The sequence below is a fragment of the Sphingomonas tabacisoli genome (assembly GCF_042678385.1).
In the GTDB taxonomy this organism is placed as follows: domain Bacteria; phylum Pseudomonadota; class Alphaproteobacteria; order Sphingomonadales; family Sphingomonadaceae; genus Sphingomonas_B; species Sphingomonas_B tabacisoli.
Map to the genome: position 1 here is coordinate 2,049,731 of NZ_JBHUDY010000001.1, position 451,964 is coordinate 2,501,694.

The window sequence follows — 451,964 nt, forward strand, 5'->3', positions numbered from 1 at the left end:
ACGAAGCGCGGAAGACCATCCCCGACGCCCTCGCCGAAGTCCGCGAGGCCGTCGATTTCTGCCGCTATTACGCCGACCAGGCGCGCGCCCACCTGGTGCCGATCGAACTTCCCGGACCGACCGGCGAGCGCAACGTGCTGCGCCACGAAGGCCGCGGCGTCTGGGCGACGATCGCGCCCTGGAACTTCCCGCTCGCGATCTTCCTGGGCCAGACCGTCGCCGCGCTGGTCGCCGGCAATGCGGTCATCGCCAAGCCCGCGCCGCAGACGCCGCGCATCGCCGCCCGCGCCGTCGAGCTGGCGCATGAAGCGGGCGTGCCGCGCGATGTGCTGATCCTGGCGGAAGGCGGGCCCGACGTCGGCGCCGCGATCGTCGCCGATCCGCGCATCGCCGGCGTCGCCTTCACCGGATCGACGCCCACCGCGCGTAAGATCGCCCGCAGCCTGCTCGACGACGAAAGCCGCCCGCTGGTGCCGCTGATCGCGGAGACTGGCGGGGTGAACGCGATGATCGTCGATTCCACGGCCCTCCCCGAACAGGTCGTGCAGGACGTCGTCACGTCCTCCTTCCGCTCGGCCGGCCAGCGCTGCTCGGCGCTCCGCCTGCTGCTGCTGCAGGAGGACGTCGCCGAGGGTATGCTCGAAATGCTCGCCGGCGCGATGGACACGCTGATCGTCGGCGACCCCGCCGATCCCGCGACCGACGTCGGCCCGGTCATCGACCAGGCGGCCTACGACAAGCTGATGGCCCATCGCGAGAAGATGCGGAACAGCTGGATCCACACCGTCTCGCCCCTCCCGCTTGCGGGAGGGGCCGGGGGTGGGAAATCGCCTCAACCCGGTGCGGATTCAAACGCTCTTCCCACCCCTAACCCCTCCCGCAAGCGGGAGGGGAACATGTTCTTCGTCCCCCCAACCGCCATCCGCCTTCGCTCGATGGACGACCTCTCCACCGAATGGTTCGGCCCGCTCCTCCACGTCGCGACCTGGAAAGCCGGCGAGCTCGAGGAAACGATCGCCCGCGTGAACGCCAAGGGCTTCGGCCTGACGATGGGCCTGCACAGCCGCATCGCCCGCTCGGCCGAGACGGTCGAGGCGCTCGCCCGCGTCGGCAATCTCTACGTCAACCGCTCGATGATCGGCGCGATCGTGGGCAGCCAGCCCTTCGGCGGCGAAGGCTTCAGCGGCACCGGCCCCAAGGCCGGCGGCCCGCACTACCTCCCGCGGTTCTGCGCCGAACGCGTGACCAGCACCGACACCACCAGCTCAGGCGGCAACGCGACGCTGCTGAGCCTGGACGATATCGGCTTCTAACCTCTCCCCTCCCGCTTGCGAGTGCTGTAGCCAGATCAGGTGAAACATGCCCCCGGCATGTTTCAGGATCGTCTGGGAGACGATCCGGCCTGATCGGGCTGCAGCACTGGGCCGGGGGAGGGAATGTCGGGACCCAAGGAGCGGGACAAAACACGCCCACCCCTAACCCCTCGCGCAAGCGGGAGGGGTACTATCCACGCATCACGCTCGTCCACTTCTCCGCCGTCACCGGATACCCCAGCCCTTCCGGAATACACAGCCACGGCCCGTCCTCCCGCTCCTCCGCGAACGGCGTGATCGTCACCACCGGATGGGCAATTGCGTGCTCCAGGGCTTCGGCAAAGCTGTTGAATTGCGCCAGCCGCTCCAGATTGCGGCGCGTCGGGAAGATGATCTCCGCCTCGCCGCGATCGCACATGGCCAGCACCTCGCGCGCGCTGCACCAGAAGGCCCGCACCGTCTCGCCGCCGTCCGCGCGCGGATCCGGCGCGTCGGCCGCCACCGGTGCGATGTAGAAACGCGTGTCGAAGTTGCGCGCCTGACGGTGCTTGGGCAGCCAACGCGCGAACGGCGTGAGATCGTGAATGCCAAGCCCGAAATCGAAGCCGACCTCCTCCACCGTCTCGCGCAGCGCGGCAATGCGAGCGGCCGCCTCCTCCAAGTCCAGCTCTGGATGCTCCGCTGCCCGGACTCGATCCTCGGGATCGATCCGGCCGCCCGGAAACACCAGCGCGCCACCGGCGAAGGCCATGCCCGCCGCCCGCTGCGTGATCAGCAGCTCCGGCGGCCCGTCGCCGTGCTCGCGAAACAGTATCAGGGTGGCGGCAGGAATCGCTTCGATCATGGCTTACGCTTTGGAGGAGAAGCGCCCGACAAGAAAGTGGACCAGCGCCTCCACGCGCGCCGGCCGCAACGGATTAGGCGGCGTGACCAGATGCAGCGCGATCGGCGGCGCGGTCCAGTCGGTCAGCACTTCCTCCAGCGTGCCCTCGGCCAGGTCGGGTCCCACGATGAAGTCGGGAAGCACAGTGACCCCCAGCCCCGCACGCAGGGCCGGCAGCATCGCTTCGCCGCTGCTTGCCCGCAGCGGCCCTTCGGGTTTCACGGACACTTGCTCGCCGCCCGGCCCGTTGAACCGCCAGACCTCGCTGTTCGCGTACCAGATGCAGCGATGCTCGCCGAGCTCGGCCGGGTGCGCCGGCCGGCCATGCGCTTCGAAATAGGCGCGGCTGGCGACGACGTGGGAGCGGATCGGCATCAGCCGCCGCGCGCGAAGCGAGCTGTCGGGAAGCTGGGCAATGCGCAGCGCGACGTCGATGCCTTGCTCGACGATGTCCACCTTGCGGTCGTCGAGACACAAGTCGATCGTGATGTCGGGATACTGCGCCAGGAAATCGGCGATCGCCGGCGCGACTTGTTGCAGTCCGAACGTCATCGGCGCGGCCAGCCGGACTAATCCTTTTGGCGCGGTCGCGGCGTCGCTCGCTTCTTCCTCGGCGGAGACCGCTTCTGCCAAAATCCGCTGCGCGCGCGGCGCAAGCGCCCGGCCGGTCTCGGTCAGCGACAGGGTGCGCGAGGTTCTGTGGAACAGTGTCGCCCCCAGATGCGCTTCCAGCCTTGTGACTGCTTTCGACACGGTCGCCTTGCTCAGGCCGAGCGCACGCGCGGCCGCGCTGAACGAGCGATGCTCGACCACGCTCGCGAAAATCGCCCAGGCTTCGAAGTCAGGAAGTCGCATATCTCGAAACGATGAGTTTCCTACGTTTCTATTTCTTATCTGATCCGACGCGCTATCTCAACCTCATCTTACTTCCACGAGGTTCGCAACATGGTCGAAAAACGCCCCTTCGAAACGCTGGGTCATGCTGAGCACGGTTGGCTCAATGCCCGGCATCATTTCTCCTTCGCCAATTACTACGACCCCAATCGCATGAGCTGGGGCGCCCTCCGGGTCTGGAACGACGACGAGATCGCCGCCAACAGCGGCTTCCCGCCCCACCCGCACCGCGACATGGAGATCATCACCTATGTCCGCTCCGGCGCGATCACGCACCAGGATTCGATGGGCAACACCGGCCGCACTGAGGCCGGCGACGTTCAGGTCATGAGCGCCGGCACCGGCGTCCGCCATGCCGAGTATAATCTCGAGCCCGAGACCACGACCTTGTTCCAGATCTGGATCGAGCCGAAGCGGTCGGGCGGTTCCCCAAGCTGGGGCGCCAAGCCTTTCCCGAAGGGTGATCGCTCGGGCCGGTTCGTCACCCTCGCCAGCGGCTTCGACGAAGACCTGGCGGAAGGCGCGCTCCCCATCCGCGCCGACGCCCGGGTGCTCGGTGCGACGCTGAAGGCGGGCGAAAGCCTCGACTATGATCTGGGCGAAGGCCGCCACGCCTATCTGGTGCCCGCGACCGGCGCGATCGAGATCGACGGCACGGCGCTGAAAGCCCGCGACGGCGCGGCGCTGACCGGCGGCAACACCGTCCGCATCACGGCCCAAGAGGACGCCGAAATCGTAATGGTCGATTCCGAATAAGGAGACATGAAATGACGAAAGTTCTGGTGCTCTATTACTCCACCTACGGCCACATCGCCCATATGGCCGACGCGGTTGCGGAAGGCGCACGCGAAGCGGGCGCCGAGGTCGACATCCGCCGCGTGCCCGATCTGGTCGGAACGCAGGTCGCGCGGCCCGAAGCCCCGCAGGCGCTGATCGACGAGCTCGCGCACTATGATGCGATCGTGATCGGCACCGGCACCCGCTTCGGTCGGATGAGCGCACCGATGGCTGCATTCCTCGATCAGGCCGGCGGCTTATGGGCCACCGGCGCGCTGAACGGAAAGGTCGGCGCCGCCTTCACTTCGTCGGCAACCCAGCACGGCGGCCAGGAAACGACTTTGTTCTCGATCATCACCAACCTGCTGCACTTCGGCATGACGGTGGTGGGTCTGGACTACGGCTATGCCGCGCAGATGGGGCATGACACTGTTGTGGGCGGTGCGCCCTATGGCGCGACGACGATCGCGGGTGGTCGTGGCGAGCGCCAGCCGAGCGATGCCGATCTTGGGGGCGCCCGCTATCTCGGCCGCCGGGTCGCGGAGACCGCGAAGAAGCTGTTCGGCTAGGCGGGGTCGGTCTGAGTAAGTGCGTCCCGGTACTGTGCGCCAAGCGCACCGTACCGGCGCATGCACCAGACCAGCAGCGGGGGCTTGGCACGCCGCAGCGCTGCGAGGTGCCTGCGCTTTGCATAATCGGCCGTCCAGATCATTACCCGTCCCCGGTTGCCGCGATTCGGACGATCCGGATCGCGATGCTTGTTCAATGGCCGAGATCGGCGCTACGCGCTGTGACGTGGTTAACACCCTTTTCATCGACGCCGAGGCGCTGGTTATCGACAAGCCCGCAGGCTTGCCGGTCGACAGGCCAAAGGACGGGACGAAAGCGCTCGCCGACATGGTCGACGAGTTGCGCTTCGGCTTTGCCCGACCGCCCGGCATCGTGCACCGGCTCGACCGGGACACCTCCGGCTGCCTGCTCCTCGCGCGCAATCATGGGGCGCACCGTCGCTTCTCCGCAGCGTTCGCGAACGGCGAAGTGAAAAAGACTTACCTCGCCGTGCTCGAAGGCGTCCCTGAGGCGAGCGACGGGGTGATCGAGCTCGCCTTGTCGAAGGTCAGCACTGCAGCCCAGGGCTGGCGCATCATCCCCGCCAAAAAGGGCAAGCCGGCGGTCACCCACTGGACCGTCCTCGACGTAAAGGACGGTCGCGCGCTGGTCCAGTTCGAGCCGCAAACAGGTCGCACCCACCAGCTTCGCGTCCATGCGGCGAGCGGCCTCGGCCTGCCGATCGTCGGCGATCCCACCTATGGCCGCGCTGGTCCCATGATGCTGCTCCACGCAAGCCGCATCCTCCTGCCCCGGCACAACAAACCCGCGATCGATGTCGAAGCGCCCTTTCCTGAGCGGTTCGGAGCCTTCGCGCATGGCTAAACTCGAATGGGCGCCCCTGCCGGAAGATGCGCTTGAGGAGCGCTTCCTCGCTGCCACGGGCCCAGGTGGTCAGAACGTCAACAAGGTCGCCTCCGCCGTGCAGATGCGCCTCGACGTGTTTGCGCTCCGGCTGCATCCCGACGTCTATGCGCGGCTGAAGACGCTCGCCGGCAGCCGCTGGACCAAGGAAGGCGAAATCGTCGTCACCGCTCGCGCCCATCGCACCCAGGACGCGAACCGCGCCGAAGCGCGGGAGCGGCTGGCCGAACTGGTCGGGAAAGCTCACCTGGCTCCCGCCAAACGCAAGAAGACCAAGCCGAGCAAGGCTGCCAAGGCCCAGCGCGTCGACACGAAGAAAGTGCGGGGAGCGGTAAAGGCCGGCCGCGGCAAAGTGCGGCTGGATTGAATCCTCGTCACCCCGGACTTGATCCGGGGTCCCGCTGCCTTCATCTCGGTCCAAAGAAAGCGGGATGCCGGAACAAGTCCGGCATGACGATGAGGTTTCATGTACCACTTCGACATCGCCACCGGCTCCAAGGCCGAGCTCTACAACGACCTGCTCTCCGCGCTTGATGCGCTGACCGTCGACGAGCCGGACCCGATCGCCAACATGGCGAACGCAGCGGCTCTGCTGTTCGAATATCTGCCCGACCTCAATTGGGCCGGCTTCTACCGGCTGATCGGCGACGAACTGGTGCTCGGCCCTTTCCAGGGCAAGACGGCCTGCATTCGTATCGCGATCGGCAAGGGCGTGTGCGGCACGGCGGCCTCCACGCGCGAGACCCAGCTTGTCGCCGACGTCAACGCCTTCCCCGGGCATATCGCATGCGACTCCGCATCGGCTTCGGAGTTGGTCGTGCCGATCGAGAGTCAGGGCCGGTTGATTGGCGTTCTCGATCTCGACAGCCCACATCTCGGGCGCTTCGATGCCGGCGACGCGGCCGGCTGCGAAATGCTCGTGAAGCTGCTCGCGCCCCGGATCGCCGGCTAGCTCAGTCGGTCCACCGCTTCGGGCGTCAGGCTGCCCGGCACGATCATCACCGGGCACGGTAGCGCGCCGGCGTCGCTGCCCGCGAAATGGGTCACAAGCGGGCCCGGCGCGCCGGCGGGAGCCGCGCCAAGCACGAGCGCTGCGATATTCTCATTCTCGCCGAGCACTTCGCGGACGACCTGCACGGGCTCCCCCTGACGCACGAGGATCGACGGACGAACGCCGGCCTGTTCGAACAAAGTGCCAGAAACGCTTGCAACCAGCGCTTCGGCGCGCTGACGGGCTTCATCTTCCATCGTCGCCTGCACGCCACCCCAGGCGACGAACTCGGCGGGCTCGATCAGCGCCAGCACCAGCACGGTACCGCCGGTCTTGGCCGCGCGGCGGGCAGCGAAACGCAGCGCGATTTCCGCTTCCTCGGTCTCGTCGATAACCGCCAGATAGGTGCGCATGGATGCAAGCCTTGCCCCTGTTCGGGTGAAACACGTGGCGTATCGCGATGCGGAGCGCAATATCTTGACCGGCTCCGGCCCTTGGTCGAAGGGAGCCGCAACACCTAAGCCAGTGAACAGGGAGCCCCCATGCCGATCGAGCTCAAGATGCCGGCCCTCTCGCCGACCATGGAGGAAGGCACGCTCGCCAAATGGCTGGTGAAGGAAGGCGACACGGTCAAATCGGGCGACATTCTCGCCGAGATCGAGACCGACAAGGCGACGATGGAATTCGAGGCGGTCGACGAAGGCACGATCGCGAAGATCGTGGTTCCCGAAGGTACGGACGGCGTAAAGGTCGGCGCGGTGATCGCGCTGATCGCCGGCGAAGGCGAGGACGCCAGCGCTGCGGCTTCTGCGCCGACTCCGGCGCCCACTCCGGCACCAGCTCCGAAGGCCGAAGCCGCTCCCGTCGCGGCTCCTGCCTCCACGCCCGCTCCCGCGGCTGCACCCGCTGCGAAGACTGGTGGCGACCGCGTCAAGGCATCGCCGCTGGCGCGCCGCCTCGCCGAAGCGAAGGGCATCGACCTGGGCTCGCTTCAGGGCTCGGGCCCGAATGGCCGGATCGTGAAGGCTGACGTCGACGCCGGCCGTCCCGCCCCCGCTGCAGCGCCGACGGCGGCTGCTCCCGCACCGACGCCAGCGGCTGCCCCGGCTCCCGCCGCGCCTGCGCAGCCGTTCGCGACCGAGATTCCGCACGAGGCGATCAAGCTCTCGAATATGCGCAAGACGATCGCGCGCCGCCTGACCGAGGCCAAGTCGACGATCCCGCACATCTATCTGACGGTCGATATCCGCCTCGACGCATTGCTGAAGCTCCGCGCCGATCTGAACGGCGCCCTCGCCGCCCGGGGCGTGAAGCTTTCGGTCAACGATCTGCTGATCAAGGCGCTCGCGGTTTCGCTACGCCAAGTGCCGGAGTGCAACGTCAGCTTCACGCCGGACAATCTGATCAAATACAGCCGCGCCGACATCTCGGTCGCGGTGTCGATCCCGGGCGGGCTGATCACGCCGATCGTCGCCGCCGCCGACACCAAGGGAGTCGCCGCAATCTCGACGGAAATGGGCGAGCTCGCCGGCCGCGCGAAGGAAGGCAAGCTGCAGCCTCACGAATATCAGGGCGGCACCGCCAGCCTTTCGAACATGGGCATGTTCGGCATCAAGCAGTTCGAAGCCGTCATCAACCCGCCCCAGGGCATGATCATGGCGATCGGCGCCGGCGAGAAGCGCCCCTATGTGGTCGACGACGCCCTCCAGATCGCAACGGTGATGAGCGCCACCGGCAGCTTCGACCACCGCGCGATCGACGGCGCCGACGGCGCGCGGCTGATGAAGGTGTTCAAGGAGCTGGTCGAAGCGCCGCTGGGGATGGTGGCCTGATGAAGCCCCTCTCCCTGACGGGGAGAGGGAGGGGCCCGCTCGGCGAAGCCGAGTGGGAGGGTGAGGGCATGCTGTGAACTCACTACCGCTTCCCGCCTACGCCGAACTCCTCGCACGTGCGCACTGGATGCGGCGCAATCCTACGGACGCCGAAAAGCGGCTCTGGTCGATGCTGCGTAACCGGCGGCTCGAAAGCTATAAGTTCAAACGCCAGCGCATTATCGCCCCCTATATCGTCGATTTCGTCTGTCTTAGTTCGTGGCTGATCATCGAAGCGGATGGATCGCAGCACGCCGATAATCGTGGTGACGAGCGGCGCGAGGCTTTTCTGCAGCGCGCAGGGTTTCGAGTGTTGCGCTTCTGGAACAATAACGTGCTCGACAATAGCGATGGCGTGTTCGACACCATCTGTGCTGCTCTTACAGACCCTCACCCTCCCACCGCTTCGCGGCGGGCCCCTCCCTCTCCCCGATGGGGAGAGGGGCTAGAAGGAGCTTCCCTTGGCTGAAACCTACGACCTGATCGTCCTCGGCTCGGGACCCGGCGGCTATGTGGCGGCAATCCGCGCGGCGCAGCTTGGGCTCAAGACCGCGATCGTCGAGCGTGAGCTGCTCGGCGGCATTTGTCTCAACTGGGGCTGTATTCCGACCAAGGCGCTGCTGCGTTCGGCCGAGATCTTCCACTATATGCAGCACGCCAAGGATTACGGCCTGGTCGCCAACCAGATCAGCGCCGACCTTGCCGCGGTGGTGAAGCGCTCGCGCGGGGTCGCGTCGCAGCTGAACAGGGGCGTGACCGGACTGATGAAGAAGAACAAGATCGCCGTGCACATGGGCACCGGCGTCTTGACCGGAAAAGGTGCGATGACGGTCACGGCCGAGGACGGCAAGAAGACCGAGCTAAGCGCGAAGAACATCATCGTCGCGACCGGTGCCCGCGCACGTGACCTACCCTTCGCCAAGGCGGACGGGAAGCGCATCTGGACTTACCGCCACGCGATGACGCCACCGGAAATGCCGACCAAGCTGCTGGTCGTCGGCTCCGGCGCGATCGGGATCGAGTTCGCCAGCTTCTACAACGACATGGGCGCCGAAGTGACGGTGGTCGAGATGCTCGATCGGCTGGTGCCTGTCGAGGATGCCGACGTTTCGGCCTTCCTTGAGAAGGCGGTGAAAAAGCAGGGCATGAAGACGATGACCGGCGCGGGCGTGGAGAAGCTCGATGTCGGACCAAACGGCGTCAAGGCGTCGATCAAGGGCAAGGACGGCAAGATCGTCGAAGACACATTCAGCCATGTGATCGTCGCGATCGGTATCGTGCCGAACACCGAGAATCTTGGCCTTGAGGCATTGAGTGTGAAAACCGAACGCGGGCACATCGTCACCGATGGCATGTGCAAGACCAATGTCGACGGCCTCTACGCGATCGGCGACGTGACCGCCCCGCCCTGGCTGGCGCACAAGGCGAGCCACGAGGGCGTGATCGCTGCCGAGGCGATCGCCGGCAAGCACCCGCACGCGATGGACCCGAAGAACATCCCGGGCTGCACCTATTGTCGCCCGCAGATCGCCAGTGTCGGCCTGACCGAGGCCAAGGCCAAGGAAGCCGGCTACGACGTGAAGGTCGGCAACTTCCCCTTCATCGGCAACGGCAAGGCGATCGCGCTGGGCGAGGCCGAGGGCTTCGTGAAGACGGTGTTCGACGCGAAGACCGGCGAACTCTTGGGCGCGCATATGATCGGCGCCGAAGTGACCGAGCTGATCCAGGGCTACACCATCGGCAAGACCGGCGAACTGACCGAAGCCGAGCTGATCGAAACGGTGTTCCCGCACCCGACGCTCAGCGAAATGATGCACGAAAGCGTGCTCGCGGCGTACGGGAGGGTGCTGCACATCTAGGGGCGCGGGGAACACCCACCCGCCCTTTTCCGTTTTCCTTCTACATTGAAGGAGAACGATCGTGGCGAATGAGGCGGAAATCACCGAAAAATTCTGGAAGGCGCTGAAGTCCGACCGAACGGTCATGCTCGGCCTTCACGGCGCGATGCAGGACCGGTCGCAGCCGATGACCGCGCAGACGCTCGACGGGCAAAGCTATGTCTGGTTCTTCACGACCAAGGACAATCACCTGGTCCAGGACATGCGCACCGACGATCGCGCGATGATGGTCTTCGCCTCCAAGGGCCACGACGTGTTCGCCACGATCGACGGACGACTGGAAGAGGACAACGACCGCGAACGGATCGACCAGCTCTGGAATCCCTTCGTTGCTGCCTGGTTCGAGGGCGGCAAGGACGATCCCAATCTGCAGCTCATCCGCTTCGATCCGACCGCCGGGCAGGTCTGGCTGAACGAGCATAGCGCGTTCGCCGGGCTCAAGCTGTTGCTCGGCCGCGATCCGAAGCAGGATTACAAGGACAAGGTGGCCGAAGTCGCCTTCTAGGCAAGCGCCTCCAGGTGGGCGGCGACATAGGCGTTGACGTCGCCCGCCAGCGAGCCGCCGAACCGCGGATTGAGCTCAAGGATGCGCAGCGCGCCGGCTTCCCACTTGTAGTTGAAGCAGCAGGTTCCCTCGAAACCGAGCCTTTCGAGAATATCGGCACAGGGCTTCAGCGCTCGGCCCGGTTCGGCTTCGGCGATCGTCAGGGCCGGCTGCTCGCGACCGCGCACTGACAGCGTATCCGCCATCAGATAGCGATAGCAGCGCGCGTAACGGATGCGCCCGTCAACGCGCAGCAAATGCAGCACATATTCGTAGGCGCCTTCCACGGGACGCTGGCAAAAGCTGTGCGGCGACGGATCGTGATCGTCTTCCGGCCGGCGGACGATGCGAATACCGTCGCCGAATTCCCCTCGCCGGGGCTTGCGAACATAGGGGAAGACATTCGGCGGGTCGGGCAATAGCTCCGGCAGCAAAGCGCCGAGGCCCATTGCGAGCATATTTTCGCAGAACAGCAGCTTGTCGTCACAGATTTCGACGAGCTCTGCGTCAGGAACCACTGCTCGCCTCCGCCCATCTGCATTGGCGTCGCGGGCCGCTACGATCTGATCGATCGTCAGCGGCACGACCAGATCGAAGGACGCGATATCCGGCAATTCCAGCGATCCGAATGCAATTTCGAAGCGGCCATGATCGATCAGCCGCTCGATGGTCGGCTTCAGCGTCGGATGATCGCCGAAAAGAACACGGGGGCGCATGGCCCCCGCACAACGCCCCCTTCGGCGCGATCGGTCAAGCGCCGGCGATCAGGACAGATAGACGCGCCGCGTCTGCCGCAGCGTCACCGCCGGCGTCTGGAAAAACACGAAGTTCAGCGGCGCCGTATAGTTCATCGTGATGTCGATATATTGCACGCCGTTGCTGGTGCCGTGCGCCAGCGAAGCGGTCTGACGAGCCGACTGCACCATGAAGCGGCGCTGGCTGATCCGGTTCAGGATCTGATCGTCGGTCGGCGTCGGGTAGATCGTCGCGTAGCGCGCGCCCTCGTTGACGCCGTTGATCATTCCCGCCGTCGCCGAGAACAGCACGCCGAGCTGCGTGATCCCGATCAGGAACATCATCAGCACCGGAGCCGCGAAAGCGAACTCGACCGCGGGCGAGCCGGACCGGTCGCGAAGGAGATTGCGGATCATCGTCATTGGAGCCTCACCGATGCCTTGCCCTGCAGCGTGATCGTCCGGCTGATGTTGTAGCCCAGGCTGGCGAGGGGCGTCGCAAACCAGGGCACGTAGGTGCCGTTGATCACCACCGAGGCATAGCGCCCGATTTCCTGCGTACCCGTGCAATCGGTCGTGGAAGAGGGCTGACGCACCCGATCGCATTCCAGCCAGGTGTCGGTCGTGACATTACTCTGACTGACGTTCGCCGCTGTGGCCGCCTCTGCCTTCAGGCCGTTATAGGCGTCGCTGTCGAGACCGCCCGACGAGACCATCTCGATCGAGCGTGACGCTGCCTGTTGCAGCCGCACCTTTTCAGCGACGGCGCGGGCGGCGTCGACAGTGCCGAGCGTCATCATCGCAAAGAATGGCGCCAGCATCGCAAGCTCGACGGAGCTGGTGCCGCGGCGATCGCGGCCAAGCCGCTGCAGGAGGAGCGCGCTCATCCGATCAACCTCACTGCAGTGCCGGTGAAGGAATGCGGTCCGCCCGTCGGGCACACGTTCGAGATCGAGCTGTTGCCGAGGAACACAACGCGGCGGCCGACCATCTGCAGGCAGTCGGTCGACATGCCCGTCGTTCCGTTGAACGTGAGTTGCTGCTTCGGGAAATAAAGCGCCCCTTGATAGAAGGAGCTGCTGTTTCCGTTGACGGTGTTGCTTGCGACATCGAGCGCCCGCCGGTCCTGATACATGATGACGCCGGCGTAAGTGCCGGTCGTCGGCGCACTCAGATTGATCTGCGCGCCGCCGTTCATGCTCATGGTAGCGATGCTTGATGGGTCTGACGCAGCCGTCTTGCTGGTCAGGATGATGGTAACGCCCGTACCGCTAATCACCGCTTGCGAGCCGACGTTGAACGAGCCGCCGTCGACATAGTAAATGCCGGGTCCAAGCGTCAAAGTACCCTTAACGTCGACATTCTTCAAACAAGTGGCCGTGGCCGGGTTGGAGGTCGACGTGAGACTTTTGTTTCCATTTGGAGAAACCGACAGCGATTGGCAGTTCAGGGTGCTGATGTCGGGATCTGGAAGCGACGCAAACGGGTCCTTCTGCGGCACTTGGTGAGACTTAAAGACCGTGGTGCCGGTGTAGTTGCTGTTCGGCACGACCGTTCCGACCGCCGCGATGGGCGTGGCCGTTATCGTGCTGCTGCCGTTCACGTAGACGGCGTTGCTCGACTTGGAATTGGTCGCCATGCCACAGCCCATATTCACCGTGGCGTTACCGGACATAGTGATGCCGACGGCCGTGGTCGGCTCGAGGGCGATCAGGCAATAATTGCCGTTGTTGACGACGGCCGCTGTCGACTCCGCCTTGATCGTCGGCGCCGTCGACACGAACAGGCTGGAGAAGGGCAGCGAGCGGCCGGTCTGCAAGGCGACGCGGACAGCGCTCGTATTACCCGTGCCGGCACCAGTGGTCGGCGGAGATTCAATCACCGGCGTCGCTGTCAATGTCAGCTCCGCGGTGCGGGCGATGTCGCCGTTGACGCTCGTCACATGGTTCTTGCCTTGGGCAAGCGCAAAGGCGCCCGAGAGCGCGGCCGAATCGGCCTGGCGCTGCAACTGGCGCTTCCACAGCGTCCACTCGAGTGTATCGGTCGCCAAGCCGGCCGAGCCGATCACGACCGGCAGCGACGCCGCCGCAGCGACGATCACGTTGCCGCGCTTCGAGCGCGCAAAAGCCAGGAATGTCCGCTTCAAGCGCATGACGCACCTCCTCAACACTGCCCGTCTTGCCGGAACAGGGTTCAGGGGCGTTGAAGGAATACGGTTAACGGAGTGCTGCCGATCAAATGGTGCGCTCGACGGGATTCGAACCCATGGCCCTCAGATTAGGAATCTGATGCTCTATCCTGCTGAGCTACGAGCGCACTCGGCGCGACTCCTGCCTTCCGCCGCGTCCGGGGTCAATCGTCCGATCCCGGGCGCGCACCGCCGCCTCTCTGCGGCAGCGAGAAGAACAGCTTGCGGAAGCTGATCTTGATCGTGCGGCCGAGCGGATCGAGCAGGTCCGGCTGATAGTTGACCGGCGTCACTCCGGTCGCGTCGCGCACGCGCTGGCGCTGGTTGAACAGATTGTCGACCGAGACCGTCACGCGCGATCCGCGCAGCCACGGATGGGCAACCAGCACTTTCGGCATGCTGCCCAGATTGGCGAATAGACGGAAATCCACCGTCGCCAGCGATCCGAAACGGAGTTGGTCGCTGGCGAGCCCTGTCGCGCCGTCCACGGTTGTTCCGCTCTGCCAATTCGCGCTGAGGCGCGCGCCCAGGCCGTTGCGAGTGATGCCTGCCTGCGCCTCGATTTCATGCCGCGGCTGACCGCCGCCGCGCCCGAGCGACCCGCCGTGCAGCAGATCGATGAAGGGACCGCCCGGCCGGACGAGCACGTCGTCCTTGAAATGCCAAGTGTGATACAGCGCGAACTGCAGCCGGCCGCCGCCGAATCCGCCGCCGCCTCCACCGAAACGCCCACCGCCTCCGCCGCCGCCAGGACCGCGCGGACGATCGCCCTGCCCTGCGCCACCGCCCGCCTGCCCGCCAGGCCCACCCGCGCCATCGGGTCTGCGGCCGCCCGGGAAAGGCAAGCGCCCCGCCGCCGCCAGCGCGCGGAATTGCTCGGCGGTCGTGTCCTTGATCCGCTTCGAAAAATTGATGCCCCAACGGAGCTGATCCTCGCGCTCGCGGAAGAAATTGACCGGCCGCGCGTCGATCTGGACCAGATCGCCCGAGGCGTCGCGTATGAACCTGTCCGGGAAGGCCGCCTGAATGGCGGCCGTCGGGAAGCCCAGTGATTCGATCGCGTTGCGCGTGCGCGTGCGCGTGTAGTTGGCAACAAGGCTGAGGTCGGTGTCGGTAAACGGCCTGAGCGTCAGACCTAACTTCGTCACTTTGCGATCGTCGGCAAGGAGGCCCGAATTGCCGCCGGTGATCTGGGTGACGATCGCCGACTGGTTGCGGACCAGATCGAACACGCGCACGCCCGGCGTCACGATCACCGGATTGCCGAGCTGCTGCGCGGTCGGCGCGCTTTCCTCATCCGTATGGGACACGACGAGGTTGATCGCGCGGATCGGCGACCAGGTCGCGCCATAGCCATAGGTGGTCTGCGTGCCGAAGTCGCTCAAGTGCTGCACCTCGACATTGCCGTTGACCGACAGGTTGCCGAGGAAGCCCAGGAACGCGCGGTCGCGGCTGGCGATCGGCACGTCGACATTGATCTGCCCGCCGCCGATATCGCGGTGCACGTCGCCGTTACGGACAGTGCCGGTGCGCGTCGTGCGGCTGGAAAAATCGTTGGTCGAAGCATTGATGCGAACGGTCGTGGAAACCGCTCCGGCGGGGAGTTTCAGCGGCTGGCCGTTAATGGTGAAGTCGCCGCCGAAATTGCTCGCCGCCGAATGCGCCTTGTCGGCTGTGACGCTGGTCTTGGTATCGGTCGCGGTACGGTCATAGGCGCTGGTGAACGTCCACTGCCAGCCCGAGATCGCGCCGTTCAGCGTCGTGCCGAGATGCGTGTTCAGCGAATGGTTGTCCTGTGTGATGAGCGGCCCGGCGCCGTCAGCCGACAATCCCAGCACGGCGCGGGTATCGTCATATTGCAGGCGGCCATTCACCGTCGCGGAAACCCCCTCCGCGATGCCGGTCGCATAGATCGCGTTGACGGACGCCGAGTCGCCGGACGGAATCAGCGTTCGGAACCCACGCTGATCGAAGCCGGTATCTGCGAGAATGTCACGCTGACTCTCGAGCAATTGCTGCGTGCGCGTGTAGGTGCCGGCGAGATTGAAGCGGCCCGTCGGATTGATGCGGAGCAGGCTCGCCGTTCCCTGGGGCTGGTTCGCGCCGCCGTCGGTCGCGATCCGATCGGACAGCTCCGCCGTGGTCGCGCGGAAGCGGCGGCGAAGCACGATGTTCACCACCTTCTGGTCGGCGCTGTAACCATATTTCAACGCGACTTCCTCGGGCAGGATGTCGACCCGCTGGATCGCCTCCGTGGGGATATCGCGAATTTCGCTGAAGCCGGAAATCTTGAGGCCGTTCAGCAGCACGACCGAAGCGCCCCTGTTGCTGCCGCGCGTCGTCGCGATCTGGGGGCCGAGTTCGCTGAGCAGTTCCGCGACCGAGCTCACGCCATAGGAGCGAATGTCGGCGGGGCTGAGCTGCACTTCGGGCTTGATGTCGCCGATCACCGCGCCGCGTTCCCGCTGTCCCACAACGACGATCTCTTCATCGTCCGCCTCATCGGGCGCCGGTTCCGCGGCAGGGGCAGGCTTCGGTGCTGCCTGAGGCGCCTGTTGCGCCGGTGGGGATGGCTCTTGCGCCCATGAAGGAACCGCCGTCCCGGCGAGCAAAGCCGACACCAACGCCACGCGACCGATCATCTGTTTTTCCTTGTCCGGGTTCGCCGGCGCTGTGCCGCGCCTTTTCTGAACGGGTGCTTTCAACCCGTAACGATCGAACAGGTTGCGTCGGACGTCCCCCACAAGGGACGAACGTCAGTTCGTCTGATCGGGCGGCGCGATCGGGAACGGAAGCGGCATCACTTCAACGCCCTCTTCCTTCAGCGCCGCAGCTTCCGCGGGCGTCGCTTGGCCGTGGATCGTACGCGGATCGGTCTCGCCGAGATGGATCGCCCGCGCCTCGTCGGCGAAACGGCGGCCGACCCATTGCGAGCCTTCCAGCATCTTGGACTGAACCTTCGCCATAGCCGTCATCAACGCCTTCATCTCGGCCGGCGGCGACGGCATCGACGCGACCGGAACGGGCGCCTGAGCGTCTTCGGAAACGCCGCTGCCGAGCCTTGGCGCCATGACGGCCTTGCCGATCTCGCCGTCGCCGCAGATCGGGCACTGGATTAGGCCACGAGCGCGCTGATCTTCATAATCGGCACTGGAGCCGAACCAGGCTTCGAACACATGGGCCTGGCCGCATTTCAGATCGAACACGATCATCGGGCGAGCTCGACCGGAGGAATGTCGCGGCGATGGTCGATCGCGGGCACGCGGCTGCGCACGGCCGCCACCTGCGCCAGATCGAGATCGACAAAGCCGAGGCCCTGCTCTGTGCCCATGTCGAGAAGCACTTCGCCCCAGGGATCGACGGCGAGCGAATGACCATAAGTCTCGCGCCCGTCCGCGTGCTGGCCGACCTGCGCGGCGGCAATCACGAAAACCCCCGCCTCAATCGCCCGTGCTCGGAGCAGCACGTGCCAATGCGCTTTGCCGGTCGGCACAGTGAAAGCGGCCGGGACGGCTAGAATAGAGGCCCCCGCCCCGGTCAGCGCGCGATACAAGTCTGGAAAGCGGATGTCGTAGCAGATGCTGAGACCCAGCCGCCCCCAAGGCGTCTCCGCCGCCACGGCCCGCTGCCCCCGCGCATAGACAGCCGATTCCCGCCAGCTTTCGCCAGTCGCAAGATCGACGTCGAACAAATGGATCTTGTCATAGCGCGCACGGATCTCCCCCTGATCGTCGATCAGGAATCCGCGATTGAGCCGCCGTTCACCCTCGCCCTGCAATGCGAGCGACCCGATATGGACCCAAAGCCCTGCCTCCCGTGCGGCTTCGCGTATGGCTGCCAGCGTCTCGTCATCGCCTTCGCGCCGAAGGTTAGCCGCCGAACGCGCCCGGTCCCGATCGAGCAGGTTCGACATTTCCGGCGTGAACAGCATGTTCGCGCCGCCCGCGCGCGCATCCTCGATCGCCTGCACGATGGTGCGTGCGTTGGCGGCCGGGTCGATGCCCGACTGCATCTGCAGAATGGCGGCGCGCATGGGTGGCTTTTAAGCGGCCTTCAGCAACGGATCGAGGCCACCCCGCGCATCCAGCGCCGCCAGATCGTCCGATCCGCCGATATGCTTCCCGTCGATGAACACCTGCGGCACGGTGGTCCGGCCATTAGCGCGCTGGATCATCTCCGCGCGCTGCGGGCCGCCCATTGTGATGTCATATTCTTCGTAGGACACGCCCTTGCCGTCGAGCAGCCGCTGCGCGCGCAGGCAATAGGGGCAACCCCATTTGGTATAAATCTCGACCTTCGCCAAAACCCCGTCTCCTCAATGCCATTCGTCGCCCAAGCCGGGCACATCGTCAACGCCATCCTGCAGCACGCGGGCCCAGCACAGCACGATCACTTTCGCCGCACCGGCACGCTTCAGCACCTTTGCGCAAGCGCCCGCGGTCGCGCCGCTGGTGTAGACATCGTCGACCAGCAACACCGTGCGGCCGGCCAGCGCGGCCTTGCCTTCAGATGGGACGGCGAACGCGCCGCGCAAGGCCCTCGCTCGCGCCGCCCGACCGAGCCCGCCCAGCATCGGCGTGCGCTTGCGCCGCTCGATCAGGTCGGCACGGACTTCCAGTCCGGTCCGACGGGAAACTTCACGCGCTAGCAGCCCCGACTGGTTGAACCCGCGCCGCCAGATGCGCCAGCGATGCAGCGGTACGGGCACCAGCAAGACGTCGGGTTCGGCGAGCGCAAGCCGCGCCAGATAACGTCCTATCACCCGCGCCATGCCGATCCGGCCGCCGTGCTTCAGCTTCAGCACGACCGCGCGCGCGACGGAACCATAAGCAACAGCAGCACGCACGCCGTCGTGCGGCGGCGGTTCGGCCAGGCAGGCAGCGCATTGTGTCTCCGGCCCGAGATCCTGCTCCAGCGGCACGCCGCATGCGGCACAGGCCGGGCCGACAAGGAAATCGAGCTTGGACCAGCACGGACCGCAAAACGCGCCATCGTCGGATACGATCAAACCGCATGCAGGACAGCGCGGCGGCAGCGCAAAGTCGATCGCAACACGAAATGGGGAAGCGATTAGGCTCACGGCACCCTTGTTCCCGGTCCCGCGCGTCCCCACAAGGCCCGCACATGAGCGCGCCCGAAATCTTCGACCGCACGCGCCGGCGCATCCGGCGCGACCGAGCAGCCGCCGACTTTGCCCGGCACGATTTTATTCATGCGCGCATGGCCGACGAATTGATCGACCGGCTGGATAGCGTGAAACGCAGCTTCACCCGCGGGCTGGATCTTGGCTGCCTGGATGGACGCGTGGGTGCTGCATTGCGCGCGCGGAGCATCGACGTCGTCTCAGTCGATCCGGGCTATTGCTTTGCCAAGGCTGCCGGCGGCGTGCAGTGCGACGAGGATCGCTTGCCCTTCGCCGATGAAAGTTTCGGCCTGGTCATCGCGTGCGGCGGTCTCGACCAAGTCAACGACTTGCCCGGCGCGCTGACGCTGATCCGTCGCGTGCTGAAGCCCGACGGCCTGTTCCTCGGCGCGTTCGTCGGCGCCGGAAGTTTGTCCCGGCTGCGGGCGTCGTTGCTGGGGGCGGAGGAACGCGCCGTTGCGCGTCTGCATCCGCAGATCGACGTCCGCTCGGCCGGCGACCTGCTCGCAAGAGCCGGCTTCGCTTTGCCAGTTGCCGACGGTGAGCAGCTCACCGTGCGTTACAGCTCGCTCTTTGCGCTTCTCGCCGATCTGCGCGGCACGGCCTCGACGAGCTTGCTTGCCGATGCCGCGCCGCCACTCACTCGTACGGCGCTGGCGGCTGCGGCAGAACGGTTCGCTGCCGATGCTGCCGCGGACGGCAAGACCGGCGAGACGATCGAGATCGTGCATCTGCTCGGCTGGGCGCCCGCGCCGGACCAGCCCAAACCGGCACGCCGCGGCAGCGCCACCGCTTCGCTAGCGGCTGCCCTACGCCGGGACGAGAGATAAAGCGGCGAGTGCCTCGACCAACGGCACATCCGCCGGCGGCATCGCCAACGTCCGCATTTCCTCGACATTAACCCACCGGATTGCGCTCGCATCCAGCGCCATCGGCTCGCCCCGCCATTCGCGCGCGGCATAAAGAAGAAGCAGCAAATGCCGCTCGCCCAGCGCCTCGCTTGCGAAGGCAAGCGGCGAGAACGCGCTCGGCGCGACTGTCACGCCCAGCTCCTCGACTAACTCCCGAGCCAGGGCATGTTCCGGCGTCTCGCCCGGCTCGACCTTACCGCCTGGAAATTCCCACAGGCCCGGCATCGAACGGTCGGGCGCCCTCTGCTGAACCAGTACGCGCCCCTCGCTATCGATCAGTGCAGCGGCAACGACAAGAAGCAACGGGTAACCTGTTGACATAAACCTTCCTTAACTGTCGCCGTGTCACTGCTGCTCGACTTTACACCGACCGGGGGCCGGCGTGATTAGCGAATTCCTTCACAGACTGCTTCGATCCGCGGCGGGGGCAACGGCCGTGGAATACGGGCTGATCGTCTCTCTTATCGTGATCGCGATGCTTGCATCGCTCTCTCAGGTCGCGAACGTCACGATCGGCATGTGGAACAACATCGCCCAGAACGTGCTCGCGCACTGAGCAGGGCGCTTTGGTTAACGCGCTCGAAGCCATAACTCATCAAGAATCCGAAACGAGATCGGGCCTAACAGGCGACAAGTTGATCTTGGGACGACCAGTCGGGTCAACGGGTAGGTGCTGGACCAAGGAGACGAACATGCAGATTCTGCGCAAGATGATCCGCAACAACAAGGGCGCGACCGCGATCGAGTACGGCCTGATCGCCGCGCTGATCGCCGTTGCCGCGATCACCGCCATGACGAGCCTGGGCCAGAAGGTCGGCAACACCTTCAATAACGCTTCCGGCAGCATGGTGCAGTAAGCGCGATCGCAAGATCAAACCGGCAAGGGCGGCGGGAAACTCGCCGCCCTTTCTGTTTGCGCGTCAGAGCGTGCCCATTTTCAGGAATTTGGCGCGGCGGTCTGCGCGGAGCGCGTCACGATCCAACGGCGCGAGTTCGTCCAGCGCGCCGCGAATGGCAGCCCCCAGCGTATCGATCGCAACATCGGGGTCGCGGTGCGCGCCGCCGACGGGCTCGAGCACGATGCCGTCGATGATGCCGAGTCCCTTCAGGTCCTGTGCGGTGATCTTCATCGCCTCGGCAGCGGCCGGCGCCTGGTCCGAGGTGCGCCACAGGATAGAAGCGCAGCCCTCCGGCGAGATTACCGAATAGACCGCGTGCTCGAACATCAGCACGCGGTTGGCGGCGGCCAGCGCGATCGCGCCGCCCGAGCCGCCTTCGCCCACAACGGCCGCCACCATCGGCACGCCGAGCGCCAGGCATTGCTCGGTCGAGCGGGCGATCGCTTCCGCCTGGCCGCGCTCTTCGGCCTGCACGCCGGGAAAAGCGCCCGAGGTATCGACCAAAGTCACGACCGGCAGACCGAAACGGTCGGCCATCTGCATCAGCCGGATCGCCTTGCGGTAACCTTCGGGCTTACCCATGCCGAAATTGTGCTTGAGGCGGCTGGCGGTGTCGTCGCCTTTCTCGTGACCGATTACCATCACGCGCCGACCGCCGAGCCGTCCGAAGCCGCCGATAATCGCCTGATCGTCGGCAAAGGCGCGGTCGCCCGCCAGCGGCATGAAATCGTCGATCAGCCGCGCCACATAGTCCTTGAAGTGCGGCCGCGCCGGATGGCGGGCGACCTGCGTCTTCTGCCAGGGGGTGAGCTTGGCATAGGTGTCGCGCAGCAGCTTGTCGGCCTTGGCCTGCAGCCGGCCGATCTCCGCATCGATATCGACCTGGCCGCCTGCCGCGGTCTCGCGCAGTTCGGCGACCCGGGCCTCAAGCTCGGCGATCGGTTTTTCGAAATCGAGGAAGCTGATCATTGGCCGCGCGGGTTAGGAGCGGCGGGGCCGCTCGTCAACGAGCGGGTGGTTGGCGTTCACCAGCTCGACGAGGCGGCGCGAGTCGACATGCGTGTAGATTTGCGTCGTGGCGATGTCGGCATGGCCCAGCATCGCCTGCAAGGCACGCAGGTCCGCGCCCCCTTCCAACAGGTGCGTTGCGAAGGCGTGGCGCAGCCCGTGCGGGCCGACGCGATCCGGCGGCACGCCGGCTGCAGCGGCAAGCGCCTTCACGATCTGGAACAGCCGCACGCGGCTGAGATGCTTCTTGCCGGACGGGAACAGCCAGGGCTGGTCCGAGGGCACCAGCTCCCGCCAGCGCGCGACGGCGGCGCGGGCGCGGTCGGAAATCGGCACCAGCCGCTCGCGCCCGCCTTTGCCCTTCAGGATGATGAACGGGCGGTCGCTGGCAATGGCATTGCGCGGGAGCGAGACCAGCTCCGTCGCGCGCAGCCCCGAGCCGTAGAGCAGCTCGATCAACGCCGCGAGCCGGATGTCGGCCACTGGCGGATGCTCGGCCCCGAGCCGCCGGTCGATCTCCGCGAAGATGCGGTCGACATCGTCATGGCCGATCACTTTCGGCAGCGGGCGGGCAGCGCTCGGCCGCGGCAGTCCCTTGCCCGGATCGTCCGAACGGAAACCCTCTTCCTGCAGGAAAGCGAAGAAGCGCCGCAGCGCCGCCGATTTGCGCGCAACGGTCGAGCGGGCAAGCCGCATCCATTGCTCCGCAACGCGCGCGATCGCCGCCTCGTCCGCCGTGGCGAGCGAGCCCGCCAGCAGTTCGGACGCTTTCTCCAGGTCAGTGCGGTAGGCGAGGATCGTGTTGCGGGCGGCGCCGGCCTCAGCCGCCAGCATTTCGAGGAAGCGGCCGATCAGCTCCCGGTCGCCGCTCACGCCCGCGTGATGGCTTCGGCGGCGATCATCCGCGCCTCAGGCTCGCGCCCAACTCGCCGAAGCGCCGCGACGATGTGCATCAGATACGCCGGATGCACCGCCTTCCACGACATGGTCTGCATGCCCGCCGCGGCCAGCAGCGCGACTGTCGCGGGCTGGTTCATCTTCGCGGCGTGATCGATCGCGCGCGTCCAGCTATTCTGCAAGCCAAGCGGCAGATGATTATCGGTGGCGAGGCTCTGCGCATCCTGCGGCGAAATGCGGCCGAGACCTGCGAGGCCCGCGACGAGGAAAGCGCCCTTACGGCTGTCGTCCTTCTGCTCGCCGACATAGGCGCCGGCGCGGCGGGTGCTGATCGTGACTACCCGCCGCGGTGCGCCGACGGCGAGCAGCGCCCAGCCATCGTCGCCATCGTCGAGCTTGTCGCCGACCGCGCCCCATTTGGCGGCGGCATCGTCGAAGCCGGCCGTGAGCATCGCCGCGATGAAATTGTGCGCGTCGTCGGCTAGATCTTCGCTGGGCGCAAAGCGAGCGGCGGCGCGCGCTGTCAGCACAAGCCGTGCGTAGCGCTCGACATCCGTCTTTGGCTCGGTCCAGAGCGTCCGCAGCGCCTCGATGCGGCTGTTTTCGTCATCGCCGGAAAAGGCCGTGCGCAGGCGATAACCCGGCGTTTCCTCCAGATTATCGGGATCGGCCGCTTCATAGGCCTGGCCGATCAGGTCGCCATAGGCGGCGCTCGACAGCACGCCTAGGCTGGCCGCCCAGATGGCGGGCGCGAGCCGCTGTTCCGGCGCGATCATCGGCGCGCGGAACTGCCAAGCGCGGACGTGCGGTCCGACCGTGTCGAACAGCGGCGCGGGGATCGGCACGTTGACGGCATTGGCGAGGCCGAAACGCCAGGCAGTCAGATCGCCGACGCCGTCCCACTGGATGTTGATCGCACGGCGGCCGCCACCGACGCCGACGACTTTCTCGGCGAGCAGCAAGTCGATGCCCCGAGCCCGGCCGCGATGCCGTGCCGCGTCGATGATCGCGGAAGCCGTGCCGTTATCGCCCGACAAGGCGGCGCACATCGCGCGCGCCAGATCCCAGCTCGTCTGGTCGGCGGTCGCGGGAACCTTGTCGGTCAGGGGACACATCGCCGCCGGATCGGCTGTCGCGAGCGCGGTCTGCTGCGCGACGTCGAACATCTTCGGGCTGAACCGGTCGACGTCGATGCTGGAAACCAGCAGCCGCGCCGCGTCCGCTTCGCCCATGCGCAGCAGCAGCCAGGCGCGCTCGGCAACCCAGTCCGGGCCTTCGATGCCTGCCGGCGTCGGCGCCTGGCTCAGCAAGGTGCGGCGGAGCAGGATCTGTCCCCAGCGCGAAGCGACCGGCGCCTTGATATCCCGCATCAGCGTCGAGGCGAAGCGTCCGTCGACCGTGCCCCATTCGTCGGCCGCATAGCCGCCATTGTCCGGCGTCAGCACCCCGACCAGATCGGGGTTGCGCCGCGCCGCCTCGGGCAGATCGAACGGTTTGGCCTGGGCGGTCTGCTCCTCGTCCGTCTGCTGGTCTTCCTCGCCGGTCGCCTGCGCGTCTTCGGCAGCGACGACGTTGTCCGCGCCCGGCGCTCCGGGAACGCCCGGTTGCGCGGCGGGCGGTGTCGCCTCGCCCGGAGCGGGCGTCGGCGAGACGGGCTGGTCGCCAAAGCCGGGCGGCAGCAGCGATTCGGGCTGGTCCTGCTGACCGATCGCCGGAATCGCGAAGGCGCCGAGCGCGGCGGCCAGCGCCACCCCGCCCAGCAGCCGCTTACTTACCCAGTTTCTCATTCGGGATCGTCTTTTCCACGCGCGTCAGCGGCTTTTCGGTGTTCTTGCCGGAGAGATACCAGAGCCCGCCAACGACGAGCACGATCAGGAGAAGAGGGACGATCAAACGCATGGCGCCGAGCTAGCAGAGGGGCGAAAGCCGGGCAATCGGGATCGCGCGCGGTGGGTGCGAGGGGCCTTAAGTTCACAAAACATCCTGGGTCATCCGACAAACAGCCATATTCCCGTCAACCCGGCCTTGAGCCGGGGTCCCGCTTCTTCTTTCTTTCGACAATCGCGCCGACGCTCACCCAGGAAAACGAAAGCGGGACCCCGGCTCAAGGCCGGGTTGACGGTGGTAACGGTTGGGTTTCAAATGCCCGCACTATGTCGTTTGCGGATTGCGCGCGTTTGGACCCAGACTCGCTCCGTAGTTAAGCCGCCCGGACGAATGCCTCCGGCGGCAGCGCCATCATCGCATCTGCGCCGCCTTCGATTTCCTTGCGCAGACCCAGCGCGCGAGGAGCGATGCGGTCGAACCAGAAGCGCGCGGTGGTGAGCTTGGCTTCCAGGAACGCCTGGTCGCCTTCGCCGGCGTCGAGCTGGGCCTGGGCGGCGCGGGCCATGCGCAGCCACATGAGGCCGACCGCGACGATGCCCAACAGGTGCATATAGGGCACGGCGCCCGCACCGGCGTTGTTCGGGTTCGCGAAACCGTTCTGCATCAACCACATGGTCGCCGCCTGCAGCTCGGCAAGGCTGGCGCCCAGCCCTTCGGCTAGCTTCGCCTGCGGGCCGCCCTGGGCCGACGCGACCTCGTCCTGCGCCAAGGCGAAAAAGGCCTGGATCGCCGCTCCGCCCTTCGACGGCAGCTTGCGGCCGACCAGGTCCATCGCCTGCACGCCGTTGGTGCCTTCGTAGATCATCGCGATTCGGGCATCGCGGACATATTGCTCCATGCCCCATTCGGCGATGTAGCCATGGCCGCCATAGACCTGCTGACTGTCGGTCGCGATCCGGTAGCCCATGTCGGTGCCGAAGCCCTTGATGACCGGGGTGAGCAGGCTGACCAGCGCGTCGGCCTTTTCGCGCTCCTCGTCGCTCGGCGCCTTGTGGCTCAAGTCGACGAGCAGCGCCCCCCAGAGGCACAGCGCGCGCAGCCCTTCGGTCAGCGCCTTGCCTTCCATCAGCATGCGGCGGACGTCGGGGTGGACGAACAGCGGGTCGGCTTTTTCCTGCGGTTCGGCGGGGCCGGTGAGCGCCCTGCCCTGCCGGCGGTCGTGCGCGTAGGTGACGGCGTTCTGATAGGCGACTTCGCCGACGCCCAGGCCCTGCAGCCCGACGCCGAGGCGCGCCGCGTTCATCATGATGAACATCGCGGCCAGGCCCTTCATCTCCTCGCCGATCAGATAGCCGACGGCGCCGTCATAGTTCATCACGCAGGTGGAATTGCCGTGAATGCCCATCTTGTGCTCGATCGAGCCGCAGGAGACGGCGTTGCGCTCGCCGAGGCTGCCGTCCGGGTTCACCAGCACCTTCGGCACGATGAACAGGCTGATGCCTTTGACGCTGTCTGGTGCGTCGGGCGTCTTGGCGAGGACGAGGTGGATGATGTTCTCGGTCAGGTCGTGCTCGCCGGCCGAGATGAAGATCTTGGTGCCGGTGATGCGATAGGTTCCGTCCGCCTGCGGCTCCGCCTTGGTCTTGATGAGGCCGAGGTCCGTTCCGCATTGCGGCTCGGTCAGGTTCATCGTGCCGCCCCATTCGCCCGAGATCATCTTCGGCGCATAGAGGGCTTTCTGCTCGTCCGATCCCTTGACCAGGATCGCGGCCGTCGCGCCGGCGGTGAGGCCCGGATACATCATGAAGGCCATGTTGGCGGAGATCGCGAACTCCTCGAACGCGGTCATCACGACGTGGGGCAAGCCCTGGCCGCCATATTCCTCCGAGCCTGACAAGGTTGGCCAGCCCGCTTCGACGAACTGCTTATAGGCCTCCTTGAAGCCCGTGGGCGTGGTGACCGAGCCGTCCGCATTGCGCGTGCAGCCTTCCTTGTCGCCGACCTGGTTCAGCGGGAACAACACCTCGGCGACGAAGCGGCCGCCTTCGTTCAGCACCGCGTCGATCGTGTCCGCAGTCGCGTTCTCGAAGCCCGGCAGGTTGGCGTAGCGGTCGAGGCCGATCACATGATCGAGGATGAAGCGCGTGTCGCGCACGGGCGGTGTGTAGCTGGGCATTTTCTCTCCCCCTTCTATCGTCACCCCGGCCTTGAGCCGGGGTCCCGCTTTCCAAGGAAAGAAGAAGCGGGATGCCGGATCAAGTCCGGCATGACGAGTTAATGGCTCGCCTGAGCCTCGACCTGTTCGACCATTTTCACGAAGCGCACGAGCTCGTCGATCTGCGCCTCGATATCCACGCGCTGGCGCTTCAGCAGCTCGATCCGCGCATTGCACTTCTCGATCGTCACCTTGCGCTGCATGTGGCGGCCGTCGCCGACGTCGTAGAGGTCGATCATCTCGCGGATTTCGGCGAGGCTGAAGCCGGTGCGCTTGGCCCGCAGGATCCAGGCGAGCCGGGCGCGGTCGCGCTTGGTGTAGATGCGCGTGGTGCCGCGGCGGACCGGCTGGATCAGCCCTTCCTCTTCGTAGAAACGCAGCGCTCTCGGCGTCACGTCGAACTCTTCCGACAGGTCGGTGATCGAATATTGGTGCCGGTTTCGATTGTCCGGCGTATCGACGGTCGCGTGATGCTGAGTGGCCATGCGCCGATAAAGCAGGCCATTTACGTAAACGTCAAGCCAGGCGCGCGTTAACCGCGAATAGGGCCGCGGCATAAACCACCTCTTTACGGCCCGCCGCTATCCCCTTGCCCATCAGTGATCTCGGATCGCCGCTTGGCGGAGCGCGACAGGCAGGGAAGAAGGAATGAGTCAGGCGATCGAAACGGCCCGCAGCGAAGTGGTTGCGGACATGCTGATTTCGGTGGTGAGCGCGGATGGCAGCGCGAGCCATCGCTATCCGCGTGCCGACGCCCTGACTTCGGGGCCGGAAGCGATTCGCAACCTGGCCGACGCCGCCCATTATCTGTGCGTGCTGCACGGCCGCTATCCGGGCGTGATCGACCATGCGGCGAGCAAGACCAAGCACCCCGCAGCGCTCGGCTGGCTTGCGGCTGCAGCTGAAGCGTTCGCTGCCGAACGCGCGCTGCTGACGAAACTCGCGGTGGCGACCGGCCCGTTGCCCAGCACGCCGCGTCAGGCGGAATGCGAAGCGGCCGTGCTGCAGCAGCGCCATGCGCTCGACATGCTCGCGCAATCGGAGCGCGCCGGCTGCGCCTTGGGCGCGGCCTTCGCGCTAGCGCTCGACTGGCAGCATGTGCGCGCCGTTCTCGAAGCGGCAGCGCGGCGCGTGTCGATCGCGCCGGGCGATTGCAGCCTGCCCGACGAGGAGGAAACCCGCACGGTGGCGATGGCGGTTGCCGATACGCCGTCGTTCGAGCGCGCAATGAGCTTTGGCGCGCAGCAGCTGCTCGCCCAGCATCGCGGCCTGTGGGACCTGCTGGAAGCGCGGCAGCAGGCTCGCGCGGAGATTTGACCCTACCGTAAACGTCACCTATCCCGGCCCTTCACTCAGGAAAGGCCGGGCATGCGTTTCGAAGGCACGCGGGATTATGTCGCCACCGACGATCTGAAAGTGGCGGTGAACGCCGCTGCGACGCTGCGCCGTCCGCTGCTGGTCAAAGGCGAGCCCGGCACCGGCAAGACCGTGCTGGCGCAGGAAGTTGCCAAGGCGATCGGCGCGCCGCTGATCGAATGGAACATCAAGTCGACGACCAAGGCCGCGCAGGGCCTGTACGAATATGACGCGGTGGCGCGGCTGCGCGACGGCCAGCTCGGCGATCCGCGCGTGCATGAGATTTCCAACTATATCCGCAAGGGAAAGCTGTGGGAGGCGTTCACCTCGCCCGAGCTGCCGGTGCTGCTGATCGACGAGATCGACAAGGCGGATATCGAGTTCCCGAACGACCTGCTGCACGAGCTCGATCGCATGGAGTTCCATGTGTACGAGACCAAGGAGACGGTGAAGGCCAAGGAGCGGCCGATCGTCGTCATCACGTCCAACAACGAGAAGGAACTGCCCGACGCCTTCCTGCGCCGCTGCTTCTTCCACTATATCAAGTTCCCGGACCGCGACACGATGCAGGCGATCGTCGACGTCCATTTCCCGGGCATCCAGAAAATCCTGGTCCAGCGGGCGATGGATATTTTCTACGAAGTCCGCGACGTGCCGGGATTGAAGAAGAAGCCGTCCACGAGCGAGCTGCTCGACTGGCTGAAGCTGCTGCTGCACGAGGACATGCCGCTGGACGTGCTGCAGAACCGCGACCCGACCAAAGCGATCCCGCCGCTGCACGGTGCGCTCTTGAAGAACGAGCAGGATGTGATGCTGTTCGAACGCCTCGCCTTCATGGCGAAACGGCAGGGTCGTCCGGGCTAAGTTAGGACCGGGTCGTCGACCGGCTCGCCGGCGAGCACGCGTTTCATCCGCTCGCGATCGAGCGCGCCTTCCCAGCGGGCAATTGCGACCGTCGCGACGCCGTTGCCGATCAGGTTGGTGATCGAGCGCGCTTCCGACATGAACCGGTCGATTCCGAGAATCAGCGCGATGCCGGCGACCGGCACGGTGTGCGTGGCGCTGAGCGTCGCGGCCAAGGTCACGAAGCCGCTGCCGGTCACCCCCGCCGCGCCTTTCGAGGTCAGCAGCAGGATGCCGAGCAGGCCGAGCTGGTGCGCCAGCGTAAGCTCCGTGTTCGTCGCCTGCGCGATGAAGATCGCGGCCATCGTCAAGTAGATCGAGGTGCCGTCGAGGTTGAACGAATAGCCGGTCGGCACGACGAGGCCGACGACCGGCTTGGCGCAGCCCAGATCCTCGAGCTTGCGCATCAGCCGCGGCAGCGCGGTTTCGGACGACGACGTGCCGAGCACGATCAGGATTTCGTCCGCGATGTAACGCAGGAAGGCGAACAGGCTGAAGCCGCACACCCAGGCGACGATCCCCAGCACCACGAACACGAAGATCAGGCAGGTCGCATAGACGCTCAGCATCAACGTGCCGAGCTGAACGAGCGTGCCCGCGCCGTATTTGCCGATCGTGAACGCCATCGCGCCGAACGCGCCGATGGGCGCCAGCTTCATCAGCATGGCGATGATGCGGAAGAACAGCTCGCTCGCCCGCTCCAGAACATGCACGCCGCGTGCGCCCGCCTCGCCCATATGCGCGAGCGCGAGGCCGGTCAGGATCGCGACCAGCAGCACCGGCAGCAGCTCGCCGCCGGTCAGCGCGCCGAAAAAGCTGTCCGGGATGATGCCGAGCAGGAACGGCACCACGCCCTGTTCCTTCGCCTTGCCGGCGGCGTCGGCGAGGCCGCTGACGTCGAGCGCGGCGGGGTTCGCGTTCACACCGGCGCCTGGCCGGACCAGGTTCACCACGACGAGGCCGATGACCAGCGCCAGCGTCGTCATCGCTTCGAAATAGACCAGCGCTTTCAGCCCGACCCGGCCGAGCGCGCGCAGGTCGCCGATCTTGGCGATGCCCAGCACGACGGTCGTGAAGATGATCGGCGCGATCATCATCTTGACCAGTTTGATGAACGCATCGCCGAGCGGTTTCAGCGCCGCGCCGAAGCTGGGCCACAACCAGCCGACGAGCACGCCGAGCGCTATGCCGATCAGCACTTGCGCGTAGAGATGGCGAAAGATGCGCATCAGGCGGACAGGCTGACGCGGCCGCCCGCATGGCGTTCCAGCCGGCCGGCCAGTTCCAGCTCGAGCAAAGCCGTCTGCACGACCGCGCTGGGCAGGCCGGACAGGCGGATGATCTCGTCGACCGCAACGGCCGTGTGGCCGAGCAGGTCGAGGATCACGCCGCGCTCCGCATCGGACGCGTCTTCCGGTGGCTCGGCCGCATAGCCCCCGATCGGCTGGGCGACGGCGCGCGCGTCGATCGGCCGGATTTGTTCGAGCACGTCGGCGGCATTCTGGATCAGAATCGCGCCATCGCGGATCAGCAGGTTGCAGCCCTGCGCGCGCGGATCGAGCGGCGAGCCGGGCACCGCCATTACCTCGCGGCCGAGCTCGGCAGCGATGCGGGCAGTGATCAGCGATCCCGATTTGGGCGCGGCCTCCACCACCACCGTGCCGAGCGAAAGGCCGGCGATGATGCGGTTGCGCGAGGGGAAATGGCGCGCGAGCGGCTCGGTCCCGGGCGGCTGCTCGGCGATCAGCAGGCCGTCGATCGCTATCTTTTCCTGCAGCGCCTCATTTTCGGGCGGATAGGCGATGTCGACCCCGCTCGCGATCACCGCGACCGTGCCGCCCTGGAGCGCCCCGACATGCGCAGCGGTGTCGATGCCGCGCGCGAGGCCGGAGACGACCGTCGCGCCTTCGCCCGCGAGCTGCTGCGCCAGGCCGCGCGCGAAGCGGCAAGCTGCCGCCGACGCATTCCGCGCGCCGACGATCGCGACCATCGGCCGGTCGAGCAGTTCCAGATGTCCGCGCACGATCAGCATCGGCGGCGCGCTCTCGGTCTGCCGCAGCAGCGCAGGATAGGCCGGCTCGTCGAGAAAGATCGGGCGCGCACCAAGCTTCTCGATCGCGGCCAGCTCGCGCTCGACCTGACGCGGATCGGCAGCGCGGAAATCGCGCCGCCCTCCTTTGGCCGCGAGCATCGGCAAGGCGTCGAGCGCCGCGGCGGCGCTGCCGAAGCGCGCGATCAACTGTCGGTAGCTGACCGGCCCGATGTTCGGGGTGCGCAGCAGGCGGAGCTTGGCCGCCCGGTGATCCGGCTCGATGTCAGCCACGCGAGCGCCCGACCTTCGGCTCCTCGCCGCGCGTCAGCCGGCCGATATTCTCGCGGTGCTTCCAGAAGACGATCAGGGCGAGCGCAATGAACAGCACGCCGAAATCGGTGCGGCCGAACAGAGAGGCAGCGATGGGCGCGAAGAGCGCGGCCGCCAGCCCGCCGACCGACGAATAGCGGCTCAATGCCAGCACCCCGAGCCACACGACCAGATAGATCACGCCGATCGGCCAGTACGCCGCAAAGGCGATGCCTCCGAACGTGGCGACGCCCTTCCCGCCGCGAAACCTCAGCCAGATCGGATAGCAATGACCGAAGAACGCCCCCGCGGCGCCGAGCACCGCGCCGCCGGGCACGAGCGCCTCGCCCAGCCACACCGCCGCCATGCCCTTGAGCGCGTCGAGCAGCAGAGTCGCAGCAGCCAGGCCTTTGCGGCCGGTTCGCAGCACATTGGTCGCGCCGATATTGCCCGAGCCGATCGCACGGAGATCGCCCGCGCCGGCGAGCCGCGTCAGGATCAGCCCGAACGGAATCGAGCCGAGCAGATAGCCGAGCGCCAAAGCCAGCGCCGGCATTTCCCAAAGCACATGCGTGGTTTGCGCCCCCATGCGCCTGTGCATAGCGAGCGCGCGGCTGCTGACAAAGTGCAATCCGCACGATTATGGATCGGGTATGACCGATGCCCGCCCGCTGCTGTTCTTCGATTCCGGCGTCGGCGGATTGTCGGTGCTGGCCGAGGCGCAGAAGCTGCTGCCGAACGCGCCGATCGTCTATGCGGCGGACAGCGCCGGCTATCCTTACGGCACCAAATCCGAAGCGGAGATTGCGGCGCGCGTGCCCGCCCTGCTCGGCCGGCTGGTCGAGCGCTATCATCCGCGGCTGGTCGTCATCGCCTGCAATACGGCTTCGACGATCGCCCTCGCCCATGTCCGGAGCGCGCTTGACCTGCCGGTGGTGGGAACAGTGCCGGCGATCAAGCCTGCCGCGCTCGTCTCCAAAACGCGCGCGATCGGCGTGCTGGGCACGGAGGCCACGATCCGCCAGCCCTATGTCGACCGACTCGCGGCCGAGTTCGCGAGCGATTGCCTGGTGCTGCGCCACGGCTCGGCCGAGCTGGTTGACCTCGCCGAAGCCAAATTGCGGGGCGAAGCGACCGATCCCGCGGCCTATGTCCGGATTCTGGAAGGATTGACGGGACAGCCGGGCGGCGAGCGTATCGACACGGTCGTGCTTTCCTGCACGCATTTTCGGCTCGTCGAACCGGAGCTGAGCGCCGCAAGGGCGTTCGCCTATGTCGACGGGGCGGAAGGGATTGCCCGGCGGATCGCCTTTCTGACGGCCGGTCAGGAATGGCCGGCGGAGGCTGTGCCGGGCATCGCGGTCTTTACGCGCGTCGATGAAAAGGTGGAGGCGCTGCGCCCGGCACTCGCGCGCTTCGGCCTTCCCAACATCGCAAGCCTCTAGCGCAAGTTACGGAAAAACCCGTATAGTGTGATTTGCGAGGGTTTCGCACTGGATTGAACGGGCCGGCGCGCGTAAATGGCGATCTGGCGGGCAGCAATGCGGGCAACGGCTTTGGACTATCAGCGCATCTTTACCCAGGCGATCGATCGGCTGCATGCCGAGGGACGCTACCGGGTCTTCATCGACATTCTGCGCAACAAGGGCATGTTCCCCAACGCGCGCTGCTTCGCCGGCCATAACGGGCCGAAGCCGATCACGGTCTGGTGCTCGAACGACTATCTCGCGATGGGCCAGCATCCGAAGGTGATCGCGGCGATGGAGGAGGCGCTGCATGACGTGGGCGCCGGCTCCGGCGGCACGCGCAACATCGGCGGCAACACGCACTACCATGTCGATCTGGAAGCCGAGCTGGCAGACCTGCACGGCAAGGAAGCGGCGCTGCTGTTCACCTCTGGCTATGTCTCGAACGAAGCGACGCTGGCGACGCTCGCCAAGATCCTGCCTGGCTGCATCATCTTCTCCGACGAGCTGAATCACGCCTCGATGATCGCGGGCATCCGCAACTCGGGCGCCGAAAAGCGCGTGTTCCGGCACAACGACGTCGCGCATCTGGAAGAGCTGCTGGCCGCCGAAGACCCGGACGCGCCGAAGCTGATCGCGTTCGAGAGCGTCTATTCGATGGACGGAGACGTGGCGCCGATCGCCGCGATCTGCGACCTGGCGGACAAATACGGCGCGCTCACCTATCTCGACGAAGTGCATGCGGTCGGCATGTACGGCCCGCGCGGCGGCGGCATTTCCGAGCGCGACTCGGTCGCCGAACGCCTGACCATCATCGAAGGGACGCTCGGCAAGGCGTTCGGCGTGATGGGCGGCTATATCTCGGCCGACAAGGTGATTGTCGACGTGATCCGGTCCTACGCGCCGGGCTTCATCTTCACGACATCGCTGTCGCCGGTGCTGGTGGCGGGTGTGCTGGCGAGCGTGCGGCACCTGAAGGCATCGAGCGAGGAGCGCGAGGGCCAGCAGGCGTCGGCCGCGATGCTGAAGGCGCTGTTCGCCGACGCCGGCTTGCCGGTGATGCCGTCGACCACGCACATCGTGCCGCTGATGGTCGGCGATCCGGTCAAGGCCAAGCGGATCAGCGACATCCTGCTTGCCGAATACGGCGTGTACGTGCAGCCGATCAATTACCCGACCGTGCCGCGCGGCACCGAGCGCCTGCGCTTCACGCCCGGGCCGAGCCATACGCCGGAAATGATGCGCGAGCTGACCGACGCACTCGTCGAAATCTGGGACCGCCTCGAGTTGAGGCAGGCGGCCTGAGCCCAGCCGAACTGGCATTGCTGGCGCTTGCCGCGGTCGGCGCGGGAGCAATCAACGCGCTGGCCGGCGGCGGCTCGATCCTGACCTTTCCGGCATTGATCGCGGCGGGGCTCCCGCCGGTCTCGGCCAACATCACCAACACGGTCGCGCTGTTCCCGGGCTATATCGGAGGCGTAATCGGGCAGGCGCGCGACCTGAAGGGTCAGTCGCGCCGGCTGTGGCTGCTCGCGCCTGCCGCGCTGGTCGGCGGCCTGGCGGGCGGGATGCTGATCCTGATCAGCAGCGAGAAGCTTTTCGCGGCGCTCGTCCCCTGGCTGCTGATCGGCGGCTGCGCGCTGCTCGGCGTCCAGGACAAGGTACGCGCGGCGCTGCAACGCCGGTCCGGTGTGCTCGGCATCGGTTGGGCAATCGTCCCGGTGCTGCTGGCGGCGGTGTATGGCGGCTATTTCGGCGCGGGATTGAGCGTGATCTTCCTCGCCGTGCTGGGCCTGACGCTGGACGACAGCCTGACGCGCCTCAACGGCCTCAAACAGGCGCTGGCGCTGTGCGCGAACTTCTCGGCGATGATGCTGTTCCTCGGCTCTGGGAAGCTGGTCTGGAGCGCGGCGCTGGTCATGGCGGCGGGATCGCTGGTCGGCGGCGCTCTGGGCGGACGGCTCGCGAGCGTCATCAGCCCCAAGGCGCTCCGCGCGATCGTCATTGCCATCGGCGTCGGTGTCGCCGTGCTCTTCCTGGTCCGCCGCTAGGCCTGGCCGGCGCTTGCGCTCAGCAGGCGCGGGTCGATGCCCGCGCTCTTGAACGCATCGCTCCAGCGCTGCTCGACCGGCGTCTCGAACAGCAGCGACTCGGTCGCTTCGACCGTGAACCAGCCGTGGCGCGTCATTTCCTCGTCGAGCTGGCCTTCGCTCCATCCGGCATAGCCGAGCGCGGCGAGCCAGCGGGTGGGGCCCTTCCCTTCCGCGATCGCGCGCAGCACGTCGATCGTGTTGGTGAGCGCGAAACGGCCGTCCACTTCCATCGTGTCCTGCCCGCCCCAATTGAGCGAATGGAGCACGAAACCGCGCTGCGGATCGACAGGGCCGCCGATATGCACCGGCGTATCGGGCGCTTCGCCGGGTTCGATCTTGAACTGTTCGAGCAGCGCGTGGAAGCCGAGCCGGGGAGCGAGACGGCCAATGCCGATGCCCAAAGCGCCGCGCTCGTCGTGCATGCACACCGCAATGACGGAGCGCTCGAAGCGCGGATCGCCGATGCCGGGCATGGCGAGAAGAAGCTGGCCGGTAAGGAACGGGGGATTCATCGATTCTCTATAGGCGCGTGTTCCGCCCGGCCCAATCCCTTGACGCCTTCCATCTGCCCCGACACGAGACGGAGCGAGCCCGACTCGGGCGCGAATGGAGGAAGTGATGACGATCCAGGTAGGCGACAAGCTCCCGAGCGCGACCCTTATCAAAGCGACCGCGGACGGTCCGGACGCGGTGCAGACCGACGAATATTTCGCCGGGCGCAAGGTGGCGCTGTTCTCCGTGCCCGGCGCGTTCACGCCGACCTGCTCCGCGCGTCACCTGCCGGGCTTTATCGACAAGATCGACGAGTTGAAGGCGAAAGGCGTCGACGAAGTCGCCTGCACCGCCGTCAACGACGCGTTCGTGATGGCGGCCTGGGCGAAATCGTCGGGCGCCGAAGGCAAGGTCACGATGCTGGCCGACGGCAGCGGCGCGTTCGCGAAGGCGCTTGGCCTTGACGCCGACTTCTCGAAGTTCGGCATGGGCACCCGCGGCCAGCGCTTTTCGATGATCGTCGACGACGGCGTCGTGAAGGAGCTGAACGTCGAACAGCCCGGCGAATTCAAGGTGAGTTCTGCCGAATATCTGCTGGATCAACTCTGAAAGGTCGGAACGGAGCGGCTGCCCGGTCGGTTGATGCGCCTGGACTTCTGATGGAGGTTAAGATGGCGAACAACAACCAATCGAACCAGAACGAACAGGGCCAAGGCGGCACCGGCTTGGCCGACCGCGCGTCCGACCTGAAGGATCGGGCCGGCGAACTGCTGCAGGGCGGCATCGATGCCGTGAAGAACAATCCCGGCACCACCGCGGCCGTGATCGGCGGCGTCGCTGCGGCTGCAGCGGCCGTGATGAACAAGGACAAGATCGTCGAGACCGCCGGCGCGCTCCGCGACAAGGTCAGCGGATCGTCGAACTCCGACTCAAGCAGCAAGGCTTGACTTGTCGCTGTCATGGCGGGCCGTTAATGGCTCGCCATGACAGAAAAGAAGATCGAACAAACATCCGCCGCGCTGATCGACGAACTGGCGCGGATTTATGATGCGGCCGTCGAGGCCCTGCAGACCGCGATTTCCGCCTTTGTCGTCGATGGCACCCGACCCGACCGCAAGGCTCGCCGCGAAGGCCTGTTCTGCTATCCTGAGCTGCGCATCCGCTATCGCGGCGATGCTCCGACGCCCGCCCCTTTGCGCTCGTTCGGCCGGCTGGTTGCGCCCGGCACCTACGCGACGACCGTCACGCGCCCGCGCCTGTTCGCGGACTATCTGGCCGAACAGCTCGACCTGCTGATCGAGGGCTATGGCGTCACGGTCGAAGTGGCGAGCAGCCGACAGGAAATCCCCTTCCCGTACGTGCTCGACCCCGGTCACGACCTGACCCTGGAAGGCGTTGCGCCTGCCGAACTCGCGCGCTGGTTCCCGGCGACCGAGCTTGCCTATATCGGCGACGAGATCGCCGACGGCATTCCGGCTGCGGACGGCGAGCTGCCGCGTCCCCTCGCTCTGTTCGACGGTCTGCGCACCGATTTCTCGCTCGCCCGCCTGCGCCACTATACCGGCACACCGCCCGAGCATGTGCAGCGCTACATCCTGTTCACCAACTATCACCGCTACGTCGACGAGTTCGTCCAATGGGCGTGCAAGACGCTGGGCGAGGATGACCGCTTCACGGCGCTTTCCGGGCCCGGTGGCCTGTTCATGACGCCGGAGACCGTCGATCCCGACAAGGCCGTCGCCGACTTCGCCTGGCGGCGGCACCAGATGCCGGCCTGGCACCTGACCGCGCCGGACCGCTCGGGCATCAGCCTCGTGAACATCGGCGTCGGCCCTTCGAACGCGAAGACGATCACGGACCACCTCTCCGTGCTCCGCCCCGAAGCGTGGCTGATGATCGGGCATTGCGGCGGCCTGCGCCCCAGCCAGCGCATCGGCGACTATGTGCTCGCCCACGCCTATCTGCGGGACGATCACGTCCTCGACGACGTCTTGCCGCCGGAAATCCCGGTGCCGGCGATCGCCGAGGTGCAGCAGGCGCTCTACCGCGCCGCCGAGACGATCTCGGGCGAGACCGGTGACGTGCTCAAGCGCCGCCTGCGCACCGGCACGATCGTCACCACCGACGACCGCAATTGGGAGCTGCGCTACTCGAAATCGGCTTTGCGCTTCTCGCTGTCGCGCGCGGTCGGCGTGGACATGGAGTCGGCGACGATCGCGGCCCAGGGCTATCGCTTCCGCGTGCCCTACGGCACCCTGCTCTGCGTCTCCGACAAGCCGCTCCACGGCGAGCTGAAGCTGCCCGGCCAGGCGAACCGCTTCTACGAGCGCGCGATCAACGAGCATATGCGGATCGGCATCGAAGCCTGCGCCGAACTCCGCCGCGAAGGTTCGAAGCTCCACAGCCGCAAGCTCCGCGCGTTCAACGAGCCGCCGTTCCGCTGATTCCCCTCCCGCTTGCGGGAGGGGCTAGGGGTGGGCCTGTCCCAACGAACCTCAGCGATAGACAATCCCTCCCCCGACCCCTCCCGCTTGCGGGAGGGGAGAAGAAGTGGCCTCCATGCGTTCCCCCGCCAAGCAGCCGGAGGAGCAATCATGGCCGGGCGACTGAAGCCGCTTTCCGAACAGATCATCGTCATCACGGGAGCGTCGAGCGGGATCGGGCTCGCGACCGCGCGGCGGGCCGCCGAGGCAGGCGCGCGGGTCGTGCTCATCGCCCGCAATCGCGAAGCGCTCGACGAAGCGGTCGAGCAGATCAAGCTGAGGGGCGGCCGCGCGGCCGCCTTCACAGTCGATATCGCCGACGAGGATGCGGCCGAACGCATCGGCGGCTTTTGCGCCGAGCGCTTCGGGCCGTTCGACACCTGGGTCAACGACGCCGCGGTCGCCATGTACGGCAAGGCCGAGGACACGACGATGGACGAACATCGCCGCATCTTCGACGTCGGCTATTTCGGACTGGTCGCCGTTTCGCTCTATGCGGCGCGCGAGCTCAGGACACGCGGCGGCGCGATCATCAACATCGGCTCTGTGCTCTCCGAACGCACGATGATCTACCAGAGCGTCTATTCCGCCATGAAGCATGCCGTGAAAGGCTTTACCGACGGCCTGCGCATGGAGCTGGAAGCGGACGAGGCGCCGGTCTCGGTCACGCTGATCAAACCCAACGGCATGGACACGCCCTATCCCGAGCATGCCCGCAACAAGCTGGACGAGCCGGCGCGGATTCCGGCGATCGTCTACGATCCCGAGCTGGTCGCGCGCGCGATCCTGTTCGCGGCGGAGAACCGCAAGCGCGAGATGACCGTCGGCGGCGCCGGGCTGATGATCAGCAAGGCCGGCAATCTCGCGCCCGGCCTCACCGACAAGGTCATGGAGCTGCTCGGCCGCCCAATTCAGGCGACCGACAAGCCGCCGCGCAGGGGCGCCGCAGACAACCTCTTCCGCCCGCGCCGCGACGGCGACGTGCACAGCAACCGGGAGACTTATGTGAGGAAGCAGAGCCTGGCGCTCGAAGCGCAGATGCGGCCTTGGGCCGCGGCTGCGATTCTCGGCGGCGTGGCGGCAACGCTGTTTGCGCTGTCCCGGCGCCGGCGAGACTCGGAGACGGAAATGCCCCGGAGTCCCGCCGCCCACCAACCCGACGGCGCCGATTCCAGCGCCCAATTCGAAGCACTGATCGCCGACGAGAACATGGTGCCGGAGCGGCTGCCTTGATCTAGCTCCTCCCCGGAACGGGGAGGGGGACCAGCCGCAGGCTGGTGGAGGGGGCCCAAGGGCAGGCAAGGCGACGAAGCCCCCTCCACCACGCCGCTTCGCGTCGCGGTCCCCCTCCCCGTTCCGGGGAGGATTTAGGCTACCACCCGCACTTCTGGCCTTTGTTCTGCGCCTTCAGCCAGGTCATCAGCGGCTGGAAATACGCCACCATCGCGTCGCCGGAGATTTCCTTCGTGCCGGTGAAAGTCTGGAGCGCTTCAGGCCAGGGGCGGCTCGCGCCCATTTCCAGCATCGCGTTCAGGCGCTTGCCGACTTCCTTGTTGTTGTAGAATGAGCAGCGATGCAGCGGCCCCTTCCAGCCGGCCTGCTTGCACGCCGCCTGGTAGAACTGGAACTGCAGCAACCGCGCGAGGAAGTAGCGCGTGTAGGGGACGTTGCCCGGCACATGGTATTTCGCGCCCGGATCGAACGCCGTCTCGTCACGCGCGACCGGCGGCGTGATGCCCTGATATTGCAGGCGCATGTTGGTCCATGCCTTTTCATAGTCGCCGGGCTGGATCTGGCCGGAGAATACGCCCCAGCGCCATTTGTCGACGAGCAGGCCGAACGGCAGGAAAGCGACCTTGTCCATCGCCTGGCGGAGCAGCAGGCCGATGTCCTTGTCCGCGCTCGGCACCCGGGCCTGATCGAGCAGGCCGATCTGCACGAGATAGTTCGGCGTGATCGACAGCGCGACGAAATCGCCGATCGCTTCGTGGAAGCCGTCGTTCGCGCCATTCTCATAGAGGAACGGCTTGGTGTTGTAGGCGCGCTGGTAATAATTATGGCCGAGCTCGTGATGGATCGTGGTGAAATCGTCCGAGTTCACCTTGATGCACATCTTGATGCGCAGATCGTCCTTGTTGTCGATGTCCCATGCCGAGGCGTGGCAGATGACCTCACGATCGGCGGGCTTCAGGAACTGCGAGCGCTGCCAGAAGGTCTCGGGCAAGGGCGCGAAACCGAGTGAGGAATAGAAGCCCTCGCCGGTCTGCACCATCTTCTTCCAGTCGTAGCCCTTGGCCTTGAGCAGGTCGCCGACTTCGTAGCCGAGGTCCCCTGCCCCCTTGGGCGCGACAATGTCGTAGATATTGCCCCATTCCTGCGCCCACATATTGCCGAGCAGGTCGGCGCGGATCGGGCCGGTCTTCGTCTGCACGGCGTCGCCATATTTCGCGTTGAGCCGGGCGCGCGTGTAGCAGTGCAGCTCGTCATAGAGCGGCTTCACCTGCCCCCAGAGCTTGTCGGTGAGCTTCGCGAATTCCTCCGGCGACATATCGTATTGCGAGCGCCACATCGCGCCGACGTCCGGATAACCGAGCTCCTTCGCGCCCTGGTTCGCGATCTCGACCTCGCGCTGGTAATCCTTGCGCATCGGCTTGCCGACATTGTCGTGCCAGCTCACCCACATTTCCTTGGTCTCGTTCGGGTCGCGGCTGGTGCCCATCGCGGCTTCGATGTCGCTGCCGCTGATCGGTTTGCCGTGCAGCGTGCCCTTGCCCTTGCCGTAGGTGGAGTTCAGCCGGGTCGCGATGTCATTGAGCTCGGTCGCCGCGCCGGGCGTGGTCGGCGCCGGCAGAACGAGGCCGCCGCGAAGAAAGTCGAGCTTTCGCTTCGTGTCGAAGGAAAGCCCCGGAACGTTTTGGTAAAGCGCCGCTTCCTTGGCGAACTTGACCGACATTTCGGTGCCGATCGTGCCGTATTTCGCGTTCAGCGCATCGGTGTCGTCGGTGATGTACGTGTTGTTGATCCAGGAGACGCGTGCCGCCTCCACGGTGAAGTCGGCCAGCTCCTTTTCCGCACGCGCAACGAACGCGTCCGCATCGGCCGCCGTCGGCGCTTTCTGCGCTTGCGCGATCGCCGCTCCGCCAGCCAGCGCGGCGCCCAGCGCCAGCACCGAGATCATCGTCTTTTTCATTGGGCATCCTCTTTGATTTGATGCCCGTGAATGGCGCGGCGCGCGCCTGCCGGTCAAGCGGCGAGAAAGCGCGCGAGCGCAGTGCCCAGTTCGGGCTTCACAACCGCACTCATATGGCCGCCGGGCACCAGATCGAGGCGGCCGTTCGGCAGCGCCTCGGCCAGCGCGGACGCCGAGCCGTTGTCGTCATCTTCCTCGCCGCACAGCACCTGCGTCGGCGCCTCGATCGCGCGTATTACGGCTTCGGGCGTGTCGCTGAAGGTGTTGAGGATATTGAGCAAAGCGACCGGATCGCTTTTGGTCGACTTGATGAAGCCCTGCACATTGCCCTCAGGCGTGCCGGGCCGAAAGCTGCCGAGATTGGTCAGCACGTGCCGGAAATGATCGGCACGCCGCGAAGTCTGGGTCAGCCCCTCCAGCCCCATTCCCGAGAGCACCAGTTTCCCCGGCCGGGCGCCGCGCGCCATCATCCGCGAAACCGTGCGCGCGCCGAGCGAGTAGCCGCCCAGATCATAGTCGGCGAGGCCTAGATGCTCGATCAGCGCAAAGCCGTCATCGGTCAGAATGTCGGGGGGATAAAGCGCGGGATCGTGCGGCGCGTCGCTTTGCCCATGCGCGCGCAGGTCCGGCATGATGACACGGAACCCTTCGCGCGCAACCTTCTCGGCATGGCCGAAGCGGATCCAGTTCATGTCGGCCGAGGAGATATAGCCGTGGATCAGCACCACCGGCCTGCCCTCGCCCAGCTCGTGCCAGGCAAGCCGCACGCCGTCCGCGGCAGTGAAGAACTGAGTGCTCGCCTTCACTTCGGCATTTCTCCCGTGGCAGCGACCCATTTGTCGACCAGCGGCTGATATTCGTCGGTGCGCATCTGCTTCAGCGCCGACGTATCCAGCCATTTCGCGTGCATGCTCTCGGCGCCGAAATGGCTGACGGGCGTGAACCGGCCGGGATTGTCGAAGCTGCCTAGCGTCAGATCCATATTCTCGCTGCCCTCGAGAAAGGCGAAGCCCAGCGGCGTGCCGCAGCGCGAACAGAAGGGCCGGCGCGCGATCGGCGAGCTCGCATACCAGTCGGGCTCATCGCCCAGCCAGCGCACATTCGCCCGCTTTACGTTCTTGAACGCGGCGGCAAACCCGCCCGTCGCCTTCTGGCACATCCGGCAATGACAGAGATACGCCTCGTCATTGTCGATCCCGACTTCATAGCGGATGCGCCCACACTGGCAGCCGCCGGTCACCGTTTCCATGCGCCTCTCCTTGGGTCCGGCATGACAAGGTTGCATTGCAGCAGCAACGATTGATTTAATAAGCATATAATATTATATGCTGAGCTATGGCAGACACGCTTGGATTCATGATCGGCGACGTTTCGCGCTTGCTGCGCCGCGCCTTCGACGTGCGCGCGCGCGCGATCGGCGTGACCCGCCCGCAGTGGAAGATGCTGCTGACTCTGTCCCGGCACGAAGGCGTCAACCAGGGGCGGCTCGCCGACCTGCTCGATGTCGAGGCGATCACGCTGTGCCGGATGGTCGATCGCCTCGAGGAATCAGGCATGGTCGAACGTCGACCCGATCCGGCGGATCGCCGCGCCTGGCGTATCTATTTGACCGATAAGGCGCATCCGATTCTGGATGAGCTGCGTTTGCTCGGCAACGCTTTGAGCGAAGACGCGCTGACCGGACTTACGGGACCCGATCGCGACGCGCTCGAAAACATGCTCGAACGAATTCGCACCAACCTGAACGACCTGGAAAGAAAAGAGAAAGTCGCCGCCCATGGCTGATGCCGACCGCCCCATCATTGCCGAGCGCGAGCTGGTGATGACCGCCGACGCTGAAAAGCCCAAGCGGCGCTGGCTGCGGCTGGTAGCGCTGCTTTCCGTGCCGCTGATCCTCGTCGCCGTCGGCGCCTATTTCTGGCTGACGTCCGGCCGGTTCGTGTCGACCGACAATGCCTATGTCCAGCAGGACAAGGTCTCCGTCTCGGCGGATGTGGGAGGCCGGATCGTCGCGGTTGCGGTGCGCGAGAACCAGCATGTCAACAAGGGCGACCTGCTGTTCCGCATCGATCCGGAGCCCTACCGCATCGCAGTCGAGCAGGCGCGGGCCGCGCTCGCCAATGCGCAGGTGCAGGTGCAGACGCTGCAGACCGAATATCAGGGCAAGGGCGCCGACATCGAAGGCGCACGGATCGCGATCCAGCAGGCACAGGAAGATTTCGGCCGGCAGTCGGAGCTGATGAAACGCGGCTTCACGACGCGCGCTTCTTACCTGAATTCGCAGCACGCGCTGCAACAGGCGCGCGTGCAGCTCGCCAACGCCCAGGCGCAGGCGGCGCAGGCACGGGTGAAGCTGCAGACGGGCGCCGCAGTGCCGGGCGTCAATCCGCAGATTGCAGCCGCGAAGGCGGAGCTCGACCGTGCGCTGCTCAATCTGAAGCGGACCGAAGTCCGTGCGCCGGCTTCGGGCACCGTCAGCCAGGCCGACCGGCTGCAGGTTGGCAACCAGATCCTGCAGGGCTTGCCGGCGCTCAGCATCGTGGTCGGCGACCGCGCCTGGGTTGAGGCCAACTTCAAGGAAACGCAGCTCAACAAGGTGCGCGTGGGACAGCCCGCCGAGGTTACGATCGACGCCTATTCCGGGCTGAAGCTCAAGGGCCATGTCTGGAGCTTCGGCGCCGGCACCGGCTCGGAATTCTCGGTGCTGCCGGCGCAGAACGCCAACGGCAACTGGGTGAAAGTGACGCAGCGCGTACCGTTGCGGATCGCGATCGACGAGCAATCGCCGCGCCCGCTGCTCGCCGGGCTGAGCGCCGATGTGAGCGTCGATGTCCGCACCCATCGCTAATCGGCAGACCGCGGATGTCGCGGCGACGCCGGTCGAGCAAAGAGGCCTGCTGACCGTCGGCGTGATGCTCGCGACGGTGATGCAGATTCTCGACACCACGATCGCCAACGTCGCCCTGCCCCACATGCAGACCGCGCTGGGCGCGACCGCCGACACGATCACCTGGGTTCTGACCAGCTATATCATCGCATCCGCCGTCGCGATCCCGATCACCGGCTGGCTGTCCGATCGCTACGGTTCCCGGCCCTTGTTTCTGGTCGCGGTCGTCGGCTTCGTGCTTTCCTCGATGCTGTGCGGCATCGCGACCAATCTCGAGGAGATGGTCGGCTTCCGCGTTCTCCAGGGCATATCCGCCGCTTTCATCAACCCGCTGTCTCAGACTGTGATGATGGATATCAGCCCGCCTTCGAAGCAGGCGCGCGCGATGGCCATCTGGGGGATGGGCATCATGGTCGGGCCGATCATGGGCCCTGTGCTCGGCGGCTGGCTGACCGAAAATTTCAGCTGGCGCTGGTGCTTCTACGTCAACGTGCCGTTCGGCATCGTCACGCTCGCGATCCTGTGGAGCCTGCTCCCCGCCAAGCCGTTGCGGCCGCGCCCGTTCGATCTCACCGGCTTCGCGCTCATCGCGATCGCGATCACGGCCTTTCAGGTCATGCTCGACCGCGGCCAGCAACTCGACTGGTTCGACAGTTGGGAAGTTCGCATCGAGGCCGGCATCGCCCTTTCCGCCGGCTGGATGTTCGCCGTTCATATGGCGACCGCCAAACACCCGATGTTCGAGCGCGCGCTGCTAAAGAACCGCAACATGGCGACCGGCCTCATCTTCATGATGACCATGGGCCTCGTGATGTTCGCCACCATGGCGCTGCTGCCGCCGATGCTTCAGCGCATCTGGAAGTATCCGGTCATGGACGCCGGCCTGCTGCTGGCGCCGCGCGGCGTCGGCACGCTGATAACCATGTTTTTCGCCGGCAAGCTGATCGGCCGCGTCGATCCGCGCTGGATGGTGGGCACCGGTCTGGCGGTCGCAGCCTTGTCGCTATGGGAAATGACGACCTGGTCGCTGGAGATGGACTATCGCTGGATCGTGTTTTCCGGATTGATCCAGGGTCTGGGCCTCGGGCTGGCCTTCATGCCCTTGAACCTGATCGCGTTCGGCACGCTCGATCCCATCCATCGCACCGAAGGCACCAGCCTGCTCAATCTCGTGCGCTCGATCGGGGCCTCCGTCGGGGTGTCGGTCACGACAACTCTGCTCGCGCGGAACCTGCAGACCAGCCATGCCGATCTTGTCGGCCACATCACGCCGTTCAGCCTGCCTTCGATGGATCCGTCGGCGTCGGAACGGCTGATGAGCGCCGGCGACACCATCATGGCCATGATCGATGCCGAGGTGAACCGGCAGGCGCTGATGATCGCCTATCTCGACGACTTCAAGCTGATGGCAATCGTCACCCTGTGCGCAGTGCCGCTGGTGATGCTGCTCCGCCGCCCGCCGAAGCCGCAGGGGCCGCAGCACGTCGCGATGGAATAGCCGGAGCTATTCGGCGCAGGCGCGTTCCATGTCGCGTTCGTGGCGTGTGGCGAGCTCTCCCTTCGGATGCGCCGCCGGCTCGCCAAGCTCGGTCCTGATCTCGAACCCGCGCATCAGCGTGCGGTGAACGGGGCATTTCTCGGCGATCTCCAGCAGCTTGCCGTGCCTGGCAGGATCGAGCGCCCCCTCAAACGCGATATGCCGCCTGAACAGGTCGCGTGGCCGCCCGCCCGCGCCGTCGGGAACGATCTCATGCGTCACCTCGACCGTGAACGGCGGCAGTTCCCACCCCTTGCGGCTGGCGTAGAGCCGCAACGTCATCAGCGTGCAGGTGGCGAGCGCCGCCGACAACAGCTCGTAAGGCGTGGGCCCCGTGCCGTTGCCGCCGACTTCGACCGGCTCGTCGGCGGGAATCTCGACGCCTCGAACCTCGATGCGCGCCTGAAAAGGCCCCGGCCCCGCCCAGCGCGCAATCGCGCCACGGTCCAGGTTCTGATCTTGTGCCATCGGTCCCCTCCCTTCCCGGACGAGCCTAGAGCGGCGCGGCCGCCTCCCTCAAGTCATAGCTTGCCTCTATGGCCGCCCTACGGCTTGTGATGGGGCGCGGACGGTGCGCACGGTTAGGCCGTGCGGCCAAAAGGGGAAGAATTGCCGATGATCGACCGCCGTTCGCTTCTGCTTGGCTCGGCCGCGGCGCTCGCATTCCCGACCGCCGCCCGGGCCGCGGAGCGCTCGCGGCTGACCCGGGGCCGACAGCTCGCAGCCTCCGCGCTGACGGCGCCGATCGAGATCATCGACGATCCCTATGGCGTGCCCCACATCCGCGCCGGATCGATCCCCGACGCGTTTTTCGGCCAGGGCTATGTCGTCGCGCGCGACCGGCTGTTTCAGATCGATCTCTCGCACCGGCGCGAGATGGGCCGGCTGGCGGAAGCGTTCGGGCCGGAGTTCGCACCGCACGACGCGGTGGCGCGGCTGTTCCACTATCGCGGCGACCTGAACAAAGAGCTGGCGAGCGTGGCGCCGCACATCGTCGCCTGCGCGCGCGCCTATGTCGCCGGCATCAACGCGCGCATCGACGAGGTGATGCAGGATCCCGCGCTGCTGCCGCTCGAATATCGCATCCTGGGCGTGACTCCGCTCAAATGGGAGCTGACCGACCTAGTGCTGGCGCGCACCGTCTCCACCGGCAACATGGACGACGAAGTCCGCCGGGCCCGGCTTGCCGCACTGGGGCTGCTCGAGCTCGACGCCGTGGTCGCGCCGCTCAGGCCGGCATGGCCCCTCACCGTGCCGGAGGACCTCGACCCCGCCGCCGTCACCGAAGCGGACCTGGGCGTGATGCGGCTCGGACGGCTGCCGTTCGGCACGCTCGTTCCAAAGGACGATCATCCCGGAGCGCAGACCGACGCGGTCGAGCGCGGCAACGCCGGCAGCAACGCCTGGACGGTCGGCCCCTCGCGCACCGCGACGGGGCGGCCGATCCTCGCCAACGATCCGCATCTGGGCATCGGCAGCTACGATCCCCGGCACGTCGCCCATCTGAGCGCGCCCGGCCTCGACGTGATCGGCGGCGGCGCGCCCGGCCTGCCCGGCATCATGCAGGGGCACACCGACCGTTTCGCGTTCGGCCGCACCAATTTCCATATCGACCAGGAAGACCTGTTCGTCCTCGAACTTCACTCCGAGGACCCGGAACGCTATCGCCACAATGGCGCGTGGAAGCCGTTCGAGCGGGTCGAGATCGCCATTCCGGTCAAGGGTGCGGCGCCGAAAACCTCCACCCTGCGCTACGCCGTCCAAGGTCCCGTCGTGTCCCACGATCCGGCGAAACGCCGCGCCACCGCCGTTGCCGCGGTCGAGCTTCAGCCGGGGGGAAGCGGCGCGTTCGCGATGATCGCGATCAACCTGGCGCGCGACTGGTCCGGCTTGCGCGAAGCCTTCCGCCTCCACCCTTCGCCGACCAACTTCCACTATGCCGATGTGAACGGCAATCACGGCTGGCAAGTGATCGGCTTCGTGCCGGTGCGCCGCAAAGGCGACGGGCTGATGCCGGTGCCCGGCGACGGCCGCTACGACTGGATCGGGATGCGCGATTTCCGCGCGCTGCCGAGTGCGTTCAACCCCGCCAAGGGCTGGTTCGCTTCGGCCAATCAGAACAACCTTCCCGCCGATTGGCCGCGGGATCGTATCCCGGCCTTCTCCTTCCGGGACCCCTACCGGTACGACCGCATCGCCAGCGTGCTCGCCTCCGAACCGAAGCACCGGCTGCAGGACAGCGTCGCGCTTCAGCACGACACGTTCTCTGAACCCGCACGGCAGTTGGTCGCGCTTTTGCCCGCCCAAGGCTCCGCCGGCGCGGCGCCGGCCCTTGCGATGCTACGCGGCTGGGACGCGCGGCTCGACGGTGACAGCGCGCCTGCCGCGCTATACGAGATTCTGTGGCGCGAGCTCGGCGACCGCATGCTTGCCGCGATCGTCCCGGAGCGCGCCCGTGCGCTGGTCACGGAGATCGCACCGTCGGTGCTGCTCGGGCTGCTGGAACATCCCGATGCGCGGCTCGGCCCCAATCCCGCCCGCGCCCGCGACGCCCTGTTCGACGCCGCGCTGGCCGCCGCCTGGAACGCGGCGCAGAAAAAACTGGGCCCGGATCCGTCCAAATGGCGCTGGGCGACGCTGCATCAGGTCCGGCTCACCCATCCGCTGTCGCGTATCCCCGCCATCGCCGCGGCTTTTCCCGCGATCGAAGGCGAAGGATCGGGCGGCGATTCCTACACGGTCATGGCACGCTGGTTACGCGAGGCGCCGAACTGGCACGTCAGCGGCGGCGCGAGCTATCGGCAGGTGATCGACGTCGGCGCCTGGGATAACTCGCTGATGCTCAACTTCCCCGGCCAGTCGAACGACCCTCGCTCACAGCATTATCGCGACCAATATCTGCCCTGGATCCGCGGCGAGATGCAGCCGATGCTGTTCAGCCGCGCAGCGGTCGACGCACACGCCGCCGCCCGCACGGTCCTCCACCCGAAGTGATCATTGGCGAGGCGTAGCAAGCGCTTCGCACAACTTCCCTGCGGCCAGCGCAACGCGCGATTCCGCCGTCTCGCGATTGGCCGGGCTGTTCTCCACGGCGCGCGTTTCCGTGTTGAACGCGAGCAGGCTGCCCGCATGCTGGTCCGGACAAAGGCTCAGATAGGTGCGGAAACCATTCTGGTCGCCATTATGGCCCACGAAGCGCACTCCCGAACTCTGGTCGATGAAGAAGGACAGCCCGCTCTGCGTCGTCTCGGCCATGCGGCCCTGGGTGAAGTCGTCGCCCGCCGCGATCTGAGGCGTCCACATCTCTTCGAGCGAGGCGCGCTTCAGCACCAGATCATATTCGGCCTGCAGCTTCGGATCGCCCAGAAGAAAGCCCAGATAGCGCGCCATGTCGGTCATCGGCGCGTTCAGGCCACCGTTCGAAACGGTCACGCCGGTATCCACGTCGAACGGCGCAGCGACCCGCGCTCCGTCGCGGATGTAATAGCTGTGCGCACGGTGCCGCAGCAGATGCGGCGGCGTCCGGTCGAAATAGCTCGCGTGCATGCCGAGCGGCTTCAGGATGTTCTTGTCGATATAGACTTCATAGTCCTCGCCCGACAGTCGCTCGATCACCTGGCCGAGATACACGATGCCGGGATTGGAATAGCTGAACCGCGTGCCGGGCTTGAACCGCACTTCGGTGTACGGAAGCATCGCCGCAAGCTGCGCCCAGCTCTTCGGCTCGAAGGGCTGCCAGTCATGCTCCCGCCACGGCCAGGTCGCGCCGCCAAAGCCGGCGCTGTGGCTCATCAACTGGCGCAGCGTGATCTTGTCGGTGTCGCCGAACCGGTTATGCACGGTCGCCAGCTCGGGCACGTAGCGGACGATCGGATCGTCCAGCGTCAGCAGTCCGCGGTCGCGCAACTGCATGATGGCGATGCCGGTCATCGTCTTCGTGATCGACGCCCAATGATAGATCGTGTCGGCATCCACGGGCACATGGGCATCGGCGTCCTGCTCGCCCAGATGGTCGGCGACGACGACTTCCCCGTCGCGGACAAGATAGAAGCTGCTGCCGGCAATGCCCGCCCGCTGCACTTCCGTGCGATGCAAGTCACGGAACTCGTGCAGTGCCGCCTTGAAGTCTCGCTCACCGGCCATGGCCGGTCCTGCAGCGAATGCGAGCGTGGCCGCAAGCTCGGACATCAGGAACACCCCTTTGCGTAACAGGCGCCGGCCCAGACCGTGTTGCAGCAACATCCGGCTCATCGCCCGACTCCTGTGGTCAGGGCAAGGCAAAGCCGCGGTTGTAACACCGCGGCTTTGCAGGCCAGACAATCCAGGCGGCGTGGGAAGAAGAAGCCGCAGGATTCTCGCCCGGCTTACCGTGTCTTCACCCGGAAGCCGACGCGGAAGGCGCGGCCCAGCAGGTCGGAATAGGTCGGGTTCGCCGCCAGCCCGGTCTCCGGCAGCAACAGCGGATCGGCGTCGAACACGTTGGTGACGTTGAAGAAAATCTCGCCGTCGCCATCGCCCGCAATGTCCATCTTCGCGGTCAGGTTGAAGTCGACGTAGAACGTGCCTTTGACATGGTTGTTGTCATAGGTCGGGTGCTGGGTGGTCGAGAGCGGGCAGCCGGTGGTGCACTCGATCCCGCCGGAGTCGTACCGTCCCGCGCTCACCCCGCGCGCCACTGCCGTCGCGGAGAAGGACCGCGAGTCATAGGTCGCGTTGAAGCGGTAGAGCCATTTCGGCGTGCTCGCCTGGCCGCCGTTCACGCCGACGGTGTTGACCGGATCGACTCCCTTGATGCCCTGATCGATGATGTTGTCGATGTAGCGGGTCGCAACGCCGCGCAGCGTGAAGCTGTCGCCGTTGCGGATCGGGATACGGTACGAGGCGTCGAAATCGATACCGCGGACGAGCTGGCTTGCGAAGTTGAACGGCTGGGCGCGCAACAGGATACGCGAAGTGCTGTTCGGATCCGGCGTTATCGCCGCGCAGTAGGCCGCCACACCCTCGAAGCAGCGATTGATGATTTCCTGCGCGCTGAGCGTGCCGATCGTATCCTTCATCTTGATCCGGAAATAATCGACCGAGACATTGAAGCCCGGCAGGAATGTCGGCGAGAAGACCGCGCCGATATTCCAGGAGTCTGCCTTTTCCGGCTTTAGGTTCGGGTTGCCGACCGCGGTCGCCGAATAGGAGATGCTGGTCCCGTAAGTGGCGTTCCCCGGCCCGACGCCCGGGAAGAACGGATTGGACACGGCGTCGCTGTTCGACGACCCAGCCTGGTAAAGCTCGGCCAGGTTGGGCGCGCGGATGTCGCGCGAGCGAGTCACGCGGAACCGCACATCGTCGATCGGCTGCCAGGTCGCGCCGGCCTTCCACGTGGTCACATAGCCCGACGTCGAATAGTCGGTGGCGCGCACCGCGCCGTTGAACTCGAGGCCGAGGCCCAATGGCACGACCGTTTCGAGATAGGCTTCCTTGACGTTGTAACTGCCGTTCGAAGGCAGAAAGTTGCCGACCGACCACAGGTTGGTCGTGGTGATTCCGCCAGTCGGGTTCGCCGTCACGATCGGCTGATATTGCTGGGGAACAAAGCCCTTGATCTTCTCCTCGCGATATTCGCCGCCCAGCGCCACGCTGACATCGCCGGCCCAGGTGGCGAACGGCGTCAGCGATAGGTTGGCGCCCACCACTTTCTGGGTCACCGTTTCGTCGCGATAGGGATCGCCGAGCGCGTAGGCGATCGCCGCCGGATTGGCGACGCCGATGCCCAGGCGGTTGAGCGGCACGCAGGCCGGGTCGTTGTTGGTCGGGTCCGCGTCGGCGTTGACCCGGCAGACGATCGGGCTGGAGGTGTTGCCCGGCACCGAGAAGACGGCGTCGACCGCTCTCGACATCCGCTGGAACTGCATGATGTTGCGCAGTTGCTCGCGCAGGTCGGCCTTGCCGTACTGCCCGTAAATACCCCAGTGCGCCGGCTTGCCGAACGCGGTGAACGCGCCCTCGGCGCCGACGACATAACGCTGCACCTCGCGCCGGTTGTTCGACGCGCGGAACGGAAGGTCGACCGCCGTGGTGCCGATCCCGACCGCCGTGATGCCGGTAAGCTGCGTGGGGCCAAGTGCTTGAATCAAATACGCATTATCGCCCGCCAGGGTGCAAAGCCCGTTGGCGCCCGCAACGCCCACATTGGCCCGGCTCGCGCTGCCGCATGACGAAAGGTTCGGCCCCGCGTTGAAAAACACTTCCTGCCGGTTGAACGACCCCTCGGCGAATATTTCCACGTTGTTCGCAACTTCGTAGCTCAACCGGCCATACACGCCGTAGCGATCGTCCCGGGGATCAAGACCGATGCGGCGCCCGGAATCGTTGACTTGCCAGTCGCCGCCCTGCGTCAGCGACGGCGCGGACGCCCCGGTCGGCGACGGGAAGGTCAGCGCGCCATATTGGAACTGGTTCAGCGCGCCGCCTTGCCCGAAATAGATGCCGCGCAGCCGGTTGGCGGTGCCGCCCGAGGAGTAGAGGATCAGGCCGCCCGGCGTCGAGTTCGCCGCGCCGACCTGCCGGCGGATCAGGAAGCGCGGCGTGGTGCTGGTCGCCGTCCAGTTCGGGTCCTGGATGCGCACAAAGCCGGTCGCGTTCCAGGCACGGTCGACTTTCAGGATGCCATCGGCATGCGCCACTTCGCCGCTCAGCGTGATATGGCCCCGCCCATCGCCGAACGACGTGCCGCCGGTGACGTTGATCGAATAATTGAAACCGTCGCCGCGGCTGGTGATGCCGGTGTCGGCCGAAACCTTCAGCCCCTCATACTTCTTGTTCAGTACGAAGTTGACGACGCCCGCGACGGCGTCCGAGCCATAAGCGGCCGAGGCGCCGCCCGTCACGATTTCCACGCGCTCCACGAGCGACTGCGGAATGGTGTTGACGTCGACCAGCCCGGTGATCGTCGATGCGACCGAACGGCGCCCGTCGATCAGCACGAGGGTGCGGGTCTCGCCTAGGTTGCGCAGATTGAGCGCGTTGATGCCGGCCTGTCCGCTGCTGAGGTTGAGGCGCGAGTTGGCCGGCCGCGTCGATCCGGCGAGCGCAGGCAGCTCGTTCACGAAATCGGCGATGTTGTTGGTCGGCGACGAGTTCTCGATATCGACTCTGCTCATCACGGTGAGCGGCGTCGGCGCCTGGAAGCCGTCGCGGACGACGCGCGTGCCGGTGACGACGATGTCTTCCGATTTCTCCTCCGCGGCGCGCGCGGTCTGCGCCGATGCCGCGCTGGCCATCATCACGGCGCAAGCAGCCCCTGAAAGGAGAATCCTTTTCAGCGAGATATAAGCCGACATTTCAATGCTTCCCCTTTGGCACGCCCCTGCAATATTTAAGCAACAAGGGGCTCTAGGGAGCGCCATAGTATTTGTTCGCTCACGTATAACCTGCGGCCATTTCCTGTGGAAAACGCGTGCTTTGCGGAGGTCGCGAGGCAGCAGGGCCGTTGACGGATCGATTTACCCGGTCGAGCCTGCGCCGGTGATCGAGAAGCTATCCGATGTCCACCGCGGCTGAGGCGGTATTGCCTTCGCCCCCGGCGGATCGGCGCGGGATCGGGCTCGCCGCGCTTTATCTGCTGCTCGGCTTCTGCGCCGGCCTGCCGTTCTACATGTTCAACACGGTCCTGCTGCTGCGGCTGGCGCGGCACGGCGTGGATATCGTCACCACCGGCTATTTCGCCTGGGTCGCGCTGCTACCGACGTTCAAATTCGCCTGGGCGCCGCTGCTCGACCGCTATCTCGTTCCGGGCTTCGGCCCTTACTGGGGCAAGCGCCGCGGCTGGATCATGCTCGCGCAGCTCGGCATTTTCGTCTCAATGGCGGCGATGGCGTTCACCTCGTCGGACAGGAGCCTGCCCGTCACTGCGCTGTTCGCGGTTCTGCTCGCCTTCTGGACGACGACGCTGGAGATCGCGGCCGACGCCTGGCGCATCGAGCTCGCGCCGACTGCCGAGCAGCAGGGTCCGATCGTCGCCGCCAATCTATGGGGCTATCGCAGCGCGATGGTCGCAGCCGGCAGCGGCGCAATCTTTGTCGCCGCCAAGGCCGACTGGACCGTGGCCTATCTAGTGATCGCCGCGGCCGCGTTCCTTCCCTTCCCCATTCTCGCGGCGATGCGGCCCGAAGCCGGGCGGGTCGGCGGACGGACCCTTGCATTGACGGCCGGCCTCGTCGCCAGCCTGATCGCGCTCGCCGCGACCACTGCGATCGTCGCGGCGGCCGGCTGGGTCCTACTCGCCGCCATCGGGTCTATCGGGCTCTCGGACCCGAAGGTGATGAGCTATTGGGTGTTCGCGGTGGCGCTGCTGCCGTTCATCGCCTTGGGCGTCGCCGTACCCTGGATCCGCAAGTTGCCGCCAGGCGCGCCGCTGCTCACTACATCGGCGTTCGCGCCGTATATCAACGTGGCGTGGCGCTTCGGGCTGACCGTCATTCCGATCCTGCTGTTCGTCTCGGTATATCGGATGGGCGACGTGATGGCACTGACGCTGTCGCATCCCCTGTTCAACGCCCTCGGCTATGGGCTTGAGCAGATCAGCGTCGCCGATGGCGTCGTCGCGCTCTTGTCGAGCATGCTTGGCGTCGCCCTGGGCGGCTGGCTGGCGGCCAAGGCGCCGATGGGCTGGGCGCTCGCGGTCGGCGCGATCATGTCGGCGCTCAGCAACTGGATCTTCGCCTGGCTGGCTTATCAGTCTCCCGGCGGGCCGGTGCTGTTCTCGCTGGCCGGGCTGCCGGTGACCACCGGCGATCTCGACCTCTACGTCGCCATGGCGATCGACCAGTTCGGCCATGGCTTCGAAGGCGCGGTGTTCGTCGTCTATCTCTCGATGCTGGTGAACCCGCGCTATCCCGGCGCGCAATATGCGCTGCTTTCGGGCCTCGCCTTCCTGCTTCCGCGGCTGCTCGCTGGCCTTTCCGGCGTGTTCCAGAAGGCCATCGGCTATGACGGCTTCTTCCTGATGGCGGGCGCGATGAGCCTCGGCGCGCTCATATTTCTCCCCTTCATCCTGCGCGCAAACCCGCGCGCTGACGACGCAGCATGATCGAAGCCGCGTTCGCTCCGGCAGCCGAAGCGGTCGCGTCGGGCCGAATCCCTGGCGCGACGCTGGGTCTGGTTGCGACCGATGGACGACGCTGGATCAAACATGCCGGCATGGCTGCTCTGGTACCCGAGCCTGAGCCGCTGACCATCGACCATTGGTTCGACCTGGCCTCGGTCTCCAAAGTCATCGCGACCACGACGATGATCCTGTCGCTGGCGGACCAGGGCCGCGTCGAACTCGACCGGCCGCTCACCGATGCGATCCCCGACTTGCGACAGTACGACGTGGCCGGCGCGCTCGAACGCAAGCTGACGTTCCGCGACTGCCTGGCGCACCGCACGCACCTGCCCGCAGTCGAGCCGATCTACACCTATGGCGACGATCCGGGCCGGTTGCGCGCCTTCGTGCTGCAACGCGAATGGCGTGCCGGACCGCCGGTCTATTCCGACATCAACTTCATCCTGCTCGGCATCGCCATCGAGCGGATCACGGGCAAGCCCCTTTCGGATTGGCCGCTCGGCCCAGGCCTGAGCTTCGGCCAGCCGCCGGGGCCAGCGGTCGCGACCGAAGCGTGCTCCTGGCGCGGCCGCGTGATGAAGGGCGAAGTGCATGACGAGAACGCCTTCGCGCTGGGCGGGGCGCCCGGCCATGCCGGACTGTTCGGCACGGTCGCCGGCGTGCTCGATTTCGCCCGCGGCCTGCTCGACGGAACCGGCGCATCGCCCACGATGCTGAACGCGATCCGCACGCCGGTCCACGGCCATCGCACCTGCGGCTGGGAACGGCGCTTCGAGGGGTGGCCCGGCGGCGACGCCTGCTCGCACGAAACGATCGGCCACACCGGATTTACCGGAACGGGGCTCTGGATCGATTTCGATCGCGGTGTCGCGTGGACCCTGCTCACCAACCGCGTCCACCCGACGCGGCATCGCGATAGCCGTATTATGGAGCTCAGACGGGCAACCGGCGACGCGATCGTCGAGGCGTGGGACGCGCGCTAGTTCTCGCTCGCGACCAACTCCAGCGCGGCATCCATCGCCTTTGTCGCGCTGGCTTCCGACGGAACATCGTTGGCGAACGCGGAAAAGGTCAGCGTTTGGCCGCTCTTGGCGGTGAAATAGCCTGACAGCGCGTTGCTCGCGTTGAGCGTGCCGGTCTTCGCGGTCAGCTTGCCTTCCAGCGCAGTTCCCTTGAAGCGGTTGCGCAGCGTCCCGTCCACGCCGCCAATGGGAAGCGTGGTGCGCCACGCCGCGCCCCAGGGCTGAGCCGCGATCCATCGCAGGAACGTCACGACCGCGCGCGGCGCCAGGCGGTTATAGGTCGACATGCCCGAGCCGTCCGAGAAGTCAAAGCCGGCCCGCGGCACGCCGGCGCGGGCGAGCATTGCCTTCACCGCGGCCTCGCCATCCTCGATAGACCCGCTCCCATCGATCAGCCCCAGGCGTCGCAGGAACAGTTCGGCATGCAGGTTCTGGCTGACCTTGTTGGTGTGCGTCAGGTCCTCGATCAAAGGCGGCGGCACAAGCCGCGCGAGGGCCTCTGGCTGCGGCGGCCGGGCTAATGGCGTCGCACCGCGCAGCTTCGGATCGTCGGACGGCATGAACGGGCGATGGCGCGTCTGGATGGCGCCCGAAACCTTCACGCCGCGCGCTTCCAGCAAGGCCTTCAGCCGCCACGCCGCATAGTGCGCGGGATCGTCGACACCCAAGCGAAAGTCTTCCGGCTTCGCGTCCCGGGCGATAGCCCCCGTCAGGCGAACCGTCCGCTGACCGGGGAGCCGCGCGACGTTCAGCTCGGTCTTGCCCGCCGCGACCGTCACTGCCCGGTTCTCGATCGTGTAGTAGGCAAGCGCCAGATCGATCCGCGGCTGAGCGCCGACGGCGCCGGGGATCACCTGCAGCGCAATCTCATTGTCGTCGAGCGTGAGCGCCGAGATCGCGGTGCCGGAGGATGTCGGGATGTTGTTCCAGCTCATCCCCGGGCTCCAGCGTTGGTCCGGGAACAGGCTGTCGTCGCCCACGACATCGAGCACCTGCCGGGTTCGTGCGGCAACCGCGTCGGCAAGTGTCGCGAGACAATCGGTCGTGCAGTCTGCAGCGCTCGACAGGCGCGCGTCGCCATAGCCGGTCAGGATCACATCGGATGCGCCGCGCCCGGCCTTTTCCAGCCGCACCGCCGCTCCGCCCGTCGCGTCCGGCTGGTCCAATCCCGTCACCAAGGCGAACGTCGCGGCTGTCGGGAACATCTTCGTGTTGGAAGCGGGAATGAAGCGGTTGTCGGGCGCGACGGCGACCAGCTCGCGGCCGTCCGCCGTCGCCACCACCAGGCCGAAGCGCGTGCCGGGCCCGGCTTCGGCAAGGACGGCCTCGACGCGTTGCTGGAGGGAGTCCTTCGCGCTAGCCGGCTGCGCGAGCCCCAAAATCGCGACAAGCAAAGCCACGCAGCGGACCGAGATCTGTTGCATGCCCCCAACTCCCCTCAAGCGGTCGCCCGCGCTCGATAGACCGCCTCGTCCAGCTCGCCTTCCCAGCGCGCCACCGTCGTCGCGACGGTCAGGTTGGCGCTGGCGCTGGGCACGGTGCGCGTCATGTCGAGCAGGCGGTCGAACGGCAGCACGAAGCCGACCACCAGCGCCGTCTGCTCCGGCGCAACGCCGACCGCCGACAGCACGGCCGCCAGCATGAACAGCGACGCCGACGGCACCGGCGCCGTCCCGAAAGCCGCGAGCGCGCCGGTCAGCAGCACGAGGCCATAGACGGCAGGCGTCAGCTCGACGCCGAACGCCTGCAGGCTGAACATGCTCAGCAGGCCGACATACATTGCGGTGCCGTCCTTCCCGATGCTCGCTCCCAGCGGCAGCGTCGTCGAATAGACCGGGCGGCTGATGCCGAGATTCTTCTCGGCCACCCGCATCGCCACTGGAAGCGTGGCCGAGCTGGACGCGGTCGAGAAGGCCACGACCAGCGCGTCGATGATGCCGCGAAAGAAAGGGAGGAGCGGCAGGTGGGCGAGCAGGCGCAGGATCAAGCTGTGCACCACCACGATCTGCACTGCCGAGCCGAGCACCACCGCCAGCGCCAGCCAGCCGACGTGGACAAACACGGCCGCGCCGTTCGCCGCCACGGCATTGGCGATCAGCGCGAAGACACCGAACGGCGTCGCCTCCATGACGACGCCCACGATCCGCAGCAGCACGGCCGAGGCGGACTGGAGGAAGTCGGCGAAAGGCTTGCCGCCCTCGCCCGCCAGCAGCGTGCCCACGCCGGTCAGGATCGCGACGAAGATCAGCGCGAGCATGTCGCCCTTGGCGAGCGCGTCGAAGATGTTGAGCGGCACGATGCCGATCAACTGGTCATAGGGCGTGACCGCCGGCCCGAGCGCATGCGGCGCGGCGGTGCCCAGCGGCGCGCCTTCGCCGGGGCGGATCAGCGCCGCCACCGCCATGCCGACCGAAACGGCGATCGCCGTGGTGAGCGCGAACAACCCGATGGTGCGGCCGCCCAGCCCGCCGATCCGCTTCGGATCGCCCAGCGCGGTGATGCCCGCCGCGATCGTCACCAGCACGATCGGCGCGACCAGCATCCGGATCGCGCGGACGAACAAGTCACCCAGGAATGCGACCGCCGGCGCCGCTTGCGGCCAGACGATCGCGAACACCAGGCCGAGCACCAGCGCGCCCAGCACGCGCTTCCATAAGGGAATCGCGAACCAGCCCGTGAGCAGGCCCATCAGCAACTGCCCGGCCGGGGCGTCTTCTTGAGCGCACGCCCGGCGGCGACGCCGGTCAGCTTGCCTCGATCGACCGCAACTGCGCCGTTGACCACCACCGTTTGCACGCCCCGGGCGAGCAGCGCCGGCTCCTCATAGGTCGCGCGCTCGGCATAGTGTTTGGGATCGAATATCACGATGTCGGCGAAGGCGCCGCGCTTCAGCCGGCCGCGGCCGGTGAGCCCGACCGTGTCGGCGGTCAGCGCCGTGCTGCGCTCGATGAAATCGTGCAGGCTGATCGTCTTTCTCTCGACGACATAGCGGGCGTATTTCCGCGCGAAGCTGCCATAGCTCCTCGGATGGCCGGTCGAAGCGTCGGAGCCGGTCATCACCCAGGGCTGGCGCATGAACGCCTCGATATCGGCCTCGGTCTGGTTGAACGAGGCCACCGCGGGATCGTGTTTGCGGATCACCGTGATGGCGGCGGCGATGGCGTCGGTACCCTGCGCCTTGGCGATCGCATCCAGCCGCTGGCCACGAAACTCGCCCTCGGTCACCAGCAGCGCATTCGCGCCGCCGCGCCTGCGCAGGTTATCGACCATGTCGGCGCGCAGCCGGTCCTTTAGCGCCGGGTCGTCGAAGCGCGCGAGCAACGCCTTCCGCCCGCCATCCTGCGCCCAACGCGGGATCAGCGAGGCGACCAGGCTCGTGCCCGATGCGGACCAGGGATATTGGTCGGCGGTCACGTCCTGCCCGGCGCGGCGCGCGGCTTCCACCTTGGCGATGATCGCGGGCGCCTGGCCCTGCACGTCGACGCCCAGTGCCTTGATGTGCGAGATATGGACCGGAACATGGCCCAGCCGCCCGACCGCGATTGCTTCCTCGATCGCGCCGGCAAGCCCGATATTGTAGCTCGACTCGTCCCGGATATGGCTGTCGTAATAGCCGCCGCGCCGTCCCGCTTCGGCCGCTAGCGCCGCCACTTCCTCCGTCTTGGAAAAGCTTTGCGGGGCATAGAAAAGCCCGGTCGAAAAGCCGATCGCGCCCTGGCACATCGCGCCCGCGACCATCTTCTTCATCCGCGTAAGCTCGGCGTCGGTCGGCGCACGATCCGCCTCGCCGACAACGGCCCCGCGGACGGCGCCGAAGCCGACATGAGCGGCATAGTTGATGCCGATCTGCTTATGTCCGAACACTGCCGCCATGTCCGGCGATCCGCCGCCGTCATTGCCGACCACCGCCGTCGTCACGCCTTGCATCAGAAAGCCCGGCACCAGCCGCGCCTGCGCGTCCTTGGACGCAAGCTGATCTTCCACATGGGTGTGCGGATCGATGAACCCCGGCGCGACGATCATTCCTTTGGCGTCGATCACGCGCGCCGCGCGCAGCGTCAGATGCGGCCCGACCGCGACGATGCGGTTCCCGGCAACCGCCACGTCGCCGGTGAACGGCGCGTCGGTGCCGGGATAGACCGTGCCGCCGCGGATCAGCAGATCGACACGCTGCGCAGGCGCGGCGCCCACGCCGCATGCGGAAATCGCGCAGAGCAGCGCCAGTCGAAATCTGTTCACACCGTCCCCCAAAAGCCCGGCTCCGGAGGCGTCAGCAGCCCCCCTTCGTCCCGGACGCCGCCCGGATAATCTTCCTTCAGCCACACCGGGCCGTCGAGATCAACGAAGTCCGACATGCGCGCGATGTGCAGCGCCGGCGCGATCGAGAGCGAGGAGCTGACCATGCAGCCCGTCATCAGGCCCAGCCCCGCCCAGCGCGCGGCATGGGCAAGCTCCAGCGCGGCAGTCAGCCCTCCGGATTTGTCGAGCTTGACGTTCACCACCTGATAGCGCCCCCCGACCCGCCACAGGTCGGTCGCGACATGCACCGCTTCGTCGGCGCATATCGGCACCAACGGCTTGAAGCTCTCCAGCCAGTCGTCCGCGTCGGCGGGGATCGGCTGTTCGAGCAGCGCGACCTCCGCGGCCTTCAGCACCGGCTGCATCGCCTCGACGAGCGTCTGGTCCCAGCTTTCATTGGGATCCACGATCAGCGCGGCCTTTGGCGCGGCGGCGCGGACCGCACGAATCTGGGCGGCCGGGTCGTTGGCATCCACCTTCACTTTCAGCAAAGGTGCGTGCGCAACCTCGGCGGCGGCCCGTGCCATGGCCTCCGGCGCATCGATGACGATCGTCAGCGCGCTCGCCAGCCGTTCGGGCTCGGACGCGCCGATCATCGACGCTACGCTTTCGCCGGACAGCCGCGCTTCCAGGTCCCACAATGCGCAGTCGATCGCGTTACGGGCCGCGCCGGCGGGGAGCTGAGCGAGCAGCGCGCGCCTGTCGCCGCCATTCTCGATGAAGTCCCGTGCCGCCTCAATCTGGGCGAGCGCGCTCTCGATGCTCTCGCCGTAACGGGCATAGGGAACACCCTCCCCGCGCCCGACGACATCCCCTTCGCCGATAGCCACCGTCACGACATCCGCCGCGGTCTTGACGCCGCGGGAGATGCGGAACGGCCGCGTCAGTGCGAAGCGGTCGTGGCGAGCGCTGAGGGTTCGACGCATAGCAATCTGTCGATAATGGCTTCCGCGCCGTGGGCGACCGGATCGGTGCAAGGCAATCCCAGCTCGTCCTCGATCTGCCCGCAAAGGCGAAGCGCTTCCGGCCCGTCCATTCGGGACGTGTTGACGCATACGCCGACGGCGCGGACATCGGGGTTGGTCACGCGCGCGGCTTCCAGATTGCGCTCCAGCGTTTCGGCGAGGCCCGGCGTCGGGCGGCCGGGTATGCCGCGCATGTGCGCGCGCCCGGGCTCGTCGCAGAGCACCAGCGCCTCCGGCTGCGCGCCGTGCAGCAGACCCAGGGAAACGCCGGCGAAGGATGGGTGGAACAGCGATCCCTGACCTTCGATCAAATCCCAGCCGCCATCGTGCCGCGCCGGAGCCAGCCGCTCGATCGCGCCCGAGATGAAATCGGCGACCACCGCATCGACCGGCACGCCCTCGCCTGCGATCAGGATGCCGGTCTGCCCGGTCGCGCGGAAATCGGCGGTGACGCCCCGCGCCCGCAGCGCTTTCGTCAGCGCCAGCGTCGAATACATCTTGCCGACCGAGCAGTCGGTACCGACGGTCAGCAATCGGTGGCCGGCGCGCGGATAGCCCTTGCCGACGGTCAGGTCCGCCGGCGGGTCGCGCACGTCGAACAATTGCAGCCCCCGCTCGGCCGCCATTTGCACCAGCCGCGGCTCGTTCCGCAGCCGCTCGTGCAGCCCGGCCGCGACATTCATCCCGACCTCGAGCGCTGCCGCCGCATCCGCGACGAGATCGGCTCCGAGCCGGCCGCCGGCGCTGGCGATGCCGAGCACCATCGTCCGCGCGCCGGCCGCGGCGGCCTGCGCCATGCGCATCCGCGGCAGGCCGAGCGTCAACGGGCAGTCGTCATGACGGAATTCGCCGACGCAGTCGTCGCGGCGAAACTCGGCCAATCCGCGCGAGGTCTTGATCGCAACGGAATCGTCGCTGTGACCAAGATAGAGGAGAAAAGGGCCTGGGATCATCGCGCACAGCCGTATCGCGCGCGATCGGAAGCCGCCGCATAGCGAGTGCGGCGCTCGGCATAGCCTGCCGTTATAGTTCGTCGATCACGCCGGCCAATGTGTTCAGGAAGCCGCAGGCGAGCGCGCCGGGCGGGCGGTTGATCAGGAACATCGCCTGGATGTCGAAGGTCAGCCGGGGCTTCAGCGGGCGCATCGACAGGCCGGGCGCCATCCAGGCCTGCGCCGTAAAGTTGTCGACCACCGTCATGCCCACACCTTGCCGAACCAGCGCGCATGCAATGTAGAAAGTCCGTGCCGAGACGACTTCGTTCAGCTCCAGATCGCGACGCTGAAGCTCCTGGCTGAACAGTGCGCCGATCGGACCGCTCGCGGCCAGGCTGATGAACGGCTTTCCGCGCAAAACGTCGAGCTCCAGAGACGGCGGCGCATCGGGCATATCCTCTTCCCGATACAGCAGCACCAGCTCGCCCTCGCCCAGCCAGCGGTTGCCGATCGGCGTCGACGGCGGCACCTGATAGGCGATCGCGACGTCCGTCTCGCGCTCGTAGAGCTTCCTCAGCAGATCGTCGTGATGGACGGTCTGCAGATCGAACCTGACATTCTCGTGATTGCGCATGAACCGCGCCACGGCCGTCGGCAGCGCGCTCAACGCCAGCGACGGCAATGCAGAGATGCGCAGCACGCCGCCCACGCCCCGCTTCAGGTTACGTCCCGCCTCGCGCAACGCGTACACGCGATCCTGTATCTCGCTGACGTCCGCGAACAGCACATGCGCATCTTCGGTGGGCACGAGCCCGCCATTGGTGCGCTGGAACAGGTTGAAGCCAAGCAGCGATTCCGCGTGGCGCAGCATCTTCGACACGGAAGGCTGCGACACGTTCAGCGCACGTGCCGCGGCACTGACCGAGCCATTCACATAGACTGCGTGGAAGATTTCGATGTGACGCAGGTTCATCCGGGTCGGGCTTACAGGGTCGGCTACCGAAGTTGAAGCCGCCGCGTGGCGCGGCTGTGACGCCTTCTTAAGCCGCTTCCTTTTCCACTGCTCGCGTGCGGGCGAGCAGGATCGCGCCGTCCAATGCGTCGCCCAGCGGCTCCGTCAGCCGCTCGCGGATGCTGGCCGCCAGCCAGTCGCGCATGCGCGCGGCCACGCCGCCCATCAGGCAGCAGCTCGGCGCGCCGCGGTCGAGCAGGACGCGGATCAGCCGGTCGATGCGCAGCGCGGCTTCCTGCACGATGGCTTCCGCCACCGGATCGCCCTCGCCCGCATAGTCCATCACGATCGGCGCGAAGGCGGCGTAATCGGCTGGTGTGGCCCGCCCGGTCCAGGCGACGATCTCGCTGGGCTTGCCGTGGAAATGGTCGAGCACGGCTTCAGTCATGGCGCTATGCGGAATGCGCCCGTCGCGGGCCCAGAGCGATTGCCGGATCGCGCGCAGCCCAAGGTCGGCGCCGCTGCCTTCGTCCGAAATCGGAAATCCGTAGCCGCCGATCGTATGAACCTGGTCGCCCACCCGCGCGAAGCCGATGCTGCCGGTCCCGACGATCACGATCGCACCGTCGCCGCCGGCATGCGCGCCCAGATTGGCGATCGCCGCGTCGCTGGCGAACGCAATCGAGCGAAACGGGAAATCATGCTCCTGCAGCCCCGGCAGAACGCCGCGCCGGTTCAGCCCGGCAATGCCCAGCCCGGCGCGGATGGCGGGGAAATGACTTTCATCGAGCCCCGCTTGTCTCAGCGCCTGCATATAAGCGTCCGCGACCGCGCCAAGCGCCTCGTTCAGGCCGAGCCCGGTATTGCCCGGGCCGCCCTCGCCAGTGCCGACGACGGTGCCGTCGTCCGTTACCAGGCGCGCGCGTGTGTGCGTGCCGCCGGCGTCGATGCCCAGATAATAGTCCATCGTTCCGCGATGCGCTTAGCCCAATCTTCGCACCGTTACGCTAAGAAGATATGGCACCGCTATGACATTGAGGCATAGACACAGGTCCGCAACAGGAGTGCGCGCCTTGTCGACGGAGCGGATCAGCCCTCGTTATTCCGATCTCGATCTATGGCCCACCGCCGACGCGGTGGCCGCCATACTGGAGGGCCAGCTCGCCGCCGCAGCCGCGGTGCAGGCCGCCAGCGATGCGATTGCCGAGGCCGCGGACGCGGCGGCGGCACGACTGCGCAAGAACGGCCGGCTGATCTATTGCGGCGCCGGCACGTCCGGCCGGCTGGCAGTGCTCGACGGCGTAGAGCTCGGCCCGACCTATGACTGGAGCCGCACTGTCTATGCGCTTGCGGGCGGCATGGACGCGATGCTGGAAAGCGTGGAGGGCGCCGAGGACGATACCGCCGCCGCCGAGGCCGCGATCCGTAAGGCCGCCCCGGCCCCGGCCGATGTCGTCATCGGCGTCGCAGCAAGCGGCCGCACGCCATTCACGGTTGCGGCTATCGGCGCCGCGCGAACTGCCGGCGCATTGACTATCGGCCTGGCCAGCAACGCGGGCACGCCGTTGCTGTCCGCGTCCGATCACCCGATCCCGCTTCTCACCGGCCCGGAAGTCGTCGCCGGCTCCACCCGGATGAAGGCAGGAACGGCCCAGAAGATCGCGCTGAACACCCTTTCCACCGCGATCATGCTGCGATTGGGCCGTGTTCATGCCGGCCTGATGGTCGAGATGCGCCTCTCCAACGCAAAGCTCCAATCCCGGGCGGCCGCGATCGTCGCACAGATCGCCGAAACCGATCGCGCGACGGCCGAGACCGCGCTCACGGCATCCGGCGGCAGCATCAAGCGCGCCGTGTTGATCGCGCTCGGCCGAGACGAAGCGGCGCTCGACGAAGCCGACGGAAATCTGCGCAACGCACTTCGCCGCCGTTGAAGACGCGGCGTATGACGTGCTGAGCGCGGGCCTGGCCCGCCCCGCCGCTAAGCACCAAGCTAAGCCTCGAGAAACTCCTCGGTATCGATCTCGGCCTGCGTGGCCGCTGGATAGCGCGGGCCGGCAATCGCTGCCTTCGTAAGCAAATGATCCGCCTGCCTAAGGACATCAGGGCGCACGTCCGCGGGCCGGAAATTCTCCTCCAGATGCATCATCGACGTCGTCCCCGGGATCGCGACCACATGGTCGCCGCGCGACAGCACCCAAGCGAGCGAAAGCTGAGCCGGAGTGCAGCCAGCGTGGTCTGCAATCGCTTGAAAACGCTTAAAGAGTACAAGATTGCGCTCGAGATTCGGGCTCTGAAACCGTGGCATGCCGCGACGGATATCCCGTTCTTCGAACTGATCAGGCGAATGCACCGCACCTGCGAAAAATCCGCGGGCGACCGGCGAAAAGGCCACCAGCGCAGCGTCCAAATCCCGTGTCGCATTGAGCACGCCCAGCTCCACGTTGCGCGACCAAGGCGAATACTCGTTCTGGACCGCGGCGATCGGGTGGACGGCGTGCGCCTTGCGAAGCGTCGCGGCGGACACCTCGCTGAGCCCTATCGCGCGGACCTTCCCCGCCTCGACCATCCGGGCGAGCGCGCCGACCGACTCTTCGACCGGCACCGATTTGTCCCAGCGATGGAGGTAATAGAGATCAATCACGTCGGTCTTCAGCCGTGTGAGACTTTCGTCGATCGTGCGCAGCAGCGTTTCGGGTCGGCCGTCGATCACGCGCTTGCCGTCGACGCCTGTCATCCCGCACTTGGATGCGAGCACATATTCGGAACGGCGATGCCCGATCGCTTCGCCCAGCAGCGTTTCATTCGCGCCGAAGCCGTATAGCGCGGCGGTGTCCAGGAAGTCATAACCGAGATCGAGCGCGCGGTTGAGCAGCCGCACCGCGCCCTCGCGTGGCGGCGGCGAGCCATAGGCGTGACTCAGGGACATGCAGCCGAGCCCGATCGCATTGACCTTGAATGGGCCGACGCGGCGCTTCAGCATTCCTCGGGCCAGTACAGACGCATCGGATTGTCGACGAGCAGCTTGCGCTGCAGTTCCGGAGTTGGCGCGATCCGCGGGATGACGTCGACCAGCGCGCCGTCATTGGGAATGTTACTTTCCATATTTGGATGCGGCCAGTCGGTGCCCCACAACACGCGGTCCGGATAGTCTTCGACCAGCGGGCGCACGGCCGCGACGAAGTCTTCGTACGGCGGTCCGTTGGCGTCGAGCCGGTCGGGACAAGTCACTTTAGTCCAGAGGTCGCCTCGGCTGTCGAGCAGCGAGCGGAACGCGCGCATGTCGGGCCCGTCCGGCCCCTGCGCGACGTCGGGCCGCCCCATATGGTCGATCACGATCGGCACCGGAATGGCCGCAAGGAACGGCCGCATCTCGTCGATGATGTCGGCTTCGAAATAGACCACCACGTGCCAGCCGAGCCGCCGGATTCGGCGGGCCACATCCAGGAATTTTTCCTTGGGGGCGTCGTCCACCAGCCGCTTCAGAAAGTTGAAGCGCACGCCGCGGATGCCGCCTTGGTGCAGCCGGTCCAGCTCCGCATCGGAAATCGCGGGATCGACGACAGCGACACCGCGCGCACGCCTCGCCGACTTGGCGATGCCGTTCAGCGTCGCGCCATTGTCGGTGCCGTGGCAGCTCGCCTGCACGATCACGTTGCGCGCCAAGCCGAGATGGTCGCGCAGCGCGAACAGCGCCTCGGGACCCGCGTCCTGCGGCTGGTATTTGGCTTTGGCGCTGAACGGAAACGCTGCCGCCGGCCCGAACACGTGGCAATGCGCATCGACCGCGCCCGGCGGCGGCGTGTATCGCGCTTTGGACGGCTCAAGCGTCCAACTGCGGACCCGACCCTGTTCGTCCTTCATGCGAAAACAACTCCGTCCATCAGCTTGCGTGCCGTGCGGAGCATGCCGGCCTCGATCGGCTGCCCGCCCTCGTCCACCGTCACAACGCATTCGGTGGCGCCGGTCGGGTGCTCGACCCCCAGCTTCTTGCTGCGCCCTCCTGGGACCTGCGCAACTTGGGCAGCGGGCGAACCTTCGATCAGGCAGGCCGTGGCGACGCTCACTGCGCCGAGCACGCCGATTGAGGCGTGGATGCGGTGCGGGATCAGCGAGCGCACCGCGATGGCGCCGCCTTCCTTGGGAGCGGCAACCAGCATCATCTTGGGCACCGACTTCTCGCTGACATTCCCCAAGTTCATCATCGGCCCGGCCTTCAGGCGGATCGCCTCCACTTTCGCCTTCATCGCCACGTCGGCGTCGAGCGTGTCGCGATCCTCATAGCCGGCGATGCCGACATCGCTTGCCAGAAAGACCACGCATGGCATGCCGTTATCAATCAGCGTGCAGCGCACGCCGTCGATCTCGTCTACCCCATTGCCCGTCGGCAGCAGGGCGCCGCAGCTCGACCCTGCAGTATCGCGAAACGCGAGCGGGATCGGCGCAGCCGTGCCCGGCACGCCGCTGATCGCCGCATGGCCTTCATAGGCGACTTGGCCGCCAGGTGTCTGCACCGTGGCAACCGCGACCTGGCCGGTATTCTCCATGAAGATCGCGACACGCGTCTCGCCGTCTACGGCCTGGATCAGCTCACGTTCGATTGCAAACGGCCCGACGCCGGCAAGCATGTTGCCGCAATTCTGGCTGTCAGTGACGATCGGCTGATCGACGAAAACCTGCAGAAAGAGATAGTCGACATCGACGCCAGGCCTATCGGATTTTGAGACCACCGCAACTTTCGAGGTTAGCGGATCGGCACCGCCCATGCCGTCGATCTGGCGGGGATCAGGCGATCCCATGATGCGCAGCAGGAACGCATCGCGGGCCGCCGTATCGGCCGGCAGATCGTCCTTCAGGAAGAACGCGCCCTTCGACGTGCCGCCGCGCATCCACATGCACCGTACGCCGTCAGACATATTTGAGGCCCATCTCGGCGAGCTTGCCGCGCATATCGTAGATGTCGAGGCCGAGCTCGCCGGCCGCGAGGCGCTTGCGCTTCGCTTCCTCGTTCGCCTCGCGCGCCTGCGCCTTCTCAAGCACAGCAGCCGCATCCGCGCGCGGCACGATGCAGACGCCGTCGTCGTCAGCGACAATCACGTCGCCCGGGTTCACCGCAGCACCCGCGCAGACGATCGGCACATTGACCGACCCCAATGTCGCCTTGACCGTGCCTTGTGCGAACACGGCCTTCGACCAGACCGGAAAGCCCATCGCCGTCAGGTCCCGCACGTCGCGTACGCCGGCGTCGATCACCAGCCCGCGGCACCCACGCGCCACTGCCGAGGTCGCCAAGAGATCGCCGAAATAGCCGTCCTCGCACGGGCTGGTCGGCGCGAGCACCAGAATGTCGCCTTCCTTCAATTGCTCGATCGCGACATGGACCATCCAATTGTCGCCGGGGGGCGCAGAGATCGTCACCGCCGATCCGGCGATGCGGGCGCCGGGGTAGATCGGGCGCATTCGGCAGGCCATCAGGCCGGTCCGGCCCTGCGCTTCGTGCACCGTCGCGACGCCGGCGGCCCCGAGCCCGTCGATCACGTCGAGCGGGGCACGCTGAATTTCCCTCACCACAACGCCTGCCATTTACGCCTCCATGCTCATCGGAAAGCGTGGGCGCACCATCCAGAAAGGACAATTCGGAAATCCGTGGCACGTATAAGTTTTTGCGATAGTGTGGGCCGACGTGCTGGACGGCTTCGCCTATAATCTCCGCCATCTGCGCGCGCTTCCCGCCATCGAGGAACGCGGCAGCATGAGCGCCGCCGCGGAAGCGATCGGGCTATCGCAGCCAGCGCTGGCGCAAGGACTGGCGAAGCTCGAAGAGCAGTTCGAGGCGCGGCTGTTCGAACGCGCCGCCGACGGCATGCGGCCGACGGCGGAAGGCGAACTCGTGCTGGAACGCGTCCGCCCCGCCCTGGCCCGGCTCGCCTCCACATTCCGCAGCCTGCCGCGCACCGGCAGGCGCGGTTTCCAGCGGCCCGAGAACCTGGTCACGTCCACGCAGGTCCGGGCGCTGCTGAGCCTGGCTGACGGCGGCAGCTTTTTGGGCGCCGCGCGCGCCACCGGCACGTCCCAGCCCGCGCTGCACCGGGCCGTGCGGGAGCTGGAAACGATCTGCGCCTTGCCGCTTGCCGAGCGCCGCGGCCAACGCGTGGCGCTCACCGAACATGGCCTCAGGCTGACGCGCGGCTTTCGGCTCGCCGGAGCGGAGCTGCTGGCCGCGCGGCGGGATCTCGCCGGCGATCAGGGCGGCGGCGAAATCGCGATCGGCGCGATGCCGCTCTGCCGGGCGCTGCTCCTGCCCGCCGCCATCTCGCGCATGATCCGCGCCGCACCTTCGTTCCGCTTCGACATCGCGGAAGGCTCCTATGGCGAGCTCGTCGAACCGCTGCGCGAAGGGCGGATCGAGATCATGATCGGGGCGCTCCGCGATCCCTGCCCGCCCGATCTGGAGCAGCAGCCCTTGTTCGTCGATCGGCTCGTCATCGCCGCACGCAAGGGACATCCGCTCGGCGGTTCGGATCGGCTGACGCTGGACGAACTGGGCGCCTATCCCTGGATCGTTGGACGGGAGGGCTCGCCGCTTCGCGCGCATTGGCTCCAGTTGTTCGAGGGCCGCCCCCTGCCTGCCGCACCGATCGAATGCGGGTCGGTCATGGCCATCCGCGGCATCCTGCTCGACAGCAACTCGCTGACTTTGTTGTCCCCGGACCAGATCGCACTCGAACTCCGCACCGGGTTGTTGACCATCCTTCGGGCCGAACTGCCCCATGCCGAACGCACGATCGGCGTGATCAGCCGCGCGGAATGGCGGCCGACCCGACTGCAGCGCGCATTTGTCGAGACGCTCAAGGAAACGGCATTGAGCAACAAGGTTCCGGAAATCGAATAGCTCCGCCTTCATTCCGATTGGCGCTGCCGCGAGCCGTGACGCACCACAACGTCATGGAAGAGGACGCAAAGGTCGCGTTGATCGGCTTTGGCGAAGCCGCAACGGCATTCGTCGAGGGCGCGGCGATCCCGCCTGCTTCCTTCCACGCCTTCGACATCAAGACCGACGCCAGCGCGACCCGCAGTGCGAAGCAAGCGGATTATGCGAAGGCCGGCGTATCGGGCCACGCCGACCCAGCGGAGGCCGCGGCCGGCGCATCCGTCATCCTGTCGCTCGTGACGGCCGATCAAGCGCTCGCGGCCGCGGAAAGCGTCGTGCCGTCGCTTCGCGCCCAAGCGCTCTACTGCGACCTGAACAGCGTCGCGCCGCAGACCAAGCGCGGCGCCGCTATGCTGATCGAGCGCGCGGGCGGCCGCTATCTCGATGTCGCGGTGATGTCGCCGGTTCGGCCGCAATTGACGGCGGCGCCCCTGCTCGTCAGCGGGCCGCATGCCGAGGCCGGCATGACGGCGCTCGCCCGGATCGGTTTCACCAACGTGCAGCGGATCGACGGGCCTGTCGGCGCGGCGTCCGCGATCAAGATGATCCGCTCGATCATGATCAAGGGCCTCGAGGCGCTCACCGCCGAATGCATGACAGCCGCAGAAGCCGCTGGCGTGCGCGAGCACGTCCTCGCTTCGCTGGACGCGAGCTGGCCGGGCGCCGACTGGCTTCGCCGCGCAGACTATAATCTCGACCGCATGCTCGTGCATGGCCTCCGCCGCGCCGCCGAGATGGAAGAGGTCGTAAAGACACTCAACCAGCTTGGCAGCTCCGGGATCATGACCCGCGCGACGGTCAAATGGCAGCGCGCGCTCGGCCGCATCGGCGGCGCGCCTGTGGGTCTGAAGGCGAAGCTTGCTCGCATCCTCTCGAAAGCGAAGGCTGCATGATCATCGATTGCCACGGCCATTACACGACCGCCCCCGCCCCCCATAACGACTGGCGCGACGCGCAGAAGGCGGCGTTCAAGTCCGGCGGCACACCCCCGGCCTATCCGGCGATCAGCGACGACGAGATTCGCGAGACGATCGAACAGAATCAGCTCCGCCTGATCCGCGAGCGCGGCGCGGACATGACCATCTTCTCACCCCGCGCGTCCGCAATGGCGCATCATGTCGGCGACGCCGGGGTCAGCCTCGCCTGGAGCCGCGCCAACAACGACCTGATCAAGCGCGTCGTCGACCTGTTTCCGGAGGTCTTCGCCGGCGTGTGCATGCTGCCGCAATCGCCCGACACCGATCTCACCACTTCGATCGCAGAGCTGGAGCGCTGCGTCACCCAACTCGGCTTTATCGGCTGCAATCTCAATCCCGATCCGGGAGGCGGCCATTTCCAGTCGCCGCCGCTGACCGATCCCTATTGGTTCCCCTTCTACGAGAAGATGGTCGAGCTGGACGTGCCGGCGATGATCCACGTCTCCGGCTCTTGCAATCCCGGCCTGCACGCCACCGGCGCCTTCTACATCGCTGCCGACACGATCGCCTTCATGCAGCTGATCGAAGGCGACCTGTTCGCCCGCTTCCCGACGCTTCGCTTCATCATCCCGCATGGCGGTGGCGCGGTGCCTTATCACTGGGGCCGTTATCGCGGGCTCGCCGACATGCTCAAAAAGCCCGCGCTCGACGGGCATGTGATGAACAACGTGTTCTTCGATACCTGCGTCTATCACCAGCCGGGCATCGACCTGCTCGCCGAGGTGATCGACACCAAGAACATCCTGTTCGGATCGGAAATGGTCGGCGCGGTGCGCGGCATCGATCCCGAGACCGGCCACTATTTCGATGACACCAAGCGCTATGTCGACGCGCTGCCGATCAGCGCCGAGCAACGCCACGCGATCTTCGAAGGCAATGCCCGCCGCGTTTTTCCACGCCTCGATGTTGCTTTGAAGGAGCGAGACCTGTGAGCCATTCCGCGACTGCCCTTGTCCCCACGGTCAACGCGAGCCGTTACATCCAGCAGCTGTGCAAGCATTGGGCGCACAATCTTGAGGTGAGCTTCACACCAGAGCACGGACGGGTCGTGTTCCCCAAGGACGCACGCGGCGCCCACCACCCGGGTGACGCGATCGTCACCTTTCAGGCGAGAGCCGATGTCCTGGAAGTGCGGATCGACGCGACTTCGCTCGAACAACTGAACGGGTTGAAGGGCGCCGTCGCGAGCCACCTCGACCGTTTCGCGTTTCGGGAAGCGCCTTTGTCGTTCCCCTGGGCCCCCGCCACATGACATGGGTCGCGAACGCCTGGTATGTGGCCGGCTGGGACCATGAGGTGGACCAGGCGCCGCTGGCTCGCACGATCTGCGGCGTGCCGATGATGTTCTACCGCAATCTCGATCGCTCGGTCGTGGCGATGCGCGATGCCTGCCCGCACCGGCTGCTGCCGCTGTCGCTCGGCATCCGCGAAGGCGATTCCATCCGCTGCCGCTATCACGGCCTCAAGCTCGGCGCGGACGGCTTTGCGGAAGAAATGCCGCTGAAGGGTGATCCCGTGAACCGCCGCATCTGCGTCGAGACCTTCGCGGTGGCCGAAAAGCACCGGTTCGTCTGGGTGTGGGTCGGGGAGCGCGCGATCGCGGACCCAGCGCTGATCCCCGATTTATGGCCCTGCTCGGCGACCGGCTGGGCTTTCGAAGGCGGCTACAATCACGTTCGCGCCGATTACCGGCTGATGATCGACAATCTGATGGACCTCACGCACGAGACGCACGTCCATGCGGGCTCGATCGGCCAGGCCGAGCTGATGGAAGTGCCGATCGACACGCGCGTCGAGGGCGACCGGGTGTTGGTGTCGCGCTGGATGCCCAATGTCGATGCGCCGCCCTTCTGGCGCGGGGCGCTGAAGAAGCCCGGCGCCGTCGATCGCTGGCAGATTTGCGAGTTCATCCTGCCTTCGTCGGTGATCATCGACGTCGGCGTGGCGCCCGTCGGCGCCGGCGCCACGATCGAGGAGCACGATCAGGGCGTGCGCGGCTTCGTGATCGACTCGATGACGCCGGAGAGCGAGACGAGCATGCACTATTTCTGGGGCATGGCGCGGAACTTCGACCTGGCCGACACCGGCTTCGGCAAGCGGTTCAAGCGCGCGCAGGGCGGCGTGTTTGCCGAGGACATCGTGATCCTCGAAGCGCAGCAGCGCTCGATCGAAGCCAATCCGGACCTGAAGCTGCAAAGCTATAATATCGATCAAGGCGGCGTCCGCGCCCGCCAGATCATCGCCCGCGCCATCCGCGCAAGCGCCGGCGTCCGGGACGCAGCGGCATGAGCGCGCCCAAGGACATTCACGCCTATCTCGCCGAGTTCGAAGACATTCCGGGCACCCGTGTCTATACGGCAAAGCGGGCCCGGCAGGGTTATCACCTCAATCAATTCTGCATGAGCCTGATGAAGGCCGAGAACCGCGAGCGGTGGAAGGCGGACGAGCGCGCCTATCTCGCCGACTGGTCGCTGACAGACGAGCAGAAGGAAGCTGTGCTCGCCCGCGACTATAACCGGCTGCTCGATCTGGGGGGCAACATCTATTTCCTCGCCAAGGTCTTTTCGACCGACGGGCTGAGCTTCCTGCAGGCGGTGGGCACGATGACCGGTATGTCGCCAGAGGATTACCAGGCGATGATGGTCGCCGGCGGCCGCTCGCCCGAAGGCGTGCGTTCCCTGAAGGAGGGACGCTGATCATGGCGCGCATCACTGCCGGCGTCGCCACCAGCCACGTCCCTGCGATCGGCGCCGCGCTCGATCTCGGCAAGGCGGAGCAGGATTACTGGAAGCCTGTCTTCGCCGGCTATGACTGGACGAAGAACTGGATCGGGCAAGAGAAGCCCGACGTGGTGATCCTGGTCTATAACGACCACGCTTCCGCCTTCGACATGAAGATCATCCCGACCTTCGCGATCGGCTGCGGCGAGCGCTACAAGCCGGCCGACGAAGGCTGGGGCCCGCGCCCGGTGCCCGACGTGATCGGCCATCCCGACCTTGCCTGGCACATCGCGCAGAGCCTGATCCTCGACGAATTCGACATGACCATCATCAACGAGATGGATGTCGATCACGGCCTCACCGTGCCGCTGTCGCTGATGTTCGGACAGCCCGAGGCGTGGCCGGTCAAGGTGGTGCCGCTCGCGGTCAACGTCGTCACCTACCCGCCGCCCTCCGGCAATCGCTGCTGGGCATTGGGCGAGGCGATCGCGCGCGCCGTCGAGAGCTTTCCCGAGGACCTCAACGTGCAGGTCTGGGGCACCGGCGGCATGAGCCACCAGCTCCAGGGCCCCCGCGCCGGACTGATCAATGCGGAATGGGACAATCGCTTCCTGGACGGGCTGATCGGAGACTCCCACGCGCTCCGCCATATTCCGCATATCGAATATCTCCGCGAGACCGGCTCCGAAGGCATCGAGCTCGTCATGTGGCTGATCATGCGCGGCGCCCTCGGGCGCGCCACCCGCTGCCTGCACCGGCACTATCACGTGCCCGCTTCCAACACGGCCGTCGGCCATATCGTTCTGGAGCCCACCCCATGAGAATAGCCCTTGCCGGCGCCGGCGCGTTCGGCATCAAGCACCTTGACGGCCTGAAGAACATCCCGGGCGTCGAGATCGTCTCGATCGTCAGCCGCACCGCCGAACAGGCCGCGGAGGTCGCCGCCAAATACGGCGCGAAGCATCATTCGACAGAGCTGGACGACGCCCTCGCCCGCGACGATGTCGATGCGGTGATCCTGTGCACGCCGACCCAGATGCACGCGGCCCAAGCCATCGCCTGCATGAATGCCGGCAAGCATGTGCAGGTCGAAATCCCGCTCTGCGACAGCCTGGCGGACGGCGAGGCCGTACTCGCCAAGCAGCGGGAAACCGGGCTGGTCGCGATGGTCGGCCATACCCGCCGCTTCAACCCGTCACATCAGTACATCCACAACAAGATCAAGGCCGGCGAGATCGCCGTCCAGCAGATGGACGTGCAGACCTATTTCTTCCGGCGGAAGAATCTGAACGCACTCGGCCAGCCCCGATCCTGGACCGACCACCTGCTGTGGCACCACGCCGCGCACACCGTCGACCTGTTCGCCTATCAGGCCGGCAAGATCGTCCAGGCGAACGCGATCCAGGGGCCGCTTCACCCCGAGCTCGGCATCGCGATGGACATGTCGATCCAGCTGAAGAGCGAGACGGGCGCCATCTGCACCCTGTCGCTGTCGTTCAACAATGACGGCCCGCTCGGCACCTTCTTCCGCTACATCTGCGACAACGGCACCTGGATCGCGCGCTACGACGATCTCGTCACGGGCAAGGAAGAGCCGGTCGACGTCAGCAAGGTCGACGTGTCGATGAACGGCATCGAGTTGCAGGACCGCGAGTTCGTCGCCGCGATCCGCGAGGGCCGCGAGCCGAACAGCTCGGTCGCGCAGGTGATCGACTGCTACCGCGTGCTCGACCAGCTCGAAAAGCAGCTCGCGTGAAGACCCAAGTCGCGATCATCGGCGCCGGCCCGGCGGGCCTGCTGCTCGGCCATCTGCTGCGCGCCGAGGGCATCGACGTGGTCGTGCTGGAGCGCCAGTCGGCCGAGTACGTGCTCTCGCGCATCCGCGCCGGCGTGCTGGAGACCGTGACCACCGGTCTGATGACGCGCCTCGGCATCGACGCGAAGATGAAGGCCGAGGGCATGGTCGAGCATGGCTTCAACCTCGCCCATGACGACCAGCTCATCCGCATCGACATCAAGGGACTGACCGGCCGGCACGTAACGGTCTATGGCCAGACCGAAGTGACGCGGGACCTGATGGACGCAGCGCCGGGGCGCGGGCTGCAGATCGTCTATGAGGCGAAGGATGTCGCGCTGCACGACCTGGAAAGCGACGCGCCCTGGGTCACCTGGTCGGCAGGCGGCGAGCAGCGCCGGCTCGACTGCGATTTCATCGCCGGCTGCGACGGCTTTCACGGGGCCTCCCGCAAGGCGATTCCGGCTTCGGCGCTGCGCGAATATGAGCGCGAATATCCGTTCGGCTGGCTCGGCATCCTTGCCGACGTGCCGCCCTGCCATGACGAGCTGATCTATGCGCTGGGACCGAAAGGCTTTGCGCTCGCCTCGATGCGCTCGCCGACGCGCAGCCGCTATTACGTCCAGGTGCCGCTGACCGACAAGGTCGAGGACTGGTCCGAGGAGCGGCTGTGGGACGAGCTGGACGAGCGTTTCGCCGGGCTCTCCAGCCGCCCGATCGTGCGTGGGCCGGCGCTCGAAATGTCGATCGCACCCTTGCGCTCCTATGTCTGCGAGACGATGCGGCACGGCCGGCTGTTCCTGGCCGGCGACGCCGCGCACATCGTGCCGCCGACCGGCGCCAAGGGCCTGAACCTTGCCGCCTCCGACGTCGCCTACCTCTCCGACGCGCTGATCGGCTGGTACAAGAACGGCGACGCGAGCGGGATCGAAGGCTACGCCGAACGCGCCCTGCGCCGCATCTGGAAATCGGAGCGGTTCAGTTGGCAACTCACCAACCTGATGCACCTTTTCCCGCAATCAACGCCTTTCGAACGCGCGATGCAGATTGCCGAACTCGATTATGTTGCGAGCTCGGCGGCGATGCAGACGGCGATTGCGGAAAATTACGTCGGCCTGCCGCTCTAGACGGCCTTTACGACCTGCTGGTCGATGAGCCCGAACACGGGCCGGCCGTCGCTCGTCAACGCTTCCATCCGGACGCGGTCGCCGAAGCGCATGAATCCCGTGGTCGGCGCGCCCGCCTCGATCATCTCGATCGCGCGGCGCTCGGCGATGCAGCAGGAGCCGGCGTTGGTGTAGTCCGGCGACGAGACGGTGCCCGAACCGATGATCGTGCCCGCGCACAGATCCCGCGTCCGCGCGGCATGGGCAACCAAGTCATTGAAGCCATAATCCATGCCGCTCGCAGGTACCTCACCGAACCGCCGACGATTGAGGTCAACCGCGAGCCTGAGCGCCATGCGGCCGTTCGTCCAATCGCTGCCCAGTTCATCCAGCGTGACCGCAACGGGCGCGACGCTGCACGCGGGTTTCGCCTGGATCCAACCGAAGCCGGTCTTCATCTCGATCGGCGCAATGGTGCGCAGCGACCAGTCGTTGATCAGGATCGCGAGCCGGATATGCCCAAGCGCCTCTTCGGGGCTGACGCCCATCGGCACGGCATCGGTGATAATGCCGAGTTCGCCTTCAAAATCGATTCCGTCGGCCTCGGACGGCAGTGGCACGTCGTCCGTGCCAGACAAAAACCGGTGCGACATGCCCTGGTACATCAACGGGCGATCGGTTTCGATCGGCGGCAGGTTGAACGCCCGCTGCATCAGCGCGCCGTGCGAGGAGAAGGCCGAGCCGTCGAGCCACTGCCACGCGCGCGGCAGCGGTGCGGCCATCGCTTCAGGCCGGAAGGCGAAGCCCGGTTCCGCGCCCTCGTTCAGCCGGTCATAAACATCCTCGAGCCGCGGCGCGGTCGCCGCCCAATCGTCCAGCGCCGCTTGCAGGGTTGCGGCCGGCGCCACCGCTGCCCGCGTCAGGTCGCGCGAGACGACCAACAGCCGGCCATCCGGGCTGCCCGTTCGCTCGGTTGCGAGCTTCATTGGCGAGCGAGGTCGGCGTCGAAAACGCCGTCGATCAGGATGAAGGCGATCCTGCAGTTCCTGTCGGAGCGGTTGGCCCAGCCGTGATTGGTGCCGCGCTGGATCACGATGTCGCCCGCACGCACGACCGTCTCACCCACGTCCATGATCAGCACCAGCTCACCCTCGAGAACGATGCCGTAATCGATCGTCTCGGTCCGGTGCATGAAGGCGTGGCGGCTGCTTCTTGCGACCGCATCGGCGGCGCCGATCTCAGCGAAATGCGCGCGCCGTTCTTCTTCGCTCATTCCTTCGAGGCGGTCGCCTTCGGGCGGGATTTCGAGCACGCGGATGCGGGTGCCGTTCTTCGGCGGCGCGAGCACGATCCCATCTTCGTGCGGCTCGCCCGAGGCGCGGTCGATCCGCGCCGGCGTTTCCCGCGTGTTCCAGACCTCGTAGAACATCGGCCCGATCGCGCCGCCGATCTGCGACACGCGCGGCGGCGGACCATCCTCGATGATGACCGCCTCGCCGGCTTCATTGTGCCCGGTGACGATGCGGCGGAACGGAGCGGTGGTCATTGCGTACGGCCTCCCAGAGTTTCGGCGAACCAGTCGGCGATCAAGTCGCGGCCGTAAGCCATGTTGTCGGCGCCGACATGCTCGACGCCGCCTTCGCGCTCGGTGAAGATCACCTTCTCGCGGCGCGACGAATTGACGAGCTGGTCGTACAGATCGTCGGCGTAACCGACGCTGATCTGCCGGTCGTGCGCGCCGTGCGTGACCAGGAACGGCACCTTGATCCGGTCAATATGGCCGTTAAGGTTCATGTCGGTGGACTTGGCGAGGAACTCGTCCATGTCCTTCGCCCCGAACGCCCACATCACATGCGCCCAGTAATGCGGGACCGGATTCTCCCCCTCGCGCTTGAGCCGTTTGTCCTGCACTTCGCGCCAATTGTGGTTCGCGCCCCAGACCGCGCCGCTGGCGAAGCGCGGCTCATAGGCGACCGCGCGCGGCGCGAAGTGGCCGCCCAGCGAAATGCCCGTCATCCCGATCCGAGCGGGGTCCACGTCCGGCTGCTGCTCCAGCCAGTCGACCGCCTTCGATGCCCAGCTTTCGCTGTGGGGATCGACCGGCAGGTTCTGCAGCCGCAGCGCCTCGCCGCTGCCCGGCTGGTCGACGCACAAGGTCGAAATTCCCCGCCGTGCCAGGGCCTCGGGCAGCCGCGACCAGTAAAGCAGTTCCTTGCAGCTATCGAGGCCGTTGCAATAGACGACGACCGGCTTGCGGCCCTCGCCCGGGGCACGCGTGTAGAGCGCCGGCATCGTGCCGCTGCCAAGCGGGATTTCCACCCGTTCGCGATTGAGCTTGCCGAGCCGGGTCGAACGTTCGAACGCCGCCAGCGCCTTGGCATAGGTCTCCTTGCGGCCGGGCGCGCCATGGCCCTGCATCCGTTCGGCGGTGATCAGGTAGAGCGACGCGCGCTCGAGTTTGTTCGAGGCCGAAAAGGCGCGGCCCGCCGCCTCGTCCTCGTCGGCAAGCGCGATGAGCTTGTCGCCCATCGCCGCCCATTGCGCCATGAACTGCGGCGTGCCTGCGTCGGCGCCCGACTTGGCCGCGTCGAGGATGGGCCGGCACATGTCGACGATCTCGCCGATCTGCCCGCCGCTCTCCATCGCGATCGCGACCGAGAGGTTCCAGATATAGTTGGAAAACGGTTCGTAGAGCGCCATCGCTCAGGCACCCGCCGGCTGGAACAGGCCCGCGTCCGGCTCCGGATGCGGCATCGTCTGCGGCCCGCCGACGCCGATCCCCCATTGATCCATGACCTGCGGCCCGGGCGTATGAACCTTGGCCTCGTGGCTTTCGAAATCGACGTCCTCAAGCTCCGAGGTATATTCGACCGCAAAGCCGTTCGGCGTCACGAAATAGCTGAAGGTGTTGTTGCCGGCGGTGTGCCGTCCCGGGCCCCAGCGAATGTCGATGTCGCGCTTCTTCAGCCGCGAAACGCCGCGCATCATGTCGTCGACCGACAGCATGTCATACGCCACGTGGTTGAGGCAGGGCGGCCCCGGCAGGAAGGCGATCCGGTGATGCGCGGCGTTGCAGCGCAGGAACGCCATGAAGTCGCCGAGCCAGTCGCTGAGCTTGAATCCCAGTACGTCGGTGAAGAACTTCACCGCCGCATGATGATCCGGCGAGTGCATGACGATGTGGCTGATCTTCTGGGGGATGCCTTCCCAGCGCTCCAGCGTCCGCGCCGTGCCTCGTTCGACGTCGCTCGAAATCTCGAAGGGAAGGCCGTCGGGCGAGAAGAAGCGAAAGCCGTAGCCGCCGCCGAAACCGTTCAGCTCTTGCGGCTCGAAGACGATCCGGCAGGCCGCCGAGGCGACTTTGCCGTGCAGCTTATCCACATCGGCGCGGGTGTCGGCCGCCAGCGCGATCACGTCGATGCGCTTGTCGTCCGAGGCGCGCAGCCGCACGACGAACGGCTCGTCCGACCCTTCGGCGGCGAAATAGATCATGCCGTCCCGCTCGGCCGCTTCGCGCAGGCCCCAATCGTCGCGGTAGAAAGCGCGCTCCGCCTCCAGATCGGGCACGCCATAGCCGACATAGCGGATTTCGGTCACTCGGCTCATTTCACTCTCCCGGAAATCAGATCGGTCGGGCCAGGGTTTCGAACATGCCGCGCGTGACCGCGGCATAGTCGATCGGCGGCGCTTTCCCGAGCTGGCTGTCGCAAACCCCGCGCGAGGCTGAGACGATGTATTCGCAGCGCTCGAACCGCCGCGCGCGATAGGCCTGGAATGCTTCGTCCGGCGACGCGGCGCGGGTCAGCTCGTCCGCCAGCACGATCGCATCCTCGATCGCCATACCGGCGCCCTGCCCCAGATGCGGCGTGCTCGCATGAACCGCGTCGCCGAGCAGCACAACGCGCCCGCGGTGCCAAGGGCCGCCCAGCATCAAGGTCTCGAGCGGCTTATAGATCACGCCGTCATCGTCGGTGATGTCGGCAGAAAGCGCAGCGATGCGGGGCGGCATGCCGGCGAGCTTGCCTCGCATCGCGGCCGCCAGCCCATCGCGCGGGTAACGCGGATTGCCGGGCTCCGGCGTCGTCACATACATGTACATCTGCGCTTCGGAGAGCGGCACGAGCCCGACGCCGATCCGGCCCTCATAGGCGTGCAGGCCGTCGATGTCCGGCGCACGCGGGAAATTGTGCCGCCACACCGACTGGCCGGTGAACTGGGGCCGCGGCGCGTCCGGAAACAGCATCGCGCGCGTATCCGAATAAATGCCGTCTGCTCCGACGACCATGTCGTAGCGGGCCTCCGATCCGTCGGAAAAACTCACCGTCACGCCGCTTTCGTCCTGATCCAGCCGGGGCGCCGTCACGCCCAGCCGAACGGTCGCGCCGGCCATCTTCGCGCGCTCGCCGAGCACCTTGTGCAGCGCCGGCCGAGCGATGCCGACATTGGCCGGACAGCCCTTGACGAGCCGCGGCGACGGCACGCGCGCGATCCGATCACCGCTGGGCGCATAGATTTCGACGAAATCGAACCCGAAGCCGGCGCCCAGATAATCGTCGAGCAGTCCGAGCTGCGCCATCGCGCGGACGACGTTCGACTGCTGGATGATGCCGACGCCATAGACGCTCCAGTCCGGGTCGCGCTCGATCACGTCGACGGCAAAGCCCCGCGCCCCAAGCGCGATCGCCGCGGTCAACCCGCCAATGCCTCCGCCGATGACGAGAATCCTGAGCTGCTTCACTGAAGGGGCTTCCGAAGGGGATGGGACGGGCCAACGTCCGACGACCCGCCCTGTGGTCGTATCGAACGCTTCATTGCCGAGTCAATCACAATTAGAACCACGGTTATATTATTGCCTAGGCAGAATGCGTCGTGGAAGACGGAAAGATGTCGGACGGCAGCCGAACCGTCATGACGAAGCAGAGCAGGATCAGCGTTTCGAGCACGGCCAGCGCTGCAACGACGCCGCACCCCGCAAAGGCGAAATACACCGTGCCCATCACCGCAACGCCGATCGCGGCGCCCATCTGCTGCACCGTCTTCAGAATGCCGCTGGCCGCGCCGGCGTGATGCCGCTCGACCCGCGCGACGGTGACCGGCGGGATCGGCCCCGACAGCATGCCCATGCCGACACCCGCCGCCACGAGCATCGGAACCAGAACCGCAAAGCCGGGCCCGCCCGCAGCGATCCAGACAAGCGCGCCGCCCTCGAACATCGCCATCAGCGCCAGCCCGCCGATCAGCACATATTTGCCCGCGCGCGCCAGGAAGCGGCGGCCGATGAAGGCGATGCCGAACATCACGCCCGCGCTGAACGGCATATGGATCAGACCGGTCTCCAGCGGGCTATAGCCGAGCTGCCGCTGCAGGCTGTAGGCGAAGATGAACAGAAAGCCGGTGTTCGCCGCCGAGAATGTGATCGCGACCACCAGCCCCTGCCGAAACGGGTGGTTCGCGAACAGCGCGGGATCGAAGATAACCGCACCGCCTGCCGCGGCCCGCCGCTTGAGGCCACGCCAGCCAGCCAACGCCAGCACTACGGCAGCCCCGAGATACAGGGCGATTGGCCAGTGCCATTCCAGCCGTTCGCCCCAAACCAGCGGATACAGCAGCGCGGCCAGCGCACCGCCGAACTGGAGAGTGCCGACAAGATCGACCTGGCGAACGTTCCCCTTGGTTTCGGCGCGGGGCAGCAGGAACAGCCCCGCGATCACCGCCATGACACCGATCGGCCCATTGACCAGGAACACGCTTCTCCAGCCAAGGCCGAACAGGTTCGCGCCGATCAGCAATCCGCCCAGGATGGGACCGGCGATCGCGGAAAGACCACCGATCACCCCGAACCAGGCGAGCCGGCCGATCCGCTCCACGGGCTCGTAGAGGATCTGGATGAGCGCCAGCACTTGCGGTCCCATGATCGCGCCCGCCGCGCCCTGCAGAACGCGCGCCCAGACCAGCTGCTCGGCATTCTGAGCACCCCCGCAGAGAATCGAGGCGACGGTGAATCCGGCGACGCCCAACAAGAACATCGCGCGGCACCCGAAAAGGTCGCCCAGCCTTCCGCCGAGCATCAGCAGCACGGCAAAGCTCAGCGAATAGCCAACGACGACCCATTGCGCATGTGCGCTGCTGCCGCCGAAATCGGCCTGGATCGCGGGCAGAGCCGTGTTGACGATCGTCGTGTCGACGATCTCCAGCACCAGCGCGACGATCAGGGTGAAGAAGGCGAGCGACTTCTGGCGCGCGCTCATCCCCGCGATTGCCGGCGCCCAGCCGGCCCGAGCCGAAGACGTCAAATCGCGCCTTCCTTCAGCATTTTCACCGCTGCGTCGCAGGCCCGCGCGGTCAGCGCCATATAGGTCAGCGACGGGTTCTGGCAGGCCGAGGAGCTCATCTGCGCCCCGTCAGTGACGAACAGGTTCGGCACGTCGTGCGCCTGGCTCCATTTGTTGAGCACCGAGGATTTCGGATCGCTGCCCATCCGCGCGCCGCCCATTTCGTGAATCGCGGTCCCGCCGGGTCCCGGCGTATCGAACCCCATGATGACGTTGCCGCCGGCGGCCGTCAGCATCTCGGCGGATTCGGCCTTGGCCTGGGCGAGCGCGGCATGTTCTTCCTTGCCGAACGCGAACTGCACCTTGAGCAGCGGCAGGCCGTTCGCATCCGTGCGGCTATGGTCCAGCGTCAGCCGGTTGCTTGCCCGCGGCACACAATCGGCGAACGCGACCAGCACGACCCGCCACATGCCCGGCTCGCGCATCCGGTTCTTGTAATCGGCGCCGATGCCCGCCTCGCGCTTGGCGCGGGTCCATGTGCTCTGGAACGCCCCGCCCTGGAACGAGAAGCCGCGCGTGTGCCCCTGCCCGTCGAGCTGGTCCATGTTGCGATAGCGCGGCACGATGATCCCGGTCGGCCGGTTACCGAACGTGGTGTGCTCCTCGAACCCCGGCATCAGCGCAATGGATGACAGCGTGTTCGCGTGATCCATGATGTGGGTACCGAGCACGCCGCTGGAGTTGGCGAGGCCGTGCGGCATGCGCTCCGTCGCCGAGTTCAGCAGCACGTGCACGCTGTTGAATGCCCCCGCGTTGAGGAAGACGAGCCGCGCCGTCGCCCGCCCCCGCTGTTTCGTCTTGGTCTCGACATAGCGCACGCCGGTCGCGCGACCCGTCTGCTGATCGACTTCCACCGCTTCCACCACCGCATCGGTGACGACCGTGAGCCGGCCGGTCTTCACCGCCGCCGGCAAGGTGCTGCTCTGGGTCGAGAAATAGGCGCCGTAGGAGCAGCCGCGCGCGCAGATCGACCGGTATTGGCAGGGCGACCTCCCTTGGTCGTCCTTGCCTTGTGTGAGGTTCGCGGTCCGCCCGATCGTCCATCTGCGCTCCGGCCAGCGGGCGGAGACGACCTCCCGGATATGCTTTTCGACAACGTTCATCGCCATCGGCGGCTGGAAGCGGCCGTCGGGAAGCTGGGGCAGCCCCTCGGCCGCGCCGGACACGCCGATGAACTCCTCGACCTTGTCGTACCAGGGCGCGAGATCGGCATAGCGGATCGGCCAGTCGGTGCCGTGCCCGTCGCGCGCATTGGCGCCGAAATCATAGTCGGACCAGCGATAGGATTGCCGCCCCCAGGTCAGCGACCGGCCGCCGAGCTGATAGCTCCGGAACCAGGTGAAGTCGGTGCCCGCCTCGGTCGAATACGGGTTCTCGCGATCGTTGACGAAGTGGTTCTGGGTGAATTCGTTAAAATGCCGGTTGAGCATCTGCACCGGATAATCGCGCTTGTAGAGCTCGGTATCGCCGACCCCCCGGAACGGCATGTCCCACGGCGCCTTGGTCTCGGTCTCATAGTCGGTCTGGTGCTCGATCTTGCGCCCGCGCTCGATCATCAGCACTTTCAGACCGGCCTCGGTCAGTTCCTTGGCCGCCCAGCCGCCAGTGATGCCGGACCCGACGACAATCGCGTCGAACTGCACGCTATCTGCTCCCATCACCCGAAATCCACCGCGGTCCAGTCGCTCGAAAAGGCGCGGTCGCCCGGGTGAAGCGGCAGGTCGGGGTCCCAGCGGCCCGGCACCAGCTCGTAGCGAAGCTCTTTCGAGCCGCCGGTCTCCGATGTGTAGTAACCGGTCAGGATCAGTCCCTTGACTGTCTTCCAAGGGTGGTCCCGAACGTCCTTGGCAAAGGCTTCGGCGTCCAGCTTCGCAAGCACCTCCGATCGAACCGCAATAGGGCGCGCCAGGAAGTCGCCCCGGCTACGCCGATCGAGTTCGTCTTCGAGCCAGCTTAGCTGGCGAAGCGAGCCGTCGGGCCGCCGAAAGCGCACGAACTGCGGCGTGGCAGCTCCGGCTGCCGACGTGCGCGAGCCTTCGAGCCCGTGCACCAACGCCAGGACAACGAAATCGCCGACGCCCACGTCTCCAGCGCCTGCAGTTCCGGTGCGCGGCAGGACGAGCTGGCTAACTTCGCGCATCAACGCCCGCTGGCGATCGGTCGGCGCTTCGTCGTCGGGCAGATCGCTGAGCCGGACCGCCGCGGCCGGCACGCCAACCACCAACGCGAGCAGCGCCGCGCCGGCGAAGAAGTCGCGACGATTCCATCTTTGTCCAGCCCTCTCGCCCATCGGCAAACCTCTCCTGGCAGGCGCGTCTTGCAGCTCTTTCCTTAGCGACGTATCAAAATACGAATTCTATTTCTAGAGAAAGGTGAAAGCAGTGCTGAAACTTTCGAGAATGACGGGGCTTGGCGATTCCGCGCCCGATTTCGCGCTGTCGGACACCGACGGCCAAACCCGCACCCTCGCCGAATTCTCTGACAAGCCTGCACTGCTGGTCGCTTTCATCTGCAATCACTGCCCCTTCGTCCTGCATATGATCGACCGGTTGGTGGAGTTCGCGCAGGAATATCGGCCGCGAGGGCTGCAGGTCGTCGCCATCTCCTCGAACTGGCCCGCCGAATTCCCAGAGGACGACTTCGCCCACATGCAGGCGTTCGCGCGGGATCGGCAGCTTCCTTTTCCCTATCTCTACGATGAAAGCCAGGAAGTCGCGCTCGCCTATAACGCGATCTGCACGCCGGACTTCTTCCTCTATGGGCCCGACCGGACGCTTTATTACGCTGGGCAGTTCGACGCGAGCCGGCCGAAGATCAACCGGCCGCCCGTGCCCGGCCTGCCGCCGCTTCGGACCGATCTGCCGGTAACCGGAGAAGACATGCGCCGCGCGGTCGACGCGCTTCTTGCCGGCCAGCCCGCGCCGCAGCCCCAGCATCCGAGTGCGGGATGCAGCATCAAGTGGCGGCCGGGCATGGACCCGTCCTGGGCCTGATGGCGATCGTCGCACGCCACTGGGTCCCGTCCGCCGCCGTCCAGGTGCAGGAGCGCGGCGCGGAGTATCTCGGTCCGGTGGACGGAGCGGACTGGTCCGAAGGTGTCGGCTTCCATCGCGGCTTCTTTTCCGCATTTCGGGTCCGGGCGGGCAAGGATGTCTGGTTCCACTTCCCGCTGCCGACACCGGTCGAGATCGGCGGCAAGCCGCTCCACCTGGACTCGGTGTCGTTGCTTTGGGAGACCGGCGACGGCGCGCAACTGACTTGGCTCGTGCTGCAGCATGGCGGCATGGAGCGCCTGCCGCTGACCGAGCGCTTGGCACCTCTGCCCTCGTCACCGGAGCCATTCGAGCCTCCCGAGCTGTGGCGCCAATATTATCCGGCAAGCGACCGCCGACTGACCGAGCTTCCTGTCAGCCCGCGCGTGCCGCTTCGTTTCGGTGTCCAGCTTTGCGTGTTGGCGTCGGCCGCGGTAGACCGCGACGGACTCGTGCGCTTCTACGGCGCCGGCGCCGCGTTCGCGGATGGCGCCTGAAAAACAATGGGGAGGCCACCGGCCTCCCCCTTCACCCCCCAAACAAGAAGAGGGCGACGCCGTAAGCGCCGCTCTATCGTTCAGAACTTCACGCTTGCCCGCACGCCATAGGTACGCGGCGTACCGAACTGCCAGTTGTAAACGTCGTCGGGCCCTGCCGATAGGAAGCTGCCGTAGGTCAGCGGCCGGATGTTTTCGAGATTGCGGACGAACGCGGCAACGGTGAAGCGCTCGTTCTGCGGCTTATACTCCACGCTCAACCCGGTCTGACTGTATGCCTTCTGCTCGCTGTCGCGATAGTTGAAGAAGTCCAGGAAATACGAACTCTTGAACAACGTATCGACGCGCGCCGTGATCGTGCCGGCGCTGCCGAGATCGAACACGTGGTCATAGCCCATCGTGACGATGTACTTCGGCGAAAAAGGCGGCCGGTTGCCCTTAAAGTTCGGCTGCTGGATGCCCGGAGTGTTGGGGTCCAGATCACCGATGCCGTTCAGATCGGGGCCCGTGCCCGGCACGGTGAAGACGTTGAACTGCGCCAGGAGTTCGTCATACCGGGCGCGGAGATAGTTGAACGACGCGCTGAAATGGTCGTTGTGGCTGAGCTGGATCTCCGCCGCCGCTTCGACGCCGTAGATCGTCGCCTTGCCGGCATTGAAGGTCTGACCGCCCTTGGTGGTGTCGAGCAGGACCGAGACCTGCAGATCCTTATAGTCGTAGTAGAAGGCGCTCAGGTTGAACGTGCTGCGCCGGTCGGCGCCGAACGTCTGCTTCCAGCCGCCTTCATAGGCGGTGTTGGTTTCCGGCTTGTAGGTGCCGATGGCGTCGAAGCCGCCGCCTTTGAAGCCGGTCGAAACCTTAGCGTAGATCAGCGTATCGGGGTTCGGCTTGAAGTTCAGTCCGGCAAGCCAGGTGACCTTGTCTTCCTTGCTTCCCAGAGGCTGAATCTGGGCGTTGATGGCATTCAGATCCTTGCGGCCCGGCCCTTGCATGAACAGTGCGGCATTCGGTCCGCCAACAATGCATGTCCCGATGGCGGTGCAATCAGGACGGTTCGGGACCGGAAATGTCGCATTGTAGACCACGAAGGGCGATCCGCTGATGTAGCGTGCCGAGCGCTTGTTGTCCGTATAGCGAATGCCGCCGACCGCTGTCAGTCTGTCGCCCAACGGAACTTCGGCCTGACCGAAGACCGACTTGCTGTCGGTGTTCACGAAGCGGCCGAAATAGCTGAGGAACGAGCCGCCCGGCAGGCCAATCGGCGCCACGAAGAAGCCGCTTTCGGCGTTGACCTTCTCTTTGAAATAGAAGCCGCCGACCTGATAGATGATTCCGCTGATCGTGCCGTTCAGGCGCAGTTCGTGGCTCTGCGTGTCGGAGCTGGTGTCGAAACCGAAGGATTGATAGACGGTCGGCAGCGCCAGATAGCTGGTCTGCTTGAAGTTGCGATATCCGCCGATATAGCTGAGCGTGGCGGCGTCGCTGAACTCGTAAGCAACCCGGCCGCGGAAGGCATAGGTCTTCTGGTCGATATTGCTTTGCCCGAAAAACGGCGCGCGGAAGTTGGCGCGGTTAATCGTCGAGAGGAAGTTCGTGTTGGCCGGGACGCAAAGCGTCTGGGCGTAGGCCGGGGCGACCCGGACATAGCCGTTGGCGTTGCAGCCCGGACCGGCGGGACCATTGCCCGGCTGGTTGAGGTCGACAAAGGCGTATGCCGCCGGAGCGAAGTGACGTTCGGCATATTCGCCGGCGACGTTGATCGTCAGCCCTTCGAGCGGATTGGCGGCGAGGGAGAGGCGGCCGCCATAGGCCTGGTTGTCGTCCGAACGAAACGCGGGATAGGACGGAAAGACGAAGAAGCCGGTCTGCGCGGGGCTCCTCACATAACCGTCGTGCTCGTCATAGAAGCCGGCGACGCGCACCGAGGCGATGTCGCCGAGCGGCAGGTCGACGCCGGCATCGGCCCGGATCGCATTGTAGTTGCCGTAGCTCGCCGACGCATCGACGCCGAAATCCTTGCCCGGCTTGCGGGTGATGAAGTTGATCGCACCGCCAGTCGAGTTGCGGCCGTAAAGCGTGCCCTGCGGCCCGCGCAGCACTTCGACGCGATCGATGTCGAACAGCGCGACGCCCAGCGCACTCGGGCGATTGATATATTCGCCGTCGATGTTGACGACGACCGACGTGTCCTGCGACTCGTCGTTGGACGTCGTGCCGACACCGCGGACGGTGATCTTCACGGTGCCCTGGTCCTGATTGAGCTGGACCGCCGGCGCGACCTTGTCGATGTCGTTCATGTTAGAGAAGCCGGCGCTCTGCAGCTTTTCGCCGCCGATCACGTCGATCGCGATCGGCACGTCCTGCACGTTCTGCGCGCGATTTTGCGCGGTGACGATGATGTCCGCTTCCCCGGTCTCGGTTGCGGCAGTGGTGTCCTGCGCGAGCGCCGGAACGCCCATGGCCAGACTACAAACCCCGATCAGCAGGGCACGGGTGAACGCTCGCGTCGACATTCAGATCTCCTCCCCAGGTGACGCGTGATCCCCCGCGCCTTCGAATTGGAATGGCCGTTTGTATTTGTGGGCTACAGTCTCTGTCAAGAACGTAGATTCTAGTTTGAAGCAGGGGAGTTGCCTTTCGCACTCCACTTCACCCCTGATCTGGAGCAAGAGGGTGCGCAATTCTGGCGATTGTGGAAAATGATGATTTTTTCTGTTTCCATCGGTTAGCGTTATGGAACGGGCGGAGTTCATCAGCATCCCAAGCCCATTGCGCTCGCCAGCCGTTTACGGCTAATACGAACGATAATTCTAATAATCACCGGCGAATCGCCGAGCGCCTGAGGAGAGGCTCAATGGACTTGTCGCCGTGCGTCGAATGGATTTTTGCGTCCGAGCACCCCGCTCTGCCCGACCGCATCCGCGCCGCGCGCTACGCCGGCTACAAGACCGTCGAGTTCCATCTGTGGCGCGACAAGGATGTCGATTCGATCGCCGAAGCGCTGAACGAAACCGGCGTCCGCCTGACCGGCATCGTGGTCGAGCCGCGGCGCAGCATCGTCGATCCGGCCCAGCACGGCGAGTTTCTGCAAGCGGTGCGCGAAAGTCTCGAAACGGCGAAAAAGCTCGGCTCGCCGCCGCTGGTCGTCGCGTCCGGCTTCACGCGTGAAGGCGTGTCGCACGAGGAGCATGTCGCGGCGGCAGTCTCGGCGCTGCGCCAGGCGGCCGAGCTCGCCGAACAGGCCGGCGTCATGCTTGTGCTGGAACCGCTCAACGACCGCGTCGAGCATCCGGGCATGTTCCTGGTCAGCACGAAGCTCGGCCTCGACATCGTCGAGGCGGTCGGCAGCCCCAATCTGCGCCTGCTCTACGACGCCTATCATTCCGCGGTGATGGACGAGGACATGGGCGAGGTGCTCGACGGGCGGATGCACCTCGTCGCGCACGTCCAGGTCGCCGACATGCCGGGCCGGAACGAGCCGGGCACCGGCACGATCGACTGGGCCGAGAAGATCGCGACCTTGCGCCGCCTGGGCTATCAGGGTGCGATCGGCCTGGAATATAAGCCGACGCTGCCGGCCGCCGAATCGCTTGCGAAGACCCGAGCGGCGCTCGGCCAGTGAGCGCCCCTCGCCTGCGGCTCTCCGAGCGGCTGAGCTATGGCTTCGGCGATCTCGGTTTCAGCCTGCCATACAACATGGCGAGCGGGTTCCTGCTCTATTACTATGTGAACGTCGTGAAGCTGCCGGCGTCGTCGGTGGGCACCATATTCCTGATTGCCCGGCTGCTCGACGCAGTAATCGACGTCCTGGTCGGGATCGGCGTCGACAAGACGCGCAGCCGCTGGGGCCGGACCCGGCCCTATTTCCTGTTCATGGCGCTGCCCTATGCGGCAATGTTCGTGCTGGTGTTCAGCGTGCCGGCATGGTCGCAGCACGCGCAGCTCGTCTACGCGTTCCTGACATTCAAGGGGCTGGGCATCCTGATGTCGCTGGGCGCGATTCCCTACACCGCCTTGATGCCGATGATGACGGAGGACACCGGCGAACGGCTGCGCCTGAGCGGTCTGCGCTCGGTCGGCACCTCCGTGTCGGTCGTGCTCGGCACCGCCGCGACGATGCCTCTGGTCGGCGTGTTCGGCGGCGGCGACGAACGCCGCGGCTTCCTCGCGGTCGCTGTGCTGTTCGGGGGGATGTCGCTGGTCGCGATCATCGCGTTGTTCCGCAATTGCCGCGAGCGCTACCGGGACGAAGCCGCCGCCCGGTTCAGGGTGCTGCCGGCGATCGGCGAGATGGTCCGCAACCGGGCATGGCTGGTGTGCTTCGGCTTCTGCCTGGTCTACTTCATCCGTTTCGGCGCGATGATGTCGGTGACGACCTATTTCGCCATCGAAGTCCTGCACAAGCCGTGGATGATCTCGGTCATGCTGCCTGCCGTCGCCGGCATGCTCCTGCTCTCTTCGTTCGTCGCGCCGCCGATCCTCGCCCGCACGGGGCTCCGGCGCGGATGCGTCGGGGTGCTTTCGCTTGCGATGGTCCTGTTTCTGGCTCTGCCGCTGACCGAAACCAACCCGGCCCTGTTCCTGGCCGTCTATTTCGCCGCCTGCCTCTCCACCTCGATCACGATCACCGCTGCCTTCACGATGATCGCCGAGACCGTTGACTATCACGAATGGCGGTTTGGCACGCGCAAGGAGGGACTGCTTTCGGCGGGCGTGAGCCTGGCGACCAAAGTCGGCATGGCGATCGGAACGGCGGGGATCGCCTTCATGCTCGGCGCGGTCGGCTATGCGCCGGATGCACCGAGCGAGGCGGCGCGCGAGGCGATCCGCTGGTCCTATTATGGCGGCACCGTGGTGCTGCTCGGCCTGCAGGTGCTCGTCGCCCTGTTCTGGCCGATGGACGGACAACATGCCCGCATCCGCGGCGAAATCGCAACGCGCGAGCCGGTGGCCGCCTGATTTCAACAATAGCAAAAGGGGAGAAGCAGAATGAAACGGATGCTGTCGGCCGTCGCGCCCATCGCCATGTTGCTGCAGCCTGCGGCCGGCACGGCGCAGGTGATCGTACACCCTGACTACCGGCCTCCCGAAACCGTCCAGCGCGTGGCCATTCCGGTCGATCCTGCCGAAAAGCGGATCAAGGTGCTGATCATCAGCGGTCAGAACAGCTACGAGCATGACTGGACCGGCGTGAACAACTTGCTGCGGACGCTGATGCAGGATTCCGGCCGCTTCGACGTGCGGGTGACCGAGGACTTCGATCATGGCGACCTGGCGACGCTCAAGGCCTACGACGTCGTGCTGCTCAACTATTCGAGCCGCTGGGTCTATAACGATCCCGCCGAGCATCGCTGGTCGCCCGCGGCGGAGAAGGCGCTGTTCGACTATGTGCGCGAGGGCGGCGGGCTCGTCGCCTACCACTCCTCCTTCACCTTCGGATACAACTGGCCCGAATATCGCCGTCTCGTCGGGGCCGTGATGGAGCCGGGGAGCAGCCGCCGCTCCCCTCCCGGCGCGTTCCCGGTCCATATCGTCGACCGCACCCACCCGATCACGCAGGGCCTGCGCGAATATGTCTGGACCTATAACGACGACATGTACACGAACATGAGCGTCGATCCCGCCGCCAGGATCCATGTTTTGGCGACCGCACGCGACTCCGCTGCGAGCTACGACCCGAAGCTGACCGGCCCCAAATATCCGCCCGCCGCCTACACGCCGGAAAAGCTGAAGGCGATGAAAGGCATGGATGCGGACCATCCGCAGGTGTGGACGGCGGACTATGGCAAGGGCCGCGTCTTTTCGATGACGCTTGGCCATGACGAAGTGTCCCTGCACTTCCAGCCGCTCCAGACCCTGCTGCTGCGCGGCGCCGAATGGGCGGCCACCGGCAAGGTGACGCTGCCCGTGCTGGAAGAGGCCAAGGACTATCCAGTCAAATAAGGACGCCTGAATGATCGTCTGCAATCGACGGCTCGTTATTGGCGGGGCGCTTTCTGCCGCGGCCTTCGCCGCTGCGGAGAGTCTCGCATCGCCGTTGCGGATGATCCCTCAAAAAGCGGCCTCGCGCGTCATCGTCGACAACGACTTTGCCGGCGACCCGGATGGTTTGGTCGCGCTGACGCATCAGTTGCTGGCGCCGAAGACGCGCGTCGTGCTGGTCACCTCGTCTCTGCTCGATCCTAAGTTCAGCGCGGGCGAGTTCCCAAACGGCATGACTGCGGCTGCGGGAGCGAACACCGCGCGCGAGTTGATCGAGCGGCTGAAGCTCGATCGCCCGGTCCAGATCGCCGCCGGCCGCGAGAAGCCGAGTTCGACGGTCGCCGCAGCCACCTCTCCCGCCGCGCGCGCGATCGTCGCCGAGGCGATGCGGGACGATCCGTTGCCTCTGGTCTTTACCTGCGGCGGACCGCTGACCAATCTGGCCGAGGCGCTGGCGCTCGAGCCGCGGATCGCCGGGCGGATGTCGCTCGTCTGGATCGGCGGCGGCAGCTATCCGGAGGGCGGCTGGGAATATAATCTGGCCACCGACGTGGAGGCGGCTCGCGTCGTCATCGGGCGCTCGACGATGCCGGTGCTGCAGGTGCCGCAATCGGCCTATCGGCAGATGCAGATTTCGGTCGCCGAACTGGAGGCCGACGTGCGGGCGACGTCGGATTTCGGCGCCTGGCTCTACGACCGCTTCACCAACCCGCCATCCTTCATCGATGTCGGCGGCGCCTGGCCGATGGGGGATACGCCGCTGGTTCTCGCGACAGCGCTGCCCACCGAAAGCAGCCGTATCCGCGCGCAGCCCGCACGTCGGATCAAGGACGATTGCTCCTATGGCGAGGAGATTGCCGGGCGCACGATCCGGGTCTTCGAAGCGATCGACGTCCGGCTCGCCTGGGCAGATTTCGTCGCCCGGCTGAGACTGCATACGGCTGGCAGATGAGCGGCCCGGCTACGCGCCGAGCCGCCCTTTCGATCAATATTCGAAGGTCTCGCTGAACGTCCGGTACGGCTCGGGCGGCCGGGCATCGAGCATCTGGCCGGTGTCGGTGCGATAAGGGTTGTTGCGGGCGGTCACTGGCGCGTCAGGCTTCGGCATGAAGACCGGCTTTCCGTTCTCGCCGAAATACATCAGGTCGTCGCTGAACGGGTTGTTTTGCGACTTGGCCGCAAACGGAATCCAGCCAAGGCCGAAGGGCGAGCGGGCGACTTCGTAGCAGTGGAAGTGCCAGATCTTCCACTTTCCGTCCTGCTTCAGGAAGTCGACGCCATATTTGACGAGCACGGTGTGCATCCACACTTTCTTGCCGTCGACCATGTCCTTCTCGTACATGAAGTCCGGCGCCTGCTTCGCCGCCTCCGGATCGGTCAGCCCGGATTCGACACCCGACATCACCCACAGGCCTTTCGCCGTCTGGCCATCTTCCGCCACTTCGATCAGCGGCGTCGTGACGTAATGGAAGGTCAGCTTGCCCTTCGGCGCCGGCCGCTGGGCGTGATAGGCCATGATATTGTCCCAGTTCGTATAGACGCCATTGTTGCTGTACTGGGCGTGGACGCCGGGCGTCCCCTTCTTCACCCAGAGCGGCACGATCTGCGGGTCCATGAAGGCGTTGTGCAGATACATGTAGCGGGAGAAGAGATTCTCGACGTCGGCCCGGTCCCGGCTCGACTGGGCGACCTGGCGCAGCGACGCGACCTGGGCCTCGAGCTCGGCGATCCGCGCATCCGCGGTCTCGGCGGCGACGGCCGGTCCCGACAACGCGATCACGCTCGCTACGGCCAGTTTCAGCATTGCATGCATCAGCCATCCTCTCCCTTGCGTTGATTGGTCCGATTGGGCGCCGCGGCAGCGACGAACACGAGCAGCGCGATCAGCACCGCGTTCTGCGGCAGCGCGCCGGCCTCGCCGTGTGCGGCGTGGAAGCCCGCGGCGACGAGCTGATTGACGATCAGGATCAGTGCGGATGTGCGCTGGACGGCTGCGAAGCGCCCGAACGCAATCGGAACGACGAGAGCCGCCGCGCAACCCAGCTCGCTTACGCCCACGATTCGCCCCAGCGATTCCGGCAGCCACACGGTCCAGGCATGATGCTCCGCCAGCAACGCGACCGGCGCGAACGTCTTCATCCATCCGACGAAGGCGAAGAACGCTCCGAGAACCAGCGCCGCCGCGGCCTGCACAATTCTCACTGCCAACCGCATCCCCGGTTCCCCATCCCCCCTTAACGAATCAATATCACTATTCTAGTCTTGTCAATAATGGCATGGGCGCTTGACTCGAATCGTGTTCTATAAGAATAGCAGTTCTAATTAGGGCCACGAGCCCCAGGGGAGTTGCGGCGATCGTTTCGGCGGCGCGCAACGGCCGACCAGCCTCCCCCGCCCCAAGCATGTGAACGATCCATCGAATGGAGAGGTGACTTGTGAGCGACATCAAGCGGGGCGTGAGCCTCTACAGCTTCCAGAACGAGACCTTCCAGGGGAAGATGACCCTGGAGGATTGCATCCGCACCTGCGCGGAAATGGGCGCGCGCGGGATCGAGATCATCGGCGAGCAGACCTTTTGGGGCTGGCCCGAAGTCGGCGTCGAGGACGCCGCGATCGAAAACTGGCACCGCCTGATCAAGAAGTATGACTGCGTGCCGGTCAGCCACGACTATATGCTCGACTACAAGCGCTACAAAGGCCGCGAGATGCCGTTCGACGAGCAGGTCGCGAGCGTGCGCAACGACATCGACTTCGGCGCCCGGCTCGGCATGCCGTTCATCCGCTCGCTGGTCTCGATCGACCCGGACGTGCTGGTCGCCGCGGCGCCCTATGCCGAGGAAAAGGGCATCAAGCTCCTGACCGAAGTCCACGCGCCCTTGCACTTCGACCACCCGTGGATCATCCGCATCGCGGAGGCTTTCCAGAAGTCGGGCAGCCCGGCGCTGGGCTTCCTGCCCGACATGGGCATGTTCCTGCACCATTACCCGCGGGTGTGGCGCGACAAGTTCGAACGGCTCGGGGTGCGCAAGGACATCGCCGACTATATCGTCAAGGCCTACGAGGACCGCGTCCTGTCCGAGTACGTCATCCTCAACGTCCAGCAAATGGGCGGGGTCGGCCCGGCCATCGCGATGGCCGAAGTGACCCGCCACAACTCCGCGTTCGAGCCCAAGCGGATGCTCGATTACATGGACATGATCTACAACATCCACGGCAAATTCTACGAGATGACCGCGGACTATATCGAACCCTCGATCCCCTATGACGAGATCGTGAGCGTGCTGAAGCAGGGCGGCTATAAGGGCTATATCTGCTCGGAATATGAGGGCAATCGCTGGATCGAGGACGCCGAGGAGCCCGATTCCGTCGAGCAGGTCCGCCGCCAGCAAGTCATGCTCGCCAATCTTCTCGGCGAACCCACGCCGATGCTCAAGGCCGCCTGAAGGAGAGACGCGCCATGATGGACAACAAGATGATTTGCACCGAAGCCTTCGAGAACGTCGTCGAGAACGGCGAGACGATCGGCTTCGCCTTCCTTGGCCGTCTGCCCTATTATCGCGGGCTCGGCCTTTCGATGATCGAGGATATCGCGGTCAGCGCCGACGGCGAGAAGATCGCGCGCGAGGACGTCCGCTTCTCGGTCCGGGGCAAGACCTACACGCTCGACCAGATGGAAACGGTGTACGACGATCGCTGGAACTTCGGCGAGAAGGCCCGAATCATCGCCCTGAAGCCGGGCGGCCTTGCGCCCGGCAAGCACAAGATCGAGTTCGCGGTGCGCATGCGCGTATCCTACCTGCCCTTCGTGCCCACCACGAAGGACACCAAGGAGCTGGCGCTGGCGGCCTGATCGCTGAATAGCACGCTTGGGAGGGCTCGCCGCACTGCGGCGGGCCCTTTGGTTTTGGGACTTAACTCGCCTCGGCGCGTCGCAACTGCATCAGCCGACGCCGGGCCCGGATCGCGCCGGCGTCGGAGGGCAGGATGACCGGACGCGCGTCCCAGAAATCGGCGCCGCCGAAACCCTCCTGGACCGAGAGGATCATCGGCTCGTCCTCTTCCTTGAACACGCGGCGGACCATGTCGGCGGCCGCGTCGCCCGGCTCGCGCGTGTAGAAATAGTGGGAGCTGCCCGCCGTCTCGGGCGTGATGATGTGCGGATTGGCCATTGGCGGCACGACCATTTCCTTGCGGTCGGTGCCGGCCCGCGCCAGCCCGATATAGAGCGCCATGCTGGCCGGCGCGTGCCAGCGCATGTGCAGCCACTGATCCATCCGTGCGCCTTCCGGCAGCATCGGCTTGGCCCAGGCAGGCGGATCGGCATCCGTGATGTCCCAATTGTTCCAGATCGCGCCGCTGTCGTCGGTCAGCACTTGCTGCGCGCCGTGGTGGAGCAGCGAGCCGTTCACGCCGAAGCTCTCGCGGTGAATGAACTCGGCATGGCTCAGGTCCATCAGATTGTCGGTGATATATTCGTAGCTCGCCTGCATCGAGAGATGGCCGCGGACATGCTCCGGCCCTTGGGCGAACGCGAAATCGGGGATCGACGCCGGGTCGGCCAGCGCGGGATCGCCGGGCCAGAACCACAGCGCACCGTACCGTTCGACGATCGGCAGCGTCGGCACACGCGCACCGGCCGGCGGCTCGCCGCCGAACGGATTATGCACGCAGGCGCCGGAGCGGTCGAAGCCGAGGCCGTGATAGCCGCAATGTATCGTGTCGCCTGCGCGCTGCCCCTTGCTGAGTGCCGCGAAACGATGCGGGCACCGATCGGCGAGCATCGCCCAGCCGCCATCCGCGCAGCGGTAGATCAGCCAGCCGCGATCGAGCAGCTTGCGCGCGAGAAAGCCGCCTTTGGGCACTTCCTCGGCCCAGGCAGCCATGTACCAGAGATTGCGAACATACTCGGCCATTGTCACGCGATACCCATCACCCGGCGGTTGAGCGCCGGATCGGCGCCGCCTGCCGCGAAATCGTCGAACGCGTGTTCGGTCACACGGATGATGTGATCGGCGATGAACGGCGCGCCCTCGGCCGCGCCCTGCTCGGGATGCTTCAAAGCGCACTCCCATTCGAGCACTGCCCAGCCGGGGAAATCATATTGCGCCATTTTCGAGAAGATCGCCGGGAAATCGACCTGGCCGTCGCCGAGCGAGCGGAAGCGGCCCGGCCGGTCGACCCAGGACTGATAGCCGCCATAGACGCCGGACCGGCCCGACGGCCGGAACTCGGCATCCTTCACATGGAAGCATTTGATGCGGTCGTGGTAGATGTCGAGGAAGGCCAGATAGTCGAGCTGCTGCAGCACGAAGTGGCTGGGATCGTAGAGCATGTTCGCGCGGGCGTGGTTGCCGACGCGGTCGAGGAACATTTCGAACGTCACGCCGTCGTGCAGATCCTCGCCGGGGTGGATTTCATAGGCGACATCGACGCCGTTCTTGTCGAACGCGTCGAGGATCGGCCTCCAGCGGCGGGCGAGCTCGTCGAACGCGTCTTCCACCAGGCCGGCCGGCCGCTGCGGCCAGGGATACATATAAGGCCAGGCGAACGCGCCGGAGAAAGTCGCGTGCGCGGAGAGACCGAGATTGCGGCTGGCCTTCGCCGCCAGCTTCAGTTGCTCGACCGCCCAGGCTTGTCGGGCGGCGGGATCGCCCTGCACTTCCGGCGCGGCGAAGGCATCGAACTGCGCGTCATAGGCGGGATGAACCGCAACGAGCTGACCCTGAAGGTGCGTCGACAGTTCGGTGACTTGCAGCCCCTTGCCGGCGAGCATGCCCTTGATCTCGTCGCAATAGGTCTGGCTTTCTGCCGCCCGTTTCAGGTCGAACAGCCGCGCGTCCCAGCTCGGGATCTGCACGCCTTTATAGCCAAGCCCCGCGACCCAGTCGGCGATCGTCTCCAGCGAATTGTACGGGGCGGCGTCGCCCGCGAATTGGGCGAGGAAAATCGCCGGTCCCTTGATCGTCTTCATGTCGTGGTCCTCAGATGTCGAATGGAACCCAGCCGGCGCGATCACGGCTGGCGGCAACGGCAGTCGCAATGAACGCCATGCCGCGCAGGCCATCCTCGATGCCCGGCAACAATGGGGCCGGCGCGCCGCGGAGCAGGCCTGCGAAGTCGCGATAGAGATTGGCGAAGGCTTCGAGATAGCCTTCGGGATGACCGCCCGGCGTCCGCGTCCGCGCCGCCGCGTCGGGCCCGAGCAGGACCGTGCCGGCGCGGACGATCTCGGTGCCGCCGTCGAGACTGTGCAGCGTCAGCGTGTTCGGCTCTTCCTGCCGCCAGACCAGCCCGCCCTTGTCGCCATAGGCGCGAATACGCAGGCCGTTGAGCTCGCCGACCTCGATTTGCGAGGCGAGCAGCACGCCTCGCGCGCCGTTCTCGAACCGAAGCAGCACCGAGCAATCGTCATCGAGCAGCCGGCCGGGCACGACAGTGCCAAGATCGGCAAGCAATTCGGTCACGCGCAGGCCGGTGACGAACTCGGCCAATTGGAACGCGTGCACCCCGATATCGCCGATGCAGCCGCCCTCGCCCGCGCGCGCCGGATCGACGCGCCACTCCGCCTGCTTGCCCTCGGCCGCGCCGGAGAGCCAGCCCTGCGGATATTCGACAACGACCTTGCGGATCACGCCAAGCGCGCCCGCCGCGATCCGCGCCCGCGCCTCGCGCACCAGCGGGTAGCCCGAATAGGTGTAGGTCAGCGCATAGGGCAGGCCCGCTCGCCGCACGATGCCGGCCAGTTCTTTCGCCTCCGCGAGCGTTGCTGTCGCCGGCTTGTCGCTCATCACCGGAATGCCGGCTTCGAGCGCGGCGCGCGCGGCCGGCAGATGATGGTGGTTCGGACTGACGATCGTGACGAAATCGATGCCGTCGCCCCGTGCCTTTTCTGCGGCCAGCATTGCCGGCAGGTCGGAATAGGCGCGCGCGGGATCGATCCTGTAGCTCTCGCCCGCGGCGCGCGAGCGGCCCGCGTCGCTGGAGAAGACTCCGGCGACCAGCTCGATCTCGCGGTCGAGCTCGGCCGCGATGCGGTGCACCGGCCCGATGAACGAGCCCGGACCGCCACCGATCATTCCCATGCGCAGTCGCCGCATCGCTCTCCGCTCCAACAATGTTCTGTTTGTAATACGCGTTCTAGTTTGATACGCAAACGCCCGTCAAGCGGCGAGGCAGCCGAAGCCGCCCGATTTCAGGAGAGACGATGAACGCCTTCCGCAGATTTTTCCGCGACCTTACCTTGCGCCCGCAAGGCACGATTGTCGTCATCGCCGCTTTCCTGCCGATCATAGCGATCGTTGCGATGGGGCCGGCCGTGCCGACGATGATCCAGCATTTCGCGAGCGATCCGGACGCGCGCCGCGACGTGCCTGCGATGATCGGGGCGCCGGGTCTCGCGATGGCGCTGCTTGCGCCGTTCGCCGGCCTGCTGGTCGACCGGTTCGGGCGGCGACGGCTGCTGCTCGTCGCGACGGCACTCTACGGCGTGTTCGGCGCGGCGCCGCTGCTGCTCGACAGCCTCGACCAGATCTATGTCTCGCGGCTGCTGCTGGGCGTTTCGGAGGCGGGCATCCTGACCGTCGTCAATACGCTGATCGGCGACTATTGGGACGATCGCGGGCGCAAGAACTGGCTGTTCCTGCAAGGCATTCTTGGGCCCTTCATCGCTGCGGTCGTCTCGCTGATCGTCGGTTACGCGAGCCATCTGCAGTGGAACGGGGTGTTCTTCGTCTATCTCGTCGCCTTCCCGATCTGGGCGGCGATGTTCGTGTGGCTATTCGAGCCGCAGAAACGCGCCGACACCGGGCAGCCGGATGTCGGAACGGCACCGAAGACGCGGTTTCCGATCGGCAACGCGCTGCTGATTGCTGCCGTCACTTTCTTCGCGTCGATGCTTTATTACGTTTTCATCATCAACGGCGCGCTGGCCTTTGCCGAAGTGGGGGTGACCGAGCCTGAGCGGTATGGGGCATTGATCTTCCTGCCGAGCCTTTTCATCCTTCTCGGTGCCGCACTGTTCCGTCTGCTCGCGCATCGGCGCAACACGCTCCAGCTCGGCGTGGTGCTGCTGCTCATGGGGCTTGGGCTGGCCGGGATCGGCCTGGCGCGAAGCGTGCCGGCGATTGTCGCCGCGCTGGTCGTGCAGCAGACCGCGGCGGGCATGACCGTGCCGAGCCTGATCGCCTGGACCCAGACCAAGTTCGGCTTCGAGCATCGCGGGCGGGGCATGGGCATCTGGACGGGCGCCTTCTTCCTCGGCCAGTCGCAATCGCCGCGGCTGGTCCATCTGATCGACGCGTCGGTCGGTTCGATGCAAGGCGCTTTCCTGGTGGCCGGGATCGCCGGATTGGCGGGCGCGGCAGTCGCTCTCGTCATGACTGCCGCAGGCGGGACCGCAACGGCATCAGTCCGGAGGGAAGCCGCATGAAACCGATCCTGCTCGCCCTCATTCTGGTAGCCGGGCTCCCGAGCGCAGCGCTGGCGCAGGAAGGCATGGCTTTCCGGTTCAGCGAGGCCGCTCGTGCCGATTACCCGGACGAGGTCGTGCTGGGCACGGGGCCGGGCCAGCCGCGCGAGGACTGGTTCCGGATGAACGGCTCGCTGCAGGTTCGCAACGTCTCCCAGGCGACGCTGACGCCGTTCCTGCCGCCCGCAGGCGCCGCCACCGGCGCGGGGGTGATCGTGGCGCCGGGCGGCGGCTTTCTGGGGCTCGCGATCGAGGACGAAGGCTTTCGCGTCGCCCGCTGGCTTGCGGATCACGGGATTGCCGCGTTCGTGCTCAAATACCGCGTGCTGCCGACGCCGCCTGATCCGGCGGCGTTTCGGCGCGAGATGGTCGCGGTGAGGACCGGCAAGGGCCAGGCGAGCTTTCGTCCGCCGAGCGACACGCCGCCCGAAGCGCTGGCCGACGGGCTCGCCGCGCTTCGCCATGTCCGCACCAATGCCGCGCGCTATGGCGTCGATCCGGCGCGGGTAGGGATGATGGGCTTTTCGGCGGGCGCTTTCACGACGCTCAGCGTTGCGCTGGCAAACGTTGCGGATGCCCGCCCGGCCTTCATCGCGCCCATCTACGGCCGCCAGACGGCGGTGACCCCGCCGCCGGGCGCGCCGCCGATGTATGTGGTGGTTGCGGTTGACGATCCGCTGTTCGGGCAAGGCGATTTCGGATTGGTCCAGAGCTGGCGCAAGGCCGGCGCTCCGGTCGAGTTCCACCTGTACCAAAATGGCGGCCACGGCTTCGGCCTCGGCACGGCCGGCACGACATCGGAAGATTGGATCGAGGGTTTTCGCCGCTGGCTGCTAGCGAACGGCTTTCTCAGTCCGAAACGCTGACCTCGACGGTCATGCCGCTGTCCTCGGCCGAGCGGGCGACGCGGATTGCAACGGACCCGTCCGGCGTGCGCCAGCCGCCGTCCCATGTCCGCAAAGCCCGCGGATCGATCGCAACGGAAACACGGCGCTCCTCCCCGGCCTGGAGGTGGAACTTGCCGAAGCCGCAAAGCGCCGTCTCCGGGACGTCGCGGTAGAGCTGGACGACTTCCGCGCCAGCACGACCCGAGACGTTGCGCAGCGTGACCGACACCGCCAGTCCCTCTGCGCGGACGCCCGACAGCTCGAAACGCGCATATCCGAAGCCGCTGCCCAGCGCGTGACGTGCCGGCGTGCGGTTGGCGATGAGGCCGCGATAGCCGAAGCGAGTGCCCTCGTCATAGCTAAGTCGGCCATCGGCGTCCGGCTGCAGCGCATAGCCGCAATAATCCGCCTCGTTGCGCGCTATGCTGACCGGCATCCGCCCGCCCGGCTCCCGGTCGCCGCCCAGCACGCTGGCGAGCGCACCGGCAAAGCCTTCGCCCGGATACCAGGCGACCATCAGCGCGGCTGCGCGGTCGCCCCATTCGGCATCGAAGGCATGGCCGACATTCACGATTGCAGCCGTGCGGGGATTGGCGGAGCAGACCTGCTCGATCAGGCGCAACTGCTCGGGCGCGAGCTTCGTGTCAGGGCGGTCCTTGCTCTCGACGCTCGAATCGGAGGTTTCGCCTACGATAAGAAATACCGCGTCCGCATCGCGCGCAGCCTGCACTGCACGGGTCAGCATCGCCTCGGCGCTGTCGGGCGAGCGAATGCCGTACCACAGTCCCTGCACGCGGGCGCCGGTGTAGCGGAACTCAGCTGTGACCAGCACCTCGTGCCCTGCTTCGAGCATAACCTCGACAGATTCGGCGTCGCCACGCTTGAGCACCCCCATGACATCCGAGGACGCGAGCTCGCGCCCGGCCCGCAGTACCTCACGGCCATCGATCAGGACACGCGCCGTTCCGGTCGCGCCGAGATAAAAGCGGTGCGCGCCGCTCTGGGTGGGCATGAACCGGCCGCTGGCGCGGATCGAACCCGGCCTGTCGAAGCGGCCCTGCTCGTGCACGCCGACGAACCAGACCAGCGAGTTGGTCGCCCGCGTCTCGCTCGACAGCGGCGCGCCGGAGCAATCCTCGCTCTCGAAATAATCCAGCGTCATGCCTTCGGTGCAGCCGTCGCCGAGGTCGCGCGCCGGCGTGACGGGCATCGCCGGCAACCGCGGCTGCGGATCCACGCCCGGCTCGAAAACGATCTCCGTCTCCGCGCCATAGCGCGCGCGGATCGCGTCGATCGGCGCCGGCGTGTCCGGCGCGACCGCGATCTTGGCGAAGGTGCCGCCCTGATAGCAGGGTGCGGCCGCGTTCGGCCCGATCACCGCGATCCGGCGCACCTCGCCCGGTGGGAGCGGCAGCATGTCGCCTTCGTTGCGCAGCAACACGAATCCGTCTGCCGCCGCCTGCTCCAGAATTTCTTGCGCCTCGGCGGCCGGAAGCGCCGGCGCCTTGGGACCCGTCACCCGCCGCGCCGTCGCTGCGACCCTGCGCGCCGCATCCTCGACGCGAGCGCGATCAACCCGGCCTTCTTCCACCGCACCGGCCGCCTTGGGTCCAAGAAAACGTGCGGGGCCCGGCATTTCGAGATCGAGCCCGCCGCCCAAGGTGCCGTCGGTCGAATGTGTGCCGAACCAGTCGCTCATCACGAGATACGGGTATTGCCACTCGCCCTTGACGATGCGGGTCAGGATGTCGCCCTGCTCGGAGCACCAGCGGCCGTTGACCTTGTTGTAGGCGGCGAGCAGGCCAGCGCAGCCCGCCTCGACGGCCAGCTCGAACGGCAGCAGATAGACTTCGCGCAGCGTCCGCTCGTCGACCTGCACGTCCACGCGGTCGCGCTCGGTCTCGCTGTCGTTGCACACCAGGTGCTTGGCGACCGCGCCGGTGCCCGTGCTCTGCAAGCCGTCGATCCAGGCCGCGCCGAGCACGCCGGCAAGCAGCGGGTCTTCGGAGAAATACTCGAAGGCGCGGCCGGCGAGCGGACTGCGCGCGAGGTTGAGGTTCGGCGCCAGCACCGCATCGACGCCACGGGCGACGGCGTCGCTGCCGACGACCGTTCCCACCCGCCGCGCCGTTTCGACGTCCCAGCTTGCCCCCAGCGCCGTGGGGCACGGCGTCAGCAGCGACACGTCGCGCTCGTCGACATTGCCGCTGGCGATCCCCATCGGCCCGTCGGCCATGGTGAAGGACGGAATGCCGGCCTCGGGAACCGCGACGCTCGACCACATCGCGGCGCCCGCAGTCAGCGTGCAGCATTCGTCAAAGGAGGGTTCGCGCATCGAGCAGCTCTTCGCCAAGGGGTTTGATGGTGGCGGCGCCGGTGATGTCATCGCCGATCGGGGCCGGCCGTTCGCAGCTCGACCGGATCGCGATGCGGCTGCCGCTTTCCGCGCTCAACCGGACGGCTTCGATCACCTCCAGCACATGGAAGGCGAGTTCGGCGCTGGCGCGGTGCGGCCGCCCTTGCGCGATGGCATCGGCCATGTCGGCGAGCCCGCACAGCCGGTAATAAGCGACCGGATTGCCTTGGAAGGTGATCATTGTCGGACGTGAGAAACAGCGGCCGCTGGCGTCGCGCTCTTGCACCAAGCCGTTCGCCCCGATCACCCGCACCGGCCCGTCCGACCAGTTCGGATCGGGATTCTGCAGCGATCCGCCGGACCCGTAAATATCGATCGGCGTCCGCGCGTGCGGCCCCATGTCCCACGACATCGCGAGCGTCACCAACTGGCCGCCCCGCATTTCGAGGAGCGCCACAGCGGTGGTGTCCACTTCGGTCTCGATCGTCTCGCCGACGCGTGACCGATGGCCGAGCGTGCGGATCGGCGACGGCCGGCTGCCCGTGCCCATCACGCTCGCGACCGGGCCGAGCAGGTTGACGAGTTGCGTCAGATAATAGGGCGCGTGATCGGCGACCGGACCCGCGCCCTTCGCGTAGAACGGTTCGGGATAGGGATGCCAGGCGTCGCAGCCCCCGCCGCCCAGAAACAGCGCGCCGCCGACGGGTCGCCCGATTGCGCCTTCGTCGATCGCCGCACGCGCTTCCTGATGCGCACAGCCGAAGAAAGTGTCGGGCGCACAGCCGATACGCAGGCCTTCGGCCTCGGCCAGCGCCATCAGCTCCCGCGCCTGCTCGACCGTCTGGGCGAGCGGCTTTTCGGAATAGAGATGCTTGCCTGCGGACAGGATGCGGCGGCTGGTTTCGTAATGCGCCTGGATCGGCGTCAGGTTGACGATGACGTCGATCGCTGGATCGGCGAGCATGTCCGAGAACGGCACCGCGGGGACGCCATAGCGCTCCCCCGCCGCTCGTGCGCTGTCCATGCCTTTCGATGAACAGGCGACGAAGCGAAGCTGCGGCCAGGCCGACAGCGCCATGTAATAGGGCGGCGCAATCGCGCCGGCGCCAAGGACCCCGACCGTCAGCATCAGCCCGGCTCTCCGATCAAGCGAATGCGGGAAGGACTTTGCGCGCCAGCAGATCGACGGTCTGATCGGCAAAAGCGAGGCGCTGTTCCGTTAGCGGACCCGTGGTCGTGCCGCACAGAATGTTGCCGATGCCCAGTTCGGCATAGGGCCGCAGATGCTCGATCACCGTCTCGGGCGATCCGTAGAGACACCAGGTGCCGATCCAGCCTTCGTCGAGCGCGCTGATGTTGACATCGCTCTTCTTGTTGGCGGCATCGGATTCGGCGCGGGCGTTGAACTCGTTCTCGCGATCGATCGCGTCCTGATAGCCGCGCAGGATGATCTCTAGTTCGGCGCGCGCCTGCTCGTCGGTCTCGGCGACGTGCACGCACTGATAGGTGTGGGTCGACCAATCCAGCGCGTTGGCGACGACGGCATCGTCGTGCCCGGTTTCCAGCAGCATCGCTTTGTATGCGTCGAAATACTTCTTCACATGGGTGAACGGCTCGTTCCCGAAGATCTGGGGCGGCGTGAAAGCCGGGATGAAGGCAGGCCAGCCATTGACCGCGGCGCGGCGCGCGCTGCTTTCCTTCATCGCGACCGGCATCAGCCGTGCGTGTCCCGGCGAATAGGGCGCGGGCGTGATCCGCTGGAGCACGCGGCCTTGGTAGGGACCGTTGTCGATGACGACGGCCGGGTCATCCATGCGCTTGGCCCAGAGCTGCTCCGCGATCTCGAGGTTGCGCTCGGCGAGCTGGCTCGCTTCCTTGTAGTTGACCGCAAAGCCGATCATTTCCTCCGGCGTCGTCCCCGAACCGACGCCGACCAGCAGCTTGCCGTCGGTGAGCTGGTCGAGAAGGTTCACGCGCTCCGTGAAACGGACCGGATGATGCAGCGGCACGGAGACCACCGAGAAGCCGAAATACATGTGCGGCATCTTGGCGGCGAGGTAGGCGGCGAAAATGAAGCTGTCGCTCGCCATCGGCATATAGCCGTTGAAATGATGATCGGGTAGGAAGATCGCCTGGAATCCCCCATCGGAAGCGCGCATTGCGTGCCCTTCAAGGTCCTTCATCAAGCGCCGGTCTTGCTCCGGCCCCAAGGAGCGCGCGTTGAGAAATACCGAGAATCGCACAGGCCGCTCTCCTGAATCGCCGACTCGATGCTCGTGCATCGGGCTATAATTAGAATTGACGTTCTCGTTTTGATAAGGTCTGATCGCCGCCTATGTCAACAGTATTGAAACAACAGGACGACACACCGGGAGAACTGGCGGTCGAGACCGTCAGCCGCCGGCCGCAACAGGGCCGCAGCAAGGCATCGCTTGAGCGGATGCTCAACACCGCGCGCGAGCTGATGGTGGAGCGGGGCAGCGAGGAGTTCACGCTTCAGGAAGTGAGCCAGCGCGGCAAGGTCTCGATCGGGTCGATCTATTTGCGCTTCGAAAGCAAGGACAATCTCGTCCGCGCCGTAATCGGGAATGCGCTGGAGCAGATCGCGGCGGAAGAAGACGCGATGCTTGCCGGCGTGAAGGCGAAGTCGCGGTCGCTGGCCGACTTCATTCCGCGCTATGTCGAGGACTATGCCGAGGTGCTGAAGGAAAACGCGCCGCTGCTCCGCCTCGCGATGCAGCGCGCCGAGATCGATCCGCAGGTGTCCGCGCCGGGCAAGCGCAGCGCGTTCCGCTCGCAGGAGATAAGCACGAACGCGATGCTCGAATATCGGGAGGAGTTCGGCGGCGACGATCACGAGATCAAGGCGAACGCCGCCTTTCAGATCATCTTCTCGGCGTTGGCCCGTCAGCTCAGCCTCGGCTCGCTTCGCGAGTCGGTGCACGATTACAATTGGGAACTGCACAAGCGCGAACTCGGGCGAATGGCGCTTGCCTATCTGAAGGCGGACATCTGACGGCAATTTTGCCGAGTTGACTCGGGCGGACTACAATATAAAATCTCGATTCTAATACAGGGATCGGGAGAGAGCTGTTGGCGAACGGCATAGCGGCGGCTGGCCGGCTCGGCTGGCCGGAGCGGATCGCGTGGATGGTCTGCGCCATGCCCGAGTTGCTGAAGTCGTTCGCGTGGGACGCGTTCGTGCTGTTCTTCTATGCGCAGGTGGTCGGGCTCGACGGCTTCCTGATCGGCATCGCGATCGCGATCATCATCCTGTTCGATACGTTGGTCGATCCGTGGATCGGCGCCCTGTCCGACCGGCTGGCGGGCACCCGGTTCGGACGGCGCCATACGCTGATGTTCTCGGCCGTGCTGCCGTACATGATCGGCATCGCCGCGGTGTTCTCCCCGCCTGCGGGGATGAGCCAGTTTGCGATCCTCTCCTGGCTGCTCGCCTTCGGCCTGCTCGCCCGCTGTGGCATCTCGTTCTGGACCGTGCCGGCCTATGCGCTGGGCGGCGACCTGTCCCACGACGAAGGCGAGCGCCGCGTGATCGCCGTGCTCCGCAACCTCGGCAACCAGCTCGTGATCCTGTGCGTGCCGGCGATCGCCTTCGGCGTCTTCTTCGTCCACACGAGCGCCTTTCCGAAGCCGCAGCTCAATCCGACGCCCTATCCGCCCTTCGGTCTGTTCGTCTCGCTGCTGGGCGGCGCGCTGATGCTGATCGGCGGGATCGGCACCTATCGCCGGGCGCGGCTGATCGAGGCGGCCGACGCGCCTCGGGAGAGTGAGGCAAGCGAGCAGACTAGTCAAATGGCCATTCTCAAGGCGTTCGCGCAAGCGGTGCGGATCACGCCGAACATCGGCCGGCTGATGCTGGTCGCATTCCTGGTGCTGTTCACCAATTCGGTGATCAATCAACTCTCGCTGCACCTCGCGACCTATTTCTGGCAGCTCGACGAGACCTGGACGCCGCGGCTGCTGATGGCTGGCGTTTTCGGGTCGATCCTCGCAATGGGTCTCGCACCCGCCTTCGTTCGCGCCGTCGGCAGCCGCCGCGCGATGATGATCGGCCTCGCCAGCTTCTTCACATTTCAGGCGAGCGCGATCCTACTTCCGCTTGCGGGCTTTGCGCCGCCGCCTGCGACGACCGCGCTTGGCGCGTGGGTCTTCGTGATCCGCTTTTTCGGCGGCCTCGCCTATGGCCTCTACGTCGTCCCGTTCAACATCGTGACCTACGACATCGGCGACGAGCATCGGGCCGATACCGGCAAGCCGGCGCAGGGCCTCGTCGCAAGCTTCATGTTCATCGGGCTGCAACTCGGCAGCGGCGCGGTGGCGCTGCTCGCGGGATCGTTCCTCGGGCTGATCGACTTCCCGGCAAACCTGCCGGTCGAGAAGATGCCCGCGGACAAGGCGGAGGCGCTCGCGCTGTTCGTACTTTTCCTGATCGTGATCGCGGGCAGTGCCATGGCGTGGCTGGTCGGCACGTTCCGCATCGACCAGGACAAGCTCGCCCGGATCCGTGCCCAAGAAAGCTATGCCGCATGATCCGCGCCGTGGCCGTCACTCTGCCGATCGCCACCGGGTCCGCAAACCCGCATCCCCTCTTCTGATCGCCGCGATGTTTCTCGGCATCGACATCGGCACTTCGGGCGTCAAAGCGGTGATCGCGGCGCAGGATGGCACGATCGCCGCCCAGGCAAGCGCGCCGCTGACCGTCGCGCACTCCCATCCGCTCTGGTCGGAACAGGACCCCAATGATTGGTGCGCGGCGACGGAGCGTGCCGTGCTGGCGTTGCGGCCAGAGTTGCGCGCGCAGGTGCAAGGTATAGGCCTCGCCGGGCAGATGCACGGCGCCACGCTGCTAGGGCATGACGATCGCCCGCTACGGCCTGCCATTCTCTGGAACGACGGACGCAGCTTTGCGGAGTGCGCAACGCTTGAGCGAGCCGAGCCGAGATCGCGCGAGATCACCGGGAATATGGCAATGCCGGGCTTCACCGCGCCGAAACTCCTATGGGTGAAAGCCCACGAGCCGGACATCTTCGATCGCGTCCGCGCGGTCCTTTTGCCGAAGGACTATGTCCGTCTGCACCTGACCGGCGAGAAAGCCTCGGACGTGTCGGACAGCGCCGGCACGCTGTGGCTGGACACAGCAGCCCGCGACTGGAGCGACCCAATGCTAGCGGCGTCCGGCCTGTCGCGCGACCAGATGCCGTGGCTCCACGAAGGAACTGAGATCGCCGGCACGCTTCGAGCGGACGTTGCCGCGCGCTGGGGCATGAAGCCCGTTCCCGTCGCGGGGGGCGGAGGGGACAACGCTGCCGGAGCTGTGGGCATCGGCGCGGTGCGCGACGGCGACGCCTTTCTGTCGCTCGGCACCTCCGGCGTCATCTTCGTCGCGACCGAACGATTTCGTCCCAATCCGGAGCGCGCCGTCCATGCCTTTTGCCATTGCGTGCCGGGCATGTGGCACCAGATGAGCGTCCACCTGTCCGCCGCGTCGTGCATCGACTGGGGCGCGCGGATGACAGGGACCGACGCCGGGGGCTTCTTCGCGCTTGCCGAGCAGGCAGGCCCCGCCGCAGGTCCCGAACTGTTCCTGCCCTATCTGTCGGGCGAGCGCACGCCGCACAACGACCCGCATATTCGCGCCGCGCTGCTGGGGCTCGGCACCGATTCCGATCCGGCGCGGATAGCCGCCGCCGTGCTCGAGGGCGTTGCCTTCGCCCACGCCGACGGTTTAGCCGCACTGCGCGAGGCGGGAACGACCGTCGAGGAACTTGCCGTAATCGGCGGCGGCTCGCGCTCACGTTATTGGGGCATGGTGCTCGCCGCAGCATTGGATGCGACGCTCGTCTATCCTGACGGCGGCGAGGTCGGCCCGGCGCTGGGCGCGGCACGACTGGCGCAGGTCGCCGTCAGCGGCGCCGATCCCGCCGAAATCTGCACACGCCCCCCGACCAATCACGTCATCCCGCCCGATCCCGCGCTCGCCGAAAAGCTCGCGCCCAAGCTTGCCCGTTTTCGCGCAGCTTATGCGGCCACCCGCTCCATCTGAAGGAAAGACCATGTCCGCCGACTATTTCGCCCCTTTCGACACGGTCCGCTACGAAGGGCCTGATTCCAAGAATGACCTCGCTTATCGTTGGTACGACAAGGATCGGGTCGTGCTCGGCAAGCGGATGGAGGATCATCTCCGTTTCGCCGTCTGCTTCTGGCACAGCTTCTGCTGGCCGGGCAGCGACGTATTCGGCGCCGGCACGTTCAGTCGGCCATGGCATGCCGGTGCCAACGATGCGGCTGCGGCCAGGGCCAAGCGGGCCGCGGCGATGAGCTTCATCGAGAAACTCGATGTGCCCTTCTATTGCTTCCACGACGTCGATGTGATGGCGGAGACGCACGATGCCGCCGGCTTCCGCCGCAGCTTTGCCGAGGCTGTCGACCATTTGGAAGCCCTGCAGGGCGCCCATGGCCGCCGGCTGCTCTGGGGCACGGCCAATCTGTTTGGGCACCCACGCTACATGGCCGGCGCCTCGACCAATCCCGATCCCGAAGTGTTCGCCTGGGCTGCTCTCCAGGTTCGCGACGCGCTCGAAGCGACGCATCGGCTCGGTGGCGAGAACTATGTCCTGTGGGGCGGCCGCGAAGGCTATGACACCATCCTCAACACCGATCTCGCGATCGAGCAGAAGAACTTCGGCCGCTTCCTGTCGCTGGTGGTCGATCACAAGCACCGCATCGGTTTTCCCGGGGCGATTCTGATCGAGCCCAAGCCGCACGAGCCGACCAAGCATCAGTACGACTTCGACACCCAGACCGTATACGGATTCCTGAAACGCTTCGGCCTGGAAGATGAGGTGAAGGTCAATATCGAAGCCAACCACGCAACGCTGTCCGGCCACACCTTCGAGCACGAAATTGCGATGGCCCGCGCGCTCGGTATCTTTGGATCGATCGACGCTAACCGGGGCGACCACCAGAATGGCTGGGACACCGATCAATTCCCGAATTCGGTAGAGGAACTGACCCTCGCAATGCTGGAGATCCTGCGCGCCGGCGGATTCACCACCGGCGGCTTCAACTTCGACGCCAAGGTCCGCCGGCAAAGCATCGACGCGGTCGACCTGTTCCATGGCCATATCGGCGGCATCGACACGATCGCCCGCGCATTGCTGAAAGCAGCGGCGATTATCGAGGACGGCCAACTCGAAGCCTTTCGCGAGGAGCGTTATCGAGGGTGGGACGGCGAGCTTGGGCGTATGATCGGTTCCGACGGCACCACGCTCGCGACGATTGCGGATTTTGCGTTATCGCGAGACCTCGCGCCCCGTCCGGTTTCAGGTCGTCAGGAGTGGCTGGAGAACCTCGTCAATCGGGCATGACACCCTGAATCGTCGGCCAGGCTTGTCTTGGATTTTCTCGCTGAGCATAGCGGCGCTGAGACGGGTCGCCGCCGGACTGCATCAGTCGGCCCGGAGGACGAATATGGCGGAAGAGAAGCCTTACGAACCCGCTCATCGACTGGTGGCGCGTGCGATCGGGACCCCCATCGTCACCGGCCACCGCCCGCCTGGGGAGATTCTCGCCAAGGAGGTCGAGCTCGCTCAGCAGTTCGGGCTATCGCGAAGCGTGATCCGTGAGGCGTTGGCGACGCTTGCCGCCAAGGGGCTTATCGAAAGCCGTCCAAGGGCGGGCACGCGAGTGCGCTCACGCAGCGCATGGAACCTGCTCGATCCTGACGTCCTCGCCTGGATGTTCGAAGGTGCCCCGCCCCTATCGTTCATCCGCAGCCTGTTCCAGTTGCGGCTGATCATCGAGCCTGCTGCCGCAGAGCTCGCAGCCACCGAGCGAAGAACGGACCAGCTCGCTCGCATGCGTGACGCACTTGACGCCATGGCGCGATACGGTCTCGCCATTCCCGAGGGGCAAGCTGCCGACCAGGAGTTCCACCGGGCGCTGCTGGACGGCACAGCAAATGAGCTGCTCGTCTCGCTTGGCGGCGGCATCGCCGCTGCCGTCCGCTGGACGACCTTCTTCAAATACCGAACCAATCGGCATCCTCGCGATCCAATTCCGCAGCACCGTCTGCTCTTCGATGCGATCGCGCGATCGGATGGCCCGGCCGCGCGCGAGGCGGCGGTCGCGCTGATCCGTCAGGCCCAGTTCGACACCGAGGCGGCCCTCGGCGCTTGACTGCTTTTCTCAGTGATTGTCGCGCGGGAGGCCGCTCGTCTGCGCGATGCGCTGGAATTTCTCGGCGCCTTCGAGGATCGCGCCGGTTTCCATCTGGCCCACCATTCCCCGCTGGATCGCCTGCCACGGCGTCTGCGATGGCGGATACCGGTAACCGCCAGCCGACCTCAAAGCTTCCCGCCGTTCCGCAAGTTCCGCTTCCGAGATCTGCACGTTCACCGTGCGCTTCCCGAGGTCGATCCGGACCCGATCGCCGGTCCGCAAGAGTGCGAGGCCGCCCCAAGCCGCTGCTTCAGGACTTGCATTGAGGATTGAAGGCGACCCCGACGTACCGGACTGACGGCCATCACCGATGCAGGGCAAGGCATCCACGCCTTCCGTGATCAGATAGCTGGGCGGCCGCATGTTCACGACCTCCGCCGCGCCGGGATATCCGATCGGCCCGGCGCCTCGCATGAACAGCAATGTCTGGCTGGTGATCCCAAGTGCCGGATCGTCGATCCGCCGATGATAGTCCTCCGGCCCATCGAAGACGACCGCCGGCCCTTCAAAGGCATCGGGATCGTCGGGATTTTCGAGGTAACGCTCATGAAACGCAGGCGAGATGACGCTCGTCTTCATGATCGCAGCGTCAAAGAGGTTGCCGGACAAAAGGATGAACCCGGCATTCTCTTTCAGGGGGCGGCCGAACGGGCGAATGACGTCCTCGTCTTCAATTACCGCTCCTCGGCAATTCTCGCCGATCGTCCGCCCGTTCGCCGTCATCGCGTCCTCATGGATCAGTCCCTGGTCCATGAGCTGACTGACCACGGCCGGGACGCCGCCCGCGCGATAATAATCTTCGCCCAGATACGAACCCGCCGGCTGGAGGTTCACGAGCAGCGGGATTGCATGCCCCTCTGTCTCCCAGTCCTTCAGGGGGAGATCTACACCGACATGCCTTGCGAGCGCCGCCAGATGGATCGGTGCATTGGTCGATCCCCCGATTGCCGAATTGACGCGGATCGCATTGTGAAACGCCGGCTTTGTCAGGATGTCCGAAGGCTTGAGGTCCTCGGCGATCATTTCCACGATCCGCCTTCCGGTCTGGTATGCGACTTCCTGCCGGTCGCGATAGGGCGCGGGAATGGCGGCGGAACCCGGCAGTGACATGCCAAGCGCTTCGCAAAGCGAGTTCATCGTCGTCGCCGTGCCCATCGTGTTGCAATAGCCTGTCGACGGAGCGGAAGACGCGACAAGGCGAATGAAGGCCGCTTCATCGATTTCGCCCGCGGCGAGGAGTTGCCGCGCCTTCCAGACAATCGTGCCCGAACCGGTGCGCTCACCCTTGTGCCAGCCATTGAGCATGGGCCCGACGGAAAGCGCGATCGCGGGGATATTTACGGTTGCCGCCGCCATCAGGCAGGCCGGCGTCGTCTTGTCACAACCGATGGTCAGCACAACGCCGTCGAGCGGGTAACCGTAAAGCACCTCGACAAGGCCCAGATAGGCAAGATTGCGGTCGAGCCCCGCGGTCGGGCGCTTCCCCGTTTCCTGAATTGGGTGGACCGGAAACTCGAGCACGATTCCGCCCATTTCGCGCACGCCTTCCCGGACTCGCTCGGCGAGCACCAGGTGATGCCTGTTGCAGGGTGAAAGGTCCGAGCCAGTCTGCGCGATGCCAACGATTGGCCGGCCTGACCGCAACTCCTCAAGGCTGAGTCCAAAGTTGAGGTACCGCTCCAGATAAAGCGCGGTCATGTCGATATTGTCAGGATTGTCGAACCAGGCGCGGCTGCGAAGCTTGGGGCTTGAGGCGGTCACAGGTTGCTCCATTCGGGCCGCGGCAAAAAACAGTGTTGCGGCCTGGCCAGGGTTGAGACTTGCGCCGGCACATATCACGGCTGGCGCGGCTCCATATAGTCTGACCTATATGGCCGCCCGGGATTGGATCGACTGCCGCTTGCCACACAAGCCGCCGCTATCTATTTGGGCCGCTCTTCGTCTGAAAGCGGCAGTCTGCGCAAACGAATACAGGCGCCCACCTGATCCTTGCGCTCTTGACAATACTATGTAGATAAGTCGGACATAGAAACGGTCATCTCGCAGGCATCGACATGACAGGCGAGGACGGCACGCCGAGGCGGTTGGGGTTTGCTCTCGCCAACGGGTTCGGCGATCATGTAACCGAACCGCACAGTCATCTTCGGCTTGCCCATTCCAAGATCTGCCCGGCATTCATCGGCGCGGAGCCCCTTTCCCTACCCTTGCGCAACACGCTTGCGTCGGCTTCGCCGGCTGCGGTGACGGTTCGCGCGTTGTGACAGAGCCGATCCGTGTCGCCATCGTCGGCATGGGCCGAATTGCGCACGAGCACCACTTACCCGCGATTGCGGTGAATAAAGCGTTCGACTTGGTCGCAACGGTGAGCCCGGAAGGCGGGAGCACCAATGGCTTGCCTGTCTTTCAGGATATAGACGCACTGACGACAAGCAACCTGCCGGTCGACGCAGTCATCGTGTGCACACCGCCACAGGTGCGACGCGCGATTGCAGCGCGGGCCCTGACGCGCGGATGGCACGTCTTTCTTGAAAAGCCCCCAGCGCCCAGTCTTGCTGAGTCCGAGTTCCTACGCGAGTTATCCCTCGATTGCGGCGTCACCCTCTTCGCGAGCTGGCATTCCCGCTACGCCGCAGGCGTGGCCAGGGCGAGGAAATGGTTGGCCGAACGCACGATCAAGCACGTGACCATTATCTGGCGCGAAGACGTGCGTGTCTGGCATCCCGGGCAGGAGTGGATGTGGCGCGCAGGCGGGTTGGGTGTCTTCGATGCCGGTATCAATGCGCTTTCGATCGCAACCATCATCATGCCGCGACCAATTTTCGTGGTTGATGCTGAGCTTGATTTCCCGGCCAACCTGGCGGCTCCAATCGCGGCGCGTCTGAGCCTCATGGACACGCAAGGCGTGCCAATCGCGGTGGATCTCGATTTCCGCCAGGAAGGTCCGCAGAGCTGGGACATCAAGATCGAGACTGACATCGGCCGAATGACCTTGCGAAACGGCGGAGCCGATCTCATTCTTCCCGGTGCGGCGAGCACCGGCGCTGCGGCCGATCTTCATGGCGAATATCAAGCTCTCTATACACGCTTCGCCGAGTTGATCAGGGCTGGGCGATCCTACATGGACGTGGCGCCGCTCAGACTGGTCGCGGACTCTTTCCTATGCGGTCGGCAATCGCTCGTGACCCCCTTCATCGAATGATGGCACGTAGGGCTCAGACCCTCGTCGACCGGTTCTTTTCCGCCTACCACCAAGTCGCGTAGAGAGCGATCAGGATCAGGATCACGGCGATGCCGCCGGCATTGAAGCCCGTGCTGGTACGATAGTCCACATCTCCGGTCGCGATCGTGTCGGAACCGGCGCGCATCGGCGTTGCGAGTGAGATGCCAATCGCCAGCGCCGCGGATGCCAGGAACACCACGGCCATCCGGTCGAGAAACGGCAGCGCGGGCCAGAGCAGCTTGAACGCCCAGGAGAGCGCAACTGAGACGACCGCAGCGGCAATTGCGCCCGCCTCGTTTGCGCGCTTCCAGAACAGGCCGAGCAGGAAGATGACGGTGATGCCCGGCGTGAAGAAGCCGGTGAACTCCTGGATGAATAGATAGGCCTGCTCCGATTGCCCGACGAGCGGACGCGCAGTGACGATCGCGATCAGCGTCGCAGCGACGGCGATCACGCGTCCGACGAAGACGAGGTGCCGCTCCCGCGTGCCGCGACACTCCTCCACCTCGCTGCCGATGCCGCGAAATTTGGCGTAGATGTCGAGCGTGAAGATCGTCGCGATCGAATTGATCTTGGACGCCGTCGAAGCGATGATCGCCGCGACCAGTGCGGCGAAGACCAAGCCGAGCAGCCCGTGCGGCAGCAGGCGCATCATCGTCGGATAGGCCTCGTCCGGCTTCACGAGCCCCGGCGACAATAGCACGGCAGCGATCCCGGGGAGCACGATGATGATCGGCATCAAGAGCTTCAGGAACGCCGCGAACAACACGCCGCGCTGCGCCTCGTCGATGCTCTTCGCAGCAAGCGCGCGCTGAATGATGTACTGGTTGAACCCCCAATAGCTGAGGTTGGCGATCCACATCCCCCCGATCAGCACCGACAGGCCGGGCAGGTCCGCATAGTGCGGGTCGCCTTTTTTCAGGATCATGTGGAAATGATCCGGGATCGCGCCGGTCAGCCTTTGCCAGCCGGCGAGCATGCCCTGCCCATCGCCAAGCTGCCCGAGCGTGATGATCGCGATGATGAGGCCGCCCAGAACCAGCAGCGTGACTTGCACGATATCGGTCAGCGCCACCGCCTTCAGCCCACCGCGGATTTGGTACAGCAAAGCGAACGCGCCGAGCACGACGAGCGCCGCGGTCTGGTCGACGCCTGCGACCTTGGTGACCGCGATCGACCCCAGCCAGATGATCGAGGTCAGATTCACGAACACGTAAAGGGCAAGCCAGAAGAACGCCATCAGCGTCCGGATGCGCGGGCCGTAGCGCCGCTCCAGGAACTGCGGCATCGTGTAGATCTCGTTCCTGAGGAAAATCGGCAGGAAGAATTTGCCGACGATCAGCAGAGTGAGGGCAGCCATCCATTCGAACGACGAGATGGCGAGCCCTATCGCATAGCCGGAGCCGGACATGCCGACGATCTGTTCGGCCGAGATGTTCGCGGCGATCAGTGACGCGCCAATTGCCCACCAAGGCAGGTTCTTGGAGGCAAGGAAATAGTCGGTCGTGTTCTTCGGACCTGCCCCCGCCTTGTCGCGCGACACCCACTGGGCGAGGCCGAAGATCATCACCGCATAGGCGACGATGACAGCAATATCTATGTTGCTGAGACCCACTTCTTTCTCCCCCCGCGCAGCGTCAGCGCGTCCCGCTTTCCTTGCCCGCCAGGCAGCGCGTTTCGCCCAGTCCTGCCGCCCAGGCTATACCGTTCTCGAGCAGCTTCAGACTGTTCGGCTCGCTGTAGTTTTCGGGACGATGGCCGATCGCCGAATAAAAGGAACGGCCGTTGCCGATGCACTGAGTCCAGGCGATCGGATGGTCGCCCATGCGCAAATCCTGCCCGCCGATACCTAGAGGCGAATAGCTGCTCTCGTCGAGGCGAGCGAGGATATGCGCGCCCTTGGAGCGCGGGCTGGCGGCAAAGGAATACCATTCCTCCGTCATCGTCCAGCCGGGTCCCAGTCCCCGCGTGATCGCGCTGCCAGAGTCCTCGACAATAACCCGCGCCGCTTGGAACTGCGGAGACATCGGATGGCCGATGAAACGCGCGCCGATCAGCGTGTCCGCGTACCAGTCCCACACATATAAGGGATCGCCGCCGGAGCCGTGAAAGCCGGCGAACCCGCCGCCGTGCGCCAGCCACGACTTGAGCGCCTGTTCCTGCCGAACCGTGAGAGCGTCACCGCTTACATTGTTCCAGACGACGGCGTCGAAGCGGGCCAGGTCGCGCGCATTGAACACGGCGCCGTTGTCGCTGAACACGATCGTCCACCCGCGGCGCGCGGCCATCGCTTTCAAGGCCGCGGTCGCTGCATTCACAGACGGAGCGTCGCGAAAGCCCGTAATCTTGTCGAACACGAGGATAGCCGGCCGCTTGATATTCGCGGGCAAGCCGGGCGGCGTCTGGTCGTAGCCAGCGCAGCGTGCGCGGATCGCCTGCGGCGTCAGCTTCACGGCGCCGAGCGCAGTGTCGAGCCTGGACGCGAGCGCCGCTCCATTGGGCCGGGTGCGGAGCAACGATTCCAGCGAGAGAATTCGGGCAAAGCCGGGCGGCAGCGGCCTTCCGCCGAAGTTCCGGCTAAAGCCGCTGACCAGCTCCGGCGCTTCACGGTCGAGCACTGCCTTTGCGGCGGGATCGCCGAGCACATCGGCAAGGATCGTTCGCGATGAATAGGGTTGGTGCGCGAGCGGGCAGTCGGTGCCCGCCGCCTGTGCCGTTGTGGCCGAGAGCAACAATCCGGCCAAGGCAATTCCGAGCTTCATTTGCCGTTCTCCACCAAGAGCTGCACAGGGCCGATCAGGCCTGAAGGGCGCAGCGGCGCGTCGGGCCGGTAGGTCGGAAGCGCTGTCCAAGCGATCATTTTCGCGCCAGGCTGCGCGTCGCCGATCAGCCTGTTGACCCAAAGGTCGGCAACGCGAACTTGCAGCGTGTTCTTGCCCGCCCGCACAGCCGACCCGATGTCGATCCGGTAGGGCGCGTGCCAGACCGTGCCGACCTGGCTGCCATTGACCCACACTTCGGCGAGGTCGCCGACCCTGCCGAGATCGAGCAACAGGGGCCGTCCGGGCTTGGCGTCTTTGGGCAGAGGAATCGTCTTGGCATAAGTGGCAACGCCAGAGAAATATTTGATGCCCGGATCGGCATTGTTCGACAGCGGCACCAAGGCATCGAGGACCGTCGAACCGGGGGCACCGCGGCCCGGCTCGAAGGACACGCTCCAAGGGCCGTCCAGTGTAACCGCTGACACCGCCGCGGGTTGCGCGACGGTCAGGGAGTCCGTGGTGGCGGGCTTGCGGAAGACGACGAAGAATGAGTCATCCGCCGCAAGGTTGAGCGGCACGATCGTCTCAGCGCCTTCGATCCGGTACGATACCGGCTCATACGCCCCGGTATCCGCGCGCCAGATTTCAGGCGCTTTGCGGGAGACGCGGAAGCGCGCTTCGACATGAGCGGCCCGGTCGCGGCGGTTGGTCAGGAAATAGGCGTCGCCATCGGCGAGCTTGCGGTGCACGAACAGCAGTTCGGCTTCGCCCGAATAACTGAAGTCCGGCGCGATGCCGCGCGCCCCCAGCCCCGCCTCGACGGGCTGTCCGGCAATCACGTTCGCCCCGCCCATCCATATGCGGCGAACGAGCGCGTCGAACTCGAGCTTATCATCCTTGAGACCCGGCGATGCTTCCGGCGCGTCGCCGATGATCGTCACCCCCGCATCGGCGAACTCGGCGATCCGGCGAAGCACCGGTACTGTCATCTGGCGACTGGTGCCGCCGAGATACAGCGCCTTGTAGCGTACGCCGCTCTTCACGACGAGTTCGTTGCCCTCGACTGAGAGCTGATTGAGCAATGCATCCGGATTAACGAAGTCGAAGGCGTAGCGCTTCGGCGTGTCGGCCAGCGGCGCCTCCGCATACAGCGCGGTCAGCGGCGCTTCCTCGCCGTAGAAATAGGCGACGTCGGCGAAGTTGCGGCCTTGCTGCAGCATGAAGCTCGTACGAGCGATGTAGTCGACCCAGGGCTTTGCCATTTCGGCCCAGGTTTCATGCCGGTTGAAATATTGCCCGAAGATCGCGAGCGAAAGGCCGGGCAATTTGTCGTCCGTCGGCTGGTGAACCGATGTGTGAATGACCGGCCGGTTGACGCCGCTCGCGAACTCCAGATCGATGATCCGCCGAAGGTCCGCGGGCGCGAACGCCCAAGGCGACTGCGCGGCAGTCATCGACTCCGCAGCGACGATGTTCTGGCCATAGAGGTGCGCGACCGAGGCTGCGCCGCGCATGTCGCCGATCAGCGTCGGCCGCGGCAGGCCCTCGCGATTCCAGGTCCAGAGTGCAGCCATCGGCACGTCGGCATATTTGCGCATCGTCATGTCATCGCCGAGCGAGGGACGCACATCCTCCAACGCCTCGCCATAGACTTTGAGGCCATTCTCGTGCGCGACCGCGGCGACGGTGCCGTAATGCTCCGAAGCCATCAGGTCGGCGAGAGTGCGCCGATAATCGTAGAGAAAACGATCGCTATCGGAACGCGAGCCGATGATCGCGCCGGTGAGCGTCGGCAGGAACGGCGTCGGGTCGTAGCCGCGCAGCCGCTTGAACTGCTCGACCATGCGTGGTGTCCAGTTCGCCGCGCCGACCTCGATGCTGTCGGTCAGCAACGCGCGGATGCCCCTTCGGCCGATCATGTCCGCGCCGGCCGCGTCCCGGTACATGCCGAGATAGGTCTGGAGGTACTGCCGCACCGCCGCGCCATCGAACTTGTCGACTTCCAACCCCGTTGCTTCTTCGGGCGCCGGATGGTTGGTGGTGCCGAGCAGCGAGTATCCGAGCCGGACGATCCGCCACTTGCCCTTGGGCGGCGTCCACTCGAGCGTGCCGTCCGCCTTCATCCGGTCCGTCAGATCGACGACCTGCTTGGATGCGACACCTACCTGCTCTGGCACGCCGGCGCTCAGCGCATAATAATCGCGCGCGATCGCATAGCCGGCCTTGGCTTCGAACCGATCGATTTTAGCTTCCGCGCTTAGGCGCAGTTCGGCAATCTTGACAGGCTTGTCGGGCGCAGGCGGCGGGAAGAAGTTGATCGGCACGGCACCCGGCGCGCCTTCGCCGAGGCCAATGCGCTGCGGCCCGGAGTAAGGCCCAAGGACGACGCGGAACTCGCGCGCGGTGACCGGCGCGAACGACACGGTGGTGGGGACGTCGCCGACCGGCAGCTTGGCGAGCTTGCGCCAGCTCTTGCCGTCGCGCGCCTCCAGCACCGGCGTGATCGTCGGGTCGGTGAACACCGATGCTTCGCCCGGCGCGAAGAAGGTGGCGGAGCGGATCGTTCGCGGCGCGGCATAAGTCAGCGTGACGGTTCCGCCGCGCGGCACGTCCGTGCCCGTTTCAAGACTGTCGTCGACAAGCGGCGCGGGGTCTACAGGTCCCTTGCTCGATTGAACGACGGACGCAGCCTCCGGGCCGACATCGGAAACCGGATAGGCCAGCACGGCGACATCGGCGTAGAAGGTCGGCGGCGCCTTGTGCTCGGCTCCGCCGACAGCCGCCAGGGGGTCGCTGAGAGGGAGCGTCTGGAACGGCCCGGTGATCGATGGCGGCGCGGGCAGCTTGCCGCTGAAGCGCTTGCCGCCAGTCGCCAGCGTTTCGCTCCACACCAGCTTCTTCAGTCCATCCTTGGGCTGCACCCACGGTCCGCCCGTCTCGCTCCAGCCGGGCGAGGAGGCGATCGCAAATTCGAGGCCCTTGTGATCGGCCTGCTCAACCGCAAAGCGGAACGCATCCTTCCAGTCCGGGTGCATATAGACCAGCCGCTTGTCGACGATCTGCGGGGTCCCGAGATCGGCGTCGAAATTCTGCACGCCGCCGATGCCCACGCGCCTCATCCAGTCCAGGTCCCTGGCGATGCCGTCCCTCGTGATGTTGCCATTCATCCAGTGCCACCACACGCGCGGGCGCGCGCTCTGCGGCGGATTTGCAAAGCCTTGGGCGAGCGGGTCGTTCAGCTCCGCTCCACTGAGCGGGTGAAGAGCGGAACTTGCGAAGAGGAGTGCGGCAAGCAGGTGCGCTTGGCGCTGGGGACCAGGTGCCATTCGGGGCTTCCTCAAGAGACGGCGAAGGCGCGCCGTAGCGCGTTGAGCTTGGCTTCAGTGAAGCGTTTCGCCACCCCCGCCCCACTGGCGATCATGTCAAACCCGTGGAAAGCGCCCGGAACCACTACCAGCTCGGTCGGCACGGCCGCATCGATCAATCGTCGCGCATATTCCATGTCTTCAGAGACGAACAAATCGAGCGCGCCGACACCGATCCAGGCCGGCGGAAGGCCGGCGAGATCGGCCGTTCGGGCCGGGACTGCGCGCGCCGGAACGTTAGCGCCGCCCAGGGCTTGCCCCAGAAACGAGCGCCAGCCGAATCGGTTGGCTTCTGCATTCCAGCCAAGCTTGCCGATTTGCGTCGGCACTGCGCGCGTCGTTCCCGTACGATCGTCTAGCATCGGATAGACAAGGGCCTGGAATAGCAGCGGAACCTCGCCACGATCCCGCGCAGTGATGGCGAGCAATGCAGCGTGTCCGCCGCCTGCGCTTTCGCCCATCACTGCAATCCGCCGCCGATCGACGCCTAACTCCCCGGCATTGGCGTGCAGCCATTTCAGGCCCGCGTAATTGTCCTCGATCGAGTCCGCGTATCGGCTCTCGGGAGCCAAGCGGTAATCCACCGTGACGACCGTGCAGTCGAGCGCGGTCGACAGCTCCTGAAGGTCGCGAACGCCGATTTTGGCGGTCCCCATGATGAATCCGCCGCCATGCGTGTGGAGGACGGCGGGCCGCACGCCGCCGCGCCTGGCGTTTATGACGTACAGCCGCACGTCGGGCGCACCCTGTGGCCCGGGGATTCGCCGTTCAGCCACGGGCACGTCGACGAGCAGCGGCTTCTCATAGCGCGCCATACCCGCCCGCATCTGGGGTAAGGTCTTCTCGGATGGCAGTTGGAACTGTGCGCTCGTCGCCAGCATCTCGGCGGCGGCTGCCCTAAGCTCCGGATCCACCAGCGCCAGCGGATCGCCCAGGGGGCCGGCCACCTCTGCCGCAAGCGGTGAAAGCGCGAAGCCAGCGGCCAGCGTTGCGCCGAGGCGGGCAATGTCGCGCCGGTTCAGCCCGCTCATTTCGCGTTCCCCCGCGCGGGCGAGAGCAGTCCGCGCGTCTGCAGCCACGCATGGAATTCGTCGAGCATCATTGTGCTGGTTGTGCCGGGTTTGCCCATACCGAAGCCGTGGTCGCCCGCCTCATAGGCGTGGAGCTCGACGGAGACGCCCGCCTTGCGCCAGCTCTCGACGATGCCGAAGCCCTGACGGCCGAACAGCCGGTCGTCGAGCGCGAGCGCGGCAAACATCGGCGGCGCGCCCTTCGGCACCTCGACCGCCGCCATTGGCCCGTAGATATAGCCGAAGAACGCCGGACGGTCGGCCGGCGCCAATGCCGCGTTCAGCGCCGTCATGGCCCCGGCGGAAAACCCGATCATGCCGACGCGCGCAGGGTCCACATGCCATTTGCCCGCCTGCCCGCGGACTAGCCGGAGCGCGGCGAGCGCATCCTCGGTCGCGTCCGGGTCCTTGAGATCGGGCGGGTGGGCGCCCTCACGCATCGCCGCCGCGAATACCGCGCCCATCTGCGCCATGAAGCCCTTTTCATCGGGCGCAGTGTGGTTCAGCCGGTATTTTAGGACGAACGCCGCGATGCCGTGGTCGGCGAGCCATTTGGCGACCGGCCAGCCTTCATTGTCCATCGACAGCATCTGAAAGCCGCCGCCCGGCGCCACGATCACCGCCGCCCCGGTCGCCTTCGCCGGATCGGGAAGGAAAGGCGTCAGCGTCGGCCGGGTGACGTTGCGCACGACACGCTGGCCGTTCCCCTTCATCACGTCCCAGACTTCGTTGTCAGGGCCGCCGACCGGCTTGTCGTACAGCGGCATCGCGTTCGGCTGCGCCGGCGCCGGAATGCGCGTGAAGTTGAAGAAATCGGGCGGCGGCGCGGCGGTCTGGGCCGCGAGCGGGGCCGAGACGAGCGCGAGCAAAGGCAGCAGATGCTTCATCCGATCCCCCTCAAAGCGCGTTGCGGCGCGCGATCGCGCCGTAGATGGCGGCGCTCGCTTTGGCCGTGCGGACAAAGGTGGTGCGGTCGAGGCTGTGCAGTCCGAATTTCGGGCCGTAGCCGAAGATCCACTCGAAATTGTCGATCAGCGACCAGTGCATATAGCCCTTGACCGGCACGCCATCGTCCATCGCTTTCTTGAGCTCGGCCAGCGCCGCCGGGATCAGCCGCGCGCGCAGATCGTCATTGTCGGTGCCGACACCGTGCTCCGTGACGATCACCGGCACATGCGCCTGCGAATATGCGTAGCGGACCGCGCCGGCGAGCGACGGGGGATAGACTTCCGAACCGGCATAGTTCAGCTCCGCGCCCGCCGGCGGCGGCAGCTTGCCCTTGTCGGTCCAGACGCTCCGCTCGTAATTCTGCACGCCGACGAAATCGTCGCCCCGCGCAGCCTCCAGCCAGCGCCCGTAGAGCTTCGCGCGCATCGCATCGCGAATGCTGTTCTTGCCCGCCGCTTGGTCGTCGAACATCGCGAGGCTGACGCCGACCGGCAGGTCCGGCCGCACTGCCTTGATCGCGTCGCGCCCAGCCTTGTGGCCGGCGAGCAGATTGGCTTGCACTGCCTCGGCGTTGTCGCTCGACAAGGCGTTGCCAGCCAGAAACTTCGTCCCTCCGTTCGCGCGCGCCGCGGCCTCGCTCATCGCGCGCTCGCCCGCGACCAGCTTCTCCGCGAGCTGCGGCGGCAGCACCGCTTGAAGAATGCCCGCAAGGTTCGGCTCGTTGAGCGTCGTCGCATAGCCGATGCCGCCCGCGAGATGCTTCGCCGCCCGGTCGCAATAGCGCCGGAAAAGGTCGACCGAGCGCGGATCGGTCCAGCCGCCCGCGCCCGCGAACCAGCGCGGCGTGGTGAAATGGTTAAAGGTCACCATCGGCGTGATGCCGCGTTCGCGGCAGCCTTCGATGATTCGCTTGTAGTGATCGAGCATCGCGACCGAAAACAGACCTTCCTCCGGCTCGATCCGGGCCCATTCAAGGCTGAAGCGATAGGTGTTGAGGCCGAGATTCTTCACCAGATCGAGGTCGACCGGCCATAGCTCCAGGCTGTTGGCCGCGTCGCCCGATCGCTCGACGAATACCGTCGGCTTCACATTTTCCATCAGCCAGCAATCGCTGTTGACGTTGTTGCCTTCGATCTGGTGGCCCGCAGTCGCCGCACCCCAGAGAAAGCCTTGCGGAAAGCGAGGGTCGACGGCTCTGCCTTTGGCAGCGAACGCCGGCGCGGCGGCCAGCGCGACGGCGGATCCCATCAAGGTGCGACGATCGAGCTCCATATTCCTCCCCACCCGAATATTATTAGAATACATATTCTAACCTAGTGTGCAAACCTCGCGCACGAAAGCGGTGATTTCGTCGCCAAGCCGCCGGTCCGATGTCCCGAGATGGTAGGCGAGCGAGAAGTGATTGTGGCCTGAGCCGACATAGCTACGCGGCAGCCGGCCGTGGCACTCGAAGCGACGCGACAACAGTCCAAGGAACTCGGCTTGGAAACGCGGGGGATCGAACTCGGAACATGCCACGAACAATGGCAGGTTCGTATCAACCACCGTCTCGAGCGGCGCCCGTTCGGCGTGCAGACTGGGATCTTCGCCGTAATAGGACAGGTCGCGCACATCGTCATAGGGCGCGACACCGTAAAGGCCTGACAGCAGCACCGCTCCTCGGACGCCGTGCGATTGCGGGCGTAGCTGGAGCCAGGTGGCGACATGCGCCGCGCCGGCGGACGTTCCGGCCAGCACGATTCGGTCCGGATCGCCGCCATAGTGCGCAGCATTGGCTTTGAGCCACGCGACGGCAGCACCAACGTCCTCGCCGCCCGCCGGCCAGCCGTGCGCGGGAGCAAGGCGATAGTTGATGACCACGCCCAGGAATCCCGCGCGAGCGGCAAAGCGGCCCGCATGCGCGTTCGGCCAGCGTTCCGCATCGCCCTTGTCGCCGCGCAGAAACCCGCCGCCGTGCACCCAGACGAACACCGGCGCCGGCGCCGAGGCATTCACCGGCGCATAGAGATCGAGCCGGTGTCGCGGATCGGCGCCATAGGCCAGGTCGGTTGCCGCCGCCGGAACGGCATTTGCCAGCGCGCGCTGCTCCGCATCGAACAACCGCTGCACGCCCTCCAGCGACGCCGGTGCGATTTCGGTCCCAAACGCAGCAATCGACGCGCGCATGTGCTCTTTCGCTCCGGCCATCAGCCTCGATCCCGCCAGGAGTGGCGGGATTCATGGACAGCCGGGATGCGAGCCCACATCGTCAGAACCGGACTTCCAGCGACCCGCCGATGGTGCGGCGACCTTCGCGGCTCAGCCAGTTCACTTGGCCGCCCGGATCGGAGAAGGGCAGGCCGATAACAGCGGCATGGAAACGCTTGTCGAACAGGTTGCGCACGAAAACCGCCGTGCGCCACGTCCCGTCCGCGGCGCCGAAGCCGATGGTGCCCCCGACCGTGCTGTAGCCGCCCTGGGTCGAGAACGTGTTGCCGACGTCGTAGAACACCCGGCTGCGATAGTAATAATTGACCGAGGCATCGAGCTTCAGCTTGTCACCGATTGGCTGGTTGAAGTCCGCGCCGGCCGTCACGCTGTGCTTGGGCGCGCCGGCGAGCGGCAAGCCGCGCGCCTGGAACAGGGGCGTTGCCGCCGTCGATCCCGACGCGTTGCACTGTGCTGCGACGGCCGCCGCGCCTGCCGCGAGCACGCTGTTCGGGCAGGACGTGATGTAGTTGGTGAACTTCGTCTTCGAGTAGGTGTACGATGCGTTAAACGAAAACTGGCGCGACGGACGCACCACTGCGTCCAGCTCGAAGCCCTTCGCCTCGAACCCGCCGGCATTTTCGGTCAGGAATTCGAACCCGTTGAACACCGAGGTTTGCAGGTTCTTGTACTTGTCGTAGAAGACGTTGCCGTTGAGGGTCAGCAGCCGGTCGAAGAACTGCGTTTTCGCCCCGATCGTGATGTCGCGCACGGTTTGCGGATCGACCGATGTGCGCGTGCCGCTCAGGCCCGAGAAAGTGACCGTCGGGCCAAGATAGCCGCGCGCGACCGTGACGAAGAACAGGAGGTTGTCGCTCGGCTTATACTCGGCGCCGGCGCGGCCGGACCAGTCGCCCTTGCTCACTTTGCCCGTGTCGAGCGGGCGCGGCGTGTAGGGAACGGTGAAGCCGTTCGGCCCGACGAACGGCGGATAGGCAGGATCGATAACCGAGAAGCTCGCAGCCTTCACCCAGTCATATGAGTAGCGCGCCCCGCCCAGCAGGCGGAATTCATCGGTGATCCGCACTGAACCGTCCGCGAATACGGCGGCGCTCTCAGTCTGGGTACGGGTGGTGCTGAGGCCGGCCGAGATCGAAAGCTGCGGGTCGGCGCTGAACGGCAGCGCCGGGCGAAGCTGAGCGCTCGACGTGCTGCCGTAACCGGAGCGCCGGCGCGACAGATACACGCCCGCGACATATTCCACCGTGTTGCCCTTGGGGGAGGTCAGCCGAAGTTCCTCCGAAGCGAAGCTCTGGTCGACGCCGCTTTCCTGGGCGGTGAAGATCGGAAATTGCGTGCCGTCGATGCCGTAGATGTTCGGCTTGGTATCGAGCGCGCGATAGGCAGTGACCGACGTGATGGTATAGTCGCTGCCTAGATTGTAGTTCAGCTCCAGCGAAGCGCCGTAGTCCTCCTGGCCGCCGAAGGCTGGATATTCCTCGGCCGTCTTGTTGTTGTTGAACCCCGGCGTGATGCCGAGCGCAAGCACGGCGCCGAAGCGTGCCGCCATCAGCGGATTGGCGAAGCTGGGCAGGCGATTAATCGTCCAGAGCTGGCCCGGACCAAAGCGCTTTGTCTTCGACCAGTCGCCGATCAGATAGGCGCTGAAATCGTCGGACGGTTCCCACAGCAGCTTGGCACGCACGCCGTAATTGGTGTTGGCGCCCCACTTCTCATTGCGCACGACATTGGTCAGGAAGCCGTCATAGTGCCGGTGAAAACCGAACACGTTAAGTGCTGCGGTTTTGCCGAGCGGCACGTTTACCGCGCCATGCACATCATGCTCGTTCAGCTCCGCGTAGGAAGCGAACGCGTTGCCGCTGAACTCACCCAGCACGGGGCGCCTGGTGGTGATGTTGACGACGCCCGACGAGGCGTTCTTGCCGAACTGAGTTCCCTGCGGACCTTTCAGGACCTCGACGCGCTCGAGGTCGCCGAGGCTCGACACCGGATTGCCGAACGGGATCACGACGTTATCGACGACCGTGCCGACATTCTGCTCCGAAGCAGAGTTGAAGCCACCCGCAGTGCCGACTCCGCGCAGACGGAAACCGGCGTCATTCGGCGACGTGCCGAACTGCACACCCGAAAATTGGTATTGAATGTCCGTCAGGTCCTTGAAGCCGGCCTCGGCAAGCTGATCGCCGGTGATCGCGGAAACCGCGACCGGCACGTCCTGCAGACGTTCTGCGCGGCGCGTCGCGGTGACGATTATGTCACCGGACGTGTCGGCCGCATCGGTGGTGCTGTCGGCGGCTGTCGCCGTTGGCGATGCGCTGGCAGCTTCCTGGGCAAGTGCCGGCGCTGCCAGTGCGCCGAGGCTGACCGTCGCCAACGCTAAAGTCGAAAGTTTCATGGTAGCTACCCCTCCCGTAATTCACCATTCGTCGATGATGCGGTTCTTCAGCGTGCCGATGACGCCGATCTCGACCTCGACCAGATCGCCGGCTTTCATCCAGAGCGGCGGATTGCGCTTGGCGCCGACGCCGCCCGGCGTGCCGGTAGCGATGACGTCCCCGGCCGACAGCGGCGTGAAGGCGGAGACGTAGGCGATGATGTCGGCGACGCCCCAGATCATGTCGGAAACCGGCTGATCCTGAACGACGTTGCCGTTCAGCCGCGTCACCACGCGCTGGCTGCCGAGGTCCGGGATTTCATCAGGCGTCACCAGTGCCGGGCCGAAGGCACCTGTGCCGGGAAAGTTCTTGCCCGGCGTGAACTGGATGTTGTGCTTCTGCCAGTCGCGGACGGAGCCGTCGTTGAAGCAGCTATAGCCGGCGACATGCTGGAGCGCCTGGCCCTTGGGAATGGCGCGGCCGCCCTTCCCGATCACGACCGCCAGTTCGCCTTCGTAGTCGAAGTCGGTCGAGACGCGCGGACGCACCATCGGCTGTTCGTGCGCGACGAGCGTGTCGGCCCAGCGCGTGAAGATGGCGGGGTGATCCTTCTGCTCGCGTCCGGTTTCCGCGACGTGCGTCGCATAGTTCAGGCCCACGCACAGGATCTTGCCCGGGTTCGGGATCAGCGGCAGCAGCACCACGTCCTCGAGCGAAAACGTGTCGCCCTGACGCCGACGCTCCAGATCGCCGGCGTGGAGTGCGGCCGCGAGCGTGCCGCCGCCGGCACCGCCCAGATCGACGACCCGATCGTGGTGCAGCAGCTGGCCGAAGCTCGCCTCGCCATTCGGACGACGGAAACTGAGGTAGCGCATGATCTTCTCTTCTTCAGACGGTGGCGGTTTCGAGCGGCTGCGGCGTCCATTCGCGACGGAAGCGGAAGCGCTGTTCGGCGGCACGCAGCGCATTATTGTCTTTGTCGGACAGGCCCCATTGGTCGATGCGACCTTCCGGCCAGGTCCAGTCCTCCGGCGCGCCGACGCGGTAATCGTCCGGCACTTTCTCAACCGCGGTGGAGAACTCGACGACCGCGCCGAACGGGGCGATGAAATAGGCGAAGACGTTGGCGCCGGGGCCATGCCGGCCAGGTCCCCAAGCCGGAGCCATGCCGTGGTCGCGCAAGCGGCCGATGCCGCGCATCACCGCGTCCATGTCCGCCATCTCGAACGCGACGTGATTGAGCGACGAAAAGCCGGCGCGGGCGAACGCGGTGCTGTGGTGACTGTCGTTGCAGCGCACGAACACCATGCCCTTGGTGCGATCCGACACGCGGAAGCCGAGCGCCGATTCCGCCGCATCGGCGGTGACCTCGGCGTCCTTGGCGTTGATGACCACGTGGGTGAGCTGGACCGGCAGATCGCGGCCGTCGATCGGATCGGCTTGTTCGGTGCTGGCGAGGAAGCGGAACAGCGCGCCTTCCGGCAGCTCGACGATCATGCCATGACCGCCGCCGGGATCGTTCGACACCGCCGGTGCGGCATTCAGCCCCGATGCGGCAACGCGCCCTCGCAGCCCATCCAGCTCAGCCTCGCTGCACACAAACGTCGTGCTGCGCACGAAGCCCTCGTCGCCCTCCTCGATCGCGACCAGATACGGGTCGGTGCCCGATCCGCGCAGATAGTGAGTGCCACACCGGACCGCAGCCGGCGCCATGCCCCAGATGTCGGTCAGGAACGCGGCAGCCGCCGCCGCGCCCGGCACGACCAGCTCGATGCTCCGCAGCTTCATTGCCCCCCTCCATGATGGAGGCCCGCGGCAGCGATGCCGGTCAGCGCGCAGGCCTCGTCCACATCCGATGTGTCGCCGCTGATCCCAACCGCGCCGATCACTTGTCCTTCGCCATCCCGCACCAGCACGCCTCCGGCAGAAAGGGCGAGGCTTCCGCCCGTGGCGACGGCGACGCTGGTGAAAAAGGCGGGATTGCTCGCGGCGCGGGCGGCGATCTCACGCGTGTCCGCACCCATGCCGAGGGCGCCCAGCGCCTTGGCGCGCGCAATGTCGAAGCGGAACAGGCTTGCCCCATCCTCGCGTTCGAATGCGACGGGGTGGCCGCCCGCGTCCAGCACGATCACGCCGAGCGGCTTGGCATTTCGCGCCCGCGCATCCGCCAGCGCGGCGTCGATCATGGCTGAGGCTTGATCGAGCTTCATGTGACACTCTCCCGCTCGCGCGCCGATTGCTCGGTAATTGATCCGCGTAGCCCATTGAGAAGCGGCTCGACGCTCTCACAGGCCGTTCCGAATACATAAAAATCGGGACGGACAAGCACGAACCGCGCGCAGCGTTCGGTAAGCCATTGGCGGAGAGTCCCGCCATCCGCGATCTCCGATATGTCGACGATGCGGATCGCCAGCGCAGTGACCGCCTCGACTGCCTGGCGTGCGCGTGCCGCCGCTTCGGCGTCGATCGCGAACAGGCGCCAACCACCGCCGGTCACATCGTCAAGCAGGGCTTGCGTGCTGCCAGCGCCGACCCAAGGCTGGATAAAGCGCTCGCCCGCCCCGGGCGTGTCGCTGGCTACGATACCCGTCTCTATCGCCGGAATAAGGTCGGCCGCCGTCGAATGGGCCGATCCTTCCGCCCGCGCCCGCATCTCCACATCGCGTGCCGCAGCCTGTGCCGGATCGAGCATGCAGATGTAGCGCCCGGCCGCGACCGCCGCTTCGATCACGGCGCGCACGTGCGGATCACGCTCGGCTTGATAGCTATCGAGCAACTCTGGTTCCACCTTTCCGTCGGAGACCAGCGCCAGCTTCCACGCGAGATTCGCAACGTCGCGCAAGCCGTGGCACATGCCTTGCCCGAAAAAGGGCGGCGTCTGATGCGCGGCATCCCCGGCAAGGAAAACACGCCCCTGCTGCCACTTCTCGGCGATCAGGCCGTGGAACCGATAGGTCGCCGCGCGGACGATTCGGTGCGGCACGCGCTCGAGCCAAGGCCCGACGAGTTCCGAAACCTTCTCGGGCCGCATCATCGCGGCATCGTCTTCGCCCGGCAGCAACATGAATTCCCAGCGTCGGTGATTGCCGCGTCCGGGCACCACTGTGGCAGGCCGGTCGGGATCGCACATCATGACGGAGAGCTGTTGCAGGTTCGCGCCATCAGGGAGCCCAGTCAGCGCTGGAAAGCGGACCGCGCCATCTACTTCCGCATCGACGACCAGCCACGGCTCTTCGAAATCGAGATCGTCGAGCGCGATGCCGAGGGACTTCCGCACGCTGCTGCGTGACCCGTCGCAGGCTATCAACCAGCGCGCGCGAACCACGCTCGGCCCCGACGGCGAGCGCAACCGGACCGCAACACCGTCGGCATCCTGCTCCAGCGCTTCGAACGCAGTGCCGAGCCGCAGTTGCACGTTCGCGTATCGGGCCAGCGCGCCCCGAAGATGCGCTTCGAGCTCCGGCTGATAGAAGAAATAGTCGTTCGACCAGCCGAACGGCCGCGGCAAGCCGACCGTACCCATGTAACGGATCACGCCATGATCGGCGCCGATATGGATATGGCCCTCGGTGTCGCGCATGTCGGCGACGACGTGGTCGATCACGCCCGCCGCCTGGAACAGCCGCATCATTTCGTGGTCCAGATGCACCGCGCGCGGCAGCGGGAACGGATCGGCTTCGCGCTCGATCACGAGCGTGTTAAGCCCCGACTTGCCAAGCAGGTTGGCCGCCAGCGCCCCTACCGGCCCGCAGCCGATTATGACGACATCGAGCATCGAAAGGTCAGGCCGTGGCGAGAGCGGCGGCGGGCGCCTTGTGGAGCTTGCCGCCCTGCATGATCATCCGCAGCCGGTCCTTGTCTTGCAGGATCCGGACATCCTCGGTGGGGTCGCCGTCGACCAGCAACAGGTCGGCGAGATAGCCTTGCTTCACCTGACCGAGCTCATTGCCCAGGCCCATGATCTCGCCGCCAAGTTTCGTCGCCGCAACCAACGCCTCGGCGGGCGTGTAGCCGTAAAGCTCGACGAAATGCTGCAGGTCGCGCGCGTTGCGGCCGTTCGGGTTGAACGGGAAACCGTAATCGCCGCCGGGCAGCACGCGGACGCCGCGGCGCTTCAGTTCCGGAATCAGCCGGCGCGTGTTTTCGATGACGGGCTTTGCCATCTCCTTCATCGAGCGCATGTCGATGTGCGGCGGCGGCGCTGCCTCCAGGGTCGCAACGATCACGCCGATCGCCGGAGCCACGAAGATTCGGTCGCGCTCGGCTTCCAGCATGTCGAGCGCCTCTTCGTCGGCGTAGCTGCAATGGTAGAGCACATCGACGCCGCTCCTGAGCGCGATCTTAACCGCCTCGGCCGCCTGCGTGTGGGCCGCAACGTTCAGCCCGTGCCTGCGTGCCTCGTCGCAGGCTGCCACGACCTCCGCCTCGTCGTAGAGGATGTGCTGCGAACTCCCAGGCAGCAGCGCGTCCTCGCCCGAAATGACAAGCTTCACCGTGTCGATGCCCCAGCCGGCGCAGCGCTGCACGAAGGCGCGCATCGCGTCCGCCCCGCGGCCTTCCATTGACACTTTCTTGCCGGTCTCGACGCCTTCGCCGCCTTGGGGGCTGCGCTCGATCGTCGACGCGCGGAGGCGCGGACCAGGCGTCGCGCCGGCAGCGATTTGGTCGCGCAGCTCGACTTCGAGCGTATCGCCGAGCGCGCCGGCGGAAAAGGCGCTGGTGAAGCCGTGGTCCAGCAGCACCCGCGCATTGCGCAAGGTGGCAACGCGCAGCTCGTCGGCGGGAAGCATGAACTGGTGGTAGATTTTCTCGACCGAAGAACCCCAGGACAGGTGCGCGTGCGCTTCGATCAGGCCCGGCATCAGGGTCCCGCCCTGCCCGTCGATCTCGACCGAATCAGCAACGCTGCCGACCTCGCTATCGTTCGAAATGGCGGTGATCCGGCCATCACGGACGACGACAGCGCCGGCCCGAAGCGGAGCGCCGGTTCCGTCAAAAATCGAAACATTCCGAATGATGATCCGCTGCATCAAGCTCTGCCTCTCCAGAACAACCGATCTTCGCCGGGTTCGGGAACTACTGGCTCGACTTAGCAATCGAGTAAAATAATGATTTATTCTGTTCCCATAGGGCCACATTATGCTTGTGTATCGAGCGCTTCCAGAAGCTTGAGCGCGAGGACCGATCGTTGGGCTCCAGCGAGCATCCGAACGCCGACGCTTCGGCTCATGGTAACATCAACTATGCGGATTGCCCTCAGAACGCCGATCGACAGTTCCGCAGAGACCACCTCGCGGGGCAGTATGGTCACCCGGTCGCTGTCACGGACGATCGCCTTTGTTGTCAGCAAGGAGTCGCACCGGATGACCTCGCGCGGCATCGGTGCTTCGGCGGCGATGAAGAGTGCGTCGACTTGCCTCCGAAACGCGCCCTGCGCTTCAGGCAGCACCCACCGAAAATTGGCTGTTTCGGGCAGCGACACTGTGGCCGCCAGTCGGTCCATTTGCCGCCCGACGACGAGGGCGAAGGGATCGCGCGCGCAAGTGCGCTCCTCAATGTCATGGGGAGGCGCCTCGATGCCAGTTGTGACGAAAGCGATTTCGATATCGCCTTTGCGCAACAACTCGATCAAGTCGCGATCGGGCCGTTCGATCACATTGAGAGCAAATCGGCCTCGCGCCTGTTCCAGCATTCGCACCGCGCCAGGCAACAATGTCACGAGCGCCCCTGGCGTACCGCCTACGCGAAGCGGACCTTCGATACCCTCCTTGGCGAGAGCCACTTCTGCCTCCGCGCTGCGTAACAAAATCTCCATCGCCTCAGCGCGTCGCAGAAGTGCGGAACCGGCGGCAGTGAGTCGTACGCCCGATCGACCCCGCTCCAGTAACGACGTCTTGAGCACGGCCTCGAGCTGCGCGATCGTTACCGAAACAGCGGGCTGCGAGATGTTCAGTCGACGCGCGGCCCCCGTGATCGACCCTTCGCGGCAGACCGCGAGATAGGTTCTTAAGGCGCGCGGGTCGATCACAATGCCGCGATCCGTGCCGACATTGTGGCCGGCAGCCCGGCGCGTTCAGCCTCAATTTCCTCCAGCGACTTGCCTTCGTTCTGCGGCGCCCAGACCAGTCCGACCAGCGCACTCGCGACAAGGAACCCAGTGAGGATCCATGCGAGCGTGTGAAAGCCGGTCGAGGTCAGCACCGGCACGAAGAAGCTCCAGCAGCCAAGTTCCCACGCGCACGGTCGCGAAAGCCCTGCGAGATGCTGGGCGCGAGGGTGGGAAACCGCTCGGCCCTCCAGAGCTGGAAGAAGCTCCAAGCACCAAAGCCGCGGCCGAATTGCATCAGGAAGATGTGGATCATCGCGATCGGCAAGTTAAGCGAAAAAGCCGCGGGCAGCGAAATCCGGCGACTTGCATGAAAGCTCAGAGCCCGAACAGCAGCCCTGCTTCACCCGCGGAAGCGCTGCCTCGCCTCTGACGCCGTGCGGCTCATGCAGAAGATTAACTGTGAGGCACTGCGCAGAACCCATGTGAGCCTAATACGGCTGCTGCACTGCATCCATCGGCGCAGCTAGTGCCCCGGTCGTTGCGCTTTCCCCGACGGCGGATCAATGTCCGTCCGGTCAGATCAGCGCGATAAGCATCGTCCTAACATCGTCCCAAAAGGGGGACGTTTGTACGCGAAACGTTTCGCTCGCGCTGGTAAGTTTTGATTCTCATGTGGAAAATGGCGCGCCCGGAACGATTCGAACGTCCGACCCTCAGATTCGTAGTCTGATGCTCTATCCAGCTGAGCTACGGGCGCGTGGGAAGCGGCGACATAGGCGGGTCGTTTGCAGGATGCAAGACCATTGCGAGGCTTGTTCGACCTGCTTAGGCGCGAGGCCATGAACCGGCTCCTGATCCTCGCCCCCGTGATGCTCGCTGGCTGCACCGGCCAGGCGATCGGCCCTTCGCTCGCCAAGCGGCCGGTCGAGGGGCAGAGTTTCGACGAGCCCGCACGGACAGCCGCTGCGCCGGTTGTGGCCGATGCTGGATTGCTGAGCCGCATCGCCGACCTTGTCGCGCGCGCCCAAGCCGGCCAGCGCGCCTTTGCGGACCTGCTGCCGCGTGCCCGCGAGGCGGCGTCGGGCGCCGGAGCGGAAGGCAGCGAAGGCTGGATTGCCGCCCAGCAGCTTCTGAGCGCGCTCGAAAGTGCGCGTGCGCCCTCCACGCAGGCGCTGGGCGAACTCGACGCGTTGCTCGCCGAGCGAGTCAACACCGGCAAAGAGGACGGTCTGAACGAACTTCAGGGGGCCGACACTCAGGTTTCGACCCTCGTCGATGCGCAGCAGAGCGAGCTGGCTTCGATTCGGGCGCGTATCAGCCGCTGATCGCGCGGGCGTGGGCCCGGCCATTTTCGACATAATGCGCGACGCCAAGTGCGTTACCGGCAATCTCGGCGTCGCTGAGTTCCCGCATAAGTTTGGCAGGCCGCCCACCCCAGAGCTCGCGCGCGGCGATGCGGCGGCCCGGCGTCAGCATCGCGCCGGCGGCTAGCATGCCTTCGCTGTCGATCGCGCAGCCATCCATCACGATCGCGCCCAGGCCGACGAACGCGCGATCGGCCAGCGTGCAGCCATGCACCATTGCCATGTGCCCGATCAGCACGTCTTCGCCGATGATCAGCGGATTGCCGTCGGGCATTCCGGGCCGCGGCGAATCGACATGGCAGACACTGCCGTCCTGGATGTTGGTGCGCGCGCCGATCCGCATGAAGTTCACGTCCGCACGGAGCACGCAATTGTACCAGATGCTGACGTCCGGCCCGATTTCGATATCGCCAATCAATCGGCAGCCGGGCGCGATGAAGGCGGAGCTATGGATGCGCGGCCGTTTGCCTTGGATTTCGATCAGGCTCACCCCGTCCATTCGTCTCTCCCGATCCGGTAGGTCACGTGCGGGCCATAGACCGGCATGTCAAAGTCGAGGTCCGGCCGCGCCGTCATGCCAAGGCGAAGCATCAGGCCCCAGCTCTGCGCATTGCCGGTCATGGTGATCGGATAGACTTCGTCCAGCCCGAACCGTTCGAATGCAAGGCCGAGTGCCGCCATCGCCGCTTCCCTGGCGTAGCCCTTGCCCCAGGCATCTTCGCGCAGGCGCCAGCCGATCTCGGGCGCGCCGAGCATCGCCTCCGGTGCGCCAGCCGAGTTCAGCCTCTTGAGACCGCAAAAGCCGAGAAAGGCTCCGTCCGCCTGCCGCTCGAGCGCCCAGAAACAGAAGCCATTCTCCGCCTCGCTGGCGCGAATGCGCGCGACCGACGCGTCGATCTCCTCGCGGGTCTGAAGCCCGCCCAGATAGCGCGTCACCGCCGGTGTGTTGCACGCGGCTTCGAACAGATCGGCATCGCCGTCGCGCCAACTCCTGAGGATCAGGCGCGCGGTGCGATGCGCGAAGCTCATCGGAAGGCTTTCAGCAGCGGCAGGATCGTCGCATAATCGTCGCTCCAGCCGGTGAAGCCCGGTTCGGCGCGCAGCGGACGCCATTTGCCGTTCGTCGGCGGGTTGGTGATGACCCGGCGCAGCACCTCAGGATCGCGCGTCATCAGGATCCAGTTGGAGCTGGCGGTATAGCGCGCATTGTCCGAGCCGCTGACGATCATATCGTCATAGCGGGCGGCCTGCCACCCGCCTTCGCGCGCCGCTTCCGCGACAACCGGCTCCAGATCGAGAAAGCGGTTGGAGATGTGGACCAGCAGCATGCCGTGCGGCGCAACCACGCGGCTGTAGATGCCGAACGCCTCGCGGGTCAGCAGGTGCATCGGGATCGCGTCCGACGAAAAGGCGTCCAGCACGAGGAAATCGAAGCTGTTTGCCGGCACGTCGCCGAGCGACAGACGGGCATCGCCCAGCACGATCTTCGCGTCGGGTTTGCAGTGCGAGAGGAAGCTGAACGATCCGCTCTCACGCGAGATATGGACGACGGTCGGGTCGATCTCGAAGAACCGCCAGTCCTGTCCCGGCTGAGCGTAGCAAGCGAGCGTGCCGGCCCCAAGGCCGACCGCGCCGACACGGGCGTTCGGACCGAGGATCGCCGGCAACCGCGACATCGCCTGTCCCACGCCCGAATAGGCGGTGTAGTAGCTGGTCAAATCCCATTGGTGGCCAGGCGTCAGCCGCTGCATGCCATGGGCGGTGGTGCCGTGGGCGAGCGTGCGGACGTCGCCTTCGTCGCGAATGGTATAGATGCCGAAATAGCTGCGATAGCGCTCACCGGTATGGAGCGAGCGCTGGATCGCGTCCCATCCTCCGAACACCAGCACCATCGCGGCCAGACCGATCAGGAAGGGCGGGCGGCGACCGATGCACAGCAAGGTAATGATGCCGATTGCGGCCGCGCCGAACATCGGGCCGCTCTTGTGCAGCCAGGGCCAGGGCTGACGGATCGCGGCCCAGGCGATGAATGCGACGACCAGCGCATAGACGATCGTGATCGCCCAGCGGCGGCCCGCTCCGCCCTGCCACAACCGCTCCGACGCGGAGAAGAGATAGGCCTGCGGCACCAGCGCGCCGGCAAGCAGGATCAGCAGCGGGTGTTCGTAGGTCCAGTCGAACAGCAGCGGCGCAATCAGGCCGGAGAAGATGCCGCCCAGCACGCCGCCGATCGACATCGACAGGTAGAAGGATGTCAAATGCACCGGTGCCGGTCGCGAGGCGTACATCTGCGAATGGAGCGTCACCGCGACCACGAACAACAGCAGCAGCTCGGCCATCATGCCAACCAGTGGCGCGCTCGATGCGTTTTGGAGCGAGATGCCGCCCATCGTCAGCACCACCACCGGCGACAGGCGGCAGATCGAAATCACGACCCCGCGTCCTTCGCCGAACGCCAGGGTGAAGCTCAGCAGGTAAAGGCTGAGCGGGATCACCCAGATCAGCGGCATCGCCATGATGTCGGTCGTGAGATAGGTCGTGGTCGACAGCATCAGCCCCGAGGGCACGAAGGCCAGCAGGATCCACCAGAGTCGCCGCTTCAGGGTCGGCGGCGCTTCGGTCACGATGCCGGCGTCGGACGTGTCGAGGCCCGCGCGCGGCAACACCGCGGCGCAGATCAGCGTCAGCACCACCAGCAGCACATAGCCGCCGGTCCAGAGCGCAGTTTGTTGGGCGATCGCGAGGCGCGGCTCGACCAGCAGCGGATAGCTGAGCAGCCCGCTGAAGCTGCCGAGATTGGAAGCGGCGTAAAGCGGATATGGGTCCTTGCCACCGGTCGCCGCGGCGTACCAGCGTTGGATCAGCGGCGCTTGCGCCGAGACGGCGAAGAACAGCGGCCCGATCGAAACCAGCAGCAGCCACGGTACCCACAAAGCCGGCGAAGCCGTGGTCGACGGCGTGACGCCGATCAGATGAAGCGGCAGCAACAGTGCCGACGCGGCAAGCACCATCAATTGCACCAGCGACTGAACGCGCACATTCAGCCGGGCGATCGCATGGGCGTAGGCATAGCCGCCGAGCAGCAGCGCCTGATAGACCAGCATCGCGCTGTTCCAGACGGCGGGCGCGCCGCCCAGCCGCGGCAGCGCCATCCGCGCGACCATCGGCTGGACGAGGAACAACAGGAACGAGCCGACGAAGATCGTGCCGACGAACAGCGGTCCCAGGTCACGGCGGGCTTCGCCGATATTTTCGGCTTCGATCGTTGTGATTGCCGTCGCCACTGCCCTACTCCGCCTCCAACGCCTTTGCGGCATCCTGCAACGCATCGATCGCGGCGTCGACATGCTCCAGATGCGTGCGGAACGAGAGGATCGCCGCGCGCAGATGAGTGTGGCCGTGAATGCGCGTCGAACTCATGAATGCCCGCCCCTCTTCCTGCACGCGCGCGGTTAACCGCTCGTTGAAGGCATCGATGTCGCCTTGGCGCGGCCGGTAGCGGAAGGCCAGCACCGATAGATCCGGCGGCGCCGCGACTTCCCAGCCGGGCAGCTCCGAGAGCCGCGCGTGCATGTAGCGGGCGAGCGCGATCTTTTCCGATTGCGCCGCCCGGAACGCCGCGACTCCCGCGAGCTGCAACGGCAGCCAGAGGCGAAGCGCGCGAAAATGCCGGGTCAGCTCGGGGCCGAGCTCGGCCGGCGAGACGTCGGCATGGGCGGCGAATTCGGTCAGGTAATCGGCGGTCGCGCTGAACGCGCCGCGGAGCTTGCCGCCGTCGCGGGCCAACACCGCACCGGTGCCGTAAGGCAGGAACAAGGTCTTGTGCGGATCGACGGCGAGCGTGTCGGCGCGCTCGATCCCCTGCAGCGCCTCCCGCCCTTCAGGGCAGAGCATGAACAGGCCGCCATAGGCGCCGTCGACGTGCATCCAGGCGCCGTAATGGGCGCAGAGATCGGCGATGCCGGCGAGCGGATCGACCGAGCCGGTGTCCACCGTCCCCGCCGAGGCGACCACCAGCCACGGCCGTACGCCACCGCGCCGGTCCTGCTCAAGCGCCGCTTCCAGTGAATCGAGCGAGATGCGGTAGCGATCGTCGAGCGCGAGCGTCCGGCGCGGCGCACTGGCGCGCCCGGCGATCTTCAGCGCCTTGTCGACGCAATGATGCGCCGTAGGAGCGACATAGACCGCGCGGCCGCCGTCCGGATCGAGCGCGTCGCGCGCGGCGACGATCGCCGCGAGGTTGGCGATGCTGCCGCCCGAGGTCAGGCTGCCCGCAGCCTCGGCCGGGAAGCCGATCAGATCCGCCATCCAGCGCACGCAGGCGTTTTCCAGCCGCACCGCCCCAGGCGCCGCGGGCGCGAAGCCGGCGTATTTGTTGGACACCGCTGCTAGAAAGTCGCCAAGCGCCGCGTGGAACAGCCCGCCGCCCGGGATGTAGCCGAGGAAGCGGCCCGCCGCGGTGGCGATGCCGGGGGTCTCGACCTGATCCGCGACGAACGCCAGCGCCACGTCGATCGAACCGGGCGCGTCGGCGAAGCCCGGCTCGGCGCTGACACCGCCGCCGACATAGGTCGGACGCTCGGGCAGGCTTTCGAGGAACCGCTCGGCATGGGCGTGGACCGCCGCCATCAGCGCGGCACGCTCGCCGGCGTCCGGCTCGAGCGGGCGAGCCGCCGCCCTCAGCGCGTCCAGCACCGCCGGCGTCATCAGCCGAGCAGACGCGCCGCGAGTGGGGCGTGATAAGTAAGCACGCCCGAACAGCCGGCGCGCTTCAGCGACAGCAAAGTCTCCAGGACCAGCGCCTCGCGGTCCCCTGCTCCGGCGGCGGCGGCGGCTTCGATCATCGCGTACTCGCCGGAGACGGCATAAGCGAAGACGGGCACCTCGAACCGCTCCTTCACGCGGCGGATGATGTCGAGATAGGGCAAGCCCGGCTTCACCATCACCGTGTCCGCGCCTTCGGCCAGGTCGAGCGCGACTTCGCGCAACGCTTCCTCGGCGTTGGCGGGGCTCATCTGATAAGTCTTCTTGTCGCCCTGCAGCCGCCCCCGCGAGCCGACCGCGTCACGGAACGGGCCGTAGAAGGCCGAAGCATATTTGGCGGCATAGGCCATGATCTGCACGTTGACGAAGCCCTCGCCCTCCAGCGCCTCGCGGATCGCGGCGACGCGGCCGTCCATCATGTCGGACGGCGCGATGATGTCCGCCCCTGCCCGCGCCTGGTTCAGCGCCTGCTGGACGAGAACGTCCTTGGTCGCATCATTCAGCACATAGCCGGCGGTATCGATCAGCCCGTCATGCCCGTGCGCGGTGTAGGGATCGAGCGCGACGTCGGTCAGCACGCCGACCTCCGGCACCGCCTCCTTGATCGCCCGGACGGCGCGGCACATCAGATTGTCGGCGTTGAGCGCCTCGCCGCCGTCGTCGGTGCGCAGTTGCTCGGGCGTGTTCGGGAACAGGGCGAGGCAGGGGATGCCGAGATCGCGCGCTTCGCGGGCGCGCTCGACGATCCGGTCGACCGACCAGCGCGAGACGCCGGGCATAGTCGTGATCGGCTGCTCGACGCCTTCGCCTTCGACGACGAACAGCGGCCAGATCAGGTCGGCCGGGGTGAGGACGTTCTCGGCATGGAGCGCGCGGCTCCAGGCGCTGGCGCGGGTGCGGCGCAGGCGGAGCGCGGGATATTGGGCGTGGTGCATGGAACCCGACTAGCCCGAAGCGGCGTTGGGACGCCAGTGAAAGCGCTTCCCAAAACTGCCGCCCTTGTCGTCAACGCGCGATCTCGGAAAGGGCGCGACCTGTTTGCCGAGGCCGGCGCCAAGTTGCAGGCGCGCGGAATCGCGCTGACCGAAACGCATGCGGTGCGCGATCCGGAGCAGCTACAGCCAACGATCCGGCGCGTGCTGGCGAGCGATCCGCCGATGGTCATCGTCGGCGGCGGCGACGGCACACTGTCGTCTGCCGTCGACGATTTCGTAGCCCATGACACGGTGTTCGCGCTGCTGCCGCTCGGCACCGCCAATAGCTTTGCCCGGACGCTCGGCATTCCGCTCGACCTCGACGGGGCGATCGAGGTGATCGCGAGCGGGGAGCGGCGGCGGATCGATCTGGGCATGATCGACCGCGACTATTTCGCCAACGCCGCCGCGATCGGCATCGCGCCGCTGATCGCCGAGACCATTCCGCACCACCTCAAGCGCCATCTCGGGCGGATCGGCTATCTGAGTTGGGCAGCATTGCAGTTCCTGCGCTTCCGGCCGTTCAAGCTGACGGTCGGCAACGAGACGGTCGACGCGGTCGAGGTGCGGATCGCCAATGGGCGCTTCCACGGCGGCACGGAACTGGTCGAGGACGCCCGGCTCGACAGCGGCGAGATCGTCGTCCAGGCGGTGCTCGGCGACGCGCGGCACCGGCTGGTGTGGAGCTGGGCGGCGAGCCTGCTCAAGCTCCGCGCCCGCCGGCGCACCGTCCGACAGTTCCACGGCGCGGAGCTTCGCATCGTCACAGACCCGCCGCTGCCGATCTCGATCGACGGCGAAGTGCTGGCCCACACCCCCTGCACCGCCCGCGTGGCGCAAGGCATTATCGAAGTCGCCGCGCCTAGGCGGCAGGGTTGAGGCGACCGCCCGGCTCGCTGGTGCCGAGCGCTTCCTCAACGCATTCCTCTTGCGGCACCGGCGCCATCATCCGGTTCTTTCGCCAGCCGCCATATTTGTAGAACCAAGCGGCCATCAGCGTGGTCACGACCGAGCCGGCGGGAAAGCTCAGCCATAGCGCGTCCGTGCCGAGCAACGGCCGGAACAGCGCGATAAAGCCCAGGCGTACGGGGAACATGGCGACGAACAGGATGATCAGCGGCGCGATCACCGACCCGTTCGCGCGGACGATCCCGAACAGCACCATGGTGATTCCGAACAGCACGAAGTTCCAGGTCGCGACCATCTGGATGTGCCGTGCGATCGGCAGCGCCGGGCTTTGGCCGCCCAGGAACAGCGCCAGCGCCGGCCGGTCGAAGGCGAGCAGCAACGCGACCAGGGCACCGGTCAGCAGGACATTCTGCGTGATCCCGGCGCGCGTGATCTGCGAGACGCGATCCCATTTCTGCGCGCCGATATTCTGCGCCGCCATCGCGCTGACGCCGGCGCCGATCGCCATCGCCGGCATCTGCACATAGGCCCAGAGCTGCTGCGCCACGCCGAACGCCGCCGCGGTGTTCAGCCCCTCGGCGTTGACCAGCCCGATCATCACCAGCGCCGCCACCGAAATCACGATCATCTGCAGGCCCATCGGGAAGCCCTTGACCATGATCGTGCGCAGCGTCGGGCCGTGCGGCTTCAGGTAGGACAGCTCATGCCCCCGGAGCCGCAGCGGCAAGTCGCGGGCATAGACATAGGCGATCATCGCGATCAGCCCGACGAGATTGGCGATGACGGTCGCCGTCGCCGAGCCGGCGATCCCAAGCCGCGGCGCCGGGCCCAGCCCCAGGATGAAGACCGGGTTCAGCGTGCTGTCGAGCACCACCGCCACTGCCATGAAATAGAGCGGCGTGACCGAGTCGCCCGAGCCGCGCAGGCCCATCATCATCAGGATGGTGACCAGCGACAGCGGGATCGCTGCGAAGATGACCCGCAGATAGTCGAGCGCCGGCTGATAGGCCTCGGCCGGCGTCCTGAGCAGGGTCAGGACCTGGGGAGCGAAGATCCAGCCTATCACCGCAGTGATGATCGTGACCGGGATGAAGGCGCCCATCGCGGTGCCGATCGCGCGGCGCGCCGAATCGACATCGCGGCGGCCGAAGCTCTGGCCGACCAGGATCGTCGCCGCCATGCCGAAGCCGAACACGAAGGCGTTCAGCAGGAACATGATCATGTTGGCGTTGGACGTCGCCGCCAGCGCGTTCTCGCCGAGGAAACGGCCGACCCACACCGCGTTGATCGAGCCGTTCAGCGACTGGAGCACCGACGATCCGAGCGTCGGCAGCGCGAACATCAGCAAGGTCGAGCCGATCGGCCCCTGCGTCAGGTCGCGGCGATTGCCGTTGTCACGCGCCATCAAATTCCGCCCCGAATGTTCACGAATGTTCGCACTACGTAGGGGATCGAGAATGGCTCCCTGCCCCCGTGGTCGCCTCAGCCCGTCCTTGGCACATATGCGCGGATGTAGGACAGCCCCACCGTCCAACTTACCGTCATGCCGAACTTGATCCGGCATCCCGCTTCTTCTTTCTTGCACGAATGAAAGCGGGACCCCGGATCAAGTCCGGGGTGACGACTAACCTAAGCGCTTGAGCGCCGCCGTCAGGCGCTCCGCCTCGGCGGCTTTCTCCGCGTGGTCCGCACGGGCCTTTTCGACGGCTTCGGGCTTGGCGCGTTCGACGAAGCTGGGGTTGGAGAGGCGGCCGGCGAGAGAGTCGCGCTCCTTCTCGGCTGCGGCGATGCCTTTGGCGAGGCGCGCGCGTTCGGCTTCGAGGTCGATGACGTCGCCGAGTTGGAGCGCGTAGGTCGCTTCATCGACAACGACCTGCGCCTGCCCGCCGGGCGTGGCGCTGCGATCGATGCGAGCAAGCCGCGCCAGCGCCGCCATATGAGCGTCAAGGCGTCGTTGAGTCTCCGCGTTTGCCTCGGCCACAGCGAACGGCACGCGCGCGCCCGGCGGCACATTGAGTTCGGTGCGGGCGGTGCGGATTTCGCTGACGAGGCGGATCAGCCAATCGATCTCTTTGGTCGCCTCAGCATCGATCGCTCGGGCATCGGCGATCGGCCATTTGGCGACGATCAGGTCGTAGGGGCGCTCGCCCATAGCGTGCCAGAGTTCTTCGGTGATGAAGGGCATGAACGGGTGGAGCATGACCAGAATCTGGTCGAGCACCCAGCCGGCGACCTGCCTTGTCTCGTCCCCCTCCCGCTCGCGGAAGGGGTTAGGGGTGGGATCAGGCTCAGGCCCACCCCCGGCCCCTCCCGCAAGCGGGAGGGGAGAGAGCACCGGTTTGATCAGTTCCAGGTACCAGTCGCAGAAGCGGCTCCAGGCGAATTGGTAGATGGCGTTGGCGGCGCCGTCGAAGCGGTAGTCGGCGAGAGCGAGGTCGACTGCCTGCACCGTCTGGATCGTCTCGCCGATGATCCATTTGTTGACGGCGAAGGTCGCGTTCGGCGCCTCCAGGGTCTTCGACGCGCCGATGCCGTTGGACTGGCAGAAGCGGGCTGCGTTCCACAGCTTGGTCGCGAAGTTGCGGTAACCCTCGACCCGCTTCTCATCCATCTTGATGTCGCGGCCCTGGCTTTCCATCGCCGCCATGAAGAAGCGCAGCGCGTCCGCGCCATAGCGGTCGATCAGCCCCAGCGGGTTGACGACATTGCCCTTCGACTTGGACATTTTCTGCCCGTCGGCGGCGCGGACGAGGCCGTGCAGGTAGAGGGTGCGGAACGGCACATCGCCCATGAAGTGCATTCCCATCATCATCATCCGCGCGTCCCAGAAGAACAGGATGTCGAAGCCGGAAATCAGCACGTCGTTGGGGTAGCGGCCGCGGAGCGCAGGATTGAGAATTTTTTGAGCTTCGCGCTCCGCCTCAAAAGACATGCGATAGGGTTTAGCTAGCGACTTTTCCAACACCGAAGCGTCACCGGCGAACGCAAATACTGGCTGAGAAGGCATCTCAACCGGCCAACCCATGGTCGCGAACGGCCAAAGCGCGGAGGAGAACCAGGTGTCGAGGACGTCGGGGTCGCGAACGAGCGCGTACACGTCACTATCAAAGGCAGTCGGCCCGCCACCCTCAAAATGAAGAGCGGCGTTCCAGTCCTCGAAAACAACAATGCGCCGATCGCCGGCGTCCTTTTGAGCTTGCTCGATCGCTTCTTCTTCGGTCTCGCAAACGTAGTAGCGCTCAGGCTCGCCCGTTTGGGGGTTGCCGAAGGATAGCCACGCCGGAATCCGGTGGCCCCACCAGAGCTGTCGCGACACGCACCAGGGCTGGATGTTCTCCATCCAGTTGAAGAAGGTCTTTTCCCACGTTTTCGGGACGATCTTGATCGCGCCCGATTTGACCGCCTCGATGGGGCCCTTCGCCAGCGTTTCGGCGTCGACATACCATTGGTCGGTCAGCCAGGGCTCGATCACCTCGCCCGAGCGGTCGCCATAGGGCGTCTGGATCGTGCGCGGCTCGGCGTCGTGCTCGACACCGTCCTTGTCGACATGCGGGACGAGGAAGCCGCCCGCCTTCAGCTTCTCGACCACCAGCTTCCGCGCCCAGAAACGGTCGATGCCGAGCAGATCGTCGGGGATCAGCCCGTCGCTCGTCTGCGTCACCTGCGCCTTGGCGTCGAGCATGTTGAGCATCTCGCCGGCCTTCATGCCGGCGCGCTTGCCCACCTCGAAATCGTTGAAGTCGTGGCCCGGCGTGATCTTGACCGCGCCGGTGCCGAGCGTCGGATCGGCATGCTCGTCGCCGATCACGGGGATCAGGCGGCCGGTGATCGGCAGCCTCACCTGCTTGCCGACAAACGCCTTGTAGCGCTCATCCTCGGGATGCACCGCCACCGCCATGTCGGCGAGCATGGTTTCGGGCCGCGTCGTCGCGACGGTGATCGAGCCCGATCCGTCCGCCAGAGGATAGCGGATGTGCCAGAAGCTACCCTTCACTTCCTTCGTCTCGACCTCGAGGTCGCTGATCGCGGTGCCGAGGGCCGGATCCCAATTCACCAGCCTTTTGTCGCGGTAGATCAGGCCCTGGTTGTAGAGGTCGACGAAGACCTTGAGGACGGCTTTCGAAAAGCCCGGATCCATCGTGAAGCGCTCGTTCGCCCAGTCCATCGAGCAGCCGAGGCGGCGGAGCTGCTGCGTGATCTCGCCGCCGCTTTCCGCTTTCCACGCCCAGACCTTTTCGACGAAGTCGTCGCGGGTGAAATCGGTGCGCTTCTGCTGGCGCTCGGCCATCTGGCGCTCGACCACCATCTGCGTGGCAATGCCGGCATGATCGGTGCCGACGACCCACAGCGCGTCCTTGCCCTTCAGGCGAGCATGGCGGACGAGCACGTCCTGCAGCGTGTTGTCGAGCGCGTGGCCGATGTGCAGCGAGCCGGTGACGTTCGGCGGCGGGTTGACGATCGTCCACGGCTCCGCGCCGGGGCGGTCTGGGCGGAACAGACCGTTCGCCTCCCAATAGGGATACCATTTGGCTTCGATGGCTTGCGGGTCGAAAGTCTTGGGCAGCTCGCTCATGCGCGGCGCCTTAGACGAGGGGAACGCGGAAGGGGAAGCCTTGGGGCTGAGCTTGGACCCAAACTCCGTTCGGGCTGAGCCTGTCGAAGCCCTCCCTTGTTCTTCCCAAACGCGCCAAAAGAAAGGGAGGCCTTCGACAAGCTCAGGCCGAACGGAGTTTATGTGCCCCGTTTTGGCCTGAAGAGGCTTTAGGCCCCCCTCCCCGCGATCCGGGCCACTTCGCGGTCGACGGTGTCCTGCACGATGCCCGGCAGGTTTGCGTCCAGCCATTCCTTCAGCATCGGGCGGAGCATGTCGCGGACCAGGCCTTCGAGCGTGTTGTCGGCGGCGGGGTCTTCCGGCTTCACCACCATGCGTGAGAGGGCAGCGAGCGCGTGGCGGGTGGCGGCTTCGGTGGTGGCGGAGAGCAAGGCGTCGGCCTCCATCTCGGGAACGGGTGCCGGCTGAGCAGAGCGCACGAATGGCGCGGTCGGGCGGGACGCAATCGCCGGCGCTTCCTCGGCCGCGATCTCGTCATGCTCGGGGGCGGGCTCAGGCTCGGGATCATATTCGGGAAGCGCCTGAAATGCTTCCGGCTCGCCGATCGTGTCGGTCAGCTCCAGCACATCGGCTTCCGGCTCGGACGCAGCGCGGGGCTTGCGCGGCGCCGGCGCATCGCTGTCTTCGGCAATGATGCGTTTGATGGAGGAGAGGATCTCCTCCATCGACGGTTCGTTCGGCTGAGCCATGTCCTTGGTCCGGCGCTATTTCGGCCCGACAAGTGTTTCCGGCGTCTGCGACGGCGTGTCAACGGTGCGCGTGGCGATCGTCTTCGGCGCGGGATCGCTGTCGTAATCCCAAATCTTGTGGCGGACGCGGCGATAGTTCGCGACGGGATCGTAGAGCGTCACGCCTTCGAGGTTCAGGTCGCGCGCTTCCGCCCGCCCCATAGCGGCGAGCAAGGTGAAGGCGGCGACATAGGCGTTGCGGCGGGCGGTCACGAGCTGGACCTGCGCGTTCAGCAGCTCCTGCTCCGCATTCAGGATTTCGATGATCGTGCGGTTGCCGACGCTGTTTTCGGCCCGCACGCCTTCGAGCGACAGCGTGTTGGCGGAAACCGAAGCCTCGGTCGAGCGGATCACTTCCTGGCTGGATTTCCAGGCGGCATAGGCGGCGCGGACCTGCTGCACGACGCTGCGTTCGGCGCCGATCACCTGCTCGAGCGATTGCGCCTGACGCGCCTGCGCCTGACGGGTCTGCGCGCCGGGGCGGCCGCCCTGAAAGACCGGGATCGTGGCCTGAAGCCCGGCCGCGACCTGCTTCGAGGAGTTCTGCACATCGAGCTGCGGGATCGACGAGCTGATGCTGTTGAGCAGGTTGGTATAGCCGCCGCTGACGAATGCTGAGAGTTTCGGCAGCATGCCGGCTTCCGCCACGCGGACGTCGTAGCGCGCGGCCTCGCGGTTGCGCTCGGCGGCGAGCAGGTCGGGATTTTCCTTGATCGCGACCTGAATCGCCTCTTCCGGCGTCGCCGGCAGGTTGGGCAGCGGCGGCGGCGGCTGGAGATCGGTCGGCACGTCGCCGACCAGCGCGATGTAGCGCTCGCGGCTGGAAATGAGGTTGGACTGGGCTGTCTCGAAATCGCCGATCGCGAGCGAGCGCCGCGCCTCGGATTGGGCGACGTCGGTGCGGGTCAGGTCGCCGACCTCGAAGCGGTCGCGCGTCGCCTGCAGGTTCACTTCCAACTGGCGGACATTGGCGCGGTTGAGCTCGACGATCGCCTGGTCGCGGATGACGTCGTTATAGGCGGCGACGACCTGGCTGAAGATGCTCGATTCGGTGCCGCGCAATTGCTCTTCGCCAGCAAGCACGCGGCGGTCGGCGGCGCGCACGCTGTTGATGACCGCGCCGCCCTGATAGATCGGCACGTTGAGCTGGAGCTGGTTGTCGAGCTGGCGCCCCACGGTGACGGTCTGGCCCGACGGCGTCACCACATTTTCGGTGAAGCGACTGGTCGCGTTGACGCTGGGCAGGCCCGCGGCGCGCTGGATCGGCACATTCTCGTCATTGGCGCGCTGCTGGGCGCGGGCGCCGGTGATCGTCGGGTTGTAGTTGTACGCCTTGGCGAGCGCGCCTTGCAGCGTTTCGGCCGCGGCGGGCGCCGACAGGGCGAGGGCCGCCGTGGTCGCAATCAGAATGGAGGCAAGGCGCATTCTTGTCTTCTCTTGTTAGAACACGAAGGATTTGGGCTTGGCGAAGCCGGGGATCGGCGCCGCCTCGCAATCGGCGAACAGGTCAAGGCCGAAGGCGGTGCCGGACTTGCGGCCGATCGCGAGCCGCGAGGTGTCGCGGTCGAGGATGGCGCAGGCGAGCCGGCCGTTATCGGCGAGCTGGTCGACCAGGGCGTCGGGCACATGCTCGATCAGGCCGTCGACGACGATCAGGTCATAGGGAGCGGCGGCGGCCCAGCCCCGGTTCAGCGCGCCTTCGACGAGTTCGACGCGCGTGTCGGACAAAGCGGTGCGGGCGAGCGCAACGAGATCGGCATCTTCCTCCAGCGCCACGACTTTGGCGGCGAGGCGGTCGAGCAAGGCGGCGGTGTAGCCGCTGGCGGCGCCGACGAGCAGCACCTTGTCGGCGGGGCGCACGGCGGCTTCGGTCAGCAGCAAGCCAGTCGCCTCGGGCATGTTGAGCGCCCGCCCCGGTCCGAGCGGCACCGGCCGGTCGGTATAGGCAAGCGCGCGGCGCTCCACCGCGACGAAATGTTCGCGCGGGACCGACGCCATCGCGGCGACCACGCGGGGATCGTTGACGCCCGTCGTGCGGAGCTGGCTCTCCACCATCGCGCGGCGCATCGCTTCGAAATTCTGATCGGTCATTGGCCCGTCTCTTCGCACAACTGTTTTACACGCGCAATACACTTGCGCATCAGTCGCGTCTTATCGGGAGGAAAGGCCAAGGCCAAGCGGGACATGCCCCCTTATCAGCAAAGGACGTGCCAGCGGTCCCTTCCCTCTGGAACCGGCACGCTCCACGGCCCAGCCAATGTCCGGAAACGGACAGGACGTGTTCGGGGGCGGACAGGCTCGACCGGGCGGCGGCGATCGGGCAGACGGCGGCGATGAGCGACACGGTGCCTTGGTGGAAGCGCGCGGTCTTCTACCAGATCTATCCGCGCAGCTTCGCCGATTCGAACGGCGACGGGATCGGCGACCTGGCTGGGATCGCGGCGCGGCTGGACTATGTCGCGGCGCTGGGCGTGGATGCGGTGTGGCTGTCGCCCTTCTTCCCGTCGCCGATGAAGGACTTCGGCTACGACGTCAGCGATTATCGCGGCGTCGATCCGGCGTTCGGCACGCTCGCCGATTTCGACGCGCTGGTGGCCGAGGCGCATCGGCTGGGATTGAAGATCGTCATCGACCAGGTCTGGTCGCACACCTCCGACCAGCATCCGTGGTTCAAGGCGAGCGCGGCGGGCGATCCGGCGTTCGCCGACTGGTATGTCTGGGCGGACGCGAAGGCGGACGGCTCGCCGCCGAACAATTGGCGCGCCTCGTTCGGCGGGCCGGCGTGGGCCTGGCATCCCGGCCGGCAGCAATATTATCTGCACAACTTCCTGGCCGAGCAGCCGGACCTCAACTTTCACTGCGCCACCGTGCAGGAGGCGATCCTCGACGTGGCGCGGTTCTGGCTGGATCGCGGCGTCGACGGGTTCCGGCTCGACGTGATCAACTATCTGGCGCACGACCGGCTGCTGCGCGACAATCCGGTGCGCGGCGGCGAGGCAGCCGCGGCGACGATCCGGTTCCAGCGGCAGCTTCACAACAAGTCGCAGCCGCAAGCGCTGACCTTTGTCGAGCGGCTTCGGGCACTGCTCGACAGTTATGGCGAGCGAATGGCGGTCGGCGAAATTTTCGACGACGATATGCTCGGGCGGCAGCGCGAATATACCGAGCCCGGACGCCTGCACACGGCCTACAGCTTTCACCTGCTGAATGCGGTGCGGGCGACACCTGCGCTGTTCCTGAGCGCGATCGAGGCCTGGGCGGGCGCCGAAGGCTGGCCGAGCTGGTCGCTCGGCAATCACGACGTAGCACGCTTTCCCACGCGGCAGGCACAGGACGATCCGCGGCTGACGCGGACGCTGCTGGCGCTGCTGCTGTGCCTGCCGGGAACGCCGTTCCTGTATCAGGGCGAGGAGCTCGGGTTGCCGCAAGCGCGGCTGCCCTTCCAGGCGCTCCGCGATCCGTTCACGATCGCGAGCTGGACCGACGCGGCGCAGGATGCCGGGCGCGACGGCGCGCGCACGCCGATGCCGTGGACCCCGGATACGCCCGACGGCTGGTTGCCGCTCGACCCGCGTCACCGGACAATGAGCGTCGCTGCGCAGGACGCTGATCCGAACTCAATGCTGCATCTCACCCGCCAGATGATTGCGCGGCGCCGCGCCTCCCCAGCCCTGCAGACCGGCGAGACGATCCTGCGCGACGAGCCAGACGGCGTGCTCGCTTTCGAGCGGCGGCTGGGCGACGAGCGGCTGTTGTGCCGGTTCGAGCTGGCCGGGACCGAACGCCCCGACCTGCCTGCGTTCGGGCATGCGATCATTCGGCTTGATGCCGCGGGCAATCCGCTCGAATGCGTCGCGCCATGACAGACGGCTGGCATTTCTGGATCGATCGCGGCGGCACGTTCACCGACATCGTGGCGCTGACACCCGAGGGGCGGATCGTCACCCACAAGCTGCTCTCGGCCAATCCGGAGCGCTATCGGGACTCCGCCATCCAGGGCATCCGCGACCTGCTGGACGTCGAGGCCGGCGCGCCATTGCCGACCGACCGCATCACAGCCGTGAAGATGGGGACGACCGTCGCGACCAACGCGCTCCTCGAACGCGCCGGCGAGCCGGTGGTGCTGGTCGTGACCCGGGGTTTCCGCGACATGCTGCGGATCGGCTATCAGGCGCGGCCGGAGCTGTTCGCGCGCAACATCGTGCTGCCGGACCGGCTCGAAAGCCGCGTCATCGAGGCGGATGAGCGGGTCAATGCCGAAGGCGTGGTGCTGCGGCCGCTCGACGAGGCGCATCTGCGCGGCGAGTTGCAGGCCGCATATGACGCGGGTTTGCGTTCCGCGGCGATCGTGCTGATGCACGGCTATCGCTACACGGCGCATGAAAAGACGGCCGCCCGCATTGCGGCGGAGATCGGCTTCGCCAACGTTTCGGTGAGCCACCGGGTCAGTCCGCTGATGAAGATCGTCAGCCGCGGCGACACGACGTTGGTGGACGCCTATCTTTCGCCGGTGCTCGACCGTTACGTCGTGCAGGTGGCGGACGCGTTGGGTGGCGTGCCGCTGTCGTTCATGCAATCGAATGGCGGGCTTGCGCCGGCCTCCGCGTTCCGGGGGCGCGACGCGATCCTGTCGGGACCGGCCGGCGGCATCGTCGGCATGGTCCGCACCGCCGAGGCGGCGGGCTTTGCCAAGATCATCGGCTTCGACATGGGCGGCACCTCGACCGACGTGTCGCACTATGCCGGCGCGTTCGAACGGACGCTGGAGACGATGGTCGCGGGCGTTCGGCTGCGCGTGCCGATGATGAGCATCGACACGATCGCGGCCGGCGGCGGGTCGATCTGCCGCTTCGACGGGACGCGAATGCGAGTCGGGCCGGAAAGCGCCGGCGCCGATCCGGGCCCGGCCTGCTACCGCCGCGGCGGACCGCTGACGATCACCGACTGCAACGTGATGGCGGGGAAGCTCCAGCCCGACGTGTTCCCGCATCTGTTCGGCCCTGGCGGCGACCAGCCGATCGACCTGGACGCCGTGCGGGCGCGCTTCGACGAGGTGGCCGCGGCGATGGCGGAAGCCGGAATGCCGCCGCGTCGCCACGAGGAAATCGCGGAGGGGTTTCTCGCCATCGCGGTCGACAACATGGCGAACGCGATCAAGAAAATCTCCATCGCGCGGGGCCATGACGTCTCCGACTATGCGCTGGTCTGCTTCGGCGGCGCGGGTGGGCAGCACGCATGCCTCGTCGCCGATGCGCTGGGGATGACGCGGGTGATGATCCATCCGCTGGCCGGCGTGCTTTCCGCCTATGGCATCGGCCTGGCCGACCAGCGGATGCTGCGTACGCGATCGGTCGAGGCGCGGCTGGAGCCGGCGCTGCTGGACCGACTGGAACGCAGCTTTTGCGAAATGGAGGCGGAGTGCCTGGCCAGCGTCTCCGCCGACGGGTTCGATCTCGACGCCCGGCGGTTCGAGCGGCGGCTGAGCCTGCGCTACGAAGGCACGGACACGGCGCTGGAAGTCGCGTTCGCACCCGCCGACGTGGCGCGGACCGCGTTCGAGGCGCTCTACAAGCAGCGCTTCGCCTTCACCTCGCCGAATGTGCCGCTGATCGTGGAAGCGATCACCGTCGAACTGATCGTGCCGCCGCGCACGGCGCATGGCTCGACAAGAGCGGAAGCTGTGGATGCGGCGCCCCGGACCGTCACGGCATTTATGGCCGGCCGGGATCGCGAGACGCAGTTGCGGCCGCGCGAGGCGCTGCCCATTGGCCAGCCACTCGCCGGCCCCGCCATTCTCTATGACGCCAGCGCCACCACGGTCGTCGAACCCGGCTGGGCCGCCACCCGCACCGCGTCCGGCGACCTGATCCTGGAGCGCACCGCCGTCGCCGAAAGTGCGGCCGACCGCGACCTTGTCCGGCCCGATCCGGTCCGGCTCGAAATCTTCAACAACCTGTTCATGGCGATCGCCGAGCAGATGGGCCAGGCGCTGCAGAACACGGCGTTGTCGGTAAACATCAAGGAGCGGCTCGATTTCTCGTGCGCGCTGTTCGATGCCGGTGGGCGGCTGGTGGCCAACGCGCCGCACATGCCGGTGCATCTGGGCTCGATGGGCGACAGCGTCCGCGCGATGCGCGAAAAGGCGGAAGGCAGCGCGCGCGGGCTGCGCGCCGGCGACGTTTACGTCATCAACAATCCCTATAATGGCGGCACCCATCTTCCCGACCTGACGGTGGTGATGCCGGTGTTCGGGAGCGGTGCGGCGCCGGACTTCTACGTCGCGGCGCGCGGCCATCATGCCGATATCGGCGGCCGCACGCCGGGTTCGATGCCGCCCGACAGCACCACCATCGACGAGGAAGGCGTGCTGCTCGATTCGCTGCTGGTGGTCGAGGACGGGCGTTTCCTCGAGGGCGAATTCCGCGCCGCCCTTGCCGCAAGCCGCTGGCCGGCGCGCGACCCGGACCGCAATGTCGGCGACCTCCGCGCCCAGATCGCCGCCTGCGCGCGTGGCGCGGCCGAGATCGCGCGGATCGTGGCGCAGTTCGGGCGGGAGACGGTGGTCGCCTATATGCGCCACGTCCAGGACAATGCCGCCGAGGCGGTGCAGCGCGTGCTCGACCGGCTGCCCGACCGCAGCTTCGGATACGAACTGGACAACGGCGCTGTCGTGCGCGTGGCAATCACCGTCGACCGCGATGCGCGACGCGCCCGCGTCGATTTCACCGGCAGCAGCCCTCAGCTTACCTCGAACTTCAACGCGCCGCCGTCGATCTGCCGCGCGGCGGTGCTGTATGTGATGCGGACGCTCGTCGACGACGCGATCCCGATGAACGACGGCTGCCTGGAGCCCATCGACCTGGTGATCCCCGTCGGGTCGATGCTGAAGCCGCATCCGCCGGCCGCGGTCGTCGCCGGCAATGTCGAGACCAGCCAGGTAATCACCGACGCGCTCTATGGCGCAACCGGCGCGCTCGCCGCTTCGCAAGGCACGATGAACAATTTCACGTTCGGCAACGACCGCCATCAATATTACGAGACGATCTGCGGCGGCGCCGGCGCGGGGCCGAATTTCGACGGCGCGTCGGCCGTGCATACGCACATGACCAACTCGCGCCTGACCGACCCGGAAGTGCTCGAATGGCGCTTTCCAGTGTTGCTCGAGGAGTTCGCGGTCCGCCGTGGGTCGGGCGGCGCCGGCCGGCACAAGGGCGGCGACGGCGTCGTCCGCAAGATCCACTTTCGCGAGGCGATGACGGCGGCGATCCTGTCCAATCGCCGCCGCGTGCCGCCGTTCGGACTCGAAGGCGGCCGGCCTGGCGCGTGCGGCCGCAACGCGGTCGAGCGCGCGGCCGGCGCAGTCGAGGAACTCGGCTCGGCGCAGGCGACCGAAATGGCGCCGGGCGACGTGTTCGTGATTGAAACGCCCGGCGGCGGCGGCTTCGGCGCGCCCGCCTAGCCCGCTCCCGCTGGTGGCGCTTTGGATGCCTCCTGTTAAGGAACGCCGCACAAAGGGTCAGTTGCCCATAAGAGAACATCGACCGTGATCGATTCACCCCCGGTTCAGCCCGGCGCCCCTTCCCCGGATGCCGCCGCTCCGGCTATCCCCGGCGACTTGCGGGCAGTTCTCGACGTCGCGATGAGCGAAGGCGATCAGGCGACGGTGGAGAAAGTCTTCGGCTATGCGCTGCACGCGCGGCCCGAAGCCGCGCCGGCGATCGAAGCGCTGCGCAACGCGTACCGCGCCAGGCTGATCGCCAGCCGGGAACAGAAGCAGGCGGAGACCAACGCGCGGCTCGCCCGGTCCGATCCATTCGTCAATTGGTCCGGACAAGTCGAGTTCGGCGGTTCGCTCGCCACCGGCGCGACTTCCAGCCTGGGCCTGCTCGGCGCTGTCGATGTCGAGCGCAAAGGGATCGACTGGAGCCACAAGCTGGCGATCCGGGGCGAGTTGCAGGACACCAACGGCGCGCGCTCGGTCGAACGGCTGACGGCGGCGTGGCAGCCGCGCTACGCCGTGTCCGGGCGCACCTATGTGTTCGGCCTAACGCAATATGAGCATGATCCGGGCCTCGGCTATGACAACCGCTATTCGGCCGGCATCGGCGCAGGCGTGAAGCTCAAAACACCGGACGGTATCCAGATCGGGCTGGAAGGCGGCCCGGCTTTCCGGCAGACCGATACCGGCGACACGCAGCGCTCGGCGCTTGCCGGGCGCGCGTCGGCCGATCTGAACTGGCCGCTCAATCCGCGCATGACGCTCGAGCAGAAGGCCTCCGCTTATTATGAGGACGGCTTCGCCAACGGGCTCTTCGCCTCCTCGCTCAACACGCGGGTGAGCGAAAAGGTGAAGCTGAAGCTATCGTACGAATATCGCTACGAGAGCGAGCGCACGCGCGCGTCGACGGGATCGACCACACGCGCCAGCCTGGTGTTCGGCCTCTGAATCCATGAGCCGCTGGCGAACCCTGTGACGTTCGCCTATGCCTTCCGCTTCAATCCGGCGCGGCAGAAAGCGAATCCATGGCCTTGGTGAAGAAAGCTGCGCTCGTCACCCGCAGCGTGCGCACTCCAGTCGAGCCCCGTCCGGTGGCCGTGGTCGCGCCGGCGCAGAAGCGGCGCACGAAGCGACCGGCCAATGCGCTCGAGCGTATCGACCAGGCGACGCAGGAACTGGCGAGCGGTCTCGCCGAGGCCTCTGCCGCCGCGGCCGAGCTGCAGCGCGCCGTCGACCAGATTTCGAGCGGCGCCGAGGAAGCCGCGGGCGCCGCTCAGGTGTCGCTGGGCCTGATCGGCAATCTGCGGACCGGCTTTCGCGAAGCGAGCGAGCGCGCCACGGCGTCTCAGCGGCAGACGGAATTGCTTCAAGCCGGTTTCGCGGATGCCGCCGCGCAGATCGATGCGTCGGTTTCGGCGATCGCGCTCAATGCGCGGCGCCAGCTCGGATCGATTGCCAACGCCGACCGGCTTGCGGCGGCGGCCGGCAGCATCGTCGCCGTGGGCGAGACGGTCGGCGACCTGTCGGAACAGACAAGCATGCTGGCGCTCAATGCCTCGATCGAGGCGGCCAAGGCGGGCGAGGACGGCAAGGGCTTCGCGGTCGTCGCCGACGAAGTGCGGGAACTGGCCGAGAGCGCGGAAAGGAACGCCGTCGATATCCAGATGCTGGCCGGCGAGATCGTCGAAGAGATTCGCCAGGTTACCGCGCGGATCGGCGCAGCCTCCCAGCGCGCGGAGAGTGAGGCCGTGTCGGGCAAGGCCATCGTCGCGAGCCTGCAGAGCGCACGGAGCGAACTGGCGGCCCTGATGTCTGGCGCGCAGGAGATCACCTCGGCAGCCTTGGAAGCAGACGCGGCGGCGACCGAAGCGGAGAAAGGCGCGGAGCAAGTCGCCAGCGCCGCCGAGGAACAGTCGGCCGCGTCGGCGGAAGCGCAGCAGGCGATCCAGCAGCAGGCAGCCTCGCTCGATCAGAGCCAGCAAACCGCCGATGCGCTCGGCGAGCTGACCAACACGCTCGGCGCCGCCAACGTAGCGGCCAGCGCGATCGACGAGACCGCCGCCGCTGCCGAGGAGCTTTCGGCGACGGTGCAGGAACTGTCGGGCGCGTCCGTCCAGATTCAGGTCGCGATCGAGCAGATCGCTCGCGGCGCGCAGGTGCAGAGCGCCGCCACGCTGCAAGCGAGCGCAGCGATGGCGCAGATCGAGAAGAGCGCCGCTCTCGCCCAATCGCGCGCCAAGATTGCGTCGGAGCGAGTCGATGGTCTCGTCGCACAGATCGATCAGGGGCGGAGCGGCATTGCGCAACTCGTCAGCGGCGTGGCCAGCGCGGTCGACGAGACGCGCGCCGTGCTCGACCGGTTTGCGGCCATCGGCGACACTGCGCGCAAGATCGAAAAGATCAGCGACGTGCTCGCCTTGGTCGCGCTGCAGACCAACATGCTGGCCGTCAGCGGCACGGTCGAATCGACGCGTGCCGGAGAGGCGGGCGCCGGATTCGCCACCGTGACAGCCGATATCCGCAAGCTTGCCCGTGCGGCTGCCGCCAACGCCGAAGAGGCGAAGGATGTGGTTCGCTCGATTCAGGACCAGCTTGCCGTCATGCGCCGCGATCTCGACCAGATCGCGGGCGCTGGCGAGGCCGAGGCCGGCCGCAACCAGGCGATGATCGAGCGATTCGGAACGATGGCCGATGCGCTTGCCGAGACGCAGAGCAGCAATGCCGTCATTCTCGACAATGCCGAGGCCGTGCTCCGCTCTGCGCGCGAAGTGAAAAGCGGCTGCGACCAGATTGCGATGGCGGCCGATCTCGCTGCCGGCGCCGCGCGCCAGGCGGGGATTGCGGCGGGACAGCAGGCGCAGGTGGCGGAAGATCTGGCCGCCGCGATCGAGGACATCGCCGCGCTCGCCGTGTCGCTCGCCGGCAAGCAGGATTGATGGCGGCACAGCTCCTCGCATTTCGAGCCGGAAGCCGCCGCTATTGCGTGCCTGCCGAGCGGGTGAGGGAAGTCGCCCGCATCCCGAAGCTGACCCCGGTGCCGCATGCGCCGGCGAGTCTGCTCGGGGTCGGCAATGTCCGGGGCGAGGCGCTGGCGGTCGTGTCGGCGGCGCGGCTGCTCGATGCGCCGGGCGGCGATCCCCGTCAGGTGATCCTGCTCAGTGGCGACAAGCCCGTCGCGCTGGCGATCGACCGGGTGGAAGGCATTGTCGGCGAGGATGCCGAATGCGAGCGGCCGGATTTCGCGGAACTGCTCCGCGCCGCCTTTCCCGAACGAAGCGCAAGCGTAGGGGCGCGCCGGGCGGCTTCTGCCGGAGCGGCGGACACGGAGGTTGCGCGGCTGGCGCTGCTTTGCTTCGCGGTCGGCGATCAATTGTTCGCGCTTCCCCTCGACGCGATCGAGACCGTGCTTCGCGTACCGAATGATCTGGCGCGGTTTCCGCATGGCGACGCGGCGACGCTGGGCACGATCGCATGGCGTGACAGCCTTGTGCCCGTCTTCTCGCTCGCCGCGTTGCTTGCGCTGCCGGGTCAGGTCGGCAAGGCCGCGCGGATCGTCGTGGTGCGGCTGGGCAATCAGATGTTCGGCGTGCTGGTCGATCGCGTCGAAGGCTTGCTGCGGCCGCCGGTCGACAGCATCGATCCGGTCCCTGTCGCGCTGCTGCGCGGCGAGGCGGAGGCGGTCATCCAGTCGATCCACCGCCCCCGCGACGGCGGACGGTTGATCTCCATCCTCGCGCCCGATCGCTTGCTGCGTGAGGACATGACAGCGCGGGTCATCGCAGCTCCTGCTCGCGGGACGGTCGAGGACATGGCGGGTCAGGCCGAAACAGTTCCTCTGCTGCTGTTCGAAACCGCGGGGCAGCGCTTCGCGTTTCCGCTCGATGCCGTCGATCAGATCGCAGCTTCTCCCGCCAAACTCACCCGATTGCCGCAAGCGCCGGCGTTTCTGGCCGGCATGACAAGCCATCGCGGCGAGGCGGTGCCTGTCATCGATCTTTCCGTGCATCTCGGCGGTCAGCCCGCTGGCCGGCGCAAGGCACGGCTGCTGATGGTGTCGATCGCAGGTGCAGGCGCAGCGTTGCGGGTGGACAGCGTGGACTCGATCGCGCGCGTTCCGGCCGAGGCGCTTGCCCCGGCCCCCGGGATGGGTGCGGGCAAGGCCCAATCGTTCGGACAGGTCGTAACGCTCGACGATGGCGATACGGCGACTTTGGTTCTCTCCCCGGACGATCTGTTCGGCCAGCTCGAAGCCGATCTGATCGCCGCCACTGCGCATGGAACGGCCGGTCCTGCGTGACGCGACTGCTGATTGTCGATGATTCTGCGCTGATGCGAAAATTGCTCGTGGAGATTTTCTCCGCGAGCGGCGATTTCGACATCGCTGTCGCGCGGAATGCGGATGAAGCGCTGGCGCAGCTTCACGCTTTCCGGCCCGACGTGATCACGCTCGATATCCACATGCCTGGCATGGACGGCCTCGCCTGCCTCGACCGGATCATGATCGAGCGCCCCTGCCCCGTCGTCATGGTCTCTTCGCTGACCGAGGAAGGCGCGGACGAGACGCTCGAAGCGCTCTCGCTGGGCGCAGTCGACTTCATCGCCAAGCCGCAAGGGCCGGTCTCACTGGAGATCGACACCATCTCCGCCGCCCTGGTCGACAAGGTGCGCGCGGCGGCGAAGGCGCGGATTTCGCGAACGCTTCGCCTGGCCGATCGCGTCCGGCTGCGGACTGGTGCGCCCAACCGGCCGAAGCCCTCGCCGGCGGCACGGCCTCGCCGCCGCGGGAAGAACGCGCCGCTGGAAGACATCGCCGCGGTGCTTGTGGGAGTCTCGACAGGCGGACCGCCGGCCCTGGATGTGCTGCTGCAGCCGCTGCCGGCGGATTTCCCGTGGCCGATCGTGATCGCGCAGCACATGCCAGCCAGCTTTACCGGCCCCCTCGCCCGGCGGCTCGACCGCAATTGCGCGCTCCCCGTCAGCGAAGCCGCCCGGCCAGGACCGCTAGAGCCCGGCAATGTCTATATCGGGCGAGGCGATGCCGATCTGCTGATCTCTCGCCGCAAGGGCAGCGCCGTCGTGATGCCCGCGCCGGCTAGTCCCGACTTGCCCTGGCACCCGAGCACCGACCGGCTGGTCGAAAGCGCGATCGAGACCCTCGGAGCCAAAAGGCTGGTTGGCGTGTTGTTGACCGGCATGGGCGCCGACGGCGCCGGCGCGATGGCGCGGATGCGCAGCGAAGGGGGGCATGTAATCGCGCAGGATTCCGAAACGTCGGTGGTCTGGGGCATGCCGGGCGCGCTCGTTGCGCTCGACGGCGCCGATCACGTCCTGCCGCTTGGCGACATTCCCGGTCAGCTTGTCGACTGGGCGATGGGGTGAGCGCCAAGTCCGAACATCTTCTCACCGGCGACGAGCTCGGACGGCTGAACGACCTGCTCTATCGCTGGACGGGCATGATCTTCGGCGAGAAGAAACGCTACTATATTGAACGCCGCGTTGCCGAACGGATGCGCCGCACCGGCATCGCGAGCAGCCGCGAATATCTGATGCGGTTGCCTAGCGACGATGCCGAGCGCCAGCACCTAATCAATGCGGTCACGATCAACGAAACTTATTTCTATCGGGAGGACCACCAACTCGCCGCGCTCAGCAACGCGATCCTTCCCGAAATCGCGCGCAATCGCCGCCCCGGCGACCTGATCCGCATCTGGTCGATGCCCTGTTCGACCGGCGAGGAAAGCTATTCGATCGCGATCTGGCTGCTCGAACATTGGCCAATGGTCGATGCCTATCACGTCGAGATCATCGGCTCCGATATCGACACCAAGGCCATCGCGGCAGCGCGCGAAGGGCGGTACGGGGAACGCGCGCTGGCGCGGCTGCCGGAGCCGGTCCGCAAGGCCTATTTCGAGCCGACGCATCACCATCTGAACGGGATCATCGGGGACCTGCGCGAGTCGGTGATGTTCAGCCAGGTGAATCTGGTCGACAAGCGCTCGGTCGAGGCGGCGGGCAAGTTCGACGTGATCCTCTGCCGTAATCTGCTGATCTATTTCGACGAATCGGCGCGTCAGGCGGCAGCCGCGAACCTCTATGCCGGTCTCAATCCCGGCGGCTACCTCTGCCTTGGCCACAGCGAGTCGATGGCGCGGATCGACAGCCGGTTCGAGCTGGTTCGCCTTGACGATGCAATCGTCTATCGTCGCGACTGATGGACGACCTGCTTCCGCAATTCCTGATCGAAGGGCGCGACCTTGTCGCGGAAGCGCACGATGCGCTTCATGCGCTGGAGCGAGACCAGGCGGATGCGGAGGCGACCGATGCGCTGCTTCGCTCGATCCATACGCTGAAGGGATCGGTGGCGCTGTTCGACATGGCCCCCGCGCAGCGGCTGTTGCACGGTGCGGAGACGGTTCTGGAACGCGCGCAGCGTGCCGCGTCGCCCGTGACTTATGCCGATCGGGCGGCGCTGGTTGCGACGATCGACCAGATCGATCGCTGGATCGACGCGATGGAAACGGAGGGCGGGCTTCCGGGTGACGCTCGCACGGTTGCGGACGATCTCCTCCAAAGTCTCGAAGGAGACGAGGACGCCAGCGAAAAGTCTGCCGATGAAAGCTGGATCGCTCCTCTCCTGGCGAAGCCGCAGTTCGCCGGGAACGCGAACGCTGGCGGCACGGTCTTTCGCTACACGCCCGATGCCGATTGCTTCTTTCGCGGCGAAGACCCCCTCGCGACCGTAGCGGCCGTTCCGGAGTTGAGGGCGCTGTCGATCGCGCCGGATGAGGTCTGGCCATCGCTCGAAGAGATGGACCCGTTTCGCTGTATCAGCGTGATCGAAGGTCTGAGCGGCGCCGACGAGGAGTCCGTGCGCGAGGCGTTCCGGCTCGTGCCCGACCAGGTCGCGATCGCGCGGTTGAACCACGGCGCGGCGATCGACGTCGGGACGAGCCGGATGGCGGATGGCGCTTCTACCCTCAGGGTCGAAAGTGCCCGCCTCGACCGCCTCGCCACACACGCCGGCGAAATGTCCATCGCCGTCAATGGGCTCGACGGCTTCGCGGATCGGATCGAGCGGCACGATCGCGCGCTGTCTGCAGAGTTTCGGCGGATCCAGGGTGCGATCGAAAGCGCCAGCACTGCGCTGCGTGCCTCGATTGCCGAGGTCCGGCTGGTGTCGCTGGCGCCGGTTCTGCGCCGTCTGCCGCGCCTCGCGCGCGAGGTGGCGGCTGTGCTCGGCAAGGATGTCGAGTTCAGGATTGCCGGCGACGCCACCAAGGCCGACAAGCAGATCGCCGACGGCCTTTTCGAGCCCCTCCTTCATTTGGTGCGCAATGCGATCGACCACGGCATTGAGAACCGCGACCAGCGCATCGCTGCCGGCAAGCCGCCGCGCGGCCATGTCTCGCTTGCTATCGCGGCGAGTGGCGAGCGTCTCCTCGTTACGCTGACCGACGACGGCCGCGGGATCGACCCGACGCGCGTGCGCGCTTCCGCGATCGCGAAGGGGCTGATCGACGCCGAGGCGGCGGCGGAAATGAGCGACGCGCAAGCCCAACGCCTGATCTTCATGCCGGGCTTTTCGACCACAGCGGCAGTGTCAGACGTTTCGGGACGGGGCGTCGGGATGGATGCCGTGCGGACGGCAGTCGAGCGCCTGCAAGGGACGATCGACATCGATTCCGCAATGGGCACGGGCACGACGTTTCACGTCAGTTTGCCGCTGAATGCCATCACGACGCGGCTGTTGACCGTCTCTGCGGGCGGCGAGCCCTATGGGCTTCGCCTCGACCAGATCAGCGAGACGCTGCGTGTCGCCGCTGCCGAGATTCAGCCGGTCGGCCAAGGCCAGGCTTGCGTAATCCGCAACCGCACGGTCCCGGTGGTCGACCTGTCGCGTCTGCTCGGTCATGCAAGCCTGTCGTCGACTACCGCGCGGCTGGTCGTCACCGAAGTTACCGGCGAGGCAGTCGCGTTGCGCGTCGATGCCCTGGGAGAGCGAATCGACGCGATGGTGCGCGGACGGGCCGGTCTGCTGGCGTCGGTGCCCGCGATCGGCGGCACCGCCCTGCTCGCCGATGGCGGCGTTCTGCTGGTACTCGATCTGCTGGAGCTGGCGGCGTGAGCGTGCGCACGCAAGGTTCGACGATCCGGCTCGAAGGGTCATGCGGTGTGGAGGATGCCGAAGCGCTGTTGGTGGCCTTGCAGGAGACCGACAGCCCGTCGGTCGATCTTTCGACGGTGACACACCTCCATCTGGCGGTTGCGCAAGTGTTGGCGGCGGCGCAGCCCGCAATCGGCGCGCCACCGCAGGCCGGTTTCGTTCGCGACATCCTGCTGCCTGCAATCGCCACGGCAACGAAACAAACCATTTCCTGAGGCGGCAGCGCCGATTTATAGCGGCCTGTCGCCAAGTATCTGAGGACCCGGAGTCACGAATGGCCGTCACTGTATTGATTGTGGACGACAGCAAGCTTGCCAGGATCGTGGCGTCCAAAGCGCTCGCAGAATTACAGCCCGAATGGGCGAAGATCGAAGCCGGCAGCGCTGCACAGGCGCTGGAGCTGCTCGGCGATGTTCCGGTCGATGTCGCGCTGATCGATTTCAACATGAAGGACAAGGACGGGCTGGAGCTCGCCAGCGAATTGCGGGCGATGCGGCCGGACATGCCGATCGCGATCATCACGGCGAACATCCAGGACGAGGTCATTGCACGGGCCCGGGCCGTCGGCGCTGCGTTCGTCGCGAAACCGGTGACCAGTGAAGGCCTGTCCGGCTTCGTGTCGGGCGCGGCGCTGAAGCTGAGAACGTCAAAGGCATGACCGTCGAACAGGTCACACTCAACGAGCTTGAGCACGATGCGCTGACCGAGATCGTCAATATCGGCGTCAGCCGGGCGGCGGCGAGCCTGCGCAAGATGATCGGCGATCAAGTGCTGCTCTCGGTCCCGTCGATCGAAGTCGTCAGCCAGAGCCGCGCAGCGCGGCTCATCAGCGAGCGCGAAGTCGTCGACCTTATTGCCGTGCGCCAGGATTTCGCCGGTCCGTTTTCGGGCCGTGCGCTGTTGATTTTCCCCGAGACCAACAGCCTTGAACTCGTCCGCGCCGTCACCGGCGGCGAACTGAGCGTGGAAGAAGTGGCCGAGATGGAAGTCGAGGCGCTCGCAGAGACGGGCAACGTCATCCTGAACAGCTGCCTCGCCACAATGGCCAATATGCTCAAGCGGTCGCTCACGATGACGATCCCGCAAGTCCTGCGCGGCAATGGCGCGACTTTGTTCGAGGTCGATTCGGAGGCCCAGACCGAGGGGCTCGTCCTCTTCCTCTATATCGACTTCTCGGTCCGCATGCGGGACATCAGGGGCTACATCGCGATGCTGATGGACATCCCGTCCCTCGCCACGCTCAAGGAATTGCTCGACGAATTCATCGCCCGCGTCGTGGGCGACGATGCCTGACTTGATGGGGAATGACGAGCATCTGCGCGCCGTGCTGGCGGCCGCAGGCGCGAGCGGGTCCTGGGATTGGGATATCGCCGCAGACCGGTTGTTCGTCGATGCTCGGTTCGCCGAACTCTACGGCCTCGACACCTCCGAGCTGGCAGCGGGATTCCCGACCTCCGTCTTCTTCCAGGCGATCCATCCCGAAGACCGCCCGCGCATGCGGATCGCCGTCGCGGGGCTGCTTGCCGGCGCCGAGCTGTTTTCGAAAGAATTCCGGGTCATCGACCCGTCGGGCACCGTAGTGTGGATGCACGGCCGTGGGCAGAGCCACCTGGATGCCGCAGACGTTCCGGTCCGCTTCACCGGCCTTCTGGTCGACGTTACCGAGCGCAAGCGCACCGAAGAGCGGCTGCGCATCGCCCAGAGTGCCGGCGGTGTCGGCACGTTCGAATATAGCGACGGCTTCGCGACCGTCTCGGTCTCGCACGAATTCTGCCGGCTACTGGGCTTGCACCCGACCGACCGCCTGCCGGTGCGGACGATCAACGGGGTGCTCGCTGATCATGGCCAGCAACTGATCCCCGAAGGCCATGATGCGGCGGCGCCGGTCTCGCTCGAAGGAACATTCCGGATCGTGCGCGGCGATGACGGCGCGGTTCGCTGGATCGCCCGGCGCGGCGAAGTGATCCGCGACAGCATCGGCACCGGCTATCGCCTGCTCGGCGTGATCTATGACGTCAGCGACTCGAAGCATCTGGAAGGAGAGCTTCGCGCGCTGAACGAGACGCTGGAGCAGCGCGTCGACGCCGCCATCGCCGAGCGCCAGCATGCCGAGGAAGCGCTGCGCCAGTCGCAGAAAATGGAAGCGGTGGGCCAGCTCACCGGCGGCATCGCGCACGATTTCAACAACCTGCTGACGATCATCATCGGCAGCATCGAAACGGCGACCCGGCGGCTCGATCCGGAGGTCGATCCGCGGCTTCGCCGGTCGCTCGAAAATGCCACCAAAGGCGCCGAGCGCGCCGCGGCGCTGACGCACCGGCTGCTGGCCTTTTCGCGCCGCCAACCGCTTCGGCCGAGGACGACCGACGTCCCGCGACTGCTGGCTGGCATGTCCGACCTGCTGACCCGCACCATCACGGAATCGATCGCGGTCGCAATCGACACGCCGGAGGAGTTGTGGAAGGTCGAGGTCGATCCCAACCAGCTCGAGAATGCGATCCTGAATCTGGCGGTCAATGCGCGCGACGCCATGCCCCAGGGCGGCGAGCTGACGATCCGCGCGCATCAGCAAGTTATTGGCCCGCAGAATGCGGAGGGCCTGGCGCCCGGCGACTATGTCGCGATCAGCGTGATCGATAACGGCAGCGGCATGAGCACCGACACGCTCGCGCGGGTGTTCGATCCCTTTTTCACGACCAAGGAAGTCGGCAAGGGAACCGGCCTCGGCCTTTCGATGGTCTATGGCTTCGTGCGTCAGTCCGGCGGCGGCGTCACCATCGATTCGGAACTGGACAAGGGCACCACGGTCACGCTGCTACTCGCCCGCGCCAATGACTCCGAACAGATCGAGACTGCCCCGAAGACCGAAGCGGCGAAGCACGGCACGATCCATGAGACCGTGCTGGTGGTCGAGGACGACGACGATGTCCGCGCCCACACCGTCGGTCTGCTGCGCGAGCTCGGCTACCGTGTCATCGAGGCGCATGACGGCGCGTCCGCGCTCCGCCTTCTCGACAAGCAGGAGCAGCCGATAATGCTGCTGGTGACCGATATCGTGATGCCCGAAATGTCGGGAAGCGAGCTGGCGCAAGTCGCCCGCGCGCGGCAGCCGGGCCTCAAAGTGCTCTTCACCTCCGGCTACACCCGCGATGCGATCACGGACAAAGACCGGCTCGACGAAGGCGTGGAGTTGCTGGCCAAGCCATTCACCTTCGGCGCGATCGCCGCGAAGGTCCGCGAAATCCTCGATCAGTGAGGCGCGGCGCATCGAGTGCGCCGCGGATCGCGATGGATTTTTGGGAAAATGGTGGAGCCGAGGGGGATCGAACCCCTGACCTTCGCAATGCCATTGCGACGCTCTCCCAGCTGAGCTACGGCCCCACGCTTTCGCCGCCGGGCTGGTCCGGCGGGACTTGAGCGCCGCCCGTTAGCGGGGCGGCGCGGACAAATCAATCAGCTTTCGTCCTGGGTATCGCCGGTATCAACACCGAGATCGTCGTCACCGCCCAGATCGACTTCCTCATCGACCGAGGGTTCACCCTCGTCGATGTCCAGATCGTCGTCGCCGCCGCCCAGGACTTCATCGTCCTCCTGCTTCGCTACCTCTTTCTTGGGAGCGTCGAACGGCAGTGGCTGCTTGGACTTGAGAACCGGCTCCGGTTCCCAGGCATAGCCGCAATTGATGCACTGGACGGGATCGTCCTTGGTCAGATCATAGAAACGCGTTGCGCATTTCGGGCAGGTGCGTTTGCTACCCCATTCAGGCTTCACCATCTGGTCGCCTTGCCTCCAAGTTCGTCAAAAAGAAAAACAGCGGCGCACCGGCTTCGATGCCCCGCCAATCGGCGCGCGCCTTGCCATAGCCAAATGGCGCTGTCAAAAGCCGCGCGCTCCCGACCGGTCCGAGATAGGAACGCATGTCCCACGACGCCAGCCCGCGCCCGATGGCCTTTGCCCGTAGCGGACCGTTGAGCGGCGTTGTGCGCGTGCCCGGCGACAAGTCGATCAGCCACCGTTCGCTGATGCTGTCGGCGCTGGCGGTGGGCGAGAGCCGCATCGAGGGCCTGCTGGAGGGCGAGGACGTACTGGCCACCGCCGCAGCGATGCGGGCGATGGGCGCGACGATCGAGCGTGGCGCGGATGGCGCCTGGACAGTCTCCGGCGTGGGCGTCGGCGGGCTGCTGCAGCCGGAGACCACGCTCGACATGGGCAATAGCGGCACTTCCACGCGCCTGTTGATGGGGCTCGTCGCGAGCCACTCCATCACAGCGACCTTCATCGGCGACGCCTCGCTGTCGCGGCGACCGATGAATAGGGTGATCGAGCCTCTATCGCTGATGGGCGCCGATGTGACCGTTTCGCCCGGCGGGCGCCTGCCTCTGATGCTGCGCGGTCTCTGCCCCGCCGTGCCGATCATTTATCGCCTGCCCGTCGCCTCGGCGCAGGTGAAGAGCGCCGTGCTGCTGGCCGGTCTCAACACGCCCGGCATCACGCGCGTGATCGAGCCGGTGCCGACGCGCGATCATAGCGAACGGATGCTGAAAGGCTTCGGCGCTGACCTGACGGTCGAGGTGGAGAATGGCGAGCGCCACATTCGCATCCGCGGGGAGGCGGAGTTGAAGCCGCAGCACATCGTGGTGCCGGGTGACCCCTCCTCGGCTGCTTTCCCGCTGGTCGCGGCGCTGATCGTGCCCGGATCGGCGGTGACAGTCGAGAATGTCGGTGTGAACCCGACTCGCGCGGGGCTTTACGAAGTGCTGCGCATGATGGGCGCGGAGATCGCCTTTTCGAACCCGCGCGAAGTCGGCGGCGAGCCGGTCGCGGACATCACCGCCTGCTTTTCGACCCTGTCGGGCATCGACGTGCCGCCGGAGCTGGCGCCGTCGATGATAGACGAATTCCCGATCCTGTTCGTCGCCGCCGCCTTCGCCCAGGGCCGCACCGTGATGCGCGGGCTGGAGGAATTGCGCGTTAAGGAATCGGACCGGATCGCGACGATGGCCGAAGGGCTGCGGGCGATCGGCGCGCGGGTCGAGGAATTGCCCGACGGCCTTATCGTGGAAGGCACGGGAGGCGAGCCGCTGGCCGGCGGAACGACGGTCGCGTCGCGCCTCGATCACCGTATCGCGATGAGCTTCGCCGTTGCCGGCCTCAACAGCCTCGCTCCGGTCGAAATCGACGACATGGGCCCGGTGGCGACCAGTTTTCCGAACTTTACCAACCTGATTGAGCAGTTGAGCGTACCCCAGTCATGATCATCGCCGTCGATGGACCGGCTGCCAGCGGCAAGGGCACGATCGCCCGGGCAATCGCGGCGCACTACAAGCTGCCGCATCTGGATACGGGACTGCTCTACCGCGCGGTGGGACAGACAGTGCTCGACCGCGGCAGCGACCCGGCAAGCGAAGCCGATGCCGTGGCGGCCTGCGACTTCGCAGATGCGATGCTCGCCGACCCGCGCCTGAAGGAAAGCGCCGCGGGCAATGCAGCCTCGGTCGTTTCGGCTCATCCGAAGGTCCGCGAGGCGCTGATCGCGCGGCAGCGAGCCTTTGCAACGCAGAATGGCGGCGCGGTGCTCGACGGGCGCGACATCGGCACGGTGATCGCACCGGAGGCCGACGCGAAGCTGTTCGTGCGCGCGACCTCCGCGATCCGCGCGCGGCGACGGCATGATGAACTGGTCCGCGCGGGCGCGAAGATCAGCTTCGACAAGGTGCTGGCCGACATCAAGGCGCGCGACCTGCGCGACTCGACACGCGCCACCGCGCCGCTCCGGCAGGCGCCGGACGCGGCGCTGCTCGATACCAGCTTCATGTCGATCGAGGCGGCGATCCGCCACGCGATCCAATTGGTCGAGCGGCAGATCGCCGAGCGTTAAGGGACGTCGGCTCTTAGTAGCGGCGGACGCGGATCACGCGGCAGCTGCGGACCTTGCGGTGATGCTGCCACCGCGTGGTGCAGACGCGCTTCGTGCGCCAGCCGCGGTTGCCATGCACCACCTGCTTCACCGTGGTGCGTGTCGTCGTGTGAGTTTCGACGCGGTCCGGCTGCGCCGCGACCATCGCGAACGGCAGCGAGGTGACCGCAACGGCTGCGGCAGCGGCAAGCGCAAACAACTTCATGGACGTCTCTCCCGTTTCTTTTGCGTATCGACTAACCCGCGAGCGCCACTTCGGTTTCCGAGGGCGTCTCGCCTTGCCTTTCGAGCGCTTCTTCCCTATGTGCGCCCCCGTCCAGCGAGGCGATTGCGCTCGCGGAAAGGCGCGGCGGTTGATCCGGCGCGCCCTTTTGGCTTTTCAACGATCAGCCTTTTTCCGCACGCGACCGTTGAGACGGATGCTCTTCCGGCATGGGGCCGGCGGGGCGGATTGGCCTTGTTCTCCAAAGCCTTGGGCGAAGGAGGATAGACCGCCGGAACCAACCGGCTGGCCAGCAATGCATGTCCCGGCGAAGGCCGGGATCAGTCCAGGAAGACCTTATCTTTATGGCGACAGCCGCTTTTCCAACCCGCGACGATTTCGCGGCCCTCCTCAACGAAACGCTTGGCGACAACGAAGGCTTTGAAGGCCGGGTCGTCAAGGGCACCGTCACCGCGATCGAAAACGACATGGCCGTGATCGACGTCGGCCTGAAGTCCGAAGGCCGCGTGCCGCTGCGCGAGTTCGCAGCGCCGGGCCAGAAGGCCGAGCTGAACGTCGGCGACGAAGTCGAAGTGTTCGTCGACCGTGTCGAGAACATGCATGGCGAAGCGATGCTGTCGCGCGACCGCGCGCGCCGCGAAGCCGCCTGGGACAAGCTTGAAACCGAATTCACCGCCGGCAACCGCGTCGACGGCGTGATCTTCGGCCGCGTGAAGGGCGGCTTCACCGTCGATCTGGGCGGTGCCGTGGCGTTCCTGCCCGGCTCGCAGGTCGACATCCGTCCGGTCCGCGACGTGCAGCCGCTGATGGACATCCCCCAGCCCTTCCAGGTGCTGAAGATGGATCGACGCCGCGGCAACATCGTCGTGTCGCGCCGCGCCGTCCTCGAAGAGACCCGCGCCGAGCAGCGCACCGGCCTGATCCAGAGCCTGCACGAAGGCCAGGTGATCGACGGCGTCGTCAAGAACATCACCGATTACGGCGCGTTCGTGGATCTGGGCGGCATCGACGGCCTGCTCCACGTCACCGACCTCAGCTACAAGCGGGTCAATCACCCGTCCGAAGTGCTGAACATCGGCGACACGGTGAAGGTGCAGATCATCCGCATCAACCGTGACACCCAGCGCATCTCGCTCGGCATGAAGCAGCTTGAGAGCGATCCGTGGGAAGGCGCCGCCGCCAAATACCCGATCGGCGCGAAGCTGCATGGCCGCGTGACGAACATCACCGAGTACGGCGCGTTCGTCGAGCTTGAGCCGGGCATCGAAGGCCTGGTCCACGTCTCCGAAATGAGCTGGACCAAGAAGAACGTGCACCCGGGCAAGATCGTCAGCACGAGCCAAGAAGTCGACGTCATCATCCTTGAGGTGGACGAAGAGAAGCGCCGCATCTCGCTCGGCCTGAAGCAGGCGCAGCAGAATCCGTGGGAAGCGTTCGCCGAGAAGCATCCGGTGGGCAGCCAGGTCGAAGGCGAAGTCAAGAACGCCACCGAGTTCGGCCTGTTCATCGGCCTCGACAACGATGTCGACGGCATGGTCCACATGTCCGACATCGCCTGGGGCGTTTCGGGCGAGGACGCGCTGCACCTGCATCGCAAGGGCGAGATGGTTCAGGCCATCGTGCTCGACGTCGATGTCGAGAAGGAGCGTATCTCGCTCGGCATGAAGCAGCTTGAGCGGGGCGCTCCGGCGGCCGGCGCGGCGGCTTCGGGCGGCTCGCTCCGCAAGAACGAAGTCGTCACCGTCACCGTGCTCGAAGTCCGCGACGGCGGCCTCGAAGTGCAGGCGGGCGAAGACGGCGCGACCGGCTTCATCAAGCGTTCGGACCTCGGCCGCGACCGCGACGAGCAGCGCTCTGAGCGTTACCAGGTCGGCCAGAAGTTCGACGCGATGGTCACCGGCTTCGATCGTTCGAAAAAGCCGACCTTCTCGGTCAAGGCGATGCAGATCGCCGAAGAGAAGCAGGCCGTTGCCCAGTACGGCTCGTCCGATTCGGGCGCGAGCCTCGGCGACATTCTCGGCGCCGCGCTCAACAAGGCCAAGGAAGGCAAGTAAACATAGATCAACCGCCACTCGGGCAACCGGGTGGCGGTTTTTTACAACCCGACTCGCGCAAACGGGGCGGTTGCGCTATGTTCAGCACCGGAATTGTCGGGTAGCAGACAATCTGGCGGTCTGGGGGGATCGTCGTTAACGTTTGGGGGACCAGCGCCTGGGACGTCCGGGCGGCGGTCCGACATGGAACCGCCTGCTGAAAGGAAGTCTATGATCCGGTCCGAACTGGTCCAGATGCTCGCCGCGGACAATCCCGGCCTGTCCATCAAGGAGATCGACAGGATCGTGACGATCTTCTTCGACGAGATCAGCCAACGCCTGGCCGATGGCGGCCGCGTCGAGCTACGCGGCTTCGGCGCCTTTTCCACCCGCGGGCGCGATGCGCGAACTGGCCGCAACCCGCGCACCGGCGAAACCGTCGCCGTGGACGCGAAGCGCGTGCCTTATTTCAAGCCCGGCAAGGAAATGCGCCAGCGCCTGAACGTCTGAACGTTCAGTCCCGACTCGCGACGCGCGTCGTATCGACGCCGTCGCGGCCATAGGCATCATCCAGGAACTGCACCTGCCCGTCGCTCGCGACGGCCGTCAGGTACGTCAGGTATACGGGGACGGGACGCGCGAGCGCGACATTCTGCTCCGGATGCTCGGTCGCGGTATCCAGCGGCTTGCCGAACAGCCACGCGCCGAGCCGCTGCGCATCCTCCATCCGCACGCAGCCCGAGCTGAAATAGCGCACAGGCTTGGCGAACAGCTCGCGCTCCGGCGTGTCGTGCAGATAGATGCCGAGATCGTTGGGGAACATGAACTTCACTTTCCCCATCGCATTGGTCGGCCCGGGGAGCTGGCGCACCCGTATCTCCTGCGCGCCGGCGGCAACCGCGTGCCAGTCGATCGCGCCAGCATCGAGCGGCTGCGCCTGCGCGCTCCAGTCCGTCAACGCCTCGAAGCCCAATTTCTGCATGGTGCCGCCGGTCAGGATGCCGGTAGCGGCCTTCTTCTGAACGAGATCGGGCGGGACGTTCCAATAGGGGTTGAGGATCGCGTAGCGGACCATGCCGGCCAACATCGGCGTCTGCTCGGTCGGCTTTCCGGCCACGACTTTCATCCGGCCGGCCTCCATCCCGTCGTCATAATAGACGAGCTGCTGGGCGGCGACATTGACCGTGATGTGGCGCACATTGGGGCCGGGCAGCAGCCGCGCGCGATCGAGATTGACTGTAAGCTTGCGGTCGTACCAGCCGGGGCTACGATTGAGCGCGGCGATGGTCGTCGCACCGCCCGCGCCGTCGGCCTTCAGCCCGTGTGCGGCCTGGAAGTCGCGCAGCGCCGACGCGAGCGGCGCGTCGAACCTGTCTCCGGGCTGCAAACCGAGGCGAGAGCGAAGCAGCCGAACCCGCGTTCCCTTCGCTCCGGTCTTCAACATCGGCCCGGCAGGAATCGTGACCTGCGGCAGCGTGTCCCACTTCGCGCGCCGTTCCGCGAGCGCCTTGCGCAGCCCGGAATAAGCCGGATCCATCCAGCCCATCGTCGTTACATAGGTGCCGACGTCCGTTGAGAGCGCGGCGCCGCGCAGCGCTTCGGTCTCGGTCAGCTTCTTGGGGACGAGTTCTTCGTCGAGATAGCGGATCTGGGCCGTGGGCGCGCGGCGGACATCGCGGATGTAGCGGGCGAGCGCCTGCGACAAGGCAAGCTCCGCCTTCGCCAGCGCGTCGGGGCCACCGCCGCCTGCCGCCTCGACCGCCGCCTTGAGCTCGCGCGGCCGATAATCGCGCGGATCGAGACCATCGAGATCGGCGGTTTCCAGATAGGAGATCAGCCGGTCGGCCGCGGGCGTGACCGCGCCGTCCTTGACCCAGATCGGCCAAAAGCCGCGCGATACGTAAACCGGCTTCAGCTTGCCGCCGGCGTCGGCCTTGATGGCCAGCGCAACGCTATCCGTCCCCAATTGCGCCGAAGCCGTGGCGAGGGGCGACCCCATGAGCAGCGCAGCGACGAGCGCGCCGCGAACCTTCCTGTGCAACGTAACTCTTCTCCGCTTCCCAGGCAGCAAGCGAGCGCCGCCCCTGCGAAAGGGACAACGCTCGCCCGGGGCAATTAGATGCCGCGTTCGCCCGATGGAGCCGGCGGCGGCGGGGGCGGCGGAAGCGGGCACGGCGGCGCCTGATAGGCGACATACACGCCGTCGCGCGTGTAATAGCCGTCGACGATGCCATCACCGTTGCGGTCGGCAGCAACCGTGCCGATGATCGCACCCGGTCCGACCGGCGGAGCCGGTGCGACGGCGACGTCTTCCGTATTGGCGCAAGCGCTCAGGCCGATGGAGCCGGCCAACAGCAGAGTTATAGTCAGGACCCTCATGTTCTTGTCTCCCGGAACAGCGACCCTCCGCACCAGAAGCGGCGGTTCGCATCAGGCGAACGTCAGGCATGAAGACTCGTTCCCGGCCGGCAACGGTGTTCCGTGCGGATCGCGAGCCGAAGCGAGGATCGAGGCCCCGCCGGCGAGAAAAGGGTAAATCGCCGGCGGGGTCCGTCGCGGGAGTCCCTAGTGTGCGACCCGCCCCCGCGAAGCCCGAAGCGCGCTTCGGGCTGGTAAGAAACGACAACGCCGCGGAGGCCGATTGGATCTCAGCGCGATCAGCTAACTTGGATGAAGTGCCGCGTGGCTGCGACGAACGCACGGCAACCAGCCATCGCTGGATCGCCTAACGCAGCAGCACCAGTTCCTCGGCCATGCTCGGGTGGAGCGCGACCGTGTCGTCGAATGCTTTCTTGTTGAGCCCAGCTTTCACCGCGACGGCGGCGGCCTGGAGTATCTCGGCCGAATCCGGGCCGATCATGTGGAGGCCCAGGATCTGGTCTGTCTCCGCATGGCAGATCATCTTGTAGAGCGCGCGTTCGTTGCGGTTGGCGAGGACGTTCTTCATCGGCCGGAAGTCCGACGAATAGACCCGCACCGCGCCGTATTTCTGCTTGGCCTGGCTTTCGGTGAGGCCGACGCCGGCGAGCGGCGGATGGCTGAACACGGCGGACGGGATGCAGTGATAATCGACGCGCCACGGCTTGTTGCCGAACACCGTGTCGGCAAAGGCCTGGCCCTCGCGGATAGCGACGGGGGTGAGCTGCACGCGGTTGGTGACGTCGCCCACGGCGTAGATGCTGTCGACCGACGATTTGCTGTCCTCGTCGACAACCACCGCGCCCTTGGCGTCGAGCGTCACGCCCGCTTCCTCGAGGCCAAGCCCCTTGGTGTGCGGCTCGCGGCCGGTCGCGAACAGGACGAGATCGACGTCGATCGGCTCGCAGCTATCGAAGGTCACGCGCAGGCCCTCGTCGGTCTTCTCGATGCTTGAGAAGCGCGAGTTGAACTGGAACTTGATGCCCTTGGTCATCGAAATCTGCAGCAGCCGGTCGCGGATGCTTTCGTCATAGCCGCGCAGGATCACGTCGGTGCGATTGACGATGGTCACGTCCGCGCCGAGCTCATGGAAAATGCCGGCGAATTCGTTGGCGATATAGCCGCCGCCCGCGATCAGCACCCGCTTCGGCAGCTTCTCGAGATGGAAAACTTCGTTGGACGTAATCGCGTGCTCGACGCCGGGCACATCGGGACGCGCGGGCCATGCGCCGGTGGCGATCAGGATGTAGCGCGCAGTAACCTCGCGCCCGCTTGCCAGCCTGACGCTGTTGGGGCCGCTGACGGTTGCGCGCTCGAGGATGATCTCGACGTCATTGTTGTTGAGCGTCGTCGTATAGGCCTGGTTGAGCCGATCGACTTCGGCCAGGACATTGTCGCGCAGCGTCGGCCAGTCGAAGCGGCAGTCCGGCACGTCCCAGCCGAAGCGGCGGGCGTCGGCCAGATCCTCGGCGAAATGCGCGCCATAGACGAGCAGCTTCTTCGGCACGCAGCCGCGGATCACGCAGGTCCCGCCGACCTTGTGCTCCTCGGCAAGCGCCACTTTCGCGCCATGCGCCGCCGACACGCGTGCCGCGCGCACGCCGCCCGATCCGCCGCCGATGACGAACAGATCATAGTCGAACTCAGCCATTCGGTCCTCCTGGGCGCAATCTGGTGGCGGCACGGCGGTCGCGCCAATGTCGTTCCGGTATCGAGTCTATCGCCGCGGCTCCAGCCAGACCGCCTTTTGCGCGAAATCGGTGGTGATCTTGAAGCGGCGCAGCAGCTTGACCCCGATATTGGCATCGGCCGCATTCGATTGCTCGTCGATGGCGGCGCGGACATTGCGGAAAGTCACGCCGGCGATGCGGACCGACATGAGCGTGACGATCTTGCGAGGCACCGCGCCACCGATGCCACCGCCCTGCTCCGTCGCATGGACGCGCTTCAGCAGCCCGGTCCTCGCCGCATAAGCCTTGCCAATCAGCATGTCCGAGCCATTGCCGAGGTCGAACTCCGCCTGCACCGGCGGGCTGCCTTCAATGGAAATCGGCACCGTCTCGATGCCATGCGCCGTCGTCAGCGGCAGGCGAACGCCGCGCGGCGCGATGGTGCGCGGAACCGCATCGATCGTGCCGCCTTCTATGTCGATGCGAAAGCGCGCCGCATCGAACAGGTCGCGGCCGACTATCGCGTCGAGCGGATGGCCGAACAGGCGCTTGCCCAGATCGTCGAGGTCGAGCACGCCGACCGTCGTGTCGGGGACTGTAACCCCCGCCGCCTCGACGCGAACATGCTCGATCAACTGCGCATCTGCCTTGCCGCCAGAGCCGCGCGCGGTGACGTCCCTACCCCGCGCCAGGCCGATGCGCCCCGCGAAGCCGTCGTCGAGCAACGTCGCCTCGGCGGCGGAGTCGAGCACGGCTTCGGTCGCAGTGCCGTTGATCGTCGCGGCAACGAACAGCCGATCGCCGTGCACGGTCAGCGCCGCCGCAGCCGCCAGCAGAGCGATCATGCGAAGGCGCGTCCGATCAGCGCGCGCGTCGAAGCGTCGAAGCCTTCCGTGCCTTCCTGCTCGATCGACTTGGCGATCTGCTTGCCGAGCTCGACGCCGAACTGATCAAACGGATTGATGCCCAGCAGCACGGCATTTGCGAATGTCCGATGCTCGTAAAAGGCGATCAATGCGCCGACGCTGGCCGGATCGACGCGGTCGAGCAGAATCGTGCTGGACGGCCGGTCGCCGGGATAAGCGCGCTGAGGATCGTCGCTGGCCTTGCCCGCCATCAGCGCCGCACCCTGCGCGAAGCAATTGACGAGCAGCGCCCGGTGATGCGCTTCGTCCTGTGCATCGCCAGCCTCGATCGCGGCGACGAACTCGACCGGCACCAGCCGCGTCCCCTGATGGAGAAGCTGGAACACCGCGTGCTGCGCGTCGGTGCCGACGCCGCCCCAGGTGACGGGCGCGCTCGGCCAGGCCAGCGCCTCGCCCGAAGGCGCCACACGCTTGCCGTTCGATTCCATTTCGAGCTGTTGGAGATAGGAGGGCAGCAGCCGCAGCCGCTCGTCGTAAGCGAACACCGCGCGCGTCTCGCAGCCTCGGAGCTGCGAATAATAAAGGTCGGCGAACGCGGCGAGCAAAGGCGCGTTGCGGGCTGGCTCGGCAAAGCGGAAATGCCGGTCCATCTCTGCCGCCCCTTCGAGCAGGCTTTCGAACGAATCCCAGCCAAGCGCCAGCGCGATCGGGAAGCCGATCGACGACCAGAGCGAATAACGGCCGCCGACGCTTTCGGCGAAAGGCAGGATGCGGGTTTCGTCGACGCCCCATTCCATCGCCTTCTCGGGGGCCGCGGTGAGCGCGACGACGCGGCCATAGGGATCCTCGACGCCGTTCTCCGCCATCCAGGCAAGCGCGCTCGCCGCGTTCAGCATGGTCTCGGTTGTAGTGAAGGTCTTGGAAGCGACCACCAGCAACGTCGCGTTCGGATCGAACCGGCGCGTGGCTTCGTCGAGCGCGGCGCCATCGACATTCGAGACCACGGCGACATCGTAGCGGTCGGCGTCGCGGCCAAGCGCGTCGATCAGCAGGTCCGGCCCAAGCGCCGAGCCGCCGATGCCGATGTGCAGCACATGCCGGATTTCCCCGAGCGCGCCGGCCTCGATCGCGTCGATCAGCGCGCGCATGCGCGTGTGGAAGCTCCGCGCCCGCGCAACGCTTTCGGGCGCCCCTTCCCCGCGCTCGGCCGTGTGTTCGGCGGCGCGGTTCTCGCTGGTGTTGATCGCCTTGCCCTGGAACAGCGCATCGCGCGCGGCGGCGAATCCCCGCTCGCCCGCGAGCCGGGCGAAGTCGCCGATCAACCCGTTCGTCAGGTGCGTCTTCGACCAGTCGAAATACACGCCCGCCGCCTCGAGCGTCAGCCGCTCGACTCGCGCCGGATCGGCCTCGAACAACTGCGCGAGCGTTCGGCGCTCAGCATCAACGGGCCACGGATTTCCCATGAACAATCTCCTTGCCCGGCGCTTCTAGAGAGGAGCCAATCTCATGCAAGGAGGTCGACGTGGCGAAAGAGAACGATCCCGACATCATCATCGGGCGAGACGATGCGCAGGTTACGCCGGACAATCACGAGCCTCGCAGAGAAAAGCGCGGCCATCCATTGCCAGATGCCGACAATGCGAGGCACGGCAGCATTCCGGAGCATATCGAGGAAGAACGCCGGGACTAAGTCCCGTCAGTCGCCGACGACCTTGAGCAGCCGCCGCTCGACCGGGGCGAGCACCGGACCGAGCTCATGGCCTCGCTTCAGAACGGTGCCGGCCTCGCCGATCAGCGCCCATTCGCCTTGCCGGTGGCGCAGTGCGGGGCGCTTTTCGATGCGGAACTCCGGCCGTTCGGCGGTGCGCCGGAAGGCACTGAACAGCGCCGCGTCGCGGCCCAGATCGATCGCATAGTCGCGCCACAGGCCGGCCGCGACCATCCGCCCATACAAGTCGAGAATGCGCGTCAGTTCCGGCCGGTCGAAGCCGACCTGCCCCACGCGCTGCCATACCGGAAAAGGGTGGACGTTACTCATCCGAATAGGTCTTGCCGCTCCGCAATCTGCTTGCGCTCGGCGATCAACGCCTCGATGCGCGCCTGCAATTTGTCAATCTCCGCCTTCATGCCTTCCAGCCGCTGGCCGGCCGGATCGCACAGATCGGAGCAGACCGTGCCGTAGGGCACGAAATCCTTCTGATATTGCGTGACGTCGACGAGCGTGGGCTTGGCCGGAATGCCCACCATGATCGCGCCTTCGGTCACGTCCTTGGTCACCACCGCATTGGCCCCCACACGTGCGCCCTTGCCCACGACGATCGGCCCAAGCACCTGGGCGCCCGATCCGACGATCACACCATCTTCAAGCGTAGGGTGCCGCTTGCCGGCAATGCCATTGGCGGGATTGGTGCCGCCTAGGGTCACGCACTGATAGATGGTGACGTTATCGCCGATCTCGGCAGTCTCGCCGATCACCGTGAAGCCGTGATCGATGAACAGGTTGCGGCCGATCTTGGCGCCAGGGTGGATGTCGATCGCGGTCAGGAAGCGCGAGAAGTGATTGACGAAGCGGGCGAGGAAGAACAGCTCGCCTTCGAACAGCCAGTGCGCGACGCGGTGCAGCGCAACCGCCAACACGCCCGGATAGAGCAGGATTTCCCAACGGCTCCGCGGCGCTGGGTCGCGAGCGCGAATGGAATCCAGATAAGCGAAAAGCCGGTTCGCCATGCAGTCTGCCTCCCTTAGCCCCAATATCTAGGAAAGGCGAGGCCGATTGCCAGAGCGGGGCGTTACGCTATGCCAACGATAGCTGGAGTGCATGGACTTTGACCTGGGCCGACCTCATCGCCTTGCTGCCGTTCATCGGCATCGGCTTTGCCGCGCAGCTCGTCGACGGCGCGCTCGGCATGGCATTCGGCACGATCAACTCGACGCTGCTGGTCAGCGCGATGGGCGTGCCGCCCGCTGCCGCGTCCGCAAGCGTGCATGCCGTCGAGACCTTCACGACGGCCGCTTCGGGGCTGAGCCATGCCTATCACCGCAATGTCGACTGGAAGCTGTTTCCGCGGCTGGCGATCCCAGGCGTGATCGGCGGCGTGCTGGGCGCCTATGTGCTGACCCATGTCGATGCCGCAATCGCGCGGCCGTTCGTCATGGCTTACCTCGCGGCGATCGGCTTCTACCTCGTCTATCAAGCGCTGCGCGGGCCGATCGAACCGAAGCGGCCGCGGGTGGTCGAGCCGCTGGGGCTGGTCGGCGGGTTCCTGGATGCGGCGGGCGGCGGCGGATGGGGCGCGATCGTCACCTCCAACCTGCTCGTGCAGGGATCGCAGCCGCGCATGACTGTCGGCACGGCGAGCGCGACCGAGTTCTTCCTGACCGCGACCGTATCGGCAACGTTCATCGCTACGCTCGGCTGGCGCGCATTCACCTTCGCGACGATCGGGCTGCTGATCGGCGGCCTGCTCGCCGCCCCCTTCGGAGCCCTGCTCGTCAAGCGCCTGTCCGCGCGACGGCTGATGGGCTTTGTCGGCAGCCTGCTGGTCGCGACCAGCGCGGCCTCGCTCTACGGCGCCTTAGCCTAGCGCACGCTGCGCGATGTCCGCGTAGATCGCGGTGAGCGCCTCCAGGTCCGCGATCGCGACGGCTTCGTCGAGCTTGTGCATCGTCGCGTTGGGCAGGCCGAATTCGACCACCGGGCAGAGTTTCGACAGGAACCGCGCGTCGGACGTGCCGCCGCTGGTCGACAGTTCAGGCTCTATGCCCGTGCGCTCGCGGATCGCGGCGGCGACCAGATCGGAGAGCGCACCGGGCTCCGTCAGGAACGCTTCGCCCGATACGCGCGGCGTGATGATCGCGTTCGGCGCTTCGGCGAGCACGATGTCGCGGATGCGCGCGGCAAGGTCGTCGCCTTTGTGCAGGTCGTTGAAGCGGATGCTGAGCCGCGCCTTGGCGCGGAGCGGGATGACGTTGGTCGCCGGGTTGCCGACTTCGAGGTCGGTCACTTCGATGTTGGAGGGCTGAAACCAGTCGGTGCCCTGGTCGAGCACGATCGCGTCGATCTTCGCCAGCGCGCGCACCAGCCTGGGGATCGGGTTATCGGCGAGGTGCGGATAGGCGACATGGCCCTGGGTGCCCGGCACCTCGATCCAGATATTAACCGAGCCGCGGCGGCCGATCTTGATCGTGTCGCCCAACCGATGAACCGAAGTGGGTTCACCGACCAGACAGAGATCCGGCTTAAGGTCGTGTTGGGCCATGCGGTCGATCAGCGCGCGGGTGCCGAAGATCGCCGGGCCTTCCTCGTCGCCGGTCAGGATCAGGCTGATCGTGCCGCGCTTTTGCTCGGTCCGGTCAAGGGCGGCGATGAAAGCGGCGATGGCGCCTTTCATGTCGACCGCGCCACGGCCGTAGAGCACGCCGCCTTTCACTTCGGCGCCGAACGGATCGCCCGACCACCCCTCGCCCGGCGGCACTACGTCGAGATGGCCGGCAAACGCGAAATGCTTGCCTCCCTCCCCGCGCCAGGCCAGCAGGTTCTCGACCGGACCGTCCGGCGCTTCGCCGGCAATGAAGCGGTCGACCGTGAAGCCCCGCTCGCGCAGCATCGCTTCGGTCGCGTCGAACACCGCGCCGCGTGCAGGCGTGATGCTGGGGCACGCGATCAGCCGCTTGGCAAGCTCCACCGCGTCCGACATCATTCCTCCATGCCCAAGCTCGCCCTCGACCAAATCCCGCAGACGAATGCAACCGGCTATCCGCCCGAATATGCGGTGCAAGTGAAGGAACGCTGGTACCGACGCCTCGCGCCTGCATCCGGCATCACCGATTTCGGCGCGAGCCATGTCGTGCTGAAGCCCGGTGCATGGTCCTCGCAGCGCCACTGGCACGAAGGCGAGGACGAGATGGTGGTAATGATCTCGGGCGAAGCGACTTTGGTCGACGACAATGGCCGCACGCCGATGCGCGCCGGGGACATCGCCGCTTTCCCGAAGAACGACGGCAATGGCCATGTGCTGATCAACGAGGGCGCTACGGACTGCGTCTATGTCGCGATCGGGCGGCCGTCGGCGACCGACTGCCATTATCCCGATATCGACATGCACCTGTTCGCCGAGAACGGCTTCCAGACGCGGAAGGACGGCAGCCGGTTCGAATGAGTTGAAATGAGAAACGGCGGCCCGTCACCAGACGAGCCGCCGTCCCCATCGTTCACATCGTCAAAGGATCAGGCGAACACCACCTTGGTGGAGCGACGGCGCATCGCCGCGCCGACCAGGCCGAAGCCGCCCAGCATCATCGCCCAGGTCGCCGGTTCGGGAACCGCCGCCGCTTCGAAGTTGACGTTGAAGTTGTTGCCGTTCGGCGACCGAACATCGACGTTATCGATGAAGCCGACGAAGTTGCTGCCGAAGCCACTGCCCGCGCCGAAGCTCAGGCCGGTCACATAGGCGTTCGACGAGAACAGCGAGTGCCAGTCGCCGACCACGCGGTTCTGCTGCGCGCCGTTCAGCAACAAGGTTCCGTTCGTGCCGTTGGCGAGCGAGTAGCCCGCCCCCGCATTGGCGAGGAAGGTCGCGGCGCCTTCGCGGATGTTCAGATAGAAGGTCGAGTCGGCACCGGCATTCTGCCAGCCTGCAGCCGGAGCCACGCCCGCGGTGCCGCCGTTATAGACGCCTTCCCAGATCATCTCGGCACGAACGTCGCCGTCGATGATGTGCGCGCGAACCGCAGGAGTGTTGTGCGCACCGGCCCCGTTGCTCGGCGTCGCGACCTGCCAGTCGAAGGTCAAGGTGTTCAGATCGTTGAAGCTGAACAGTGCCTGCGAGGCAGATGCCGGGTTGAAGGCATCGTTACGAAACATGTTGCCGATCACATAACGCGCACGGTCGCCGTGAATCTCGAGCGAACCGTTGCCGTTGCGCGGAGCCGCCGTGGAAACGAACCCGGTCCCGGTGTCGGGCGTATCATAGGCGTAGATCGGGCCCGACGGACCCGAGACGGGCAGAGTCTGCACGCCAGGGCCAATGACGAGATTGTAGTCGTCAGCCCGTGCGGCCGAGGCAAGCGAGACCGTGGCCGCCACAGCGGCAAAAACAACAGCGATTTTCATTGATAACCCCCGTTTGAAAGTTGGAACGACTTTTGTTTTCTTATCGGGCGATCCGCGGGGGAGGCTAACAGACTGTGCCCTGTTTACAAGCCGTTAACTGCATAAAAACCTGATCCGAAACGGAACATCAACGCGCGCTCCACCACCAGACGCCGTCGCGCTCCTCGTGGCTCGCGCGTCCGCGCCGTTCCAGATAGCGGAGATGGGCGAGCGTCTCGCCCGTCGCCATGCCGAGCAGATTTTCGTCGATCGCGCGGGCGAACAGCGCTCCGAAGCAATCGACAGCGCGGCGCGGCGACTCGCGCAGCCGCTCCTGCAGTCGCTCGAGCTGCTTGTGGTGGCCGTCGATCAAGGCGTCGAGCCGGGCGTGAAGACCAGTAAAGGGCGGTCCATGCGCCGGCAGCACCAGCAGATCGGCCGGTAGGTCGGCACGAAAACGCGCAAGGCTGTCCAGCCATTCGCGCAAGGGATCGCCTTCGGGCTCCAATGTCGTCACCGACACGATCGAGCTGATCCGCGGCAAGACCTGGTCGCCCGAGATCATCACACGCGTGGCGTCATTGACGAGGCACAGATGCTCGGGGCTGTGGCCGCTGCCGACCACGGCGCGCCAGTCGCCCAGCCGGTCGCCGGCCTGAACGCGCACATAGCCTTCGGGCATCCGGTGCACCGCGCGGGCGAAATTGCCCCACCCCCCGCTCGCGGCCGCTTCGATCTGCTCGTCGATCCAGCCGGCGGCGCGCCATTGCATCCGCACGTCCTCAGGCGGCTCGGGCCGCGCATCGGCGACCAGCAGCCGCGCGGTAAGATATTCGCCGCGGGTCATCCACAAGCGCACGCCGAACTTCCGCGTCAGCCAGCCGGCGAGTCCCAGATGATCGGGGTGCATGTGCGTAACGATCACGCGCGTGATGGCGCGCCCGGCGAGCGGTCCGGACAGGACGCCGCGCCAGGCTTCCTTGCAGACATCCAGCGGCAAGCCGGTATCGACGATCGCAACGCCGTCGCCATCGTCCACCGCCCAGACGTTGATGTGCTTGAGAGGCCCGGGCACCGGCAGCCGCGCCCAGCGAACGCCGGGCGCGACGACGATCAGCTCGCCCGGCTCGGGCGCCCGATCGTCGAACGGATAATGCAGGCCCTTGTGGCGGGCCGGGCTGGCGTGATGGTCCGCCAGCGACGCGTCGGGCGCGCGGCTCACCCCCGCTTGAACGGATCGGCGAAGGCCGGATGGTTGGGAGCCTGGAGCTCGCCCTCTGCGGCTGCGTCGGCTTCGCGTGCCGCGCGCTCGCGCTGGGCGCGCAGTTCCTCGATCAGGGCCTCGCGATCGCTGTCGATCCGGGTATCCGCCTGCGCTTCGATGCCGGCTGCCTTCGCGGCCTTGGCCACCGCCGCGTCGAGCTCGCGCTGGGTGGTGAGGCCCAGCGTCACCGGGTCCTTCGGCGTGATGTTGGCAATGTTCCAGTGGCTGCGGTCGCGGATCGCGGCGATCGTCGTGCGGGTGGTGCCGATCAGCTTGCCGATCGCGCCGTCCGAGACTTCGGGATGATTGCGGATGATCCATGCGATGCCGTCGGGCTTGTCCTGACGCTTGGAGACCGGCGTGTAGCGCGGCCCCTTGGTGCGGCGGATCTGCTCCGGGCCTTTCAGGATCTGAAGACGGTAGTTCGGGTCCTTCTGGCCCTTTTCGATCTCGTCCATCGTCAACTCGTGCGCGCGGACGGGATCGCGGCCGGTCAGCTTGGTCGCTGCGGTGTCGTCGGCGATCGCCTGCACTTCAAGCACGTGAAGGCCGCAGAAATCGGCGATCTGCTGAAACGAAAGCGACGTATTGTCGACCAGCCACGAAGCGGTCGCATGCGGCATGAGCGGCTGAACCAAGGAAACCTCCAAAAACAAATAGGGCCGCCCCTTCACGGAGCGGCCGAATATCGAAGCCGATCTAGGCGCAGTGAGGCCAAGAGGCAAGCATGGTCGCGCGGAACCGGATCATGCTTAACGCGTATCGCCTGCGGCGCTCCAAGAGCGCCGCGAAAAACAGGGAGGTGACATGAAACTCAAGATATTGGCCGCAGGGGCGGCCTTGGCTGCATACGCCGGCCCGGCCGCTGCCGCGACAATCGTGCTGCCCACGCGCACCACGGCGGATTATGTCCTGCTCGGTGGCGCCAAGCTGGCCAATCCGCCCGGCGGCCCCGCTACCCTTTTGTCGGTGACGGTGACTCCGATGGGCTCCGGAATGCTGCTGCTCGGGCCGGTCGAAACGAACTATGCAGGCATTTCTTTGGGACCGGTCGTCGCCGGCCAGACTTACACCTTCACACCCAACGCCGTCCTCTATTCCAACGGCAACAAGTACGGATATTGGTTCAGCGACCTGAGAGTGGCGACAGATCATAATATCCCGCAACTCGCGACATATTCGAACATCACCATCGAACTCGGCTCCAACTTCGCGCCGATTCCGGAGCCCGCGACCTGGGCCGCGATGACGATCGGCTTCGGCCTGCTCGGCTTCTCCGCGCGCCGCCGTCCCAGCCCCGCCGCTGCATGAAACCACAAGGCCGGGCGCTTTCTGCAAGCTCCCGGCCGATGATGGCGCCAAGCGTCCGAGCCCGCCCTTAGGGCTGCATCTGCCTCAGTTGATCCATCGGCATCGGCATCATGTTCGTGTTGAGATGGGCCATGATCCACATCGACCCGGTCACGATCAGGAATACGACGAGAATCCCGAAGGCGAGCGCCAGCACGTTGTTGGTGTTGTCCGGCCCCGTGGTGATGTGCAGGAAAAAGACCAGGTGGACGCCCATCTGCGCAATCGCCAGCACGAGCAGCGCGACCGGAATCGACGGCGCGTAGATCAGCCGGGTGTTGGCCAGCACGAAGGCCGCGACGGTCAGGATCACCGAGAAGCCGAGGCCGAGATTGGCATTGGCGATCCAATGGCCCGCGCTTTCGGTCGGCTCGTCGCCGGGCGCATGGTCTTCGCGGTTGTCGAGCCAGCCGGCTTCGCGCCGCGGGTCGGAGTCGATCTCGCTCATGCAATCGCTCCCATCAGATAGACGATGGTGAAGATCCCGATCCAGACGATATCCAGCGCGTGCCAGAACAGGTTGAAGCAGATCAGCCTGTGCACGATTTCCGGCCGGAACCCCTTCACCTGCACCTGGGCCATCATCGTGAGCAGCCACAGCCCGGCCAGCGTCACGTGCAGGCCGTGGAGGCCGACCAGGCCGAAGAACGACGTCGCAAAGCCGCTGATCTGCGGCGTGATGCCCCGGTTCGCGAGATCGATGAACTCCAGCAGTTCCAGCCCCACGAATATGAGACCGAGCAGGCCGGTGATAAGCAGGAAGACCTGCGTCCAGAGCAGGTTGCGGGCATTGGTCGCCGCGAACGACAGGCCGCACGTATAGCTCGACAGCAGCAGCGCCGCAGTCTCCATCCCCACCCGCGGCATTTCGACCAGGTCGCGAATGCCGGGGCCGCCCGCCGTCGCGTTCCGCTGCACCGCGAACGCCGCGAAGAAGCAGGAGAACATCACGATGTCGCTGAGCAGGAATATCCAGAAGCCGTAGCCGACGATGATCCGCTTGTTGGCCGGGCCGGTGGTCCCGTGACCGGCGCCCTCGATCGGCCCTTCCTGACCGTGGCCGCGATGGCCAAGGCGGTGCGGGTCCTCGCGGACGCGCCGGACGGTCTCGACGGCGGCGGGAAGCGACGTGTCGGTCACGCGAGCGCTCCCTCGGCGGCAATCCGTTCGAGCAAGGCCTCGCGCGCCGCGCGCCGCTTGCGCTCGGCCTCCGCGACTTCCTCGACGGGCACATGGAACTCGTGCACGTCGCGCCAGGCGAACACGACGAATCCGGCGAATGCGGCCACAAGCCCCAGGCCAGCGAGCCACCAGATCTGCCAGATTAGCGCAAAGCCGGTCACGCTGGCGAACGCGGCGGTGTAGAAGCCGACGGGCGAATGCACCGGCATCTCGATCGCCTCATATTCGGGCTCGGGCGCCAATTGCTGGGTTTCGATCGCGCGCGTCTTGATGCCCCAATAGGCCTCTTCGCCTTCGACATTTGGCATCACCGCGAAGTTGAAGAAGGGCGGCGGCGACGGCGTCGCCCATTCCAAGGAACGCCCGTCCCACGGGTCGCCGGTCACGTCGCGCAACTTGTCGCGCTGCAGGATCGACACCACCAGCATGATGACCTGGCAGGCCACCCCGACGACGAGCACGGCCACGCCAAGCACCGAAAGCTCCAGCATCCCCCGCCATTCGACGATGTTCACATGCTGCAGCCGCCGGGTCATCCCTTGCAGCCCGAGGATGTAAAGCGGCGTGAACGTGATCCAAAAGCCGAAGAAAGCGAACCAGAACGACGCCTTCCCCCAGCCTTCGTGCAAGCGGAAACCGAATGCCTTGGGAAACCAGAAGTCGACGCCGGCAAACAGGGCGAAAACCACGCCGCCCACGATGACGTTGTGGAAATGGGCGACGAGGAACATCGAGTTGTGAACGAGGAAGTCGGCCGGCGGCACGGCGAGCAGCACCCCGGTCAGGCCGCCGATGATGAACGTGAAAACGAAGCCCAGCGACCACAGCATCGGCACGCTGAAGCGGACGCGGCCGCCATACATGGTGAAGATCCAGTTGTAGATCTTCACACCGGTGCCGACCGCGATCACGCTGCTCGCGATCCCGAAGAAGGTGTTCACCGCGGGGCCGGCGCCCATTGTGAAGAAATGGTGCAGCCACACCATCATGGACACCACGCAGATGAACAGCGTCGCCGCGACCATCGAGCGGTAGCCGAACAGCGGCTTGCCCGAAAAGGTCGAGAAGATTTCGGAGAAAATGCCGAACGAAGGCAGCACCAGGATATAGACTTCCGGATGTCCCCAGGCCCAGATGAGGTTCATGAACATCATCGGGTTGCCGCCCGCGTCGTTCGTGAAATAGTGCCAGCCGAAGAAGCGATCGAGGCTCAGCATGGCGAGCGTCGCGGTCAGGATCGGGAACACGGCGACGATCAGCAGGCTCGAGGCCAGCGCGGTCCAGCAAAAGACCGGCATGCGCAGCAGGCTCATGCCGGGGCAGCGCATCTTCAGCACCGTCGTGACGAAGTTGATGCCCGTCGCCAGCGTGCCGATCCCAGAGATCTGCACCGCCCAGAGATAGTAATCGACGCCTACGCCCGGCGAATAGGTCGCTTCGCTCAAGGGCGGATAGGGCAGCCAGCCGGTACGCGCGAACTCGCCGACGAAGAGCGAGATGTTCACCAGCAGCGCGCCCGTGGCCGTGAGCCAGAAGCTGACCGAGTTCAGCGTCGGAAACGCCACGTCGCGCACGCCCAGCTGCAGCGGCACCAGGAAGTTCATGAAGCCGATCACCAGCGGCATCGCGCCGAAGAAGATCATGATCGTGCCGTGGGCGGAGAAGATCTGGTTATAATGCTCGGGCTCCAGATAGCCTTGCGAGCCTCCGATCGCGACGGCTTGCTGGGTGCGCATCATGATCGCGTCGGCAAAGCCGCGGACCAGCATCACCAGCCCGAGCAGGCAATACATGATGCCGATATTCTTGTGATCGACGCTCGTGATCCAGTGGTGCCACAGATACGGCCACCAGCGCTTGTAGGTGATGAGGCCCAGCACGCCGGCGATCACCAGGATCAGCACGAAAGACGTGATCAGCGGGATCGGTTGGCTCAGGGGAATGGCGGACCAGCTCAGCTTGCCGAACATCGATCAGTGCCTCCCTCCGGTCGAAACTTCGCGTCCCGCATGCTGCGAGTTCTCGGGCTCCGGGCCGGGGCCGGGCGGGACCTTCTGGCTGGCAATCGCAAGGAACAGCCGCGGATCGACGGCACGGAAAGCGAGCGGTGGAACCGCCTGGCTCTGCTGCGCCAGCTTCGCATAGGTCGGCGAATCCAGCGCCGGTCCCGCCGCGGTTTTGACGCCCGCGGCCCAGGCTTCGAATTGCGGCGGCGGCACGCTCTTCACCTGGAATTGCATGTCCGAAAAACCGTCGCCGCTGAAATGGCCGGACAAGCCGAAAAGCACCCCGGGCCGGTCGGCCTGCAGGTTGAGCTGCGAGACCATCCCCGGCATCGCGTAGATCATGGAACCGAGCCGCGGCACGAAGAAGGTGTTGAAAACACTCGCCGAAGTGATCGAGAAGTGCACCGGCACGCCGGCTGGAACCACGAGCTGGTTGACGGTCGCGATGCCGTGCTGCGGGTAGATGAACAGCCACTTCCAGTCGAGCGAGACGACCTGCACTTCCAGCGGCGGCACCTTGGAGGGTAGCGGCCGGAACGGATCGAGCCGGTTGGAGCCGATCCAGATCACGCCGCCGATGAACATGATGGTGAGGATCGGGATCGACCAGACCACCGCCTCCACTCGCCCGGAATAGGACCAATAGGGCAGATATTCCGCCTTCGTATTCCACGCGCGATATTTCCACGCGATCCAGAAGGCGAGCAGGATCGTCGGGATGACGATCGCCAGCATGATCATGGTCGCGTCGATCAGGATCTTGCTGTCATTGGCGCCGACCGGGCCGGCCGGGTCCAGCACCCCTCCCGAACATCCGCTTATGCCGGCTGCGGTGACCGCTCCGAACCCGATGAGCAGGATACGCTGTACCGATCCCAGTTGGGAGGAAGGACGCATATGGACATACCCCCGCGCGCGGACGCTGCCGATCCAAACCGGATTATCGAACAAAGTTCCGGGAAAAGCACGGCGTATAATCCGGGTTAGCCGGTTTGTACTTCTGCAGCCAGGAAATGGTGCCGAGTGTCCGACTCGAACGGACGACCTACCGCTTACAAGGCGGTTGCTCTACCAGCTGAGCTAACCCGGCGTCGCCACGCCCAATGCGTCATTGCCGCGCGAACGTCCAGCCTGCGCGAGGCCCGGAGGTGCCGGCACTAAAGGGCTTTGCCGAGCAGCGCCTGCAGCCGCGTCCAGGCATGTTCGGCCTGGGGCTGGTTATAGACCGGGCTATCCGGCGGGCACCAGCCATGCATGGTGCCTTTGTAGACTTCGATTTCGGCGGGCTGTTTGCCGGCAGCGAACGCGGCGCGGAGCTTGTCCTTGTCGGCCGGCGCGCGCGCATCGTCGTTCTCCGCGATCGCGATCAGCCAATTCGCCTTCATGGACGGGACCAGCGCCAGCATCGGATCGGTCGCAAGGCCGCCGCCGTGGAATGTGCCCCCCGCCCGGACACGCGCCGGCGAAGCCGCGGCCGTGAGCATCACCATCGGGCCGCCCATGCAATAACCGGTGCTGCCTATGCCGCGTTTCTTGTCGACCTGGGGCTGGGCATCGAGGAACGCGATGAATGCCTTGGCGTCGCGCGTCGTCGCCTCGTGGGTCAGCACTGCCCGCCACGGATCGACCTTCGCCCGGAACGCGTCGTCGAACCCCTGTCCGGTCTTCGCGAACGGCGATTTGGTCGAGCGGTAGAACTGGTTGACGGTCAGCACGGCATAGCCGGCCGCAGCAAGCCGGTCGGCCATTTGCCGGAAGGCCGGACGGAGACCGAAAATATCCGGCCAGACGAGCACGGCGGGGTGCTTGCCAGTGATTGGCGCGACGAAATAGGCATCGCATGTGCCGTCCGACGTCGTGATGGTGACATCGCGTCCGCGAACTTCGGCCGCATCCGCCGAGCTCGGGAGCATCGCAGCCACGCCCAGCGCAGCCGTCGCCGTCCCGAAACCGCGGCGCGTCATCATGTTGGCGTTGTCGGCGGCGGTCAGTTCGTCACACATGGCGATCCCCTTCTGTCGGCGCGTTCGCCGGTTTCGGGCATTCTGCCGCAGCTTGGGGCGACGCCGCAAGCGGAACAGCGACGAGGCGGCGCCCCGCCACCCCTTCCGAATGGCCATCGAATAGACGTCTCGACCGATGCGGGGGCGAAGGCCGCCATTGCCAAGATGAAAGCGTCTGATTAAGGCCCCCAGACCCAACTGCGGAAAAAGCTGCGGAAAAAGTGCGGAAAGACCACTTTCGCGACAACTTTTCCTAGGTGTCTCAGTTGCTTGGCCCGATGGCGGAGTGGTTACGCAGAGGACTGCAAATCCTTGCACGCCGGTTCGATTCCGGCTCGGGCCTCCACACAGTCGCACATTCTGAGGGTCCCTGCCTAGCGCAGAGCCCCCTCGCATGGTCTCTCTCCACGGCCTTCATGGCCGTGGAGGAAATCACCGTTACGCCCGGCACAGCCCGGATCGCGCGTTCGCGGCGCCTTGTGAAATGAGGCCGCGCGTCCCCTATCGAATTTCGCGTGCTGCCGTTTCGAGTGCTTCCATCGCCAGCAGATACGGAAATGGTCCGTGGCTTATGCGGGCGACGCCGGCTTCGGTTAGATCGGCGATCGATGGCGTCGCGGACAGGCGCATGACGTTGACCGGAAGCGGTGAGGCGGCGACGATGCTGCGGATCAGCTCGACATCGACGACGCCCGGAACGAAGAGGCCGTCGGCGCCTGCCTGGGCATAGGCCTCGGCGCGGCGCAGCGCTTCTTCGGCCATCGTTGCGTCATGCTCTGCTTCGGGCTTTTGGAAGAAGACGTCGGTGCGGGCGTTGATGAAGAAGCCGGGGCACAGCGCGTCGGCAGCGCGGCGCGCGGCGCGATAGCGCTCGGCCGCTTCCTCGATGGAGCGGAGGCTTCCGTTATCGGGATAGCTGTCTTCCAAATTGCACCCGATCGCGCCGGCTTCGATGGCAAGCGCAATCGTTTCCGCCACGGCCGCTGCATCCGCTCCGAAGCCGCTTTCCAGATCGGCGGTCACCGGCAGGTCGGTCGCGCGCGCGATGCTGCGGATCGCGTGCAGATGCGTGTCTCGCGTCACCTTTTCGCCGTCGACGAAGCCATCCGCCGCGGCGATCGACCAGCTTCCGGTCGCGACGGCGGGAGCGCCCGCCTTGATAACCGCCTGTGCGCTGCCGGCATCCCAGGCGTTGAACAAAATCAGCGGCGCGCCGGGACGGTGCAGCGAACGAAAGAGGATGGTTTTTACGTTGTCAGGCATCGATCGGAGTCCTTTGCAATGGGTGGGCTGAAAGGTCGGCGAGGGTGATCTGCACCGCGTCTTCAGCGAGCGCGGCAAGGAAGCTGAGCGCGTCGAACATCGCGCCAAGCGAATGAACGCCACCCCGGCCTTCGCCCGCGAGCAGGCGCTGGGCCGCCTCGACGACGATGGGCGCCGTGACGGCGTAGATGTCCCGACCCAGTGCCGTTGCGCGACGCCGGCGTCCTTTGCCGGTCACCACCACGTCTACCGAGAAACTCTGAGCTGAGCGGCCATGTTCGTCGATCGCCTCCGGCGGCGGCGTGGCCGGATCGCGCAGGTCCCGGATCGGCTCGACGTTGATCCATGACATGATGTCGCGAGCCTGAAGATGGCTGCGGATCGCGATCGTCTCGCTGAACGGCAGCATCAAGACTTCGCGCGGGCCGATCGGATCGGAAAAGTCCCAGCGTGCGGTTGGGGGCGGGACCGGCACTTGCTCAAGCTTTCCACCGCGCTGCACGACCCGCGGCGCGGTATTGCGCCGACCGGTCAGGCGCGTGCCTTCCGTCGGGTGCCAACTATCGAGGCCGACAGCAATATCGATCGCATCGACGTATGGCTCGCCGTCCGCGGCAGCTGTGGCGAGAAGGTCGGCCAGACCGCCGAAGAAAGCGGCCGCCGGCACGATCGGCACGGGCGCGTCGCGATAGTCGCGCAAGATCGATTGCACCGCGGCCTGTTCGGCGGAGAGGTCGAGATAGGGAATCCCGGCCCGGAGCGCAGCGTCGATCACCGCGTGAGCCGTGTCGAGGAAGGGACCGGCGCAGTTGATGACGGCTCCCGCTCCGGCGATCGCCGCATCCAGCGACCGAGGATCGTCGATGCTGGCGATCCGCCCCGGCTCTCGGCCAGCCGCGTCGGACGCGGCGAGCTTGCGCGCATCGCGGCCGATCCGCAGCGGGATCAGGCCGCGACGCTCGATCTCGTCGACCACGAAGCGGCCGGTGTGGCCCGTGGCGCCAAAGACTGCGATCCTGGTCATGCCGCAGCCGCCGTCTCGATCATCTCGCCGCCGCACGCTTCGTGCAGCACGAAGCCTTCCAGCGGATCGACGGGATCGCGCCACGGCGCACGCTCCAGCGTCTCCATCGTGTGGCGATAGCCCGCCTCCCAGCGCTGGCCGATGCCTTCGGGGCTGAAATCCACGTCCTTGGCGTGGTCCTCGTACGGCAGCGCGGGCGCGAGCAGACGAACCACGTGCATGCGGGTCAGGCAGCCATAGGTGGCCATTTCCGCCACCCGATTGTCGCCGCGCGCGCCGTCGGGAAGCATGGCGCTCAGTTCCGAGATGATATGCCGCATCTTGTGGATCTGGCGCTGGCGCTTGATGTGCGCGGCGGCCCGGCTGGAATATTGGATATCCTTCTGCCGGTTCATCACTTCCCAGATCGTGTTGGGTTCCGGCCCGTGCGGGTTCCAGATATGGACCGCGAACACCACCCCGTTGCGCCGCGGATTGTCGTCGAACACCACCTCGACCGGCGTGTTCGAAAGGATGCCGCCGTCCCAATAAAGCTGCCCGTCGATGCGGACCGCCGGAAAGGCGGGAGGGAGCGCGCCGGACGCCATCACGTGGCGCAGGTCCAGCGCCATGTCGCGGCTGTCGAAATAGCGCATCTCGCTGGTCGAGACGTTCGATGCGCCGACGGTCAGCCGCACCTCGCCGCCATTGACCTGACCGAAATCGACCAGCTCCGACAGTGTCTCAGCGAGAGGCTCGGTCGAGTAATAGCCCGCGGCTTCGGGCCCGAGCGGCGAGTGGAGGCTCAGGAACGCCGCCGGATTGGGGCGGAAGAAGGCGGGAACGCCGGTCGTGACCGCCAGCATGTTGCGGACCGCGGTCCCGAACCAGGCGGGCAGCGGCGCACCCAGGAAGCGACCATGTTCGACGCGCTTCCAGGACTCGCGCAGGCGATCCATGCGCTCGTGGCGGGGGCTGCCGGCGATCAGCGCCGCGTTGATCGCGCCGATCGAGGTGCCGATCACCCAGTCCGGCTCCACGCCCGCTTCGTGCAGCGCCTGATAGACGCCGACCTGATAGGCGCCCAAAGCGCCGCCGCCCTGCAGCACCAGCACTTGCTGGCCAAGCGAGGCGAGTTCCTTGTCCAGGCCGATCATGCAATCATCCTTTCTTGGGCAGGTTCGGGCGCCACATCGCCGGTGATCAGGCGCGCGCTGCGTCCGAAGGTCAGGTAATTCCACAGCCAGTTCAGGCCGACGACGATCCGGTTGCGGAAGCCGACGAGGAAATAGATGTGGGCGACGGACCAGAGCAGCCAGGCGACAAGCCCGTGCAGCCGCACCCGGCCGAAATCGATGACGGCATGACGGCGCCCGATGGTTGCGAGATTGCCGAAGCTGCGATAGCGGAACGGCTCGACCGATCCGCCGCGTGCGATCGCTGCCGCGACGTGCCGGCCCTGCTGTTTGGCGACCGGGGCGATGCCGGGCAGGAAGCCGCCCTGCCCGTCGGGACAGGCCGCGGTGTCGCCGATCACGAAGATGTTGTCATGGCCCGCTGGCCGCAGGGCCTCGTCGACCAGCACCTTGCCGGCGCGGTCGCAGGCGCAGCGCAACCAGATCGACGCGGGCGAGGCCTGCACGCCGGCCGCCCAGATCGCGGTATGCGACGGCACGATCTCCTCGCCCGTCTGCACCGTGTCGGCCGTGATCGCGGTGACGCGCCGGCCCAATCGAACCTCGACGCCGAGCTGCTCCAGACTGGACTGCGCCTTTGCTGAAAGCGGTTCGGGGAAAGCGGCGAGCAGCCGTTGCCCGCTGTCGATCAGCACGACGCGCGAGCAATGCGGGGTGATGCTGCGGAAATCGCGCGACACCGATTTGCGCGCGAGCTCGGCAATCGCGCCGGCCATTTCGACGCCCGTGGGGCCGCCGCCGATCACGACAAAAGTCAGCAACGCTTTGCGCCGGGCCTGGTCGGTCTCGGTTTCCGCCCGCTCGAGCGCCAGCAACACTTTGCGGCGCACGGCCGTCGCATCCTCGATCGACTTGATGCCGGGCGCGTGGGCCGACCATTCGTCGCGTCCGAAATAGCTGTGCCGCGCGCCGGTCGCGACGATCAGGCAATCATAGGCAAGCGCTGTGCCGGACTCCGTGAACACCAGCCGGGCAGCCGCATTCACGTTCACGACCCGATCGAGCAGGACGCGCGTGTTTTTCTGGTCGCGCAGGATGTGGCGGATCGGCGCGGCGATGTCGGCGGGCGACAGGCCGGCGGTCGCGACCTGATACAGCAGGGGCTGGAACAGATGATGATTGCGCCGGTCGATCAGCGTCACATCGACGTTCGCCTTGGACAGCGACTTCGCGGCGGACAGGCCACCGAACCCTGCGCCAAGGATCACGACATGCGGCCGAGTACCCATCTCAGTGCGCCGTCCAGCCGCCATCGACCGGCAGCGCGGTTCCGGTGATGCCCTGACCTGCCGCCGAGCAGAGGAACACCGCCAGCGCGCCCAGCTCGTCGACTTCGGCGAAGCGCTTGTTGGGCTGGGCGGCGAGCAACACGTCGCGGATCACCGCTTCCCGCGTGATGCCGCGCGCCTTCGCCGTGTCCTCGATCTGGTTCTCGACCAGCGGCGTCCAGACATAGCCGGGACAGATCGCATTGCAGGTAACGCCGTGCTCGGCACCTTCCAGCGCAACCGTCTTGGTCAGGCCGACGACGCCGTGCTTGGCGGCCACATAGGCGCTCTTGAACGGCGAGGCGACGAGGCCGTGGGCTGAGGCGACGTTGACGATCCGGCCCCAGCCGGCCGCCTTCATCGGGCCGAACGCAGCCTTGATCGCGTGGAATGCCGCCGACAGATTCAGCGCCAGGATCGCGTCCCATTTCTCCTCGGGAAAGCTCTCGACAGGCGAGACATGCTGGATGCCGGCATTGTTGACGAGAATGTCGGCGCTGCCGAAATCGGCAATGGTCTTTTCGACGAGCCCGCGCGTCTCGGCAGGCACCATCAGGTTCGCGCCGTTATAGGCGACGCGCGTGCCGCAGGCGCCGGCGAGCTTGCCGCAAAGCCGTTCGATTTCGTCGCGGCCGCCGAGGCCATTCAGCACCACGTCGGCGCCGGCTTCCGCCAGTTTGCGGGCGATGCCGAGGCCGATGCCGCTGGTCGATCCGGTGACGATCGCCACCCGGCCGGCCAGCACGCGCTCGGTGCGGCTGGCGATTTGCGCATGGACATTCATCGGCGTTCCTTTCGGGATCGGTCGCCGGAGAAGTGCCCAAGCCTCGCGCGGAGCTGAAATGCCGATCCCGCATCGAGATCATGCGCAAAGGCGATTGGAGAAGCACGGGCGCGATCCCCTAACCCGATGGCGTCATCAATGGAGACCCGTCATGTTTCATGCGAACCTGCGCCGCCTGCTCGGCGCCTCGATTGCCGCGGCGGCCTTCGCCACCGCCGCGCCGGCCTTTGCCGGCCAATGTCCCGCCGGCCAGACCGGCCAGAACCCGCTGACCGGCGCCCCGACCGCGCCCAAGGCCGTCACCGACGACGTGCTCGGCTCGATCGACCTCGGCCCCGAAATCGCCGTCGCCGACCGCCAGCTCCGCATGCGCAAGCTGGTCGTGCAGCCGGGCGGCATCGTGCCGCTCCATAGCCACGGCGACCGCCCGGCGCTGATCCTGACCGTGTCCGGCACGATCAAGGAATATCGCAGCACCTGCGCGCAGCCGATCGTCCACACCGCTGGCGACCTGACGCGCGAAGCGGAAGGAATCAGCCATTATTGGGTGAACGACGGCAAGGTGCCGGCCGTGCTCTACTCGGCCGACGTGCATCACGGCATGTAAGCTCGCGTCGCCGGCGGCCCGCCCCGATGCCTTGCCGGCCGACGCGCGTGGCGCTCCGTTCTTGTCCCCCGGGCGGAGCGCCACCCCTTTCTTAAAAGGAACCGCCATGGCGACAGCCGCTCTTGCGCCGCCCCGCCCGCGCCTGCTCAGCCCCGCGACGGTCGGGCTGATCGGATTCCTGACCCTTGTCGACCTGTTCGCGACGCAGGCGATCCTGCCCAGCCTCGCCCGCCTCTACGGCGTCAGCGCGTCGGCGATCGGACTGGCCGCCAACGCAAGCACATTGGGCATGGCGATCGCCGGATTGCTCGCCGGCGTGCTCGGCCGCCATGTTGACCGGCGCCAGGGCATCTGGCTCAGCCTCGCGCTGCTGGCCCTCCCCACCGCCTTCCTTGCCTTTGCGCCCGGCCTTCTGACCTTCGCGCTGCTGCGGATTGCGCAGGGCCTGTGCATGGCGACGGCGTTTACGCTCACTCTCACCTATTTGTCGGAACGCTGCAGCGAGACGGGCGCAACCACGGCGCTTGCCGCCTATGTGACTGGCGGCGTCGCCAGCAACTTGGTCGGCCGTCTCACCGCCGCTACGATCGCCGGCTGGCTCGGGCCAAGCGCGAGCTTTCTGTTCTTCGCCGCCCTGAACCTTGGCGGCGCCGCGCTCGTCGCCCAGGCTTTGTCGCGCGGCGCGCCGATGCGGATGATCGAGGCCGGCCGCCGCTTCTGGTCCGGCTGGGCCGATCACCTCGCCAACCGCGCGCTGCTCCGCCTCTACCTGATCGGCTTCCTGATCCTGTTCGGGTTCATCGGGACGTTCTCCTATGTAGGGTTCGTGCTTGCGCGACCGCCGCTCGCACTGTCGATGACGGCGCTCGGGCTGGTGTTCCTGGTGTTCGCGCCGTCGATGGTGACGACGCCTCTGGCCGGCGCCGCCGCGCGCCGGATCGGCCCCGCTGCCGCGATCGTACTGTCGCTGCTGCTCGCCATCGCCGGACTCCCGCTGCTGTTGTCGAACGCCTTGCCCGCGGTGCTGATTGGTCTGGCGCTGGTCGGCATCGGCACTTTCTTCGCGCAGGCCGTCGCCACCGGCCAGGTCGGTCGCACCGCCGACCACGACCGAGCGGCGGCGAGCGGCCTGTACCTGAGCTTCTATTATTGCGGCGGCCTCGCCGGCGCGGCAGCGATCGGGCAGGTGTTCGACCGCCTCGGCTGGCCGGCGGCGACGCTGGGCATCGGCCTGTCCCTCGCCCTCGCCGCGCTGCTTGGTCTTGGAGTGCGTCGATGAGCGACCGTTATCTGCGTGGCGTCGAGATTCTGCAGCGGCTGCACGGCCATCCGCTGGAGAAAGTCACCAATGCCGTGGCCGAGATCGCTCCCGACTTCGCCCGCATGACCATCGAATTCCCCTTCGGCGATCTCTACTCCCGCGACGCCGCCTGCCTGCGGACGCGTGAGATCGCAGCGGTGTCGGCGCTCGCAGCGATCGGCGCCCATCCCCAACTCCGCGTCCATATCGAGGCGGCCCGGAGCGCCGGCTGCACGCGCGAGGAGCTGATCGAGATCTTGATGCAGGTCAGCATCTATGCGGGCTTCCCCGCGGCGCTGAACGCGCTCGCGGCCTGCCACGATCTGCTGGCTACGCAGCCTCGGGCGCAGGCTGCGGAATAGGCTCGATGCGACGCGTCGCCGGCCATTGGTGCCGCCGCGCCTCGCGCACGAAGGCGCCGACGGCCGGCGAATGGGGCCGTCCGCGCACCGTCGCCAGATAGACCGTCCGCATATAGCTCGGTTCGACCAAAGGACGGACGATCAGCTCCGGATCGGTGACGCAGCTTTCGGGAAAGAAGCCGATGCCCAGCCCGGCCTTGATCATCGATTGCACCCAGTCGTCACGGGTCGAGCTGAACACCTTGCGCAAGAGGATGCCTCGCGCGACCAGGTCGGCTCGGACGAACTCATACACTTCACAGTTGGATCGGCTGACATAAGGCTGCTCGTGCAGGTCCTCTGCGCGTACCGCCTCGCTTGCGACGAGGCGATGGTTGGGCGGCAGCACGATCACGAACCGCTCTTCGAAGATCGGCACGCAATGGAAGCATTCCGGCATTTCCTCGGGCACGCCGATGATGCCGATCTCCAGCTCGCCCTTTTCCAGCGCCTCGATCATCTGCGGCGCGCCGCCGTCGTGGATCTGAACTTCGACTTCGGGGTGCTGGCTGCTGAACCGGGCGAGCAGGTCCGCGACCAGGCTCGCGGAGACGGTGCACATCGCGCCGATCGTCAGGGTCGCGCGGTCCAGCTTGGCGAGCGCCTTGGCGCTTTCCTTGGCCGCGCGGGTCTGCTCCATCACCGCCTGCAGATAAGGCAGCATCATCCGCCCGAGCTCGGACAAATGGGTATTGCCGCGCTCGCGGTGGAACAGCGCCCCGCCCAGCTCGCCCTCAAGCTGCTGGATGGCGCGCGTCAGCGCTGGCTGGCTGACGTTGCACTGGTCGGCCGCACGCGTGAAATTCAGCGTCTGCGCAAGCGCCACGAAATAGCGGACCTGCTGCATTTCCATGGGCAGTCTCCCCCGGCGATCATTACACCCGCGCATCGTCCGCCGCCAGCGTGCGGACGGTGCAGAGAATGCATGATCTCCATGCGGCAAGAGTAGCGGACAGGCGCGCCGCGCTGACCGACACTGCTTCCGTCCCGATCGAAGGGACGTGATTTCAGGAGATACGCCATGAAGACCGTGACCATCGCGTCGGCCGCCGCCGTGCTGTCGGCGCTCAGCGCCGGCGCCGCGCTCGCCGCCCCCGTCAAGCCGCAGCCGAACATGGACAAATGCTACGGCATCGCGACCGCGCATCACAACGACTGCGCCGCCGGGCCCGGCACGAGCTGCGCCGGCACCAGCCGCGTCAGCTATCAGGGCAATGCGTGGAAATATGTCGCCAAGGGCACTTGCACGTCGATCAAGACGCCGAAGGGTGTCGGTTCGCTGAGCCCGAAGGCCTGAACGCCATGACCCCGACCGCCGGCCTCAGCTTCAAGCCCCAGCATTTCGCCGAGGCCGTGGCATGTCCGGCGGCGGGGTTGTGGTTCGAAATCCACGCCGAGAACTACATGGCCGATGGCGGGCCGCGCCTCGCCATGCTCGACGCACTCCGCGACGAGCGCCCGATCTCGGTGCACGGCGTCGGCCTGTCGCTGGCCTCGGCCGAAGCGCCCGATCCGGTGCATCTGGGCAAGCTCGCGCGCCTTGTCCAGCGCTGTCAGCCCTTCCTCGTCTCGGAGCATCTGGCCTGGTCACGGATCGGCGAGCGCTGCTTTCCGGACTTGTTGCCCTTCCCCCGCTCCAACGAAGCGCTCGACCGGATCGCGCGCAACATCTCGATCGTGCAGGATGTGCTGCGCCGCCCGATCCTGATCGAGAATCCCTCTCTTTATTTGAATCTAAAGGACCACGAATGGCCGGAGACGGCCTTCCTGTCCGAGCTCGTCTCGCGCACAGGCTGCGGGTTGCTCGTCGACATCAACAACGTCGCGGTCAGCGCCCATAATCTGGGTTTCGACGCGCATGATTATCTGGCCGGCCTGCCGGGCCATGCGATCGGCGAATATCACCTCGCCGGCCACAGCACCGACGAAGCCGGCGCGTTGCTGATCGATTCCCATGATGCTCCGGTTGCGGAGCATGTCTGGGAACTGTTCGATCACGCCGTTGCCCGCTTCGGCACGCGCCCGACCCTGATCGAGCGCGACGGCAACGTGCCGGCCTTTCCCGAACTGCTCGCCGAGCGCGACCGGGCGCTGGGGGCGGTCCATGCCTGATCTCGCCGCCTTTCAGGCCGCTTTCGCGGACAAGCTCATGCAGTCGAGTCCCGTTCGGGACGGGTTGGCCGTCTATCGCAACAACTGGTTGTGCGCGACGACGGATGCGCTCGCCGATCTTTATCCGACCGTGCACCGGCTGGTCGGCAACGAAGCCTTCGAAGGCGTAGCGCTGGACTATGCCCGGCACGATCCGCCGGCGTCGCCGATCCTCAGCCGCTACGGCGCCGACTTTCCCGACTTCCTGTGCGACCAGGCCTGGGTCGAGGACCTGCCCTATTTGCCCGACGTCGCCGCGATCGACCGGCTATATTTGGAGGCACTTCTCGCCGCCGACGCGCCGCCCCTCGATCCGGCGACGCTTGCCGCCATCGCGCCGACCGACTGGGCGACGCTCAGACTGGGCACGCACCCGGCGATGCGGATCGGCTGGTTCACCACGCCTGCGCCGTCGATCTGGCTCGCGCACCGCGACGGCGATCCCGGCGAGCTCGCGCCCGAATGGCGGGCCGAAGGGATCCTGCTCACGCGGCCCGGACTGTCGGTCGAGGCACGCGCCATCGATCGCGCCGAGCACCGGCTGCTGTTCGGCATGCGCCTGGGCGAGACCGTCGGCGAGGCCGCGCTCGCCACCGCCAATCTCTACCCGACCAGCGATTTCGCGGGCCTGTTCGCCCGCACGCTCGAAAGCGGCGCGATCGCCGCCCAACCGAACTGAGAAAGGACGCTTCCAATGGCGACCATCGTCGACACCATGCCTGCCTCCTCCGCACCTTTTCTTGCCACGCCCGCGCGCCTGGCCGAACGGCTGCTTCCGAAATCGCTGCTGCTGCTCGTCCAACGGCTCGGCATAGCGGCCACATTCTTCCTGTCCGGGCGCACCAAGGTCGACGGCGTGCTGACTCTCACCGACAGCACTTTCGAGCTGTTCCGGACCGACTATGCGCTGCCGCTGCTGCCGCCGGTCACCGCCGCCTACATGGCGACCTATGCCGAGCACATCTTCCCGATCCTGCTCGTCGCCGGGCTGTTCACCCGCTACGCCGCGGCCGCGCTTCTCGGCATGACCTTGGTCATCGAGATCTTCGTCTATCCCGATGCCTGGCCAATCCATCTTACCTGGGCCGGCCTCCTGCTCCCGCTGATCGCGTTCGGCGGCGGCCGCTTCGCGCTCGATCGCCTGCTTCGCATCGCCTGAAAGGACCGTCCATGACCGAGCTTCCCGCTTCCACCTGCGGCCGTGTCAGCATCGGCATGGGGCTGGCCGCACTCGTGGCCTTCGCCATTGCCGCCGCCCAGCCCGTCCATGCCGCGACGCCTGCACCTGCGGGTTCAGCCGAGGGCGTGCTGACCCAGCTAAGCGACTACGGGTTCGACGAAACCGTCGACCGGCTGAAGGCCGACATCGCGTCAAAGGGTATCCGCTTCTTCGACGCGATCGACCAGGCGACGCTCGGCGCCGGCGCCAATCTGCCGATCCGACGCTCGACGCTGATGCTGTTCGGCAATCCGCCGCTGGGCGTGCAGTTCCTCCAGGCCAATCCGCTCGCCGGTCTCGATTGGCCGGTGCGCATGCTGGTGACGGAGGAAGCGGACGGTCAGGTCTCGCTCGCCTGGACCGATTTCGCCTATGTCCAGCGCCGCTACAGCCTCACCGGCAAGGACGCCCAGCTTAAAATGGCGAGCGAAGTCGCCGCTTCGATTGCGCATGCAAGCACGGCCGAGGAGCCGCTTTACGAAGACACGGAGCTTGGCAGGCAAATGACCGTCGCCGAGATCAAGAGCGTGCTGGTGGGCAACAGCCTGTCCTGGGGTGAGCCGGGCAAGAAAAGATTTCAGTATCTCGCTCCCGACGGCTCGCTCCGCGGCGGCAACGAGACCGGTCGCCGCTACGCGCTCCGCTGGCACTTCCGCGATTACGACAATCTTTTCTGTGCGGATTCGGGCGACCCGGCGACGAGCGGCTGCGTCCAGCTCCTCCGTTCCGGCGATAACGTCAGCTTCCGGCGCAAGGACGGGATGGTCGAATTGACCGCGAAGATCACGGCCGGAAATCCATTTGGACTGTAGCGGCTGCTGACGTCGGCGGAGCCAGTGATGGTGCGCGGCGCATCGCCGAACTTGATCCGCGGGTCTCCCATTTCGCGTTGGACTGACCTGGATCAGGAACCGCAGCGCCGCCGCCCGAGTTGTCGCTGCATGAGGTCGATCGATCGCAAGGCGTCCTGGTTCGGGGCGGTCGCGCTGCTGATAAGCGGCGGGGTCGGCGTCGGGGCGCTTGCCAGCAGCCTGACCAGCGATGCGCTGGTGTGGCGCGCGCCGGCCCGGATGGCGATGACCGACCCGCCGATTTCCGCTCCGGTCGATCAGGCGAGTGCCGGTCAGGCCTGGGCGCGGTCGGCGTTCGACGGCGGCCTGCGTCAATGCCCGCAGATGAACGACGACTTCCTCGCCGCGTGCCAAGCCGAGATGAAGAAACTCGCGGAGCGTCCGGCCTTCCCGGCAGGCAGCTATGGCGGCCCGTTGCTGGTCACCAAGGTCGAGACGGCCAGTTACGACGGTGGCTGGGATGCACAGGACCGGCTCGAAACGCCCCGTCGCGAGCCTCGGCAGGTCGAGCCTGTCCCGCTTCCTGAGCCGACTCCCGAAGAAGCGACGTTCGAACCCACGCCGGACAATTATCCCGCCGCGGCTAAGGACGACGTTCCTACTCTATACTGATCAGCCGGGGCGGAAGCGCTTAACCCATTCGTCGGCCATTTTCTCGAAGTCCGCCGCGGGCCGCTCGCCGGCCTTCTTGTTGCGCGATTCGGTGAGCTTGTTGTGATAGATGAAATCGTTCGCTTCATTGCCTTCGACGACCACCGATGACCCGTCGACATTGATGCGGCTGTCATAGATGTCCTGCCCGGCGATCCGGCCCAGGCGGTTGTTCCGCACGGTCAGGCCATCGGTGAAAGCGGTCGTGATGCCGTGCCAGCCGGCGCCTACGATGATATTGTTCTCGATCACGAAGCGCGCATAGCCTTTGGGAGTCCCGGCGATATTGATTTCGTCGCCGGCGAACACGCCCTGCGCCTTGCTGTCCAGCAGCATCAGGTTGTCGCGGATCGTCACGTCCTGCGCGGCGGTGTCGCCGGGCTGGGTGAGGCCGGTCGTGAAGAACTGGATCGCGTCGGCATGGTCGCCTTCGAACGGCCGGAACTTCTCGAACCGGTTGCGCTCGATCACGATATTGCGGGCGCCCTGCACTTCCAGCCCCTCGCGCATGTCGCGCAGGTCATTGTCGGCAAAGCGCGCGCCGTTGGTGCGGATGAAATTGGAAAAGCCGGCCAGATGCTCGATCGTCGAATGCTCGATCGTGACGTTGTGCCCGCCGCGAATCGAAGGGCCGCGCACCATCAGCATCCCGTTCGGCATTTCGTAGCCTGAGAAATGCGCGTTGCGGATGGTCAGGTTCTCGGCGTCGAATGCGGCCAGCAGATATTGATATTCCGCGGCGCCGGACGACGCCTCGAACCGGCCGCCGTCCAGGATGACGTTGCGCCAATTCTCCAGCTCGACGGGGCCGAAGCGACCGCCGCGAATGGTGAGCGGCGTGTCCGACTGGATCGTCCGCGGCAGATCGATCACTTGCCGGTCGCCCAGATCGATCACGCCGGTGCGCTTCCCCTGCGCCAGCAAGGCCGGCCATTCGGCCGCGGTCACCGGACCCGTCCTGGACGGCGGTGCCTTGGGGGCAACCGGGCTCGGCTGCGCCTGGGCGACGCGCGTGGGCGGCATCGACCAGGCGAGCAGCAGGGCAGCCAGTCCCGCCGACCCCGCCAGCAATGTTTTCAAGAACGCCACCGATCCTCCCACGCCTTCGCCGCATCGGTCCGGTGCGACGATCCGATGCGTAACGCATCGGACGCGTTTGGGGAAACGGCCGCTCAGGCCATCGCGACGAAAGAGTCGAAATGCCACCCGGTCGGCTGATGGACCGGCGGCAAATGAATGCCTGCGTCCATGGCCGGCAGATCGGCCAGCACCGCCGACTTTGCGACGATCGCGGCGGTGACCGCCGAAGAGCCGACCGACGTGCCGTGGCTCGCCGAGATCAGGTTATCGATGCCGCTGCCCAGCGCATTCGAGACCGGCGCGGTGGTCGTCGCGGTCGGGACCTGATAGCCGGCGCCCGGCAGGATCAGATCGTGCACGTCCGTCGGGTGCAGCAGGTTCGCGAGCTGCGCGCGCAGCGCCGGCGTCACGTTGAAGTTGACGTTCCCGTCCTGGAAAAGCTGCGATACGTTGCTCGACACGATATTGTCGGCGACGTTGTTCTTCACGACGACCTGGCTGTCCGTGTCCAGGCGGATCCAGAGCTGCTTGCTGTCGGTCGAATCCGAAACGGTGCTGTTGCCGATGATCTGCACGCCGGTCGCGTCGGTCACCATGATGCCGTTATATTGGTTGTTCGAATACAGCAGATTGTTCTGGATCAGCACGTTTTTGTAGCCGGCGGTGCCGCCGTCGCTGATGAAGAAGCCCTGCAAGCCCGTCGTGTCGACGCCGCTGTAATAGGTCTGCATCACGACATTGTTCTGGATCGTGATGTTCGATGCGCCCTTGGTCAGGTTCGTGTTGAAGAACTGGATGGCGTCGGCGTGATCGCCCAGCACCGGATGGAAGTCGCGGAAGCTGTTCCCGTCGATCATGATATTGTCGGTGCCGTAGCCGATCACACCGTCCGAACGGATCAGGTGAAAGTCGTTGTTCGCCAGCCGGACGTTCGTGCTCGTCTGCACCGCGGTGCCGCGATAGAGCTCGGTGAACTCGGTGTTCGTGACCGAAAGCCCCGACACGTTGGTTGCGTAGAGGCCATAGCCGTCGTTCGACGGATCGCCGTCCAACGAGCCGTGGAACTTCATATTGTCGAACTTCACGTTCGACGAATCGCGCACGTCGGCCATCCGGGTCCATTCAGCCTCGCCCGCGTTCAGAGCGCGGCCGACATCGATGCCGGAAAAGCTCAGATTCTTGGACGAAAGCACCGACAGGCCGTCGAAATGAACCGACGCCCCGCTGGCGGCCTGGACCGTCACATAGGACGAGAAATTCTTGTTCTGGATCGTCAGCGAGCCGTAATTGCCGGAAGCAAGCACGATGCTGTCGCCGCCTTTGGCCTGCGAGACCGCCGTGTTGAACTGGCTGCTGCTGCTTACATTGTAGACCGTCATGTCCGTCCCCGCTCGTCGCGGCCGCAAGGGGAAAGGCCGCGCTGTTCGGGTGCCGGGATAAGATCGGGGTCTTTGTGTTCGCCCTAATGGCTATGGTTAAACGACTCTAAATCATTATTTTTGTTGAAAAATGCCGTTGGCCCGCTGCGCGACCGGCGGTGCAGCCGCCCGCTTGTTCCGGCGCCGTAATTGAGGAACAACCGGAGTCATGGACTTGCTGACCACGCTCCAGGCGCAGCGCGCCGCCTTCGATGCAGAGCGGCCCGTTGCGGCCGCCATCCGCAAGGACCGGCTGACTCGCGCGATCCGCCTGCTGGTCGACAATGCCGAGGCCTTTTGCGCGGCGCTGTCGGAAGATTTCGGCCATCGCAGCCGCGAGCAGACGATGATGACCGACATCATCGCGAGCGTCCGCACCCTGAAGCACGCCCGCAAGCATCTCGACCGCTGGATGCACCCGGAGAAGCGCAAGCTCGACTTCCCGCTCGGCCTGCTCGGCGCGAAGGCGTGGGTCGAATATCAGCCCAAGGGCGTGGTCGGCGTGATCGCGCCCTGGAACTTCCCAATCCAGCTGACGATGGGGCCGCTCGCCGGCATCTTCGCCGCCGGCAACCGCGCGATGGTCAAGTCGAGCGAGTTCACGCCGCGTACCGCCGCGCTGTTCGAGGAACTGGCGCCCCGCTATTTCGACCCCGCCGAGCTCGCCTTTGTCAGCGGCGGGCCGGAGATCGGCCAGGCCTTCTCCGCCCTGCCCTTCGACCATCTGATCTTCACCGGCGCGACGCCGATCGGCAAGCACATCCTCCACGCCGCCGCCGACAATCTGACCCCGGTGACGCTGGAGCTGGGCGGCAAGTCGCCGACGATCATCGGCCGCTCGGCCGACGTCACCCAGGCGACGGAGCGCGTCGCGATCGGCAAGATGCTGAACGCCGGCCAGATCTGCCTCGCCCCCGATTATCTGCTCGTGCCCGACGACAAGGAGGAAGCGGTGATCGGCGGCCTGATGAGCGCCGCCTCCGCGCTCTACCCGCGCCTGCTCGACAATCCCGACTACACCGCGGTGATCAACGAGCGCCACCATGTCCGCCTGCAATCCTATCTGGACGATGCCCGCGCCAAGGGCGGCAAGGTGATCGACGTGAACCCCGCCGGCGAAAACTTCGCCGGCTCCAACGGCACTAAGATGCCGCTCTACATCGTCCGCGATCCCAGCGACGACATGGCCGTGATGCAGGACGAGATTTTCGGCCCCGTCCTGCCGGTCAAACGCTACCGAACGATCGACGAGGCGATCGACTTCGTGAACGGCCGCGACCGCCCGCTCGGCCTCTATTATTTCGGCACCGACGCCGCCGAGCAGCGCCGCGTGCTCGACCGCACCACCTCCGGCGGCGTCACCATCAACGACGTGATCTTCCATATCTCGGCGGAGGAGCTGCCGTTCGGCGGCATCGGCCCATCCGGCATGGGCGCCTATCACGGCCATGACGGCTTCAAGACCTTCAGCCACGCCCGGGCCGTCTATCGCCAGCCAAAGATCGACATCGCCAAGCTGGCCGGGTTCAAGCCGCCCTATGGCCAGGCGACCCGTAAAGCGATCGAAAGAGAGCTGACAATGTAGTGCGTGCCTCGACTTCGCTCGGCATGGACGGCTCAGGTGCAGCCTGAAAAGATCGTCCATCCCGAGCGAAGTCGAGGGACGCACCGGTTCTTCGGTTGACCCGCCCGGCTCGCGCCTTAGGAACACCCGCGGGCAGCGGGAGACTAACGTGGCGGAGCCTTACCAGACGATCATCATCTTCGGCGCGACGGGCGATCTCGCGCACCGCATGCTGTTTCCCTCGCTCTACAATCTCTTCGCCGACCGCCTGCTGCCGGACGACATGCTGATTGTCGCGTCGGGCCGCTCGGCGATGGACGACCAGGCGTTTCGCGGCTCGATCGACCTGCAGCGCTTCCTGCCCGAAGACCGCTACGATCCCGAGACCGCTGCCGCCTTCCTCGATCGCATCCGCTACTCGGCCGTCGGCGGCAAACCCGAGGAGTTCGACGAGATTCGCGCGATTGTCGGCGACCGGCTGGCACAAGGCGTCGCTGTCTATCTGTCCACTCCGCCTTCGCTGTTCGCGCCGATGGTCGAGGGGCTGGGCAAGGCCGGGCTAGCCGGCCCCACCGTCCGCGTCGCGATGGAAAAGCCGATCGGGCAGGACCTCGCCTCGTCCCGCGAGGTCAACGACGCCGTGAACGCCGTGTTCGACGAGGACCGCGTGTTCCGCGTCGATCACTATCTCGGCAAGGAAACTGTCCAAAACCTGCTGGTACTGCGCTTCGGCAATGCGCTGTTCGAGCCGCTGTGGAACGCGCAGAGCATCGAGCACGTCCAGATCACCGTCGCCGAGACGGTCGGGCTGGAAGGCCGCGTCAGCTATTATGACGGCGTCGGTGCGCTGAAGGACATGGTGCAGAACCACATGCTCCAGCTCCTCGCGCTGGTCGCGATGGAGCCGCCCGCCTCGATGGCCGCAGCGGCGGTGCGCGACGAGAAAGTGAAGGTGATCCGCTCGCTCCGCGCGATGTCGCCCGAGACGGTCGGCAGCTTGAGCGTGCGCGGGCAATATGGCCCCGGCGCGGTCGGCGGAGAGCCGGTCAAAGGCTATGCCGACGAACTCGGCAAACCCTCGGACACCGAGACGTTCGTGGCGCTCAAAGCCCATATCGACAATTGGCGCTGGGCCGGCGTGCCGTTCTACCTGCGCACCGGCAAGCGGATGCCGGAGCGGACCTCCGAAATCCTGATCCAGTTCCGCTCGGTCCCGCACTCGATCTTCGCGAAAAAAGGCCGGGGTCTCGATCCGAACACCATGCTGATCCGCATCCAGCCGCAGGAGAACATCCAGCTTCAGGTCATGGCGAAGCAACCCGGACTCGACCGGCAAGGCATCAACCTGCGCGAAGTCGCGCTGGATGTGTCGCTCTCGACCGAGTCCGCCGGCCAGCGCCGCCGCATCGCCTATGAACGGCTACTGCTTGATTTGATCGAAGGCGACCCGACCTTGTTCGTGCGCCGCGACGAAGTGGAAGCGGCCTGGACATGGATCGACTCGATCCACCAGGCCTGGACCCAGGCGAACATCCCCGCCCGCCCCTACACCGCCGGCACCTGGGGCCCGTCCGCCGCGATCGCGCTGATCGAACGCGACGGAGCGAGTTGGCATGAGTAATCCTTCGAACGGAAACGAAAGTTTCCGTTCGGGCTGAGCTTGTCGAAGGCCTGTTCTTCTTTCTCAGCCACCCCAGGTAAGAGCAGCCCTTCGACAAGCTCAGGGCGAACGGAGTTTAAGGTGCCAAATCTGGATCCCCGCATTTCCTCTGTCACCGATCGGATCATCGAACGCTCGGCGCCCACCCGCGCCGCCTATCTCGACCTGATCGACCGGCAACGCGAAGCCGGCACCAACCGCGCGTCGCTGTCGTGCGGCAATCTCGCGCATGGCTTCGCGGCAGCGCTGGAGGATCAGCCGACGATCCGCGGCGGCGGCCATATGAACATCGGCATCGTCACGGCCTATAACGACATGCTCTCGGCCCATCAGCCGTACGGGCGCTATCCCGAGCAGATCAAGATTTTCGCCCGCGAGCGCGGCGCGACCGCGCAGGTGGCGGGCGGCGTGCCGGCGATGTGCGACGGCGTGACCCAGGGCCAGGCCGGCATGGAGCTGTCGCTGTTCAGCCGCGACACGATCGCGCTGTCGACAGCGGTCGCGCTCAGCCATGCGATGTTCGAAGGCGCGCTGATGCTCGGCATCTGCGATAAGATCGTGCCTGGGCTGCTGATGGGCGCGCTCCGCTTCGGGCACCTGCCGACGATCCTCGTCCCCGGCGGACCGATGCCGTCGGGCCTGGCCAACAAGGAAAAAGCACGCGTCCGCCAGCTCTACGCCGAGGGCAAGGCGAGCAAGGAGGACCTGCTGGAAGCCGAGTCCGCCAGCTATCACTCGCCCGGCACCTGCACTTTCTACGGCACCGCCAACTCCAATCAGATGATGATGGAAGTGATGGGGCTGCATGTGCCCAATGCCGCGTTCGCCAATCCGGGCACGAAGCTTCGCCAGGAACTGACCCGCGCCGCCGTCCACCGCGTCACCGAGATCGGCTGGGGCGGCAACGATTATCGCCCGATCGGCCGCGTGATCGACGAAAAGGCGATCGTGAACGCCTGCGTCGGCCTGATGGCGACCGGCGGCTCGACCAATCACGCGATCCACTTGCCCGCGATCGCCCGCGCCGGCGGAATCCATATCGACTGGCAGGATTTCGAGGAGATTTCGGAGGCCGTTCCTCTCCTCGCCCGCGTCTATCCGAACGGCTCCGGCGACGTGAACGACTTCCGCGAAGCCGGCGGCATGCCGTTCGTGATCCGCGAACTGCTCGACGCCGGCCTGCTCCACGGCGACATCCTGACCGTGTCGCCGAACGGCATGGCCGATTATCGCGGCGAGCCGACCGTCGAAGGCGATGCACTGGTCTGGAAGCCCGCTCCGTCAGAGACCCGCGATCCCACCATGCTGCGCCCCGCCACCGATCCGTTCCAGCCAACCGGCGGCATGAAATTGCTAGCCGGCAATCTCGGCCGCGCAATCATCAAGACCAGCGCGGTCGATCCCGAACGCCACGTCATCGAAGCGCCGGCGCGCGTGTTCGCGGATCAGGATGAAGTGCTCCAGGCCTTCAAGGCCGGCGAGCTGGAGCGCGACGTGATCGTGGTCGTCCGCTTCCAGGGCCCGGCCGCGAACGGCATGCCGGAGCTGCACAAGCTGACGCCTGCGCTCGGCGTGCTGCAGGATCGCGGCTTCCGCGTCGCGCTCGTCACCGATGGGCGCATGTCGGGGGCAAGCGGCAAGGTCCCGGCTGCGATACACCTTTATCCCGAGGCGCTGCACGGCGGCCCGATCGCCCGCGTCGCGGATGGCGACCTGCTCCGCGTCGATGCCGTCGCAGGCACGATCGAGCTATTGAGAGCCGGTTTCCTCGACCGCGCTCCGGCCGCAGCGCCCGCGCAAAAATGGGGCTTGGGCCGCGAGTTGTTCAGCTTATTTCAAGGTTCGAGCGACGATGCGGAGCGCGGCGCTTCGCCGCTCCTCGCCGCAATGGACAGCCGCGGCTGATCGACGAACCGCCATACGCTCGCGCTGAAACGCCTTGATATAATGTATCATCACGTTTAGCCCCGCCGCGGTCGCTGTGGAGTTTGCCTTGGCCCGTTTCGTTTTGCTCGCCGGCGCCGCGCTGGCCGTCACGCTTTCCGTTCCTGCCTGGGCTGCCGACGAGGCCGCTTCCGCCGACGTCCCGCCGGGGGATTATCACGAGCCGGCGCCGCAAGACATCGTTGTCACGGCGCCGTTCGAGCGCAACCGCGTCGACGTCGTCTCGCCGGTGTCGGTGCTCAGCGGTCAGGATCTGACGCGCGAAGTCCGCTCGAACATCGGCGACACACTGGCGCGGCAGCCGGGCGTCTCGACCACGTCCTTCGGCCCCAACGCCTCGCGGCCGATCCTGCGCGGCTTCCAGGGCGAGCGCATCCGCATCCTGACCGACGGCATCGGCAGCTTCGACGTGTCGAACACCAGCGTCGATCACGCCGTCGTGATCAATCCGCTGCTCGCCGAGCGCATCGAAGTTCTGCGCGGCCCCGCGTCGCTGCAGTTCGGCTCCTCCGCGATCGGCGGCGTCGTCAACGTCATCGACAAGCGCATCCCGCGCGCCATCCCCGACGAAGCCGCGCACATCGACATGACCGGCACCTACGGCTCGGCCGCGAATGAATGGTCGGGCGCCGGCGCGGTCGATGTGCCGGTCAGCGGCAAGGTCGTGCTCCACGCCGACGGCAGCTATCTCGACTCGGGCGACCTGCACGTCGGCGGTTTCGTCCTCTCACCCGCGGCGCGCGCCCAGGCGCTCGCCAGCCCCAATCCCGAGGTTCGCTCGCTCGCCGACCTCAAAGGCACGCTGCCCAACTCGGGCGCACGCACCTGGGACATTGCCGGCGGCGCGTCGGTCATCACCGATACCGGCCAGCTCGGCTTCGCGGTCAGCCATTACGACAGCCTCTACGGCGTCCCGACCCGCTACGACCTGACCACCGGCGAAGGCGAGAATGTCCGCCTCGCCGTCAAGCAGACGCGCGTCGATGCCCGCACGGAGCTCGATCTGGGCGACGGCATTTTCCAGACGCTGCGCGGCCGCTTCGGCTTTGCCGACTACAAGCATGCCGAGCTGGCGGAAGACGGCACCAAGGGCACGCAGTTCTTCAACAAGGGCCTCGAAGGCCGGCTGGAGCTTGCGCAGAACAAGCGCGGCATCTGGCAGGGCGCGATCGGCGGCCAGCTCCTGATCCGCGACTTCAACGTGATCGGCGACGAGGCGTTCGTGCCGAAGAACGAGACCGTCCAGTACGGCCTGTTCACGCTGCAGACGCTCGACTGGGGCAAGTTCAAGACCGAGTTCGGCGGCCGCATCGAGCGCACGCACGTCTCGTCCGACCCGATCGACGCGGACCGTCAGTTCACCACCTATTCCGGCTCGGTCGGGGCCAGCTATGAGGTTCTTCCCGGCTGGCGGATCGGTGCCGACGTGTCGCACACGGAGCGCGCGCCTTCGGCCGAGGAACTGTTCGCGAATGGTCCGCACGCCGGCACGCAAGCCTTTGAAATCGGTAACGTAAATTTCAAGAAGGAAAAGAGCCTGGGGCTCGAGGGCACGCTCCGCGGCAGCGGCCGCAATTACACGTTCGAAGCCTCCGCTTATTATACCGAGTTTGCCAACTACATCTTCGATCGCCAGACCGGCGAAGTCCGCGATGGTCTGCCGGTCTTCCAATCCGCCCAGGCCGATGCCCGCTATTTGGGCTTCGAAGCCCAGGCGACCGTCACCCTCGCCCGCCTCGACGACTGGAAGATCGAGGCTGACGGTCTCGCCGATTACGTCCACGCGACGGTGAAGAATGTCGGCCCGGTGCCGCGCATTCCGCCACTGCGCCTGCTCGGCGGCCTCAGCGCCACCGGCAGCATGTTCGACGGCCGCGTCGAGGTCGAGCACAGCTTCGCGCAAGACCGGGTCGCCGCTTTCGAAACGACGACCGATGGCTACACCCTCGTCAACGCCAGCATCGGCATCCGCCCGTTCGGCGAAGGCCGCGACAAGCCGGAGATCCTGCTCGCTGCCAACAACCTGTTCGACGTCGACGCCCGCCGCCATGCGAGCTTCCTGAAGGACTTCGCGCCGCTCGCCGGCCGCGACATCCGTGTGACCCTGAAGGCGTCGTTCTAGCCCAAAAGAAAACGGGCCGCCTCTTGCGGGGCGGCCCAGTCGGCCTTTCGGCCGTTAGGGAGGAAAGCGTGCCTACTCGACACACCACCCTGATATAACGGCCATAGTAAATATCCGATTAACGCGCGGCCTGCTGCGCGCACGCGCCCACGCGGCGGCCTTCGAGCGCCACCTGGAACGGCGATCGACCCGCTAGCCCCTGCGAGTCGATCCTGACCAGCGTGCTGGTTTCCACCTTCAGCGTCGTCCGGCCATAGCCTGTGCCCGCGCAGGTATAATGCACTGTCGCCGTCTGTGCTTCGTTGTTCAGCACGAAGCGCGAGCAGGCCGCGCCCGGGTGCCGAAGCTGGATCAGGTCATAGGCATCGTTGATGCACAGCTTTTTGACCGGCTCCGAGTTGTCGAGAGCGCGCAACTGCCACTCGCCCGGCTCGATGCTCCGGAACGCAAGGATCGGCGTATTGGCCGCGGCGGCGCCAAGCAGCAGCGCCGCACCAAGAGCCGGAGCAATCCACAGCAATCGCATCGCACCCCCTGCCGGCGACCGAGCGCCGGGCCTTTAGGGATATTTGATTACGATCCCGTTTCGTTCAAGCGGCGGCTTGCAACTCTTCCAGCTTGATCGGGTGACTGATCGAGCAAAAGGCGCAATCGACGCGGATCGTTCCCTCGGTATCCGCCATCTCCGCCTGCTCCTCAGCCGGGAAACGCGACAGCACGCCCAGGATATGCTCGCGGTTGCAGCGGCAGCCCCTCGTCAGCGTTGCGCCGCCCAGCACGCGCACTTCCTTTTCGTCGTGGAACAGCCGCCAGACGACCGTCTCCATCGGCAGCGTCGGGTCGGTCAGCTCCTCGTCCTTGATGGTCGCGCCCAGCACCTCGACATGCTGCCATTCGGGATGATCGAGCCGCGTGTGCAGCCGGTCGCGCCCTTCCTCGCCTTCGGGAAGGTGCTGGAGCAGCATGCCGCCCGCAATGCAGCGCCCGTCCGCATCGTGCCGATGCGCCAGCCGCACCAGGCTCGGGATCTGTTCGGACTGCGCGAAATAGCTCTGCGCCGCCTCGGCGAGTGACGCGCCTTCCAGCGGCACGATGCCCTGATAGCGCTCCTTCGACACCGCCTGGTCGAACGTGATCGCCAGATAGCCCTTGCCGAAAAGCGCGAACAAGGTCGGATCGGCCGGCATCGCGGCCAGCTTGTCGGCGTCGAACTGCACATAGCCGCGCAGCTCGCCGTCCTTATAGTCGCAGACCAGCAGCTCGACCGGGCCGGCCTCGGTCTGCGCCTGCAGGGTCATCTGCCCGCTTTCGTCCTTCAGCGTCGCGCCCAGCAGGGCGGTCAGCGCCAGCGCTTCCGCCAGCAGCCGCTCTATCACGGGCGGATAGGCGTGCGCCGACAGGATTTGGTCGAGCACCGGGCCCAGCCGCACCAGCCGCCCGCGCGCATGTTGTTCGAGGATCGCGAACCCGAGGGTCCGGTCCAGCTCAGTTCCCGTTGTCATTGATCAGTCCGAAGCACCAAAGCAAAATCGCTTTTTGTGCATGTAGGCGGTTTTCCGCCTCTTCCCAGATGGCGGACTGGTTTCCGTCCAGGATTTCGTCGGTCGCTTCCTCGCCGCGGTGCGCCGGCAGGCAGTGGAGGAAGGTCGCGCCGGCTTTCGCATGACCCATCAGCGCGGCGTTCACCTGATAGGGCGTCATCGCCGCGATCTTCCCGGCGGAATCCTTCTGGCCCATCGATACCCAGGTATCGGTGACGACCACGTCGGCATCGGCCGCTGCACGCACCGGATCGCGCTCGATCGTGACACGGGCGTTGGTTCCGGCGAGCCGGCTGTTGGCTTCGGCGATAAAGCTGTCGTCCGGGTCATAGCCTTCGGGGCATCCCGCCGCGACCGAGAAGCCGAACAGCCCCGCCGCTTCGACGATCGAGTGCAGCACGTTGTTGCCGTCACCAAGCCACGCCCATTTCGAGCCCGGAAGCCGCACGCCTTTCTCTATCGCCGTCAGCAGATCGGCGACGATCTGGCAGGGGTGCGATCGGTCGGTCAGGCCATTTATCACCGGCACCGTGGCGTAGCGGGCCAGTTCCTCCAGCTTCGCCGGATCGTCGGTGCGGATCATGATCGCGTCGACATAGCGGCTGAGCACGCGGGCGGTGTCCGCGATCGTCTCGCCACGGCCGAGCTGCATCGATCCGGCGTCCATCACAATCGACGTGCCGCCGAGTTGGCGAATGGCCATGTCGAACGACACGCGCGTGCGGGTCGAGCTCTTCTCGAAGATCATCGCCAGCACCCGGCCTTCCAGCGGCCGGTCGGCATCGACCTTGCCCTTGGGCCAGCCGGCCCGCGCCCGCTTGCGGTCGAGAGCCTCAGCCAGCATCGCCGCAACGCCATCGGCACCGGCGGAACTCAGATCAAGGAAATGTCTGACCATTGAAACTCCGTCCCAATCACCGGCTGGCCTGAGCTTGTCGAAGGCCTCCCTTGTTCTCTCTAAGGCGCCAAAAAGGAAGGGAGGGCTTCGACAAGCTCAGCCCAGCCGGCATTTGCTGATTGGCGCCCTACGCCGCCTTAGCCGGCAAATAATCCCGCGCGCCGGCGCTCAACCGCTCGATGCACTCGGCGATGTGCTGTTCCTCGATCACCAGCGGCGGCAGCACGCGGAACACGTTCTCGCCCGCCGCGACGGTCAGCAGCCCGTGATTGTCGCGCAGGTGGGCGACGAAGTCGCGGCTGACCGCCGGCTCCTTCATCTTGATGCCGAGCATCAGCCCCTTGCCGCGGATCTCCTCGAACAAATGATCGTGGTTCGGGATCATCTGCTCGAACGCCTGGCGCAGCCGCTCGCCCATCCGGGTGACGTGCTCGAGGAAGCCCGGCTCCAGCATCACGTCGAGCACCGCCGTGCCCGCCGCCATTGCCAGCGGGTTGCCGCCATAGGTGGAGCCGTGGGTGCCGATCACCATGCCCTTGGCCGCCTCCTCCGTCGCAAGGCACGCGCCGAGCGGAAAGCCCGCGCCGATGCCCTTGGCAGCCGTCATGATGTCGGGCGTGATGCCATAATGCTCATAGGCCCACATCTTGCCGGTGCGGCCATACCCGCACTGGATCTCGTCGAGGATCAGCAGCAAGCCGTGCTCGTCGCACGCCTTGCGCAGCCCCTGGATGAACTCGGGCGTGCCGGCGGTCATGCCGCCTTCGCCCTGCACCGTCTCGACCATGAAGCCCGCGGTCTCGTCGTCGATCAGCGCGAGCGCGCCCTCGAGGTCGTTGAACCGGGCATAGTCGAAGCCGGGCAGCAGCGGCTCGAAGCCGTCGCGCATCTTGGGCTGATCGGTCGCCGAGATCGCGCCCAGCGAACGGCCGTGGAACGCGTTCTTGAAGGTGATGAGCTTGTAGCGCTCGGGATTGCCGTTGACGTCGTGATAGCGGCGCGCAGTCTTGATCGCGCACTCGATCGCCTCGACGCCCGAGTTGGTGAAGAACACCGTGTCGGCAAAGCTGTTGTCGACGATCCGCTGCGCCAGCGCTTCGCCCTGCGGCGAGCCGTAAAGGTTGCTGACGTGCATCAGCGTGGCGACCTGATCCTGCAGCGTCTTGGTCAGGTGCGGATGGCCGTGGCCGAGCGCGTTGACCGCGATGCCAGCGGCGAAGTCGAGATACTGCTCGCCGCGCTCGCCATAGAGATACACGCCCTCGCCTCGCACCGGCCGCACTGCGCAGCGCGGATAGACGGGCATCAGGGGCGTGATCGTCATGGTCGGGTCTCCGGAAAACGCAAAAAGGCGACCGCCCGGTCGCCTGGCCGGCGGTATAAAAGCTAGCGACAGCCGAAACAACCCCGCTAGGCGGCGAGCCGCACGCCTCCGTCCGCCTGCGGATCGGGCTGCTCCAGCAGTGCGTGCCGGGTGAAGCCGATCTCGCCTCCCTCGCGGCGATAGGCGCCCGGGGTCATGCCCGTGACCCGCTTGAACGCCTTGGCGAACGCGCTCTCATTCTCATAGCCGACGCGCACCGCGATCTCGGCGATCGAATGCCGCCCCTGGCGCAGCATCCCGCCCGCGCGGAACATCCGCCAGCGCGTGACGTAATCGAGCGGGCTCAAACCCACGCTGTCCCGGAATCGCGCCGCGAACGCCGAGCGCGACATGCCCGCCTGGCGCGCCAGCTCCTCGACCGTCCAGCCATTTTCGACGCGGGCATGGATGGCGGCGAACGCGCGCGACAGGCGCGGGTCGATCAGCGCGCCGATCCAGCCGCTCGCTTCCGCGCCTTCGGACGCCGCATGGGCGCGGATCGCCTGGATGAAGAGTATATCGGCCAGGCGGCTGACCATGATGTCAGTGCCTAGGCTCCGCCGTGCGGTTTCGACCGCGAGCAATTGCAGGGTCGATTGCATCAGCTCCGATCGCTCCGCGTCCATCCGCGTCAGGATCAGCTCTGGCATCAGGTCGATCAGCGGCTGCGCGCCCTGGCGGTCGAACAGGAACCAGCCGGTAATCACCGTCACCGGATCGCCGCCCCCGCCGAGCCTCACGACATGGTTGGAATGCTCGCGCAGCGCCTTGTAGCAGAACTCGGTCGCGGTGTCGGGCTGGTCCTGCAGCGCATATTGCGCGCCGCCCACGATCATCCAGCAATCGCCCGCCGACACCTGCACCGGAGCGCGGCCCGCGACCGTCAGCCAGCATTGCCCGCGCACCACATAGCCGAACCGCGCCGCCTTGCCGCGCACGAACGTCACGCCCCAAGGCGCGCTCGCTTCGATCCGCGCATAAAGGCTGGTGTGCACGCGCATCGAGCCGAACACGTCGTCGATCGGGTCCATCCCTCACCTCCCGGACGATCGATCAAGGAATACGGCGTTCTAGTGCTTATCCGTCCAACTGTCGAGCGGTATGGAGGACGGACAGCCAAAGGGAGTTTTCGATGAAAGCCTATCTGCTCGGGCTTGCCATGCTTGCCCAGCCCGTCTTTGCGGCCAGCACCGGCCAGGCCTCCTTCGCCGCCGGGACCCAGCTTCCGGCCCGCATCGTCGTCTCGGAAACGCTCTGGACCTGCGGCGACGGCCGCTGCTCCGGCCCGGCGGACAGCCGCACCATTGCCATGCAGCGCGCCTGCAACACGCTTGCCCGTCAGATCGGCGAAGTGACCAGCCTTAGCGTCGGCGGCGCCGCGCTGCCCGCCGATGCCGTCCAGGCGTGCAACGCAAAGGCCGGCCGCGCCGCACAGGCCGTCGCGGCCCGCTGACACGAAAAGAGCCCCGGATCGCTCCGGGGCTCCCTTCTTCTGCCCGCTCAGTAACGGCGATAAGGCCGGTCGTCGTTGCGCGCATATTGGACGCGCCGCTCCAGCCGGTCGAGGCGGCGCTCCAGATCGTCGCGCTCGCGCGGATCGAGTCCGTTGCTGGCATAGTAGCTCTGCGCGATCCGCCAGAGCTGCTGCTGCTCATAGCCAAGCTGCTGCTGCTCGCGTGGGCTGATCAGGCCACGTTCGGCGGCCCGTTGCGCTTCAACGCCGATCCGGTCCATCCGCTGGCCGAACCAGTTGTGGCGCGTGAAGGTCTCGCCGCCATAGCGATCGTCGTAACGATTGCCGTAGCCGCGGTTGTAACCGCGATCATAGCGATCCTCGTCGCCGCGGTTGTAGCGATCCTGATAGCTGTCGTCGCGATCACGATAATATTGGGCCGAAACCGGCGCCGCTGCGACCAGCGTGGACGAAGCAAGCGCAAGCGAGACAAGAAGCTTTTTCATGACTCTCACTCCTTCATGAGCGAGACCGGTTTACGCGCTTGCCGATGGGCGAGGCCTGAATGGGCCCGTTATCAACGGTTAAGCCAGCACTTCCTTCAGGAAAGAACTCGTGGCCGCCGTCGACCGCCGGTCGGCATCTGCATTGTAGAGCACACGCCCCGGCATCGCCGCCTCGGGATTGGTGAAGCCATGGACGGTGTGCCCATAGGCGTGAAGCTGCCAATCCGCGCCCGCCTCGGTCAGCTCGCGCGTGAGGCCGAGCACATCGTCCGGCGTCGCCAGCGGGTCGTCCCAGCCGTGCAACACCAGCAGTTTCGCCTTGATCGGCGGCTGCGCGCCCAGATTGGGCCGCGAGAACACGCCGTGCACCGACACGGCGCCCTTCAGCCGATCCGTACCGGTCCGCGCCAAGTCGAGCGCGCACAGGCCGCCGAAGCAATAGCCGATGACCGCAACCCGGCTCGCGTCGGCGCCCTCGAGCCCGGCAGCGACATCGAGCGCGTCAAGCAATTGCCGCCGCAGCCGCGCGCGATCTGCGATCAGTTCGTTCATGAGGCCGAATGCGCGATCGCCGAGGTCGCGCTGATCCTTACCGTAATGATCGACGACAAAAGCGAGATAGCCTTCCGCCGCCAGCGCATCCGCCTTCGCATGTTCCAGCCTGGTCGGCCCGCGCACCGTCGGCGCGACCAGCACCACCGGATGCGACCCCGCGCCTTGCGGACGCGCGACATAAGCCTCACAGCCGATGTCGCCGGCGCGATAGTCGATGAAGCTCATGCCTTGATCTTCCAGCCGGAGCGCAACAGCGAATAGCAGATTGCGCCCATCACGATGTCGATCACCAGCACCACCACCGCCCCGATCATCACTGGCGAGTCGGAATCGCCGAGAAACCCGTAACGGAAGCCCGAAATGATGTAGAAAAACGGATTGGCGTGGCTCACCGCGCGGAAGCTCGGCGCCAGCGCCTCGACCGAATAGAAGGTCCCCGAGAGCAGCGACAGCGGCGCCACGACGAAGTTCGTCACCGCCGCGGCATGGTCGAATTTCTCCGCCCAGATCGACGTCATCACGCCCAGAAAGGCGAGGAACAGCGCGCCCAGCACGCCGAACCAGGCAATCGCCCAGAAATGGTGCGGCGTCACATGCACGCCTGGCCATAGCAGCATCGCCAGCCACACCGCGCAGCCGACCAGGACCGCGCGCGTCACCGAAGCGCCGGCCAGCGCCGCCAGCAGCTCGCCGTTCGAAAGCGGCGGCATCAGATAATCGACGATCGTCCCTTGGATCTTGCCGACCAGCAGCGAGAAGCTCGCATTGGCGAACGCGTTCTGCAGCATGCCCATCATGATCAGGCCCGGCGCGATGAAATCGGCGAACGGATGGCCGAGCACCGTGCGTCCCTGCCGCCCCAGCGCGACCGTGAAAATCACGAGGAAAAGCATCGTCGTGATCGCCGGCGCCCAGATCGTCTGGAGCTGGACCTTGAAGAAACGCCGCACCTCCTTCACATAAAGGGCGCGCAAGCCCGGCCAGTTCACGCGAGTGATCGACGCGACGCCGGGTGCGAGGCGGACTCCGGATTGGGACTGGTCGAGCATCGGCTGCCCGCCTATCGGCGAACGGCTCACCCCGCAAGGCGCGCAGGATTTAAGGACGTAAGGACAAACATGGCCTGGACCGACGAACGCATCGACCAACTGAAATCGATGTGGGAAAAGGGAATGACTGCCAGCCAGATCGCCGACGAGCTGGGCGGCGTCAGCCGCAACGCGGTGATTGGCAAGGCGCACCGGCTGGGCCTCCAGTCGCGCCCCTCTCCCGTCAGCAAGGATGACAGCGTGGTGCCGGCAGCCGCCGCGCCCGAGCCGCGCGCCGAAGCGCCGCGCCCCGCGCCGCCGCCTCGCCCGGCTCCCGTCGAACGCCCCGCCGCGCCTGTCTCGGCCGCTACTCCCGCGTCGGAGCCCAGCGCCCCGCCGCAGCCCCAGATCCGCTCGATCGGTCCCGGCGGCTTCCTGCGCCAGACCCCGGGCGAGCAGTCCACGCCGATTCCGCCCGCGCCGCCGCGCCGCCTCGTGCCTGCCAAGCCGAGCCCGGAAATGGCCGACAAGACGAGCCTGCTCGATCTGAACGACCGCATCTGCAAATGGCCGCTTGGCCATCCCGGCGAGCCCGATTTCCATTTCTGCGGCGACGCGGTGAACCCCGGCTTCCCCTATTGCGTCGCGCATTGCGGCCAGGCCTATCAGGCACAGCTCCCGCGCCGCGACCGGCGCCCGCCGCCGCCGCTTCCCTTCGGCGGCCCGCGCGTCCGCTAACCCAACAGCCCTTCCCTGGTGGGGAGGGCTTAATGAGATAGAAACGCACGCAGCTCCTGTGCGAAGGCCGGCCAAGCCGGTTCGTCGCCCAGGAGCATGTGGTTGCCGCTTTCGAGCAGCATGAACCGGCTGTCCGCAATCCCGGCCGCGAGCACTTCGGAACAGCCATGCGGGATGATCCGGTCGCCGCGGCTGTGCGCGATCAGCGTCTCCGCTGAGATTGAGGCTAGCTCGCCGCGCAGGTCCACGCTGCGAAAGACTTCCTGCAGCGACTCGTTCAGGCCCATGATCGTCACCAGCCGCTCGTTGAACCAGTCGATCACTTCGCCGCGCGCATCGGGCCAGTAGAGCGCGCCCAGCATCCGCCCGAACACTTCGCGGTCGCCGTCGCGATAGGCGTATCCCATCCTCAGCAGCGTCTCGCGCCTTTTGACCTCGTCCGGGTCACCGCGCACCCCGAACCCTTCCGCATAGCCGTCGACCAGCACCAGCTTGCGCACCCGCTCGGGGTGCCGCGCTGCATAGGCGATCGCGACCAGCGCACCGTGCGACAGCCCGAAGACGTCGAACCGCTCCTCGCCGATATCGTCAACAACCGCCTCGAAATCCTCGACCAGCGCATCGAAGGTCCAGCGAGGCGGCCTGGGATCGGACAGGCCGACGCCTCGCAGATCGCTGCGGATCAGCCGCCGACCTTCGACCGCCGCTTCCACCCAGTGCCGCCAGGCCGCGGTGTTCCAGTCCTTCTCGACATGGTGGAACCAGACGGCCGGCTGCAGCATCGGAAAGCCCTCGCCCATCGCCGACCATCCGATCTGCGCGCCGTCAGCCGATCGGCAATAGCCGACGCGCTCCCCGGCCTTGGCTTGCTCCCGCGCCGAACTCTGCCGAGCCGATGCTTCGTTCGCTAGGCGACGGCGCCAGGTCGCCGGCGGCTCGCCATATTCGCGTTTGAAGGCGCGGGTGAACGCGGCTTCCGAGTTAAAGCCGACTTCATAGGCGACGTTGCTGCTGCTCTGCCGGCCGTCGCGCAGCATGTTGGCGGCCATCCGCATCCGCCAGCGCGCGCAATAGCGCATCGGCGGCTCGCCGATCAGCGCGGTGAAACGCTCCGCCAGCGCCGATCGCGACAGCCCGACTTCCCGCGACAGGCCGTTGATGTCGATCGCCTCGCGATACCGGCTATGGATGATCGCCAGCGCGCGCGCGACGACGGGGTCGCGCAGCCCGGCGAGCCAGCCGCCTTCGCCTTCCGGCAATGACTCAATGTAGCGCCGCACCGCCTCGCCGAAGAGCAGCTCGGCCAGCCGCGCGACCACTTCCGGCGGCGCGCTCCGCAGCTCCTCGGCAGCGAAGCGAAGCGAGCTCTCCAGCCAATCGTCTCGCGAGCCGCCCTGCGATCCGATCAGCAACAGGCTCGGGAGGCTCTGCAGCAGCGCGTTCTCCGGCGAGGCGCTGCCCAGAAAGCCGCAATAGATCTGCGCGCCTTCGCCCTCCCCGCTGATGCGGATGTTGGACATGCCGCTTGGCCCAGGACTGACCAGCTCGTGCCCGTCCATCGGCGGCGTGCCCGCCTTGCTGTAGAGCAGATGGCGTTCGTTGCGCGGCACCAGGATGATGCAGCCGGGCCCTGCCTCCAGCGGCCCCTCTTCGTCGGTCTCCACCCAGAAGCGGCCGGATCGGACATAGTGATAGCCGATCACGTGCACCGGCGTCGGGAAGAAGGCGGCGCAGTCCTCCGCCGTGAATTGCGAGCTGATGCACCAGTCGCCCGCCATCTCTGCGTCGATGACGACACCGCCGTTCAGCCGCATCGACGACAATATGTCGGTCAGGACGTCCATTCGGCTCCTTCCGGCGTCTCGATCAAATCTTCCGGCAACCCGGTCATTCATACCATCGCCGGACCGGCCTAGTCACGGCGCAACAGAAAACAACTCGGATCGCCTCCCCGCCAAGCCAGCGCCCGGCGGACAAATCATCGATTGTCGGAGGACAGAAATGAACCAAGAAATTGTTGCTCGCGTGGCAAATCGCCTCGCCGTCTTCGTCTGCGCGGCCTTCTGGTCGAGCGTCATTCTCGCGGCCGCGACAGCGCCGCTGCACATTTCCTGACTTCAGCTTTTCAGGAGAAGATCATGTATCGTGACTTCAACTACGAGGCCGTGCTGGCCTCGTCGACACGGGCTGCCTGGCAGCTCGACGACGTGCTCGGACCGAACGACCGGCTCAACTTCGGCCTCAACTTCATGCCCGAAGCACTTGCCCGAACGGCGGAAGCGCCCGGCCTGAACGAGGACGAGCGGCGGACGCTCAACCAGATCAGCGGCCACCAGTATCTGAGCCTGTTCGGCCTGATCGAGGAGTTCATCTTGCCGTTCGTGCTCGATCACGCCCGGCCGCTGCTCAACGCCGGCGACCATCGTATCCGCGCGTTGCTCAACTTTGCCGGCGAGGAAGCCAAGCACATCCAGCTCTTCCGCCGTTTCCACGAGCGGTTCGTGAAAGGCTTCGGGACGAACTGCGAGGTCATCGGCCCCGCCAATGCGATCGCGTCGGAAGTGCTCCGCCACGATCCCCTCGCGGTGGCACTGACCATTCTTCACATCGAATGGATGACGCAGAGCCACTATCTGGACAGCGTCCGCGACGACACCGGGATCGACCCGCTGTTCAAGAGCTTGCTGCGCCATCACTGGATTGAGGAAGCACAGCACGCCAAGCTCGACACGCTGATGGTGCTGGCGCTCGCCGAGGGCCGGTCCGAGCTCGAGATCATGGCGGCGGTCAACGAGTATCTCGAGATCGGCGCGTTCCTCGATGGCGGCCTCGCCGGCCAGGGCGAGTACAATCTGCTGGCGCTCGAACGGGCGATCGACCGTCCGCTCGACCAACGCGCGGAGTTGCTCGCCCAGCAGCACCAGGCGGCGCGCTGGACCTATCTCGGCTCGGGCATGGTCCACCCGCAATTCACCGCCACGCTCCAGCGACTGTCGTCCGCTGCACTCGACCGCGTCGCCGCAGTCGCCCCGCAATTCCGCTGATTTATCAAGAGAGAAGGAGAAGACCCATGTTGGACACCGTTTCCCACAAGACTGTCAACGATATCGACCTGACGGCGCTCGGCGAGGTCGTCGAGGCGATCCAGGCGGATGCGTCGAAGGCCAAGGCCGCGTTCCATGTCACCTCGCGCTGGAAGGGCCAGACCCGCAGCGAAACCACGGTCGGCGCGATCAGCCTTGGCGGCGAGCGCATCGAACGCGATTACAAGATCGTGATCGACGAGCCGACCGAGCTGCTCGGCACCGACGTTGCGCCCAATCCGCAGGAAATGCTGATGGCGGCGGTCAATGCCTGCATGATGGTCGGCTACGTCGCCGGCGCGTCGCTGAACGGCATCGAGCTCGAAAGTCTCGAGATCGAGACCAAGGGTGAGCTCGACCTGCGCGGCTTCCTCGGCCTGTCGGACGACGTACCCGCCGGCTATCGCACGATCGACTATGACGTCCGGATCAAGGGCAACGGCACGCCCGCCCAGTTCGCCGAGATCCACGAGACGGTGATGGCGACCAGCCCGAACTACTTCAACATGAGCCGGCCGATCCGGATGAACGGCAACCTGATCGTCGGCTGACTTGCCAAAACGATGCTTTCGTCGATCCCCCTCACCCCTTGATCGACGAGAGGCGCTCCCTCGCTTGACGGCGGGGGAGCGTCTTCCATCATGCCGTAATGCCCAGGCGAATTCTCACCTCCATCTACCTGCCGCACGCCCCGGCGCGGGTGTGGACGGTGCTCGCCGATTTCGAGCGCTATGCCGCCTGGAACCCGCTGAACGTCGAAGCGCATGGTGAGGCGCAGGTCGGCGCGAAGGTCGCGATGCGCTTCCTCAATCCCGCCAGCCCCGGCGCCGCCATCCGCCAAACCGTCACCGTCACCCGCGCCGAGCCCGGCCGCGTCCTTGCCTGGCGCGGTCACATCCCGCTGTTGTTCACGGGCGACCACTTGTTCGAGCTCCTCGGCGAATGCGACGGCACGCGCCTCTTCCACAGCGAGACCCTGTCCGGCCTGATCCCCTGGCGCTTCACCGAAGACCAGATCGAGTCGCAGTTCGTCCCCGCCTACGAAGCCTGCAACCTTGCCCTCGCACGGCGGCTGGACGCGCTCGAAAACGTCGTGCCGCTGCGCTTCGCCCACCAGCGCTGACCGTCCCATTTCGCTCCACTCGGCGCAGGTCGCGGATCGGTAACCGATGCGTCACCCTGACGTCATGACGCCACTCTAGCCGCGCCGGGCCGCTCACCCCCGGGCGGCGATTCTAGGGGTATCGTCATGAAAAAACACATGCTGCTCGCATCGATGCTGCTGCTCGGCGCTGCGCAGGCTCAGGCCGCCACGCCGCAGGTCGGCACGGTTTTCGTGATCGCGCTGGAGAATCACAACTTCACTCAGCCGTCGACGTTTACGTCCCTCAACCAGATCTTCGGCAACGCGGCTGCCCCCTACATCAACAGCCTGTTGACGCCGGGCAACGCAAACGCCGCCCAGGTCTCCTATGCCAGCGCCTATCATAACGTGCCCCCGCAGAATGGCAGCGCCGTCCACCCGTCCGAGCCGAACTACGTCTGGGCCGAGGCAGGCGTCGCCGGTCCCCGCAACGATTCCGACCCCTATCCGAACAATGTCGTCAACGCGCTGAGCCTCAGCGCCACGCTCGCCGCGAGCGGCCAGACCTGGCGCTCGTATCAGGAAGGCATCGACCTGGCGAAGAACGCCACCGGCGGCCTCACCAACACCGTGCTATCCTCGGATCAATATGTCGTGCCGCTGAAAAGCTTCTCGGGCACCTCGGCCGATTACACCAACCAATATAATGGCAGCCACCAGTACAATTACGCCGCCAAGCACAATCCGCAGGTCTTCTTCACCGCTACCAATGGCGGCAACGACCTCACCACGGGCAACCCGCAGGCGGAAAACTACGCGCCGCTCGAGCAGCTCGCCACGGACCTCGCGAACAACACCGTCGCTCAGTACAACTGGATCACGCCCGACCAGTTCAATGACATGCACACCGCGCTTACCGGCGGCTTCACCTACAATGGCGTCCACTCCACCGGCGACCAGGCGGAAATCGCGCAAGGCGACAATTTCCTGTCGAAGATCATCCCGCTGATCATGGCGTCCGACGCCTATAAGAACAACGGCGCGATCGTGATCTGGAACGACGAGACGGAAGGCGAGACGGCGGCCAATTTCAACCAGTTCACGAGCACCGAAATCGTGATCTCGCCGCTCGCCAAGGGCAACGCCTACAACAGCATCTTCAGCTACGATCACTCGTCGGACCTGCGCACCATGCAGGAAATCTTCGGCATCTCGCCGGCGCAGGGCTATGCATGGCTCGGCGGCGCGGCGGGCGCGCGCGATCTGTCCGACCTGTTCAAGGCGGGCGCGTTCCAGAGCGTTCCCGAACCGGCGACATGGGCGATGATGATCGCCGGCTTCGGCTTTGTCGGCGCTGCCTCGCGCCGCAAGAACAGCCGCCAGGTCCTCGCCTGAACGAACGTCGGCCGGCCGGGCAATCCCCGGCCGGCCGACTTTCTATGGTTAACAAGGCGCCTAGAGCGGCCGCGGTCCTTGCGGAGACCTGATCGCTTCTGCCTGCGCCGCGCGCTTCTCAAGATCCACTGCCAACTCGTTGAGAGCGAGCATGGCATACCGGTCGGTTATGGCAGCGGCCAAGTCGCGGCACTTGGCCGCTGTGTCGCGCAGATCATTTGAGACCGGCTCCATGCCGGTTCAAACGCGCTTGCTCTATGTTAGTATCCCGGCCCTGATATTCCCTCAGTGGTTAGGAATGTCCGCAATGGGTCGGAAGCGACGCCAAAAAGATCGCAGGCCATGCGTCAGTTCGCCGTCTGCGCCAATTCGGCACAGTTTCAAAGGCGCTAAGTAAATGATTGCGTAAGGATAAGTTTCAGGTCAGCTTCCCGACTCAGATCGGCAGGGGTGCCGGTCGCGTTGAAGGGGGTTTCGTATGAAACGCGTTAATACGTGGCGTTCCGCCGCGCTCGCTGCACTTGCGTGCGGGTCGGCCTTGTCGATGGCGTCGTCCGCTCAGGCGGCGGCAGTCACTTTCACTCTGGTCGATACCGGCGGCGCCGGCGCGGGCACGCAAGCCTATTACGGCTTCGCTGCCGCGACCAACTATTGGTCGAGCGTGCTGACGGCCGCTCAGCCGACCAACATCGTGCTCAACATCGGCTTCAAGCCGCTCGGCCCGAACATCCTCGGCTCGACCGGCAGCACCTTCGACTCCAAGGCGGTGCAGAGCATCTACACGCGTCTGGCCGCTCGCCAGGGCGGTGCGTTCGACGCGCAGGCCGTTGCCAACCTTTCGCCGCTGTCGCCGGGTGCTCTCGGTGTCGGTGCGCTCAGCATGTACACGCCGGGCTACACCGATCCTGCCGCGAAGACGGGCATCGACAACACCACCAAGGTCTATGACACCGACGGCAGCTTCAACAACAGCGTCATCGGTCTGACCCGCGCCAACGCGAAGGCGCTCGGCTATACCTATAGCGACGGCAAGGCCGACGCGAGCATCACGTTCAGTTCGAACTTCCAGTTCGACTTCAATGCCACGGACGGCATCACTGCCGGCCAGTCCGACTTCCTCGGCGTCGCCATTCACGAGATTGGCCACGCGCTCGGCTTCGTGAGCGGCGTTGACGATTACGACGTGCTCGGCACCGGCGGCCCGCTCGCCGACAGCACCGCCTGCGGCGTGGCCGGCGGCTGCAAGAACTATCCGGCCAATGACGACTGGTTCGGCGAAACGCTCGACCTGTTCCGTTACAGCGCGCCGGGTGCGCTCGATTGGACGACCAAGACGGCGAGCTACTTCTCGATCGATGGCGGCGCGTCGTCCGTCTTCAACAACGGCCTGTTCTCCACCGGCGACTATAATGGCGACGGCTGGCAGGCTTCGCACTGGAAAGCGCCGCAGAACGACGCGGGCAACTTCACCTGCGCCAAGCCGTTCGAAGGCGTGATGAACCCGTATCTGTGCGGCGGCACGAACGGCGTGATCACCGGCGAAGACCTCGCCGCATTCGACGCGATCGGCTGGAACCTGGCCGCCGGCGTTGGCGGCGCGGGCTATTCGTTCAGCACGCGCAACATCGTCACCCCGGTGCCGGAACCGGCGACCTGGGCGATGATGATCGCCGGCTTCGGCCTGGCGGGCGCGGGTCTGCGCGTTCGCAGCCGCAAGAACAGCGTTCAGGCCCTCGCCTGAACGAACGACGGCCGGCCGGGCAATCCCCGGCCGGCCGCTTTACTTCGGCCGCCCCGAATAGCCGGCCGCCTTCCTCAGCGCGTCCGCGTCCATCAGCTTTCCGTCCATCACCACCATCCGCGTCTGGCGAAGATCGCCGATGCGCGCCTCGGGATCGCCTTCCACCAGCACCAGGTCCGCCGTCTTGCCGACGGCGATCGAACCGGTCGTCTTGTCGACGCCGACCAGCCGCGCGGGGACGATCGTCGCCGCCGCCAGCGCCTCGGCCGGCGTGAACCCGGCCTCCCGGTAAATCTCGAGTTCGTGGATGATCTCGATGCCGTTGCCGTCCGTTCCGGCGGCGATCGGCACGCCCGCCTTGTGCATGCGGCCCAGAAGGTCGACCATCTTCGCCCAGCTCTTGCGGTAATCGGCGCGGGTCAGGTCCTTCGGCACCTGGAAGCCGCCCGACCTGAAACCGCGCTCCGTCACCGGCGGCAGCGTCCCGACAAACGGCGCATAGGACGGCGAGAGATCGCCGTTCTCCGGCACATACAGGCTTTCGAAGGCGACCATCGTCGGGTCGGAATAGATGTGGCGGTCGGCCAGCGTCTTCACCCAGCCGCTCATTTCCGGTCCGTCGAGGTTCAGGTCCTTCGCATATCGGCCCGGCCCCTCGAACCGCATGATGCCGTTGGAGGTCTGGATGACGCTGTCGGGCATGCCCTGCATGACGATCCAGTTGATGTGCGTCAGCTCGTCATAGCCCGCATTGACCGCGTCCAGCGGCCGAATGCCCTGCGGCACATGGCCGTGAACGTGCAGGCCGAGCTTGTGCGCCTCGTCGATCGAGGCCTTCAGCCAGGCTGGATTGAACGTCCCGTAGAATTTGACGCCGGTGAAGCCGTTCTCCTTCGCCTTGCGGACCCAGCCAATCGCTTCGTCCTGGCTGGTCGCGACGTTTGCCACTTGCGCCGTGTTCGGCCCCTTCCCGTCGATCAGCGAGGAAGGATAGACATGCGGCGAGAGCAGCTTGCCCGCAGCCGCGCGGGTGCGGCGGTCGATCGTCAGCTTGTCGTTGTTTCCCGGATCGCGGATCGAGGTGATGCCGAGCGATAGCTCCTGCAGCAACGTGTAATCGTCGCCGATGTGCATGTGGACGTCCCACATGCCGGGCACGAGCGTCTTGCCCTTGCCGTCGATCACCTTGGCGCCCGCCGGCAGCTTGACCGAAGCAGCAGGCCCCACCGCTGCGATCTTGCCGTTCGCGACCACCACAGACTGATCGGGCAGGAACTTCAGTCCGTCCGCATCGAACAATTTGACGTGGGTGAACGCGACCGGCCCAGCCGGCACCGTCACCAGCGATTGGGCAAGCGCCGGCATCCGCGCCGCCATCGCCGCCGACTGCGCCGCCTCCATCTTCGGCATTTCGGACGTATAGGCTTCGGGCAGCCAACCGATGACGAAGGTGACGCCGAAAAAGCGGTTCTGCGCATCGGTCCAGATCGGCAGCGGCGAGTTGCTGATCCCATAGATGGCCCAGAGCGTGATCGTCTGCCTGCTCGCCCCCTCGCCCACGTCCAGCGTGGTCATCTTCTCCGCCGTCGCGCGGCCGCCGGGCAGCAGGTCCATCGCCTTGTTCGAACTGGCGAGCAGCCGCTCGACGAACCAGGCATTGATTGCCATCGGCCCGCCGACCGATGCGTAGAAAGCGGGCTTCGCATAAGCGGCGGAGCCGGCGTCGATCTGGCTTTTCCACTGCGCGTTGCCGCCCGTGACGGAGAAGGTCTCGCCCGCGTCGCCCTGCGGCGTCACGCCCCGGATATCCAGGCGCGCCGGCATCCCGTCCTTGCCGGCAGCGCCGCTGGAATCGATCTCCCAGACCTGCCCGCGCAGCACCATCGACTCGCGCCCCATCAGCGCACCGTCGGGCGCGGTCCACATCCAGCTGTCGCCATGCTTGCCGCCGGTGGAGAGGATGACGAAGTGCCTGGCATCGGCGGGCGGCTTCGCAAGCTGGTCCTTCGGGACTTGCGCCAGCGCCGTGCCGGTAAGCAGCCACAACCCAAGCCCTATCGCCCCACGCGCCAACGCCATGATGTCCTCCCGCTGATTTGGTCCGAGTGTGTTGCACACACAAGGCACCGTCAAGCGTCACGCGAGCTTTGCCGTTCGATCAGGTCCGCAAATATCCGGGAGGGCGCTGGCTGCGGTTGTCCGGAAACCCCGGCGTCTGCCTGTGACGAGCAATGCGCCAGTTTATCGATGCGATCTGGCTCGTTCGGGAGAGTGCAATGATCCGGCTGACGTTACTGGCTATCCCCTTGACTTTGATGGGCGTCGGCCCCGCCGCGGCATCACCGCATTACGCGGCGACCGCCAGCATCGCAGTGCCTGACGGAGGCTGGGACCTCGTTGCCGTCGATCCGGCCTCCCGCCAGCTCTTTGTCGCCCGAACAGACAGCGTGACGGCCGTGGATTTGACGCACGGCCGCTCCGTCCGCTCCTTTGGCAAGCTCGACCGCGGCCATCAGGCGATCCCGATTCCCGGCACGCACCAGGTGCTGGCGACCAGCGGGAAGGACAACACCGCGTATCTGCTGGACGCGTCGGACGGCCGCGAGATTGCGCGCGTGCCCGTCGGCGCCAATCCAGACGCCGCGATATTCGACGCGATATCCCGGCGGGCCTTCGTGATGAACGCAAAAGACGGCACCGTGTCTGTCCTCGACCCGGTGCGCGCGCGCGTCGAAGCGACGATCCCGATGAAACCGGGGCTTGAGCTTGCCGCGATCACCAAGGGACGCGCGCTTTTCATCAACAACGAAGAGGCGAGCGAAATCGAATCGATCGACCTTCGGACGCTCAAATCCCGCGCGACCATCGCCCTGCCCGGCTGCGAAGGTCCAACCGGTTTGGCTTACGATGCCAAGTCGGATCGGCTGATCAGCGCCTGTGCCAATGGCAAGGCCGCGATTGTCGATGTCCGCACTGGTCGCGAAATGGCGTTGCTTCCGATCGGCAAAGGCCCTGACGGCGCGATGATCGACGAAGCACGCAGAATGGCGTTTATTCCCTGCGGGCGCGACGGCATTCTGGAAGTTATCGCTCTTGATGGGCCTGGCGGTCCAAAGGTGGTCGATCGCATCAAGACCGAAGTCGGCGCGCGGACCGGCGCGATCGACCCCACCGATGGCGCAATCTATTTGCCGACTGCTCGGTTCGATCCGCCGGCAACTCCTGGCGCACGCCCGACTCCGATACCCGGCACCGCACACCTGATAGTGGTCGCACCGCAGTAGTGCGGTATGGCGGCGCGATGCTCACCCTCTCCTGTCTCTGCGGGCAGCTCCGCGTCACGACGTCCCGGCAGCCGGATTTCATCCACGAGTGCAACTGCACGCTTTGCAGCAAGACGGGCGCGCGCTGGGGCTATTTCGATCCGTCCGAAGTGAGCGTCGAGGGAACGGCGCAAGGCTATTGCCGTGGCGACAAGGACGACCCGGCCGCGCGCATCCAGTTCTGCGCGACCCGCGGCTCGACCACCCATTTCACCTTGACCGAAAGCGCGGTCGCAAAGTTCGGAAACAGCATGGTGGGCGTCAACATGGGGCTGGCGGACGAGCGCGATCTCGCCGGCATCGAACTGCGTTATCCGGACGGTCGCGCTTGGTCCGGCGCGGGCGCGTTCGGCTATGTGCGGGAGCCGCGCATCCTCGGGCAATGAGCATTCCCATCGCTGCCCGCGAGTGTTAATGATTTCCCCCTCAGGCGAGGGGGAACGCCATGGCTACAGTTGCAGAACGGTTTGCCGGACATGCGCCGCAGCCCGACATGCTGTCGGGAACGCCGCGCGCGCACGCGATCGACCGCTGGATCTACGTTTTCACGGCGGCAAGCTTCATCGGCATCACGCTGGCGGGCTTCGTGCCCGACTCGCTGATGAAGGTGGATGCGGTCGCGGCCGGCAAGCGTCCGCCCTTCCCGCTCGTGCTGCATTTCCATGCCATGCTGATGGGATCGTTCCTGCTGCTGCTGTTCGCGCAGACCTGGCTGATGGCGACCGGACGGCGCGCGTTGCACATCCGGCTGGGCATACTGGCCTTTGCGATTGCGCCCGCGCTGGTGGTGGTCGGCTTCATCCTGGTGCCGACCAACTACCACATGCTCCAAGCGGCTGAGCAGGCGGCAAGCGGAGCGGCCCGCGCCGGGCTGCAGCAGGCGCTGCTGATCTGGGAAAACATCATGCTGATCCAGATTCGCATCGGCATCCTGTTCCCGCTGCTCCTGGCGATCGGGTTGAGAGCACGCGCCGCCGATCCCGGCCTGCACAAGCGGATGATGATCCTGGCAACGGCGATGGCGCTGCCCGCGGGGATCGACCGCATCCCCTGGCTGCCGGCCACGATGCCCGACAGTCCGCTTTCGGCCGATCTCTACACCGTCGTCGCAATCTCGCCGATGCTGGTGTGGGACGTCGTCCGCAATCGCCGCGTCCACAAGGCCTATTGGGTCTGGTTCGCCTTCTTCCTGCCGTCTGCGGTGGCGGTGAACATGATGTGGAACACGCCCTGGTGGCATCAGACCGCGATAGGGATCTTGGGGGCGTAGGATCGACGCGCCTCTGTCCTACAGCCACAAGTTCTGCTAATGTTCCGGCAGGAGGTTCTGCAAAGCCCAGGCTCGCGCCCGCAATTTTATCCCCAATAAGCGCGATAATCGTGAAGTTTGCGGCCTTCCGCCCCTGCCCCTTGCCCTTCTATAACCGGGATCATGTCCGACCTGTTCGCGTCCAACGCCGCCGTCGCCACCGACTATGACGCCTCGTCGATCGAGGTGCTGGAGGGGCTGGAGCCGGTGCGGCGACGCCCCGGCATGTATGTCGGCGGCACCGACGAACGCGCGATGCACCACCTCGCCGCCGAAGTGCTCGACAATGCGATGGACGAAGCGGTCGCCGGCCATGCGACGCGGATCGAGGTCACGCTGGACGCCGGCAACCGGATCACCATCGCCGACAACGGCCGCGGCATGCCGGTCGACCCTCACCCCAAATACCCCGGCAAGTCGGCGCTGGAAGTGATCCTGTCGATGCTGCACTCGGGCGGCAAATTCTCCGGCAAGGCCTATGCGACGTCGGGCGGTCTGCACGGCGTCGGCGTCAGCGTCGTCAATGCTCTGTCGTCCGAGACCGTGGTCGAGGTCGCGCGCAACAAGGAGCTGTTCCGCCAGCGCTTTTCGCGTGGGGTAACGCTTGGCCCGCTGGAGAAATTGGGCGCGGTGCCGAACCGGCGCGGCACCACCGTCTCCTTCGTGCCCGACCCTGAGATTTTCGGCGACGAGCTGAAGTTCAAGCCGAACCGGCTCTACCGCCTTGCGCGATCCAAGGCATACCTCTTCGCGGGCGTCGAAATCCGTTGGAAATGCGCGCCGGAGGTCATCACCGACGACACCCCGGCCGAGGCGGTCTTCCAGTTTCCGGGCGGCCTCGCCGATCACCTGAAGGAGCAGGTCGGGGAGCGGGAATGCGCGACCAGCGAGTTCTTCACCGGCAGCCAGGAATTCCCCGACGGCCAGGGCCGCGTCGAATGGGCGGTCGGCTGGCCGCTATGGAGCGAGGGCAGCTATAGCTGGTATTGCAACACCATCCCCACGCCCGACGGCGGCACGCACGAGCAGGGCCTGCGCGCCGCGATCACAAAGGGCATCCGCGCGTTCGGCGAGCTGACCGGCAACAAGAAGGCGAAGGACATCACCGCAGACGACGTCGTCACCGGCTCCGAGCTGATGCTCTCCGTCTTCATTCGCGACCCGCAGTTCCAGAGCCAGACCAAGGACCGGCTGACCTCGCCGGAAGCGGCGCGGCTGGTCGAGAATGCGGTCCGCGATCACTTCGACCATTTCCTTGCCGACCGCATGGAACGCGGGCGCGCGCTGCTCGGCTTCGTGCTCGACCGGATGGACGAGCGGCTGCGGCGCAAGGCGGAGCGCGAGGTCAAGCGCAAGACCGCGACCGGCGCGCGCAAGCTGCGTCTGCCCGGCAAGCTCACCGACTGCTCGGCCAGCGAGCCGGCGGGCACCGAGCTGTTCATCGTCGAGGGCGACAGCGCCGGCGGCTCGGCCAAGCAGGCGCGCGACCGCAAGACGCAGGCAATCCTGCCGATCCGCGGCAAGATCCTGAACGTCGCCTCCGCCACGGCCGACAAGATCCGCGCGAACAGCGAGATCGCGGATCTGATCCAGGCGCTCGGCTGCGGCACGCGCGACAAATGCGCGCCCGATGCGCTGCGCTACGAACGCATCGTCATCATGACTGACGCGGACGTCGACGGCGCCCATATCGCGACCTTGCTGATGACCTTCTTCTTCCAGGAAATGGCCGATATCGTGCGGCGCGGGCATCTCTATCTCGCCCAGCCGCCGCTCTATCGCCTGACCGCGGGCGGCAAGAGCCTCTACGCCCGCGACGACGCGCACCGCGCCGAGCTCGAGGCGACCGAGTTCAAGGGCAAGAAAGTGGAAGTCGGCCGCTTCAAGGGGCTCGGCGAGATGAACCCGCAGCAGCTCCGCGAAACCACGATGGACCCGAAGACGCGCAGCCTGATCCGCATCACGCTGCCCGACGACGTCGAGGACCGCTACATGGTCCGCGACCTCGTCGAGCGGCTGATGGGCCGCAATCCGGAGCACCGGTTCCAGTTCATCCAGGAAAACGCGTCGCGCCTCGACGAGGAAGCGATCGACGCTTGATTACACCCCTCTCCCCTTCAGGGGAGAGGGAAACGCGAGCGGAGCGAGCGAGGGAGAGGGGCCGTCACCCTGCGTGCCGACTCGGCCCCTCTCCCGGTCTCGCTGCGCTCGACCACCCTCTCCCCAATGGCGAGAGGGTTACCCTGATCAGAACTTCAGCGAGGCTTCCACGCCGAAGGTGCGCGGCGCGTTGAAGTTGCCGTAATCGCCAATGACATTGCCGATGCTGCCGACCGTCGCCGTCGTCGTCTGCACAGCCGGAATGCTGTTCGACGGATCGCGGCGGAAGACATATTGCTTGTCGAACATGTTGCGCGCCCAGAGCGACACGGTCATCCGCTGCCCGCCGTCGGTCAGCGCGATGTCGGCAAGGGACAGGCGGCCGTTCACGATGAACGACGAGTCCGCCTTGGTCGCGAACTGGTCGAACGCCTGCGTCGCCTGGGCGTAGTTCGCATCGAGATGGAGGCGCACCATCGTCCCGGCATCGTCGACCGGATATTCATAGTCGATCGCGCCCGACGCGGCATTGCGCGGCGTGAACACGATGTAGAATTGCTGCAGCTGCGTGGTCGAGTTGACCGGCTGGCCGCTCGCGTTGCGCCCGACATAGGTCACGCTGACGGGCGGAATCCGCGTGTGGGTGTAAGCATAAGATCCGGTCAGCCGCAGCCCCTCGACCGGCATGACCGTCAGGTCCGCTTCGATGCCCTTGATCTTGGTGATCCCCGGCGCGTTGAAGGTCACCAGGTTGTTGAAGTTGCCGGTTGCGGTCGGCTGGATCGTGGAAAGATCGACCTGGCTGCCCTTGCGGTCCATGATGTAGCCCGCAAGGTTCAACCGGGCGCGATGGTCGAAAAAGTCGGACTTCAGCCCGATTTCATACGCCTTCACGTCCTCGGGATTGAACGCGCGGTAGTCCGCAGTGCGCGAGCTGGCCCCGCCGGCGCGATAGCCGGTCGAATATTTGGCATAGACGTGAACGTCGTCCGTCACATCGTACGCAACGTTGGCCAGCCAGTTGAAGCGGTTCCACGACTTGCGCAGGGGCGTGTAGCCGTTGGCCGTCGCCACCGCGGGATTGGTGGCATAGAAGACGTTGCGCGAGACGATCAGGTCGCCCTTCTTCTTGTCATGCGTGTAGCGTCCGCCCAGCGTGATGTGCAGCGCGTCGGTCGCGTTCCACGTCACCTGGCCGAAGCCGGCATAGCTCTTCGAGCGCACTTCGGACGCGCGGTCGACCGAACAGCCATTGACCGCGGTGCCGACGAAGAATGGCGTGTTGGCGGTGCAGAATGGGATCGGAACGTAGCTATAGCTCGTGACCGTCGGCACCCCACCGGCCGGCGTCGTCGTGTTGGCGACGATGCCAACCGAGTTCGGCGTCGCGGCATCGTCGCTCACATGCTCGTTGAAGTAATAGAGACCCGCGACATAGTCGAAGTTCGCGATAGTCCCGACAGCCTGGAATTCCTGGCTGAACTGGCGCTGGCGCAGGTCGGCAAGGCTGTAGCGGCTGAACCCGCATGGCGCAGCCGCGGTGCAGGTGGTCGGATTGGTCGCACCGAGCGCCGGAAGAGTAACGACGGGCACGCGGTGGGCACCGCCGGAGTTGTCCCACTGCTCCACGTCGACACCGCGCCATGCGGTGATCGACCGCAGCTCGATCTCAGGCGAGACCTTCCACTTCAGCGTGTTGGTGAAGCCGTGAGTCCTGTCCACGCTCGGCTGCTGCGGCACGCCGATATCGGCGACCCGCATGCGCGTCGTACCGTTGACGACCACGCCGGGAAGCAATGGCTTCACGGTACCTGTAAGTCCGCCCGAGAAGTTCGTTCCCGGCGTCACGCATGCGCCCGGAATGACGTTCTGCGACACCGGCTGTGCCGCCGTCGTCGCGGCGCAATGGTTCGGGTTATAGTTCAGCAACTGGCTGTAGAACGGCGTGTTCTTGTCCTTCGCCACGTCATAGGAGAAGTCGTCGGTCAGCCCGTCGAAGGGCTCCCAGCGGACCGCGGCCCGGAAGCCCTGGCGGTCGTAATAGTTCCAGCCGGTCGAGCCCGGGAACGGGTTGACCGTCGTCGCACTCTGATACTGCTTCACCGCGTCGAGCTTGACGCTGAAGCCCTGGAACTGCGGCAGGTCGAGATGGATCTCGCCATTATAGGCGCCGTAATTGCCATAGCTGCCGCTGATGCGGCCGCCGAACTCGCCCGATGGAGCCTTGGTGACGATCGAAAGCGCGCCGCCTTCGGTGTTGCGGCCGAACAGCGTGCCCTGCGGGCCCTTGAGCACCTCGATGCGCTCCACGTCGAACAGGGCGGCGTTCAGGCCGTGCTGACGGCCGAGATAGACGCCGTCGATATAGACGCCGACGCCCTGCTCGCGCGCGGGCTGGTTGGCGTCGAGCGGCACGATGCCGCGAATGCCGATGGTGAGCGCCGATTGCCGCGCCTCGAACGTCGCGACGCGCAAGCTGGGCACGCCGCCGTCCGCCAGGTCATAGAGGCTCTGGACGTGGCGGTCCTTGATCGCCTGCGTATCGACCACCGAGATCGCGATCGGCGTGCGCTGCAGGTTCGTTTCACGCTTGGTGGCGGTGACAACGATGTCGCCCAGTCCGCTTTCCGGAGCATCGGCCGTGCCGGCATCCGCTGCAGCGGCGTCCACGGCGGCATCGGCATCCGCCGCTCGCGCCTGACCTGCAAAAGCCAGCGCTGTCAGTGCAAGCGCAATAGCCGTCGAATTGATCTGAGAGTTCCGAATACGCATGAGTTTCCCCGCTCGACTCGCGGCCTGTTCGCCGCGTTCGAGGGGGGCGCTAGTCGTGCAAAGCGTCAGTTCGGCGACGAAGCGGTGACGCTTCGGCTACGAAGTCGTGACTGTTCCGTTACAACGGCTCAGCGCTGGCAACGCGCGCAAAAGAAGGTCGAGCGGCCGCTATCGACGCGCCGCTTGACCGTCTGTCCGCACAGACACGGCTCGCCCTCGCGGCCATAGACGCGCCACTGCTTCGCGAAATAGCCGAGCTCGCCATCGGGCCGGGCATAATCGCGCAGCGTCGAGCCGCCGGCTTCAATCGCCGCTTCCAGCACAGCGCGGATCGCGGGCACCAGGGCTTCGAGCCGCTTTGTCGCAATCCGTCCGCCCGCGCGCGTCGGCGAGATGCCGGCCATATGCAGTGCCTCGCACACATAGATATTGCCGAGGCCCGCCACGACACGCTGGTCGAGCAGCAGGGCCTTGATCGGCGCGGTTCGCCCTTCCAGCGCCCGGGCAAGATAGGCAGGGGTGAACTCAGGCCCGAGCGGCTCCGGACCCATCGCGACAAACGCGGGATAATCCACAAGTTTTTCGGTCGGGAACAGATCGACCGATCCGAACCGGCGAGGATCGTTCAGCGAAAGCCGCCTGCCCTCGCCCGTCTCCAGCAGCAGATGGTCGTGCTTCCCGATGTCGCTGGGGTCGAGGCGCCAGCGGCCGGACATGCCGAGGTGAAAGATCATCGTGTCGCCGCGATCGGTGGCGATCAGCCCATATTTGGCGCGGCGGCCGAGTCCCGTCACCCGCGCGCCGGTGAGCCGCTGACGCAGATCGGCGGGAAAGGCGAAGCGCAGGTCCGCGCGGCGAGGCTCGACGCTGGTCAGGGTCTGGCCTTCGAGGACCGGACGCAATCCACGGACTGTGGTTTCGACTTCGGGAAGTTCTGGCACCGATCCGAGCTAAGCGGCGTTTGTCAGCGCCACAACCCTTCGCTACTGCACCGCCCCATGTCCGACACCGTCTCCTTCGGCTACCAAGAGGTCGCGCCCGACGAAAAGACCCGCCGCGTCGGCGAGGTCTTTTCGAACGTTGCGCGCCGCTACGACATCATGAACGATGCCATGTCCGGCGGCATGCACCGGCTGTGGAAGGATCGGTTCGTGCGCCGCGTAAAGCCGCGACCGGGCGAGCAGATCCTCGACATGGCGGGCGGCACCGGCGACATCGCTTTCCGCCTGGCCGATGCCGGCGCCAGCGTGACCGTCGCCGATATCAACCCGCAGATGCTGGAAGTCGGCATGGGCCGGGCGCAGGCGCGCGGGTTCGATACGCTCGTCTGGACCGAAGCGAACGCGGAAAGCCTGACGTTCCCGGACCGCTTCTTCGACGCCTACACGATCGCCTTCGGCATCCGGAACGTGACGGACATTCCCTCGGCACTCCGCGAGGCGCATCGCGTGCTGCGGCGTGGCGGCCGGTTCTTCTGCCTCGAATTCTCGACCACGCTCTGGCCCGGTTTCGCCGAGGCTTACGATTTCTATTCGCACCGGATCGTGCCCAAGGTCGGCAAGCTGATCGCGCATGATGAGGACAGCTATCGCTATCTGATCGAATCGATCCGCCGCTTTCCGGACATGCCGACGTTCGAGCGGATGATCGGCGAGGCCGGTTTCGTGCAGACCAAGGTCGAGCCGATGCTGGGCGGCTTGGTCGCGATCCATTCGGGCTGGAAGATCTAGTTGGCCGCCACCAGCACTCACCTGTTCCGGCTGCTGAAATGGGGCCGCACGCTCGCGCGTCATGGCGCCCTGCGCGGCATCGAGCGCGACCCGTTGACGCCACCCGTCGTGCGGCGGCTGGTGAAGATCGCGCGGTTCGGCGCGCGCATCCCGACGACGCCGGCCTATGCGACTGCTTTCCAGGCGCTCGGTCCGGCAGCGATCAAGTTCGGCCAAGCGCTCGCGACGCGGCCCGATCTGGTCGGCCCCGAGGCCGCCGCGGACCTGCTCGACCTGCAGGACAATCTGCCGCCAGCGCCGTTCGAGGAAATCGAGAAATCGATCGAACTGGCGCTGGGCAAGCCGATCGGCGAGCTGTTCCGGTCGATCGATCCGGAACCCGTCGGCGCCGCCTCGATCGCGCAGGTCCACCGCGCCGTCACCAGCGACGGCCGCGACGTCGCGGTGAAAGTGCTGCGGCCGGGCGTCGAGGAAGAGTTCGCCAAGGCGCTTGAGACCTATGAGTGGGCGGCAGCGCAGGCGGAAGCCTTTGGCGGCGAGCTGCAGCGGCTGCGCCCGCGCCTCGTCATCGCCACCTTCCGCCAATGGACGATGCGCGAGCTCGACTTGCGGCGCGAGGCAGCGTCCGCGTCGGAGCTTGCGCAGGCGATGGAGGCCGAGCCCGGCTATTGCATTCCATCGATCGACTGGCAGCGCACCGCCCGGCGCGTGATGACGCTGGAGTGGATCGACGGCATCAAGGTCTCGCGCCGCGACGACCTGATCGCCGCGGGGCATGACCTGAAGGCGATTGCCGGGCGGCTGGTCCGCGCCTTTCTGCGCCAGGCGATTTCTGAAGGATTCTTCCACGCCGATATGCACCAAGGCAATCTGCTGGTGCGGCCGAACGGTGAGATCGTCGCGATCGATTTCGGCATCATGGGCCGGATCGACCGCCGCGCGCGGATGTGGCTGGCCGAGATCCTCTACGGTCTGATCACCGGCAATTACGAGCGCGTCGCCGAAATCCATTTCGAGGCCGGCTATGTGCCGCCGCATCACAATCTCGCAGAGTTCACGACCGCGCTCCGCGCCGTCGGCGAGCCGATCCGCGGCCTGCCGGTCAAGGACATCTCGATCGGCAACATGCTGGACGGGCTGTTCGCGATCACCCGCGATTTCGACATGCCGACCCAGCCGCATTTGCTGCTGCTGCAAAAGACGATGGTGATGGTCGAAGGCGTGGCGCAAACGCTCGATCCCGACATCAACATGTGGGAGACGGCTGGCCCATTCGTGCAGGAATGGATACGCACCGAGCTGGGACCGGAAGCTTGGGCCGCGGACCGCATCGTCCAGTTCGGCCGCACGCTGGCGCTCGTGCCTGACTTGATCCGGCGCCTGGACTACCAGCTTCCCAAGCCCGGCGCCGCCCCGCCCCCGCCGCCGCTGGTGGACGTGAAGCTCGTCGGCCAAGGCACCAACTGGCGCTACGCCGCGATTGCCGTGATCGCAGCGGCCATTGGGTCCGGCGCCACTCTGTTGCTACATTGAGCGCATGACGGGCAAGCGCATCCTACTGATCGTCGGCGGCGGCATCGCTGCCTATAAGGCGTGCGAACTAATCCGGTTGCTGCGCAAGGAGGGGATGTCCGTGCGCTGCGTATTGACCGATGGCGGCGCGCAGTTCGTGATGCCGATGACGCTGGCGGCTCTATCCGAGCAGCCGGTCCACACCAGCCTCTGGGACTTGAAGGACGAGGCCGAGATGGGCCATATCCAGCTCAGCCGCGAGGCGGATCTGGTGGTGGTGGCGCCGGCAACGGCCGACCTGCTGGCGCGGATGGCAGCGGGGATCGCGGACGATCTGGCGACGACCTTGCTGCTTGCCACCGACAAGCCGGTGCTCGCCGCGCCCGCGATGAACGTCAGGATGTGGCAGCACGCAGCGACCCGGCGCAATGTCGAGCGGCTACGCGCGGACCGCGTGACGGTGCTGGAACCAGACGAAGGCCCTATGGCGTGTGGGGAGTTCGGTCCCGGACGCCTGCCGGAGCCGGAAGCGATCCTGAACGCGATCAAGGCGGCGCTCGGCACAAGCGGCAGGCTCGCCGGCAAGCACATCATCGTGACCGCCGGTCCGACGCACGAGCCGATCGATCCGGTGCGCTACATCGCAAATCGCTCGTCCGGAAAGCAGGGCTTCGCGATCGCCGGAGCGTTGGCGCAGCTCGGCGCGCGGGTGACTTTGGTGAGCGGACCCGTCACCCTGCCCGCGCCTGCCGGCGTGGCCCGGATCGATGTCGAGACGGCGCGCGAAATGGCGGCGGCGGTCGATGCTGCGCTACCGGCAGACGCAGCTGTGCTGGTGGCAGCGGTGGCCGACTGGCGGGTCGAGCCGGCCGGCTCCAAGATCAAGAAACGCGCTGACGGCGCCCCTCCAACGCTCGCTCTCGCCGAGAACCCGGACATTCTCGCCGGCCTCGGGCGCGATCCACGGCGGCCGAGGCTGGTCGTCGGCTTCGCCGCCGAAACCAACGACGTAATCATCAACGCAACCGCCAAGCGCGCGCGTAAGGGCGCCGACTGGATCGTCGCCAACGATGTGTCCGGCGACGTCATGGGCGGAGCGGACAACCGCGTTCATCTCGTCACGGAAGCGGGTGTGGAAGACTGGGAGCCTATGCCGAAGGAACAGGTCGCGGCGAAGCTCGCGGAACGGATCGCCGATGCCCTTTCCTGAGATCGAAATTCGCCTGAAGCGCCTGCCGCACGGCGAAGGTCTTCCGCTCCCCGTATATGCGACCGCCCATGCCGCCGGCATGGACGTGGTCGCGGCGGAGGAGCTGACGCTTGCGCCGGGCGCACGTCACGCGGTCGCCACCGGCTTTGCGATCGCCATTCCGGAAGGCTATGAAGTGCAGGTTCGCCCGCGCTCCGGCCTGGCGCTCAAGCACGGCATCACTTGCCTCAACACGCCCGGCACGATCGACGCGGACTATCGCGGCGAAGTGAAAGTCATTCTCGCGAATTTGGGCAATGAGCCGTTCGCCATCCGCCGCGGCGACCGCATCGCCCAACTCGTCCCCGCCCCGGTCCAGCGTGCCCGCTTCGCCGAAGTGGAAGAGCTTGACGACACTGTGCGTGGCGCTGGCGGATTCGGCTCGACAGGCGTGTGACTTTCTCCGACGAACAGCTCGACCGCTACGCTCGCCATATCGTCCTGAAGGAGATTGGCGGCGCAGGACAGGCCAGACTCGCCCAAACGCGCGTCGCCGTTATCGGGGCCGGCGGGATCGGATGCCCTGCGATTCAGTATCTGGCGGCTGCGGGCATCGGCACACTCCGCGTGATTGACGACGATGAGATCAGCCTCTCCAACCTTCAGCGCCAGGTCTTGTTCGGCACTGCCGATGTCGGCTGGCCGAAGGCGCAGATCGCGCGCGACGCCGTGACACGGTTGAATCCCGACGTCGCTTATCAAGCAGTTCCCGAGCGGCTGACCGCCGCAAACGCAGCCGTGCTGATCGGTGACGTCGATCTGGTGCTCGACGGCTGCGACAATTTCGCCACCCGCCTTACGGTCTCCGATCATTGCACGCGCGCCCGCATCCCGCTGGTCTCGGGCGCGCTGGGCCAATTCCAAGGGCAGATCGGCACCTTCCGCGGCTGGGAAGCCGACCAGCCTTGCTATCGCTGCTTCGTCGGCGACGCCTTCGATGCCGACGATTGTGACACCTGCGCGGAGCAGGGCGTGCTGGGCGCGATGGCAGGGTTAGTCGGAAGCTGGGCTGCGATGGAGGCAGTGCGCGCGATTGTCGGCTTCGGGCCCGATGCGGCGGGCAAGGTGCACGTGTTCGACGGCGTCACGCCGGCGCTACGCACCATTCGCATCGCCAAGGACCCAGCGTGCAGGGCATGCGGGTCAGATCGACTTTAGCCCGAATTGCTGCGCCAGCGCGCGGAGCGGCGCCATGCTCGGGCGTGCGCCCACGTCACCCATCCAGCGGCCGAGCGCGGGACCGGGCTTGAGCTCGATCGCGCCCCAGCCGATCAGCCCGGCGACGCCCAGGAATGCGGTCACGTCGGCCATCGTGAAACGGTCGGCCGCAAGAAAGCGGCTCTCCGCCAGCCGCGCCTCCATGAGCGCCAGCATTTTGTGACATTGCTGCACATGCTCCTTCGCCCAATCGGGAAACTGGCGAAGCGCGCCGGTAAACATCGGCTGGCAATGGTGACCATACTCGATCGCCGGCTGCATCAGGAGCTGTTCCGCCCGCCGTTCCCACATCGACACCAATGTGCGTTCGTTGAGGCGGTCGCCGAACAGGGAGGGGCCGTCCGAAATCTCGTCCAGATACTGGCAGATGGTCAGTGATTCCGTGACGAACAGTCCGTCGTCGGTTTCCAACGACGGCACCGTCTTCAATGGGCTGACACGCTCATAGTCCGCCTCGCTCAACGTGCCGACGTCGACCGTCTCGATCGCGATGCCGCGCTCCGCCATAAAGATCATGACCTTCAGCGCATTCGGCGCAATCGGTCGCATGTAGAGCCGCATTCAATCGCTCCCGATCCACTCCGCCAGTCGTTGCGCAAGCGTAGCGGGATCGCCGAGCAATTCCACCCGCTTGAGACGAGAGGCCTCGCCCGAGACAATGCGTATATCCGACCGGCGTAAACCGAGTGACTTGGCGAGGAATGCTGTCAGTTCGGCATTGGCTGCGCCGTCTACGGGCGGAGCGGCAAGCCGAATGCCGAGCGCCGGCCTTCCGTCGGCAAGCATTGTCCTGTCGTCGACTGCGGTCCTCGATGCCTTAGGCGCTACGCGGACGGCGAGGACGATCCGATCATCGGCGGCAATCCACGGGTCGGAGGACGCGTTGGTCATGCCCAGCCGGTCTCACATGGAACCATGGCTGTCGAGCGACGCATTCGCCCTTGATCAATCACGCGGCGGCACCGAAGAAGCCTCGTGCGTCGGCTTTTCCTTGCAGTGTTTTTGATCGGGTTTGCAGCACCGGCGTTGGCGGGACCGCCCTACGTCACCGACGATCCCGAACCGACCGACCTTGGCCATTGGGAAATCTACGCTTTCACGGCGGCAGAAGGCGCGCATGGGAGTTGGGACGGCGGGGGCGGCCTCGACCTGAACTATGGCGCGGTGAAGGACGTGCAACTGACGGCGACGCTGCCAATCAATGCGACGCATGCCCGTGGGGCGGGCACGCAGACCGGCGCGGGCAATGTCGAGCTCGGCGTCAAATACCGGTTCCTGCACGATGTCGCCGGGTTCGACGCGGCCATCTTTCCGCGCGTGATCCTGCCGAGCGGCGGCCACCGATTCGGCACCGGACGCACCTCGCTCCTGCTGCCGCTCTGGATCGATCGAGATATTGGCCATTGGGCGATCTTCGGCGGCGGCGGCTACACGATCAATCCAGGCGCCGGAAATCGCGATTTCTGGAATGGCGGATTGACGGTGACGCGCGAAGTCTCCGAGCGGCTCGCAATCGGCGGCGAAGTGACAGTCGAAGGAGCAGACTCGGTCGGCGGGCATTCGACTGAGGGAGCCGATCTGGGCGGCGTCTATCACATCGGCGGACCGTTTTCGCTGCTGGTGTCCGGCGGGCCGGTTCATCAGCATCATGGGCCGACCGGGTGGCGCGGCTATGCGGCGCTGGGGTTGGCCTTCTGACCAGCAAATGGAGTGAATGAATGGCCGAGCAGGAGCGCGTGGAGAGCAAGGTGCCGGCGGTCACGCTCGGCTTCTGGATCATCAAGATTCTTGCCACGACCCTCGGCGAGACCGGCGGCGACACGGTGTCGATGACATGGCTGGGCGAGACCACGCCGGATGCGGCCCAGTCTCCCTGGAACGGCTATCTGGTCGGATCGGCGATTTTCCTGACGATCTTCGTCGTGCTGGCGGCCTGGCAAATCCGCACCAGGCGCTTTCATCCGTTCCTTTATTGGGCGACCATCATCGCCTCGACCACGGCTGGCACGACCATGGCGGACTTCGCCACGCGCTCGCTCGGGATCGGCTACACCGGCGGCTCGGCCCTGCTGTTCGCACTGGTCCTGGCTTCGCTCGCCGCCTGGAAGACGACGACCGGCTCGATCAGCGTCGAGACGGTGCGCACGCCCAGGGCCGAGGCATTTTACTGGCTGACCATCACCTTTTCCCAGACGCTCGGCACCGCGCTCGGCGACTGGGCGGCCGATACGGGCGGCTTGGGCTATGGCGGCGGCGCACTGCTGTTCGGGGCCGCTCTCGTCGTGATCGCGGGCCTGTGGTTCTGGACGAGCGCGAACCGGGTCGCGCTGTTCTGGGCCGCGTTCATCCTGACCCGGCCGCTCGGCGCGACCGTCGGCGATTTCCTGGACAAGCCGCTCGACCACGGCGGGCTGGCGTTCAGCCGGCCCGTCGCCTCGGCAGTGCTGGCAGTCGCGATTCTCGTCCTGATCCTGGTGCTGCCGCAGCGCGCCGGCCGGCACCCGGAAAAGGCCGCGGCCTAGGCACGCTTCTTTGCCGGCGCCTTTTTCGGCGTCGCCTTCTTTGTCCCGCCCCGCCCCTTCTTCTTGGCCGGCCCCGCCGCGGCGCGGGCATCGATAAGCTGCGCCGCCTCCTCGAGCGTCAACGCTTCGGGCGCGACGGTTTTCGGTAGCGTCGCGTTGGTGGTGCCATCGGTGACATAGGGGCCGAACCGGCCTTCCATCAGCTTGATCTCGGCCTCGGTGCGGGGATGCGCGCCCAGCACGCGCAGCGGCTCGCGGGAAGCGCCGCGCTGGGGGCGACCGCCCTTTGCCGCGTCGGCGAGCTTTGCAACGGCGGCGTTCATACCGGTCTCGAACACTTCCATCGTCGAGCCGAGCCGGGCGTATTTGCCCTGGTGCGCGAGATAGGGGCCATAACGGCCGATCGAGGCGGTGATCGGCTCGCCGGTTTCCGGGTGCGGCCCGATTTCGCGGGGCAGGCTCAGCAATTTCAGCGCCCATTCCAGATCAAGCTCGCCGATATCCTTCGGTATCGACGCGCGCTTGGCATCCTTGCCGTCGCCGAGCTGGACATAGGGGCCAAAGCGCCCGGTCTTGCGGAACACTTCCGCGCCGGTCTCCGGATCGCGGCCAAGCGCCACGTCGCCATTGTCGTCGGCGCTTTCCTCACCCCCGCCCTGCCCGAAGCGGCGGGTGTATTTGCATTCGGGGTAATTGGAGCAGGCGACGAATGCGCCGAAACGCCCGCCGCGCAAGGCCAGCCGGCCATTGCCGCAGTTGGGGCAGAGCCGGGGATCGGTACCGTCTGCGCGGGGCGGAAACAGGAACGGCGCAAGGAACTCGTCGAGCGCGACCGTGATGTCTGACGGCTTCTGCTCCATCACCTCGGCCGTCTTGGGCTTGAAGTCACGCCAGAACGCCTCAAGCACTTTCTGCCATTCGGCACGGCCGCCGGAAATCTCGTCGAGTTCCTCCTCCAGTCCCGCAGTGAAATCGTAGCTGACATAACGCTCGAAGAAGCGCTCCAGGAACGCGGTCAGCAGCCGCCCGGTCTCTTCCGGAATGAAGCGATTCTTGTCGACGCGGACATATTCGCGGTCCTTCAGCACCTGCAGGATCGACGCGTAGGTGGAGGGACGCCCGATACCAAGTTCCTCCAGCCGCTTGACGAGACTGGCCTCCGAAAAGCGCGGCGGCGGTTGGGTGAAATGCTGCTCGGCATGCACCGCTTTTTTGAGCGGCGCGTCGCCTTGCGACAGGCGCGGCAGGCGGCGCGATTCTTCGTCATCGGGATCGTCACGGCCTTCCTCATAAAGCGCGAGGTAGCCGGGGAAGAGCACAACTTGGCCGGTGGCGCGGAGCGCGGTCTGGCCGGTGCCGTCCTCAAGCTCGACCGTGGTCCGCTCCAGCCGCGCCGAGGCCATCTGGCTGGCGAGCGCGCGCTTCCAGATCAGCTCGTAGAGCCGGGCGTGATCGCCCGAGCCGGCGCTGTTGCGGCCGAAATCGGTCGGGCGGATCGCCTCGTGCGCTTCCTGCGCGTTCTTCGCCTTGGCGGTGTATTGGCGCGGCTTGTCGGGCACGTAGCTGCCGTCATAGCGGTTCGCGATCGCGGCGCGGGCGGCGGAAATGGCGCTCCCGTCCATCTGCACGCCGTCGGTTCGCATGTACGTGATTGCGCCGTCCTCGTAGAGATTCTGCGCCACCCGCATCGTGTGGCTTGCGGAAAAGCCAAGCTTGCGCGCCGCTTCCTGCTGCAGCGTCGAGGTGGTGAAAGGCGGCGGCGGGTTGCGCGTCAGCGGCTTGGTCTCGACGCTGGCGACAGTGAAGCGCCCGGCTTCCACCGCGGCCTTGGCGGCCTCCGCGTCGCCACGCTTGCCGATCGTCAGCCGGTCGATCTTGTCGCCTTTCCAGCGAACCAGCCGCGCCTGGAATAGCGTACCGTCCTGTTCCAGATCGGCGAAAACGGACCAGTATTCCTGGGGCGTGAACGTCTCGATCTCGCGCTCGCGATCGACGATCAGGCGCAGCGCCACCGACTGGACGCGGCCGGCCGATTTGGCGCCGGGGAGCTTGCGCCACAGCACCGGCGACAGGGTGAAGCCGACCAGATAGTCGAGCGCGCGGCGAGCGCGATAGGCGTCGATCAGATCTTCGTCGAGCTGGCGCGGCTTCGCCATCGCCTCGGTGACCGCCGGCTTGGTGATCGCGTTGAAAGTGACGCGCTCCACTTCCTTGGGCAGCGCTTTCCGTTTCCTGAGCACTTCCTGGACATGCCACGAAATCGCCTCACCCTCCCGGTCGGGGTCGGTGGCGAGGATCAGCCGGTCGGCCTTCTTAGCCTCGTCGGCAATGGCCTTGAGCTGCTTGGCCTTGTCGCCATAGGTCTCCCACTCCATCGCGAAGCCGTTGTCCGGATCGACCGAGCCGTCCTTGGGCGGCAAGTCGCGGATATGGCCATAGGAGGCGAGCACGCGGTAATCGCGGCCGAGATACTTCTCGATGGTTTTCGCCTTGGCCGGCGATTCGACGATGACAAGCTGCATGGATTACTCGTTCGACCCTTACGTACGTACGCGCGAGGGTGGGAAGCTTGGGCACCGCTCGTCAAGCATCGACGTGCAGCGCCGCCTCTGTGCCGTACAACACAGACTGATTTGTAGGGGCGGTTAGCCTGCACCCATCAAGCGCAAGGTCGCGTTCGACTTGTAGCTGGATAGGCCGCCCCGGAACGACGGGAGCGCACACATACCTCCTCGCGGTCGCGTCATCTGACAACGCAGGAGATTACCATGCTTGAACCCAAATCGGCCGGGGGGCCGGACCTGAAAACCCTCGGGAATCTACGCGGAAAATTTCGCGCGCTTATCCTCCAGAACCCCAATTACTTCGGTAATGTCGAAGGCAGCCAATTCGAGGCTGTGTTCCCGCTGAAGGCGAACACGACCTACGAAAATCTGGGCTGCGTCGGCTATCAGCCGCAGACCGAGCGGCTCGAGGCCGTGGTCTATGTGAACCAGCCGAGCGGCTATGGCGGCGGACTGTGCGGCGCCGGCACGGTCGAATATGTCCGTTTCTACGCCTCGTTCGACAATGGCGGGAGCTGGACGGACCTTGGCCTCGGCGCGTTCAACGCCTGGGACATTCCGCAAGGCACGGAAGGGCGCAAGCGGCTGGAATATGCCGTCACGCTGCGCCACAGCTTTAACCGGCGCATCTGCCTGTTCCCCCAGATCGTGCTCATCCGCGCGATCCTGTCGTGGAATGCAGTGCCGCCGCCGAACACGCCGAACCATATTCCGGTGTGGGGCGACATCCACAACACGCATATCCTGGTTGAGCCGCGGCGTTTCTGGTTCCTGAAGGACGTGCTGAAGGCCGGCGAGCTGCAACTGAAGCCGGACATCGCCGCGGTCGTCAGCGAAAAGGCGGAAGTGCAGGTGGAGAGCAAGACGCTGTCGCTCGCCGAGCTGACGCAGCTCTACAAGGGCCAGGACGTGCCGGTGAAGCGCTTCGCGCACCCCCAGCTCGCCGCCTTCCAGAAATCGGCCGGCCTCACCGCGTCGCTGATGCAGCCCAATGCGGGCAATTTCCTGCAGGCGGCGGGCCTAGACCTGCAAGGGATCGACTTCGCCGACTTGTTCAACATCGGCGACGGCAACACGACGTTCGAGACGCTCGAGTGCATCGGTTACGACCCCAATGACGACAGCTTGGTCGGCGTGATCCGCCTGCACCGGCCCAGCGGCTTTTCGGGCGGCCCGTGCACCAACGGCAGCCAGGAGCATGTAACCTTCTGGGCCGATCTGGACGGCAACGGATCGTTCGAGACCTGCCTCGGCACCGCCAGTGTGCGGGTGTACGACATTCGCGACATCCCGCGCGACGGGCTCGAAATGGCGGTGCACTTGCCGGCGAACCTGCTGCGGCACCGGATTCCCTGCAACAAGGGGCCGAGGATCATCCCCATCCGCGCGATCCTGTCTTGGGCGACGCCCATTCCCTGCGCCACGCCCAATGCGACGCCGGTCTGGGGCAATCGGCTGGAGACGCTGGTCCATGTCCTGCCCGGCGGGAACATCGACGGCCTTGAGCCCTTGCTTTCGTCCGTCGGCGGCATTCCGGTCGGCGATATCGACAGCAACGGCTTTGCGCAGAACGCAGTGGCGGTCACGACCGGCGCCTATTTCAACGACGCGCCGTTCGGTGGCCGCATCAACCTGGCCGGCAAGATCGTCAACGGCACGCCGGGGACGCTTTACCGGATCATGATCCGGTCGCACGGCGTCGGCTCGTTCGTGCCGCTGAGCCTGGAGCCGAACGGCATCACCCTGACGGTGGTGACGCCGGGGCCGGTCACGACAGCGACGACGATCCATGCCGATGCGCAGGGCTATTACGCGTATCAGGACTTCTCATCGAACCATTATGTCGAGGGGAACATCCTGGGCGTGTGGCAGACCGGCGCGGCCGAGCACGGCAAGACCTACGACCTGCGCGTGGACATCAAGGATCCGGGCAATCCGGCCGTCGATATCCAGAGCAACGTCGTGGTGGTCGAAGTCGACAACGTGGCGCCGACGCTCACGCTCGACTTCACCAGCCTGGCAGGCGATTGCGCGCACTTCGGCGAAGGCTCGGTCTTCACCGGCAACTTCAGCGCGACCGATCCGCATTTCGGCGGCTTCAGCTTCCAGATCCTGCCGTCGGGGCCCGCCAACGGCGTGTTGCCGACGCCGGCTTCGGGAAGCTCGGTGCATCTGGGCGGCACGATCGCCGATCCGGGGATCAGCAGCGCGTTCACGCTGGACACCAACGGCATGGAACCGTGCGGCTATGCGCTGATCCTGCACGCGTCGGACCGCACCAACGTGAACAGCGGCCAGACCCACAACTCCAGCGAAGACGCCGTCGGCTTCTGCCTCGGCTCGCCGCCGGAGGGTTGATCCCAAACGAAGCCCCGCCCCGGCCTGTCGCCGGGGCGGGGCTCTTTCTTGCCTGTTGCTACGAGCTCAGGCGAGCGCGGCGCGAGCCGTACGGCGGCGGGCTCCTGCGCCGACCAGGCCGAAGCCTGCGATCATCATCGCCCATGTCGCCGGCTCCGGCACGGCGCCGACCGAAAGCGACAGGTTGTCGATGACGACGCCGATATTGTCGTTGCCGCCGTCCTGCAGCGCGAAGCTGGTGCTTCCGCCATTGGTCGGGTCGAAGAAGAACTTCAGGTCCGTCATGGCGAAGTTCGGCTGGATGTTCGACACGGTCAGCGTCAACGACGTCTGATTGGTGAAGCTGCCGAAATTGGTGTTGCCGAAGAAGCTCGACTCGATCCCGAAGCTGCCGCTGACCGGCCCGCCGAAGTTGAACCGCATCGAGAAGCTGTCGGGCGGCGGCGCGTTGCGCTGGTTGCCGCTGAACAACAGGCTAAGCGCGACGCGCTCGCCGGCGTTGAAGCCATAGGAATTGCTGGAGACTAGCCCCGCGTCGTTCGTCGAACCATCGAGATCGACGCAGGCGCCCGATCCGCCGGCACAGACGATGCCGAAATCGCCTGACTTCACCAGGTCGACGGTGCCGTTGGTGACCGTCAGGCCATTGAATCCGTTATAGTTGAGCGCGGTGTTGCCGCCGTTCTCGCTGTCGAAGTTGTTGCTGTAAACGACGCCGGCGCTGGCGGGCGCGGTCAAGGCTGTGGCTGCAAGCGCAGCCAGTACGAACATGCGCATGGAAACCCCCCTCCAAATCGGCCGCCTGAAGAGGCGGCAGGGAGAGGCTCTCACCGCGGCCGAGTCGCGTCAAGCAGGTGGTTAACGCGGTCCCTTTATGGGACAATCTTGAATGATCAGGCAGCCGCGCTCTGCTGCGCCGCAAGGGCGCGGTAGTGGTTGCGGATCGTGACCTTGTCGATCTTCTCCGTGCCGAGGCGCGGCAAAGGATCGGGGGCGATCCAGATGCGCGCGGGGACTTTGAAGGCGGCAAGGCGCGTCGCGAGGAAGGCGCACAGCCCTTCGACGGTCAGCGTCGTGCCGTCGGCCGGGTGCACGACCGCGGCCGGAACTTCGCCGAACTTTTCGTCCGCCAGACCGAACACGGCCGCCTCGGCCACGTCCTCATTCTCGTAGAGCGCGGCTTCCACTTCCTGGCAGCTTATGTTCTCGCCGCCACGGATGATGATGTCCTTCTTGCGGTCGACGATCAAGACATAGCCGTCCTCGTCCAGATAGCCGATGTCGCCACTGCGGAAGTAGCGGTCGGTCGTGAACGCGGCGCGGGTCGCCTCCGGGTTCTTGTAATAGCTGGTGAAGTTGCAGACCGTGCGGATGCAGATTTCGCCGCGCTCGCCTTGCGGCACCGGCCGGCCAGCGTCGTCGAGGATGGCGAGATCGACCAGCGGCCGCGACGCCTTGCCGGTGGAGTTGGGCTTGGCGAGATAGTTCTCGCGGAAATTGCCGCAGCCGACCGCGTTGGTCTCGGTGAGCCCATAGCCGATCAGCGGCTTGGCACCGCCCATCTCATCGTTCAGCCGCTTGACGTGCTCGACCGGCCGCGGCGCGCCGCCGGCGGCGAAGTCCTTCACCGTCGACAGGTCGTATTTGTGCCGGTTGGGGTGCGTCATGATCTCGAAGCTCATCAGCGGCACGCCGACGAAATAGGTGATCTTTTCCTTCTCCATCAGCCGCATCGCTTCTTCGGCGTCCCATTTGGGCATGATGACCAGCTTGCGGCCCATCGCGAAGCTCTGCAGCATCATCGGGATTTCGGCGGTGACGTGGAACAGCGGCACGTTGAGCAACGTCGCGGGCTGCAAGGTCGGCGCTTCACCGAGCGAAGTCAGGAGCTGCAGCGACATCAGCGTCTGGGCGAGATAGTTGAACGTGCCTTGCACCACTGCACGGTGCGTCGAGATCGCGCCCTTGGACTGGCCGGTTGAGCCCGAAGTGAACAGGATGGTCGCCATGTCGTCGCCGGTCAGCTCCGGCAGCGCCACCTCGCCCGCATGCGCGACCGGAGCCAGCGCTTGGGCAAGCGGAAGGCCGACATCGATCACGACGACTTTCGCGCCGTGCGGCGCCTCTGCAAGCCGCTTCGCGCGCTGCGGATCGGCGAAGACGAGCTTCGTCTCGGTCAGGTCGATCCCGTCGGCGAGTTCCGGCCCCGCCCACCAGCCGTTGAGCAACGTGGCGACGCCGCCGGCCATCACGATGCCCATGTAAAGCGCGATCCAGGCCGGTGCGTTGCGCGCAGCAATGGCGACATGGTCGCCGCGCCGAACGCCGAAATTCGCAATTAGCCCACGCGCGACGGCCTGAGCCTGCTCATAGACCTGGCCGAACGTCAGCCGTTCGCCGCCACAGACCAGAAACTCGGTGTCCTTATGCTGCGCGCAGAACAGCGCGAAATAATGCGAGAGCGCTGGCGGAGCAGCCGCGATCATCGGCAGCGTGACGCCGTCCTGCTCGATCGTGGTGAGCGGCAGCATGCCGCCCTCCCCCGTCAACTGGTCCATGATCGCATCGAGCTTTCGATCGAGCTCCGACGGCATTCCTCACCTCTTGGCTTTCTGTTTCCCTGCACTATGCAGACCGAAACCGCTGGGGAAAAGCCTTGATCCTGCCCATTCTTGCCGACGCCGCCGGCTATCTGCGGTTCGAGCAGCTCCACCTGAACCCGGTCGCTCTCGATCTCGGCTTCTTCCAGATCAAATGGTATTCGCTCGCCTATATCGCCGGCATCTTCACCGGCTGGTGGTATCTGACGAAGCTCCTTCAGCAGCCCGGCGCGCCGATGGCCAAGCGCCATGCCGAGGATCTGGTGTTCTACGTGACGCTAGGCATCATTCTCGGCGGCCGGCTTGGCTATGTGCTGTTCTACAAGCCCGACATGTTGCTGCACCCGGTCGAGATATTGAAGCTGTGGGAAGGCGGCATGTCGTTCCACGGCGGCCTGATCGGCGTCGTGCTGGGGCTCACCTATGTCGTGCGGAAGAACGGCCTGAACTGGCTGCGCGTGCACGATTACGTCGCCTGCTGCGTGCCGTTCGGGCTGTTCTTCGGGCGCCTCGCCAATTTCGTGAACGGCGAGCTGTGGGGCCGGCCGACGACGGTGCCCTGGGCCATCGTCTTCCCGTCGGGCGGCGACGTCCCGCGCCACCCGAGCCAGCTCTACGAAGCGGCCGGCGAAGGCGTGCTGCTGTTCCTGATCCTCTGGTTCCTGTTCTGGAAGACCGATGCGCGCTACCAGCCGGGCAAGCTCGTCGGCACCTTCGCGCTGGTCTATGGTCTGATCCGCTTCGGGCTCGAAAAGGTCCGCAACCCGGACGCCGGCCTGGAGCATCTCTCCTGGGGCCTCACAATGGGCCAGACCTTGAGCGTGCCGCTGATCCTGCTCGGCTTGTACCTGATCGTCACCGCCAAGGGCCGCCGGACACGCGTGGAGCCGGTGGTCGGTACGGAGAGCGTGGCATAACGACGCTTACCTGCACCGAAGCCATTACCGCTGCGATCATTGCCGGCGGCCCGATCCCGGTCGCGCATTTCATGGCGGCGGCGAACCGGCACTACTACGCGACGCGCGATCCGCTGGGCGCGGACGGCGATTTCACCACGGCGCCCGAGATCAGCCAGATGTTCGGCGAATTGATCGGCCTGTGGCTGGCCGATCTGTGGACGCGCGCGGGGAAGCCTGTGGCGCATTATGTCGAGCTCGGACCGGGCCGCGGCACGCTCGCCGCCGATGCGTTGCGGGCGATGAAAAGCGCCGGGCTGACGCCGCCCGTGCATTTCGTCGAGACCAGCCCGACGTTGCGCGAACGCCAGCGTGAGCGGGTTGCGGGCGCCACCTTCCACGACGATGTGACGAGCCTGCCGGACGATGCGCCGCTGCTGATCGTCGCCAACGAATTCTTCGATGCCCTTCCCGTCCGCCAGCTCGTCAATACCGCGCAGGGCTGGCGCGAGCGGCATGTCGGCTGGTCTCAGCCTTTGTTCGTCCCGGTCGCCAGCGGCGGCCGGCTGGACGACATCTTACCCGATCATCTACGCGGCGCGCCGGCTGGCAGCATCATCGAGACCTCGCCCGCCTCCGTCGCGATCGCACGTCAGCTTGGGCACCGGCTGGCGACGCAGGGCGGCGCGGCGCTGATCGTCGACTATGGCTATGAAGGCCCGGCGATCGGCGACACGCTGCAGGCGGTGCGCGGCCACGCCTATGCCAATCCGTTCGAGGAACCCGGCGAGCGGGACCTGACCGCCCATGTCGATTTTTCCACGCTTGCCGAAGCGGCGCGCGCGGAAGGGGCCGAAGCCTCCGGGCCGGTGGGACAAGGCGCATTGCTTGAGGCGCTCGGCGTCCGCACTCGAGCCGGGCGGCTGTCGCAGGCCGCACCGCATCGGCGGGAAGAAATCGGCATCGCGGTTGCGCGCCTGACCGCGCCCGACCAGATGGGCACCTTGTTCAAGGCCTTGGCGCTCACCGGCCGAGCGTGGCCGGAACCGGCGGGGTTTGCATGATCGAGTATCGCGATGCCCGGCCCGAGGACGGCCCTGACCTCGACGCAATGGCGCGCGAGGTCTGGCTCGAAATTTTCGGCCATAGCGGATCGGCCGAAGACATCGGGCTGTATCTCGCCAAGGCTTACGGCCCCAAGGGCGACCTGATCCGGCATTTGTCGGACCCGGCGCACCGGTTCCGGCTCGCCACGGCGAATGGTGCAATCATCGGCTATGCCAAGCTGTCGCAGCCCTGGCTGCCCGAAGGGACGTTCGGGCCGAAGGCACGGCAATTGAGCCAGCTTTACGTCGCCGCCGGGCATCGCGGCGCAGGGGTCGCCAATACGCTGATGGACTGGACGATCGAAACCGCCCGCGCGGAAGGCGCCGACGAACTGCTGCTGACGGTTTGGGAGCACAATCCGCGGGCGCAGCGCTTCTACGAGAAGATCGGCTTCGTGCACGTCGGCGATTATGCCTTCGCAATGGGCGAACAGATCGACCGCGACCTGATCATGCGGCTGCCGCTGTGACGGTCGAGGTCATCCGCTCCAGCCTGCTCGGCGGGGTCGAGCACGGTTTTCTCGGCCGACGCGGCGGAGTGTCGTCTGGAGTGCACGCCGGGCTGAACGTGGGTCTGGGTTCCGACGACGACCGAACCGCGGTTGCCGAGAACCGGAGACTGGCGGGTGATGCGGTGCTGCCGGGCGCGGCGCTTGTCACTGTCTATCAGGTGCACGGCGCTGACTGCGTCGTCGCCAACCGCTGGGGCGAGACGGACCGGCCCAAGGCCGACGCGATCGTGACCGATCGGCCCGGCCTGCTACTCGGCATCCTGACCGCCGATTGCGCGCCGGTGCTGTTCGCCGATGCCGAAGCGGGTGTGGTAGCGGCCGCCCATGCCGGCTGGAAAGGCGCGCTCGCCGGCGTCACCGACTCGACGATCGCCGCGATGGAGCGGCTGGGCGCGCGGCGCGAGCGGATCGCCGCCGCGATCGGGCCGAGCATCGCCCGCGCTTCCTACGAAGTGGACGACGCGTTCGCGCGGCGGTTCGAAGACGCCGATCCGTCGAACGAGCGCTTCTTCACAGCGGGCCGCCCGGGCCATCACCGGTTCGATCTGGAAGCCTATGTCGCGCACCGGCTGGCGGCCGCAGGTCTGACGCAGGTCGATGCGATGGGCCTCGACACCTATGCCGACGAGGATCGCTTCTACAGCTTCCGCCGCGCGACCCACCGCGGCGAGCCGGACTATGGACGGCAGATCAGTCTGATCGGTCTGGCGGGGTGACGGCGGCGCGGTTCAGGCGCTAGAGGACGGAGCATAACAAGACTCCGGAGCAACCCTCTCAATGCCTACCAAGGAAACCGAAGCCGAGCTGACCGGCGCCACGCCGCGCCGAAAGCCCAAGGCAACCGTCGATACGATCGGCGGCCGCAAGCTGAAGCCCGCGACGCTGATGATGGGGCACGGCTATGACCCGATGTTGTCGGAGGGTTCGCTCAAGCCGCCGATCTTCCTGACCTCAACCTTCGTTTTCGAAAACGCCGCGGCCGGCAAGCGCCACTTCGAAGGCGTGACGGGCAAGCGGCCGGGCGGTGCCGAAGGCCTCGTCTATTCACGCTTCAATGGGCCGAACCAGGAAATTCTGGAGGATCGGCTGAGCGTCTGGGAGGATGCCGAGGACGCCCTCTCCTTCTCCTCCGGTATGTCGGCGATCGCGACCTTGTTCCTGTCGATGGTGAAGCCGGGCGATACGATCGTGCATTCCGGGCCGCTCTATGCCGCGACCGAAACGCTGATCGCGCGCATTCTCGGCCGCTTCGGCGTGCACTGGCTCGACTTCCCCGCTGGCGCCACGCGCGAGGAAATCGACCAGGTCATGCAGAAGGCAGCCTCCGGCCGCGTCGCGCTGATCTATCTCGAAAGCCCGGCCAACCCGACCAACGCGCTGGTCGACGTGCAAGCGGTCGCCGCCAGCCGCGACAAGATTTTCGGCAAGGGCCCCGACGCCCCGCCGATCGCGATCGACAACACGTTCCTCGGGCCGCTGTGGCACAAGCCGCTGCAGCACGGCGCCGATCTGGTCGTCTATTCGCTGACCAAATATGCGGGCGGGCATAGCGATCTCGTCGCGGGCGGCGTGCTTGGACGGAAGGCATTGATCGATCCGATTCGACTGATGCGCAACACGATCGGTACGATCACCGATCCCAACACGGCCTGGATGCTGCTCCGCTCGCTGGAAACGCTGGAGTTGCGGATGACGCGCGCGGGCGAGAACGCGGCGAAGGTCTGCGCCTTTCTGCGCGACCATCCCAAGGTCGAGCATGTCGGCTATCTCGGTTTCCTGAAGGACGACCGTCAGGCCGACATCTATCAGCGCCACTGCACCGGCGCGGGCTCGACCTTCTCGCTGTTCCTGAAGGGCGGCGAGCCGGAGGCGTTCCGCTTCCTCGACGCGCTGAAGATCGCCAAGCTGGCGGTGAGCCTGGGCGGCACCGAGACGCTGGCCTCGCACCCTGCGGGCATGACTCATTTGTCGGTGCCCGAGGCGCGCAAGCAGGCGCTCGGCATCACCGACAATCTGGTGCGCATCTCGATCGGCGTCGAGGATCCGGACGACCTGATCGCCGATTTCGAACAGGCACTCGCCGCCGTTTGAGGGAACGTCTTGCCCGGCGCGGGATTATCTCGCACTGGTAACGAAATGGATGCGCCTGCCGATTTCACTGAGGAGAATGACGCCGGCGGGCGCATCGTCCGCTTTTCCGGCGCGCTGACGCTCGCCCAGGTGCGCGATCTCGCCGACCGGCTGAACGCCGTTTCGGGCCGCGTCGACAAGATCGATCTGAGCAGCGCCGACCGGATCGATACCATCGGCGCGTGGATCGTCCGCCGCTTCGCACGCGACCACGAGGCGCGGATCGAAGGCGCCAAGCCGGATGCGCAGCGGCTTATCGACGAAGTCGACCGCGCCGACCAGCCGGTGCGAATGCGGCCGGAGCCAGTGCCCTCCTTCTACCGCGTGGTCGAAGAAGTGGGCGCGGCGGTCAGCCAGGCCGGCAAGACGCTGCTGGGCCTGCTCGGCTTTTTCGGCGGCATGATCGTGGCCGCGGTAACGGTGATCGCCAACCCGCGCCGGTTCCGCTGGAACGCGGTCATCCAGCGCTTCGAAGTGGTCGGCGTCTCGGCGCTCGGCATCATCGGGTTGATGAGCTTCCTGATCGGCCTAGTCATCGCGCAGCAGGGCGCGGTGCAGCTCCAGCAATTCGGCGCCGAGTTCCTGACCGTCAACCTGATCGGACGCATCACTTTACGCGAACTCGGCGTGTTGATGACGGCAATCATGGTGGCGGGGCGTTCCGGCTCAGCGTTCGCCGCGCAACTCGGCACGATGAAGCTGACCGAGGAAATCGACGCCATGCGCACGATCGGTGTGTCGCCGATCGAAGCGCTGGTGCTGCCGCGCGTGCTCGCGGCCGTCGTGATGATGCCGCTGCTTGGCTTCTACGCCTCGCTGATCTCGATCATCGGCGGCGGCATCTACTGCTGGATTTTCCTCGACATTCCGCCCGTTTCCTTCGTCACCCGTCTGCGCGAAGTGGTGCCGCTGACCGATCTGTATGTCGGGCTGGTGAAGGCTCCCGTGTTCGGCATGATCATCGCGCTGACCGGCTGCTTCCAGGGTATGCTGGTCGAAGGCGATGCGGAGCAGGTCGGCACCCGCACCACGGCAGCCGTGGTGCAGGCGATCTTCCTCGTCATCGTGCTCGACGCTTTCTTTGCAGTCTTTTTCGAACGGATCGGCTGGATATGAGTGACTGCGATCCGGTCATCACGGTCCGCGGACTGAAGAACAGCTTCGGCGATCAGGTCGTGCATGAAGGCCTGGACCTCGAAGTGTGCCGCGGCGAAATCCTCGGCGTGGTCGGCGGCTCGGGCACCGGCAAGTCGGTGCTGATGCGCTCGATCATCGGCCTGCAGGTGCCGGACGAAGGCGAGATCGAAGTGTTCGGCGAGCCGATCATCGGCCGCGACGACGCCGAGACCGTCGAAATCCGCAAGCGCTGGGGCATACTGTTTCAGGGCGGCGCCCTGTTCTCGACGCTGACCGTTGCCGAGAATGTGCAGGTCCCTCTCCGCGAATTCTATCCCGGTCTGGATCAGCAACTGCTCGACGAGATTTCCGCCTTCAAGGTGGTGATGACCGGGTTGCCGGCGGACGCCGGGCCGAAATACCCCGCCGAACTCTCGGGCGGCATGCGCAAGCGCGCCGGGATCGCGCGGGCGCTGGCGCTGGATCCCGAGCTTCTGTTCCTCGACGAACCAACCGCCGGCCTGGATCCGATCGGCGCCGCGCACTTCGACGAGCTGACCAAGAGCCTGCGCGATACGCTCGGCCTCACCGTCTTCCTCATCACCCACGATCTCGACACGCTCTATGCAATCTGCGACCGGGTGGCGGTGCTCGCCGACAAGAAAGTGATCGCGGTTGGAACGATCCCGGAACTATTGGCATTGGACCATCCGTGGATTCAGGAATATTTCAAAGGACCGCGCGGCCGGCTGGCAGCGGTCACCGAAGAACGCCGGAAAGAAGCTGAGGTGACGCGCTGATGGAGACCCGTTCGAACCATATCCTGGTCGGATCGGTGGTGCTGATCCTGCTGGTCGCAGCGGCAGTGTTCACCGTTTGGCTGGCCCGCGTGTCGGACACCAACCAGAAGGTGTACGACATCTTCTTCAAGCAATCGGTCGAGGGTTTGGCGAAGGGATCGAGCGTCAGCTATCGCGGCGTGCCGGTGGGACAGGTGCAGGACATCAAGATCTGGAAGGACGATCCGAACTTCGTCCGGGTCCGCATCTCGATCGGCGAGGACGTGCCGGTGCTGGTCGGCACCACGGCGACGATCCAGGGCAGCTTCACCGGCGTCTCGACCCTGTTGCTGGAGGGCGCGCAGAAGGGCGCGCCGCCGATCACGGAGATCGGCCCGGCGGGCGCGCCCGTCATTCCCACCAAGGCCGGCGGGCTTGGCGCGCTCCTCAACAGCGCGCCGCAATTGCTCGAGCGATTGTCGACGCTGACGGAGCGGCTGACGCTGCTGCTGTCCGACAAGAACCAGGCCTCGATCCAGAGCATCCTTCACAATGTCGACCGGCTGAGCGGCGACCTGGCGGACCGCGGACCGGAGATCGCGGCGACGCTCGCCGAGACGCGGGTCGCGATCAAGCAGGCCGGCAACGCTGCCGACCAGATCGGCAAGCTCGCAGGCACGACCAACCAGCTGCTCGACGAGCAGGGCCGGCCGCTCCTGGCCGACCTGCGCCAGACGGTTGCCCGGGCGCGGAGCTCGATGGACAATCTCGACGCCGTGCTCGCCGATGCCCGTCCGGGCGTACAGGCCTTCTCGAAGCAGACTCTGCCCGAAGTAGGGCTGCTCGTCCGCGATCTGCGCGACATGTCGGAAGCGCTGAGCGGTGTTGCCGAACGGCTCAACAATGGCGGCGCCGGCTCGCTCGTCGGCAGCCGCAAGCTTCCGGACTATAAGCCGAAATGAGGAATGCAATGACCAAAGCTTCCCCGTTGGTGGTCCTTGCCGCCCTCGCCCTGTCGGGCTGCATCAGCTTCGGGGCGAAGCCGCCGGCGCAGCTTTTGACGCTCACCGCAGCGCAGAGTGTGCCGCCGGGAACCGCGAACAACGTCGCGCCCGGCGAAGCGATTACGGTGCTGTGGCCGACGCTCCCGGCAGACCTCAACACCAACCGCGTGCCCGTCCAGTCCGGCCCGACGTCCGTCGCCTATGTGAAGGACGCGCAGTGGACCGAGACGCCGAACAAGCTGTTCGCGCGGCTGCTCGGTGAAGTGATCGAAGCGCGGACAGGCCGTCCGGTTTTGTCCGGACGCCAGTTCGCGATCGATCCCGGCGCACGCGTCACGGGTCAGTTGCTCCGCTTCGGTATCGACGCGCCCAGCAACACGGCAGTCGTGACTTTCGACGCAGCCGTCGCGCGCGGCACCGATGTCCGCACCAAGCGGTTCGAAGCGAAAGTCCCCATTTCCGAAATCAAGGCCGAGCCGGTTGGGGCGGCTCTGAACCAGGCGGCGAACCAGGTCGCCACCGAAGTCGCCGACTGGGTGAAGTAACACCCTCTCCCGACGGGAGAGGGTGTTACGCCAAACTCTTGCTGGCCTGCTCGAACACGTCCTTCGACAACCCGGGCTTGGCGACGATCCGCTCCAGTTCCGCGCGGATCAGCGCGCCGCGCGCTTCGCCGAACCGGCGCCAGCGGCCGAGCGGAGCCACGAATTTCGCCGCGGTCTGCGGATTGATCGCATCCAGCGCGAGAATGTTGTCGGCAAGGAAACGATAGCCGCCGCCGTCACCGCTATGGAATCCGCGCTGGTTGGCGGAAAACGCTCCCACGAGCGATCGCGCCCGATTGGGATTGGTCAGCGTGAAATCCGGATGCGCAGCGAGCGCCAGCACCTGCTCCAGCACATCTGCGCGGCTCGAGAGCGCCTGCGTGGTGAACCACTTGTCCAGCACCAGCGCATCGCCCTTGAAGCGGTCGTAGAAGGCGGCGAGCGCGTCCTCGCGCTGCGGCGCATTGCTGCTCACCAGCACCGTCAGCGCGCCCTGCCGGTCGGTCATGTTGGTCGCGCCTTGAAATTGCTCGAACGCCAGGGCCGGCGCATCGGCGGCACCACCAGCCATCAGAAAGCCGAGCGCAATGGAGCGCAGCCGCCGCGCGCCCTTGGCCTCGGGCGTCAGCTCGAAGCGGTTGGAGGCGGAACCCAGATAGGCCGCGCGCCACTGCCGTTCGAGCGTGCGCCCGAGTTCCGCGCGCAATGCCTCGCGCACGCGGTGAATGGCTTCGGGATCGACGACGCTCATCCGGTCGCCGACAAATGCCTCCGATGGGGGCAAGACCGCTTCGGCGACAAACGCCTTGTCGAGCGCGCCGTTCTCCAGCGTCAGCCGCACGGCATCGACCACGGGCGCGAAATCGGCAGAGCCGCCCTCGACGCCTGCGATCAGCGTGTCCAGCATGAGCTGCTGCAGCGCCTCGTAGCGCGCGAACGGGTCGTTATCATGCGCCGAGAGCAGCGCCAGCTCGGCCGCGCTGCGATCGCTTTCGACAATGATCGGCGCCGAAAAGCCGCGATTGACCGATAGCACCGGCCGCTCGCCGACCCCTTCGAACCGCATATCGGCGGCCGCGTCTTCCAGCACGACCAGCCGCTCCTCGCCGATCGGTGCGCCGGTGGCGGTGTCGAATAGCGCCATTCGCAGCGGGATCGGCATCGGCTTCTTCTCGGGCTGGCCGGGCGTCGGCGGCACCGACTGTTCGAGCGACACGACCGCGTCGCTGCCGTCCTGCCGCACGGTCGCTTTCACCTTGGGCGTGCCGGCCTGGCTGTACCAGCGGCGGAACAGCGACAGATCGATACCGCCGCCGTCCTCCATCGCCTTGACGAAATCGTCGCAAGTGACGGCCTGCCCGTCATGGCGTTCGAAATAGAGGTCGCTGCCGCGCCGGAACCGGTCCGGCCCCAGCATCGTCGCCATCATCCGGATCAGCTCGGCGCCCTTGTTATAGACCGTCGCCGTGTAGAAATTGCTGATCTCCATATAGGAATCGGGCCGCACCGGATGGGCGAGCGGGCCGGCATCTTCCTGGAATTGTGCCGCGCGGAGGTTGCGCACCTGATTGATGCGCTCCACCGCCGGCGAGCCGTGATCGGCCGAGAATTGTTGATCGCGAAAGACCGTGAAGCCTTCTTTCAACGAAAGCTGGAACCAGTCGCGGCACGTCACGCGGTTGCCGGACCAGTTGTGGAAATATTCGTGCGCCACAACGGCCGCGATCGCGTCGTAATCGGCGTCCGTCGCCGTTTCCGGATCGGCCAGGATGTAGCGCGAGTTGAATATGTTGAGGCCCTTGTTCTCCATCGCGCCGAAGTTGAAATCGGCAACGGCGACGATGTTGAACACGTCGAGATCATATTCGCGACCATAGACGCGCTCGTCCCAGGCCATCGAGCCCTTGAGAGCCTGCATCGCGTGGTTGGTGCGCGGCAGATCGGCCTCGCGCACCCATATGCCGAGCTCCACCTTGCGGCCCGACGCAGTCGTGAAGCTGTCGCGATTGGCCTTCAGATCGCCCGCAACCAGCGCGAACAGATAGCAGGGCTTGAAGAACGGGTCGCGCCATTCGGCCCAATGCCGGCCGCCCTCCAGATCGCCGCCGCCGACTCGATCGCCATTCGCAAGCAGCACCGGGAAACGCGCCTTGTCGGCAGTCATCTTCACCGAATAGCGGCTGAGCACGTCGGGGCGGTCGGGGAACGGCGTGATGCGGCGAAACCCTTCCGCCTCGCACTGCGTGCAGAGCATCCCGCCCGAGGCATAGAGCCCCATCAGCTCGGTGTTCGTCTCCGGCGCAAGCACGCACTCGGTCTCGATCACATGCGCGTCGCCCGGAAGGTCGAGGGTCAGCCGCTTGCCTTCGTTGCGCGCGTCGAACGGCGCGCCGTCGACCTGCACGGAAACGATCTCTTGCCCGCCATGGTCGAGCAGCAGCGGGCCAGGCCCGGCGCGCTCCACCTCCAGTCGCGCCTTCACCACCGTTCGCGCCGGCCCAAGATCGAAATCGAGCGCGACTTCCGGCACGCGCCAGTCGGGCGCCCGATAATCCTCGCGGTGAATGACTTGCGGCGCGGCCGCGGCGGTGGTCTGCACGTCTGCCATGCAAAGGTCCCTACCCCTCAGGCTCAACGAGTGGAAGGCGGCTTCCAAACATCGGTGCGCTTCCGTGCCCATGCGGGAAGCGGCCAGTCGATCTCAACGCCCGCGCCGCGGAACAGCGCGTCGCGGTCAGCCTGCGCCAGCACCGTCAGCAACTGCCGCCCCTTGCGGGCACGCATGATCGCCAGATGCTCGATGCGCAGCCTGTCGGGCGTCACATCGGCCGGATCGAACGGAATCGCATTCGCCGCGCTCGCTTCGAACCAGGGCCAAAAGAAATGCCATGCGCGAATGGCGGACCAGGCCGCCACCAGATATTGCCCGAACCGATCCGGCCGTGCGTCGAACATCACCTGCTCGGCCCACTTGGGGGCGGCTTCCGGCACAGGCAGCCAGCCGCGCCGGGCTTCCACTCGTCCCGCCCCCAGCCGTTTTGCGACATCGATCGCAAGCAAAGCCGACCAGCTATCGCCAGTCACGACCGCCGGTTTCGCCCCCAGCGCCTCCACAGCCGCGGCGATCACCGCCACCCAGTCGGCCAAGCTCGGCTTCACCGAACTTCGCCAATCGCCGGACAGACCATGACCCGGCAAGTCGATCGCCAGTTCCCCGCCGCCCGTCGCAACGGCAAGGGATCGGCCCGGCGCATGCAATGCCAGCGTGTCGCTTTCGCGGTCGCCTTTCCAATGGATCAGGTTTTTGAACCCGCCAGCCTCGACGAGGACAAATCCTTCGTCCGCCGCTTCGGGCAGCGATGCGAAGGACGGCGCCGGATGCGCCTTCAGATGCTGAAGGCAAAGGGCGATGGTCGCATCGTCGATCGTGCCATCCTGCACCCGCCAGTTCGCCGGCAGCCCGCGCAGCCGGCCCAGATGCTTGTGGAACGGGTCTGACTCCGCAGCGGTAAGCAACACCGGCGGCGTCGGCTCGTCCGGCCCCGGCGCCTGATGCTGGGCTCGCAGCACCGCGCCATAACCCAGCCGATAGGCGTCGCCGCTGGCCAGCAGGTCCATCACGGCATGGTGGAGCGCGACCGGATCGTCGTTGGTTGAAGGAAGCCGGGCCTGGTCGCGTGCGTCGTACCAGGGAAAGAACCAATTCTGCTCCAGCATCCGGTTCCACGCCCAGGTAAGGTGCTCGCCATAGTCGGTCGGCTTGAACGGCGAGGTGTAGCGCTCGCCGAAGATCGCGCGCTCCTCCGGCCGAAACGCCGCATAGCCGTTTGCAGCGACCGCACTGAACCGCTCCGGATGGCGCCTCGCGGCGGCGATCAGGATGGTCGCACCGGAATAGAGGCCATAAGCGCCGACTTGCGATAGCCCGAGCGCGTCGAGCAGTTCGGCCACGGCGTCCGCGAAATCCTCGATCTCGGGTGCGGGATTTTCGAGCGGGTCGGATTGGCCAAAGCCCGGCGTGTCCGGCGCGATGCAGGTGAAATGCGATGACCAGCGCGTCATCAGCGGCTCGAACTCGGCGCTGGAACGCGGGCTCTGATGCGCCATCAGCAGCGGCGGGCCGGAGCCTGTCCGCCGGTAATGCACGCGTCGATTGCCGACCTGGACGAAGTGTCGCGTGATCATCGCGCCTCTCCCCCAATTGCCGAACTGCCGTCACCTAACGCACGCCGAATGTCCAGCCTTCCGTGCCGGCCAGCGCCGGCGTGAGCTTGCTCGGAGACCAATAGTCCGGATCGTGCGCGACCGCGCGGAGCCAGGCGGCGGCGAGCATCGCGTCGGTCGCGTGATCGTCGTAGCGGGTCAGCGGCGCATGCGCATGGCTCCCGAGCGCTGCGAGCGCGCGATCCAGCGTTTCGGGGTCGCGGATCTTGGTGCGGCCGCGCGGCAGGCCGGCGGCGGTGGCGGCGATGCTGGTATAGATTTCGACGACCACCGGCCCGCGTTCCAGAATCGGATCATAGGGCCAGATCGGCAGCTTGCGGTCGATCCGGTGGAACAGTCGCATGCCCGTCAGGCTCGACTTCCCCACCTGCGCCGCTCCGACCAGGTTGAAGTTGCTGTACGGATTGCACAGCCGCTGCTCCCGGCTCTCATCCTCGACGACGCGAAAGCGTCCCGCACCGGGCGGGAAGCAATCGCCTTGCCTGCCACCATGTCGGCGGAAATGCCGGCTCGCTTCCGGGTGGTCGACGAAACGGTTGGCGCCGAGGTGCGGCTCGTCGCCTGCGATTTCTTCGACCAGCGCCCAGAGCCCGCGCACGTCGGCCGGGCTGCGCTCCCAGCCGGGGAAGTAAGCGCCCCGATCGGCGAATGCGAGCGACGGCGAAAGGTCGAGCCCGACCAGCCAGTCACCGTCCAGCGCCAGCATCCAGTCGAGCACTTCCTGCCGCGACCAGATATGTCCCGGCCGCACCAGCTCAGGCGCATCCTGCCCGGCCGGGCATGTCGCGAGGGCGATCCCCTTCTGTCGCGCGCCGGCCGCGCCCGACCAATCGATCGCCGCGAAACGCGTGAACCGGTCAGGGGCGATCGCCGAACGCCTCCCGCTGCGGCTTCTTCAGCCGGTCCCACCAGGCGCGCGTGATGACCGCCTCGATCCGTTCGCGATCGGCGCTGCCGAAGCGGACGAGCACTGCCGGCCAGCCGCGATAATGGTCGGTCTCCCAGAACGTGTCCGGGTCCGTCTCCATCAGCAGCTCCTTTTCGGGAAGCGGCGACGCAATCGCGAAGCTGCCAACTTCCCGTCCCGGATAGACGAAGGCCTTGCCGTTCACCTTGACCGCCGGCTTGCCATAGCTGGTCGACAGCTCGGTATCCCGCAGCGCCAGCGCAAAGGCGACGACTTCGTCCCAATCCCTCACTTCAACGCCGCCGCCACGTCGGCCGAGAATTTGGCGATGTCGAACGGCGCGCCCGCCGGGTCCTCCCCGCGTCTTACGATGACGAGCCGCTTCGACGGGATCACCATGATGTACTGGCCGCGATTGCCCTGCGCCGCGTAGCTGCCTTCGGGCAGCCCCTGCTTCGGCCCGAACAGCCAAAGCGTCGCGCCATAGCCCTCGCCTTTCTCGGGCTGCGGACCGGACGGCGTGGTCATGTATTTCACCCAGCCTTCCGGCAGGATGCGCTCACCGTTCCACACGCCGTCGTTCAGCCAAAGCAGGCCAAGTCGGGCGAGATCGCGCGCGGTCGACCAGACCTGGGAGGAAAGGATGAAATTGCCCGCCCAGTCGGTCTCCGCGACAGTGTGGGTCATGCTGATCTTGTCGAACAGCTCGGCGCGCGGAAAGGCGTGATAACGGGCGTCGTCATTCAGCGCGGCGCGCAGCGAACGGACGGCAAGCAGGATATCATTGTTGGCATAGCGAAAGCGCGTGCCGGGCATCGCCTCCAGCGGCCAATGCGTCGCATCCTGCGTGACCGTCGTCGTGCCGGTATAGATCTCGTCGGTGCGATTGCCGGCCGTATCGCTATGCAATCCGCTTGCCATCCGAAGCAGATTGTCGAGCGTGATGCCGAAGCGCGGGTCTGAGAGCGCCGGCCCCCATTCCGGAACACGCGCCGGCTTCGCCGGGTCGAGCAGTCCCTGCTTGACCGCGATGCCGATCAACGTGCCCGAAATGCTTTTCGCGGCGGACCAGGTGCGATTGGAAACCTCTGGCCCGAAGCCTTCGGCATAGCGCTCGGCAACGATCTTGCCGTTCCGCACGACCACGACGCCCACAGTGCGCGTGCCCTTGCCATAGGTGTCGCCGAACGCCCCCGCGACGGGAGCGGCGGCAGCACCCAGTTTGGATGCGATGCCGAGGTCTCCCGTCGGCCAAGCACGCGCCGGCCCCGTTGGCGGGGATGTCGGCACTGCGTAGAACGGCGCGGGCACGGAGGCGATCGCCATGGTCGTGCAGCCAGTACCGGCATGCCATTCCGCCCGGCGGGGCGGGAGCTTGGCGTCGAAGCTGACGCTCACTGCCCGCACCTTCGCATCGACCGTCGCAGGCAACGTCGGCACAATCTTGTCGTATTCCGGATAGATGCCGGTCAGCTCCAGCGCCTCGACCTGCGCCTGAGTGCGGCCGGCTTTGAAGATCGCGGAGCAGAGGACGCCGGCCTTGTATCCGGCGGCGAGCGCGCGCTGGTAGGTCGTGGGTTCGGCGGCTTGCGCCGGCGTCGCCAAGCACAACAGTGCCCCGGCGAAGGCCGGGGCCCATGCTCGTAAGCTGGTTGGACCCCGGCCTTCGCCGGGGAGCGGCTTACCCGTTCTTCCCACGCCGCAGCTCCTCCCAATAGGCGAGCCGTTCGGCGATGCGCTTTTCGAAGCCGCGGTCGGTGGGTTCGTAATAGGCTTGCGGCGCCATGCCCTCCGGCCAGTAATTGTCGCCCGAAAAGCCCTCGTCGGTATCATGGTCGTAGGCATATCCCTTGCCATAGCCGAGCTGCTTCATCAGCCGCGTCGGCGCATTGACGATGTTCATCGGCGGCATCAGCGAGCCGGTCTCCTTCGCGCTGCGCCACGCCCCCTTCTGCGCTTTGTAAGTCGCGTTCGATTTGGGCGCCGTCGCGAGGTAGAGGCAGGCCTGCACGATCGCGAGTTCGCCTTCCGGCGAGCCGAGGAAATCGTAGCAGTCCTTGGCGGCGAGGCATTGCACCAGCGCCTGCGGATCGGCGAGCCCGATGTCCTCGACGGCGGCGCGCGTCAGGCGGCGGAGCACGTAGAGCGGCTCCTCCCCCGCCACCAGCATCCGCGCGAGATAGTAGAGCGCGGCCTGCGGGTCCGAGCCGCGGATGCTTTTGTGGAGCGCGGAGATGAGGTTGTAATGCCCCTCCCGGTCCTTGTCGTACACCGCCACGCGCCGGTGCAGCAGCGCCGACAGCCCGGCGGGATCGAGCGGTTCCGGCAGCTCGACCGAGAAGAGCGTCTCCGCCTGATTGAGCAGGAAACGCCCGTCGCCGTCGGCGCTCGCGACCAGGGCGTCCCGCGCATCGGGCGTCAGCGGCAAGGGCCGGCCTTCGACGGCCTCAGCGCGGTCGAGCAGCGTACACAGCGCCTTGGCGTCCAGCCGATGCAGGATCAGCACCTGCGCGCGGGAGAGGAGCGCGGCGTTCAGCTCGAAGCTGGGGTTCTCCGTGGTGGCGCCGACAAGGGTGACGGTGCCATCTTCGACATAGGGCAGGAAGCCGTCCTGCTGGGCGCGGTTGAAGCGATGGATTTCGTCCACGAACAACAGCGTCCGCTGGCCAACGGCGGCATGCTCGCGCGCGGCTGCGAAGACCTTCTTGAGGTCCGCGACGCCGGAGAACACGGCCGAAATCGCCTCGAACCGCAGGCCGACCGCGTCGGCGAGCAGCCGCGCGATCGTCGTCTTGCCGGTGCCCGGCGGACCCCAGAGGATCATCGACGATAGCCGCCCCGCCGCGACCATTCGCCCGATCGCGCCTTCCGGCCCGGTCAGATGCTCCTGCCCCACGACATCCCCGAGCAGTGCAGGGCGGAGGCGGTCGGCGAGGGGGGCCGTTTCGGCGGGATCGGGCGCGAACAGGTTGTCCATCTCGTGGAAATATAAGGGCAAGGTGCGGTCCTGTGCGAGGCCTTGCTATCAATCCTTTCACGATATATCTTGACCGCGTCTAGATACAGAGAGAGTGAGTCGAAATGTTTTTTGCTTATGGCGGACGCGGCTGCGGGCCGCGGCATGGCGGGTGGCGGCGCGGACCGTTCGAGGTGCGCTGGGAAATGCATGGCGGGCACGGCGAAGGCCGTGGGCGGCGCCGGCGCATGTTCGACGGGGACGAGCTGAAGCTGATCCTGCTGAAGCTGATCGCCGACCAGCCGCGCCACGGCTACGACCTGATCCGCGATATCGAGGAGCGCACTCACGGCGTCTATGCACCCAGCGCCGGGATCGTCTATCCGACCCTCACCCTCCTCGACGAGATGGGCCATATCGAGGCGGTCTCGGAAGGATCGCGCAAGCAATATGCGGCGACGGACGCCGGGCGCACCTACCTCGCCGAGCGCGAGGAGGAAGTCTCCGCGCTGTTCGAGCGCCTGGAGGCGATGGGCGAGGAACGCTCTCGCGTCGATCGCGCGCCGATCCGCCGCGCGACCGCGAACCTGTTCAGCGTGCTTCAGCACCGGCTGTCGCGCGACGACGTGACCAGCGACACGCTGCACGACGTCGCCGCGATCATCGACGAAGCGGCGCGCAAGATTGAGCGGCTGTAAAATCGAGAGGGCGGGTCAGTCCGACTCGCCCTGCCCGTAATTCCCGCCGTCGCCGGTGATCGCGCGAGAGCTGTCCACGCGCTGCTGTGCTTCGTCGATCAGGCGATTGCTTTCCGCGATATTGTTCTTGAGCTGCTGCTGGCCCCGCTCAACCGCGCCGTGGCCGTCATTGTCCAACGTCATTCAAAAACCTGATCCGGATCAATCCCGCTCCCGGTAAACCCGGGTATGCTCTAACGGGTTCCAACGATATGCGACGAAGTGGCGGAACCGAAAGACCAATTTTGGGAACCGTTCATTATAATTCTGACTGGCGCGCCCATATGGCCGTGCTATCAAGACGCACGGCCGGGGGGCCGTGACGATAAGCGTTTCAGGGCGGGGGGACATTTTGGGAGCCGTCCTTGAATATTCATTCTACGCGCGATTTCACGGATCGTCGCCAGCTCGTCAGCGCGCTTCGCAGCCTGCGCCGCGGCGACTTCTCCGTTCGTCTCCCTGAAGACGATCCCGAGTTCGACAGCGAGATCGCGACCTTGTTCAACGAGGTCGTCGCGCTCAACCAGGACATGGCGCACGAGTTCGAGCGGCTGTCGCTGGTGGTCGGCAAGGAAGGCAAGATCACCCAGCGCGGGCGGCTGAAGAACGCGACCGGCGATTGGGAATCGTCGATCCGATCGGTCAACGACCTGATCGAGGACATGGTGCAGCCGACTGCCGAGGTCAGCCGCGTCATCGGCGCCGTTGCGAAGGGCGACCTGTCGCAGGCGATGGCGGTCGAGATCGACGGGCGCCCGCTGCGCGGCGAATTCCTGCGCATCGGCAAGGTCGTGAACACGATGGTGGAGCAGCTCGCCTCGTTCGCGTCCGAAGTGACGCGCGTGGCGCGCGAAGTCGGCACCGAGGGCAAGCTGGGCGGCCAGGCGCAGGTGCGCGGCGTCGCCGGCACCTGGAAGGACCTGACCGACAACGTCAACGCGATGGCGACCAACCTGACGGGTCAGGTCCGCAACATCGCCGAAGTGACGACCGCGGTGGCCTCGGGCGACTTGTCCAAGAAGATCACCGTCGACGTGAAGGGCGAAATCCTCGAGCTGAAAAACACCATCAACACCATGGTGGACCAGCTCAACTCGTTCGCCTCGGAAGTGACCCGCGTTGCCCGCGAAGTCGGCACCGAAGGCAAGCTGGGCGGTCAGGCCCGCGTGGAAGGCGTCGGCGGCACCTGGAAGGACTTGACCGACAACGTCAACCTGATGGCCGACAACCTGACCGGCCAGGTCCGCAACATCGCCGAAGTGACCACCGCGGTGGCCTCTGGCGACTTGTCCAAGAAGATCACCGTCGACGTGAAGGGCGAAATCCTTGAGCTGAAGGACACCATCAATACGATGGTGGACCAGCTCAACTCGTTCGCTTCGGAAGTGACGCGCGTGGCCCGCGAGGTCGGCACGGAAGGCAAGCTCGGCGGTCAGGCGCAGGTGCCGGGCGTCGGCGGCACCTGGAAGGATCTCACGGACAACGTGAACCTGATGGCCGACAACCTGACCGGCCAGGTCCGCAACATCGCCGAAGTGACCACCGCCGTGGCCTTGGGCGATCTGTCCAAGAAGATCACCGTCGACGTGAAGGGCGAAATCCTGGAGCTGAAAAACACCATCAACGTCATGGTGGACCAGCTGAACGGCTTCGCTTCGGAAGTGACGCGCGTCGCGCGCGAAGTCGGCACCGAAGGCAAGCTCGGCGGCCAGGCGCAGGTGCCGGGCGTCGCGGGCACCTGGAAGGACCTGACCGACAACGTCAACCTGATGGCCGCGAACCTGACCGGCCAGGTCCGCAACATCGCCGAAGTGACCACCGCCGTGGCGCGCGGTGACTTGTCGAAGAAGATTACGGTGGAAGTGCGCGGCGAAATCCTCGCGCTGAAAGACACCATCAACGTCATGGTGGACCAGCTCAACGGCTTCGCCTCCGAAGTGACGCGCGTGGCGCGCGAAGTGGGCTCGGAAGGCAAATTGGGCGGTCAGGCGCAGGTGGAAGGCGTGGCCGGCACCTGGAAGGACTTGACCGACAACGTGAACCTAATGGCCGGCAACCTGACCGGCCAGGTCCGCAACATCGCCGAAGTGACCACCGCCGTGGCCCGCGGCGACTTGTCGAAGAAGATCACCGTCGACGTGAAGGGCGAAATCCTGGAGCTGAAGAACACCATCAACGTCATGGTGGACCAGCTCAACTCCTTCGCGTCAGAGGTTACCCGCGTCGCCCGCGAAGTGGGCTCGGAAGGCAAGCTCGGCGGTCAGGCGCAGGTGGAAGGCGTCGGCGGCACCTGGAAGGACTTGACCGACAATGTGAACGCGATGGCCGCGAACCTGACCGGCCAGGTGCGCAACATCGCCGAAGTGACGACCGCGGTGGCCTTGGGCGATCTGTCCAAGAAGATCACCGTCGACGTGAAGGGCGAAATCCTCGAGCTCAAAAACACCATCAACACGATGGTGGACCAGTTGAACTCCTTTGCATCGGAAGTGACGCGCGTGGCCCGCGAGGTCGGCACCGAGGGCAAGCTGGGCGGTCAGGCGCAGGTGCGCGGCGTCGCCGGCACCTGGAAGGATTTGACCGACAACGTGAACTTGATGGCCGACAATCTGACCGGCCAGGTCCGCAACATCGCCGACGTGACGACCGCGGTGGCAAGGGGCGACCTTTCCAAGAAGATCACCGTGGACGTGAAGGGCGAAATCCTTGAGCTGAAGAACACCATCAACGTCATGGTGGACCAGCTCAACGCCTTCGCCTCCGAAGTGACCCGCGTGGCCCGCGAGGTCGGCACCGACGGTAAGCTCGGCGGCCAGGCCAACGTGCCGGGCGTCGGCGGCACCTGGAAGGACCTGACCGACAACGTCAACCTGATGGCGAACAACCTGACCAACCAGGTGCGCGGCATCGCCGACGTCGTGACCGCGGTGGCCCAGGGCAATCTCCGCCGCAAGCTGACGCTCGACGCGAAGGGCGAGATCGCCGCGCTCGCCGAGACGATCAACTTCATGATCGAGACGCTGTCGACCTTCGGCGACCAGGTGACCAACATGGCCCGCGAGGTGGGCATCGAAGGCCGCCTCGGCGGTCAGGCCCGCGTGCCGGGCGCCGCCGGCCTGTGGCGCGACTTGACCGACAACGTGAACCAGCTCGCCGCCAACCTGACCAACCAGGTGCGCTCGATCGCCGACGTGGCGACCGCCGTGACCAAGGGCGACCTGACGCGCTCGATCGCCGTCGAAGCGTCGGGCGAAATGGCCGCGCTGAAGGACACGATCAACGAGATGATCCGCAACCTCAAGGAACAGACCTTGAAGAATGCGGAGCAGGATTGGCTCAAGACCAACCTCGCCCGGTTCAGCCGCATGCTGCAGGGCGAGCGCGACCTGACCACGGTTTCGAACCTGATCATGTCGGAGCTCGCGCCGCTGGTGAACGCGCAATACGGCGTGTTCTACGTCACGCAGCGCGACGACGAGCAGACCCATCTGGAGCTTGCCGCCAGCTATGGCGCCGAAAGCCATTCCGAGCTAAAAGAGAAATTCGGCCTGCGCGAAGGGCTGATCGGCCAGGCGGCTGCCGACAAGCGGCCGATCGTGCTGAAGGACGTGCCGCCCGATTTCATCCGGATCGGCTCCGGCCTCGGTCACGCCAAGCCGTCCACCGTAGCGGTTTTGCCGGCGCTGTTCGAAGACGATGTGAAGGCGGTGATCGAGCTCGCCTCGTTCGGCGAGTTCAACGAGACCCACCAGAGCTTCCTCGACCAGCTGATGGAATCGGTCGGCATCGTGCTCAACACGATTGCGGCGACGATGCGCACCGAGGGCCTGCTCAAGCAGTCGCAGCTTCTCACACAGGAGCTGCAGGCGCGTCAGACCGAGCTCACCACCAAGCAGGAAGAGCTGCACGCCACCAACGAGGAGCTGCAGGAAAAGGCCCAGCTTCTCGAAAACGAGAAGAAGCAGGTCGAAGCGAAGAATATCGAGATCGAGATGGCGCGCCGCGCCGTCGAGGAGAAGGCCGAGCAGCTCGCCCTCACCTCCAAGTACAAGTCCGAATTCCTTGCCAACATGAGCCACGAGCTGCGCACGCCGCTCAACTCGCTGCTGATCCTGTCGAAGCTGCTGGCCGACAACCCGCAGGGCAACCTCAACGAGAAGCAGACCGAGTTCGCGCGTACGATCAACTCGGCGGGCTCCGACCTTCTGAGCCTCATCAACGACATTCTCGACTTGTCGAAGATCGAGTCGGGCACGGTGTCGATCGAGGTCGGCGACATGCCGATGTCGACGATGAAGCAGCATATGGAGCGCACGTTCCGTCAGCTCGCGACCGACAAGGGCCTGCGCTTCGACGTCGAGTTCGACCCGAGCCTGCCGCCCGCCATCCGCACCGACGAGAAGCGGTTGCAGCAGGTCGTGCTCAACCTGCTCTCCAACGCCTTCAAGTTCACCGCGCATGGCGGCGTGACCCTCTCGGTCAAGCCGGCGACGCAGGGCTGGAGCACCAACCATCCGGTGCTGCGCCATGCCGAGCGGGCGATCGCGATCGCGGTGACGGACACCGGCATCGGCATCCCGGAGGACAAGCAGAAGCTGATCTTCGAGGCGTTCCAGCAGGCCGACGGCACCACCAGCCGCAAGTACGGCGGCACCGGCCTCGGCCTCTCGATCAGCCGCGAAATCGCGCGGCTGCTGGGCGGCGAGCTGCAGGTCCAGTCGAAGCCGGGCGAAGGCTCGACCTTCACGCTGTTCGTGCCGATCGAATCCGGTTCGATCGCCAGCACCGCCGAAGGCACGCCGGCCCGCTACGAGAACAGCGGCGCGGCCGTCCCGACGGCGCTTCCGGTCACCACCGAAGTGGTCGACGATCGCGAGAATCTCGGCACCGATCCGTTCGTGCTGATCGTGGAGGACGACGTGACTTTCGCGTCGATCCTGCTCGATCTCGCGCGCGAGGCGGGGCTGAAGGGCGTGGTGTCGACCGCGGGCGCCGGCACCCTTGCGCTGGCGCGCAAGCTCCAGCCGGATGCGATCACGCTCGATCTCGGCCTGTCCGACATCGACGGGTTCGTGCTGCTCGACCTGATCAAGCACGACCCGCAGACGCGGCATCTGCCGATCCACGTGATCTCCGGCGCGACCGACGCCAAGGACGTATCGCGCATGGGCGCGTTCAGCGTGACCGAGAAGCCCGCCGATCGCGAGCATCTGGTCGAGGTGTTCCGCTCGATCGCCGAGCACATCAACCGTGCCGAGCGGCGCGTGCTGATCGTCGGCGGCGCCGCTGGCGACCGCAAGATGATCGGCCATGCGATCGCCGATCCGCTGGTCGAGGTGGCAACGGCCTCCACGCTGGCCCGCGCGCAGGAGCAGCATGAGATCGACCAGTTCGACTTGGTCATCCTTGCCGGCGCCGAGTCCGGCGCCGCGGCGCGGGAACTGACGGCGTTGGCGAACTTGCGGCCGCCGGTGCTGATCGTCAGCAGAGGCGACGAAAGCCCGGCGGTGCGCAGCACGATGGCAAAGCTCGCCGCCAAGCGCGACGTGCCCATCGTCCACAGTCTCGAGGCTCTGCCCGGCGCGATCGGCCCGGCATTGCGTCGCGGCAAGCGAAACGTGTCTGGCAAGGAAGCGCCGGCACCGCGCCGCGCAGCGCCGGAGCTCGCCGATACGAAGATCCTGATCGTCGACGACGACATCCGGAACATCTTCTCGCTGACCAGCGTGCTGGAAAGCTTCGGCGCCGAGGTGCTGCATGCCGAACGCGGCCGCGACGGCATTCGTATCCTGGAGGAAACTCCGGGCATCGATATCGCGTTGATCGACATCATGATGCCGGAAATGGACGGGTACGAGACGATGCAGCAGATCCGCGAGCGTGCGGCCTTGGCCGATCTGCCGCTGGTCGCGGTCACCGCGAAGGCGATGAAGGGCGACAGGCAGAAGTGCCTCGATGCCGGTGCATCGGACTATATCGCGAAGCCGGTGGACATCGACCTGCTGCTGGCGCTGCTGCGCGTGTGGATCGACCGTGCGCGCGGCCGGTCGGGCCTGATCGCCGAGCCGATCACCCGGTCCGCGGCCGAGTAAGCCTTGGCGACCCAGCAGGCCATTGTGATGGACTTGTCCCCCGCCGATCAGCCGCGCTTGCGTCCGGTGCCGACCGATCCGGACCGCGCGCGGGTGCTCGTCGTCGACGATGACGAGCGCAACCTGCTTGCGATCCGGACGGTGCTGGAAGACGTTGCCGACATCGTCGAGGCGCGGTCGGGCGAAGAAGCGCTGCGCCATGTGTTGAAGGACGAGTTCGCGGTCATCCTGCTCGACGTCTACATGCCCGGCATGGACGGTTACGAAGTCGCGCAGATCGTCCGCGGCCGCGAACAGTCGAAGCGCATCCCCATCGTCTTCCTGTCGGCGGTCAACAAGGAGAACGAGCACCTGATCCGCGGCTATTCGATGGGCGCGGTCGACTATGTGTTCAAGCCGGTCGAGCCGGTCGTGCTGCGTTCCAAGGTCGCGGTGTTCGTCGATCTCTACCGGATGCGGCGCGAGATCCAGCGCAAGGCGCTGGAGCAGGAGGAATTGCTCGAAGCGAACCTCAAGACCACCGCCGAGCTTATCCGGGCCGAACAGGAACTGCGGATCGCCGAGCAGCGGCAGGCGGCGATCATCAATTCGCTGCCGATCGTGCTTTATCTGGAGCCGCTCGACCGCAGCCCCCGCTGGCCGGACTTCATCAGCGGCGACCTTGCAGCCATCACGGGCTACTCGATCGAGCAGGTGGCCGAGAAGCCCGCGATCTGGGAAGAACGGCTGCACCCGGACGACAAGGAAGGCGTGCTCGCGGCCCTCGCCACGCGGCGGGAGACGGGCGGCTTCTCGATCGAATATCGCTGGCAGGCGAGCAACGGCGAATACCGGCACTTCCTCGACCAGGCGGTGCTGCTGCCGAGCGAGGACGGCGGCCCGGGCGAGTTCGCCGGCACGCTGCTCGACGTGACCGAGCGGAAGGCGCTGGAGCAGCAATTGCTTCAGGCGCACAAGATGGATGCGATCGGCAAGCTCACCGGCGGCATCGCGCACGATTTCAATAACCTGCTGGCGGCCGTGCTTGGCGGCATCGGCCTGATCGAGCGGCGGCTGGAGCTCGCCGACGAGCAGAAGAAGATCCTCGGCATGACGCGCCATGCGGCCGAACAGGGCACGGAGCTGGTCCGTCGCCTGCTCGCCTTCGCGCGCCGGCAAAAGCTGCAGCCGGCGGCGATCGGCCTCAAGGACCTGTCGGCGCGGCTGAACGATCTGCTCGCGCACACGCTCGGCGGACTGGTCGAGATCCGCTGGGACGGCATGGACAAGGGCTGGAACGCCTTTGCCGACGAAACCCAGCTCGAGCTCGCGCTGATGAACCTCGTCATCAATGCGCGCGACGCCATGCCCGAGGGCGGCACGATCACCATCTCGGCCGCCAATCGCCAGGCGAAGGACGCCGCTGCGCTGTCGCTGGCGCCCGGCGACTATGTGGCATTGTCGGTCACCGACACCGGCGAAGGCATCGCGCCCGCAATGCTCGAACAGGTGATGGAGCCGTTCTTCACCACCAAGCCGGTCGGCAAGGGCACGGGCCTCGGGCTGTCGATGGTCTACGGCTTTGCGCGCCAGTCCGGCGGCGCCGTCGTGATCGAGAGCGAGGTCGGGCGCGGAACGGTGGTCACCATCTGGTTGCCGCGCGCGCCGGGCGAAACCGCCGTCCTTCCCTTGGCGGCGCGCGATGCGACGGCCCAGCAGACGAGCCGCCCGCTGAAGGTCCTGCTGGTCGACGATCACGAAGGCGTGCGGGCGATGACCGCCGCGATGCTGTCCGAGCTTGGACACGAGGTCAGCGCCGCGCGCGACGGCAACACCGTGGTGCGCCGGCTGAAGTCCGGCGAGCGCGACTGGGATCTGCTTATCACCGATTATGCGATGCCCACGATCTCGGGCTCGGAACTGCTGCGCAAGGCCCGCGAGCATGCGCCCGGCCTGCCGGGGCTGCTGATTACCGGCTATGCCGACCCGGATTCGATCGGCAACCGCCCCGAGGATGTGCGGGTGCTCGTCAAGCCGTTCACGATCGAGCAGCTTCGTGCCGCGATCGGGCAATGCGTCGAGCCGGCGCGCTAGTCGGCTGATCCCCGCGCGTTCTTGCGCACGATCGCGATGATGATGATCAGGAACGCGGCCAGCCGGATCAGGTAGAGCGGGCTGCGCTCCTCGACCGGAATCGCGGACAGCGTGAGCAGGCCCTGGTTCAGTCCCAGCAGCGCGAACGCGGCGGCGAAGGCGGCGAACAGTCCGTCGCCGGTGCGCCGCCAGAAGCGCGCGAAGAACAGCCCGGCAACGAAGAAACCGAGCGTGATCGCGCCGCTCAGGAACGCGTTGAGCTCGTTGGTCACGCCTCGTCCCCTCGCCAGATGAAGCCGAACAGCAAGACGCCGATCGCCGAGAGCGAGGCCAACAGCCGGTAAAGGCCAAGGTCGATATCGGCGAAGACCAGCAGGTCCAGGATCACGATCAGGTTGTTGAGCGCCAGCAGCCCGAAGCAGAGCGCGCTCCAGAACAGCAGGTTTCCGCGCACGCGCAGATAGCTGCGCATCAGCAGCCATGCGCAGGTCGCGCTGGTGACGAAACACAGCAGATAGACTGCCGTCGGAAACCACTCGTTCGGTGCGCTCATTCCCCCGGTTTCCTTCGAAAGCGAAACGCGTCCGCGAAGCTCGCGATCGAGTCCGACTTGCCGCCCACGATCAATCGGCGAACCGTTGCCGGCCGCGCCGCATAAAGCGCGACCACTTCCCGCACCGACTCGTCCAAAGCAGGCGAGGCCGGCGCGTAGCGGGTGCGCCCTTCTTCATCCACCGACGCCAGGTCGGCCGCGACCAGATCGGCCGTGCTGCGCGTCAGAACCTGCTCGCTCGCCCGCAGCTCCTCGATCAGCTCGGCACGCGTCCAGCGATGCTCCGGCCGCTGCCGCAGCGCGAGCAATAACTCCAATGACCAGATGGAGCCGAAGGCCGATCGGATGAATCGATCCACGATATTTCGACTGCCAGCGCCGGCGCGGATTCGTCAACACTCGCGCGTCCCGTATGATCGCATAATCCCGTTAAATTAACGCAGGTTAGGGAAAGTGGCCGGCTCGTTTTGAGTCGGTTTCGCAGGCGGAACTTTGCCGAAAAACCGGGGTTTACCGGCAGAGCAAAGAAGATCGCTGTGCGATAGAAGCCGGCGGCGGGAGGAAAGCGGTTGCGCAAGAAATTGCGGACCTTCGTTATTGCGTGGCTGGCGGGTACGGCCGCGATCGGAGCTCAGGCGCAGCCGGACGACGGCCAGTGGACCATGCCGGCGAAGGACTATGCGAGCACGCGCTTCAGCGGGCTCGACCAGATCAATCGCGCCAATGTCGGCCGGCTGAAACTTTCCTTCACATTCTCGACCGGCATCGTGAAGGGTCATGAAGCCGCGCCTCTGGTGGTGGGCTCGACGATGTACGTCGTCACGCCTTTCCCCAACTACGTCTATGCGCTCGACCTTTCGCAGGACGGCGCGCCGGTCAAATGGAAGTACGACCCGAAGCCCGCCGCGGCGGCGCAGGGCGTGGCCTGCTGCGACGTCGTCAATCGCGGCGTGTTCTACGACAATGGCCGCATCTTCCTGAACACGCTGGACGGCTACACGATCGCGATCGACGCCGGATCGGGCAAGGAAATCTGGCGCACCAAGCTCGGCGACATCAACAAGGGCGAGACGGTGACGATGGCGCCGCTGGTCGCCGACGGCAAAGTGCTGGTCGGCAGCTCGGGCGGCGAGATGGGCGTGCGCGGCTGGCTGGCGGCGCTCGACGCGGGCTCGGGCAAAGTCGCCTGGCGCGCCTATTCGACCGGTCCGGACAAGGAGGTGCTGATCGGCCCGAGCTTCCACCCCTTCTATGCGATGGACCGCGGGCAGGATCTGGGCGTGAAATCCTGGCCGGCCGAGGCCTGGAAGATCGGCGGCGGCAATCCCTGGGGCTGGATCAGCTACGACCCGCAGCTGAAGATGATCTATTACGGCACCGGCAATCCGGGCCCGTGGAACCCGGACCAGCGGCCGGGCGACAACAAATGGACGGCCGGCATCTTCGCGCGCGACATCTCCACGGGGCAAGCGCGCTGGTTCTACCAGTTCTCGCCCCACGACCTGTTCGATCATGACGCGATCAACGAGCAGATCCTGATCGACATGAAAGTGAACGGCCGGCTCCGTCACGTCCTGATGCGGGCGGAGCGCAACGGCTTTTTCTACGTGATGGATCGCGAGACCGGCGAGGTCATCGCCGCCACGCCCTATGGCTATATCAACGGCTATAAAGGCATCGACGGCAAGACGGGCCGGCTGATCCCCAACCCCGAAAAAGAACCGCACCAGGGCAAGGTCGTGCGCGGCATCTGCCCCGCGGCGCCGGGCATGAAGGACTGGAACCCCGCCGCCTGGTCGCCCCGCACCAAGCTCGTCTACATCCCGCACATCAACCTGTGCATGGACGTGGGCGCGATGCAGGCGAACTATATCGCCGGCACGCCCTATGTCGGCGCCGACGTGAAGATGTATGCCGGGCCGGGCGGCAATCGCGGCGTCTTTACCGCCTGGGACCCCGGCGCGCGCAAGGCGGTGTGGGAGATCAAGGAAGACCTGCCGCTGTGGAGCGGCGCGCTCGTCACTGCCGGGGACGTGGTTTTCTACGGAACGATGGAAGGCTGGTTCAAGGCGGTCGACGCCACGAACGGCAAGCTGCTCTGGCAGTTCAAGACCGGCTCCGGGATCATCGGCCAGCCGATCAGCTATCGCGGCCCCGACGGCAAGCAGCACATCGCGGTGCTGTCCGGCGTCGGCGGCTGGGCCGGTGCGGTCGTCGCCGGCGGCCTCGATCCGCGCGATCCGACCGCGGCGCTAGGCTTCGCGGCGGCGACGCAAGACCTGCCCGGCAAAACCACAGGCGGAGGCATGCTCTATGACTTCGTCCTTCCCTAAAGATCCTCCCCGGCACGGGGAGGGGGACCATGCGCAGCATGGTGGAGGGGGCCCTGTCACCTGCACCATCGTCGGGGCCCCCTCCACCACGCGCTGGCGCGCGCGGTCCCCCTCCCCGTCCCGGGGAGGATCGATGGTTCTTGCTCTCGCCCTCCTCGCCGGCTGCGACCGGGAAGCGCGGGAGACGCGCGGCCAGCCGCTGCCCGAGACGCGATCAGTCGCGCAAACATCCGATCTGTATCCCGGCGCGGGTGCGGGTGGCCCGGAAGACCCGCGCGCGAAGATGTACGAAGGCAACGCCAGCGCGGTCAGCGAAGGCGGCCGGCTCTATATGCAGATGAACTGCGTCGGCTGCCACGCCAATGGCGGCGGCGGCATGGGCCCGCCGCTGATGGACGACAAATGGCGCTATGGCGGCCGCATGGAGCAGATCGTCGCCACGATCGACCAGGGCCGTCCGAACGGCATGCCGAGCTGGCGCGGCAAGCTGACCGACCAGCAGATGTGGCAGATCGCCGCCTATGTCCGCTCGCTCTCGGCCAATGTTCCCAAGGACGCCGCGCCGAGCCGGAACGACACCATGTCGACGACCTACCCGCCGACGCTCGCCAAGCCGGAGAAGCCGACCAACGCCGACCCGTCTGCCGTGCAGGTGCCGGCGCAATGAGGCTCAGCCCAAACCGGCTTTGGGTCTTGGTCGGAATGTCCGCACTCTCCGGCTGCGCCGGCGTGCAGTCGATCACGCCCGCCGCCGGCGCACATGACGGCGCGTTCAACACGCTCTTCGTCGTGTTCCTGGTCGTGTGCGGCGTCTTCTACCTGTTCGTCATCGCCTTCCTCGCCGCCGCGATCCTGCGGCGTCATCGCGAAGGCGAGGCGGGCATACCGGGCGCGTTTCGCGTGTGGGTCGGCGTCGTGACGGTGACGCTGATCGGCCTCGCCTTTGCGAGCTGGATCACCGATCGCGCGATGGCGAACTACGACAACAACGGTGAACCGGTCCGCATCCGGCTGACCGCGAATCAATGGTGGTGGGACGTCCAGTATCTGGGCGCGAACCCGAGCGACGGCCTGCGCACCGCCAACGAACTCCACCTCCCCGCCGGCCGGCCCGCCCATATCGAGCTGCAGTCGAACGACGTGATCCACAGCTTCTGGGTCCCGAACCTCGCCGGCAAGCAGGACATGATCCCTGGCCGCACGATCGACATCGCTTTCCTGCCGCGCAAGGCCGGCACCTATCGCTCGCAATGCGCCGAATATTGCGGCGCGCAGCACGCGCATATGGCGCTGACCGTCACCGTCGAGCCCGAAGCGCAGTTCCGCGCCTGGTGGGCGCGTCAGCAGGCCGAAGCGCCCGCGCCGAACACTCCCACGCAACAGGCGGGCCTCACCTATTTCACCACCCGCGAGTGCGCGACCTGCCACAATATCTCCGGCACCAGTGCGAGCGCGCAGGTGGCGCCCGACCTGACGCATATCGCCAGCCGCCCGACGATCGCGGCGGGCACGATGAAGATGAGCCGCGGCGCGCTCTACGCCTGGCTCGCGGACCCGCAGGGCGTGAAGCCGGGCACGAAGATGCCGTATATCGGCCTGCAGGCGCGCGAGCTGGACGCGCTCGTCGCCTATCTCGAGACGCTCAAATGATCGCGCGCGACGGGGCGGAGCTACAAGGCGCGGAGCTGCATGACCGGCTGACGCGGACCTGGAGCCGTCCGGCGGGCCTGATCGGCTGGCTGATGACGACCGATCACAAGGAGATCGGGCGCCGCTATTTGGTGACGGCCTTCATCCATTTCGTGCTGGCGGGCGTGCTGGCGCTGATCATGCGCACGCAATTGGCGACGCCTGAGAGCGGGCTGATCACCGCCGATCGCTACAATCAGCTCTTCACGATGCACGGCACGACGATGATGTTCCTCTTCGCCGTGCCGGTGATGGACGCGGTGATGATCTATCTGACGCCGCTGATGCTGGGCACGCGAAACGTCGCCTTCGCGCGGCTGCACGCCTTCAGCTACTGGATGTTCCTGGCCGGCGGCGTGATGCTGTGGATCGCGTTCGCGATGAACATCGGCCCGGACGCGGGATGGTTCGCCTATGTGCCGCTCTCGGGCCCGCAATTCAGCCCCGGCAAGCGCGTCGATTTCTGGGCGCAGATGATCACCTTCACCGAAGTCGCGGCGCTGGCTGTCGCGGTCTCGCTCGTCGCGACCGTCCTGAAGCATCGCGCCCCGGGCATGCGGCTGGACCGGATGCCGCTGTTCGTGTGGGGGACGCTGGTGACCAACCTGATGGTCATCTTCTCGATGCCGGCGGTCGCGCTCGCTTCGAGCATGCTGATCTCGGATCGTCTGGTCGGCACGCAGTTCTTCAATCCCGCAGAAGGCGGCGATCCGCTGCTGTGGCAGCACATGTTCTGGTTCTTCGGCCATCCGGAGGTCTACATCATCTTCCTGCCCGCGACCGGCTTCGTCAGCCAGATGACGGAGACGTTCACCGGCCGGCCGGTGTTCGGCTATCCCTACATGGTCCTGTCGCTGGTCTCGATCGGGCTGCTCGCCTTCGGCCTGTGGGTGCACCACATGTTCGCGACCGGCCTGCCGCGGCTCGGCTATGCCTTCTACACGGCGGCCAGCATGACCGTGTCGATCCCGGCCGGCGTGCAGATCTTCTGCTGGATCGCGACGATCTGGAGCGGGCGGCCGCGTTTCGAGCTGCCCTTGCTCTACGTCGTCGCCTTCATCGTCACCTTCGTGATCGGCGGCATGTCAGGCGTGATGGTCGCGAGCGTGCCGCTCGACCTGCAGATGCACGACACCTATTTCGTCGTCGCGCACTTCCATTACGTGCTGATCGGCGGCGGCGTGTTCCCGCTGCTGGGCGCAGTCACTTACTGGTTCCCGAAATTCACCGGGCGGATGATGTCGAAGACGCTCGGGCTGTGGAGCTTCTGGCTGCTGTTCGTCGGCCTCAACCTGACCTTCATGCCGATGCACTGGATCGGGCTGATGGGCATGCCGCGGCGCGTCTATACCTACCCGGCGGACATGGGCTGGGGGACGCTGAACTTCGTCTCCACGGTCGGCGCGTTCATCATCGCGGTGGCGGTGCTGCTGTTCGTGCTGAACGTGGTCCTGTCCTGGTCGCGCGGGGTGCATGCCGGCCCCAATCCCTGGGGCGGCGCGAGCCTCGAATGGGCAACCACTTCCCCGCCCCCTCCCTATAACTTCGCCCACATCCCGATCGTCTCCAGCCGCACGCCGCTGTGGGACGCGGAGGGCGCGCTGCCGGTCGCGAGCGGCCTCAAGGTCGACGAGCGCGAGACAGTGCTGACGACGGTGATCGACGCCGAACCCGACATCCGCGAGCCCGCGCCCGGCCCGACGATCTGGCCTTTCGTCTCGGCGATATTCACGACGGCGCTGTTCATCGGCTCGATCTTCACGCCCTGGGCGATCGTCTGGGGGTCGATCCCGGTCGCGATCGCGCTGGTCTTCTGGTTCTGGCCCAAGGCCAAGGAGCCGGGAGTGCTATGACTGCGCCCTATCGCTTCGAACGAGACCTGTCCGCATTGCCGGATTACGCCTTCGGCAACCGCAGCCTCACCTGGTGGGGCATCATTGCCTTCATGCTGATCGAAGGCGCGGCGTTCGCAATGGCGGGCGGCGCTTATTTCTTCCTCCACGCGCATCAAGAGAGCTGGCCGCCGCCGCCGTTCCAGCCGCCGGGGCTGCTGCCGGGAACGCTGTTCACGATCGTGATCCTGCTCAGCGAGATCCCGAACACGATCCTGAAAAGAGACGCCGAGGCGATGCGGCTCGGGACAGTGCGGCTGCTGCTGCCGGTCATGGCCGCGATCGGCGCGATTCTGGTCGTGATCCGCGCGTTCGAATTCGGCGTGCTCAACGTCTCATGGACCGACAATCCGTACGGGTCGGTCATGTGGATGCTGTTGCTGCTGCACACGACCCACATCATCACCGACTGGATCGACACGCTGGTGCTGTTGGCATTGATGTACACCCGGCATGGCGAGCAGCCTCGGCGCTTTGTCGATACGAGCGAGAACTCGCTCTACTGGCGGTTCGTCTGGATCACCTGGCTGCCGATCTACCTGCTGCTCTACTGGGTGCCGCGGTGGTGAAGCGCGAGATCGTCGAGCGGGCGAAATACCTGCTTGTCCCTTGGAGCGGGATGCTCGGCGCGGGCATTGGCTGGGTGTTCGCGCACCAGCTCGGCTCCGATTTCGTCCAGAACAATTGCCGCGCGGCGAACCCGGTCCTGATGCTGCTGATCGGGCTGATCGGCATCGCCATCATCGCGTTCGGCGGCTTGGTGAGCTGGCGCGCGCGCGAACGCGAGGACGGCGCCCGCCTGTTCCTGGCCTATGTCGGCGCGCTGATGGCGGCGCTGTTCGCCGTCGCGCTGTTCATGCAAACGTCGGCGACGTTCTTCCTGCCGCGGTGCTTCGGATGATTGCGCTCGCGATCCTGCACGCCGGCGCGCACCGGCTGCCGGAAGAAGCGCCGGGCTGGACGCTCGCGCCGAGCGTGACGCTGCCGCTGCTGCTCTCCGCTCTGCTCTACGCGATCGGCTATGTCCGGCTGCAGCGCCGATCGGACGGCGGACGCGAGCGCAACCGCCGTCACGCCTGGCGCTTCGCCGCGGGCTGGATCGTGCTCGTCCTCGCCGTGGTGTCGCCCCTGCACGAAGGCGGCGAGCGCAGCTTCACCCTCCACATGATCGAGCACGAACTGATTATGGTCCCCGCCGCGTTGCTGATCGCGGTGTCGCAGCCGCTCGGCGTGATGCTCTGGGGCCTGCCCTCCGGACTGCGCCAAGGGCTCAGCGGCGGCGCACGCTGGTGGCAGGGCCTCGCCGATCCGGCGATCGCGACCGGGCTGCAAGCGCTCTCGCTGATCCTGTGGCACGCACCGGCCTTGTTCGATCGCGCGCTCGGTCATGAGGGCTGGCACATCGCCCAGCACCTCTCGTTCCTCGTCTCCGCACTGCTGTTCTGGTGGGCGATGACGCGCGCGGCACGGGGCAATGCACTGACCGCGGCGGCTTGCCTGTTCGTCACCTCGCTGATCGGCGGCGGGCTCGGCGCGCTGATGGCCTTCTCGTCGAGCCCCTGGTACGCCGGCTATGCCGCGATGGGCATGACGCCGTTCGGCCTCACGCCCGCGCAGGACCAGCAGCTCGCCGGCCTCATCATGTGGATTCCGGGCGGCCTCGCGCATGCCGGCGCGGCGCTGATCCTGATGGCGCGGCTGTTCCGGCCGGAAAGGCGGGCCGATGCGCTCCGCTAGCATCCTCGGCTGGAGCGCTGGGCTGCTCGTGGTGCTGACGGCTGCCGCCTACACCTACAATTATTTCGATGCCGAGCGGCAGCTCGCGACCCGCGCGCACATCCTGACCGGCGGCGATCCCGTGAAGGGCTGGCAGCTTGTGCAGGACTATGGCTGCGGCGGCTGCCACACCATCCCGCGCGTGCCGCAGGCCTCGGGCAAGGTCGGCCCGTCGCTCAAAGGCATTGGCGGCCAGGTCTATCTCGCCGGCAAGCTCGAGAACCAGCCGCAGAACCTGATCGCCTGGGTCCAGCACCCCCGCGCGATCGATCCGCAAACCGTGATGCCGGAGCTGGGCGTGACCGAACCTCAGGCCCGCGACATCGCGGCCTATCTCTACACGCTCTAGAGATGCTGGCGGCGCTCCTCCTCGCGCTCTCGGCCGATGCGCCGCCTGCGCTGCGCGTCTGCGCCGACCCAAACAACATGCCCTTTTCCAACGCGAAGCGCGAAGGCTTCGAGAACAAGCTGGTCGAGCGGATCGCCGCCGATTGGGGCAAACAGGTTGCCTATACCTGGTGGGCGCAGCGGCGCGGCAATGTCCGCAACACGCTCAAAGCCGGCGCGTGCGACCTGATCCCCGGCATCGGCAGCGCTGTCGAAATGGTGGCGACGACCCGTCCCTATTATCGTGGCCAATATATGTTCGTGACGCGCGCCGACCGCGGACTGGATCTCGCCAGCTTCGACGATTCGCGGCTGAAGGAGTTGAAGATCGGCGTGCAGCTTGTCGGCGACGATGGCGCGAACACGCCGCCCGCCCACGCGCTCGCCAATCGCGGCATCGTCCAGAACGTGCGCGGCTATCTGATCTACGGCGACTATGCCGATGCGGACCCGCAGGCGCCGATCATGCGTGCGGTCGCGTCGGGCGCGATCGACGTCGCGCTGGTCTGGGGACCGGTCGCCGTCTGGTACGCGAAAAGCTCGCCGGTCCCGCTGAAACTGAGTCCGGTGCCGCCCGCGGACGGGCCATTGCTGCCGATGCAGTTCGACGTCTCGATGGGCGTGCGCCGCGGCGACGACAAGCTCCGCGCCGATCTCGACGCCTGGCTCGTCGCCCACAAGCCCGAAGTGGACGCGATGCTCGCCCGCTATCGCTAGGCGAAGCGAAAGACGTTGGTGCGCTCGCCGGGCTGAACGGTCACGCGCCTGCCGATCGGCTCACTCGCCAGCACCTGAGCGATCGTGCCCGGCTGCTCGGAGGCGGCGGCAAAGCGCCTGCCCGCTTCGGTGCGTCCGATGACGAGCGCCCGGGTCGCGACCCCTTTCGCATAGGCGACGGTGAACGTCTCGATCATACCGCTGCTCGGATTGGTATCTACCTCGAACCGGCCGCGCGCTGCCTCTGCGTCGAGCCCGGAAACGCCAAGCGGCCGCCAGTCTGCAGGCGGCTTGGCCGAATAGAGCCCGACCGATTCCTTCGACATGAAGCCGCCATTCGCGGTGATCAGCCCCTTGGCGGTTGGGCGCGCACGCAGGCGTGCGATCATTTCGGCGATCGCGAACAGGCTATAGCCGTTCCCGGCGCCGCCGAAATATGGCAGCCCGCCCGTCACCGTCAGCCGCGCCCCGTCGTCGGCGGTGAAGTCCAGTGCCTCGCATGCGGCCGTCACGGCGCAGGGAAAGCAGCTATAGATGTCGGCAAGATCGACGTGCTGCGGTTGCCAACCCGCCATGTCCAACGCCGCGCGGGCGGCAAGCGCGGCGGCGCGGGAAGCGCCCATGTCCGCCCGCTCGATCAACGGCAGATCCGACACCGTCGCATAGCCGTGCAGATAGATGCGCTTGTCGGCGGGGACGCCGAGCTCGTCGGCCTTGGCTTCGGTCGTCATCAGCACTGCCGCGCCCTGCGACACCGCGTCCTGCGCGACGAGCCACTTCAGATACGGATCGCTGACCCGATAGTTGTCGGCGCTTTCGGTCCGCAGAAACGCCGCGCTGCGCTCGACCGGAAACTGGGCATATGGATTGGCGGCAGCAACCTCGCTGAAGCCGGCGAACAGCTCCGCCATCGCCTGTGCGTGCGCGTCCCGGCTGCGCCCAAGCCGAGCCCGGAGCGCTTGTTCGATCAACGAATAGACGAGCACCGGTAAAACCATCCCGTGCCGTACCTCGGCCCGGTTAATCTTGAGATCGCCCGACCCCCGATCGTCGCAGTCGCCGTCGACCTGCTCGGACCAGTCGAGCTCCATCCCGGCTCGCAGCGCAGCCCGTTCGAGGCCGGTTGCTTCTCCTGCGACGATCAGCGCCATCTCGCATTCACCCGCGTGCAATGCCTCGGCGCATTCATTGACGAACGCCTGGGGCGATTGGCCACCGATCACGCCATAGATCGCGGTCGCGGGATTCGCCCCGATTCGTCGGGCGACGGCACGCGGCACGTTGTTCGCGGTGCCGAAGGGATGAACGCCGGGCGGCCGATTATCGGCCGTCATCCGCACCGCGGCGATCCGATCGATCGACGCCGCCTGCACACCGGCATCGGCCAGCGCGCGTCGCGCCGCTTCGGCCATGAACCCGGCGGGCGACAGCTCGGGAGAACGCGCAGGCGCACCACGCCAGGTCACCTGTCCGCCGCCGATCAGCACGGGAACATGTGCCTCCCCTCGCGCCATTTAGCTCTCCTCAATCGCGATCAACCCGCTACCATTGTCCGCACGGAACGCTACAGGGGCAACATGACGAAGAGCGCCAACGAACTGATGCAGGAGATCATCTTCTCCGCCGTGATCGATGCGGTCCAGGCGTTGAAGACGGCCTCCAAGGGGCTGCCCAACACCCTGTTGCGCGACATCAACGCGATTCACGCGAACGTGACGCTCGCCGATCTGCCGGAGGACGTGCAGGCCGCAATCGCGACCAATGTGCGCTCCGCTTTCACCCGGCTTCTGAAGGAAGGCTATTCGGTCATGCCCGGCCGCGGCACGCCGGAGCGGCGCGTGCCTGCGCCCGCGCCCGTCGTCGGCCGCGGCGAACGTCGGCCGCCGCCCAATCGTCCCGGCGGCAGTCCCAAACCCTCCGGTCCGGGCGGTCCCAAGCCGTCCGGCCCCGGCGGCCGTCCGCAGGGCCGCCGCGGTCCGCCCAAGCCGCCGCGCGGCTGAATCCCGCAGCGGCCGCATTCATGCTATAGAGGCTCTCGAACAATCCGAGGCGCTGCCTATATTTCCGCGGCTATGATGTTGCGAAATCTTGTTTTTCTTGTCGGAAGCGCGGCGTTGCTGGCCGGCTGCGCCGGAGAGCGCGAACAGGTTTTCGCGTCCAGGCGCCTGCCCGCCGCCATAGAAGCCAAGGTCATCGCCGACGCCGCCGCGCAGGTGCAGCGCTGCTACCGTTCGCCGCGCGTCACCAGCGACGGGCGGCGGATCACCACGCGAATCGCCGTCCGCTATGCACCCGACGGAAGCGTGGTCGGATTGCCGATGGTGCTCTCGCAAAGCGGCGTCACGGCGGAAAATCAGATGTATGCCGACGACATGGCGGAAGCCGCGATCGCCTCGGTGGTGCGCTGCTCGCCGCTGCATCTTCCACCCGAACTGTATGAACTGGGCTGGAATTCCTTCGAGCTGACCTTCAGCCCGGCGATGCGCGGCTAGCAGGAAAGTTCGGTCGGCGGGGTCGCCCCGCTTTAAGTGGAAATTAGGCGATTCCCGCTATCGCGGACCTGTGAACAACGCCGTCGCCCCCGCCTACGACCTCGAAGAGGATTACTCCGAACGCCGCACGGGCGAACGGCACATTTCCGTGCTGCGCGTCGGCCGGGTGATCTGGGACGGGAACGATCAGCTCTGCGTGGTGCGGAACCTGTCGGCCGGCGGTCTGATGTTCGATTGCCTCTACCCGCCGACGATCGGCCAGGTGGTCACGCTCGAGCTGCGGTCCGACAAGCAGATGATCGGCACCGTGCGCTGGGTCAAAGGCAGCGCAGCGGGCATTGCGTTCGACCGCCCCGTCAATGTCGAGGCGATCCTGCGGGAAGAGCGGAGCTCGCTCCTGCGTGTCCGGCCCCGCGCACCGCGCTTCGTGCGCCGCGGCACGATCAAACTGATCGGCGAAGGCGAACCGATCATGGGCGACATCATCGACATTTCGATCGGCGGCCTGAGCTGCCGCTCCGAGGAGCCGCTGATGCGCGGCGAGCCTATCGTCGTCGTGCTGGAAGGCGTTGGCGCGACCAACGCCGAAGTGCGCTGGGTAAAAGGCGACGCAGCCGGCATCCGTTTCGACAAGCCCCTGCCCTGGCGCGCATTCCAGGAATGGCTGGATCAGGCGCCTCGCGCCTGAGCCTCCTTGTCGCGCTGCGCCAGCAAGCGGCGCAGGACGGAGATCACGACCAGTGCGACCAGGATGCCGATCGTGTCGGCAATCCAGTCCTTCACGTCCTTGTCCCGTCCGAAATAGGGCTGGATGAACTCGATCAACGCGCCGAAGCCCGATAGCGCGAACGCCTCCGCCCAGATCTTCCGGTGCGGATAGGCGATTCCCGCGAGCAGCGTCAGTCCACCGAACGTAAAGGCGTGCTGCTTCTTGTCGGAGATCGGCAAGACTACGGTGACGTGCCGCAAACAGAAATAGAGCGTCAAAGCCACGGCGAGCCAGAAGGCGAGTTGAAGGATACGCTGCACGACAAAGTCCGGAACAAGGGGGAGTGGCGCGGCTGTAGCGGTTCGCATCCCCTTTGAGGAGCTTGTTCGACAGGCTAGATTGCGGGCGATGCGCCCGCTCGACACCAATCTGCTGCTCCGCGCCTATGCCGCCGGCATCTTTCCGATGGCGGACAGCCGGCGTGCGCGCGAAGTCTATTGGGTCGAGCCGGCGAGCCGCGGCATCCTGCCGCTGGGTGGCTTTCACCTGTCCCGGTCGCTGAAGAAGGTCCTGAAGTCCGACCGGTTCGAAGTCACTGCCGATCGCGCCTTCGCCCAGGTGATCGCGGCCTGCGCCGAAACCCGGATCGGCGCGCAAGGGACCTGGATCAACGCACAGATCGAGAGCGCTTGCAACGAACTCTATTCGCGCGGCCATGCCCATTCGATCGAATGCTGGCAGGGCGGCGCGCTGGTCGGCGGGCTCTACGGGGTCAGCCTCGGCGGCGCCTTCTTCGGCGAGAGCATGTTCTCACGCGCGCGCGACGCGTCGAAAGTGGCGCTGGCCCACCTCGTCGCCCGGCTGCGCGCCGGCCGCTACAAGCTGCTCGACTGCCAGTTCCTCACCGAGCACCTCGCATCGCTCGGCGCGATCGAGGTGCCGCGCGACGTCTATATCGGATTGCTGGGCGAGGCGCTCGCGGTCGGCGAAGGCGACGGTTCGGGCTCGGGCGCGGAGTTCGGCGCGCTCGACCGCTTGGCCGGCGCGCTGCCGCCCGATGCCGATCCCGCCGACACACGCGTCGTCGCCGGCCCGATTTCCGGGTGCGTCATCGCGCAGCTCTTGGGCCAGACGTCGTAGATCGGGTGCTCCACCACGTTCAGCGACGGCGATTCCTTGTAGAGCCAGCCAGAGAAAACCCGGCGCCATTGCTTGTCGATGCCCTGCACGTCGAGCTGCAGGAACGCGCCGGTCAGCTTCTGCACTTCCCAGGGCGCCGTCGTCTCGCAGGCGCGCAGGCGGACGATCACGTCGCCGACGCGAAAAGCCTGGCCCGGCTTCATCGTCAGGTCGCGCGAGATGCCGTTGCGCTTGTTGAGCAGGCCGATCACCGCGACTCGTTCGGCCATCGGCGTTTCCTTGCCCGTCACGACCGGCGTCTCGCTGGGCGACGGCGAAGGCTTGGGCGCGGCGGTCGAAACCGGCGCCGAAACATTGTTCTGCAGCGCGATCGCCGCGCCGCCGACGGCCGCAAGCGCGACCGCGAGGCCGGCGAGAGTCCAGCGGTTCATGCCTGGTCGGGGCTCCACGCCTCGTAATCGCCGGTCGATGCCGGCCGCAGGCCGCCGGCCTCCAGCGCGCCAGGCGGGCGATAGGCCTGATGCGTGCCGGTCAGGTTCGGCACCGGCTCCTGCTGCCACGGCCGCGCCGGCGGCAAGGCCTTGTCGGGCACATCCGCCGCCTGGCCGTGCAGCCAGCTATGCCATTCGGGCGGCACCCGGCTGGCGTCGTTCGAGCCCTTGTAGATCACCCAGCGCCGGGTCACGCCCATGCGGTCGGGCTTCTTCGATTCGAAATAGACATTGCCCCACTGGTCCTCGCCCATCTTGCCGCCGAAGCGACGGGTGTAGAGCGACGTGCCCCAGGTGGCGCCGTTCCACCAGGTGAAGATCGAAGACAGAAATCCCATGCGCGCCGCATTTAGCGAGCGGAGCGCGCGGAAGGAAGCGGCTTTAGGCGTCCGTCAGTTTCGGGCGGAGACCGAGATGGCGAGCGGGCCTTTCCGCCCGTCCGCGATCCGCGCCATCAGCGGCAGGTCCGGCAGAATCTCGACGATGCCGGCGCGCCGGAACGTCTCCATATGCACGAACACGTCGGCGCTGTCGGAAGAGCGGATCAGGAAGCCATAGCCCTTCAGCCGGTTGAACCACTTGACCGTCACCGGCTCGGGCGCACCCGCCCGATCGGTCAGCTCCAGCGGATCGACCCGGTCGCGCGGCGCGGACAAAAGGTCCAGGTCCGGCCCGGTCGCCGTGCTCAGGTCGAAGCTCAGAAGGCGCCGCGCCTGCAGGCCCCGTTCGCGCCGCACCGCCAGACATTCGACTCGGGCGCCTTCCGGCAGGCTGCGTCGGCCGTGGTCGCGCAGCACCGAAAAATGGATCAGCACGTCCCCGGCATCGCCGTCGGCGACCACGAATCCGAAGCCTCGGGTCGCGTCGAACCATTTGACGGTGCCGGAATGCCGTTCAAGTTCATGGACTTGGCCAGATGTCGCTTCATCCGTCCAGCCGCGTTCAGCAGGCGCATCGAGAACCGATGCTATCATTCTCTCCATCGTCACGCGACTTAACCCCCAAAGTCCGTGTCCGGCAGCATAACTCAAACCGTCTTAGAATCGAAACAAAGATTCACGCCTCGTTAACCTTGGTCCAATTGCGGGACACTTCCCGGCGCGGACTGCACAATGCGGCGCGCTGTGACGACGTCGTGGCCGGCGCGAAGGAGTGCCGCAAACGCCTTTTCCCGCCCCGCGCGGTCCGGTTCGGCGGCCGCGAACGGCCCGATTTTCTTGCGCCGCGCGAAGGCCAGCGCTGCGTCCCATGCGGCCGCTTCCGCGGCCTCGCGCGCCTCCGCCGCGTCGTCCGTATCGATGCCCGCGGCCTTCAGCGACGCCGCCACCCGCCGCGGGCCGTAGCCGCGGCGGGTCAGACTGGCCGCGCGCGCCGTCGCGAAGCTGGCATCGTCGACATAGCGCAGCGAAGCGAACCGCTCGACCAAGGCATCGACGTCAGGCGCATCGTCCCCCGCCCAGCCGCGCTCCTTCAGCTTCCGCCGCAAATAGGCGGCCAGCTTGGCGCGCGTGGTCGCATATCGCTCGACATAGCGCAGCGCCAGCCGCTCCAGCGCAGCCCCGTCGAGCGGCCGGGGCGCCCTTGCTTCGCCATCCGAGCGTCGGCTACGCCACGATTGTGCCACACTCACGTCCGATTTTGACCGCCCGGTCGAATAAAGAGAACATTGTGCAAAGCCTCGTGCGTTGACTTTCGAACGGCAAGGGGCGGAAGAGCAAGGGAAAAGGGCTTCTCGCCATGATGCAAGCGCCCGCCGCAAGAACAGCAGGGTCGTACCCAGAAGACATGACGGACCAGATTGCCACCCCTACCGACGACGCGTTGCCGCGCCGTTTTTCGGATTTCGCGACGCTCCAGGAAGCGCTGGACTATGCGGCGCGCGGCGTCCGGGGGTTCAATTTCTGCGACGCCCGCGGCTCGCTTGCGCGCGCTTATCCCTATTCCGAACTGCGTCATGACGCGCTGGCCCATGCCTATCGGCTGATCGCGCACGGCGTCGCCAAGGGTGACAGGATCGCGCTGATCGCGGAAACCGGCCCCGAATTCGCGGCGCTGTTCTTCGGCGCGGTCTATGCCGGCGCCTGGCCGGTGCCGCTGCCGCTGCCGACCTCCTTCGGCGGCTCGTCGGCCTATGTCGATCAGTTGAAGGTGCAGCTCAACAGCTGCGATCCGAGCCTGCTGATCTACCCGGAAGAGCTGGCGAGCATGGCGGAGGAAGCCGCGCGCCAGGCGAACGTCGAGGCGTTTTCGTGGCAAGCGCTGGCTGCAAAACCTGCCGCTCAAACGCCGCTGCCCGCCGCGCACACCGACGACATCGCCTATCTGCAATATTCGAGCGGCTCGACGCGCTTCCCGCACGGCGTCGCCGTCACGCACCACGCGCTGCTGAACAATCTTTCGGCCCACTCGCACGGCATGGAGCTGCAGGACAGCGATCGCTGCATTTCCTGGCTCCCCTGGTACCATGATATGGGGCTGGTCGGCTGCATGCTGTCGCCGGTCGCGAACCAGGTTTCGGTCGATTATCTGAAGACCGAGGATTTCGCGCGCCGCCCGCTCGCCTGGCTCGATCTGATCAGCCGCAACCCGGGCACCTCGATCAGCTATTCGCCGACCTTCGGCTACGACATCTGCGCCCGCCGCATGTCGAGCCAGACACGCGCTTCGGATCGCTTCGACCTGTCGCGCTGGCGGTTGGCGGGCAACGGCGCCGACATGATCCGTCCGGACGTGATGCAGGCGTTCGTCGACGCCTTCGCCGATGCGGGCTTCGATGCTCATGCGTTCCTGCCGAGCTACGGCCTGGCCGAAGCGACGCTGGCCGTCACCATCATGCCGCCGGGCGAAGGCATTCAGGTCGAGCTGGTCGAAGAGACCGAGCTTTCGGGAAGCAAGGCCGCCAATGACGGCCCGCAGCGTTTCCGCGCGGTCGTCAACTGCGGCAAGCCCGCCAAGGACATGACCGTCCAGATCCGCGACGAAGATGGCAGCCCGCTGCCCGAGCGCGCGATCGGCAAGGTCTGGTGCCAGGGACCGTCGGTGATGGTCGGCTATTTCCGCGATCAGGAAGCGACCGACGCCTGCTTGGTCGATGGTTGGCTGGATACCGGCGACATGGGCTATATGTCTGGCGGCTATCTCTACATCGTCGGCCGCGCCAAGGACATGATCATCATCAACGGCAAGAACCATTGGCCCCAGGATATCGAATGGGCGGTGGAGCAACTGCCGGGCTTTAAGGCCGGCGACATCGCCGCCTTCGCAATCACCATGCCGGGGGGCGAAGAGACGCCCGCCGTCCTGGTCCAGTGCCGCACGTCGGATCTCGAGGAACGGGCGCGCCTGCGCGACGCCATTCGGGAAAAAGTGCGCAGCATCACGGGCATGAACTGCGTGGTCGAGCTCGTGCCCCCGCGCACCCTGCCCCGCACCAGCTCGGGCAAGCTCAGCCGCGCAAAGGCGCGCAACCTGTATCTTTCGGGCGAAATCCAGCCGCTCGCCGCCTGAGGCTGTCGGCTCGTCGAACCTGAACGAATCGCTTACCGGTTGCTAACGAAGAGCTTTTACACCGGAAGGCGTGACACGCGCCCGCCTTCAGTCTTCGGACGATAGCCTGCCCAAAAGCTTCGTGGGCACCCTTGTGGCCACCATTGCGCTCGCCTCGGCGCTGCCGCTTGGCGTGGGGTCGCTGGTGGCACTCAGCGGCATGCACATGGGATGGCCGCTCCTGACGCTGGCGGTCGGCACCATCGCGTTCGATGCGCTGCTCTTTGCGCGCTGCCTCGCGAACGTGCGTGCGCTGGCGAACCAGCAAGGCGCGTCGCGCTCGATCGTCGCCGCGGCGCAAGGCGCGAAGATCCGGTTGATCGAGCACGAACATCACGATGCAGACTGGTCGTGGCGGATCGATACCGCGAAGAACCTGACCGCCGTTTCCCCGCGCCTCGGCCTCGCCTTGGGTGACGATGCCAGCGCGCTCGAAGGTCGCTCCTTCCTGCAGATCCTGGCCGGCGAGGCTTGGGAAACGGGCAATTTCTCCGCCGCGCTGCGGACGATGGCCGACAAGATCAAATATCGCGAGCCGTTCAAGGACCTGATCCTGCCCGTCGCGATCAACGGCGAAACCCTGTGGTGGGAGCTGAGCGGCGAGCCGGAGCAGGACGAGCGCGGCGCGTTCATCGGATTCCGCGGCACCGGCACCGACGTGACTGCCGAGCGACATTCGGCCGACAAGATCAACCGGATGGCGCGCTACGACACGCTCACCGGCCTCCCCAATCGCCTCCATTTGTCCGAAGCCGTCAGCGAAGCGCTGGCCCATGCCGAGCAATGGCGCAGCCGCTGCGGCCTGATGATCGTCGGCCTCGATCGGTTCAAGAACATCAACGACACGCTCGGCCACGCGATCGGCGACATCCTGCTCGGCCGCGCCGCCGAGCGGCTGCGGGCCATGCTCGGCCCGAACGATCTTTGCGGCCGCCTCGGGGGCGACGAGTTCTGCATCGTCTTCAACGACGGCGCGGATCAGGCGCGGCTCGAACGCCTTGCCCAGCAGATCATCGACGAGCTGTCGCTGTCCTACGATGTCGACCAGCACACGATCTTCGTCGGCGCGAGCGCGGGCATCGCGATCGGTCCGCGCGACGGCGCCAATGCCGAGATGCTGATCCGCTCGGCGGACCTTGCCCTGTTCCGGGCGAAGGATCTCGGCGGCGGCATTTTCCACACCTACGAGCCGCAATTGCACGTCGAGGCAGAAGAGCGGCGCGTGATGGAAATCGCGCTTCGCCGCGCCCAGTCGAATGGTGAGCTCCACCTCGCCTATCAGCCGGTCGTCGCCAGCGAAACGGGCGCGGTGGAAGGGTTCGAGGCGCTGCTGCGCTGGACCAACCCGCAATTGGGCAATGTGCCGCCCGACAAATTCATCCCGCTCGCGGAGCAAGCCCGGCTGATCGGCACGATCGGCGAATGGGTGCTGCGCACCGCCTGCCGCGAAGCCGCGCACTGGCCGCCGCATGTGCGCGTCGCGGTGAACGTGTCGTTCGAGCAGCTCCACAACCGCAATTTCGCGAAGATGGTCTCCTCGGTCCTCGCCGAAACGGGGCTGCCGCCGCAGCGCCTCGAGCTCGAGGTCACCGAGTCGGTGTTCATGAACGAGGCGCCGCACGCGATCGCGGTGCTGAAGGAATTGCTCGCGCTCGGCATCAAGCTCTCGCTCGACGATTTCGGCACCGGCTATTCGTCGCTGAGCTATCTCAGCCGCACCAAATTCTCGACGATCAAGATCGACCGCAGCTTCGTGCGCGGCGCGTCGAACAACACGCCTGAGAATGTCGCGATCATCCGGGCGGTCGTCGCGCTCGCCGAGAGCCTCGACATGTCCACCACCGCCGAGGGCGTGGAGAATGAGGATGAGCTGGCGATGGTCCGGCGTCTGGGCTGCCGCAAGGTGCAGGGCTATCTGTTCGGCCGCCCGATGAACGCCACCGACGCCCGCGCGCTCGCCACCGGCAAGATGCGCAGCGCCGCCGCCTGAGTCCTTGCGCACGATCCGGCACACGGCTAGAGGCCGCACGGCTCTAGGAGTGTAGCTCAGTTGGTAGAGCATCGGTCTCCAAAACCGAGGGCCGGGGGTTCGAGTCCCTCCACTCCTGCCAATCCGCCGTGCTTGTTCACGCTGCGGCGCATCGCCAAAATATTCTGATTTCCGCTGAACCGGACCCGGCGCGGCACGTTGCGCTCTCCAACAATGGTTAATCAGGGAGTGTGGCTCATGCGTGGGATAAACCTAGCATTTGGTGCGGCATGCGTTGCGGCGGTTTCGTTCGGCTCGCCCGTTGCAGCGGCGATCCAGATTTTTCCGACCCCCGGCGCGGTCCAGCCATCTGAAAACGTACTCGCCAATACCGACCTGACCGCGGGCACCGTGTTCGGCTTCACCAATCAGACGAACACCAGCGTCAGCATCCTGTCGCTGAACAGCGAATTGCTGTCGTCGACCTCGTCGAACGGCCAGGCCCGGTTCAACACCGCCGACGGCACGCTGGATGCCGCGCGCATCTTCCTGACCAAGGGCGGCACTTTCACCCAGGCCGAGTTCAACCTGTTCAACGCGCAAGGATCGACCAACTCGGTCTCGATCAGCGTGAACGGCGGGCCGGCGCAGGTCTTCGCGCTCGGCAACGGCCAGAATTTCTTCGGCTTCAGCGCGACCGGCGGCGACGCCATCACCAGCATATCGTTCGACACCAACGGGACCGGCGTGACCGATCTGCGCCAGGTGCGCCTCGGCGGCGTGCTGGCGGCGGTGCCGGAACCGGCGACCTGGGCGATGATGCTCGGCGGCTTCGGCATGCTCGGCGCCGCGACGCGCCGGCAGCGGCGCAGCGTGTCCGCCCTCGCCTGACGGACCGGCCTGCACATACCGCCTGATTGTACTCCCGGGCGAGGCATCGGGGCGCTTAGCGCCCTTGCCTCGCCCATCTGCCCGCTTTATACGACGCCAACTCTCACTACATCGGTGATGCTTCCCTCGGGCGCTGGCCCGGTCGGGGGCGTTCACCCGAAAGACGGACGAGACATGGCGAAGATCGGCAACATCCCGCAGTTTGTGAACCAGGTGCGCGCAGAGACCGCGAAGGTGGTCTGGCCGACCGGGCGCGAGACGATGATGACTGCCCTGATGGTCATCATCATGACGACGCTGCTGGGCGTCTTCTTCTTCGGCGTCGACGCGATCTTCCACGCGATCGTGACCGCCCTGCTCTCCATCGCTCGCTAATTCAGCTCGGGAAAACGATAAATGTCTCGCTGGTACATCATCCACGCCTATTCCGGTTTCGAGAACAAGGTCCGCGACGCGATCATGTCGGAAGCCACGCGCATGGGCTTGGAGCAGCTCGTCGAAAAGGTCGAGGTGCCGACCGAGACGGTGACCGAAGTCCGCCGCGGCAAGAAAGTGCAGTCGGAACGGAAATTCTTCCCCGGCTACGTCCTCGCGAAGCTCGAGATGAACGACGACGTCTATCACCTGGTGCGCAACACGCCGAAGGTGACGGGTTTCCTCGGCACCAACAACAAGCCGCAGCCGATCAGCGAGGCCGAGGCCGCGCGCATTCTCTCCACCAAGGAAGAAGCCGCCAGCGCCGCGCCCAAGACCAAGATCCGCGTCGATTACGAGATCGGCGATCAGGTCAAGGTGCTCGACGGTCCGTTCGCCAGCTTCAACGGCGTGGTAGAAGAGCTCGATTTCGATCGCAGCCGCGTGAAGGTCTCGGTGTCGATCTTCGGCCGCGCCACGCCGGTCGAGCTCGAATTTGAACAGGTCGAACGGGTTAAATAAGCCGGCGCGCGCATGACCGCGCCCAACATCCTTCTCGTCGAGGACGATCCTCAGCTCCGCACTTTGGTCGTGCGGGCGCTGAAGGAGAATGGCTTCACCGTCCGCGCCGCCGCCGCCGCGCCCGAAATGTGGGCCGCGTTCGAAAGCGCGCCCGTCGACCTCATCCTGCTCGATGTGATGCTGCCCGGCACCAACGGTTTCGACCTGTGCCGCGCGCTCCGCCAGCGCACCGCCGCGCCGATCATCTTCATCAGCGCCAAGGGCAGCGAGACCGACCGCGTCGTCGGGCTCGAGCTGGGCGCCGACGATTATCTCGCCAAGCCGTTCGGAACGCGCGAGCTGATCGCCCGCGTCCGCGCCGTGCTTCGCCGCCCGCCGCTCGCCGACAGCGCCGTCCGCAAGCCCGATCGCATCCTGTTCGACGGCTGGACCATCGTCCTGCCGCGCCGCGAGCTTCTCTCTCCCACCGGCGCGATCGTCGAGCTGACCGGCGCGGAGTTCGACCTGCTCGTCGCCCTCACCGACAATGCCGGCCGCGTGATCGCGCGCGAACGCCTGATCGAGCTCTCCCGCGCCCGGCTCGGCGATAGCTCGGACCGCAGCGTCGACGTGCTGGTCAGCCGGCTCCGCCGCAAGCTCTCCAGCGCGGGCCACGAAGCGCCGATTCTCACCGTGCGCGGCGTCGGCTATATGTTGAACACGGTGGTCGAGCGGCCATGAGCCTGTTGCGGTCGTCGCCCGGGCTGATCGGCCGCCTCGTCGCGCTCCTGCTGCTGACCACCTTGGTCGAGTTCGGGATCAGCGCGCTGCTCTACGAGCGCGCCAGCCATTTCTCGGTGCGGGACGACGAGGCCCGGCGCCTCGCCGAGCATCTGGTCATCGCCGAGCGCCTGCTGTCCGAACGGCCGCTGCGCGAACGTCCCTCCCTCGCGACGGAGCTCACCACCGACCGCTATCTCGTGCGCTGGAGCGCCGTCCCGCCCAAGACGCCCTCGATCGCCCCCGCGCTCGACGGGATGCGCCGTCAGGTGCTTGCCTGGGAGCCGCGGCTGAACGGGATGGCGGTCCGGCTCTGGCTGGTCTCGCCGGGGCGCAGTCCCGTGGTGGCGGGAATCCTGCGGCTGCCGGACCAATCCTGGCTGAGCTTCCAGACCCTGCATCCGGTCTCCGGCCTGAACCTCGCGACCGAGCGGATCCTGCTCGCGCTGATCCCCGCGCTTGGCCTGATGCTACTCGGCGGCCTGCTGGTCAGGCTCGTCCTGCAGCCGCTGCGCCAGCTCGCCGTCGCCGCCGACAAGGTCGGCCACGGCGGCCAGGCGCATGTACCCGAGCGCGGTCCCGAAGAAGTCGCCACGGTGATCCGCGCGTTCAACCGGATGCAGGAACGCATCCACCAGTTGATCGACAACCGCACCCAGGCGCTCGCTGCGGTCGGCCACGATCTCCGCACGCCGCTCGCCCGGCTGCGGCTGCGCGCGGAAGCGATCGATCCGGGCGCGCAGGCCGCGATCGCCACCGACATCTCCGAAATGGAAGCGATGATCGAATCGCTGCTCGCCTATCTCGGCGGCGAGAACGATCCCGAAACCCCCGCGCGCACCGACATTGCCATCCTCTGCGCGACTCTTGCCGACGATGCGTCAGACCGCGGCCATGACGTGACCTACGAAGGCCCGGTGCATTTCGAGCTGACGGTGCGCCCGCTCGGCCTGAAACGCGCGGTCGCCAACCTGATCGACAATGCCGTCCATCATGGCAGCCATGTCGTGGTCCGCCTCGCGGAAACGCCGGCGCGCGTGACGATTGCGGTCGAGGACGACGGCCCGGGCCTGCCCGACGACATGCGCGACGAAGTCACCAAGCCCTTCGTCCGCCTCGACACCGCCCGCCCGCGCGACACGATCGGCTTCGGCCTCGGCCTCGCGATCGTGACGCGGGCAGTGGAGCGCGAGGGCGGCCGCCTCAGCCTGCGCAATCGCCCGGAAGGCGGGCTGAGCGCGGAAATCGTGTTGAAACGCTGAACTTAAAGTCGTCCATCCCGAGCGAAGTCGAGGGACCCACCGCTCTTTTCGCGCCACCAAGTGCGTGCCTCGACTTCGCTCGGCATGGACGGCCCGGTTTGAGCCATCCTCACAGAAACACTTTCTTACAGTCCAGCCGAACACCCGAAAGACGCACGCTCTAGCTCTCCCTGGCAACCAAGGAGAAGCCAAGTGAATGAGCTGATCGGACGCGTTCTCGACTTTCAGCGCGACGTCTTTCCCATCCGTTCGGACCTGTACGAACGGCTCGCGACCAAGGGGCAGAGCCCCAAGGCGCTGATGATCTCGTGCGCCGATTCGCGGGTCGTCCCGGAAGAGATCATGAGCGCCCAGCCGGGCGAGCTGTTCGTCTGCCGCAACGCGGGCAACATCGTGCCGCCCTTCAGCCAGGCGAATGGCGGCGTGACCTCGACGGTCGAGTTCGCCGTCGAGGCGCTCGGCGTGCGCGACATCATCGTCTGCGGTCACTCCGATTGCGGCGCGATGAAAGGGCTGATGAACCCCGCGATCACCGAGAAGATGCCGAACGTCGCCGCCTGGCTTCGCCACAGCGCCGCGGCCCGGCAAGTGGTCGAGCAGAATTATCCCGAGCTTGGCGAGGCGGAAAAGCCGCGCGCGGCCGCGCTCGAGAATGTGGTGGTGCAGCTCACCCATCTGCGCACCCATCCTTCGGTCGCCGCGCACATCGCCCGGGGCGAGCTGACGCTGCACGGCTGGTATTTCGACATTCAGGCGGGTGAGGTGCTGGCGCTCGACGGCGAGACCGGCCGCTTCCGCCGGATCGAGCATGACCGGCCGATCCCCGTCGCGCTCGCGCCCAGCCCTCGCCGGGCCGCCGATGTCGGCGCGTTCGCGGAGGCCGCGGAATGACCGCGCTTGCGCTGAAACCCGGCGTGTCGCGCCCGTCGCTTGCCGCGGCGCCGCGCGACTTTGCCGCATCGATCGTCGTCTTTCTGGTTGCGATGCCGCTGTGTATGGGCATTGCGATCGCATCGGGCGTGCCGCCGGAAAAAGGCCTGATCACAGGCATTATCGGCGGCATCGTAGTGGGGTCCCTCGCAGGTTCGCCACTCCAGGTCAGCGGCCCGGCCGCTGGCCTGGCCGTCATCGTTTTTGAGCTGGTGCGCGATTTCGGGCTGTCGGCGCTGGGCCCCATCCTGATCCTCGCCGGCGCGATCCAGTTCGTGGCCGGCGTGCTGAAGATCGGCGGCTGGTTCCGCGCGATCTCGCCCGCCGTGGTGCACGGCATGCTCGCCGGCATCGGCGTGCTGATCGTCGTCGGCCAGTTCCATGTGCTGTTCGACGCCAAGCCGCTTCCCAATGGCCTCGCCAACCTCGCGGCCATGCCCGGCCGCCTGCTCGGCCTCTCGACCGACGGCAGCTTCGCCCAGGCCGAGCTTGCCTTCGCGATCGGTCTTCTGACGATCGCTTTCATGATCGGCTGGGAACGCTTTCGTCCCGCGTCGATGAAGCTGGTGCCGGGCGCTCTGATCGGCGTGCTCGCCGGCACTCTCACCGCCTTCGCATTCGGCCTGCCGGTCGCGCGCGTGAACGTGCCGTCGAACATCGCCAGCGCGATTTCCTTGCCGACCGATCTGCTCGGAAGCTGGGCCAATCCCTCGCTGCTGATCGCGGCCGTCGCCATCGCTTTCATCGCCAGCGCCGAGACTCTGCTGTCGGCCGCAGCGGTCGACAAGATGCACGGCGGTGTCCGCACCGATTACAACAAGGAGCTGCGCGCGCAGGGCGTGGGCAACCTGCTCTGCGGCGTCGCCGGCGCGCTGCCGATGACGGGGGTGATCGTCCGCAGTTCGGCGAACGTGCAGGCGGGGGCGATGACGCGCGCCTCCGCGATCATGCACGGCGTGTGGATCCTTGGGTTTGTTGCGTTGCTTCCCTTCCTGCTGCGTGAAATCCCAATGGCGGCGCTCGCCGCGGTGCTGGTCGTGACCGGATGGCGGCTGGTCCATGTCGGCCATGTCGCGAGCCTGTTCCGCAACTATGGCGTGCTGCCTGCACTGATCTGGGTAACGACGCTGATCGTCGTCGTCGCGGAGGATTTGCTGACCGGCGTCCTGGTCGGCATCGCGCTCTCGCTGCTGGAGCTGATCCCGTATGCGAAGCGGCTGAAGCTGCGCGTCCACTCCGAACAGGAAGGCGACGCGCATGCGATTCGGTTGAATGGCGTGGCGAGCTTCCTGACGCTTCCCAAGCTTTCGGCCGCGCTCGATCAGGCGCCGCCCACGGCGCCCGTCGAGCTGGACGTCCGCGCGCTGCATGCGATCGACCACACCTCGGCCGAAATGATCCGCGATTGGTATGCACGGCGTGTAAAGGCCGGCGTCGCCACCCGGTTCAACGGTGCCGAGCGGCTCAGGAAGCTGGCGGTGTAACCGGCCGGACGAGCGCGCGCGCCTCGATCGCTTGCCACACGACCAAAGTCGGCAGGGCAAGCGCAAGATCGCGCGCGCGCTTGGCCAGCGCCAGCGCCAGCGCTGCCTCGGGGCTAAGCCCGAACAGCGGACCGATCAGCGCATAGGCCGCTTCCTGCACGCCGATGCCGCCCGGAATGGCGAAGGCGATGCTGCGGAGGGTGAAGATCAGGCTTTCCAATGACAACGCTGTCCAAAAGGAAATGGGCACGCCGACCAGGGTGAGGATCAGCCAGGCAAGCGCTCCGCTCATCGTCCACGCCGCCAGGTTGAGCAGGAAGGCGAGCGCCACGCCGCCATGCCGTCCGTATAGGGTGCCCAGCTCCCTTTCGATCTCGACCATTGCTGCAGCCGATCCCGGAAGGAAACGGGTCGCGAGCTTGCGGGTCAGCGACAGCAAGGCGCGCTGGCCGAAAAAAGCGAGCAGGATGAACGCGATCATCGCGCCGGTGCCGCCCAGGATCACGGGGCGCAGCATCGCGGCTTCGTCGCCCATCAGGATGCTCGCCATCAGCGCCAGTCCGAACAGGGTGAACAACAATTGCGACGCCATTTCGGTGGTCAGGTCGACCAGGAACGACGCGTTGGCGCGGGCGCGCGGCACGCCGAGCGCGATCAGCGTCTGGATGCTGACGACTATGCCGCCGATCTGCGAGAAAGGCAGCAGGTCGGACGCTGCTTCCCGCACCAACCGGCCCCACGCGAAAACGCCGACACGGGCGGCCGGCTCGCCCGCCGCCGCGGCCCAGGCTGCGCCCAGCACGGCGAACACGCCCAGCGAATACAGGCACACCAGCGCCAGCCCGCCCAGCCCCATTCGTGCCGCAACCGAAACGATCTCGCCCCAGCCCGTCGCCCCCACCGTCCATATTGCAACGAAAAGGCCAACGACGGTGGCGAGCAGCACGCCCACACGAGTCCAGTTCTTCAGGCGACCGCTCCCTTCCCGCCCATCAGCCGAAGGGCCAGCCGCATCGCGCCGGGCACGAAACGGGGGCGGATCAGCCGCGGGTCGTAGGGCTTCAATCGCCGATCACTCTCCGCAAGGCAAATCCGGGCAAGCTCGGGGAAACTCACTTCGACCCCAAGCTCCTTCGAGCCATTGAGCGTGAAGTTGTTCTCCTGCGCCTTGGTGTTGCCGCCCATGCCGCGCGCCATGCTGATCCGCTCGCCGATCAGGAACAGCCACACGATCAGCACCTTCGCCTCGAACAGCGGCCGCCGCCACCACGGCATGTTGCGCCGCCACCACGCCACCCAATTGACGAAGAACAGGATGTGCCGCCCTTCCTCCCGCATCACCGGCTCGAACGTCTCGACCAGCTCCTCGGGAAAGAAACCGGAGTCCTTCGCGATCTTGAACAGCCCGAAGCCGAAGAAACTATCGATACACTCCGAATAGCCGGTGCGCATGAACGCGAACTCGGGATCGCGCGGCCGCTTGTATTCGGGTTCGGGCGCCAGCGCGATGCCATAGGCCTCAACCATGTTGGCGAGCACGATCTTGTGCCGGCTTTCCTCATAGCCGTTCATCTCGATTGCGGCCCGCAACAGCCGGTTTTCGACCTCCGCGGCATAGGTCTTCACGTTCATCCCCGCCCGCCCTTCGGTGGCGACGGCGATGTCCCAGATCGGCAGCGACACGATCTTATTGCGCGTCGCGTCGTCCAGTTTGGGCCAGTCGATGACGGCGGGCCGATAGGGATCGTGGGTGTCGAGCATCGTGCGGCACATCAGCGCCAGATGTTCAGGACTGCCTCGCGCGATACGCCCCTGCTCCGGCGCCCGCTCGCCTGTGTCGAAGCTTTTCCAGCTCGGGACTAGATCCATCGCGTCAGTCCTGCACGCACTCCAGGAATCGCACCGGTTCGAGCCCGCGTTCTACCATAATCTGCCGCACCTGTGGATCGGTCAGCGCCGCCAGTTCGCCCGCATAATCATATCCATCCGCCGAGCCGGGATAAGGCCCCGTCGCCGGGTGCATGTAGATTTCGCTGAGGCCCGGCGGCAGCGTCTCGATCAGCGCCCGCAGCCGCTCCACGCCGAACTGCCCCGACCAAGCGATGCCGAACACCTGATCGGGCGCAACCATCCCCGCCAGTCGGATTCTACGTCGCATCAACTTCGCCCAAGGCGCGGCAGGATCAAAACCTTGCCCACCCTCGATCCGGCGAAGCACCGCCCTTGGCTCAACCGGCGCCCGCATTGCCCGCACGCCATAACGCTTACCGACCGCGAGCACGGTCGCGGCGATCGTCGGGTGCAGGTGAAAATGCTTGTGCGCATTGACATGGTCGAGCGGCAGACCGGTCGCGGTGAAGGCGGCGAACTGCGCCTCCACCTCTTCGCGCAACTGCCGGCGCGCCCGGGGATCGGCGAAGATCGCGATGCCGGCGCGGACCATGTCGGTGCGGAATCGTCCGTCGCTCCCGACCAGCTGCGACACCCGCTCCGGCGGCAGCGCGGGTCGGCCTTCCACCAGCACAAGATGCAGCCCCACGCCCAGCCGCGGCAGCCGCTTCGCACGCTGGACGGCATCGGCAACGGCGTCGCCCGTCACCATCAGGCTGGCAGCGCTCAGGATACCGTCGACATGCGCCCGCTCGACCGCTTCGTTGACTTCGCGCGCGGCGCCGAAATCGTCCGCGGTGACGATCAGGCGCGTGGTCAGGCCGCTTCCTTCCGGCGGCGGAGGAAGTCGAAGAACTCGACGCCTTCGCGCAGGCGGCGCTTCATCATGTCGAAGTCGCGCACCATCTCGCCGACGATCGCGCCGATCTTGCGCGGGCGGAAGTAGAAACGTTTGTAGAACTCCTCGACCTTGTCGAAGATCACGCTCGCCGGCAGGTGCGGATAGCTGAGCTGCGCGATCTGATTGCCGCCGTCGGTCAGCAGATGGTCGCTGCCGTCGAACCAGTTGTTCTCCACCGCCTGCTTGTAGAGGAACGTGCCCGGATAGGGCGCTGCCAGCGACACTTGGATCGTGTGCGGGTTGAGCTCGATCGCGTAGCGGATCGTCTCCTCGATCGTCTCCAGCGTCTCGCCCGGCAGCCCGAGGATGAATGTGCCGTGGATCGTCAGCCCCAGCGCATGCGCATCCTTGGTAAACTGGCGCGCGACGTCGGTGCGCAGGCCCTTCTTGATGTTGTGCAGGATTTTCTGGTTGCCGCTTTCATAGCCGACCAGCAGCACCCGGCAGCCCCCTGCCTTCATCGCCTTGAGCACCGGCTGCGGCACGTTCGCCTTGGCATTGCAGCCCCAGGTGACGGGGAAGCCGGGCTTGCCGAAGCCGAGCTTCGCCAGCTCGCCCGAAAGCTCGACGACGAAGTCGTGCGCATCGGCCAGCGTGTCGTCGTCGAAGAAAATCTCCTTCACCTCGGGCATTTCTCTGAGGATGTATTGCACTTCCTCGATGACCTTGGGGACGGTGCGGTGGCGATAGCGGTGCCCGCTGATCGTCTGCGGCCACAGGCAGAAGGTGCAGCGGCTCTTGCAGCCGCGCCCGGTGTAGAAGCTCACATAGGGGTGGCGCTGATAGCCGCCATAATATTTGGAAAGATCGAGGTCGCGCCGGTAGATCGGCGAGACCATCGGCAGCACGTCCATGTCCTCGATCTGGGCGCGGTCCTTGTTGCGCACGATCGAGCCGTCGGGCGCGCGCCAGGTGATACCGTCGATCTCGGCAAACGGCCGCCCCTCGGCCAGCTCCACGCAGGTAAAGTCATATTCCTCTCTGGCGACGAAATCGAGCGCATCGGTGGCCCTCAGGCTCTTCTCGTCCTCGATCATCACTTTCGCGCCGACCATGCCGACCAGCGCAGCCGGGTTGCGCGCCTTGATCAGCTCGGCCGTCCGCACGTCCTGATTGAAGCTGGGCGTGGAGGTGTGGAGGATGATCAGCTCCTTGTCGTCGATCTCGTGCGCGATATCGTCCCAGCTCTGGTCGTGCGCCGGCGCGTCGATCAGCCGCGATCCCTCGATCATTGCCGCGGGCTGCGCCAGCCAGGTCGGGTACCAGAAGGACCGCACTTCGCGCTTCATCTGGTAGCGCGCGCCGGCGCCCCCGTCATACCCATCGAACGAAGGCCCTTGCAGGAACAGCGTACGCTTCATCGCGGAGTCTCCGACGCGGCCCGGATCCGGCCGCCTTGTGCCATTCTAAGCCGTGCGCCGCGCCAATCAACCGAGCGCGCAAAGAAGCTGGCAACGAACACGGCAAAGCTGAGGACGTCACGCACCGGCAACCACCACAGCGGCATCGTGCGGGCGCCGCTCACGCGGTCGACGACGAGCGCCACGGCCAGCCGGGCCGCAAGTGCCGCCGCAACGACGCTCCACCCCTGGCTTGCCAGCATTGCGCCGAGCAGTGCGAGCGCGAACGGGAAGCCGATCACCGACGCGGCATAGGCTCCGGGCGTGATGCCCTTCACCGTCGCCGCCCAGCGCAGCTCATGCCGCCACAGCGCGCCCAAGCTTGCTTCGTCGCAAGCGTGGACCACCAGCATCGGCGGCACGGCGACCTTCAGCCCGAGCCCCTCCACTGCCCGCCCGATCGCATGATCGTCGGCGAGCACGTCGGCAAAGGCTTTGAACCCGCCGATCCGCTCCAGCGTCTCGCGCCGGAGCGCGATCGTCGAGCCCATGCACGGCGTCGCGACCCCGAAGGCGACGGCGAACACCGCGCCGGGCAGGAATTGATAGCTCGGCCAACCCGCCGCCAACCGCGACCAGAAGCCGGCATCGCCTCGCCCGTAATAGAGGCAAGAGACCGCGCCGACGCCCGGCTGCGCCAATGCCTCGACCAGCCTCGCGAGATAGTCGGGACCGACGACGATATCGCTGTCGCTCAACACCACGATGGGCGCCAGCGGCCCGCTCCGCGCCATGTTGATCAGGTTCGAAACCTTGGCGTTCGCGCCATGCTGCGTAGGATCGACCACCAGCCGCGCACCTTCGACCGCCGCAATCGCCGGGTCGTCCGCAGAGGCGACGCCGCAGACCATCTCGACCGGCCCGTCATAATCCTGCGCCCGAAAGCTCGCGAGATTCTCGCGCAGCCGCGGCTCGGCCCCGTGCAGCGGCTTCAGGATCGTCACCGCTTCCGTATGCCGCCCCACCGACGTGGTTCGCGCAAAGAAGCGCCACACCACCACCGCCGCGGCCAGGCTGTACAGCGTACCCATGCTCGCCAGCGCCAGCAGCGCCCAGCCGAGCCAAAAGGAAATTCCGGCCAGCGCTTGCCCCATCGCCGCTCCCTAGCCAATGTCTGCGCCCAAGTCATGGCGGCGGATCTTGTTCTCGTGACCGGCGTGTCCGGCTTCGTCGGCGCGGCGGTCGCAAGGACGCTCGCGGCCGAAGGTTTCGCCGTGCGCGGCCTCGTCCGCGCCGCGAGCCCCCGCGCTAATCTCGCCGACTTTCCAGGCGACCTCGCCGAAGGCGACGCGCGCGACGAAGCAGCGGTCGCACAGGCGGCCGCCGGCGCCCGCTACCTGTTCCACGTCGCCGCCGACTATCGCATCTGGGCGCCAGACCCGGACGAGATCGCCCGCAACAATGTCGCGATGACCGGCGCCGTCATGAACGCCGCGCTCGCCACCGGCGTCGAGCGCGTCGTCTATACGAGCAGCGTCGCCACGCTGAAGCCTGATACCGCCGGCCCCGCCGACGAAACCCGCGGCGCCGAGCCGGACGAAGCGGTCGGCGTCTATAAGAGATCCAAGGTCCTCGCCGAGCGGCTGGTCGAGCGCATGGTCGCGGAGCGCGGCCTGCCTGCCGTCATCGTCAACCCCTCGACTCCGATCGGCCCGCGCGATGTGAAGCCGACACCCACCGGCCGTATCATCGTCGAGGCTGCGAGCGGGCGGATGCCCGCCTATGTCGAAAGCGGGTTGAACCTCGTCCATGTCGACGACGTCGCCGCCGGGCATCTGCTGGCGCTGCGCAAGGGCGGGATCGGCGAGCGTTACATCCTCGGCGGTCAGGACGTGCCGCTGGGCCAAATACTCGGCGAGATCGCCCGCCAAACCGACGGCCGGCCTCCGCTCACCCGCCTCCCGCGCGCACCGCTTTTCCCGCTCGCCTGGGCGAACGAACAGCTCGCCCGCCTCAGCGGCCGCGAGCCGTTCCTGACCATCGACAGCCTCCGCATGGCCGCGCACCACATGTATTTCAGCTCGGGGAAAGCGGAGCGCGAGCTGGGCTACACGGCGCGGCCCTGGCCGGAAGCGATTGCCGACGCCCTCGCCTGGTTCCGCTCGGCAGGCATGATCGGATGATCTGGCTCGCCGGCGCATCGGCCGCGATCTGGCTCTACCTGCTTCTCTTTCACCACGGCTTCTGGCTGGCCCGCGAACGCGACGACCAAAACCTCCCAGCCGCGCCTTCGGTGTGGCCCGAGGTGGTCGCGATCGTCCCCGCCCGCAACGAAGCCGACGTCATCGCCCGCTCGATCGGCAGCCTGCTCGCCCAGGATTATCCGGGCCCCTTCCGCGTCATCCTCGTCGACGATTCCAGCGAGGACGGGACGGCACAGATCGCTTCCGCACTAAACTCCGTTCGGGCTGAGCCTGTCGAAGCCCTCCCTTCTTCCCTCGCGGAATCGAAAGAAGTAAAGAAGGGCCTTCGAGAGGCTCAGGCCGAACGGAGTGTTGGTCACGCATCGTTCGAAATCCTCGCCGCCCCGCCCCTTCCTGCCGACTGGACGGGCAAGCTCTGGGCCGTCTCGCAAGGCGTTGCTGCCGCAGGCGCACCCAGCTATCTCTGGCTGACCGACGCGGACATCGCGCACGCCCCCGACACGCTCCGCAGCCTCGTCGCCCGCGCCGAAGCCGGCCAACTCCACCTCGTATCGCTGATGGCGAAGCTCCACTGCCGCACGCTCCCCGAGCGCGCGCTGGTCCCCGCCTTCGTGTTCTTCTTCCAGATGCTCTATCCTTTCGCCCAGGCGAACGGCGCCAAAGGCCCGGGCGCCGCCGCGGGCGGCTGCATGCTGGTTCGCCGCGATGCGCTGGAGCAAGCCGGCGGCATCGCCGCGATCCGCGGCGCGCTGATCGACGACTGCACGCTCGGTGCACTCATCAAGCGCGGAGGCCCGATCTGGCTCGGCCTCACCAAACGTTCGCGGAGCATCCGCCCCTATCGCAGCTTCGGCGCGATCGCCCGCATGATCGCGCGATCGGCCTATGCGCAGCTCCGCTACTCGCCGCTGCTGCTGCTTGGCACGCTCGCCGGACTGGCCCTCGTCTATGCCGTCCCGCCCGCGCTTGCCCTGTTCGGCCACGGCACAGCGCAAGTGCTCGGCCTCGCCACCTGGGCCATGATAGCGCTCGCTTTCCAGCCGATGCTGCGCTTTTACCGCGTCTCGCGGCTCTGGGGTCTCGCGCTCCCCGCGATTGCCGCTTTTTACGCCGCCTGCACCTTGCTATCCGCGCTCGACCATAAGCGGGGACGCGGCGGCATGTGGAAGGGACGGGCCCAAGCGGGCCGGTGATGGAAGTCGCTGCCGATCTCGCATCCGGCAAGGGCCATCGGGACGAGAATTTCCCGGTCGCGTCCTGGCTGCTGAAGCGCGAGCATCGCGCGCCGATCCTAACCTTCTACCGCTTCGCCCGGGCCGCCGACGACATTGCCGATCACCCGACCGCCTCGCCCGAAGAAAAGCTCCATTTGCTCGGCGCGATGCGCCGCGGCCTCGATGGCGCCAGCGGCGGCGCAGCCGAAGCGCTGGCGCTGCGCGAGGCCCTAGAGGAGCCGGGCATCCCCCTGATTCACGCGCAGGAATTGCTTGACGCGTTCGAGCAGGACGTGACCGTCACCCGCTATCCCGACTGGTCGGCGCTGATGGCCTATTGCCGCAAATCGGCAATGCCGGTCGGCCGCTTCGTGCTCGACGTTCACGGCGAAGATCGCGCGACCTGGCCGCTCTCCGACGCGCTCTGCGCCGCGCTGCAGATCATCAATCACTTGCAGGACTGCGCGAAAGACTATCGCGAACTCGACCGCGTCTATCTGCCGCTGGAGACGCTGGTCGCCGAGGGAGCAGCGATCGAGGAGCTTGCCGCCCCCGCCGCCTCGCCCGGCCTCCGGCGCGCCATAACGGGCCTTGCCCGGCAGACACTGGACTTGCTCGCCGAAAGCCGCCCCTTCGCAAGGCACATCCGCAGCCGCCGCCTCGCGCTGGAAGTCGCCGTCATCCAGCGCCTTGCCGAAGACCTCGCCCAACGCCTGACCAGGTGCGACCCGCTCAGCGAGCCGGTGCATCACGGCAAGCTTGGCGCCGGCTGGGTCGCGCTGCGCGCCATGCTCGCTCACACCATCCGATGAGCGCGTCACCGACCTCACTCAGCGCGGGCCTGCGCCGCTCGTCCTTCTACGCGGGCATGAAGATGCTGCCGCGTGCCGAGCGCGAGGCGATGTTCGCGATTTACGGCTTCTGCCGGGCAGTCGACGACATCGCCGACGACGTCCACCGCCCCCGCCCCGACCGCGCCGCCGAGCTCGAGGCATGGCGGCATGACGTCGCCGCGCTCTACAATGGTGGCGACCCCGGCCAGGCGGCCGAACTTGCCGACCCTGTCGCGCGCTTCGGCTTGCGCCACGAAGACCTGCTCGCGGTGATCGACGGCATGGCAATGGACGTGGCCGGCGATATCCGCTGGCCGCCGATGTCGGAGCTGGAGCTATATTGCGACCGCGTCGCCTGCGCCGTCGGTCGCCTGTCGGTGCGCGTGTTCGGCATGGAGGAAGAGCTCGGCGTCGCCCTGGCCCATCATCTCGGCCATGCGCTGCAGCTCACGAACATTCTGCGCGACATCGACGAGGATGCGGCGATCGGACGCGTCTATCTGCCGCACGACGCCCTGATCGCGGCTGGCGTGCCGATCAGCGTTCCCGAGGCCGTGGTGACCGACCCGCGCATCGACGCTGCCTGCCGCATCGTCGCGGCGAAGGCCCGCGATCATCACCGCGCCGCAGCAGCCCTGCTGGCGTCGAGGCCGAAAGGCCATCTGATCGCCCCGCGCCTGATGTCGGCGGCCTATGCGCCGCTGCTCGACCGGATGGAGCGCACCGGCTGGGCGCCACCGCGCACCCGGCTCAGCACCAATAAGGTCGCGCTGCTGTTCACCGCGCTCAGGCTCTGGCTGACCCGGTGAGCTTCACGCGCGCGACCGTGATCGGCGCCGGCCTCGCCGGCCTGTCGGCGGCGGTCGCGCTGCGCCGGGCGGGCCTCAGCGTGCGGGTGATGGACGCCGCGGCGCAGGCTGGCGGCCGCTGCCGCTCCTATCGCGACCCGCAGCTCGGCCTTGTCATCGACAACGGCAACCACCTGGTGCTCTCGGGGAACCTGGCGGTCGCGCGCTTCCGAGAGAGGGTCGGCGCCACAACCCCACTCGCCGGGCCGGAAACCGCAGACTTCGCCTTCCGAGATCTGACCAACGGCGAACACTGGACGGTCCGCATCAACGACGGCGTCGTTCCGTGGTGGATCCTCAGCGCCGACCGCCGCGTGCCCGGCACGACCGTCACCAATTATCTCCCGGTCGCCCGGCTGATGCGCGGCCGCGAAGGGCGCATCGACGAAATGCTCGCGCCTTCGGGCCCGGTCTGGGAGCGGCTGCTCGCCCCGGTGCTGCTCGCCGCGCTCAACACCCAGCCGGGGGAAGCCTCAGCCGCGCTTGCCGGCGCCGTGCTGCGCGAGACGCTGGCGAAGGGCGGCCGCGCGATGCGTCCGCGCATCGCCGAACCGAGCCTAGCCTCCTGCTTCATCGATCCCGCGCTCGCCTGGCTCGAACGCGAAGGCGCGCCGGTCCAGCTCGGCCGCCGGCTGCAAGCAATCGAGCTGACCGATGACCGCATCACATCGCTGAACTGGCCGGGCGAAAACGAGGCCGTCGCTGACGACGAGCTGATCGTGCTCGCCGTCCCCGCCTGGATTGCCGCCGACTTGCTGCCCAGCCTCACCGTCCCCACCGAACATCGCGCCATCGTCAACGGCCATTTCGCCTTTCCGGCTCCGGGCAACGCCCCGAAAATGCTGGGCCTGATTGGCGGCACGGCGGAATGGCTGTTCGCTTTCCCCGATCGCCTCTCCATCACCGTCAGCGCCGCCGAGGCGATCGTCGACATGGACCGCGAACAGCTCGCCGGTATTTTCTGGGCCGATATCTGTCGCGCGCTCGGCATCGACGCGCCGATGCCCGCCTGGCAGATCGTCAAGGAAAAGCGCGCCACCTTCGCCGCCACGCCCGAGCAGAACGCCCGCCGCCCCGGCGCGCGGACCCGCTGGCGCAACCTCGTCCTCGCCGGCGACTGGACGGCAACCGGGCTTCCCGCCACCATCGAAGGCGCACTCCGCTCCGGCGAGACCGCCGCAGCTGTGGCGCTCGCCAACGCCCGAAGCTAGAAGGAACAAGATGCTGAGCACCGCCGCGCTTCTCGATCCCGGCCTTTCGCTCGGCGCGGTCGACGCGGCGGTCGAGCGCGCTGCCGAAGCTCTCGCCGCCGCGCAGAAACCCGACGGTCATTGGGTGTTCGAGCTGGAGGCGGACGCCACCATCCCCGCCGAATATGTCCTGCTCCGCCACTATCTCGGCGAGCCGGTCGATGCGGCGCTGGAAGCGAAGATCGGCCGCTATCTACGCCGCATCCAGGCCGATCATGGCGGCTGGCCGCTGTTCCACGCCGGCGCCTTCGACATCTCGGCGAGCGTGAAGGCCTATTTCGCGCTGAAGATGATCGGCGACGATCCCGACGCCCCGCACATGGTTCGCGCCCGCGCCGCTATCCACGCGGCGGGCGGCGCGGCGGCGGTCAACGTCTTCACCCGCATCCAGCTCGCCTTGTTCGGCCAGGCCTCCTGGGATGCCATCCCGACCATGCCCGTCGAGCTGATCCTGCTGCCGCGCTGGTTCCCGATCCATCTGTCGAAGATGTCCTATTGGGCACGCACCGTCATCGTGCCGCTCCTCGTCATCGGCGCCAAACGCCCTCACGCCCGCAATCCCAAGGGCGTCACTGTCGAAGAGCTCTACACCGCCCGCCGCGCCCCGCTCAAAAGCCAGGCGGCCGGCGCAAAGCGCGGCTGGCAGCTCTTCTTCAACGGCCTCGACCGCGCGCTGAAGGCCGCCGAACCGCTCTGGCCGCAGGCCTCGCGCGACAAGGCGATCCGCACCTGCGTCGATTTCACCGTCGAGCGGCTGAACGGCGAAGACGGGCTCGGCGCGATCTACCCGGCGATGGCGAACAGCGTGATGATGTTCGATTGCCTCGGCTATCCCGAGGACCACCCGCATCGAGCCACCGCCCGCGCTAGCCTCGAAAAGCTGCTCGTGATCGGCGAGGACGAAGCCTATTGCCAACCCTGCGTCTCGCCGGTCTGGGACACCGCCCTTGCCGCCCACGCGATGCTGGAGGCTGCCGGCGAGACGAACGAAACCCGCGCCCGCGCTGCGCTCGACTGGCTGAAGCCGCTGCAGGTGCTCGACGTCGCCGGCGACTGGGCGGCGGAACGCCCCGGCGTCCGCCCCGGCGGCTGGGCCTTCCAATACGCCAACCCTCATTACCCCGATCTCGACGACACCGCCGTTGTGGTGATGGCGATGGACCGCGCCGGCCACGGCTACCGGCAAGCGATCGCGCGCGGCCGCGAATGGACCGTCGGCCTGCAGTCAAAGGATGGCGGCTGGGGCGCGTTCGACGCCGACAACAACTATCATTACCTGAACAACATTCCCTTCGCCGATCACGGGGCGCTGCTCGATCCGCCGACCAGCGACGTCACTGCCCGCTGCCTGTCGATGCTGGCGCAACTCGGCGATGCCGACCCAACACAAATCGAAGCCGCGATTGGCTTCCTCCGCGCCGAGCAGATGCCGGACGGAAGCTGGTTCGGCCGCTGGGGCGTGAACTATATCTACGGCACCTGGTCGGTGCTGTGCGCGTTGAACGCCGCCGGCCTGCCCCCCGACGACCCGATGATCTCGCGCGCCGCCGATTGGTTGATCGCGATCCAGAACACGGATGGCGGCTGGGGCGAGGATTGCGATAGCTACCGCCTCGATTATTCCGGCTACACGCCCGCGCCGTCGATCGCCTCGCAGACCGGCTGGGCGCTGCTCGCGCTGATGGCGGCCGGCCGTGTCGATGATTCTGCGGTCGAGCGCGGCATCGCCTGGCTGCTCGCCAACCAGCAGTCGGACGGGCTTTGGGGGCAGGAGCATTATACCGGCGGCGGTTTCCCGCGCGTCTTTTACCTACGCTACCACGGCTACCCGAAGTATTTCCCGCTCTGGGCCGTGGCGCGCTACCGCAACCTCAAGCGATCGAACTCGGCGCAAGTCGGCTGGGGCATGTGATCCTCGTCGCGTGCGGGCTGAAGCGCGAGGCGGCGATCATGGGCCGCGCTGGCGTCATTCCCGTCATCGGGGGCGGAGACGCAGCCCGGCTTGAACGCGCGCTTGAGTTTGCCCTGACCAGGCTCACTCAATCGTCAATCCCGAGCGAAGTCGAGGGACGCACCGACTTTGAGCTGGACCGAGCAGCAGTGTGTGCCTCGACTTCGCTCGGCATGGACGAGATTGGTTCGAACCAATCGGAACACATCCTGGACGACAACACTCGGCCATTCCCCACGCTGATCCTGTCGAGCGGGGTCGCCGGCGCTCTCGATTCGTCGCTCAAGCCCGGCGACGTCGTGATCGGCGGCGATCCGGGTGTCGTGGCGAAGCTTCAGGCAGCGCTGCCCGAAGCGAAGGTCGGAAAAGTGATCGGCATCGATCGCATCGCCAGCACCGTCGCCGAGAAGCAGGCGTTGTTCCGAGAAACCGGCGCGCTGGCCGTCGACATGGAAAGCCACGTCGCGGAACGCGTCGCCCGGAAGCACGGCGTGCCTTTCGGCATCCTCCGCGTCATTTCCGACAGCGCCGACGAGACCCTGCCGCCCGCCGCCCTAGTCGGCATGCGGCCCGACGGCGGCGTCGCAATCGGCAAAGTGCTCGTGTCGCTGCTCGGCCAGCCGTCCCAACTGCCCACGCTCATCCGCACCGCCCGCCACGCGGACGTTGCGTTCCGTGCGCTACGCCGCGTTTACGACGTGCTTTGCGGCGGCGGGGTTGGCGGCTTTGATCTTCGCGAGCTCCCGCTCGACATGTGACGAATAGACGTCCTCGGCCGGGCGCTGGTTGCTGAGGTCGATGTCGGGCGCCATGGGTCCCTCGGTGCGGACGCCCTTGCGGCCGACGCTGAACATCTTCAGCGGATGCCGGATCGCATCGGTGGCCGCGGTGCCCTCGAAGCCGCAATGCACCATGCAGTCGGCGCATTTCTCATACTTGCCGACGCCATAGCGGTCCCAGTCCGTGCCCTGCATCAGCTCGTCGAACGTGTCGGCATAGCCTTCGCCGAGCAGGTAGCACGGCTTCTGCCAGCCGAAGACGGTGCGCAGCGGCATGGACCAGGGCGTGCATTCATAGGTCTGGTTGCCGGCCAGAAAGTCGAGGAACAAAGGTGAGTTGGTGAAATCCCACGCCTTGCCGCCATCGCCGCGCCGGAACACGTCGCGGAAGAAGGCGCGAGTGCGCTGGCGGTTGAAGAAATGCTCCTGGTCCGCGGCGCGCTCATAGGCATAGCCCGGCGAGATCGTGATCTCGACGCCCAGCCTCTTCATTTCGTCGAAAAAGCCCGCCAGCCGCTCGGGGTCCGCGCCGTCGAACACGGTGCAATTGACTTGCACGCGGAAGCCCCGCGCCTTGGCCAGCACGATAGCCTCGACCGCGACTTCATAGGTCCCGGCCAGATCGACGGCATGGTCGTGCATGCCCTTGTCGCCATCCAGGTGGATCGACCAGGTGAAATAGGGCGACGGCGCATAGTCGTCGATTTTCTTCTTCAGAAGCAGCGCGTTGGTGCAGAGGATCACGAATTTCTTTTTAGCGATATAACCGCGCACGATCTCCGGCATTTCCCGGTGCAGCAGCGGCTCGCCGCCCGCGATCGACACCGCCGGCGCGCCGCATTCGTCGATCGCGTCCATGCACTGCTGATAGCTCAGCCGCTGGTTCAGGATCGGATCGGGATAGTCGATCTTGCCGCAGCCCGGGCAGGCGAGATTGCAGCGCAGCAGCGGCTCCAGCATCAGCACCAGCGGATAGCGCCCGCCCTTCAGATGCTGGCGGATAGTATAGGCGGCGATACGGGCAGTGACGGCAAGCGGCAGCGACATGGGCAATCCTATTCGGCGGCGGCGGCCGTGGGCGCTATCGGCCCCCGCAGCTTGCCGGGCAAGCTGAAAGCGACATGCTCGTCGATGCCGTCGAGCTGCGACACGCGAACGGTGCGAAAGCGCGCGACGGCGTCGATCACGCTTTGCACCAGCAGATCGGGCGCCGATGCGCCGGCAGTCAGGCCGACGCGCGCGACGCCTTCGAACCAGCTTTGCTCGACGCCGTCGCCGTCGTCGATCTGGTAGCTGGGGATGCCCAGCTCCGTTCCGATCTCGCGCAGGCGGCTGGAGTTGGAACTGTTCTTGGCCCCTACGACGATCAGCATGTCGCTGACCCGGCACAGGTCGCGCACCGCGGTCTGGCGGTTCTGCGTCGCGTAGCAGATGTCGGCGACGTCGGGTCCCACCACATCGGTGAAACGCTGATGAATGGCGGCGATCACATCGCGCGTGTCGTCGACGCTGAGCGTCGTCTGCGTGACATAGGCAACGGGCGCATCCTCCGCGATCGGCAGCGCCGCCACGCCCTCGGCGGTCGAGACGATGTGCACCGGCGCGTCGATCTGGCCGACGGTGCCGATCACTTCGACATGACCTTCATGGCCGATCAGGATGACCGCGCGCCCCGCCTTGGCATAGCGCCGGCCCTGGGAATGGACCTTGGTGACGAGCGGACAGGTCGCGTCCAGCACCGGCAAGCCCCGCTCGCGCGCTTCCGCCTGCACGCTCTTCGCGACGCCATGCGCACTGAACACGGTGAGCGCGCCAGGCGGCACTTCGGACAGCTCGTCGACGAACACCGCGCCCTTGTCGCGCAGGCTGTTCACGACGTGCCGGTTATGGACGATTTCGTGCCGGACATAGACGGGATCGCCGTCATTCTGTTCGAGCGCGCGTTCGACGATCTCGATCGCGCGGACCACGCCGGCGCAAAAGCCGCGCGGCTTGGCGAGAATCACCTCGAGCGTCGGCTCGTCCGGAACCGGATTCGAAAGCTTCTGCACTTGACCTCGCCCCCTCGCACTTGCCGGAACGCGACGCTACTGCCCCGCTTCTAGCCGCGGATATGCGGCGGAAAAAGGACATTGTTGCACTGTGACGACGTGTGGACCCGTCAACCTCATGTCCCTATGGTCCGCGACGCTTTCAGCAAGCGAGGTTACATGCGGTCATTAGCGTTCGTTCCCGCCGCCCTGGCGTTGGCGCTTCCAGCTCAGGCCCTGATGGCCCAGGCCGGCGATCCGGCGCGCGCGACCGTGCAGAACCTTTGCGACGGCCTGATCGCCACGATGAAGGCCGGCAAACGCGCCGGCGCGCGTGGACGTGCGGCGGTGATCGGCCCGGTGGTCGACCGCAGCTTCGATCTGCCGCTGATGGCGCGGCTTTCGGTCGGTCCGAGCTGGACCGGCCTTGCGCCAGCCGACCAGCAGGCCGTGACCACTGCCTTTCGCCGCATGACGATCGCGCAATACGCCAAGAATTTCGACGAATTCTCCGGGCAAAGCTTCACCATCGCGCCGCAAGTCGAGGCGCGCGGCACCGACAGACTGGTCCGCACCACGCTTGTCAGCAAGAGTGAAGCGCCGGTCGCGATCGCCTATCGCCTGCGCCAGAGCGGCGGCAACTGGCGCATCGTCGACGTCTTCTACAAGAATGCGGTCAGCCAGATCGCGACGCGCCGCTCCGATTTCGCGCACACGCTGCAGACCGGCGGCGCGAAGGCGCTGGTGGCGCGTCTGAACCAGCTTGCGGCTGAGGCTGGCGGGTGAGCGCAGCGCTCGCTCTGGCGCTGGCGCTCCAGTCTACCGCGCCGGTTCCCGAGACAGCCCCCATCACCGTCCAACATGCGCCGGGCGATCCGCTGGAGAAGTTCAACAGGCGGATGTTCCGCTCTTTCCAGGGCTTCGACCGCACCGTGATGCGCCCCGTCGCGATGGGCTACAAGCACGGCGTGCCGAAACCGGTTCGCTCAGGGCTACGCAACGCGCTCAGCAATCTCGGCGAGCCGATCGTCTTCCTGAACTATCTGCTGCAGTTAAAGCCGGGGAAGGCGGTCGAGACCGCGACCCGGTTCCTGATCAACTCGACGCTCGGCTTTGGCGGGCTGGTCGACATGGCGAAGACGCCCGGCGTCAACCTGCCGCACCGCCCCAACGGCTTCGGCGACACGCTCGGCTTTTACGGCGTGAAGCCCGGCCCCTATCTCTTCCTGCCTGTGATCGGCCCGACGACCTTACGCGACCTGGTCGGCGCCCAGGCGGACGGGGTAGTCCTCCCGGTTGCGGTCGGCAATCCGTTCAAACGCCCGGAATATATCGTCGGCAGTACGGTCGTCTCAAGCATCGACAAGCGCGCCGAATCCGATGACGAGCTCAAGGCGCTGCTCGACCAGGCAGTCGATCCCTATGCCAGCCTCCGCTCCGCCTATCTCCAGGATCGCGAGGCGGAAATCCGCCAGTTGAAGGGCAAGAAGGTCGAGGCCACGCCGGGCACCGAACTCGACGAACCATTGGAAGACCCCGCAAAAGGCGCAACACCTTCGCCCGAGTTGGAAGACCCGCTCACCGATCCCGCGGCTTCTCCCCCGAAGGAATAGGACCGAGCAGCGCCGGCTCGAAGATCAGCGCGCACACCAACGTCCATATCAACGAGATCATCAAGATCTTGCCCATGCTCGCCGTCCCCGGATGCGCAGAGAGCCACAGGCTGCCGAACGCACTGCCCGTCGCGAACGCGCTGAACAGCACCGCCCGCGCCAGGCTCGATTGCAGCAGGTCGCGCGCCCCGGCCCGCCACGCCATGACGAAATAGATGTGAAAAGCGACGCCGACGCCGAGCAGCAGCGGGAAAGCGATGATATTGGCGAAGTTAAGCGGCTGGCCGATGACGACGCAGCTCGCTAGCGTCAGGAAGATCGAGAGCACGACCGGCGCCAGCGTGAATGCGACCTCGCGGACGTCGCGCAGCACCGCGAACAGCAACAGGCTGACCAGCACCAGCGCGATCACCCCGGCCTGCACGAACGCATGCGCGACGGTCGAGGCCGCGGCCTGGGTCGCCACCGGAAGGCCCGAGATCGCGGGCGTCACCTTCTCCACTGCAGCCCGGAAGCGTTCCAGCACGCGATTGTCGTTCGCATTGCCGCTGGGGAAAACCTGGATACGCGAGAGGCCGTTCGGCGCGATATAGTCGCGTAGCAGCTCGGGCGGCAGCGTATCGCGAGAAACGGGCTCGGCCTGAAGCGAGGCGCGGACGCCGTCGAGCATGACGGCGAGCGGCACGGCAAGCGCCGCGTTGGCCTCCGCGCGCTGCCGCGGCGTGCCACGCGCAAGGCGATCGAATGTGTCGGCCAGCTTCTTCGCCGCTGCGTCCTGTCCGGCGCTCGTGCGCAGCTTCGCAGCCGTCGTCTGCAGCGCGGCGACCATCTCCGCATCGGTAGGCGGCGGTGCGACGTCGAGCGGATTGAGCGTCAGATCGAGAACCGTCTGCGCGTCGGAAATCAATGCGAGCTTCGCTGGCTGATCGGGGGGGACGAAGCTGTTCGCCGTCACCACCTCGCGCACTTCCCGAAGCCGCCTGAGCCTTTCGGCAAGCCGTGCCGCCTCTCCCGGATGGCGCGCCAGCACGTCGATGGTGTTCGGCGTCCGCAGCGGATCGCGGGTCAGGTCGGCAAGCGCGCGCATCGAAGGCGCATTGGGGTCGCGCAGATGCAACGGATTGAAGTCGAAGCCGACCCAGGGAAGCAGCGCGATGCTGAGCGCCAAACTTCCGGCAAAGGTCCAAAGCACCGCGCGGCGGCGGCGTTCCAGAAAGCGGTCGACCGGCGCCAGCGCGAAAAAACCGACTTCCGCGCGCGGCCGCGGCGGGCCGAGCAGCATGATCGCGGCAGGCAGCAAGGTGACGCTGAACAGCAGCGCTACGATCATGCCGATGCCGGAAATCACGCCCAGCTCCGCGATGCCGATATAGGCGGTCGGCAGGAACGCGCCGAAACCCAGGAACACGGCGCCCGCCGCAAGCAGCAGCGGCGCGCCCAAGGCGGTCGCCGCCGCTTGCAATGCCTCTGCTACGCCCAGACCTTCCGCCCGCTCGGCCATGAACCGCACGCTGATCTGAATGCCGAAATCGACGCCGAGGCCGACGAACAGGGGGATGAAAGCGACCGAGATCAGGTTCAGCCGCCCGACCGCGGCCAAGCCCAGCGCAGTCGTCACGACCAGACCGGCGACGATCGTCAACACCTGCGCCGCGACCAGCCGGACGGAGCGCGTCGCCAGCCACAAAGTCAGCAGCATCGCCGCCGTCATCAGCATACCGACCGCACCGATATTCTCGTTAAGCGTCGCGAATTCCTCGTCCGCGAGCGGGACTTCGCCGGTCAGCCGCACATCAACGCCGTGCGCCGCATCGAGCCGCTCGGCCCGCGTCGCACCCTGCACGGCATCACGGGCGGCCTCGCCCGGCATCAGCGCGCCGTGGTCGAGGATCGGCTGGGCGAGGATCAGGCGGCGTTTCGGCGGCGTCAATTCACCTTTGCCGCCTACCAACGCGTACCAGGAAAAGGGCACGGGCTTACCGTCCAGCACGCCGCCCAAGGTGCGATCGAGCGTCAGCATGGCAGGATCGATGCGCTTCAGATCGGTTGCACCGCTCTGAACGCCGTCCATCACTGTCGACAGCGCGCTCGCGACGCCGCGGATCGAGGGATCGGCGGCTAGGGGCCCGAGCAGGGGCTGCGCGTCGATCAGCGCCGTCATCGCGGCCTGCACATCGCCACTCGAAGCGAACAACAGGCCCTCGCGCGCGAAGAAATCGCCGCCGTCAGGCCGCCGCACGAGCCGGAAATGCGCCTTGTCGCCGTCCAGCCGCTCCGCCAGCCTTGCCGCCGCGCTTTCCGCCAGCTCCGGCGTCTGCCCATCGATAACGATCAGCATCGAGTCGCGGAGCTGCGGGAACGCGGCTTCCATCGCCCGCTCCTGCTGCCGCCACGGCACGTCCGGCGAAATCAGCTCCGCCGTATCCGTCGTCATCACGAAATTGCGCGCGGCGAACGCGAGCGCCAGTCCGGCGAGCAGCAGCGCGAGAGCCAGCACCAGCCGCGGCCGGCGCGCGGCGGCACCCACCAACAGCGGCACCGGCGACCGCATCAGCCTAGCGCGCCGCTGTGGCGGGCCCTTTGGCCCCGAGATAGTAACGCATCTTCAGCCGGATCACCTGCCCGTCCTGCCGATGCTCGAACACCGCATCGCGCCACTTGGGCGGGCCGAGCCCGATCGGCGCGTCGCGCGAAAAGCCGATCCCTTCCTTGGGGATACCGAAAAGCGCGCGATCGACCTTGCGATTGTTGTTCTCGTCATGAAAGACCTGCGCCGCATAACGCCCGGGCGGCACATTCAGGACCGTGACGATTGTCGTGCCCGGCCGCGCCGGCGCATCGCCGGACAAGGCACAATCGTCGGACAGGAACTTCGCCTCCAGGCAGAGGTCGACATGCACCCGCCCGCGCGCGTTCCGGACGTTATCGACTTCGACCATCACGGCGGCCGGAGGCGCCGCCGCCACCGCTGCCGCCATCAAACGGCCTCGGCCGGGTGGCGCTCGTCGACACCGGTCGCGTTATGGCGGAGCGCCTTCAGCACCGTTTCAACGATGCCGTCGGCGTCCAGCCCCGCTTCCTTGTACTGCAGCTCGGGCTTGTCATGGTCCTGATAGCGGTCGGGCAGCCGCATCGTGCGCAGCTTCAGCCCGGCGTCGATCAGCCCTTCGTCGCTCGCGAGCGTCAGCACATGCGCGCCAAGCCCGCCGACCGCGCCTTCCTCGATCGTCACCGCGACCTCGTGCGTGGCGAGCAGCTTGCGGATCAGCGCTTCGTCGAGCGGCTTGGCAAAGCGCAAGTCGGCGACGGTGGTCGAAAGCCCCTGCGCTTCCAGCCGGTCGGCGCCCTTCAGTGCCTCTTCCAGCCGCGTGCCGAGCGAAAGGATCGCAACCGTCTTACCCTGGCGGACGATGCGGCCCCTGCCGATCTCGAGCCGCTCGGGCGTTTCGGGCAGCGCGACGCCGACGCCGTTGCCGCGCGGATAGCGGACTGCGATCGGGCCGCTGTCATGCAGCGCCGCTGTGTGCGTCATGTGAACCAGTTCGGCTTCGTCGGCGGCGGCCATCACCACCATGTTCGGCAAGGTCGCGAGATAGGTGATGTCGAAGCTGCCGGCGTGCGTCGCGCCGTCGGCGCCGACCAGCCCGGCGCGGTCGATCGCGAAACGCACCGGCAGGTTCTGCAGCGACACGTCGTGCACCACCTGGTCATAGGCGCGCTGCAGGAAGGTCGAGTAGATCGCCGCGAACGGTCGCATGCCTTGAGCTGCCAAGCCGGCCGCGAAGGTCACGCCATGCTGCTCGGCAATGCCCACATCGAAAAAGCGTTCGGGGAATTTCTCGGCGAATTTGCTGAGGCCCGTGCCCGAAGGCATCGCCGCCGTGATCGCGCAGATCGTCGGATCGCGCTCGGCTTCCTTGACCAACTGAGCGCCGAACACGTTCTGGTACTGCGGCGGGCCGGCCGGCGCCTTGGCCTGCTCGCCCGAGACCACGTCGAACTTCTGGACGCCGTGATATTTGTCCGCCGACGCCTCGGCCGGGCCATAGCCCTTGCCCTTCTTGGTCACGACATGGACCAGGATCGGCCCCTGCTCCGAATCGCGGACATTCTCCAGCACCGGGATCAGGTGCTCGAGATTATGCCCGTCGATCGGGCCGACATAATAGAAGCCCAGTTCCTCGAAGAGCGTGCCGCCAGTCGCAAAGCCCCGCGCATATTCCTCCGCGCGTTCGACCGCGTCGTGGACCCGGCGCGACAGCTTCTTGGTCACTTTCTTCGCGAAGCTGCGCAGGCCCATATATTCGTTGCTGGACACGAGCTTCGCAAGATAGGCGGAGAGGCCACCCACCGGTGGCGCAATCGACATGTCGTTGTCGTTCAGGATCACGACCAGCCGGTTACCGGCCTCGCGGGCATTGTTCATCGCCTCATAGGCCATGCCGGCGGACATCGCGCCGTCGCCGATCACGGCGATCGCCTTGCCCGGCTTGCCCGACAGTTTGTTGGCGATCGCAAAACCAAGCGCGGCCGAAATCGACGTGGACGAATGCGCCGCGCCGAACGGATCATATTCGCTCTCGCTTCGCTTGGTGAAGCCGCTGAGGCCCCCGCCCTGCCGCAAGGTGCGGATGCGATCGCGACGGCCGGTGATGATCTTGTGCGGATAGGCCTGGTGGCCGACGTCCCAGACGAGCCGGTCATCGGGGGTATTGAACACATAATGCAGCGCGACCGTAAGCTCGACCACGCCAAGCCCGGCGCCCAGATGCCCGCCCGTCACCGACACAGCCGAGATCATCTCGGCGCGCAATTCGTCCGCCACTTGCCGCAGCTGCGCCGAGTCGAGCGTGCGCAAGTCAGCCGGAAAATGAACCGTATCGAGAAGCGGGGTATCCGGTCTGCTCATGCTTGCTCCTCCCGTAGCCTGCCCCATTGGCGCGCAACATAGTCGCACGAATCCCTTTGGGTAACCCCTTGAAGAGCGGACGAGAGCGTTCAGCGCGAAGCGATGCGCTTGGCGAAATGGATTTCGATCGCGCGAGCGACGGCAGTCCCCACCCGGGCACGCCCTTCGTCGGAGGCGAGCAGGCCCCGATCGGCTTCGTTGGTGATGTAACCGGTCTCGAACAGCACCGACGGCACGTCCGGCGCCTTCAGCACCACCAGGGCGGCGGAGCGGTGATAATCCTCGCGGAACGGCAGCACCGGCTGCGCCTCGCGGTGCAGCAGCCGCGTGAAATCGACGGCGCTGTCCAGCGATTCCCGCTGCGCCAGATCGATCAGGATCGACGCGACTTCGCCGGAGCGGCCCGCCATGCTCACGCCGCGAACGATATCGGACTTGTTCTCGCGCTGCGCGAGCGCCGCCGCCTCGGCGTCCGAGGCGACTTCCGACAGAGTATAGAGCGTCGCGCCATGCGCTTCACCGTCCTCGCCGGCGGAGTCGGCATGGATCGACAGGAACAGGGAAGCACCGAGTTCGCGGGCGATCTCATACCGTTCACGAAGCACGAGGAAACGGTCGTCGCCCCGGGTCAATGCAACGCGAACGCGTCCGTCCTTCACCAGCGCGTCGCGCACCGACTGCGCCACCGCGAGCGTCAGATCCTTTTCCTGCTCGCCAGTGGGAGATTTCGCACCCGGATCATGGCCGCCATGCCCGGCGTCGATCACGACCAGCGGCGCGCCTTCGGGCCCGGCGACGGATGGCAGCGGCGGCGCGTCACGGGGTGGATCGAGCGCGATGGTGAGCGAATGGCCCTCGCCCGCGGCGAGGCCCGGCGTCATGACGGCGAGCCCGGCCAGGCCCAGCAGCAGTGCCGCCCCGCCCAGCCCGCGCACGATCGCCTTTTTGCCGACCTTCAACTCAGCCATGCCCCGCAACGGTTTCCCGCGCATTTACCTTATCGTGGTTAAGAAAGCGACTATGGCGGCTCAATCCCGCAGCAGCGCCCAGGTCGGCGCATGGTCGCTGGCCTTGTCGCGGCCGCGATAGCTCTTGTCGACGCCGGCATCGATCAGCCGGTCGGCCGCCGTCGGGCTCAGCAGCAGATGGTCAATGCGAAAGCCCGCATCGCGCTGCCAGCAGCCGGCCTGATAGTCCCAGAAGGTCCACATCGGCGCGACCGGGTGCCGCGTCTTCAGGGCATCGGTCCAGCCCTGGAACAGCAGGCGGCGAAAGGCCTGCCGGCTTTCCGGCTGCATCAGCGCATCGTTCGCCATTGCCCGCACCGAGAAAGTGTCGGCATCGGTCGGGATCACGTTGTAATCGCCCGCCAGCACCACCGGCCGCTCCTCGGCCATCAGCTCGCGCGCATGCGCAGCGAGCCGCTCCATCCAGAGCAATTTATAGTCGAATTTGGGGCCCGGCTGTGGATTGCCATTGGGCAGATAGATCGAGGCGACAACCACGCCGTCGATCTCGGCTTCCAGATAACGGCTGTGCGTATCGTCCGGGTCGCCGGGCAGCCCCCGCATCCGCTCGACCGGATCGGCGCCTTTCGCCAGCACCGCGACGCCGTTGAAGCCCTTCTGGCCATGCCACACCGCGCCATAGCCGGCGGCACGCACTTCGGCTTCGGGAAACGTCTCGTCGGAGGATTTGAGCTCCTGCAGGCAGACCACGTCCGGCTTCTGCTCGTCGAGATATTCGATCAGCCGCGGCAGGCGCGCCTTGATGCCGTTCACATTATAGGTGGTGATGCGCATGCCCCCACCTAGCCGGGCAGGATCAGATCGAGAAGCTCGAACCGCAGCCACAGCCGGAGGCAGCGTTGGGGTTCTCGACCTTGAACGCCGCGCCGCCCAAATTCTCGACGAAATCGACCGCGGCGCCGCGCACCAGATCGAGGCTGATGCTGTCGACGACCAGCTTTACGCCGTCAGTCTCGACCTGCGTGTCGTCGGCCTCCACGCCGTCGGCCAGTCCGAAACGATACTGGAAGCCCGAGCAGCCGCCGCCTTCCACCGACAGCCGCAGGATCGCTGGCTTGCCTTGTTTCGCCGCGATCGTCGCGACGCGCTGGGCCGCGGAGGATGTCAGTTGAATGGCTTCGCTCACGCCTAGCGATGTAGGAAAGAGAAAAGCCGCCGGCAACGGGGCCGGCGGCTCTCCTCTCCGATAGCGGTGAAAATCAGTTGGTGCCGGCGCTGTCGCCGTCCGGGCCACCCTGTGCGAGCGGCGCCGTCATCGCGTTGACGCGCTGCTTCATCGCCACGGCCTGCTCGGCGGTGTCGAGATACGGGATCGGGTTGACCGCCCGGCCGTCCATGCGGACTTCGTAATGCAGGTGGCTGCCGGTCGAACGGCCGGTCGAGCCCATCAGGGCGATCTGGTCGCCGCGCTTCACATGCTGGCCCGCCGAGACGAGAATCTTGGAAAGGTGACCATAGCGGGTCTCGAGACCACGGCCATGCTCCAGCTCGACCAGGTTACCGTAACCACCGGCCCAGCCGGCGCGGCCGACAACGCCATCGGCTGTCGCGTAGATCGGGGTGCCCATCGCGCCGGGGATGTCCACGCCGGCGTGCATCGCGGCGGTGCCGCGGAAGGGGTCCGAGCGGACGCCGTAGAAGCTGCTGAAATTGAGGTTGGCAACCGGCTTCAGCGACGGCACCGACATGCTGCCCTGATCGGCGGCGACGGCCTGGCCGACCTGGTCCATCTTCTTCCAGGACTGGAAGAGCGCCTTGTACTGCGCGTCACCGGTTTCGGCGGAGGCGGCGACCGAGGTGAGGCCCGCAGCGACCGCGAAAGCGGCGCGCATTGCAGCCTTTCCGTTGATCAAAGTGCGGAACCGCTTGGCACGTACCGCGTTGGCGTGGACTGAAAGCAAAACGAGTCCTTCCCGGCGACCTGCTTTGTCCGGACGATCGGGCTCGATCCGGACCTTGGTTACTCTGCCTTGCGGATGCCCCCCGCTCGGCTTGCCGGACTTGTCTGCAATCAGCAGGTTAATGACAACCTACCATATAGAAATCGCGGGTCAGACCGGCCCGGGCGCGCGCCGAGTCGTTGAATGGAGGCTTCAGCGCCCCCTTAAAATGCCGCGCGACGAGCTGTTGCCATGCCGAAACGGGATTCAGGCCGGCCGATTCACAGCCATGCCGGAACCAGATCGTGCCGGCGCGGACGTGCACTTCCTCGTCGGCAAGAATTCGGGTCAGGATGCGTGCGGTCGGCACATCGCCAACCGACTGGAATCGCTCGATTGTTGCCGGCGTGGTGTCGAGGCCTCGCGCCTCCAGCACCATCGGCACCACGGCCAGCCGGGCGAGCGCGTCCTGCGCCGTATCCTCGGCCGCCTGCCACAGCCCGTCATGCGCGGGGAGCGCGCCATAGAAGCTGCCGAGCGCCCGCAAGCGCCGGTCGAGCAGGGCGAAGTGCATCGCTTCGTCGGCGCCGACCCGCATCCAGTCATCGACGAAACCGCGCGGGAAATGCACGCCAAAGCGGCCGATCAGATCGAAAGCCAAGTCGATCGCAGCGAACTCGATATGCGCGAGCGCGTGGATCATCGCGACACGCGACGCGTCCGACCCCATGCGCCGGCGCTTCGGCATGTCCTTCGGCGCCAGCAGCTCGGGCTGTTCGGGCCGCGCCGGCCGATCCGGCATGGCGGCGCCGAACGCGTGATCCACGCGCCCAAGCCGCCACGCCCGCGCAGCAGCACGCGCCGCGCGGACTTTGGCGTAGGGGTCGGCGGCAGTGAGAACTCGGCGCGCCGCCTCGGAGACATCCATCAGAGCGCCTTTGCCGCCTCCAGCACTGCCTGCGCGTGGCCGGGCACTTTCACCTTGCGCCACACCTTGGCGATCTTGCCGTCCTTGCCGATCAGGAAGGTCGAGCGTTCGATGCCCATATATTTGCGGCCGTACATGCTCTTCTCGACCCACGCGCCGAACGCCTCCAGCAATGCGCCGTCGGCATCGGTGCCGAGCGGAACCTTCAGACCGTATTTGTCGGTGAACTTCTGGTGCGCCTTGGCCGGATCCTTGGACACGCCGAGCAGTGCCACGCCGGCCTTTTCGAACTCGCCTGCCAGTGCGGTGAAATCCTGCGCTTCCTTCGTGCAGCCGGAGGTATCGTCCTTCGGATAGAAGTAGAGCACCAGCGGCCTGCCCCGCCACTTGGCGAGCGTCGTCGGCTGGCCGTCCGGGCCTTCGAACGTCACGTCCGGCGCCGCATCCCCCACATCCACCATCACTCGCCTCCTTCGCTGCGCGCGACGATCCGCGCCCAATGTGTGGCCACGCTCTGCCGCGCCGCGGCATAGCCTTCAAGCAGCGCATCCCAGTCGTCGAACCCACAGGCGCGCGCGACCAGCACCCGCGTCGGCGCCGGCGGCTCCTGCGCGTCCGGAGCGACGAGCCGAAGCGTCACGAGCAGCCGCGCCAGCACCGGATAGGCCGAAGCGAGCGAGGCCGGCAGCAGCGCCGCTGCGATCAACTCGTCGATCGCAGCATCAAGCCGAGGGTTGAGCCCCGCGCTATGCTCCAGTTGCGCCGCGTGGACGGAGAATTCCAGATCGACCAGCCCGCCCGCGATCAGCTTGGCGTCGAGCGGACCGGCGGGCGGCTTGTGCTTCGCCATCTCGGCCCGCATCGAAACCACGTCGGCAAGCAATTTGCGCGGATCGCGCGGCCGGCGCAGCACTTCTTCAACCACGGCTCTCACCCGGGCCTGCGCAGGCTCCGAGCCGAACACCGGCCGCGCCCGCGTCAGCGCCATATGCTCCCAGGTCCAGGCGTCCGCGCGCTGATACTCGGCGAAGGAGTCGACGGTGACCGCGAGCAGCCCCTGCCGGCCCGACGGCCGCAGCCGCGTATCGACTTCATACAGCGCGCCGGCCGCGGTCGGCACCGACAGCGCCGCCGTCACCCGCTGCGCGAGCCGATTATAGTAGCGCGTCGCCTCCAGCGGCTTGGCCCCGTCGGAAACGGCGTGAATGTCGCCGGTAAAAAGATAGACGAGGTCGAGATCGGACGCGTGGGTCAGCGCCTCCCCACCGAGCCGGCCCAGCGCCAGGATCACCAGCTCGCTGCCCGGCACATGCCCATGCTGGCGGGCGTGATCCTCGATCGTTGCGGCGGCAAGGACCTGCAGCGCCGCTTCCGCGACCCGGCTGTAGCCCGCCGCGACGTCCAGCGGATCGCTCGTCCCTTCGATCAACTGCACGCCCAGCGCGAAGCGTTTCTCGCCCACCGAGCGTCGGACATGATCGAGCAGCCGTTCGTAATCTCCGCCCTCCGCCGTCGCGAAGCTCCGCGCCAGTTCGGCAACCGGCGGCGCCGGATCGAAGGCCGTCGCGTCGATCAGTCCGTCGAGCAATTGCGGGCGGCGGCCGAGCAGCGCCGCCAAAGTCGGCGCATGCGTCAGGATATCGCCCAGCGTCTTGGCGAGCGGTGGCCGCGCAGCGAGCAGGCGGAAGAAATTGATCGCGCTCGGCACGCCGCCGACGATGTCGTCGAGCCGGTGCAGCGCAGCGTCCGGGTCCGGAGCCTGGCCCAGTGCCGCCACCAGGCTCGGCAACACTTCTTCCAGCGCCTCGCGGGCAGCGGGGCTCTGCGTCGCCCGGACGCCCCCGCCGCGCCAGCGTTCGATGACGGCACGCGCCGCGTCCGGCGGATCGAACCCGGCTTCGGCGAGCGCCGGCTTCAACGCTTCCCCGACCGGTAGGCCGCGGACATCCTCATCCTCCAGCGCATCGTAGATACGCCCGACGGTCTCGACGTGAGGCCGCAGCAGGTCGAGCAGGTCCGCCCCACGATCCAGCCCATGCAGCCGCGCCACATTGTCCAGCGCCGCCGGATCGCGCGGCAGTTCGTGCGTCTGCCGGTCGTCGACCATCTGCAGCCGGTGCTCGACCGTGCGGAACAGCCGATAGGAATCTGTGAGCTGCCCGGCATCCGCTGCGGAGATGATCCCCGCCTCGGTTAGAGATTGTAGCGCCGGAATGGTAGTCGGCGAGCGCAGCGACCGCTCCCGGCCGCCGTGAATGAGCTGGTGGATCTGCGCGAAGAACTCGACTTCGCGAATGCCGCCGCGCCCGCGCTTCAGGTCAAAGCCCGGCCCGAACGCCTCGCGCCCGTGCTGTGCGCGGATGCGGTGCGACATCGCCCGCATTTCCTTGACCGCGCCGAAATCCAGCGATCGCCGCCACACGAACGGGCGGATCGCGTCGAGAAAGCCTTGCGCCAGAGGGAGGTCCCCGGCGGCGGCGCGTGCGCGCACGAATGCCGCTCGCTCCCAGTCCACCGCGCTCGATTCATAATAAGAGATCAGCGCCTCGACCGGCAGCGCGATCGGCGTCACTTCTGGCGAGGGCCGCAGCCGCAAGTCGATCCGGAACGCGTAGCCATCGGCGTCGCGCGTCTGCAACAGCTCGATCACACGCCGCCCGATCCGCACGGCAGCTTCGCTCGCTTCCTCCCGCCCACGGTGAGGCAACGTGTCGGGGTCGAAGAGGAAGATCGGATCGATATCCGACGAATAATTGAGCTCGCGCCCGCCATGCTTGCCGAGCGCAATCACGCCGAAGCCGCGCGGCTCCTCGCCCGGCACTCGCTCCTCGATCGCCGCTGCGATCGCCCGGTCGAGGCTGCGATCGGCCAGATCGCTCAGCGCCTCGACGACCTGCTCCAATGACAGCGCACCCGCCAGATCGCCGACCGCCAGCACCAAAGCCGTCCGCGCCCGCTCCAGCCGCAACTGGCGCGAGACAGGGCCGTCAGCTAAGGCGCACGCCGCCAGCGCGCCGGCCAAATCGCCGGCGGTCAGAAGACGGACAAGATCGCGGTGTCGTTCGATCTGCGCGCGCAGAAACGGCGCATGCGCGGCTGCGCGTTCGAGTGCTTCAGAGAGGTCAGCGGCTGTCGCGTTCACGCCACAGTCTTTGGCCGCGGTTCGTTCCGCGAGCAACACGCTCGCAACTTCACACAGATCAAGGCGTTGGGATCGTTATGTTCAACCGCCGATACAACGAGCGTTCCATGACTGAGAGCCGGTTCATCGCCGTCTCGACGCCTTCGCGCACGGAAGGCGTCGGCCGCGCGTTGCAGGTGGCTTTTCGCGACGGCTTCGAGCTGCCCGCGGAAATGCGCGCCGCCCTCGACAAGCTCGAAGCGATCAGCCTTTAGCTGTCGTCGTCTTCCTGGTCAGGCTGTTCGCCAGCCAGGATTTCGACGTCGCGGCTCAGATCGTCGACCTGACCCATGATCGTCTCGAGCGCGCCGCGGCCGCCATTGCCCGGGCTGTCGCGGCGTGAGGGGAGCGAACCTTCGGTCAGCAAAGCTTCGAGCGCGACGCGCCCGCGCGCAACGCGGCTCTTGATCGTGCCGACCGCGACGCCGCAAATCTCTGCCGCTTCTTCATAAGCGAAGCCGCCGGCGCCCACCAGAATCAGTGCCTCGCGCTGCGGCTGCGGCAAGTGCATGAGCGCGCGCTGCATGTCGGCGAGTTCGACATGGCGGTCCTGGCTGGCCGGCGCGGCGAGCAGCCGGTCGGCGGTCAGGTCGTCCCACTCGCCCTTGAAGCGCGCGCGGCGCATCTGGGAGAGATACAGGTTGCGCAGAATGATGAAGGTCCAGGCGCGCATGTTGGTGCCGGCCTGGAAGCGCTTGCGCGCCGCCCACGCCTTCAGCAGCGTTTCCTGGACGAGATCGTCGGCGGTGTCGCGGTTGCCGGACAAGGAACGGCCGAACGCGCGAAGATGCGGAATCACGAGCCCCAATTGCTCGCGGAATTCCTCATCCGACAGCGCCGCGTGGGGCACGGCGTTCGGTTCTTCTTCATGATCGACACGGCGGGCAGTGGCTTCGGCCATTAGTACCTTGCGAGAATTTGGGACTTATCGTTCAGGCGGGATGTGTCGATCGCTGGTCACCGCCCAACGAAATAAGCGAGAATGAACCCCAATACGACCAGGACCAGAGCAGCGGAAAGAATATAGCGGACGACGCCCGGCTTCGACGCGGCCCGGGCCTCCGTCGCTGTCCGGTGGATTTCGTCGTCGGCCATTTCATTTCGCCCCTGCTACGGTCACGGCCAACATAACGCCGCGACTCGTAGCAAGTTCCGGCACCTGATTCAGGTCAGGCCGGAACGGTCGCGCGATCGAAAAACAGCGCTTGCGCGATTGCCGCCTTCACCGTGGAGCGTTGGAACGGCTTGGTGATCAGGAAGGTCGGCTCGGGCCGTTCGCCGGTCAGCAGACGCTCCGGGAACGCGGTGATGAAGATCACCGGCACCGAGAATTCGGCCAGAATGTCCTTCACCGCGTCGATGCCCGAGCTGTCGTCGGCCAATTGAATGTCGGCCAGCACCAGCCCCGGACGGCGCGCCTTGGCTTGCGATACGGCCTCGTCGCGCGTCACCGCGACACCCGTCACGTCATGGCCCAGATCGCGGACGATCGTTTCCAGATCCATCGCGATGATCGGCTCGTCCTCGATGATCAGCACTTCCGCGCGGGTCTGCTCCTCGATCTCCGCGAGCGCTTCCGACACCAGCCGGTCGACTTCGTCGGCCTCGGCCTCAATCAGATAGCCGGTGTCTTCCGGCGTGAAGCCTTCCATTGCGGTCAGCAGCAGCGCCTGGCGCGGCAGCGGCGTGATGCGCGACAGCCGCGCGCGGGCGATCGCTTCATTGTCCGTGCCTTGGACGCTCGTCGGCTCATCGTCATTGGCGACGTTGACCGAGCTCCAGATCGCCTGGAACGTCTTATAGAGCCCCAACCGCGGATCGACGTCCCGCGGGAATTGGTCCGGCGCCTGCACGATCGCTTCCAGCGCGGCCTTCACATAGGAATCGCCGTGCTGCTGGCTGCCGGTAAGCGCGCGGGCGTAGCGGCGCAGGAAAGGAAGGTGGGGGGCCAGTTGTTGACCAAGCGACATGATCGGCGGGACTCCTGCAAGCTGATATGGCCCGTCCAATGGATCGGGTGTCGCGAGCTTGGCAAGCCCCCTCCCCCAAGCGCCGGACGGGATAAAAAAATCTGGCGCATGGGTGGAACAAACGAAATGCTATTTTGTTTCACGTCCGGCGCTCGGGCGGCTATTAGCGCCCGCGCGGTCCATTTTTATTGGTCCTTGGGCATGTCGGCTTGGCCGGTTGTTGGGGGGTATGTTGGTTTCGAACGCCAAGCGCAAAGTTGAACGGAAAGCTTCGAAGCCTGGAGAGGCCGGCGCACCGGACAGCAATGTCGGCCAGGCGCTGCGCTCCGTCTATGACGAGGCCATCGACGAAGCGATTCCGCCAGAGATGCTGGACCTCCTCGGCAAGCTCAAATAGTTAGATCGTTATGGCCAGCGCCGCCCCCGCGCGCGCGGTGACCGCGGGGATTGTCGACCGGTTTTCGCGGCTCTCCGCCGGAAGCCGCCTGATTTTCCTGCTGTCGTTCGCGCTCCTGCCCCTGGGGTTGCTGGCGATCATCGCCTCGCTGCAGATTTCCCGGAGCGCCGATCTGGAGCGCCGTGCCGCGGTGCGCATCGCCGCCAGCGAAAGCGCCCGACGGCTGGCCTCGGAACTCTCCGTCGACGTCACGGCGCTGCGTTCGGCCGTCAATCTGCTCGAGCGCGGCGCGGACGAAGCGGCAACCTGCGCGCGCACGCAAAGCGTGCTCGCCACCTCGTTCGACGAGCCGACCAGGTTCGCGATCGTCACGCGCGCCGGCCGGGCCGTGTGCGGGTCGCAAGAAGGCTGGACGGCGCGGCGGACGCTCGCCCCGAGCGGCGATCTGTCCGCGTCGCTGGCACGTGACGGGCTGGTCGTCACCATCCCGGGCGACACGAAATCGTTTCTCGCCCTCGCCTATTACCCGCGCGAGCCGCTTGCCCGCATCCTCCGGCCTGCAAGTTTCACGGCGCCGTACAGCCTGGTGATCGCGAGCGCGAACGGCTCGCTGCCGCTTATCGCAGACTTCAAGCCCGGCGCGCTGCAGCGGCGCGAAACGGTCACCACGCCGGTGCCCGGCATCCCGCTGTCGCTGATGATCGCTGTGCGCAGCGCGCCTTTCACCCCGGCGGAAGTGCTGATGATGCTGCTGCCGCTGGCGATGTGGCTGGTGGCCGTGGCGATCGCCTGGATCGTGTTCAACCGGCTGGTGATCGGCCCGCTCGCCCAGCTTCGGACCAACATCGCCAGCTATCAGCCGGGCGAGATCGCCCAGCCGCTCAGGCGCATGACCATCCCCGCGCGCGAGATTCAGGAGCTCGGCGAGACCTTCCAGGCAATCAGCCGCACCGTCGCCGCGCACGAGGATGAGCTGGCCGCGGGCCTCCAGCGCCAAACCCGGCTCACGCGCGAAGTGCACCACCGGGTGAAGAACAACCTCCAGGTCGTCTCCAGCCTTATCAATCTCCACGCGCGCGCCGCGCAGAGCCCGGAAGCGACGTCCGCCTATGCCTCGATCGGCCGGCGGGTCGACGCGCTCGCAGTGGTCCACCGCAATCATTATGCGGAGCTTGAGGAGAATCGCGGCGTCAATCTCCGCTCGCTGATCGGCGAGCTCACCGCCAATCTTCGCGCGACCGCGCCGGGAGAGGCGCAGCGGCTCGCGATCCTGATCGATGTCCCGGCCGTCTATGTCAGCCAGGACACCGCGATCCCGCTCGCTTTCCTTGCGACAGAGCTGATCGAGCTGGCAATGACGATCAATCCCGCCGCCTCGATCCGCGTATCGGTGATCGCCCAGCCCGAACCCGATCGCGCCTGCCTGATCGTCGGCTCGCCGGCGTTGAAGGACGCAGACCGGCTCCGCGAATTGCTGGCCGATCGCTATGGACGCGTCCTCGAGGGCCTCTCGCGGCAACTGCGCAGCCCGCTGGAGCGCGACACGGAGAGCGGCTCTTTCCAGGTCTGTTTTCCGCTCGCTCCCGATCCGCAAAAATAATTCGAAAAAAATTTCGAAAAGGCTGGAACCCATTTCGTCCAGCCTCGTTATGCAGTTCGGATAGTGACCTTTTGCCCCCCCGCTCTCGCTATCCAAGACAATGGGCCCGGACACGTCAGCCTCCCCCCGGTGACGTCTCCGGGCCCAAATTTTTTCCAGCCATTCTCTTTATTTACCTAGGTTTCTTTCGGACGCGGAACAGCCTTTGCGTTCGCGCATTGGAAGTTTCGCGCGCGGGTCGCGCCGAAACAGGAGACAGACAATGGTTCGCAAAACGATCGCTCTGGCGTTGGTCGCCGGGTCGTTGCTCGTTGCAGGCTGCAACACGGTCAGCGGCGCCGGCAAGGATCTTCAGTCGGCCAGCAAGGAAACGAAGGACGCGATCAACGGCAAGTAAGCCGCGCGTTTAGGACACTCGAATTCAGGCCTCCTCGGCGATCGCCGGGGAGGCTTCCTTTTTGCGCCGCCGTTCGGTGAACCAGATCGCGATCAGCGCGAACTCGTAGAGCAGGATCAGCGGCACCGCGAGCAGGAGCTGAGAGAAGATGTCCGGCGGCGTCAGCACTGCCGCAATGATCGTCGCACCGACGATCGCGTAGCGCCGCCCGCTCACCAATTGCTTGCGGGTCACGATCCCGGCGCGCTCCATCAGCATCAGCAGCACCGGCGTCAGGAACGCCACGCCGAACCCGAACATGAATTTGGTGACAAAGCTCAAGTAATTGCCGACGCCCGGCAGCGCTTCCTGCTGCACGCCGCCGACATTGCCCTGATAGCCGAGCAGGAAATGCAGCGCGATCGGCATCGCCGCATAATAGGCAAGCGCCGCCCCCATCAGGAACAGCACCGGCGTCATCAGCAGGAACGGAAGCAGCGCTTCCTTTTCCTTGCGATACAGGCCCGGCGCGACGAACTGCCAGAGCTGCGTCGCCATAACCGGAAACGCGACCATGATCGCCGCGAAGAACGCGACCTTCACATTGACGAAGAACGCTTCGAAAATATCGGTGTAGATCAGCTTGCCCTGCCCCGCCTTCAGCAAGGGCTGGACCAGGAACGCGAAGATCGGCCGCGCGAAATACAGGCACACGCCGAACGCTGCCGCCAACGCTGCGAACGACCAGAGCAGCCGCCGCCTGAGCTCGATCAGATGCTCGAGCAGCGGCGCGCGCGTGTCGTCGATATCCTTCACCGTTCGCCCTCATGCTCGCCCGCGGCAGGCGGCGGCGCGGTCGGCGTCGGCTCGGGCAGCGGAAGCATCGGCGCGGAATCGCTCACCACCGTCGGCGCATCGTTCGTCGCCTCCGGCGGCCAGGAACCATCCGTCGCCGTCGGATGCTCGCGCATGATCCGCTCATTCTCCTCCGCCCACTTCTTTTCCATCTCGGCGAGCTCGGCCTCGCGGATCATGGAGTCGATGCCGGAGCGGAATTGGCGCGCGACGCCGCGGGCGCGCCCGACCCAATAGCCGAGCACGCGCATCGCCTTGGGCAAATCCTTGGGGCCGATCACAACCAGCGCAACCACGGCGCACAGCAGCAACTCGGTCGGGGCAACGTCGAACATCGCGCCGCGTCTAGGCCATTTGGCGAACCGCAGGAAGGGGCTGGCAGGCTCTTGAAGCCGGATTCGGTCCACCTAAATTTCGCATGTCGGGCCGCCCGTTCGGGGGCTCGGCAGTGCAAATGGCGTCGCCTGACGGGGCGCCGAGGCATTCAATTTGCTCGAAAGGAGACTTTGATATGCGTAGCTTTGACTTGACCCCCTACCGCCGTTCGATGGTCGGCTTCGACCGTCTGTTCGACCTGCTCGAGAACAGCGCCCGCAGCGCTGCGCCGAGCGACAATTATCCGCCCTTCGATCTCGAACGCGTCGCCGACGATCGCTACCGGATCACGCTCGCCGTAGCCGGCTTCAAGAAGGACGAGATCGATATCGTCGCCCAGCAGAATCTGCTGCTCGTCACCGGCAAGAAGGACACGGCCAATCAGGACCGGTCCAGCTTCCTCCACGTCGGCATCGCGAACCGCAGCTTCGAGCGCCGGTTCGAGCTCGCCGATTTCGTGCGGGTCGAAAATGCCGATCTCGCCGACGGCCTGCTCACCATCGAGCTGGTGCGCGAAATCCCCGAGGCGATGAAGCCGCAGAAAATCTCGATCGGCGGCGGTGCGCCGTCGTCGGTCCGCGAAGAGAAGACGCTGGAGCACGCCGCTTAAGGCGCGCCGCCGGCTAAATATTCGGGGCGGCCCACCCCCTGGTCGGGCCGCCCCTGTTGCTGGAAGAAGGTGATGATCTCCAGGCCGGGCGACAGGCCCGGGCCGGAACGCCAGTTACTCGGCGGCCATCGCGATTTCTTCCAGAACCTCCTTGTTCAGGACGCGGACGCGTCCATGTTCCAGCGCGACCACCCCGGCATCCGCCCAGGCGCCAAGCTGGCGATTGATGTTTTCGCGGCTGATGCCCGCGAAAGCGCCGAGTTCGCTTTGGCTCAGCCGCAGCGCGACGCCTTCCGCCCCCGTCTGCATCAGCCGCTGGAGCGAACGCGCCAGCCGAGGGCCTGAGGCGTAGGCGCGGTCGCTCTCAATCGTATTGTTCGCGTTCCTCAGGCGGCGCGCCATTTCGCGCAGCAGCCGCCATGCGACGCTCGGGTGCTTCTCCAGCACTTCGCGGAACGCCTTGGCGCCGAGTTTCAGATACTGGCCTTCGCCCACCGCCGTAACGCTCGCGGTGCGCTCGCCGCCGTCCAGCAGCGCGATCTCGCCGATGACGCTTCCCGGCTCCAGATAATCGAGGATGATCTCACGGCCGTTCGACGCGACCATGCTGACACGGATCGTGCCGTCGAGGAGGATGATGAGATAATCGCCGTGATCGCCCTGGTGCAGCAGCACGTCGCCCTTCTTCATCGGGAACAGGGTTGCCCGCTCCAGAAGGTCCTGCAGCTCCGTCGTGCCCCATGACGCAAGCAGCGCGCTTCGGGACATCATCTGCGACAATTGTTCGGCGTTCATCATCTTCCCCGGCCCAGCCCGATTTGACGCCTAAGCAACATACCGGGCTCTCGTTGCCCCGATTCGCGGCGGAGCGATGTGATCGCTGTCACAACCTCTCGCTGCGGGCGAAATCTTCACGACTGAGTAAGCCATTTGCGCGACAAATATGCGCTATGTTCGGCTATTCGCGCCTGTTCCGCAGCCGCTGGAGCGCTCTCCTCTGGGCGGCCGGCATCGTCTGGTTCGCGATCGAGGTCGCGTCCCCGGACCAGCCGCCTGCATCCAACGAGACAAATATTTCAAACGTGCTGGAATAGCTTTCGCCCGGGCAACGGAGCGCTTATCTGGAGCGGATGCCTCCGTTGCTTGATCGATTGTCCAGCCGCGAGCGGCTGCGCATCGCCTGTGCGCTCGCCTTCTGGGCGGCGACCTATGTGCTGTTCATGACCTGGAACCAACTGCAAAGCGAGTTTCCGCTCGCCCCCTGGCAAAGCCGACGGCTGATCGCGACCCTTTGGGGTGCGCTGCTGTTCTTCGCGTTCACCCGGCTGGCCGACCGGATCGACGGCCGCAGCCTGCGCGACCGCAGCCTGATCCTGCTCGGCGGCGCCGTCGCCTGCGGCGTCGCCATGATCCTGGGACGCGCGACGATCGATCATTTCCTCGCCTCGGCGCTGCATGAGCAGACGTCGAGCTGGTCCCGCCATCTCCGCTTCACCATGATCTGGGGCGGATATTTCGGCGGCGCCGCCATCGCTTTCCTGAGCTTTACGCAAAGCCTCGCCAAGCCGGCCGAGGCTCAGGAAACCGAGGCGCCAGCGGAGCCGCACGGCGCCAACGACAGCAATTATCCGGATGCCCTGTGGGTCAGCCGCGGCCGCGAAACCGTGCGGGTCTCGACGGACGCGATCGACTGGATCGAAGCGGAAGGCGACTATGTCCGGCTGCATGCGCGCACCGGCGGCGGGCTGCTGCGCGGCACGCTGAGCGGCCTCGAAGCCAAGCTCGATCCGGCGACCTTCGCGCGGGTGCATCGGTCGGCGATCTGCCGGCGCGACGCGGTCGTCGCCATGCTGCGCAAACCGTCAGGTGCGATGGCGGTCCGGCTGGACAGCGGAGTCGAAGTCCCCGTCGGCCGGCGTTACCGCGACGCCGTGGCAGAGTTGCTCGGCCAGACCAGGGAACCCCCAAGCAAAATCCCCGCCTGACATTCGCCCGCGGATCGCGGATGTTCGGCGGCGCAAACTGACGTTCGTCGCGGCGACGGGTGCTCCGTCGAGCTTTTATTTCCCCATTCCAGGCGCTGCGGCATCGGGACGCGGCAATGACCGACGCTCCTCCCTTTTTAGATGCACTGCTCACGATGCGTTACGCGACTTCCGACCCGGCCAGGGCTGCGGAGCTCGACTGCAATGACGCAATCGCCAAGCTTCAGCTGCACCTGGCGCGAGCGGCGGAACAGCAGGCACCGGCAGCCACCGTGCTGCCGCTGCGCGCGGGCTGTCGCGGCTAGCGACGGTTCCCGCGTTCCACGAAGTCCTGTCCGGCGGCGCTCCCCCAACCACCCCCGCGCCGCTGGGCAGGGCTTCGACGAGCTCCCTTAGTGCGCCGCGAGCAATCCTGCGCGGCGGACGCCGGGCCGATTGCGCGTGAAGGCGAGCGTCGGGTCGATCGGCCCGTCGAAGGAAATCCCGATCCCGATGCCGTCGCCCCAGCGAACATAGCCGACGACCGCACCGATCCCCGGCAGCTCGATTTCGACCTCGTCCCCCGGGCGCGGCGGATAGGCGCACTCGCCTTTTAGGCCGTGTGCGGAGATGTTGCGCACCGTCAGCGGCATCCGGTTCAGCGTCCCGGCGCGTCCGATCACGCCGCGCAGATAGACCGAGTAGCGCCGCTCGCGCGGGATCAGGTCGCTGCCGGCGGGAATTCGGATTTGCTGACTGTTGTCCATGCGGAACGAGTTACCGCGGGCGGGTGAACTCTTGGTAAACGCCTTGTTGACCGTCTTGCACCGGCGGCGTGAACAGGCGGAAGTGCGTCTTGAGGATCGGCCGTCCGATCCAGCCCCGATCCTGCGCCAGCCGCGCGAGCCGTTCGTCGAGGTCGGCGTTGCCGGACGTCGCGGGGCTCTCCCCGCCGACAACAATCGCCCCGATACCGTGCAAATCCGGCCGCCGGCCCGACATCAGCCGCAACCGCTGCTCGGCGTCGCGATCGAGCAGCGTCGCACTCCGGAAATAGAAAGGCCCGGGCGCAAAGGCCGGCGCGATACCGAAGCCCGCCAACGAAACGAACTGCGGCGAAAGGCTCGCGACCGGGCCCACAACATGGGCCCGATCGAGACCCTCGCGGAGCCGACCGCCTTCGCGTATCGCTGTGGGGAAGCTCATCGCGCCGCTTCCGAACTGCACTCCCAACTCCAGGGCGCCCGCCACCACGCATACGGCAGCGAACGCCTGCCAGCTCCGGCTCGGGCGCGTACCGGTCAGCCGCACCGCGGCCAGCACGAACAGCGGCGGCAGGGCCGGCATCAGATATTGCCGCCATGTCGGCGCGGGGATGAGGGCGGCGACCACGCCCGCGACGCAGAGCATCTCAAGGACCGGCAACGCGCCGCGCTTCCGGTTCAGCACGGCAAGCACCGCAACGGGCAGGCACGCGCCAAGGCTCGCGAACTTCAGAAAGTCGACCAGCCGCCCGCCAAGCGAAAGCTTCCACGGCTGCCCGGCATAATATTCCGCGGGGGCGCGCGCCGGAAATCCGATCACGTCGAACCAAAAGGCCTCGGGCGCTTCGGCCCAGGTCCACGCCACCAATAGGGCCGGCGCGACGGCTCCGAGCGCGACCCACACCGGCCGCCGCCCCGACTTCGCGAGCGTCCAGGCGCCATAAGCCGCAGCGGGAACCGCGTAGGAAATCTTGCAGGCCCCAGCCGCAGCCAGAATCCCGCCGATCGCGAACGCCTGCACCGGCGACGATCCATCCTTCCCTCGCACGATCAACGCGATCGCCCCGGCCAGCAGAGCCGCGGGGACAGCATCGTTTCGCGCCACCGTGAAGCAGAAGAAGAACACGCCCGTCGTCGCGAACAGCGCCGAACAGACGAGCGCCGCCCGCCGCGACGCGCCCGCCTGCACGGCCCCGTCATAGATCAACGCCGCCGTCGCCACGCCCAGCAAGGCGTTCGCCACCCGCAACGTCGGCCACGCCCAATGCCCCGTTGCCCAAACGAGCGGCGCGAACAGCAGCGGATACAGCGGCGTCTGGAAATAGCCGAAATCGCGATAGGGCAGCAGCCCCTGCCCGCTCAGCACTGCCGCCGCCACATACTGGCTTTCGTCGTGATCGACGGGCCGCAGCAGCGCCGCCGCGATCAGCAGCACGGCCAGGCCGACAAAGCCGGCCACGGTCCAGCTCCTTCCGATTGCCGCGCGCTCCACGAAAACCGCCTGCGCCCGCGGTTAGCACTCTGTCAAAGTTTCCGTCTTATTCACTCAGCCCGGAACAGAGCCAGGTGCTGGGGACGGGATGAGCGCATTCGGAAAACGCGGCGGAGTTGGCGGACAAAGGCCATCCTTCGGCGTCGCGCGCCCTATGCAGGGGGGCGCCCCCGCTCCTGCCCCCGCGCCCGCCCGCGACGCTCCCGCCGATCCCTTCCCCGTTGCCGACGCCGAGCCGATCGCGCCGCCGCTGGACGCGATGCAGCGCCTGGCCGAGCGCCAGGCCGCGTCGGGCGAAGCCGGCCAGTCCAAGTCTGAAGGTTTCGAGGCCTCGGTCCACCGCATCAAGGAGCAGGTGCTCCCGCGCCTGCTCGAGCGCGTCGACCCGGAGGCCGCCGCCTCGCTCAGCAAGGACGAGCTCGCCGAGGAATTCTCGCCGATCATCGGCGAAGTGCTCGCCGAGCTGAAGATCACGCTCAACCGCCGCGAGCAATTCGCGCTGGAAAAGGTGCTGATCGACGAGCTGCTCGGCCTCGGGCCGCTCGAGGAATTGCTCGCCGACCCCGACGTCTCCGACATCATGGTCAACGGCCCGCAGCAGACTTACATCGAGCGCAAGGGCAAGCTGGAGATCGCGGGCATCCAGTTCCGCGACGAAGAGCATCTGTTCCAGATCGCGCAGCGCATCGTGAACCAGGTCGGCCGCCGCGTCGACCAGACCACGCCGCTCGCCGACGCCCGCCTGAAGGACGGCAGCCGCGTCAACGTCATCGTGCCGCCGCTCTCGCTTCGCGGCACGGCCATTTCGATCCGTAAATTCTCCGCCAAGCCGATCACGCTCGACATGATGGCGAAGTTCGGATCGATGTCCGAAAAGATGGCGACCGCGCTCAAGATCGCCGGCGCCAGTCGCTTCAACATCGTCATCTCGGGAGGCACCGGCTCGGGCAAGACGACGATGCTCAACGCCCTGTCGAAAATGATCGACCCGGGCGAGCGCGTCATCACGATCGAGGACGCGGCCGAGCTTCGCTTGCAGCAGCCGCACTGGCTGCCGCTCGAAACGCGTCCCGCGAACCTCGAGGGCCAGGGCGCGATCACCATCCGCGATCTCGTCATCAACGCACTGCGTATGCGCCCGGATCGCATCATCCTGGGCGAAATCCGCGGCAGCGAGTGTTTCGACATGCTCGCCGCCATGAACACCGGCCACGATGGCTCGATGTGCACGCTTCACTCCAACTCCCCGCGCGAATGCCTCGCGCGTATGGAGAACATGGTGATGATGTCGGACATCAAGGTGCCGAAGGAAGCGATCAGCCGCCAGATCGCCGACTCGGTCGACCTCATCGTGCAGGTGAAGCGCCTCCGCGACGGCTCCCGCCGCGTCACCAACGTCACCGAAGTGATCGGCATGGAAGGCCCGGTGATCGTGACGCAGGAGCTGTTCAAGTTCGAGTATCTGGACGAGTCCGCCGACGGCAAGATCATCGGCGAATATCGCAGCCAGGGCCTGCGCCCCTACACGCTCGACAAGGCCAAGCAATTCGGCTTCGACCAGGCGTTCCTCGAAGCCTGCTTGTAGAAATCGGGCCGAGCCGACCGAGCCGCGCGTTCATTAACCATGTTAGTGTCTTTGCGGATTCAGTCCCAAACTGATACAAGTGAGTCGTCCCGCGCATCCAATGAACGGGAAGGTTCAAGGCTCCATTTTTGAACGGAGCCAATGTCGCACGCGCGCATTTCATGCCCGGGACACGAACTAGGCAAGCAGGGGCGGGCAATGGCCGACGCCAAGGCTCTGGTTGGGCGCTGGGTTGAAATCCGCGAGGAAGGCGGCGACGGCCGCATGGTCCTCCGTGCCGACAGTCCCGACATCCCTCCGGCCCGCGGACGCCGCTCGATCGAGTTGGCGGAAGGCGGGAAGGCATCGCTCCACGCGCCTGGTCCGGACGATCGCAGCCGTTCGAGCGACGGTAGCTGGTCGCTCGAAGGCGATCGGCTGCGCATCGATGCGCCCGGTTGGTCGGGCAGCTATGTGATTGACTCTATTGGGAATGACCGGGTCGTGCTCAGCCCAGGATAGACCTCGTGTAAAGAGACGTCTGGGCCCCTTTGATGGAGGCTCAAATGGCAGGCACGAAGAACGACCAGAATAACGGCAACGACGGAAAACCTCCGGCGAACGGCGGGAAAGGCGACGGCACGCCCGTGCCGACGCAACGGACCTGCGGCACGATGGCGGTCCACCACCGCCTGCTCGCCACCGACGCCCGCTACGCGGCGGCGCGCCAGCGGATCGAGGAGCAGGCCTTCGCCGCGCAGCGGATGGGAACGGCGGGGCGCAGCGGCTGCACCGAGATTCCGGTGGTGGTGCACGTCGTCTGGCGCGTCGCAGCCGAGAATATCTCGCAGGCCCAGATCGACAGCCAGATTGCCGTTCTCAACGCCGACTATCGCAAGCACAATGCGGACGTTTCCTCGGCGCCGGCGCCCTTCGCGCCGCTTGCTGCTGACTCCCGCGTCGTCTTCAAGCTGGCGACCACCGATCCGAACGGCAATCCGACCAACGGCGTCACCCGCACCCAGACGCAGGTCAACGGCTTCAGCGACGACGACGCGGTCAAGTCCGCGGCGACCGGCGGCGCCAATGCGTGGCCGCGCGACCAGTATCTGAACATCTGGGTGTGCAAGCTCGGCGGCGGCCTGCTCGGCTATGCCCAATTCCCGGGCGGTCCGGCGAACACCGACGGCGTCGTGATCCTCCACAGCGCGTTCGGCACATCGGGCACAGCGGCGGCCCCGTTCAACCTCGGCCGCACCGCCACGCACGAGGTCGGCCACTGGCTGAACCTGCGCCACATCTGGGGCGACGACGGCGACGGGTGCGGCGGCAGCGATTTTGTCGCCGACACGCCGAACCAGGCCGGTCCGAACTTCGGCGCGCCGGCCTTCCCGCATGTCAGCTGCTCGAACGGGCCGAACGGCGACATGTTCATGAATTACATGGATTATGTCGACGATCGCGCGATGGTGATGTTCACCACCGGCCAGGTCACGCGCATGCAGGCCGCGCTCGACGGGCCGCGCAGCGCGATCGGCCATTCGGTCTCATGCGGAAAGCCGCTGCCGAAGGAAGTCGTCAAGGAGCCGATCAAGGACAATCCGAAGGACTTCATCAAGGAACCGCTGAAGGACCTCCCGAAGGACGGTCACAAGGATCTTCCGAAGGACCTCCACAAGGACAATCCGAAGGACATCATCAAGGAGCCGGTGAAGGACGGCCACAAGGACAATCCGAAGGAAGCGCACAAGGAGCCGCCGAAGGACCCGGCCAAGGAGCTCGCCAAGGATCCGCCCAAGGACGGCCACAAGGACTTCCCGAAAGAGCCGATCAAGGAGTTCGTGAAGGACCTGCCGAAAGACCCGCCCAAGGACATCCCGAAGGATGGCCACAAGGATTTCCCGAAGGACAATCCGAAGGACATTATCAAGGAGCAGCCGAAGGAAGGCATCAAGGACTTCATCAAGGACGGCGGCAAGGATCCGATCGTCGATCCGGGGCCGAAGAAAATCTTCGAGAACCCGAAGGACCTGGTCGAAAATCCGGGCATTCCCGGCGGCGGCGTGGTCAATCCGCCGATCGGCGTCGCAGGCGGCGGCGGAACGCCGTTCGTCCTGGGCGGCGCCGTGGGTGGAGCAGCGGCCGGCGGCGGCCGCGACGCCGGGCAGGACAGGCAGCAATTGCTTGCCGGCTATGCCCAGTTGATCGGAGCTCTGAGCCAGATCGCCCAGACGGGCATGCTGGATCAGGGCGGTCAGATGCTGCTCCAGCAGCTCATGGCCACTTACCAGGCCCTGATCGCGCAAGGCTGAGCCTGCGCGCCTGTATCAATGCGTAACCGGGCGGCGGCCGATCCCCCATCGGCCGCCGCTTCAGGATGGAGCGCCCCATGATCCTGATCATATCCTTCGCGGACAACGAGCATGTCCGCCGCGTCACCGAGCACCTTTCCCGCCCGCACCGCATCGTCGACATCGCCTGGTTCCCGTCCCGCATGGCGCTGACGGCGCTGTCCGGCAGCGACGGCCTGACGCTCCGGCTCGATCCGGCGGACGGCGGCGCGATCGAGATCGGAGAAGTCGGCGCGGTCTGGTGCCGGCGGCTGCGGCCGATGACGATCGACAACAGCGTCACCGATCCGGTGGCGCGTATGTTCGCCTGGTCGGAATCGAACGAGGCGCTGCAAGGCCTGTGGCATTCGCTCGACGCCTTCTGGATGAACCCGCCGCTGGCCGACGAGGCGGCACAGCGGAAAATCCTTCAGCTCAAGATCGCGATGGAAGAGGGTCTGGCCATTCCCGAAACCTGCATCACCAACGATCCCGCCCAGGCGCGCTCTTTCATCGACGCCGCCGGCACGACCAAAGTCATCCGCAAAGCCTTCCGCAACATCGCCGAAGCCCCTCGCCCGACCGCGACCGTCGAGCCCGCCGACCTCACGCGGCTCGACGCGGTCCGCTTCGCGCCGGTCATCTTCCAGCATTTCGTCGCGGCGGATCTCGACCTGCGCACCACCGTGATCGACGGCGAAATGTTCACCGCCGCGATCCGGTCCGACGCCGATCATCAGGTCGATTATCGCCAGGGCCTCGGCACCGCGACGGTCACGCCCTACGACCTGCCCGACGACGTGGCCGAGGCGCTACGCCGGCTGATGGACCGGCTCGGCCTGAAATTCGGCGCCGTCGATTTCCGCGTGACCCCAGAGGGCGAGCACGTCTTTCTGGAGGTCAACCCGGCCGGCGAATATCTGTTCGCCTGCGACCGCACCGGCCAGCCCGTGCCGCAAGCGATCGCCGCCTGCCTCGAACGCCACGACACCGGACGCTGAAGCCTGCGCTCATCGAACCGCGGCCGGCTTTGGTCGAGCGCGGCTTGCGGCTAGCATTTGGGGAAGGTCGAGCGGAAACGACCGTCTTTTCAGGAGGAACCATGCGCGCTTTCGCCGTCGCCGTCGCTCTCGTCACGTCCACCGCCGCCGTAGCCCAGGCGCCCAGCCCCGCCCTCAAACAGGCCGTCGCGGCGCCGACGCGCACCGAAGCGAACAAGGCGCGCGACGTCTATCGCCACCCGGCGGAGACTCTCGCCTTTTTCGGCGTGAAGCCCTCCGACACGGTGGTCGAAATCTGGCCCGGCGGCGGCTGGTACACCGAGATTCTCGCGCCCTATCTGGCGCAAGGCGGCGGCCGACTGATCCTCGCCAATCCGAAGGGGACGTTCGGCAAGACCATGTCGGCCAAGCTCGACAGCAACCCGGCAATCTATGGCAAGGTCGAGCGCGCCGCCTTTCCTGCGACCGTGCTCGGCGGCACCGGCGTCGCGCCCGGCACTGCCGATGTCGTGCTGACCTTCCGCAACGTCCATAACTGGCGCGCCGGCGAAATGGCGGAGGGCGAGGCGGACTACAGCGTCGCCGCCTTCAAGGAGCTCTATGCGATGCTCAAGCCCGGCGGCGTGCTCGGCATCGAGGATCACCGCCTGCCCGAAAAGGCCGACGCGGAGCGGGAGCGCCCCAGCGGTTACATGAAGGTTTCCACCGTCCGCCGCCTCGCGGAGCAGGCCGGGTTCAAGTTCGCCGGGGCGTCCGAAGTGAACGCCAACCCTAAGGATACGGCTGACTGGCCCAAGGGCGTGTGGACGCTGCCGCCCACCTATGCCGAGGGCGAAGCCGATCGCGCCAAATATCAGGCGATCGGCGAGAGCGACCGCATGACGCTGAAGTTCGTGAAGCCCGCCGCCTAGAAGGGAAAGTTCGCGAGCGGATCGTCGTTAGCGGCCGCTCGCGACTCACGCATCCGCCAGGCAGCGAAAGCGAGGATGCCGGCCGAAACCAGCAGTCCGGCCGCAATCGGCCAAAGGCTGACTCGCGCCGGCTCGTCGTCTTCCGCCGACACCGGCTCCAGCCATAGCTTCGGACCAGCCAATCCGGCCCGGCCTGTCGCCTCGGCATAGGCAACACCGGAGCCTTCGCTGATCGTAACGGTATTGCCGTCGCCCAGCGCGAGCTGGTGGCTCAGCGCCGGGTCGCCTTCCCCCGCGCGCACCGAGGCCTTGTCGCCGCGCATGCCTTGCGCCGGCGGCGGGTCGCGATTGGCCTGGTCGGCCATGCCATAGATGCGGGCTTCGCTTTGCTCTGCCATGCCGTCTAAACGTCCTGCCCCCGCCAGAGGTTCACGATGACCATCCCGTTCGATGCTTTCCTCGAAGTCGATATCCGCGTCGGCACCATCGTCTCCGCCGAGCCGTTCCCGGAAGCGCGCAAGCCCGCCTATAAATTGCTGATCGATTTCGGCCCCGAAATCGGCCGCAAGAAATCGAGCGCGCAGATCACGAAACATTACACGCCGGAGGACCTCGCCGGCCGGCAAGTCGCGGCGGTCGTCAACTTCGCGCCGCGCCAGATTGGGCCGTTCATGTCGGAGGTGCTGACGCTCGGCTTTCCCGACACGGACGGCGAAGTGGTGCTGATCGTGCCCACCCATTACGTGCCGAACGGCGGACGGTTGTTCTAGGCCGGCGCCCGGCGTAAACCTCTTGAAAACAAGGGGAGGCGTTGGGTGGCGACGGTCGCGATGGATCATGTGGAGGAGCTGCCGCCGAGCGACGTGCGGCTGGTGATCGGCGCCTCGTCGCTCGGCACCATCTTCGAATGGTACGACTTTTTCATCTACGGCACGCTCGCGCCGATCGTCGGCAAGGTGTTCTTTCCCGCGAGCAGTGGCGTCGCCCAGCTCCTCCTCACGCTCGCCACCTTCGCCGTCGGCTTCGGCGTGCGGCCCTTGGGCGCCGTGCTGTTCGGCTATCTGGGCGACCGGTTGGGGCGCAAATACACCTTCCTCGTCACCATCGCGCTGATGGGCCTCGCCACCGCCGGGCTCGGCTTCGTGCCGCCCGCCGCGCAGATCGGCGTCGCCGCGCCCATCATCCTGCTCTGCCTGCGCGCGCTGCAAGGCCTGGCGCTGGGCGGCGAATATGGCGGTGCCGCGATCTATGTCGCCGAACATGCCCGGCATGACCGGCGCGGCTTCTACACCAGCTTCATCCAGGGCAGCGTCGCCGGCGGCTTCATCCTGTCGCTGGCAGTGGTGCTCGCCACCCAGGCCGTGCTCGGCAAGGAAGCATGGGAAGCCTGGGGCTGGCGCTTCCCGTTCGTCTTTTCGCTCGTGCTCCTCGCCGTCTCGCTCTGGATGCGGTTGAAGCTCTCCGAAAGCCCGGTGTTCAAGGCGATCAAGGAAGCCGGCGAAACCGCCCGCAACCCGCTGAAGGAGACCTTCACCTATCCCGGTAACGGCCGCCGCCTGTTCGTCGCCTTGTTCGGCATCGCCGCCGGCCTGACGGTCATCTGGTACACGGCGATGTTCCAGGTGCTCTATTTCTTCCAGAACGCGATGAAGCTTGAGCCGACCATCGCGCAGATCCTGGTCGGGATCGGCGCGGGCGCCGGCCTCATCTTCTTCGTCTTTTTCGGCTGGCTGTCGGACCGGGTCGGCCGCAAGGCGCCGATCGTGGTCGGCTATGCGCTGACGCTGATCCTGCTGTTCCCGATCTTCACCGTGATGGGCCACGCCGCCAATCCAAATCTGGCGACCGCCTCGGCGCGCGCGCCGGTCGTGGTTGGAGGCAAGGACTGCAGCTACAGCCCCTTCGCCAAGGTGCAGGCGACCGAATGCGGCAAGGCGCTCGACATGCTGTCGAAGCGCGGCGTGCCCTATTCGATCAACCGCAGCCTGGTCGGCGTCATTATCGGCGAGGAGCGAATGAGCGCCGGCCGCTACCCGACCGAAGCCGAGTTGGACGCCTCGCTGAAAATGGCCGGCTATAATCTGGAGAAGGTGCGGCCATCGGGCGGCAATATCGTGATCATTCTGCTCGGCGTGCTGGGACTGAGCGCCCTGTCCGGCGCGACCTACGGCCCCGTCGCGGCGTTGCTGTCCGAGCTGTTCCCGCCGCGTATCCGCTACAGCTCGATGTCGATCCCATACCATATTGGCACCGGCTATTTCGGCGGCTTCCTGCCGTTCGTCAGCCAGTACATCGTCGCCAAGACGGGTAATCCCTACGCCGGGCTTTGGTACACCTGGGCAGTGACTGCGATGGCGCTGGTGGTGACGCTTGCCTTCCTGCGCAAAGGCGATCTCAGTCATCTCGACTAGGCCGCGCCGGCCCGCTACCCGCGCCCGGTGATCCTGGCTCCCCCTCATCGCCTTCGCCTCGACGGCGCCGCGCTCGTCGCCAATTGGCGCTGGTTGAAAGCGCGAGGCGGTGGCGCGGCATGCGGCGCGGCAGTGAAAGCCGACGGCTACAGCCTCGGCGCGCGCGAAGTCGTCGCGCGACTCGCAGCGGCAGGGTGCCGGGATTTCTTCGTCGCCACCTGGGCCGAGGCGGCAGCGCTGATGCCGCTGCCAAGCGGCGTGTCGCTCTCTGTCCTGCACGGCGTTCGGTCGGAAGACATGGCAGCCAAGAACGTCAACGCCCGCCCCGTGCTGAACTCGCCCGAGCAGGTGCGGCGCTGGCGCGACGCGGGCGGCGGCCCGTGCGACGTGATGATCGACACCGGCATCAACCGGCTCGGCCTGTCGCCGGCGGATGTGGGCCTGCTCGATGGCCTCTCGGTCGAAACGCTGATGAGCCATCTCGCCTGCGCCGACGAGGACCGGCCGGAAAATGCCGCCCAGAGCCATGCTCTGATCGCCATTGAAGGGAGCGTGCCGCACCAGCGGCTCAGCCTAGCCAACTCGGCCGGCGTCTGCCTCGGCCCGGATTATGCTTTCGACCTGACTCGCCCTGGCCTCGCGCTCTACGGCGGCGTGCCGCGCGGCGAGGCGGCGGGGCACATCCGCCAGGTCGCTTTTCCCGAGGCTCAAATCCTCCAGCGCCGCCGCGTTCAGGCTGGCGATGCGGTCGGCTACAACGCAACTTGGCAAGCACCCCGCGACACCGAGATCGCCATCCTCAACATCGGCTATGCCGACGGCATCCTGCGCGCCTTCTCAGGCGTCGGGCAAGCACTAGCCAATGGCCGCGCCCTGCCCTTCATCGGCCGCGTGTCGATGGACCTGATCGCGATCGACGTCACCGCCGCACCGGACCTCGGCGAAGGCGATTGGGTGGCGATCGACTACGACCTGCCGCGCGCGTCGGCCACCTCGGGAATCGCGCAATACGAGTTGCTGACCGCCTTGGGCGACAGGTTCGAACGGATTTGGGTTTAGAAGCGGGATCCCGGCTCAAGGCCGGGATGACGGGGTAATTAGTATTCGTCACCCCGGCCTTGAGCCGGGGTCCCGCTCTCTTGTTTCTACCGCTCCACGCAGAGCGCGATGCCCATGCCGCCGCCGATGCAGAGCGTCGCCAGACCCTTCTTTGCATCGCGCTTCTGCATCTCGTGGATCAGCGTCACCAGGATGCGCGCGCCCGAGGCGCCGATCGGGTGGCCGATCGAGATCGCGCCGCCATTGACGTTCACCCGGCCCGCGTCCCAGCCCAGCTCCTTGCCGACCGCCAGCGCCTGCGCCGCGAACGCCTCGTTCGCTTCAATGAGGTCGAGGTCGCCGATCGACCAGCCTGCCTTTTCCAGCGCGCGCTTGCTCGCCGGCACCGGGCCGATGCCCATGATCGAGGGATCGACGCCGCACGAGGCCCAGCTCGCGATCCGCGCCAGCACCGGGGACCCGCGCCGCTCCGCTTCCTCGCGGCTGGTCACGACCAGAGCCGCCGCGCCGTCGTTCAGGCCGGAAGCATTGCCCGCCGTCACGGTTCCTTCCTTCTTGAAGGCCGGGCGCAGGCCGGCGAGGCTCGCCACCACCACCCCTTCGCGGATGAACTCGTCGCGGTCGACGACCGTGTCGCCCTTGCGGCCCTTGATCGTCACCGGCGCGATCTCGTCGGCGAAGCGGCCCGAAGCGCGCGCCTTTTCCGCCTTGTTTTGCGAGGCAGTCGCGAATTCGTCCTGCTGGTCGCGCGTGATCTGGTATTTCTCCGCGAGATTCTCGGCGGTGATGCCCATGTGATAGCCGTTGAAGACGTCGGTCAGTCCGTCCTTGATCATCGTGTCGATCAGCTCGACCGAGCCCATCTTGGTGCCGCCGCGCAACTGCTGCGCGTGGGTGGAGAGCGACATATTCTCCTGCCCGCCCGCGACTACGATCCGCGCGTCGCCGGTCGCGATCATCTGCGCGGCCGTGGCGACGGCGCGCAGGCCCGATCCGCAGACCTGGTTCAGCCCCCAGGCCGGCACTTCCTTCGGCACGCCCGCCGCCATCGAGGCTTGCCGCGCCGGGTTCTGACCCTGCGCCGCCGTCAGTACCTGGCCCAGGATCACTTCCGAAACGTCCTCGCCCGAAACCTTCGCATCGGCGAGCGCCGCTTCGATCGCGACGCGGCCGAGCTCGTGCGCCGGCGTTCCCGAAAAGTGGCCGAGAAAGCTGCCGACCGGCGTGCGCCGCGCGGCGGTGATGACGATGTCCTGCATGGCTCCGCTCCTGACGAGAATCTTGACTCCGCGCCTATCAGCTTTGCTGCGCCTGCGAAAGCATCGCGGCGAGCGGCTGCCAGAGCTGTTCGCGCGCGCGCGATCCGACGATCATGCCGACATGGCCCAGACCCAGCGTCCGCGCGTTCGGCAGGCGCGGCGATGAGGCCGCCGGCACGATGCGGTCGTTGAGCGAGACGAACTCCAGCGTCGGCACGCGCAGCCGTGCGGGATCGACCGCTTCGCCGCCGACACGCCAACGCCCGCCGCCCGTTACGTCGCCGCCGATGAAGTCGTCGAACAGCTCCCGCCCGGCAGCATGGGTCAGCGGCGCGCCGTCGTTCGCCCAGTCCTCGAGCGCGATGAAAGCCTGCGCTTCCGCGCTCCCCGGAGCGAGCAGCCCGAACCGACCGTATTTCGCCACCGTCCGCTCCGGGTCCAGCTTCCAGAAGCCGGTCTGAAGCACTTCCATCGGCACCAGCCCGATCAGCTCGGCCATCGGCTTGGCCGCTTCCCAGAGCGCGGCGATCTCCCCCCGCGCCCGCGCACCGAAGCCTGCAAAATGCCACGGCGCCGCAATCAGGGTCAGGCTCCTGATCCGCGCGTGCATCGCGGCGCCCAGCGCCATCGTCCCGCCCAGGCAATAGCCGACCAGATGCACCGGCTCGCCGAGCTGATCGATCAGCGGCAGCAGCCGCTCCGCGACATGCCCTGCGACATCCAGCGCTCCCCCATCCTCCGGATAACCCCAATCGACCAGCAGCGGCCGCACGCCCTGCCCGCTCAGCCAGCGCAGCAGCGAGTTCCCGTCGGCAAGGTCCAGGATGAAAGGCGGGTTGATCAGCGACGGCACGAACACGGCCGGCGGACCCTCCCCGCCGTAATCGCGAAGCACCGCCCGTCCGGCGCGCGCGACGATCGGCATGTCGTCCGGGCGCGGCGTCCGTTCGGCTTCCTGATAGGCCCGCAATCCGGCCAGCACAGATGCGCGCCGCGACGCGTCGCCTTCGGTCTGCTCGCGCACCAGATCGAGGAAAAGCGTCAATGGCCGCGGGCCGTGTTGCGCTGCGGCATAACCCGGTGCTAGCGTCGCGCTTTCAGTCAAAGGCTCATACATGGCCAAGAATCCCAATCGCGATGCGCCCGAAGTCGTCGTCATCAAGAAATACGCGAACCGCCGCCTCTATAACACCGAGACGTCGAGCTACATCACGCTCGACCATCTGGCGACGATGGTGCGCGAGGGCCGCGATTTCCAGGTGCTCGACGCCCGCACCGACGAGGACATCACGCGTTCCGTGCTGACCCAGATCATCATGGACGAGGAATCGCGCGGCCAGACGATGCTGCCGGTCAATTTCCTGCGGCAGCTCATCGCAATGTACGGCGATTCGATGCAGTCGATGGTGCCGCAATATCTCGAAGCCTCAATGGACGCGTTCCGCCGCAACCAGGCGCAGTTCCACGAAGCGATGAAGGGCGCCTTCGCGGGCGGTCCCTTCGCCGAGATTGCGCGCCGCAACATGGAAATGTTCGAGGCGGCGACCAGCGCCTTCCGCCCGCAGGGCAAGGGCGGCCCGGCAGCAGCAACAGCAGCCGTTTCCAAGGACGACGAAGTCGCGGCGCTGAAAGCGCAGCTCGCCGATCTCCAGTCGAAGATCGAGAAGCTGGGCTGACCGGCTTGCGTGCCGGCCCAGGCTGACGCACCTTCCCGCCAATCAAGGGGGAGGATTCATGGATCGTCGCTATTTCCTGGGGCTTGCCGCCGCGGCGCCGTTCGCGCTGCCCGCAGCCGTACGCGCCGCCGCCTATTCCGATGCCGCCTACAAGCGCGCGATAGTGATCGACGGCCAGGGGGTGGTGAACGACCCCTATGGCAAGGAAACCGACATCCACTTCTCGCCCCAGGCGCTGGCCGAAATACGCGCCTCGGGCCTCACCGCCTGCAGCATGACGGTGAACGAGGTCGGCAACAGCCTCAATGCCTGGAACAACACGATCCAGAGCATCGCCGGGCTCGATCAGGCGATCGCCGACAATCCCGAAGTGCAGATCAAGGCGCTCTCCGCCGCCGACATCCGCCGCGCCAAGGACAGTGGGCGGATCGCCATCATCTACAACACGCAGGACACGTCGCTGGTCGGCCCGGAGCTCGACCGGGTGACACTGCTCAAGGGCCTGGGTGTGCGGATCGTCCAGCTTACCTACAACAACCGCAATCTCTCCGGCGACGGCTGCCTGGAGCCCGCCAATGCCGGCCTCTCGAAGCTCGGCCGCGCCACCATCGCCCGGATCGAGAAGGAGAAATTGCTGCTCGACCTCGCCCATTCGGGCCAGCGCACAGTCGCGGAAGGCGTCGCGGCGGCCACCCGCCCGATGACGATCAGCCATACCGGCTGCCGCGACCTGCACGACAATCCCCGCAACCAATATGACGCGGAGCTCCGTGCCTGCGCCAACAAGGGCGGCGTGGTCGGCATCTATTGGATGCCGTTCCTGGTGCCGAACGGAAAACCGACCGGCGCCGATCTCGTCCGCCACATGGACCATGCGTTGAACGTGTGCGGCGAGGATCACGTCTCGATCGGCACCGACAACATCCTCTACAAGACGGTGATCGACGACAAGGCGCGCGCCTTCCAGAAGAAGTTCTTCGAAGACCGCACCGCCCGCGGAATCGCCGCGCCCGGCGAAGGGCCGGACATCTTCAACATCGTCGCCGAATGGGACAGCCACATGCGCTTCCGCATGCTCGCCGACGGGCTCGCAAAGGCCGGCTGGAGCAGCGCCCGCATCGACAAGGTGCTCGGCGGCAACCTGATGCGGCTCTATGCAGAGGTGTGGGGCGCCTGAGGTTCTCTACATCGTCACCCCCGCCCTTTTGCCGGGTGACGGATATGGACTATCTTCGACGTCCACTTCCCGCGCATCGCAGACATTCGCCCGTTTGCGCCTGCACTTAACGCAAGCGTCCCGAGGCGCGTACGACGGGTACAAAGAACATTACCGGCGTAATCAAAAAGCAGACCCATGACAGCCTCACATCCAACAAAGACAGCGGGATCGATGCCGCGTAGACGGCGACCGTCAGCCAGATCTTTCGCAAGACTTGACGATGGATGGACCGATGCAACTCTTCCTCGGCGAGCTTGATGGCGTGAACCCTCAGAAAGCCAAATGAAGCCGTACAGAACAGCAAAACCAAGCCATAAAGGGCTGCCGCATTCGCCGACATAACCTTGGAGCCGAAAAAGCGGGCGGCCATCGGAATCAGCGAAACGAAGAACAGCATGAGGCCGTTTAGCCAGACCATGTTTCGGTCGGGCTGCCGAACCGTCAGAACGAGGTAGTGGTGACTCATCCACAGCGTGAATATGACCAGGTAGCTCAACGCGTAGGTGACGATGCTCCCCGCAAAGCCACTCAAAATCGTTGCGTCCAGTGAGCTAGCCAGCTTGTTGGGCACGCTGACCTCGAACATCATGATGGTCGCAACGATCGCGAATACTCCGTCGGAAGACGCTTCGAGGCGCTGACGAGTCGGCCTGACCTCGGCCTCCACCGACCTGGCGTTATCTCTGCGCGACGTTTGAGTTCGACCCATTGCTAATCCTCCGCGCTGCAATGCGAAGTGCGAGCGCCTTCCGATTGACCGACTCAGAAGGTCGGAGGCATTATAGTCGTTGCCGCCTGTTGGTGGCTGCTGCGTATTCGACGGCCTGTGCGACTATGGGTTGGAGAAATCGACATGCCGAACAAAAGGTCAGGCCGTTGCGCCTGCGAGCAAGTGACGTTCGAGTTCGAGTTCGATCCCACCTTCGTTGCGACATGTCACTGCCTGGATTGCAAGAAAGCATCCGGCGGCGAAGCGGCCACGTTCTTTGCGGTGCCGGAAGAGAACTTCAGGCTGTCGAGCGGGGACCCGAAGCCGTTTCCCTACATCGCCCAGTCGGGCAACAGGCTGGAGCGGTTCTACTGCCCCAATTGCGGTGCTCGGGTTTTCACGGGCAACCTCGAAGGCTTCCCGAACACAGTATTCGTGCAGCTCGCGAGCCTGGATGACCCGACCGGGATCGATCCGAAGATGGAGATGTTCACCAAGCGGCGGCTTCCCTGGGCAACGCCGCTGATGAATGTTCCCCAATACACCGACATGCCCACGGCGGCACCTCCGGAACCGGAGAAGGTTCAGGTTCCCATGGGCGCGGCCACATAGGCCAGTGAAGGGCCAGAAGTTGCCTTCCGGCCCTTCTGCGACGCGCTGTATTCAAGCATCGAGGGGAATGGCCATGCTTGTTTGCGCGCCGCGCGTTGACAGGACATCGATCAAGACCTTGGCGGCCGGCCCTGAGGAGGCGGGATTCTGGCCGGTGATCAGCAGCCCGTCGGTGACGACATGAACGCCCCAGTCCTTGACCTTGGAGAAGGTGGCCCCAAGGCCAAGCAACTCGTCTTCGACAAGGAATGGCACGACCTTTGTTAGTCCGACCGCTTCCTCTTCCCCGTTGGTGAACCCCGTCACATTCTTGCCCTCGACCAGCGGCTTGCCGGCAGGCGTTTTGACGTGACGCAAGACGCCCGGGGCGTGACAGACCAGGGCCACGGGTTTTCCGGCAGCGAGGAAGGACTCAAGCAGGTCGATCGAGTTACGGTCTTCGGCCAGGTCCCACAGCGGACCATGGCCGCCAGGGTAGAAGACCGTATCGTAGTCCTCCTGTTTCACGCTTTCGAGAAGCAGCGTTCTGCCCAATTTGCCCTCCGCGTCCGCGTCATTGTCGAAGCGGCGGGTAAGATCGGTCTGGAAGTCGGGATCCTGGCTTTTCGGATCGAGCGGCGGCCGACCGCCTTTTGGCGACGCCAGGGTAATCTGCGCGCCCGCGTCCTGAAATTCATAATAAGGTGCGGCCAGCTCCTCCAACCAGAATCCGGTCTTGCGGCCGGTGTCACCAAGCTTGTCATGGGAGGTTAGAACCATCAGGATTTTCATACCCGCGCTCCTTTCTCGAAATCGAATCTCGTCCTCAGATCGCCAGTGTGCTTCGAATCGAACCTGCTCTTGGATGATCATTTCGCGGCGGCGGCCGCCGCCTCTTCGATTACCTTCGCGATTTCGGCGGGATGGGAGATGAAGGCCACGTGGCTCGCATCCACCTCCGTCGTGCGGGCGTGCATCCGCTTCGCGTAGAAACGCTCAAGGTCGGGATTGATCGCATGGTCGCGCTTCGAAACCACAAACCAGGACGGGATTGTCTTCCAGGCAGCCTCGGGCACGGAAGCGGTGAAGACCGACGCGTTAAGAGGCTTTTGCGTGGCGGCCATGATCGCTGCGTCGTCAGCGGGCACGTCCGCGGCGAAGTCCTGATGCAGTTGGCTTCGATCAATGTAGAGGAAGCCGGCCGAATCAGGTTTTGGCGCCTTGCTGAGATCGGCCGGATATTTGTCGCCGAACGCGCCTACGGCCTCACCGCCGTCGGGCGCGAAGGCGGCTAGATAGACCAACGCCTTCACCTTCGGACTGCCCGCGGCCGCACCGGTGATCACCGCGCCCCCGTAGGAATGGCCGACGAGCACGATCGGTCCGGCCTGAGCCTCGAGCACGCGCTTGGTCGTGGCAACATCTCCCTCCAGCGATTGAAGCGGGATCTCGACCGCGGTAACCTCATAGCCATCGCGCAGAAGGATCGGGATCAACTTCTGCCAGCCAAGTGCATCAGCGAAGGCGCCATGCACCAAAACGATCGTCGGTTTTGCAGCCGGCGCGGAAGTGGCTGCTGCGGAGGCAGCAGCCGTCAAGATCAGCCAGCGCCCGATACGCGAATGCAGTCCAGTCATGGCCATTCTCCTGTCCTCTGAGCGCGAAACGCTACAACAGGGTGTCCGACATCAGGAGTATTCGAACGCGGCGCGGACGCTACGGTCCGTGCCTTCAGACTGCTCCTATGACTGCGAGTCGGTCAAATGAACTGGACGCACCATGGCCAATTAGGGCTGGAAAAGCCGTCGGAATGTCCGCTCCACCTTGGCATACTTCCTCTTCGGCCGTTTCTCACTCAATGAGCGGAAGCGGGGCTTGCGCTGGCTCCTCTTCCTCGCCCGCCAGTCCCGACAGTGTGAGCCCAAGCAGCCTGATGCCTTGTTCGGCCGGCAACAGCGCGTTCAGCAAGGCCCAGCCCTCCTCACCGAAGCGGGCGCGATCCTCGAACAGCCCGGCGAGCGTCCGCGCGCGGGTGATCGTGCGGAAATCGGCGTAGCGCAGCTTCAGCGTCAGCGTCCGGCCGCGCGCGCCGTGGCGCTCGATCCGCGCCCAGGCAGCATCCGCGACACGCTCCAGCGCCTCGCGCAGCTCGGCTTCGCGGACAAGGTCCAGGTCGAACGTCCGCTCGGCGCCCACCGATTTGAGGGGCAAGTCGGGCCGCACGGGCCGGTGGTCCTCCCCGCGAGCGGCGCCGTAGAGATAATCCGCGCTGCTGCGGAAATTCGCCTGCAGAAACGCCAGGTCGCGGTCGCGCAGATCGGCGCCCGTACGGATGCCGAGCCGTTCCATCTTGGCCGCCGTCACCGGCCCCACGCCGCGGAAGCGGCTGACCGGCAGGCTCGCGACGAAATCCGGCCCCTTGGCGGGCGGGATCACGCACAGCCCGTCCGGCTTGTTCTGGTCGGACGCGAGCTTGGCGATGAACTTGTTATACGACACGCCCGCCGAGGCGGTCAGGCCGGTGGTCTCCCGGATGCGTGCTCGAATCTCTTCCGCTGTCGCCCGCGCGGAACCGAGGCCGCGCCGATCCTCGGTCACATCCAGATAGGCTTCGTCCAGCGCCAGCGGCTCGACCAGATCGGTATAGTCGAGCAGGATCGCGCGGATCTGGTTCGATACGGCCCGGTACACGTCGAAGCGCGGCGGCACGAACACCAGCTCGGGGCAGCGCCGGAGCGCCGTCGAGGACGGCATTGCCGAGCGCACGCCGAACTTGCGCGCTTCATAGCTGGCGGCGGCAACCACGCCCCGCCCCTTCGCGCTCCCCACCGCCACCGGCCGCCCACACAAGCCCGGATCGTCGCGCTGCTCCACCGACGCATAAAACGCGTCCATGTCGATATGAATGATCTTGCGGGGCGGGTTCACGCGGCCGAGCTTTAGCTGAAAGCGCGTGTCTTAAACACGGTTTGGCCTGAGCTTGTCGAAGGCCTCCCTTCTTCTTTCGGCGATTTGTGAAAGAAAGGGAGGGCTTCGACAAGCTCAGCCCAAACCGGATCTGCTATAGTTACTCCACCGTCACGCTTTTCGCGAGATTGCGCGGCTGGTCCACATCCGTCCCCTTCACCACGGCCACGTGATACGCCAGCAACTGCACCGGCACCGCATAGACAAGCGGCGCGATCAGCGGGTGGACCTTGGGCATTTCGATCGTCGCGAGCGCGCCTTCGCCGGCCTGCGCCAACCCTTCCGAGTCGGAGATCAGCACCACCTTGCCGCCGCGGGCCTGAACTTCCTGCATGTTCGACACGGTCTTGTCGAACAGCGGGCCGGATGGCGCGATCACGATCACCGGCACGCTTTCGTCGATCAGCGCGATCGGCCCGTGCTTCATCTCGCCCGCGGCATAGCCTTCGGCGTGGATGTAGCTGATTTCCTTCAGCTTCAGCGCGCCTTCCAGGGCCAGCGGATAATCCGGGCCGCGGCCCAGATACAGCACGTCGCGGGCGCCGGCGATGGTGTGCGCCATGCCCTCGATCTCGGCGTCGTGCGCCAGCGCCGCGTTCATCGCCGCCGGCACTTCGGCGAGGTGCTTCACCAGCACCGCTTCGTCCGCGTCGCTCAATTTGCCCTTGGCGCGGGCGATGTTGGCGGCGAGCGCGGCCATCACCGCCAGCTGGCACGTGAACGCCTTGGTCGAGGCGACGCCGATTTCCGGCCCGGCGTGCGTCGGCAGCAACAGGTCGACTTCGCGCGCCATAGAGGAGGTCGGCACGTTGATGATGCCGGCGGTCGTCACCCCTTCCGACTTCATGTGGCGCAGCGCGGCGAGCGTATCGGCGGTCTCACCCGATTGCGAAATGACGAGGCCCAGCGTGTTCGGCCCCAGCACCGGTTCGCGGTAACGGAACTCGGACGCGACATCGACTTCGACCGGCACGCGCGCCATCTGCTCGAGCCAGTATTTGCCGATCGCGCCGACATAGGATGCCGTGCCGCAGGCGACGATCGCGACCCGCTCGACCGAGCCAAGGTCGAACTCCATGTCGGGCAGCGCCACTTTCGCTTCCAAGGTGCGGAGATACGAGCTCAGCGTCTGCGCGACGACGACCGGCTGCTCATAAATCTCCTTCTGCATAAAGTGACGGTGATTGCCCTTGTCGATCAGCGCGCCGGTGATGCCGGAGACCGTGATCGGGCGCTCGACAGGCCGGTTGTCCTTGTCGAACACTTGGATGCTCTTGCGCCGCACCACCGCCCAGTCGCCTTCGTCCAGATAGGCGATGCGCTGGGTGAGCGGCGCCAGCGCGATCGCGTCGGAGCCGAGATAATTCTCGTCCTCGCCGAAGCCGACGACCAAAGGCGCGCCGAGCCGCGCGCCGATGATCAGGTCCGGATCGCTCTTGAACATGATCGCGAGCGCAAAGGCGCCGTGCAGCCGCGGCAGCACCGCCTTCACCGCCTCTTCAGGCCCCGCCCCGCGCTCGACCTCGCGCGCGACGAGGTGCCCGACCACTTCGGTGTCGGTCTGGCTCTTGAACGTCCGCCCTTCGGCGATCAGCTCGTCGCGGAGCGGCTTGAAATTCTCGATGATGCCGTTGTGGACCAGCACCACGTCGCCGACGATGTGCGGATGGGCATTGTCCTCGGTCGGAGCACCATGCGTCGCCCAGCGCGTGTGGGCGATGCCGCTGTGCCCGGGCAGATGCTCCTCGCCCAGCTTCTTGGCCAGGTTGCGGAGCTTGCCCTCCGCGCGCCGCCGCTCGATCCGCCCGTCATGCACGGTCGCGACGCCCGCCGAGTCATACCCGCGATATTCCAGCCGCCGCAGCCCCTCGACCAGCCGCTCCGCCACATCGTCCTGCCCAAGAATGCCGATAATGCCGCACATGAATCCGTCTTTCGCTCAAATCGTGTAGGGGACCCGGATGCCCGGCATGGTCGCCGGAAAATCCTTCGTGTTTCGTGTTACGAGAATGCGCCCGCGTTCCTGTGCGGAAGCCAGGATGATCGCATCGGGCGACTTCAACCCTGGCCGCGCCCGGCGGAGACGCGCGGCCCTTTCGGCAATATTCTCGTCAAGCTCATCGATATCGAAGCCTGCCAGGAACTGGAGCGCTTCTCCGACCATCGCGTCACTGCCTTTCGACAGCACCTCGACCCAGACCATTCTGCTGATCCAGTGGCGTTCGCGAGTCTCACGACGCAGTTCTTCGAGAGCCGGCCCAAACCCTCCAAGAGCATCGATGATGATATTGGCGTCAAAGCTATATCCGCTCACTTGCCTTGCTCGCCGTCGGAACTGCCCTGTTGCTTCAACAGCCGGAGATAATGGGCGCGCTCGCGATCATCTTCCTCCGTGAACATGTCGGGAGATTCTGCGCGAACCTCCTCATAGTCGTCGTCCCAAGGCCGGGTCCATTCGGCCCTACGCTTTCGGTCATATTCCTTGGGATCCTCGGAAATCCCATAGCGAGCCCATAGTCCAAACCCGGCCCGCAAAGCATTGGCACGACGCGCGGCATCGTCTCCGGCTTCGGCACGATAGCTTTCCACAGCTTCCCGAACGAGCGCGGTACGTGACTTGCCCAGTTCTGCAGCCTTGGCATCAAGCCACCGGATGTCGTCCTCCGGAATATCGACGATCGTGCGCATGATATCGCGATATCATATCATGATATCAGATTTCAACCGCCCTTTTTCTTCGCCTGCATCATCGCGCGGAATTTGGCGGCCCAGCCGGGCCTCTCCGCCTGCTCGCCGCGGCCGAGCGCGAGGGCATCCGCCTCGACGTCGCGCGTCACCACCGACCCCGCCCCCACGATCGCGCCGTCGCCGATCTTCACCGGCGCCACCAGCGCCGAGTTCGACCCAATGAAGGCGCCCGCCCCGATCTCGGTTCGGTATTTGAAGAAGCCGTCATAATTGCAGGTGATCGTGCCCGCGCCGACATTCGCGCCCGCGCCGATCTCCGCGTCGCCCAGATAAGTCAGGTGGTTGGCCTTGGCGCCCTCGCCCAGCCTGGCCTTCTTGACCTCGACGAAATTGCCGACCTTCGATTTGCGGCCAAGCTCCGCGCCCGGCCGCAGCCGCGCATAGGGGCCGACCTCTGCCCCTGCCGAAACATAAGCCCCTTCCAGATGGCTGAAGCCGTGGATCACCACGCCATCCTCGACCGTCACGCCCGGCCCGAACCACACGTTCGGCTCGATCGTCACGTCGCGGCCCAGCTTGGTATCGTGCGCGAACCACACCGTCTCCGGCTCGACCAGCGTGGCCCCGTCTGCCATCGCCTGCGCACGCCGCCGCTGCTGCCAAGCGCGCTCCTGCTCGGCGAGTTCGGCACGGCTGTTGATCCCGGCGACTTCGGCGGCCTCGGTCTCGATCACCGCCGACCCGCGCCCGTCGCCGGCGGCCAGCATCACGATGTCGGGCAGATAATATTCGCCGGCCGCATTGTCGTTGGTGACGCGCCCGAGCAGCGCGAACAGGTCGCCCGACCGCACCGCCATCAGCCCCGAGTTGCACAAAGTCACCGCCCGCTCCTCGGACGAGGCGTCCTTGAACTCGACCATCTTCTCGATGCGGCCCATGCCGTCGGCGATCACGCGGCCATAGGCAGCGGCATCGGCCGGGCGGAAGCCGAGCACCACGGCCGCCGGATCGTCCGCGCCGTGCAGCCGGTCGACCAGCCTCCGCATCGTCGCGCTGCTGACGAACGGCACGTCGCCGTAGAGAATCAGCACGTCGCCATCGAAGCCCGTGAGCGCCGTCTCCGCCTGCTGCACCGCATGGCCGGTGCCCAGCTGCGGCTCCTGCACCACGATGTCCACCCCGCGCCCGGCCAAGGCCTTTTCGAGCTGCTCGCGCCCGCTGCCGACCACCACGACGGTCCGCTCGGTGCCGAGTTCGTCGAGCGACGCCAGCAGATGCATCAACATCGGCCGCCTAGCGATCGGGTGCAGCACCTTGTGCAGGTCGGATTTCATGCGCGTGCCCTTGCCCGCGGCAAGGACGATGGCGGCGAGAGGACGGCCGGTCATGGAGCGCGCGCTTGCCACGCCCGCCCGCCACCGGGCAAGAGGCAGGACATGACACGCGCGTTCGACATCGTCGGTTTCGACCTGGACGGAACCCTGCTCGACACGAGCGTGACGCTCACCCGGGCCGTCAATTACACGCTCGCGCAAGCGGGCCGGCCGCTGCTCGACGTGGACGAGGTCCGGCCGATGATCGGCGGCGGCGCCAAGCGCATGCTCGAAAAGGCGCTGACCGAATCCGGCGGATGCGACCCCGCGCAAATGCGCCGGCTCTACCACGTGCTGCTCGATTATTATGGCGAGAACGTCTCCGAAGGCAGCGTGCCCTTTCCCGGCCTGACCGACGCGCTCGATCGGCTGCAGGCGGATGGCGTCCGTCTCGCAATCGTCACAAACAAGTTCGAGAGCTTCGCCCGAAAATTGCTGGACGAGGTCGGCCTGCTCGACCGGTTCGTTGCCGTGATCGGAGGGGACACGATGGGCAAGGGCAATGCGAAGCCGAGCGCCGCGCCGATCCGCGAGATGATCGTGCGCGCGGGTGGCGGCTCGGCCGCCTTTGTCGGCGATTCGATCTACGACACGTTGGCCGCCAAAAATGCCGGCATCCCCAGCATAGCCGTCAGCTTCGGCTTCCTGCTGGGCACGGTCGAAGAGCTCGAAGCCGATGCGGTAATCGACCATTATGACGAACTGATCCCGACTCTCGACCGGCTCTCGGCAAGGGTCTGAGATGCGGCGCGCGCTCGCCATCCTGATCCTGGTCGCCGGCCTGATCGCCGCCGTCCTGACCGGAGCCGATGCGCCGGTGATCGGGGCGCTGGCGCTGACCGGCCTCGGTATTCTGCTGGCGCTTTGGCCCCGTCCCGCGCCCCCCGTCGCGGTCGCACCGCCCGAGCCCGAACCCGCGCCGCCCGCTCCTCGTTTCGATGTAATCGAAGCGTTCGGCGACCCGGTGATCGTCGTCGGCGAAGGCCGGATCGAGCAGGCCAATGCCGCGGCGCGCAAGCTGCTCGGCCAGCATATCGTCGGCGAGGACGTCCGCGTCGCGATCCGCCACCCCGCCGCCGCCGACCGGCTGATCAGCCGTCAGGAACCGCTCGACCTGCGCCCGACCGAATTGGTCGGCCTCGGCGGCCGCGACAATCGCTGGCAGATGAATGTGGCCAGCCTCGTCGGCGGCCGGTTGCTCGTCCACCTCGTCGATCGCAGCGAAGGCCACGCAGCGGAACGGATGCGCGTCGATTTCGTCGCCAACGCCAGCCACGAGCTGCGCACGCCGCTCGCGGCGATCCTCGGCTATGTCGAAACGCTGGACGACGAAAAGGCCGGCGGCGACGTGCCGACCCGTAAGCGCTTCCTGCGCATCATCCATGACGAAGCGCGACGCATGCAGCGGCTGGTCGAAGACCTGATGTCGCTGTCGCGTATCGAGGCCGAGAAATTCCGTGCCCCCAGCGCCGCGGTCGATCTCGGCGAGCTCGTCACCGAAGTGCATGCTGTGATCCGCGACGGCGGCAACGATCGCAGCCGCGACGTCGTCACCGATATCGACGAGAGCCTGCCTTTCGTCGCCGGCGATCGCGCCCAGCTTTCGCAGTTGCTTCACAATCTGGTCGGCAACGCGATGAAATATGGCCGCGCCGGCACGCCGGTCACGATCCGCACCAGTCGCGGCCCGGGGTCGATGGTGCGCCTCTCGGTCGAGGATGAAGGCGAAGGTGTCGCGCCCGAGCACCTGCCGCGCCTCACCGAGCGCTTCTACCGCGTCGATCCCAGCCGCAGCCGCGCGCAGGGCGGCACCGGCCTTGGCCTCGCCATCGTCAAGCACATCGTCGAACGCCATCGCGGCCGGCTGGAAATCCAGTCCATACCGGGCAAGGGCACGACCGTTACCGCGCTTTTGCCGCCCGCTCCGATCCCACTGTCACGAAACGGCAACGCTGCTGTAACACAAGCGACCAGAACAGCCAGCTAAGGGGCGCTGCGTGACCGAACATACGTTGAGAGCTTTTGACGACGAGATCGTCGAATTGCGCGGCCTGATTTCCGAAATGGGCGGCCGCGCCGAATCGGCGATCGAAAAGGCGATGGAAGCCTTGACCCGCCACGATCTCGACCTCGCCGGCACGATTATCGCCGACGACAAGAAGATCGACGAGCTCGAAATCGCGGTCGAGCGGCTGGCGGTGCAGATCCTGACGCTGCGCGCGCCGATGGCCGACGACATGCGCGAGACGGTCGCCGCCCTGAAGATCGCGGGCGTGATCGAGCGGATTGGCGATTACGCCAAGAACATAGCCAAGCGCGTTCCGCAAATCTCGCGCTCGTCCAAGATCGAGGCGCTCTCCGTGCTGCCGGCGATGGCGCAGATGGCGAGCGAAATGCTCCACGACGTGCTGAACGCCTTCGCCGCCCGCGACTGGGAAGCGGCGGTCGATGTCGTCAGCCGCGACCGCGCCGTCGACGATTTCTACAACAGCATCTTCCGCACGCTGCTGACCTTCATGATGGAAAATCCGGCGACGATCGGCGAAGCGGCGCACCTTTTGTTCATCGCGAAGAATCTCGAACGCATCGGGGACCACGCGACCAACGTTGCGGAAATGGTCTATTTCGCCGCCAAGGGCGAATACATGGCCGACCGCGAACGCGGCGACACCGGGGAGCTCTGACCGTGGCCCGCGCAAAGATGCTCCTGGTCGAGGACGACGCCGCCCTCGCCGAACTTCTGGTCTGGCATTTCACGCGCGAGAATTTCGAGGTCCAGCAGACCGCCGACGGCGAGGAAGCGCTGCTGCTCGCCCAGGAAAGCCCGCCCGATCTCGTCCTCCTCGACTGGATGATCGAAGGTCTCTCAGGCATCGAGGTCTGCCGCCGCCTGCGCCGCATGCCCGCGACGCAGAACGTGCCGATCATCATGCTCACAGCGCGCGGCGAGGAGGAGGATCGCGTGCGCGGCCTCGAAACCGGCGCCGACGATTACGTGACCAAGCCTTTCTCCCCGCGCGAGCTGGTGGCGCGCGTCGGCGCGGTGCTTCGCCGCGTACGTCCGGCGCTGGCCGGCGAGCAGCTCACCTACGGCGACCTCGAAATGGACACGGTCGGCCACAAGGTTCGCCGCGCCGGCAAGACCGTTCCGCTCGGCCCCACCGAGTTCCGGCTGCTCAAGCATTTCCTCGAGCATCCCGGCTGGGTCTTCTCGCGCGAGCGGCTGCTCGACAGCGTCTGGGGCCATGACGCCGATATCGAGCCCCGCACCGTCGACGTGCATATCCGCCGGCTCCGCCAGGCGATCAACGCCGGCGGCCACCCGGACATCATCCGCACGGTGCGCAGCGCCGGCTACGCGCTGGACGCCGACGGCAAGCTCTGATTAGCTCGCCTCCGAAAAGGGGGAGAGGATGAACCTCGCGCAAATCGTCGCGGACATCGCCGCCGAAATGGCAGCCGAGGCCGATCGCGGCCGTGTCGCCGACTATATTCCTGCCCTTGCCCGCGTCGATCCTGCGCATTTCGGCATCGCGGTCGTCACGCACGAAGGCGCGGTCCACGAAGCCGGCCATTCGGAGACGCCCTTTTCGATCCAGAGCGTGTCGAAAGTCTTCGCGCTGACGCTGGCGCTCGACCGTATTGGCCCTCCTTTATGGAAGCGCGTGGGGCGCGAGCCGTCCGGGTCGGCTTTCAACTCGATCATTCAGCTCGAAAGCGAGCGCGGCATCCCCCGCAATCCCTTCATCAATGCCGGCGCGATCGTCGTCTCGGACGCACTGCTCGCCGGCCACGATGCGCGCGAGACGATCGGTGACCTGCTCCGCTTCGTCCGCTTCCTCGCCGAGGACGAAGGCGTCGAGATCGACGGCGAAGTCGCCCATTCCGAGGCCGCCACCGGCTTCCGCAACATCGCTCTCGGCAACTATATGAAATCGTTCGGTAATCTTGAAAACGCCGTCGAGGAAGCGTGCAAGGTATATTTCCACCAATGTGCCCTCTCGATGTCCTGCCGCCAACTCGCGATGGCCGGCCGATTCCTGATGAACGACGGCCTCCAGCCCGGCAGCGGCGCCAGGATCACAACACCCGAACGCACCCGCCGCATCAACGCCTTGATGCTGACCTGCGGCCATTACGACGGCTCGGGCGAGTTCGCTTTCCGCGTCGGAATTCCCGGCAAGTCGGGGGTTGGCGGCGGCATCCTCGGGGTGGTGCCGGGCAAGGCGTCGATCGCCGTCTGGTCGCCGGGCCTCAACGAGCGCGGCAACTCCAAGCTCGGCAGCCTCGCCCTCGAACGCCTCGCCGAGCGCACCGGCTGGAGCGTGTTCACGCCCTAGCCGGCGGCGCGCACTTCCTCGATCGTCACCACCCGCTTCTCCCGCGCGCTGAGTTCTGCCGCAGCCCCGATCTCGACGGCCCGCAGCCCGTCCTCCGCAGTCACGATCACCGGACCTTCGCCCCTCACCGCGGCGTTGAACGCCTGGTGCTGGTAATAGGTCGAGCCATGATGCTGGCCGGCGGCGAGCGCGGTCTCGTCGACCGGCACATGCTCGCGCTCCACCTGCTTCGGGTTCATGAACCCGACCCGCGGGTGAAACACCAGCGACCCTTCCGGGATCAGCACATCGAGCCGCGCCTCGTCGCCGACCGCGGTGATCTCTTCCTGGTTCTCCGCCCCATCGGCGAACATCGAAAGATCAAGCATCGCCCGCACGCCATTCTCGAAATCGACGGTGGTGAAGCTGTTGTCGATGATGTCGGGCTTCTCGCCGCCATAGCGTTCGTCCTGATGGTTCACGTCCATCGCGCCGGAGCAATAGACCCGCACCGCCTCCGAGCGGACGATCAGCCGCATCAGGTCGAAGAAATGGCAGCATTTTTCGACCATCGTGCCGCCGGTGTTGCGGCTGAACCGGTTCCAGTCGCCGACCTTGGGCAGGAATGGGAAGCGGTGCTCGCGGATCGACAGCATCTGCAGGCGCCCGATCCGCCCGTCATGCACCTGTTCGATGAACTTCGCGGCAGGCGGCATGAAGCGATACTCCATCGCCGTCCAGAACACCTGATCCCGCGCCGCGGCCCGCGCCGCGATCCACCGCGCATCCGCCACCGTCGTCGCCAGCGGTTTTTCGCACAGGATATGGACCGGCAGGTCAATGATCGGCTCCAGCACCTCGCGGTGCGTAAAATTGGGCGATGCGATGATCACTGCATCCACTTCGCCCGATCGCACCATCGCCTCGCCGCTCTCGAACGCCTTGGGCTCGGACCATCCTTCGGACGCATCACGCGCCCAGTCGAGCGAGGTCGGAACGGGATCGTAGATCGCGGTCAGCTCCGCGCCCGGCGTCACCTTGAGGTTCTGGATGTGCTCGACCCCCATCATCCCGGTGCCGATCAATCCGTAGCGAACGCGCCTTCCCATTTCCGCTTCCTTCGTGCCATATGACAGCGATGACATATTTGCCCTTCTCACCCGATCCGCGGCCGCTCGGCAAGAGCGGGATCATGGTTTCGCCGATTGCCTGGGGCATGTGGCGGTTCGCCGGCGCTGGCGTCGACGAAGGGCGCAAGCTGGTCGAGGCGGCGTTCGAAGCGGGGGTCACCCTGTTCGACACCGCCGATATCTACGGCTTCACCGGGATCGAGGGCTTCGGCGATGCCGAAACGCTGCTCGGCGACATCTTCGCCGCCGCGCCGGGGCTTCGCGACCGCATGGTGCTCGCGACAAAGGGCGGGATTACCCCGCCGGTCCCCTACAACTCCTCGCGCGATTATCTGATGGAAGCGCTGGAGAATTCCATACACCGCCTGCGTACGGACCGCGTCGATCTCTACCAGATCCACCGTCCCGATATTCTCACGCACCCGCAGGAAGTAGCGCGCACGCTCGAGGATATGGTCGCGTCCGGCAAGGTGCGCGCGATCGGTGTGTCCAACTACACGCTTGAGCAAACCCGCGCCCTGACTTCGTTACTGACGGTCCCGCTCGCCAGCACGCAGCCCGAATTCTCGCCGCTCTGGACCGAGCCGATGACGAACGGCCTGTTCGATCTGGCGATGGCCGACGACATTGCGATCCTCCCTTGGTCGCCGCTCGGCGGCGGGCGCATCGCGAAGCCCGGCACGGAACGCGAGCACGCCGTCGCCGCAGCGCTCGACCGCAAGGCCGAAGCGGCGAGCGTCAGCCGCGCCAGTGCCGCCTACTCCTGGATCATGGCGCACCCGGCGCGGCCGATCCCGATCGTCGGCACCCAGAATGCCGAGCGCATCGCCGAGATCGCGCAGGTGTTCGGCGTCCGCTGGACGCGCGCGGAATGGTACGACGTGCTGGTGGCATCGCGGGGGGAGAGACTGCCATGACGAGCGGGTGCGAGATCAGTTGGTTTTCGGCGCTCTGCGACGACGACTACGAGTTTCTCGGCGCTCCCGACCCGAAACTCCGCTCAAGTTGGGAGCATTGCCGCGACATCGTGCTGACCGCGGAGACCGGCGGCTTCGACAACATCCTGCTCCCCTCAGGCTATGCGCTCGGCATCGACACCACCGCCTTCGCCGCAGCGATCGCGACTTTGGTCAAACGCATCAAGCTGCTGATGGCCGTCCGCATCGGCGAGACCTGGCCGCCGCAGCTCGTCCGCCAGATCGCGACCATCGATCGCATCCTGGGGGGGCGTCTCACCGTCAACATCATCTCGTCCGAAATGCCGGGCGAGACACTGGCTTCTGCGCCCCGCTACGCCCGCACTGTCGAGGCAATGAAGATTCTGAAGACGCTGCTGAACGGGGAGCCGCTCGATCATGACGGCGAGTTTTGGAAGCTGAAGCTCGACCCGCCCCGCGTCGGCACGGTCTCGGGCAAATGCCCGCCGCTGTATTTTGGCGGTCTCTCGCCCGACGCGCGCGACGCCGCGGCGCAAGGTTGCGACGTCTATCTGATGTGGCCGGACCGTGAAGAGGCGGTGCGCGACATCATTGCCGACATGAAATCGCGTGCTGCCACCTACGGCCGCACCCTCCGCTTCGGATATCGCGCGCACGTGATCGTCCGCGAGACGGAAGACGAGGCCCGCGCCTATGCCCGTCGACTCCTTTCCAAGCTCGATGCCGAGACCGGCGCCGCGATCCGCCAGAAATCGCTCGATTCGACCTCGGTCGGCGTCACCGCGCAGGCGGCACTTCGCGAGCAGTCCGATGACGAGGGTTTCGTCGAAGACGGCCTGTGGACCGGCATCGGCCGCGCCCGCTCCGGCTGCGGCGCCGCAATCGTTGGCGACCCGGATCAGGTGCTGGCGAAGCTCCAGCGCTACCGCGACATGGGCATCGAAGCCTTCATCCTGTCCGGCTACCCGCACGCGGCGGAAGCGGACCTGTTCGCGCGCCACGTGCTTCCCCGGATCGAGCACGGCCCGTTGATCTAAGTCCCTCTCCTTCCAGGAGAGGGAGGGGCCCGCTCGCGGAGCGAGTGGGAGGGTGAGGACGACAAACCAGTCACCCTCACCCCGCTCAGTTCCGCCGAGTCGCCCCTCTCCTGGCAGGAGAAGGTATTCGCCCTTGCTCGCACATAAAGATATCTTTATATCCTGATGCGTGGATCGGCTTCTCGACATCTTTCGCGCGCTTGGCGACCCGACGCGGCTGCGCATTTTCGCGCTGCTGCGGCGCATGGAGCTGTCGGTCGGCGAGCTCGCGCAAGTGCTCGGCCAGAGCCAGCCGCGCGTGTCGCGTCACGTCCGCATTCTCGCCGATGCCGGCCTGACCACGCGTCGCCGCGAAGGAAGCTGGGTGTTCCTCGCCCTTGCCGAAGACCCCGCGCACGAGCCGTTGCTCGCCGCGATCGACCAGGCCGCCGGCGGTTGGGCTGAGGAAGACGCCGCGCGGCTCTCTGCCGTCCGGGCCGAGCGCGCTGCCGCCGCCGAACGCTATTTCGCCGCCCGCGCCGAGGAATGGGACGCAATCCGCTCGCTCTACGTGCCTGAGCGGCAGGTCGAGGCGGCGATGGCCGATATGCTCGCCGACCGCGCGGTCGGCCGCCTCGTCGATCTGGGCACCGGCACCGGGCGCATGCTCGAACTGTTCGGCGCCGAGGCTGTCCGCGCCGTCGGGGTCGACCGCAGCCCCGAAATGCTCCGCCTTGCGCGCGCCAAGCTCGCCGAGGCCGTGCCGGCCGCCGAGCTGCGCCAGGGCGACCTGACCGCGCTGCCGCTCACCGACGGCATCGCCGACACCGTGATCCTGCACCAGGTGCTGCACTTCGTGCCGCAGCCCGGCGCCGCGCTCGCCGAAGCCGCGCGATTGGTGGCCGATGGCGGTCGGATGCTGATCGTCGATTTCGCGCCGCATGAGCGCGAGGAACTCCGCGCCCGCGACGCGCATCAGCGCCTCGGCTTTTCGGACGCTCAGATCGAAGGCTGGCTGCAGGCGGCGGGCCTGCATCTTGACGAGACGAAAGAACTCGAAGGGGGCGAATTGACCGTGAAACTCTGGCTCGCCGAACGGCCGAGCGCGGTCCGGGAGAAAGCCGCATGACCCTGTCGCTCGCCCAGATGGAGGAAGCGCGCCGCGCGCTCGACACCCCGCTGTTCGCCGATCTTTCCGGCGACATCGGTGTCTCCTTCGAATTTTTTCCGCCGAAGACGGAGAAGATGGAAGCCCAGCTCTGGGACTCGATCCAGACGCTGGCGCCGCTCGGGCCACGCTTCGTGTCGGTTACCTATGGCGCCGGCGGCTCGACCCGGGAACGCACGCACGCGACCGTTGCGCGCATCCAGCGCGAGACCAGCCTTGCCGCAGCCGCGCATTTGACCTGCGTCGAGGCGAGCCGCGCCGAGATCGACGCCGTCGCCGAGGAATATTGGGCAGCGGGTGTCCGTCACATCGTGGCGCTGCGCGGCGATCCGCCCGTCATGGGCACCAAGTTCCAGCCGCATCCGGACGGCTACGCCAACGCGGCGGAGCTGGTCGCGGGCCTGAAACGCCTCCACCCGTTCGAGATTTCGGTCGCCGCCTATCCGGAACTGCATCCGGATTCGGGCACGCAAGCGGCGGACCTCGACAACCTCAAACGCAAGCTCGACGCCGGCGCGACACGGGCGATCACGCAGTTCTTCTTCTCGCCCGACTGTTTCTTCCGCTTCCGTGACGCGGTCGCCGCGGCGGGCATCGATTCGGAGATCGTGCCAGGCATCCTGCCCGTCTCGAACGTCGCCCAGACCCGCAAATTCGCCGGGCTGTGCGGCGCGGAGATTCCCGGCTGGATGGACCGGCTGTTCGAGGGCCTCGACGATCTGCCCGCGTCGCGCCAGCTCGTCGCCGCCACGCTCGCCGCGGAGCTCTGCCGCAAGCTCTATGCCGGTGGCGTCCGCCATTTCCATTTCTACACCCTCAATCGCGCCGAGCTGGCCTACGCCATCTGCCACTTGCTGGGCCTGCGCCCGGTCGCGGCCGCCCAGGAGAAAGCGGCATGATTCCGTCCCAAGCCGCGCAGCGGCTGCGCGCCGAAGCCGCCAGGCGCATCCTGCTGACCGACGGCGCGTTCGGCACGATGATCCAGTCTTATCGGCTGACCGAGGCCGATTATCGTGGGCAGCTCGAGCTCGGCCACGACCAGAAGGGCAATAACGACCTGCTGGCGCTGACCCAGCCGCATGTCGTCGCCGAGATCACCGAGGCCTATCTGGATGCCGGGTCCGACATCGTCTCGACCAACACATTCAACGCCAACACGATCAGCCAGGCCGATTACGGCGCCGAGCATCTGGTGCGCGACATGAACATCGCCGCCGCGCAGATCGCGCGGGACGCCGCGCGGAACGCCGAGGCTGCCGATGGCCGCCTCCGCTTCGTCGCCGGCGCGCTCGGGCCGACCAACAAGACGCTGTCGCTGTCGCCCGACGTCAACGATCCCGGCTATCGCGCGATCTCGTTCGACGAGCTGAAAGCGGTCTATCGCGAACAGACCGATGCGCTGCTGGACGGCGGCGTCGATTTCATCCTGATCGAGACGATCTTCGACACGCTGAACGCCAAGGCCGGCATCATGGCGGTGCTGGAGGCGGAGCGGGCGCTGGGCCGCGAAGTGCCGTTGATGATATCCTTTACTATCACCGACATGTCGGGGCGGAATCTTTCGGGCCATTCGATCGAGAGCTTCTGGGCCTCGGTGCGGCATGCCAAGCCTTTGACAATAGGTCTGAATTGCTCGTTCGGCGCGCCGCAGCTCCGGCCCAGCGTCTCGGCATTGTCGCCGATCGCCGACACGCTGCTGATGGCCTATCCGAACGCCGGCCTGCCCAACGATCTCGGCTGCTACGACGAGACGCCCGAGACCACCGCCAGCTTCATGGGCGAGTGGGCGGACGAAGGCCTGGTCAACGTCGTCGGCGGCTGCTGCGGCACCACGCCCGATCACATCGGCGCGATGGCGAAGGCGGTCGCGGGAAAGGCCCCGCGCGCGATCCCGAGGCCGAAGCGCAACACTTTCCTTGCCGGCCTCGACCCGATGCGGATCGCGGCCTGATCTCCTCCCCTCCCGCTTGCGGGAGGGGCTGGGGGTGGGCTCAAGTTTTCAGAGAATAACCGATGGCAACAGCGTACTCGATCGATTCAGACCCACACCCCGACCCTCTCCCGCAAGCGGGAGAGGGAGGAATGTTCGTCAACATCGGCGAGCGCACCAACGTCACCGGATCCGCTGCGTTCAAGAAGCTGATCATGGCGGGCGATTACGCCAAGGCCGTCGAAGTCGCGCGCCAGCAGGTTGAGAACGGCGCGCAGATCATCGACGTCAACATGGACGAGGGCCTGCTCGACGCAGAGCTCGCCATGACCACTTTCCTGAAGCTGATCGCCGCCGAACCCGACATCGCGCGCGTGCCGGTGATGATCGACTCGTCCAAATGGTCGGTGATCGAGGCGGGGCTGAAATGCGTCTCCGGCAAGCCGATCGTAAACTCGATCAGCATGAAGGAAGGCGAAGAGGCGTTCCTGGAGCATGCCCGGAAAGTCATGGCCTATGGAGCCGCCGTCGTCGTCATGGCCTTCGACGAGACCGGCCAGGCCGACACCAAGCAGCGCAAGGTGGAGATCTGCGAGCGCGCCTATAAGCTGTTGACCGGCATCGGCTTTCCGCCCGAGGACATCATCTTCGATCCCAACATCTTCGCGGTCGCCACGGGCATCGAGGAGCACAATAACTACGGCGTCGACTTCATCGAGGCGTGCCGCGAGATCAAGGCGCGCTGCCCGCACGTCCATATCTCCGGCGGCCTGTCGAACCTGAGCTTCAGCTTCCGCGGCAATGAGCCGGTGCGCCGCGCGATGCACTCCATCTTCCTTTACCACGCGATCCCCGCGGGCATGGACATGGGCATCGTCAATGCCGGCCAGCTCGACGTCTATGACACCATCGACCCGGAGCTGCGCGAGGCGGCCGAGGATGTGATCCTCAACCGCTCGCCCGATGCGACCGAGCGACTGATCGCGATCGCCGAGCGCTTCAAGGGCAGCGACCCGGCCGCCGAGAAGCAGGCGCAGGAATGGCGCGGCTGGCCGGTCGCCAAGCGGCTAGAGCATGCGCTGGTCAAGGGCATCGACGCGCATGTCGTCGACGATACCGAGGAAGCCCGCTTGCAATTCGCCCGGCCGATCGAAGTGATTGAAGGCCCGCTGATGGACGGCATGAATGTCGTCGGGGACCTGTTCGGCTCCGGCAAGATGTTCCTGCCGCAGGTGGTCAAGTCCGCGCGTGTTATGAAGAAGGCCGTCGCGCACCTTCTCCCCTATATCGAAGCGGAGAAGGACCCGAACGCGCGCGGCAAGGGCCGGATCGTGATGGCGACCGTGAAGGGCGACGTCCACGATATCGGCAAGAACATCGTCGGCGTGGTGCTCCAGTGCAACGGCTTCGAGGTGATCGACCTGGGCGTGATGGTCCCGTGGACCAGGATCCTGGAAACCGCGAACGAGAACGACGCCGACATGATCGGCCTCTCGGGCCTGATCACGCCGTCGCTCGACGAAATGGTCACCGTCGCCGAGGAGATGCAGCGCGCCGGCATGACGATGCCGCTGCTGATCGGCGGCGCGACCACGTCCAAGGTCCACACCGCGCTCCGCATCGACCCGGCCTATAAGGGGCCCGTCATCCATGTCCTCGACGCCAGCCGCGCGGTCGGCGTCGCCTCGACGCTGGTCAGCGACACGCTGACTGAGGAATTCGTCGAAAAGACCGCTGGCGACTATGCCGCCGTCCGCGCAGCCCGCGAAGGCAAGGGTCAGAACGAGCTGCTGCCGATCGAGGCCGCCCGCGCCAACGGCTTCAAGGCCGACTTTGTGCTGAAGCCGCCCGCGCCCGCGAAGCCGGGCCTGCACCGCTTCGACGATTGGGGCGTCGAACGCCTGCGCGAGTTCATCGACTGGACGCCCTTCTTCCGCGCCTGGGAGCTGGCCGGCACCTATCCGGCGATCCTGCAGGACGAGGTGGTCGGCGAAAGCGCCCGCAGCCTGTTCGCCGATGCAAACGCGATGCTCGACAAGATCATCGCGGAGAAATGGCTGACGGCGCGCGGCGTGGTGGGGCTTTGGCCGTGTTTGCGAAAAGGCGACGACATCCTGCTGTTCCCCGGCGAAGGCCGCGGCCCATTGGACGCCGCAGATGGACCCCGGCCTTCGCCGGGGAACGCGGTGACCATCCCGATGCTCCGCCAGCAAATGTCGAAATCCCGCGGCCGGCCCAACATGTGCCTCGCCGATTTCATCGATCCGGCAGGCGACTGGATCGGCGGCTTCACCGTCGCCATCCATGGCGCCGAACCGCACCTCGCGCGTTTCAAGGAAAACCACGACGATTATTCGGACATCCTGCTGAAGGCGCTTGCCGACCGCCTCGCCGAAGCCTTTGCCGAGGCGCTCCACCAGCACGTCCGCACCAAGCTCTGGGGCTACGCGCCCGACGAGCAACTCACCAACGAGGCGCTGATCAGGGAACAGTATCGCGGCATCCGTCCGGCGCCCGGCTACCCGGCCTGCCCGGACCACAGCCTTAAGCCCATCCTGTTCGACCTGCTCGGGCCCGATCCCGCCGGCGCGACCTTGACCGAGAGCTTCGCGATGCTGCCGACGGCGGCGGTGTCCGGCTTCTATTTCGGCCATCCGGACGCCGAATATTTCGGCGTCGCCCGGATCGGCCGCGACCAGCTCGAAGACTATGCCGGCCGCCGCGGAGTCGACCTCCCTCAGGCCGAACGCTGGCTGCGGCCGAACCTGGACTGATCAGGCAATAGCGGCCGGGCGGCGGCGCACGCGCAGCGCCGCCCCCGCCAGACCGATTCCGCCCAGCATCAGCGCCCAGCTCGCCGGCTCCGGCACGACCCCGACCGCGGCGGCGATGCCATATTGGATATGGTCGATCTCGGTCGCGCCGGGATTGGAGATCAGCAGCCGCGAGATGCCGCCGGCGTTCGTGGCGCCGTAGAACCGGTCCTCGGCGGTGGTGCCGCTGAAGCTGCCATCGGCATGATCGCCCATCAGCACGCCGAGCGAGACATTGTTCTGGTCGAAGGCTTCGAACCGGATCGGATTGCCGCCGTCCGTCCAGACCACGCCCGCGGCTGTCGGAAGCTTGCCGCCCAGCGCGGCCGCATTGAACAGAATCTCGAAGTTGCTGCCGAACAGCGAATGGCCGAGCGCCGGATTGCCGCCGTTCCCGACCGAATCGATCGAGCCGATGAAGGGGCAACCGCCGCCATCGCCCGTGATGCAAGCGTTCGCAGGATTGACGGACAGTCCGGGCGTATTCAGCGCGGCGTCCTCGAAATCCTCAAGGTAAAAATTGGCGAACGAGGCCGGATTGAACGGGCTGTCCGCCTGCGACAGATAAGGCGTGGGGCCGAGCAGCGCGGCGGCGGCAGGAGCGGAACCCAGGGCCAGCAACGCGGCAACGGCGGCGATCGAACGACGCATGTGAACCTCCCTTTGAGGTCGATCTGAACGCCCCTCCGCCCCGCGGCCGATACCTTGCCGCTTGCCCGCATCACGCCCGGCCACTCGCACCCGGAAAATTCTGCGCCGTCCGCACTTGCCCGGGAACCGGGCCCGCCGATCGGCGTTTCGTCATTTCCAACCGGCCTGAAAAACCGGGAGGATGAGTTCTTCGGGATCAGCGATGAGCCCGGAGATCTCAGTTGGAGCCCCGCCGCTTAACCGCGACGGGGCTCTTTGCTGTTCAGGCGAACGCGACCCGCCGCCGGCGCATGGCCATCCCGGCCAGGCCGAAGCCGCCGATCATCATCGCCCAGCTCGCCGGCTCGGGAACGCCGGCAACGCCCGAAGGCGTGAAGTTGATGACGAGGTTGTCCATGCCCCAGCCTTCGTCGCTGCCGCCTTGCCATCCCACGCCATAGGTCTGGAACGACAAGGTCAGCGTCGGCGCGCTGTGCGCGAAGGTCAGGCCCGCCGCCGTGCTCATATCGACCAGAGTGTCCGAGAAGAACGTATTGCCGTTCAACTGGACCCCCTTGAACAGCCTCGTGCCGCCGGCATAGAATTCCGTCGAGCCCGAGGCATTGTTGGTGGTGATACCGGAGACGAGATCGACGCCGTCCGCCTGCACGCGGAAGAAATCGTTCCCCTGAAGACTGTCCCAGCTCTCCAGCAGCCCCAGCAGGAAAGCGACCGACACCTGCGTGTGGGCGGGAATATTGGTGAGGGTCAGCACCGTCGCCGTCGCCGGATTCCCCTGCGTGCGGTTGTCAGCATATTGCCCGACCCAGCCATTCGCATTCCAGGCGCCGACGGCCGCGGCCTCAAGTGTGGACGTGGTGGGACCGGCGACGCCGACTCCGGGCGCGACCGACACCGCTCCGTCGAAATTGTTGGAATAGAGCAAGGCCGCCGACGCCGGCGATGCCGCGATGCAAGCCAAAGCAACCGCCACAGTCTTTGATCGAGACATAGGGACCCCCTTTCGGTGGTGTGGCGCGACCCATGTCCAGCCGGCTCGCAGCCGACTTGGTATTTATGCGCCTCGAAACGACCGATATTTGTTCCGGTTCCGTCGCGTTCCCCGCTTTTTGCGGTCCCGATCCGAAACACTTGGGCAAGGCTGGCGTTCGGCTGACGAGCGCCTTAGGGAACGCGCTCCTGGCAAGAAGGGCAGCCGTGGCGTTCGATCCCGCCGACCATCCGCACCGCAGGCGCAATCCGCTCAACGGCAGCGAAGTGCTCGTGTCGCCGCACCGGATGAAGCGGCCATGGCAGGGCCAGACCGACGAGGCTTGCGAGGCGCGCGGCCCCGCGCACGATCCGGCCTGCTATCTCTGCCCGGGCAACGCCCGCGTCACCGGCGAGCGCAATGCCGATTACCGGGGCGTCCATATCTTCCCGAACGACTTCGCCGCGCTGTTGCCGGACACGCCGGAGCCCGAAGCACTTGACCCGCTGTTCGCGGCGGAGCCGGCGCGCGGCACGGCGCGGGTCATCTGCTTCTCGCCCGATCACGGCGCCAGCCTTCCGCTGCTTTCGGCCGCCCAGATCAGGGAGGTGGTCGATGCCTGGGCGGCGCAGGCCGCGGAACTGGGCCGTACCCACACCCACGTCCAGCTCTTCGAGAACAAGGGCGCGATGATGGGCTGTTCCAACCCGCATCCGCATGGCCAGGTCTGGGCGACGAGCTGGCTGCCTGACGAGCCGGCGCGGGAGGACGAACGCCAGCGCGCCTGGCATGCCCAACATGGCCGCGCGCTGCTGCTCGACGTCGCCGAACGCGAGGCGGCGGACGGCGCCCGCACCGTCATTAAGACCGATCGCTGGATCGCAATCGTCCCTTTCTGGGCGAGCTGGCCGTTCGAGACCCTGCTGCTCCCCCGTTTCCCGGTCGCGCGGATGGAAGACCTCGCCCCTCCCGACCGCGACGATCTCGCGCGCGTGCTGAAGGAGCTCGCCACCCGCTACGACAATCTCTTCCGTTGCTCCTTCCCCTACTCGATGGGCTGGCACGGCGCGCCTTACGACGGCCGCGACACCGCGGGCTGGCAGCTCCACGCCCATTTCTACCCGCCGCTGCTCCGCTCGGCGACGGTCCGCAAATTCATGGTCGGCTTCGAGATGCTTGCCGAGGCGCAGCGCGACCTGACCCCCGAACAGGCCGCCGCGCGTTTGCGCGAGGTGAGCGCCACTCATTATCTGGACGAGACGAATGGCTGAGCAGGCGACGATCGAACGGACGAAACAGGCCTTTGCCCAGGCGTTCGGCGGCGAGCCCGATCTGATCGTGCAGGCGCCCGGCCGGGTGAATCTGATCGGCGAGCATACCGATTACAACGACGGCTTCGTGCTGCCGCTGGCCATCGATCGCGGCACCGTCGTCGCGGCGCGGCTGGGCGGATCCGAAATCCGGGTTCGCGCGGCCGATTTCGGCGAGGACGACCGCTTCACCTTTGCCGAGCGGATCGAGGACGCGCCGCCCGGCGACTGGCGCAATTACGTCAGAGGCATCATCGCGATGTTGGTCGAGGACGAGATCGCGCCGCAGGGCATGCAGCTCGCCATCGCCGGCGACGTCCCGCAAGGCGCCGGCCTGTCCTCCTCCGCTTCGCTCGAAGTGGCGGTCGGGCTGGCGGTGGCGAAGCTCGCCGGCGCCGATGTCGACATGACGCGCCTCGCCCAGCTGGCCCAGCGCGCGGAGAACGAGTTCGCCGGCTGCGCGTGCGGAATCATGGACCAGCTCGTCTCCGCTCGCGCCGAACCGGACAAGGCGCTGCTGATCGATTGCCGCTCGCTCGACTGCAAGCCGGTGCCGGTGCCAGCGGACGCGGCAGTGCTGATCGTCCATTCCGGCGTCGAGCGCGGGCTCGTCGACAGTGCCTATAACGAACGCCGGCAGCAGTGCGAGCAGGCCGCCGGCCACTTCAAGGTCGCCGCCCTGCGCGACGCCGAGCCGGCGCAGGTCGAAAGCGCCGAGGACCTCGACGACCTCGCCCGCCGCCGCGCCCGTCACGTCGTGACGGAGAACGAACGCACACTCGCCGCCGCCCATGCCTTGGCGGACAACGACATGGCGCGGCTGGGCCAACTCATGGCCGATTCCCACGATTCTATGCGCGATGATTTCGAGATCACCGTGCCTGCCATCGACGAGCTGGTCGGCATCCTGCAGCGCGAGATCGGCGAGAAGGGCGGCGCGCGGATGACCGGCGGCGGCTTTGGCGGCTGCGTGATTGCGCTGCTCCCCACCGAACGTGTCGACGCGGTGGCCGCCGCCGTCCGCCGCGACTATCACCCGCCCAACGGCAAGCCGCCGCTGATCCATGTCTGCCGCCCCGCCGCTGGGGCCGGCGCGCTCTGAGATTGCCAAGGCCACGATAACGGCGCATCCTCCGCCCAAGGGGGAACGGGGAGGACAATCATGGCGACTGTGCATGAAGAGCGCGTGCCCGCGTGGTTCTGGGTGGTGGCTGTGCTGGCGGTGCTTTGGGAAGCGATGGGCTGCTACGCCTATATGTCGCAGGTGACGATGAGCGCGAGCCAGATCGCCGCGCTGCCTCAGGCTCAGCAGGATCTGATGGCGCATGTTCCCATATGGGCGACGGCCGCCTTCGCGATTGCGACCTGGGGCGGCCTGTTGGGCGCCATCGGCCTGCTGCTGCGCCGGAGCTGGGCGCGGACCCTGTTCATGGCCTCGCTGGCCGCAGTGCTGGTCCAATGGACCTGGTGGCTGCTGATCGCCCGCGCCGCCGACGTGATGGGCCTCTCGGCCTATGTGATGCCGGTCTGCGTGATCGTCATCGGTGCGCTGCTGGTCTGGTTCAGCGGCTTCGCGGCGCGGCGGGGATTGCTACGCTAGGCTACATCTCGCCGCGCGCGCGACGGATGGCGTACCATTTGGCGACGTTCGCATTGTGCTCGGCAAGGGTGTCGGCAAACACATGCCCGCCCTTGCCGTCCGCGACGAAATAGAGCGCTTTCGTCGCCGCCGGGTCGAGCACCGCGGCGATCGACGCCTTGCCCGGATTGGCGATCGGTCCGACCGGCAGGCCCGGCTTGGCATAGGTGTTGTAGCCGTTGTTCGCGTGGAGCTCCGACTGCAGAATGCGTCGGCCGAGCGGCTTGCCCCTGGTCACAGGATAGATGACGGTCGGGTCGGCCTGCAGTGGCATGCCCGCGCGCAGGCGGTTCGAATAGACGCCGGCGACCGTCCGCCGCTCGGCGGGCACGCCCGTTTCCTTCTCGACGATCGACGCGAGCGTGATGGCTTCCGCCGGCGACGTCGCGACAGTGGTGGGCTTCCGCGCGGCCCAGAGGGCGGCGAGTTCCTTGTCCATCGCCGCCGTCATCCGCTTCAGCACCGCCGCGCGCGGCTCGCCCCGCGAATAGCTGTAGCTGTCGGGCAGCACCGATCCCTCGGCCGGCACATCGACCGGACCGGTCAACAGCGGATTGGCGGCGAGCTTTTCATAGACGATGATCGACGGCGTGCCTTCGGGGACGGTGACGAAACGCTGCATCGTCTTGCCCGATTGCAGCAGGTCGAGGATCGTCCGCGCGCTGGCGTGCGCCGGCACTTCATACTCGCCTGCGCGGATCACGCCCTCGCCGCCGAACACCTTAGCGAGCGCCAGGAATCGTCGCGCCGATCCGACGGCGCCAGCCTTCTCCAGCTCCCGCGCGGCCGTGGTCAGGGTCCCGCCTTCGGGAACGACAATCGACGTCGCCTTGGGCGCTGGCCCCGCGCCGTTCCAGGCATAGAAGGCCACGCCTCCCGCGATCAGCAGGACGGCAAGGGCGAGCAGGATCAAGCGGCGCATGGCCCGCTAACAGCCCGCAATCGGCGCGCGCGTCAATCGCCGATCGGCATGCCCGGCGGCACCTTGGGCAGGCGACGCTGGTCGGCGAGCGCGGCGGTCAGTGCCTCGCGGTCGAGCAGCAGCCGGCCGAGCCCACGGCTCCAGTCCGCTTGCACCCCGCTGCCGCCGGCTTTGGCGAGGCTCTGCCCGAGCCGGTTCAGCCGCTCCGACAGCGCCAGCGCGATCGTCGGCGACAGCGCGCCGTCGCGCTGCGTCCGCGCGAGCGCCAGCACCGTGGTCGTCGCAATCCGCCGCTGCACGCCCGCCGCGCCTGGATCGCGGGGGAAGGCGAAGCTGCGATCGATCAGCCGGTCGATCACCTCGTGGGCCGACGGGCTCGCTGGATCGGCCTGGCTCTGGATTTCGAGCCGGTTGAGCCGGGTCGGGGCGAGCAGGTCGGTCAAGGTCACCGCCGCCGCCGTCTCGGTCGCGGCGAGCGGATCGAACACGGGGCCGCCGGCGGTGCGCATCACTTCTATGTCGGTCTGCCGGTCGTCATCTCCCGACCAGCCGACGGACAGGTTGGGCAGCAACTGCGCCGGCACCGCCAGCGCTTCGGGCGACAGCGTGTCGAGCAACACGTCCAGCGCCGCCCGCTGCCGATCCGGCGCGACTGGTTTGGCCTCACCCGTCCCGTCGCCGGTCACTGCGTAATGGAAATCGACGCCGCCCAGCAGCTTCGACGCCGCTTCGACCTGATAGCGGTGCAGCAGCCACACCGGCACGAACGCTCGGCGGAGCTGCGATTGCGGGTCGCCCACCTTCAGCGCCGCCGGCCCGAACCGCGCAATGGCCGCGCGCCGCACTTCCATCACGCGCCTGAGCTCCGCGACCGGATCGGAGCCGTCGTCCCAAAGGCTCCCCAGCGGATGCGCCGTGTCGGACGCTCGGGCATCCTGATCCGGCACGTAGCGCAGGCCCTCCGCCAGCCCCGCCGCCATCACCGGCTGCGCATCGGCATCGGTGCGCGCGCCGTAGAGCCAGGCGACCGCGAATTTGTCCCACGTGCCGATGCCCACGCCATAGGCGTCGGTCAGGTCCGGCTTGCCGTCGACCAGCCGCACGCGCGGCGCCGGATAGTCCATCACCGATTGCCGCCCGCCGATGCTCGCCGCGAAATTGTGCGCGAAGCCGAGCGCATGCCCCACTTCGTGCGCACCGAGTTGGCGGATACGCGCGAGCGCAGCCGTAATCGGATCGTTCGGATCGCCGGTCCCGGTCAGCCCTGCGCCGACCAGCGCCTGATAGATCATCATGTCCTGCCGCACGCGCAGTGAGCCGAGCAGCACCTGACCCTTGATGATCTCGCCGGTGCGCGGATCGGTGATCGGCTGGCCATAGGACCAGCCCCGCGTCGCCCGGTTCACCCAAGTGACGACATTGTAGCGAATATCGAGCGGATCCGCGCCGGCGGGCAGGATCTCCGCGCGGAAGGCATCGACCAGCCCCGCCGCGTCGAACGCGTCGCGCCACCAGGCGACGCCTTCCCTGAGCGCGGTGCGGATCGGCTCGGGTGCTGCGGGATCGATATAGAAGACGATGGGCTTCTTGACCGGCGATCGCGCGGCGTTCGGATCGGTCTTTTCCAGCCGAAACCGGTTCGCCAGCTCGTACACGACCTGACTACCAAGCGGCGCGTTGAAGTCGATAACTTGCGTTCCGAAGCTCCCCGCGCGCGGATCGAAGCGGCGCGGCACATAGCCCGGCTCGGGCAGGGCGATCAGCGAGTGGCGCACGGTGAACGTCACGTTGCCGGTCGCCGGCGCGATATTGTCCACTTCCGGCCCCGGCTTCGTCGTCGTGAAGGTCAGCCGCGCCGCCAGCTCGACATTCTTCGGAAACACCCGCGCCGCATTCGGATCGGCGACGCTCAGCTCCGGCACCAGCCGATAGTCCGTGCTGTCCTGCTCCTTCAGCGCGCGCGCGATGCCGAGATCGTCCCGCGCGACAAAGCCGGACAGGTCGACAAGAAAGCTGCCGTCCGCATTCTCCGCAGCGACATCGCCCATCCAGATCGTCGAGGTCGCGAACGACCGCCGCACGCCGGCCTGCTCCTGCGGCCCCGCGCCTTCTGCCCGGAACCGCGGATTCTCGATCTCGGCGACGACTTTCTTGCCGACCCGCCGGAATACCAGCAGCCGCGACCCGGAGTTCAGCGCATAATCCAGTCCCAGCGGCGCCGAGCCGAGCCCGGTCTCCAGCGACGCCGTGTAGATGAACCGCCCGGACACGCCCTCCGCATCGGGCGCCGGCAGGCTTGCCAGAATTCGCCCGCCCTTCCGATCCACATGCAGCGGGATCAGCCCGGTTTGCGCCGTCGTCCCCTCCAGCACCTTGGCCGGCGGATCGAGCGCCAGTGCAGGTGTGGCGAACGTCGTGGAAATAAGGAACAGCGCGGCAATACGGACGGTCATCGGGCCCCCTTCAGGTCAGGCCGCGGACCATGAAGCGTGCAGGATCAACGCGCAATCGGCCCAAAGAAAAAGGCCCGCGCTGCGTGAACAGCGCGGGCCCATTTTTTCGCGTGTGGCGCCGTTTAGGCGTACACGACCTTGCTCGCGCGGGCGCGGCGGGTGGCCGCGCCTACGACGCCGAAGCCGAGGAGCATCATCGCCCAGGTCGCCGGTTCCGGAACCGCAGCGAGGCCGGTGAGCTGGAAGATGTGCGCCGTGTCCAGCGTCCAGCCCTGGTTCTGCAGCACGTCGAAGTTCAGGTTGTAGCCCATCGCATCGAAGGCGGCGAGGTCGTTCGCCGTTACGATGCCCATCTGGCAAGTGCCGCTGGTCGGGTCCATGATGCCGATCTGGCGCGACGAGTTGAAGCAGCCATTCTCATCGAAGAAGCCGGTCGCGTCCTTCCAGTGCGAAGCCTGCTGCAGATCGCCGTTATAGCGGCCCGTCGACAAGTTGCCGAACTCGGCCTCGCCCGAATTGTTGGCATTGAAAAAGTGCACGCCGTCGAACGAGAAAGCGGCGCCGCGGTTCGGATCGAGCTGCAGGTAGCGCTTGCCGGTCGCCGGATCGAAGCCCGCATTGCTCGGCGGGTTCGTCGAATAGCGGAACAGGTCCCACACCGACAGGACGCTTTCGCCGTCCCAGTTGATGGTGTTGCCGATCGCTTTGTTCGCGCCGCTGGGATTGCCATAAACGTCGTAGAAATCGGTGCCGCTGACGAAGCCGAGCGCGTGGCCCATTTCGTGGATCGCGACCGCGACGAAGTCCTGGGTGCCGTTGGCGATGCCGTCGGTCGGGTCGAAGTCGAACGCGAAGTTCGAGCTGAACGTGATGCGCGCATCGACGTTGTTGCCGAACGCCGTGTCCGCGGCGTTGAAGTTCAGGCCCAGAACCTTGTTCTCGGCCGTGTTCGTGTACATCACCAGATTGTTGTAGGTGTCGTCATTGTCGAACACGCTGCCGCGGGTCGCGGTCTCGAGACCAAGGCCGTTGCCGGTGCCGGCGACGCCCGTCACGCTGTCGGGCATGCGGTAGCTGACGCCGCCCTTCGCAGTCAGCGGCACGAGGTTCGCGACTGCGATCTGGTCGAGGCTGGTCGCGGCGTTCGCCGCGAGGCCGGCATAGACTTGGGCAGCCGTGGTATCGACGCGGTTGCTGCCGGTCGAGCCGATCACGCCGGAAGCCAGCGGCGCATAGCTGACGTTGAAGCGCAGCGTGGCGTCGTTGGTCAGGAACGTGTTCCAGAAATTCGCGGCCTTCTGGAAGGCATACAGCGCCGCCGCACCGTTCGGCTGGCTGGCGAAGCTCGAATCAGGATTGAGGACGATATTCAACGCCGATGCCGGCGTAGCAGACGCGCACGCGACCGCTGCCGCTCCGGTGAGGAGCGCAGTACGAACAAAACGCATGTTGTGATTACCCCTACTATATGCCGTCACCCCGACGGCGGGCCTGTGTGCGCAGGAGTCCGGCTGACGGTCAAGATGCTTAATAAAAAGGAAAGTTTTTGTCCGGAACTGGTACTGGCAAGCCACAATGGGCAAACAGTCCCCAGCTTTTTCGCGGCCCGCTCTTGCTCAGAATCGGGCGCGTGGCCGACATGCTGCGCATGAGTTTCGGGGTCGATCTGGGGGTGAATGAGCGCGGGGAGAGCGTAGGGCTCGACCTCGCCGAACTGCTCGCGACTCGTCTGCTCGTCCAGGGCAATTCGGGCTCAGGCAAATCGCACCTGCTGCGCCGGCTGCTGGAAGGCAGCGCCGGCACCGTCCAGCAAGTGGTGATCGATCCCGAAGGCGATTTCGTCACTTTGTCCGACGCGTTCGGGCACAGGGTGATCGACGCCGCCTCCTATTCATTGGGCGAGGTCGCGACGATCGCCGCGCGCATCCGCGAGCACCGCGCCTCGGCGGTGCTCAGCCTCGAAGGGCTCGAGATCGACGACCAGATGCGCTGCGCCGCCGCCTTCCTGAACACGCTGTTCGAGGTGCCGCGCGAGCACTGGTTTCCGGCGCTGGTGGTGGTCGACGAGGCCCAGCTCTTCGCACCTGCCGCCGCGGGCGAAGTCGCGGACGATGCGCGCAAGGCGTCGCTCAGCGCCATGACCAACCTGATGTGCCGCGGCCGCAAGCGCGGCCTTGCCGGCGTGATCGCGACGCAGCGCCTCGCCAAGCTCGCCAAGAACGTCGCGGCCGAAGCGTCCAACTTCCTGATGGGCCGCACCTTCCTCGACATCGACATGCTGCGCGCAGCCGACCTGCTCGGCATGGAACGGCGCCAGGCCGAAGCGATCCGCGACCTTGAGCGCGGCCAATTCCTAGGGCTCGGGCCCGCAATCGCCCGCCGCCCGGTGCTGGTGCGGGTCGGCTCGGTCAAGACCGGGGCCAACAACGCGATGCCCGTGCTGCTGCCGCTGCCGGGTGCGGAAGGCGCCCAGCCCGATCTTCTCGCGAATCTCGAACCTGCCCCTGCCCCCATCCGCCCATCCCGAGCGAAGTCGAGGGACGCACTGGCTTTGGGAATGGAAGGGGAGGAAGTGCGTGTCTCGACTTCGCTCGACATGGACGGTTTGTTGAAGACCGTCGAGGCGCCGCCGTCCGTTCCCGAGCTGCCGTCGCTCGACGACAGCGAACGAGCGACGCGGATGCAGAGCATCCTGTCCGGCCTCGCGCGCGGCTTCGACGGCCAGCCCGCACCCGCGCTCTATCAGGAATTCACCGTCGGCTGCCGCATGGCCGGGATCGCGCCGGTGCCCGGCCTCGCCGATTTCCGCCGCCTGTTCGCGATGGCGCTGGCCGGCCTCGACGAGTCCGAGACCTGGGCGGAAGCGCTGTCGCTCGGCGCCGCGCTCCCTGAGGAAATGCTGGCGCCGTTCCTCCGCATCGCCCACGCCGCCCGCGAAGCCGCGCCCGGTCCCGACGACGCCGAACTCGCCCGCATCTACGGCACCGCCTCGCTCGGCCGCGTCAAGCGCATGCTCGGCCATATGGAGGAGCGCGGCGTGATCGTGATCCGCACCGACCTCGCCGGCGGCCGGTCGATCGCGCTGCCGCATCTCGGCTGGACGACCGCGGTGACGGAAGCGGGGCGGGCCGCTTAGGGTCCTGTCCCACACCGCTTGGCCTCTCTCTCGGTTTGGGCTGAGCTTGTCGAAGCCCTCCCTTGTTCTTTCCTGAGGCCAGCGAAAAGGGGAAAGGGAAGCCTTCGACAAGCTCAGGCCAAACCGGTTTTTGGGAGAGCAACCGTGAACAAAGTCACCATCGCCGCCCTGCAGATCGGCGCGCATCCCGACGGCAAAGCCGCCACTCTCGATGCAATCCTCGCCCACGAAACCGCGATCGAGGCTTCGCAAGCCGCCGTCGTCGTGATGCCCGAAGCCCTGCTGGGCGGTTACCCGAAGGGATCGGATTTCGGGACGCGCCTCGGCTATCGCATGCCCGAGGGGCGCGACGCCTTTGCCGCCTATCACGCCAACGCCGTCGATCTCGACGGCCCGGAGGTCCAAGCGCTTACCGGCCTCAGCCGCCGCAGCGGCGCGACCCTGGTGCTCGGCGTGATCGAGCGCGCCGGGGCCACGCTCTATTGCACCGCGCTGTTCATCGATCCCGAGCAGGGCCTTGTCGCCAAACACCGCAAGCTGATGCCGACCGGCACCGAGCGGCTGATCTGGGGCCAGGGCGACGGCTCCACCATGCCCGTCCTGCCAAGCCGTGCCGGCAAGCTGGGCGCGGCGATCTGCTGGGAAAACCACATGCCGCTGTTCCGCACCGCCATGTACGCGAAGGGCGTCGAGCTCTGGTGCGCCCCTACGGTGGACGACCGCGCCATCTGGGGCTCGACGATGCGCCACATCGCCCATGAGGGCCGCTGCTTCGTGGTGAGCGCCTGCCAGGTCCAGCCTTCCCCCGCCGCGCTCGGCCGGACGGTCGACGGCTGGGCCGACGACCGCCCGTTGATCCGCGGCGGCAGCATGATCGTCGGGCCGTTGGGAGACGTCCTCGCCGGCCCATTGGAGCACGAAACCGGTCTCGTCACCGCCGAGATCAATACCGGCGAACTGATCCGCGCCCGCTACGATTTCGATCCCATCGGCCATTATTCGCGTCCCGACATCTTCCGCCTGTCGGTCGACGAGTCGCCCCGCCCTGGCGTCGCCTTCGAGGCCTTCAACCGCGCGTGACGATCGCGTGGCGGGCGCGCAGCTCGTCTGCGACTTGCTCGACCGCGCCATTCTCGCCGGCACTGCCGGACGGGTTGACCGCCCAGTTGCAGTGCGGATGCGTGTCGCGGCTATAGAGTTTCACGTCGCCGATCACGATCCGCCACCGCCGCCGGTTGCCGCCGAAGCGCTTGGTCAGATGGGTCAGGAACAGGTCGCGCAGATCGGATGCGGTCATGAACGCCGCAGCCGTTCCGACGCGGTCAGATAATCCTCCGCCGCCCGCTTCAGCTCCGGATGCTTCGGAAACGCGTCGGCGGGAAACGGCGCGAAGCCCAGCGCGTCCATCAGCGCCCACAGCCCGAACTTCCGCCCCGGCCCCTGTTCTTTCCCAAAGTCGATTGCCAGCGCTTCGCGCCCTCGCTCCAGCGCCTCGGCTGATAGCGTCTCCGGGTCGTCGGTCTGGAAATAATGGTTGAGCAGTGCGTCGAGGTCCATGCGACTGCCGCACCCGATTGCGACCTGCCCGTCAAGAGCATCTGCAGCTGCCCCGCAACCACACTCACGTAATCAATAACTCAAGTTATTCGTTTCGGCCCCGTAGCTTTCACGCAGCTTACAGCATTGACAGTAATAGCGGCCAACTGTCCCATCCCGAGAAACTGCAGGGTCGATTCTATACTATCGGGTGCGGCATCAGTCGTTTACCATAAGCGAATCGTCCAGGGGGGATCGACCATGTCTGTTGTGTCTTTGTCGAGCCGGCAATTGCTTCGTGTTCTCGGAACGTCGGCGCCGTTCGCACTGCTTGCTTGCCTCGCCACGCCGGCCAGCGCGCAAGACATCACCGGGGTATCTGTCACCAATCTATACGGAACCCGGATCGGCGACACGTCGGGCCCAACGCTGGCGCCCGGCGGCTCCACCGCAACGGTATACAAGCTCGACGACCCCACCGGCGCGATCGGCGTCAACTATACGGCCGTCGCCGACACCAAGAGCTTCTTCTTTCTGCACGACAATTATTGCGTCGGTTATTGCGGGACGGCGAGCAAGACCACGATCGCCTTCACGATTTCGAACCCGACCGACGCGCCCGTCGATCTGCGCTTCGATTCGCTGATCACGCCGGGGCACATGGCAGCCATCTTCGGCAGTTCCAACATCAGCGCATCGTTCACGTTCAACGTGCGGCAGATCACCGGTGAAGTAACGCGGCAGCTCTACAATGCGAGCGGCAACGTCAGTTCCGAGGGGATTTTCCTGGATTCCGGCGGCCTCCACTATAACGGCTTGAACTCGCAATCGGACTCCGACGGCCGGTGGGAGACGCTCGACTGGGGAGCGACCACGCTCGCCCTCCCGCTCAGCACGATCGGGGCCTTTTCCTCGACGACCCTGATCTACGAAGCCACTTACCAGAGCCAGGTCACGGACTTCTGCGACAGCGTCTATCAATGCGCCGGTGCGCAAGTCGTGTTCGGCGACCCGCGCAACGATGGCGGCGTGACGAACATCGCGGGCGGCGGGGATCTTGCCGCTCTCGCCCTCAACGACCCCACGGGGCGGCCGATCATCGGCGGCACCTTCGATCCGACGACGATCACGTATCGGGTCGTGCCGGTTGGCACCGACCTCCCGCCCGATCCGGACCCGTTCAAGCCGATCACCTATGGCGGTCCGTTCTTCGTGCCCAACACCAACGCCGTTCCCGAACCGGCGACCTGGGCAATGATGATCGGCGGTTTCGGCCTTCTGGGCGCAACCACGCGCCGGCGCCGTCGGCTGGCGATCGCCTGAACGTGTGCACATAGGCGAGAGCCGGCCGTCGCGGCTCGCTCTCGCCAAATCGCGGTCGCCGCTGTAGGGCGCCACGCGATGGATTCCCGACCGACCAACCGCCCCGACCGGCGGACCTTTGCGATCATTTCTCACCCCGACGCCGGCAAGACCACCTTGACGGAAAAGCTGCTGCTGTTCGGCGGCGCGATCCATGCGGCGGGCGAAGTGAAGGCCCGCGGCCAGGCGCGGCGCGCCCGCTCCGACTGGATGAAGATCGAACAGCAGCGCGGGATCTCGGTCACGTCCTCGGTGATGACGTTCGAGCGCGACGGCCTCACGTTCAACCTGCTCGACACGCCAGGCCACGAGGATTTCAGCGAGGACACATACCGCACGCTAACCGCCGTCGATTCCGCCGTCATGGTGATCGACGCCGCGCGCGGTATCGAGGCGCAGACGCGCAAGCTGTTCGAGGTCTGCCGCCTCCGCTCCGTCCCGATCATAACCTTCGTCAACAAGGTCGATCGCGAAGGTCGGCATCCGTTCGACCTGCTCGACGAGGTTGCATCCGATCTGGCGCTCGATGTCAGCCCGATGAACTGGCCCGTCGGCATGGGCGGCACGTTCGAAGGTCTCTACAATCTGGAGACCAAGGCGCTCACCAGCACCGATGGGAAGACCGCGCCCGCCGACCTTTCCGGGCACGAGACCGTGGGCGAAGAGCTCGAACTGATCGACGCCGGCTATCCGGCGTTCGACGAGGTCGCCTATCGCCACGGCGATCTGACACCGGTCTATTTCGGCTCCGCGCTCAAGGATTTCGGCGTCACCGATCTGATCGACGCGCTTGCCCGCTTCGCTCCCAGCCCGCGCCCGCAACCGGCCGAGCCGGAAGCCGTGTCGCCGGACGATCCCGCCGTCACCGGCTTCATCTTCAAGGTGCAGGCGAACATGAACCCGATGCACCGCGACCGCGTCGCGTTCATGCGGCTGTGCTCGGGCAAGTTCAAACGCGGGATGAAGCTCAACCAGGTCGGCACCGGCAAGGCGATCGCGGTGCATTCGCCGATCCTGTTCTTCGCGCAGAACCGCGAGACCGCCGAGGAAGCCTGGCCCGGCGACATCATCGGTATCCCGAACCACGGTACGCTGCGCGTCGGCGACACTCTCACCGACGGGCCGCCGAAGACGATCACCGGCCTGCCGAACTTCGCGCCGGAAATCCTGCGCCGCATCGCGCTCAAGGACCCGACCAAGACCAAGCAGCTCAGGAAGGCGCTCGACGACCTCGCCGAGGAAGGCATCATCCAGGTCTTCTACCCGGAAGTCGGCAGCGCCTGGGTGGTCGGCGTGGTCGGCCAGCTCCAGCTCGAAGTGCTGATCTCCAGGCTCGAAGCCGAGTATAAGGTGGACGCGAAGCTCGAGCCTTCGCCCTGGGACACGGCTCGCTGGCTCGCCGGCGACGCCAAAGACCTCGACGCCTTTGCGACCATCCATCGCGGCGCCTTGGCGCGCGACCGCGACGGCGCGCTTGTCTTCATGGCGAAAGACGCGTGGGAGCTGAACTACGTCAAGGAACGCAACTCGGCGCTGCGCTTCTCGGCAACGAAGGAGCGTGCCTAGCCCGCCCGTTTCACACCTGCTAAGCGGTTGAACGGAAGGGCATTGGGGGGAGCATGACTCGGGTCACCGCGGATCGCATGTTGTGGCAAAGCGCGCCGCCGCTGCGGTCTGCGACGCTGCTGATCCTCGGCGCCAACCTGTTTACGCTGGCGGTCTTCACCGTTCAGGGCTTCTTCCGCGGCCCGGCCGATCTCTACGAAGCGCTTCGCCTCGGCCTGCCGATGATGATCGTCGACGGCGCGCTCGACTTCCTCGTCTATGTCGCCTTGCGCGTCACCGAGCGCGTGCCGCCCACCCTGCGCTGGACCGCCTTCGTGCTGTCCGTGCTCGGGGTGGCGATGCTGCAATCCTTTTGGGACACCGAGTTGCGGCAGATGACGGGCGTTCTCGTCTATCCCTATCGCGCGGCGTTCATCCGCGCCGCGACGCTCAACACCTACAACACGGCGATGGTGGGGGCGCTGCTGGCCTTTCAGGGCGCCTATTACGCGCTGCGCCGGAACGAGCGCCTGCTCGACCAGGCCCGGCAGCGTGAGCGCGAGGCTCAGATGCTGGCGCTCCGCTTCCAGCTCAACCCGCATTTCTTGTTCAACACGCTGAACGCGATCTCCAGCCTCGTCGTGCTCCGCCGCACCGACGAAGCGGAATCGATGATCGACCGCCTCTCCTCGTTCCTGCGCGGCAGCCTCGCCGCCGATCCCGATCGCATGGTCGCGGTCGAGGACGAGTTCGAGATGCTCGACAATTATCTGGAGATCGAAAGCGTCCGCTTCGGCGAGCGGCTGGTCAGCACGGTCGAGCTTCCCCCTGAGCTGGCGCGCGCGCAGGTGCCGCCGTTCCTGCTCCAGCCTCTGGTCGAGAATGCCGTTAAATACGCCGTCGCGCCGTCGCGCAGCCCGGTGACGATCGCCATCGCCGCGCGCCAGCAGGGCGGCCTGCTCGAGCTCGAAGTCTGCGACAGCGGCAGCGACGCGATGGCCGTCGCGTCGGGCACCGGCGTCGGCCTCGCCAATGTCCGTGAGCGGCTGCGCCTGAACTATGGCGACGAAGGCACGATGCAGCTGAGCCGGCCGGAGAGCGGCGGCTTCCGCGTCACCCTCACCATGCCGCTGCGCATCGCCGCGACCCCGGCCAAGGCGCCCCCGCTCGCCGCATAAAAAAAGGCCCGACCGGTTTTGAGGCCGGCCGGGCCCTGAGGGTAAGCATTCTTTCGAATGCCTCGGGTCGCATGTTTTCGTTGCGTCAGAATCGGTTTTCGCGAAACATTGCGTCGACGAAAACGCAGGCAGGTGCGACGGGATTGCAAGGCGCCCAAGCCCTGCTTAGGCATCGCCCTCGATGAAACTGCTCACCACCGCGGCGTTCGCCGCTCTCGCCGCGGCGCTCGCCGCCGCTCCCGTCTCGGCCGAAATGCAGCGCTACAGCGTGATCTTCGGCGGCAAGAATGTCGGCCACCTCAACGCCGACGTTCAGGGCGACAAGGTCGGCATCGATTACGACTTCAAGAACAACGGCCGCGGACCGACGATGAAGGAAGCGATCAGCCTCGACGCGAACGGCCTGCCGACCGCCTGGGACGTGACCGGCGCCACCACCTTCGGCTCCAAGGTCGAGGAGCATTTCGCCAAGACGGGCGCGAAAGCGACCTGGACCGATTCGACCGGCAAGGGCAGCGCCGTCACCAAGGAGCGCGCCGTCTATGTCGCGCAAAGCGGCAGCCCCTGGTCGACCGGCCTCTATGCCCGCGCGATCATGAAGGCGGGCGGCACGACGATCCCCGCGCTTCCCGGCGGCGTCCTCCGGCTGACCAAGGGCGAAGCGCTCAGCGTCACCGGCCCCGGCGGCCCGCTGCAAGTCACGCGCTACGATCTCGGCGGCATCGACACCTCTCCCGACACTGTGCTGCTCGACGCGCAAGGCCAGCTCTTCGCCTCGGTCTCGCCCGGCTTCGTCATTGTCCGCGCCGGCTATGAGGCCGAGGCGGAGCGACTGAAGACGCTCGCTGCGCAATGGTCGACCGACCGCTTCGTCGACATCCAGAAGCGCGTCGCCCATCGCTACGGCGCGCCCGTCCGCATTCGCAACGTCCGCCTGTTCGATCCCAAGGCGCAGGCGCTGACCGGCCCGGTCTCGGTCCTTGTCAGCGGCAACACCATCGCCGGCATCGAGCCGCTCGACGAGCCGGCGACCAAGGGCGAAGTCGTGATCGACGGCGCCGGCGGCACGCTCGTCCCGGGCATGTACGAAATGCACGCGCACACCAGCCAGGACGGCGCGCTCCTCAACCTGATCGCCGGCATCACGACGATGCGCGACATGGGCAACGACAATGCCGTGCTCGCCCGGCTGATCGACCGCATCGACACCGGCGTGATCGCCGGCCCGCGCATCGTCCGCGCCGGCTTCGTCGAGGGCAAGAGCCCGTACAGCGCCAACAACGGCATCCTGGTGAACAGCGAGGCCGAAGCGGTCGACGCCGTCCGCTGGTACGCCGCGCGCAATTACTGGTCGATCAAGTCGTACAACAGCATGAACCCCGCCTGGATTCCGGCGATGGTCAAGGAAGCGCATCGCCTCGGCCTAAAGGTCCAGGGCCATGTCCCTGCCTTCGCCACGGCCGACCAGATGGTCGAGGACGGCTTCGACGAGCTGACCCACATCAATCAGTTCATGCTGCAATGGGTGATCCAGCCGACCGAGGACACGCGCACGCTGTTCCGGCTGACCGCGCTCAAGCGCCTGCCTGCGCTCGACCTCAGCAGCCCCCGCGTCCAGCACTCGATCGACCTGGTCGCCAGCCGCCACATCCCGATGGACGTGACATTGGGCATCCACGAAAACCTGCTGCTCAATCGCGACGGCCAGGTACCGCGCGGCGCGGTCGATTACATCACGCACATGCCGATCGGCAGCCAGCGCGGGCTGAAGCAGGCATGGATCGACACCTCCGCTCCGGGCGACGACGCCGCCTATCGCGGCGCCTATGACAAGATCGTGCAGACGATCCGCATGCTGAACGACAAGGGCGTGATGATCGTCCCCGGCACCGACACCGGCGGCAGCTTCACCTATCACCGCGAGCTGGAGCTGTATCAGACGGTCGGCATGACTGCGCCGCAGATCCTGAAGCGCGCGACCTGGGACATGGCGCATTATCTGGGCCAGGATCAGCGCCTCGGCTCGATCGAGAAAGGCAAGCTCGCCGACTTCTTCCTCGTCCCCGGCGACCCGACCAAGGATTTGAAGGCGATCAAGACCATCGCGATGGTGGTGAAGGACGGCGCCGTCTATTTCCCGGCGGAGGTGTACCCTGAGTTCGGCATCCAGCCCTTCGCCCCCGCGCCGAAGGTGACGCCGGCGGGCGGTGCGGCGGACTGATGGCGCGCATCTGGCACGAAGCGGACATCGATCTCGCCGAGCTGACCAAGCTTGGCGCGAACGCCCTGCCCGGCCTGATCGGCATCGAGTTTATCGAGATCGGCGACGACTGGCTGAAAGCGCGGATGCCCGTCGACCGCCGCACCCACCAGCCGCACGGCCGCCTTCACGGCGGCGCGTCGGTCGCGCTCGCCGAAACCGTCGCCTCGATCGCCGCCACGCTTGCGGTCGATCGCAGCGTCAGCACGGCGGTCGGCATGGAAATCAACGCCAACCATATCCGCCCGGCGAAGGACGGCTGGGTCTATGGCACGGCCAGGGCGGAAAGCATCGGCCGCACCTCGCAGGTCTGGACCATCCGTATCACCGACGAGCAGGACCGCCTCGTGTGCCTGTCGCGGATGACGGCGGCGGTGATCCCGGTGCAGCGCGCCTGAGCGTTCAGGCGCGAGAAGCCTTCGCAAAGCGGCGGTCCGCCTCGTCCCAGCGGATCGCCTTCATATAGGCTTCGACATAGTCGCCGGCCTTCGCGCCGTAATCCATCGCATAGGCATGCTCGTACATGTCGAGCGCCAGCAGCGGCGTCGATCCGGCCAGCGTCATCGTGTGGTCGGCCGCCCATTGGTTGGTCAGCCGCCCGTCATGGTCGCTCCAGGTCAGCAGCACCCAGCCCGAGCCGCCGCCGAGCGCCTTGCCCATGCCGATGAACTCGGCGCGCCACCGGTCATGGCTGCCGAAGTCCCGCTCCAGCGCCGCCGACAGCGCCGCGCCCGGACGCGTCGGCGCACCCAGACCGGCGAAGTAGATTTCGTGCAGGATCATCGAGTTCCACGCGATCAGCTCCTCGCGCTTCAGCCCGTTGATCTGGAACCCGGGCGCGGTCGCCGGATCGAGCTTTCCCCACTCGCCCTGGATCGCGCCCAGCCGCTTCACCGCGCCGGCATAATTATTGTCATGGTGGCTGGTCAGCAGCTTGGGAGACAGGCCCGGCACTGAGGCGGGATCGAATGGCAGCGGTTTGGGCGCGAAGCCAGCGGCCGGCTTCTGCGCCAACACGGGGGCGGCGGCGGCCGCTGCTCCGGCGGCAAGGCTCGCGTTCAACAGGGTCCGTCGGTCAAGCTCAGCCATGGGAACGCTCCTTTCAGATGGGCAGGCCGAACCGCGGCCCGATCCAGTTCATAAGCCCGTACAGAATGACGGTCAGCGCGCAGCCGAGCAGCAGCGCCATCCAGAAGCCCATACCGCCTCTCAGCAGCGCCGGGATCAGCAGGAACATCGGCAGAGAGGGCAGCACGTACCAGAAGGTCGCCTGCGCGTGCGCCGCCATGTTGGCGGCGTCGGGCTTGTCCTTCCACAGCCACATCATGCCCAGCACGGAAACGAGCGGCAGCGACGCGATCAACGCTCCGAAACCGGGATAACGCTTCGCCATTTCCGAAGCGGCGGCGATCAGCACGCCCGAAATCGCGGCCTTCAGAACCAGATACCACATGCCCGCTCCCCTGCGCCCGGGCGCGGCGATCGGCAAGCCCGGTCAGGCAGTGGCGGCGCTCGCTCGGCATTGCCTGCCGCTCAGCTCAACGGGATTAAGCTCAGGATCAATCCTGCCACGCCGCATCCCGCGAGAAGCGGCAGCACTCCCACCTTGAATCGAAAGGCCGCGATTAGGGCGACGATCGACAGCAGCACCGCGCGCCAGTCGAGGCTGGCCAACACCGGCACGCGCAAGGCGAGCGGGCCCGGATCGAGGCGCGCGAACCAGTAATGCAGCACGAACCAGACCGCGAGGTTCAGCACCACGCCGACCACGGCCGCCGTGATCGCCGAAAGCGCGGCCGAGAGCGCGCGGTTCCGGCGCAGGCGCTCCACATAGGGCGCGCCGGCGAAAATCCAGATGAAGCAGGGCAGGAACGTCACCCAGGTCGTGAGCAGCCCGCCCAGCGTTCCTGCGAGCAGCGGGTCGAGGCCGCCGGCGTGGCGATAGGCGCCGAGAAAGCCCACGAACTGCGTCACCATGATGAGCGGCCCCGGCGTCGTTTCCGCTAGGCCGAGCCCGTCCAGCATTTCGTTCGGCTTGAGCCAGCCATAATGATCGACGCCGGCCTGGGCGACATAGGCGAGCACGGCATAGGCGCCGCCGAACGTGACGACCGCCATGCGCGAAAAGAACCAGCCGATGTCCGCAAATACGCCGTGCGGCAGCACGACGACGGTGCCGAGCCAAAGGACCAGCAGAAACGCCGCCATACCCAGGGTGCGGTGTCCCTTCGCATGATCCGGCATTTCCTCTCCCAGCGCGCTCTGCTCATCGGGCAATCCGTCCTTCGCAGGTCCGTGGCCACCGCTGGCAAAGGCCCGGCTGCCCGCCCGCGCAGCGCCAAATCCGATCAGGCCCGCGGCAAGCACCACGAGCGGGAACGGCGCGCCGAATACGAACAGGGCAATGAAAGCCGCGCAGGCGAGCAGCCGCTGGGGAGCGGTCTTGAGCGCCCGCGATCCGATCCGCACCACGGCCTGGAAGACGATCGCGACGACGGCCGCTTTAAGCCCGAAGAACAGCCCCGCCACAGGCCCGGCGCCCGCGTAGAGCACATAGATCCAGCTCAACGCCATGATCGCGAGCGCGCCCGGCAGGACGAACAATATCCCGGCGACCAGCCCGCCTTTCACGCGGTGCAGCAGCCAGCCGATATAGATGGCGAGCTGCTGCGCTTCCGGGCCCGGCAGCAGCATGCAGAAATTGAGCGCGTGGAGGAATCGCTCCTCGCCGATCCAGCGCTTCTCGTCGACCAGCACCCGGTGCATCAGCGCGATCTGCCCGGCCGGCCCGCCAAAGCTCAGCAGCGCGATCCGCGCCCAGACGCCCAGCGCCTCCCGAAACGTGATCCCGTGCGTCTCCGCTCCGCTCACTTGGCCCCCCTTTTGATCCGAGCCGCCAAAGCTAACGGCCGCGCGGGAGCAGACACGCCAGCTTTTCTATGCCGCCGCCAACCTGGCCTGCCCCCTGTCCTACCGCCCCCGATCTCTGCTAGCCCCTGCCCATGCTGGGCGCGCATTCATCACGCGCTCATCGGTATGTCATAAGGGCGATATTCATGAATTTTCACACGATCCTCGCGGCTTCGCTGATGGCCGCAACCGCTCCCGCCGCGCTTGCCGCGCCGGTCGCTTCCGCGGCTCAGGCCGCCAATCCGCTGCTCGCCAAATGGGCCGGCCCCTATGGTGGTGTGCCGGCGTTCGACACGGTGCAGATCGCCCAATTCAAGCCTGCGCTGGAAGCGGCGATGGCCGAGAACCTGCGCGAAATCGACGTGATCGCCAACAATCCCGCGCCGCCGACTTTCGCCAACACCTTCGTGCCGCTGGAACAGTCCGGGCGCACGCTCAATCGCGTCTATACCTATTTCGGCATCTGGTCGTCGAACCTCTCGACGCCGGAATTCCAGAAGGTCGAGGAAGAGATGTCGCCGAAGCTGTCGGCGCATCAGGACAAGATCGTCCAGAACGAGAAGCTCTTCCGCCGCATCGACGCGATCTACAACTCGCCCGAAAAGGCGAAGTTGACGCCGGAGCAGCAGCGGCTGGTCTGGGTCTATTGGAACAACTTCACGCAGCAGGGCGCGAAACTCTCGGCCGCCGACAAGGCGCAGCTCAGCCAAGTCAACCAGCAGCTCGCCGGGCTCTACACCAAGTTCTCGCAGAACCAGCTCTGGGACGAAGAGCATGACGCGCTGGTGCTCGACAGCCAGGCCCAGCTCGCCGGCCTCAGCCCCGCTCAGATCGCCTCGGCGGCGCAGGAAGGCGAGCGGCGCGGCATGAAGGGCAAATGGGTGATCGCCAACACCCGCTCGGCGATGGAGCCCTTCCTCACCAACGCGACCGATCGCGGGCTGCGCCAGAAGGCGTTCGAGATCTGGACCAGCCGCGGCGATCATCCGGGCGAACACGACAACAACCCGGTCGTGACGCAAGTCCTGCAGCTCCGTGCGCAGAAGGCGAAGCTGCTCGGCTATCCGACCTATGCGCACTGGCACCTCGCCGACACGATGGCGAAGACGCCGGACAATGCGATAAACCTGATGATGGCGGCGTGGAAGCCGGCGATCGCGCAGGTCAAGACCGACGTCGCCGACATGCAGGCGATCGCCGCCAAGGATGGCGGCTTCAAGATCGCACCCTGGGATTACCGCTTCTACGCCGAGAAGCTCAGGAAGGCGAAATACGACCTCGATATGAACGAGGTGAAGCCGTACCTGCAGCTCGATCACGTCCGGGATGCGATGTTCTGGGCGGCGGGCCAGCTCTACGGCTTCACTTTCACTCCGGTGAAGGGCCTGCCGGTCTTCAACCCGGACATGACCGTCTATGAAGTGAAAGGCCGCGACGGCAAGCATGTCGGCCTATGGTATTTCGATCCCTATGCGCGGCCGGGCAAAAGCTCCGGCGCGTGGATGAACGAGTACCGCACCCAGTCGAACTTCGACGGGCCAATCGCGACGATCGTCTCCAACAATGCGAATTTCGTGAAGGCGCAGCCCGGCGAGCCGGTGACGATCTCCTTCATCGACGCCGAGACCATGTTCCACGAATTCGGTCACGCGCTGCACGGGCTGAACTCGGCGGTGCATTATCCGTCGCTCGCCGGCACCAGCACTGCGCGCGACTTCGTCGAGTTCCCGTCGCAGTTCAACGAGCATTTCCTGACCACGCCAGAGGTCATGAAGTTCCTGGTGAACGCAAAGGGCGAGCGCATCCCGCAGGCGCTGGTCGACAAGATCAAGGCGGCGCAGACCTTCAACCAGGCGTTCAGCGTGGTCGAGGCGCAGGCCAGCGCGATCGTCGACATGAAGATGCACCTGGCCGGCGCCACGCCGGTCGAGCCGCACGCGTTCGAAAAAGCGACGCTTGCCGAACTGGGTATGCCGTCCGAAATCGTGATGCGGCACCGCATCCCGCAGTTCGGCCACGTCTTCTCGGGCGAAGGCTATGCGGCGGGCTATTACGGCTATCTCTGGGCAGAAGTGCTGGATCAGGACGCCTATCAGGCGTTCGTGGAGGCAGGCAGCCCGTGGGACGCGGCGACCGCCAAGCGCTTCCACGACATGATCCTGTCGGTCGGCAACACCGTCAATCCGGCGGCTGCCTATCGCAACTTCCGCGGCCGCGACCCCAAGGTCGACGCCTGGCTGAAGGACAAGGGCTTCCCCGTCCCTGCCGCTACGGCCGCGAGCAACTGAAAAGAAAGGGCGGAGCCGTGAAGCTCCGCCCTTCCCGGTTTAGAACCGCAGGCGCGCTCCGACGGCGAATCGGCGGCCGAGCGTGTCGTAGGTTGAGGGGTAGGTGTTGCCGCTGTTGAAGCTGGTCGACCCGATATTCTGGGCCGTGTTCGGCGGCTTCTTGTCGAACAGGTTCGCGACCGTGACGGTGAGCGTCAGGTTGTCGCCGACGCCGATCCGCGTCGAGAGGTCGAAATAGTCGAACGCCGGGATATGGCGGAACCGCGGATCGACGATGCAGCCGCCCGGATCGGCGCCAAGCGGATCGGGGCAGTCGGCGGGGCTGGCGAGAGCCACCGCCAGATCGTCCTGGAACTGCTGACGCTCGAACGACACCGCGCTGACATGCCGCCACAACAGCGACAGGTCGACATTATCGAACGTGAGGGTCGAGCGCTGCGTCCAGGAGAATTCCGGCTGGATCGAGCCGATATCCGCCGCCGTTCCCGCCGGCGATCCGCAGCTGACGCTATAGAAGCCGACGCATTCGCGGTTCAATGAGGTGGGCGTTGCCTGGAACTTGGCCGACCGCGTCCAGTTGCCCGCGAAGTTGAGCGCCAGCTTCGCAAAGCCCAGATCGGTGTTGTAGTTCATGGTCAAATCGACGCCGTCCGTGCTGGCGCGGCCCAGATTGGAGAGAGCGCCGAACAGGCCCGGTGTGGTCGCCGCGTCGCCGCTTAGCGAGCCAGTGTTCGGATCGCGCCGGATCGAGGTACATGCCGGATTGCTTGCGCTCGCGGCCGACAGGTTGCCGAAGCAGGCATTGACGATGTCCTGCGAGGTCGGCGTCGTGATCGCCCCGGTCAGCTTGATCTTGTAATAGTCGACGCTCAGCGAGAACCCAGGCAGCACCGATGGCTGAATGACAGCGCCGATCGTGTAGCTGTTCGACTTCTCCGGCTTGAGGTTCAGGTTGCCGCCGCCGGTGACGTTCACCTGTCCGGCCGCCGGCACGGGAATGTTGCCGATCGTGAACGCCGGCGCGCCTTGTGCCAAACAGACCGCGCGCAGGTTCGCGTTGTTCAGCGGCGCGACACCGGCGCACGGATCGACGCCGAGATTGGTCAGCACTGTGTTCAGCGGCGCGAACAGCTCGTTGATGTTGGGCGCACGAACCGCATGGGCATAGTTGCCGCGGATCTTGATATCGCGGATGGGAGTCCAGCTCCCGCCAACCTTCCAAGTTGTCGTGTTGAACTTGGGCGTGCCCGGCGCGTCAATCGTGTAGTGTGAGTAGCGGACGCCCGCTTCGAGCGTCAGGTCCTCGAAGAACGGCTTGTCCTGCACCAACGGCGCAAGAAGCTCGCCGAACGCTTCATACACGTCCAGCGCGCCCTTGGTCGGACGGATGGCGCCCCCCGCACCGCCGAGCTGCCCTGCCGTCTGAGCCAAGTTGTCGGGCTCGATCGACGATTTGTATTTCCGATACTCGCCGCCGGCCGCAAAGCTCACCGCGTCGTTGGCCCAGGGCAATGATGCGCCAAAGTCCCCGTTGACGACCGCCCTTGCCTGGGCGAGCGAGTTGGGGGCGTCGATGACGCTGGTGACGCCGCCGATGAACGCCGCCTGTGCAGGCGTGATGCTGCCTTGCTGGCCAAAGACGTTCAACGGCACGCAGCCGTTGCTGGTGTCGAGGCAGGTGTTCGGATTGGTGGCAAGCAACGCCTGGCGCACGCGCGACGTCAGCACGTAGTTCTGACGCACGCGGTGATTGGTGCTCTCGCCATAGCCGCCCGAAATATCCCAATGGATGCTCTCGGTGATGTCGCCGCGGAAGCCCAGGCGGTAGTCGAAGAAAGTCGTGGTGTAGATATCGTTGCGCGTGCCAACCTCGGTCGTGCGGCGGAACAGGCCCGTGGTGAATGTCCGGTAGTTGGGATCGGACGGGCTCGTCGCCGCCGCAGCCGCGGCGCACTGCGCAGGCGTCAGAGTCTGGACGCCGGCGACGCCGGGATTGAAGTCGTTGTTGGCGCAGAAAGTCGCGCGAGCCGCGGGTGTTAGATACGGATTGCTGACCGGGATCGTGACCGTCGACCCGAACACACCGGAAGGCGCCACGATCGTCGGCACCGTGGTTTTGGAAAAGATGCCGCGCGTATAGGCTTCGATGCCGTCCGTGATTTCGTAGCGGGCCGACCCGAACATGTTGAACCGCTTGAACGGCGTCTGGAAGAGGTTGAACGGATTGAAGTTGAACGACGAGAAGATCGGCACCAGCGCGCCGGCGGGGTTGATCTGCAGTCCCGCCGTCCCCGGCACGGTGAAGGTGGAGGGGATCGCGGTCGGGGAGCCGGCTGCGGTGGTGTCGAATTCGTTGTACGGACTGATCGCACTGCGCGAGATCGCCCGGCTGCCCTGATAGACAGGATCGGATTCCTGATAGCCGACGCTGAAAGTCGCATTACCGCGATTGTCATCGAAATTCGCGCCGATCGTCGCATCGACCCTGAACACGTTGCCGTCGCCGCGTTGGGTGATCTGCTCGCCGGCGTTGATCTCGAGGCCCGAAAAATCTTTCTTGGTGATGAAGTTGACCACGCCGGAGATCGCGTCCGCGCCATAGGTCGTCGAGGCGCCGCCGGTCAGCACCTCGGTGCGCTCGATCAGCGCCAGCGGCAAGACGTTCAGATCGGTCCGGCCGACCGTATCGGTTTGCACGACGCGGTTGCCGTCGAGAAGGATCAGGTTGCGGTTCGAGCCGAGGCCGCGCAGGCTGACGAACGATGCGCCGCCATTGCCGTTGTTCACGTTCGATCCGGTCGACGGCACAACGCCAGGGACGTCGCGCAGCAGCTGCTCGGCGACGTTGGTCTGGCGGAGCTCGACCTCTTCCGAAGTGGTCACATTGACCGGCGTCGAACGTTCCAGGTTCGGGTTGGTGATGAGCGAACCGGTGACGACGATCGTGCCTTCATCGGCCGGCGCGGCCTCGGCGGTCTGGGTGTCTTGGGCGTAGGCAGGCGCAGCGCAAAGCGCGGCGGTCGCGGCGCCGAGCGACAGCAGGGTGCGCAGCCGCGTCGTGGAAGCGATAGACATCGGAATTCCCCTTTTTCTCATTGCGAAATCGGGGGTAGCGGGGCGGCCTAGCGGAAAAAGAACCAGACCGGAGGGCCGAATGGGTCCAGTTGGTCGACGAGTTGGCCAAGCAGGGATGAAACTGATTAATTCTTCTGTTTCTCAGCAGTTTAGACGGAGACGGCCAATATAGCCGCCCGCCGATCGAGAGCCCGCAGGAACGGGAAATCTGGCACCATCACTGTTTTTGCAAGTGCTCTGTTGCCTCGGCGCAACACTGTACGTCAGGCTGCGGCGGAGCATCCCCCGACATTGCGCCGGACGCCGAAACCGGCACTGATCGCGAGCGCTCGCCGCCGTTCGGAATAGCTTGCCGCGACCATCGGATAGTCCTCGTCCAGGCCGAAACAGCGCCGGTAATCGGCAGGCGTCATACCATAGCGGGCGATGTGGCGGGTCAACGAACGATAAGGCCGGCCGTCGATCATCGAGAGGATATAGTCGTCGGAGGCGAGCGATTCTTCGAGCGATACGGCGGGGGGAAAACCGCCGTTCAAACCGCGCCGCGCCTGCTCGCGGGCAATCGACTGGAGAGCGCCGGGCGTCAAATATGCCGCGATGTAGATCAGCGACATCAACTCGCTCAAATCGGCCTCGCTCGGCGATTCCTTGGTCTCGGACTGGGCGAGCACGGTGAGGCAGGCGGCCGCCATCACCAGCGCGCTGGTCTCGCCGCCTCGGCCACAGGCGTGCTGGCGGAGCCGCGCCTGTATTACTGCGGCCAGCTTGGCACGAATGCGCGCATTGGCCTTTGGATGATTGAGCGCGGCGACCAGGCCGGGGACGGTCCAGAGTGAGCCGAAAGCCTCGATGAAGCGAGCGCTGTCACCCTTCAGCGCGGCGTCGAACGATTTCTCGAAGATTGGCAGCGCCAGGGCCCAGAGCGTCTCCACAGGATCGGCGTACAACCGGTAGAAGGTCGAGCGTGCAATATCGCAACCGTCCGCAATATCTGCGACTGAAATCTGCTGGAACGGATGCTCCGCGAGCAGCTCGAGAAAGCGGGCCTCGATCCGCGCCGCCGTGATCTGGGTGCGGCCGCTGCGGCCACGCTCGGGAAAAATGCGCTCGGACGCGTACATCAGCGTTGCTCCCTTGCACTGGACAGTTCGGATCGTATGACAGCGGCGAGGCGCGGCCCCTCGTCGAGGATCGCCTCGGGCGAAAGGCCGAGTCCGATCAGTAGATCGGCTCCTGCCTCTCCTTCGATCATGAAATCGTCGATCGCAGCACCGCCGAGCCGTTCGGCCGCGAGCCGGTCGGCAAGCGCGCGTGCGCGGCCCGCGCCGACATGGACTGCCAGATACGTCCCGGCCGTGTTGATGTGCTCACGATCCACCAGATCGCCCAGGCAGTCGATCAGGGCCTCGCGGCGTTCCTGATAAGCCTGGCGACGGCGGCGCAGATGGCGGGCAAAATGCCCGTCTCCGATGAACTCCCGCAGGGCAAGTTGTGAAGCGAGGCTCGCCCGACCTCCGGCGATCGCGTTTGCGGCGCGCAGTCTTTCGACCAGAGGCAGGGGCGCGACAAGGAACGCCACGCACAAGCCAGGGAAAAGGATGCGATTGAAGCTGCCGACCAGCAGCACGCGCTCGCCATTTTCCGCCGCGAGCGGAGGCGGAGGCGGTGCATCGAACCAGAGGTCCGCGTCGCGGTCATCCTCGATGATGCACCCGTTGGTAGCCCGCGCCCAACCGAGAAGTCTTGCGCGGCCCTCCCGATCCAATGCCTCGCCGCCGGGGAACCGCGTCGCACTGGCGACGCACGCCAGCCGCGCGGGTGGAAGCGCGTCCGTTCGGATCGGCTGCAGCCGCGCTCCCCGCGCAACCAGCGATTGCCGCACGGCGGGTCTCCCGGGATTTTCGACCAGCGCCGTGTCGCCCGGCCGCAACAACGTGCCGGCGATCAGGTCGATGGCGGCCGTGGCGGTGGGCACGACAACGATCTGATCCGGATGACAACGCATTCCGCGCGGGCCGCAGACCAGCCGGGCGATCGCTTCACGCAAGGCGGGATCGCCAGCAGCGTCAGTCGTGGCAAGCCGCTGCGGCTCGATCTCCGCCCAGGCGCGCGCCTGCAACTGTTTCCAGATTTGAGCCGGGAACAGATCGGCGGCCGGGCGCTGGAGCGCGAACGGCGGCAGGTCGGACGAGGCGCGCGCCTTGACGCCTGTCTCGGGCGCGGGCGTCGGCGCCTGGGCGGCGGACACGTAAACGCCCGAGCGGCTGCGCGATTCCGCCCAGCCGTCGGCAACCAGTTGCTCGACTGCCAAAATGGCGGTGTTGCGTGAGACCTTTAGATCGGCGGCAAGCGTGCGCGACGACGGCAGCCGCGTGCCCGCCGGCCATACACCATCCAGGATGAAGCCGCGCAGGCGCTTGTAAAGGCCCTGGTAGAGCCCGCCATGCGGCTCCGGCGCGAAATCGGCAGGCAGGAAGGCCGGCGCGCGAGAGCGCCCCTGCCCTTCCATATGCCGCATCGCCACAGAACCACCCACGACTGACTCCCCAAGCGTTCGGTTCCTGGGCGCGAATGTGATGCGACACTGGCGCGAAATGCAGCATGGCTTCGACGAGCCGCGATTTGAGGCTTACGAAAACAGATGTAATTCTGCGAATGGCGATGCACGCCGGACGAACGGCACTCGACTTGAACGCTTCAAGCTGCCGATATGTCGCCCGATGGAACAAAGGGTCGGTTTCATAGCGGAGTCGCGCAATTTTGCGTCGCGCAGCATGCGCGGGGGCATGCGCCTCAGCATCATTTACTGGCTGGTCATGTGGGCGGTACTGAACGCCATCGCCCAGATAGACATGTGGGAGACCTGGTACACCTTCGGCGCCCGCTCCTTCATGTTCGTCTTTCAGATCGCGATGAGCTGGGTCATCATTCGCGTAGTCGGGCGGATGGCAAGCCGCAGCTTCTCCACCAAGGCCATGCTCGTCGTCGCCGTCGCGATTGTTGTCGCCTGCCTACACGAAGTCGTCGCCTATTTTGCTTTCCAGGTCGGAATGAAAAGCATGAGTCCGGTGCGACTCGGACCGACGCTGCGCGAAATCCTGTTCTGGGTCGGCTGCTATCTCGGTTGGTCGGCGCTGTTCCTCGCGCAGCAATACAGCAGCGAAGCGGTGGAGCGTGAGCGCCAGCTTTCCGAGCTGCGCGCGCAGGCGCACGACGCGCAGATGCGGGCGCTGCGTTACCAGATCAATCCGCATTTCCTGTTCAATACGCTCAACGCGCTGGCGACGCTGATCGAGGAGCGTGACGTCGGTCCGGCGGAGCGGATGGTGCTGAGCCTCTCCGCCTTCCTGCGCTCCACGCTGGCGCTCGATCCGATGCAGGACATCACGCTCGCCGACGAGCTCGACATCCAGAAGCGATATCTGGACATCGAGCGTGAACGCTTTTCCGATCGGCTGAGCGTTGCCGTCGAAATTCCCGATTTTCTAGCCGGTGCGAAAGTGCCGAGCCTGATCCTGCAGCCGCTGGTGGAAAATGCCGTGAAGCACGGTGTCGGCGCCCTCGATCATGCGGTCCATATTCGGATCCGCGCCGAGGCCGATCGCAACATTCTGCAGGTTCATGTCGAGAACGATGCGCCCGAGCATCCGCGGCCATCGACCGGCACCGGAGTTGGGTTGAGGAATGTCGCGGAGCGGCTCACGACGCGGTTCGGAGATGCCGGCCGGCTGAGCAGCGCGCTCGGCGCAGATGGCCTTTTCCGGTCTACGATCACGCTCCCGCTCCGCTACGGCCCGGCATGATCCGCGCGCTGATCCTCGACGACGAACCGCTGGCGCGGCGGCGCGTCAAGCGGGCGCTTGCCGGCCTCGGCAGCGTCGAGATCGTGGGGGAAGCAGGCAATATCCGGGAAGGCGCCGACCTTATCCGTGCCCTCACGCCCAACCTGCTGTTACTTGACGTGCAAATGCCGAATGGCGACGCGTTCGAGCTGATAGAACAGCTCGACGGGCAGGCGCCGGCGATCATCTTCGTGACTGCCTACGACCAATATGCGATCGCCGCGTTCGAAGCGCGCGCGGTCGATTACGTGCTGAAGCCGGTGGCCTTCGACCGGCTGGCGCTGGCGGTTGAGCGGGCGCGGGGCGTGATCGCGCGTCAGGAGCAGGAAGAGCAGCTTGCCGAGCTGCGCTCGGTGGTTTCCTCGCTTCGCGGCGAGCTTCGGGAGCGCGCTGATGCCGACACATGCTTCTGGGTCAGCACGCGCGGAGAGACGATCCGCGTGCCGGTCACCGACATTCTCTGGATTCAGGCGGAGCGGGATTATGCGCGGCTCCACGCTTGTGGCCGCTCCTATTTATATCACGAAAGCCTGGCGTCGATTGCCGAGCGGCTGGACCCCGCCAACTTCATCCGCGTGCACCGGAGCGCGATCATCCACCGGCGGCGATTGCGCTGCTTCCGGCGCGGGCAATTCGCGTCGCTGACCGCGGTGCTTGACGAAGGGACGGAAGTGCGGGTCGGGCGAACTTACGAACGGACGATCCGCAGCGCGCTGAAGCCGCCCGCCTGACGGCTCGCCAGCGTGGCGGCGGCAAGGCGCAGGCGCTCGGCGCGGCTCTCGAACTCCCGCGCCAGATCCTCCAGCGCGCGAACGTCGTCGCGGTTGCTGAGTCCGCCCGCGAGCCGGCGGCACCGGCGGGCCTGCGCTTCAAGACGGTCCGTTTCGCTCATGGCGCGATCAAACACCCGGAACGGTCATTCGTTCATCCCAATCGCGACGAAGGTGCGATTGCGGTCGACCAGTCTCTTTTCTGCAACAAGTTTCTGTGCTGATCGGCGACACCATGAAAGCAACCATCTGGCACAATCCGCGCTGCGGCACCTCGCGCAACACGCTCGCCATCCTTGAGGCCGAGCCGGGCATGGAGCTGACCGTGATCGAGTATCTCCAGGCCCCGCCGAGCCGCGCGGAACTGGCGCAGCTTTACGCGGAGGCCGGGATGCGTCCCGCGGACGGGCTCAGAATAAAGGAAGAGGCAGCCAAGGCCATAGCCGGCGCATCCGACGACGCGGTTCTGGACGCGATGATGGCCGATCCGATCCTGATCGAGCGGCCGCTGGTCAAGACGGACAAAGGCGTACGCCTGTGTCGTCCGGCAGAGAAGGTGCGCGAAATCCTCTAGGCCTGACCCGTCGCGTCCTGCTTGCGCGCGGCCTTGGCGCCGAGATCGTGCGGGCCGCCGGCCGGATTGCCCGTCACCGGCTCGGCGACGTTCAGATCGGTGCTCTGGCCGCCGGCGCCGACCGCGTTCAGGGCCTCGTCTTCTTCGTGGTCGGGTGTGCGGTTCTGGTCCATGCCCGCAACCACGCCCGCCGAGGCCAAAGGTTCCGTCAGCGGACCCGGCGCTTCCAGCGCGTCCAGACGAACCAGCCGACCGCAATCAGCCCGACCGCAACGATCGCTGCATCGAAGCGGTGGAACCACTCCTTCAGCCGGGGATCGCTGTCCCAGGCGCGGCCAAGCGTCATGCCGATCCAGGCGAGGCCGAAGCAGAACGGCCAGGAGCCGATGAAGGTATAGAGGTGAAACCGCCCGAGCGGCATCGCGGCGACGCCAGCCGGCAGTGCGATGAACGAGCGCACCACCGGCAGCATCCGCGCGATCAGCACGGCAAGGCTGCCGAACCGCGCGAAGAACCGCTCCGACAGCTCCAGATCGTGCGCATCGAGCAGCACATATTTGCCCCAGCGCATAATCGCCGCGCGGCCGCCGCGCCTGCCCAGCTCATAGGCCGGAATCGATCCGATATTGCACCCGATCGCGCCGGCGGTCGCGACGAGATACAGGTTCATCTCGCCGGTCGAGACCAGATAGCCGCCGAACGGCATGATGATTTCCGACGGCAGCGGGATGCAGGCGCTCTCGATCGCCATCAGAAAGGCGATGCCGGCATAGCCGCCCGCGGAAATGACGGCGATGATGAACGACGCCATCGCGGCGATAATCGCGTGAAGAATCTGCATTAATGGCGCGCCTAGCGGCTTGATCGCCGCTTGTCGAAGCCTGGATATTCGTTTCGCACTTGCACAATTCGAAGCCGAGGCGCAGAGCGCGCCGTCCTTCGATTTCGAGTCGCTGACAAGCATGGCTGAAGCCGCTGTTCCGGACGCTTCCTCGCCCGACCATCACCCCAAACAGAGCACCGCCTGGCTGGCGCTTGGCGCGCTCGGCGTCGTGTTCGGCGATATCGGCACCAGCCCGCTCTACGCGCTGCACGAATCCTTTGCCGGTCATCACCAGATGCCGGTCGAGGCCATGCGCGTGATGGGCGTGGTCAGCATCATCTTCTGGACGATGCTGCTTGTCGTGACGTTCAAATACGTGACGATCATGATGCGCGCCGACAACAAGGGCGAAGGCGGTAGCCTGTCCCTGCTGGCGCTGATCTCGCGCAATTCCGGGCCGGGCCGTTGGACGGCAGGGCTGACCGTACTCGGTGTGTTCGCGACGGCTCTGTTCTTCGGCGACGCAATGATCACGCCGGCGGTGTCGGTACTCTCGGCGGTCGAAGGGCTTGAGGTGCTGAGCCCGGGCTTCGCACGCTATGTGCTGCCGGTCTCGATCGCGATCCTGGTCGGCCTGTTCATGATCCAAAGCCGCGGGACGGAGCGCGTCGGTGCGATCTTCGGCCCCATCATGCTCGTCTATTTCGCGGTGCTGGCGGTGCTCGGGCTGCTCGCGATCCTGCAGACGCCCGACATCCTGTTGTCGCTGTCACCCGTCTATGGGGCGCGGTTTATCGCTTCCGATCCGGGGACGGCATTCCTCGCGCTTGGCTCGATCGTGCTGGCGGTGACGGGCGCCGAGACACTCTACGCCGACATGAGCCATTTCGGCCGGCGCCCGATCCGTATGGCCTGGCTGATCGTCGCTTTCCCGACGCTGATGCTCAATTACCTGGGCCAGGGCGCACTGCTGCTCGCCAATCCGGCCGCGATCGAAAGCCCGTTCTACCTGCTCGCTCCCGACGCCTGGCGTCCGGCGATGGTCATTCTCGCCACGGTTGCCACCGTCATCGCCAGCCAGGCCGTCATCACCGGCGCGTTCTCCGTAATGCGCCAGGCAGTGCAGCTCGGCCTGTTCCCGCGCCTGCACGTGCTTCACACCAGCGCACGGGCCGAAGGGCAAATATATTTGCCCCTCGTCAACTGGGCATTGCTGTGCGCGGTTGTGCTGCTGGTCTTGTCCTTCAAGACCTCGTCCAATCTCGCCTCGGCCTATGGCATTGCGGTCACCGGCACGATGCTGATCACGACGGTGATGCTTGCGGTGGTGCTGACGCGGCTCTGGCACTGGCCGAAGCCGCTCGCCGCTGCGCTGATCTTCGTGTTCGCGACCGTCGATGGCGTCTATTTCGCCTCCAACCTGACCAAATTCACCGATGGCGGCTGGTTCCCGCTGTTGGTCGCAGCCGTTGCGTTCACGATGCTCACCACTTGGGCGAAGGGCCGCACGCTGATCCGCAAGCGGCTCGCCGAAGGCAATATGCCCGTCGAGATTTTCGTCCAGTCGGTCAGCAAGGACGTGCACCGCGTTCGCGGCACGGCCATCTACCTGACCGCGCAGTCAGAGGGCATCCCCCCGTCCCTGCTCCACAACCTCAAGCACAATCAGGTGCTGCACGAGCATGTGATCTTGCTGACGGTTTCCGTGCTGAACGTGCCTTGGGTAAAGGAGCACGACCGTGTGTCGGTCGACGAGCTCGGCTGCGGATTGAAGCGAGTCATCCTGCGCTATGGCTTCAGCGAAGACCCGGACATCCCCGCCGCACTTGCCTTGGCCAAGGACAAGGTCGGCCCGCTGCCGCCGATGAGCACCAGCTATTTCATCTCGCGCCAGACCGTGATCGCCAGCGCCCGCCCCGGTATGGCGTTGTGGCGCGAGAAGCTCTTCGGCTGGATGGTCCGCAATTCCGCCACGGCGATGGAGTTCTTCAAACTACCCGCGAACCGGGTCGTGGAACTCGGCTCGCAGGTGCAGATCTGAGCTACTGCCCCTTGGGTCGCAGGTAGCGGTTCAGCCAGTCGAACACGTTCGCGTACCACTGGATCGAGTTGCGGGGTTTCAGCACCCAGTGGTTCTCGTCCGGGAAGATCAGCAGTTTCGACGGGATGTCGCGCATCTGCAGCGCGGTGAAGGCGGCGAGCCCCTGGGTATAGGGAATCCGGAAATCCTGCTCGCCGTGGATGACGAGCATCGGCGTCTTCCATTTGTCGACGAAGTTCACCGGATTCCACTTTTCGTATTCCTGCGGCGCCTCGTAATAGGCCTTGCCGCCATGCTCCCAGGTGTCGAACCAGAGTTCCTCGGTCTCATAAGCCATGGCGCGGGCGTCGAAGACGCCGTCGTGCATGACGATGCACTTGAACCGGTCGGGCCAATTGCCCTCGATCCAGTTCATCATATAGCCGCCATAGCTGCCGCCCAATGCGCAGGCGTTGTCGATGTCGAGCTGGGCATCGGCCTTGGCGGCGGCGGGCAGGCCGAGCTTCAGGTCCTCGAGCGGCTTGCCGCCCCAGTCCTTGTTGATCGCATCGGTGAAGGCCTGGCCGAAACCGGTCGAGCCGTGGAAATCGATCGTCACGGCACCATAGCCGGGCGCCGAGAACAGCCGCGGGTTCCAACGGTAGGACCAGCCATTGCCGAACGATCCCTGCGGCCCGCCATGCACCAGTAGCTCGACGGGCAGCTTGCCCGTCGCGCCTGCCGGCTTCACGATCTGGCCCCGGACGGTGTCGCCATTCGCGCCGGCGAAACTGAAGCGCTTCACACTGACCGGGTCGAGCTCCTTCAGCTTGTCGGCATTGACGCTGGTGAGCTTGACCGACTTGCCGCCCTTCCAGCGATAGAGGTCGTCCGGCGCCTGGATCGAGTTCAGCGTGTAGACGACCGATCCGTCGGCGAGCGGGTGAACGTTGCCGGCCGTGCCGCCTTCCGTAAGCCTCGTAACCTTGCCCGAGGGCACATCGACCCGGAACAGCGGCTCGTCGAGCACTTCGCCGGCGGTGACGAACAGGCTCTTGCCGCCCGGCGCCCAGGCGATTGAGCCGACCGAGCGGTCCCAGTTCGGCGCCAGCTCCCGGGTCTCGCCGGTCGCCAGATTGCGCAGCATGATGCCGAGCCGGTCGGCCTCGTAGCCCGGCCGCTTCATCGCGGCATAGGCCAGCCATTTGCCGTCGGGCGAGACCGCCGGGAAGGTGTCCGTCGCCTTATTGGCAGCGGTGAGGTTGACCGGGGCGCCGTCAGGACCCACGGCAAAGATGTCGAGGTTTGTCGACAGGGCCTCGATCCGTCCCGCCTCGCGCAGCGCGAAATAGAGCGTCCTGCCGTCCGGGCTCCACGACAATTCCTCGGCGCCTCCGAACGGCTTGGACGGCGCGTCGCCGATCAACTGCGTCGCCACCGGCACGCCGGCGCCTGTCGGCTTGCCGTCGGCCAAAGGAAGGATGAAGATGCGCGAGCGGGTGTTGGGCTCCGCCCAGGCATCCCAGTGCCGCACGAACAGCTGCTCGTAGGTCCGGCCGCTGCCGCCAAGCGCTGCGTCGGTCTTGTCGGTCGCCTTGCAGTCGTAATCGGCGCAGTTCAGGCCGCGATCGCCCCAGATCGCCACCCGGTCGCCGGTCGGCGCGAGCAAAAAGCCGCCCACATCGGTCGCGAGATTGGTCAGCCGCTCAGGCGTGCCGCCGGGCAGCGCCACGCGCCAGAGCTGATCCGAGCCGCCGGCGTTGCTTAGATAATAGATCCATTTGCCGTCGCGCGAGAAAACCGGGTCATGCTCGCTCTTGTCGGCGGCTGAGAACGCGATCTGCGCCGGCTGCGCGCCCTTGGCGCGCGTATCCAGCAGCCAGAGGTGATTGCGCCGCTTGTTCGCAGCGAGATCGGTCTTGCTCAGCGAATAGATTAACCATCGCCCGTCCGCCGACACGGACGGAGAACCGATCCGGTGCATGGTCGCCAGATCGGTCGCCGTCATCGGACGGGCGGAAACGCCGGCGGGAACAAAGGCGGCGCCAAGCGCCAGCGCAGTCAGCGTTTTTCTCATGAACGCGATGCGTAGCATTCGCGTCATGAACGGCAAGTGGGCCGTTAGCCGAGCAGTTCCCGCGCGAAGGCCCGCACATCGGCGCCGATATCGTCCCGTTCCAGCGCCAGGGCGAGATTGGCCTGCACGAAGCCGGCCTTGTCGCCGCAATCATAGCGCGCCCCGCGATAGGTGCGGGCGTGGAACGGCTGATGGCCGATCAGCTTCGCGAGCGCGTCGGTGAGTTGGATTTCGCCACCCGCCCCGCGCTCACCCCTGTCGAGGATCGTCATCACCTCGGGCTGCAGCACGTAGCGCCCAATTGCAGCCAGCCGCGACGGCGCGGTGCCGGCTTTGGGCTTCTCGACAAAGCCGCGCACTTCGGTCACGTCGCCGTCGCTCGCGCCCGGATCGATGATGCCGTAGCGATGGGTGTGGTCCTCGGGCACTTCCAGCACCGAGATCACGTTGCCGCCCTTTTCGCGATAGGTGTCGGCGAGTTGACTGATCGAGGGATTGGCCGGGTTCCATAGCAGCTCGTCGACCAGCAGCACCGCGAATGGCTCGTCGCCGACCAGGTGCCGCGCGCACCACACTGCGTGGCCGAGGCCGAGCGGCTCCTGTTGGCGGACATAGGCGATGTCGCCCGGTGCCAGCCGCGTGCCCTTCAGCGGATCGAGCGACTTGCCGCGCTCGCGCATCGTCGCCTCGAGCTCGTAGGAGATGTCGAAATAATCCTCCATCGAGCCCTTGCCGCGGCCGGTGACGAAGATCAGCTGCTCCATGCCCGCGGCCAGTGCCTCGTCGACCGCATATTGGATCAGCGGCCGGTCGACGACGGGCAGCATTTCCTTCGGCACAGACTTGGTGGCGGGCAAATTCCGCGTGCCGAGACCGGCGACCGGAAACACGGCCTTCCGCAAAGGCTTCATGGAACGGGTTTCTCCCTATGGCTGGCCACGCCCGTAACGAACGACGGGCTGCCCGCAAAGCGCGCTATTGCTTCAATCGTTCCGCATAGCTTTTGCGGAATTTGCGCAGCTTCGGCGCGATGACGACCTGGCAATAGGGATTTTGGTCGCCGACGCGGGCGAAATATTCCTGATGATAGTCCTCGGCCGGATACCAGTCCGACAGCGGTTCGATCGTGGTGACGATCGGGTCGGACCAGTCCGCCTGCGCGCGCGCGATCGCAGCCTTGGCTTCGGCTTCCTGCTTGGGCGAATGCGGGAAGATCGCCGAGCGATACTGCGTGCCGACGTCGTTGCCTTGCCGGTTGAGCTGGGTGGGATCGTGCGTGTGGAAGAAAATGTCGAGTAGGTCGGCATAGGAGATCACCGCCGGATCGAATACGATCCGGATCGCCTCGGCATGGCCGGTATCGCCCTCGCACACCCGCTTATAGCTGGGATTGGCGACATGCCCGCCGGTATAGCCGCTCTCGACTGACTCCACGCCGATCACGTCGTCGAAAACGGCCTCGGTGCACCAGAAGCACCCGCCGGCGAAGGTTGCGATCTCCATTAGTCCGTCCTCGTCACGAAATGCTTGCGGCGGATATGGCGCACGTCACCAAAATGAAAAGGGCCGGCCTTCCATCGAAGACCGACCCTTCCCTTAAACCTTACAGCGCCGATACTATGGGCTGTTCGGGCCGTTGTCGCCGCTGTCGGCCGCCACGATGATGCCCGCCACGACCGCAGCAGCGGCGAGGACGGCGATGATCAGGCTGCCACCGGCGAGCTTGTCGCCCTTGGCCGCGGCGCTCGTACGAGCAGCCGAAGCAACCGACAGCTTCGAAGCCGAGGTCTGCGCCGAAGCCATCGACGGCACGGCGATCATCGAAAGGGCGGCGACGGCAACCGTCGCTGCTTTACGAAAACTCATCAGGACACTCCCTTTTACATCTTTGGTCCGCAGGCCGCCTTTGGCATTTATCCGTTGGCGTGACAATCCTAAAACCGTTCAAACATGGAACACAAGTCCAAATTGCTCGCACTTGCAGCATTTTTGAACCGGTGTACCGCAAAGCCTTCTGCCGACGAATAGTTACGGAACGGTGACCAGCAACCGCGCCGGTCGGGTCGACCCGTTCGACCGCCGCTCCTTACGACAATGGTGGTGGATTCGCCGCTGCCTTTCCGCTACTGCCGACCCCCGACCTGCCGAGCGTGCCGGCTTGGCGTAAGGTGCAAGAGCGGACATCAAGATGCTGATTGCCAACAGGACTTTGAAGCCCTGGAAGGTTTCCGAGCCGGTAGAACTGCCCACCATTCCCGACATGGAAGCGCGGCGCGTGAAGTTTTACGCTGTGCTTACCATTGTGGATGCTGCCGCTATCGCGCTCTCCTTTTTGTTGGCGGGTCTTGTATATCTGGGCGACCTGCTGAGCGTCCACAGCGTAACGATGCTGCTGGTCCTTGCGCCCCTTTACCTTGCGTTTGCGGCGTCCGGCGGCAGCTATGCGGATGCGGTGCTCCGTTCGACCAACGAAGGCGTGATTAAGGCGTTGCGCAGTCTGGCGCTTGGCGGCGCAGCCATTCTCCTGATTGCCTATACCATGAAGGCGGGCGAAAGTTTTTCGCGCGGGGTATTCTGGATTGGCATGATCTCCTCGGCAGTCGTGCTGACGGTTGGCCGTATTTGCATGACCCGGATTCTTCATAGGCTGCTCGGTCGCAACCTTTTCTCTACCGTCGTGATTTGTGACGACGCCGATTACACGGCCATGCCGGGCGATGTTGTTCTGCAAGCCGGCTGGCTGGGCTTCAGTGCGGACACGGACGATCCGTTGGATTATCATCAATTGGCGAATATCGTTGCTCATGCCGATAGAGTGATCGTGTCCTGCTCTCGAGACCGGTACGGTCAATGGGCGCGCGTCCTGAAAAGCATGGCGGTTGATGGGGAGATCGTCACGACGGACAGCGACGATCTTGGCTTGATCGGTATCGGCTGGCACGGCCGCCACCGTACTCTTGTGGTATCAGCAGGCCCGCTGCATCTTCGCGATCGGATATTGAAGCGTGCATTCGACATCGCCGTATCCAGCATTGCCTTGCTGGTCCTTTCTCCGTTGATGGTCGCAGTTGCGGTGGCCATTCGCATGGAAAGCGCGGGATCAGTCTTTTTCCGCCAAAGCCGCATCGGTCGGGACAACAAGATTTTTCAGATGTACAAGTTTCGTAGCATGTACATCGACGCATGCGACAGCAACGCGACCAAACTAACCACGCGTGAGGACCCCCGCGTAACACGCGTCGGAGAGCTGATCCGGCGCAATAGCATTGACGAACTTCCACAACTCATCAATGTTTTAAAAGGTGAAATGAGCATTGTAGGACCGCGTCCCCATGCAATTTCTGCGCGTGCTGCAGAGTTGTTGTATTGGGAAGTGGATCCGCGTTACCGGCACCGACATTCGGTTAAGCCGGGCCTGACGGGACTGGCGCAAATTCGGGGCTTTCGAGGTGCAACCGATCGCACCGAAGATCTCAAAAATCGCCTTAGCGCTGATCTGGAATACCTAAACAGATGGTCACTTTGGCAGGACATTCTGATCGTATTGCGCACGTTCTCCGTCCTGCGGCACGATAACGCGTTTTGACAGCATCTCAGCGCTCAGCTCATGTCCGATCAAAATTCTGACGCAGCAACCCTTGGGGCAAACGGCGCGATCGCACCACACGACGTGTCGATCATTATTCCGACTCTCAACGCGGGTCCTCATCTCGCCCGCCAGATTCCCGCCTTGGCACTACAGGGGTTTCCTCCTTCTGCGTATTTGATTGTTGATTCCAGTTCCAACGACAATACCGTGGAAGAATTCCAAGCATTTGGCGCCGAAGTCATGCGGATCGACCGGTCCACCTTCAATCATGGAGGGACGCGGAAGCGCGCGGTCGAAGCGAGGCCTGACGCTCGATTCTATATTCTCTTGACGCAAGACGCGGTCCCCGCTCGGCCCGACAGTATGAGGCGCCTACTTGCCCCGTTTGAGGATGGCAGGATCGGGTTGAGCTATGGCCGGCAACTTCCCCGGCCCGATGCCGGCGCTATCGAACGCCATGCCCGCCTGTTCAGCTATGGATCCGAAGCAGAACGACGGACGCCGGATGACGGAGCGCACCGCGGCATAAAAACCGTGTTTTGTTCGAACTCTTTTGCCGCTTACAGGCGGGAAGCACTGCTTCAAGCCGGCAATTTCCCTGAAGACAGCTACTTCGCGGAAGACCAGATTACCGCGGGTGCGATGCTCGCTCTCGACTGGGCGATCGCCTACGCGGCTGACGCTGAGGTTTACCATAGTCACGACTACACGACGATCCAGGAATTTCGTCGCTATTTCGACGTTGGCGTTTTCCATGCGCGTAACGCTTGGCTTCTGGATCGCTTCGGCCGTGCGGAAGGCGAGGGCCTTAGTTTCATTAAATCTGAGATGGCCTATCTTTGGGCGCACAAATCGTCGCTGATTCCCCAAGCCATGTTGCGCACGATAGCGAAATATGCGGGATACCGCTTGGGTCGCCTCGAAAGACGGTTGACGCCCGCCCTGAAGCAACGGCTGTCGATGCAACCTTTCTATTGGCGGCGCTGAGACCGGCTCGCCTCCTCCCCCAGCCTTGACGTGAGAGGCCCGAGGCACCAAACGCCCGCCTCCGAAGGAGATGATTGTGTCGAATGAGAAGATTGCGCTGGTCACCGGAATTACAGGACAGGACGGGGCCTACCTGGCACGCTTGCTTCTGGAAAAGGGGTACATCGTACACGGCCTGAAGCGGCGGTCATCTTCGTTCAACACCAGCCGGATCGAAGAGATTTATGAGGATCCTCATACCGCTCATCCTCGTTTCTTCCTTCATTACGGCGATATGACCGACAGCACCAACCTCATCCGCTTGGTGCAAGAGACACAGCCAACCGAAGTTTACAACCTCGCCGCGCAAAGCCATGTTCAGGTGAGCTTCGAAACGCCGGAATACACGGCCAATGCCGACGCTGTGGGTACTTTGCGTCTGCTAGAAGCAATCAGAATCCTTGGAATGGAGAAACGGTGCCGCTTTTATCAGGCATCTACATCAGAACTGTACGGTCTCGTTCAGGAAGTTCCCCAGCGCGAGACAACTCCATTCTATCCGCGTTCTCCCTATGCGGCAGCTAAGCTTTATGCATACTGGATTGTCGTAAACTATCGAGAAGCTTACAAGATGCACGCCTCGAATGGAATCTTGTTTAATCACGAGAGTCCCCTTCGAGGGGAAACCTTCGTGACCCGCAAGATTACGCGCGCCGCCGCTGCCATAAGTTTGGGTCGGCAAGAGCATCTGTATCTTGGAAATCTCGATGCAAAGCGCGATTGGGGACATGCGAAAGAATATGTTCGCGGAATGTGGCTAATGCTTCAGCAGGACGAGCCCGACGATTATGTCCTCGCGACGGGCGAAACCACTCCCGTGCGCACGTTCGTGGAATGGGCATTCGAGGATGTAGGGATTGGCCTCGAGTGGAAGGGCAGCGGGGTCGACGAAAAGGGTTATTGCCGTAATACAGGACGGTGCCTTGTCGAAGTGGATCCTCGCTATTTTCGGCCCACCGAAGTCGATTTGCTGATTGGCGACCCGGCCAAGGCAAAACAGAAGCTCGGATGGAGCCATGAGACCTCTCCTCGCGAACTGGCTCGGGAGATGGTTCAGGCCGATCTGCAAGTGATGCAAGATGCGCCGGTCGTAAAAGGAGTATGATCTTCTACTTCTTTGCCCGACGCACTTCTTACGTCATCGACTTACGCCTCTCCTAATTCAACGCCTTCATTGATCTGAGGACATATGACTTTTCGCATACCGTTGGCCTACAATACGATGGGACCGGCAGAAGCGGCAGCCATTGCGGAGGTTGTTGCTAGCGGCCGCATGACACAAGGCGAGCGGGTGACAGCGTTCGAGGCGGCAATTGCGGCGCGGCACGGGGTCAAACATGCCATCCTGGTCAACTCAGGATCGTCGGCCAATCTGATTGCCATTGAGGCCGCTTTTCATCTCGCCCAATTGCGTCCGGATCTTCTTCCTCAGCCGATCCAGCGGGGTGACGAAGCCATTATCCAAGGGTTAAATTGGCCCTCGACCCTGACTCCCATTCTAAACCGCGGCCTCCGTCCGGTCTTCTGCGATATCGACCTCTCGTCGTTGAACGCCAGCGTCGAACATGTTGACGCCGTGCGCACGGACCGCACACGTATGGTCGTCGCCGTTCCCGTCCTCGGCAATCCCAGCCATCTCGAGGAACTCAGGGACTATTGTCAGGCGAACAAGCTCGTTTTGATCGAGGATGCCTGCGAAAGCATCGGCGCCGTGACAGAACGCGGCAATGCGGTCGGAACCCTCGGACTTGCGGCGTCATTCAGTTTCTACTTTTCGCATCACATCACCACGATCGAAGGCGGTGCGGTGATCACCGACGATCCTCACATCGCGGACCTTTGCTATGCGCTTCGCGCGCACGGTTGGTCTCGCGGCCTTCAACTCGAGAGCTTCCTGGCATTCGACAAAACGGCCATCGACGAGCGCTTCTGCTTTGTCATACCCGGTTATAATGTCCGCTCTACCGATTTGAACGCTGCCATCGGGCTCGTTCAGCTGGAGCGCCTTGACGGTATGCTGGAGGCACGTCGGCGTATCGCCAAGGGCCGGGCCGCTGCGTTGGCTGACACGAATCGTGTTGCCGTCCCCGGAATCGACATTCTGGACCGTCATAGCTGGATGACTACGCCTTTATTGTTCAGCGACCGGGCCCACCGGGACCGGGCCAAGCAGTCTCTCGAGGCGTCGGGAGTAGAAACTCGGCCCATCATCGTCGGCAACATGCTGCGACACCCCCTCGCCCGGTTGCTTGATCTTCCCGCGCATCAGCCAGACCTGCCCAACTGTGACGAGGTGTTCGACCGCGGATTGATGATCGGGCTCAGTCCTATCGCCAATGAAGAGGATGAAGCGGTCGTTCAAGAAGCGCTGATCTCGGCTGCAAAAGCGTAGGACATGAAGGTCGGCCTGACGGGAGCAACGGGTGTGCTCGGTTCACGCCTGGCGACGGCGTTCGGCTCCCATGGACACGAGATCGTGCCCTTTCGCGGCGATGTGCGCGATCCGGCTTCGGTCCAGGATTGGGCACATGGGCTGCCCGTCCTGGTTCATTCCGCGGCCATGGTGCCAGTTCAGCAGGTTGAAAAAAGGATTGACGAGGCAATCGCGATCAATGTCGGAGGAACAGCAAATGTCGCGCGCGCTGCAGCGATCAACTCCGCTCGCCTTATCTATATCTCCACCTCTCATGTCTACCGCTCAAGCACGTGCAGACTGTCGGAAGACGACCCTCTCGATCCAGTTTCCCTTTATGGCATGACTAAACTGCAGGGAGAGCAATGGGTCGGCAAGCTCACCGCAAATAACCTCATTCTTCGCCTGTTCAGCTATTTCGACCGCCATCAGGCAGAATCATATCTCGTGCCCAGCCTATGCCGGCGCATTGCTGAAGCGCCCCTCGGGAGCTCAATCGATCTTTTTGGCGGAGAGAACCGACGCGATATGAGCGACGCCGCCTGGCTTTCCGAAACATGCGCTCGTCTCGCGATCTCGGATGCGCAAGGAGTCGTGAATTGTGCCACGGGGCGAGACGATCGCGTGATCGACATCGCACAAATGTTGGCTGAGGAAATGGGGCGCGCCGATCTGAGCTGGAACATCGTTCAGGACCGGCCAGCCGATAGCCTTCTTGCAGATACAAGCCGGCTTGCGGCCCTGCTGCCTTCGCAAGCGCCGTTCGCATTGAGAGCTTCATTGCGGTCGTATGCGGAAAGATCGCGTACTCAGCACCTGGCTACTCGGGACACGGAACTCCAACCATGACGAAAGTGTCGTTCGTCATTCCAACACTCAACCGGGGCCGATACGTCGTCCGGGCGGTTGCATCCTGTCTCGCTGCGGCGCGCAAAGCCAACGTGACGGCAGACGTGGTGGTTCTGGACAGCCAAAGCGACGACGGATCTTGGGAGGCGCTAAATCAAGCTTATAGCGCGCATCCGGAAGTTCTCTTGGCCCAAAATGCGCGAGGGCTTGGGCCGACCCGCAGCTGGCTGGATGGCGCGGACCTCGTTTCCGGCGACTTCGTCACATTCATTTGGTCGGATGATTACGTTGCACCCGACATTTTGGTTCGGCTTTTGCCCTCGTTGAGCGATGGCGCGGACTTGGCGCTGGGACGAGGCGTTATCCGCGACGTCGACGACGAGAGCCCATTTCCGATTTCAGGCAAATGCCGCCAAGTCGATCCGGAGGAAATGCTCAAGGGCTATTTCGGAACCTCGCCGGTTGTGCTCAACCCGCCGGCCAGCCCCGCTTGCGCGCTGTTCAGCCGGTCGGCGTTTGACTCATGGCGCCAAAAGATGCCCGAGCTATGCCACAGCGACGAACTCGCCGAGCAGTTGATGTGGCGCAGAGCCATCGGGCCCGACATGCTGCTCTTCATGATTGCGCTGGGTAGACAAAACGGCCCCTTTGCATGGATCGAGGATGCTCTGGTCCAATTTTCTGCTCATGCTGACTCCATTACCATTTCTTCTCCCTCTTGGCTGTTGAAGGCAGGTTACTGGGCAGCGCGCTGCGAGGCGTTGCTTGAACAGACGGTTTCCGGACGCGTTTTATCTCAAGAACGGCGAGCTATGACCGCCCGTACGATCTTGCAAGGTATGGCATTGCTGAAGGGCATTCCGCGCCAACAAAAGGGGATCGAGGCCTCGGCCGTCCGGCGGGATGTCAGGCGCAGACTGGCGCAGCTCTTCCAGCAGGAGGGCGGCACGCTGGCGATTTTACCTGATCTCATCCGAGCGGGCGTACTCGAGCTGCGCAAGCTCGCGCCATAACGATGTCGGCCAATCGCTCTCGTAACGCTGTCATTCTGCAAAGCGCTCTGGTCTACGACGGATGGTACAAACTATACCGATTGGCGGTGCAAATGCCATGCGGAGCGGTGGTGGAGCGCCACGTCGAAGATCATGGTTCGGCTGTCTGCGTTCTGCCCTATGATCCGGAGCGACGCTGCGCGCTTGTCGTTTCTCTGCCCCGGCCACCATTGCTTTGGACCGGCTCAGCCCCCTTGCTCGAAGCAATCGCTGGCAACCTGGATGGGGACACGCCCGCTGAGGCCGCAACGCGCGAAGCCTTGGAGGAAGCAGGCGTGCGTTTAGCCGAACTCGAACCGCTTGCGACGATCTGGTCGCTTCCTTCTCTTTCGACGGAGCGCGTTTTCTTGTTTTTGTCTCCTTATGCCCAACATCAGCATATTGGCCTGGGGGGAGGATGCAGCGACGAAGCCGAGTCGGTCACGGCACACGAAATTGCGCTCCCGTTGCTGGCGGAGATGGCTGATCGAAACGAGCTGGGCGATCCCAAACTTCTCATTCTCGTTCAATCGTTGCGACTTCGGCGACCCGAACTCTTCACGCCAATCCTCCCCCCCGAAGCGGCTGCGTAATGCGATCGCGAAAAACCAAGCCATAGGCGACGAGCATAGAGGTTACGTACGCCCCCGCTGTCACCAGCGGCAGCAGAGCCGGCCCTGCCCAATGCAAGACCAGGATTTTAAGCGGCACCGCGATTGCTACAAAGGCTGCCATCGTGGTCAGCTGCTCGCGGACGATGTGAGCGCCGTTCAAGTACATTGCGAATGCGTTGCCCGTACTTTCGACGAGCGTCCAAATCGCGAATGTGATCATAAGGGTAGCTGGAAACGCGAGCTGCCCCTTTGTGAAGGCGGTCCAGATCCACGGGCCAGCCGCGACCATCGTCAGCCCGCCCAGCAGCGCACCTGCCGAAGTTATCAAGAGAGATTTGCGAAGGCCGGAGCGTACGAAATCGATGTCGCCGCTATGCAAGGCGTCGGCATTGGCCGCCCACAACGGAGCATTGAATATGTACAGGGGCTGAGAGACTAACATATAGATCCTGGTCACGACGGAATATGTCGCAACCGCTGCCGGGCCGCTAATCGCCGAAATGAAGGTTTGATCAAGTCCCCAACCAAACATTGCTGCAATCTGGAGGCCGAAGAACAGTCCGCCCGACGCAAGCAATGGGCGATAATCTTGCCAGGACCCACCGCGCAGCAGATCGATCCGAAGCAACCCTTGCCTCCAGATGAAGACGCCGGCAGCGAGTGCGCTGATTTGCACCAGTCCAAACGTGATCAATATATACCCCGCCACGCCGAGGTTGCCGCTGCGCCCCAGTGTCAGCAGCAGCAAAACGGTGACGATCGATCCCGCGGCACTTGTCAGATAGCTGAGATAGCCTCGCTGAATGCCGGCCAGAATACGACCCACCGCCCCGAGAGCAGGCGACGCCCCCATCAGCAACGCGAATGTCATCAGACCTGAACGAGCCTCGACCAGATCGGGGGGGGAAGCCCCTTTGAAGAGCCAACCGATCGGCGCGAGCCAACTGGCGACCGCAAGGCCCCCGCCGAGAACAACACCCCACCCTGCGCTCAAGGCGAGGCCTCGCGTCGCTACAGCGGCAGCCTTCGACTTGTCCCCCGCGGCCATCGCAGATGCTATGGGGGCAACGAGGCCGTTGCCCACTCCGAAATCGAGGAATGTGAGGAGCAGTAGTAAACTCGAGATTGCCATCCAGATGCCGAAGCGGATTGGTCCGAGGTCCGGCAGTGCGATCCGCGCAGATGCGAACACCACCAGAAATGCAAGCCCGCGCGACGCAATGTTCGCGGCGATGGTTAAACGGGCGCGTTGCAAGCGGAGCCGCGTTCTTTGGCGCTCTTCGTTCACCAAGTGCCGCCCGCCGTCGTTCGAGCAAGCACTCCGCCCACGCCATATCTGCAAACGTACCAGGGCACCCTCATTCACACATCGGTTAAGGACAGCTAATGCCCGCGGTGACGGCAAATCGCCTGCCCCTCCTTGCGGACTCCGTTTGCCCCCGGCAAGGGGCGCACATCCTAGAAGAGGAAGAAAATGTACAGTCTTTCTGGTAAGCGCGTATGGGTTGCCGGCCATGGCGGCATGGTCGGGAGCGCGTTGGTCCGGCGCCTTGCAGAAGAGGATTGCGAGATCCTCACGGCCTCCCGCGATGAAGTGGATCTCTCGGAGCAATCCGCCGTTCGGGGGTGGATTGCAGATCGGGCGCCGGATGCCGTGTTCGTGGCGGCGGCGCGCGTGGGCGGTATTTTGGCAAACGACAGCTATCCGGTCGATTTTCTGCAGGAAAATCTCAAGATTGCCGTGAACGTGATCGAGGCCGCGGCGAAGGCGAATGTCGAAAAGCTGTGCTTTCTGGGCTCTTCTTGCATCTATCCCCGACTTGCCCCTCAACCGATACGGGAAGACAGCCTCCTGACGGGGCCGTTGGAACCGACCAATCAGTGGTATGCAATCGCCAAGATTGCAGGAATCATGCTCTGCCAAGCTTATCGCCGGCAATATGGACGCGACTTCATTTCCGCGATGCCGACAAACCTATACGGGCCGAACGACAATTTCGATCTTAATAGCAGTCATGTGATGCCCGCGCTGATACGCAAGGCGCATGACGCGAAGACCTCAGGTGCCAAGTCCCTGACGATCTGGGGCAGTGGCACTCCCCGCCGCGAATTTTTGCACGTAGACGACTGCGCTGATGCCTGTGTGCACTTGATGTCCCACTACAGCGACGATCAACAGGTGAACATTGGGTCGGGGAGCGATTTGACGATCCTCGATCTCGCGCAAAAGATTTGCCGCGTGGTCGGCTTCGATGGCGAGATAACGCGCGATATGAGCAAACCCGACGGCACGCCGCGCAAGCTGATGTCGGCAGCCAAGATCGAGAGTCTCGGTTGGCGGCCGAAAATCTCGCTGGGCGAAGGAATCGAATCCACATATCGTTGGTTCCTGGCTAACCGAGCAGCCTGATCTTTTCTCATAGCATCCGGCTTGCCGCTTTCGGACAGCACGTCAGAGGAACGGCCGGGCTGCGGGCACATGTTGCTCATGCGAGCCGAGGCATTCGGTGTGAAGGCCCATCTGACGGAACCCTCCCCATAACGGAACCGGAACCTTTGCGCTGAGTTGGACCGGCAAAGGGACGAAGGAGGGATCATTGACAGTCGATGCAAACGGTTTCGACCGTGATTATTATCTCGCGCACAACCCGGATGTCGCCGCATCCGGTCTCGATCCGTACCAGCATTACATCACCTATGGCTGGCACGAAGGGCGCAATCCGAACGCCTTTTTCGACGTTAACTATTATCTGAACTCGTATAACGATATCCGAGCCGCCGGCATTGAGCCACTGAAGCATTATATGGACTTCGGTTGGCGGGAACATCGCAATCCTTCGCCAAAGTTCGATGGCGACCGCTATCTAGTAGCTTATCCCGATGTCGCTCAGGCTGGAATTAATCCGCTCGTGCACTTCATCAACTTTGGATCTGCCGAGGGAAGAGTTCATTTTTCCGTCAATCCGATTACGGATGCGTTCGATCAGAGTTACTATTTGTTGCACAATCCCGATGTCGCCGCTTCGGGACTCGATCCATACACGCATTATTTGCGCTATGGGCGTGCGGAAGGCAGAGCGCCTAATGGCCTATTCGACAAGGCTTTTTATCTGAATCACAATCCCGATGTGGCGAATTCGGGACTCGATCCGCTCGAACATTATCTTAACTTTGGTTGGAAAGAGGGAAGAAATCCCTCAGCCACGCTGGACACCGCAACCTATCTTACCGTTTTTGGCCAAAGTGCCGGGAACCCATTGGTTCATTATTTGACCAGCGAGCGCTATGACGGCATTTCGTTTGATCAAGCCGGCAATCCTGTCCTGACCGGATCGGCGTCCCTCACCCGGCTGAGCCCGACTCTCTTGGGAGATGTCCATCTCACGTTATCGTCCGGTGCAATATCGTTCCAGGCCGCCGACAGCCCCCTAGATGGTAAGACCGCCAGCGGTTTCAGCACCTATGACTTGTCCAAATCGATTGGCGAGTTCGGCATTTCCGGCTCAGGAGCGCTCCCGGCCGAGCTCCTGTTCGGGTATGGCCATTACAATCTGACGGGTACGTACAATCAGGGCGGCCACATTGCTACGATCGAATCTGCTGCCGGTCATTTGGATATGAATGCAACCGTCGATAATGGCGGGCTTCTAATTCAGACTGGCTCAGGTGGCGCTATCGTCAATCTGCAAGGCACGGCAGGCCTCGTTTATTCGGGAGGCGCAGGAGCAGATGTTGTTCATGCCGGAAGCAACAACGACTCCATAGCCGGAGGCTTGGGGAACAATGTTATTGACGGCGGTCTCGGGAATGACCTCGCCCGGTGGGACCTGACGCCTGGCCTGTCGGTCGATGCGGACATCAATCGCGGAACGGCCGTCGACCGCAGCGGCGGCAACTCATTTTCCGACCAGCTGATCTCTATCGAAAGCCTACAGGGCGGCGAAGGCAACGACCGGCTCGCGGGCGACGCCGGAAACAACTTGCTTTCCGGCGGCGGCGGAAACGACCTTCTTATTGGGCGAGAAGGGGCGGATTCCTTGCTCGGCGGAGATGGCAACGATATCTTGCTCGGAGGAGACGGAGCGGATCAGTTATCGGGCGGATTGGGCAATGACCTGTTGGTCGAAACCGCCAGCAACGTGACCGTGAACGGCGTGTCCAGCACGATGAGCGGCGGCGGCGACAATGACACCGCCGTGCTCCGCTTCGGAGCGGTTCCCCACCCTGCCGGCGAGCAACGCATTGCCATCGATGGCGGCGTCGGCGCAGACACCTACATCTTCGATCCTGACGGCGGCACCTGGGCGGATGCAATCATCAGATTCAATCATTCCGAGTCTGATTTGCTGGATTTCTCGCACCTGCGCGATTTGGGAAACGGCCAACTGACCTTCACCTACGTATCGGCGGCCTTGTCCGTTCAGGGTCAGAATCTGGTCCTCGACCTCGGCCAATTCCACTCGGATAGCGGCGCAGCGCTTTCCGGGCAGATCGTATTCGACAATCTCAATAGCCCCAGTCAGCTGTCCGCTTCGGACATGATTTTCACTAATGGGCTCGATTGGAAAGCGTTGATACCGGCGAGCGATCTTTCCTTTGCGTAAATATGGTTCGTGGCAGGGGGGGATACCCCCCTGCCACGTGCACTTCCGCTATGATGCAGCCAGGACGAATAATGAATTGGCGCCGGCCGGCGATGTGGCAGCGGTATCGCCGCCCATAGTCAGACTGAAGCTAGCGAAGGAATGAGCCGAACCGGTCCAGTGCGAGCCGGTTGATGAAATCGATGCCAAGCTGGGCAGATTCCCGTCGCTTTGTACGAGCGCTGAGACTGAAATCCGCTTGGGACGACGTTTCGTGCAGGGCTCGGGTTATCTCGCTCGCGTTTACGGCAGGCATCACGGTGAGCCCGGACACATTCGGCAAATATTCTAAGACGCCGATGTTCGGTCCGGCGATCACGGTGCATCCCGCACTCAAAGCCTCGAGAACCGTTAATCCGTAGGATTCGGAAAAGCTGGGCACGACGAAAACATCGGATTGCGCATAAAAGGTTTTGCGGTCTGCGTGATGAAGTGGCCCCATCAACTCGATACGGACATCCGAGCTTTGGCGAAGCATGTCTTGAACACTGGCTAGGTAAGATCGTGAGCCAGGCCGGAGGCCGCCAGCAACTTTCAGGACGACCCTGGATGACAGGCGAGTAGCCCGTACGAAGCGGATAAATCCCTCAATGAGAGGCAGCAGCCCCTTAAGCGGACGTATCTCCGCAAGGAATGAAACCGTTAGCTGCCCACCCTCGCGCGCCGGCGACTGAGTTCGTAAAGCCCTCTCCTCTGCGAGCGTGAACAAGTCGGCATTTTGAAAGAAGTCCGGTATCACGATGCTCGCAGCTCGTACCGATCTGGCGCGATAGCTGCTTTGCCTTTCGTATTCCGATGAAAACACAATCCGATCTGCGCGGGTCAGGATTCGCCGCTCAATAAGGCTGTAGTAGGGAAATTTCTTAAGATCGCGGAACCGCCGGAATTCGATGTCGGCCAATCCACCCCGCGGCATGTAGAAGAAGAGTTGTCCCGGCGCCATAGCGCGGACGATCCGCCATGTTCGGTAGGGGTGCTGCCACGGCCCGGCTTGCCAGTAGGAATGATAGGCAGCGACATCGCCGAAGTCGAAAGAGCTTACCGGCGCGCCAGGTTCCGGCAACAGATCGAGCTTGCCGACATCCCGGTGCAAGCCACGCCCGTCGAACACGTCGCAGGCGATGTCGATTTCCTGCAAGTGCTTTGCCAGCAGCCGCAGCGACTCCGGCGCACCTCCCCATCCCTGCTGAAACTGCTTGATGCCGAACAGCATCCTCTTCGGCGTCAACGCTAATCCTTTCGGCGATCGATCTCGCAAGGTTTGCAGCTCATTAGATGCAGCGCCCCCGCGGGTCAAAGAGAGGTCCTCTGGATTGCGAGGATGGGCGGCGTAATCTACGGGATCCCACGACTGGGTTCGCGAGCGACAATGCACTTCACTACACTGCGCTATCTGGCCGCTCGCAATCGCGGACACACTTCCGACGATGCCGTTCAGCCAGTGGAGCGCGCGCTCTCTGAATGTGGTGTGCGAGGCGTCAACAACGATGCCGGTTTAATTCGCCTTGCCGGCAAGGTTGCGGCACGATCCGGCCTCTATCGGCGCCTCACCTCCTATTCGAACGTGGCGTATCTCGTACCCATGATGGGGCCGTGCTTTTATCGAACATTCCCCCAAGCGCTTTTCGCCGAAGTCGTTCCCTTCGCCTTCGACTGCTGGCCGCCGGAATTCGGTCGCTGGACGCACCTGCTTCGCACGCTGAAGGTTCGAACGGCTTTGTTCACCGCTCGTCAGGCAGCCGAGGAGATGCGGGAGCGCGTGCCTGGCCTGGACGCGCTCTGGCTTCCTGAAGCTGTCGACTCCGCGTTCTTCGATCCAGCCCGGCCGCTCGCAGCGAGAAACGTCGACGTCCTTGAACTCGGGCGCCGGTGGGATTGGTATCATGACGCGATCGCCGGTCATTGCAGGGATCGGGAGTATGTCCATCGGTATCAGCAAACGCCCACGTCGCTGGTGTTTGCGGGTCGCCAAGCGCTGAAGGCGGGTCTGGAGGATACCAAGCTTTTGGTATGCCTACCGTCTTCGCTTACGCATCCCTCTCGCTCCGGCAATATCGAGACTCTCACCCTGCGCTATCTGGAAGGGATGGCTGCGGGTTGCCTGATCTTGGGCCGCTGCCCTTCGGAGTTGCAGGATTTGTTCGGCTACGATCCCGTGATACCAATCGACACTGGTGACCCCACAGGGCAGCTCGACCGGCTCTTGGCCAACCTGCACCAGCATCAGCAGCTCGTCGCCCGCAACCTTGCCCGACTGCATGAGGTCGGCACATGGACGTTCCGCATGGCGACGGCGCTGGGGCTGCTGGAGGAGCGCGGCTATCGGGCTTCCGTGACGGCTCAGCGGCGCTAGAACCGGATTGGAGCTGTACGTGCCTTTGCTGACCATTGTGACTGTGTGTTATCGCAATCCCGCAGATCTTCGTGCCACGCTTGAGAGTGCACCAGACCTGTTGGCCGCGGATAGAATCGAATGGCTGATCGTCGACGGATCGCCGGATGACTCTTGTGCCGCTGTTGCGCGCAGCTTTCCGCGCGCGATCCATCTTCACGGACCCGACACGGGCAAATATGACGCAATGAACAAGGGCATTGCAGCTGCCGGCGGCCGCTCGCTTTTATTCATGAACTCCGGGGATCGGGTCGCCGACCCGAGCGCCCTCCTCGATCTCTTGGAGGAAAGAGAAAACGACCTGGACCACGTTCTCATTTATGGCGACTCGATCTTCGTTGTCGGAGGCCAATCCCTATACGTCGATGCACCAGTCATTGATGCAAAGTCTTTAAATTCCGGCGATCTCCCGACCCATCAATCGATATTGATCCCAACCCTGTTTCATCGGCGCGTATCATATTCGGCCGACATGCATTTCGCTGCGGATACGAAGTTTCTGAAGGAAGCTTTCTCTAGCCTTCCCTATAGTCATGTCCCAATCGCGATCGGCTGTTTCTCCTATGGGGGCGTGTCGAACTCCACCGGGAGCTGGCGATCACTGCTGAAGCAATATAGGGAACTGCGCGACGTCCAAGCGATGGGAATTCTCGAACAAGTCAAGATCGCGAAACTGCTGATACGCCGTAAGTTAGCGCACATTATACTTGGAGAGCGCAGTTTTCGCGCGATTCAAGCCCGGCGCCTTGTGTCGAGCGGGCGCGCACGTGTGGTAAAGGCAGCACGAACGCAAGCCTAGCGCGGCGGAACACCGGGCGCGCCTAATCTTCGTTCGGCGTCTGCTAAGCGAGCGGACAGTGCCTGGACTTGCTTGGTCAGTGCGTCGATTGCCGCGTCATGACCATCGTCAATCAGGAATTCGACAAAGTCGAGCAGGCACGTTGCACGAGCGCTCGGTCTCTTCAGGACCAGTATTCCCAACGTGTCACCTGCTTTCCAACCGCGCGTCTCGATGCGGGCTTCTGCGAGGCCAAAATCGCTTTCGGGCAATGCTTGGATTAGGGAATGGTCCGAGCCGAAATTTCGTTGCGCCAAGAGCGTCCAAGCACTTGCTTCAGTAGTGGCATAACGCAGGCGAATACGAAGCGTGTCGCCGGGCTGAATGTCGACGCCCATTATAAACTCGGCGGCGATGCCGGGATGCTCTTGGCCGGGGTCCAACCGGAGCAGCCAACCGCAACTTCCTTGATCGTGCTGGATGGCCGTGGATCCCGACTGGGCAGGGGTGCCCTCCACCTTGCCCCAGTTGTTGAGAGCGGTCAGCAGACGTTTGCGTGGCCGGCAACCTCGCGCGTCCGCGAGAAAATCAGCGTCATGTGGCGGCGCCAAGGGAATACCACTGTCGCTATATTGCGGGAATGCGTCACCGATGAGCAGCCGTGGATGCGCCCCGGCGGTCTTTCGAAAGTTCTTGGTGCCGCCAAGGACAAGAGCGCGATAATCCTGCTGTTGGTACCCGAAATCCCAGCTCTCGGGCGGGTGTATGATCGGACGCCAGGCCTTCTGTTCGACCGGGCAAGCTGGAGTGATCAGTGTGAGTTCGCGCGCTTGCGGCCCCATTTCAAAAAAGGGTGCGCCCGCGAACCGGTTGCCGACCAGCGTCGTCCCGTACCCATTCAGATATAAAAGCGCCCGCTCCGCGCCCATGCCTTCGAAAAACGTACCCATGCAGAGCGTTCCGCTCCCGCTGTCAAAAACGATATAGGCTGGTTCCGCATTTTGCGGTGGACAACGGCCCAGGAAATTAGACCTGATTTGTAAGTTGCTTCCGAACGTGCCGCTGTTCTCGTGGTGGATATTGCGAGTATTGAGATCCATTCGCGCTTCGATGGTGCAATCGTCGCATCCCCGGAGCCACACCCCTCTGCGCCAGTCGCGGATCGAGCAATTCTTATCGATGAAAAGGTCGAATAATTTTGCTGCGCGTATGCCGTCGCCAGTTTGCCGAGCACCCCCTTGCCCGCCTTTCAAAAAGCACCCCTCAAATCTTGCATGCACCAGATAACTATGGCCCCCGCCATCGACGGGTGCGTGGTTCGCGGCATCGTTGAAGTCGAACATCGTCGCGCGCGGATCGATGGCCTCGAAAGCAAGACCGCGCCAGCTCCACTGCCCAACTTCGACCGGAGAGAAGTCCGGGAAATTGATAAACCAACACGTCTCCGCTCCTGTGTAGCGCAAACGAACGCCCACATGAATCGCCGTCCCGTTCCGCGAGCCTTCGCCAATGAATGACAGCCCAGCCGGCAGCTTCCCCCGGACAATAGGCTCGCTGACGGTAGAGACGCCGGTTTCTCCGGGAGGGACGAAAATATACTGGATATTTCTCGCCGCGGCTTCCTCGATCGCGTCGCGCCAAGCCCGCGTGTCGTCTGTCCGGCCATCGCCCCGGAATCCATAGCGATTGAGACTGACCCCTGTAGCGCCATCCAGCTGACCCTTTACAGCGGGCGCTTGCGAGGTCTGTGAGGCGAGTGCCGCGGTGGCGCCACCGGCCAACGGAAGGACCAGAGACGCGCGGCGGCTAATCGCCACGCCAGTGGGGGTTTGCGTTATCTTTTCCAAAGCTGGCGCGCGGATCCGGCCGATCCCGGCTGCGCCCTCCCGGAGCTGGCAAGTGCGGAGCTACTTTGCGCTTGACCGGCCCTGCGCAGCCGCTCGTTCGCCGCGATCAAAATACACACTTCGATCGCCTTCGAAATCCGTGCATCGGAGGCGAAGGGCGAAAACAACACGTCCCACATCACCACCAACGCCACGAGAGAAATGAGGGCATTGGCCTCCGTTCGCAATCGGACATTCGCATACAGAGCGCGGAATGCCAGCAACATGACGTAAATCCAGATCGGCACTGCGGCGATGCCCGCTTCCACCCATGTGCCGAACACATATGAATGTGAGGGGATAAGGAACTCGCTGAGTTCGCCGAGTTGCTGATACGTATCGGTAGCCTGAAGGCCAGCTTCTTTGAGGCTCGAAAAGTACAGGAGGGAATAATAAGGGTCGCGGGCCCATGATCCATGCCCGATGATCGGGGAATCCGCGATCGCCTGCAACGAAACAAGCGCCTCGGGGCGTCCGCCGATAATCACGTTCAATCCGCTCGTTCCGCCGAGCTGGGCATAGTATTTGGCCTGTGCCGCATGGCCGAGCACGCCGGTGGACGCGAGTTCTCCATAAGCCAGGATCATGAAATTGCCGACAACCAGTCCGACCAGAATAAAACCGACGAAGGCAAGGGGGTTCACCTTGCTCGCAAAGCGAGGGTGGCGGCTAACGTAAGAAGCCAAAAATCCGTAAGCGGAAGCAAGAAGGCAAATAGCAAAGAGCGATCGCGAATTCAGGAACAGACTTGCAAGCCCAACGGCCCCGATGAGGACCGATCCAAAATGTATCGTGAACATCCTCTGTAAAATGCGAGAGGTGGCAACCACCCCGCAAGTGATCGCAAGCCCATATCCAATGCCGAATTTCCAAGGATCTTCAGCCATAAGAGCTGTTGGATTGATCAGGGTATTTGCCGCAAGCGCCAAACCTGCGCCCAACACGTAAGCCATCAGAACTCTTATACGGCCCCGCGACAGGAGCCAGAGCATGACTGTATTGCCGCCAAACAGGGCAATTCTGGACCAGCCCCGCATGTAATCGTTGGGAGCTGTATGCCGCACCAGATCGGTCAACACCGCTCCGACGAGCCATACCCCAAGCAGCAGGAGGAAAAGGCGCATCGGTCGAAGCATTTCGATTGCATGCGGCCGGAGCAGCAACGCGATGAGCAGCGGAAAGGTCAGAAGATCGTGAATATACAGAACGCCGATCAGATCGACTTCCACCAATCGGGTAAAAGGCAAAGCGAAGGCGAAAAGAAGAAGTGCGATTTCGGCATTCATCGCGCGGGCATCAAGCACCTGTACGGGCGCGCTGCGTTCAGAAAGCGCGGAGCCCGCCATCACTTTCCCTCCTGAAGTCGACGCAGTTTGAGAGCAGTGATCCAAGGAACTGCCGAATCCGGCTCCGCCGAGCGGGCGTCAAAGGCCAGCCACTGCTGTGCACACTTTGCGGGAACACGTACGTTCGTGCTTATCGCACGCCCGGATGAAGGCGCTTCAGGAAATGGGATGTTGAGCAAGCGCTCGGTCGAGGCAGCAGGTCCGCAACTTACAATCAGCCGGGGTCGGCTGATTTCAGAACCGGCAGTATCGCCAACCCTTGCACTCAGCTCATACAGGCCAGGCTGAAGCAACAACAGCTGCCGGGCCACAATACCGTCCTTACCTTCGGTGGCTCGCAATCCCAACGCCATCCCGCTCCCGTCGGGACGAGCTTGCTTCACCCCTACAAGGTCGACTTGATCCTCGATCAGCCAATCAAATGGAGGCAGTCGGTCATCGTCGGCGAAATCGGGATTCCGGATCCAAGGGATCGCTGAGCGCGAGATATGTCGGTCCCGTGCGTACAGATCGAGAGCCTTGGCCACCTCGCCCCCTTCCGCAAGCCTGCGGATTGCCCTCGGCATGAAATCGGGGTGGACGGGATCACGGGAGGTGTAGCCAAGGTCGATTATGTAATCGTAGATCGGATCCGCTGATATGCTGGTGCCGATCAACTGGTGGACAAATGCGCCCTGCCAAGACGGCCCATGCCGCAGAATATCAATCAGCGGACGTCTGATCGTCGGATCGTCTGAGGCGGCGACCAGAATGGGAAAAAGCGTATCGCGTGCTGCCACATTGACCCGAAGTGCTCGATCGTAATGGACGAGCGCTTCCGGAATGTTGTTCGCCTGTACGGCCCGTTCAATAAACCATAACTGTGTTGGCAAATCTCGCCGGGAGATTGTCTCGGAATAGACTATCGACTTGGCCGCGGCCCTAGGGTGATTGTTCAATGTAAAGGCGATGCCCAGCACTCGCGCTGCGACCGGATCGACTGGACTTCGGCGAAGCGCGTTCTGCGCGAGATAAATGGCCTGCGGAATAAGCGACGGCTTCAGACCGCCAGTGCTAAGGCGACTTGCCCATTGCGACTTTGCCAGTCCATCCCATGGCGCGGCCCGAAGCGCTAACTCTGGAGCCCGGCTTCGAAATACGTCCGCGAAAGTCACCGTCAGAACAAAATACAGCCCGATCAGGGACGATAGGGCAATCAGGCTTCGCTCAGTCCATCGGCGATGGCGCTCTGCCGCCAGCCCGCCTGTTTTGGGCAGCCTCACCCCGCCGTTTCGCTTCGCTTCACATTGTCACCATAGCCATAGCCGTAATCGTAACCATAGCCGAGGTTGGCGCGCTTGGCATTGAACTTGGTCAAGACGCATCCGACAACCATTGCGTTGGCGCCGTGCAAGCGCTCAAGCGCCACACCTGCGGTGCCCATCTGAGTCGCACCGAATTCGAGAACGAAGATCGTGCCCTCTACCCTGCTTCCAACCAGCGGAGCATCCGCAAGGCCCATTACGGGCGGGATATCCAGTACGACATTATCGAACCGGTCAAGCAGATCCTTCAGAAGTTCGGGAAAGCGAGCACTTGCCAGCAACTCGGGTGCACTTGGCGGATGTGGGCCAGCCGTCAGTACCGCCAGGTTCTCGATGCCGACCTCCTTGAGCAGCTCGGGATATTGAGCGGCACCTGCCAAAATGTTGCTGAGACCGGCTTCGTTCTCAATCCCGAACATATGATGAACCGACGGAGACCGCATATCTCCATCCATTAGCAATACTCGGCGACCGCTCCGCGCAAGCGAAAGCGCCAGCGCGAAACTCGTCGTAGACTTGCCTTCGGCGGGCCGGGAACTCGTTACGGCGATAGTTCGCGGCATGCCGTGGTCGGTCGCGAACGCAAGATTGGTGCGAAGCGACAAATAGGCCTCGCCTAGCGCCGATTTGGGGTCTCTCAGCTGATCGTAAATATCCTTTGATGTTCGTGGAATCGTTCCGATCAAAGGGACACCAAGGCGCTTCTCTACCTCGGCGGGATCCGACACCCCCTGATCGATCTGCTCAATGAGGAAAATGGCGAGAGTGCCGATCCCCAAACCCGCGAGTATCGCGAGCAAGAGATTCAAGGTCAGTTTGGGACTGGACGGCTTCTCCGGAAGCTTCGCACCGTCTACGATGGCAATATTGTTGACGCCAACGCCTCCCGCCACTCCAATCGCCTTGTAGCGCTGGAGAAGCGCATCATACAGCTGACGATTTGTATCAACATCTCGTTGATAGATATTATACTGAATGCTTCGCCGGCGCAGGTCTAGCACTCGCCCGGTCAACTCATTGACCTTGCGGCGCAATGCGTTTTCTCGCCCAACGGCCGATTGATATGTTCCACCCAACGTCTGCGTGACCCGGCCTTCTTCGCGCGAGATCGCACGATCGAGCTGGTCAATCTGTGTTTTGAGGCCCTGAGCTGGTGGATAATCCGGTTTGAATTGGACGAGCAGCTTCGCATAGTCGGATGACAATTCGGCGCGCTTCTGCCGAAGACCGGAAATAGCTTGATTGTCCAACGCCTCAGTTACGGCTGAGCCGGAAGAGCCCAGCCGACTTTCGGCCCGCACGCGATCGGCAGTTGCCTTGGAGAGCTCTTGGTTCAGCGTCGCTAGGTCATCGACCAGCAATGACCGCTCCGACCGCGATTCAGTGCCGTTGGAACTCCCTTCGCTCGGCAGATTCACGATACCTTGTCGCGACGCATAATCGACCAGTCGCCTCTCGGACTCGTCGATCCGCCCGCGCAATTGATTCAATCGGTCTTCAAGAAAATTTCTCGCATAAGAGGTCGCCTCGAAGCGGCGCTCCAGCGTCAACTGGATGAAGTTCTTGCCCCAGGCATCGGCAACCTTCTGCGACAAGGCAGCATCGGGACTGGTGAAGTACACTCGCACCAGCCGAGAAAGCCGACCTGGCTCTACGGTGAGTGATTTCAGGAGAAGCTCTCCGGCAACCCGCACTCTCTCATCGCGATATTGCGGTGTGGGCATGCCATTATGAAACCAGTCTTCCGGCACCGGAACGCGCATCGTCTGGAAGAATTCCGGACTCTGGTCCAGACGCAGGCTGCGCGCAACTCGTTCAGCCAAGGTCTGCGAGCGCAGGAGACCATATTGGGTCTCGTAGAATTCCTGGTCGACCATGCCAGCGCGGGGAGTGGCACCTTCGATTTCGACGACGTTGCGGTCCTCGCGTTGGATTTCCAGCAATGCCGTCGCCGTATATTTCGGCGTCATCAAAAGCGTAACGAGAATACCGGCGAACAGCGCGGCAGCCACTGCGCCAATTAAGATCCACTTGCGGCGCCGCAAGACGGAAATCGCGTAAGCGACAATGGGAGTTTCCTCGCCCCCCCTCCGACCACTAATGTCGGCGGCGTCAAAAGTCGGCTCTACGCCCATGCCTTGGCGCGAACGATCAACCGTAATCAGTTGCAACGAGTTTTCCTTCGAATACGGTCAGCGGTTTTGCAAGATCGCAACCAGCGGGCTCACAAGGAATGGCGACGTCTTCAGCACCGCGTCGAAGACCCTGCGTCCGCCATTCTCTCCCACGTAGATAACGTCATTAGCGAACACTTCGGGATCCTCGTATATGCCTTGTCTGATTGCCCGCAAATCGTAAAGCGCAGCCATCTGCTGCTTGTTCACACGGCGGAACACGATCACATAATTCGCGCTGGCGTATTCCGTAAGCCCTTCCGCCCGGGCAACCGCCCGCTGCAGCGTCATTCGCCCTGTTACAGGATACAGGCCCGGCTTTTGGACTTGTCCGTCGACCGTCACCATCTGATTGACCGTGTCCGCCGTGACCGTCACCTGCGGATCGCGAACATAGCGCATCAAAGCGCGACGAATTTCCCCAGCCAGCTCGGCCGTTGTTCGTCCGGACGCGTCGATCTCGCCGACGAGAGGCAATGCAAGCTTGCCGCTAGCGTCGACCTGAGCGGTCTGGCTGATGTCCGACACGCCGTAAACGTCTATCTTCACCGTGTCGAACGGGCCGATGAGGTACGATCGTTGCTCGAGGATCAGATCCTCTCGCCCTGGGGGCGGCAGCGTTCCCTTGTCGACATACTGCACGTCCGGACGGCCGACGAACTTGTTGGGCGACGCGCAGCCTGCACTGAGCAGGACGACAAGGCACGCCAGCATGGAGGGGCGGAGCAAGGTCAACAGCTTCTCTTCGTTAGATTTCGTTTAAACCGCAGTGCTCATCTAGCGAGAACTACCCGGTCAGGGGAACCCCCAACCTTCGGCAGGCGGTCCGTCGATTTCATGCGGCGCTTGTAAGGCATCAAGCACCATATGACCAGACACGTCGCCACGGCGGCGAGAGAAGGAACGCGAAGCGGATAGTCTACTCCGCTGTGCAAAAGAAGGATCGCCAGCGCCAGCGCCGATGCTCTTCGCCAAAGCGCCCCGTCCGCCGGTTCTCTTGCGGACCAGTTTCGCGGCAGCAATCGGCGCACTACGTAGATGCCAAACCCAGCGAATATCAGGGCGCCAGGCACGCCCCCCGTTAACACAAGTTCCAGGTAATCGTTGTGCGCATGGTTGAAGTAGCCTGGGTTGAGGAAATTGTCCGGCTCGTAAATTCGAAAGACAGGATCGAACGACCCAAACCCCGATCCAAATGGCATGAAGTCCCTGATTATTCGAACGACCAAGGGCGTGTGATCGAACCGCGCTTCGCCCTCGATACTGCCCGTCGCAAAAAGGCGGTCCAAAGCCGTTGCCCGACCAAACAGGACAAGCACGGCGACGCATGCCAGCACGACGGCGGCGGCGATGATCCAGCGGCGTTTTATGCGAGCGCCCGTTGCGGAGCCTGTCGCCAAGGCGACGAAGCCGACTGCCCCAATGGCGCCCAAAAGCAATCCTGCTCTGGAGCCGCCGACGACAATCATAACTACAAATAGGGCGGCGGCCGCGCTGGCAAGCACATTGCGAGCCAGCATCGGCAAATGACGCGTGCCCTCGACTCTCCAGACAGCGAGAAGCGGTAGACAAAGCGCTAAAAATGCGCCTTGGTGGTTGCGATTGGCAAACAGGCCCGTCGCACCGAGATGATGGTAGATATAGTAGTGCAAACCGCCGGTCGCGACCTGCACCACGCCTACCAGACAGCTGAGAATCCCGAAGGCGAGGATAGCCGCCAAAATCCAGTGCTGATCTCGCGGGCGGACCGCTTCTACGCTCAACGCGACCGCTACCGGGACGACGAGGTCGGCCAACGCACTGAGGGTGAGATCCGGCGTAACGGAGATCGGCCGCCAAGGCTGCGCGATGCCCGCCGCCGCGGCCGCATCGCCAAATCTCTCATGTCCTGGCAGCGACAGCCATATCGCCGGCGGCAAGGGGATCGCCTGAGCGATCATCCAAAGGGAGAGAATGCTTAGAAACCATAAAACTGCTCGCCCCCCGTGTCCGCCTCTCTCTCTGGGCAGGAGCATCATCGCGGCGGCTGTGAGAACAGCGGCGGACCGGACAATCAAAAGCGAGGTCACATCGACGCGCGCGGAGCCGCCCCCAATCGCGCAAATTGCGATCAAGCCAATCGCCAACGCAATGCCTGCCCAGCGAGAGAAGCGCGTCATGTCACCGGCGCCTGGGGCCGAGCGCCCAAGCCCTGAAACCGCCCTCATCTTTCCCCCATCGCTTCCGACGTCGTCTTCAGAATCGGCTTGGTGAGATAGCGGAACACGGTCGTGCGCCCGGTCTTGATCTCGGCCGTCGCGGTCATGCCCGGCTGGATCACGATCCGCTCACCGGGATTCTTCGGGTGCATCGGCGCCGTGTCGACGTCGAGCTGCACGCGGTAGTAGCTTTCCTGTCCCGATCCGTCGGGCTTGGAGACGGTCGTGGTGTCAGGGCTGACGAAGATCACTCGGCCCTTGGCGCTGCCGTAGATCGACGAATCATAGGCGTCGAACTTCACCGACGCGTCCTGGCCGGGGCGGATGAAAGCGATCTCCGCCGGCGACAGATGCGCCTCGACGATCAGCCGCGCGCCCGCCGGAATGATCTGCATCACTTCGTCGCCGGGCCGCAGCACCGCGCCCACGGTCGTGACGCGCAGATTGCTGACCACGCCCGCCGCCGGCGCGCGCAGCTCGGAATTGGTGAGCTGGTCGGCGCGCTGGGTGAGCGCCTGCTCGGCGGTGGTGAGCTGCTCCTGCGTCTGCGCATATTCGGTCTGAAGGTCGGCGAGATAGCGGCTGCGCCGGCTGGCGATCTGGCCCGACAGGTCGGACACCGAACGCTGCAGCCGCAGCAGCTCGGCCCGTGCGATGTCGCCGGACTGGACCAGCGGCCGATTGAGGTTCAGCTCCTGCCGCGCAAGCGAAAGCTGCGCGCCAAGCGCGGCAACATCGGCGTTGAGCGCGCCGCGCCTGCGTTCCAGCAGCATGCGCTGGTTGCTCGCCAGCTCCGGAAAGCCGTTCACTTCCGCCGGAAACACCAGCGGCTTGTTGAACAGCTCCGCCTCGATCCGCGCCATCGTCGCCTTCAGCGCGGCGACGCGCGCCTTGCCTTCCTCGACCGCCGCCCCGGTGCTGACCTTGTCCAGCGCGACCAGCAGCTGGCCCTTGGCGACGTGGTCGCCTTCCTTGACCATGATCGCGTTGATGGTGCCTTCGGCGGCCGCCTGCACGGTCTGCACCCGGCCGGTCGGGATGACCTGCCCGCGGGCGCGCGTGATCTGGTCGAGCTCGGCCCAGGCCGACCAGACCAGAAAGCCGAGCACCGCCAGCGTCGCCAGTACGATGACGATCAGGGAGCCGCGCGTCCGGGTCACGCCTGGGCCTCCACCTTGGGCCGCGGAGGCGGCGCCTGGAGCTTCTTCACCACTTCGCCGGTCGGCCCATCGAGCACCACCTTGCCGTTCGCCATCACGATCACGCGATTGACCAGCGACAGCAGCCGCAGCTTGTGCGTGACGACGATCAGCGTCGAGTTCGGCGCAAGCTGGCCGGCGACGGCGCCCAGCGCCATTCCCTCGACGGCATCGTCCAGATTCGCCGTCGGCTCATCAAGCAGCAGCACCGGCGGCTTGGCGAGCAGCAGCCGCGTCAGACCGACCAACGTGCGCTGTCCGCCCGACAGGCCCCGCCCGCCTTCGAAGATCGGCAGGTCGAGCCCGCGCGGATGGCCGCTGACCAGTTGCATCAGCCCGCTCGCCTGCACCGCTTTCATGACGGCATCGTCGCCGGGGTTGGAGAGACCAAGCAGCAGGTTCTCGCGCAGCGTCCCGTTCACCAGGCGATAGTCCTGCGCCAGATAGCCGATATGCTGGCGCAGCACATCGGGCGCGAGCTGTGCGGCGTCCAGGCTGCCGATCATCACCCGTCCCGCTTGCGGCCGGTAAAGGCCCGCAAGCAGCCGCAGCAAGGTCGTCTTGCCGGAGCCGATGCCGCCGATGATCGCCACGCGCTCGCCTTCGCGAATCTCGAGCACCGGCAGGTCCACGCCTTCGCGCGCACCCGGATAGGCGAAGCGCACGCCTTCCAATCGCAGCGCGCCGTTGATCGCGCTCGGGCGCAGGCCCTGCACGTCGGGATCTTCGTCCATCGGCAGCGCGAGGATATTGTCGAGCATCTTCAGCGACGCGCGCGCATAGCCCCATTGCACGATCAGGCTGGGAAGCTGCGTCACCAGCGGACCGTTTACGCGCCCGGCGATGATCGCGCAGGCAATCAGCCCGCCGGTCGTCATCTTGCCGTAGGTCACGGCGATCGCACCGAAGGCGATCAACGCGACATAGGCGATCTGCTGCAGGGTCGAAAAGATCGAGCCCGCGGTCGAAGTCCAGCGCTTGACCGGATCTTCCGACGCGTGGATTTCCTCGATCAGCCGGTTCCAGCGCGAAAGCATCTGCCAGCCGCCGCGATTGGCCTTGATCGTCTCCGCCGCGTCGATCGATTCGACGAGAAGGCCGTTCTTCAGATTGCCGCTGATCTGCGCCCGCTGCGTATCCTTGCGGATCAGCCGCGCCAGCCCCCAGGCGATGCCGAGCGCGATCGGCAGGCTGACCAGCGGCACCAACGCCAACGCGCCGCCCAGCCCGAAAATCACCAGCACGAAGAAGAGAGCGAACGGCAGGTCGGCAAGCAGGAACAGCGAGCCGGACGACATCATCGCCCGCACCTGCTCCAGCCCGCGGAGCTGCGCCGCCATCGTGCCGACGCCGCCGGTCCGCGCGTCCAGTCGCACCGCCTGTGCGCGGGCGAAGAAATATTCGGAGACGTCGTGGTCGATCCGCGCCGATTCACGCTCGATCATCAGCGCCCGCGTCGTCCTCAGCGCAAAGTCGAGGAACAGCGCGACCAGCACGCCGATCGTCAACACCCACAACGTCGAATAGCCGGCACGCGGAATGACGCGATCGTAGATCTGCATCGAATAGAGCGAGGTGGCGAGCGTGATGATGTTGGCGACGATGGTCGCGACCGTCGCCGCGATCAGCACATCCTTGCGCGCCCACATCGCTTTCCAGAACACGTCGAACGCCGAGTTGTGCGTCCGCGCGACCGCAGCTTCGGGCAAGGTCACGTCGAACAGCGCAATGTCCGGATCATAGGGCATCGAGCGCGCCGTCCCGTCCCACACGCGCAGCCGCGCATGGCCTTCCATCTGTTCGGCGAGCAGCCAGCCTTCTTCGGGCGTCCAGGCCAGCAGCGGGAAGCGGTTTGCGCGCGGACGGCCATCGACCCGCCGCGGCAAGTCCCAGCCGGCATTTCCGGCGAGGATGGCAAGACCGTCCTCTCCGCCAAGCACGGCGAGATCGAGGGGCGCGCCCGACCAGTCGGGCGGCAGATCGGCGCCGCGCTCGCGGGCAAGGCGTTCGATAAGTACAGGAAGGGGTGCTGTCATCGACTGATCTGCGGTTGCGGCTGCCAGCGGCAGGTGCGGAGGCCGATGCGCGCGGCCGAAGCCATCGCGCTCACTTCCGCATCCTGCACGGCCAGCTCGGCCTGGGTGACTTCAAGGGCCGCGTTCATCACGTCGAGCCAGCTCCGGCGGCCGACGACGAACAGGCGTTGATAGGAATCGGTAACGCCGCGCGCTGCCTCAGCCGCAGTGCGGCCGGCAATGACGCGTTCGCGTGCTGCGGCATTCTCTGCGAAATCCGCGGCGAGCTGCGTCTGCACATCCACATCGGCGGAGCCCACGCGCATCTCGGCGGCGAGGCGGCGCGCCTTGGCGGCACGCTCCGCCTCGATCGGGGCGAGGCCGCCATTCAGCGCCGTGGTCAGCGACAGGCCAACGCGATCGCCGGTGACTTCGTTGCTGGAAAACTGCGCCGAAAGGTGCGGCAGATATTGCGACCGCGCGACCTTTTGATCGGCGCGTGCGACCTGGGCCGTGGCCTGCAGGCGCTTGCGCGTCGGCGAGCAGGTGGTTGCGCTCTCGACCGCGCCCGCCTCGCTGGGGTGATAGACAGCGGGATCGTAGCTCGGCGGCACATTGGGCGTGAAGCTCGGGTCGGCGAGCAGCACACGAAGCTGCTGCAGGCTGGCATCGGCCTGCGCCTTTGCGGCAATCTGCTGCTGCAGAAGCTGGGCGGTGCGCGACCGGCCGAGCTCAAGATCGACGGTCGGGCTTACTTCCTGCTGCACCCGCCGTTCGATCGACGAAACGAGCGAGCGGTGCTCCGTCAGCCCCTGGTCGAGCGCCCCCACGCGGCGGACGGCGCCGACATAAGTATAATAGGCATTGGCGACGCGCAGCGCGATGTCCTGCGCGGTTTCGTCGGTGATGGCGAGGCTCTGCCGTTCGGACGCGCGCGCGCGGTCGATCTCGCCGCTGATCCGGCCGCCCTGATAGATGGGCTGATCGACGGTCACATTCGCCGTGACATTCTGATTGCGCACGACTTGCGTGCCGCCCTCAAAACCGAACAGCCCCACCGACACGCTCGGTCCCTGCTGCCACTTGGCGGCACGGATGTCGGTCGCGGCGGCGCGATTGTTGAGGCGCGCGGCGCGCACATCGGGATTGGCTTCGATGGCGCGCGCCGTGATCGCTGCCAAGTCGGGCGGAACGCTGGACGGAACGGCCGCAGGCGCGGTCACGTTCTTGTCGGCAGGCGGGCCATAGACTTGCGCACAAAGCAACGTCGACGCGCTGGCCAGAGCCAGCGCGGCGATTCGTCCCAATCCGGTACATGAGAGACTCATCCGCGCATCCGCTAGGGGAGTCCGACGCGCGTTTCTACCCTTAAGCAACGCCGCCGAGCCTCTGCCAACCCGGAAATCAATTTACAAAGGAACCTTTTACCAAACCCTTTGCAAGTTGTTGCGGATTCGTTTCTTCCGGTTTCAGCTCAGGCGCGCAGCTTCGCCTTTGCGCGATACTTGTGCAGCAACGGCTCGGTATAGCCATTGGGTTGGGCGATGCCTTCGAACACCAGGGCGCGAGCCGCCTGGAAAGCGATGCTGGCCTCGGGATCGGGCGCCATCGGGCGATAGAGCGGATCGCCGGCGTTCTGCGCGTCGACCTTCGCGGCCATGCGCAGGAAGGCGGTGTCCACCTGTTCGTTCGTGCAAACGCCATGCAGCAGCCAATTGGCGATCGCCTGGCTGGAGATGCGGAGGGTCGCCCGGTCCTCCATCAGCCCGACATCGTTGATGTCCGGCACCTTCGAACAGCCCACACCCTGATCGATCCAGCGCACGACATAGCCGAGAATGCCCTGGGCATTGTTGTCCAGCTCGTGCCGGACTTCCTCTTCGGTCCAGTTCCGCCCTTGCGCGAGCGGGATGGTCAGCAGCGCGTCGAGCGGCGGCGGCGCCTCGCCCTTCAGCGTCTCCTGCACCGCGAACACATCCACCTTGTGATAGTGAAGGGCGTGCAGCGTCGCCGCCGTCGGGCTCGGCACCCAGGCAGTGTTGGCGCCGCTCTTCGGGTGACCGATCTTCTGCTCCATCATCTCGGCCATGCGATCGGGCGCCGCCCACATGCCCTTGCCGATCTGCGCCTTGCCGCTGAGCCCGCAAGCCAGGCCGATGCGGACGTTCCTGTCCTCATAGGCCTTGATCCAGGTGCTGGCCTTCATCTCGCCCTTCGGCACCATCGGCCCGGCCTGCATCGAAGTGTGAATCTCGTCGCCGGTGCGGTCGAGGAAGCCGGTGTTGATGAACACGATCCGGTCGCGGACGGCATGGATGCACGCGGCGAGATTGGCGGAGGTCCGCCGCTCCTCGTCCATCACGCCGACCTTGATCGTATGGCGCGCGAGGCCCAGCAGATCCTCGACCGCGTCGAATAGCCGGTGGGTGAAGCGCGCTTCCTCGGGCCCATGCATCTTGGGCTTCACGATATAGATCGAACCCTTGCGGCTGTTCCGATACCGCCCCAGCCCTTTCACGTCATGCAACCCGCACAGGCTCGTGACGATCGCGTCGAGAATCCCTTCCGGCGCTTCCTCGTTCCCGGGCAGCAGCACCGCCGGCGTCGTCATCAAATGGCCGACGTTCCGCACGAACAGCAGACTGCGACCGGGCAGCGTAAACTTGGAGCCCGACGGCGCTGTATATTCCCGGTCCGCCTGCAGGCGCCGCGTGACCGTGCAGCCGCCCTTATCGAACGTATCCTCCAGATCGCCGCGCAGAACGCCCAGCCAGTTCGCATAGGCCGCAACCTTGTCCTCGGCATCCACCGCCGCGACCGAATCCTCCATGTCGACGATCGTCGTCAGCGCCGCTTCCAGCACCACATCGGCAATGCCGTGCGGATCGTCGCGTCCGACCGGATGCTCGCGGTCGATCACCAGCTCGATATGCAGGCCGTTGTGCATGAACAGCACCCCGCCTTCCCGCGTCGCGAAGCGGTGCGGGCATTCCTCGCCGGTCAGCGCCTTTTCCCAGCCGGGCAGCGTCTCGTCCAGGAACGCACGCGCATAGGCGATCACCTGCCGCCCGCGCTCCACGTCATAGCCGCCCGGCTTTGCCGCACCGGGGAGTGCGTCCGTGCCGTAGAGCGCATCGTACAGGCTTCCCCAACGCGCATTGGCGGCGTTCAGCAGGAAGCGCGCATTGAGCGACGGCACCACCAATTGCGGCCCCGCCATCTTCGCGATTTCGTCGTCGACATTCTCCGTGCCCACTTCGAACGGCGTCGGCTCGTCGACCAGATAGCCGATCTCGCGCAGGAAAGCCTGATACTCCCCCGGATCGATCGGCTGCCCCCGGCGCGCCGCATGCCAGTCGTCGAGCTGCGCCTGGATCGTGTCGCGCTTGGCGAGGATCTGGATATTCTCCGGCACGTAGCGCGCGAAGATGTCCGCCGCGCCCGCCCAGAAGGCATCCGGCGAAAGGCCGGTGCCCGGCAGGGCGCGCTGCTCGATGAAGTCGGCCAGCACGGCCGCGATTTTCAGCCCGGAACGCTCGACCCGATCGACCACCTGCCGCCTCCCATTGTGCGCTGCACCAATGGGATCGGCGCGACCCTCAAGTCAAATCGTCAGACGATGAAATCGGGATCGATCGTCAGCCGTTCGGGCTCGACCGTTACGGCATGCATGGGCGCCATGAAGCTTTTGCCGTCCGGCTTCTCGATGTCGAGAACGTCGCCCGCGCCGAAATTCTCGACCGCGGTAACGGTCCCGACCGAATCACCTGAGGGCGTCACCACGGGCAGCCCGATCAAATCGGCATGATAATATTCGCCTTCGCCGAGCGGCGGCAACGCGTCGCGCGGCACGGTGAGCGTCTTGCCGCGCAGCGCCTCGGCGGCGGTGCGGTCGGGCACTTCCTTGAAGCTCGCGATCGCCCCTGCGCCGGCGGGGCGCACCGACTTCAGCGTCAGCACGCGTCCCTCGGCCTCGAAGGACGCATAACGCTTCAATCCCTCGGCACTGTCGGTGAACAGCTTGAGCCGCACCTCGCCGCCCAGCCCATGCGCGCCGGCAATCGCGGCAAGCGTGACGCGCTTTTCTTCTCCCCTCCCGCTTGCGGGAGGGGCCGGGGGTGGGCCCGAACGGTCGGCGTTATTCGGATCGGTCATTCCCACCCCAACCCCTCCCTCAAGCGGGAGGGGCTTTCGTTCGTAATCAGCCCTCGGCCGGCTGGTCGGCCGACTGCGGCTCGTCCGCGCCGGTCGCCGCTTCGGTGTCGCCTTCGGCCGGAGCCTCTGCCGACACGCCCTCGTTGGTCGCGTCCGGCGTCGCTTCCTCGACCGCTTCCGCCATCACTTCGACGGTCTCGGCTTCGGCCTCGGCCTTGGCTTCCTCGGCCGCCTTCAGCTTCTCGGCCCGCTCCTCGGCGCGTTCCTTGGCCTTTTCGCCCGGCTCCGCCTTCTTCGGATTGTTGCGCGCCGCACGCTCCTTGACGCCCGCGGCATCGAGGAAACGGAGCACGCGGTCGGTCGGCTGCGCGCCGACGCTCAGCCAATGCCTGGCGCGCTCGCCGTCGAGCTTCACGCGCTCGGGGCTGTCCTTCGCCAGCAGCGGGTTATAGGTGCCGATCTTCTCGATGAAGCGGCCGTCGCGGGGGCTCCGCGCGTCCGCCACGACGATCCGGTAATAGGGCCGCTTCTTGGAGCCGCCGCGCGAAAGCCGCATGGAAAGTGCCATAATCTTCTTCCTTCACTCTTTAGGTCTGGTCGACGGGGAAGCCGTCACTTTTTCTTCAAAAAATTCTCGAAACCCGGCGGCAGGTTGCCGGGCATTGGCGGCAGCGCGCCACCCAATCCCGGAAGCCCGCCTGGCGCGCCCTTCAACATGTCACCCATGCCGCCCGGCAGACCGGCCGCGCCCGCGCCACCCTTGCCGAACATCGCGGCCAGGCCTTTCAGGCCGCCCATCTTTTTGATCTTCTTCATGGCGTTCGCCATTTCCTGATGCATTTTCAGGAGCTTGTTGACGTCCTGCACAGTGGTGCCGGAGCCTTTGGCGATGCGGATCTTGCGCTTGGCGTTGATTAGCTCGGGCTTCACGCGCTCCTTCGGCGTCATCGACCCGATCATCGCGTCCATGCGCAGCAGGATGCGCTCGTCGACCGCGCCGGAGGCCATCGCCTGCTTGGCCGCCTTCATGCCCGGGATCATGCCGGCCAGCGCGCCAAGGCCGCCCATCCGCCGCATCTGCGCAAGCTGGGCCTTCAGGTCGTTCATGTCGAACTGACCCTTGGCCATCTTGGCGGCCATACGCTCGGCATCCTCGACCTGGATGCTCTCCGCCGCCTTCTCGACCAGGCTGACGACGTCGCCCATGCCCAGGATGCGGCCAGCGACGCGCTGCGGATGGAAGGCCTCTAGCCCGTCCATCTTCTCGCCGGTGCCGGCGAATTTGATGGGCTTCTGCGTGACGGCGCGCATCGACAGCGCAGCACCACCGCGGGCATCGCCGTCCATCCGCGTCAGGATCACGCCGGTCAGCGGCACCTGCTCGGAAAAGCTCTTGGCGACGTTGACCGCGTCCTGCCCAGTCAGGCTGTCGACGACGAGCAGGATTTCCTGCGGCCGCGCGACATCGGCGACCGCCTTCATCTCGTCCATCAGCGCCTGGTCGACGTGCAACCGGCCCGCGGTGTCGAGCATCAGCACGTCGAAGCCCTGCAGCTTCGCGGCGTTGAGCGCCCGGCGGGCGATCTCGACCGGCGGCTGGCCCTGCACGATCGGCAGAGTCGCGACCTTCACTTGCTCGCCGAGCGTCGCGAGCTGCTGCTGCGCCGCCGGACGGTTCACGTCCAGCGAGGCCATCAGCACTTTCTTGCGGTCCCGCTCCGACAAACGCTTGGCGAGCTTCGCCGTCGTCGTGGTCTTGCCCGAGCCCTGCAGGCCCACCAGCATCACGATCGCCGGCGGCGCGACGTCCAGCGCCAGCTCCGACGCATCGGCGCCCAGCATCTCGACCAGCGCATCATGGACGATCTTGACGACCTGCTGCCCCGGCGTGACCGATCGCAGCACTTGCTGGCCGACCGCCTGCTCCGTCACCTTGTCGACGAAATCGCGGACCACCGGCAGCGCGACGTCCGCCTCGAGCAAGGCGATGCGGACCTCGCGCATCGCCGCGCGCACGTCCGCCTCGGTCAGCGCGCCACGGCCGCGCAACCGGTCGAAAACGCCGCCCAGCCTTTCGCTCAGGGTCTCGAACATTCGCTCACTCCAACGCCCGCGGAAATGCCAAACGCCAAAAACGCCGGCGGACGAAACCTCGTCGGCCAGCGTGGACGCTCATAGGGAGCGTCCTTATGGTGTGTCGGCGTTCCTACGGAATGCGGGGGCGCACTTAGCGATGGTGCGCGCGAAAAGCAACGCTCCGCTTGGGAAGAAGCGCGCCCGTCCGCCCCACATAATCGTCGAACGCCGCGCCAAAGGCCGCGCGGAGCAGCTTTTCCTCCTCGGCGATGCGGATTGCCGTGCCGGCGGCAAACACCGGCACTGCCCACAATAAGTGCAGCGCATGGCCGGTCGCGACTGCCAGCGCGAACAGGAACATCAGCATCGACACATAGATCGGATGGCGGACGTAAGCGAACGGGCCGGACGTCACCAGTTCATGATCCTCGCGCGTGCGGGCGACCAGGCTCCAGTTCTTGCCCATCGTTTCCGCCGACCAGTGAAACAAGGCCGCCGCATTCAGCAGCAAGGCCGCAATGACCACGCCCGCGGCGATCGAACGCGGCGCGGCGTTCGGCAGTCCGCCATGCACCGCGCCGGCGCCGGCCAGGAAAATACCGAGAATCTGCAGCGCGATGCCCACGATCGACCGCGACGAACGCGCGCTCGCGCTCTGCCCCGCCCGCATCGCTCCGATTC

General features: G+C 65.8%; 421 protein-coding genes, 6 tRNA genes and 3 pseudogenes (2 of these 430 running past the window's edge). 210 read left to right on the forward strand and 220 right to left on the reverse strand.

From position 1 onward, the window contains the following. A protein-coding gene (gene putA, locus ACFSCW_RS10425) for a bifunctional proline dehydrogenase/L-glutamate gamma-semialdehyde dehydrogenase PutA (RefSeq protein ID WP_380888966.1) crosses the window boundary here: on the forward strand, positions 1-1,313 show its final stretch. 1,825 nt of this gene lie to the left of the window's left edge; the window shows 1,313 of its 3,138 coding nt (coding positions 1,826-3,138); its start codon lies off the left edge, out of view; its stop codon occupies positions 1,311-1,313. Between the two features lie 190 nt (positions 1,314-1,503). Here putA and ACFSCW_RS10430 read toward each other — a convergent pair whose 3' ends face one another. Further along, positions 1,504-2,157 (reverse strand): NUDIX hydrolase, encoded by a 654-nt coding sequence (locus ACFSCW_RS10430; protein ID WP_380888968.1) that lies wholly within the window; start codon positions 2,155-2,157, stop codon positions 1,504-1,506. Between the two features lie 3 nt (positions 2,158-2,160). After that, positions 2,161-3,051 (reverse strand): LysR family transcriptional regulator, encoded by an 891-nt coding sequence (locus tag ACFSCW_RS10435; protein WP_380888969.1) that lies wholly within the window; start codon positions 3,049-3,051, stop codon positions 2,161-2,163. Between the two features lie 90 nt (positions 3,052-3,141). Between ACFSCW_RS10435 and ACFSCW_RS10440 the strand changes: the two genes are divergently transcribed. The 5 genes from ACFSCW_RS10440 (at position 3,142) to ACFSCW_RS10460 (ending at position 6,292) form a co-directional block, all read left to right on the forward strand. Further along, complete coding sequence (locus ACFSCW_RS10440; RefSeq protein WP_380888971.1) at positions 3,142-3,846, forward strand: pirin family protein; 705 nt, start codon at positions 3,142-3,144, stop codon at positions 3,844-3,846. 11 nt (positions 3,847-3,857) lie between these two features. After that, positions 3,858-4,436 carry an NAD(P)H:quinone oxidoreductase gene (wrbA, locus tag ACFSCW_RS10445; protein ID WP_380888972.1) on the forward strand — a complete coding sequence of 193 codons (579 nt, stop codon included), beginning with the start codon at positions 3,858-3,860 and terminating at the stop codon, positions 4,434-4,436. A 226-nt stretch (positions 4,437-4,662) separates the two neighbouring features. Further along, positions 4,663-5,301, forward strand: a complete 639-nt coding sequence (locus tag ACFSCW_RS10450) for an RluA family pseudouridine synthase (RefSeq protein ID WP_380888974.1) — start codon at positions 4,663-4,665, stop codon at positions 5,299-5,301. Beyond that, positions 5,294-5,707, forward strand: coding sequence for an alternative ribosome rescue aminoacyl-tRNA hydrolase ArfB (gene arfB, locus ACFSCW_RS10455; RefSeq protein ID WP_380888975.1), 414 nt, complete (start codon positions 5,294-5,296; stop codon positions 5,705-5,707). Before ACFSCW_RS10450 ends, arfB begins: the two co-directional genes overlap by 8 nt. A gap of 99 nt (positions 5,708-5,806) precedes the next feature. Continuing rightward, positions 5,807-6,292: a GAF domain-containing protein gene (locus tag ACFSCW_RS10460; RefSeq protein WP_380888977.1), complete on the forward strand. Its 486-nt coding sequence runs from the start codon at positions 5,807-5,809 to the stop codon at positions 6,290-6,292. Here the strand turns inward: ACFSCW_RS10460 and ACFSCW_RS10465 are convergent. Beyond that, positions 6,289-6,744: a universal stress protein gene (locus ACFSCW_RS10465; RefSeq protein ID WP_380888979.1), complete on the reverse strand. Its 456-nt coding sequence runs from the start codon at positions 6,742-6,744 to the stop codon at positions 6,289-6,291. The genes ACFSCW_RS10460 and ACFSCW_RS10465 overlap by 4 nt on opposite strands. A 129-nt stretch (positions 6,745-6,873) precedes the next feature. Between ACFSCW_RS10465 and ACFSCW_RS10470 the strand changes: the two genes are divergently transcribed. The 4 genes from ACFSCW_RS10470 to ACFSCW_RS10485 all read left to right on the forward strand — a co-directional run bounded on the left by ACFSCW_RS10470 (position 6,874) and on the right by ACFSCW_RS10485 (position 10,605). Continuing rightward, positions 6,874-8,163 carry a pyruvate dehydrogenase complex dihydrolipoamide acetyltransferase gene (locus ACFSCW_RS10470; protein WP_380888981.1) on the forward strand — a complete coding sequence of 430 codons (1,290 nt, stop codon included), beginning with the start codon at positions 6,874-6,876 and terminating at the stop codon, positions 8,161-8,163. A gap of 127 nt (positions 8,164-8,290) precedes the next feature. Continuing rightward, a complete protein-coding gene (locus ACFSCW_RS10475; protein ID WP_380888983.1) occupies positions 8,291-8,671 on the forward strand; it encodes an endonuclease domain-containing protein in 381 nt (126 codons plus the stop codon). Further along, complete coding sequence (lpdA, locus tag ACFSCW_RS10480) at positions 8,664-10,061, forward strand: dihydrolipoyl dehydrogenase (protein ID WP_380888985.1); 1,398 nt, start codon at positions 8,664-8,666, stop codon at positions 10,059-10,061. Before ACFSCW_RS10475 ends, lpdA begins: the two co-directional genes overlap by 8 nt. Positions 10,062-10,122: 61 nt before the next feature. Next, complete coding sequence (locus tag ACFSCW_RS10485; protein WP_380888987.1) at positions 10,123-10,605, forward strand: pyridoxamine 5'-phosphate oxidase family protein; 483 nt, start codon at positions 10,123-10,125, stop codon at positions 10,603-10,605. Here the strand turns inward: ACFSCW_RS10485 and ACFSCW_RS10490 are convergent. The 10 genes from ACFSCW_RS10490 to ACFSCW_RS10535 form a co-directional block, all read right to left on the reverse strand. Then, positions 10,602-11,360 carry an ATP-grasp domain-containing protein gene (locus tag ACFSCW_RS10490; RefSeq protein ID WP_380888989.1) on the reverse strand — a complete coding sequence of 253 codons (759 nt, stop codon included), beginning with the start codon at positions 11,358-11,360 and terminating at the stop codon, positions 10,602-10,604. The genes ACFSCW_RS10485 and ACFSCW_RS10490 overlap by 4 nt on opposite strands. A 48-nt stretch (positions 11,361-11,408) precedes the next feature. Continuing rightward, on the reverse strand, positions 11,409-11,801 hold the full coding sequence (locus ACFSCW_RS10495; RefSeq protein WP_380888990.1) for a TadE/TadG family type IV pilus assembly protein: 393 nt from the start codon (positions 11,799-11,801) through the stop codon (positions 11,409-11,411). Then, positions 11,798-12,265 carry a TadE/TadG family type IV pilus assembly protein gene (locus tag ACFSCW_RS10500; protein ID WP_380888992.1) on the reverse strand — a complete coding sequence of 156 codons (468 nt, stop codon included), beginning with the start codon at positions 12,263-12,265 and terminating at the stop codon, positions 11,798-11,800. The genes ACFSCW_RS10495 and ACFSCW_RS10500 overlap by 4 nt, the downstream gene beginning before the upstream one ends. Continuing rightward, on the reverse strand, positions 12,262-13,530 hold the full coding sequence (locus ACFSCW_RS10505) for a hypothetical protein (protein ID WP_380888994.1): 1,269 nt from the start codon (positions 13,528-13,530) through the stop codon (positions 12,262-12,264). The genes ACFSCW_RS10500 and ACFSCW_RS10505 overlap by 4 nt, the downstream gene beginning before the upstream one ends. 87 nt (positions 13,531-13,617) lie before the next feature. Further along, a tRNA-Arg gene (locus ACFSCW_RS10510) sits at positions 13,618-13,694 on the reverse strand. A 36-nt stretch (positions 13,695-13,730) separates the two neighbouring features. Then, entirely contained in the window at positions 13,731-16,208 is a 2,478-nt protein-coding gene (locus ACFSCW_RS10515) for a TonB-dependent receptor (protein ID WP_380888996.1), read from the reverse strand. A gap of 114 nt (positions 16,209-16,322) precedes the next feature. Next, on the reverse strand, positions 16,323-16,778 hold the full coding sequence (locus ACFSCW_RS10520; RefSeq protein ID WP_380888998.1) for a DUF1178 family protein: 456 nt from the start codon (positions 16,776-16,778) through the stop codon (positions 16,323-16,325). Then, a complete protein-coding gene (locus tag ACFSCW_RS10525) occupies positions 16,775-17,599 on the reverse strand; it encodes a carbon-nitrogen hydrolase family protein (protein ID WP_380888999.1) in 825 nt (274 codons plus the stop codon). Before ACFSCW_RS10525 ends, ACFSCW_RS10520 begins: the two co-directional genes overlap by 4 nt. Positions 17,600-17,608: 9 nt before the next feature. After that, complete coding sequence (grxC, locus tag ACFSCW_RS10530; protein ID WP_380889000.1) at positions 17,609-17,869, reverse strand: glutaredoxin 3; 261 nt, start codon at positions 17,867-17,869, stop codon at positions 17,609-17,611. A gap of 12 nt (positions 17,870-17,881) precedes the next feature. Next, positions 17,882-18,646 (reverse strand): ComF family protein, encoded by a 765-nt coding sequence (locus ACFSCW_RS10535; RefSeq protein ID WP_380889001.1) that lies wholly within the window; start codon positions 18,644-18,646, stop codon positions 17,882-17,884. A 44-nt stretch (positions 18,647-18,690) separates the two neighbouring features. On the opposite strand from ACFSCW_RS10535, the gene ACFSCW_RS10540 reads away from it, so the two are divergent. After that, positions 18,691-19,539 (forward strand): class I SAM-dependent methyltransferase, encoded by an 849-nt coding sequence (locus ACFSCW_RS10540; protein ID WP_380889003.1) that lies wholly within the window; start codon positions 18,691-18,693, stop codon positions 19,537-19,539. Here ACFSCW_RS10540 and ACFSCW_RS10545 read toward each other — a convergent pair. Beyond that, positions 19,519-19,941 carry a (deoxy)nucleoside triphosphate pyrophosphohydrolase gene (locus ACFSCW_RS10545; protein ID WP_380889005.1) on the reverse strand — a complete coding sequence of 141 codons (423 nt, stop codon included), beginning with the start codon at positions 19,939-19,941 and terminating at the stop codon, positions 19,519-19,521. The two genes, ACFSCW_RS10540 and ACFSCW_RS10545, sit on opposite strands and share 21 nt — an antisense overlap. A gap of 115 nt (positions 19,942-20,056) precedes the next feature. Between ACFSCW_RS10545 and ACFSCW_RS10550 the strand changes: the two genes are divergently transcribed. Next, positions 20,057-20,176: a Flp family type IVb pilin gene (locus ACFSCW_RS10550; protein WP_417766388.1), complete on the forward strand. Its 120-nt coding sequence runs from the start codon at positions 20,057-20,059 to the stop codon at positions 20,174-20,176. 136 nt (positions 20,177-20,312) lie between these two features. After that, positions 20,313-20,477 (forward strand): Flp family type IVb pilin, encoded by a 165-nt coding sequence (locus ACFSCW_RS10555; RefSeq protein ID WP_380889009.1) that lies wholly within the window; start codon positions 20,313-20,315, stop codon positions 20,475-20,477. 63 nt (positions 20,478-20,540) lie between these two features. Here the strand turns inward: ACFSCW_RS10555 and ACFSCW_RS10560 are convergent, their stop codons facing one another. The 6 genes from ACFSCW_RS10560 to ACFSCW_RS10585 form a co-directional block, all read right to left on the reverse strand. After that, complete coding sequence (locus ACFSCW_RS10560) at positions 20,541-21,488, reverse strand: acetyl-CoA carboxylase carboxyltransferase subunit alpha (RefSeq protein WP_380889010.1); 948 nt, start codon at positions 21,486-21,488, stop codon at positions 20,541-20,543. A gap of 12 nt (positions 21,489-21,500) precedes the next feature. Then, a complete protein-coding gene (locus ACFSCW_RS10565) occupies positions 21,501-22,400 on the reverse strand; it encodes a tyrosine-type recombinase/integrase (protein ID WP_380889012.1) in 900 nt (299 codons plus the stop codon). After that, entirely contained in the window at positions 22,397-24,211 is a 1,815-nt protein-coding gene (locus ACFSCW_RS10570; protein ID WP_380889014.1) for a hypothetical protein, read from the reverse strand. The genes ACFSCW_RS10565 and ACFSCW_RS10570 overlap by 4 nt, the downstream gene beginning before the upstream one ends. After that, complete coding sequence (locus tag ACFSCW_RS10575) at positions 24,192-24,323, reverse strand: hypothetical protein (protein ID WP_380889016.1); 132 nt, start codon at positions 24,321-24,323, stop codon at positions 24,192-24,194. The genes ACFSCW_RS10570 and ACFSCW_RS10575 overlap by 20 nt, the downstream gene beginning before the upstream one ends. Before the next feature lie 301 nt (positions 24,324-24,624). Then, on the reverse strand, positions 24,625-26,427 hold the full coding sequence (locus tag ACFSCW_RS10580) for an acyl-CoA dehydrogenase C-terminal domain-containing protein (RefSeq protein WP_380889018.1): 1,803 nt from the start codon (positions 26,425-26,427) through the stop codon (positions 24,625-24,627). Positions 26,428-26,525: 98 nt separating this feature from the next. Further along, a complete protein-coding gene (locus ACFSCW_RS10585; protein ID WP_380889019.1) occupies positions 26,526-26,951 on the reverse strand; it encodes a MerR family transcriptional regulator in 426 nt (141 codons plus the stop codon). Between the two features lie 163 nt (positions 26,952-27,114). Between ACFSCW_RS10585 and ACFSCW_RS10590 the strand changes: the two genes are divergently transcribed. Continuing rightward, positions 27,115-27,783, forward strand: a complete 669-nt coding sequence (locus ACFSCW_RS10590) for a DUF6975 family protein (RefSeq protein WP_380889020.1) — start codon at positions 27,115-27,117, stop codon at positions 27,781-27,783. Between the two features lie 51 nt (positions 27,784-27,834). After that, the gene (locus tag ACFSCW_RS10595; RefSeq protein ID WP_380889022.1) at positions 27,835-28,686 is read left to right on the forward strand and encodes an AAA family ATPase; all 852 of its coding nucleotides are present in this window, start codon (positions 27,835-27,837) and stop codon (positions 28,684-28,686) included. Here the strand turns inward: ACFSCW_RS10595 and ACFSCW_RS10600 are convergent. The 3 genes from ACFSCW_RS10600 to plsY are packed head-to-tail and all read right to left on the reverse strand — an operon-like array spanning position 28,683 to position 31,655. Beyond that, positions 28,683-29,954 carry a dicarboxylate/amino acid:cation symporter gene (locus tag ACFSCW_RS10600; protein ID WP_380889024.1) on the reverse strand — a complete coding sequence of 424 codons (1,272 nt, stop codon included), beginning with the start codon at positions 29,952-29,954 and terminating at the stop codon, positions 28,683-28,685. The two genes, ACFSCW_RS10595 and ACFSCW_RS10600, sit on opposite strands and share 4 nt — an antisense overlap. Beyond that, complete coding sequence (dprA, locus tag ACFSCW_RS10605; RefSeq protein WP_380889025.1) at positions 29,954-31,048, reverse strand: DNA-processing protein DprA; 1,095 nt, start codon at positions 31,046-31,048, stop codon at positions 29,954-29,956. The genes ACFSCW_RS10600 and dprA overlap by 1 nt, the downstream gene beginning before the upstream one ends. Beyond that, entirely contained in the window at positions 31,041-31,655 is a 615-nt protein-coding gene (gene plsY / locus ACFSCW_RS10610) for a glycerol-3-phosphate 1-O-acyltransferase PlsY (RefSeq protein ID WP_380889027.1), read from the reverse strand. Before plsY ends, dprA begins: the two co-directional genes overlap by 8 nt. Before the next feature lie 64 nt (positions 31,656-31,719). On the opposite strand from plsY, the gene murI reads away from it, so the two are divergent. The 3 genes from murI (at position 31,720) to ACFSCW_RS10625 (ending at position 34,583) form a co-directional block, all read left to right on the forward strand. Next, on the forward strand, positions 31,720-32,511 hold the full coding sequence (gene murI, locus ACFSCW_RS10615; protein WP_380890094.1) for a glutamate racemase: 792 nt from the start codon (positions 31,720-31,722) through the stop codon (positions 32,509-32,511). A gap of 75 nt (positions 32,512-32,586) precedes the next feature. Further along, on the forward strand, positions 32,587-33,837 hold the full coding sequence (hemA, locus tag ACFSCW_RS10620; protein ID WP_380889029.1) for a 5-aminolevulinate synthase: 1,251 nt from the start codon (positions 32,587-32,589) through the stop codon (positions 33,835-33,837). Between the two features lie 17 nt (positions 33,838-33,854). Continuing rightward, positions 33,855-34,583: a sulfite exporter TauE/SafE family protein gene (locus tag ACFSCW_RS10625; protein WP_380889031.1), complete on the forward strand. Its 729-nt coding sequence runs from the start codon at positions 33,855-33,857 to the stop codon at positions 34,581-34,583. On the opposite strand, the gene ACFSCW_RS10630 is transcribed toward ACFSCW_RS10625, so the two are convergent. Beyond that, positions 34,580-35,137, reverse strand: coding sequence for a YqgE/AlgH family protein (locus ACFSCW_RS10630; RefSeq protein WP_380889032.1), 558 nt, complete (start codon positions 35,135-35,137; stop codon positions 34,580-34,582). The genes ACFSCW_RS10625 and ACFSCW_RS10630 overlap by 4 nt on opposite strands. A gap of 106 nt (positions 35,138-35,243) precedes the next feature. Between ACFSCW_RS10630 and ACFSCW_RS10635 the strand changes: the two genes are divergently transcribed. The 4 genes from ACFSCW_RS10635 to ACFSCW_RS10650 all read left to right on the forward strand — a co-directional run bounded on the left by ACFSCW_RS10635 (position 35,244) and on the right by ACFSCW_RS10650 (position 38,833). After that, positions 35,244-35,726, forward strand: coding sequence for a peroxiredoxin (locus ACFSCW_RS10635; RefSeq protein WP_380889033.1), 483 nt, complete (start codon positions 35,244-35,246; stop codon positions 35,724-35,726). Positions 35,727-35,788: 62 nt separating this feature from the next. Then, complete coding sequence (locus tag ACFSCW_RS10640; protein ID WP_380889035.1) at positions 35,789-36,064, forward strand: hypothetical protein; 276 nt, start codon at positions 35,789-35,791, stop codon at positions 36,062-36,064. 36 nt (positions 36,065-36,100) lie between these two features. Continuing rightward, positions 36,101-37,561 carry an AMP nucleosidase gene (locus tag ACFSCW_RS10645; RefSeq protein ID WP_380889036.1) on the forward strand — a complete coding sequence of 487 codons (1,461 nt, stop codon included), beginning with the start codon at positions 36,101-36,103 and terminating at the stop codon, positions 37,559-37,561. A gap of 150 nt (positions 37,562-37,711) precedes the next feature. Further along, a complete protein-coding gene (locus tag ACFSCW_RS10650; protein ID WP_380889038.1) occupies positions 37,712-38,833 on the forward strand; it encodes an SDR family oxidoreductase in 1,122 nt (373 codons plus the stop codon). Between the two features lie 139 nt (positions 38,834-38,972). Here the strand turns inward: ACFSCW_RS10650 and ACFSCW_RS10655 are convergent, their stop codons facing one another. The 3 genes from ACFSCW_RS10655 to ACFSCW_RS10665 are packed head-to-tail and all read right to left on the reverse strand — an operon-like array spanning position 38,973 to position 42,039. Continuing rightward, positions 38,973-40,790: a M2 family metallopeptidase gene (locus ACFSCW_RS10655; RefSeq protein WP_380889039.1), complete on the reverse strand. Its 1,818-nt coding sequence runs from the start codon at positions 40,788-40,790 to the stop codon at positions 38,973-38,975. 53 nt (positions 40,791-40,843) lie between these two features. Further along, positions 40,844-41,626, reverse strand: a complete 783-nt coding sequence (locus tag ACFSCW_RS10660; RefSeq protein WP_380889040.1) for an alpha/beta fold hydrolase — start codon at positions 41,624-41,626, stop codon at positions 40,844-40,846. Beyond that, a complete protein-coding gene (locus ACFSCW_RS10665; protein WP_380889042.1) occupies positions 41,593-42,039 on the reverse strand; it encodes a GFA family protein in 447 nt (148 codons plus the stop codon). Before ACFSCW_RS10665 ends, ACFSCW_RS10660 begins: the two co-directional genes overlap by 34 nt. 86 nt (positions 42,040-42,125) lie before the next feature. On the opposite strand from ACFSCW_RS10665, the gene ACFSCW_RS10670 reads away from it, so the two are divergent. Genes ACFSCW_RS10670 through ACFSCW_RS10680 form a run of 3 tightly spaced genes read left to right on the forward strand, consistent with a single transcriptional unit; the run spans position 42,126 to position 45,175 of the window. Continuing rightward, positions 42,126-42,575, forward strand: a complete 450-nt coding sequence (locus ACFSCW_RS10670; protein WP_380889044.1) for a MarR family winged helix-turn-helix transcriptional regulator — start codon at positions 42,126-42,128, stop codon at positions 42,573-42,575. Continuing rightward, a complete protein-coding gene (locus ACFSCW_RS10675; RefSeq protein WP_380889046.1) occupies positions 42,568-43,638 on the forward strand; it encodes an HlyD family secretion protein in 1,071 nt (356 codons plus the stop codon). Before ACFSCW_RS10670 ends, ACFSCW_RS10675 begins: the two co-directional genes overlap by 8 nt. Then, complete coding sequence (locus ACFSCW_RS10680; protein WP_380889048.1) at positions 43,619-45,175, forward strand: DHA2 family efflux MFS transporter permease subunit; 1,557 nt, start codon at positions 43,619-43,621, stop codon at positions 45,173-45,175. The genes ACFSCW_RS10675 and ACFSCW_RS10680 overlap by 20 nt, the downstream gene beginning before the upstream one ends. Positions 45,176-45,181: 6 nt before the next feature. Here the strand turns inward: ACFSCW_RS10680 and ACFSCW_RS10685 are convergent, their stop codons facing one another. Then, complete coding sequence (locus ACFSCW_RS10685; RefSeq protein WP_380889049.1) at positions 45,182-45,682, reverse strand: OsmC family protein; 501 nt, start codon at positions 45,680-45,682, stop codon at positions 45,182-45,184. A gap of 147 nt (positions 45,683-45,829) precedes the next feature. Between ACFSCW_RS10685 and ACFSCW_RS10690 the strand changes: the two genes are divergently transcribed. Next, positions 45,830-48,208, forward strand: a complete 2,379-nt coding sequence (locus ACFSCW_RS10690; protein ID WP_380889051.1) for a penicillin acylase family protein — start codon at positions 45,830-45,832, stop codon at positions 48,206-48,208. Here ACFSCW_RS10690 and ACFSCW_RS10695 read toward each other — a convergent pair whose 3' ends face one another. Both ACFSCW_RS10695 and ACFSCW_RS10700 read right to left on the reverse strand, forming a co-directional pair. Next, positions 48,209-49,465: a serine hydrolase domain-containing protein gene (locus ACFSCW_RS10695; RefSeq protein ID WP_380889052.1), complete on the reverse strand. Its 1,257-nt coding sequence runs from the start codon at positions 49,463-49,465 to the stop codon at positions 48,209-48,211. A 113-nt stretch (positions 49,466-49,578) separates the two neighbouring features. After that, complete coding sequence (locus ACFSCW_RS10700) at positions 49,579-52,488, reverse strand: TonB-dependent receptor plug domain-containing protein (RefSeq protein WP_380889054.1); 2,910 nt, start codon at positions 52,486-52,488, stop codon at positions 49,579-49,581. 263 nt (positions 52,489-52,751) lie between these two features. Here ACFSCW_RS10700 and ACFSCW_RS10705 point away from each other — a divergent pair, with 263 nt between their 5' ends. Together ACFSCW_RS10705 and ACFSCW_RS10710 are read left to right on the forward strand one after the other, a co-directional pair. Further along, the gene (locus ACFSCW_RS10705) at positions 52,752-54,296 is read left to right on the forward strand and encodes an MFS transporter (protein ID WP_380889055.1); all 1,545 of its coding nucleotides are present in this window, start codon (positions 52,752-52,754) and stop codon (positions 54,294-54,296) included. Beyond that, the gene (locus ACFSCW_RS10710; protein WP_380889057.1) at positions 54,293-55,297 is read left to right on the forward strand and encodes a serine hydrolase domain-containing protein; all 1,005 of its coding nucleotides are present in this window, start codon (positions 54,293-54,295) and stop codon (positions 55,295-55,297) included. Before ACFSCW_RS10705 ends, ACFSCW_RS10710 begins: the two co-directional genes overlap by 4 nt. Here ACFSCW_RS10710 and dacB read toward each other — a convergent pair. The 7 genes from dacB to ACFSCW_RS10745 form a co-directional block, all read right to left on the reverse strand. After that, positions 55,294-56,760 carry a D-alanyl-D-alanine carboxypeptidase/D-alanyl-D-alanine endopeptidase gene (dacB, locus tag ACFSCW_RS10715; protein WP_380889059.1) on the reverse strand — a complete coding sequence of 489 codons (1,467 nt, stop codon included), beginning with the start codon at positions 56,758-56,760 and terminating at the stop codon, positions 55,294-55,296. The two genes, ACFSCW_RS10710 and dacB, sit on opposite strands and share 4 nt — an antisense overlap. A gap of 14 nt (positions 56,761-56,774) precedes the next feature. Next, complete coding sequence (locus ACFSCW_RS10720; protein WP_380889061.1) at positions 56,775-58,025, reverse strand: dicarboxylate/amino acid:cation symporter; 1,251 nt, start codon at positions 58,023-58,025, stop codon at positions 56,775-56,777. Continuing rightward, a complete protein-coding gene (locus ACFSCW_RS10725; RefSeq protein WP_380889062.1) occupies positions 58,025-59,575 on the reverse strand; it encodes an N-acyl-D-amino-acid deacylase family protein in 1,551 nt (516 codons plus the stop codon). Before ACFSCW_RS10725 ends, ACFSCW_RS10720 begins: the two co-directional genes overlap by 1 nt. After that, positions 59,572-60,561 (reverse strand): N-acetyl-D-Glu racemase DgcA, encoded by a 990-nt coding sequence (gene dgcA / locus ACFSCW_RS10730; RefSeq protein ID WP_380889063.1) that lies wholly within the window; start codon positions 60,559-60,561, stop codon positions 59,572-59,574. Before dgcA ends, ACFSCW_RS10725 begins: the two co-directional genes overlap by 4 nt. After that, on the reverse strand, positions 60,519-61,553 hold the full coding sequence (gene dgcN / locus ACFSCW_RS10735) for an N-acetyltransferase DgcN (protein ID WP_380889064.1): 1,035 nt from the start codon (positions 61,551-61,553) through the stop codon (positions 60,519-60,521). The genes dgcA and dgcN overlap by 43 nt, the downstream gene beginning before the upstream one ends. 70 nt (positions 61,554-61,623) lie before the next feature. Continuing rightward, positions 61,624-62,508, reverse strand: coding sequence for a LysR family transcriptional regulator (locus ACFSCW_RS10740; protein ID WP_380889066.1), 885 nt, complete (start codon positions 62,506-62,508; stop codon positions 61,624-61,626). Between the two features lie 67 nt (positions 62,509-62,575). Next, on the reverse strand, positions 62,576-63,454 hold the full coding sequence (locus tag ACFSCW_RS10745) for a glucosamine kinase nucleotide-binding domain-containing protein (protein ID WP_380889067.1): 879 nt from the start codon (positions 63,452-63,454) through the stop codon (positions 62,576-62,578). A 61-nt stretch (positions 63,455-63,515) separates the two neighbouring features. Here ACFSCW_RS10745 and ACFSCW_RS10750 point away from each other — a divergent pair, with 61 nt between their 5' ends. Next, the gene (locus tag ACFSCW_RS10750; RefSeq protein WP_380889069.1) at positions 63,516-64,421 is read left to right on the forward strand and encodes an N-acetylmuramic acid 6-phosphate etherase; all 906 of its coding nucleotides are present in this window, start codon (positions 63,516-63,518) and stop codon (positions 64,419-64,421) included. A gap of 59 nt (positions 64,422-64,480) precedes the next feature. Here the strand turns inward: ACFSCW_RS10750 and ACFSCW_RS10755 are convergent, their stop codons facing one another. From ACFSCW_RS10755 to ligK, 4 genes are read right to left on the reverse strand one after another with little or no spacing between them, the layout of a single operon-like run. After that, complete coding sequence (locus ACFSCW_RS10755; RefSeq protein ID WP_380889071.1) at positions 64,481-65,470, reverse strand: aldo/keto reductase; 990 nt, start codon at positions 65,468-65,470, stop codon at positions 64,481-64,483. Then, positions 65,464-66,351, reverse strand: a complete 888-nt coding sequence (locus ACFSCW_RS10760; RefSeq protein ID WP_380889073.1) for an amidohydrolase family protein — start codon at positions 66,349-66,351, stop codon at positions 65,464-65,466. Before ACFSCW_RS10760 ends, ACFSCW_RS10755 begins: the two co-directional genes overlap by 7 nt. Next, positions 66,348-67,403: a 4-oxalomesaconate tautomerase gene (locus tag ACFSCW_RS10765; RefSeq protein WP_380889075.1), complete on the reverse strand. Its 1,056-nt coding sequence runs from the start codon at positions 67,401-67,403 to the stop codon at positions 66,348-66,350. Before ACFSCW_RS10765 ends, ACFSCW_RS10760 begins: the two co-directional genes overlap by 4 nt. Continuing rightward, entirely contained in the window at positions 67,396-68,070 is a 675-nt protein-coding gene (ligK, locus tag ACFSCW_RS10770) for a 4-carboxy-4-hydroxy-2-oxoadipate aldolase/oxaloacetate decarboxylase (protein WP_380889077.1), read from the reverse strand. Before ligK ends, ACFSCW_RS10765 begins: the two co-directional genes overlap by 8 nt. A gap of 88 nt (positions 68,071-68,158) precedes the next feature. Here ligK and ACFSCW_RS10775 point away from each other — a divergent pair, with 88 nt between their 5' ends. From ACFSCW_RS10775 to pobA, 9 genes are read left to right on the forward strand one after another with little or no spacing between them, the layout of a single operon-like run. Further along, the gene (locus ACFSCW_RS10775; protein ID WP_380889078.1) at positions 68,159-69,379 is read left to right on the forward strand and encodes a LysR family transcriptional regulator; all 1,221 of its coding nucleotides are present in this window, start codon (positions 68,159-68,161) and stop codon (positions 69,377-69,379) included. Between the two features lie 53 nt (positions 69,380-69,432). Beyond that, a complete protein-coding gene (locus ACFSCW_RS10780; protein ID WP_380889079.1) occupies positions 69,433-70,311 on the forward strand; it encodes an NAD(P)-dependent oxidoreductase in 879 nt (292 codons plus the stop codon). Further along, positions 70,308-71,327, forward strand: a complete 1,020-nt coding sequence (locus ACFSCW_RS10785) for an amidohydrolase family protein (RefSeq protein ID WP_380889081.1) — start codon at positions 70,308-70,310, stop codon at positions 71,325-71,327. Before ACFSCW_RS10780 ends, ACFSCW_RS10785 begins: the two co-directional genes overlap by 4 nt. Next, positions 71,324-71,647, forward strand: coding sequence for a DUF2218 domain-containing protein (locus ACFSCW_RS10790; protein ID WP_380889082.1), 324 nt, complete (start codon positions 71,324-71,326; stop codon positions 71,645-71,647). The genes ACFSCW_RS10785 and ACFSCW_RS10790 overlap by 4 nt, the downstream gene beginning before the upstream one ends. Then, on the forward strand, positions 71,644-72,684 hold the full coding sequence (locus ACFSCW_RS10795; protein WP_380889084.1) for a Rieske 2Fe-2S domain-containing protein: 1,041 nt from the start codon (positions 71,644-71,646) through the stop codon (positions 72,682-72,684). Before ACFSCW_RS10790 ends, ACFSCW_RS10795 begins: the two co-directional genes overlap by 4 nt. Next, positions 72,681-73,091, forward strand: a complete 411-nt coding sequence (gene ligA, locus ACFSCW_RS10800) for a protocatechuate 4,5-dioxygenase subunit alpha (RefSeq protein ID WP_380889085.1) — start codon at positions 72,681-72,683, stop codon at positions 73,089-73,091. Before ACFSCW_RS10795 ends, ligA begins: the two co-directional genes overlap by 4 nt. A 2-nt stretch (positions 73,092-73,093) precedes the next feature. Next, on the forward strand, positions 73,094-73,936 hold the full coding sequence (locus ACFSCW_RS10805) for a class III extradiol dioxygenase subunit beta (RefSeq protein ID WP_380889087.1): 843 nt from the start codon (positions 73,094-73,096) through the stop codon (positions 73,934-73,936). Beyond that, a complete protein-coding gene (locus ACFSCW_RS10810; protein ID WP_380889089.1) occupies positions 73,933-74,871 on the forward strand; it encodes a Gfo/Idh/MocA family oxidoreductase in 939 nt (312 codons plus the stop codon). Before ACFSCW_RS10805 ends, ACFSCW_RS10810 begins: the two co-directional genes overlap by 4 nt. Continuing rightward, positions 74,868-76,037 carry a 4-hydroxybenzoate 3-monooxygenase gene (gene pobA, locus ACFSCW_RS10815; protein ID WP_380889090.1) on the forward strand — a complete coding sequence of 390 codons (1,170 nt, stop codon included), beginning with the start codon at positions 74,868-74,870 and terminating at the stop codon, positions 76,035-76,037. Before ACFSCW_RS10810 ends, pobA begins: the two co-directional genes overlap by 4 nt. On the opposite strand, the gene ACFSCW_RS10820 is transcribed toward pobA, so the two are convergent. The 8 genes from ACFSCW_RS10820 to ACFSCW_RS10855 all read right to left on the reverse strand — a co-directional run bounded on the left by ACFSCW_RS10820 (position 76,034) and on the right by ACFSCW_RS10855 (position 84,638). Continuing rightward, positions 76,034-77,002, reverse strand: a complete 969-nt coding sequence (locus ACFSCW_RS10820; protein WP_380889092.1) for a fumarylacetoacetate hydrolase family protein — start codon at positions 77,000-77,002, stop codon at positions 76,034-76,036. The genes pobA and ACFSCW_RS10820 overlap by 4 nt on opposite strands. Next, positions 76,999-77,562, reverse strand: a complete 564-nt coding sequence (locus tag ACFSCW_RS10825; RefSeq protein ID WP_380889093.1) for a cupin domain-containing protein — start codon at positions 77,560-77,562, stop codon at positions 76,999-77,001. Before ACFSCW_RS10825 ends, ACFSCW_RS10820 begins: the two co-directional genes overlap by 4 nt. Next, positions 77,559-78,716 carry an alpha/beta hydrolase family protein gene (locus tag ACFSCW_RS10830; protein ID WP_380889095.1) on the reverse strand — a complete coding sequence of 386 codons (1,158 nt, stop codon included), beginning with the start codon at positions 78,714-78,716 and terminating at the stop codon, positions 77,559-77,561. Before ACFSCW_RS10830 ends, ACFSCW_RS10825 begins: the two co-directional genes overlap by 4 nt. Positions 78,717-78,719: 3 nt before the next feature. Then, complete coding sequence (locus tag ACFSCW_RS10835; RefSeq protein ID WP_380889097.1) at positions 78,720-79,622, reverse strand: VOC family protein; 903 nt, start codon at positions 79,620-79,622, stop codon at positions 78,720-78,722. 16 nt (positions 79,623-79,638) lie between these two features. Beyond that, a complete protein-coding gene (locus ACFSCW_RS10840; protein WP_380889099.1) occupies positions 79,639-80,754 on the reverse strand; it encodes an FAD-dependent oxidoreductase in 1,116 nt (371 codons plus the stop codon). Between the two features lie 115 nt (positions 80,755-80,869). Further along, positions 80,870-82,309: an MFS transporter gene (locus tag ACFSCW_RS10845; RefSeq protein ID WP_380889101.1), complete on the reverse strand. Its 1,440-nt coding sequence runs from the start codon at positions 82,307-82,309 to the stop codon at positions 80,870-80,872. Next, entirely contained in the window at positions 82,306-84,006 is a 1,701-nt protein-coding gene (locus tag ACFSCW_RS10850; protein WP_380889103.1) for a GMC oxidoreductase, read from the reverse strand. The genes ACFSCW_RS10845 and ACFSCW_RS10850 overlap by 4 nt, the downstream gene beginning before the upstream one ends. Next, complete coding sequence (locus ACFSCW_RS10855; protein WP_380889104.1) at positions 84,006-84,638, reverse strand: gluconate 2-dehydrogenase subunit 3 family protein; 633 nt, start codon at positions 84,636-84,638, stop codon at positions 84,006-84,008. Before ACFSCW_RS10855 ends, ACFSCW_RS10850 begins: the two co-directional genes overlap by 1 nt. A 91-nt stretch (positions 84,639-84,729) precedes the next feature. Here ACFSCW_RS10855 and ACFSCW_RS10860 point away from each other — a divergent pair, with 91 nt between their 5' ends. Continuing rightward, positions 84,730-85,341: a thioredoxin family protein gene (locus ACFSCW_RS10860; RefSeq protein ID WP_380889106.1), complete on the forward strand. Its 612-nt coding sequence runs from the start codon at positions 84,730-84,732 to the stop codon at positions 85,339-85,341. Next, the gene (locus ACFSCW_RS10865) at positions 85,341-85,877 is read left to right on the forward strand and encodes a hypothetical protein (protein WP_380889108.1); all 537 of its coding nucleotides are present in this window, start codon (positions 85,341-85,343) and stop codon (positions 85,875-85,877) included. Before ACFSCW_RS10860 ends, ACFSCW_RS10865 begins: the two co-directional genes overlap by 1 nt. Positions 85,878-85,957: 80 nt before the next feature. On the opposite strand, the gene ACFSCW_RS10870 is transcribed toward ACFSCW_RS10865, so the two are convergent. After that, positions 85,958-88,390: a TonB-dependent receptor gene (locus ACFSCW_RS10870; protein WP_380889110.1), complete on the reverse strand. Its 2,433-nt coding sequence runs from the start codon at positions 88,388-88,390 to the stop codon at positions 85,958-85,960. A 341-nt stretch (positions 88,391-88,731) separates the two neighbouring features. Between ACFSCW_RS10870 and ACFSCW_RS10875 the strand changes: the two genes are divergently transcribed. The 4 genes from ACFSCW_RS10875 to ACFSCW_RS10890 are packed head-to-tail and all read left to right on the forward strand — an operon-like array spanning position 88,732 to position 92,811. Further along, positions 88,732-89,499 (forward strand): hydroxypyruvate isomerase family protein, encoded by a 768-nt coding sequence (locus ACFSCW_RS10875; protein ID WP_380889112.1) that lies wholly within the window; start codon positions 88,732-88,734, stop codon positions 89,497-89,499. Further along, positions 89,496-90,836 (forward strand): MFS transporter, encoded by a 1,341-nt coding sequence (locus ACFSCW_RS10880; RefSeq protein ID WP_380889114.1) that lies wholly within the window; start codon positions 89,496-89,498, stop codon positions 90,834-90,836. Before ACFSCW_RS10875 ends, ACFSCW_RS10880 begins: the two co-directional genes overlap by 4 nt. Before the next feature lie 30 nt (positions 90,837-90,866). Then, positions 90,867-91,820: a ThuA domain-containing protein gene (locus ACFSCW_RS10885; protein WP_380889116.1), complete on the forward strand. Its 954-nt coding sequence runs from the start codon at positions 90,867-90,869 to the stop codon at positions 91,818-91,820. Between the two features lie 10 nt (positions 91,821-91,830). Beyond that, a complete protein-coding gene (locus tag ACFSCW_RS10890; RefSeq protein WP_380889118.1) occupies positions 91,831-92,811 on the forward strand; it encodes a nucleoside hydrolase in 981 nt (326 codons plus the stop codon). Between the two features lie 33 nt (positions 92,812-92,844). On the opposite strand, the gene ACFSCW_RS10895 is transcribed toward ACFSCW_RS10890, so the two are convergent. Continuing rightward, positions 92,845-93,672: a nuclear transport factor 2 family protein gene (locus ACFSCW_RS10895; protein ID WP_380889120.1), complete on the reverse strand. Its 828-nt coding sequence runs from the start codon at positions 93,670-93,672 to the stop codon at positions 92,845-92,847. Continuing rightward, positions 93,672-94,061, reverse strand: a complete 390-nt coding sequence (locus ACFSCW_RS10900; RefSeq protein WP_380890097.1) for a DoxX family protein — start codon at positions 94,059-94,061, stop codon at positions 93,672-93,674. Before ACFSCW_RS10900 ends, ACFSCW_RS10895 begins: the two co-directional genes overlap by 1 nt. 296 nt (positions 94,062-94,357) lie before the next feature. Here ACFSCW_RS10900 and ACFSCW_RS10905 point away from each other — a divergent pair, with 296 nt between their 5' ends. Next, complete coding sequence (locus ACFSCW_RS10905; RefSeq protein WP_380890099.1) at positions 94,358-95,302, forward strand: sugar phosphate isomerase/epimerase family protein; 945 nt, start codon at positions 94,358-94,360, stop codon at positions 95,300-95,302. Positions 95,303-95,316: 14 nt separating this feature from the next. Then, on the forward strand, positions 95,317-95,709 hold the full coding sequence (locus ACFSCW_RS10910) for a C-glycoside deglycosidase beta subunit domain-containing protein (RefSeq protein ID WP_380889122.1): 393 nt from the start codon (positions 95,317-95,319) through the stop codon (positions 95,707-95,709). Positions 95,710-95,770: 61 nt separating this feature from the next. Here ACFSCW_RS10910 and ACFSCW_RS10915 read toward each other — a convergent pair whose 3' ends face one another. From ACFSCW_RS10915 to ACFSCW_RS10925, 3 genes are read right to left on the reverse strand one after another with little or no spacing between them, the layout of a single operon-like run. After that, positions 95,771-96,772 (reverse strand): Rieske 2Fe-2S domain-containing protein, encoded by a 1,002-nt coding sequence (locus ACFSCW_RS10915; RefSeq protein ID WP_380889124.1) that lies wholly within the window; start codon positions 96,770-96,772, stop codon positions 95,771-95,773. 2 nt (positions 96,773-96,774) lie between these two features. Further along, a complete protein-coding gene (locus ACFSCW_RS10920) occupies positions 96,775-97,830 on the reverse strand; it encodes a sugar phosphate isomerase/epimerase family protein (RefSeq protein ID WP_380889126.1) in 1,056 nt (351 codons plus the stop codon). A 10-nt stretch (positions 97,831-97,840) separates the two neighbouring features. Further along, complete coding sequence (locus ACFSCW_RS10925) at positions 97,841-98,956, reverse strand: Gfo/Idh/MocA family protein (protein ID WP_380889127.1); 1,116 nt, start codon at positions 98,954-98,956, stop codon at positions 97,841-97,843. Between the two features lie 107 nt (positions 98,957-99,063). Here ACFSCW_RS10925 and ACFSCW_RS10930 point away from each other — a divergent pair, with 107 nt between their 5' ends. Together ACFSCW_RS10930 and ACFSCW_RS10935 are read left to right on the forward strand one after the other, a co-directional pair. Then, positions 99,064-100,287 carry an MFS transporter gene (locus ACFSCW_RS10930; RefSeq protein WP_380889129.1) on the forward strand — a complete coding sequence of 408 codons (1,224 nt, stop codon included), beginning with the start codon at positions 99,064-99,066 and terminating at the stop codon, positions 100,285-100,287. Continuing rightward, a complete protein-coding gene (locus ACFSCW_RS10935) occupies positions 100,284-101,192 on the forward strand; it encodes an alpha/beta hydrolase (protein ID WP_380889131.1) in 909 nt (302 codons plus the stop codon). The genes ACFSCW_RS10930 and ACFSCW_RS10935 overlap by 4 nt, the downstream gene beginning before the upstream one ends. Here the strand turns inward: ACFSCW_RS10935 and ACFSCW_RS10940 are convergent. Genes ACFSCW_RS10940 through ACFSCW_RS10950 form a run of 3 tightly spaced genes read right to left on the reverse strand, consistent with a single transcriptional unit; the run spans position 101,176 to position 105,851 of the window. Next, the gene (locus ACFSCW_RS10940; RefSeq protein ID WP_380889132.1) at positions 101,176-103,548 is read right to left on the reverse strand and encodes a beta-glucosidase; all 2,373 of its coding nucleotides are present in this window, start codon (positions 103,546-103,548) and stop codon (positions 101,176-101,178) included. The genes ACFSCW_RS10935 and ACFSCW_RS10940 overlap by 17 nt on opposite strands. Further along, positions 103,529-104,698, reverse strand: a complete 1,170-nt coding sequence (locus tag ACFSCW_RS10945; RefSeq protein WP_380889134.1) for a Gfo/Idh/MocA family protein — start codon at positions 104,696-104,698, stop codon at positions 103,529-103,531. The genes ACFSCW_RS10940 and ACFSCW_RS10945 overlap by 20 nt, the downstream gene beginning before the upstream one ends. Positions 104,699-104,714: 16 nt before the next feature. Then, the gene (locus ACFSCW_RS10950; protein ID WP_380889135.1) at positions 104,715-105,851 is read right to left on the reverse strand and encodes an LLM class flavin-dependent oxidoreductase; all 1,137 of its coding nucleotides are present in this window, start codon (positions 105,849-105,851) and stop codon (positions 104,715-104,717) included. Positions 105,852-105,904: 53 nt separating this feature from the next. On the opposite strand from ACFSCW_RS10950, the gene ACFSCW_RS10955 reads away from it, so the two are divergent. The 5 genes from ACFSCW_RS10955 to ACFSCW_RS10975 all read left to right on the forward strand — a co-directional run bounded on the left by ACFSCW_RS10955 (position 105,905) and on the right by ACFSCW_RS10975 (position 111,768). Beyond that, positions 105,905-106,585, forward strand: a complete 681-nt coding sequence (locus tag ACFSCW_RS10955; RefSeq protein ID WP_380889137.1) for a TetR/AcrR family transcriptional regulator — start codon at positions 105,905-105,907, stop codon at positions 106,583-106,585. Between the two features lie 77 nt (positions 106,586-106,662). Then, positions 106,663-108,120: an MFS transporter gene (locus tag ACFSCW_RS10960; RefSeq protein ID WP_380889138.1), complete on the forward strand. Its 1,458-nt coding sequence runs from the start codon at positions 106,663-106,665 to the stop codon at positions 108,118-108,120. Between the two features lie 73 nt (positions 108,121-108,193). After that, complete coding sequence (gene xylB, locus ACFSCW_RS10965; protein ID WP_380889140.1) at positions 108,194-109,633, forward strand: xylulokinase; 1,440 nt, start codon at positions 108,194-108,196, stop codon at positions 109,631-109,633. Positions 109,634-109,643: 10 nt separating this feature from the next. Next, positions 109,644-110,957, forward strand: coding sequence for a xylose isomerase (gene xylA, locus ACFSCW_RS10970; RefSeq protein ID WP_380889142.1), 1,314 nt, complete (start codon positions 109,644-109,646; stop codon positions 110,955-110,957). Positions 110,958-111,060: 103 nt separating this feature from the next. Then, positions 111,061-111,768: a FadR/GntR family transcriptional regulator gene (locus ACFSCW_RS10975; RefSeq protein ID WP_380889144.1), complete on the forward strand. Its 708-nt coding sequence runs from the start codon at positions 111,061-111,063 to the stop codon at positions 111,766-111,768. Between the two features lie 9 nt (positions 111,769-111,777). On the opposite strand, the gene ACFSCW_RS10980 is transcribed toward ACFSCW_RS10975, so the two are convergent. Then, positions 111,778-113,571: an IlvD/Edd family dehydratase gene (locus ACFSCW_RS10980; RefSeq protein WP_380889146.1), complete on the reverse strand. Its 1,794-nt coding sequence runs from the start codon at positions 113,569-113,571 to the stop codon at positions 111,778-111,780. A 496-nt stretch (positions 113,572-114,067) separates the two neighbouring features. Here ACFSCW_RS10980 and ACFSCW_RS10985 point away from each other — a divergent pair, with 496 nt between their 5' ends. Further along, positions 114,068-115,009, forward strand: a complete 942-nt coding sequence (locus ACFSCW_RS10985; protein ID WP_380889147.1) for a Gfo/Idh/MocA family protein — start codon at positions 114,068-114,070, stop codon at positions 115,007-115,009. Positions 115,010-115,052: 43 nt separating this feature from the next. On the opposite strand, the gene ACFSCW_RS10990 is transcribed toward ACFSCW_RS10985, so the two are convergent. From ACFSCW_RS10990 to ACFSCW_RS11065, 16 genes are all read right to left on the reverse strand, one after another. Next, positions 115,053-116,645, reverse strand: coding sequence for a sodium/sugar symporter (locus ACFSCW_RS10990; protein WP_380889148.1), 1,593 nt, complete (start codon positions 116,643-116,645; stop codon positions 115,053-115,055). Positions 116,646-116,667: 22 nt separating this feature from the next. Beyond that, positions 116,668-117,792 (reverse strand): ThuA domain-containing protein, encoded by a 1,125-nt coding sequence (locus ACFSCW_RS10995; protein WP_380889149.1) that lies wholly within the window; start codon positions 117,790-117,792, stop codon positions 116,668-116,670. Continuing rightward, complete coding sequence (locus ACFSCW_RS11000) at positions 117,789-121,118, reverse strand: glycosyl hydrolase (RefSeq protein ID WP_380889150.1); 3,330 nt, start codon at positions 121,116-121,118, stop codon at positions 117,789-117,791. The genes ACFSCW_RS10995 and ACFSCW_RS11000 overlap by 4 nt, the downstream gene beginning before the upstream one ends. An 11-nt stretch (positions 121,119-121,129) precedes the next feature. Continuing rightward, positions 121,130-122,188, reverse strand: coding sequence for an alpha/beta hydrolase (locus ACFSCW_RS11005; protein WP_380889151.1), 1,059 nt, complete (start codon positions 122,186-122,188; stop codon positions 121,130-121,132). Next, positions 122,185-123,114, reverse strand: a complete 930-nt coding sequence (locus ACFSCW_RS11010) for an alpha/beta hydrolase (protein ID WP_380889152.1) — start codon at positions 123,112-123,114, stop codon at positions 122,185-122,187. The genes ACFSCW_RS11005 and ACFSCW_RS11010 overlap by 4 nt, the downstream gene beginning before the upstream one ends. A 10-nt stretch (positions 123,115-123,124) precedes the next feature. Then, positions 123,125-124,447, reverse strand: a complete 1,323-nt coding sequence (locus ACFSCW_RS11015) for a glycoside hydrolase family 1 protein (RefSeq protein ID WP_380889153.1) — start codon at positions 124,445-124,447, stop codon at positions 123,125-123,127. 36 nt (positions 124,448-124,483) lie between these two features. Next, positions 124,484-125,362, reverse strand: coding sequence for an alpha/beta hydrolase (locus ACFSCW_RS11020; RefSeq protein ID WP_380889154.1), 879 nt, complete (start codon positions 125,360-125,362; stop codon positions 124,484-124,486). Positions 125,363-125,423: 61 nt separating this feature from the next. Beyond that, positions 125,424-127,778: a TonB-dependent receptor gene (locus ACFSCW_RS11025; protein ID WP_380889155.1), complete on the reverse strand. Its 2,355-nt coding sequence runs from the start codon at positions 127,776-127,778 to the stop codon at positions 125,424-125,426. Between the two features lie 21 nt (positions 127,779-127,799). Further along, entirely contained in the window at positions 127,800-128,633 is an 834-nt protein-coding gene (locus ACFSCW_RS11030; protein ID WP_380889156.1) for a fumarylacetoacetate hydrolase family protein, read from the reverse strand. A gap of 13 nt (positions 128,634-128,646) precedes the next feature. Beyond that, on the reverse strand, positions 128,647-129,546 hold the full coding sequence (locus ACFSCW_RS11035; protein WP_380889157.1) for a VOC family protein: 900 nt from the start codon (positions 129,544-129,546) through the stop codon (positions 128,647-128,649). Further along, the gene (locus ACFSCW_RS11040) at positions 129,543-129,968 is read right to left on the reverse strand and encodes a GlcG/HbpS family heme-binding protein (protein ID WP_380889158.1); all 426 of its coding nucleotides are present in this window, start codon (positions 129,966-129,968) and stop codon (positions 129,543-129,545) included. Before ACFSCW_RS11040 ends, ACFSCW_RS11035 begins: the two co-directional genes overlap by 4 nt. Continuing rightward, entirely contained in the window at positions 129,965-131,533 is a 1,569-nt protein-coding gene (locus tag ACFSCW_RS11045; RefSeq protein ID WP_380889160.1) for a bifunctional 3-(3-hydroxy-phenyl)propionate/3-hydroxycinnamic acid hydroxylase, read from the reverse strand. The genes ACFSCW_RS11040 and ACFSCW_RS11045 overlap by 4 nt, the downstream gene beginning before the upstream one ends. A gap of 7 nt (positions 131,534-131,540) precedes the next feature. After that, positions 131,541-132,788 (reverse strand): metal-dependent hydrolase family protein, encoded by a 1,248-nt coding sequence (locus ACFSCW_RS11050; RefSeq protein ID WP_380889162.1) that lies wholly within the window; start codon positions 132,786-132,788, stop codon positions 131,541-131,543. A gap of 107 nt (positions 132,789-132,895) precedes the next feature. Beyond that, on the reverse strand, positions 132,896-133,786 hold the full coding sequence (locus ACFSCW_RS11055; RefSeq protein WP_380889164.1) for a LysR family transcriptional regulator: 891 nt from the start codon (positions 133,784-133,786) through the stop codon (positions 132,896-132,898). Beyond that, positions 133,783-133,965: a hypothetical protein gene (locus ACFSCW_RS11060; protein ID WP_380889166.1), complete on the reverse strand. Its 183-nt coding sequence runs from the start codon at positions 133,963-133,965 to the stop codon at positions 133,783-133,785. The genes ACFSCW_RS11055 and ACFSCW_RS11060 overlap by 4 nt, the downstream gene beginning before the upstream one ends. A gap of 522 nt (positions 133,966-134,487) precedes the next feature. After that, a tRNA-Arg gene (locus ACFSCW_RS11065) sits at positions 134,488-134,564 on the reverse strand. Between the two features lie 82 nt (positions 134,565-134,646). On the opposite strand from ACFSCW_RS11065, the gene ACFSCW_RS11070 reads away from it, so the two are divergent. Beyond that, positions 134,647-135,132 carry a hypothetical protein gene (locus tag ACFSCW_RS11070; protein WP_380889168.1) on the forward strand — a complete coding sequence of 162 codons (486 nt, stop codon included), beginning with the start codon at positions 134,647-134,649 and terminating at the stop codon, positions 135,130-135,132. On the opposite strand, the gene ACFSCW_RS11075 is transcribed toward ACFSCW_RS11070, so the two are convergent. The 5 genes from ACFSCW_RS11075 to hemB are packed head-to-tail and all read right to left on the reverse strand — an operon-like array spanning position 135,122 to position 140,870. Further along, positions 135,122-135,670, reverse strand: coding sequence for a gamma carbonic anhydrase family protein (locus ACFSCW_RS11075; protein ID WP_380889170.1), 549 nt, complete (start codon positions 135,668-135,670; stop codon positions 135,122-135,124). The two genes, ACFSCW_RS11070 and ACFSCW_RS11075, sit on opposite strands and share 11 nt — an antisense overlap. Beyond that, entirely contained in the window at positions 135,658-136,200 is a 543-nt protein-coding gene (locus tag ACFSCW_RS11080) for a GNAT family N-acetyltransferase (RefSeq protein ID WP_380889172.1), read from the reverse strand. The genes ACFSCW_RS11075 and ACFSCW_RS11080 overlap by 13 nt, the downstream gene beginning before the upstream one ends. Beyond that, complete coding sequence (locus ACFSCW_RS11085) at positions 136,197-138,455, reverse strand: spermidine synthase (protein WP_380889174.1); 2,259 nt, start codon at positions 138,453-138,455, stop codon at positions 136,197-136,199. Before ACFSCW_RS11085 ends, ACFSCW_RS11080 begins: the two co-directional genes overlap by 4 nt. Positions 138,456-138,459: 4 nt before the next feature. After that, positions 138,460-139,878, reverse strand: coding sequence for a pyridoxal phosphate-dependent decarboxylase family protein (locus ACFSCW_RS11090; protein WP_380889176.1), 1,419 nt, complete (start codon positions 139,876-139,878; stop codon positions 138,460-138,462). Further along, a complete protein-coding gene (hemB, locus tag ACFSCW_RS11095) occupies positions 139,878-140,870 on the reverse strand; it encodes a porphobilinogen synthase (RefSeq protein WP_380889178.1) in 993 nt (330 codons plus the stop codon). The genes ACFSCW_RS11090 and hemB overlap by 1 nt, the downstream gene beginning before the upstream one ends. Positions 140,871-140,906: 36 nt before the next feature. Here hemB and ACFSCW_RS11100 point away from each other — a divergent pair, with 36 nt between their 5' ends. Beyond that, positions 140,907-141,788, forward strand: a complete 882-nt coding sequence (locus ACFSCW_RS11100; protein ID WP_380889180.1) for a diacylglycerol kinase family protein — start codon at positions 140,907-140,909, stop codon at positions 141,786-141,788. Here the strand turns inward: ACFSCW_RS11100 and ACFSCW_RS11105 are convergent. From ACFSCW_RS11105 to ACFSCW_RS11125, 5 genes are all read right to left on the reverse strand, one after another. After that, positions 141,772-143,223: an MATE family efflux transporter gene (locus tag ACFSCW_RS11105; RefSeq protein WP_380889182.1), complete on the reverse strand. Its 1,452-nt coding sequence runs from the start codon at positions 143,221-143,223 to the stop codon at positions 141,772-141,774. The two genes, ACFSCW_RS11100 and ACFSCW_RS11105, sit on opposite strands and share 17 nt — an antisense overlap. Positions 143,224-143,442: 219 nt before the next feature. Next, the gene (locus ACFSCW_RS11110) at positions 143,443-146,391 is read right to left on the reverse strand and encodes a valine--tRNA ligase (protein ID WP_380889184.1); all 2,949 of its coding nucleotides are present in this window, start codon (positions 146,389-146,391) and stop codon (positions 143,443-143,445) included. A gap of 188 nt (positions 146,392-146,579) precedes the next feature. Next, a complete protein-coding gene (locus ACFSCW_RS11115; RefSeq protein WP_380889186.1) occupies positions 146,580-147,119 on the reverse strand; it encodes a DUF2497 domain-containing protein in 540 nt (179 codons plus the stop codon). 15 nt (positions 147,120-147,134) lie between these two features. After that, positions 147,135-148,583, reverse strand: a complete 1,449-nt coding sequence (locus ACFSCW_RS11120) for a TolC family outer membrane protein (RefSeq protein ID WP_380889188.1) — start codon at positions 148,581-148,583, stop codon at positions 147,135-147,137. Positions 148,584-148,598: 15 nt separating this feature from the next. Then, complete coding sequence (locus ACFSCW_RS11125) at positions 148,599-149,249, reverse strand: protein-L-isoaspartate O-methyltransferase family protein (RefSeq protein WP_380889190.1); 651 nt, start codon at positions 149,247-149,249, stop codon at positions 148,599-148,601. Between the two features lie 242 nt (positions 149,250-149,491). Between ACFSCW_RS11125 and ACFSCW_RS11130 the strand changes: the two genes are divergently transcribed. The 12 genes from ACFSCW_RS11130 (at position 149,492) to ACFSCW_RS11185 (ending at position 166,076) form a co-directional block, all read left to right on the forward strand. Next, positions 149,492-151,021, forward strand: a complete 1,530-nt coding sequence (locus tag ACFSCW_RS11130; RefSeq protein WP_380889192.1) for an alpha-glucosidase — start codon at positions 149,492-149,494, stop codon at positions 151,019-151,021. Continuing rightward, positions 151,018-154,617: a hydantoinase B/oxoprolinase family protein gene (locus tag ACFSCW_RS11135; RefSeq protein ID WP_380889194.1), complete on the forward strand. Its 3,600-nt coding sequence runs from the start codon at positions 151,018-151,020 to the stop codon at positions 154,615-154,617. Before ACFSCW_RS11130 ends, ACFSCW_RS11135 begins: the two co-directional genes overlap by 4 nt. 156 nt (positions 154,618-154,773) lie before the next feature. Beyond that, positions 154,774-155,604 carry a DUF481 domain-containing protein gene (locus tag ACFSCW_RS11140; RefSeq protein ID WP_380889195.1) on the forward strand — a complete coding sequence of 277 codons (831 nt, stop codon included), beginning with the start codon at positions 154,774-154,776 and terminating at the stop codon, positions 155,602-155,604. Between the two features lie 77 nt (positions 155,605-155,681). Then, positions 155,682-157,592: a methyl-accepting chemotaxis protein gene (locus ACFSCW_RS11145; RefSeq protein ID WP_380889197.1), complete on the forward strand. Its 1,911-nt coding sequence runs from the start codon at positions 155,682-155,684 to the stop codon at positions 157,590-157,592. Further along, positions 157,592-158,953, forward strand: a complete 1,362-nt coding sequence (locus ACFSCW_RS11150; protein ID WP_380889199.1) for a chemotaxis protein CheW — start codon at positions 157,592-157,594, stop codon at positions 158,951-158,953. Before ACFSCW_RS11145 ends, ACFSCW_RS11150 begins: the two co-directional genes overlap by 1 nt. Beyond that, positions 158,950-160,035, forward strand: a complete 1,086-nt coding sequence (gene cheB, locus ACFSCW_RS11155; protein ID WP_380889201.1) for a chemotaxis-specific protein-glutamate methyltransferase CheB — start codon at positions 158,950-158,952, stop codon at positions 160,033-160,035. The genes ACFSCW_RS11150 and cheB overlap by 4 nt, the downstream gene beginning before the upstream one ends. After that, positions 160,032-160,868, forward strand: a complete 837-nt coding sequence (locus ACFSCW_RS11160) for a CheR family methyltransferase (protein WP_380889203.1) — start codon at positions 160,032-160,034, stop codon at positions 160,866-160,868. The genes cheB and ACFSCW_RS11160 overlap by 4 nt, the downstream gene beginning before the upstream one ends. Then, complete coding sequence (locus ACFSCW_RS11165) at positions 160,868-162,781, forward strand: chemotaxis protein CheA (RefSeq protein WP_380889205.1); 1,914 nt, start codon at positions 160,868-160,870, stop codon at positions 162,779-162,781. Before ACFSCW_RS11160 ends, ACFSCW_RS11165 begins: the two co-directional genes overlap by 1 nt. After that, positions 162,778-163,035 (forward strand): hypothetical protein, encoded by a 258-nt coding sequence (locus ACFSCW_RS11170; protein WP_380889206.1) that lies wholly within the window; start codon positions 162,778-162,780, stop codon positions 163,033-163,035. Before ACFSCW_RS11165 ends, ACFSCW_RS11170 begins: the two co-directional genes overlap by 4 nt. Before the next feature lie 59 nt (positions 163,036-163,094). After that, a complete protein-coding gene (locus ACFSCW_RS11175) occupies positions 163,095-163,478 on the forward strand; it encodes a response regulator (RefSeq protein ID WP_380889208.1) in 384 nt (127 codons plus the stop codon). Continuing rightward, entirely contained in the window at positions 163,475-164,113 is a 639-nt protein-coding gene (locus ACFSCW_RS11180) for a chemotaxis protein CheX (RefSeq protein WP_380889210.1), read from the forward strand. The genes ACFSCW_RS11175 and ACFSCW_RS11180 overlap by 4 nt, the downstream gene beginning before the upstream one ends. Then, complete coding sequence (locus tag ACFSCW_RS11185) at positions 164,106-166,076, forward strand: hybrid sensor histidine kinase/response regulator (RefSeq protein ID WP_380889212.1); 1,971 nt, start codon at positions 164,106-164,108, stop codon at positions 166,074-166,076. Before ACFSCW_RS11180 ends, ACFSCW_RS11185 begins: the two co-directional genes overlap by 8 nt. Positions 166,077-166,125: 49 nt before the next feature. On the opposite strand, the gene ACFSCW_RS11190 is transcribed toward ACFSCW_RS11185, so the two are convergent. The 3 genes from ACFSCW_RS11190 to ACFSCW_RS11200 form a co-directional block, all read right to left on the reverse strand. Beyond that, a tRNA-Ala gene (locus ACFSCW_RS11190) sits at positions 166,126-166,201 on the reverse strand. A gap of 72 nt (positions 166,202-166,273) precedes the next feature. Then, positions 166,274-166,594 (reverse strand): TIGR02300 family protein, encoded by a 321-nt coding sequence (locus ACFSCW_RS11195; protein ID WP_380889214.1) that lies wholly within the window; start codon positions 166,592-166,594, stop codon positions 166,274-166,276. Then, entirely contained in the window at positions 166,581-166,739 is a 159-nt protein-coding gene (locus ACFSCW_RS11200; protein WP_380889216.1) for a hypothetical protein, read from the reverse strand. The genes ACFSCW_RS11195 and ACFSCW_RS11200 overlap by 14 nt, the downstream gene beginning before the upstream one ends. On the opposite strand from ACFSCW_RS11200, the gene aroA reads away from it, so the two are divergent. Then, positions 166,738-168,075 carry a 3-phosphoshikimate 1-carboxyvinyltransferase gene (aroA, locus tag ACFSCW_RS11205; RefSeq protein ID WP_380889218.1) on the forward strand — a complete coding sequence of 446 codons (1,338 nt, stop codon included), beginning with the start codon at positions 166,738-166,740 and terminating at the stop codon, positions 168,073-168,075. The two genes, ACFSCW_RS11200 and aroA, sit on opposite strands and share 2 nt — an antisense overlap. Then, positions 168,072-168,698 (forward strand): (d)CMP kinase, encoded by a 627-nt coding sequence (locus tag ACFSCW_RS11210; protein WP_380889220.1) that lies wholly within the window; start codon positions 168,072-168,074, stop codon positions 168,696-168,698. The genes aroA and ACFSCW_RS11210 overlap by 4 nt, the downstream gene beginning before the upstream one ends. 13 nt (positions 168,699-168,711) lie before the next feature. On the opposite strand, the gene ACFSCW_RS11215 is transcribed toward ACFSCW_RS11210, so the two are convergent. Then, complete coding sequence (locus ACFSCW_RS11215) at positions 168,712-168,942, reverse strand: hypothetical protein (RefSeq protein WP_380889222.1); 231 nt, start codon at positions 168,940-168,942, stop codon at positions 168,712-168,714. Between the two features lie 362 nt (positions 168,943-169,304). On the opposite strand from ACFSCW_RS11215, the gene rpsA reads away from it, so the two are divergent. Next, the gene (rpsA, locus tag ACFSCW_RS11220; RefSeq protein WP_380889224.1) at positions 169,305-171,014 is read left to right on the forward strand and encodes a 30S ribosomal protein S1; all 1,710 of its coding nucleotides are present in this window, start codon (positions 169,305-169,307) and stop codon (positions 171,012-171,014) included. Positions 171,015-171,224: 210 nt separating this feature from the next. After that, positions 171,225-171,503, forward strand: a complete 279-nt coding sequence (locus ACFSCW_RS11225; protein ID WP_380889226.1) for an integration host factor subunit beta — start codon at positions 171,225-171,227, stop codon at positions 171,501-171,503. Positions 171,504-171,507: 4 nt separating this feature from the next. Here ACFSCW_RS11225 and ACFSCW_RS11230 read toward each other — a convergent pair whose 3' ends face one another. From ACFSCW_RS11230 to pgi, 5 genes are all read right to left on the reverse strand, one after another. After that, positions 171,508-173,034 carry a L,D-transpeptidase family protein gene (locus ACFSCW_RS11230; RefSeq protein WP_380889228.1) on the reverse strand — a complete coding sequence of 509 codons (1,527 nt, stop codon included), beginning with the start codon at positions 173,032-173,034 and terminating at the stop codon, positions 171,508-171,510. Positions 173,035-173,108: 74 nt separating this feature from the next. Further along, positions 173,109-173,372: a hypothetical protein gene (locus ACFSCW_RS11235; protein WP_380889230.1), complete on the reverse strand. Its 264-nt coding sequence runs from the start codon at positions 173,370-173,372 to the stop codon at positions 173,109-173,111. Between the two features lie 346 nt (positions 173,373-173,718). Then, complete coding sequence (gene gorA / locus ACFSCW_RS11240; protein ID WP_380889232.1) at positions 173,719-175,062, reverse strand: glutathione-disulfide reductase; 1,344 nt, start codon at positions 175,060-175,062, stop codon at positions 173,719-173,721. Between the two features lie 66 nt (positions 175,063-175,128). After that, complete coding sequence (locus ACFSCW_RS11245; RefSeq protein ID WP_380889234.1) at positions 175,129-175,926, reverse strand: aspartyl protease family protein; 798 nt, start codon at positions 175,924-175,926, stop codon at positions 175,129-175,131. Then, on the reverse strand, positions 175,923-177,410 hold the full coding sequence (pgi, locus tag ACFSCW_RS11250; RefSeq protein WP_380889236.1) for a glucose-6-phosphate isomerase: 1,488 nt from the start codon (positions 177,408-177,410) through the stop codon (positions 175,923-175,925). The genes ACFSCW_RS11245 and pgi overlap by 4 nt, the downstream gene beginning before the upstream one ends. 59 nt (positions 177,411-177,469) lie before the next feature. Here pgi and ACFSCW_RS11255 point away from each other — a divergent pair, with 59 nt between their 5' ends. Continuing rightward, on the forward strand, positions 177,470-177,637 hold the full coding sequence (locus ACFSCW_RS11255) for a hypothetical protein (protein WP_380889238.1): 168 nt from the start codon (positions 177,470-177,472) through the stop codon (positions 177,635-177,637). A 6-nt stretch (positions 177,638-177,643) separates the two neighbouring features. Here ACFSCW_RS11255 and ACFSCW_RS11260 read toward each other — a convergent pair whose 3' ends face one another. Beyond that, the gene (locus tag ACFSCW_RS11260) at positions 177,644-177,985 is read right to left on the reverse strand and encodes a DUF2794 domain-containing protein (protein ID WP_380889240.1); all 342 of its coding nucleotides are present in this window, start codon (positions 177,983-177,985) and stop codon (positions 177,644-177,646) included. Continuing rightward, complete coding sequence (gene epsC / locus ACFSCW_RS11265) at positions 177,982-178,674, reverse strand: serine O-acetyltransferase EpsC (protein ID WP_380889242.1); 693 nt, start codon at positions 178,672-178,674, stop codon at positions 177,982-177,984. The genes ACFSCW_RS11260 and epsC overlap by 4 nt, the downstream gene beginning before the upstream one ends. A gap of 98 nt (positions 178,675-178,772) precedes the next feature. Here epsC and ACFSCW_RS11270 point away from each other — a divergent pair, with 98 nt between their 5' ends. Continuing rightward, positions 178,773-179,531 (forward strand): sulfite exporter TauE/SafE family protein, encoded by a 759-nt coding sequence (locus tag ACFSCW_RS11270; RefSeq protein ID WP_380889244.1) that lies wholly within the window; start codon positions 178,773-178,775, stop codon positions 179,529-179,531. On the opposite strand, the gene dapE is transcribed toward ACFSCW_RS11270, so the two are convergent. Further along, positions 179,523-180,644: a succinyl-diaminopimelate desuccinylase gene (gene dapE, locus ACFSCW_RS11275; protein ID WP_380889246.1), complete on the reverse strand. Its 1,122-nt coding sequence runs from the start codon at positions 180,642-180,644 to the stop codon at positions 179,523-179,525. The two genes, ACFSCW_RS11270 and dapE, sit on opposite strands and share 9 nt — an antisense overlap. 9 nt (positions 180,645-180,653) lie before the next feature. Here dapE and ACFSCW_RS11280 point away from each other — a divergent pair, with 9 nt between their 5' ends. Continuing rightward, a complete protein-coding gene (locus ACFSCW_RS11280) occupies positions 180,654-181,106 on the forward strand; it encodes a cupin domain-containing protein (RefSeq protein ID WP_380889248.1) in 453 nt (150 codons plus the stop codon). 68 nt (positions 181,107-181,174) lie between these two features. On the opposite strand, the gene ACFSCW_RS11285 is transcribed toward ACFSCW_RS11280, so the two are convergent. The 3 genes from ACFSCW_RS11285 to ACFSCW_RS11295 all read right to left on the reverse strand — a co-directional run bounded on the left by ACFSCW_RS11285 (position 181,175) and on the right by ACFSCW_RS11295 (position 183,925). Further along, on the reverse strand, positions 181,175-182,059 hold the full coding sequence (locus tag ACFSCW_RS11285; RefSeq protein WP_380889250.1) for a PEPxxWA-CTERM sorting domain-containing protein: 885 nt from the start codon (positions 182,057-182,059) through the stop codon (positions 181,175-181,177). Positions 182,060-182,186: 127 nt separating this feature from the next. Then, positions 182,187-183,260, reverse strand: coding sequence for an MBL fold metallo-hydrolase (locus tag ACFSCW_RS11290; RefSeq protein ID WP_380889252.1), 1,074 nt, complete (start codon positions 183,258-183,260; stop codon positions 182,187-182,189). Next, complete coding sequence (locus ACFSCW_RS11295; RefSeq protein ID WP_380890100.1) at positions 183,257-183,925, reverse strand: cell cycle transcriptional regulator TrcR; 669 nt, start codon at positions 183,923-183,925, stop codon at positions 183,257-183,259. The genes ACFSCW_RS11290 and ACFSCW_RS11295 overlap by 4 nt, the downstream gene beginning before the upstream one ends. Positions 183,926-184,109: 184 nt before the next feature. Here ACFSCW_RS11295 and ACFSCW_RS11300 point away from each other — a divergent pair, with 184 nt between their 5' ends. Continuing rightward, positions 184,110-184,613: a PEPxxWA-CTERM sorting domain-containing protein gene (locus tag ACFSCW_RS11300; RefSeq protein WP_380889254.1), complete on the forward strand. Its 504-nt coding sequence runs from the start codon at positions 184,110-184,112 to the stop codon at positions 184,611-184,613. A gap of 67 nt (positions 184,614-184,680) precedes the next feature. Here ACFSCW_RS11300 and cyoD read toward each other — a convergent pair whose 3' ends face one another. From cyoD to ACFSCW_RS11330, 6 genes are all read right to left on the reverse strand, one after another. After that, entirely contained in the window at positions 184,681-185,100 is a 420-nt protein-coding gene (gene cyoD / locus ACFSCW_RS11305) for a cytochrome o ubiquinol oxidase subunit IV (protein ID WP_380889256.1), read from the reverse strand. Next, positions 185,097-185,792 carry a cytochrome c oxidase subunit 3 gene (locus tag ACFSCW_RS11310; protein WP_380889258.1) on the reverse strand — a complete coding sequence of 232 codons (696 nt, stop codon included), beginning with the start codon at positions 185,790-185,792 and terminating at the stop codon, positions 185,097-185,099. The genes cyoD and ACFSCW_RS11310 overlap by 4 nt, the downstream gene beginning before the upstream one ends. After that, entirely contained in the window at positions 185,789-187,804 is a 2,016-nt protein-coding gene (locus ACFSCW_RS11315; protein ID WP_380889260.1) for a cbb3-type cytochrome c oxidase subunit I, read from the reverse strand. Before ACFSCW_RS11315 ends, ACFSCW_RS11310 begins: the two co-directional genes overlap by 4 nt. 3 nt (positions 187,805-187,807) lie before the next feature. After that, positions 187,808-188,737: a ubiquinol oxidase subunit II gene (gene cyoA / locus ACFSCW_RS11320; RefSeq protein WP_380889262.1), complete on the reverse strand. Its 930-nt coding sequence runs from the start codon at positions 188,735-188,737 to the stop codon at positions 187,808-187,810. Between the two features lie 117 nt (positions 188,738-188,854). Next, a tRNA-Thr gene (locus ACFSCW_RS11325) sits at positions 188,855-188,930 on the reverse strand. A 67-nt stretch (positions 188,931-188,997) separates the two neighbouring features. Then, a complete protein-coding gene (locus tag ACFSCW_RS11330; protein ID WP_380889264.1) occupies positions 188,998-189,843 on the reverse strand; it encodes a dienelactone hydrolase family protein in 846 nt (281 codons plus the stop codon). Between the two features lie 272 nt (positions 189,844-190,115). Here ACFSCW_RS11330 and ACFSCW_RS11335 point away from each other — a divergent pair. After that, a tRNA-Cys gene (locus ACFSCW_RS11335) sits at positions 190,116-190,189 on the forward strand. A 155-nt stretch (positions 190,190-190,344) separates the two neighbouring features. Here the strand turns inward: ACFSCW_RS11335 and ACFSCW_RS11340 are convergent. Genes ACFSCW_RS11340 through ACFSCW_RS11360 form a run of 5 tightly spaced genes read right to left on the reverse strand, consistent with a single transcriptional unit; the run spans position 190,345 to position 195,357 of the window. After that, entirely contained in the window at positions 190,345-191,106 is a 762-nt protein-coding gene (locus ACFSCW_RS11340; protein WP_380889266.1) for an isocitrate lyase/PEP mutase family protein, read from the reverse strand. Further along, positions 191,099-192,130, reverse strand: coding sequence for a saccharopine dehydrogenase NADP-binding domain-containing protein (locus ACFSCW_RS11345; RefSeq protein WP_380889268.1), 1,032 nt, complete (start codon positions 192,128-192,130; stop codon positions 191,099-191,101). The genes ACFSCW_RS11340 and ACFSCW_RS11345 overlap by 8 nt, the downstream gene beginning before the upstream one ends. After that, entirely contained in the window at positions 192,127-193,266 is a 1,140-nt protein-coding gene (locus ACFSCW_RS11350) for a patatin-like phospholipase family protein (RefSeq protein WP_380889270.1), read from the reverse strand. The genes ACFSCW_RS11345 and ACFSCW_RS11350 overlap by 4 nt, the downstream gene beginning before the upstream one ends. After that, positions 193,263-194,534 carry an NAD(P)/FAD-dependent oxidoreductase gene (locus ACFSCW_RS11355; protein ID WP_380889272.1) on the reverse strand — a complete coding sequence of 424 codons (1,272 nt, stop codon included), beginning with the start codon at positions 194,532-194,534 and terminating at the stop codon, positions 193,263-193,265. The genes ACFSCW_RS11350 and ACFSCW_RS11355 overlap by 4 nt, the downstream gene beginning before the upstream one ends. 1 nt (position 194,535) lies before the next feature. Further along, the gene (locus ACFSCW_RS11360; protein WP_380889274.1) at positions 194,536-195,357 is read right to left on the reverse strand and encodes a 3-hydroxybutyrate dehydrogenase; all 822 of its coding nucleotides are present in this window, start codon (positions 195,355-195,357) and stop codon (positions 194,536-194,538) included. Positions 195,358-195,508: 151 nt separating this feature from the next. On the opposite strand from ACFSCW_RS11360, the gene ACFSCW_RS11365 reads away from it, so the two are divergent. The 3 genes from ACFSCW_RS11365 to ACFSCW_RS11375 all read left to right on the forward strand — a co-directional run bounded on the left by ACFSCW_RS11365 (position 195,509) and on the right by ACFSCW_RS11375 (position 197,626). Continuing rightward, positions 195,509-195,964: a cupin domain-containing protein gene (locus ACFSCW_RS11365; RefSeq protein WP_380889276.1), complete on the forward strand. Its 456-nt coding sequence runs from the start codon at positions 195,509-195,511 to the stop codon at positions 195,962-195,964. A 106-nt stretch (positions 195,965-196,070) separates the two neighbouring features. Then, the gene (locus tag ACFSCW_RS11370; protein WP_380889278.1) at positions 196,071-197,243 is read left to right on the forward strand and encodes an MFS transporter; all 1,173 of its coding nucleotides are present in this window, start codon (positions 196,071-196,073) and stop codon (positions 197,241-197,243) included. Then, on the forward strand, positions 197,240-197,626 hold the full coding sequence (locus ACFSCW_RS11375) for a carboxymuconolactone decarboxylase family protein (protein WP_380889280.1): 387 nt from the start codon (positions 197,240-197,242) through the stop codon (positions 197,624-197,626). Before ACFSCW_RS11370 ends, ACFSCW_RS11375 begins: the two co-directional genes overlap by 4 nt. Here the strand turns inward: ACFSCW_RS11375 and ACFSCW_RS11380 are convergent. Next, positions 197,595-198,518: a LysR family transcriptional regulator gene (locus tag ACFSCW_RS11380; protein ID WP_380889282.1), complete on the reverse strand. Its 924-nt coding sequence runs from the start codon at positions 198,516-198,518 to the stop codon at positions 197,595-197,597. The two genes, ACFSCW_RS11375 and ACFSCW_RS11380, sit on opposite strands and share 32 nt — an antisense overlap. A gap of 168 nt (positions 198,519-198,686) precedes the next feature. Between ACFSCW_RS11380 and ACFSCW_RS11385 the strand changes: the two genes are divergently transcribed. The 6 genes from ACFSCW_RS11385 to ACFSCW_RS11410 all read left to right on the forward strand — a co-directional run bounded on the left by ACFSCW_RS11385 (position 198,687) and on the right by ACFSCW_RS11410 (position 202,498). Beyond that, entirely contained in the window at positions 198,687-198,962 is a 276-nt protein-coding gene (locus ACFSCW_RS11385) for a BufA1 family periplasmic bufferin-type metallophore (RefSeq protein ID WP_380889284.1), read from the forward strand. A gap of 5 nt (positions 198,963-198,967) precedes the next feature. Next, entirely contained in the window at positions 198,968-199,777 is an 810-nt protein-coding gene (bufB, locus tag ACFSCW_RS11390) for an MNIO family bufferin maturase (RefSeq protein ID WP_380889286.1), read from the forward strand. Next, positions 199,770-200,495: an HvfC/BufC N-terminal domain-containing protein gene (locus ACFSCW_RS11395; RefSeq protein ID WP_380889287.1), complete on the forward strand. Its 726-nt coding sequence runs from the start codon at positions 199,770-199,772 to the stop codon at positions 200,493-200,495. The genes bufB and ACFSCW_RS11395 overlap by 8 nt, the downstream gene beginning before the upstream one ends. A 36-nt stretch (positions 200,496-200,531) precedes the next feature. After that, positions 200,532-200,975 carry a DoxX family protein gene (locus ACFSCW_RS11400; protein WP_380890102.1) on the forward strand — a complete coding sequence of 148 codons (444 nt, stop codon included), beginning with the start codon at positions 200,532-200,534 and terminating at the stop codon, positions 200,973-200,975. A gap of 11 nt (positions 200,976-200,986) precedes the next feature. After that, a complete protein-coding gene (locus ACFSCW_RS11405; protein ID WP_380889288.1) occupies positions 200,987-201,847 on the forward strand; it encodes a DUF302 domain-containing protein in 861 nt (286 codons plus the stop codon). Positions 201,848-201,976: 129 nt separating this feature from the next. Next, on the forward strand, positions 201,977-202,498 hold the full coding sequence (locus ACFSCW_RS11410; RefSeq protein WP_380889289.1) for a hypothetical protein: 522 nt from the start codon (positions 201,977-201,979) through the stop codon (positions 202,496-202,498). Here ACFSCW_RS11410 and ACFSCW_RS11415 read toward each other — a convergent pair whose 3' ends face one another. Next, a complete protein-coding gene (locus tag ACFSCW_RS11415) occupies positions 202,499-203,626 on the reverse strand; it encodes a right-handed parallel beta-helix repeat-containing protein (RefSeq protein WP_380889291.1) in 1,128 nt (375 codons plus the stop codon). 83 nt (positions 203,627-203,709) lie between these two features. Then, the gene (locus ACFSCW_RS11420; protein WP_380889292.1) at positions 203,710-204,996 is read right to left on the reverse strand and encodes a right-handed parallel beta-helix repeat-containing protein; all 1,287 of its coding nucleotides are present in this window, start codon (positions 204,994-204,996) and stop codon (positions 203,710-203,712) included. Positions 204,997-205,204: 208 nt separating this feature from the next. On the opposite strand from ACFSCW_RS11420, the gene ACFSCW_RS11425 reads away from it, so the two are divergent. The 4 genes from ACFSCW_RS11425 (at position 205,205) to ACFSCW_RS11440 (ending at position 212,325) form a co-directional block, all read left to right on the forward strand. Continuing rightward, positions 205,205-206,620, forward strand: coding sequence for a coniferyl aldehyde dehydrogenase (locus ACFSCW_RS11425; protein ID WP_380889294.1), 1,416 nt, complete (start codon positions 205,205-205,207; stop codon positions 206,618-206,620). 148 nt (positions 206,621-206,768) lie between these two features. Beyond that, the gene (gene zwf, locus ACFSCW_RS11430; RefSeq protein WP_380889296.1) at positions 206,769-208,220 is read left to right on the forward strand and encodes a glucose-6-phosphate dehydrogenase; all 1,452 of its coding nucleotides are present in this window, start codon (positions 206,769-206,771) and stop codon (positions 208,218-208,220) included. Between the two features lie 120 nt (positions 208,221-208,340). Then, complete coding sequence (edd, locus tag ACFSCW_RS11435) at positions 208,341-210,164, forward strand: phosphogluconate dehydratase (RefSeq protein WP_380889298.1); 1,824 nt, start codon at positions 208,341-208,343, stop codon at positions 210,162-210,164. Between the two features lie 88 nt (positions 210,165-210,252). Next, a complete protein-coding gene (locus ACFSCW_RS11440; RefSeq protein WP_380889299.1) occupies positions 210,253-212,325 on the forward strand; it encodes a TonB-dependent receptor in 2,073 nt (690 codons plus the stop codon). 118 nt (positions 212,326-212,443) lie between these two features. Here ACFSCW_RS11440 and ACFSCW_RS11445 read toward each other — a convergent pair whose 3' ends face one another. The 5 genes from ACFSCW_RS11445 to ACFSCW_RS11465 form a co-directional block, all read right to left on the reverse strand. Next, the gene (locus tag ACFSCW_RS11445) at positions 212,444-212,851 is read right to left on the reverse strand and encodes a DUF3617 domain-containing protein (RefSeq protein WP_380889301.1); all 408 of its coding nucleotides are present in this window, start codon (positions 212,849-212,851) and stop codon (positions 212,444-212,446) included. 64 nt (positions 212,852-212,915) lie between these two features. Next, positions 212,916-213,827 carry an Hsp33 family molecular chaperone HslO gene (hslO, locus tag ACFSCW_RS11450; RefSeq protein ID WP_380889303.1) on the reverse strand — a complete coding sequence of 304 codons (912 nt, stop codon included), beginning with the start codon at positions 213,825-213,827 and terminating at the stop codon, positions 212,916-212,918. Continuing rightward, positions 213,811-214,764 carry an ornithine carbamoyltransferase gene (argF, locus tag ACFSCW_RS11455; RefSeq protein ID WP_380889304.1) on the reverse strand — a complete coding sequence of 318 codons (954 nt, stop codon included), beginning with the start codon at positions 214,762-214,764 and terminating at the stop codon, positions 213,811-213,813. The genes hslO and argF overlap by 17 nt, the downstream gene beginning before the upstream one ends. 127 nt (positions 214,765-214,891) lie before the next feature. Beyond that, on the reverse strand, positions 214,892-216,088 hold the full coding sequence (locus ACFSCW_RS11460) for an aspartate aminotransferase family protein (protein ID WP_380889306.1): 1,197 nt from the start codon (positions 216,086-216,088) through the stop codon (positions 214,892-214,894). An 86-nt stretch (positions 216,089-216,174) separates the two neighbouring features. After that, on the reverse strand, positions 216,175-217,158 hold the full coding sequence (locus ACFSCW_RS11465) for an AraC family transcriptional regulator (RefSeq protein WP_380889308.1): 984 nt from the start codon (positions 217,156-217,158) through the stop codon (positions 216,175-216,177). A 101-nt stretch (positions 217,159-217,259) separates the two neighbouring features. Between ACFSCW_RS11465 and ACFSCW_RS11470 the strand changes: the two genes are divergently transcribed. Next, positions 217,260-217,580, forward strand: coding sequence for a DUF8200 family protein (locus tag ACFSCW_RS11470; RefSeq protein WP_380889310.1), 321 nt, complete (start codon positions 217,260-217,262; stop codon positions 217,578-217,580). A gap of 47 nt (positions 217,581-217,627) precedes the next feature. Here the strand turns inward: ACFSCW_RS11470 and ACFSCW_RS11475 are convergent, their stop codons facing one another. The 3 genes from ACFSCW_RS11475 to ACFSCW_RS11485 form a co-directional block, all read right to left on the reverse strand. Further along, positions 217,628-218,086, reverse strand: coding sequence for a hypothetical protein (locus ACFSCW_RS11475; protein WP_380889311.1), 459 nt, complete (start codon positions 218,084-218,086; stop codon positions 217,628-217,630). A gap of 78 nt (positions 218,087-218,164) precedes the next feature. Next, positions 218,165-218,866: a dienelactone hydrolase family protein gene (locus ACFSCW_RS11480; protein WP_380889312.1), complete on the reverse strand. Its 702-nt coding sequence runs from the start codon at positions 218,864-218,866 to the stop codon at positions 218,165-218,167. Continuing rightward, positions 218,863-219,690: an ABC transporter permease gene (locus ACFSCW_RS11485; protein WP_380890103.1), complete on the reverse strand. Its 828-nt coding sequence runs from the start codon at positions 219,688-219,690 to the stop codon at positions 218,863-218,865. Before ACFSCW_RS11485 ends, ACFSCW_RS11480 begins: the two co-directional genes overlap by 4 nt. A gap of 69 nt (positions 219,691-219,759) precedes the next feature. Between ACFSCW_RS11485 and ACFSCW_RS11490 the strand changes: the two genes are divergently transcribed. Next, positions 219,760-220,407, forward strand: a complete 648-nt coding sequence (locus ACFSCW_RS11490) for a GcrA family cell cycle regulator (protein ID WP_380889313.1) — start codon at positions 219,760-219,762, stop codon at positions 220,405-220,407. Positions 220,408-220,436: 29 nt separating this feature from the next. Here ACFSCW_RS11490 and ACFSCW_RS11495 read toward each other — a convergent pair whose 3' ends face one another. Continuing rightward, on the reverse strand, positions 220,437-222,251 hold the full coding sequence (locus tag ACFSCW_RS11495) for an alpha/beta fold hydrolase (protein ID WP_380889314.1): 1,815 nt from the start codon (positions 222,249-222,251) through the stop codon (positions 220,437-220,439). 294 nt (positions 222,252-222,545) lie between these two features. On the opposite strand from ACFSCW_RS11495, the gene ACFSCW_RS11500 reads away from it, so the two are divergent. The 6 genes and pseudogenes from ACFSCW_RS11500 to ACFSCW_RS11525 all read left to right on the forward strand — a co-directional run bounded on the left by ACFSCW_RS11500 (position 222,546) and on the right by ACFSCW_RS11525 (position 227,710). Further along, positions 222,546-223,451, forward strand: coding sequence for a diiron oxygenase (locus ACFSCW_RS11500; RefSeq protein WP_380889315.1), 906 nt, complete (start codon positions 222,546-222,548; stop codon positions 223,449-223,451). A gap of 26 nt (positions 223,452-223,477) precedes the next feature. Continuing rightward, a complete protein-coding gene (locus ACFSCW_RS11505) occupies positions 223,478-224,041 on the forward strand; it encodes an OsmC family protein (RefSeq protein WP_380889317.1) in 564 nt (187 codons plus the stop codon). Positions 224,042-224,139: 98 nt separating this feature from the next. Continuing rightward, entirely contained in the window at positions 224,140-224,613 is a 474-nt protein-coding gene (locus tag ACFSCW_RS11510; RefSeq protein WP_380889319.1) for an SRPBCC family protein, read from the forward strand. A gap of 153 nt (positions 224,614-224,766) precedes the next feature. Further along, a pseudogene (locus ACFSCW_RS11515) lies at positions 224,767-225,774 on the forward strand (alkaline phosphatase family protein); the annotation flags it as partial. Positions 225,775-225,870: 96 nt separating this feature from the next. Further along, positions 225,871-225,969, forward strand: a pseudogene (locus ACFSCW_RS11520) (PEPxxWA-CTERM sorting domain-containing protein); the annotation flags it as partial. Between the two features lie 478 nt (positions 225,970-226,447). Further along, positions 226,448-227,710 carry an NF038122 family metalloprotease gene (locus ACFSCW_RS11525; RefSeq protein WP_380889320.1) on the forward strand — a complete coding sequence of 421 codons (1,263 nt, stop codon included), beginning with the start codon at positions 226,448-226,450 and terminating at the stop codon, positions 227,708-227,710. A 39-nt stretch (positions 227,711-227,749) separates the two neighbouring features. On the opposite strand, the gene ACFSCW_RS11530 is transcribed toward ACFSCW_RS11525, so the two are convergent. Next, positions 227,750-229,789: an amidohydrolase family protein gene (locus ACFSCW_RS11530; RefSeq protein WP_380889322.1), complete on the reverse strand. Its 2,040-nt coding sequence runs from the start codon at positions 229,787-229,789 to the stop codon at positions 227,750-227,752. Positions 229,790-229,941: 152 nt separating this feature from the next. On the opposite strand from ACFSCW_RS11530, the gene ACFSCW_RS11535 reads away from it, so the two are divergent. The 4 genes from ACFSCW_RS11535 (at position 229,942) to parE (ending at position 234,442) form a co-directional block, all read left to right on the forward strand. After that, positions 229,942-230,994 (forward strand): YncE family protein, encoded by a 1,053-nt coding sequence (locus ACFSCW_RS11535; protein ID WP_380889324.1) that lies wholly within the window; start codon positions 229,942-229,944, stop codon positions 230,992-230,994. A gap of 17 nt (positions 230,995-231,011) precedes the next feature. Next, positions 231,012-231,419 (forward strand): GFA family protein, encoded by a 408-nt coding sequence (locus tag ACFSCW_RS11540; RefSeq protein WP_380889325.1) that lies wholly within the window; start codon positions 231,012-231,014, stop codon positions 231,417-231,419. A 59-nt stretch (positions 231,420-231,478) separates the two neighbouring features. Beyond that, on the forward strand, positions 231,479-232,303 hold the full coding sequence (locus ACFSCW_RS11545; RefSeq protein WP_380889326.1) for a hypothetical protein: 825 nt from the start codon (positions 231,479-231,481) through the stop codon (positions 232,301-232,303). A 159-nt stretch (positions 232,304-232,462) separates the two neighbouring features. Next, a complete protein-coding gene (gene parE, locus ACFSCW_RS11550; RefSeq protein WP_380890106.1) occupies positions 232,463-234,442 on the forward strand; it encodes a DNA topoisomerase IV subunit B in 1,980 nt (659 codons plus the stop codon). A gap of 147 nt (positions 234,443-234,589) precedes the next feature. Here the strand turns inward: parE and ACFSCW_RS11555 are convergent, their stop codons facing one another. Continuing rightward, positions 234,590-237,214 carry a TonB-dependent receptor gene (locus ACFSCW_RS11555; RefSeq protein WP_380889327.1) on the reverse strand — a complete coding sequence of 875 codons (2,625 nt, stop codon included), beginning with the start codon at positions 237,212-237,214 and terminating at the stop codon, positions 234,590-234,592. A gap of 128 nt (positions 237,215-237,342) precedes the next feature. Next, positions 237,343-238,155: a bifunctional DNA-formamidopyrimidine glycosylase/DNA-(apurinic or apyrimidinic site) lyase gene (gene mutM, locus ACFSCW_RS11560; RefSeq protein WP_380889329.1), complete on the reverse strand. Its 813-nt coding sequence runs from the start codon at positions 238,153-238,155 to the stop codon at positions 237,343-237,345. A 57-nt stretch (positions 238,156-238,212) separates the two neighbouring features. Here mutM and ACFSCW_RS11565 point away from each other — a divergent pair, with 57 nt between their 5' ends. The 5 genes from ACFSCW_RS11565 to ACFSCW_RS11585 are packed head-to-tail and all read left to right on the forward strand — an operon-like array spanning position 238,213 to position 242,863. Continuing rightward, a complete protein-coding gene (locus ACFSCW_RS11565) occupies positions 238,213-238,944 on the forward strand; it encodes a class I SAM-dependent methyltransferase (RefSeq protein WP_380889331.1) in 732 nt (243 codons plus the stop codon). Continuing rightward, positions 238,945-240,477, forward strand: a complete 1,533-nt coding sequence (ubiB, locus tag ACFSCW_RS11570; RefSeq protein WP_380889333.1) for a 2-polyprenylphenol 6-hydroxylase — start codon at positions 238,945-238,947, stop codon at positions 240,475-240,477. Between the two features lie 4 nt (positions 240,478-240,481). Then, positions 240,482-241,666 carry a bifunctional phosphopantothenoylcysteine decarboxylase/phosphopantothenate--cysteine ligase CoaBC gene (coaBC, locus tag ACFSCW_RS11575; protein ID WP_380889335.1) on the forward strand — a complete coding sequence of 395 codons (1,185 nt, stop codon included), beginning with the start codon at positions 240,482-240,484 and terminating at the stop codon, positions 241,664-241,666. Then, positions 241,653-242,102, forward strand: a complete 450-nt coding sequence (gene dut, locus ACFSCW_RS11580) for a dUTP diphosphatase (protein ID WP_380889336.1) — start codon at positions 241,653-241,655, stop codon at positions 242,100-242,102. Before coaBC ends, dut begins: the two co-directional genes overlap by 14 nt. Further along, positions 242,099-242,863: a HesA/MoeB/ThiF family protein gene (locus ACFSCW_RS11585; protein ID WP_380889338.1), complete on the forward strand. Its 765-nt coding sequence runs from the start codon at positions 242,099-242,101 to the stop codon at positions 242,861-242,863. Before dut ends, ACFSCW_RS11585 begins: the two co-directional genes overlap by 4 nt. Here ACFSCW_RS11585 and ACFSCW_RS11590 read toward each other — a convergent pair. Together ACFSCW_RS11590 and ACFSCW_RS11595 are read right to left on the reverse strand one after the other, a co-directional pair. Continuing rightward, positions 242,849-243,484 (reverse strand): glutathione S-transferase family protein, encoded by a 636-nt coding sequence (locus ACFSCW_RS11590; protein ID WP_380889339.1) that lies wholly within the window; start codon positions 243,482-243,484, stop codon positions 242,849-242,851. The genes ACFSCW_RS11585 and ACFSCW_RS11590 overlap by 15 nt on opposite strands. Continuing rightward, complete coding sequence (locus tag ACFSCW_RS11595; protein WP_380889341.1) at positions 243,485-243,814, reverse strand: DUF167 domain-containing protein; 330 nt, start codon at positions 243,812-243,814, stop codon at positions 243,485-243,487. Positions 243,815-243,949: 135 nt separating this feature from the next. On the opposite strand from ACFSCW_RS11595, the gene ACFSCW_RS11600 reads away from it, so the two are divergent. Continuing rightward, complete coding sequence (locus ACFSCW_RS11600; RefSeq protein WP_380889343.1) at positions 243,950-244,621, forward strand: hypothetical protein; 672 nt, start codon at positions 243,950-243,952, stop codon at positions 244,619-244,621. A gap of 20 nt (positions 244,622-244,641) precedes the next feature. Further along, a complete protein-coding gene (locus ACFSCW_RS11605; protein ID WP_380889345.1) occupies positions 244,642-245,445 on the forward strand; it encodes a COG4705 family protein in 804 nt (267 codons plus the stop codon). Here the strand turns inward: ACFSCW_RS11605 and topA are convergent. After that, the gene (gene topA, locus ACFSCW_RS11610; protein WP_380889347.1) at positions 245,442-247,967 is read right to left on the reverse strand and encodes a type I DNA topoisomerase; all 2,526 of its coding nucleotides are present in this window, start codon (positions 247,965-247,967) and stop codon (positions 245,442-245,444) included. The two genes, ACFSCW_RS11605 and topA, sit on opposite strands and share 4 nt — an antisense overlap. A 246-nt stretch (positions 247,968-248,213) precedes the next feature. Here topA and ACFSCW_RS11615 point away from each other — a divergent pair, with 246 nt between their 5' ends. Further along, positions 248,214-250,367 (forward strand): hypothetical protein, encoded by a 2,154-nt coding sequence (locus ACFSCW_RS11615; RefSeq protein ID WP_380889348.1) that lies wholly within the window; start codon positions 248,214-248,216, stop codon positions 250,365-250,367. 66 nt (positions 250,368-250,433) lie between these two features. Here the strand turns inward: ACFSCW_RS11615 and ACFSCW_RS11620 are convergent, their stop codons facing one another. Next, positions 250,434-251,144 carry a PEPxxWA-CTERM sorting domain-containing protein gene (locus tag ACFSCW_RS11620; RefSeq protein WP_380889350.1) on the reverse strand — a complete coding sequence of 237 codons (711 nt, stop codon included), beginning with the start codon at positions 251,142-251,144 and terminating at the stop codon, positions 250,434-250,436. A gap of 116 nt (positions 251,145-251,260) precedes the next feature. Continuing rightward, positions 251,261-252,961: a class I adenylate-forming enzyme family protein gene (locus tag ACFSCW_RS11625; RefSeq protein ID WP_380889352.1), complete on the reverse strand. Its 1,701-nt coding sequence runs from the start codon at positions 252,959-252,961 to the stop codon at positions 251,261-251,263. 62 nt (positions 252,962-253,023) lie between these two features. Between ACFSCW_RS11625 and lgt the strand changes: the two genes are divergently transcribed. The 9 genes from lgt to ACFSCW_RS11670 all read left to right on the forward strand — a co-directional run bounded on the left by lgt (position 253,024) and on the right by ACFSCW_RS11670 (position 261,055). Continuing rightward, complete coding sequence (lgt, locus tag ACFSCW_RS11630) at positions 253,024-253,884, forward strand: prolipoprotein diacylglyceryl transferase (RefSeq protein WP_380889353.1); 861 nt, start codon at positions 253,024-253,026, stop codon at positions 253,882-253,884. Positions 253,885-253,955: 71 nt separating this feature from the next. Beyond that, positions 253,956-254,927: a class I SAM-dependent methyltransferase gene (locus ACFSCW_RS11635; protein WP_380889355.1), complete on the forward strand. Its 972-nt coding sequence runs from the start codon at positions 253,956-253,958 to the stop codon at positions 254,925-254,927. Continuing rightward, positions 254,924-255,439, forward strand: a complete 516-nt coding sequence (locus ACFSCW_RS11640) for a GNAT family N-acetyltransferase (RefSeq protein WP_380889357.1) — start codon at positions 254,924-254,926, stop codon at positions 255,437-255,439. The genes ACFSCW_RS11635 and ACFSCW_RS11640 overlap by 4 nt, the downstream gene beginning before the upstream one ends. Beyond that, a complete protein-coding gene (gene pgeF / locus ACFSCW_RS11645; RefSeq protein WP_380889359.1) occupies positions 255,436-256,197 on the forward strand; it encodes a peptidoglycan editing factor PgeF in 762 nt (253 codons plus the stop codon). The genes ACFSCW_RS11640 and pgeF overlap by 4 nt, the downstream gene beginning before the upstream one ends. Positions 256,198-256,258: 61 nt before the next feature. Beyond that, positions 256,259-257,572: a cystathionine gamma-synthase family protein gene (locus tag ACFSCW_RS11650; RefSeq protein WP_380889360.1), complete on the forward strand. Its 1,314-nt coding sequence runs from the start codon at positions 256,259-256,261 to the stop codon at positions 257,570-257,572. A 45-nt stretch (positions 257,573-257,617) separates the two neighbouring features. Further along, entirely contained in the window at positions 257,618-258,727 is a 1,110-nt protein-coding gene (locus ACFSCW_RS11655; protein WP_380889362.1) for an ABC transporter permease, read from the forward strand. After that, a complete protein-coding gene (locus ACFSCW_RS11660; protein WP_380889364.1) occupies positions 258,724-259,527 on the forward strand; it encodes an ABC transporter ATP-binding protein in 804 nt (267 codons plus the stop codon). Before ACFSCW_RS11655 ends, ACFSCW_RS11660 begins: the two co-directional genes overlap by 4 nt. Continuing rightward, a complete protein-coding gene (locus tag ACFSCW_RS11665; protein WP_380889365.1) occupies positions 259,527-260,468 on the forward strand; it encodes an MlaD family protein in 942 nt (313 codons plus the stop codon). The genes ACFSCW_RS11660 and ACFSCW_RS11665 overlap by 1 nt, the downstream gene beginning before the upstream one ends. A gap of 8 nt (positions 260,469-260,476) precedes the next feature. Next, the gene (locus ACFSCW_RS11670) at positions 260,477-261,055 is read left to right on the forward strand and encodes an ABC-type transport auxiliary lipoprotein family protein (protein ID WP_380889367.1); all 579 of its coding nucleotides are present in this window, start codon (positions 260,477-260,479) and stop codon (positions 261,053-261,055) included. Between the two features lie 25 nt (positions 261,056-261,080). On the opposite strand, the gene pepN is transcribed toward ACFSCW_RS11670, so the two are convergent. From pepN to ACFSCW_RS11700, 6 genes are all read right to left on the reverse strand, one after another. After that, a complete protein-coding gene (gene pepN, locus ACFSCW_RS11675; RefSeq protein WP_380889369.1) occupies positions 261,081-263,663 on the reverse strand; it encodes an aminopeptidase N in 2,583 nt (860 codons plus the stop codon). A 23-nt stretch (positions 263,664-263,686) separates the two neighbouring features. Further along, on the reverse strand, positions 263,687-265,240 hold the full coding sequence (locus ACFSCW_RS11680) for an alpha/beta hydrolase (protein WP_380889370.1): 1,554 nt from the start codon (positions 265,238-265,240) through the stop codon (positions 263,687-263,689). A 34-nt stretch (positions 265,241-265,274) separates the two neighbouring features. Further along, the gene (locus tag ACFSCW_RS11685; protein WP_380889372.1) at positions 265,275-266,030 is read right to left on the reverse strand and encodes a hypothetical protein; all 756 of its coding nucleotides are present in this window, start codon (positions 266,028-266,030) and stop codon (positions 265,275-265,277) included. A gap of 106 nt (positions 266,031-266,136) precedes the next feature. Next, positions 266,137-266,478 carry an MmcQ/YjbR family DNA-binding protein gene (locus tag ACFSCW_RS11690; RefSeq protein WP_380889374.1) on the reverse strand — a complete coding sequence of 114 codons (342 nt, stop codon included), beginning with the start codon at positions 266,476-266,478 and terminating at the stop codon, positions 266,137-266,139. After that, positions 266,475-267,791: a serine hydrolase domain-containing protein gene (locus ACFSCW_RS11695; protein ID WP_380889376.1), complete on the reverse strand. Its 1,317-nt coding sequence runs from the start codon at positions 267,789-267,791 to the stop codon at positions 266,475-266,477. Before ACFSCW_RS11695 ends, ACFSCW_RS11690 begins: the two co-directional genes overlap by 4 nt. 76 nt (positions 267,792-267,867) lie before the next feature. Next, positions 267,868-269,163: a replication-associated recombination protein A gene (locus ACFSCW_RS11700; protein ID WP_380889377.1), complete on the reverse strand. Its 1,296-nt coding sequence runs from the start codon at positions 269,161-269,163 to the stop codon at positions 267,868-267,870. A 104-nt stretch (positions 269,164-269,267) separates the two neighbouring features. On the opposite strand from ACFSCW_RS11700, the gene ACFSCW_RS11705 reads away from it, so the two are divergent. Beyond that, positions 269,268-269,840: a PadR family transcriptional regulator gene (locus tag ACFSCW_RS11705; RefSeq protein ID WP_380889378.1), complete on the forward strand. Its 573-nt coding sequence runs from the start codon at positions 269,268-269,270 to the stop codon at positions 269,838-269,840. A 15-nt stretch (positions 269,841-269,855) separates the two neighbouring features. Here ACFSCW_RS11705 and ACFSCW_RS11710 read toward each other — a convergent pair whose 3' ends face one another. Then, the gene (locus ACFSCW_RS11710; protein WP_380889380.1) at positions 269,856-270,023 is read right to left on the reverse strand and encodes a hypothetical protein; all 168 of its coding nucleotides are present in this window, start codon (positions 270,021-270,023) and stop codon (positions 269,856-269,858) included. Between the two features lie 221 nt (positions 270,024-270,244). Between ACFSCW_RS11710 and ACFSCW_RS11715 the strand changes: the two genes are divergently transcribed. Beyond that, the gene (locus ACFSCW_RS11715; protein WP_380889381.1) at positions 270,245-275,971 is read left to right on the forward strand and encodes a HAMP domain-containing protein; all 5,727 of its coding nucleotides are present in this window, start codon (positions 270,245-270,247) and stop codon (positions 275,969-275,971) included. A 27-nt stretch (positions 275,972-275,998) separates the two neighbouring features. After that, the gene (locus tag ACFSCW_RS11720; RefSeq protein ID WP_380889383.1) at positions 275,999-278,044 is read left to right on the forward strand and encodes a response regulator; all 2,046 of its coding nucleotides are present in this window, start codon (positions 275,999-276,001) and stop codon (positions 278,042-278,044) included. Here ACFSCW_RS11720 and ACFSCW_RS11725 read toward each other — a convergent pair. The 3 genes from ACFSCW_RS11725 to ACFSCW_RS11735 are packed head-to-tail and all read right to left on the reverse strand — an operon-like array spanning position 278,041 to position 278,956. Further along, complete coding sequence (locus tag ACFSCW_RS11725) at positions 278,041-278,316, reverse strand: DUF5985 family protein (protein ID WP_380889385.1); 276 nt, start codon at positions 278,314-278,316, stop codon at positions 278,041-278,043. The genes ACFSCW_RS11720 and ACFSCW_RS11725 overlap by 4 nt on opposite strands. Beyond that, complete coding sequence (locus ACFSCW_RS11730) at positions 278,313-278,597, reverse strand: DUF5985 family protein (protein ID WP_380889387.1); 285 nt, start codon at positions 278,595-278,597, stop codon at positions 278,313-278,315. The genes ACFSCW_RS11725 and ACFSCW_RS11730 overlap by 4 nt, the downstream gene beginning before the upstream one ends. Further along, a complete protein-coding gene (locus tag ACFSCW_RS11735; protein ID WP_380889388.1) occupies positions 278,594-278,956 on the reverse strand; it encodes a hypothetical protein in 363 nt (120 codons plus the stop codon). Before ACFSCW_RS11735 ends, ACFSCW_RS11730 begins: the two co-directional genes overlap by 4 nt. Positions 278,957-279,166: 210 nt before the next feature. Between ACFSCW_RS11735 and ACFSCW_RS11740 the strand changes: the two genes are divergently transcribed. The 9 genes from ACFSCW_RS11740 (at position 279,167) to ACFSCW_RS11780 (ending at position 287,391) form a co-directional block, all read left to right on the forward strand. Further along, positions 279,167-280,930 (forward strand): methanol/ethanol family PQQ-dependent dehydrogenase, encoded by a 1,764-nt coding sequence (locus ACFSCW_RS11740; RefSeq protein WP_380889390.1) that lies wholly within the window; start codon positions 279,167-279,169, stop codon positions 280,928-280,930. A 133-nt stretch (positions 280,931-281,063) separates the two neighbouring features. Next, positions 281,064-281,597 (forward strand): c-type cytochrome, encoded by a 534-nt coding sequence (locus ACFSCW_RS11745; protein ID WP_380889392.1) that lies wholly within the window; start codon positions 281,064-281,066, stop codon positions 281,595-281,597. Positions 281,598-281,632: 35 nt separating this feature from the next. Next, a complete protein-coding gene (locus ACFSCW_RS11750) occupies positions 281,633-282,580 on the forward strand; it encodes a cytochrome c oxidase subunit II (protein ID WP_380889393.1) in 948 nt (315 codons plus the stop codon). Beyond that, entirely contained in the window at positions 282,577-284,472 is a 1,896-nt protein-coding gene (ctaD, locus tag ACFSCW_RS11755) for a cytochrome c oxidase subunit I (RefSeq protein ID WP_380889394.1), read from the forward strand. Before ACFSCW_RS11750 ends, ctaD begins: the two co-directional genes overlap by 4 nt. After that, the gene (locus ACFSCW_RS11760) at positions 284,469-285,080 is read left to right on the forward strand and encodes a cytochrome c oxidase subunit 3 (protein ID WP_380889396.1); all 612 of its coding nucleotides are present in this window, start codon (positions 284,469-284,471) and stop codon (positions 285,078-285,080) included. Before ctaD ends, ACFSCW_RS11760 begins: the two co-directional genes overlap by 4 nt. Then, positions 285,077-285,412: a hypothetical protein gene (locus tag ACFSCW_RS11765; RefSeq protein WP_380889397.1), complete on the forward strand. Its 336-nt coding sequence runs from the start codon at positions 285,077-285,079 to the stop codon at positions 285,410-285,412. The genes ACFSCW_RS11760 and ACFSCW_RS11765 overlap by 4 nt, the downstream gene beginning before the upstream one ends. After that, positions 285,409-286,248, forward strand: a complete 840-nt coding sequence (locus tag ACFSCW_RS11770) for a cytochrome c oxidase assembly protein (RefSeq protein WP_380890108.1) — start codon at positions 285,409-285,411, stop codon at positions 286,246-286,248. The genes ACFSCW_RS11765 and ACFSCW_RS11770 overlap by 4 nt, the downstream gene beginning before the upstream one ends. Next, on the forward strand, positions 286,235-286,636 hold the full coding sequence (locus tag ACFSCW_RS11775) for a c-type cytochrome (protein ID WP_380889399.1): 402 nt from the start codon (positions 286,235-286,237) through the stop codon (positions 286,634-286,636). Before ACFSCW_RS11770 ends, ACFSCW_RS11775 begins: the two co-directional genes overlap by 14 nt. Before the next feature lie 2 nt (positions 286,637-286,638). Beyond that, positions 286,639-287,391 carry a quinoprotein dehydrogenase-associated putative ABC transporter substrate-binding protein gene (locus ACFSCW_RS11780; RefSeq protein ID WP_380889400.1) on the forward strand — a complete coding sequence of 251 codons (753 nt, stop codon included), beginning with the start codon at positions 286,639-286,641 and terminating at the stop codon, positions 287,389-287,391. Here the strand turns inward: ACFSCW_RS11780 and ACFSCW_RS11785 are convergent. Continuing rightward, a complete protein-coding gene (locus tag ACFSCW_RS11785; protein WP_380889402.1) occupies positions 287,388-288,905 on the reverse strand; it encodes a thiolase C-terminal domain-containing protein in 1,518 nt (505 codons plus the stop codon). The genes ACFSCW_RS11780 and ACFSCW_RS11785 overlap by 4 nt on opposite strands. A 63-nt stretch (positions 288,906-288,968) precedes the next feature. Here ACFSCW_RS11785 and ACFSCW_RS11790 point away from each other — a divergent pair, with 63 nt between their 5' ends. The 3 genes from ACFSCW_RS11790 to ACFSCW_RS11800 all read left to right on the forward strand — a co-directional run bounded on the left by ACFSCW_RS11790 (position 288,969) and on the right by ACFSCW_RS11800 (position 290,571). Next, positions 288,969-289,391, forward strand: a complete 423-nt coding sequence (locus tag ACFSCW_RS11790) for a hypothetical protein (protein WP_380889404.1) — start codon at positions 288,969-288,971, stop codon at positions 289,389-289,391. A 75-nt stretch (positions 289,392-289,466) separates the two neighbouring features. Then, a complete protein-coding gene (locus ACFSCW_RS11795; RefSeq protein ID WP_380889406.1) occupies positions 289,467-289,883 on the forward strand; it encodes a hypothetical protein in 417 nt (138 codons plus the stop codon). A gap of 70 nt (positions 289,884-289,953) precedes the next feature. Next, positions 289,954-290,571, forward strand: a complete 618-nt coding sequence (locus ACFSCW_RS11800; RefSeq protein WP_380889408.1) for a PilZ domain-containing protein — start codon at positions 289,954-289,956, stop codon at positions 290,569-290,571. On the opposite strand, the gene ACFSCW_RS11805 is transcribed toward ACFSCW_RS11800, so the two are convergent. Further along, a complete protein-coding gene (locus ACFSCW_RS11805) occupies positions 290,553-290,912 on the reverse strand; it encodes a VanZ family protein (RefSeq protein WP_380889409.1) in 360 nt (119 codons plus the stop codon). The two genes, ACFSCW_RS11800 and ACFSCW_RS11805, sit on opposite strands and share 19 nt — an antisense overlap. 88 nt (positions 290,913-291,000) lie before the next feature. On the opposite strand from ACFSCW_RS11805, the gene aat reads away from it, so the two are divergent. Next, positions 291,001-291,732 (forward strand): leucyl/phenylalanyl-tRNA--protein transferase, encoded by a 732-nt coding sequence (aat, locus tag ACFSCW_RS11810; RefSeq protein WP_380889410.1) that lies wholly within the window; start codon positions 291,001-291,003, stop codon positions 291,730-291,732. A 35-nt stretch (positions 291,733-291,767) separates the two neighbouring features. Here aat and ACFSCW_RS11815 read toward each other — a convergent pair. From ACFSCW_RS11815 to ACFSCW_RS11830, 4 genes and pseudogenes are all read right to left on the reverse strand, one after another. After that, positions 291,768-292,163 (reverse strand): annotated as a pseudogene (locus ACFSCW_RS11815) (DUF2155 domain-containing protein); the annotation flags it as partial. Then, positions 292,160-292,561 carry an NADH:ubiquinone oxidoreductase subunit NDUFA12 gene (locus ACFSCW_RS11820; RefSeq protein ID WP_380889411.1) on the reverse strand — a complete coding sequence of 134 codons (402 nt, stop codon included), beginning with the start codon at positions 292,559-292,561 and terminating at the stop codon, positions 292,160-292,162. The gene ACFSCW_RS11820 and the pseudogene ACFSCW_RS11815, both read right to left, overlap by 4 nt. Before the next feature lie 54 nt (positions 292,562-292,615). Next, complete coding sequence (locus ACFSCW_RS11825) at positions 292,616-293,197, reverse strand: cold-shock protein (RefSeq protein WP_380889413.1); 582 nt, start codon at positions 293,195-293,197, stop codon at positions 292,616-292,618. A gap of 92 nt (positions 293,198-293,289) precedes the next feature. Beyond that, the gene (locus tag ACFSCW_RS11830; RefSeq protein ID WP_380889415.1) at positions 293,290-293,847 is read right to left on the reverse strand and encodes a regulatory protein RecX; all 558 of its coding nucleotides are present in this window, start codon (positions 293,845-293,847) and stop codon (positions 293,290-293,292) included. Positions 293,848-294,008: 161 nt separating this feature from the next. On the opposite strand from ACFSCW_RS11830, the gene ACFSCW_RS11835 reads away from it, so the two are divergent. The 10 genes from ACFSCW_RS11835 to ACFSCW_RS11880 all read left to right on the forward strand — a co-directional run bounded on the left by ACFSCW_RS11835 (position 294,009) and on the right by ACFSCW_RS11880 (position 304,000). Continuing rightward, complete coding sequence (locus ACFSCW_RS11835; protein WP_380889416.1) at positions 294,009-295,730, forward strand: fatty acyl-AMP ligase; 1,722 nt, start codon at positions 294,009-294,011, stop codon at positions 295,728-295,730. Positions 295,731-295,851: 121 nt separating this feature from the next. Continuing rightward, positions 295,852-297,759 carry a putative bifunctional diguanylate cyclase/phosphodiesterase gene (locus tag ACFSCW_RS11840; RefSeq protein ID WP_380889418.1) on the forward strand — a complete coding sequence of 636 codons (1,908 nt, stop codon included), beginning with the start codon at positions 295,852-295,854 and terminating at the stop codon, positions 297,757-297,759. Positions 297,760-297,804: 45 nt separating this feature from the next. Further along, positions 297,805-297,880 (forward strand) — tRNA-Trp (locus ACFSCW_RS11845). A gap of 116 nt (positions 297,881-297,996) precedes the next feature. Beyond that, the gene (locus tag ACFSCW_RS11850; protein ID WP_380889420.1) at positions 297,997-298,629 is read left to right on the forward strand and encodes a PEPxxWA-CTERM sorting domain-containing protein; all 633 of its coding nucleotides are present in this window, start codon (positions 297,997-297,999) and stop codon (positions 298,627-298,629) included. A 174-nt stretch (positions 298,630-298,803) separates the two neighbouring features. Then, on the forward strand, positions 298,804-299,004 hold the full coding sequence (gene secE / locus ACFSCW_RS11855) for a preprotein translocase subunit SecE (protein ID WP_380889422.1): 201 nt from the start codon (positions 298,804-298,806) through the stop codon (positions 299,002-299,004). A gap of 21 nt (positions 299,005-299,025) precedes the next feature. After that, positions 299,026-299,565, forward strand: coding sequence for a transcription termination/antitermination protein NusG (nusG, locus tag ACFSCW_RS11860; protein ID WP_380889424.1), 540 nt, complete (start codon positions 299,026-299,028; stop codon positions 299,563-299,565). Between the two features lie 12 nt (positions 299,566-299,577). After that, the gene (locus tag ACFSCW_RS11865) at positions 299,578-300,285 is read left to right on the forward strand and encodes a response regulator transcription factor (RefSeq protein WP_380889425.1); all 708 of its coding nucleotides are present in this window, start codon (positions 299,578-299,580) and stop codon (positions 300,283-300,285) included. After that, the gene (locus ACFSCW_RS11870; protein ID WP_380889427.1) at positions 300,282-301,586 is read left to right on the forward strand and encodes an ATP-binding protein; all 1,305 of its coding nucleotides are present in this window, start codon (positions 300,282-300,284) and stop codon (positions 301,584-301,586) included. The genes ACFSCW_RS11865 and ACFSCW_RS11870 overlap by 4 nt, the downstream gene beginning before the upstream one ends. Before the next feature lie 192 nt (positions 301,587-301,778). Beyond that, on the forward strand, positions 301,779-302,477 hold the full coding sequence (locus ACFSCW_RS11875; protein WP_380889429.1) for a carbonic anhydrase: 699 nt from the start codon (positions 301,779-301,781) through the stop codon (positions 302,475-302,477). Beyond that, positions 302,474-304,000, forward strand: a complete 1,527-nt coding sequence (locus ACFSCW_RS11880; protein WP_380889430.1) for a SulP family inorganic anion transporter — start codon at positions 302,474-302,476, stop codon at positions 303,998-304,000. Before ACFSCW_RS11875 ends, ACFSCW_RS11880 begins: the two co-directional genes overlap by 4 nt. On the opposite strand, the gene ACFSCW_RS11885 is transcribed toward ACFSCW_RS11880, so the two are convergent. The 5 genes from ACFSCW_RS11885 to hpnI are packed head-to-tail and all read right to left on the reverse strand — an operon-like array spanning position 303,981 to position 309,285. Further along, positions 303,981-304,952: a lysylphosphatidylglycerol synthase domain-containing protein gene (locus ACFSCW_RS11885; protein WP_380889432.1), complete on the reverse strand. Its 972-nt coding sequence runs from the start codon at positions 304,950-304,952 to the stop codon at positions 303,981-303,983. The genes ACFSCW_RS11880 and ACFSCW_RS11885 overlap by 20 nt on opposite strands. 14 nt (positions 304,953-304,966) lie before the next feature. Beyond that, positions 304,967-305,869 (reverse strand): ferritin-like domain-containing protein, encoded by a 903-nt coding sequence (locus tag ACFSCW_RS11890; RefSeq protein WP_380889434.1) that lies wholly within the window; start codon positions 305,867-305,869, stop codon positions 304,967-304,969. Between the two features lie 4 nt (positions 305,870-305,873). After that, positions 305,874-306,710, reverse strand: coding sequence for a hopanoid biosynthesis-associated protein HpnK (hpnK, locus tag ACFSCW_RS11895; RefSeq protein ID WP_380890109.1), 837 nt, complete (start codon positions 306,708-306,710; stop codon positions 305,874-305,876). Next, the gene (gene hpnJ, locus ACFSCW_RS11900) at positions 306,707-308,152 is read right to left on the reverse strand and encodes a hopanoid biosynthesis associated radical SAM protein HpnJ (protein ID WP_380889436.1); all 1,446 of its coding nucleotides are present in this window, start codon (positions 308,150-308,152) and stop codon (positions 306,707-306,709) included. Before hpnJ ends, hpnK begins: the two co-directional genes overlap by 4 nt. Further along, complete coding sequence (gene hpnI / locus ACFSCW_RS11905; RefSeq protein WP_380889438.1) at positions 308,149-309,285, reverse strand: bacteriohopanetetrol glucosamine biosynthesis glycosyltransferase HpnI; 1,137 nt, start codon at positions 309,283-309,285, stop codon at positions 308,149-308,151. The genes hpnJ and hpnI overlap by 4 nt, the downstream gene beginning before the upstream one ends. Before the next feature lie 33 nt (positions 309,286-309,318). On the opposite strand from hpnI, the gene hpnA reads away from it, so the two are divergent. From hpnA to ACFSCW_RS11940, 7 genes are read left to right on the forward strand one after another with little or no spacing between them, the layout of a single operon-like run. Next, on the forward strand, positions 309,319-310,314 hold the full coding sequence (hpnA, locus tag ACFSCW_RS11910; protein ID WP_380889439.1) for a hopanoid-associated sugar epimerase: 996 nt from the start codon (positions 309,319-309,321) through the stop codon (positions 310,312-310,314). Further along, complete coding sequence (locus tag ACFSCW_RS11915) at positions 310,311-311,528, forward strand: glycosyltransferase (RefSeq protein ID WP_380889441.1); 1,218 nt, start codon at positions 310,311-310,313, stop codon at positions 311,526-311,528. The genes hpnA and ACFSCW_RS11915 overlap by 4 nt, the downstream gene beginning before the upstream one ends. Continuing rightward, positions 311,528-312,361 carry a squalene synthase HpnC gene (gene hpnC / locus ACFSCW_RS11920; RefSeq protein ID WP_380889443.1) on the forward strand — a complete coding sequence of 278 codons (834 nt, stop codon included), beginning with the start codon at positions 311,528-311,530 and terminating at the stop codon, positions 312,359-312,361. The genes ACFSCW_RS11915 and hpnC overlap by 1 nt, the downstream gene beginning before the upstream one ends. After that, positions 312,358-313,191, forward strand: a complete 834-nt coding sequence (gene hpnD, locus ACFSCW_RS11925; RefSeq protein WP_380889445.1) for a presqualene diphosphate synthase HpnD — start codon at positions 312,358-312,360, stop codon at positions 313,189-313,191. Before hpnC ends, hpnD begins: the two co-directional genes overlap by 4 nt. Then, entirely contained in the window at positions 313,188-314,441 is a 1,254-nt protein-coding gene (gene hpnE / locus ACFSCW_RS11930) for a hydroxysqualene dehydroxylase HpnE (protein ID WP_380889446.1), read from the forward strand. Before hpnD ends, hpnE begins: the two co-directional genes overlap by 4 nt. Positions 314,442-314,451: 10 nt before the next feature. Further along, a complete protein-coding gene (shc, locus tag ACFSCW_RS11935; protein WP_380889448.1) occupies positions 314,452-316,392 on the forward strand; it encodes a squalene--hopene cyclase in 1,941 nt (646 codons plus the stop codon). Further along, a complete protein-coding gene (locus ACFSCW_RS11940; RefSeq protein WP_380889450.1) occupies positions 316,389-317,189 on the forward strand; it encodes a phosphorylase family protein in 801 nt (266 codons plus the stop codon). Before shc ends, ACFSCW_RS11940 begins: the two co-directional genes overlap by 4 nt. Here the strand turns inward: ACFSCW_RS11940 and hpnH are convergent. Then, positions 317,112-318,257, reverse strand: a complete 1,146-nt coding sequence (hpnH, locus tag ACFSCW_RS11945; RefSeq protein ID WP_380889452.1) for an adenosyl-hopene transferase HpnH — start codon at positions 318,255-318,257, stop codon at positions 317,112-317,114. The two genes, ACFSCW_RS11940 and hpnH, sit on opposite strands and share 78 nt — an antisense overlap. A gap of 8 nt (positions 318,258-318,265) precedes the next feature. Further along, the gene (gene ispH / locus ACFSCW_RS11950; protein WP_380889454.1) at positions 318,266-319,261 is read right to left on the reverse strand and encodes a 4-hydroxy-3-methylbut-2-enyl diphosphate reductase; all 996 of its coding nucleotides are present in this window, start codon (positions 319,259-319,261) and stop codon (positions 318,266-318,268) included. A 159-nt stretch (positions 319,262-319,420) separates the two neighbouring features. Here ispH and ACFSCW_RS11955 point away from each other — a divergent pair, with 159 nt between their 5' ends. Together ACFSCW_RS11955 and ACFSCW_RS11960 are read left to right on the forward strand one after the other, a co-directional pair. Continuing rightward, positions 319,421-320,026: an ABC transporter substrate-binding protein gene (locus ACFSCW_RS11955; protein ID WP_380889456.1), complete on the forward strand. Its 606-nt coding sequence runs from the start codon at positions 319,421-319,423 to the stop codon at positions 320,024-320,026. Next, entirely contained in the window at positions 320,023-320,853 is an 831-nt protein-coding gene (locus ACFSCW_RS11960; protein ID WP_380889459.1) for an MlaA family lipoprotein, read from the forward strand. Before ACFSCW_RS11955 ends, ACFSCW_RS11960 begins: the two co-directional genes overlap by 4 nt. Here ACFSCW_RS11960 and ACFSCW_RS11965 read toward each other — a convergent pair. The 10 genes from ACFSCW_RS11965 to ACFSCW_RS12010 all read right to left on the reverse strand — a co-directional run bounded on the left by ACFSCW_RS11965 (position 320,819) and on the right by ACFSCW_RS12010 (position 332,740). Then, complete coding sequence (locus tag ACFSCW_RS11965) at positions 320,819-323,404, reverse strand: MMPL family transporter (protein ID WP_380889460.1); 2,586 nt, start codon at positions 323,402-323,404, stop codon at positions 320,819-320,821. The two genes, ACFSCW_RS11960 and ACFSCW_RS11965, sit on opposite strands and share 35 nt — an antisense overlap. A gap of 4 nt (positions 323,405-323,408) precedes the next feature. After that, positions 323,409-323,831, reverse strand: a complete 423-nt coding sequence (locus ACFSCW_RS11970) for a DUF2141 domain-containing protein (RefSeq protein WP_380889463.1) — start codon at positions 323,829-323,831, stop codon at positions 323,409-323,411. Beyond that, positions 323,831-325,762: a 1-deoxy-D-xylulose-5-phosphate synthase gene (gene dxs / locus ACFSCW_RS11975; RefSeq protein WP_380889465.1), complete on the reverse strand. Its 1,932-nt coding sequence runs from the start codon at positions 325,760-325,762 to the stop codon at positions 323,831-323,833. The genes ACFSCW_RS11970 and dxs overlap by 1 nt, the downstream gene beginning before the upstream one ends. An 89-nt stretch (positions 325,763-325,851) precedes the next feature. Further along, positions 325,852-326,730: an N-acetylmuramoyl-L-alanine amidase family protein gene (locus ACFSCW_RS11980; RefSeq protein ID WP_380889467.1), complete on the reverse strand. Its 879-nt coding sequence runs from the start codon at positions 326,728-326,730 to the stop codon at positions 325,852-325,854. A gap of 60 nt (positions 326,731-326,790) precedes the next feature. Next, positions 326,791-327,564: an exodeoxyribonuclease III gene (xth, locus tag ACFSCW_RS11985; protein ID WP_380889469.1), complete on the reverse strand. Its 774-nt coding sequence runs from the start codon at positions 327,562-327,564 to the stop codon at positions 326,791-326,793. A gap of 22 nt (positions 327,565-327,586) precedes the next feature. Further along, on the reverse strand, positions 327,587-327,916 hold the full coding sequence (erpA, locus tag ACFSCW_RS11990) for an iron-sulfur cluster insertion protein ErpA (protein WP_380889472.1): 330 nt from the start codon (positions 327,914-327,916) through the stop codon (positions 327,587-327,589). 73 nt (positions 327,917-327,989) lie between these two features. Beyond that, positions 327,990-328,622: a M23 family metallopeptidase gene (locus ACFSCW_RS11995; protein ID WP_380889474.1), complete on the reverse strand. Its 633-nt coding sequence runs from the start codon at positions 328,620-328,622 to the stop codon at positions 327,990-327,992. Between the two features lie 187 nt (positions 328,623-328,809). After that, positions 328,810-329,598, reverse strand: coding sequence for a ferritin-like domain-containing protein (locus ACFSCW_RS12000; protein ID WP_380889476.1), 789 nt, complete (start codon positions 329,596-329,598; stop codon positions 328,810-328,812). Continuing rightward, positions 329,598-330,059, reverse strand: a complete 462-nt coding sequence (locus ACFSCW_RS12005) for a peroxiredoxin (RefSeq protein WP_380889479.1) — start codon at positions 330,057-330,059, stop codon at positions 329,598-329,600. Before ACFSCW_RS12005 ends, ACFSCW_RS12000 begins: the two co-directional genes overlap by 1 nt. After that, a complete protein-coding gene (locus ACFSCW_RS12010; RefSeq protein ID WP_380889481.1) occupies positions 330,059-332,740 on the reverse strand; it encodes a bifunctional [glutamine synthetase] adenylyltransferase/[glutamine synthetase]-adenylyl-L-tyrosine phosphorylase in 2,682 nt (893 codons plus the stop codon). The genes ACFSCW_RS12005 and ACFSCW_RS12010 overlap by 1 nt, the downstream gene beginning before the upstream one ends. A gap of 107 nt (positions 332,741-332,847) precedes the next feature. Here ACFSCW_RS12010 and ACFSCW_RS12015 point away from each other — a divergent pair, with 107 nt between their 5' ends. Further along, positions 332,848-332,994 (forward strand): hypothetical protein, encoded by a 147-nt coding sequence (locus ACFSCW_RS12015; protein WP_380889483.1) that lies wholly within the window; start codon positions 332,848-332,850, stop codon positions 332,992-332,994. Here ACFSCW_RS12015 and ACFSCW_RS12020 read toward each other — a convergent pair. The 3 genes from ACFSCW_RS12020 to ACFSCW_RS12030 all read right to left on the reverse strand — a co-directional run bounded on the left by ACFSCW_RS12020 (position 332,991) and on the right by ACFSCW_RS12030 (position 334,749). Further along, complete coding sequence (locus tag ACFSCW_RS12020; protein ID WP_380889485.1) at positions 332,991-333,680, reverse strand: sigma-70 family RNA polymerase sigma factor; 690 nt, start codon at positions 333,678-333,680, stop codon at positions 332,991-332,993. The two genes, ACFSCW_RS12015 and ACFSCW_RS12020, sit on opposite strands and share 4 nt — an antisense overlap. Before the next feature lie 56 nt (positions 333,681-333,736). Beyond that, positions 333,737-333,874 (reverse strand): hypothetical protein, encoded by a 138-nt coding sequence (locus tag ACFSCW_RS12025; protein WP_380889488.1) that lies wholly within the window; start codon positions 333,872-333,874, stop codon positions 333,737-333,739. Positions 333,875-333,948: 74 nt separating this feature from the next. Next, positions 333,949-334,749, reverse strand: a complete 801-nt coding sequence (locus tag ACFSCW_RS12030) for a response regulator (protein ID WP_380889491.1) — start codon at positions 334,747-334,749, stop codon at positions 333,949-333,951. Between the two features lie 232 nt (positions 334,750-334,981). On the opposite strand from ACFSCW_RS12030, the gene ACFSCW_RS12035 reads away from it, so the two are divergent. From ACFSCW_RS12035 to ACFSCW_RS12045, 3 genes are all read left to right on the forward strand, one after another. Further along, the gene (locus ACFSCW_RS12035) at positions 334,982-335,146 is read left to right on the forward strand and encodes a NepR family anti-sigma factor (RefSeq protein ID WP_380889494.1); all 165 of its coding nucleotides are present in this window, start codon (positions 334,982-334,984) and stop codon (positions 335,144-335,146) included. Between the two features lie 10 nt (positions 335,147-335,156). Then, positions 335,157-336,746, forward strand: coding sequence for a sensor histidine kinase (locus ACFSCW_RS12040; RefSeq protein ID WP_380889497.1), 1,590 nt, complete (start codon positions 335,157-335,159; stop codon positions 336,744-336,746). A 262-nt stretch (positions 336,747-337,008) separates the two neighbouring features. Further along, a complete protein-coding gene (locus ACFSCW_RS12045; RefSeq protein WP_380889499.1) occupies positions 337,009-337,143 on the forward strand; it encodes an entericidin EcnA/B family protein in 135 nt (44 codons plus the stop codon). Between the two features lie 24 nt (positions 337,144-337,167). On the opposite strand, the gene tatC is transcribed toward ACFSCW_RS12045, so the two are convergent. Both tatC and tatB read right to left on the reverse strand, forming a co-directional pair. Further along, complete coding sequence (gene tatC, locus ACFSCW_RS12050; RefSeq protein ID WP_380889502.1) at positions 337,168-337,938, reverse strand: twin-arginine translocase subunit TatC; 771 nt, start codon at positions 337,936-337,938, stop codon at positions 337,168-337,170. Next, positions 337,935-338,312 carry a Sec-independent protein translocase protein TatB gene (gene tatB / locus ACFSCW_RS12055; protein WP_380889504.1) on the reverse strand — a complete coding sequence of 126 codons (378 nt, stop codon included), beginning with the start codon at positions 338,310-338,312 and terminating at the stop codon, positions 337,935-337,937. Before tatB ends, tatC begins: the two co-directional genes overlap by 4 nt. 176 nt (positions 338,313-338,488) lie before the next feature. Between tatB and ACFSCW_RS12060 the strand changes: the two genes are divergently transcribed. Beyond that, a complete protein-coding gene (locus ACFSCW_RS12060) occupies positions 338,489-338,962 on the forward strand; it encodes an Hsp20 family protein (protein WP_380889506.1) in 474 nt (157 codons plus the stop codon). Between the two features lie 114 nt (positions 338,963-339,076). Here the strand turns inward: ACFSCW_RS12060 and ACFSCW_RS12065 are convergent, their stop codons facing one another. Beyond that, complete coding sequence (locus tag ACFSCW_RS12065; protein WP_380889508.1) at positions 339,077-339,760, reverse strand: Crp/Fnr family transcriptional regulator; 684 nt, start codon at positions 339,758-339,760, stop codon at positions 339,077-339,079. 152 nt (positions 339,761-339,912) lie between these two features. On the opposite strand from ACFSCW_RS12065, the gene ACFSCW_RS12070 reads away from it, so the two are divergent. The 3 genes from ACFSCW_RS12070 (at position 339,913) to ACFSCW_RS12080 (ending at position 341,252) form a co-directional block, all read left to right on the forward strand. Then, positions 339,913-340,056, forward strand: a complete 144-nt coding sequence (locus ACFSCW_RS12070; protein WP_380889510.1) for a hypothetical protein — start codon at positions 339,913-339,915, stop codon at positions 340,054-340,056. A gap of 36 nt (positions 340,057-340,092) precedes the next feature. Next, positions 340,093-340,947 (forward strand): LytR/AlgR family response regulator transcription factor, encoded by an 855-nt coding sequence (locus tag ACFSCW_RS12075; RefSeq protein WP_380889512.1) that lies wholly within the window; start codon positions 340,093-340,095, stop codon positions 340,945-340,947. Positions 340,948-341,063: 116 nt separating this feature from the next. After that, positions 341,064-341,252, forward strand: coding sequence for a hypothetical protein (locus ACFSCW_RS12080; RefSeq protein WP_380889513.1), 189 nt, complete (start codon positions 341,064-341,066; stop codon positions 341,250-341,252). Between the two features lie 87 nt (positions 341,253-341,339). Here the strand turns inward: ACFSCW_RS12080 and ACFSCW_RS12085 are convergent, their stop codons facing one another. Both ACFSCW_RS12085 and ACFSCW_RS12090 read right to left on the reverse strand, forming a co-directional pair. Next, positions 341,340-341,693, reverse strand: a complete 354-nt coding sequence (locus ACFSCW_RS12085; RefSeq protein ID WP_380889515.1) for a hypothetical protein — start codon at positions 341,691-341,693, stop codon at positions 341,340-341,342. A 10-nt stretch (positions 341,694-341,703) separates the two neighbouring features. Further along, positions 341,704-343,149 (reverse strand): DUF2029 domain-containing protein, encoded by a 1,446-nt coding sequence (locus ACFSCW_RS12090; RefSeq protein WP_380889518.1) that lies wholly within the window; start codon positions 343,147-343,149, stop codon positions 341,704-341,706. A 121-nt stretch (positions 343,150-343,270) separates the two neighbouring features. On the opposite strand from ACFSCW_RS12090, the gene ACFSCW_RS12095 reads away from it, so the two are divergent. The 5 genes from ACFSCW_RS12095 (at position 343,271) to ACFSCW_RS12115 (ending at position 348,988) form a co-directional block, all read left to right on the forward strand. Further along, complete coding sequence (locus ACFSCW_RS12095; protein ID WP_380889520.1) at positions 343,271-344,767, forward strand: CpaF family protein; 1,497 nt, start codon at positions 343,271-343,273, stop codon at positions 344,765-344,767. A gap of 198 nt (positions 344,768-344,965) precedes the next feature. Continuing rightward, a complete protein-coding gene (locus tag ACFSCW_RS12100; protein ID WP_380889521.1) occupies positions 344,966-345,268 on the forward strand; it encodes a hypothetical protein in 303 nt (100 codons plus the stop codon). A 44-nt stretch (positions 345,269-345,312) separates the two neighbouring features. Further along, positions 345,313-347,058, forward strand: a complete 1,746-nt coding sequence (locus ACFSCW_RS12105) for a zinc metalloprotease (RefSeq protein WP_380889523.1) — start codon at positions 345,313-345,315, stop codon at positions 347,056-347,058. A 77-nt stretch (positions 347,059-347,135) separates the two neighbouring features. After that, entirely contained in the window at positions 347,136-348,077 is a 942-nt protein-coding gene (locus ACFSCW_RS12110) for an MvdC/MvdD family ATP grasp protein (protein WP_380889524.1), read from the forward strand. Between the two features lie 101 nt (positions 348,078-348,178). Then, positions 348,179-348,988 carry a class I SAM-dependent methyltransferase gene (locus ACFSCW_RS12115; protein WP_380889526.1) on the forward strand — a complete coding sequence of 270 codons (810 nt, stop codon included), beginning with the start codon at positions 348,179-348,181 and terminating at the stop codon, positions 348,986-348,988. On the opposite strand, the gene ACFSCW_RS12120 is transcribed toward ACFSCW_RS12115, so the two are convergent. Then, positions 348,985-349,386, reverse strand: a complete 402-nt coding sequence (locus ACFSCW_RS12120; RefSeq protein WP_380889527.1) for a hypothetical protein — start codon at positions 349,384-349,386, stop codon at positions 348,985-348,987. The two genes, ACFSCW_RS12115 and ACFSCW_RS12120, sit on opposite strands and share 4 nt — an antisense overlap. 36 nt (positions 349,387-349,422) lie before the next feature. Here ACFSCW_RS12120 and ACFSCW_RS12125 point away from each other — a divergent pair, with 36 nt between their 5' ends. The 3 genes from ACFSCW_RS12125 to ACFSCW_RS12135 are packed head-to-tail and all read left to right on the forward strand — an operon-like array spanning position 349,423 to position 352,458. Beyond that, positions 349,423-349,758, forward strand: coding sequence for a tRNA-binding protein (locus ACFSCW_RS12125; RefSeq protein ID WP_380889530.1), 336 nt, complete (start codon positions 349,423-349,425; stop codon positions 349,756-349,758). 60 nt (positions 349,759-349,818) lie between these two features. Then, positions 349,819-351,399 (forward strand): MFS transporter, encoded by a 1,581-nt coding sequence (locus ACFSCW_RS12130; RefSeq protein WP_380890111.1) that lies wholly within the window; start codon positions 349,819-349,821, stop codon positions 351,397-351,399. A gap of 30 nt (positions 351,400-351,429) precedes the next feature. Next, positions 351,430-352,458 (forward strand): alanine racemase, encoded by a 1,029-nt coding sequence (locus tag ACFSCW_RS12135; protein WP_380890113.1) that lies wholly within the window; start codon positions 351,430-351,432, stop codon positions 352,456-352,458. An 86-nt stretch (positions 352,459-352,544) separates the two neighbouring features. Here the strand turns inward: ACFSCW_RS12135 and ACFSCW_RS12140 are convergent, their stop codons facing one another. Both ACFSCW_RS12140 and ACFSCW_RS12145 read right to left on the reverse strand, forming a co-directional pair. Then, positions 352,545-353,717 (reverse strand): acetyl-CoA C-acetyltransferase, encoded by a 1,173-nt coding sequence (locus ACFSCW_RS12140; protein WP_380889531.1) that lies wholly within the window; start codon positions 353,715-353,717, stop codon positions 352,545-352,547. Between the two features lie 37 nt (positions 353,718-353,754). After that, positions 353,755-354,834: an alpha/beta fold hydrolase gene (locus tag ACFSCW_RS12145; RefSeq protein ID WP_380889533.1), complete on the reverse strand. Its 1,080-nt coding sequence runs from the start codon at positions 354,832-354,834 to the stop codon at positions 353,755-353,757. Between ACFSCW_RS12145 and phaR the strand changes: the two genes are divergently transcribed. Beyond that, the gene (phaR, locus tag ACFSCW_RS12150; RefSeq protein ID WP_380889536.1) at positions 354,833-355,393 is read left to right on the forward strand and encodes a polyhydroxyalkanoate synthesis repressor PhaR; all 561 of its coding nucleotides are present in this window, start codon (positions 354,833-354,835) and stop codon (positions 355,391-355,393) included. The genes ACFSCW_RS12145 and phaR overlap by 2 nt on opposite strands. A 58-nt stretch (positions 355,394-355,451) precedes the next feature. After that, positions 355,452-356,570, forward strand: a complete 1,119-nt coding sequence (locus tag ACFSCW_RS12155; protein WP_380889537.1) for a dipeptidase — start codon at positions 355,452-355,454, stop codon at positions 356,568-356,570. A 106-nt stretch (positions 356,571-356,676) separates the two neighbouring features. On the opposite strand, the gene ACFSCW_RS12160 is transcribed toward ACFSCW_RS12155, so the two are convergent. Next, positions 356,677-357,321 (reverse strand): TMEM175 family protein, encoded by a 645-nt coding sequence (locus tag ACFSCW_RS12160; RefSeq protein WP_380889538.1) that lies wholly within the window; start codon positions 357,319-357,321, stop codon positions 356,677-356,679. Positions 357,322-357,465: 144 nt separating this feature from the next. Between ACFSCW_RS12160 and ACFSCW_RS12165 the strand changes: the two genes are divergently transcribed. Continuing rightward, positions 357,466-357,933, forward strand: a complete 468-nt coding sequence (locus tag ACFSCW_RS12165) for a GFA family protein (protein ID WP_465270205.1) — start codon at positions 357,466-357,468, stop codon at positions 357,931-357,933. Between the two features lie 51 nt (positions 357,934-357,984). Here ACFSCW_RS12165 and ACFSCW_RS12170 read toward each other — a convergent pair whose 3' ends face one another. The 7 genes from ACFSCW_RS12170 to glmU form a co-directional block, all read right to left on the reverse strand. Next, entirely contained in the window at positions 357,985-358,704 is a 720-nt protein-coding gene (locus tag ACFSCW_RS12170; protein WP_380889543.1) for a type 1 glutamine amidotransferase domain-containing protein, read from the reverse strand. Positions 358,705-358,781: 77 nt separating this feature from the next. Continuing rightward, positions 358,782-359,549 carry an alpha/beta fold hydrolase gene (locus tag ACFSCW_RS12175; RefSeq protein ID WP_380889545.1) on the reverse strand — a complete coding sequence of 256 codons (768 nt, stop codon included), beginning with the start codon at positions 359,547-359,549 and terminating at the stop codon, positions 358,782-358,784. Between the two features lie 214 nt (positions 359,550-359,763). Next, positions 359,764-360,807, reverse strand: coding sequence for a DNA polymerase IV (gene dinB, locus ACFSCW_RS12180; RefSeq protein ID WP_380890115.1), 1,044 nt, complete (start codon positions 360,805-360,807; stop codon positions 359,764-359,766). A 172-nt stretch (positions 360,808-360,979) separates the two neighbouring features. Further along, positions 360,980-362,803 carry a glutamine--fructose-6-phosphate transaminase (isomerizing) gene (glmS, locus tag ACFSCW_RS12185; protein ID WP_380889548.1) on the reverse strand — a complete coding sequence of 608 codons (1,824 nt, stop codon included), beginning with the start codon at positions 362,801-362,803 and terminating at the stop codon, positions 360,980-360,982. Between the two features lie 15 nt (positions 362,804-362,818). After that, on the reverse strand, positions 362,819-363,193 hold the full coding sequence (locus ACFSCW_RS12190; protein WP_380889551.1) for a PIN domain-containing protein: 375 nt from the start codon (positions 363,191-363,193) through the stop codon (positions 362,819-362,821). Further along, on the reverse strand, positions 363,190-363,567 hold the full coding sequence (locus ACFSCW_RS12195; protein WP_380889553.1) for a ribbon-helix-helix protein, CopG family: 378 nt from the start codon (positions 363,565-363,567) through the stop codon (positions 363,190-363,192). The genes ACFSCW_RS12190 and ACFSCW_RS12195 overlap by 4 nt, the downstream gene beginning before the upstream one ends. A gap of 32 nt (positions 363,568-363,599) precedes the next feature. Further along, complete coding sequence (glmU, locus tag ACFSCW_RS12200; RefSeq protein WP_380889555.1) at positions 363,600-364,955, reverse strand: bifunctional UDP-N-acetylglucosamine diphosphorylase/glucosamine-1-phosphate N-acetyltransferase GlmU; 1,356 nt, start codon at positions 364,953-364,955, stop codon at positions 363,600-363,602. A gap of 48 nt (positions 364,956-365,003) precedes the next feature. Here glmU and ACFSCW_RS12205 point away from each other — a divergent pair, with 48 nt between their 5' ends. From ACFSCW_RS12205 to ACFSCW_RS12225, 5 genes are read left to right on the forward strand one after another with little or no spacing between them, the layout of a single operon-like run. Beyond that, positions 365,004-365,681 carry an HAD-IA family hydrolase gene (locus ACFSCW_RS12205; RefSeq protein ID WP_380889558.1) on the forward strand — a complete coding sequence of 226 codons (678 nt, stop codon included), beginning with the start codon at positions 365,004-365,006 and terminating at the stop codon, positions 365,679-365,681. A 1-nt stretch (position 365,682) separates the two neighbouring features. Further along, positions 365,683-366,927 carry an ATP-binding protein gene (locus tag ACFSCW_RS12210; RefSeq protein ID WP_380889559.1) on the forward strand — a complete coding sequence of 415 codons (1,245 nt, stop codon included), beginning with the start codon at positions 365,683-365,685 and terminating at the stop codon, positions 366,925-366,927. Positions 366,928-366,937: 10 nt separating this feature from the next. Beyond that, positions 366,938-367,624 (forward strand): phosphate signaling complex protein PhoU, encoded by a 687-nt coding sequence (gene phoU, locus ACFSCW_RS12215; RefSeq protein ID WP_380889561.1) that lies wholly within the window; start codon positions 366,938-366,940, stop codon positions 367,622-367,624. Positions 367,625-367,626: 2 nt separating this feature from the next. After that, a complete protein-coding gene (gene phoB / locus ACFSCW_RS12220; RefSeq protein ID WP_380889563.1) occupies positions 367,627-368,325 on the forward strand; it encodes a phosphate regulon transcriptional regulator PhoB in 699 nt (232 codons plus the stop codon). Positions 368,326-368,353: 28 nt separating this feature from the next. Continuing rightward, positions 368,354-369,280: a glutaminase gene (locus ACFSCW_RS12225; RefSeq protein ID WP_380889566.1), complete on the forward strand. Its 927-nt coding sequence runs from the start codon at positions 368,354-368,356 to the stop codon at positions 369,278-369,280. Here ACFSCW_RS12225 and ACFSCW_RS12230 read toward each other — a convergent pair. Next, positions 369,277-370,368, reverse strand: coding sequence for a Gfo/Idh/MocA family protein (locus ACFSCW_RS12230; protein WP_380889567.1), 1,092 nt, complete (start codon positions 370,366-370,368; stop codon positions 369,277-369,279). The genes ACFSCW_RS12225 and ACFSCW_RS12230 overlap by 4 nt on opposite strands. A gap of 29 nt (positions 370,369-370,397) precedes the next feature. On the opposite strand from ACFSCW_RS12230, the gene ACFSCW_RS12235 reads away from it, so the two are divergent. The 6 genes from ACFSCW_RS12235 to metH all read left to right on the forward strand — a co-directional run bounded on the left by ACFSCW_RS12235 (position 370,398) and on the right by metH (position 378,215). Beyond that, entirely contained in the window at positions 370,398-371,306 is a 909-nt protein-coding gene (locus tag ACFSCW_RS12235; protein WP_380889569.1) for an aldo/keto reductase, read from the forward strand. Continuing rightward, entirely contained in the window at positions 371,303-372,364 is a 1,062-nt protein-coding gene (locus ACFSCW_RS12240; RefSeq protein WP_380889572.1) for an LLM class flavin-dependent oxidoreductase, read from the forward strand. The genes ACFSCW_RS12235 and ACFSCW_RS12240 overlap by 4 nt, the downstream gene beginning before the upstream one ends. A 169-nt stretch (positions 372,365-372,533) precedes the next feature. Continuing rightward, positions 372,534-373,472 (forward strand): ArsR/SmtB family transcription factor, encoded by a 939-nt coding sequence (locus tag ACFSCW_RS12245; RefSeq protein ID WP_380889573.1) that lies wholly within the window; start codon positions 372,534-372,536, stop codon positions 373,470-373,472. Beyond that, positions 373,469-374,410 carry a methylenetetrahydrofolate reductase [NAD(P)H] gene (metF, locus tag ACFSCW_RS12250; protein ID WP_380889575.1) on the forward strand — a complete coding sequence of 314 codons (942 nt, stop codon included), beginning with the start codon at positions 373,469-373,471 and terminating at the stop codon, positions 374,408-374,410. The genes ACFSCW_RS12245 and metF overlap by 4 nt, the downstream gene beginning before the upstream one ends. Further along, positions 374,407-375,462, forward strand: a complete 1,056-nt coding sequence (locus ACFSCW_RS12255; RefSeq protein WP_380889578.1) for a homocysteine S-methyltransferase family protein — start codon at positions 374,407-374,409, stop codon at positions 375,460-375,462. The genes metF and ACFSCW_RS12255 overlap by 4 nt, the downstream gene beginning before the upstream one ends. Before the next feature lie 131 nt (positions 375,463-375,593). Next, positions 375,594-378,215: a methionine synthase gene (gene metH / locus ACFSCW_RS12260; RefSeq protein WP_380889580.1), complete on the forward strand. Its 2,622-nt coding sequence runs from the start codon at positions 375,594-375,596 to the stop codon at positions 378,213-378,215. Here the strand turns inward: metH and ACFSCW_RS12265 are convergent, their stop codons facing one another. Together ACFSCW_RS12265 and ACFSCW_RS12270 are read right to left on the reverse strand one after the other, a co-directional pair. Then, positions 378,216-378,905, reverse strand: a complete 690-nt coding sequence (locus ACFSCW_RS12265; RefSeq protein ID WP_380889582.1) for a PEPxxWA-CTERM sorting domain-containing protein — start codon at positions 378,903-378,905, stop codon at positions 378,216-378,218. It abuts the gene before it with no gap. Between the two features lie 262 nt (positions 378,906-379,167). Next, entirely contained in the window at positions 379,168-379,896 is a 729-nt protein-coding gene (locus ACFSCW_RS12270; RefSeq protein ID WP_380889585.1) for a PEPxxWA-CTERM sorting domain-containing protein, read from the reverse strand. Positions 379,897-380,102: 206 nt separating this feature from the next. On the opposite strand from ACFSCW_RS12270, the gene ACFSCW_RS12275 reads away from it, so the two are divergent. From ACFSCW_RS12275 to ACFSCW_RS12285, 3 genes are read left to right on the forward strand one after another with little or no spacing between them, the layout of a single operon-like run. Beyond that, positions 380,103-381,146 carry a UDP-glucose--hexose-1-phosphate uridylyltransferase gene (locus tag ACFSCW_RS12275; RefSeq protein WP_380889586.1) on the forward strand — a complete coding sequence of 348 codons (1,044 nt, stop codon included), beginning with the start codon at positions 380,103-380,105 and terminating at the stop codon, positions 381,144-381,146. Further along, positions 381,139-382,287: a galactokinase gene (galK, locus tag ACFSCW_RS12280; RefSeq protein WP_380889589.1), complete on the forward strand. Its 1,149-nt coding sequence runs from the start codon at positions 381,139-381,141 to the stop codon at positions 382,285-382,287. Before ACFSCW_RS12275 ends, galK begins: the two co-directional genes overlap by 8 nt. A 60-nt stretch (positions 382,288-382,347) precedes the next feature. After that, positions 382,348-382,785, forward strand: a complete 438-nt coding sequence (locus tag ACFSCW_RS12285) for a hypothetical protein (protein ID WP_380889591.1) — start codon at positions 382,348-382,350, stop codon at positions 382,783-382,785. A gap of 1 nt (position 382,786) precedes the next feature. Here ACFSCW_RS12285 and mltG read toward each other — a convergent pair whose 3' ends face one another. The 3 genes from mltG to ACFSCW_RS12300 all read right to left on the reverse strand — a co-directional run bounded on the left by mltG (position 382,787) and on the right by ACFSCW_RS12300 (position 387,647). Beyond that, entirely contained in the window at positions 382,787-383,746 is a 960-nt protein-coding gene (gene mltG / locus ACFSCW_RS12290) for an endolytic transglycosylase MltG (protein ID WP_380889594.1), read from the reverse strand. Positions 383,747-383,778: 32 nt separating this feature from the next. Continuing rightward, on the reverse strand, positions 383,779-386,199 hold the full coding sequence (locus ACFSCW_RS12295; protein WP_380889597.1) for a zinc-dependent metalloprotease: 2,421 nt from the start codon (positions 386,197-386,199) through the stop codon (positions 383,779-383,781). Between the two features lie 122 nt (positions 386,200-386,321). After that, positions 386,322-387,647: an NF038122 family metalloprotease gene (locus ACFSCW_RS12300; protein WP_380889600.1), complete on the reverse strand. Its 1,326-nt coding sequence runs from the start codon at positions 387,645-387,647 to the stop codon at positions 386,322-386,324. Between the two features lie 200 nt (positions 387,648-387,847). Between ACFSCW_RS12300 and ACFSCW_RS12305 the strand changes: the two genes are divergently transcribed. Both ACFSCW_RS12305 and ACFSCW_RS12310 read left to right on the forward strand, forming a co-directional pair. Continuing rightward, positions 387,848-389,335 (forward strand): helicase HerA domain-containing protein, encoded by a 1,488-nt coding sequence (locus ACFSCW_RS12305; protein ID WP_380890118.1) that lies wholly within the window; start codon positions 387,848-387,850, stop codon positions 389,333-389,335. Between the two features lie 144 nt (positions 389,336-389,479). Further along, positions 389,480-390,415, forward strand: coding sequence for a carbon-nitrogen hydrolase family protein (locus ACFSCW_RS12310; RefSeq protein ID WP_380889603.1), 936 nt, complete (start codon positions 389,480-389,482; stop codon positions 390,413-390,415). Here ACFSCW_RS12310 and ACFSCW_RS12315 read toward each other — a convergent pair. After that, positions 390,402-390,632 (reverse strand): hypothetical protein, encoded by a 231-nt coding sequence (locus tag ACFSCW_RS12315; RefSeq protein ID WP_380889605.1) that lies wholly within the window; start codon positions 390,630-390,632, stop codon positions 390,402-390,404. The genes ACFSCW_RS12310 and ACFSCW_RS12315 overlap by 14 nt on opposite strands. Beyond that, entirely contained in the window at positions 390,629-390,892 is a 264-nt protein-coding gene (locus ACFSCW_RS12320) for a hypothetical protein (RefSeq protein WP_380889607.1), read from the reverse strand. The genes ACFSCW_RS12315 and ACFSCW_RS12320 overlap by 4 nt, the downstream gene beginning before the upstream one ends. A 270-nt stretch (positions 390,893-391,162) precedes the next feature. On the opposite strand from ACFSCW_RS12320, the gene ACFSCW_RS12325 reads away from it, so the two are divergent. The 5 genes from ACFSCW_RS12325 to ACFSCW_RS12345 all read left to right on the forward strand — a co-directional run bounded on the left by ACFSCW_RS12325 (position 391,163) and on the right by ACFSCW_RS12345 (position 397,614). Further along, complete coding sequence (locus ACFSCW_RS12325) at positions 391,163-392,194, forward strand: PEPxxWA-CTERM sorting domain-containing protein (RefSeq protein ID WP_380889609.1); 1,032 nt, start codon at positions 391,163-391,165, stop codon at positions 392,192-392,194. 78 nt (positions 392,195-392,272) lie between these two features. Next, the gene (locus ACFSCW_RS12330; protein ID WP_380889611.1) at positions 392,273-393,799 is read left to right on the forward strand and encodes a peptide chain release factor 3; all 1,527 of its coding nucleotides are present in this window, start codon (positions 392,273-392,275) and stop codon (positions 393,797-393,799) included. Between the two features lie 53 nt (positions 393,800-393,852). Continuing rightward, entirely contained in the window at positions 393,853-394,956 is a 1,104-nt protein-coding gene (locus ACFSCW_RS12335; protein ID WP_380889614.1) for a sensor histidine kinase, read from the forward strand. Positions 394,957-395,137: 181 nt separating this feature from the next. Beyond that, positions 395,138-397,177, forward strand: a complete 2,040-nt coding sequence (locus ACFSCW_RS12340) for an amidohydrolase family protein (RefSeq protein WP_380889617.1) — start codon at positions 395,138-395,140, stop codon at positions 397,175-397,177. Continuing rightward, positions 397,177-397,614: a hotdog fold thioesterase gene (locus ACFSCW_RS12345; RefSeq protein ID WP_380889619.1), complete on the forward strand. Its 438-nt coding sequence runs from the start codon at positions 397,177-397,179 to the stop codon at positions 397,612-397,614. The genes ACFSCW_RS12340 and ACFSCW_RS12345 overlap by 1 nt, the downstream gene beginning before the upstream one ends. A gap of 4 nt (positions 397,615-397,618) precedes the next feature. On the opposite strand, the gene ACFSCW_RS12350 is transcribed toward ACFSCW_RS12345, so the two are convergent. The 3 genes from ACFSCW_RS12350 to chrA form a co-directional block, all read right to left on the reverse strand. Beyond that, a complete protein-coding gene (locus ACFSCW_RS12350; protein ID WP_380889622.1) occupies positions 397,619-398,305 on the reverse strand; it encodes a superoxide dismutase in 687 nt (228 codons plus the stop codon). A 13-nt stretch (positions 398,306-398,318) separates the two neighbouring features. Continuing rightward, complete coding sequence (locus ACFSCW_RS12355; protein ID WP_380889624.1) at positions 398,319-398,669, reverse strand: DUF3147 family protein; 351 nt, start codon at positions 398,667-398,669, stop codon at positions 398,319-398,321. An 80-nt stretch (positions 398,670-398,749) separates the two neighbouring features. After that, on the reverse strand, positions 398,750-400,087 hold the full coding sequence (chrA, locus tag ACFSCW_RS12360; protein ID WP_380889626.1) for a chromate efflux transporter: 1,338 nt from the start codon (positions 400,085-400,087) through the stop codon (positions 398,750-398,752). Positions 400,088-400,272: 185 nt separating this feature from the next. Between chrA and ACFSCW_RS12365 the strand changes: the two genes are divergently transcribed. Continuing rightward, the gene (locus ACFSCW_RS12365; protein ID WP_380889628.1) at positions 400,273-402,414 is read left to right on the forward strand and encodes a M3 family metallopeptidase; all 2,142 of its coding nucleotides are present in this window, start codon (positions 400,273-400,275) and stop codon (positions 402,412-402,414) included. A gap of 39 nt (positions 402,415-402,453) precedes the next feature. On the opposite strand, the gene ACFSCW_RS12370 is transcribed toward ACFSCW_RS12365, so the two are convergent. From ACFSCW_RS12370 to ACFSCW_RS12380, 3 genes are all read right to left on the reverse strand, one after another. Then, entirely contained in the window at positions 402,454-405,489 is a 3,036-nt protein-coding gene (locus ACFSCW_RS12370) for a TonB-dependent receptor domain-containing protein (RefSeq protein ID WP_380889631.1), read from the reverse strand. 263 nt (positions 405,490-405,752) lie between these two features. Beyond that, the gene (locus ACFSCW_RS12375; protein ID WP_380889634.1) at positions 405,753-406,610 is read right to left on the reverse strand and encodes a MucR family transcriptional regulator; all 858 of its coding nucleotides are present in this window, start codon (positions 406,608-406,610) and stop codon (positions 405,753-405,755) included. After that, the gene (locus ACFSCW_RS12380) at positions 406,610-408,025 is read right to left on the reverse strand and encodes an aminotransferase-like domain-containing protein (protein WP_380889637.1); all 1,416 of its coding nucleotides are present in this window, start codon (positions 408,023-408,025) and stop codon (positions 406,610-406,612) included. The genes ACFSCW_RS12375 and ACFSCW_RS12380 overlap by 1 nt, the downstream gene beginning before the upstream one ends. 40 nt (positions 408,026-408,065) lie before the next feature. On the opposite strand from ACFSCW_RS12380, the gene ACFSCW_RS12385 reads away from it, so the two are divergent. Then, positions 408,066-409,292: a sensor histidine kinase gene (locus tag ACFSCW_RS12385; protein ID WP_380889639.1), complete on the forward strand. Its 1,227-nt coding sequence runs from the start codon at positions 408,066-408,068 to the stop codon at positions 409,290-409,292. Further along, the gene (locus tag ACFSCW_RS12390; protein WP_380889642.1) at positions 409,289-410,062 is read left to right on the forward strand and encodes a LytR/AlgR family response regulator transcription factor; all 774 of its coding nucleotides are present in this window, start codon (positions 409,289-409,291) and stop codon (positions 410,060-410,062) included. Before ACFSCW_RS12385 ends, ACFSCW_RS12390 begins: the two co-directional genes overlap by 4 nt. On the opposite strand, the gene ACFSCW_RS12395 is transcribed toward ACFSCW_RS12390, so the two are convergent. Beyond that, positions 410,020-410,223, reverse strand: coding sequence for a hypothetical protein (locus tag ACFSCW_RS12395; RefSeq protein ID WP_380889644.1), 204 nt, complete (start codon positions 410,221-410,223; stop codon positions 410,020-410,022). The two genes, ACFSCW_RS12390 and ACFSCW_RS12395, sit on opposite strands and share 43 nt — an antisense overlap. 113 nt (positions 410,224-410,336) lie before the next feature. Here ACFSCW_RS12395 and ACFSCW_RS12400 point away from each other — a divergent pair, with 113 nt between their 5' ends. Beyond that, positions 410,337-410,675 carry an arsenate reductase family protein gene (locus ACFSCW_RS12400; protein ID WP_380890121.1) on the forward strand — a complete coding sequence of 113 codons (339 nt, stop codon included), beginning with the start codon at positions 410,337-410,339 and terminating at the stop codon, positions 410,673-410,675. Here the strand turns inward: ACFSCW_RS12400 and ACFSCW_RS12405 are convergent. Both ACFSCW_RS12405 and ACFSCW_RS12410 read right to left on the reverse strand, forming a co-directional pair. Next, positions 410,672-410,860 (reverse strand): hypothetical protein, encoded by a 189-nt coding sequence (locus ACFSCW_RS12405; RefSeq protein ID WP_380889646.1) that lies wholly within the window; start codon positions 410,858-410,860, stop codon positions 410,672-410,674. The two genes, ACFSCW_RS12400 and ACFSCW_RS12405, sit on opposite strands and share 4 nt — an antisense overlap. A 23-nt stretch (positions 410,861-410,883) precedes the next feature. Beyond that, positions 410,884-411,510: a DedA family protein gene (locus ACFSCW_RS12410; RefSeq protein ID WP_380890123.1), complete on the reverse strand. Its 627-nt coding sequence runs from the start codon at positions 411,508-411,510 to the stop codon at positions 410,884-410,886. Positions 411,511-411,637: 127 nt separating this feature from the next. On the opposite strand from ACFSCW_RS12410, the gene ACFSCW_RS12415 reads away from it, so the two are divergent. After that, complete coding sequence (locus ACFSCW_RS12415) at positions 411,638-413,539, forward strand: potassium transporter Kup (RefSeq protein WP_380889648.1); 1,902 nt, start codon at positions 411,638-411,640, stop codon at positions 413,537-413,539. A 1-nt stretch (position 413,540) separates the two neighbouring features. On the opposite strand, the gene ACFSCW_RS12420 is transcribed toward ACFSCW_RS12415, so the two are convergent. From ACFSCW_RS12420 to ACFSCW_RS12435, 4 genes are all read right to left on the reverse strand, one after another. Beyond that, positions 413,541-415,595 (reverse strand): prolyl oligopeptidase family serine peptidase, encoded by a 2,055-nt coding sequence (locus ACFSCW_RS12420; protein ID WP_380889651.1) that lies wholly within the window; start codon positions 415,593-415,595, stop codon positions 413,541-413,543. Positions 415,596-415,639: 44 nt separating this feature from the next. Then, positions 415,640-416,506, reverse strand: coding sequence for a UTP--glucose-1-phosphate uridylyltransferase (locus tag ACFSCW_RS12425; RefSeq protein WP_380889653.1), 867 nt, complete (start codon positions 416,504-416,506; stop codon positions 415,640-415,642). 64 nt (positions 416,507-416,570) lie between these two features. Then, complete coding sequence (gene msrA / locus ACFSCW_RS12430) at positions 416,571-417,098, reverse strand: peptide-methionine (S)-S-oxide reductase MsrA (RefSeq protein ID WP_380889656.1); 528 nt, start codon at positions 417,096-417,098, stop codon at positions 416,571-416,573. 114 nt (positions 417,099-417,212) lie between these two features. Next, positions 417,213-417,461 (reverse strand): hypothetical protein, encoded by a 249-nt coding sequence (locus tag ACFSCW_RS12435; RefSeq protein WP_380889658.1) that lies wholly within the window; start codon positions 417,459-417,461, stop codon positions 417,213-417,215. A gap of 322 nt (positions 417,462-417,783) precedes the next feature. Between ACFSCW_RS12435 and ACFSCW_RS12440 the strand changes: the two genes are divergently transcribed. The 7 genes from ACFSCW_RS12440 (at position 417,784) to ACFSCW_RS12470 (ending at position 425,096) form a co-directional block, all read left to right on the forward strand. Continuing rightward, entirely contained in the window at positions 417,784-419,181 is a 1,398-nt protein-coding gene (locus ACFSCW_RS12440; protein ID WP_380889660.1) for an exopolysaccharide biosynthesis polyprenyl glycosylphosphotransferase, read from the forward strand. 21 nt (positions 419,182-419,202) lie between these two features. Then, positions 419,203-420,171 (forward strand): glycosyltransferase family 2 protein, encoded by a 969-nt coding sequence (locus tag ACFSCW_RS12445; RefSeq protein ID WP_380889663.1) that lies wholly within the window; start codon positions 419,203-419,205, stop codon positions 420,169-420,171. Between the two features lie 70 nt (positions 420,172-420,241). Next, positions 420,242-421,315 carry a GDP-mannose 4,6-dehydratase gene (gene gmd / locus ACFSCW_RS12450; protein ID WP_380889665.1) on the forward strand — a complete coding sequence of 358 codons (1,074 nt, stop codon included), beginning with the start codon at positions 420,242-420,244 and terminating at the stop codon, positions 421,313-421,315. Positions 421,316-421,417: 102 nt separating this feature from the next. After that, positions 421,418-422,602, forward strand: coding sequence for a DegT/DnrJ/EryC1/StrS family aminotransferase (locus ACFSCW_RS12455; protein ID WP_380889668.1), 1,185 nt, complete (start codon positions 421,418-421,420; stop codon positions 422,600-422,602). A gap of 3 nt (positions 422,603-422,605) precedes the next feature. Then, positions 422,606-423,472, forward strand: a complete 867-nt coding sequence (locus ACFSCW_RS12460) for an NAD-dependent epimerase/dehydratase family protein (RefSeq protein ID WP_380889670.1) — start codon at positions 422,606-422,608, stop codon at positions 423,470-423,472. Beyond that, the gene (locus ACFSCW_RS12465; protein WP_380889671.1) at positions 423,469-424,485 is read left to right on the forward strand and encodes a glycosyltransferase family 2 protein; all 1,017 of its coding nucleotides are present in this window, start codon (positions 423,469-423,471) and stop codon (positions 424,483-424,485) included. Before ACFSCW_RS12460 ends, ACFSCW_RS12465 begins: the two co-directional genes overlap by 4 nt. Positions 424,486-424,487: 2 nt before the next feature. Then, complete coding sequence (locus ACFSCW_RS12470) at positions 424,488-425,096, forward strand: NUDIX domain-containing protein (RefSeq protein ID WP_380889673.1); 609 nt, start codon at positions 424,488-424,490, stop codon at positions 425,094-425,096. Here ACFSCW_RS12470 and ACFSCW_RS12475 read toward each other — a convergent pair. Continuing rightward, on the reverse strand, positions 425,062-426,405 hold the full coding sequence (locus tag ACFSCW_RS12475) for an oligosaccharide flippase family protein (RefSeq protein WP_380890126.1): 1,344 nt from the start codon (positions 426,403-426,405) through the stop codon (positions 425,062-425,064). The two genes, ACFSCW_RS12470 and ACFSCW_RS12475, sit on opposite strands and share 35 nt — an antisense overlap. A 186-nt stretch (positions 426,406-426,591) precedes the next feature. On the opposite strand from ACFSCW_RS12475, the gene fcl reads away from it, so the two are divergent. Both fcl and ACFSCW_RS12485 read left to right on the forward strand, forming a co-directional pair. Next, entirely contained in the window at positions 426,592-427,527 is a 936-nt protein-coding gene (gene fcl, locus ACFSCW_RS12480; RefSeq protein WP_380889675.1) for a GDP-L-fucose synthase, read from the forward strand. Positions 427,528-427,714: 187 nt separating this feature from the next. Beyond that, on the forward strand, positions 427,715-429,721 hold the full coding sequence (locus tag ACFSCW_RS12485; RefSeq protein WP_380889676.1) for a calcium-binding protein: 2,007 nt from the start codon (positions 427,715-427,717) through the stop codon (positions 429,719-429,721). Between the two features lie 130 nt (positions 429,722-429,851). Here ACFSCW_RS12485 and ACFSCW_RS12490 read toward each other — a convergent pair whose 3' ends face one another. Continuing rightward, entirely contained in the window at positions 429,852-430,973 is a 1,122-nt protein-coding gene (locus ACFSCW_RS12490) for a glycosyltransferase family 4 protein (protein WP_380889679.1), read from the reverse strand. A 156-nt stretch (positions 430,974-431,129) separates the two neighbouring features. Between ACFSCW_RS12490 and ACFSCW_RS12495 the strand changes: the two genes are divergently transcribed. Together ACFSCW_RS12495 and ACFSCW_RS12500 are read left to right on the forward strand one after the other, a co-directional pair. Further along, entirely contained in the window at positions 431,130-432,113 is a 984-nt protein-coding gene (locus ACFSCW_RS12495; protein WP_380889682.1) for a glycosyltransferase, read from the forward strand. A gap of 19 nt (positions 432,114-432,132) precedes the next feature. After that, a complete protein-coding gene (locus ACFSCW_RS12500; RefSeq protein WP_380889684.1) occupies positions 432,133-432,951 on the forward strand; it encodes a glycosyltransferase in 819 nt (272 codons plus the stop codon). Here ACFSCW_RS12500 and ACFSCW_RS12505 read toward each other — a convergent pair. From ACFSCW_RS12505 to ACFSCW_RS12570, 14 genes are all read right to left on the reverse strand, one after another. Then, a complete protein-coding gene (locus ACFSCW_RS12505) occupies positions 432,948-434,711 on the reverse strand; it encodes a right-handed parallel beta-helix repeat-containing protein (RefSeq protein ID WP_380889687.1) in 1,764 nt (587 codons plus the stop codon). The two genes, ACFSCW_RS12500 and ACFSCW_RS12505, sit on opposite strands and share 4 nt — an antisense overlap. Before the next feature lie 53 nt (positions 434,712-434,764). Further along, entirely contained in the window at positions 434,765-436,162 is a 1,398-nt protein-coding gene (locus tag ACFSCW_RS12510) for a hypothetical protein (RefSeq protein ID WP_380889689.1), read from the reverse strand. Next, complete coding sequence (locus tag ACFSCW_RS12515) at positions 436,162-437,316, reverse strand: hypothetical protein (protein ID WP_380889692.1); 1,155 nt, start codon at positions 437,314-437,316, stop codon at positions 436,162-436,164. The genes ACFSCW_RS12510 and ACFSCW_RS12515 overlap by 1 nt, the downstream gene beginning before the upstream one ends. Positions 437,317-437,420: 104 nt before the next feature. After that, entirely contained in the window at positions 437,421-439,637 is a 2,217-nt protein-coding gene (locus tag ACFSCW_RS12520; RefSeq protein WP_380889694.1) for a GumC family protein, read from the reverse strand. Between the two features lie 21 nt (positions 439,638-439,658). Beyond that, a complete protein-coding gene (locus tag ACFSCW_RS12525) occupies positions 439,659-440,375 on the reverse strand; it encodes a polysaccharide biosynthesis/export family protein (protein ID WP_380889697.1) in 717 nt (238 codons plus the stop codon). A gap of 38 nt (positions 440,376-440,413) precedes the next feature. Continuing rightward, a complete protein-coding gene (locus ACFSCW_RS12530; protein ID WP_380889700.1) occupies positions 440,414-441,799 on the reverse strand; it encodes an O-antigen ligase family protein in 1,386 nt (461 codons plus the stop codon). 44 nt (positions 441,800-441,843) lie between these two features. Next, entirely contained in the window at positions 441,844-442,998 is a 1,155-nt protein-coding gene (locus ACFSCW_RS12535; protein WP_380889702.1) for a beta-barrel domain-containing protein, read from the reverse strand. Then, positions 442,995-445,073 (reverse strand): ATP-binding cassette domain-containing protein, encoded by a 2,079-nt coding sequence (locus ACFSCW_RS12540; RefSeq protein WP_380889704.1) that lies wholly within the window; start codon positions 445,071-445,073, stop codon positions 442,995-442,997. Before ACFSCW_RS12540 ends, ACFSCW_RS12535 begins: the two co-directional genes overlap by 4 nt. Then, positions 445,070-446,359, reverse strand: a complete 1,290-nt coding sequence (locus ACFSCW_RS12545) for a TolC family protein (protein WP_380889707.1) — start codon at positions 446,357-446,359, stop codon at positions 445,070-445,072. The genes ACFSCW_RS12540 and ACFSCW_RS12545 overlap by 4 nt, the downstream gene beginning before the upstream one ends. Positions 446,360-446,526: 167 nt before the next feature. Next, positions 446,527-448,605 carry a malate synthase G gene (locus ACFSCW_RS12550; RefSeq protein ID WP_380889710.1) on the reverse strand — a complete coding sequence of 693 codons (2,079 nt, stop codon included), beginning with the start codon at positions 448,603-448,605 and terminating at the stop codon, positions 446,527-446,529. A gap of 59 nt (positions 448,606-448,664) precedes the next feature. Beyond that, entirely contained in the window at positions 448,665-449,207 is a 543-nt protein-coding gene (gene rimM, locus ACFSCW_RS12555) for a ribosome maturation factor RimM (RefSeq protein WP_380889712.1), read from the reverse strand. Between the two features lie 46 nt (positions 449,208-449,253). After that, positions 449,254-449,775, reverse strand: coding sequence for a 30S ribosomal protein S16 (rpsP, locus tag ACFSCW_RS12560; protein ID WP_380889714.1), 522 nt, complete (start codon positions 449,773-449,775; stop codon positions 449,254-449,256). A 44-nt stretch (positions 449,776-449,819) separates the two neighbouring features. Then, positions 449,820-451,301 carry a signal recognition particle protein gene (ffh, locus tag ACFSCW_RS12565; RefSeq protein ID WP_380889717.1) on the reverse strand — a complete coding sequence of 494 codons (1,482 nt, stop codon included), beginning with the start codon at positions 451,299-451,301 and terminating at the stop codon, positions 449,820-449,822. Positions 451,302-451,434: 133 nt separating this feature from the next. Next, positions 451,435-451,964, reverse strand: partial view of a methyltransferase family protein gene (locus ACFSCW_RS12570; RefSeq protein ID WP_380889719.1) — the 3' portion only. It continues 91 nt past the right edge of the window; 530 of the gene's 621 nt are visible here — the last part of the coding sequence; the start codon falls outside the window, past its right edge; the stop codon is at positions 451,435-451,437.

Bases quoted from the DNA above. Each gene is read 5' to 3' on its own strand.
- dgcN (WP_380889064.1), bottom strand. From the start codon at position 61,553: ATGATCCCAGGCCCTTTTCTCCTCTATCTTGGTCACAGCGACGATTCC.
- ACFSCW_RS12295 (WP_380889597.1), bottom strand. From the start codon at position 386,199: ATGACCGTCCGTATTGCCGCGCTGTTCCTTATTTCCACGACGTTCGCC.
- ACFSCW_RS11605 (WP_380889345.1), top strand. From the start codon at position 244,642: ATGGCCGAGCAGGAGCGCGTGGAGAGCAAGGTGCCGGCGGTCACGCTC.
- ACFSCW_RS11670 (WP_380889367.1), top strand. From the start codon at position 260,477: ATGACCAAAGCTTCCCCGTTGGTGGTCCTTGCCGCCCTCGCCCTGTCG.
- murI (WP_380890094.1), top strand. From the start codon at position 31,720: ATGACCGATGCCCGCCCGCTGCTGTTCTTCGATTCCGGCGTCGGCGGA.
- xylA (WP_380889142.1), top strand. From the start codon at position 109,644: ATGTCCGCCGACTATTTCGCCCCTTTCGACACGGTCCGCTACGAAGGG.
- ACFSCW_RS10910 (WP_380889122.1), top strand. From the start codon at position 95,317: ATGATGGACAACAAGATGATTTGCACCGAAGCCTTCGAGAACGTCGTC.
- ACFSCW_RS11120 (WP_380889188.1), bottom strand. From the start codon at position 148,583: ATGCGCCTTGCCTCCATTCTGATTGCGACCACGGCGGCCCTCGCCCTG.
- bufB (WP_380889286.1), top strand. From the start codon at position 198,968: ATGACCCCGACCGCCGGCCTCAGCTTCAAGCCCCAGCATTTCGCCGAG.
- ACFSCW_RS11870 (WP_380889427.1), top strand. From the start codon at position 300,282: ATGAGCCTGTTGCGGTCGTCGCCCGGGCTGATCGGCCGCCTCGTCGCG.
- xylB (WP_380889140.1), top strand. From the start codon at position 108,194: ATGTTTCTCGGCATCGACATCGGCACTTCGGGCGTCAAAGCGGTGATC.
- dgcA (WP_380889063.1), bottom strand. From the start codon at position 60,561: ATGCGTCGAACCCTCAGCGCTCGCCACGACCGCTTCGCACTGACGCGG.
- aat (WP_380889410.1), top strand. From the start codon at position 291,001: ATGCGCCCGCTCGACACCAATCTGCTGCTCCGCGCCTATGCCGCCGGC.
- ACFSCW_RS11590 (WP_380889339.1), bottom strand. From the start codon at position 243,484: ATGCGGCTCTACATGCGACCGATTGCGCCGAATGCGCTGAAGGTCATG.
- ACFSCW_RS11260 (WP_380889240.1), bottom strand. From the start codon at position 177,985: ATGAGTAACGTCCACCCTTTTCCGGTATGGCAGCGCGTGGGGCAGGTC.
- ACFSCW_RS12085 (WP_380889515.1), bottom strand. From the start codon at position 341,693: ATGGACAACAGTCAGCAAATCCGAATTCCCGCCGGCAGCGACCTGATC.
- ACFSCW_RS12330 (WP_380889611.1), top strand. From the start codon at position 392,273: ATGGATTCCCGACCGACCAACCGCCCCGACCGGCGGACCTTTGCGATC.
- ACFSCW_RS10945 (WP_380889134.1), bottom strand. From the start codon at position 104,698: ATGCTGACGGTCGGGGTCCTTGGCGCCGGCGCGATTGCGCCGCCCTAT.
- ACFSCW_RS12110 (WP_380889524.1), top strand. From the start codon at position 347,136: ATGATCCTGATCATATCCTTCGCGGACAACGAGCATGTCCGCCGCGTC.
- wrbA (WP_380888972.1), top strand. From the start codon at position 3,858: ATGACGAAAGTTCTGGTGCTCTATTACTCCACCTACGGCCACATCGCC.
- ACFSCW_RS11545 (WP_380889326.1), top strand. From the start codon at position 231,479: ATGGCTACAGTTGCAGAACGGTTTGCCGGACATGCGCCGCAGCCCGAC.
- ACFSCW_RS10820 (WP_380889092.1), bottom strand. From the start codon at position 77,002: ATGAAGCTCGCAACCGAGCGAACGGGCAGCCCGGATGGCCGGCTGTTG.
- ACFSCW_RS11395 (WP_380889287.1), top strand. From the start codon at position 199,770: ATGCCTGATCTCGCCGCCTTTCAGGCCGCTTTCGCGGACAAGCTCATG.
- ACFSCW_RS10935 (WP_380889131.1), top strand. From the start codon at position 100,284: ATGAAACCGATCCTGCTCGCCCTCATTCTGGTAGCCGGGCTCCCGAGC.
- ACFSCW_RS10650 (WP_380889038.1), top strand. From the start codon at position 37,712: ATGGCCGGGCGACTGAAGCCGCTTTCCGAACAGATCATCGTCATCACG.
- ACFSCW_RS11215 (WP_380889222.1), bottom strand. From the start codon at position 168,942: ATGAAGTTGTTTGCGCTTGCCGCTGCCGCAGCCGTTGCGGTCACCTCG.
- ACFSCW_RS11770 (WP_380890108.1), top strand. From the start codon at position 285,409: ATGATTGCGCTCGCGATCCTGCACGCCGGCGCGCACCGGCTGCCGGAA.
- ACFSCW_RS12130 (WP_380890111.1), top strand. From the start codon at position 349,819: ATGGATCATGTGGAGGAGCTGCCGCCGAGCGACGTGCGGCTGGTGATC.
- ACFSCW_RS12240 (WP_380889572.1), top strand. From the start codon at position 371,303: ATGACGAGCGGGTGCGAGATCAGTTGGTTTTCGGCGCTCTGCGACGAC.
- ACFSCW_RS11620 (WP_380889350.1), bottom strand. From the start codon at position 251,144: ATGCGCATGTTCGTACTGGCTGCGCTTGCAGCCACAGCCTTGACCGCG.
- ACFSCW_RS11890 (WP_380889434.1), bottom strand. From the start codon at position 305,869: ATGGATCTAGTCCCGAGCTGGAAAAGCTTCGACACAGGCGAGCGGGCG.
- ACFSCW_RS11125 (WP_380889190.1), bottom strand. From the start codon at position 149,249: ATGACCGATCAGAATTTCGAAGCGATGCGCCGCGCGATGGTGGAGAGC.
- glmU (WP_380889555.1), bottom strand. From the start codon at position 364,955: ATGACCGGCCGTCCTCTCGCCGCCATCGTCCTTGCCGCGGGCAAGGGC.
- fcl (WP_380889675.1), top strand. From the start codon at position 426,592: ATGTACAGTCTTTCTGGTAAGCGCGTATGGGTTGCCGGCCATGGCGGC.
- ACFSCW_RS12005 (WP_380889479.1), bottom strand. From the start codon at position 330,059: ATGGTGGATGTGGGGGATGCGGCGCCGGACGTGACGTTCGAAGGCCCG.
- ACFSCW_RS11640 (WP_380889357.1), top strand. From the start codon at position 254,924: ATGATCGAGTATCGCGATGCCCGGCCCGAGGACGGCCCTGACCTCGAC.
- ACFSCW_RS10805 (WP_380889087.1), top strand. From the start codon at position 73,094: ATGGCGCGCATCACTGCCGGCGTCGCCACCAGCCACGTCCCTGCGATC.
- ACFSCW_RS12470 (WP_380889673.1), top strand. From the start codon at position 424,488: ATGTCGGCCAATCGCTCTCGTAACGCTGTCATTCTGCAAAGCGCTCTG.
- cyoA (WP_380889262.1), bottom strand. From the start codon at position 188,737: ATGCGTCCTTCCTCCCAACTGGGATCGGTACAGCGTATCCTGCTCATC.
- ACFSCW_RS12080 (WP_380889513.1), top strand. From the start codon at position 341,064: ATGACCGACGCTCCTCCCTTTTTAGATGCACTGCTCACGATGCGTTAC.
- ACFSCW_RS11330 (WP_380889264.1), bottom strand. From the start codon at position 189,843: ATGTGTGACGAACTGACCGCCGCCGACAACGCCAACATGATGACGCGC.
- ACFSCW_RS10855 (WP_380889104.1), bottom strand. From the start codon at position 84,638: ATGGGCGAGAGGGCTGGACAAAGATGGAATCGTCGCGACTTCTTCGCC.
- ACFSCW_RS12530 (WP_380889700.1), bottom strand. From the start codon at position 441,799: ATGACGCGCTTCTCTCGCTGGGCAGGCATTGCGTTGGCGATTGGCTTG.
- ligA (WP_380889085.1), top strand. From the start codon at position 72,681: ATGAGCGCGCCCAAGGACATTCACGCCTATCTCGCCGAGTTCGAAGAC.
- ACFSCW_RS11500 (WP_380889315.1), top strand. From the start codon at position 222,546: ATGTATCGTGACTTCAACTACGAGGCCGTGCTGGCCTCGTCGACACGG.
- ACFSCW_RS12370 (WP_380889631.1), bottom strand. From the start codon at position 405,489: ATGTCTATCGCTTCCACGACGCGGCTGCGCACCCTGCTGTCGCTCGGC.
- ACFSCW_RS10785 (WP_380889081.1), top strand. From the start codon at position 70,308: ATGATCATCGATTGCCACGGCCATTACACGACCGCCCCCGCCCCCCAT.
- ACFSCW_RS11050 (WP_380889162.1), bottom strand. From the start codon at position 132,788: ATGCAGCGGATCATCATTCGGAATGTTTCGATTTTTGACGGAACCGGC.
- ACFSCW_RS11980 (WP_380889467.1), bottom strand. From the start codon at position 326,730: ATGGCTGAGTTGAAGGTCGGCAAAAAGGCGATCGTGCGCGGGCTGGGC.
- ACFSCW_RS11635 (WP_380889355.1), top strand. From the start codon at position 253,956: ATGGCGGCGGCGAACCGGCACTACTACGCGACGCGCGATCCGCTGGGC.
- ACFSCW_RS11615 (WP_380889348.1), top strand. From the start codon at position 248,214: ATGCTTGAACCCAAATCGGCCGGGGGGCCGGACCTGAAAACCCTCGGG.
- ACFSCW_RS11795 (WP_380889406.1), top strand. From the start codon at position 289,467: ATGTTGCGAAATCTTGTTTTTCTTGTCGGAAGCGCGGCGTTGCTGGCC.
- ACFSCW_RS11995 (WP_380889474.1), bottom strand. From the start codon at position 328,622: ATGCGCGCCGCTTTCGCGGTCGCTGCGGGCCTCACCTCGGTCGCCGCC.
- ACFSCW_RS11400 (WP_380890102.1), top strand. From the start codon at position 200,532: ATGCCTGCCTCCTCCGCACCTTTTCTTGCCACGCCCGCGCGCCTGGCC.
- ACFSCW_RS12390 (WP_380889642.1), top strand. From the start codon at position 409,289: ATGATCCGCGCGCTGATCCTCGACGACGAACCGCTGGCGCGGCGGCGC.
- ACFSCW_RS11495 (WP_380889314.1), bottom strand. From the start codon at position 222,251: ATGGACGTCCTGACCGACATATTGTCGTCGATGCGGCTGAACGGCGGT.
- ACFSCW_RS12235 (WP_380889569.1), top strand. From the start codon at position 370,398: ATGACATATTTGCCCTTCTCACCCGATCCGCGGCCGCTCGGCAAGAGC.
- ACFSCW_RS10920 (WP_380889126.1), bottom strand. From the start codon at position 97,830: ATGAAGACGATCAAGGGACCGGCGATTTTCCTCGCCCAATTCGCGGGC.
- ACFSCW_RS11300 (WP_380889254.1), top strand. From the start codon at position 184,110: ATGAAACTCAAGATATTGGCCGCAGGGGCGGCCTTGGCTGCATACGCC.
- ACFSCW_RS12445 (WP_380889663.1), top strand. From the start codon at position 419,203: ATGTCCGATCAAAATTCTGACGCAGCAACCCTTGGGGCAAACGGCGCG.
- ACFSCW_RS12350 (WP_380889622.1), bottom strand. From the start codon at position 398,305: ATGGCTGAGCTTGACCGACGGACCCTGTTGAACGCGAGCCTTGCCGCC.
- ACFSCW_RS10825 (WP_380889093.1), bottom strand. From the start codon at position 77,562: ATGACCACCGCTCCGTTCCGCCGCATCGTCACCGGGCACAATGAAGCC.
- ACFSCW_RS11090 (WP_380889176.1), bottom strand. From the start codon at position 139,878: ATGACGCCGGCGGTGCTGGACGCGCTGAGGGCGGCGGCTCGCCCGCTC.
- ACFSCW_RS11445 (WP_380889301.1), bottom strand. From the start codon at position 212,851: ATGCGATTGCTGTGGATTGCTCCGGCTCTTGGTGCGGCGCTGCTGCTT.
- ACFSCW_RS11175 (WP_380889208.1), top strand. From the start codon at position 163,095: ATGGCCGTCACTGTATTGATTGTGGACGACAGCAAGCTTGCCAGGATC.
- ACFSCW_RS12165 (WP_465270205.1), top strand. From the start codon at position 357,466: ATGCCGAACAAAAGGTCAGGCCGTTGCGCCTGCGAGCAAGTGACGTTC.
- ACFSCW_RS11565 (WP_380889331.1), top strand. From the start codon at position 238,213: ATGTCCGACACCGTCTCCTTCGGCTACCAAGAGGTCGCGCCCGACGAA.
- ACFSCW_RS11865 (WP_380889425.1), top strand. From the start codon at position 299,578: ATGACCGCGCCCAACATCCTTCTCGTCGAGGACGATCCTCAGCTCCGC.
- ACFSCW_RS11045 (WP_380889160.1), bottom strand. From the start codon at position 131,533: ATGCTCGATGTCGTCATAATCGGCTGCGGGCCGGTAGGGGCGCTGGCG.
- ACFSCW_RS10975 (WP_380889144.1), top strand. From the start codon at position 111,061: ATGGCGGAAGAGAAGCCTTACGAACCCGCTCATCGACTGGTGGCGCGT.
- hpnC (WP_380889443.1), top strand. From the start codon at position 311,528: ATGGAAGTCGCTGCCGATCTCGCATCCGGCAAGGGCCATCGGGACGAG.
- gorA (WP_380889232.1), bottom strand. From the start codon at position 175,062: ATGGCTGAGTTCGACTATGATCTGTTCGTCATCGGCGGCGGATCGGGC.
- ACFSCW_RS12495 (WP_380889682.1), top strand. From the start codon at position 431,130: ATGCACTTCACTACACTGCGCTATCTGGCCGCTCGCAATCGCGGACAC.
- ACFSCW_RS11185 (WP_380889212.1), top strand. From the start codon at position 164,106: ATGCCTGACTTGATGGGGAATGACGAGCATCTGCGCGCCGTGCTGGCG.
- ACFSCW_RS12285 (WP_380889591.1), top strand. From the start codon at position 382,348: ATGGCGACTGTGCATGAAGAGCGCGTGCCCGCGTGGTTCTGGGTGGTG.
- ACFSCW_RS10670 (WP_380889044.1), top strand. From the start codon at position 42,126: ATGGCAGACACGCTTGGATTCATGATCGGCGACGTTTCGCGCTTGCTG.
- ACFSCW_RS10740 (WP_380889066.1), bottom strand. From the start codon at position 62,508: ATGAACCTGCGTCACATCGAAATCTTCCACGCAGTCTATGTGAATGGC.
- hslO (WP_380889303.1), bottom strand. From the start codon at position 213,827: ATGACAACGGGAACTGAGCTGGACCGGACCCTCGGGTTCGCGATCCTC.
- ACFSCW_RS11000 (WP_380889150.1), bottom strand. From the start codon at position 121,118: ATGGCACCTGGTCCCCAGCGCCAAGCGCACCTGCTTGCCGCACTCCTC.
- ACFSCW_RS10885 (WP_380889116.1), top strand. From the start codon at position 90,867: ATGAAACGGATGCTGTCGGCCGTCGCGCCCATCGCCATGTTGCTGCAG.
- ACFSCW_RS11225 (WP_380889226.1), top strand. From the start codon at position 171,225: ATGATCCGGTCCGAACTGGTCCAGATGCTCGCCGCGGACAATCCCGGC.
- ACFSCW_RS10520 (WP_380888998.1), bottom strand. From the start codon at position 16,778: ATGATCGTGTTCGATCTGAAATGCGGCCAGGCCCATGTGTTCGAAGCC.
- ACFSCW_RS11385 (WP_380889284.1), top strand. From the start codon at position 198,687: ATGAAGACCGTGACCATCGCGTCGGCCGCCGCCGTGCTGTCGGCGCTC.
- ACFSCW_RS11970 (WP_380889463.1), bottom strand. From the start codon at position 323,831: ATGGCGGCAGCGGTGGCGGCGGCGCCTCCGGCCGCCGTGATGGTCGAA.
- secE (WP_380889422.1), top strand. From the start codon at position 298,804: ATGGCGAAGATCGGCAACATCCCGCAGTTTGTGAACCAGGTGCGCGCA.
- ACFSCW_RS12425 (WP_380889653.1), bottom strand. From the start codon at position 416,506: ATGAAGCCTTTGCGGAAGGCCGTGTTTCCGGTCGCCGGTCTCGGCACG.
- ACFSCW_RS10495 (WP_380888990.1), bottom strand. From the start codon at position 11,801: ATGACGATGATCCGCAATCTCCTTCGCGACCGGTCCGGCTCGCCCGCG.
- ACFSCW_RS11180 (WP_380889210.1), top strand. From the start codon at position 163,475: ATGACCGTCGAACAGGTCACACTCAACGAGCTTGAGCACGATGCGCTG.
- ACFSCW_RS10500 (WP_380888992.1), bottom strand. From the start codon at position 12,265: ATGAGCGCGCTCCTCCTGCAGCGGCTTGGCCGCGATCGCCGCGGCACC.
- ACFSCW_RS11530 (WP_380889322.1), bottom strand. From the start codon at position 229,789: ATGGCGTTGGCGCGTGGGGCGATAGGGCTTGGGTTGTGGCTGCTTACC.
- ACFSCW_RS10515 (WP_380888996.1), bottom strand. From the start codon at position 16,208: ATGATCGGTCGCGTGGCGTTGGTGTCGGCTTTGCTCGCCGGGACGGCG.
- hpnJ (WP_380889436.1), bottom strand. From the start codon at position 308,152: ATGAAGCGTACGCTGTTCCTGCAAGGGCCTTCGTTCGATGGGTATGAC.
- ACFSCW_RS10745 (WP_380889067.1), bottom strand. From the start codon at position 63,454: ATGGACTATTATCTGGGCATCGACGCCGGCGGCACGCACACACGCGCG.
- ACFSCW_RS10755 (WP_380889071.1), bottom strand. From the start codon at position 65,470: ATGCTGAAGCGCCGCGTCGGCCCATTCAAGGTCAATGCGATCGGGCTC.
- ACFSCW_RS11075 (WP_380889170.1), bottom strand. From the start codon at position 135,670: ATGGACGGGGTGAGCCTGATCGAAATCCAAGGCAAACGGCCGCGCATC.
- topA (WP_380889347.1), bottom strand. From the start codon at position 247,967: ATGCAGCTTGTCATCGTCGAATCGCCGGCCAAGGCGAAAACCATCGAG.
- ACFSCW_RS10700 (WP_380889054.1), bottom strand. From the start codon at position 52,488: ATGGCCAGCGCGGCATCGGCGCAGACCGCGCGCGCCGCGGAGGAGAAA.
- ACFSCW_RS12395 (WP_380889644.1), bottom strand. From the start codon at position 410,223: ATGAGCGAAACGGACCGTCTTGAAGCGCAGGCCCGCCGGTGCCGCCGG.
- ACFSCW_RS11145 (WP_380889197.1), top strand. From the start codon at position 155,682: ATGGCCTTGGTGAAGAAAGCTGCGCTCGTCACCCGCAGCGTGCGCACT.
- coaBC (WP_380889335.1), top strand. From the start codon at position 240,482: ATGACGGGCAAGCGCATCCTACTGATCGTCGGCGGCGGCATCGCTGCC.
- shc (WP_380889448.1), top strand. From the start codon at position 314,452: ATGCTGAGCACCGCCGCGCTTCTCGATCCCGGCCTTTCGCTCGGCGCG.
- ACFSCW_RS11460 (WP_380889306.1), bottom strand. From the start codon at position 216,088: ATGACGATCACGCCCCTGATGCCCGTCTATCCGCGCTGCGCAGTGCGG.
- ACFSCW_RS11880 (WP_380889430.1), top strand. From the start codon at position 302,474: ATGACCGCGCTTGCGCTGAAACCCGGCGTGTCGCGCCCGTCGCTTGCC.
- ACFSCW_RS11010 (WP_380889152.1), bottom strand. From the start codon at position 123,114: ATGAAGCATCTGCTGCCTTTGCTCGCGCTCGTCTCGGCCCCGCTCGCG.
- ACFSCW_RS11030 (WP_380889156.1), bottom strand. From the start codon at position 128,633: ATGCGCTACCTCAGTTTCCGTCGTCCGAATGGCGAGGCGAGCTTCGGC.
- ACFSCW_RS11820 (WP_380889411.1), bottom strand. From the start codon at position 292,561: ATGGGATTTCTGTCTTCGATCTTCACCTGGTGGAACGGCGCCACCTGG.
- ligK (WP_380889077.1), bottom strand. From the start codon at position 68,070: ATGGCAGGCGTTGTGGTGAGGGAAATTCAGCGTGCCCCGCTCGACGTG.
- ACFSCW_RS12175 (WP_380889545.1), bottom strand. From the start codon at position 359,549: ATGACTGGACTGCATTCGCGTATCGGGCGCTGGCTGATCTTGACGGCT.
- ACFSCW_RS10905 (WP_380890099.1), top strand. From the start codon at position 94,358: ATGACCCTGGAGGATTGCATCCGCACCTGCGCGGAAATGGGCGCGCGC.
- ACFSCW_RS11350 (WP_380889270.1), bottom strand. From the start codon at position 193,266: ATGATCGGCCTGGACAAGGAACTCGCCTCGCTTGGCCAGCAAGTGCTG.
- ACFSCW_RS10470 (WP_380888981.1), top strand. From the start codon at position 6,874: ATGCCGATCGAGCTCAAGATGCCGGCCCTCTCGCCGACCATGGAGGAA.
- ACFSCW_RS11555 (WP_380889327.1), bottom strand. From the start codon at position 237,214: ATGCGTATTCGGAACTCTCAGATCAATTCGACGGCTATTGCGCTTGCA.
- ACFSCW_RS10435 (WP_380888969.1), bottom strand. From the start codon at position 3,051: ATGCGACTTCCTGACTTCGAAGCCTGGGCGATTTTCGCGAGCGTGGTC.
- ACFSCW_RS10875 (WP_380889112.1), top strand. From the start codon at position 88,732: ATGGACTTGTCGCCGTGCGTCGAATGGATTTTTGCGTCCGAGCACCCC.
- ACFSCW_RS10540 (WP_380889003.1), top strand. From the start codon at position 18,691: ATGAGCGCGCCCGAAATCTTCGACCGCACGCGCCGGCGCATCCGGCGC.
- ACFSCW_RS11705 (WP_380889378.1), top strand. From the start codon at position 269,268: ATGTTTTTTGCTTATGGCGGACGCGGCTGCGGGCCGCGGCATGGCGGG.
- ACFSCW_RS10570 (WP_380889014.1), bottom strand. From the start codon at position 24,211: ATGAGAAACTGGGTAAGTAAGCGGCTGCTGGGCGGGGTGGCGCTGGCC.
- cyoD (WP_380889256.1), bottom strand. From the start codon at position 185,100: ATGAGCGAGATCGACTCCGACCCGCGGCGCGAAGCCGGCTGGCTCGAC.
- ACFSCW_RS12540 (WP_380889704.1), bottom strand. From the start codon at position 445,073: ATGACAGCACCCCTTCCTGTACTTATCGAACGCCTTGCCCGCGAGCGC.
- ACFSCW_RS12335 (WP_380889614.1), top strand. From the start codon at position 393,853: ATGACTCGGGTCACCGCGGATCGCATGTTGTGGCAAAGCGCGCCGCCG.
- ACFSCW_RS10655 (WP_380889039.1), bottom strand. From the start codon at position 40,790: ATGAAAAAGACGATGATCTCGGTGCTGGCGCTGGGCGCCGCGCTGGCT.
- ACFSCW_RS11360 (WP_380889274.1), bottom strand. From the start codon at position 195,357: ATGAATGTCCATGCGCAAATCGCCAGCCGCACCGAGCGCGTGCTGGCC.
- ACFSCW_RS11005 (WP_380889151.1), bottom strand. From the start codon at position 122,188: ATGAGCGGGCTGAACCGGCGCGACATTGCCCGCCTCGGCGCAACGCTG.
- hemB (WP_380889178.1), bottom strand. From the start codon at position 140,870: ATGCACCACGCCCAATATCCCGCGCTCCGCCTGCGCCGCACCCGCGCC.
- dxs (WP_380889465.1), bottom strand. From the start codon at position 325,762: ATGAGCAGACCGGATACCCCGCTTCTCGATACGGTTCATTTTCCGGCT.
- ACFSCW_RS11710 (WP_380889380.1), bottom strand. From the start codon at position 270,023: ATGACGTTGGACAATGACGGCCACGGCGCGGTTGAGCGGGGCCAGCAG.
- ACFSCW_RS11420 (WP_380889292.1), bottom strand. From the start codon at position 204,996: ATGACGGTCTACAATGTAAGCAGCAGCAGCCAGTTCAACACGGCGGTC.
- ACFSCW_RS10440 (WP_380888971.1), top strand. From the start codon at position 3,142: ATGGTCGAAAAACGCCCCTTCGAAACGCTGGGTCATGCTGAGCACGGT.
- ACFSCW_RS10645 (WP_380889036.1), top strand. From the start codon at position 36,101: ATGACAGAAAAGAAGATCGAACAAACATCCGCCGCGCTGATCGACGAA.
- ACFSCW_RS12025 (WP_380889488.1), bottom strand. From the start codon at position 333,874: ATGGCCGACGACGAAATCCACCGGACAGCGACGGAGGCCCGGGCCGCG.
- ACFSCW_RS11535 (WP_380889324.1), top strand. From the start codon at position 229,942: ATGCGCCAGTTTATCGATGCGATCTGGCTCGTTCGGGAGAGTGCAATG.
- ACFSCW_RS11650 (WP_380889360.1), top strand. From the start codon at position 256,259: ATGCCTACCAAGGAAACCGAAGCCGAGCTGACCGGCGCCACGCCGCGC.
- plsY (WP_380889027.1), bottom strand. From the start codon at position 31,655: ATGGGGGCGCAAACCACGCATGTGCTTTGGGAAATGCCGGCGCTGGCT.
- ACFSCW_RS10585 (WP_380889019.1), bottom strand. From the start codon at position 26,951: ATGGCCACTCAGCATCACGCGACCGTCGATACGCCGGACAATCGAAAC.
- pgi (WP_380889236.1), bottom strand. From the start codon at position 177,410: ATGGGAAATCCGTGGCCCGTTGATGCTGAGCGCCGAACGCTCGCGCAG.
- ACFSCW_RS11200 (WP_380889216.1), bottom strand. From the start codon at position 166,739: ATGCGTTCCTATCTCGGACCGGTCGGGAGCGCGCGGCTTTTGACAGCG.
- ACFSCW_RS11745 (WP_380889392.1), top strand. From the start codon at position 281,064: ATGGTTCTTGCTCTCGCCCTCCTCGCCGGCTGCGACCGGGAAGCGCGG.
- ACFSCW_RS12125 (WP_380889530.1), top strand. From the start codon at position 349,423: ATGACCATCCCGTTCGATGCTTTCCTCGAAGTCGATATCCGCGTCGGC.
- ACFSCW_RS10595 (WP_380889022.1), top strand. From the start codon at position 27,835: ATGCGTTTCGAAGGCACGCGGGATTATGTCGCCACCGACGATCTGAAA.
- hpnI (WP_380889438.1), bottom strand. From the start codon at position 309,285: ATGGGGCAAGCGCTGGCCGGAATTTCCTTTTGGCTCGGCTGGGCGCTG.
- ACFSCW_RS11020 (WP_380889154.1), bottom strand. From the start codon at position 125,362: ATGGCCGGAGCGAAAGAGCACATGCGCGCGTCGATTGCTGCGTTTGGG.
- ACFSCW_RS10705 (WP_380889055.1), top strand. From the start codon at position 52,752: ATGTCCACCGCGGCTGAGGCGGTATTGCCTTCGCCCCCGGCGGATCGG.
- gmd (WP_380889665.1), top strand. From the start codon at position 420,242: ATGATTGTGTCGAATGAGAAGATTGCGCTGGTCACCGGAATTACAGGA.
- ACFSCW_RS11955 (WP_380889456.1), top strand. From the start codon at position 319,421: ATGCGGTCATTAGCGTTCGTTCCCGCCGCCCTGGCGTTGGCGCTTCCA.
- ACFSCW_RS12345 (WP_380889619.1), top strand. From the start codon at position 397,177: ATGGCGCGCATCTGGCACGAAGCGGACATCGATCTCGCCGAGCTGACC.
- ACFSCW_RS11825 (WP_380889413.1), bottom strand. From the start codon at position 293,197: ATGATAGCATCGGTTCTCGATGCGCCTGCTGAACGCGGCTGGACGGAT.
- ACFSCW_RS12375 (WP_380889634.1), bottom strand. From the start codon at position 406,610: ATGTACGCGTCCGAGCGCATTTTTCCCGAGCGTGGCCGCAGCGGCCGC.
- ACFSCW_RS10635 (WP_380889033.1), top strand. From the start codon at position 35,244: ATGACGATCCAGGTAGGCGACAAGCTCCCGAGCGCGACCCTTATCAAA.
- ACFSCW_RS12095 (WP_380889520.1), top strand. From the start codon at position 343,271: ATGAGCGCATTCGGAAAACGCGGCGGAGTTGGCGGACAAAGGCCATCC.
- ACFSCW_RS11245 (WP_380889234.1), bottom strand. From the start codon at position 175,926: ATGATCGCTCTGCTGGCGGCTGCGGCGGCGCTGACCGTGCACGGCGAT.
- ACFSCW_RS10685 (WP_380889049.1), bottom strand. From the start codon at position 45,682: ATGGCACAAGATCAGAACCTGGACCGTGGCGCGATTGCGCGCTGGGCG.
- ACFSCW_RS11655 (WP_380889362.1), top strand. From the start codon at position 257,618: ATGGATGCGCCTGCCGATTTCACTGAGGAGAATGACGCCGGCGGGCGC.
- ACFSCW_RS12040 (WP_380889497.1), top strand. From the start codon at position 335,157: ATGGCCAGCGCCGCCCCCGCGCGCGCGGTGACCGCGGGGATTGTCGAC.
- ACFSCW_RS10870 (WP_380889110.1), bottom strand. From the start codon at position 88,390: ATGTCGACGCGAGCGTTCACCCGTGCCCTGCTGATCGGGGTTTGTAGT.
- metF (WP_380889575.1), top strand. From the start codon at position 373,469: ATGACCCTGTCGCTCGCCCAGATGGAGGAAGCGCGCCGCGCGCTCGAC.
- ACFSCW_RS10780 (WP_380889079.1), top strand. From the start codon at position 69,433: ATGGAAGAGGACGCAAAGGTCGCGTTGATCGGCTTTGGCGAAGCCGCA.
- arfB (WP_380888975.1), top strand. From the start codon at position 5,294: ATGGCTAAACTCGAATGGGCGCCCCTGCCGGAAGATGCGCTTGAGGAG.
- ACFSCW_RS12075 (WP_380889512.1), top strand. From the start codon at position 340,093: ATGCCTCCGTTGCTTGATCGATTGTCCAGCCGCGAGCGGCTGCGCATC.
- rpsA (WP_380889224.1), top strand. From the start codon at position 169,305: ATGGCGACAGCCGCTTTTCCAACCCGCGACGATTTCGCGGCCCTCCTC.
- ACFSCW_RS10940 (WP_380889132.1), bottom strand. From the start codon at position 103,548: ATGCGCGAACCCTCCTTTGACGAATGCTGCACGCTGACTGCGGGCGCC.
- ACFSCW_RS12420 (WP_380889651.1), bottom strand. From the start codon at position 415,595: ATGAGAAAAACGCTGACTGCGCTGGCGCTTGGCGCCGCCTTTGTTCCC.
- rimM (WP_380889712.1), bottom strand. From the start codon at position 449,207: ATGACCGATCCGAATAACGCCGACCGTTCGGGCCCACCCCCGGCCCCT.
- ACFSCW_RS10890 (WP_380889118.1), top strand. From the start codon at position 91,831: ATGATCGTCTGCAATCGACGGCTCGTTATTGGCGGGGCGCTTTCTGCC.
- ACFSCW_RS11660 (WP_380889364.1), top strand. From the start codon at position 258,724: ATGAGTGACTGCGATCCGGTCATCACGGTCCGCGGACTGAAGAACAGC.
- ACFSCW_RS11295 (WP_380890100.1), bottom strand. From the start codon at position 183,925: ATGCCGCATGCGACCGCTTCGTGGCTGGTCGACAATACGTCGCTTTCG.
- ACFSCW_RS12355 (WP_380889624.1), bottom strand. From the start codon at position 398,669: ATGTGGTATCTGGTTCTGAAGGCCGCGATTTCGGGCGTGCTGATCGCC.
- ACFSCW_RS11115 (WP_380889186.1), bottom strand. From the start codon at position 147,119: ATGGCTCAGCCGAACGAACCGTCGATGGAGGAGATCCTCTCCTCCATC.
- ACFSCW_RS12265 (WP_380889582.1), bottom strand. From the start codon at position 378,905: ATGCGTCGTTCGATCGCCGCCGTTGCCGCGTTGCTGGCCCTGGGTTCC.
- ACFSCW_RS11915 (WP_380889441.1), top strand. From the start codon at position 310,311: ATGATCTGGCTCGCCGGCGCATCGGCCGCGATCTGGCTCTACCTGCTT.
- ACFSCW_RS10460 (WP_380888977.1), top strand. From the start codon at position 5,807: ATGTACCACTTCGACATCGCCACCGGCTCCAAGGCCGAGCTCTACAAC.
- ACFSCW_RS11110 (WP_380889184.1), bottom strand. From the start codon at position 146,391: ATGAGCGAGCTGCCCAAGACTTTCGACCCGCAAGCCATCGAAGCCAAA.
- ACFSCW_RS10525 (WP_380888999.1), bottom strand. From the start codon at position 17,599: ATGCGCGCCGCCATTCTGCAGATGCAGTCGGGCATCGACCCGGCCGCC.
- ACFSCW_RS11105 (WP_380889182.1), bottom strand. From the start codon at position 143,223: ATGGCGCGTGACAACGGCAATCGCCGCGACCTGACGCAGGGGCCGATC.
- ACFSCW_RS11835 (WP_380889416.1), top strand. From the start codon at position 294,009: ATGACGGACCAGATTGCCACCCCTACCGACGACGCGTTGCCGCGCCGT.
- ACFSCW_RS12060 (WP_380889506.1), top strand. From the start codon at position 338,489: ATGCGTAGCTTTGACTTGACCCCCTACCGCCGTTCGATGGTCGGCTTC.
- ACFSCW_RS12070 (WP_380889510.1), top strand. From the start codon at position 339,913: ATGTTCGGCTATTCGCGCCTGTTCCGCAGCCGCTGGAGCGCTCTCCTC.
- msrA (WP_380889656.1), bottom strand. From the start codon at position 417,098: ATGGAGATCGCAACCTTCGCCGGCGGGTGCTTCTGGTGCACCGAGGCC.
- ACFSCW_RS12365 (WP_380889628.1), top strand. From the start codon at position 400,273: ATGAATTTTCACACGATCCTCGCGGCTTCGCTGATGGCCGCAACCGCT.
- ACFSCW_RS11470 (WP_380889310.1), top strand. From the start codon at position 217,260: ATGAAAGCCTATCTGCTCGGGCTTGCCATGCTTGCCCAGCCCGTCTTT.
- ACFSCW_RS11785 (WP_380889402.1), bottom strand. From the start codon at position 288,905: ATGGCGCGAGGGGAGGCACATGTTCCCGTGCTGATCGGCGGCGGACAG.
- hpnD (WP_380889445.1), top strand. From the start codon at position 312,358: ATGAGCGCGTCACCGACCTCACTCAGCGCGGGCCTGCGCCGCTCGTCC.
- ACFSCW_RS11280 (WP_380889248.1), top strand. From the start codon at position 180,654: ATGCCCAAGCTCGCCCTCGACCAAATCCCGCAGACGAATGCAACCGGC.
- ACFSCW_RS12300 (WP_380889600.1), bottom strand. From the start codon at position 387,647: ATGCGTTTTGTTCGTACTGCGCTCCTCACCGGAGCGGCAGCGGTCGCG.
- ACFSCW_RS12435 (WP_380889658.1), bottom strand. From the start codon at position 417,461: ATGAGTTTTCGTAAAGCAGCGACGGTTGCCGTCGCCGCCCTTTCGATG.
- ACFSCW_RS10580 (WP_380889018.1), bottom strand. From the start codon at position 26,427: ATGCCCAGCTACACACCGCCCGTGCGCGACACGCGCTTCATCCTCGAT.
- galK (WP_380889589.1), top strand. From the start codon at position 381,139: ATGGCTGAGCAGGCGACGATCGAACGGACGAAACAGGCCTTTGCCCAG.
- ACFSCW_RS11965 (WP_380889460.1), bottom strand. From the start codon at position 323,404: ATGCGGTCGCCGGTGCCGCTGTTGGTGGGTGCCGCCGCGCGCCGGCCG.
- ACFSCW_RS11235 (WP_380889230.1), bottom strand. From the start codon at position 173,372: ATGAGGGTCCTGACTATAACTCTGCTGTTGGCCGGCTCCATCGGCCTG.
- ACFSCW_RS10560 (WP_380889010.1), bottom strand. From the start codon at position 21,488: ATGATCAGCTTCCTCGATTTCGAAAAACCGATCGCCGAGCTTGAGGCC.
- ACFSCW_RS11595 (WP_380889341.1), bottom strand. From the start codon at position 243,814: ATGACCAACGCGTCCTCCGACCCGTGGATTGCCGCCGATGATCGGATC.
- ACFSCW_RS11070 (WP_380889168.1), top strand. From the start codon at position 134,647: ATGAACCGGCTCCTGATCCTCGCCCCCGTGATGCTCGCTGGCTGCACC.
- ACFSCW_RS10915 (WP_380889124.1), bottom strand. From the start codon at position 96,772: ATGGCCGAGTATGTTCGCAATCTCTGGTACATGGCTGCCTGGGCCGAG.
- ACFSCW_RS11760 (WP_380889396.1), top strand. From the start codon at position 284,469: ATGACTGCGCCCTATCGCTTCGAACGAGACCTGTCCGCATTGCCGGAT.
- ACFSCW_RS10925 (WP_380889127.1), bottom strand. From the start codon at position 98,956: ATGCGGCGACTGCGCATGGGAATGATCGGTGGCGGTCCGGGCTCGTTC.
- ACFSCW_RS10850 (WP_380889103.1), bottom strand. From the start codon at position 84,006: ATGGGAGCAGATAGCGTGCAGTTCGACGCGATTGTCGTCGGGTCCGGC.
- ACFSCW_RS11505 (WP_380889317.1), top strand. From the start codon at position 223,478: ATGTTGGACACCGTTTCCCACAAGACTGTCAACGATATCGACCTGACG.
- ACFSCW_RS11195 (WP_380889214.1), bottom strand. From the start codon at position 166,594: ATGGTGAAGCCTGAATGGGGTAGCAAACGCACCTGCCCGAAATGCGCA.
- metH (WP_380889580.1), top strand. From the start codon at position 375,594: ATGTTCGTCAACATCGGCGAGCGCACCAACGTCACCGGATCCGCTGCG.
- ACFSCW_RS12305 (WP_380890118.1), top strand. From the start codon at position 387,848: ATGAGTTTCGGGGTCGATCTGGGGGTGAATGAGCGCGGGGAGAGCGTA.
- ACFSCW_RS11150 (WP_380889199.1), top strand. From the start codon at position 157,592: ATGGCGGCACAGCTCCTCGCATTTCGAGCCGGAAGCCGCCGCTATTGC.
- ACFSCW_RS10810 (WP_380889089.1), top strand. From the start codon at position 73,933: ATGAGAATAGCCCTTGCCGGCGCCGGCGCGTTCGGCATCAAGCACCTT.
- pepN (WP_380889369.1), bottom strand. From the start codon at position 263,663: ATGGCAGACGTGCAGACCACCGCCGCGGCCGCGCCGCAAGTCATTCAC.
- ACFSCW_RS11525 (WP_380889320.1), top strand. From the start codon at position 226,448: ATGAAACGCGTTAATACGTGGCGTTCCGCCGCGCTCGCTGCACTTGCG.
- glmS (WP_380889548.1), bottom strand. From the start codon at position 362,803: ATGTGCGGCATTATCGGCATTCTTGGGCAGGACGATGTGGCGGAGCGG.
- ACFSCW_RS10590 (WP_380889020.1), top strand. From the start codon at position 27,115: ATGAGTCAGGCGATCGAAACGGCCCGCAGCGAAGTGGTTGCGGACATG.
- dapE (WP_380889246.1), bottom strand. From the start codon at position 180,644: ATGTCGGACGCGGTGGAGCTTGCCAAGCGGCTGATCGCGTGCCCCAGC.
- ACFSCW_RS10830 (WP_380889095.1), bottom strand. From the start codon at position 78,716: ATGGCGCTCTACGAACCGTTTTCCAACTATATCTGGAACCTCTCGGTC.
- ACFSCW_RS11665 (WP_380889365.1), top strand. From the start codon at position 259,527: ATGGAGACCCGTTCGAACCATATCCTGGTCGGATCGGTGGTGCTGATC.
- ACFSCW_RS11210 (WP_380889220.1), top strand. From the start codon at position 168,072: ATGATCATCGCCGTCGATGGACCGGCTGCCAGCGGCAAGGGCACGATC.
- ACFSCW_RS11775 (WP_380889399.1), top strand. From the start codon at position 286,235: ATGCGCTCCGCTAGCATCCTCGGCTGGAGCGCTGGGCTGCTCGTGGTG.
- ACFSCW_RS10795 (WP_380889084.1), top strand. From the start codon at position 71,644: ATGACATGGGTCGCGAACGCCTGGTATGTGGCCGGCTGGGACCATGAG.
- ACFSCW_RS12210 (WP_380889559.1), top strand. From the start codon at position 365,683: ATGCGGCGCGCGCTCGCCATCCTGATCCTGGTCGCCGGCCTGATCGCC.
- ACFSCW_RS10750 (WP_380889069.1), top strand. From the start codon at position 63,516: ATGACATTGAGGCATAGACACAGGTCCGCAACAGGAGTGCGCGCCTTG.
- ACFSCW_RS10555 (WP_380889009.1), top strand. From the start codon at position 20,313: ATGCAGATTCTGCGCAAGATGATCCGCAACAACAAGGGCGCGACCGCG.
- ACFSCW_RS11345 (WP_380889268.1), bottom strand. From the start codon at position 192,130: ATGACCAGGATCGCAGTCTTTGGCGCCACGGGCCACACCGGCCGCTTC.
- aroA (WP_380889218.1), top strand. From the start codon at position 166,738: ATGTCCCACGACGCCAGCCCGCGCCCGATGGCCTTTGCCCGTAGCGGA.
- ACFSCW_RS12105 (WP_380889523.1), top strand. From the start codon at position 345,313: ATGGCAGGCACGAAGAACGACCAGAATAACGGCAACGACGGAAAACCT.
- ACFSCW_RS11340 (WP_380889266.1), bottom strand. From the start codon at position 191,106: ATGCCTGACAACGTAAAAACCATCCTCTTTCGTTCGCTGCACCGTCCC.
- ACFSCW_RS10475 (WP_380888983.1), top strand. From the start codon at position 8,291: ATGCGGCGCAATCCTACGGACGCCGAAAAGCGGCTCTGGTCGATGCTG.
- ACFSCW_RS10955 (WP_380889137.1), top strand. From the start codon at position 105,905: ATGTCAACAGTATTGAAACAACAGGACGACACACCGGGAGAACTGGCG.
- ACFSCW_RS10710 (WP_380889057.1), top strand. From the start codon at position 54,293: ATGATCGAAGCCGCGTTCGCTCCGGCAGCCGAAGCGGTCGCGTCGGGC.
- ACFSCW_RS10660 (WP_380889040.1), bottom strand. From the start codon at position 41,626: ATGGGTCGCTGCCACGGGAGAAATGCCGAAGTGAAGGCGAGCACTCAG.
- ACFSCW_RS12015 (WP_380889483.1), top strand. From the start codon at position 332,848: ATGACTGAGAGCCGGTTCATCGCCGTCTCGACGCCTTCGCGCACGGAA.
- ACFSCW_RS11370 (WP_380889278.1), top strand. From the start codon at position 196,071: ATGGCGACAGCCGCTCTTGCGCCGCCCCGCCCGCGCCTGCTCAGCCCC.
- ACFSCW_RS11480 (WP_380889312.1), bottom strand. From the start codon at position 218,866: ATGAGCTTCATCGACTATCGCGCCGGCGACATCGGCTGTGAGGCTTAT.
- ACFSCW_RS11015 (WP_380889153.1), bottom strand. From the start codon at position 124,447: ATGGAGCTCGATCGTCGCACCTTGATGGGATCCGCCGTCGCGCTGGCC.
- ACFSCW_RS10600 (WP_380889024.1), bottom strand. From the start codon at position 29,954: ATGCGCATCTTTCGCCATCTCTACGCGCAAGTGCTGATCGGCATAGCG.
- ACFSCW_RS12340 (WP_380889617.1), top strand. From the start codon at position 395,138: ATGAAACTGCTCACCACCGCGGCGTTCGCCGCTCTCGCCGCGGCGCTC.
- ACFSCW_RS12170 (WP_380889543.1), bottom strand. From the start codon at position 358,704: ATGAAAATCCTGATGGTTCTAACCTCCCATGACAAGCTTGGTGACACC.
- ACFSCW_RS11375 (WP_380889280.1), top strand. From the start codon at position 197,240: ATGAGCGACCGTTATCTGCGTGGCGTCGAGATTCTGCAGCGGCTGCAC.
- ACFSCW_RS12440 (WP_380889660.1), top strand. From the start codon at position 417,784: ATGCTGATTGCCAACAGGACTTTGAAGCCCTGGAAGGTTTCCGAGCCG.
- ACFSCW_RS10950 (WP_380889135.1), bottom strand. From the start codon at position 105,851: ATGCACGAGCATCGAGTCGGCGATTCAGGAGAGCGGCCTGTGCGATTC.
- ACFSCW_RS10430 (WP_380888968.1), bottom strand. From the start codon at position 2,157: ATGATCGAAGCGATTCCTGCCGCCACCCTGATACTGTTTCGCGAGCAC.
- ACFSCW_RS11510 (WP_380889319.1), top strand. From the start codon at position 224,140: ATGCCCAGGCGAATTCTCACCTCCATCTACCTGCCGCACGCCCCGGCG.
- ACFSCW_RS10675 (WP_380889046.1), top strand. From the start codon at position 42,568: ATGGCTGATGCCGACCGCCCCATCATTGCCGAGCGCGAGCTGGTGATG.
- ACFSCW_RS11365 (WP_380889276.1), top strand. From the start codon at position 195,509: ATGTTTCATGCGAACCTGCGCCGCCTGCTCGGCGCCTCGATTGCCGCG.
- hemA (WP_380889029.1), top strand. From the start codon at position 32,587: ATGGCGATCTGGCGGGCAGCAATGCGGGCAACGGCTTTGGACTATCAG.
- argF (WP_380889304.1), bottom strand. From the start codon at position 214,764: ATGGTCAGACATTTCCTTGATCTGAGTTCCGCCGGTGCCGATGGCGTT.
- ACFSCW_RS10505 (WP_380888994.1), bottom strand. From the start codon at position 13,530: ATGCGCTTGAAGCGGACATTCCTGGCTTTTGCGCGCTCGAAGCGCGGC.
- ACFSCW_RS11540 (WP_380889325.1), top strand. From the start codon at position 231,012: ATGCTCACCCTCTCCTGTCTCTGCGGGCAGCTCCGCGTCACGACGTCC.
- ACFSCW_RS11080 (WP_380889172.1), bottom strand. From the start codon at position 136,200: ATGAGCTTCGCGCATCGCACCGCGCGCCTGATCCTCAGGAGTTGGCGC.
- tatB (WP_380889504.1), bottom strand. From the start codon at position 338,312: ATGTTCGACGTTGCCCCGACCGAGTTGCTGCTGTGCGCCGTGGTTGCG.
- ACFSCW_RS10695 (WP_380889052.1), bottom strand. From the start codon at position 49,465: ATGAGCCGGATGTTGCTGCAACACGGTCTGGGCCGGCGCCTGTTACGC.
- ACFSCW_RS12030 (WP_380889491.1), bottom strand. From the start codon at position 334,749: ATGTCGCTTGGTCAACAACTGGCCCCCCACCTTCCTTTCCTGCGCCGC.
- ACFSCW_RS10835 (WP_380889097.1), bottom strand. From the start codon at position 79,622: ATGAGCCGAGTGACCGAAATCCGCTATGTCGGCTATGGCGTGCCCGAT.
- ffh (WP_380889717.1), bottom strand. From the start codon at position 451,301: ATGTTCGAGACCCTGAGCGAAAGGCTGGGCGGCGTTTTCGACCGGTTG.
- ACFSCW_RS10630 (WP_380889032.1), bottom strand. From the start codon at position 35,137: ATGAATCCCCCGTTCCTTACCGGCCAGCTTCTTCTCGCCATGCCCGGC.
- ACFSCW_RS11410 (WP_380889289.1), top strand. From the start codon at position 201,977: ATGAGGTCGATCGATCGCAAGGCGTCCTGGTTCGGGGCGGTCGCGCTG.
- ACFSCW_RS12400 (WP_380890121.1), top strand. From the start codon at position 410,337: ATGAAAGCAACCATCTGGCACAATCCGCGCTGCGGCACCTCGCGCAAC.
- ACFSCW_RS10490 (WP_380888989.1), bottom strand. From the start codon at position 11,360: ATGCGCCCCCGTGTTCTTTTCGGCGATCATCCGACGCTGAAGCCGACC.
- dinB (WP_380890115.1), bottom strand. From the start codon at position 360,807: ATGGACGCGTTTTATGCGTCGGTGGAGCAGCGCGACGATCCGGGCTTG.
- ACFSCW_RS10865 (WP_380889108.1), top strand. From the start codon at position 85,341: ATGGCGATCGTCGCACGCCACTGGGTCCCGTCCGCCGCCGTCCAGGTG.
- ACFSCW_RS10995 (WP_380889149.1), bottom strand. From the start codon at position 117,792: ATGAAGCTCGGAATTGCCTTGGCCGGATTGTTGCTCTCGGCCACAACG.
- ACFSCW_RS11135 (WP_380889194.1), top strand. From the start codon at position 151,018: ATGACAGACGGCTGGCATTTCTGGATCGATCGCGGCGGCACGTTCACC.
- mltG (WP_380889594.1), bottom strand. From the start codon at position 383,746: ATGCGCCGCTTGATCCTGCTCGCCCTTGCCGTCCTGCTGATCGCGGGA.
- ACFSCW_RS11720 (WP_380889383.1), top strand. From the start codon at position 275,999: ATGGACTTGTCCCCCGCCGATCAGCCGCGCTTGCGTCCGGTGCCGACC.
- dut (WP_380889336.1), top strand. From the start codon at position 241,653: ATGCCCTTTCCTGAGATCGAAATTCGCCTGAAGCGCCTGCCGCACGGC.
- ACFSCW_RS11285 (WP_380889250.1), bottom strand. From the start codon at position 182,059: ATGAAAATCGCTGTTGTTTTTGCCGCTGTGGCGGCCACGGTCTCGCTT.
- ACFSCW_RS10575 (WP_380889016.1), bottom strand. From the start codon at position 24,323: ATGCGTTTGATCGTCCCTCTTCTCCTGATCGTGCTCGTCGTTGGCGGG.
- ACFSCW_RS10465 (WP_380888979.1), bottom strand. From the start codon at position 6,744: ATGCGCACCTATCTGGCGGTTATCGACGAGACCGAGGAAGCGGAAATC.
- phaR (WP_380889536.1), top strand. From the start codon at position 354,833: ATGGCCAAGAATCCCAATCGCGATGCGCCCGAAGTCGTCGTCATCAAG.
- ACFSCW_RS11035 (WP_380889157.1), bottom strand. From the start codon at position 129,546: ATGAAGCTGCGGAGCATCGAGCTGGTCGTGCCGGGCGCGGCGGCGGCT.
- ACFSCW_RS11780 (WP_380889400.1), top strand. From the start codon at position 286,639: ATGCTGGCGGCGCTCCTCCTCGCGCTCTCGGCCGATGCGCCGCCTGCG.
- ACFSCW_RS12230 (WP_380889567.1), bottom strand. From the start codon at position 370,368: ATGGGAAGGCGCGTTCGCTACGGATTGATCGGCACCGGGATGATGGGG.
- hpnA (WP_380889439.1), top strand. From the start codon at position 309,319: ATGGCGGCGGATCTTGTTCTCGTGACCGGCGTGTCCGGCTTCGTCGGC.
- ACFSCW_RS12315 (WP_380889605.1), bottom strand. From the start codon at position 390,632: ATGACCGCATCCGATCTGCGCGACCTGTTCCTGACCCATCTGACCAAG.
- ACFSCW_RS12320 (WP_380889607.1), bottom strand. From the start codon at position 390,892: ATGGACCTCGACGCACTGCTCAACCATTATTTCCAGACCGACGACCCG.
- xth (WP_380889469.1), bottom strand. From the start codon at position 327,564: ATGCGCATCACCACCTATAATGTGAACGGCATCAAGGCGCGCCTGCCG.
- ACFSCW_RS11130 (WP_380889192.1), top strand. From the start codon at position 149,492: ATGAGCGACACGGTGCCTTGGTGGAAGCGCGCGGTCTTCTACCAGATC.
- ACFSCW_RS11625 (WP_380889352.1), bottom strand. From the start codon at position 252,961: ATGCCGTCGGAGCTCGATCGAAAGCTCGATGCGATCATGGACCAGTTG.
- ACFSCW_RS12205 (WP_380889558.1), top strand. From the start codon at position 365,004: ATGACACGCGCGTTCGACATCGTCGGTTTCGACCTGGACGGAACCCTG.
- ACFSCW_RS10545 (WP_380889005.1), bottom strand. From the start codon at position 19,941: ATGTCAACAGGTTACCCGTTGCTTCTTGTCGTTGCCGCTGCACTGATC.
- ACFSCW_RS10930 (WP_380889129.1), top strand. From the start codon at position 99,064: ATGAACGCCTTCCGCAGATTTTTCCGCGACCTTACCTTGCGCCCGCAA.
- ACFSCW_RS10720 (WP_380889061.1), bottom strand. From the start codon at position 58,025: ATGGGCCTGCTCACGGGCTGGTTCGCGATTCCCTTATGGAAGCGCGTG.
- nusG (WP_380889424.1), top strand. From the start codon at position 299,026: ATGTCTCGCTGGTACATCATCCACGCCTATTCCGGTTTCGAGAACAAG.
- epsC (WP_380889242.1), bottom strand. From the start codon at position 178,674: ATGGCGAACCGGCTTTTCGCTTATCTGGATTCCATTCGCGCTCGCGAC.
- ACFSCW_RS12140 (WP_380889531.1), bottom strand. From the start codon at position 353,717: ATGCAGGACATCGTCATCACCGCCGCGCGGCGCACGCCGGTCGGCAGC.
- ACFSCW_RS10760 (WP_380889073.1), bottom strand. From the start codon at position 66,351: ATGAAGGACGAACAGGGTCGGGTCCGCAGTTGGACGCTTGAGCCGTCC.
- ACFSCW_RS10665 (WP_380889042.1), bottom strand. From the start codon at position 42,039: ATGGAAACGGTGACCGGCGGCTGCCAGTGTGGGCGCATCCGCTATGAA.
- ACFSCW_RS12385 (WP_380889639.1), top strand. From the start codon at position 408,066: ATGCGACACTGGCGCGAAATGCAGCATGGCTTCGACGAGCCGCGATTT.
- ACFSCW_RS12270 (WP_380889585.1), bottom strand. From the start codon at position 379,896: ATGTCTCGATCAAAGACTGTGGCGGTTGCTTTGGCTTGCATCGCGGCA.
- ACFSCW_RS12000 (WP_380889476.1), bottom strand. From the start codon at position 329,598: ATGGATGTCTCCGAGGCGGCGCGCCGAGTTCTCACTGCCGCCGACCCC.
- ACFSCW_RS12510 (WP_380889689.1), bottom strand. From the start codon at position 436,162: ATGGCGGGCTCCGCGCTTTCTGAACGCAGCGCGCCCGTACAGGTGCTT.
- ACFSCW_RS11040 (WP_380889158.1), bottom strand. From the start codon at position 129,968: ATGAAGCTCGATCAAGCCTCAGCCATGATCGACGCCGCGCTGGCGGAT.
- ACFSCW_RS11700 (WP_380889377.1), bottom strand. From the start codon at position 269,163: ATGGACAACCTGTTCGCGCCCGATCCCGCCGAAACGGCCCCCCTCGCC.
- ACFSCW_RS11750 (WP_380889393.1), top strand. From the start codon at position 281,633: ATGTCCGCACTCTCCGGCTGCGCCGGCGTGCAGTCGATCACGCCCGCC.
- ACFSCW_RS11850 (WP_380889420.1), top strand. From the start codon at position 297,997: ATGCGTGGGATAAACCTAGCATTTGGTGCGGCATGCGTTGCGGCGGTT.
- ACFSCW_RS11355 (WP_380889272.1), bottom strand. From the start codon at position 194,534: ATGGGTACTCGGCCGCATGTCGTGATCCTTGGCGCAGGGTTCGGTGGC.
- ACFSCW_RS12045 (WP_380889499.1), top strand. From the start codon at position 337,009: ATGGTTCGCAAAACGATCGCTCTGGCGTTGGTCGCCGGGTCGTTGCTC.
- ACFSCW_RS11165 (WP_380889205.1), top strand. From the start codon at position 160,868: ATGGACGACCTGCTTCCGCAATTCCTGATCGAAGGGCGCGACCTTGTC.
- ACFSCW_RS11425 (WP_380889294.1), top strand. From the start codon at position 205,205: ATGGACTTGCTGACCACGCTCCAGGCGCAGCGCGCCGCCTTCGATGCA.
- ACFSCW_RS12415 (WP_380889648.1), top strand. From the start codon at position 411,638: ATGGCTGAAGCCGCTGTTCCGGACGCTTCCTCGCCCGACCATCACCCC.
- ACFSCW_RS10765 (WP_380889075.1), bottom strand. From the start codon at position 67,403: ATGTCTGACGGCGTACGGTGCATGTGGATGCGCGGCGGCACGTCGAAG.
- ACFSCW_RS12195 (WP_380889553.1), bottom strand. From the start codon at position 363,567: ATGCGCACGATCGTCGATATTCCGGAGGACGACATCCGGTGGCTTGAT.
- ACFSCW_RS12160 (WP_380889538.1), bottom strand. From the start codon at position 357,321: ATGGGTCGAACTCAAACGTCGCGCAGAGATAACGCCAGGTCGGTGGAG.
- ACFSCW_RS11475 (WP_380889311.1), bottom strand. From the start codon at position 218,086: ATGAAAAAGCTTCTTGTCTCGCTTGCGCTTGCTTCGTCCACGCTGGTC.
- ACFSCW_RS11790 (WP_380889404.1), top strand. From the start codon at position 288,969: ATGACGAAGAGCGCCAACGAACTGATGCAGGAGATCATCTTCTCCGCC.
- ACFSCW_RS12490 (WP_380889679.1), bottom strand. From the start codon at position 430,973: ATGCTGTTCGGCATCAAGCAGTTTCAGCAGGGATGGGGAGGTGCGCCG.
- ACFSCW_RS11465 (WP_380889308.1), bottom strand. From the start codon at position 217,158: ATGGACCCGATCGACGACGTGTTCGGCTCGATGCGCGTGCACACCAGC.
- ACFSCW_RS10895 (WP_380889120.1), bottom strand. From the start codon at position 93,672: ATGCATGCAATGCTGAAACTGGCCGTAGCGAGCGTGATCGCGTTGTCG.
- ACFSCW_RS11025 (WP_380889155.1), bottom strand. From the start codon at position 127,778: ATGAAACTTTCGACTTTAGCGTTGGCGACGGTCAGCCTCGGCGCACTG.
- ctaD (WP_380889394.1), top strand. From the start codon at position 282,577: ATGATCGCGCGCGACGGGGCGGAGCTACAAGGCGCGGAGCTGCATGAC.
- ACFSCW_RS12115 (WP_380889526.1), top strand. From the start codon at position 348,179: ATGCGCGCTTTCGCCGTCGCCGTCGCTCTCGTCACGTCCACCGCCGCC.
- rpsP (WP_380889714.1), bottom strand. From the start codon at position 449,775: ATGGCACTTTCCATGCGGCTTTCGCGCGGCGGCTCCAAGAAGCGGCCC.
- dacB (WP_380889059.1), bottom strand. From the start codon at position 56,760: ATGCAACAGATCTCGGTCCGCTGCGTGGCTTTGCTTGTCGCGATTTTG.
- ACFSCW_RS10640 (WP_380889035.1), top strand. From the start codon at position 35,789: ATGGCGAACAACAACCAATCGAACCAGAACGAACAGGGCCAAGGCGGC.
- ACFSCW_RS12225 (WP_380889566.1), top strand. From the start codon at position 368,354: ATGAACCTCGCGCAAATCGTCGCGGACATCGCCGCCGAAATGGCAGCC.
- ACFSCW_RS12100 (WP_380889521.1), top strand. From the start codon at position 344,966: ATGGCCGACGCCAAGGCTCTGGTTGGGCGCTGGGTTGAAATCCGCGAG.
- ACFSCW_RS11490 (WP_380889313.1), top strand. From the start codon at position 219,760: ATGGCCTGGACCGACGAACGCATCGACCAACTGAAATCGATGTGGGAA.
- ACFSCW_RS10690 (WP_380889051.1), top strand. From the start codon at position 45,830: ATGATCGACCGCCGTTCGCTTCTGCTTGGCTCGGCCGCGGCGCTCGCA.
- ACFSCW_RS10680 (WP_380889048.1), top strand. From the start codon at position 43,619: ATGTCCGCACCCATCGCTAATCGGCAGACCGCGGATGTCGCGGCGACG.
- ACFSCW_RS12020 (WP_380889485.1), bottom strand. From the start codon at position 333,680: ATGGCCGAAGCCACTGCCCGCCGTGTCGATCATGAAGAAGAACCGAAC.
- ACFSCW_RS11485 (WP_380890103.1), bottom strand. From the start codon at position 219,690: ATGCTCGACCAGTCCCAATCCGGAGTCCGCCTCGCACCCGGCGTCGCG.
- ACFSCW_RS11315 (WP_380889260.1), bottom strand. From the start codon at position 187,804: ATGTTCGGCAAGCTGAGCTGGTCCGCCATTCCCCTGAGCCAACCGATC.
- ACFSCW_RS12120 (WP_380889527.1), bottom strand. From the start codon at position 349,386: ATGGCAGAGCAAAGCGAAGCCCGCATCTATGGCATGGCCGACCAGGCC.
- ACFSCW_RS12145 (WP_380889533.1), bottom strand. From the start codon at position 354,834: ATGTATGAGCCTTTGACTGAAAGCGCGACGCTAGCACCGGGTTATGCC.
- ACFSCW_RS12465 (WP_380889671.1), top strand. From the start codon at position 423,469: ATGACGAAAGTGTCGTTCGTCATTCCAACACTCAACCGGGGCCGATAC.
- ACFSCW_RS11405 (WP_380889288.1), top strand. From the start codon at position 200,987: ATGACCGAGCTTCCCGCTTCCACCTGCGGCCGTGTCAGCATCGGCATG.
- ACFSCW_RS12255 (WP_380889578.1), top strand. From the start codon at position 374,407: ATGATTCCGTCCCAAGCCGCGCAGCGGCTGCGCGCCGAAGCCGCCAGG.
- ACFSCW_RS11730 (WP_380889387.1), bottom strand. From the start codon at position 278,597: ATGAGCGCACCGAACGAGTGGTTTCCGACGGCAGTCTATCTGCTGTGT.
- ACFSCW_RS11680 (WP_380889370.1), bottom strand. From the start codon at position 265,240: ATGATCACGCGACACTTCGTCCAGGTCGGCAATCGACGCGTGCATTAC.
- ACFSCW_RS12155 (WP_380889537.1), top strand. From the start codon at position 355,452: ATGGATCGTCGCTATTTCCTGGGGCTTGCCGCCGCGGCGCCGTTCGCG.
- ACFSCW_RS12460 (WP_380889670.1), top strand. From the start codon at position 422,606: ATGAAGGTCGGCCTGACGGGAGCAACGGGTGTGCTCGGTTCACGCCTG.
- ACFSCW_RS12065 (WP_380889508.1), bottom strand. From the start codon at position 339,760: ATGATGAACGCCGAACAATTGTCGCAGATGATGTCCCGAAGCGCGCTG.
- ACFSCW_RS11380 (WP_380889282.1), bottom strand. From the start codon at position 198,518: ATGGAAATGCAGCAGGTCCGCTATTTCGTGGCGCTTGCGCAGACGCTG.
- hpnH (WP_380889452.1), bottom strand. From the start codon at position 318,257: ATGTCGCTGCCGCTTGCCGTCACTGCCCGTATCGCCGCCTATACTATC.